General features: G+C 35.7%; 434 protein-coding genes, 5 tRNA genes, 1 other RNA gene, 3 pseudogenes, 2 riboswitches and 2 other annotated features (1 of these 447 only partly in view). Of the genes and pseudogenes, 83 read left to right on the top strand and 360 right to left on the bottom strand.

The features are described 5' to 3' along the window. The 9 genes from N0K80_RS02210 to pyrE all read left to right on the top strand — a co-directional run. Positions 1-596, top strand: the 3' portion of a protein-coding gene (locus N0K80_RS02210; RefSeq protein WP_269023640.1) for an RluA family pseudouridine synthase. Its footprint begins 307 nt before the window's first position; only the last 596 of its 903 coding nucleotides appear in the window; its start codon lies off the left edge, out of view; its stop codon occupies positions 594-596. 154 nt (positions 597-750) lie between these two features. Next, positions 751-1,296 carry a bifunctional pyr operon transcriptional regulator/uracil phosphoribosyltransferase PyrR gene (gene pyrR, locus N0K80_RS02205; protein WP_057973520.1) on the top strand — a complete coding sequence of 182 codons (546 nt, stop codon included), beginning with the start codon at positions 751-753 and terminating at the stop codon, positions 1,294-1,296. Between the two features lie 132 nt (positions 1,297-1,428). After that, entirely contained in the window at positions 1,429-2,703 is a 1,275-nt protein-coding gene (locus tag N0K80_RS02200; protein ID WP_269023639.1) for a solute carrier family 23 protein, read from the top strand. A gap of 14 nt (positions 2,704-2,717) precedes the next feature. Continuing rightward, on the top strand, positions 2,718-3,662 hold the full coding sequence (locus N0K80_RS02195; protein WP_269023638.1) for an aspartate carbamoyltransferase catalytic subunit: 945 nt from the start codon (positions 2,718-2,720) through the stop codon (positions 3,660-3,662). Between the two features lie 3 nt (positions 3,663-3,665). Continuing rightward, positions 3,666-4,955 (top strand): dihydroorotase, encoded by a 1,290-nt coding sequence (locus N0K80_RS02190; protein ID WP_269023637.1) that lies wholly within the window; start codon positions 3,666-3,668, stop codon positions 4,953-4,955. 5 nt (positions 4,956-4,960) lie between these two features. Continuing rightward, a complete protein-coding gene (locus tag N0K80_RS02185) occupies positions 4,961-6,037 on the top strand; it encodes a carbamoyl phosphate synthase small subunit (protein ID WP_269023636.1) in 1,077 nt (358 codons plus the stop codon). A gap of 2 nt (positions 6,038-6,039) precedes the next feature. Then, positions 6,040-9,225, top strand: coding sequence for a carbamoyl-phosphate synthase large subunit (carB, locus tag N0K80_RS02180; protein WP_269023635.1), 3,186 nt, complete (start codon positions 6,040-6,042; stop codon positions 9,223-9,225). Positions 9,226-9,243: 18 nt separating this feature from the next. Beyond that, positions 9,244-9,954 (top strand): orotidine-5'-phosphate decarboxylase, encoded by a 711-nt coding sequence (gene pyrF / locus N0K80_RS02175; protein ID WP_269023634.1) that lies wholly within the window; start codon positions 9,244-9,246, stop codon positions 9,952-9,954. Next, on the top strand, positions 9,955-10,581 hold the full coding sequence (gene pyrE / locus N0K80_RS02170) for an orotate phosphoribosyltransferase (RefSeq protein ID WP_269023633.1): 627 nt from the start codon (positions 9,955-9,957) through the stop codon (positions 10,579-10,581). Positions 10,582-10,624: 43 nt separating this feature from the next. Here pyrE and N0K80_RS02165 read toward each other — a convergent pair whose 3' ends face one another. Continuing rightward, the gene (locus tag N0K80_RS02165; RefSeq protein ID WP_269023632.1) at positions 10,625-12,328 is read right to left on the bottom strand and encodes an NFACT RNA binding domain-containing protein; all 1,704 of its coding nucleotides are present in this window, start codon (positions 12,326-12,328) and stop codon (positions 10,625-10,627) included. A gap of 155 nt (positions 12,329-12,483) precedes the next feature. Here N0K80_RS02165 and N0K80_RS02160 point away from each other — a divergent pair, with 155 nt between their 5' ends. From N0K80_RS02160 to xerS, 3 genes are all read left to right on the top strand, one after another. Further along, the gene (locus N0K80_RS02160; RefSeq protein WP_146342083.1) at positions 12,484-12,903 is read left to right on the top strand and encodes a MarR family winged helix-turn-helix transcriptional regulator; all 420 of its coding nucleotides are present in this window, start codon (positions 12,484-12,486) and stop codon (positions 12,901-12,903) included. A gap of 27 nt (positions 12,904-12,930) precedes the next feature. Further along, positions 12,931-13,797: a DegV family protein gene (locus N0K80_RS02155; protein WP_269023631.1), complete on the top strand. Its 867-nt coding sequence runs from the start codon at positions 12,931-12,933 to the stop codon at positions 13,795-13,797. A gap of 729 nt (positions 13,798-14,526) precedes the next feature. Continuing rightward, the gene (gene xerS, locus N0K80_RS02150) at positions 14,527-15,597 is read left to right on the top strand and encodes a tyrosine recombinase XerS (protein WP_269023630.1); all 1,071 of its coding nucleotides are present in this window, start codon (positions 14,527-14,529) and stop codon (positions 15,595-15,597) included. A gap of 42 nt (positions 15,598-15,639) precedes the next feature. Here the strand turns inward: xerS and N0K80_RS02145 are convergent, their stop codons facing one another. The 5 genes from N0K80_RS02145 to parE form a co-directional block, all read right to left on the bottom strand. Next, on the bottom strand, positions 15,640-16,299 hold the full coding sequence (locus N0K80_RS02145; RefSeq protein ID WP_146342086.1) for an HD domain-containing protein: 660 nt from the start codon (positions 16,297-16,299) through the stop codon (positions 15,640-15,642). Positions 16,300-16,359: 60 nt separating this feature from the next. Beyond that, positions 16,360-17,289: a manganese-dependent inorganic pyrophosphatase gene (locus N0K80_RS02140; RefSeq protein WP_146342087.1), complete on the bottom strand. Its 930-nt coding sequence runs from the start codon at positions 17,287-17,289 to the stop codon at positions 16,360-16,362. Beyond that, positions 17,282-18,262, bottom strand: coding sequence for a LysR family transcriptional regulator (locus N0K80_RS02135; protein WP_057973534.1), 981 nt, complete (start codon positions 18,260-18,262; stop codon positions 17,282-17,284). Before N0K80_RS02135 ends, N0K80_RS02140 begins: the two co-directional genes overlap by 8 nt. 107 nt (positions 18,263-18,369) lie before the next feature. After that, positions 18,370-20,754 carry a DNA topoisomerase IV subunit A gene (gene parC, locus N0K80_RS02130; RefSeq protein WP_407932678.1) on the bottom strand — a complete coding sequence of 795 codons (2,385 nt, stop codon included), beginning with the start codon at positions 20,752-20,754 and terminating at the stop codon, positions 18,370-18,372. A 71-nt stretch (positions 20,755-20,825) separates the two neighbouring features. Continuing rightward, complete coding sequence (gene parE / locus N0K80_RS02125; protein ID WP_146302521.1) at positions 20,826-22,847, bottom strand: DNA topoisomerase IV subunit B; 2,022 nt, start codon at positions 22,845-22,847, stop codon at positions 20,826-20,828. Between the two features lie 178 nt (positions 22,848-23,025). On the opposite strand from parE, the gene plsY reads away from it, so the two are divergent. Then, positions 23,026-23,649: a glycerol-3-phosphate 1-O-acyltransferase PlsY gene (plsY, locus tag N0K80_RS02120; protein WP_269023628.1), complete on the top strand. Its 624-nt coding sequence runs from the start codon at positions 23,026-23,028 to the stop codon at positions 23,647-23,649. A 23-nt stretch (positions 23,650-23,672) separates the two neighbouring features. Here the strand turns inward: plsY and N0K80_RS02115 are convergent, their stop codons facing one another. From N0K80_RS02115 to N0K80_RS02055, 13 genes are all read right to left on the bottom strand, one after another. After that, positions 23,673-24,554, bottom strand: a complete 882-nt coding sequence (locus tag N0K80_RS02115; RefSeq protein ID WP_269023627.1) for an aldose 1-epimerase family protein — start codon at positions 24,552-24,554, stop codon at positions 23,673-23,675. Positions 24,555-24,569: 15 nt separating this feature from the next. Beyond that, a complete protein-coding gene (gene hslU, locus N0K80_RS02110) occupies positions 24,570-25,979 on the bottom strand; it encodes an ATP-dependent protease ATPase subunit HslU (RefSeq protein ID WP_269023626.1) in 1,410 nt (469 codons plus the stop codon). A 15-nt stretch (positions 25,980-25,994) separates the two neighbouring features. After that, the gene (gene hslV, locus N0K80_RS02105; RefSeq protein ID WP_057973539.1) at positions 25,995-26,540 is read right to left on the bottom strand and encodes an HslVU peptidase proteolytic subunit; all 546 of its coding nucleotides are present in this window, start codon (positions 26,538-26,540) and stop codon (positions 25,995-25,997) included. A 116-nt stretch (positions 26,541-26,656) separates the two neighbouring features. Next, positions 26,657-27,964 carry an FADH(2)-oxidizing methylenetetrahydrofolate--tRNA-(uracil(54)-C(5))-methyltransferase TrmFO gene (gene trmFO, locus N0K80_RS02100; protein ID WP_057973540.1) on the bottom strand — a complete coding sequence of 436 codons (1,308 nt, stop codon included), beginning with the start codon at positions 27,962-27,964 and terminating at the stop codon, positions 26,657-26,659. 21 nt (positions 27,965-27,985) lie between these two features. Beyond that, positions 27,986-30,082: a type I DNA topoisomerase gene (gene topA / locus N0K80_RS02095; protein ID WP_269023625.1), complete on the bottom strand. Its 2,097-nt coding sequence runs from the start codon at positions 30,080-30,082 to the stop codon at positions 27,986-27,988. Positions 30,083-30,178: 96 nt separating this feature from the next. Continuing rightward, positions 30,179-31,048, bottom strand: coding sequence for a DNA-processing protein DprA (dprA, locus tag N0K80_RS02090; protein ID WP_269023624.1), 870 nt, complete (start codon positions 31,046-31,048; stop codon positions 30,179-30,181). A gap of 46 nt (positions 31,049-31,094) precedes the next feature. Further along, the gene (locus tag N0K80_RS02085) at positions 31,095-31,862 is read right to left on the bottom strand and encodes a ribonuclease HII (protein WP_269023623.1); all 768 of its coding nucleotides are present in this window, start codon (positions 31,860-31,862) and stop codon (positions 31,095-31,097) included. Positions 31,863-31,864: 2 nt separating this feature from the next. Beyond that, on the bottom strand, positions 31,865-32,713 hold the full coding sequence (gene ylqF, locus N0K80_RS02080) for a ribosome biogenesis GTPase YlqF (RefSeq protein ID WP_269023622.1): 849 nt from the start codon (positions 32,711-32,713) through the stop codon (positions 31,865-31,867). A 142-nt stretch (positions 32,714-32,855) separates the two neighbouring features. Beyond that, positions 32,856-34,304, bottom strand: a complete 1,449-nt coding sequence (locus N0K80_RS02075; protein WP_269023621.1) for a S41 family peptidase — start codon at positions 34,302-34,304, stop codon at positions 32,856-32,858. A gap of 15 nt (positions 34,305-34,319) precedes the next feature. Continuing rightward, positions 34,320-34,541, bottom strand: a complete 222-nt coding sequence (locus N0K80_RS02070) for a YozE family protein (RefSeq protein ID WP_269023620.1) — start codon at positions 34,539-34,541, stop codon at positions 34,320-34,322. Positions 34,542-34,556: 15 nt separating this feature from the next. Beyond that, positions 34,557-35,183: a YpmS family protein gene (locus N0K80_RS02065; RefSeq protein WP_269023619.1), complete on the bottom strand. Its 627-nt coding sequence runs from the start codon at positions 35,181-35,183 to the stop codon at positions 34,557-34,559. A gap of 11 nt (positions 35,184-35,194) precedes the next feature. Beyond that, a complete protein-coding gene (locus tag N0K80_RS02060) occupies positions 35,195-36,094 on the bottom strand; it encodes an SGNH/GDSL hydrolase family protein (protein ID WP_269026180.1) in 900 nt (299 codons plus the stop codon). Positions 36,095-36,174: 80 nt separating this feature from the next. Beyond that, positions 36,175-37,023 (bottom strand): DegV family protein, encoded by an 849-nt coding sequence (locus N0K80_RS02055; RefSeq protein ID WP_057973549.1) that lies wholly within the window; start codon positions 37,021-37,023, stop codon positions 36,175-36,177. A 139-nt stretch (positions 37,024-37,162) separates the two neighbouring features. Here N0K80_RS02055 and trhA point away from each other — a divergent pair, with 139 nt between their 5' ends. Next, a complete protein-coding gene (gene trhA, locus N0K80_RS02050) occupies positions 37,163-37,804 on the top strand; it encodes a PAQR family membrane homeostasis protein TrhA (protein WP_269023617.1) in 642 nt (213 codons plus the stop codon). A 49-nt stretch (positions 37,805-37,853) separates the two neighbouring features. Here trhA and N0K80_RS02045 read toward each other — a convergent pair whose 3' ends face one another. The 5 genes from N0K80_RS02045 to dapB all read right to left on the bottom strand — a co-directional run bounded on the left by N0K80_RS02045 (position 37,854) and on the right by dapB (position 43,278). Next, positions 37,854-38,342: a dihydrofolate reductase gene (locus N0K80_RS02045; protein WP_057973551.1), complete on the bottom strand. Its 489-nt coding sequence runs from the start codon at positions 38,340-38,342 to the stop codon at positions 37,854-37,856. 20 nt (positions 38,343-38,362) lie between these two features. Then, positions 38,363-39,334, bottom strand: a complete 972-nt coding sequence (locus N0K80_RS02040; RefSeq protein ID WP_269023616.1) for a thymidylate synthase — start codon at positions 39,332-39,334, stop codon at positions 38,363-38,365. Further along, positions 39,318-41,213: an ABC-F family ATP-binding cassette domain-containing protein gene (locus N0K80_RS02035; protein WP_269023615.1), complete on the bottom strand. Its 1,896-nt coding sequence runs from the start codon at positions 41,211-41,213 to the stop codon at positions 39,318-39,320. Before N0K80_RS02035 ends, N0K80_RS02040 begins: the two co-directional genes overlap by 17 nt. A 68-nt stretch (positions 41,214-41,281) precedes the next feature. Further along, a complete protein-coding gene (locus N0K80_RS02030; RefSeq protein ID WP_269023614.1) occupies positions 41,282-42,496 on the bottom strand; it encodes a CCA tRNA nucleotidyltransferase in 1,215 nt (404 codons plus the stop codon). Continuing rightward, positions 42,493-43,278: a 4-hydroxy-tetrahydrodipicolinate reductase gene (gene dapB / locus N0K80_RS02025; RefSeq protein ID WP_269023613.1), complete on the bottom strand. Its 786-nt coding sequence runs from the start codon at positions 43,276-43,278 to the stop codon at positions 42,493-42,495. Before dapB ends, N0K80_RS02030 begins: the two co-directional genes overlap by 4 nt. A gap of 134 nt (positions 43,279-43,412) precedes the next feature. Here dapB and N0K80_RS02020 point away from each other — a divergent pair, with 134 nt between their 5' ends. Then, positions 43,413-44,303 (top strand): YitT family protein, encoded by an 891-nt coding sequence (locus N0K80_RS02020; protein ID WP_407932677.1) that lies wholly within the window; start codon positions 43,413-43,415, stop codon positions 44,301-44,303. A gap of 93 nt (positions 44,304-44,396) precedes the next feature. Continuing rightward, positions 44,397-45,227 carry a site-specific integrase gene (locus N0K80_RS02015; protein ID WP_269023612.1) on the top strand — a complete coding sequence of 277 codons (831 nt, stop codon included), beginning with the start codon at positions 44,397-44,399 and terminating at the stop codon, positions 45,225-45,227. A gap of 14 nt (positions 45,228-45,241) precedes the next feature. Here the strand turns inward: N0K80_RS02015 and N0K80_RS02010 are convergent, their stop codons facing one another. From N0K80_RS02010 to dnaE, 19 genes and pseudogenes are all read right to left on the bottom strand, one after another. Beyond that, entirely contained in the window at positions 45,242-45,715 is a 474-nt protein-coding gene (locus N0K80_RS02010; protein WP_269023611.1) for a GNAT family N-acetyltransferase, read from the bottom strand. Positions 45,716-45,819: 104 nt separating this feature from the next. Continuing rightward, the gene (locus N0K80_RS02005) at positions 45,820-47,079 is read right to left on the bottom strand and encodes a tetratricopeptide repeat protein (RefSeq protein WP_269023610.1); all 1,260 of its coding nucleotides are present in this window, start codon (positions 47,077-47,079) and stop codon (positions 45,820-45,822) included. A gap of 159 nt (positions 47,080-47,238) precedes the next feature. Next, complete coding sequence (locus tag N0K80_RS02000) at positions 47,239-47,514, bottom strand: HU family DNA-binding protein (RefSeq protein ID WP_057973560.1); 276 nt, start codon at positions 47,512-47,514, stop codon at positions 47,239-47,241. A 198-nt stretch (positions 47,515-47,712) separates the two neighbouring features. After that, entirely contained in the window at positions 47,713-49,023 is a 1,311-nt protein-coding gene (gene der / locus N0K80_RS01995; RefSeq protein WP_057973561.1) for a ribosome biogenesis GTPase Der, read from the bottom strand. An 86-nt stretch (positions 49,024-49,109) separates the two neighbouring features. Continuing rightward, complete coding sequence (gene rpsA / locus N0K80_RS01990) at positions 49,110-50,354, bottom strand: 30S ribosomal protein S1 (RefSeq protein WP_057973562.1); 1,245 nt, start codon at positions 50,352-50,354, stop codon at positions 49,110-49,112. A gap of 98 nt (positions 50,355-50,452) precedes the next feature. Beyond that, positions 50,453-51,118: a (d)CMP kinase gene (gene cmk / locus N0K80_RS01985; RefSeq protein WP_269023609.1), complete on the bottom strand. Its 666-nt coding sequence runs from the start codon at positions 51,116-51,118 to the stop codon at positions 50,453-50,455. A 52-nt stretch (positions 51,119-51,170) separates the two neighbouring features. Next, positions 51,171-51,782, bottom strand: a complete 612-nt coding sequence (locus N0K80_RS01980) for a LysM peptidoglycan-binding domain-containing protein (protein WP_146342111.1) — start codon at positions 51,780-51,782, stop codon at positions 51,171-51,173. 59 nt (positions 51,783-51,841) lie between these two features. After that, positions 51,842-53,293, bottom strand: a complete 1,452-nt coding sequence (locus N0K80_RS01975; RefSeq protein ID WP_269023608.1) for a RecQ family ATP-dependent DNA helicase — start codon at positions 53,291-53,293, stop codon at positions 51,842-51,844. After that, positions 53,290-54,315 (bottom strand): helix-turn-helix domain-containing protein, encoded by a 1,026-nt coding sequence (locus N0K80_RS01970; RefSeq protein ID WP_269023607.1) that lies wholly within the window; start codon positions 54,313-54,315, stop codon positions 53,290-53,292. The genes N0K80_RS01975 and N0K80_RS01970 overlap by 4 nt, the downstream gene beginning before the upstream one ends. Positions 54,316-54,376: 61 nt before the next feature. Continuing rightward, positions 54,377-54,967, bottom strand: a complete 591-nt coding sequence (locus tag N0K80_RS01965; RefSeq protein ID WP_269023606.1) for an ECF transporter S component — start codon at positions 54,965-54,967, stop codon at positions 54,377-54,379. A gap of 118 nt (positions 54,968-55,085) precedes the next feature. Further along, positions 55,086-55,210: riboswitch (FMN riboswitch) on the bottom strand. Positions 55,211-55,261: 51 nt separating this feature from the next. Next, a complete protein-coding gene (locus tag N0K80_RS01960; RefSeq protein WP_112249917.1) occupies positions 55,262-55,993 on the bottom strand; it encodes a pseudouridine synthase in 732 nt (243 codons plus the stop codon). A gap of 1 nt (position 55,994) precedes the next feature. After that, positions 55,995-56,582, bottom strand: a complete 588-nt coding sequence (gene scpB / locus N0K80_RS01955; protein WP_269023731.1) for an SMC-Scp complex subunit ScpB — start codon at positions 56,580-56,582, stop codon at positions 55,995-55,997. Between the two features lie 16 nt (positions 56,583-56,598). Then, complete coding sequence (locus N0K80_RS01950) at positions 56,599-57,351, bottom strand: segregation and condensation protein A (RefSeq protein WP_269023605.1); 753 nt, start codon at positions 57,349-57,351, stop codon at positions 56,599-56,601. Further along, positions 57,335-57,703: an N-acetyltransferase gene (locus N0K80_RS01945; RefSeq protein ID WP_269023604.1), complete on the bottom strand. Its 369-nt coding sequence runs from the start codon at positions 57,701-57,703 to the stop codon at positions 57,335-57,337. The genes N0K80_RS01950 and N0K80_RS01945 overlap by 17 nt, the downstream gene beginning before the upstream one ends. 98 nt (positions 57,704-57,801) lie before the next feature. Next, a complete protein-coding gene (locus tag N0K80_RS01940) occupies positions 57,802-58,263 on the bottom strand; it encodes a Fur family transcriptional regulator (RefSeq protein ID WP_181647343.1) in 462 nt (153 codons plus the stop codon). Positions 58,264-58,273: 10 nt separating this feature from the next. Continuing rightward, positions 58,274-59,191: a CvfB family protein gene (locus N0K80_RS01935; RefSeq protein ID WP_269023603.1), complete on the bottom strand. Its 918-nt coding sequence runs from the start codon at positions 59,189-59,191 to the stop codon at positions 58,274-58,276. 253 nt (positions 59,192-59,444) lie between these two features. Further along, positions 59,445-60,863: pseudogene (pyk, locus tag N0K80_RS01930) on the bottom strand (pyruvate kinase); the annotation flags it as partial. Positions 60,864-60,917: 54 nt separating this feature from the next. Further along, positions 60,918-61,886, bottom strand: a complete 969-nt coding sequence (gene pfkA / locus N0K80_RS01925; protein WP_057973574.1) for a 6-phosphofructokinase — start codon at positions 61,884-61,886, stop codon at positions 60,918-60,920. 111 nt (positions 61,887-61,997) lie between these two features. Further along, the gene (dnaE, locus tag N0K80_RS01920) at positions 61,998-65,318 is read right to left on the bottom strand and encodes a DNA polymerase III subunit alpha (protein WP_269023602.1); all 3,321 of its coding nucleotides are present in this window, start codon (positions 65,316-65,318) and stop codon (positions 61,998-62,000) included. A gap of 133 nt (positions 65,319-65,451) precedes the next feature. Here dnaE and N0K80_RS01915 point away from each other — a divergent pair, with 133 nt between their 5' ends. Then, positions 65,452-65,640, top strand: coding sequence for a YjzD family protein (locus tag N0K80_RS01915; RefSeq protein ID WP_057973576.1), 189 nt, complete (start codon positions 65,452-65,454; stop codon positions 65,638-65,640). A gap of 48 nt (positions 65,641-65,688) precedes the next feature. On the opposite strand, the gene pepT is transcribed toward N0K80_RS01915, so the two are convergent. The 20 genes from pepT to hisS all read right to left on the bottom strand — a co-directional run bounded on the left by pepT (position 65,689) and on the right by hisS (position 86,468). Continuing rightward, on the bottom strand, positions 65,689-66,939 hold the full coding sequence (gene pepT / locus N0K80_RS01910) for a peptidase T (protein ID WP_269023601.1): 1,251 nt from the start codon (positions 66,937-66,939) through the stop codon (positions 65,689-65,691). Between the two features lie 58 nt (positions 66,940-66,997). Further along, positions 66,998-67,795 (bottom strand): Nif3-like dinuclear metal center hexameric protein, encoded by a 798-nt coding sequence (locus N0K80_RS01905; protein ID WP_269023600.1) that lies wholly within the window; start codon positions 67,793-67,795, stop codon positions 66,998-67,000. Beyond that, positions 67,792-68,487 carry a tRNA (adenine(22)-N(1))-methyltransferase gene (locus tag N0K80_RS01900; RefSeq protein WP_269023730.1) on the bottom strand — a complete coding sequence of 232 codons (696 nt, stop codon included), beginning with the start codon at positions 68,485-68,487 and terminating at the stop codon, positions 67,792-67,794. Before N0K80_RS01900 ends, N0K80_RS01905 begins: the two co-directional genes overlap by 4 nt. 97 nt (positions 68,488-68,584) lie before the next feature. After that, a complete protein-coding gene (rpoD, locus tag N0K80_RS01895; protein ID WP_057973580.1) occupies positions 68,585-69,724 on the bottom strand; it encodes an RNA polymerase sigma factor RpoD in 1,140 nt (379 codons plus the stop codon). Positions 69,725-69,738: 14 nt separating this feature from the next. Then, the gene (gene dnaG, locus N0K80_RS01890; RefSeq protein WP_269023599.1) at positions 69,739-71,598 is read right to left on the bottom strand and encodes a DNA primase; all 1,860 of its coding nucleotides are present in this window, start codon (positions 71,596-71,598) and stop codon (positions 69,739-69,741) included. 186 nt (positions 71,599-71,784) lie between these two features. Then, positions 71,785-73,860 (bottom strand): glycine--tRNA ligase subunit beta, encoded by a 2,076-nt coding sequence (glyS, locus tag N0K80_RS01885; protein ID WP_269023598.1) that lies wholly within the window; start codon positions 73,858-73,860, stop codon positions 71,785-71,787. Between the two features lies 1 nt (position 73,861). After that, positions 73,862-74,779 (bottom strand): glycine--tRNA ligase subunit alpha, encoded by a 918-nt coding sequence (gene glyQ / locus N0K80_RS01880; RefSeq protein ID WP_057973583.1) that lies wholly within the window; start codon positions 74,777-74,779, stop codon positions 73,862-73,864. Positions 74,780-75,046: 267 nt separating this feature from the next. Continuing rightward, on the bottom strand, positions 75,047-75,829 hold the full coding sequence (gene recO, locus N0K80_RS01875) for a DNA repair protein RecO (RefSeq protein ID WP_146342128.1): 783 nt from the start codon (positions 75,827-75,829) through the stop codon (positions 75,047-75,049). Between the two features lie 72 nt (positions 75,830-75,901). Beyond that, a complete protein-coding gene (era, locus tag N0K80_RS01870; protein WP_146342129.1) occupies positions 75,902-76,807 on the bottom strand; it encodes a GTPase Era in 906 nt (301 codons plus the stop codon). A 42-nt stretch (positions 76,808-76,849) separates the two neighbouring features. Beyond that, positions 76,850-77,254, bottom strand: a complete 405-nt coding sequence (locus tag N0K80_RS01865) for a diacylglycerol kinase family protein (RefSeq protein WP_146342130.1) — start codon at positions 77,252-77,254, stop codon at positions 76,850-76,852. Further along, positions 77,232-77,717 carry an rRNA maturation RNase YbeY gene (gene ybeY / locus N0K80_RS01860; protein WP_269023597.1) on the bottom strand — a complete coding sequence of 162 codons (486 nt, stop codon included), beginning with the start codon at positions 77,715-77,717 and terminating at the stop codon, positions 77,232-77,234. Before ybeY ends, N0K80_RS01865 begins: the two co-directional genes overlap by 23 nt. A gap of 162 nt (positions 77,718-77,879) precedes the next feature. Next, a complete protein-coding gene (locus N0K80_RS01855; protein ID WP_057973587.1) occupies positions 77,880-78,323 on the bottom strand; it encodes a GatB/YqeY domain-containing protein in 444 nt (147 codons plus the stop codon). 18 nt (positions 78,324-78,341) lie between these two features. Beyond that, positions 78,342-78,530, bottom strand: a complete 189-nt coding sequence (rpsU, locus tag N0K80_RS01850; protein ID WP_057973588.1) for a 30S ribosomal protein S21 — start codon at positions 78,528-78,530, stop codon at positions 78,342-78,344. Between the two features lie 175 nt (positions 78,531-78,705). Further along, the gene (locus tag N0K80_RS01845) at positions 78,706-79,596 is read right to left on the bottom strand and encodes a deoxyribonuclease IV (protein ID WP_269023596.1); all 891 of its coding nucleotides are present in this window, start codon (positions 79,594-79,596) and stop codon (positions 78,706-78,708) included. Positions 79,597-79,706: 110 nt separating this feature from the next. Further along, on the bottom strand, positions 79,707-80,516 hold the full coding sequence (locus N0K80_RS01840) for an ABC transporter permease (protein ID WP_146342134.1): 810 nt from the start codon (positions 80,514-80,516) through the stop codon (positions 79,707-79,709). Between the two features lie 18 nt (positions 80,517-80,534). Continuing rightward, positions 80,535-81,614 carry a CDP-glycerol glycerophosphotransferase family protein gene (locus tag N0K80_RS01835; protein ID WP_269023595.1) on the bottom strand — a complete coding sequence of 360 codons (1,080 nt, stop codon included), beginning with the start codon at positions 81,612-81,614 and terminating at the stop codon, positions 80,535-80,537. A 116-nt stretch (positions 81,615-81,730) separates the two neighbouring features. Continuing rightward, positions 81,731-82,606 (bottom strand): YitT family protein, encoded by an 876-nt coding sequence (locus N0K80_RS01830; RefSeq protein WP_057973592.1) that lies wholly within the window; start codon positions 82,604-82,606, stop codon positions 81,731-81,733. Positions 82,607-82,757: 151 nt separating this feature from the next. Further along, on the bottom strand, positions 82,758-83,279 hold the full coding sequence (gene msrA / locus N0K80_RS01825) for a peptide-methionine (S)-S-oxide reductase MsrA (RefSeq protein ID WP_269023594.1): 522 nt from the start codon (positions 83,277-83,279) through the stop codon (positions 82,758-82,760). A 109-nt stretch (positions 83,280-83,388) separates the two neighbouring features. After that, positions 83,389-85,158 carry an aspartate--tRNA ligase gene (gene aspS / locus N0K80_RS01820; protein ID WP_269023593.1) on the bottom strand — a complete coding sequence of 590 codons (1,770 nt, stop codon included), beginning with the start codon at positions 85,156-85,158 and terminating at the stop codon, positions 83,389-83,391. After that, positions 85,155-86,468: a histidine--tRNA ligase gene (gene hisS, locus N0K80_RS01815; RefSeq protein ID WP_146342138.1), complete on the bottom strand. Its 1,314-nt coding sequence runs from the start codon at positions 86,466-86,468 to the stop codon at positions 85,155-85,157. Before hisS ends, aspS begins: the two co-directional genes overlap by 4 nt. A gap of 58 nt (positions 86,469-86,526) precedes the next feature. Further along, positions 86,527-86,714 (bottom strand) — a binding site (T-box leader). A gap of 250 nt (positions 86,715-86,964) precedes the next feature. Between hisS and N0K80_RS01810 the strand changes: the two genes are divergently transcribed. Then, positions 86,965-87,723 (top strand): N-acetylmuramoyl-L-alanine amidase, encoded by a 759-nt coding sequence (locus N0K80_RS01810; protein WP_269026178.1) that lies wholly within the window; start codon positions 86,965-86,967, stop codon positions 87,721-87,723. Between the two features lie 24 nt (positions 87,724-87,747). Here N0K80_RS01810 and N0K80_RS01805 read toward each other — a convergent pair whose 3' ends face one another. The 7 genes from N0K80_RS01805 to N0K80_RS01775 form a co-directional block, all read right to left on the bottom strand. Further along, entirely contained in the window at positions 87,748-88,371 is a 624-nt protein-coding gene (locus N0K80_RS01805; RefSeq protein ID WP_269023591.1) for an HAD-IA family hydrolase, read from the bottom strand. Positions 88,372-88,443: 72 nt separating this feature from the next. After that, positions 88,444-88,890: a D-aminoacyl-tRNA deacylase gene (gene dtd / locus N0K80_RS01800; protein WP_269023590.1), complete on the bottom strand. Its 447-nt coding sequence runs from the start codon at positions 88,888-88,890 to the stop codon at positions 88,444-88,446. 23 nt (positions 88,891-88,913) lie between these two features. Next, on the bottom strand, positions 88,914-91,142 hold the full coding sequence (locus tag N0K80_RS01795; RefSeq protein WP_057973599.1) for a RelA/SpoT family protein: 2,229 nt from the start codon (positions 91,140-91,142) through the stop codon (positions 88,914-88,916). A 75-nt stretch (positions 91,143-91,217) separates the two neighbouring features. Continuing rightward, a complete protein-coding gene (locus N0K80_RS01790; RefSeq protein WP_146342142.1) occupies positions 91,218-91,541 on the bottom strand; it encodes a hypothetical protein in 324 nt (107 codons plus the stop codon). Between the two features lie 35 nt (positions 91,542-91,576). Next, complete coding sequence (locus tag N0K80_RS01785; protein WP_269023589.1) at positions 91,577-92,305, bottom strand: 16S rRNA (uracil(1498)-N(3))-methyltransferase; 729 nt, start codon at positions 92,303-92,305, stop codon at positions 91,577-91,579. Between the two features lie 9 nt (positions 92,306-92,314). Then, entirely contained in the window at positions 92,315-93,262 is a 948-nt protein-coding gene (gene prmA / locus N0K80_RS01780) for a 50S ribosomal protein L11 methyltransferase (protein WP_269023588.1), read from the bottom strand. A 12-nt stretch (positions 93,263-93,274) separates the two neighbouring features. After that, positions 93,275-93,763 carry a DUF3013 family protein gene (locus tag N0K80_RS01775; RefSeq protein ID WP_269023587.1) on the bottom strand — a complete coding sequence of 163 codons (489 nt, stop codon included), beginning with the start codon at positions 93,761-93,763 and terminating at the stop codon, positions 93,275-93,277. Positions 93,764-93,932: 169 nt separating this feature from the next. Between N0K80_RS01775 and N0K80_RS01770 the strand changes: the two genes are divergently transcribed. From N0K80_RS01770 to N0K80_RS01750, 5 genes are all read left to right on the top strand, one after another. Beyond that, entirely contained in the window at positions 93,933-94,892 is a 960-nt protein-coding gene (locus N0K80_RS01770; RefSeq protein WP_269023586.1) for a nucleoside hydrolase, read from the top strand. 18 nt (positions 94,893-94,910) lie between these two features. Beyond that, entirely contained in the window at positions 94,911-95,270 is a 360-nt protein-coding gene (locus N0K80_RS01765) for a hypothetical protein (protein WP_269023585.1), read from the top strand. A 108-nt stretch (positions 95,271-95,378) separates the two neighbouring features. Next, the gene (gene gntK / locus N0K80_RS01760) at positions 95,379-96,920 is read left to right on the top strand and encodes a gluconokinase (protein WP_112249960.1); all 1,542 of its coding nucleotides are present in this window, start codon (positions 95,379-95,381) and stop codon (positions 96,918-96,920) included. Positions 96,921-96,941: 21 nt separating this feature from the next. Continuing rightward, positions 96,942-98,294, top strand: coding sequence for a gluconate:H+ symporter (locus N0K80_RS01755; protein WP_146342149.1), 1,353 nt, complete (start codon positions 96,942-96,944; stop codon positions 98,292-98,294). Between the two features lie 113 nt (positions 98,295-98,407). Further along, entirely contained in the window at positions 98,408-100,390 is a 1,983-nt protein-coding gene (locus tag N0K80_RS01750; RefSeq protein WP_269023584.1) for a cation:proton antiporter, read from the top strand. A gap of 45 nt (positions 100,391-100,435) precedes the next feature. On the opposite strand, the gene N0K80_RS01745 is transcribed toward N0K80_RS01750, so the two are convergent. From N0K80_RS01745 to N0K80_RS01610, 28 genes are all read right to left on the bottom strand, one after another. Further along, entirely contained in the window at positions 100,436-100,957 is a 522-nt protein-coding gene (locus N0K80_RS01745; protein ID WP_269023583.1) for a DNA-3-methyladenine glycosylase I, read from the bottom strand. A 97-nt stretch (positions 100,958-101,054) separates the two neighbouring features. Further along, positions 101,055-101,546, bottom strand: a complete 492-nt coding sequence (locus N0K80_RS01740) for a GNAT family N-acetyltransferase (RefSeq protein ID WP_269023582.1) — start codon at positions 101,544-101,546, stop codon at positions 101,055-101,057. A gap of 109 nt (positions 101,547-101,655) precedes the next feature. Then, positions 101,656-103,497, bottom strand: coding sequence for a translation elongation factor 4 (gene lepA, locus N0K80_RS01735; protein WP_146342152.1), 1,842 nt, complete (start codon positions 103,495-103,497; stop codon positions 101,656-101,658). A gap of 129 nt (positions 103,498-103,626) precedes the next feature. Then, complete coding sequence (dnaJ, locus tag N0K80_RS01730; protein WP_057973611.1) at positions 103,627-104,763, bottom strand: molecular chaperone DnaJ; 1,137 nt, start codon at positions 104,761-104,763, stop codon at positions 103,627-103,629. 125 nt (positions 104,764-104,888) lie between these two features. Next, positions 104,889-106,724 (bottom strand): molecular chaperone DnaK, encoded by a 1,836-nt coding sequence (dnaK, locus tag N0K80_RS01725; protein ID WP_112249964.1) that lies wholly within the window; start codon positions 106,722-106,724, stop codon positions 104,889-104,891. Between the two features lie 25 nt (positions 106,725-106,749). Beyond that, on the bottom strand, positions 106,750-107,346 hold the full coding sequence (gene grpE / locus N0K80_RS01720) for a nucleotide exchange factor GrpE (protein ID WP_269023581.1): 597 nt from the start codon (positions 107,344-107,346) through the stop codon (positions 106,750-106,752). A gap of 17 nt (positions 107,347-107,363) precedes the next feature. Beyond that, positions 107,364-108,407, bottom strand: coding sequence for a heat-inducible transcriptional repressor HrcA (gene hrcA, locus N0K80_RS01715; protein ID WP_057973614.1), 1,044 nt, complete (start codon positions 108,405-108,407; stop codon positions 107,364-107,366). 162 nt (positions 108,408-108,569) lie between these two features. After that, positions 108,570-109,505, bottom strand: a complete 936-nt coding sequence (gene ribF, locus N0K80_RS01710) for a riboflavin biosynthesis protein RibF (RefSeq protein ID WP_269023580.1) — start codon at positions 109,503-109,505, stop codon at positions 108,570-108,572. 16 nt (positions 109,506-109,521) lie between these two features. Continuing rightward, positions 109,522-110,427: a tRNA pseudouridine(55) synthase TruB gene (gene truB / locus N0K80_RS01705; RefSeq protein WP_269023579.1), complete on the bottom strand. Its 906-nt coding sequence runs from the start codon at positions 110,425-110,427 to the stop codon at positions 109,522-109,524. Between the two features lie 135 nt (positions 110,428-110,562). Continuing rightward, complete coding sequence (rbfA, locus tag N0K80_RS01700) at positions 110,563-110,916, bottom strand: 30S ribosome-binding factor RbfA (protein ID WP_057973617.1); 354 nt, start codon at positions 110,914-110,916, stop codon at positions 110,563-110,565. Between the two features lie 28 nt (positions 110,917-110,944). Next, a complete protein-coding gene (gene infB / locus N0K80_RS01695) occupies positions 110,945-113,263 on the bottom strand; it encodes a translation initiation factor IF-2 (protein WP_269023578.1) in 2,319 nt (772 codons plus the stop codon). A 15-nt stretch (positions 113,264-113,278) separates the two neighbouring features. Continuing rightward, positions 113,279-113,584, bottom strand: coding sequence for a L7Ae/L30e/S12e/Gadd45 family ribosomal protein (locus N0K80_RS01690; RefSeq protein ID WP_057973619.1), 306 nt, complete (start codon positions 113,582-113,584; stop codon positions 113,279-113,281). Further along, positions 113,574-113,873, bottom strand: coding sequence for an RNase P modulator RnpM (gene rnpM / locus N0K80_RS01685; RefSeq protein WP_057973620.1), 300 nt, complete (start codon positions 113,871-113,873; stop codon positions 113,574-113,576). Before rnpM ends, N0K80_RS01690 begins: the two co-directional genes overlap by 11 nt. A 43-nt stretch (positions 113,874-113,916) precedes the next feature. Next, on the bottom strand, positions 113,917-114,993 hold the full coding sequence (nusA, locus tag N0K80_RS01680; RefSeq protein WP_269023577.1) for a transcription termination factor NusA: 1,077 nt from the start codon (positions 114,991-114,993) through the stop codon (positions 113,917-113,919). Between the two features lie 28 nt (positions 114,994-115,021). After that, entirely contained in the window at positions 115,022-115,495 is a 474-nt protein-coding gene (gene rimP / locus N0K80_RS01675; RefSeq protein WP_146302491.1) for a ribosome maturation factor RimP, read from the bottom strand. 139 nt (positions 115,496-115,634) lie between these two features. After that, positions 115,635-119,978 (bottom strand): PolC-type DNA polymerase III, encoded by a 4,344-nt coding sequence (locus N0K80_RS01670; protein WP_269023576.1) that lies wholly within the window; start codon positions 119,976-119,978, stop codon positions 115,635-115,637. A 72-nt stretch (positions 119,979-120,050) separates the two neighbouring features. Continuing rightward, on the bottom strand, positions 120,051-121,766 hold the full coding sequence (locus tag N0K80_RS01665; RefSeq protein WP_269023575.1) for a proline--tRNA ligase: 1,716 nt from the start codon (positions 121,764-121,766) through the stop codon (positions 120,051-120,053). A 23-nt stretch (positions 121,767-121,789) separates the two neighbouring features. After that, positions 121,790-123,061 carry an RIP metalloprotease RseP gene (gene rseP / locus N0K80_RS01660; protein ID WP_269023574.1) on the bottom strand — a complete coding sequence of 424 codons (1,272 nt, stop codon included), beginning with the start codon at positions 123,059-123,061 and terminating at the stop codon, positions 121,790-121,792. A gap of 24 nt (positions 123,062-123,085) precedes the next feature. After that, a complete protein-coding gene (locus N0K80_RS01655; protein ID WP_269023573.1) occupies positions 123,086-123,880 on the bottom strand; it encodes a phosphatidate cytidylyltransferase in 795 nt (264 codons plus the stop codon). A 10-nt stretch (positions 123,881-123,890) separates the two neighbouring features. Beyond that, a complete protein-coding gene (locus tag N0K80_RS01650) occupies positions 123,891-124,658 on the bottom strand; it encodes an isoprenyl transferase (protein WP_269023572.1) in 768 nt (255 codons plus the stop codon). Between the two features lie 86 nt (positions 124,659-124,744). After that, the gene (gene frr, locus N0K80_RS01645) at positions 124,745-125,308 is read right to left on the bottom strand and encodes a ribosome recycling factor (protein WP_146342163.1); all 564 of its coding nucleotides are present in this window, start codon (positions 125,306-125,308) and stop codon (positions 124,745-124,747) included. Next, entirely contained in the window at positions 125,309-126,031 is a 723-nt protein-coding gene (gene pyrH, locus N0K80_RS01640) for a UMP kinase (RefSeq protein WP_057973629.1), read from the bottom strand. A gap of 133 nt (positions 126,032-126,164) precedes the next feature. Continuing rightward, complete coding sequence (gene tsf / locus N0K80_RS01635) at positions 126,165-127,040, bottom strand: translation elongation factor Ts (protein ID WP_057973630.1); 876 nt, start codon at positions 127,038-127,040, stop codon at positions 126,165-126,167. Between the two features lie 108 nt (positions 127,041-127,148). Then, the gene (gene rpsB, locus N0K80_RS01630) at positions 127,149-127,940 is read right to left on the bottom strand and encodes a 30S ribosomal protein S2 (RefSeq protein ID WP_057973631.1); all 792 of its coding nucleotides are present in this window, start codon (positions 127,938-127,940) and stop codon (positions 127,149-127,151) included. A 163-nt stretch (positions 127,941-128,103) separates the two neighbouring features. Next, positions 128,104-129,093 carry a D-2-hydroxyacid dehydrogenase gene (locus N0K80_RS01625; protein ID WP_269023571.1) on the bottom strand — a complete coding sequence of 330 codons (990 nt, stop codon included), beginning with the start codon at positions 129,091-129,093 and terminating at the stop codon, positions 128,104-128,106. A gap of 31 nt (positions 129,094-129,124) precedes the next feature. Further along, positions 129,125-130,117 (bottom strand): D-2-hydroxyacid dehydrogenase, encoded by a 993-nt coding sequence (locus tag N0K80_RS01620; RefSeq protein ID WP_269023570.1) that lies wholly within the window; start codon positions 130,115-130,117, stop codon positions 129,125-129,127. 31 nt (positions 130,118-130,148) lie between these two features. Then, positions 130,149-130,424: a GIY-YIG nuclease family protein gene (locus N0K80_RS01615; RefSeq protein WP_269007767.1), complete on the bottom strand. Its 276-nt coding sequence runs from the start codon at positions 130,422-130,424 to the stop codon at positions 130,149-130,151. Further along, the gene (locus N0K80_RS01610; protein ID WP_269023569.1) at positions 130,414-131,160 is read right to left on the bottom strand and encodes a tRNA1(Val) (adenine(37)-N6)-methyltransferase; all 747 of its coding nucleotides are present in this window, start codon (positions 131,158-131,160) and stop codon (positions 130,414-130,416) included. Before N0K80_RS01610 ends, N0K80_RS01615 begins: the two co-directional genes overlap by 11 nt. A gap of 104 nt (positions 131,161-131,264) precedes the next feature. Between N0K80_RS01610 and N0K80_RS01605 the strand changes: the two genes are divergently transcribed. After that, positions 131,265-131,888: a lysophospholipid acyltransferase family protein gene (locus N0K80_RS01605; protein WP_269023568.1), complete on the top strand. Its 624-nt coding sequence runs from the start codon at positions 131,265-131,267 to the stop codon at positions 131,886-131,888. Positions 131,889-131,929: 41 nt separating this feature from the next. Here the strand turns inward: N0K80_RS01605 and N0K80_RS01600 are convergent, their stop codons facing one another. The 4 genes from N0K80_RS01600 to N0K80_RS01585 all read right to left on the bottom strand — a co-directional run bounded on the left by N0K80_RS01600 (position 131,930) and on the right by N0K80_RS01585 (position 136,113). After that, the gene (locus N0K80_RS01600; RefSeq protein WP_269023567.1) at positions 131,930-133,717 is read right to left on the bottom strand and encodes an ABC transporter ATP-binding protein; all 1,788 of its coding nucleotides are present in this window, start codon (positions 133,715-133,717) and stop codon (positions 131,930-131,932) included. Then, the gene (locus tag N0K80_RS01595) at positions 133,714-135,468 is read right to left on the bottom strand and encodes an ABC transporter ATP-binding protein (RefSeq protein WP_269023566.1); all 1,755 of its coding nucleotides are present in this window, start codon (positions 135,466-135,468) and stop codon (positions 133,714-133,716) included. The genes N0K80_RS01600 and N0K80_RS01595 overlap by 4 nt, the downstream gene beginning before the upstream one ends. Positions 135,469-135,538: 70 nt before the next feature. Continuing rightward, positions 135,539-135,775 carry a YneF family protein gene (locus N0K80_RS01590; RefSeq protein WP_112249992.1) on the bottom strand — a complete coding sequence of 79 codons (237 nt, stop codon included), beginning with the start codon at positions 135,773-135,775 and terminating at the stop codon, positions 135,539-135,541. Positions 135,776-135,870: 95 nt separating this feature from the next. Continuing rightward, entirely contained in the window at positions 135,871-136,113 is a 243-nt protein-coding gene (locus N0K80_RS01585; RefSeq protein ID WP_146342171.1) for a DUF896 domain-containing protein, read from the bottom strand. 147 nt (positions 136,114-136,260) lie between these two features. Here N0K80_RS01585 and lexA point away from each other — a divergent pair, with 147 nt between their 5' ends. Further along, positions 136,261-136,881 carry a transcriptional repressor LexA gene (gene lexA / locus N0K80_RS01580; protein WP_146342172.1) on the top strand — a complete coding sequence of 207 codons (621 nt, stop codon included), beginning with the start codon at positions 136,261-136,263 and terminating at the stop codon, positions 136,879-136,881. Between the two features lie 45 nt (positions 136,882-136,926). On the opposite strand, the gene N0K80_RS01575 is transcribed toward lexA, so the two are convergent. Next, positions 136,927-138,078, bottom strand: a complete 1,152-nt coding sequence (locus N0K80_RS01575; RefSeq protein WP_269023565.1) for a hydroxymethylglutaryl-CoA synthase — start codon at positions 138,076-138,078, stop codon at positions 136,927-136,929. Positions 138,079-138,426: 348 nt separating this feature from the next. Here N0K80_RS01575 and N0K80_RS01570 point away from each other — a divergent pair, with 348 nt between their 5' ends. The 6 genes from N0K80_RS01570 to N0K80_RS01545 all read left to right on the top strand — a co-directional run bounded on the left by N0K80_RS01570 (position 138,427) and on the right by N0K80_RS01545 (position 143,178). Next, complete coding sequence (locus N0K80_RS01570; protein WP_269023564.1) at positions 138,427-138,795, top strand: transporter; 369 nt, start codon at positions 138,427-138,429, stop codon at positions 138,793-138,795. Positions 138,796-138,919: 124 nt separating this feature from the next. Then, positions 138,920-139,273: a ribonuclease G gene (locus tag N0K80_RS01565; protein WP_269023729.1), complete on the top strand. Its 354-nt coding sequence runs from the start codon at positions 138,920-138,922 to the stop codon at positions 139,271-139,273. 789 nt (positions 139,274-140,062) lie between these two features. Next, entirely contained in the window at positions 140,063-140,470 is a 408-nt protein-coding gene (locus N0K80_RS01560) for an ImmA/IrrE family metallo-endopeptidase (RefSeq protein ID WP_269023563.1), read from the top strand. Between the two features lie 17 nt (positions 140,471-140,487). After that, positions 140,488-141,513: a hypothetical protein gene (locus tag N0K80_RS01555; protein ID WP_269023562.1), complete on the top strand. Its 1,026-nt coding sequence runs from the start codon at positions 140,488-140,490 to the stop codon at positions 141,511-141,513. Between the two features lie 26 nt (positions 141,514-141,539). After that, positions 141,540-141,896: a hypothetical protein gene (locus tag N0K80_RS01550; protein ID WP_269023561.1), complete on the top strand. Its 357-nt coding sequence runs from the start codon at positions 141,540-141,542 to the stop codon at positions 141,894-141,896. 121 nt (positions 141,897-142,017) lie between these two features. Further along, positions 142,018-143,178 (top strand): site-specific integrase, encoded by a 1,161-nt coding sequence (locus N0K80_RS01545; RefSeq protein WP_269023560.1) that lies wholly within the window; start codon positions 142,018-142,020, stop codon positions 143,176-143,178. 147 nt (positions 143,179-143,325) lie between these two features. Here the strand turns inward: N0K80_RS01545 and N0K80_RS01540 are convergent. From N0K80_RS01540 to N0K80_RS01500, 9 genes are all read right to left on the bottom strand, one after another. Next, positions 143,326-143,412, bottom strand: a tRNA-Ser gene (locus N0K80_RS01540). A 51-nt stretch (positions 143,413-143,463) separates the two neighbouring features. Next, positions 143,464-144,327, bottom strand: a complete 864-nt coding sequence (locus N0K80_RS01535; RefSeq protein WP_146342184.1) for a hypothetical protein — start codon at positions 144,325-144,327, stop codon at positions 143,464-143,466. 118 nt (positions 144,328-144,445) lie between these two features. Continuing rightward, the gene (locus tag N0K80_RS01530; protein ID WP_146342185.1) at positions 144,446-144,964 is read right to left on the bottom strand and encodes an adenine phosphoribosyltransferase; all 519 of its coding nucleotides are present in this window, start codon (positions 144,962-144,964) and stop codon (positions 144,446-144,448) included. A gap of 15 nt (positions 144,965-144,979) precedes the next feature. Then, a complete protein-coding gene (gene recJ / locus N0K80_RS01525; RefSeq protein WP_269023559.1) occupies positions 144,980-147,310 on the bottom strand; it encodes a single-stranded-DNA-specific exonuclease RecJ in 2,331 nt (776 codons plus the stop codon). Positions 147,311-147,324: 14 nt separating this feature from the next. Next, positions 147,325-147,693 carry a LapA family protein gene (locus N0K80_RS01520; RefSeq protein WP_269007751.1) on the bottom strand — a complete coding sequence of 123 codons (369 nt, stop codon included), beginning with the start codon at positions 147,691-147,693 and terminating at the stop codon, positions 147,325-147,327. A gap of 12 nt (positions 147,694-147,705) precedes the next feature. Further along, a complete protein-coding gene (locus tag N0K80_RS01515) occupies positions 147,706-148,515 on the bottom strand; it encodes an SDR family NAD(P)-dependent oxidoreductase (protein WP_269023728.1) in 810 nt (269 codons plus the stop codon). Beyond that, positions 148,511-149,458: a ribonuclease Z gene (gene rnz / locus N0K80_RS01510; RefSeq protein ID WP_057973932.1), complete on the bottom strand. Its 948-nt coding sequence runs from the start codon at positions 149,456-149,458 to the stop codon at positions 148,511-148,513. Before rnz ends, N0K80_RS01515 begins: the two co-directional genes overlap by 5 nt. A 19-nt stretch (positions 149,459-149,477) precedes the next feature. Beyond that, positions 149,478-150,764 (bottom strand): sensor histidine kinase, encoded by a 1,287-nt coding sequence (locus N0K80_RS01505; RefSeq protein ID WP_269023558.1) that lies wholly within the window; start codon positions 150,762-150,764, stop codon positions 149,478-149,480. Next, positions 150,754-151,431, bottom strand: coding sequence for a response regulator transcription factor (locus tag N0K80_RS01500; RefSeq protein ID WP_146342190.1), 678 nt, complete (start codon positions 151,429-151,431; stop codon positions 150,754-150,756). The genes N0K80_RS01505 and N0K80_RS01500 overlap by 11 nt, the downstream gene beginning before the upstream one ends. An 84-nt stretch (positions 151,432-151,515) precedes the next feature. Between N0K80_RS01500 and N0K80_RS01495 the strand changes: the two genes are divergently transcribed. After that, positions 151,516-151,794 carry a hypothetical protein gene (locus N0K80_RS01495; RefSeq protein WP_269026177.1) on the top strand — a complete coding sequence of 93 codons (279 nt, stop codon included), beginning with the start codon at positions 151,516-151,518 and terminating at the stop codon, positions 151,792-151,794. A 49-nt stretch (positions 151,795-151,843) separates the two neighbouring features. On the opposite strand, the gene N0K80_RS01490 is transcribed toward N0K80_RS01495, so the two are convergent. Next, on the bottom strand, positions 151,844-153,754 hold the full coding sequence (locus N0K80_RS01490; protein ID WP_269023556.1) for an acyltransferase family protein: 1,911 nt from the start codon (positions 153,752-153,754) through the stop codon (positions 151,844-151,846). Positions 153,755-153,831: 77 nt separating this feature from the next. Continuing rightward, the gene (gene obgE / locus N0K80_RS01485; RefSeq protein ID WP_146342193.1) at positions 153,832-155,148 is read right to left on the bottom strand and encodes a GTPase ObgE; all 1,317 of its coding nucleotides are present in this window, start codon (positions 155,146-155,148) and stop codon (positions 153,832-153,834) included. Between the two features lie 193 nt (positions 155,149-155,341). Between obgE and N0K80_RS01480 the strand changes: the two genes are divergently transcribed. Genes N0K80_RS01480 through N0K80_RS01470 form a run of 3 tightly spaced genes read left to right on the top strand, consistent with a single transcriptional unit; the run spans position 155,342 to position 158,957 of the window. Further along, on the top strand, positions 155,342-156,094 hold the full coding sequence (locus N0K80_RS01480) for a DeoR/GlpR family DNA-binding transcription regulator (RefSeq protein WP_269023555.1): 753 nt from the start codon (positions 155,342-155,344) through the stop codon (positions 156,092-156,094). Beyond that, positions 156,094-157,005 (top strand): 1-phosphofructokinase, encoded by a 912-nt coding sequence (gene pfkB, locus N0K80_RS01475; protein ID WP_269023554.1) that lies wholly within the window; start codon positions 156,094-156,096, stop codon positions 157,003-157,005. The genes N0K80_RS01480 and pfkB overlap by 1 nt, the downstream gene beginning before the upstream one ends. Positions 157,006-157,028: 23 nt before the next feature. Continuing rightward, positions 157,029-158,957, top strand: coding sequence for a PTS fructose transporter subunit IIABC (locus N0K80_RS01470; RefSeq protein ID WP_269023553.1), 1,929 nt, complete (start codon positions 157,029-157,031; stop codon positions 158,955-158,957). 108 nt (positions 158,958-159,065) lie between these two features. On the opposite strand, the gene uvrC is transcribed toward N0K80_RS01470, so the two are convergent. From uvrC to N0K80_RS01455, 3 genes are all read right to left on the bottom strand, one after another. Continuing rightward, on the bottom strand, positions 159,066-160,835 hold the full coding sequence (gene uvrC / locus N0K80_RS01465; RefSeq protein ID WP_057973923.1) for an excinuclease ABC subunit UvrC: 1,770 nt from the start codon (positions 160,833-160,835) through the stop codon (positions 159,066-159,068). Positions 160,836-160,947: 112 nt separating this feature from the next. Then, complete coding sequence (locus N0K80_RS01460) at positions 160,948-161,682, bottom strand: amino acid ABC transporter ATP-binding protein (RefSeq protein ID WP_269023552.1); 735 nt, start codon at positions 161,680-161,682, stop codon at positions 160,948-160,950. Beyond that, the gene (locus N0K80_RS01455; RefSeq protein ID WP_269023727.1) at positions 161,675-163,087 is read right to left on the bottom strand and encodes an ABC transporter substrate-binding protein/permease; all 1,413 of its coding nucleotides are present in this window, start codon (positions 163,085-163,087) and stop codon (positions 161,675-161,677) included. The genes N0K80_RS01460 and N0K80_RS01455 overlap by 8 nt, the downstream gene beginning before the upstream one ends. Before the next feature lie 249 nt (positions 163,088-163,336). Here N0K80_RS01455 and N0K80_RS01450 point away from each other — a divergent pair, with 249 nt between their 5' ends. Next, a complete protein-coding gene (locus tag N0K80_RS01450; protein WP_169787606.1) occupies positions 163,337-163,489 on the top strand; it encodes an SPJ_0845 family protein in 153 nt (50 codons plus the stop codon). 35 nt (positions 163,490-163,524) lie between these two features. On the opposite strand, the gene N0K80_RS01445 is transcribed toward N0K80_RS01450, so the two are convergent. From N0K80_RS01445 to rpsO, 12 genes are all read right to left on the bottom strand, one after another. Next, positions 163,525-163,818, bottom strand: a complete 294-nt coding sequence (locus N0K80_RS01445) for a nucleoside triphosphate pyrophosphohydrolase family protein (protein WP_057973921.1) — start codon at positions 163,816-163,818, stop codon at positions 163,525-163,527. Next, a complete protein-coding gene (gene yihA, locus N0K80_RS01440) occupies positions 163,808-164,413 on the bottom strand; it encodes a ribosome biogenesis GTP-binding protein YihA/YsxC (protein ID WP_057973920.1) in 606 nt (201 codons plus the stop codon). The genes N0K80_RS01445 and yihA overlap by 11 nt, the downstream gene beginning before the upstream one ends. A gap of 121 nt (positions 164,414-164,534) precedes the next feature. After that, the gene (locus N0K80_RS01435; protein WP_269026174.1) at positions 164,535-164,996 is read right to left on the bottom strand and encodes a hypothetical protein; all 462 of its coding nucleotides are present in this window, start codon (positions 164,994-164,996) and stop codon (positions 164,535-164,537) included. A gap of 22 nt (positions 164,997-165,018) precedes the next feature. Further along, positions 165,019-166,086, bottom strand: coding sequence for a DUF916 and DUF3324 domain-containing protein (locus tag N0K80_RS01430; protein WP_269023550.1), 1,068 nt, complete (start codon positions 166,084-166,086; stop codon positions 165,019-165,021). Positions 166,087-166,205: 119 nt separating this feature from the next. Next, positions 166,206-167,468: an ATP-dependent Clp protease ATP-binding subunit ClpX gene (gene clpX, locus N0K80_RS01425; protein ID WP_269023549.1), complete on the bottom strand. Its 1,263-nt coding sequence runs from the start codon at positions 167,466-167,468 to the stop codon at positions 166,206-166,208. 177 nt (positions 167,469-167,645) lie between these two features. Then, on the bottom strand, positions 167,646-168,944 hold the full coding sequence (gene tig / locus N0K80_RS01420; protein ID WP_269023548.1) for a trigger factor: 1,299 nt from the start codon (positions 168,942-168,944) through the stop codon (positions 167,646-167,648). Positions 168,945-169,095: 151 nt separating this feature from the next. Beyond that, complete coding sequence (gene tuf / locus N0K80_RS01415; RefSeq protein WP_057973915.1) at positions 169,096-170,283, bottom strand: elongation factor Tu; 1,188 nt, start codon at positions 170,281-170,283, stop codon at positions 169,096-169,098. 315 nt (positions 170,284-170,598) lie between these two features. Continuing rightward, positions 170,599-171,519, bottom strand: coding sequence for a hypothetical protein (locus N0K80_RS01410; RefSeq protein WP_269023547.1), 921 nt, complete (start codon positions 171,517-171,519; stop codon positions 170,599-170,601). A 59-nt stretch (positions 171,520-171,578) separates the two neighbouring features. Then, positions 171,579-173,306, bottom strand: a complete 1,728-nt coding sequence (locus N0K80_RS01405; RefSeq protein WP_057973913.1) for a ribonuclease J — start codon at positions 173,304-173,306, stop codon at positions 171,579-171,581. 20 nt (positions 173,307-173,326) lie between these two features. Continuing rightward, entirely contained in the window at positions 173,327-174,196 is an 870-nt protein-coding gene (gene dapA, locus N0K80_RS01400) for a 4-hydroxy-tetrahydrodipicolinate synthase (protein WP_269023546.1), read from the bottom strand. Between the two features lie 20 nt (positions 174,197-174,216). Beyond that, positions 174,217-175,266: an aspartate-semialdehyde dehydrogenase gene (locus N0K80_RS01395; protein ID WP_057973911.1), complete on the bottom strand. Its 1,050-nt coding sequence runs from the start codon at positions 175,264-175,266 to the stop codon at positions 174,217-174,219. A gap of 150 nt (positions 175,267-175,416) precedes the next feature. After that, positions 175,417-175,686, bottom strand: coding sequence for a 30S ribosomal protein S15 (rpsO, locus tag N0K80_RS01390; protein WP_057973910.1), 270 nt, complete (start codon positions 175,684-175,686; stop codon positions 175,417-175,419). Positions 175,687-175,967: 281 nt separating this feature from the next. Between rpsO and rpsT the strand changes: the two genes are divergently transcribed. Then, positions 175,968-176,222 (top strand): 30S ribosomal protein S20, encoded by a 255-nt coding sequence (gene rpsT / locus N0K80_RS01385; protein ID WP_057973909.1) that lies wholly within the window; start codon positions 175,968-175,970, stop codon positions 176,220-176,222. Positions 176,223-176,266: 44 nt separating this feature from the next. Here rpsT and holA read toward each other — a convergent pair whose 3' ends face one another. The 13 genes from holA to N0K80_RS01320 all read right to left on the bottom strand — a co-directional run bounded on the left by holA (position 176,267) and on the right by N0K80_RS01320 (position 187,957). Next, positions 176,267-177,241 carry a DNA polymerase III subunit delta gene (holA, locus tag N0K80_RS01380; protein WP_269026172.1) on the bottom strand — a complete coding sequence of 325 codons (975 nt, stop codon included), beginning with the start codon at positions 177,239-177,241 and terminating at the stop codon, positions 176,267-176,269. Between the two features lie 56 nt (positions 177,242-177,297). Then, the gene (locus N0K80_RS01375; RefSeq protein WP_269023544.1) at positions 177,298-179,505 is read right to left on the bottom strand and encodes a DNA internalization-related competence protein ComEC/Rec2; all 2,208 of its coding nucleotides are present in this window, start codon (positions 179,503-179,505) and stop codon (positions 177,298-177,300) included. Between the two features lie 62 nt (positions 179,506-179,567). Continuing rightward, the gene (locus N0K80_RS01370; protein WP_057973906.1) at positions 179,568-180,047 is read right to left on the bottom strand and encodes a ComE operon protein 2; all 480 of its coding nucleotides are present in this window, start codon (positions 180,045-180,047) and stop codon (positions 179,568-179,570) included. Between the two features lie 59 nt (positions 180,048-180,106). After that, positions 180,107-180,640, bottom strand: coding sequence for a helix-hairpin-helix domain-containing protein (locus N0K80_RS01365; protein ID WP_269023543.1), 534 nt, complete (start codon positions 180,638-180,640; stop codon positions 180,107-180,109). A gap of 199 nt (positions 180,641-180,839) precedes the next feature. Further along, a complete protein-coding gene (locus tag N0K80_RS01360; RefSeq protein ID WP_269023542.1) occupies positions 180,840-181,910 on the bottom strand; it encodes a SepM family pheromone-processing serine protease in 1,071 nt (356 codons plus the stop codon). Continuing rightward, complete coding sequence (gene coaD / locus N0K80_RS01355) at positions 181,900-182,382, bottom strand: pantetheine-phosphate adenylyltransferase (RefSeq protein WP_269023541.1); 483 nt, start codon at positions 182,380-182,382, stop codon at positions 181,900-181,902. The genes N0K80_RS01360 and coaD overlap by 11 nt, the downstream gene beginning before the upstream one ends. A 1-nt stretch (position 182,383) precedes the next feature. Further along, a complete protein-coding gene (gene rsmD / locus N0K80_RS01350) occupies positions 182,384-182,935 on the bottom strand; it encodes a 16S rRNA (guanine(966)-N(2))-methyltransferase RsmD (protein ID WP_269023540.1) in 552 nt (183 codons plus the stop codon). A 6-nt stretch (positions 182,936-182,941) separates the two neighbouring features. Next, positions 182,942-183,268, bottom strand: coding sequence for a YlbG family protein (locus tag N0K80_RS01345; RefSeq protein WP_146342211.1), 327 nt, complete (start codon positions 183,266-183,268; stop codon positions 182,942-182,944). Between the two features lie 31 nt (positions 183,269-183,299). Further along, positions 183,300-184,460, bottom strand: coding sequence for an FtsW/RodA/SpoVE family cell cycle protein (locus N0K80_RS01340; protein ID WP_269026170.1), 1,161 nt, complete (start codon positions 184,458-184,460; stop codon positions 183,300-183,302). 44 nt (positions 184,461-184,504) lie between these two features. After that, the gene (locus N0K80_RS01335) at positions 184,505-184,771 is read right to left on the bottom strand and encodes a DUF1507 family protein (RefSeq protein WP_057973899.1); all 267 of its coding nucleotides are present in this window, start codon (positions 184,769-184,771) and stop codon (positions 184,505-184,507) included. A 106-nt stretch (positions 184,772-184,877) separates the two neighbouring features. Then, a complete protein-coding gene (gene typA, locus N0K80_RS01330) occupies positions 184,878-186,725 on the bottom strand; it encodes a translational GTPase TypA (protein ID WP_057973898.1) in 1,848 nt (615 codons plus the stop codon). 165 nt (positions 186,726-186,890) lie between these two features. Next, entirely contained in the window at positions 186,891-187,664 is a 774-nt protein-coding gene (locus tag N0K80_RS01325) for an inositol monophosphatase family protein (RefSeq protein ID WP_146342212.1), read from the bottom strand. A gap of 14 nt (positions 187,665-187,678) precedes the next feature. Continuing rightward, positions 187,679-187,957 carry a UPF0223 family protein gene (locus N0K80_RS01320; RefSeq protein WP_057973896.1) on the bottom strand — a complete coding sequence of 93 codons (279 nt, stop codon included), beginning with the start codon at positions 187,955-187,957 and terminating at the stop codon, positions 187,679-187,681. 234 nt (positions 187,958-188,191) lie between these two features. On the opposite strand from N0K80_RS01320, the gene def reads away from it, so the two are divergent. Next, positions 188,192-188,740, top strand: a complete 549-nt coding sequence (gene def, locus N0K80_RS01315) for a peptide deformylase (RefSeq protein ID WP_057973949.1) — start codon at positions 188,192-188,194, stop codon at positions 188,738-188,740. A 76-nt stretch (positions 188,741-188,816) separates the two neighbouring features. Here def and N0K80_RS01310 read toward each other — a convergent pair whose 3' ends face one another. Beyond that, a complete protein-coding gene (locus N0K80_RS01310) occupies positions 188,817-189,278 on the bottom strand; it encodes a hypothetical protein (RefSeq protein ID WP_269023538.1) in 462 nt (153 codons plus the stop codon). A gap of 244 nt (positions 189,279-189,522) precedes the next feature. Here N0K80_RS01310 and N0K80_RS01305 point away from each other — a divergent pair, with 244 nt between their 5' ends. The 3 genes from N0K80_RS01305 (at position 189,523) to N0K80_RS01295 (ending at position 192,484) form a co-directional block, all read left to right on the top strand. Further along, positions 189,523-189,741 carry a DNA-directed RNA polymerase subunit epsilon gene (locus tag N0K80_RS01305; protein ID WP_112250083.1) on the top strand — a complete coding sequence of 73 codons (219 nt, stop codon included), beginning with the start codon at positions 189,523-189,525 and terminating at the stop codon, positions 189,739-189,741. Continuing rightward, on the top strand, positions 189,738-191,414 hold the full coding sequence (rnjA, locus tag N0K80_RS01300) for a ribonuclease J1 (protein ID WP_057973893.1): 1,677 nt from the start codon (positions 189,738-189,740) through the stop codon (positions 191,412-191,414). Before N0K80_RS01305 ends, rnjA begins: the two co-directional genes overlap by 4 nt. A 122-nt stretch (positions 191,415-191,536) precedes the next feature. Next, positions 191,537-192,484: a diacylglycerol/lipid kinase family protein gene (locus tag N0K80_RS01295; RefSeq protein ID WP_269023537.1), complete on the top strand. Its 948-nt coding sequence runs from the start codon at positions 191,537-191,539 to the stop codon at positions 192,482-192,484. A gap of 41 nt (positions 192,485-192,525) precedes the next feature. Here the strand turns inward: N0K80_RS01295 and recD2 are convergent, their stop codons facing one another. The 30 genes from recD2 to asnB form a co-directional block, all read right to left on the bottom strand. Then, positions 192,526-194,985: an SF1B family DNA helicase RecD2 gene (recD2, locus tag N0K80_RS01290; protein ID WP_269023536.1), complete on the bottom strand. Its 2,460-nt coding sequence runs from the start codon at positions 194,983-194,985 to the stop codon at positions 192,526-192,528. A gap of 15 nt (positions 194,986-195,000) precedes the next feature. Then, positions 195,001-195,663 (bottom strand): tetratricopeptide repeat protein, encoded by a 663-nt coding sequence (locus N0K80_RS01285; RefSeq protein ID WP_269023535.1) that lies wholly within the window; start codon positions 195,661-195,663, stop codon positions 195,001-195,003. A gap of 11 nt (positions 195,664-195,674) precedes the next feature. Beyond that, on the bottom strand, positions 195,675-196,331 hold the full coding sequence (locus tag N0K80_RS01280) for a histidine phosphatase family protein (RefSeq protein WP_269023534.1): 657 nt from the start codon (positions 196,329-196,331) through the stop codon (positions 195,675-195,677). Between the two features lie 110 nt (positions 196,332-196,441). Further along, positions 196,442-197,581, bottom strand: a complete 1,140-nt coding sequence (mnmA, locus tag N0K80_RS01275) for a tRNA 2-thiouridine(34) synthase MnmA (RefSeq protein WP_146342219.1) — start codon at positions 197,579-197,581, stop codon at positions 196,442-196,444. A 245-nt stretch (positions 197,582-197,826) separates the two neighbouring features. Beyond that, positions 197,827-198,168, bottom strand: a complete 342-nt coding sequence (locus N0K80_RS01270) for a DUF1831 domain-containing protein (protein WP_269023533.1) — start codon at positions 198,166-198,168, stop codon at positions 197,827-197,829. Positions 198,169-198,181: 13 nt separating this feature from the next. Beyond that, entirely contained in the window at positions 198,182-199,330 is a 1,149-nt protein-coding gene (locus N0K80_RS01265) for a cysteine desulfurase family protein (RefSeq protein WP_269023532.1), read from the bottom strand. 25 nt (positions 199,331-199,355) lie between these two features. Further along, positions 199,356-200,039, bottom strand: coding sequence for a 5'-methylthioadenosine/adenosylhomocysteine nucleosidase (locus tag N0K80_RS01260; protein WP_269023531.1), 684 nt, complete (start codon positions 200,037-200,039; stop codon positions 199,356-199,358). 28 nt (positions 200,040-200,067) lie between these two features. Beyond that, on the bottom strand, positions 200,068-200,325 hold the full coding sequence (locus tag N0K80_RS01255) for a twin transmembrane helix small protein (RefSeq protein ID WP_269023530.1): 258 nt from the start codon (positions 200,323-200,325) through the stop codon (positions 200,068-200,070). Beyond that, positions 200,318-200,878 carry an NUDIX domain-containing protein gene (locus tag N0K80_RS01250; RefSeq protein ID WP_269023529.1) on the bottom strand — a complete coding sequence of 187 codons (561 nt, stop codon included), beginning with the start codon at positions 200,876-200,878 and terminating at the stop codon, positions 200,318-200,320. Before N0K80_RS01250 ends, N0K80_RS01255 begins: the two co-directional genes overlap by 8 nt. A 26-nt stretch (positions 200,879-200,904) precedes the next feature. Beyond that, positions 200,905-201,828 (bottom strand): alpha/beta hydrolase, encoded by a 924-nt coding sequence (locus N0K80_RS01245; protein WP_269023528.1) that lies wholly within the window; start codon positions 201,826-201,828, stop codon positions 200,905-200,907. Between the two features lie 81 nt (positions 201,829-201,909). After that, positions 201,910-202,884 (bottom strand): diaminopimelate epimerase, encoded by a 975-nt coding sequence (gene dapF, locus N0K80_RS01240; protein ID WP_269023527.1) that lies wholly within the window; start codon positions 202,882-202,884, stop codon positions 201,910-201,912. A gap of 120 nt (positions 202,885-203,004) precedes the next feature. After that, a complete protein-coding gene (ileS, locus tag N0K80_RS01235) occupies positions 203,005-205,788 on the bottom strand; it encodes an isoleucine--tRNA ligase (RefSeq protein ID WP_269023526.1) in 2,784 nt (927 codons plus the stop codon). A 276-nt stretch (positions 205,789-206,064) separates the two neighbouring features. Then, the gene (locus N0K80_RS01230) at positions 206,065-206,766 is read right to left on the bottom strand and encodes a DivIVA domain-containing protein (protein WP_057973880.1); all 702 of its coding nucleotides are present in this window, start codon (positions 206,764-206,766) and stop codon (positions 206,065-206,067) included. Positions 206,767-206,785: 19 nt separating this feature from the next. Continuing rightward, entirely contained in the window at positions 206,786-207,568 is a 783-nt protein-coding gene (locus N0K80_RS01225; protein WP_269023525.1) for a YlmH family RNA-binding protein, read from the bottom strand. A 4-nt stretch (positions 207,569-207,572) separates the two neighbouring features. Further along, complete coding sequence (locus N0K80_RS01220; protein ID WP_269023524.1) at positions 207,573-207,866, bottom strand: YggT family protein; 294 nt, start codon at positions 207,864-207,866, stop codon at positions 207,573-207,575. 21 nt (positions 207,867-207,887) lie between these two features. Further along, the gene (locus tag N0K80_RS01215; protein ID WP_269007710.1) at positions 207,888-208,301 is read right to left on the bottom strand and encodes a cell division protein SepF; all 414 of its coding nucleotides are present in this window, start codon (positions 208,299-208,301) and stop codon (positions 207,888-207,890) included. 30 nt (positions 208,302-208,331) lie between these two features. Continuing rightward, the gene (gene ftsZ, locus N0K80_RS01210) at positions 208,332-209,564 is read right to left on the bottom strand and encodes a cell division protein FtsZ (RefSeq protein WP_269007709.1); all 1,233 of its coding nucleotides are present in this window, start codon (positions 209,562-209,564) and stop codon (positions 208,332-208,334) included. A gap of 17 nt (positions 209,565-209,581) precedes the next feature. Continuing rightward, complete coding sequence (gene ftsA / locus N0K80_RS01205; protein WP_269023523.1) at positions 209,582-210,898, bottom strand: cell division protein FtsA; 1,317 nt, start codon at positions 210,896-210,898, stop codon at positions 209,582-209,584. 120 nt (positions 210,899-211,018) lie between these two features. After that, complete coding sequence (locus N0K80_RS01200) at positions 211,019-211,867, bottom strand: cell division protein FtsQ/DivIB (protein WP_269023522.1); 849 nt, start codon at positions 211,865-211,867, stop codon at positions 211,019-211,021. Between the two features lie 19 nt (positions 211,868-211,886). Continuing rightward, positions 211,887-212,987, bottom strand: a complete 1,101-nt coding sequence (murG, locus tag N0K80_RS01195; protein WP_269023521.1) for an undecaprenyldiphospho-muramoylpentapeptide beta-N-acetylglucosaminyltransferase — start codon at positions 212,985-212,987, stop codon at positions 211,887-211,889. Between the two features lie 2 nt (positions 212,988-212,989). Next, the gene (murD, locus tag N0K80_RS01190; RefSeq protein ID WP_269023520.1) at positions 212,990-214,366 is read right to left on the bottom strand and encodes a UDP-N-acetylmuramoyl-L-alanine--D-glutamate ligase; all 1,377 of its coding nucleotides are present in this window, start codon (positions 214,364-214,366) and stop codon (positions 212,990-212,992) included. A 17-nt stretch (positions 214,367-214,383) separates the two neighbouring features. After that, positions 214,384-215,349: a phospho-N-acetylmuramoyl-pentapeptide-transferase gene (mraY, locus tag N0K80_RS01185; RefSeq protein ID WP_269023519.1), complete on the bottom strand. Its 966-nt coding sequence runs from the start codon at positions 215,347-215,349 to the stop codon at positions 214,384-214,386. A 21-nt stretch (positions 215,350-215,370) separates the two neighbouring features. Beyond that, the gene (locus N0K80_RS01180; RefSeq protein ID WP_269023518.1) at positions 215,371-216,843 is read right to left on the bottom strand and encodes a UDP-N-acetylmuramoyl-L-alanyl-D-glutamate--2,6-diaminopimelate ligase; all 1,473 of its coding nucleotides are present in this window, start codon (positions 216,841-216,843) and stop codon (positions 215,371-215,373) included. Between the two features lie 17 nt (positions 216,844-216,860). Then, entirely contained in the window at positions 216,861-219,026 is a 2,166-nt protein-coding gene (locus N0K80_RS01175) for a penicillin-binding transpeptidase domain-containing protein (protein WP_269023517.1), read from the bottom strand. After that, positions 219,023-219,403, bottom strand: a complete 381-nt coding sequence (gene ftsL, locus N0K80_RS01170; RefSeq protein WP_146342235.1) for a cell division protein FtsL — start codon at positions 219,401-219,403, stop codon at positions 219,023-219,025. The genes N0K80_RS01175 and ftsL overlap by 4 nt, the downstream gene beginning before the upstream one ends. Positions 219,404-219,430: 27 nt before the next feature. Next, positions 219,431-220,381 (bottom strand): 16S rRNA (cytosine(1402)-N(4))-methyltransferase RsmH, encoded by a 951-nt coding sequence (gene rsmH / locus N0K80_RS01165; protein ID WP_057973867.1) that lies wholly within the window; start codon positions 220,379-220,381, stop codon positions 219,431-219,433. 27 nt (positions 220,382-220,408) lie between these two features. Then, on the bottom strand, positions 220,409-220,840 hold the full coding sequence (mraZ, locus tag N0K80_RS01160) for a division/cell wall cluster transcriptional repressor MraZ (protein ID WP_269023516.1): 432 nt from the start codon (positions 220,838-220,840) through the stop codon (positions 220,409-220,411). Positions 220,841-221,014: 174 nt separating this feature from the next. Next, complete coding sequence (locus N0K80_RS01155; protein ID WP_269023515.1) at positions 221,015-221,380, bottom strand: DUF3397 family protein; 366 nt, start codon at positions 221,378-221,380, stop codon at positions 221,015-221,017. 12 nt (positions 221,381-221,392) lie between these two features. Further along, entirely contained in the window at positions 221,393-222,592 is a 1,200-nt protein-coding gene (dapG, locus tag N0K80_RS01150) for an aspartate kinase (RefSeq protein WP_269023514.1), read from the bottom strand. A gap of 22 nt (positions 222,593-222,614) precedes the next feature. Next, entirely contained in the window at positions 222,615-224,501 is a 1,887-nt protein-coding gene (gene asnB, locus N0K80_RS01145; protein ID WP_269007698.1) for an asparagine synthase (glutamine-hydrolyzing), read from the bottom strand. A gap of 199 nt (positions 224,502-224,700) precedes the next feature. Between asnB and N0K80_RS01140 the strand changes: the two genes are divergently transcribed. Together N0K80_RS01140 and N0K80_RS01135 are read left to right on the top strand one after the other, a co-directional pair. Then, positions 224,701-225,651 carry a magnesium transporter CorA family protein gene (locus N0K80_RS01140; RefSeq protein WP_146342241.1) on the top strand — a complete coding sequence of 317 codons (951 nt, stop codon included), beginning with the start codon at positions 224,701-224,703 and terminating at the stop codon, positions 225,649-225,651. Between the two features lie 63 nt (positions 225,652-225,714). Beyond that, a complete protein-coding gene (locus N0K80_RS01135) occupies positions 225,715-225,825 on the top strand; it encodes a DUF4044 domain-containing protein (protein ID WP_083478941.1) in 111 nt (36 codons plus the stop codon). A gap of 83 nt (positions 225,826-225,908) precedes the next feature. Here the strand turns inward: N0K80_RS01135 and thiT are convergent, their stop codons facing one another. The 17 genes from thiT to ezrA all read right to left on the bottom strand — a co-directional run bounded on the left by thiT (position 225,909) and on the right by ezrA (position 244,870). Continuing rightward, positions 225,909-226,463, bottom strand: coding sequence for an energy-coupled thiamine transporter ThiT (gene thiT, locus N0K80_RS01130; RefSeq protein WP_269023513.1), 555 nt, complete (start codon positions 226,461-226,463; stop codon positions 225,909-225,911). 46 nt (positions 226,464-226,509) lie between these two features. Continuing rightward, positions 226,510-226,610, bottom strand: a riboswitch (TPP riboswitch). A 53-nt stretch (positions 226,611-226,663) separates the two neighbouring features. Next, entirely contained in the window at positions 226,664-228,112 is a 1,449-nt protein-coding gene (gene cls, locus N0K80_RS01125; protein ID WP_269023512.1) for a cardiolipin synthase, read from the bottom strand. A gap of 15 nt (positions 228,113-228,127) precedes the next feature. Continuing rightward, positions 228,128-228,982, bottom strand: coding sequence for an amino acid ABC transporter substrate-binding protein (locus tag N0K80_RS01120; protein ID WP_269023511.1), 855 nt, complete (start codon positions 228,980-228,982; stop codon positions 228,128-228,130). A gap of 9 nt (positions 228,983-228,991) precedes the next feature. Then, positions 228,992-229,630 (bottom strand): amino acid ABC transporter ATP-binding protein, encoded by a 639-nt coding sequence (locus N0K80_RS01115; RefSeq protein ID WP_269023510.1) that lies wholly within the window; start codon positions 229,628-229,630, stop codon positions 228,992-228,994. Between the two features lie 11 nt (positions 229,631-229,641). After that, complete coding sequence (locus N0K80_RS01110) at positions 229,642-230,298, bottom strand: amino acid ABC transporter permease (RefSeq protein WP_269023509.1); 657 nt, start codon at positions 230,296-230,298, stop codon at positions 229,642-229,644. A 165-nt stretch (positions 230,299-230,463) separates the two neighbouring features. Beyond that, positions 230,464-230,700 (bottom strand) — a binding site (T-box leader). Positions 230,701-230,744: 44 nt separating this feature from the next. Beyond that, entirely contained in the window at positions 230,745-231,548 is an 804-nt protein-coding gene (gene minD / locus N0K80_RS01105; protein WP_057973856.1) for a septum site-determining protein MinD, read from the bottom strand. A 2-nt stretch (positions 231,549-231,550) separates the two neighbouring features. Continuing rightward, positions 231,551-232,222, bottom strand: coding sequence for a septum site-determining protein MinC (locus tag N0K80_RS01100; protein WP_269007691.1), 672 nt, complete (start codon positions 232,220-232,222; stop codon positions 231,551-231,553). Between the two features lie 19 nt (positions 232,223-232,241). Continuing rightward, positions 232,242-232,763 carry a rod shape-determining protein MreD gene (gene mreD, locus N0K80_RS01095; protein ID WP_269007690.1) on the bottom strand — a complete coding sequence of 174 codons (522 nt, stop codon included), beginning with the start codon at positions 232,761-232,763 and terminating at the stop codon, positions 232,242-232,244. A gap of 13 nt (positions 232,764-232,776) precedes the next feature. Beyond that, complete coding sequence (gene mreC, locus N0K80_RS01090; protein ID WP_269007689.1) at positions 232,777-233,628, bottom strand: rod shape-determining protein MreC; 852 nt, start codon at positions 233,626-233,628, stop codon at positions 232,777-232,779. A gap of 100 nt (positions 233,629-233,728) precedes the next feature. Continuing rightward, positions 233,729-234,733 (bottom strand): rod shape-determining protein, encoded by a 1,005-nt coding sequence (locus N0K80_RS01085; RefSeq protein WP_057973947.1) that lies wholly within the window; start codon positions 234,731-234,733, stop codon positions 233,729-233,731. A 208-nt stretch (positions 234,734-234,941) separates the two neighbouring features. Further along, on the bottom strand, positions 234,942-235,622 hold the full coding sequence (radC, locus tag N0K80_RS01080) for a RadC family protein (protein WP_269023508.1): 681 nt from the start codon (positions 235,620-235,622) through the stop codon (positions 234,942-234,944). Positions 235,623-235,674: 52 nt separating this feature from the next. Further along, positions 235,675-236,985: a bifunctional folylpolyglutamate synthase/dihydrofolate synthase gene (locus tag N0K80_RS01075; RefSeq protein WP_269023507.1), complete on the bottom strand. Its 1,311-nt coding sequence runs from the start codon at positions 236,983-236,985 to the stop codon at positions 235,675-235,677. Between the two features lie 73 nt (positions 236,986-237,058). Next, positions 237,059-239,704, bottom strand: coding sequence for a valine--tRNA ligase (locus N0K80_RS01070; protein WP_269023506.1), 2,646 nt, complete (start codon positions 239,702-239,704; stop codon positions 237,059-237,061). 308 nt (positions 239,705-240,012) lie between these two features. Beyond that, positions 240,013-240,501 carry a thiol peroxidase gene (locus N0K80_RS01065; protein ID WP_269023505.1) on the bottom strand — a complete coding sequence of 163 codons (489 nt, stop codon included), beginning with the start codon at positions 240,499-240,501 and terminating at the stop codon, positions 240,013-240,015. Between the two features lie 114 nt (positions 240,502-240,615). Continuing rightward, positions 240,616-241,833 carry a tRNA uracil 4-sulfurtransferase ThiI gene (gene thiI, locus N0K80_RS01060; RefSeq protein WP_146342252.1) on the bottom strand — a complete coding sequence of 406 codons (1,218 nt, stop codon included), beginning with the start codon at positions 241,831-241,833 and terminating at the stop codon, positions 240,616-240,618. Between the two features lie 15 nt (positions 241,834-241,848). Further along, positions 241,849-243,000, bottom strand: coding sequence for a cysteine desulfurase family protein (locus N0K80_RS01055; RefSeq protein WP_269023504.1), 1,152 nt, complete (start codon positions 242,998-243,000; stop codon positions 241,849-241,851). A gap of 148 nt (positions 243,001-243,148) precedes the next feature. Further along, positions 243,149-244,870, bottom strand: coding sequence for a septation ring formation regulator EzrA (ezrA, locus tag N0K80_RS01050; protein WP_269023503.1), 1,722 nt, complete (start codon positions 244,868-244,870; stop codon positions 243,149-243,151). A gap of 372 nt (positions 244,871-245,242) precedes the next feature. Here ezrA and rpsD point away from each other — a divergent pair, with 372 nt between their 5' ends. Next, entirely contained in the window at positions 245,243-245,851 is a 609-nt protein-coding gene (rpsD, locus tag N0K80_RS01045; RefSeq protein ID WP_112250151.1) for a 30S ribosomal protein S4, read from the top strand. 25 nt (positions 245,852-245,876) lie between these two features. Here the strand turns inward: rpsD and N0K80_RS01040 are convergent, their stop codons facing one another. Next, complete coding sequence (locus tag N0K80_RS01040) at positions 245,877-246,494, bottom strand: DUF1054 family protein (protein ID WP_269023502.1); 618 nt, start codon at positions 246,492-246,494, stop codon at positions 245,877-245,879. A 69-nt stretch (positions 246,495-246,563) separates the two neighbouring features. Between N0K80_RS01040 and N0K80_RS01035 the strand changes: the two genes are divergently transcribed. After that, complete coding sequence (locus tag N0K80_RS01035; RefSeq protein ID WP_112250155.1) at positions 246,564-247,010, top strand: YueI family protein; 447 nt, start codon at positions 246,564-246,566, stop codon at positions 247,008-247,010. A 33-nt stretch (positions 247,011-247,043) separates the two neighbouring features. Here N0K80_RS01035 and gshAB read toward each other — a convergent pair whose 3' ends face one another. Then, positions 247,044-249,320 carry a bifunctional glutamate--cysteine ligase GshA/glutathione synthetase GshB gene (gene gshAB / locus N0K80_RS01030; RefSeq protein ID WP_269023501.1) on the bottom strand — a complete coding sequence of 759 codons (2,277 nt, stop codon included), beginning with the start codon at positions 249,318-249,320 and terminating at the stop codon, positions 247,044-247,046. A gap of 142 nt (positions 249,321-249,462) precedes the next feature. Here gshAB and N0K80_RS01025 point away from each other — a divergent pair, with 142 nt between their 5' ends. From N0K80_RS01025 to N0K80_RS01005, 5 genes are all read left to right on the top strand, one after another. After that, positions 249,463-250,734, top strand: a complete 1,272-nt coding sequence (locus N0K80_RS01025; RefSeq protein WP_269023500.1) for a replication-associated recombination protein A — start codon at positions 249,463-249,465, stop codon at positions 250,732-250,734. Between the two features lie 326 nt (positions 250,735-251,060). Next, positions 251,061-251,345: a hypothetical protein gene (locus N0K80_RS01020; protein ID WP_269007679.1), complete on the top strand. Its 285-nt coding sequence runs from the start codon at positions 251,061-251,063 to the stop codon at positions 251,343-251,345. Positions 251,346-251,428: 83 nt separating this feature from the next. Continuing rightward, positions 251,429-251,902 (top strand): universal stress protein, encoded by a 474-nt coding sequence (locus N0K80_RS01015; protein WP_146342259.1) that lies wholly within the window; start codon positions 251,429-251,431, stop codon positions 251,900-251,902. Positions 251,903-252,245: 343 nt separating this feature from the next. Continuing rightward, complete coding sequence (locus N0K80_RS01010) at positions 252,246-252,569, top strand: DUF2089 family protein (protein ID WP_269026168.1); 324 nt, start codon at positions 252,246-252,248, stop codon at positions 252,567-252,569. After that, entirely contained in the window at positions 252,562-252,852 is a 291-nt protein-coding gene (locus N0K80_RS01005; RefSeq protein WP_269023499.1) for a hypothetical protein, read from the top strand. Before N0K80_RS01010 ends, N0K80_RS01005 begins: the two co-directional genes overlap by 8 nt. A 47-nt stretch (positions 252,853-252,899) precedes the next feature. On the opposite strand, the gene N0K80_RS01000 is transcribed toward N0K80_RS01005, so the two are convergent. From N0K80_RS01000 to N0K80_RS00980, 5 genes are all read right to left on the bottom strand, one after another. Next, positions 252,900-253,457: a DNA-3-methyladenine glycosylase I gene (locus N0K80_RS01000; protein ID WP_269023498.1), complete on the bottom strand. Its 558-nt coding sequence runs from the start codon at positions 253,455-253,457 to the stop codon at positions 252,900-252,902. Between the two features lie 67 nt (positions 253,458-253,524). Next, positions 253,525-254,634, bottom strand: a complete 1,110-nt coding sequence (locus tag N0K80_RS00995; RefSeq protein WP_181647360.1) for a D-alanine--D-alanine ligase family protein — start codon at positions 254,632-254,634, stop codon at positions 253,525-253,527. 102 nt (positions 254,635-254,736) lie between these two features. Next, positions 254,737-256,047 (bottom strand): NCS2 family permease, encoded by a 1,311-nt coding sequence (locus tag N0K80_RS00990; protein WP_112250163.1) that lies wholly within the window; start codon positions 256,045-256,047, stop codon positions 254,737-254,739. 136 nt (positions 256,048-256,183) lie between these two features. Then, positions 256,184-256,738, bottom strand: coding sequence for a 5-formyltetrahydrofolate cyclo-ligase (locus N0K80_RS00985; RefSeq protein WP_269023497.1), 555 nt, complete (start codon positions 256,736-256,738; stop codon positions 256,184-256,186). Positions 256,739-256,742: 4 nt separating this feature from the next. Beyond that, complete coding sequence (locus N0K80_RS00980; RefSeq protein ID WP_269023496.1) at positions 256,743-257,783, bottom strand: zinc-binding alcohol dehydrogenase family protein; 1,041 nt, start codon at positions 257,781-257,783, stop codon at positions 256,743-256,745. A 148-nt stretch (positions 257,784-257,931) separates the two neighbouring features. Here N0K80_RS00980 and N0K80_RS00975 point away from each other — a divergent pair, with 148 nt between their 5' ends. Next, entirely contained in the window at positions 257,932-258,648 is a 717-nt protein-coding gene (locus N0K80_RS00975; RefSeq protein ID WP_269023495.1) for a DUF975 family protein, read from the top strand. Between the two features lie 32 nt (positions 258,649-258,680). Here N0K80_RS00975 and N0K80_RS00970 read toward each other — a convergent pair whose 3' ends face one another. Further along, on the bottom strand, positions 258,681-259,322 hold the full coding sequence (locus tag N0K80_RS00970; protein ID WP_269023494.1) for a DNA alkylation repair protein: 642 nt from the start codon (positions 259,320-259,322) through the stop codon (positions 258,681-258,683). Between the two features lie 94 nt (positions 259,323-259,416). On the opposite strand from N0K80_RS00970, the gene N0K80_RS00965 reads away from it, so the two are divergent. Both N0K80_RS00965 and N0K80_RS00960 read left to right on the top strand, forming a co-directional pair. Next, on the top strand, positions 259,417-260,520 hold the full coding sequence (locus N0K80_RS00965) for a baeRF6 domain-containing protein (RefSeq protein WP_269023493.1): 1,104 nt from the start codon (positions 259,417-259,419) through the stop codon (positions 260,518-260,520). Between the two features lie 99 nt (positions 260,521-260,619). Continuing rightward, a complete protein-coding gene (locus tag N0K80_RS00960) occupies positions 260,620-261,090 on the top strand; it encodes a nucleoside 2-deoxyribosyltransferase (protein WP_269023492.1) in 471 nt (156 codons plus the stop codon). A 124-nt stretch (positions 261,091-261,214) separates the two neighbouring features. Here N0K80_RS00960 and N0K80_RS00955 read toward each other — a convergent pair whose 3' ends face one another. The 12 genes from N0K80_RS00955 to sufC form a co-directional block, all read right to left on the bottom strand. Continuing rightward, entirely contained in the window at positions 261,215-263,119 is a 1,905-nt protein-coding gene (locus N0K80_RS00955) for a M13 family metallopeptidase (protein WP_269023491.1), read from the bottom strand. Positions 263,120-263,205: 86 nt separating this feature from the next. Then, complete coding sequence (locus N0K80_RS00950; protein ID WP_269023726.1) at positions 263,206-263,961, bottom strand: ABC transporter permease; 756 nt, start codon at positions 263,959-263,961, stop codon at positions 263,206-263,208. Positions 263,962-264,095: 134 nt separating this feature from the next. Beyond that, positions 264,096-265,178 carry an Eco57I restriction-modification methylase domain-containing protein gene (locus N0K80_RS00945; RefSeq protein WP_269023490.1) on the bottom strand — a complete coding sequence of 361 codons (1,083 nt, stop codon included), beginning with the start codon at positions 265,176-265,178 and terminating at the stop codon, positions 264,096-264,098. Next, positions 265,168-268,431: a DEAD/DEAH box helicase gene (locus N0K80_RS00940; RefSeq protein WP_269023489.1), complete on the bottom strand. Its 3,264-nt coding sequence runs from the start codon at positions 268,429-268,431 to the stop codon at positions 265,168-265,170. Before N0K80_RS00940 ends, N0K80_RS00945 begins: the two co-directional genes overlap by 11 nt. A gap of 2 nt (positions 268,432-268,433) precedes the next feature. Continuing rightward, positions 268,434-269,327 carry a restriction endonuclease gene (locus tag N0K80_RS00935; RefSeq protein WP_269023488.1) on the bottom strand — a complete coding sequence of 298 codons (894 nt, stop codon included), beginning with the start codon at positions 269,325-269,327 and terminating at the stop codon, positions 268,434-268,436. A gap of 202 nt (positions 269,328-269,529) precedes the next feature. After that, complete coding sequence (locus N0K80_RS00930) at positions 269,530-271,782, bottom strand: AAA family ATPase (RefSeq protein WP_269023487.1); 2,253 nt, start codon at positions 271,780-271,782, stop codon at positions 269,530-269,532. Positions 271,783-271,862: 80 nt separating this feature from the next. After that, positions 271,863-273,764: a DUF4435 domain-containing protein gene (locus N0K80_RS00925; RefSeq protein ID WP_269023486.1), complete on the bottom strand. Its 1,902-nt coding sequence runs from the start codon at positions 273,762-273,764 to the stop codon at positions 271,863-271,865. A 21-nt stretch (positions 273,765-273,785) separates the two neighbouring features. Further along, positions 273,786-275,180 carry a Fe-S cluster assembly protein SufB gene (gene sufB, locus N0K80_RS00920; protein WP_269023485.1) on the bottom strand — a complete coding sequence of 465 codons (1,395 nt, stop codon included), beginning with the start codon at positions 275,178-275,180 and terminating at the stop codon, positions 273,786-273,788. 15 nt (positions 275,181-275,195) lie between these two features. Further along, a complete protein-coding gene (sufU, locus tag N0K80_RS00915) occupies positions 275,196-275,627 on the bottom strand; it encodes a Fe-S cluster assembly sulfur transfer protein SufU (RefSeq protein WP_269023484.1) in 432 nt (143 codons plus the stop codon). Continuing rightward, the gene (locus N0K80_RS00910) at positions 275,614-276,852 is read right to left on the bottom strand and encodes a cysteine desulfurase (protein ID WP_269023483.1); all 1,239 of its coding nucleotides are present in this window, start codon (positions 276,850-276,852) and stop codon (positions 275,614-275,616) included. Before N0K80_RS00910 ends, sufU begins: the two co-directional genes overlap by 14 nt. Further along, positions 276,821-278,113: a Fe-S cluster assembly protein SufD gene (sufD, locus tag N0K80_RS00905; RefSeq protein ID WP_269023482.1), complete on the bottom strand. Its 1,293-nt coding sequence runs from the start codon at positions 278,111-278,113 to the stop codon at positions 276,821-276,823. Before sufD ends, N0K80_RS00910 begins: the two co-directional genes overlap by 32 nt. Positions 278,114-278,126: 13 nt before the next feature. Next, the gene (gene sufC, locus N0K80_RS00900) at positions 278,127-278,909 is read right to left on the bottom strand and encodes a Fe-S cluster assembly ATPase SufC (RefSeq protein ID WP_146302387.1); all 783 of its coding nucleotides are present in this window, start codon (positions 278,907-278,909) and stop codon (positions 278,127-278,129) included. A 135-nt stretch (positions 278,910-279,044) separates the two neighbouring features. Here sufC and N0K80_RS00895 point away from each other — a divergent pair, with 135 nt between their 5' ends. Further along, positions 279,045-279,761, top strand: coding sequence for a gamma-glutamyl-gamma-aminobutyrate hydrolase family protein (locus N0K80_RS00895; RefSeq protein ID WP_269023481.1), 717 nt, complete (start codon positions 279,045-279,047; stop codon positions 279,759-279,761). Positions 279,762-279,805: 44 nt separating this feature from the next. Here N0K80_RS00895 and N0K80_RS00890 read toward each other — a convergent pair whose 3' ends face one another. From N0K80_RS00890 to N0K80_RS00775, 24 genes and pseudogenes are all read right to left on the bottom strand, one after another. Further along, positions 279,806-280,612: a MetQ/NlpA family ABC transporter substrate-binding protein gene (locus N0K80_RS00890; protein ID WP_404825126.1), complete on the bottom strand. Its 807-nt coding sequence runs from the start codon at positions 280,610-280,612 to the stop codon at positions 279,806-279,808. A gap of 19 nt (positions 280,613-280,631) precedes the next feature. Next, positions 280,632-281,336 (bottom strand): methionine ABC transporter permease, encoded by a 705-nt coding sequence (locus N0K80_RS00885; RefSeq protein WP_269023480.1) that lies wholly within the window; start codon positions 281,334-281,336, stop codon positions 280,632-280,634. Beyond that, positions 281,326-282,363: a methionine ABC transporter ATP-binding protein gene (locus N0K80_RS00880; protein WP_112250196.1), complete on the bottom strand. Its 1,038-nt coding sequence runs from the start codon at positions 282,361-282,363 to the stop codon at positions 281,326-281,328. The genes N0K80_RS00885 and N0K80_RS00880 overlap by 11 nt, the downstream gene beginning before the upstream one ends. 368 nt (positions 282,364-282,731) lie before the next feature. After that, complete coding sequence (locus tag N0K80_RS00875; RefSeq protein WP_269023479.1) at positions 282,732-283,091, bottom strand: arsenate reductase family protein; 360 nt, start codon at positions 283,089-283,091, stop codon at positions 282,732-282,734. A 63-nt stretch (positions 283,092-283,154) separates the two neighbouring features. Beyond that, on the bottom strand, positions 283,155-284,360 hold the full coding sequence (locus N0K80_RS00870) for an FtsW/RodA/SpoVE family cell cycle protein (RefSeq protein ID WP_269007642.1): 1,206 nt from the start codon (positions 284,358-284,360) through the stop codon (positions 283,155-283,157). Positions 284,361-284,431: 71 nt separating this feature from the next. After that, positions 284,432-284,653: a DUF2969 domain-containing protein gene (locus tag N0K80_RS00865; protein WP_269023478.1), complete on the bottom strand. Its 222-nt coding sequence runs from the start codon at positions 284,651-284,653 to the stop codon at positions 284,432-284,434. Continuing rightward, the gene (gene yidD / locus N0K80_RS00860; protein WP_057973811.1) at positions 284,646-284,906 is read right to left on the bottom strand and encodes a membrane protein insertion efficiency factor YidD; all 261 of its coding nucleotides are present in this window, start codon (positions 284,904-284,906) and stop codon (positions 284,646-284,648) included. The genes N0K80_RS00865 and yidD overlap by 8 nt, the downstream gene beginning before the upstream one ends. Positions 284,907-284,989: 83 nt before the next feature. Next, complete coding sequence (gene mreB, locus N0K80_RS00855) at positions 284,990-285,976, bottom strand: rod shape-determining protein (protein WP_057973810.1); 987 nt, start codon at positions 285,974-285,976, stop codon at positions 284,990-284,992. Between the two features lie 94 nt (positions 285,977-286,070). After that, positions 286,071-287,375 (bottom strand): UDP-N-acetylglucosamine 1-carboxyvinyltransferase, encoded by a 1,305-nt coding sequence (gene murA, locus N0K80_RS00850; protein ID WP_269023477.1) that lies wholly within the window; start codon positions 287,373-287,375, stop codon positions 286,071-286,073. A 16-nt stretch (positions 287,376-287,391) separates the two neighbouring features. After that, complete coding sequence (locus N0K80_RS00845) at positions 287,392-287,625, bottom strand: DUF1146 family protein (RefSeq protein WP_057973808.1); 234 nt, start codon at positions 287,623-287,625, stop codon at positions 287,392-287,394. 136 nt (positions 287,626-287,761) lie between these two features. Next, complete coding sequence (locus N0K80_RS00840) at positions 287,762-288,181, bottom strand: F0F1 ATP synthase subunit epsilon (protein ID WP_269023476.1); 420 nt, start codon at positions 288,179-288,181, stop codon at positions 287,762-287,764. Between the two features lie 13 nt (positions 288,182-288,194). Then, positions 288,195-289,595: a F0F1 ATP synthase subunit beta gene (gene atpD, locus N0K80_RS00835; RefSeq protein ID WP_057973806.1), complete on the bottom strand. Its 1,401-nt coding sequence runs from the start codon at positions 289,593-289,595 to the stop codon at positions 288,195-288,197. Positions 289,596-289,618: 23 nt separating this feature from the next. Further along, positions 289,619-290,566, bottom strand: a complete 948-nt coding sequence (locus tag N0K80_RS00830; protein ID WP_269023475.1) for a F0F1 ATP synthase subunit gamma — start codon at positions 290,564-290,566, stop codon at positions 289,619-289,621. Between the two features lie 31 nt (positions 290,567-290,597). Then, on the bottom strand, positions 290,598-292,115 hold the full coding sequence (atpA, locus tag N0K80_RS00825; RefSeq protein ID WP_269023474.1) for a F0F1 ATP synthase subunit alpha: 1,518 nt from the start codon (positions 292,113-292,115) through the stop codon (positions 290,598-290,600). A 28-nt stretch (positions 292,116-292,143) separates the two neighbouring features. Then, complete coding sequence (gene atpH / locus N0K80_RS00820) at positions 292,144-292,689, bottom strand: ATP synthase F1 subunit delta (protein ID WP_269023473.1); 546 nt, start codon at positions 292,687-292,689, stop codon at positions 292,144-292,146. A gap of 1 nt (position 292,690) precedes the next feature. Next, positions 292,691-293,200 (bottom strand): F0F1 ATP synthase subunit B, encoded by a 510-nt coding sequence (atpF, locus tag N0K80_RS00815; protein WP_146342289.1) that lies wholly within the window; start codon positions 293,198-293,200, stop codon positions 292,691-292,693. A gap of 71 nt (positions 293,201-293,271) precedes the next feature. After that, positions 293,272-293,484 carry a F0F1 ATP synthase subunit C gene (atpE, locus tag N0K80_RS00810; RefSeq protein ID WP_057973801.1) on the bottom strand — a complete coding sequence of 71 codons (213 nt, stop codon included), beginning with the start codon at positions 293,482-293,484 and terminating at the stop codon, positions 293,272-293,274. A 33-nt stretch (positions 293,485-293,517) separates the two neighbouring features. Next, positions 293,518-294,228: a F0F1 ATP synthase subunit A gene (gene atpB / locus N0K80_RS00805; RefSeq protein ID WP_057973800.1), complete on the bottom strand. Its 711-nt coding sequence runs from the start codon at positions 294,226-294,228 to the stop codon at positions 293,518-293,520. 217 nt (positions 294,229-294,445) lie between these two features. Continuing rightward, the gene (gene upp / locus N0K80_RS00800) at positions 294,446-295,075 is read right to left on the bottom strand and encodes a uracil phosphoribosyltransferase (RefSeq protein ID WP_057973799.1); all 630 of its coding nucleotides are present in this window, start codon (positions 295,073-295,075) and stop codon (positions 294,446-294,448) included. A gap of 64 nt (positions 295,076-295,139) precedes the next feature. Continuing rightward, entirely contained in the window at positions 295,140-296,402 is a 1,263-nt protein-coding gene (gene glyA / locus N0K80_RS00795) for a serine hydroxymethyltransferase (RefSeq protein WP_269023725.1), read from the bottom strand. Between the two features lie 33 nt (positions 296,403-296,435). Continuing rightward, positions 296,436-297,419: pseudogene (locus tag N0K80_RS00790) on the bottom strand (L-threonylcarbamoyladenylate synthase); the annotation flags it as partial. A 16-nt stretch (positions 297,420-297,435) separates the two neighbouring features. Further along, on the bottom strand, positions 297,436-298,281 hold the full coding sequence (gene prmC, locus N0K80_RS00785; protein ID WP_269023472.1) for a peptide chain release factor N(5)-glutamine methyltransferase: 846 nt from the start codon (positions 298,279-298,281) through the stop codon (positions 297,436-297,438). Beyond that, positions 298,274-299,359 (bottom strand): peptide chain release factor 1, encoded by a 1,086-nt coding sequence (prfA, locus tag N0K80_RS00780; protein WP_057973797.1) that lies wholly within the window; start codon positions 299,357-299,359, stop codon positions 298,274-298,276. Before prfA ends, prmC begins: the two co-directional genes overlap by 8 nt. A gap of 44 nt (positions 299,360-299,403) precedes the next feature. Continuing rightward, complete coding sequence (locus tag N0K80_RS00775) at positions 299,404-299,985, bottom strand: thymidine kinase (protein WP_057973796.1); 582 nt, start codon at positions 299,983-299,985, stop codon at positions 299,404-299,406. Positions 299,986-300,196: 211 nt separating this feature from the next. On the opposite strand from N0K80_RS00775, the gene N0K80_RS00770 reads away from it, so the two are divergent. Both N0K80_RS00770 and N0K80_RS00765 read left to right on the top strand, forming a co-directional pair. Beyond that, positions 300,197-301,543, top strand: coding sequence for a Mur ligase family protein (locus tag N0K80_RS00770; RefSeq protein WP_269023471.1), 1,347 nt, complete (start codon positions 300,197-300,199; stop codon positions 301,541-301,543). Positions 301,544-301,545: 2 nt separating this feature from the next. Then, positions 301,546-302,253: a type 1 glutamine amidotransferase gene (locus tag N0K80_RS00765; RefSeq protein ID WP_057973794.1), complete on the top strand. Its 708-nt coding sequence runs from the start codon at positions 301,546-301,548 to the stop codon at positions 302,251-302,253. A gap of 57 nt (positions 302,254-302,310) precedes the next feature. On the opposite strand, the gene manA is transcribed toward N0K80_RS00765, so the two are convergent. From manA to N0K80_RS00750, 3 genes are read right to left on the bottom strand one after another with little or no spacing between them, the layout of a single operon-like run. Beyond that, positions 302,311-303,276 (bottom strand): mannose-6-phosphate isomerase, class I, encoded by a 966-nt coding sequence (manA, locus tag N0K80_RS00760; protein ID WP_269007634.1) that lies wholly within the window; start codon positions 303,274-303,276, stop codon positions 302,311-302,313. A gap of 54 nt (positions 303,277-303,330) precedes the next feature. Then, positions 303,331-304,365, bottom strand: a complete 1,035-nt coding sequence (locus N0K80_RS00755; protein ID WP_269023470.1) for a serine hydrolase domain-containing protein — start codon at positions 304,363-304,365, stop codon at positions 303,331-303,333. 6 nt (positions 304,366-304,371) lie between these two features. Continuing rightward, positions 304,372-305,025, bottom strand: coding sequence for a histidine phosphatase family protein (locus N0K80_RS00750; protein ID WP_146302398.1), 654 nt, complete (start codon positions 305,023-305,025; stop codon positions 304,372-304,374). A gap of 204 nt (positions 305,026-305,229) precedes the next feature. Between N0K80_RS00750 and N0K80_RS00745 the strand changes: the two genes are divergently transcribed. Further along, positions 305,230-305,568 (top strand): hypothetical protein, encoded by a 339-nt coding sequence (locus N0K80_RS00745; RefSeq protein WP_146342296.1) that lies wholly within the window; start codon positions 305,230-305,232, stop codon positions 305,566-305,568. 74 nt (positions 305,569-305,642) lie between these two features. Here the strand turns inward: N0K80_RS00745 and N0K80_RS00740 are convergent. Then, positions 305,643-305,715 (bottom strand) — tRNA-Glu (locus N0K80_RS00740). A 466-nt stretch (positions 305,716-306,181) separates the two neighbouring features. On the opposite strand from N0K80_RS00740, the gene N0K80_RS00735 reads away from it, so the two are divergent. Then, positions 306,182-306,254 (top strand) — tRNA-Gln (locus N0K80_RS00735). 204 nt (positions 306,255-306,458) lie between these two features. Here N0K80_RS00735 and N0K80_RS00730 read toward each other — a convergent pair. Continuing rightward, a complete protein-coding gene (locus tag N0K80_RS00730; RefSeq protein ID WP_269023469.1) occupies positions 306,459-307,136 on the bottom strand; it encodes a hypothetical protein in 678 nt (225 codons plus the stop codon). A gap of 274 nt (positions 307,137-307,410) precedes the next feature. Here N0K80_RS00730 and N0K80_RS00725 point away from each other — a divergent pair, with 274 nt between their 5' ends. From N0K80_RS00725 to N0K80_RS00715, 3 genes are all read left to right on the top strand, one after another. Further along, a complete protein-coding gene (locus N0K80_RS00725) occupies positions 307,411-308,595 on the top strand; it encodes a multidrug effflux MFS transporter (protein WP_269023468.1) in 1,185 nt (394 codons plus the stop codon). 466 nt (positions 308,596-309,061) lie between these two features. Then, positions 309,062-309,346 (top strand): hypothetical protein, encoded by a 285-nt coding sequence (locus N0K80_RS00720; RefSeq protein WP_057973787.1) that lies wholly within the window; start codon positions 309,062-309,064, stop codon positions 309,344-309,346. A 159-nt stretch (positions 309,347-309,505) separates the two neighbouring features. Further along, positions 309,506-309,706 (top strand): cold-shock protein, encoded by a 201-nt coding sequence (locus N0K80_RS00715; RefSeq protein WP_057973786.1) that lies wholly within the window; start codon positions 309,506-309,508, stop codon positions 309,704-309,706. A 164-nt stretch (positions 309,707-309,870) separates the two neighbouring features. On the opposite strand, the gene N0K80_RS00710 is transcribed toward N0K80_RS00715, so the two are convergent. The 5 genes from N0K80_RS00710 to N0K80_RS00690 form a co-directional block, all read right to left on the bottom strand. After that, positions 309,871-311,217 carry a glucose-6-phosphate isomerase gene (locus N0K80_RS00710; protein WP_057973785.1) on the bottom strand — a complete coding sequence of 449 codons (1,347 nt, stop codon included), beginning with the start codon at positions 311,215-311,217 and terminating at the stop codon, positions 309,871-309,873. 98 nt (positions 311,218-311,315) lie between these two features. Next, positions 311,316-312,689: an APC family permease gene (locus N0K80_RS00705; protein WP_269023467.1), complete on the bottom strand. Its 1,374-nt coding sequence runs from the start codon at positions 312,687-312,689 to the stop codon at positions 311,316-311,318. A 24-nt stretch (positions 312,690-312,713) separates the two neighbouring features. Further along, positions 312,714-313,616 carry a GRP family sugar transporter gene (locus N0K80_RS00700; protein ID WP_057973783.1) on the bottom strand — a complete coding sequence of 301 codons (903 nt, stop codon included), beginning with the start codon at positions 313,614-313,616 and terminating at the stop codon, positions 312,714-312,716. A gap of 245 nt (positions 313,617-313,861) precedes the next feature. Continuing rightward, positions 313,862-315,034 (bottom strand): class I SAM-dependent rRNA methyltransferase, encoded by a 1,173-nt coding sequence (locus N0K80_RS00695; protein ID WP_112250240.1) that lies wholly within the window; start codon positions 315,032-315,034, stop codon positions 313,862-313,864. Beyond that, a complete protein-coding gene (locus N0K80_RS00690; protein WP_269023466.1) occupies positions 315,031-315,681 on the bottom strand; it encodes a VanZ family protein in 651 nt (216 codons plus the stop codon). The genes N0K80_RS00695 and N0K80_RS00690 overlap by 4 nt, the downstream gene beginning before the upstream one ends. A gap of 170 nt (positions 315,682-315,851) precedes the next feature. On the opposite strand from N0K80_RS00690, the gene N0K80_RS00685 reads away from it, so the two are divergent. From N0K80_RS00685 to N0K80_RS00675, 3 genes are all read left to right on the top strand, one after another. Next, positions 315,852-318,032: an LTA synthase family protein gene (locus N0K80_RS00685; RefSeq protein ID WP_284143988.1), complete on the top strand. Its 2,181-nt coding sequence runs from the start codon at positions 315,852-315,854 to the stop codon at positions 318,030-318,032. A gap of 232 nt (positions 318,033-318,264) precedes the next feature. Continuing rightward, positions 318,265-318,930: a hypothetical protein gene (locus N0K80_RS00680; RefSeq protein WP_269023465.1), complete on the top strand. Its 666-nt coding sequence runs from the start codon at positions 318,265-318,267 to the stop codon at positions 318,928-318,930. Beyond that, on the top strand, positions 318,911-319,468 hold the full coding sequence (locus N0K80_RS00675; RefSeq protein ID WP_269023464.1) for a P-loop NTPase family protein: 558 nt from the start codon (positions 318,911-318,913) through the stop codon (positions 319,466-319,468). Before N0K80_RS00680 ends, N0K80_RS00675 begins: the two co-directional genes overlap by 20 nt. 39 nt (positions 319,469-319,507) lie before the next feature. On the opposite strand, the gene dltD is transcribed toward N0K80_RS00675, so the two are convergent. The 11 genes from dltD to N0K80_RS00620 all read right to left on the bottom strand — a co-directional run bounded on the left by dltD (position 319,508) and on the right by N0K80_RS00620 (position 331,190). Then, positions 319,508-320,752 (bottom strand): D-alanyl-lipoteichoic acid biosynthesis protein DltD, encoded by a 1,245-nt coding sequence (dltD, locus tag N0K80_RS00670; RefSeq protein WP_269023463.1) that lies wholly within the window; start codon positions 320,750-320,752, stop codon positions 319,508-319,510. Next, entirely contained in the window at positions 320,753-320,989 is a 237-nt protein-coding gene (gene dltC, locus N0K80_RS00665) for a D-alanine--poly(phosphoribitol) ligase subunit DltC (protein WP_057973776.1), read from the bottom strand. Between the two features lie 34 nt (positions 320,990-321,023). Continuing rightward, complete coding sequence (dltB, locus tag N0K80_RS00660) at positions 321,024-322,220, bottom strand: D-alanyl-lipoteichoic acid biosynthesis protein DltB (protein WP_269007624.1); 1,197 nt, start codon at positions 322,218-322,220, stop codon at positions 321,024-321,026. Then, the gene (gene dltA / locus N0K80_RS00655; RefSeq protein ID WP_269023462.1) at positions 322,220-323,749 is read right to left on the bottom strand and encodes a D-alanine--poly(phosphoribitol) ligase subunit DltA; all 1,530 of its coding nucleotides are present in this window, start codon (positions 323,747-323,749) and stop codon (positions 322,220-322,222) included. The genes dltB and dltA overlap by 1 nt, the downstream gene beginning before the upstream one ends. 17 nt (positions 323,750-323,766) lie before the next feature. Next, on the bottom strand, positions 323,767-323,916 hold the full coding sequence (locus tag N0K80_RS00650; protein WP_083478933.1) for a teichoic acid D-Ala incorporation-associated protein DltX: 150 nt from the start codon (positions 323,914-323,916) through the stop codon (positions 323,767-323,769). A 248-nt stretch (positions 323,917-324,164) separates the two neighbouring features. Next, positions 324,165-325,625 (bottom strand): sensor histidine kinase, encoded by a 1,461-nt coding sequence (locus N0K80_RS00645; protein WP_269023461.1) that lies wholly within the window; start codon positions 325,623-325,625, stop codon positions 324,165-324,167. Next, the gene (locus tag N0K80_RS00640; protein ID WP_146342311.1) at positions 325,625-326,350 is read right to left on the bottom strand and encodes a response regulator transcription factor; all 726 of its coding nucleotides are present in this window, start codon (positions 326,348-326,350) and stop codon (positions 325,625-325,627) included. The genes N0K80_RS00645 and N0K80_RS00640 overlap by 1 nt, the downstream gene beginning before the upstream one ends. 95 nt (positions 326,351-326,445) lie before the next feature. Beyond that, a complete protein-coding gene (locus N0K80_RS00635) occupies positions 326,446-327,060 on the bottom strand; it encodes a CadD family cadmium resistance transporter (protein ID WP_269023460.1) in 615 nt (204 codons plus the stop codon). A gap of 52 nt (positions 327,061-327,112) precedes the next feature. Then, positions 327,113-328,501 (bottom strand): hypothetical protein, encoded by a 1,389-nt coding sequence (locus N0K80_RS00630; protein WP_269023459.1) that lies wholly within the window; start codon positions 328,499-328,501, stop codon positions 327,113-327,115. 2 nt (positions 328,502-328,503) lie between these two features. Beyond that, positions 328,504-330,750, bottom strand: coding sequence for a transglycosylase domain-containing protein (locus N0K80_RS00625; RefSeq protein ID WP_269023458.1), 2,247 nt, complete (start codon positions 330,748-330,750; stop codon positions 328,504-328,506). Positions 330,751-330,872: 122 nt separating this feature from the next. Further along, the gene (locus tag N0K80_RS00620) at positions 330,873-331,190 is read right to left on the bottom strand and encodes an ArsR/SmtB family transcription factor (RefSeq protein WP_407932676.1); all 318 of its coding nucleotides are present in this window, start codon (positions 331,188-331,190) and stop codon (positions 330,873-330,875) included. A 152-nt stretch (positions 331,191-331,342) separates the two neighbouring features. Between N0K80_RS00620 and N0K80_RS00615 the strand changes: the two genes are divergently transcribed. Together N0K80_RS00615 and N0K80_RS00610 are read left to right on the top strand one after the other, a co-directional pair. After that, positions 331,343-332,077, top strand: coding sequence for a peptidylprolyl isomerase (locus N0K80_RS00615; RefSeq protein WP_269023457.1), 735 nt, complete (start codon positions 331,343-331,345; stop codon positions 332,075-332,077). 75 nt (positions 332,078-332,152) lie between these two features. Beyond that, positions 332,153-332,479, top strand: coding sequence for a heavy metal-binding domain-containing protein (locus tag N0K80_RS00610; RefSeq protein ID WP_146342316.1), 327 nt, complete (start codon positions 332,153-332,155; stop codon positions 332,477-332,479). A 170-nt stretch (positions 332,480-332,649) separates the two neighbouring features. On the opposite strand, the gene ssrA is transcribed toward N0K80_RS00610, so the two are convergent. Next, positions 332,650-333,020: a transfer-messenger RNA gene (ssrA, locus tag N0K80_RS00605) on the bottom strand. A 124-nt stretch (positions 333,021-333,144) separates the two neighbouring features. On the opposite strand from ssrA, the gene N0K80_RS00600 reads away from it, so the two are divergent. Then, positions 333,145-333,774, top strand: a complete 630-nt coding sequence (locus tag N0K80_RS00600; RefSeq protein ID WP_269023456.1) for an NAD(P)-dependent oxidoreductase — start codon at positions 333,145-333,147, stop codon at positions 333,772-333,774. Between the two features lie 79 nt (positions 333,775-333,853). Here the strand turns inward: N0K80_RS00600 and N0K80_RS00595 are convergent, their stop codons facing one another. The 4 genes from N0K80_RS00595 to N0K80_RS00580 all read right to left on the bottom strand — a co-directional run bounded on the left by N0K80_RS00595 (position 333,854) and on the right by N0K80_RS00580 (position 337,381). Then, positions 333,854-334,660 (bottom strand): Cof-type HAD-IIB family hydrolase, encoded by an 807-nt coding sequence (locus N0K80_RS00595; RefSeq protein ID WP_269023455.1) that lies wholly within the window; start codon positions 334,658-334,660, stop codon positions 333,854-333,856. Between the two features lie 102 nt (positions 334,661-334,762). Beyond that, the gene (locus N0K80_RS00590; protein ID WP_269023454.1) at positions 334,763-335,569 is read right to left on the bottom strand and encodes a Cof-type HAD-IIB family hydrolase; all 807 of its coding nucleotides are present in this window, start codon (positions 335,567-335,569) and stop codon (positions 334,763-334,765) included. A gap of 33 nt (positions 335,570-335,602) precedes the next feature. After that, positions 335,603-335,875 (bottom strand): hypothetical protein, encoded by a 273-nt coding sequence (locus tag N0K80_RS00585; RefSeq protein ID WP_269023453.1) that lies wholly within the window; start codon positions 335,873-335,875, stop codon positions 335,603-335,605. A 123-nt stretch (positions 335,876-335,998) separates the two neighbouring features. Beyond that, positions 335,999-337,381, bottom strand: a complete 1,383-nt coding sequence (locus tag N0K80_RS00580; RefSeq protein ID WP_269023452.1) for a L,D-transpeptidase family protein — start codon at positions 337,379-337,381, stop codon at positions 335,999-336,001. Between the two features lie 440 nt (positions 337,382-337,821). Between N0K80_RS00580 and trpX the strand changes: the two genes are divergently transcribed. Genes trpX through N0K80_RS00565 form a run of 3 tightly spaced genes read left to right on the top strand, consistent with a single transcriptional unit; the run spans position 337,822 to position 340,477 of the window. Next, positions 337,822-338,820, top strand: a complete 999-nt coding sequence (gene trpX / locus N0K80_RS00575; protein ID WP_269023451.1) for a tryptophan ABC transporter substrate-binding protein — start codon at positions 337,822-337,824, stop codon at positions 338,818-338,820. Continuing rightward, positions 338,817-339,710, top strand: coding sequence for an ABC transporter permease (locus N0K80_RS00570; protein WP_269023450.1), 894 nt, complete (start codon positions 338,817-338,819; stop codon positions 339,708-339,710). The genes trpX and N0K80_RS00570 overlap by 4 nt, the downstream gene beginning before the upstream one ends. After that, positions 339,707-340,477: an ABC transporter ATP-binding protein gene (locus tag N0K80_RS00565; RefSeq protein WP_269023449.1), complete on the top strand. Its 771-nt coding sequence runs from the start codon at positions 339,707-339,709 to the stop codon at positions 340,475-340,477. Before N0K80_RS00570 ends, N0K80_RS00565 begins: the two co-directional genes overlap by 4 nt. Before the next feature lie 40 nt (positions 340,478-340,517). Here N0K80_RS00565 and N0K80_RS00560 read toward each other — a convergent pair whose 3' ends face one another. The 17 genes from N0K80_RS00560 to cdaA all read right to left on the bottom strand — a co-directional run bounded on the left by N0K80_RS00560 (position 340,518) and on the right by cdaA (position 356,669). Next, positions 340,518-341,684: an MDR family MFS transporter gene (locus N0K80_RS00560; RefSeq protein ID WP_146342325.1), complete on the bottom strand. Its 1,167-nt coding sequence runs from the start codon at positions 341,682-341,684 to the stop codon at positions 340,518-340,520. Between the two features lie 26 nt (positions 341,685-341,710). Beyond that, positions 341,711-342,985 (bottom strand): cation:dicarboxylate symporter family transporter, encoded by a 1,275-nt coding sequence (locus N0K80_RS00555; protein WP_269023448.1) that lies wholly within the window; start codon positions 342,983-342,985, stop codon positions 341,711-341,713. A 142-nt stretch (positions 342,986-343,127) separates the two neighbouring features. Next, positions 343,128-343,610, bottom strand: a complete 483-nt coding sequence (locus tag N0K80_RS00550) for a universal stress protein (RefSeq protein WP_146342327.1) — start codon at positions 343,608-343,610, stop codon at positions 343,128-343,130. Positions 343,611-343,649: 39 nt separating this feature from the next. Further along, positions 343,650-343,823 carry a hypothetical protein gene (locus tag N0K80_RS00545; protein WP_169787605.1) on the bottom strand — a complete coding sequence of 58 codons (174 nt, stop codon included), beginning with the start codon at positions 343,821-343,823 and terminating at the stop codon, positions 343,650-343,652. Between the two features lie 56 nt (positions 343,824-343,879). Next, a complete protein-coding gene (locus N0K80_RS00540; RefSeq protein WP_269023447.1) occupies positions 343,880-345,031 on the bottom strand; it encodes an aminotransferase class I/II-fold pyridoxal phosphate-dependent enzyme in 1,152 nt (383 codons plus the stop codon). An 89-nt stretch (positions 345,032-345,120) separates the two neighbouring features. Next, positions 345,121-346,800 (bottom strand): oleate hydratase, encoded by a 1,680-nt coding sequence (locus tag N0K80_RS00535; RefSeq protein WP_112250284.1) that lies wholly within the window; start codon positions 346,798-346,800, stop codon positions 345,121-345,123. Positions 346,801-346,804: 4 nt separating this feature from the next. Next, positions 346,805-347,149, bottom strand: a complete 345-nt coding sequence (locus tag N0K80_RS00530) for an ArsR/SmtB family transcription factor (RefSeq protein WP_057973751.1) — start codon at positions 347,147-347,149, stop codon at positions 346,805-346,807. Between the two features lie 185 nt (positions 347,150-347,334). Continuing rightward, positions 347,335-348,036, bottom strand: coding sequence for a ribonuclease H family protein (locus tag N0K80_RS00525; RefSeq protein WP_269023446.1), 702 nt, complete (start codon positions 348,034-348,036; stop codon positions 347,335-347,337). Positions 348,037-348,183: 147 nt separating this feature from the next. Next, a complete protein-coding gene (locus tag N0K80_RS00520) occupies positions 348,184-348,336 on the bottom strand; it encodes a hypothetical protein (protein ID WP_169787604.1) in 153 nt (50 codons plus the stop codon). 151 nt (positions 348,337-348,487) lie between these two features. Further along, positions 348,488-348,559: transfer RNA gene (locus N0K80_RS00515), tRNA-Asn, on the bottom strand. Positions 348,560-348,631: 72 nt separating this feature from the next. Further along, complete coding sequence (locus N0K80_RS00510) at positions 348,632-348,940, bottom strand: hypothetical protein (protein ID WP_269023445.1); 309 nt, start codon at positions 348,938-348,940, stop codon at positions 348,632-348,634. Positions 348,941-349,225: 285 nt separating this feature from the next. Next, the gene (locus N0K80_RS00505; protein WP_269007608.1) at positions 349,226-350,293 is read right to left on the bottom strand and encodes an ABC transporter ATP-binding protein; all 1,068 of its coding nucleotides are present in this window, start codon (positions 350,291-350,293) and stop codon (positions 349,226-349,228) included. 151 nt (positions 350,294-350,444) lie between these two features. After that, positions 350,445-351,155: a glucosamine-6-phosphate deaminase gene (locus N0K80_RS00500; RefSeq protein WP_269023444.1), complete on the bottom strand. Its 711-nt coding sequence runs from the start codon at positions 351,153-351,155 to the stop codon at positions 350,445-350,447. Positions 351,156-351,300: 145 nt separating this feature from the next. Then, positions 351,301-353,118 (bottom strand): glutamine--fructose-6-phosphate transaminase (isomerizing), encoded by a 1,818-nt coding sequence (glmS, locus tag N0K80_RS00495; protein WP_269023443.1) that lies wholly within the window; start codon positions 353,116-353,118, stop codon positions 351,301-351,303. A 210-nt stretch (positions 353,119-353,328) separates the two neighbouring features. Then, positions 353,329-354,684, bottom strand: a complete 1,356-nt coding sequence (gene glmM, locus N0K80_RS00490) for a phosphoglucosamine mutase (RefSeq protein WP_269023442.1) — start codon at positions 354,682-354,684, stop codon at positions 353,329-353,331. Positions 354,685-354,705: 21 nt separating this feature from the next. Beyond that, on the bottom strand, positions 354,706-355,833 hold the full coding sequence (locus N0K80_RS00485; RefSeq protein ID WP_269007604.1) for a CdaR family protein: 1,128 nt from the start codon (positions 355,831-355,833) through the stop codon (positions 354,706-354,708). Continuing rightward, the gene (cdaA, locus tag N0K80_RS00480; RefSeq protein WP_146342349.1) at positions 355,830-356,669 is read right to left on the bottom strand and encodes a diadenylate cyclase CdaA; all 840 of its coding nucleotides are present in this window, start codon (positions 356,667-356,669) and stop codon (positions 355,830-355,832) included. Before cdaA ends, N0K80_RS00485 begins: the two co-directional genes overlap by 4 nt. Before the next feature lie 157 nt (positions 356,670-356,826). Here cdaA and N0K80_RS00475 point away from each other — a divergent pair, with 157 nt between their 5' ends. Then, positions 356,827-357,483, top strand: a complete 657-nt coding sequence (locus tag N0K80_RS00475) for a DUF1361 domain-containing protein (RefSeq protein ID WP_269023441.1) — start codon at positions 356,827-356,829, stop codon at positions 357,481-357,483. Between the two features lie 36 nt (positions 357,484-357,519). Here the strand turns inward: N0K80_RS00475 and N0K80_RS00470 are convergent, their stop codons facing one another. Next, positions 357,520-359,628: a cation:proton antiporter gene (locus N0K80_RS00470; RefSeq protein WP_269007602.1), complete on the bottom strand. Its 2,109-nt coding sequence runs from the start codon at positions 359,626-359,628 to the stop codon at positions 357,520-357,522. Between the two features lie 18 nt (positions 359,629-359,646). Further along, positions 359,647-360,546: a UDP-N-acetylmuramate dehydrogenase gene (gene murB, locus N0K80_RS00465; protein WP_269023440.1), complete on the bottom strand. Its 900-nt coding sequence runs from the start codon at positions 360,544-360,546 to the stop codon at positions 359,647-359,649. 190 nt (positions 360,547-360,736) lie between these two features. On the opposite strand from murB, the gene N0K80_RS00460 reads away from it, so the two are divergent. Next, positions 360,737-361,270, top strand: coding sequence for a 3'-5' exonuclease (locus N0K80_RS00460; RefSeq protein ID WP_269023439.1), 534 nt, complete (start codon positions 360,737-360,739; stop codon positions 361,268-361,270). A 34-nt stretch (positions 361,271-361,304) separates the two neighbouring features. Next, positions 361,305-361,778: a glutathione peroxidase gene (locus N0K80_RS00455; protein WP_269023723.1), complete on the top strand. Its 474-nt coding sequence runs from the start codon at positions 361,305-361,307 to the stop codon at positions 361,776-361,778. A 32-nt stretch (positions 361,779-361,810) separates the two neighbouring features. Here N0K80_RS00455 and tsaE read toward each other — a convergent pair whose 3' ends face one another. Genes tsaE through N0K80_RS00440 form a run of 3 tightly spaced genes read right to left on the bottom strand, consistent with a single transcriptional unit; the run spans position 361,811 to position 363,982 of the window. After that, positions 361,811-362,278 carry a tRNA (adenosine(37)-N6)-threonylcarbamoyltransferase complex ATPase subunit type 1 TsaE gene (tsaE, locus tag N0K80_RS00450; protein WP_269023438.1) on the bottom strand — a complete coding sequence of 156 codons (468 nt, stop codon included), beginning with the start codon at positions 362,276-362,278 and terminating at the stop codon, positions 361,811-361,813. 16 nt (positions 362,279-362,294) lie between these two features. Then, positions 362,295-363,284: a phosphate acetyltransferase gene (pta, locus tag N0K80_RS00445; protein ID WP_269023437.1), complete on the bottom strand. Its 990-nt coding sequence runs from the start codon at positions 363,282-363,284 to the stop codon at positions 362,295-362,297. 17 nt (positions 363,285-363,301) lie between these two features. After that, on the bottom strand, positions 363,302-363,982 hold the full coding sequence (locus N0K80_RS00440) for a uracil-DNA glycosylase (protein WP_269023436.1): 681 nt from the start codon (positions 363,980-363,982) through the stop codon (positions 363,302-363,304). A gap of 126 nt (positions 363,983-364,108) precedes the next feature. On the opposite strand from N0K80_RS00440, the gene N0K80_RS00435 reads away from it, so the two are divergent. Continuing rightward, positions 364,109-364,975 carry a Cof-type HAD-IIB family hydrolase gene (locus N0K80_RS00435; RefSeq protein ID WP_146302428.1) on the top strand — a complete coding sequence of 289 codons (867 nt, stop codon included), beginning with the start codon at positions 364,109-364,111 and terminating at the stop codon, positions 364,973-364,975. 74 nt (positions 364,976-365,049) lie between these two features. Here the strand turns inward: N0K80_RS00435 and N0K80_RS00430 are convergent, their stop codons facing one another. From N0K80_RS00430 to N0K80_RS00415, 4 genes are all read right to left on the bottom strand, one after another. Continuing rightward, positions 365,050-365,919, bottom strand: coding sequence for an alpha/beta hydrolase (locus N0K80_RS00430; RefSeq protein ID WP_269007596.1), 870 nt, complete (start codon positions 365,917-365,919; stop codon positions 365,050-365,052). Beyond that, entirely contained in the window at positions 365,909-367,228 is a 1,320-nt protein-coding gene (locus N0K80_RS00425) for a PTS transporter subunit EIIC (protein WP_269023435.1), read from the bottom strand. Before N0K80_RS00425 ends, N0K80_RS00430 begins: the two co-directional genes overlap by 11 nt. Positions 367,229-367,351: 123 nt before the next feature. Then, positions 367,352-368,089, bottom strand: coding sequence for an amino acid ABC transporter ATP-binding protein (locus N0K80_RS00420; RefSeq protein ID WP_146302430.1), 738 nt, complete (start codon positions 368,087-368,089; stop codon positions 367,352-367,354). Beyond that, the gene (locus tag N0K80_RS00415) at positions 368,089-369,531 is read right to left on the bottom strand and encodes an amino acid ABC transporter substrate-binding protein/permease (RefSeq protein WP_407932673.1); all 1,443 of its coding nucleotides are present in this window, start codon (positions 369,529-369,531) and stop codon (positions 368,089-368,091) included. Before N0K80_RS00415 ends, N0K80_RS00420 begins: the two co-directional genes overlap by 1 nt. 130 nt (positions 369,532-369,661) lie before the next feature. Here N0K80_RS00415 and N0K80_RS00410 point away from each other — a divergent pair, with 130 nt between their 5' ends. Next, positions 369,662-370,225, top strand: coding sequence for a GNAT family N-acetyltransferase (locus N0K80_RS00410; RefSeq protein WP_146342565.1), 564 nt, complete (start codon positions 369,662-369,664; stop codon positions 370,223-370,225). A gap of 53 nt (positions 370,226-370,278) precedes the next feature. Here the strand turns inward: N0K80_RS00410 and N0K80_RS00405 are convergent, their stop codons facing one another. Then, positions 370,279-371,337 (bottom strand): 3D domain-containing protein, encoded by a 1,059-nt coding sequence (locus N0K80_RS00405; RefSeq protein ID WP_269023434.1) that lies wholly within the window; start codon positions 371,335-371,337, stop codon positions 370,279-370,281. A gap of 239 nt (positions 371,338-371,576) precedes the next feature. On the opposite strand from N0K80_RS00405, the gene N0K80_RS00400 reads away from it, so the two are divergent. Next, on the top strand, positions 371,577-373,208 hold the full coding sequence (locus N0K80_RS00400) for an ABC-F family ATP-binding cassette domain-containing protein (RefSeq protein WP_057973729.1): 1,632 nt from the start codon (positions 371,577-371,579) through the stop codon (positions 373,206-373,208). 60 nt (positions 373,209-373,268) lie between these two features. Here the strand turns inward: N0K80_RS00400 and smpB are convergent, their stop codons facing one another. From smpB to rpoN, 11 genes are all read right to left on the bottom strand, one after another. Next, positions 373,269-373,736 (bottom strand): SsrA-binding protein SmpB, encoded by a 468-nt coding sequence (gene smpB / locus N0K80_RS00395; RefSeq protein WP_057973728.1) that lies wholly within the window; start codon positions 373,734-373,736, stop codon positions 373,269-373,271. A gap of 18 nt (positions 373,737-373,754) precedes the next feature. Then, on the bottom strand, positions 373,755-376,109 hold the full coding sequence (gene rnr, locus N0K80_RS00390; protein ID WP_146342358.1) for a ribonuclease R: 2,355 nt from the start codon (positions 376,107-376,109) through the stop codon (positions 373,755-373,757). Positions 376,110-376,226: 117 nt separating this feature from the next. Further along, the gene (gene secG, locus N0K80_RS00385; RefSeq protein ID WP_112250333.1) at positions 376,227-376,466 is read right to left on the bottom strand and encodes a preprotein translocase subunit SecG; all 240 of its coding nucleotides are present in this window, start codon (positions 376,464-376,466) and stop codon (positions 376,227-376,229) included. Positions 376,467-376,553: 87 nt separating this feature from the next. Then, positions 376,554-378,101 carry a ClC family H(+)/Cl(-) exchange transporter gene (locus N0K80_RS00380; RefSeq protein ID WP_269023433.1) on the bottom strand — a complete coding sequence of 516 codons (1,548 nt, stop codon included), beginning with the start codon at positions 378,099-378,101 and terminating at the stop codon, positions 376,554-376,556. Between the two features lie 103 nt (positions 378,102-378,204). Then, positions 378,205-378,525: a bacteriocin immunity protein gene (locus tag N0K80_RS00375; RefSeq protein WP_269023432.1), complete on the bottom strand. Its 321-nt coding sequence runs from the start codon at positions 378,523-378,525 to the stop codon at positions 378,205-378,207. 157 nt (positions 378,526-378,682) lie between these two features. Continuing rightward, on the bottom strand, positions 378,683-380,011 hold the full coding sequence (gene eno, locus N0K80_RS00370) for a phosphopyruvate hydratase (RefSeq protein WP_057973724.1): 1,329 nt from the start codon (positions 380,009-380,011) through the stop codon (positions 378,683-378,685). 111 nt (positions 380,012-380,122) lie between these two features. After that, on the bottom strand, positions 380,123-380,878 hold the full coding sequence (gene tpiA / locus N0K80_RS00365; protein ID WP_057973723.1) for a triose-phosphate isomerase: 756 nt from the start codon (positions 380,876-380,878) through the stop codon (positions 380,123-380,125). Positions 380,879-380,932: 54 nt separating this feature from the next. Continuing rightward, the gene (locus N0K80_RS00360) at positions 380,933-382,123 is read right to left on the bottom strand and encodes a phosphoglycerate kinase (protein WP_112250339.1); all 1,191 of its coding nucleotides are present in this window, start codon (positions 382,121-382,123) and stop codon (positions 380,933-380,935) included. A gap of 104 nt (positions 382,124-382,227) precedes the next feature. Further along, the gene (gene gap / locus N0K80_RS00355) at positions 382,228-383,247 is read right to left on the bottom strand and encodes a type I glyceraldehyde-3-phosphate dehydrogenase (RefSeq protein ID WP_057973721.1); all 1,020 of its coding nucleotides are present in this window, start codon (positions 383,245-383,247) and stop codon (positions 382,228-382,230) included. 61 nt (positions 383,248-383,308) lie between these two features. Beyond that, positions 383,309-384,340 (bottom strand): sugar-binding transcriptional regulator, encoded by a 1,032-nt coding sequence (locus tag N0K80_RS00350; RefSeq protein WP_146342360.1) that lies wholly within the window; start codon positions 384,338-384,340, stop codon positions 383,309-383,311. Positions 384,341-384,569: 229 nt separating this feature from the next. Next, positions 384,570-385,907, bottom strand: coding sequence for an RNA polymerase factor sigma-54 (gene rpoN, locus N0K80_RS00345; protein ID WP_269023431.1), 1,338 nt, complete (start codon positions 385,905-385,907; stop codon positions 384,570-384,572). A gap of 68 nt (positions 385,908-385,975) precedes the next feature. Here rpoN and N0K80_RS00340 point away from each other — a divergent pair. Continuing rightward, positions 385,976-386,047, top strand: a tRNA-Arg gene (locus N0K80_RS00340). Between the two features lie 257 nt (positions 386,048-386,304). On the opposite strand, the gene N0K80_RS00335 is transcribed toward N0K80_RS00340, so the two are convergent. The 11 genes from N0K80_RS00335 to N0K80_RS00285 form a co-directional block, all read right to left on the bottom strand. Continuing rightward, complete coding sequence (locus tag N0K80_RS00335; RefSeq protein WP_269023430.1) at positions 386,305-386,628, bottom strand: LPXTG cell wall anchor domain-containing protein; 324 nt, start codon at positions 386,626-386,628, stop codon at positions 386,305-386,307. Positions 386,629-386,650: 22 nt separating this feature from the next. Then, positions 386,651-387,742 carry a DUF916 and DUF3324 domain-containing protein gene (locus tag N0K80_RS00330; RefSeq protein WP_269023429.1) on the bottom strand — a complete coding sequence of 364 codons (1,092 nt, stop codon included), beginning with the start codon at positions 387,740-387,742 and terminating at the stop codon, positions 386,651-386,653. A gap of 31 nt (positions 387,743-387,773) precedes the next feature. Next, positions 387,774-388,553: a WxL domain-containing protein gene (locus tag N0K80_RS00325; protein WP_269023428.1), complete on the bottom strand. Its 780-nt coding sequence runs from the start codon at positions 388,551-388,553 to the stop codon at positions 387,774-387,776. A gap of 26 nt (positions 388,554-388,579) precedes the next feature. Beyond that, positions 388,580-389,161 (bottom strand): WxL domain-containing protein, encoded by a 582-nt coding sequence (locus N0K80_RS00320; protein WP_269023427.1) that lies wholly within the window; start codon positions 389,159-389,161, stop codon positions 388,580-388,582. 42 nt (positions 389,162-389,203) lie between these two features. Further along, positions 389,204-389,959, bottom strand: a complete 756-nt coding sequence (locus N0K80_RS00315; RefSeq protein WP_269023426.1) for a WxL domain-containing protein — start codon at positions 389,957-389,959, stop codon at positions 389,204-389,206. Between the two features lie 58 nt (positions 389,960-390,017). Next, positions 390,018-390,752, bottom strand: a complete 735-nt coding sequence (locus tag N0K80_RS00310) for a WxL domain-containing protein (protein WP_269023425.1) — start codon at positions 390,750-390,752, stop codon at positions 390,018-390,020. Positions 390,753-390,799: 47 nt separating this feature from the next. Then, the gene (locus N0K80_RS00305; RefSeq protein WP_269023424.1) at positions 390,800-391,558 is read right to left on the bottom strand and encodes a WxL domain-containing protein; all 759 of its coding nucleotides are present in this window, start codon (positions 391,556-391,558) and stop codon (positions 390,800-390,802) included. A 26-nt stretch (positions 391,559-391,584) separates the two neighbouring features. Continuing rightward, positions 391,585-392,298: a WxL domain-containing protein gene (locus N0K80_RS00300; protein ID WP_269023423.1), complete on the bottom strand. Its 714-nt coding sequence runs from the start codon at positions 392,296-392,298 to the stop codon at positions 391,585-391,587. Positions 392,299-392,378: 80 nt separating this feature from the next. Further along, positions 392,379-392,642 carry a hypothetical protein gene (locus N0K80_RS00295; protein WP_269023422.1) on the bottom strand — a complete coding sequence of 88 codons (264 nt, stop codon included), beginning with the start codon at positions 392,640-392,642 and terminating at the stop codon, positions 392,379-392,381. A 1,324-nt stretch (positions 392,643-393,966) separates the two neighbouring features. Beyond that, entirely contained in the window at positions 393,967-396,591 is a 2,625-nt protein-coding gene (locus N0K80_RS00290; protein WP_269023421.1) for a hypothetical protein, read from the bottom strand. Positions 396,592-397,088: 497 nt separating this feature from the next. Next, positions 397,089-399,713, bottom strand: coding sequence for a hypothetical protein (locus N0K80_RS00285; protein ID WP_269023420.1), 2,625 nt, complete (start codon positions 399,711-399,713; stop codon positions 397,089-397,091). A 551-nt stretch (positions 399,714-400,264) separates the two neighbouring features. On the opposite strand from N0K80_RS00285, the gene clpP reads away from it, so the two are divergent. Beyond that, positions 400,265-400,858 carry an ATP-dependent Clp endopeptidase proteolytic subunit ClpP gene (gene clpP / locus N0K80_RS00280; protein WP_057973705.1) on the top strand — a complete coding sequence of 198 codons (594 nt, stop codon included), beginning with the start codon at positions 400,265-400,267 and terminating at the stop codon, positions 400,856-400,858. 124 nt (positions 400,859-400,982) lie between these two features. Then, the gene (locus N0K80_RS00275) at positions 400,983-401,501 is read left to right on the top strand and encodes a DsbA family protein (protein ID WP_269023419.1); all 519 of its coding nucleotides are present in this window, start codon (positions 400,983-400,985) and stop codon (positions 401,499-401,501) included. Positions 401,502-401,572: 71 nt separating this feature from the next. Here the strand turns inward: N0K80_RS00275 and N0K80_RS00270 are convergent, their stop codons facing one another. The 27 genes from N0K80_RS00270 to N0K80_RS00140 all read right to left on the bottom strand — a co-directional run bounded on the left by N0K80_RS00270 (position 401,573) and on the right by N0K80_RS00140 (position 429,293). Further along, the gene (locus N0K80_RS00270; protein ID WP_269023418.1) at positions 401,573-401,824 is read right to left on the bottom strand and encodes a kinase to dihydroxyacetone kinase; all 252 of its coding nucleotides are present in this window, start codon (positions 401,822-401,824) and stop codon (positions 401,573-401,575) included. A 26-nt stretch (positions 401,825-401,850) separates the two neighbouring features. Further along, a complete protein-coding gene (gene whiA / locus N0K80_RS00265; protein WP_057973703.1) occupies positions 401,851-402,789 on the bottom strand; it encodes a DNA-binding protein WhiA in 939 nt (312 codons plus the stop codon). Between the two features lie 20 nt (positions 402,790-402,809). Continuing rightward, entirely contained in the window at positions 402,810-403,829 is a 1,020-nt protein-coding gene (locus N0K80_RS00260; RefSeq protein ID WP_269023417.1) for a gluconeogenesis factor YvcK family protein, read from the bottom strand. Further along, positions 403,826-404,710: an RNase adapter RapZ gene (gene rapZ / locus N0K80_RS00255; protein ID WP_146342374.1), complete on the bottom strand. Its 885-nt coding sequence runs from the start codon at positions 404,708-404,710 to the stop codon at positions 403,826-403,828. Before rapZ ends, N0K80_RS00260 begins: the two co-directional genes overlap by 4 nt. 87 nt (positions 404,711-404,797) lie before the next feature. Further along, positions 404,798-405,679 carry an L-serine ammonia-lyase, iron-sulfur-dependent, subunit alpha gene (gene sdaAA, locus N0K80_RS00250; protein WP_269023415.1) on the bottom strand — a complete coding sequence of 294 codons (882 nt, stop codon included), beginning with the start codon at positions 405,677-405,679 and terminating at the stop codon, positions 404,798-404,800. An 11-nt stretch (positions 405,680-405,690) separates the two neighbouring features. Further along, positions 405,691-406,350 (bottom strand): serine dehydratase beta chain, encoded by a 660-nt coding sequence (locus N0K80_RS00245; protein WP_269023414.1) that lies wholly within the window; start codon positions 406,348-406,350, stop codon positions 405,691-405,693. A 101-nt stretch (positions 406,351-406,451) separates the two neighbouring features. Then, positions 406,452-409,307, bottom strand: a complete 2,856-nt coding sequence (uvrA, locus tag N0K80_RS00240) for an excinuclease ABC subunit UvrA (protein ID WP_269023413.1) — start codon at positions 409,305-409,307, stop codon at positions 406,452-406,454. A 15-nt stretch (positions 409,308-409,322) separates the two neighbouring features. Beyond that, positions 409,323-411,326: an excinuclease ABC subunit UvrB gene (gene uvrB, locus N0K80_RS00235; protein WP_057973697.1), complete on the bottom strand. Its 2,004-nt coding sequence runs from the start codon at positions 411,324-411,326 to the stop codon at positions 409,323-409,325. A 217-nt stretch (positions 411,327-411,543) separates the two neighbouring features. Continuing rightward, positions 411,544-412,176, bottom strand: coding sequence for a YfbR-like 5'-deoxynucleotidase (locus N0K80_RS00230; RefSeq protein WP_057973696.1), 633 nt, complete (start codon positions 412,174-412,176; stop codon positions 411,544-411,546). A 130-nt stretch (positions 412,177-412,306) separates the two neighbouring features. Then, entirely contained in the window at positions 412,307-414,034 is a 1,728-nt protein-coding gene (locus N0K80_RS00225) for a phospho-sugar mutase (RefSeq protein ID WP_269023412.1), read from the bottom strand. A 74-nt stretch (positions 414,035-414,108) separates the two neighbouring features. After that, positions 414,109-414,594 carry a MarR family winged helix-turn-helix transcriptional regulator gene (locus N0K80_RS00220; protein ID WP_269023411.1) on the bottom strand — a complete coding sequence of 162 codons (486 nt, stop codon included), beginning with the start codon at positions 414,592-414,594 and terminating at the stop codon, positions 414,109-414,111. Between the two features lie 11 nt (positions 414,595-414,605). Beyond that, positions 414,606-415,949 carry a DHA2 family efflux MFS transporter permease subunit gene (locus tag N0K80_RS00215; protein WP_269023410.1) on the bottom strand — a complete coding sequence of 448 codons (1,344 nt, stop codon included), beginning with the start codon at positions 415,947-415,949 and terminating at the stop codon, positions 414,606-414,608. A 132-nt stretch (positions 415,950-416,081) separates the two neighbouring features. After that, positions 416,082-417,020, bottom strand: a complete 939-nt coding sequence (gene trxB, locus N0K80_RS00210) for a thioredoxin-disulfide reductase (protein ID WP_057973693.1) — start codon at positions 417,018-417,020, stop codon at positions 416,082-416,084. A gap of 142 nt (positions 417,021-417,162) precedes the next feature. Next, positions 417,163-418,062 carry a UTP--glucose-1-phosphate uridylyltransferase GalU gene (gene galU, locus N0K80_RS00205; protein WP_269023409.1) on the bottom strand — a complete coding sequence of 300 codons (900 nt, stop codon included), beginning with the start codon at positions 418,060-418,062 and terminating at the stop codon, positions 417,163-417,165. Positions 418,063-418,076: 14 nt separating this feature from the next. Next, positions 418,077-419,096, bottom strand: a complete 1,020-nt coding sequence (locus tag N0K80_RS00200; protein ID WP_269007568.1) for an NAD(P)H-dependent glycerol-3-phosphate dehydrogenase — start codon at positions 419,094-419,096, stop codon at positions 418,077-418,079. Between the two features lie 72 nt (positions 419,097-419,168). Next, positions 419,169-419,990, bottom strand: a complete 822-nt coding sequence (gene lgt / locus N0K80_RS00195) for a prolipoprotein diacylglyceryl transferase (protein WP_269023408.1) — start codon at positions 419,988-419,990, stop codon at positions 419,169-419,171. Positions 419,991-420,008: 18 nt separating this feature from the next. Then, entirely contained in the window at positions 420,009-420,947 is a 939-nt protein-coding gene (gene hprK, locus N0K80_RS00190; protein ID WP_269007566.1) for an HPr(Ser) kinase/phosphatase, read from the bottom strand. Between the two features lie 11 nt (positions 420,948-420,958). Beyond that, positions 420,959-421,312, bottom strand: a complete 354-nt coding sequence (locus tag N0K80_RS00185; RefSeq protein ID WP_057973689.1) for a phage holin family protein — start codon at positions 421,310-421,312, stop codon at positions 420,959-420,961. A gap of 17 nt (positions 421,313-421,329) precedes the next feature. Beyond that, the gene (locus tag N0K80_RS00180; RefSeq protein WP_269023407.1) at positions 421,330-421,641 is read right to left on the bottom strand and encodes a PspC domain-containing protein; all 312 of its coding nucleotides are present in this window, start codon (positions 421,639-421,641) and stop codon (positions 421,330-421,332) included. Between the two features lie 154 nt (positions 421,642-421,795). After that, the gene (phoU, locus tag N0K80_RS00175) at positions 421,796-422,482 is read right to left on the bottom strand and encodes a phosphate signaling complex protein PhoU (RefSeq protein ID WP_057973687.1); all 687 of its coding nucleotides are present in this window, start codon (positions 422,480-422,482) and stop codon (positions 421,796-421,798) included. A 17-nt stretch (positions 422,483-422,499) separates the two neighbouring features. After that, entirely contained in the window at positions 422,500-423,255 is a 756-nt protein-coding gene (pstB, locus tag N0K80_RS00170) for a phosphate ABC transporter ATP-binding protein PstB (protein ID WP_146342383.1), read from the bottom strand. A 12-nt stretch (positions 423,256-423,267) separates the two neighbouring features. After that, a complete protein-coding gene (gene pstB, locus N0K80_RS00165) occupies positions 423,268-424,071 on the bottom strand; it encodes a phosphate ABC transporter ATP-binding protein PstB (protein ID WP_057973685.1) in 804 nt (267 codons plus the stop codon). A gap of 21 nt (positions 424,072-424,092) precedes the next feature. Next, the gene (pstA, locus tag N0K80_RS00160) at positions 424,093-424,980 is read right to left on the bottom strand and encodes a phosphate ABC transporter permease PstA (RefSeq protein ID WP_269023406.1); all 888 of its coding nucleotides are present in this window, start codon (positions 424,978-424,980) and stop codon (positions 424,093-424,095) included. After that, entirely contained in the window at positions 424,980-425,900 is a 921-nt protein-coding gene (gene pstC / locus N0K80_RS00155; RefSeq protein WP_146342385.1) for a phosphate ABC transporter permease subunit PstC, read from the bottom strand. The genes pstA and pstC overlap by 1 nt, the downstream gene beginning before the upstream one ends. 2 nt (positions 425,901-425,902) lie before the next feature. Further along, the gene (locus N0K80_RS00150) at positions 425,903-426,736 is read right to left on the bottom strand and encodes a phosphate ABC transporter substrate-binding protein PstS family protein (RefSeq protein WP_407932675.1); all 834 of its coding nucleotides are present in this window, start codon (positions 426,734-426,736) and stop codon (positions 425,903-425,905) included. Positions 426,737-426,920: 184 nt separating this feature from the next. Beyond that, on the bottom strand, positions 426,921-428,984 hold the full coding sequence (locus N0K80_RS00145) for an LTA synthase family protein (protein WP_269023405.1): 2,064 nt from the start codon (positions 428,982-428,984) through the stop codon (positions 426,921-426,923). A gap of 75 nt (positions 428,985-429,059) precedes the next feature. Beyond that, positions 429,060-429,293: a YkuJ family protein gene (locus N0K80_RS00140; protein ID WP_057973680.1), complete on the bottom strand. Its 234-nt coding sequence runs from the start codon at positions 429,291-429,293 to the stop codon at positions 429,060-429,062. Between the two features lie 135 nt (positions 429,294-429,428). On the opposite strand from N0K80_RS00140, the gene N0K80_RS00135 reads away from it, so the two are divergent. Continuing rightward, positions 429,429-430,604 carry a pyridoxal phosphate-dependent aminotransferase gene (locus tag N0K80_RS00135; protein WP_269023404.1) on the top strand — a complete coding sequence of 392 codons (1,176 nt, stop codon included), beginning with the start codon at positions 429,429-429,431 and terminating at the stop codon, positions 430,602-430,604. Between the two features lie 64 nt (positions 430,605-430,668). Here N0K80_RS00135 and N0K80_RS00130 read toward each other — a convergent pair whose 3' ends face one another. The 7 genes from N0K80_RS00130 to N0K80_RS00100 all read right to left on the bottom strand — a co-directional run bounded on the left by N0K80_RS00130 (position 430,669) and on the right by N0K80_RS00100 (position 436,796). After that, a complete protein-coding gene (locus N0K80_RS00130; protein ID WP_269023403.1) occupies positions 430,669-431,019 on the bottom strand; it encodes an MmcQ/YjbR family DNA-binding protein in 351 nt (116 codons plus the stop codon). Positions 431,020-431,041: 22 nt separating this feature from the next. Continuing rightward, positions 431,042-432,070, bottom strand: a complete 1,029-nt coding sequence (locus N0K80_RS00125; protein ID WP_269023402.1) for a lysylphosphatidylglycerol synthase transmembrane domain-containing protein — start codon at positions 432,068-432,070, stop codon at positions 431,042-431,044. A gap of 3 nt (positions 432,071-432,073) precedes the next feature. After that, complete coding sequence (locus N0K80_RS00120; protein WP_269023401.1) at positions 432,074-433,096, bottom strand: glycosyltransferase family 4 protein; 1,023 nt, start codon at positions 433,094-433,096, stop codon at positions 432,074-432,076. Positions 433,097-433,126: 30 nt separating this feature from the next. Further along, entirely contained in the window at positions 433,127-434,308 is a 1,182-nt protein-coding gene (locus tag N0K80_RS00115) for a glycosyltransferase family 4 protein (protein WP_269023400.1), read from the bottom strand. Between the two features lie 149 nt (positions 434,309-434,457). After that, complete coding sequence (ptsP, locus tag N0K80_RS00110; protein WP_146342391.1) at positions 434,458-436,179, bottom strand: phosphoenolpyruvate--protein phosphotransferase; 1,722 nt, start codon at positions 436,177-436,179, stop codon at positions 434,458-434,460. After that, on the bottom strand, positions 436,179-436,445 hold the full coding sequence (locus N0K80_RS00105) for a phosphocarrier protein HPr (protein WP_146342392.1): 267 nt from the start codon (positions 436,443-436,445) through the stop codon (positions 436,179-436,181). The genes ptsP and N0K80_RS00105 overlap by 1 nt, the downstream gene beginning before the upstream one ends. Positions 436,446-436,607: 162 nt before the next feature. Beyond that, positions 436,608-436,796, bottom strand: coding sequence for a hypothetical protein (locus tag N0K80_RS00100; protein WP_057973672.1), 189 nt, complete (start codon positions 436,794-436,796; stop codon positions 436,608-436,610). A 205-nt stretch (positions 436,797-437,001) separates the two neighbouring features. On the opposite strand from N0K80_RS00100, the gene N0K80_RS00095 reads away from it, so the two are divergent. Both N0K80_RS00095 and N0K80_RS00090 read left to right on the top strand, forming a co-directional pair. Continuing rightward, on the top strand, positions 437,002-439,227 hold the full coding sequence (locus tag N0K80_RS00095; RefSeq protein WP_269023399.1) for an ATP-dependent Clp protease ATP-binding subunit: 2,226 nt from the start codon (positions 437,002-437,004) through the stop codon (positions 439,225-439,227). Between the two features lie 148 nt (positions 439,228-439,375). Further along, positions 439,376-440,461, top strand: a complete 1,086-nt coding sequence (locus tag N0K80_RS00090) for a MucBP domain-containing protein (RefSeq protein WP_269023398.1) — start codon at positions 439,376-439,378, stop codon at positions 440,459-440,461. 46 nt (positions 440,462-440,507) lie between these two features. Here the strand turns inward: N0K80_RS00090 and N0K80_RS00085 are convergent, their stop codons facing one another. The 15 genes from N0K80_RS00085 to N0K80_RS00015 form a co-directional block, all read right to left on the bottom strand. Next, entirely contained in the window at positions 440,508-442,085 is a 1,578-nt protein-coding gene (locus N0K80_RS00085) for a peptide chain release factor 3 (RefSeq protein ID WP_057973668.1), read from the bottom strand. A gap of 122 nt (positions 442,086-442,207) precedes the next feature. Next, complete coding sequence (locus tag N0K80_RS00080; RefSeq protein ID WP_269023397.1) at positions 442,208-443,548, bottom strand: hemolysin family protein; 1,341 nt, start codon at positions 443,546-443,548, stop codon at positions 442,208-442,210. Between the two features lie 83 nt (positions 443,549-443,631). After that, on the bottom strand, positions 443,632-444,285 hold the full coding sequence (locus N0K80_RS00075; protein WP_269023396.1) for a LysM peptidoglycan-binding domain-containing protein: 654 nt from the start codon (positions 444,283-444,285) through the stop codon (positions 443,632-443,634). 24 nt (positions 444,286-444,309) lie between these two features. Further along, on the bottom strand, positions 444,310-445,764 hold the full coding sequence (locus N0K80_RS00070) for an ATP-binding cassette domain-containing protein (RefSeq protein ID WP_269023395.1): 1,455 nt from the start codon (positions 445,762-445,764) through the stop codon (positions 444,310-444,312). A gap of 166 nt (positions 445,765-445,930) precedes the next feature. After that, positions 445,931-447,157, bottom strand: a complete 1,227-nt coding sequence (locus tag N0K80_RS00065) for a CDP-glycerol glycerophosphotransferase family protein (RefSeq protein WP_269023394.1) — start codon at positions 447,155-447,157, stop codon at positions 445,931-445,933. 57 nt (positions 447,158-447,214) lie between these two features. Continuing rightward, on the bottom strand, positions 447,215-447,607 hold the full coding sequence (gene tagD, locus N0K80_RS00060; RefSeq protein ID WP_057973663.1) for a glycerol-3-phosphate cytidylyltransferase: 393 nt from the start codon (positions 447,605-447,607) through the stop codon (positions 447,215-447,217). A 65-nt stretch (positions 447,608-447,672) separates the two neighbouring features. Then, the gene (locus N0K80_RS00055; protein ID WP_146342400.1) at positions 447,673-448,785 is read right to left on the bottom strand and encodes an AI-2E family transporter; all 1,113 of its coding nucleotides are present in this window, start codon (positions 448,783-448,785) and stop codon (positions 447,673-447,675) included. 179 nt (positions 448,786-448,964) lie between these two features. Then, positions 448,965-452,399, bottom strand: a complete 3,435-nt coding sequence (locus N0K80_RS00050; RefSeq protein ID WP_269023393.1) for a CDP-glycerol glycerophosphotransferase family protein — start codon at positions 452,397-452,399, stop codon at positions 448,965-448,967. A 230-nt stretch (positions 452,400-452,629) separates the two neighbouring features. Next, positions 452,630-453,172, bottom strand: coding sequence for a 6-phospho-3-hexuloisomerase (gene hxlB, locus N0K80_RS00045; protein WP_269023392.1), 543 nt, complete (start codon positions 453,170-453,172; stop codon positions 452,630-452,632). Beyond that, entirely contained in the window at positions 453,169-453,795 is a 627-nt protein-coding gene (locus N0K80_RS00040) for an orotidine 5'-phosphate decarboxylase / HUMPS family protein (protein WP_269023391.1), read from the bottom strand. The genes hxlB and N0K80_RS00040 overlap by 4 nt, the downstream gene beginning before the upstream one ends. Next, the gene (locus N0K80_RS00035) at positions 453,795-454,754 is read right to left on the bottom strand and encodes a sugar kinase (RefSeq protein WP_269023389.1); all 960 of its coding nucleotides are present in this window, start codon (positions 454,752-454,754) and stop codon (positions 453,795-453,797) included. The genes N0K80_RS00040 and N0K80_RS00035 overlap by 1 nt, the downstream gene beginning before the upstream one ends. A gap of 31 nt (positions 454,755-454,785) precedes the next feature. Next, complete coding sequence (locus tag N0K80_RS00030) at positions 454,786-456,072, bottom strand: gluconate:proton symporter (RefSeq protein ID WP_146302465.1); 1,287 nt, start codon at positions 456,070-456,072, stop codon at positions 454,786-454,788. A gap of 3 nt (positions 456,073-456,075) precedes the next feature. Then, a complete protein-coding gene (locus N0K80_RS00025) occupies positions 456,076-456,822 on the bottom strand; it encodes a sugar phosphate isomerase/epimerase family protein (protein WP_269023388.1) in 747 nt (248 codons plus the stop codon). A gap of 18 nt (positions 456,823-456,840) precedes the next feature. After that, the gene (locus N0K80_RS00020; RefSeq protein ID WP_146342405.1) at positions 456,841-457,098 is read right to left on the bottom strand and encodes a hypothetical protein; all 258 of its coding nucleotides are present in this window, start codon (positions 457,096-457,098) and stop codon (positions 456,841-456,843) included. Positions 457,099-457,310: 212 nt separating this feature from the next. Beyond that, entirely contained in the window at positions 457,311-458,291 is a 981-nt protein-coding gene (locus tag N0K80_RS00015; protein ID WP_269026164.1) for a LacI family DNA-binding transcriptional regulator, read from the bottom strand. Positions 458,292-458,762: 471 nt separating this feature from the next. Between N0K80_RS00015 and N0K80_RS07965 the strand changes: the two are divergent. Next, positions 458,763-459,087, top strand: a pseudogene (locus N0K80_RS07965) (transposase); the annotation flags it as partial. Between the two features lie 181 nt (positions 459,088-459,268). On the opposite strand, the gene N0K80_RS00010 reads toward N0K80_RS07965, so the two are convergent. Next, on the bottom strand, positions 459,269-461,017 hold the full coding sequence (locus tag N0K80_RS00010; RefSeq protein WP_269023384.1) for an MFS transporter: 1,749 nt from the start codon (positions 461,015-461,017) through the stop codon (positions 459,269-459,271). A 175-nt stretch (positions 461,018-461,192) separates the two neighbouring features. Continuing rightward, the coding region (locus tag N0K80_RS00005; RefSeq protein ID WP_269023383.1) for a hypothetical protein at positions 461,193-461,373 on the bottom strand (181 nt) is incomplete at its 5' end.

The following is a 461,373-nucleotide window of genomic DNA, read 5'->3' as shown; positions in this document are numbered from 1 at the left end:
CAGATGGGACATTAGTAAATGCGTTATTATTCCACAGTCCATTATCAACAATTAATGGCGCATTCAGACCAGGAATTGTTCACCGAATCGATAAAGATACGTCCGGACTTTTAATGGTTGCTAAAAATGATAAGGCACATCAATCATTGGCTGCCCAATTAAAGGCAAAAACGAATGTCCGTGAATATATCGCATTAGTCCATCAGCCAATTAAAGAGGAGTCGGGTATTATTAAGGCACCACTTGGTCGCTCACCTAGAGATCGAATGAAGCAGGCCGTAGTCGAAGATGGTCGTCCAGCCGTTACGCATTTTAAGGTAGAGAAAAATTATGAAAATTACTCCCTTATTAAATGCCAATTAGAGACGGGACGTACACATCAGATTCGCGTTCACATGCAATACATTGGGCATCCAGTTGTTGGTGATCCATTATACGGACCGCGTAAAACGATAAAAGGACGTGGCCAATTTTTACATGCTGCTAAACTTGGCTTTAAACATCCCACAACTGGGGAAGAGCTTATTTTTGAAGTACCAATCCCACCTATTTTTAAAAGCACCCTAGATTATCTTGACAAAACAAATTCTATCTAGTAATATAAAAACCAATAAAGATCCTTTAAAATAGTCCCGTGAGACTAAAAGGTAACACACAAATAGATTTCTCTTTGTAGAAGTCTGCCTCTTAGTCTAAGTATTTTTAGATTGGGAGGCTTTTTTATTGGACAAAATGAGGAGGAAATGGTGAATGGCAAAAGAAGTAATAGATTCATTAGCAATGAAGCGTGCCTTAACACGAATGACATACGAAATTATTGAAAAGAATAAAGGAATCGATAATCTTGTATTAATTGGAATTAAGACAAGAGGAATCTATTTAGCAAAACGTATCGCAGATCGTTTAAAACAACTTGAAGGCGCGGACGTTTTAGTTGGATCGTTAGATATTGAACTTTACCGTGATGATCGTCATGACGCGAGTCTAGGTAATGAACCAACGATCAATACTAAAGGTAGCCAAATTGATTTCGATATTACTGGAAAGCAAGTTATTTTAATTGATGATGTGTTATTTACCGGTCGTACAATTAGAGCAGCTCTTGATGCGTTAATGGATCAGGGCCGCCCACAAACAATTAATTTGGCTGTCCTTGTTGATAGAGGTCACAGAGAATTACCCATAAGAGCAGATTTTGTTGGTAAAAATATTCCCACTTCACCAGATGAACAGATTTCAGTATCAGTAGAAGAAGTTGATGGCAAAGACTCAATTGAAATTGAAAGAATTAAATAATAAATCGTTAAATTGTTCCAGAGAGAGCAAACGATTTAGAAACGCGACATGGAATTAGTTTAAGTCGGGTTTCAACTTCGAAGGCATCTCTCTATAGAGGTGCTTTTTTTATACAGAAAGGAAATGATTAAAATGGCAGAAAAATTTAGAAATGAAGATGCAATACTTGATATTCATGATAAACCGTCGTTCGGACAATGGATGGGGCTATCAATTCAGCATTTATTTACAATGTTTGGTGCAACAGTTTTAGTACCAATCTTAGTTGGGCTAAACCCAAGTATTGCCCTATTTAGTTCAGGGGTCGGGACGTTAGTTTATATCGGAATCACTAATGGTAAAATACCGGCTTATCTTGGATCGAGTTTTGCTTTTATCGCCGTGATGCAAATGTTAATGAAAACGTCTGGATATCCGGCAGTTGCTCAAGGAACTATCTCAGCCGGACTCGTTTATCTGATTGTTTCAATTATCATTGGGAAAGTTGGATCGGGGTGGCTCGATCGAATTCTACCGGCGGTTGTTGTTGGTCCTGTTGTAATGGTCATCGGGTTGTCTATGGCGACAACAGCGGCAAGCAATGCAATGTTGAACTCTGGTACCTACGATATTAAATACGTCTGGGTCGCAATCTTTACTTTGGCAATTACAATTTTCTTCAACATGTATCTTAAAGGATTTATAAGTTTAATTCCTATCTTACTGGGAATCGTCTGCGGGTACATTATGGCAGTCTTATGCGGTATCGTTGATTTTTCTACGGTAGAGAAGGCAAACTGGTTTACATTACCTGCATTCAACGTAGCATTCATAAATTATCAACCTAAAATTTATTGGAGCGCAATTATTGGTATGGCGCCTATTGCATTTGTCACAATGACGGAACATATGGGTCATATCATGGTCTTAAATAAATTAACAAAGAGAAACTTCTTTAAAAATCCTGGATTAAACAGAACATTGTTAGGTGATGGTGTGTCATCAATTATCGCTGGATTCGTTGGGGGTCCACCAACAACATCATATGGTGAAAATATTGGTGTTTTAGCCATGACTAAAGTTCACAGTATCTGGGTGATTGGTGGTGCCGCATTCTTCGCAATTATCTTTAGTTTCGTTGGAAAAATAAGTGCACTGATTCAAAGTATTCCAGGGCCAGTTATTGGTGGAATTAGTTTCTTACTCTTCGGAGTCATTGCTTCAAGCGGTTTAAGAATCTTAATTGATAATCAAATTGATTATGAAAAAAAACGTAATTTAATGATTACTGCTAGCATTTTAGTATTAGGTATAGGTGGTATGTACTTAAAAGTTGGAGATTTACAGTTAACAAGTATCGCACTTGCAACAGTCGTTGGTATTGCATTAAATCTTATTTTACCTAAAGAAGCTAAAAGCGAAAAATAATAGGAGATGATATTTTGTTAAATAAAAAGACAAATTTAGTTCAGTTACAACATTTGGTATCAATTGAAGACTTATCTACGGAAGAAGTTGAGGCATTAATTGAAAGAGCCGAAAAATTTAAACAAAATCCGTCATTATTTAACTTAAAACATCCCATCTATACAACAAATTTATTTTTTGAAAATAGTACGAGAACACATAGCAGCTTTGAGGTTGCGGAACAACGAATGAAATTAAATATTGTCTCGTTTAATCCAAGTATTAGTGCAGTAAGTAAAGGCGAGACACTGTATGATACGGTTCTAACAATGGGTGCAATTGGCACACAAATTGCGGTCATTCGTCATCCTGAAAACGAATATTACCAACAATTAATTGGCGAGAACGATTTGGGTGTTGGTATTATCAATGGCGGAGATGGAAGTGGTCAACATCCGTCACAATGCCTGCTTGATATGATGACTATCAAAGAAGAATTTGGGACGTTCAAAGATCTAAAAGTCGCAATTGTGGGTGATCTCACTAATTCAAGAGTGGCGAAAAGTAACATGCAGTTATTGAAAAAATTAGGTGCATCATTATACTTCTCGGGTCCGAAGGAATGGTTTTCCGAAGAATTTGCTGAGTACGGTCAGTACTTAGAGATGGATGAATTAGTTGCCGAAGTAGATGTCATGATGATGTTGCGCGTTCAACATGAGCGCCACGCCGATGATAGTAAATTTTCAAAACAGAACTATCACGAAAAATTTGGATTAAGTATTGAACGTGGTAAGAAGTTAAAAGCAGGATCCATCATTATGCATCCTGGTCCGATTAATCGCGACGTTGAATTAGCAAGTGACTTAGTTGAATGTGAGCAATCACGATTTGTTAAACAAATGACGAATGGTGTTTTTGTTAGAATGGCTATTTTAGAAGCAGTTATTAACGGTCGTCATCTTATGGAGGCAGATTAATTTATGAAAAAATTAATTAAAAATGGCACACTTTTCTTAAATCACACTTTTACGCAACAGGATTTACTGATTGAAGATGACAAAATAAAAGCAATCGGGATAGATTTGGCAGACGAATTTTCGGATATTGATTTAATTATTGATGCAAAAGGATTAATTGTAACCCCCGGATTAGTTGATGTTCACGTTCATTATCGCGAACCAGGATTTGAATATAAGGAAACAATTAAAACGGGGAGTTTAGCCGCTGCGCATGGTGGTTTTACTACGGTAGGTGCAATGCCAAACCTAGATCCCGTTCCGGATACTGTTGCACATTTTGAAGAAATAAAAAGACGAAATAAAAAAGACGGTCAGGTTCATATTCAACAATACGCCGCAATTACTAAAGATAGAACGTCAGAGGAACTGGTTGATTTTGAAGGTTTAAAAAAGGCTGGTGCCTTTGCCTTCACGAATGATGGATCAGGGATTCAAACGGCGGGAACAATGTATCTCGCAATGAAGGAGGCAGCACGAGTTAAACTGCCGCTTGTCTCACACGTTGAAGATAATTCGTTATTATTTGGTGGGGTCATGAACGAGGGTGTACGGGCTAAAAATCTGGGACTACCTGGCATAATGGGTATCGTAGAATCGTCACAATTAGCACGTGACCTGATGCTTGCACAAAAAACAGGTGTACATTATCATATGTGTCACGTTTCCACGAAGGAAAGCGTTGAATTAATTCGAATAGCTAAGAGCCATGGGATAAATGTTACATGTGAAGTTTCACCGCATCACTTATTATTAACAGATTCGGATATTCATATGGATAATGGAAATTATAAAATGAACCCACCTTTAAGGACAGAAGATGATAGATTGGCCTTAATCGAAGGATTGTTGGATGGCACAATTGATATGATTGCGACGGATCACGCACCACACAGTGAAGAGGAAAAGCAAGGCAGTATGATTGACGCGGCTTTTGGCATTACAGGAAGCGAAACGGCATTTTCGTTGTTATATACAAAAATGGTTAAAACCGGCATTTTAACTTTAACGCAACTAATCATTTTAATGAGTGAAAATCCGTCGAAAACTTTCAACTTAGAAAGCGGTTTGCTAGAACCAGGAATGATGGCTGACATTTCACTTTTTGATATTAGTCATGAACAAACAATACGAGAATCAGACTACATATCTAAGGGTAAGAATACACCTTTCACTGGACAAAAAATATACGGTACAACAATTGTGACACTGGTTAGTGGTGAGATTAAATATGATAATCGAAAGGTTGAGTAAAAGTCATGAAGCGATTCTTAATTTTGGAAGACGGAAGTATCTTCAAGGGATTTAGTTTTGGTGCTGTAGCTTCTACCACTGGAGAAGTTGTTTTTACTACGGGAATGACAGGGTATCAAGAAGCAATTACGGATCAATCATTCAGCAATCAGATTATAACGTTTACCAACCCAATAATCGGTAATTATGGTATTAATATGGATGACTATGAGTCGATAGAACCTTCCTGTAAAGGTGTGATTGTTAACAATGTTGCCAGAGTCTCCAGTAACTGGCGTCAACAATTAACTTTAGATGAATTTTTAAAACAAAAGGATATTCCGGGTATATATGGAATTGATACACGGGAATTAACAAAGAAGTTACGAAGCGTTGGGACAATGAAGGGCAGTATTATTGATGCAGATGCCGACATAGAGCATGCATTTGATGCTATGAATGCGACCGTACTCAATCAAAATATTGTGCAACAGGTTTCAACGACGAGAGCATACCCTAATCCCGGAACAAAGTTAAACATTGTCCTGATTGATTTTGGCTTAAAACATAGTATTTTGCGAGAGTTATCAAAGCGAGATTGTAACGTAATTGTTCTGCCTTACAATGCAACTGCGAAGCAAATATCTGATTTACAGCCGGATGGCGTTTTATTATCAAATGGGCCGGGAGATCCCAAAAATTTACCAGAAGTAGTTGAAATGATAAAAGAGATTCAGACTAAGTTTCCAATCTTTGGTATTTGCCTGGGTCATCAACTCTTTGCGCTAGCAAACGGTGCAGATACATACAAAATGAAATTTGGTCATCGTGGATTTAATCACCCGGTTAGAGAAATTGCAACTGGACGAATCGATTTTACTTCACAAAATCATGGCTTTGCAGTTGACAGTGACTCTATTGATTCAGATAAGTTGCTGGTCACGCACCGTGAAATTAATGATGAAACTGTTGAAGGAATTAAACATAAAACTGATCCGGCATTTAGCGTCCAATTCCATCCGGATGCCGCACCTGGGCCCCATGATGCAGATTATTTATTTGATGAATTTATTGAACTAATAAACCGAGTTGGGAGAAAATAATTATGCCGAAGAGAAACGATATTCATAAAATAATGGTACTGGGATCTGGGCCAATTATTATAGGTCAAGCAGCAGAGTTTGATTATTCTGGTACTCAAGCGTGTTTGTCATTAAAAGAAGAAGGGTATGAAGTTGTTCTCGTAAACTCTAATCCGGCTACAATCATGACAGATAAAGAAGTTGCCGACGAGGTATATATTGAACCTTTAACGGTATCGTCTGTTTCGGGCATCCTACGTAAAGAATATCCAGATGCAATTCTACCAACATTGGGCGGACAAATCGGTCTAAATTTGGCAATGGAATTATCAAAATCGGGAATTCTAGATGAACTTAACATTGAATTGTTAGGGACAAAATTAAAATCGATTGATCAAGCTGAAGATCGCGAACAATTCAAACAATTAATGCAAGAATTAAATGAACCTATTCCAGACTCATTAACGGTCGAAACAGTAGAGCGCGCGATTGAATTTGCGGATATTGCAGGATATCCAGTTATTGTCCGACCCGCGTTTACAATGGGAGGTACTGGTGGTGGCTTATGTAAGACAGTTGATGAACTCAGAAAAACGGTCATCAACGGCTTAGAATTGTCTCCGACGACTCAATGCTTGATAGAAAAGAGTATTGCAGGATACAAGGAAATAGAATTTGAAGTCATGCGTGATCATGCGGATAATGCGATTGTCGTTTGTAGCATGGAGAATTTTGATCCAGTCGGTATTCATACCGGCGATTCAATTGTTTTTGCGCCAACGCAAACTTTATCTGACAGAGAGTATCAAATGTTACGCGATGTTTCATTAAAACTGATTAGAGCACTGAAAATTGAAGGTGGTTGTAATGTACAACTTGCGCTTGATCCCAACAGTTTTAAGTATAATATTATAGAAGTTAATCCACGCGTTAGCCGTTCATCGGCTTTGGCTTCAAAGGCAACAGGTTACCCAATCGCGAAGATTGCTGCCAAAATCGCCGTAGGATTGAACTTAGATGAAATTTTAAATCCAGTGACTAAAACAACCTTTGCGGAATTCGAACCAGCCTTAGATTATGTTGTTGCTAAAATTCCACGCTGGCCATTTGATAAATTTAACCACGCAAACCGTTCGCTTGGAACGCAAATGAAAGCCACCGGTGAGGTTATGGCAATTGGTCGTAATATGGAAGAAAGCATATTGAAAGCAATTCGTTCTTTAGAAATTGATGAAGATTATTTGCAATTGAGCGGTGCGGATAGTCAAACTGATTCTGAATTAGAAAACCAATTGGTTAATGCAACTGACCAAAGAATCTTCTATTTAGCAGAAGCAATCCGACGAGAATATACAATTGAAGAGATATCCGAGCTCACCAAAATTAATTTAGTATTTTTAGATAAATTAAAACATATTATCGAAATTGAGATGGCATTGAGTATAACAAATACGGATATAGATGTACTTACTGATGCAAAGATTCATGGATTTAGTGATAAGACAATTGCTAATATCTGGCAAACAACTGCTGATGCCGTTAGAGCGACTCGAAAAGAAAATAAGATTGTTCCGGTTTATAAAATGGTTGATACATGTGCCGCAGAATTTGAATCGTCAACACCTTATTTTTATAGCACATATGAACACGAAAATGAGAGTGTTAAGAGTCAGAAACAAGCAATTATGGTTATTGGATCTGGTCCCATTCGAATTGGTCAAGGCGTTGAGTTTGATTATGCAACGGTTCACTGTGTCAGAGCGATTCGAGACGCTGGGTACGAAGCAATTATTATGAATAGTAATCCGGAAACTGTTTCAACTGATTTTTCTATCGCGGACAAATTGTATTTTGAACCGTTAACGTTAGAAGATGTTTTAAATGTTATTGATGTTGATAGGCCTTTAGGCGTTATCGTTCAGTTTGGTGGGCAAACTGCAATTAATCTTGCCGAGGGTTTACAGCAACAAGGCGTTAAAATCTTGGGAACATCTGTTAAAAATTTGGACCGTGCCGAGGATAGAGAGTCATTTAATCAAGCAATTAAAAAACTGGGCTTAAAACAACCCGTTGGTATGACTGCAACGACTCAGGATGAAGTAATTAAACGAGCTACGGAAATTGGATACCCTGTGCTTGTTAGACCTAGTTATGTTTTAGGTGGGCGCGCAATGGAAATTATTCAGAATACCACAGAGCTTAAACATTATTTGCTTAATAATGTTAAGGTAGCTCCTCAGCATCCTATTTTAATTGATAGTTATCTAGAGGGTATTGAGTGTGAAGTTGATGCGATTTGTGATGGCACGTCGGTTCTAGTACCTGGAATCATGGAACATATTGAACATGCCGGAATTCATTCAGGCGATTCAATGGCAGTTTATCCGTCTCAACATTTATCAGATAAAATTAAGGCAGAAATCGTAACTGCAACTAAAAAAATTGCTCTTGAACTAAAATGCGTTGGATTAATGAATCTTCAGTTTATTGTCCATCAAGATGAATTATATATTTTAGAAGTTAATCCAAGGGCTAGTCGAACGGTCCCATTTTTAAGCAAAGTTACCGGAATTAAAATGACTCAAGTCGCAACCAAGATTATTTTAGGCCACGACTTGCAAGAACAGGGATACAAAGATGGTTTGTTTGAAGAACCCAATGTAATACATGTGAAGGCTCCCGTCTTCTCGTTCAGTAAATTGAACGACGTTGACCCATTTCTCGGACCAGAAATGAAATCAACTGGAGAAGTTATGGGAACAGATCATTCTTTCCCTAAGGCTCTTTATAAAGCATTTGTTGCAGCAAACGTTAATCTTGCAGGTAACGGGTCTATTCTATTAAATATAAATGATAAAAATAAAAACGAAGCATTACCACTTGTTAAACAATTTGTTTCTCTTGGTTATCAAATTGTAACGTCAGCCAAAATGACTCAATTTTTCATGGAAAACCAAGTTAAGACGGTCACCAGTACTAAATCGACAGCCGTTGATGGTCAATTAAACGATATCAGCGAGTTAATTCAATCTGGAACGGTTCAATTCGTTATCGATACGCTATCTGACGATCACGATAAAGACTCTTACGGATACCAAGTCCGAAAAATGGCAATCATGCAACACATTCCATTATTCACATCGCTGCAAACCGTTAGTACCGTAATCATGTCCTTAGAAAGTCAGGCATTTTCAGTATCCACGTTATAAAACATAAGGGGGAACAATATGATTAATCGACCTATTATTGCCTTAGATTTTCAAAACAAGCGTCAAACGACAAGTTTTTTACAATTATTTCCTCAAGATGAACAATTGTTTGTCAAAGTCGGAATGGAACTATTTTATAGTGAGGGAACCAACTTTGTCGAAGAACTGATTGATCAGGGACACGATATTTTTCTTGATTTAAAATGTCATGATATACCAAATACAGTTCGTCAGACAATGACAAGTTTAAGCCGTCTTGGAATTTCGTTGACGACTGTCCATGCGGCTGGTGGGGTTGAAATGATGAAATACGCATTGGATGGTATAAATAAAGGTAATCATTCGAAAAAAATACCACAAATTATTGCAATTACGCAATTAACATCAACTAGTCAAGAACAACTGGAAACAGAACAACTGGTTGAGCGTTCTTTGATAGAAAGTGTCGTTAATTACGCAAAACTAACTGAATTGGCCGGGCTATCCGGGGTTGTTTGTTCAGCTCAGGAGGCAAAAATTATTAAAGAAGCTACGTCAAAAGATTTTTTGGCAGTTACACCTGGTATTCGATTAGAGGGTCAGTCAGTGGGCGATCAAAAGAGAGTGATGACGCCAACTGCTGCAAAGAAAAATCAAAGTAGTGCCATTGTTGTTGGAAGGTCTATTACGCGGGCAGAAGATCCATTTTCCGCCTATCAGACAATTAAAAAAATGTGGGAGGACGCTTAGATGAATTTAGCAGAAACGATTGCCAGTGACTTATTAGAGATTGGTGCCGTAACGTTATCGCCAAATGAACCATTTACCTGGGCAAGCGGATTAAAGAGTCCCATTTATTGCGATAACCGATTAACAATTAGTTATCCGATTATCCGAACTAGAATTGCTAAAGGGATTGCCGATATTATCCGTGAGAAATATCCGGAGACAGAAGTAATTGCGGGGACTGCTACTGCGGGAATTCCGCATGCCGCGTGGATTGCCGATGAATTAAAATTGCCACTTATATATGTTAGAACAAAACCTAAAGATCATGGTACGGGGCAGCAGATTGAAGGGCGATTAATTAAAGATCAAAAAGTTGTACTGATTGATGACTTAATCTCAACTGGCGGGAGCGTTATACAGGCAGTTAAAGCGGCGAAAAATGAAGGCGCTGATGTCTTAGGCGTCGTTGGTATATTTAGTTATGAATTAGAATCGAGTACCACTAATTTTGCAGAAATTAATACAAAATTTAATACCTTAACGAATTATTCGACGCTTATTAAGGTTGCTAAAGAACAAGATAAAATTAACGCTACAGAAAAAACATTACTTGAAAAATGGCGTGTTAATCCAAATAATTGGCAATAACAAAAAAATTCGACTAAGAAATTACTCTTAATCGAATTTTTATTTATTTACGACGCATTGCCATAATTTTTTGTAAATCTGGTGTTATAAATGTCGAATTTTGCCCTTCGTAGACAACAAAACCCGGTTTTGAGCCATTTGGTTTTTTAATTCGTTTAACTTGAATATAGTCCACTGGTACAGATGCGGATTGACGATATTTTGAAAAATAAGCCGCTAGGTTAGCTGCTTCCGTAACCGTCTCATCGCTAGGGTCAGAGCTATGGATGATGACGTGAGATCCAGGTATATTTTTAGCATGTAGCCAAATATCTGATTTATTAGCGGTCTTCATCGTTAATTGATCATTTTGAAGGTTATTCTTACCAACGGAGATTAGCGTCCCATCGGTTGCATAATATTCATCTGGTTTGCTTAATTTAACCTTAATTGCTTTTTTATTTTTGTTTAATTTTTGTTCTTTTAACAATCCTTGTTGTTGTAATTCAATTCTAATATCTGGCAAGTCTTTTGGTTCTGCCAATTCGATTTCTGATTGAATTTCTTCAAGATAGTTAATTTCTTTTTGATTAAGCAAGAGTTGCTCATTAACAAAGATAACTGCATTTTTTTGTTTCTGATATTTTTTAAAATATTTTTGTGCATTTTTTGAAGGCGAAATTTGATTAGATAATGGAATTGTCATTTCTTTTTCATTATCATAGAAATTAGGTAATGAAATCTCCGTCATACCTTGTTTAACCAGGTGGAGGTAAGTTGTCAGTAACTCGCCCTGAACACGTAACAGGTCTGCAGTTTCAGTGTTTTTAAGTGTTTTTTCTAGTTTCTTTTGTTTGCCACGATTTTTCTTTAATTCGTTTTTAACGACACGAATTAAATGGCTACCCTGTTGCTGAACGCGATCTTTATTAGCTTTATCAAGATAATAAGTATCGAGCATTTCACTTAATGAATCAAATGATTGTCCAGTCGTTAATTCAACATTTGGAATTGCCGAAAAATCAAGTTTTTTACCAGATAAAATGGTAGGTACGGGCGTATCAAATTGTGTGAAGAATTTTTTCCAACTACTATCTAAATTTTTGGTGTCAGCATGCAACGCCGTTGCAAGATCTAAACTCGATTGTCCAGCTAGACCCTGGTAACGATTTTGAAGTTCTTTTGCTAACACGTCCTTGTTGGGAAATTCAGATAAAAGCGGTTTAAAAGTATCAGATGTATCCGTAAATGGATTTAACTTATCTTGAGCGGGCGGTTGACGATAAGTTGCACCTGGAATTAACATGCGATAGCGATTTTGATCTGAACTGATATGTTTAATCGTATCTAAAACCTTATCATTAGTTGGGTTAACAAGAAGACAATTACTGTATCGACCCATCATCTCTAAACTTAAAATTAATGGTTGTTCATCACCAAGCTCATTCCTAGTTAAAAATGAAAAATTAATGATACGATCATTATCAATTTGATCAATTGCAACTAATTGACCGCTCTCCAAATATTTACGGAGCATCATGGTAAAGTTAGTTGGTGTCTTAGGATTTGAATATGGTATATTCGTTATTTGCGCACGAGCATAACTTGAATGCGCCGATAATAGTAAGGGTTGATTCTTTCTATTAGCACGAATTGTAATAATAACCTCATTAGGGTAGGGTTGTGATATTTTTGAGACCCGACCACCGATTAGTTTCGTTCGTAGTTCACTAATCATTGCATGAGTAAAAACGCCATCAAATGACATTTGATCAACTCACTTTCTATAAAATATGTTTAATAACTATAAGTGTAACGTTTTGAACGTTAAATCGCAAAGAAACGTTATTAAATAGTTTTCTTGCCATAATTAGACCAAATATTGTATAATGCAAGGTATATCTAATTTAAGGGGTTAGCAAAATGAAAACAAGTCTTGAAAACTTACTATCAATCGACAGACAATATAAAATGATTCTACAACGATTAACTAAAAAAAATAATTTAACGATATCTGAATGGCAGTTATTAAAAAAGATTGCTGCTAAGTTTAATACACAAGAAAAGTTGTCTAAAGAGACGGATTTAGATATTTCGACGCTTAGTCGACAATTAAAACGTCTTGTTGAAAAAGATATGCTTGATAAACATAGTATTGGCGATGATAAACGACAGTTAATTTATACAATGACTGAAGTTGGCGTTGAATCTTCAAATGCGGTCGATTTGGGTTTTACTGAACTTGAATCAACTATATTTGAAAAATGGCCAGAAGATGAGCAAAACTTATTGCGAATGTTACTGAATCGTTTAGACAAGAGTCTAACGAGAACTGACGTTTAAACCGTTATAAAATGAGGTGTTTAATTAATGAAAATAGCAATTGTAACAGATAGTACATCGTACTTATCTAAAGAACAAATTGAAAAAAATAATATTACGATTACCCCTATTCCGGTAATTATTGATAACAAAATTTATAATGAGGGCGTTGATATTACCACGGAAGAATTTTATGAAAAATTAAAGACGTCAGACTCATTTCCGAGCACGTCACAGCCTTCCGTAGGGGAAATGATTAATTTATATGATAGATTAGGTAGCGAAGGATACGATGTTGTTCTTAGTATCCATTTAACAAATACTATTTCGGGATTTGTTGATAACTTAAAAAATATTGCACCAACAATTGAATCAACCCGTGTGATCCCGTATGATTCTGGGATTACGGTTATGTTAATGGGTTATTTAGCTTTAGAGGCTGCTAAAATGGCTAAAGAAGAGGCTGATATTGATGATATTATCAACCGCTTAGACGATTTAAAAACAACGTTGGGTGAATACTTCATTGTCGATGACTTACAAAACCTTGTACGTGGTGGTCGATTATCTAATGCTTCAGCATTTATCGGAAGTGTGCTTAAAATTAAACCAATTTTAACTTTTGACAGTGTTTCAAATAAAATTGTTGCATTTGAAAAAATTAGATCAACAAAAAAAGCGATTAAACGAGTTGAAGATTTATTTGAAGAACATCGATCATCAATTGATTATCCGTTACGCGGATTAATTATCCATGCAAACGACGAAGCTTCAGCATTAAAATGGCAGATTAAAATGAAGAAAAAATATCCTGATATGACATTTGATATTAGTTATTTTGGACCAGTTATTGGAACTCATTTAGGTGAAAAAGCATTAGCATTAGCTTGGATCAAAGATTTCGATCAAGCATAATAGTTGTCACAGTTAAAAACTGATATCCAGAAAATAGGATATCAGTTTTTATTTTTTTAAATATTGATAGATTAAATTATTTTTTAACGCGATATAACAAATTATATGATAAATAAAGATAGAAGCAAATACATAAGTACAAAATGAAAAAGCTGATAAATTAAGGGTTTATAAATCAATCACAATCAACTTTAGTTAAAACACACAATTTAATGAAAGTTGGATATCAACGTCCATATGACATTCATGTGTTTAAAGTTCACAATACTAATTTATTTCATTAGTTCTTTAAATTATATTCAACTCCAATTTATTTTCTAAGTCTCACTCTCAATAATAATAGTTAAAAAGTAAATCTAATATTATTTCAATGATAACTGTATTGATTTTATTTAGTCCAGTTAGTCGTTGATACAATTTAATAGACCGACAATTTGTGCTAATAACTGATTATGATCTGATTTCTGATTGTTAAACCTGTAATCATCGTGATTCTTAGTTTGTCAATTTATCCATACATATGGCTAATTGAAACACATAAATCGACGTTTTTCAGTTATCAAAATGTTTCAATAGATAATTGTTGCTCACGCATGTCTTGATTTAATGGATGCTGAGCTTAATAACATAGATATTAGATTTTTATTTATACTTTAACGAAAGTTGAAAACGAGTTCCCTTATATGTTATTCTCTAAACAGAAATTGATTTAATAAGTGAGGTGTCTTTTTGAGAAAAGAAAAGTATTTAGAATTAATCGAAAATGAATTACAGCAGCAACCCTGGTATGCGCAAGAATATTACCAATCTAAATCGACGATTCCCCTATCCAATGCAACTTTATACCAATATTTAACGGAATTTAGACGTTTTTTTGAATGGTTAATAGCCGAAGGAATCATTAATGAAACCTCAATTAAGACAATTGATATTGGTGTTTTAGAACACTTAAAAAAAGAAGATATGGAACTATATAAGTCTTCCCTACTCTCAAGAAGTAAATCTAATAATGCTAATAGTAATACTCAACTCTCGAGAAGTACCGTAAATAGGTCTCTAACAGCGATTTCTTCTCTTTTCAGGTATCTTTCCGAGGAAACAGAAAAAGAAGATGGGGAGCCCTATTTTTACCGTAATGTGATGAAGAAAATTACAGTGGTAAAAGATAATGAAACTTTCGCAACACGAGCAGCTAATATCAAGGATAAATTAATGTTAGGCACTGAAGATCGAGACTATATTAATTTCATTGATCAAAAATATGCTGATTTACTGAAACCTAAAGGTCTCTCCTTTTTTAAACGTGATAAGGATCGAGACATAGCAATTAATGCGTTAATGCTTGGCAGTGGGTTACGTGTCTCAGAAGTTGCTAACAGCGACCTACCCGATTTAAATTTAAAAACGAATAATATTACTGTTATTCGAAAAGGTGGTAAAAAGGATACCGTTCCGATTGCACCTTGGGTAATTCCGTATCTCGTTAAATATATTGAAGTCCGAACGATAAATTATAAAACGGACAAAACTGAAAAAGCATTATTTTGTTCTGCCTATCGCGGAAGTGGAAAAAGAATTGAGAGTGGTACTATTGAAAAGTTGGTTGCCAAATACTCGTCTGCATTTAAAGTTCGCGTAACGCCGCATAAATTACGACATACGCTTGCTTCTAAGTTATATCTGGAAACAAAAAACGAGCAACTTGTTGCGACACAATTGGGACAAAGTTCAACAAGTGCGACTGCACTGTATACGCATATGATTGATGAAGAGCAACGCAATGCCATTAATAAATTATAAATAAAAACGATTAACTCAACTATTTGAGTTAATCGTTTTTATTTACGCCTGTCCGTCCCACTCGGCTTTAAAATTCTCAAGGAAATCTAGCATAATACGATGTCTTTTCTTGGCTAATCTCTTTCCAGGAGCAGTTTTCATTGAGTCTGATAACGTGAGTAGTTTCTCATAAAAATGATTAATAACCGTTTGATTATCAACGTTCCGATATTCTTCAGGAGACATATTCGCTCTAGGTCCATGTTGTGGATCATAAATTTTACTTCCAACATGTCCGCCGTAGTAAAATGTTCTTGCAATTCCAATAGCACCAATTGCGTCTAATCTATCTGCATCTTGAACAATCTTTGCTTCTTGTGACAATGTGATTGATTCATTTGAAAGTTGTTTTTTAAATGAAATAGATTGAATAATAGTCAAGATATTACTAATTTGATCAGCAGTTAATTTAATCGATTCTAAAAAAGTAATTAGATTGTCGGTTTCTTCTTTAACATTTGTGATTACTTTGTCATCGATGACGTCATGCAGATAACCGCTTAGAACAATAACCAAATAATCAATATTATGGAGCTCTGACGCAATTGTTTTTGAATTTGCTACGACTCGTTCTATATGGGCAAAATCATGTCCAGAAGCGTCTGATGATAGCTTCTTTTGTGCGTACTTTTTAACTGCTTGAATTTGCTCTTCGGGATTCATGTTAAATTCTCCTTAAAATAAAAAAGCTTAGACTTGAGATCTAAACTTTCCAGATATTTATTATGCTTCAAACACTGTTTGTAGCTGTGGAACAACTTGTTTCTTTCTTGAAACAACGCCAGGTAATGACAATTTGTCGGCAACGAGTTTTTTATTGAAGGCTTTTTCAACCATTTCTTTTGGTTCGCCAACAACAAGTAATTCAGAATCGCTGTCTAGAATGTTTGTAACTAGTAATAAGAATAAGTCGTAGTTGTTCGTTTTACTATCAGCTTCAATTGCTGAAACCAATGCGGCTTCACGATTAAAGACTTCTTCTAAATCAACTGTATTTACTTGAGCAACTCGGACAGTTTTTCCAGCCATATCGAATGATTTGGCATCTCCGTTAATTAATTCTTCTTCAGTTTTACTTGATAAGTTAGTACCAGCTTTTAGCATATCCAAGCCGTATACGTTGTAATCAGTATTACTGATTTTAGAAAGTGCCTTTGTTGCTTCAACGTCAACTGGTGTAGTTGTAGGTGATTTGAATAATAATGTATCTGAAATAATAGCTGACATCATTAAACCAGCAATATTAGCAGGAATTTCAATTCCATTTTCATTAAACATCTTCCAAATAACCGTACTTGAGCAACCGACAGCTTCTGAACGGAAGTTAAGTGGCATATTAGTTGTAAAGTTAGCAATACGATGATGATCTACAACGTCTGTAACAACCAAATCAGCAATGTCAGAGACACTTTGTTGAAATTCATTATGGTCAACTAACATAACTGACTCTACTTCATTTTTAGCTGTTTCGATGATTCTTGGTTCTGGTTCGTTAAAATAATCTAAAACAAATTTTGTTTCTTCGCTTAATGAACCTAACGCAACGGCTTCAGTATCGAAACCTAATTTGTTTTGTAAGTATGAAAATGCTTTTGCAGCAACTACGGCATCTGTATCAGGACTTTGATGCCCAAAAACTAATTGTTTAGTCATTATTATTATCTCCTTGATTTTCATTAATTTCTTTAAGGCGTGTCATGTAATCTTTTTCATCTAAAAATTGGTCAAAAGCGTTTAAAAAATGTTCATTTCTAGGTATTTCATCTTTATCTTTTCTAAAGACAAAAGATAAATCGAATTTAATTTCTGGTTCAAAATGAGAAGTCCAAAGATCTTTCCCCTCAGGATGAGCAGCTAAAAATGAAGTTGGTAATGCCGTGTAAGCATGAGTTGCACGAGCAAATTTTAAAATTTGTGAAGGCGATGTAAAACGAGCGACACTTTTTGGTAAATTAACTAATTGACTTTGATAAATTGTCTTAATTGTTCTATCAAGATAGTAATCGCTTGGATAAGTCACCCAAACGTTATCAATTGTCTCTTGTAATTTAACCTTCTTTTTGGAAGCCAATTTTTCATTATGATGTAGAAATAATAAATCTTCAGTAAAAATTTTCTTGCTCTCATATGGCTTCCAATTTTTAATACTTTCGTCTGGAAGATACATGATTGCTAGATCGATTTTATTGTTCTCAAGTTCACTCCAAATTTCTTTGCGCGTTAATAAATGAAACGACACAATAATATCTGGATTATTCTTGTAATATTCAATTACAAAATCATCAAATACTTCATCTTCAATCGAAGCCAAAATACCAATAGTAATTTCCCCTTGTGTGGCACTGGTTGATTGTTGAATCTCATTGGTTGCTTTATTTAATGTTTCATAAATTTGATGTGTTGCATCTAACATGGTGTAACCCGCGTCTGATAGATGTAATTTTTTACCTACAGAATAAAATAATGGTGCGCCAACCGTTCTTTCTAATTTTTTAATTTGTTGTGTTAACGCTGGTTGTGTAATTCCTAATATTTGGGCCGCTTGCGTATAATTCATAATATCCGCAAGTTGCAAAAAATATGTTAACGTTTTTGATGAAAATATATTTTCTTGCTTTGTTTTCATATTATCCGTGTCCCCTCGAGTTCTAAATAATAGTAGCCATATTAATATAATAAGCGTAATAAAAAAAAAGAGCAAACTAATTTGCCTTTTTTTAAAGAATTTAATTATTATTTAATCTCACTCAACAAAATTGGCATACCCAATTGAGCCGTATCGATTATGAATGATCCATTCGAATATCTGTCTGACAATGGGTATGACATTGGTTCAACAATGAATTCATTACCACTTTCAGTAATAACACTTAAATTTACTTCTTTAGTAATTGGTCTAACGCCAATTACCTTGTGAGGCTCTTTCTTAAGCTCTCTAAGAATGAGAACACCACGTTTTGCCCGACTCGTCGAACTCACTTCTGAGACGGACATACGTTTAAATGAACCGCGTTGCGTTAATAGTCCAATCTGACTATTTTCGGATACTAAACAGGTTGAAGCAACAAAATCGTCTTGTTTCAGATTCATTGCAATCACACCGGCAGCTTTAGCACCAACAACAGGAACCTCTTCAAGCGGATATCTCAGACCATAACCATCGTGCGAAGCACTAAAGATGAATAATGAATTATCGTCTTCCTTGAGGTATGAAATCAGAATAACGTCATCATCAGCTGATTTTAATTTCATAAACTTACTTGCGTGACCTTTATATGTTCGGCCGGGTTGTAAATCTGAAACTGCAGTTTGTTTAATAAATCCGTTCTTTGTTGCAAAAATAAATTTACCAGGAGCATCAACCTTTTTGAAAGAAAATGCCTTAATTAGATATTCATCAGTATCTAATCCAATCGTTTGCGAGATATGTTCGCCAGTATCTTTCCACTTGGCTTCTGTAATTTCATGGATTGGTCGGTAAATCATATTACCTTTATTTGTAAACATAAATAAATGATCCAAAGTATTAACGGATTCATTGAATACAATACGATCTTCATCCTTTAAGCCGTTCTCATCTACGCCAGAAGCATTAAATGAACGTAATGAACTGCGTTTAAGGTAGCCATCATGACTGACCAGAACTTGAACGTCTTCAGGTGTAATTAAGACGGCAGTCTCAATCTTAATATCTTCAATATGTTCTTGTATCTCTGTCATACGCGGTGTGGCATATTCTTTTGATACTTGTTTTAATTCTTTTTTAACAACATCTGACAACATCTTAGGATCCGCTAATATTGCCTTATATCCAGTAATTTTTTCAGCAAGCTCCGCATTTTCTTTTTCAAGCGCAGTTACATCTGTATTAGATAAACGGTACAGTTGCAAGGATACAATGGCTTCAGCTTGTTTTTCCGTGAAGTCGAAAAGCTCCATTAAGCTTACTTTAGCGCTCTTCTTATCTTTACTTGCGCGAATTGCCTTAATAACTTGATCTAAGATAGAGAGAGCCTTAATTAAGCCTTCAACGATATGTTGACGAGACTCGGCCTTTTTTAAATCAAATTCAGTTCTTTTTTTGGTAACACTTAACTGATATTCCAAGTATGATGATAAAAATTTCTTCAAACCAACTAATTCAGGTCGTTGATTGTTGATTGCAACCATGTTGAAGTTATATGAAATTTGTAAATCAGTGTTTTTAAACAGATAGTTTAGAATACCTTGGGCGTTGACGTTACGTTTTAATTCAATGGCAATCTGTAATCCTTCACGATCACTTTCATCACGAACCTCGGCAATGCCATCCACTTTTTTAAGTAAGCGAATTTCGTCCATCTTTTTTACAAGTACAGCTTTATTCACTTCATATGGAATTTCAGAGATGATAATTTGCGTCTTTCCACCTTTTAACTCTTGAATCTCAGTCCTTGAACGAACAACGACCTTACCACGACCCGTTTTGTATGCGCTTTGAATACCAGAGAGTCCTTGTAAAATACCGCCAGTAGGAAAATCGGGTCCCTTAACGAATGACATTAATTTGTCCAACGTTGCGTTAGGATGTCCAATTAGGTAGACGACGGCATCCACAACTTCACTTAAGTTGTGAGGTGGAATTTCAGTTGCATATCCAGCTGAAATTCCGGTAGCGCCATTTACTAATAAGTTAGGAAATCTTGCCGGTAGAACTGTTGGTTCATATTCTGTATCATCAAAATTTAATACGAAATCAACGGTTTCTTTCTCAATATCACGTAGCATTTCAGTTGCAATTTTACTTGTACGGGCTTCCGTATAACGCATTGCGGCTGGAGAGTCACCATCCATTGACCCGTTGTTTCCGTGCATTTCAATAAGAGGTGTACGTAATTTCCAGTTTTGACTCATTCGAACCATGGCTTCGTATATTGAACTATCACCATGCGGATGAAAATTACCCATAACATTTCCGACTGATTTGGCTGATTTTCTAAAACCCTTATCGTAGGTATTACCGTCTTGGTTCATAGCATATAAAATACGACGTTGAACAGGTTTTAAGCCATCACGAATATCAGGTAGCGCACGTTCTTGAATAATGTATTTAGAATAACGACCAAAGCGTTCGCCCATAACATCTTCTAGAGTTAGTTCTTGAATTTTTGATGTGTCTTGTTCTATAGCCAAGTTGATATCCTCCTTCCTTAGTCAGTTGACGTTTGATCTTCAAATAATGTTAATTCAGGGTCATCATCGTTGGAGTCAGTAACTTGTTTACTTGCCACTTTGTCCAAGATACTACCATCTTCTTCGAGTGAAAATTGAACATTTTCTTCAATCCAATTTCGACGGGGTTCTACCTTATCGCCCATTAACGTTGTCACTCGTTTTTCTGCAAGTGCTGGATCATCGATTCGAATTCTAACTAAAGTTCTTGTCATTGGATCCATGGTTGTTTCCCACAATTGATCTGCATTCATTTCACCAAGACCTTTAAAACGTTGTAGATTATAACCACGTCCAATTTGTGCCGTAGCTTTATTAAGTTCTTCATCAGTCCAGGCGTAAATGCTTTCCATTTTTTTACCTGTTCCTTTTTGAATTTTATATAAAGGTGGTAAAGCGATATATATCTTACCAGCATCAATTAAAGGACGCATATATTTATAAAAGAACGTCAACAATAACGTTTGGATATGTGCACCATCGGTATCAGCATCGGTCATGATAATAATTTTATCGTAGTTACTGTCTTCAATTTTGAATTCAGCACCAACACCGGCACCAACCGTATAAATCATTGTATTTATTTCTTCATTTTTTAAAATATCTTGTAATTTTGCTTTTTCAGTATTCAAGACCTTACCACGTAATGGCAAAATAGCCTGAAATTTACGTTCTCGCCCTTGTTTAGCTGAACCACCGGCAGAATCACCTTCGACTAAGAACAATTCGTTTTTCTTAGCATTTTTTGATTGTGCGGGTGTTAATTTACCTGAAAGTAAGCGATCGTTCTTCTTTTTCTTTTTACCATTTCGTGAATCATCGCGAGCTTTACGGGCAGCTTCACGGGCTTCGCGAGCTTTAATTGATTTTCTAACAAGTTCTTGAGCGAACTCACCATTTTCCATCAAATAAAAGCCAAGTTTTTCGCTCAGAACACTATCAACGATAGACCTTGCTTCAGGTGTACCAAGTTTCCCCTTAGTTTGTCCCTCGAATTGGAGTAACTCTTCAGGTATTCGTACTGAAATGACGCCTGAAAGGCCCTCTCGAACATCACTACCTTCTAAATTACGATCCTTATCTTTTAAAAGACCTAATTTTCTGGCATATTCGTTAAAAGCTTTAGTCCAAGCAGATTTCATTCCAGCTTCGTGTGTACCACCATCTTTTGTTCGAACGTTGTTAACAAAGGACATTAGGTTCTCTGAATAACCGTCATTGTACTGGGCAGCAACTTCAACTTCAATTTTATCTTTAATTCCATCGAAGTACATCACTTCGCCAATCGTATCTTTATCCTCATTCAAATAGGCGACAAATTCTTTAATCCCATCTTCAAAATGATAGATATCTTGTTTATCTGTTCTTTCATCTGTTAGAACGATTTTAACGCCACGTAACAAAAAGGCAGATTCTTTTAGTCTTTCGGCTAAAATATCATATTTATAGATTGTCGTTGAAAAAATACTCTCATCTGGTTTAAAGGTAACCGTTGTTCCATTTGCCCGTTTGGTTGCGCCTAATTTTTTTAAAGTGCCAACTGGATGGCCACCATTTTCAAATTTTTCTTCATATCGAACGCCATCACGAACGGTATCAACCGTTAACGATGAAGACAACGCGTTAACAACGCTAGCGCCAACCCCATGAAGGCCACCCGATGTTTTGTAACCACCCTGGCCAAATTTCCCACCAGCATGTAAGACAGTAAAGATAACTTCGACAGTTGGGATTCCTGACGCATGCATACCGATTGGCATACCACGTCCGTAATCTACAACAGTGATACTGTTATCATTATGGATTGTGACATCTATTTGTGAACCATATCCTGACAAGGCTTCATCGACTGCATTATCAACAATTTCATAGACAAGGTGATGTAATCCTTTACTATCTGTTGACCCAATATACATACCAGGTCGTTTTCTAACCGCTTCTAGTCCTTCGAGAACTTGAATTGAATCATCATTATATTTGTTTTTATTTAGATTAGTCATTCAGTCAAACTCCCTTACTCCGTATTCCTACAGTAACGTTACTATAATAACCCATTCTTTTTTGAAATGTAAAGGGAAATCCGAATAGACGTTCTATTTTATAAAAAAATTGGTGTCTTCTAAAAAGAATGTTAAAATACTACTTATCGGATTATCGGTCGAGAGGAGTGCTTTATTTATGGGTACAATTTTATTAATGTTAACAATTGCTTATCTTTTAGGATCAATTCCATCTGGGGTTTGGATTGGAAAATATTTTTATCAAAAGGATATTAGAGAATTTGGTAGCGGAAACGTCGGAACAACTAATACTTATCGAGTTCTTGGACCAAAAGCAGGTACGATTGTTTTAGTGATGGATGTTTCAAAAGGGATTATTGCTGCAAGTCTTCCGTATATGTTTGGCGTTGCCGCAACTGTTAGTCCACTATTAATTGGTGTAGGGGCAGTTGCCGGTCATACATTTTCAATTTTCACAAAGTTTAAAGGCGGTAAGGCTGTCGCTACTGGCGCGGGAATCCTGTTGCCATATAGCCCACTATTCTTCGCAATCGCTTGTACAATCTTTATTTCGCTGATTCTTTTAACGAGTATGGTAAGTGTTGCAAGTGTACTTGGGTTTATCGGCATTACGATTACTGCACTTTTATTCCAAGATTGGCTATTAGCAACAATTGCTGGAATTCTGACTATATTTGTTATTTATAAACATAGAGGCAATATAAGTCGTATTTTTAGTGGTACTGAGAGCATGGTTCCCTTTGGACTCGGATTATATTTACGAAATAAAAAAAATCGATGACATTGTCATCGATTTTTTTTGCCTTAAAATACTGTAATATCATATGATCCTTCGAACGATTGATTTTCTTCTAACACATGAATATCACCCTTGTCGGATAATTTTCCAGTTGATTTAACGTTATCCGCTAGACCCCACCATGGTTCAATACAAACAAATGGTGAATTTTCGGGATATTTAGACCAGATACCAACGTAGTCAGCGTTATTTACTGTGACTGAAACACCATGATCATCTTCAGGTGTTGAGAGTAATACAGTCGTTTCTTCTTGATTTAATTCATAGATTAGAGCATCATTTTTGAACGTCTCACGAGATAGTTTAATCGGCTCATTAAACTTAACTACTTCGGCATTCTCTGCATCATTAAAAGGACCAACTAACGGAATTTGACGTCTTTCAACATTTGGTGCAACATCAATTTGATAATTTTCCAAATCTAAATACGCGTTTTTAAGTGGGACATTAAACGCTGGGTGTCCACCAATTGAAAATAATAAATCGTTTTCATCCGGATTATAGACATCATAGATAACTTTTATTTGATGGTTAGTCAAAATATAATGCAATCTTAATCTAAAATCAAACGGATATTTTGATTTTGTTTCTGGGGATGAACCTAGTTCTAGTACGGCTGATGTTTCGGTCTTAGAGATTACCGTAAAAAGCATATCACGGGCAAACCCATGTTGCCCCATTTTGTACGTTTGTTGATTATATTCGTACTCATCATTTTTTAATCGACCAACGACTGGAAATAGTACTGGTGCGTGTCTCCCCCAGTATTTTTTATCTGCTTGCCAGATGTATTCAATATCAGTGTCGACGCCTTTAATACTAACTAATTCGGCACCTTCTTCAGAAATTTTAACTGTGACAAAATCATTCTTCAATTCAACTGTCATTCTACTCACCCATTTCTATAAGATATAACGACTAAGATCTTTATCAGCGACAATGTTACCAATTTTATCGTCAACGTAGCTTTCAGTAATTGTGATATCGCCCATTTGCATGTCAGGACCTTCAAACAATAAATCTTCAAGTAATTTTTCTAAAATAGTATGCAGGCGTCGCGCGCCAATATTTTCGGTATCATGGTTGACGTTGTAAGCAATTTCAGATATTTTTTCAACCGCTTCAATTGTGAAGGTTACATTTATATTATCGGTGCCAATCAAAGCAATGTATTGTTTAATCAAGGCATTATGAGGCTCTGTCAAAATTTTAACAAAATCTGATTGACTCAAATCGTCCAACTCAACTCGAATTGGAAAACGACCCTGAAGTTCCGCAATTAAATCACTCGGTTTGCTTTCATGAAATGCACCTGATGCAATAAATAAAATATGATCCGTATTAATGGGGCCAAACTTAGTTGAGATTTGAGACCCCTCAACGATTGGCAGGATATCACGCTGAACACCTTCTCTTGAAACCTCACCACTATTTTTCTGAGATTTAGAGGTGATTTTGTCGATTTCATCAATAAAAATAATACCCGTGTTTTCGGCGCGTTCAATAGCTGCTTGATTTATATCTGCCGAGTTAACTAATTTTTTCGATTCTTCACGGATTAGAATCTTGCGAGCTTCCGCTACCGTTAATGTTCTTTCAATTTGACGATTTGGTGTTAAGGCACTTAAAGAATCACCTAAATCGATTCCCATTTGACCCATCATACCGTTCATTCCAGAAGGTTGTTTTGGTTCATCAATTTTGATTGTGACTTCATTGTTTTCTAATAACCCTCTAGTCAATTGTTCTGAAACAGATAATCGTTCATTTCTGATATCATCTGTTACTTCTTCTTCATCTTGTACGTCCAATCCTGCAGGCATCTGACCTTTTTGAATTTGGGACATCATTTGCATGAAGTTAACATTTTCAGCTTTTTTTTGTTTTTTAATTCCTGGTACCAATAATTTTACAAGACGCTTGTCAGCCATTCTTTCGGCTGCTCCTGATACACGACCATATTGAGCATCTTCTTCTAATTTAATTGAAACATCTACTAGATCACGAACCATTGATTCTACGTCTCGGCCGGCGTATCCAACTTCGGTGAATTTTGTTGCTTCAACCTTCACAAATGGGGCTTCAAGCATTGTTGCTAAACGACGCGCAATTTCAGTCTTACCAACACCAGTTGGCCCAATCATCATTAAATTTTTAGGGGTCACATCTTTTTGCATTGATTTAGAGAGCTGCATACGACGATATCTATTACGTAACGCAACAGCGATTGCTTTTTTTGCATCATTTTGACCTATAACATATTGATCTAATTCTGTTACAATTTGTTTTGGTGTTTTATCAATAACAGTCATAATTTTACCTACTTTCTATAATTCTTCAGAGATAACGTGATGATTTGTAAAAATGTCAATATCGCCAGCAATGTTGATTGATGCTTCAGCTATTTCTTTGGCAGACATGTCAGTTGTATGATGTTTAAGTGCTTTTGCAGCAGACAACGCAAAGTTACCACCGGAGCCAATTGCTAAAATATCATCATCGGGTTCGATAACTTCACCACTACCAGAAACTAACAACATCTCTTCACTGTTCATCACGATTAAAAGAGCTTCTAATTTCTGTAAAGCTTGTTCACTACGCCAATCTTGAGCCAATTCAACTGCGGCGCGCTGTAAATTGCCGCTAAATTCATTTAATTTTTTTTCGAAACGTTCTTCAAGGTTGAAAGCGTCAGCAACGCTACCAGCGAAACCAACAACCACTTGATCATTATAGATGCGGCGAACTTTTCTGGCGGTTCCCTTCATAATAACCTTTTCACCCATTGTTACCTGACCATCTCCGGCCATCGCACAATGTCCGTTATGCTTAACGGCACAAATTGTTGTTGCATGAAATGAAACTGCTGCCATAATAAATTCCTCCAATATTACTTATTTTATTGTATTAAAAAACTTCATTGAACGCTACTACTGTAGCACAACAATGAAGTATAACTCAATTATTTTAAAGGATATTTCATAAATATTTAAAGAGTTGGTTTAACAATTGCTAAATGGTCTAAAGCACGATTTGCAACCGCTTGATTCTTTTCTTTCTTATCTCTAATTTTTGTCCCTAATTTAGGTATAATGCCGAAGTTTGCGTTCATTGGTTGAAAATGTTTACCACTTGCATGTGTTATATAATGAGCCATAGAACCCATAACTGTTGTCTTAGGAAGAACAACAGGTTCTTCTCCTAAAACAATATGTGCAGCATTTATGCCCGCCAATAAGCCACTTGCGGCACTTTCAACATAACCTTCAACACCAGTCATTTGACCGGCAAAAAATAGATCATTTCGGAATTTAGATTGATAGGTTGGTTCTAAGGTGTCGGGCGAGCGCATAAATGTATTACGATGCATAACGCCATAACGAACAAATTCGACATTTTCTAAACCCGGAATTAAAGAGAAAACCTTTTTCTGTTCGCCCCATTTTAGATGCGTTTGGAAGCCAACAATATTATATAAATCACCAACAGCATTATCTTGACGTAATTGAACAACTGCGAAAGGTGTTTTACCAGTCTTAGGATCCTCTAATCCAACTGGTTTTAATGGACCGAATAACATCGTTTTAGCGCCTCTTCTAGCCATTTCTTCAATTGGCATACAGCCCTCAAAGAATTTTTCATCTTCAAAATCATGCATTTCCGCTGTTTCAGCTTCCACAAGGGCTTTATAGAATGTTATGAACTCTTCCTTAGTCATAGGACAGTTAAGATACGCAGCTTCGCCCTTATCATAGCGCGATTTTAAATATATTTTATCCATATTTAATGATGATTTTTCTAATATTGGTGCGGCCGCGTCATAAAAATATAGACCGTCACTACCATTTAATTTCTTGATGGACTCAGCTAAACCAGATGACGTTAATGGTCCAGTGGCCACAATTGTGGGACCATCTGGTAATTCTGTTAGCTCCTCATTAATAACGGTAACATTTTTATGATTCTTAACTAAATCCGTGATTTCGCCAGAAAACTTATCGCGATCAACGGCCAACGCACCACCTGCAGGGATAGAGTTATGGTCTGCCGATTTCATAATTACAGAATCTAACTGTCTCATTTCTTCCTTTAGAAGTCCAACTGCGTTTGTTATTTGATTGGCTCTCAAAGAATTGGTACAAACAAGTTCAGCGAAGTTCTCAGTATGATGAGCTGGTGTCATTTTAATGGGGCGCATCTCATATAAATTAACATGAACCCCTCGATTAGCAATTTGCCATGCAGCTTCACTACCTGCGAGCCCGGCTCCAATTACATTAACGCTCGTTTTTGTCATTACATAATCTCCCTGCTAGATTTATTTTTGAACGGCTTCTTCATAATCACAGTTACTACATTTAACTTGTTTGCCACCTTTTACTTTTTTCTCAACTAAGTAATGTTGACATTTAGGACATTCGCGCCCAATTGGTTTATCCCATGAGACAAACTCACAGTCTGGGTATCTTGAACAACCATAGAATAAGCGGTTACGCTTAGATTTACGTTCAATTACTTCACCTTGGTGACATAATGGACAGATAACGCCAATTTCTTTGACAATTGCCTTTGTATTGCGACAATCCGGAAAACGACTACATGCGAAAAACTTACCATAACGCCCCATTTTAACAACCATTGGTGATCCACAAATTTCGCAATCAAAGCCAGCTGGTTCATCTTTAATTTGAACCTTTTCGATTGTTTCTTGCGCATGTTCAACGTTTTTAGAAAATGGTTTATAGAAGTTATCAACGACTTGAACCCAATTTTCATCACCGACTTCGATATTATCGAGCCCTTTTTCTAACTCAGCGGTAAATTTAACATTCACAATATCACTGAAATAAGCTTCAATCATATCATCGACTATTTCACCCAATTCAGTCGGTTCAAAACGTTTAGCAACTAACTTAACGTAATAACGTCTCTGAATTGTATCTAACGTTGGCGCGTATGTTGAAGGACGACCAACACCATTTTCTTCAAGTGTCTTAATTAGATTAGCTTCAGTAAATCTAGCTGGCGGTTGTGTAAAATGTTGATTAGGCTGATTTTTAGCCAACTTAGCTTTATCGCCAACCTTTAAATCAGGTAATATATTATCTGATTTTTTGTTGTCTTCGTATATTTTTGTATAACCCGCGAATTTAGTTTTAGAACCGGAAGTATGGTAAATAACCCCATTTTGTTCAATAGATACAGACATGGTATCCATAACCGCAGGAGTCATCTGACTAGCGACGAATCGTGACCAAACTAATTTGTATAATTTCATTTGATCGTTACTTAGATAATCTTTCATCGAAGCAGGCGTTCGTAGTACAGATGAAGGTCTAATAGCCTCATGCGCATCTTGCGCACCTTCTTGTAATTTACCTTTACGAGGTTTGATTGCAGCATATTCTTCACCGTATTTTTCATGTAAAAATTGAGCTGTTTCATGCTTAGCCGTTGTAGATACACGAGTTGAATCCGTACGCATGTAGGTGATTAATCCTACCGTACCTTGTTTTCCAAGATGGATTCCTTCATATAATTGCTGCGCAACCATCATTGTTTTTCTAGTACGGAAATTTAATTTTCTATTGGCATCTTGTTGCATTGTACTAGTCGTAAATGGTAGTGCAGGGAATCGTTTACGTTCTTTTTTTGTAACGGCAGTAATATCAAAATTAGCTTTCGTATCAATTAGTGTCATTACTTTTTGAACGTCATCATTGTTCTTTAATGCTTTTTTCTTTCCATCAACACCATAGAAAGCAGCATCAAATTTTTCTTTACCTTTTTTAAATTCAGAATCAATGGTCCAATATTCTTCAGGTTCAAATGCCCGGATTTCTTTTTCTCTTTCAATAATTAAATTCAAAGCGATTGATTGAACACGTCCGGCACTTAATCCTTTTTTTATTTTGGCCCAAAGTAATGGACTAATTGAATATCCAACTAATCGATCAAGGATCCTACGTGCTTGTTGTGCATCCACTAGGTTCATATCAATTGATCTGGGATCAGTAAAAGCATTTTTAACAGCATCTTTAGTAATTTCATTAAAGACAACACGATTTTTTGCCGTGATATCTAAATCTAAGATATGAGATAAATGCCAGGCAATTGCCTCACCTTCACGATCAGGATCGGCTGCAAGATAAACATTTTTAGCCTTCTTGGCTTCTTTTTTTAAGCTTTTAATGACGTCGCCTTTTCCACGAATGGAAATGTAGTGCGGATCGTAGTTATTTTCGACATCTACGCCCATCTTACTTCGTGGTAAATCTCTAATATGTCCAAGACTGGCTACGACATGATAACCACTCCCAAGGTACTTTTCAATTGTTTTAGCCTTAGAAGGGGATTCAACAATAACTAGATTTTTCTTAGCTGGTGCTCTTTTTTTCTTCTTGGTTACTGGCATAATTGAACTCCTTCGTCGTATTTATATTGTATACAATAACATTTTTTAAAATCGTAAGTAATCTTAAAGCATGATAGAGAGACTTGTCAAGCGTAATCAGTTTTCATAGAACTCATCCAGTATTTGTTGACCATTAATAACTGGTGTGGCCCCTGCTACTATTAATTCGTTGCATCCTAGTGAAAGGGGGCTTGAGATAGAGCCTGGAACAGCCAATACTGTTCTATTTTCTTGCAATGCCAAATTGGCCGTTATTAAACTTCCACTATGGTGTTTAGCTTCAGTTACTAATAGACACTCACAAAGACCAGCAATGATTCGATTTCGTTCCGGGAAATGATTTCGGCGTGGTCCCGTATGAAGGCCATATTCGGAAATTAAAAGACCTTTTTGGGCAATCTCCATTTGTAAATTTTTGTTATTTTTTGGATAATAAATATCTAGTCCTGTACCAATAACAGCGATAGTGTCTGCCTGGTTAGCAATTGAAAACTGATGCGCTAATGTATCCACCCCGGCCGCAAGTCCGCTTACGATCACTTTATTATTTCGAACAACATCGGGTAGTAATAATCGAATTGCTTCTATTGAATAACCTGTCCTTTGTCGTGCACCAACGACTGCTAATGATTGCTGATTTAACAGTTTCAAATTGCCTCGCATAAACAGAACAATCGGTGGTCGATAACATTCTTTCAATAGAAATGGGTAATCTCTATCCATGATAGTTACCGCAACAGAATTCAATTTATTAGCGCTCACTTCATTTTGTAATGAGCTGCTATTAAACGATTTAATCAGTCTTGCCCTTTTTTCGCCATTAAGCTTTAAAATACTGATGATTAATGACAACGGTAACTCCTGGCAATCTGGATTTTGTTGAAGCCAGTCAAATATTTTATTTTCACCAATATACGTAATTTCTGAACATAATCTAAGTTTAATTAATACATCTCTTATTGTCATGATTTCTCCTTATTAGTTAATACTAATAAGGTACGTATTCAAATAATTATTTTTTTAACATTGATTTAATTGGTTCAAACGTTCGACGATGAATATCGGTAATCCCTAACTCATCGAGTCCTGCTAAATGATTTTTAGTGCCATAACCATCATTATGTGCAAAGTCATATCCTGGATAACGTTCATCATAAAATTTCATAATATGATCTCGATAAACCTTAGCAACGATACTTGCTGCTGCAATACTAGCACTCTTTGAATCACCCTTAATGAAACTTTCTTGTGGAATATCACTATCAATTGTCATTGCATCAATCAGCAATTGTTGTGGCTTTATATCCAATGAATTAACGGCTTCTAACATAGCAACTCGTGCAGCCTGGTAAATATTAATTTCATCAATTACTTGGCTGTCTATTACAGATACGCCAACAGAAATTGCTTGAGATAATATTTGACCGTACAAATTTTCTCGCTTAGCAGCAGATAGTTTTTTTGAATCATTCACATCAATTAAATTGAAATCGTGTGGCAATATAACTGCAGCACTAACTACCGGCCCGGCCAGTGGTCCTCTACCAACTTCATCAATTCCGGCAATATAAGGAATACCGTTCTGCCAAAGATTTCTTTCTATCGTCAATCTACGGTTAAAAGATTCTTGTTGTTCAAATAGTTTTGTTTGTTTCCTATGATACTGGGCTAAAAGCGCGATAGTCCCTTTACGAGGATCGTCAGCAATTTTTTGAATAAACTGCTTCGAAGGGTTATCAAGTAATTGTGTTTTTATTTGTGAGATAGTAAATTCCGGCACGCTTACTCGCCACCTAATTGTGGGATTTCTAAAGTGTATCTACCGAGTTTACTTTGTCTAATATCGAAGATAATTCGTTCACTTGCACGATCGTAATCTTCTTTAAAGCCCATTTTTTTCGTTAATTCTAATAATAAATCAACATTACTTAATTGCATTTGTTCATCAGTTAACTTGTATTTTTCTTGTAATGCTTTTGGATTTGTTTGTTTAAAATGTTCTAACCCATATAAGGCGATATCATCTTTCGCATACAAAGAATCCTTAATTGCACCCGTTAAAGCGAGACGCTTGCCAATTTCTTGATCCTCAAATTTTGGCCATAAAATACCTGGAGTATCTAAAAGGGACATTAATTTACCAGCCTTTAACCATTGTTGTGCTTTTGTTACGCCGGGTCTATTCCCAGTTATTGCTACATTTTTATTCACTAAATGATTTAATAATGTTGATTTACCGACGTTAGGAATTCCAATACACATTACTTTAACGCGTTGTTGAATAATTCCTTTACTCTCTCTTAATGCTAGTTTGTCTTTTAGAACAACATTAATTTTCTTCTCAATTGCGCTTAATTGTCCGTGCTGACTGTCTACAGCAACTGCAGGAATTCCTTTACTTTCGTAGTAGCGTAACCAGCGAGCCGTCACATTCGGATCCGCCATGTCTTTTTTTGTTAAAACCATAATATGTGGCTTAGTTTCAAGTAATTGTTCAAGTTGTGGATTTCTAGATGATTCAGGTAACCTTGCATCAACCAATTCAAGCACAATATCTACTAAATTTAACTTTTCTTTTACCAGTCTTAAAGCTTTCGCCATATGTCCTGGGAACCATTGAATAACTGTCATTTAAATTCTCCTTGTTAAGCCAAGAAAACTTTCGATTAACTTGCTTAATTCTTTATATTTAACACTCTTAATCAGAATACCTTAAATTCTGCACAAAAAGAAGAGAGTTCCGCCATTTAGTTTCACTCTCTTCATGCTTTTATTAATTTATGACTGCTTTAATTGCCGCATCGTAAGCGGGATCGTTCTTTGAAATCTTTTGTTGAACTAAAGATTCTAATTTTAAAGCAGTTTCTTTATTAACTTCACCGGACTGATCTAACTTGTTTGATTCTTGGAAAGATTTAACGGCGGTAACCGTTGATGTACCAAAGTATCCATTATTTTTATCTGTGTAGTATCCTAACGCTTGTAAATAGATTTGAATATTTTTAACTTGAGTTGAAACATCTTCTTTTTTATATGTCTTATCTGTGTCGATTAATGATGAATATGCATATGTGGGATAGTCCGCAGCGATGGTTGGTTTAATTCCTTTTCCGTGTATCCATGAACCATCAGGAGTTAACCACTTAGCAATTGTTACTTTTAGTTCAGTTTTGTCCGTAAAGTTATTAACGGTTTGAACAGTCCCTTTTCCATATGAGGTTGCACCAATTAATTTATCGTTTGCAGATTGATTGAGTGCAGCTGCCAAAATTTCAGAAGCACTTGCACTATCTTTATTAATGATAACAACTGTCTTTTCTGTCACTTTAAATCCAGAATCATATTCTTTACCGGCTTTATATATTTCAGGAGAGCCCGTTTTTGGTTGAACTTGCATAATTTTTTTGCCATCTTTTAAGAACATCGAACTAATAGCTAACGCTTGGTCCATCAGACCACCTGGATTATCACGAACATCAAGTACGAATGATGTTGCGCCTTCTTTTCTAAGTGACTTAACCGCTGATTTAACTTCATCAGATGTTTTTTCCGCAAAAGTACTAATTTGAATATAACCAATTTTCTTATTTTCTTTTGAAAGATTACTATAAACCGTTTTAACGGGAATATCATCTCGTTTGATTGAAACGTTAAATGTTGATGAGCCACGTTGAATAGTTAATTTAACGGTCGTTCCCTTTTTACCTCGAATTTTCGAAACAGCTTTTTCTAAACTTTCACCATAAACTGACTTACCATCTATTTTCTGAATAATATCGTCTGTTTTTAAACCGGCTTTTTTAGCCGGGGTACCCTTAATAGCTGAAACAATTTGAATATTCTTTTTATTAATCTTAACTTCGGCGCCTATTCCGACAAATTTACTAGAAATTGACGAATCTAAATTTGTCGCATCTGCCTTACCCAAATAGGCTGTAAATTTATCACCCGTTGCATCGACCATACCATTAATAGCACCATTGACCAGTTTCGTTTTACTTATGTCCTTGTAGTACGAGTTATTTAACGTTGTGTATACAGATTCAATCTTAGATAAATCTGCACTAGTTGCTTGTAATGAACCAACTGCGGTATTAATTTGTCTAATTGCAAAAAAATACATTGCGGCAGCTCCGATAATAAATGACAAACAGATTGAGCCTACCAACGTCCAGAAATGACGATCAAATTTAAATCGTTTTACGTCTTTTTCTTCTTTCACTGTTCAGAACCTCCACTAATTCATTTTATCTAAATATCGTGCCCAAGCATCATCAAAGATTGTCATTGAGGGTAAATAACCTGCATTTAATTCAAGATAATTAGATACGAAATCATAGTTATCCGACAACTTTGGAAAACTTTGATCGAAAAAAGCATTGTTTGCAAATTGGGCCACTTCATCCGTACTGTGATCATTTCGTTCGGTCATTAAAAATTGATAGAATGTTTGTCTCATAAACGTTTACCTCATTTAATTTAAAGGGATAGAAACATTGAATTTAAAAACATTTGTTTTTAAATCAATTTTCGTAGCGCTGGCTTGTATACCATTTTCAATATCTAACTTTTTTAAGTTAAGCACAATTGTCTGATTTTTACTATCAATTGTAATCCAACTTGGTAGATCATATGCTTTTTTTACATAATTCATGATGAATTTTTTGGGAACAGGTAGTGCACCCACAGCGACTGACTTCGCTTTTAGTACGATATCACCACTAGAAGTTACGATTGGGTCAGAATATAATGTGAATGAAACATCTTGACCCAGTACTTTTGTTGTACCCATTAGGATAGCAGACTTATCTACCAAAAATCGGTATTTGATTGACTGCCCTTTCTGGATTGATTTTAAATAATAATTGATTGTCCCGTTTAATTGATCTTTATTCATCTCAACGCTTAGATTTGTCCTCTTTGTTGACTTTGAATTGGTTTGAGTTATTAGTGCTTTTTGATCTTTAGATTGACTCATAGCACCAATTGACAGGTAAAGTGCCGTCCCAATCAATAAAGAAAGTAACACAATGAATGCGATTTTCCATGCGTTAATATTTTTTTTAGTTTTCAATTTAATCTGCTCTGATCTCTTAGCCATAAGTCTCCTTGTTATTTAAATAAATGATTTTCCTGCATTGATTTATAGAGTAATTCAGTCATTTTTTCGTAACCTTTATTATTCGGATGAAAATGATCGGTCACAGAAATGTAATCGTTCTTCTCGTCCTTTTCCTGTAGGACTTTTTCAAGGTTAAGTCCTGATAAACCAGACAAATCAGAACTATCAGAAGTTTTAGTTAAGGCACTTTTTTTACCATAATATTGGCCTTCAGAAAGCTGTTTTGCGACATCCACAAAGTAACTATTTTTATCATTTTTAATTACTTTCTTGGTTGTATTATTCCAAGATTGAACAATTGTCGTCATACTACCCATATTAGGGAAATAAACGTAAAAAGGATTATAAACGCTGATAGTGTATATAGGCGCATTTGAATTATATTTTCTAATTTCTTTAAACAATTCATCTAATTTTTTTAGATACGTCACTTTTTCAGCATCAATCGCTTTAGTTAACTTAGACTCGTCATTTGTTAGAATATTTTTTTGAATAACCTGTAGTAAATCGTTACCTCCAACCGTTAAGGTGATTACTGTCGCTTTTGATAGTGCTTTTTGTATTTTAGGTTGTTGTTTTAAACGATCATAAATTTGATCACTTCGATCTCCAGATAATCCAAAGTTAGAGGTCGTTGTTTTTATATTTTGATTATCATCAATTTTTTCACCTATTAATGGTACAAATCCGCCCTTATTGGTTGTATCACCCACACCTTCAGTTAAGGAATCACCAAGTGAAACTAATTTCATGGTTTGTTTTGTATGTGGCACTGTAATCACTCCTTTATTTGAAAAATGACCTGTTATGAACCACATACCACCGAATACAAGGCCACTTAATACGGTGATACTTAATATAGTAATAAGCAAACTTTTTAAAAATTTCAAAGAATCATTCCTTTTCTGGATTAAAAAAACTGGACAAAAACAGTTGTTTTTGGACCAGTTTAACTATCAATTTTTAGATTTTAAGCTTTTTCAGCATAGAACATAACTGCGAAAGCGCCTGGTCCACCATGGGTTGCAATAATAGGCGCTGTTTGTCGAACTAAAATATCAATTGTAGGAACTGCCGTTTGTAATAAGTCACGAACTTCAAGGGCTTTTTTTTCATTTCCCGCATGTGAAATACCAACCGATTTAACATTTGGCGTTGTTTTTAATTCTTCGACTAACTCTGAAACAAATTTATTCACCGTCTTCATGCCACGGCCTTTATTTTTAATTTTCAATTCGCCGTCAATCATTTCAAGAATAATTTTCATATTTAATACACTTGAAAGAACACCTGTTAATCTTGATATACGTCCACCCTTAACCATATTGTCTAAAGTCATGACAGCCATATATAATTTCGAATTTTCACGTATTTCGGCTATTTTTGTTATGATATCAGCCATAGATGAACCAGCGTTTGCTAGTTTAGCAGCAGCTAAAACTTGAAATGCCATACCCCTATCGGTAGACCGCGTATCAATAACCGTTACATCCGACTGACTCATTTGTGCGGCTTGTTCTGCAGTATGAACCGTGCCACTAATTTGATCAGTCATGTGAAGCGAAAGAATTTGACTACCATCTTCACCAATCTTATCAAACGTCTCTACAAAAGTCCCGATTGGAGGCTGACTCGTCTTAGGCAATGTTTTTGATGATTCCATTTTTGTTTCAAATTCATCATTCGTAATTGATTCACCCTCAACATAAATAGTGTCATCTATCATGACACTCAATGGGATAATATTAATATTGTTTTCTTTTATTTCGGCATCCGTTAGTCCAACAGATGAGTCCGTTATTATTTTAATGTTTGTCATGTTTCTTCATCCACACTTTCTTAACAAAAGTTTTTAATCATGGTACAATAATGACACTATAAACTTTTCCATTTATAATGTCTAGTATATCAGAGATACTGGCTTATTTCACATAGAAATTAATGACTGAGGTGTTTTTTTGAAACAAAATTATAGTAGAAGATATCTTATCTTGAATGAGGTATTAAATGCCATCACTCATGGTATTGGACTTGGCTTAAGTATAGCCGGATTAATTATCCTTTTAATTAAAGGTGCTCATAACGGTAGTGCATTAGAAATCACGTCATACGCGATATATGGCTCATCACTAGTGCTACTCTACCTAACATCTACATTATTCCACAGTTTGATTTTTACTCGAGCAAGAACTGTTTTTCAAATATTTGATCATAGCAGCATTTATATATTGATTGCGGGCACGTATACGCCCTACTGTCTACTCGCCGTTAAAGGTGCATTAGGATGGACGTTGTTTGGTATTATTTGGGCCATGACCATTCTGGGAATCATCTACAAATCAATTTGGTTAGGTCATTTTAAAGCCATTTCGACAATTATTTATTTAGTTATGGGATGGCTTTGTATAAGCGCAATGATTCCCCTTTACTCTAGCTTGGGAGCTACTGGATTTTGGTTACTTGTTTCAGGTGGGGTCGCATTTACGATTGGTGCGGGTATTTACAGCATAAACGGTATTAAATATTTACACGTCATTTGGCATTTATTCGTGATGCTGGGTACGGGGTTAATGTATTTTTCAATTTTATTGTACACTTAAGCACGTAAAAAATGAAGTCACCCTCGTTAATCTGAGGATGACTTCATTTTTATTTTCTATTATAAATTCTAAACTCATGTTGATATTTATTTTTCTCATCGGTTTGACCATCAATTTTTTCAACTAATTGCCAATCATCATAGTTTATGGGAACCATCGTCACGTCGCCATCAAAAATAGCGTGAATCTTCGTTTGATACAGGCGGTCGACATTTGAGTACATTTCTTCAAATAACGTTGCACCACCAATAACGAAGATATCATCGGAGAATGTTTCTAGTAAGGAATTTAACTCTGGTATTGAATGAACAATTTTTAAGTTGTCCGTTTCAACCAAATCCGATTTACTGGATACGACGACATTAACGCGATTAGGTAAAAGACCGGGAAAACTTTCAAACGTATTCCTGCCCATTACTACTACCTTATTAATTGTCATTTTTTTAAAAAATTTCATATCATTTGGTAAGTGCCATGGTAATTTACCTTTATACCCAATGTGTTGTTCATCATCTTCAGCCCAAATAAAATTAATCATCCTGATCTCCTTATCAACTTTTAAACCGCGACAGGTGCCTTAATTGGTGGTGCCGGATTATATCCCTCAATCTTTATATCAGACATATCATAATCAAAGATACTTTCCTTATCAGGGTTTAACCATAGTTTTGGCATTGGTTGAACTTCACGAGTGAGCTGTTCTTTCACTTGTTCAATGTGATTGCTGTAAATATGCGCGTCACCTAAGGTATGGATAAATTCGCCAACCTCAAGTCCAACTTCTTTGGCAATTAGATGCGTTAATAGGGCATAACTTGCAATATTAAATGGCACTCCCAGAAAAACATCGCCACTTCGTTGGTATAACTGACAGCTTAATTTACCGTCTGCCACGTAAAATTGAAATAAGGTATGACAAGGAGGCAATGCCACGTTTGGGACGTCTTCCGGGTTCCATGCTGATACAATCAACCTTCTAGAATCAGGCGTTTTTTTGATTGCTTCAATAACATCCGAAATTTGATCAATTGTGTCACCTTGTCTCGTTTTCCATTCGCGCCATTGGCTACCATAAACGTCCCCAAGCTCACCAAACTTTTTAGCAAATGCATCATCTTCAATAATTTTATCGCAAAAAAGCTTTTTCTGAACGTCATATTCTTTCTTAAATTCGGGATCAGAAAGAGCACGGCGACCAAAATCAGTCATATCTGGACCCAAGTAATCAATGCTCTCGATATAATTTTTAAAAGCCCATTCGTCCCAAATATGATTCTTATGCTTTAATAAATATTGAATATTGGTATCACCTTTTAAAAACCACAATAACTCACTTTTAATTAAACCAAATGGCACTTTTTTAGTTGTTAGTAATGGGAATCCTTGACTTAAATCAAATCTCATTTGGTAGCCAAAAAGACTTTTAGTCCCGGTTTGAGTGCGATCAGTTTTGTCGTTCCCATTTGCTAAAATATCACGTTCGAGTTGTAAATACGTTTCTTCCATGCGAAGATTACCCCTTTTCTGCATATTTTCCTAAGTAGTCCCAACGATTCATTTTTTCTTCAATTTCAACATCTAAATTATCGATTAAAACTTGTAATTCGCTTAGTGCAACAAAATCATTACCGCTTGTTTTTGCCATATCATTTTCGGCTTTTTCTTTAGTCGCTTCTAAGTCATCAATTAATTGTTCGATTGTTTCAAATTCTTTTTGTTCAGCATAAGTTAACTTTACTTTTGAATCGTCATCTGAAATAACGTCACTTTCAGATGACTTATTTTTGGTTGTAGCTATTGTATCATCTTCCATCGAATTATTAGCAAGATATGCTGTAAATAATCCCGTATATCGATTAATCTTTGCGTCACCTTCAAAAATAAGAAGTTGATCCGCAACTTTATCTAGGAAGTATCGGTCATGGGAAACAGTGATAACAGCCCCATTAAAGGATTCAAGGTAGTCTTCAAGTACCGTTAATGTTCCAATATCTAAATCATTAGTGGGCTCATCCAGCAATAGGACGTTAGGTTGTTGCATTAATAATTTCAGGAGATACAGTCTTCTTTTTTCTCCACCAGACAGTTGTCTAATTAACGTGCCATGCATGAATCTAGGGAAAAGAAATTGTTCTAAAAGTTGTGTTGTACTAATTCGTTCACCATGCTTATTTTCAACATTTTCACCAATTTCATTTAAATAACTAATCATTCTCTTATCTCCGGGAATAGGTTCGGTTTGTTGTTGGTAATAACCTAACTTAACTGTTTCACCCATCAACAATTCACCAGAATTAAGAGGCAACTTACCAGCTATTGCATTTAATAAACTTGATTTCCCGGCACCATTTTTACCAGTAATCCCAATTCGATCACTCGCTTGAATTAATTCACTGAAATGATCAATAATTTTATGATTCTCTAAAACAAGGCTAGCATCTTTTAATTCGATAACTTTTTTACCAAGTCGTTGTTGTCCTAGACCAATTGATACATCCTGATCAATTTGAAGTGAATTCATATTTTCCTTTAAATCATTAAAACGATTAATTCTAGCCTGCTGCTTTGTTGATCTGGCTTTTGCACCAGTTCGCATCCAAGCAAGTTCCTTTTTGTATAGCTGTTGTTCTTTATGTTCAGCGGTAACTTCTTGCGCTACTCTCTCCGCTTTTTGAGCCACAAAATCTTGATAGTTACCATCGTATGAGTATAATTTTCCGAATGATAACTCCAAAATTTGGTTAGCAATCTGATCTAAGAAGTAACGATCATGAGTAACCACAATTAGTGCGCCTTTATATGTTTTAAGGTAACTTTCTAACCATTCAATTGAGCTAAAATCTAAATGATTAGTTGGTTCATCTAAGATTAATAAGTCTGGGGCTTGAATCAATACTTGGGCTAACCCAACTCGTTTCTTCTGTCCACCAGATAAGGTTGCAACTTTTTGTGTTAAGTCAGTAATTTGCAGTTGAGTTAAAATTGTTTTAACGTCGTTATCGGCATTCCATGCATCTTCACGATTCATACGGTCTTCCGCATCTGAGTAACGCTGTTGTAATTTTTCGTCTTCAGGATGCTCACTATATGCCGTTAAAGCTGCTTCATAGTGACGAATAGTTTCAAAAACGGGTGAAGCACCCTCAAAAGCAGCTTCCATAATCGTCATTTCATCATTTAATTCAGGAATTTGCTTTAGATAACTCATACGATAATTATTTGGTTTGATTAAATCACCTGAATCAGCTGGATCAAGCTCAGTTAGTGCGTTCAATAATGTCGTCTTCCCTGAACCGTTAGTCCCAATTAAGCCAATTCTATCTTTTTCATTAACGATAAAATTTAAATCATCAAATAATGTTTTTTCACCATACGTTTTCTTTAAATGTTCAACTCTTAATGTTTGCATATAATCACTCTCTTATCTGATTTGATTCTCTTTTATTTCATAAGCTAAATTTGAATTAATCTTCTAAATTAATCTAACTCCGACGCTAATCGTTCAGCTAATTTTAATAATTGAGTCGATTCGTTTGGTATTTTTTCCATTAATACTTGATGTTCTAATGCTGCTAAAATACGGCCTAATTTTTCACCAGGTTGAATACCTACTTCTTTTATCAATTGTCCACCATTAACAAGCATTTCTTTTTTAGACTTAATTGGTAGTTGCTCATAGTCGCCTTCCAGGATTTCAATAGGTATATTACGGTTAAATATTGTTGCAATTTCGTTGGCAGTTAACAGTAACTCTAGACCTGTTTCATACATGAGTTCTCGGTCAATCGTTTTATCTAGAATACTATTTAGAGCCCTGATAACCGCTTGAACATTTGAAATTAGTTCATTTGAACTTTTCCAAGCAACTAAAAAATGACTAATATCGGATTCCGATACTTTTAATACATGAATGACTAGCGACCAAGCAGCAGCTTCCGACGAAAGTTTAATTGAATCTAAAGTTGCCATATCAGTTAGTTCGGACATATAATTATCAAATTCAGGACAGTATCTTGCTAAATCAGCCGTCATAAAATGTTGTAATCCCGTTTTAGGATTTTTTCCTAATAATAATTTTACAAATTCAATATGAATACGTTCAATCGCAATTTTCTTCAAAAGTGACGCATGTTTTTTTAACGCAATTGTTGTTTTTTCTTCAATTGAAAAATCTAATTGACTTGCAAATCTAATTGCCCTCATCATTCTTAAAGCATCTTCATTAAAACGCTCGTCTGCTTCCCCCACGGCCCTGATAATATGATTTTCTAAATCCTGTAATCCATCAAATAAATCAATAATTTGGCCTTCATGAGTCATTGCTAACGCATTTATGGTAAAATCACGGCGTTTTAAATCTTCTTCCAATGAACGGACGAATTCAACGTGATCCGGACGTCTAAAATCCTGATAGGTTGATTCTGTTCTAAATGTGGTGATTTCGTATCCTTCTCCATGATCTAAAACCATAACGGTACCATGCTGAATACCAGTATCTACGGTTTTATTGAATATTTCTTTAATCTCTTCTGGGTAAGCACTTGTTGCGATATCAACATCATGGATTGGTAAGCCAAGAATTGTATCTCGAACGCTTCCGCCAACAAAATAGGCTTCAAATCCAGCTTCTTCAATGGCTTTAATAACTGGTTCGGCTTTAAGAAATTCGTCTGCAAGGTTGGATACTATCATAATAGATTTTCCAATCCAACGAGTAATTCCTCACGTGTACCAATTTTTTCAACGGCAACGGCAACACCGGACATGAATGATATACGATCGAATGAATCCTGACGAATCGTTAATGCTTCACCATTTCCGCCAAATAAAACTTGCTCATGAGCAACGTAACCCGGTAGGCGAACACTATGAATCCTCATACCCTCGAATTCTGCGCCTCTTGCGCCCGGTAAAGTCTCTCTTTCATTTGGGTTACCTTGAACTTTAGGTTGACGAACTTTAGCAATTAACTTCGCAGTATTCAAAGCTGTACCACTAGGTGCATCTAATTTTTTATCATGATGCATTTCTATTATTTCAACGTCGGGTAAGTACTTAGCGGTTTGTTGCGCAAATTGCATTAATAAAACTGCTGAAATACCAAAGTTAGGTGCAATTAATCCGCCTAACTTTTCGAGTTTAGACAATTTTTTTAGCTCAGTTAAATTATCTTCCGTTAAACCCGTAGTACCAACAACTGGCGACATGTGTTTTGAGATAGCAAATTTCACATTTTCAAACACGGCACCAGGTATTGTAAAATCAATCCAAACATCGGCTTTTATATTTATTTTTTCTAATTCATTAAATACAGGTACATTCTCTGACTTATATTCAGCAATTTCATTTATATTTTTTTCCGTAGCAGATGTACTGTAGACACCAACTAATTCAAATAATGGATTTTCTAAGATCATATTTGTTGTGGTGGTCCCCATTCGTCCTTTGAATCCAGCAACTAAAACTTTAATCATAGTAATCCTCCTCATCTTTAATTAATACAATCTAGTTTAACAGATTTATACTAGATTTAAAATGCCAGTGAACAGACATTTCTCAATAATATGGTATGATATTTATAGTGAATTTATTTTAGGAGGTGGCTCTAATTTTAAAAAATGAACGAATTAAAATAATGGATTTAATCATGATTGCGCTTGGATGTTGTTTCTATGCATTCGGACTCGCAACTGTTAACATAACGAATCACCTGGCCGAAGGTGGTATTACTGGTATTACCTTAATCTTACGTTTCTGGTTTCATATCGATCCAGCCTACTCAACGCTTGCTATTAATGTCCCATTAATTCTTATTGGCTATCGATTTCTAGGCAAACGATCATTAATTTATACTATTTACGGAACATTAATGCTATCTTTATTCTTATGGATTTGGCAACGCGCACCAGTTCAAATTAATGTAAACAATGATTTATTTTTGGCAGGTATACTAGCAGGTGCTTTTGGTGGAATTGGTTCTGGATTAGTGTATCGTTTCGGTGGTACAACAGGAGGCACAGATGTGGTCGCTCGAATTTTAGAGAAAACCCGCGGTGTTCAAATGGGGAAAACAATTCTTGCCCTTGATGTTGCTGTCTTGGTGGTATCTCTAAGTTACCTTGATCTTAGACATATGATGTATACCCTACTGAGTTCATACGTTTTCTCAAGAATTGTTAACTTTACGCTTGAAGGTAGTTATTCTGGACTTAGTATATTAATTATTAGTGACAAGTACCAAATTATTACTAACGAGATTTGGAGTAAATTGGAACGCGGCGTCAGCTATATTAATGGTGAGGGGTCTTATTCTCATCAGGACAAGAAAATGATTTATGTTGTCATAAATCGTAATGAACTTCATCAATTAAAAGAAATTCTTAAAAATCAAGACCCTAACGCCTTTGTTTCAATTAGTAATGTAAATGAGGTCTTGGGTCAGGGATTTAGTTTTGACCGGCAACAAAAAAATAAGATAAGCCAGATTTTTAATCAGTAACAGGGTTGCGCACTGCGTTCTTTGCAGTGCGTATTCCTTTTAATCGTGTTATAGTTAAAGTAACTTATTATTTATTACTTAGGAGGTTTCAAAATGAGTTATCCTTACAAAGAAGCATTCAATTTATCTTTACTCACCCGTTCTCTATCGGAAGCAACTATTATAGAATATAATCATGATCTTAGCGACTTTTTTAATTTTCTACGCCACTTTAATGATGCTTACCTTGAAAATAGTAATGTTGAAACTATTCTAGAATCAGACGTCAGACAGTACCTATCAATGCTGCAGATTCAAAGAGAAGTTAAGAATTCAACGTATACAAAAGTTTTATCTCATTTAAACGGTTATTTTAAATACTTATTCATTCATCAAATAAATACACATATCCCAACTTTAATGTTGAAAGGCAAAAAAAATGTCCAAAGTTCTGTCCCGACTTTTGATTGGTTATTGAACTTTGACTCTTATCTTTTAAATTCAGAAATTAGTTATTACTCGAGACTCGTATTACTAATGACTCGTCACTTCTATAAAATTTCAGAAATTTTGCAACCTGGTTTTTACCGTACTTTCAAACTACTTTCTTTCTCAGAATCAGAACGCTTATTTTTAAATCAATTTGACGTGCATATTAAGACTCTGCAAGACTTGCAGCGGTCGGACGATTCCTTTTTAAAATTACGTCAAAATATTGATTCCCCATTACTATCTTTACCCGGTTTACATAAATTTTTAAAAAAAGATTTGCATTTTATTGCTTCTAACATCTCTCCAAGCTCTTTATATCAATCAGCTATATGCTTTTATATTCTCACACATGATATAACAACAGATTCTGAATTCATGAATGCTTTAAGACTTGATCCGAGTTCACTGTTATATTATCGCCATTTAATTATCGAGCAAAAACTAACCATTTAGATGCAAAAAAGGAGCTAGAAAATTTCTAGCTCCTTTTTGAAAACTAAGTTTTGTCCATTTTGTTCAATAAACTGATAACCATTTCTTTTTGCCACATTCATACTTTTTTGATTGTCCATATTTAAAATTATTTTTAATTCTCTAATTTTATAGTCTCTTGCTGATAACTTCTCAAGATTTTTCAGCGCCAAGGAAACGATCCCTTTCCCAACTGAATCCTTATCTAACCAATACCCTACCTCTGCGGTTCCCGATTTTATCTCGTGTAAATCAATCATACCAACAAAATTTTGATTAATTATTATGCCAAATGTAAGTTTAGTCGAATCTTTCAGAGAGCCCCGTAAAAAATTAGTCTCGTCTGCACTCGATTTCATTAGTCTAACCCAAGGAAGCCAACGTTTTAATTCAGAACGATTACGGTTAACTAAATTAAATATTTCATCGCTATCTTCTAATTTAGGCGTGACTATCTGAATCTTTACCATTTAATCCCCTCCTCTGAACACAACTATCCGTTAAAAGTAGTTTATCTCGCCTTAACTAGATAATCCAGAAAAACGTCCACACTATAGTAGTATGAACGTTTTTTCTAATCGTTTATATCGTTTTGAATATCAATAATTTCTTGATCATCGGGCACTAATGCTAGATAATGTTTAATTGCATCTTGTAATTCTTCTTGTCGACCATTTTCTCTAAAAACAAATATAACAGATCTTAGAAAATCACTTTGATTAGTAAAGTATGGGTACGCCTCCAAATAATTTTCTTCAGCTTTCTCATAATTTTCAAGTCTTTCATATGATATCGCTAGATTCCAGAATATTTGAGGATCTACATCACCATCGCTTTTTATGTCTTCTAACAATTTTACGTCTTCGTCATCGCGTTCTTGCTTAACTAACAAGTTACTCAATTGAAGTAATATACCCGTATTATCAGGATTTATGTCGATTGCCTTATTTAAATACTTCTCAGCTTGCTTCTCGTCGTCCAATTTTAATGCCACAATGGCTGCTTGTTCGTATAATGTATCATTTACCTCGTCAACGGACAAACCTTCTTGATAGACAAGTAAGGCATCATTCAATCTATTCTCATTTGACAATGCTTGACCAAGAATCGGATAAAGCGACGTGTAAGATGGATCTTCTTCTTTTAAATCATATAGAATATCAATCGCTTTTTGTTGATCGTTCAATTGTAAATATGTTAATCCCATTTGTAATTTGGTATCGGAATCCATATTTTCTAAATGTATTTGTTCCAAGTACGCCATTGCTTTTTCAAATTGTCCACTATTTGCATAACTGACACCAAGTCTTTGAACTAGGTTAACCTGAGAAAGTTCAGTTTGACCCGCCTTAATTAATTCAAGGTAAAAGCCAATTGCTTGACTAAATTGTTTAGTGTTGAAGTACAATTCACCTAAAGCAAATTGAATGACCTCTTCATCCGGAGCCAATCTAAATGCAGTCAATAGCTTATTTTCACTAACTTCAAACATGCCCTGCGTTTGATAAAGATCAGCTGCAACCATCAGCGATTGTAGATACGCATCCGAATCCTCATCAATTTCCGATAAATAATTAAGTGCCTCATCAGATTTACCCTCGCTGATCGCAATATCTGCCAAGAAAGTCCGTAATGTGTCTTCTTCCGGATATTTTTCAAGCAATCTTTCATAGGTACGTTTTGATTGTGCTAAAAAGCCCAAACTATATAATTCTTCCGCCAAACTAAATAACGTTGCATCGTTATCTTTTCTTAATGCCTTGGCAAACTCCTTCATCGCTTCGTCTATTTGACCTTCGTCCAAGTAATCTAACATAATTTCTGAATGTGTCATTAATTAACTTCCCTTCACTTCGTTATCGAATCAATACGAGTTAGTTTAATCTATCGTGCACACAATAGCCAGTAATTACTTGCATGACTATTGTCTATAAAATAAATTATAGAATGAAAAAGCTAGTACAAAATGAATTGTACTAGCTTTTTCTAAGTATTATTTAACTGAATCCTTTAAAGCTTTACCTGGTTTAAATGCAGGTACTTTACTTGCAGGGATTTGAATTTCTTCACCAGTTTGTGGGTTACGACCTTTACGAGCAGCGCGTTCGCGTACTTCAAAGTTACCGAAACCGATTAATTGAACTTTTTCACCTGTAGCTAATGTGTTTTGGATTGAACCAAATACAGCGTCAACTGCAACTGTAGCATCTTTTTTCGTCAAACCTGTTTCTTTTGCAACATTTTCGATTAATTGAGCTTTGTTTGCCATAATGTTTCACCTCCCCTAAAATGTGTCCAAATATCCAAGGATATCCAGCCATTATTATTAAAATAAATAATAATAACAGAACCAGAGATTACTCTACTAATTCTTTATTTAAGATACCACACAAAACGTATTACATCAAGGTATTTAACCCTTTTTGAAGAAAAAAAGATATAATGATAGCGTTTTATCTATCCTAATTTATTTTCTTCTTCTTTCAATAACATGAATTGGAGTTCCTTCAAAATCAAATGACGTTCTAATCTGATTTTCTAAGAATCGTTCATATGAAAAATGCATAAGATCTGTATCATTAACGAACACAACAAACGTAGGTGGTTGAATGGCTACCTGCGTTGAATAGTAGATTCTTAAACGTTTACCATTATCAGTTGGCGTTGGGTTATGCGCTACGGCATCCATAATAACATCATTTAATACTGATGACGTTATTCGACGACTGTGGTTCTCATTAACACGTTTGATTAATTCAGGTATCTTAGTCAAACGTTGTTGCGTAATTGCTGACACAAAGATAATAGGTGCATAACTTAGGTAAGCAAATTCTTGACGGATATTAGCTTCAAAGTCAGATAATGAATGATTATCTTTTTCAAGCGTATCCCATTTATTAACGACAATAATAATACCACGGCCTGCTTCATGAGCGTAACCAGCAACACGTTTATCTTGTTCGCGAATACCTTCCTCGGCGTTCAACACGACCAAAACGACGTCTGATCGATCAATAGCACGCATAGCACGTAAAACGGAATATTTTTCAGTATTTTCATAAACTTTTCCGCGTTTTCTAATACCGGCAGTATCGATCATTGAGAACATATCGCCTTCGTCTGTATCAAAAGCCGTATCAATCGCGTCTCGTGTTGTTCCTTCAATGGGTGAAACAATCACTCTATTTTCTCCCAAGATAGCATTTACTAATGAAGATTTACCAACATTAGGACGGCCAATTAAACTAAATTTAATTCGACTATCATCTTCGTCTGGAACATTTTCAGGAAATTTCTTTGTGATTTCATCCAATAAATCACCGACACCAAGCCCATGACTCCCAGAAACTGGGAATGGTTCGCCGAATCCTAATGAATAAAAATCGAAAATATCTTGTCGGGATTCTGGATTATCTACTTTATTAACGGCTAAAATGACGGGTTTATCCGAACGATATAAAATTTTAGCAACCTTTTCATCGGCATCCGTTACGCCTTCTTTAACACTCACAAGAAAAACAATAACATCAGCTTCATCAATCGCAATTTGTGCTTGTTCAGTAATTTGCGTTAAGAATGGTTCATCACCAATATCAATACCACCAGTATCAATTAGGCTAAATTTCTGTGCTAACCACTCGCTATGCGCATAAATACGATCTCGTGTAACACCCGGGGTATCTTCAACAATTGAAATTCGTTCCCCGGCTATTCTATTAAAAACTGTGGACTTCCCAACATTAGGACGACCAACAATTGCTACAACAGGATTTGCCATAGACAGTACCTCACTTTCTGAATATCTCTTATAATAATAAAAACGACTGAACTACAGTTCAGTCGTTACTTAAAATAATATTTTAATTATTTGTTAGTATCTGCATCTTCTAATGCTTTACCCAAAATATCTCCAAGTGTGAAGCCAGTACTTTCTTCTGGCATACCACTCATTGTTGATTTAGGTGCTTTAGCTTTTGGTGCAGCTTTTTTAACTGTTTTTTTCTTTTCAGGTTTTTCTTCTGTTGCTGGTTTTTCTTCAAGAGCTTTAATTGATAAAGCTAAACGATGTTCTGCTGGATGCACTTCAAGTACTTTAACTTGAACAGCTTGACCAGTTTTTAGAACTTCACCTGGCGTTGCAATATGTGTGTAAGAAATTTGTGAAATATGAACAAGTCCTTCAATTCCAGGCATAACTTCAACAAATGCACCAAATGTCGTTAAACGTTTAACAGTACCATCTAAAACATCATCTACATGAATGTCATTTTCAACATTATCCCATGGTTGAGGTAATGTTTGTTTGATTGACAATGAGATACGGTTTTTATCTAAATCAATTGCCAATACTTTAACTTTAACTTCTTCGCCAACAGATAAAACGTCTTCTGCTTTTGAAATACGGTTGTATGAAATTTCTGAAATATGAACAAGTCCATCGATACCACCAAGGTCAACGAATGCACCAAAGTTAGTTAAACGAGCCACTGTTCCTGTTACAACTTCACCAACAGTTAAAGTTTTAAGTGTTTCAGCTTTTTGAGCATCTCTTTGAGCTTTAACAATTGCTTTATGTGACAAGATTAATCTATTTTCAGTTGGGTCAATTTCAATAATCTTGAAATCTAATGTTTGGTGATTGTATTTTGATAAATCTTCAACAAAACGATCATCAATCATTGAAGCAGGTACGAACCCACGTACGCCAGCATCAGCAACCAATCCACCTTTAACAACTTGTGTGATTGTAGCTTCGATTGTAGCATCATCGTCAGCCAATTTTTGTAAGTCATTCCAAACTTCACGTTCAGCAATTCTTCTTTGTGATAGTAAGTAACTACCACCTTCTTTATCGCCACCGATACTTGAAATAACAACTAAATCCATAACGTCACCAATTTTGACAACGTCTTCTGTTTCTTCGCCAGCTTTAAGTGCTAGTTCTTTTGCTGGAACGACACCTTCAACTCCGGCGCCTTCAATACCAACAATGACTTGTTTAGCATCATCAATAGCTAAAACTTCACCTTTTATAACAGAACCAACCTTAACTTCACTCACACTATTTAGTGCTTCTAGTAAATCATTATTTTCTTCAATATTACTCATGGACAATGTCCTCCTTAGCGAATAAACTCTATTTATTATTTTAGCTGAAATGAAGAGTAATTACTAGTACTAATACTCATTTTTCATATTTTATTTTATTATTTGTTAATTATTTCCATAATTTTCTGTACAACACCTTCAATATTCATTGAAGTTGTATCTACAAGTATAGCATCTTTTGCCTGTACAAGTGGGGAAATTTCACGTGTAGAATCTTTTCTATCCCGTTCGGCAATTTCTAACTCTAAAATATCGAGCGCCGTATCAATACCTTTAATCTGATTTTCTTTAAAGCGACGAAGCGCCCGTTCCTTAACACTAGCAACTAAAAAAATCTTAATTTCGGCATTTGGTAACACCGTCGTGCCAATATCACGTCCATCCATAACAATTGAACCCGCGTCGGCAATTTCTTGTTGACGTTTTACTAATTCCTGACGGACGCCTCCTTGAGCGGCAACCGTTGAGACATTATTAGTTACTTCTGGTTGACGAATAGCTTGCGTGATATCTTGATCATTGATAAAAACTAATTGTTCTGGAACAGCTGGTTTAAATGAAATTGTCGTCTTTTTTAATAAGTTAACTAACTCATTATCATCATCTAACGAGATATTTTTTGCCATTGCTTCAAAAGTGATTGCCCGATACATTGCGCCTGTATCACAATAAACATAGTTTAATTTTTTTGCAACCAACTTGGCAACAGTACTCTTACCTGCCGATGCTGGCCCGTCTATTGCAATTTGGATATGTTCTTTCATCTGTTGATTCCTCCATAAAAATAGGATTGATTAGACATCAATCCCATATGTATTATTTAACTCTTATTTGTTGTCCTGCACTAATTGCCGAACTAGCAGTTAATCCCGGATTCAATTCCAAAAGTTGTTCTATACTCAAGCCGTTATTTACCGCAATACGATAAATGCCTTGTCCCGCTTCAACGGTTACACTCGAATTTGATGATGCACTAGACGCACTTTCAGAACTTGACGAAGCGCTAGATGCAGATTCAGAACTTACTTTTGATTTCGATTCTGATTCCGCCTTAGCCTTCGACTCTGAATCCGATTTAGCTTTAGCTTTCGATTCAGAATTTGCTTTTACTTTAGATTCTGATTCCGCTTTAACTTTTGATTCAGAACTTGCCGTATCATCCGTCTTAGCTACAGTCTTTTTACTTGAAGAGCTTTCGCTTGTTGCGACATCTTCTGGCTGATATACCTTGTTACTTTCAACAATATAAAAACCAATTGTTCCAACGATAATGGCTACAAAAACAACTAATAATCCCGTGGTCAACAATGAACTATTCTTACTCTTACGTCTGTTTGCTGATCGAGAATAATTCCCGTTGTCATCCCTATCATCTTCAAACGATTTTTCCCAAGGCTTTTTCTCTGAATTATCTTTTTTATCACTCAATTTTTTCAATCCTCCTAAAAACAATTACCATTATTTTACCATAACAATCCAAATTATTCTCAGGATTTTTGAAATAATTTTGTCATAATTGTTTCTGATTGCTGAATTAATCGTTTTTCATTGGTCACGTTTATTCTTTTTTTCAGTCCGATTACCTCAAGTATCTTTTCATTAAAAATAATTGAGCAACAGCTTTTATCATGTTGCACTGTTTTTGATTCACCGAAATGTCTTAAAATTTCTTGTTTTCGGCACTGATTGGAATCAATAAATGCCATCATATTTTGTAACCCAATCTCTTTTTCGATTTTTCTTTGTCTAAATAGCGCTTGCACCTGATCAACCGTGTCATGTTTCTCATAATAATAATCTAGTAGCTTACCTTTTTCTTCACCAAGTCCAACTAATTCTGCATGTTTTTTAAAATATAGCTTAATAAAATCAGCATCCGGAATCGTTAAATCAATTAATCCTCTCTGTAGGAACAAATCGTTTACTTGAGAGAATACTATCGCGATACTTTGTTGTCCATCCCGACCGGCTCGGCCAAATTCCTGCACATAACTTTCAAAATTAGCAGGCATATGGTAATGAATGACATACCGAATATCCTTTTTATTGATTCCCATGCCAAAAGCACTCGTTGCGCAGATAACATCGATTTGATTCATCATAAATTGTTGTTGAACTGTATATCTTGCCATATCTGTTAGATCAGCGTGATACGGTTCAGACTTCAGTTCTGTATGCTGATTTATTAACTCCGAGATTTCGTTGGCTTTTTTCTTACTCGAGAAATAAACAATCCCAACGCCATCCAACTTATTTAACAATCCTAATAATTGTTCATTTTTTTCAAATTCATCATTTACTTTTATCGTGCTCAAAAAAATATTTTCCCGATTAACTGATCTAATAATTTTATTAAAAAAACGATTTGGCATTTTTAATTGTGCGACAATATCATCTTGAATTCTTGGTGTGGCCGTCGCCGTTAAAGCCAAGATTAGTGGCTTACCAAGTTCAGTAATGACCTTATTTAAGTTTAAATAATCAGGTCTAAAATCTGGTCCCCAAGTTGAAATACAATGTGCCTCATCGACAACAAACAAGGATACGTTAATGCTTTTTAATGCATTGGTAACCTCAACCTGACTCAACATTTCGGGAGAGAGGTAGATAAATTTGTAAGTATTAATATTTTTTAATACATATTTTTTTTCAGAATAACTTAATAATGACGTTAGTCCAATCGCTACGCCATTTCCTCGAAAATTAAATTGGCTAACTTGATCTTGAATTAATGACAACAACGGTGAAACAATAATTGTTGTTCCATTCATAAGATAACCGGCCAATTGGTAACATAACGATTTTCCAGTTCCCGTAGGTAGTACCGAAAGTGTATCTTGGCCTGACAAAACGGTTTTAATCGTCTCTTCTTGCCCCGACATAAATGACTCAAATCCAAAATATTCTGACAGTTTTTCTTTTAAATTTATTGTAGTCATCCGTTTTTACTCCTATAAATTTGATACAGACGGTAATCAAAAAAATTAATTTCTGGTATTTTTTCTTGTATTTCCTGAAAAGAATATTGATCAATATTTCCGCCAATTATTTTCGTTAAAATACCAACTAATTCGCTAGTCAAAAATAGTTGGTAAGGAAATTCGTCATCAAACATTGCTAGTTCAAGTAGATGTTCATTTATTGTACTTTTCTTTAATTGCCTTTTTTTAGCAATATCGTCAACGGATAATCCTGAATTAATGTACTTCATGGTATCTTGCGCGCTCTCTGAAATAATTCCCTTATTTCGGATTAACTGAACTAATTCTTTAAACACACTTTGCTCTTGTTTTTCTATCCAACTTGCAAAATAATTCATCGTATCACGATACATTAGGTCGGTCTCTATTTCTGAAAGAGTTAACTCAATTGCTAATTGTTTATTTGTTAGTCCATTAAGTTGGTGTCCAATCAATTTATTCATAAAAATTAATTCTGCATTTGTATCCAGTTCTTTGATAAAGAGTTCTAATTCCGAATGGACGTGGTTTACTAGTTTCTCCTTACCATTATTGGAAAGCCATCTCTTAATATTAAATTTGGTTAACTCAGACGTCACTATAGGATAGTAATGTCGATTAGTAAAACTGAGCTCAGATATAACTTGGATAGCCAAAATAAGCGTCTCCGACCATTCGTTAAATCTGTATCGATTCATTAACTTGGGGTGTTTCACTTGATATAGGCTTTTTTTTAATTTCTTTTTTTGTTCGAGTCCTAAACTGGTTAACTTGATCCCTATATCATTCTCTTCAAGTAATTTATTTTTTTGTAGTTTAGTGATATTTTCTCGAAATAACGTATTTGAAAACTGAGGATCCATTCCAAAGTAATCCAGCAAATTATAACGCATACCCCAGTATATATTTGAAACTGTATTTCGTCCTATGATAATGCTATACACAACGTTAGGGCGACGAGGATTCTCTTGAAACATTTGCAAAATGTAATCTTCAATCATAAATTATCATCCTTTTAAAACAAAATAGGGAAGAATCCTTTAAGAATTCTCCCCTATTATACTATATTTTTTTATACTTTTTATTATTCAGTTGAACCCAACTATACATTCTACGGTACAAGATACTAAATACACCAACAACTAAAACGCCTTTTATAATATTAAAAGGAATGACGCCAATTACAACATACTTCGATACTGACATACCTATATCCATACCGATTACATTTAAGTACACCGGCAAGATGACAAAATAATTTGCAATAGATAACAGCACAGTCAACACTAGCGTACTTGTTAAAATGGCCAATATACTCTTCCAAATCGTGGGTTTAATACCACTACCACCTTTAAGAATAAAATAAGCTGGAAATGAAACCGCCATTGATGCTAAAAAATTAGTTCCAACACCTATCAAACTGGCGATATCCGTCCCGGTTGAGACGAGATACAATAAAGATCGAACTATAGCTACCATTACGCCACCCAATGGGCCCAAAATGAAAAACCCAATTAAAATAGGTAAATCACTAAAATCTATTTTTAGATACGGGATTAGTGGTATCACCGGGAAAGATAAAAACATTAATACGTACGAGATAGCGGCTAAAAATGCCGTAATCACAACTCTGAAAATTGGTGAACGATTCATACTAGAAAACCTCCTGGAAGGCCATCTTCAATGAAGAACCCTTTAAATAAATAAAAAAAGAACGCCGTTAATCAACGAAGATTAACAGAGTTCATTTGAAATTACTTACTCAAATAAGCCCTATCTTCTTTATCCAGACTTTAACTGTCGATACTGGAATTTCACCAGTCCAGCCACATATGTAATGCGGGTCGCGGACTATAACCGCCGGTCGGGAATTACACCCTGCCCCTGAAGACGAACCAAATATTTTATTACGTTATAGAATATAACATATGATAAAAAGAGTTACAATTATTTACGCTCGGCGATGCTCTTCAATGCATGAACCTCTTCTTCAGAAAGTTCACGATATTGACTTGACGTTAACCCGTATAAATCCAAGAACCCATAAGTTTCACGTTTTAATTTTTCGACTGGATGACCAATTTCGGCCATCATGTTCTTAACCTGATGATTTCGGCCTTCATGAATCGTCAATGAGACAATCGCTTTTTGCTTATTTTTATCCGCTGAAATAATTTTAGAATGAGCAGGTGCCGTTTTCTTACCGTCGATAACAATTCCTTGACGTAAAGCTTTTAGGTCATCGTTAGATGGAATTCCATTTACTTTTGCAACATAAGTCTTATCAATTTTATATTTTGGATGAGTCATTTTGTTGGCTAATTCACCATCATTTGTCATCAATAGTAGTCCCGATGTATCATAATCCAATCGACCTACTGGATAGATTCTTTCCCTTACACCAGGAAAGTAATCCGTTACAACTTTACGATCTTTATTATCCTTAACGGATGAGATAACGCCTCTTGGTTTGTAGAATAAATAATAGACTAATGGTTCCTCATTTAAGCGAATGCCATCAACTTCAATTTTATCCTCACTTGTCACTTTAATACCTAGCTCATTTGCTACCTTGCCATTTACCTTAACATGGCCTTCTGAAATCATTTTCTCAGATTGTCTTCGAGAGGCAACTCCCGCTTGCGCCATAACTTTTTGTAATCTTTCTGCTTCTGCCATATTATTCCTCATCTTCTTGTAATTTTTCATTAAAGTTAGTTAAAAAAAGCTGTCCAGGATCCAAATTAAATTCCTGACTTTCGTCAATTACTGGAAGTTCTTTAAGCCCATTTAGTCCAAAGTAATTCAAAAATTGGATTGTCGTTTTATATATAATTGGTCTTCCCGGAGCATCAAGACGTCCGTTTTCATCAACCAGATTCAACGCAATTAATTTTTGTAACGACCCTGAACTTTGAACACCCCTAATTGTATCAATTTCAAGCCGCGTTGTGGGTTGCTTATAAGCAATAATTGCCAATGTTTCTAACGCCGCCGCAGACAGTTTTTTTGAATTAGGGTTTTCAAAATAATTTTTAATTAAACTAGCTAATTCTTTTTTTGTTACCAATTGCCAGAAATCGTCATACTGGATTAGCTGTAAACTAGAGTCTGAATCATTTACATACTTAGTAGCTAATTTATTAAGTTGTTCCTTAACCGCTGATTTCATTAACCCAGTTAGTCTGGATAATTCCGATAGAGATATGCCCTGATCCCCACTCACAAATAGAAGTCCTTCAATATTTGCTAAATGACTCACTCCCATACCTCCCAACATCACCTTATGCTTCTATTTTTACGATCTGAATCGTTTCATAACTATTAGTCTGCTTCAATTTGATTTGCTTCATTTTTGACAGCTCCAATATTGCCAAAAAAGTAATCACAATTTCGCTAACTACCATCGGCTGCTCAAAAAGATCATCGAAAGTTAACCTTCCATTCGAACTTTCTAAAATTTGTTCAATTTCTATTATTTTATCAGCAAGCGAAAAAGGTTGCATATTAATTTTCTTTTGAACAGGTTGTCGGTCAACTTGCCTTAGCAAGACCCTCTTAAAAGCGTTCTGAAGAACGTCAAGACTCAGTCCGGGAATAACAAGTGGCTGTTCGTCAACGACTTCTTTAGGTGTACGACTTTGTTCCTTAGAAAAATAATCCGAACGGTTACTCGCCATTGCTCCTAACTTATTAGACGCGTTTTTAAAATTTTGATATTCAATTAATTGCTCAACTAAATCAGTCCTTGGATCAATTTCGTCCTCCGCAACCTCGTAATCAATCACGGGTAGAAGCATTCTACTCTTAATTTCCATTAAAGTTGACGCCATTACTAAATACTGACCAATTGTATCTAAAGGCATTTGGTCAGTTCTATTAATAATTGACAGGTATTGATTAGTTATTGACGAAATCTGAATATCATAAATATCCATTTCGGCATCCTTGATTAAGTGCAACAGTAAATCAAGTGGGCCTTCAAATGATGCCAATTTTAACGTCACATGGTTAATTGATTCACCCTTTTGACTCATTTTTTTGCATTTCCCATTTTTCAATTAATTTTGTTGTATCAATCGTTCCCATAATTTTTCTATCGGGGTACAACGCCAAGACCGCGTCTAAAATTAAAAAACTAACCTTCTTATGTCTTTCATCCGGACTCAATGAGATTGCTCGAACTACTAAAATATTCCGATCATCTTCTATACCAACTACACCAGTAAAGTCACCATCTTCATTTTTCCAAAGATACAAATCTCGGTTATCTATATCTAGGTAACCCTTAATTGCTGAATTAATTCTGGTAACATCTTTCAGGTCAGGTATGAATGATAATAGGCCCATCGCAATCTTCTCATAATCGTTCTTATACTTAATAAGCATTATTGATCTCCTTTATGCATGACATCTTCACGAAATACTTTATCATACGAAACATTTCTAAACAAATAAATTAAACGTTACATGAATCGCAACGCCTCTTATTCTTTTGATTTCCTTTGACAATTCATGCATACTCCGTGAAAAGTAAGTCTATGATCTGTTACTAAGAAATGAAATTGTTGAGAGACTAGTCTCTCAACGTCTTCTAACAAATCTTCATGAATCTCTTCAATTGAACCACACTGAGTACATAAAAGATGGTGATGAAAATGCTGTTTATCATTTATGGTTAAATCATATCTAGCCATGCCATCCTCAAAAACTATCTTATCAATGATGTTTAACTCAACCAGTACATCTAATGTTCTATACACTGTTGCTAACCCTATCTCAGATGATTCTTTTTTCACAAGGGCAAAAATTTCTTCCGGGCTTAAATGTTCATTAACGCGTTTGTAAATAACGGCTATAATAGCTTGACGTTGAGGCGTCAATTTAAAGTTAGACTGGTGAATTTTATTTTCAATGAAGTTTATTTGTTGTACTTTATCCACCAGAATCCCCCACTATCTATTGATTTTCTATATCGTCAATTGATTCATCCGCATTGTTTTCAAGTTCCTCGGGCATTTTTATTAAAATAAGTTTGCCGTCTTCTTGTTTAACATAACGTCCTTTTAATAAATGACCAACTGCTCTTTTAAATTGTCCCTTGCTAATTCCAAAATATTCTTTAATATCTTCTGGATCACTTTTATCAGTGAATGGTAAACTTTGATCGTCATTATGCGTCAACGCTGCAACTAACATAGCCGCATCATCGCCAATTGCTTCATAGGCGCGTGGTTTAATCGACAAGTTAATTGTGCCATCCGTTCTAATTCCAATCACACGACCTTCTAAGACTTGTCCTAGTCGGGGTTCGTTAAATCGTTCTGAAGGATGAATGAAACCTAAGTAATCATCATCCGTAATGACAAACGTACCAATCATTTTCAAACGAATAACCGTAAATTTCATATTCTTATTTTTTAAAGAATCATCAGGTTTTTTAGCAATCTCGCGGAACATTTCTTCATCCGCAACATCACCCCAAATACGATCTTTAGCATCTATTTTAAGACCGACCATTAATCGATCACCGGCTTTTGGCCAAAGTGATTTCATTTCTGGTAAGTCATCTAGCGAAACTGCCACATCTTTATCTGGCAAGCCGATATCAACAAAGACACCTAAATCTCTCCTAACCTTAACCACATTTCCAAAAGCGTATTGATCTATACCTGCTCTAGGGATAGTTGTTGAAAGACTTAAGTCGTGGTCCTCATTTTCATAAACAAAGCCTTTAACCATTGAACCATTTGTCAATTGACCATTTGTATCATCTTTTAGCAAATGCATTGTTGTGCCATCTTTTTGTACTAAAAACTCTGTGTCGTTCTCATCGGTTACCATTGCGGTAACAATTTGTCCCATAATTGAACTCATTTATTTCTCCATTTCAAAAAATCTTATTTATTTTATGCCAATTTATTTATATTCATAAAATCATTATATGACTTCATTTTACCTGATATTAGGCTTAATAGCCAATTGAATAAAAATATTGAGTAATAAAAAAAGCGGCTAGACTTATGAAGTCTAACCACTTTTTCAGTGTGAAATTGATACAAGATTCGGTTTATCATGGCAACTAATGTCACCGAAAAACTCAAAAACTTGAATCTTAATACAATTAATCTACTAATTGAACTTTCAAACTGTTTGTTGTACCTTTTTCACCGACTGGAAGACCAGCAGTAATTAAGATAAGGTCGCCTTTTTTAGCAAAACCTAATTCTTTAGCTTTTTCAGTTGCTAAGCTAAACAATGCATCTGTTGATGCTGGTTTTTCAGCGATGATTGGGTGAACACCCCAGTTAACTGATAAACCATGACGAGTTTGTTCGTCAAAAGTAATTGCTAAGATATCTGAATCAGGACGGTATTTAGAAATCATACGTGCAGTTTGACCTGATTTTGTAGCAGCGATGATTGTTTTGATACCTAAGCTATCAGCTGTTTCAGCAACTGCACGGCCGATAGTTTCTGTAACATCACTCTTATCGAATTCATTTAAAACATATGAACCATGAGCGCGTAAAGCATTTTCAGCTTTTTCATCAATACGAGCCATTGTTGCAACTGATTCTACAGGGTAGTCACCATTAGCACTTTCACCTGAAAGCATTGTTGCATCTGTTCCATCAAATACGGCGTTAGCAACATCAGAAGCTTCAGCACGTGTAGGACGTGGGTTTTCTTGCATTGAATCAAGCATTTGAGTAGCAGTAATAACTGGTTTACCCAAAGCATTACATTTTTTGATTAAGTCTTTTTGAACTAAAGGTACATTTTCAGCAGGAATTTCAACACCCATATCACCACGGGCAATCATTAATCCTTCAGAAACTTCCATGATAGCATCAATGTTATCAATACCTTCTTGTGATTCAATTTTAGGGAAGATTTGAACATGTTCCATCCCTTTTTCTTCAAGTAAAGCACGGATATCTAAAACATCAGCTGGTTTACGTACAAAACTAGCAGCAATGAAATCAATATTTTGATCTAAACCAAAACGGATATCATCTGAATCTTTTTCAGTAATACCAGGTAAGTTAATTGATACACCAGGAGCGTTAACACCTTTACGTGAACCTAAACGACCAGCATTCATAACAGTTGTTACTAATTCTTTAGCAGCTGTATCGATTTCGTCAATTCTCATATCGATAAGACCATCATCAAATAATACGTGGCCTCCAACATGAACATCTTCGATTAAACCTGGGTAAGTAACAGCAATCTTTTCATGTGTTCCTTCAAGAGTGTCATCCATTGAAATACGAACGATATCGTTAATTTCAAAGTTGATTTTACCTTCTTTTTGAACAGTAGTACGGATTTCTGCACCTTTAGTATCAAGCATGATACCAACCATTTTACCAGTAATTTTTTCTGCTTCATGAACTAAAGTCATACGACCTAAATGTTCTTCATGGTCACCATGAGAAAAGTTGAAACGGAAAACATTAGCACCGGCTTCGATTAATTTAACAATTGTATCAAGATCTGAACTGGCTGGACCAAGTGTACTTACGATTTTAGTTTTTTTCATTATATTATGATCTCCTCTTAGTTTACTTATTATTTATAAATAACGATATTATAATTATCTAGGTGTTGATAGTCGTGCGTTTAAGTCTAAAAGACTTAAATCAGTATGATGTTTATGTTCTTCAAGCGTTGCAACAATATCCTCAGCAACTAATTCGTTGTTTTGAATACCGATGGCTAATCCGCCCTTACCTTCCATGAGAAGTTGAACAGCATAATCACCAAAGCGACTTGCTAAGACACGATCTTTGGCAGTTGGTACACCACCACGTTGTGTATGACCCAAGATAGTCACACGTGTTTCAAAATTACCGTATGTGTCCAATTCAGCAGCAAAATCGCTAGCACCCATAACACCTTCGGCTAATACGATAATTCCTGAATCCTTGCCATGTTCACGGTTATTGTTGAGTTTATCCGCAATTTCTTGCATGTTATACCCCTTTTCAGGAATAACAATAATATCAGCGCCACCGGCGATACCAGACCACAAAGCGATATCTCCAGCGTTTCTACCCATAACTTCAACGATAAATGTACGTTGATGTGAACGAGCAGTGTCGCGAATACGATCAATTGCATCAAGAGCTGTATTAACAGCTGTATCAAATCCAACTGTAAAATCTGTATCAGGAATATCATTATCGATTGTTCCTGGAATACCAACAGCATTAAATCCACGTTTTGTGAGTGCAAGAGCACCATGATATGAACCATCCCCACCGATAACAACTAAAGCATCAATACCGAACTTCTTAAGTTGTTCGATACCCTTTAATTGTCCTTCAGCAGTTGCAAATTCAGGATAACGAGCTGAGTACAACATTGTTCCACCACGTTGAATAACATCATCAACGTCAGCATATTCAATTTTATGAATATCCCCGGCAACTAAGCCTGCAAAACCATAGTTAATACCATATGCTTCTAATCCTTCACCAATTACACGACGTGCAACAGCACGAACTGAAGCGTTCATACCTGGCGCATCTCCACCACTTGTTAAAATACCAATGCGTTTCATTTCTTCACCTCAATAAGTAATTTAAGTACATATTTCACTCACTATGTTAACACTTTTCAGAAAAGTTGTCTTGTTAAATGTGAAAATATTTTCAGTATTTTCATGAACTGATTATTTAATGACGACATTTTCAGAACCTAACGTTTTTGTAAGCGCTGTATGCGTTTCTTCATCATCCCTCAACCAATAAGTTCTATCCAAACTGATTTTTCGATTGTCTTTTTCGTAGTATAAAATGACGGGTGTCTGGCCTAATCGTTTTTTCATTATTTGCATTAATTCTTCTACTTTTTCATTAGTTGATTCTTTAGAAATTTTTAGAAACCATTTTTTTTGTGTCAATTTAGCAAAATAATCATCCGCTAAATCAATGCTTTTTACAATAATTTGTAAGCCTCTGTTTGTCTCGACATCCCCTGATACGACGACAACTTTATTTTTTTCAAGTAGTGATTCTTTCTGTCGAAATAAATCAGGAAATATTGTTAAATCTATTTCACTTGTTTCATCTGAGCCATTCAAAAAGGCCATTTGCTGACCCTTTTTTGTACGAATAACTTTAATCTTAGTCAGGTTCACTAAAATCGTAACACGCGTTTTTTCATTTATCTCTGAAATCTTTTGTATCTTAGTTTGACTTAGTTGCTTACGGTATTTTTCGATTGGATGCCCAGATAAATATGCTCCCAGATACTGGGATTCTTTTTCTAAACGAAACATCAATGGAAAATTCGATTGTCTCGCTATTTTAGGTGTTAATAGTTCAAATAAATTAGTATTATTTCCACTTAAATCAATACTACTAATCAATTCTGGCAAAGCACCAACCAGCTCTGCACGATTGTAGTCAAATTGGTCAAAGCAACCAGCGTAAATGAGCGCCGCAATATTTTCTTCGTTCAAGTATCGCTTATCTATTCGGTGTAAAAAAGCTTGAAAATCTGTAAAAAGCGCTTCTTGCCGTAGATTAACAATGTGCTCTATAAAATCTTTTCTAAGTCCTTTTATGCTACCTAATCCGAACCGGACAATATTGTTTTGCAAACTAAAACCGGCCTCACTGAGATTAATATCAGGTAATTTAATAGTTACCTGATATTGCTTAGCTTCAACAAGATATTCTTTTATTTTTTGCGGATTATTACCCACGGAATTCAGAATTGCTTCAAAAAATGCCGCCGGATAATTAGCTTTGATGTAGGCTAGTTGAAATGCAATTTTACTATAAGCAACTGCATGTGATCGATTAAATCCGTAGTTAGCAAACCGCTCAATATATTGATATACGACTTCAGCAACGGCCTCTTGTATACCATTTGTATGTGCGCCTTGAACAAACTGGGTACGCATTTCATCGATTGTTTTCTTTTTCTTCTTACTCATCGCACGACGTAGTAAATCGGCTTCTCCCAGTGTAAAATTACCCATTTTTGATGCAACCTGCATGACTTGTTCCTGATAAACTAAAACGCCATAGGTCGGTTCAAGAATTTGCTTCAAACTATCATCTGGAAATGTTATTTGTTCAAGTCCATGTTTACGCGCAATAAATGTATCAATATTCTCCATTGGACCCGGACGATATAATGCATTCACGGCAGCAACATCTTCGAAAGACGTCGGTTGTAACTTTTTCAAAACGTTCTTTATGCCACTTGATTCAAATTGAAAAACACCCGAAGTATCGCCCATTCTAAAAAGAGCTAGCGTTTTTTCGTCTTCCAGATTAATGAGCGCAGGATCAAAGTCAGCCTGATAATTTTTCTTAACTTGCTTAACGGCTTGATCTAAAATGTTCAAATTACGTAGTCCTAAGATATCAATTTTTAACAACCCAACATTTTCAACCAAGTCTTTAGAGTATTGCGTTAATAAAATATCGTCACTCCCATTTTGTAGGGGTGCAACTTCTCGTAAATCAATTTGACTGAGTACAACCCCAGCCGCATGAGTTGAATAATGTCTAGGTATTCCTTCGATGTGCTGAGCAATTGTAAAAATACCTTTATTTTTTGTACTATCATTGACTAGATTACGTAATTTTTGAGATTGTGCTAACGCATCCGACAATGTTATTTTTAAGACATTTGGTATCGCATCACTCCAGCTTTTCATTTCAAATGGTGATATACCAAAAACACGGCCAACATCCCTTAAAGCCTGTTTAGCTGCCATCGTTCCAAACGTAATAATTTGAGCCATATGGTAATGACCATATTTGTGATGCAAATATTCAAGAATCATTCCCCGTTTGTCATCAGGTATATCCAGATCAACATCTGGCATTTGCACTCGTTTTGAATTTAAAAAACGTTCAAATAACAAGTCGTATTGGATTGGGTCAACATCTGTAATTGTTAAAGCATAAGCAGTGAGAGCACCAGCAGATGACCCTCGTCCAGGACCAGTAATAATTTGCTGTGAATGTGCATAGTTCATGATATCCCAAACAATTAAAAAATAGTCTTCGAATCCCATCTCTTGAATAACGCTTAGTTCAAGAGCTAATCTTTGTTTATATTCATCGGGAACCCCATTCGGAAATCGTGCGTTTAAGCCCGAATTACTAAGTTTTTTTAAATAGCTATGAGCCGTCTCATTGTCTGGCAAAGGATATTCTGGTAGTTTGGGTTGTGAAAATGTCAACTTTAGAGATGTCGCATCCGCCACGTTTTGCGTTTCCTGAACGGCTTCTACCATGGATATTGCCTGATAACTATCCATTATCTCATTTGGATTTATTAGCGAGTATGCCCCTTGTACCTGTTCACCCAGTTGATCAGCCGGAATCGTTTCCCCGTTGCTAATTGCCTTTAATACGTCAACATCGGCTTGGTTTTCGGGATTGAGGTAACTAACTTCATCTAAGGCTATCACTCGCATATCGTAGCTATCGGCCAGAGCCTTAATTGATTGTGCGGTGATTGTATCCATTCGATGTGATAATCCAATTCGGACATTTTTTGAACCCATTAAGCTTTGATATTTAGCTAATAAGTCTTTCACATCAGAAATTTGACTTTGTTCAATTAAATAACTAAATTCGCTTTTTTCGTTAGGCGACAAAATAAATAATCCATCTAAATAATCAGCAAGATGATCAAAATTTAAATTCCCTTCACTTAGGGTCATTTTTAACGTTGATAATCGCATTAAATTCTGATATCCTTGCTCATTTTTAGCAATAAAAGTCAGTTCGTACTCCCGATTCGTTTCAATTAAACCAGCAATATCTAATGTCAGTCCGATAATTGGTTTAATTCCAACTTTCTGACAGGCATTATAAAAATCAATTGCACCATACAATACATTGTTATCCGTTAGAGCAATTGTTTCATAGCCTCGTTCTTGTGCTTTTTGAACTAAATCATTAATTTTAGTGGTACTTTGTAATAAGCTAAATGAACTTTTAACTTTTAACGGCACAAACATGATGACCCTCCTTTTTACGTATCTATTACTGCTATTATACAAAACTTTCTAACAATACCCAACAGACACTAAAAAGCTTTTGCAAAAATAAATATTTGTGTTAAAATTACTTTTGAATGTGAGGTGCTGTTCTATGATGAAACAATTAACAATTCTCTTTTGGGGCTTCATTTTTGGTGAAGTAATTGGCTATATCGTAAGCTCACTAACTGGTACGCTCTTTGCCCCAGTTTTACAAATCGGTATTATCTTCGCAGTTGCCGGCTCAATTGTCGTGAACTGTCTCTACGCCATAATCAAAGATCCTAAATCTGATAAATAAAAAAAGATAAACTAATTAGTTTATCTTTTTTTATTTATCTTAAAATGGCTATTTTGTTTCTTCAGATACTAATTTTACAATTTCCAATACAACATCTGTTGCCTTTTCCATCGTTTCTACTGAGACAAACTCAAATCGTGCGTGCATATTTTCTGCTCCAGCAAACAAGTTTGGTGTTGGTAATCCCATAAATGAAATTTTCGAACCGTCTGTTCCCCCACGTACCGGATAGATATCAGGTTTAATTAATAAGTTTTCCATGGCTTGTTTAGCAACATTCACAACGGTCATATCTTTTTCGATTACTTCGCGCATATTATAATACTGATCTGCCATATCAATCGTGACCCGATCTGTATCGAACTCGGCATTCATCTTATCAGCAACACCCATCATAAATTTCTTACGATCTTCAAATTTTTGATGGTCATGATCACGAATAATGTAAACCATTTTTGCTTCATCAACTGTGCCATCCACTGAAATCAAATGATAGAAACCTTCACGACCTTCAGTCTTTTCAGGAACCTCATCTTGTGGTAAAAGTGAGTCAAATTGACTTGCTAATTTATTTGCATTGATTAAAACACCTTTGGCAGTTGCGGGGTGAACTTCTTTACCTTGAATTGAAATAACCGCCTGCGCGGCATTAAATGTTTCGTATTCCAATTCACCTAATGGCCCACCATCTACTGTATAAGCAAGGTCGGCGCCAAAATCTTTAACATCAAATTTATCTGCTCCTACGCCAATTTCTTCATCAGGTCCGATTCCAACCTTAACATCTCCATGCTTAATTTCTGGATGCGCAACTAAGTAAGCTACGGCCGTGAAAATTTCAGCAACACCAGATTTATCATCCGATCCTAGTAAAGTTGACCCATCTGTTGTTATAAGCGTATTGCCTTTATAATTTTTTAAATTAGGAAATTCTTTAACGGTTAATTTAAATTTACCTTCATCATCAAGATTAATATCAGATTCACCATCATAATTTTCAACGAATTGAGGATTAACACCCTCTGCCGTAAAGGCTGCTGTATCCATATGCGAAATAAATCCAACCGCTTTTACTTTTACATCATTTTCTAAATTACTGGGCAACGTTGCTAAAACGTACCCACTTTTTTCAGAAATGCGTGCATCAGTTAATCCAATCTCTAAAAGTTCCTTCTTTAATTCTTTTGCAAATTCAACCTGAGTTTGCGTCGAAGGTGTCAATCCTGAATTTTCATCAGAGCGAGTTTCTGTTTTAACGTACTTAATAAAACGTGGAATTAATTCTTCATATTTTGTCATGATGGCATATCTCCTAATATTATTATTTAACAATTCTAATGATACTCTAATTTTTCAATTAAATAAACTGAAATGGATCTGTATTGATAGTTGATTCAATCGTTTCAATTTGCCAATCATTATCAATAGTCCATTCGTCAAATAATCGTTTCAGTTGAGGCTTACAAATACTTTCAATATGATGTCCAGGATCCACAGCAGACAGACCTTCAGCTAACATGTCGTGAGCTGTATGATAGTAAACATCCCCAGTCACATAGACATCTGCCTGATTTTTAATTGCCTCGGGATAAAATTTTCCACCATCACCACCCAAAATGGCAACTCGCTTAACTAATTGCGTTAAATCAGTTGAAATAACCCGTAGTCCACTGAGATTAAATTGTTGTTTACAGTACTCTGAAAACTCAGCAACGGTCATTTCATTCTTTAGATTCCCTACACGACCCATTCCATAATCCATACTCGTCGTGTGCACTAATGGTATTGTCTTTTGCAAGCCTAATTGATCTGCCAACCAATCATTCATCCCACCAACAACATTATCTAAATTAGTATGTGCGGCATAGACGGTAATATTATGACTCAATAAATCAGCGTACATTTTATTTTGCGGATTCGTCGTATCCAAGTTTTTAGCCGGTCTGAACATCAAAGGGTGATGCGCAAAAATAAAATCAATGTTATTATCAATTGCTTCTTGAACAACTTCTGGACGGACATCAAGTGTCGTCATGACCTTAGAGACTTTATTATTCATATTACCTAACTGGAGACCAACCGGATCACCCATTTCAGCCATATCTTTAGGCGCAAACAGTTCAAACCGTTGAATTAAGTCACTAATTCTTGTCATTTTAACATCTCCTCAATTTCTTTGATATCAATTTCTAGGACCTTTTTTTTATCAATCGGCACCTCATTAGCGGCCGCAAAATGTTTCAAAACTTCACGTTTTTTGGCCATTTGGCGTTGCCACTTAGCCCTAAATACCTCATTTTGTTCAACTCTTAGATTTGGTCCGTATTTTAAGTCCAACGAAGAGTATCCAACCTTATTACTAACCTTTTCAGCCACAATAATCTCATAGATGTGATGATCATCTTCAACAATATCCTCATCAATAATTTGATAAGAATGATTCATCAGCCATTCTCGGATCAATTCCTGACCCACGTTAGGTTGAATGATCAATCGACGAACACCTACCAACTTCTCTAAATCGGCATTAAAAATGTCTCTTATTAATGGGCCACCCATTCCTGCAATCGTAATCGTATCAATGTTATCGTCCGTTTTAATTGCCTTCAATCCATTAGCTAGCCGTGGCATAATCATATGATCTAACCGTTCTGTATTAATTTCTGTCACCGCATTTTCATACGGTCCCTTTGCTACCTCACCGGCAACCGCATATGAAATAATCTTGTTAATAGCTAAATAGGCTGGAAGATAAGCATGATCTGATCCAATATCAGCTAATCGTGCATCCTTTGGGACAAATTTCGCAACTTTTTTTAATCGATCTGATAAATGACGTGCATCCATGTATTTGTTCCTCTTCTTTCGCGTGTTATCTTCCTTCATTATAACTAAAAAAAAGCGATTATAAAACAGGTTTCGTTTTATAATCGCTTTTAAATTTTTATTCTAAGAAATCTTTTAATTGTTTTGAACGAGATGGATGACGTAATTTACGTAACGCCTTAGCTTCAATTTGACGAATACGTTCGCGCGTCACACCAAAGACTTTACCAACCTCTTCAAGCGTTCTTGTACGACCATCGTCAAGACCGAATCTTAGACGCAAGACATTTTCTTCACGATCAGTTAGGGTATCAAGAACATTTTCAAGTTGTTCCTTCAAGAGTTCATAAGCAGCATGATCAGCTGGACTTGTTGCATCTTGATCTTCAATAAAATCACCTAAGTGAGAATCATCTTCTTCACCAATTGGTGTCTCCAATGAAACAGGTTCTTGAGCAATTTTCAAAATTTCACGAACTTTTTCAGCTGGCATTGCTGGCATGTCCATTTCGGCACCAATCTCTTCAGGAATTGGTTCACGAACAAGTTCTTGTAATAATTGGCGTTGAATTCTGATTAATTTATTGATTGTTTCAACCATATGAACGGGAATTCTAATCGTACGAGCTTGATCAGCAATTGCTCGTGTAATTGCTTGTCTAATCCACCATGTTGCATACGTTGAAAACTTAAATCCTTTACGATAATCAAATTTTTCAACGGCTTTCATTAGGCCCATGTTACCTTCTTGAATTAAATCAAGGAACTGCATCCCACGACCTACATAACGTTTAGCAATCGATACAACCAAACGCAAGTTAGCTTCTGCCAATTTTTGTTTAGCTTCTTCGTCGCCTTCTTCAATTTTCAAAGCCAAAGCAACTTCTTCTTCGGCTTTTAAAAGATTAACACGACCAATTTCTTTCAAATACATTCTAACCGGATCATTAATTTTAATTCCGGTTGGTGCAGAAGTATCTTTTAAAGCTTTTTTTGTTACTTTTTCAGCAGCTTTTAAACTGTGTTCACTTGGGTTTCCCTCTTCGTCAACGACAGCAATACCAGAATCTTCAATTTTTTGAAGCAATTTATCCATACGATCAGCATCTAAATGAAAAGGCGTTGCTAATTCATTTGTTAAATCATCATACTTAATTTCTTTTTTAACTTTGTATTCTTTGATTAACTTCGTTTGTGCCTTTTTGAATCCTTTTTCATCAAATTCTGTTTCTTCGACTTTTTCTACTTTTTTTACCATTAATAATTCCTCCCTTAGATGGATGTTCGTGGTACTTGTTGTTTTTGATACAACGCTATTAACTTAAATGATAGTTCATTTGTTAGTTCCGTATTGCCTAAACGAGTTGCCTCCGCAAGATCAGAACGAACTTGATTAATTGACCGTTCAATTGGCGAATCATTCATGATAACTGATACGCAATCATTCAGTTCATCTTCCGATGAGTCATCCGAAACAGTCATTAGTTCAATCTGCATTACGAAACGTTTTAAAGCCTCCTTGGGTAAATAATCTAGGAAACTAGCAATTTCATATTGATCGTGCAGGTCCAGATAACCTTCAGCCAGCGTATATATCAACTGATAATTATCATGGACAAAACTGAAGTCATCGACTGCTCTGATTTTTAACCACGCTGTATGATCGTGCAATACACGATACAATAACAACCTTTCGGCCCTCTCAACGCGATCAATTTTCTCATCTCGCATGATTTCTTGATGTTGTTCAATTGGTGGCTCGTCTGTCCGAACTCTTACCGGATTAACCCTATGTTGCGGTTCTCTCGGTTGGTTAGCTACTAAATCTACTAGTTGTTGTCTTAAAATTGTTTTATCAATTTTAAATTCATCAGCCAATTGATTAACATAAATATCTTGTTCAAAGGGTGTTTTTATTGTAGCTAAAACTCGTAAGACTTGATCGATATAATCAATTTGCTCACTTTCATTTTTTAAATTTCGATCTCGTTTTAAAAAGTTCATTTTAAATGAGATCGTCGTTTCCCGAGCGGAGTGAGCCAACTCAAGAAACGCTTCTTTACCATTTTTTGTAACAAACTCATCAGGATCCATGCCATTAGGAATGACCAGCACGCCAACCTTCATTTTCGTTTGGTTTGTCAATAAATCTAAAGCACGATTAGTTGCATTTTGTCCAGGGTCATCCCCATCGTAACAAATATTTAACTGCGAAGTTGAACGTTCTAACAAATAAATTTGTTCATTTGTTAGACTGGTTCCCATCGATGCAACACCATTTTTAACGCCAGAACGATAAGCAGCTATAACATCCATGAATCCTTCGAACAAAATAACGTTACCCTCTGTTCGAATTTCTTTTTTTGCTAAATCGTAATTAAATAAAATATCACGTTTATTAAAAATGGGTGTTTCTGGACTATTTAAATATTTTGGTAGATCCTTATTTTTCTCGAGTAAACGACCTGAAAATGCAACAACCTGCCCGTTTTGATTTCTAATTGGAAACATTACCCGATTAATAAAACGTTCACGTAGGTTACCTGCTTGATTCTCAATGAATAAGCCAGACTGTCTTAATATCTGATAATCTAGCTTCTTTTCATTAAAGAAATCCTGCAATACTGATTTTTCAGGTGCAAACCCAATTTGGAAAGTTGTAATATCTTCATCAGTCATCCCTCGATTGTGCAGATAATCTAGGGCATTTTGTCCCATCTCTGTATTCATTAGGATATGCTGATACAACTTAGTAGCGTCATCGTGAAGTTGCTTTAATTGACGATTTTCAATTGATTCTTGGGTCTTAGCCAACTGGGATTGAGCATATTTACTGTCAATCTCTATACCCGCAAATTCTGCGACTTTATTCACAGACTCCGGAAAACTAAGTCCATCCAATTCAATTAAGAATTTAAAAACATTACCGCCTCGACCACAACTAAAACAATGGAAAATTTGTTTCTCTTCACTAACAGAAAATGAAGGTGTTTTTTCTTCGTGAAATGGACACAAACCCATAAAATTACTACCGGATTTTTTCAATCCAACGTATTGACTAATGACATCCGTAATATTCACACTTGTTCTTACATGTTCAATTACATTCTCTGGTATTCTCATTCTAGCCATTCACCTCCAAACCTAACGATACGAAGTTATACATCTTTTTGAGTACCCATAATAATAACATTGATTTGACATGAATACAATAATTAGCTCCAACTATTAGACACATTTGTCAAATATGCGCATTCAGATTCTACTACCAAACAAAAAGTAGAAAATCACCTTCTCAGATAATTTTCCACTCCTATATTATTTAATATTCAATTTCTCTAAATCGCCTAATTTAGAACTCATTTTGGCAATTAAACTTAATTGATTTAAACGATTCTGCTTAATTTTAGCATCCTCTACCATAACCATTGTCTGATCAAAGTAATTTTCAATTAATGGACGAATCTCACTCAATATATGATATAACTCTTCTGGCGTCAAATCAACGATTCGACGTTGAATTGTCTCAACTCGTTCAAACAATTCTTTTTCGGCAACGTTATCCAATAATGTTGCCTCCACTGATAAATCAGTTTCGTTATTTTTGTCAGCCAACTTTAAGACACGAGTAACGGCTTCAATTGTTTCTCTAAAATCCCTATCTTTCTTATGCGCTTCAAGCGTTACCGCTGCTTCCGCCATTGTTAACAAGTCTGCATCTGTACTGCCAATAACACTTTCAATGACATCATAACTTACCTTTTGATTTGAGAACCATTGTTTCATACGATCATTAATAAAGCTTAAAACTTCCAAATCATTCTCGCCTACAGACATCTTTGTAAATAATGCCGGGTGAAGTGTCGCTAATGCTTTAATATCGTTTAACACTTCAAGTGGTGAAAAACGCCATTGACGTGATTCAACAATTCTAACCACACCGAACGCTTGACGACGAAGTGCGTACGGATCATTTGATCCAGTTGGAATTAATCCTACTGAGAAGAAACTTGAAATGCTATCTAATTTATCAGCAATAGCAAGAACTGCACCAATTTTTGATTTAGGTAATTCACCGTCTGCACTAATAGGCATATAGTGTTCAGAAATAGCTTGCGCAACGGCTGGATCTTCACCCATCAATAAAGCATATTTTTCTCCCATTATTCCTTGGAGTTCTGAAAATTCACCAACCATTCCGGTTACTAAATCAAACTTATAAATTTCACTGGCTCTTTGTAAAAGTGCTAACTCACGGTCATTTAAGCCCTCACGTTTACCAATGATTTGAGCCATTAACTGGACACGTTCCATTTTTTCATATGTTGACCCAATTTTATCATGGAAGGTTACATTTTTTAATCGTTCAACGTAGCCATCAATGTTTTGCTTTTGATCTTCTTGATAGAAAAATGCGGCATCTTCTAAACGTGCCGTAAGCACTTTTTCATTTCCGGCCTCTACGTTAGCAATATTAGCTTCTGTACCATTACGAACTGAAACAAACATAGGTAAAATAGCGTCATTTTGGTCACGTACATAAAAGAATCTTTGATGATCCTTCATTGAAGTCATTAAGACAACATCGGGAATATCTAAATATTTTTCATCAAAATGGCCAGAAAATACAGTTGGATACTCAACTAAATTATTAACTTCTTCTAAAAGATCTTCATCAACAATAATATGCCAACTTTGATTATTTTCAAGGGCGTTAATCTGTGTTCTGATTGTTTCTTTACGTTTTTTTGAGTCAACTATGACATACTGCGTTGCTAATTTTTCAACATATTCGGTTGCCGTTTCAAGATCAATTGCTTTTCCTAAAAAACGATGTCCTTGCGTTTGACGGCCAGACTCAATATTTAGAATACTAAATGGAATTACCTCATTATCAAGTAACGCAACTAACCAACGAATTGGGCGAACATATTTAAAATCATAATTTGCCCAATGCATCATTGTGGGGAAAGTCATGGCTTCAATAACAGCTTTAATTTGAACCAAAATATCTTTGGCCGCTTTTCCAGCAATAAATTTATTAACATAAACGTACTCAACACCTTTTAATTCTTTAAAGGTGATTTCATCTGTTGTCACTCCTTGGCCCCGAACAAATCCTTTAGCAGCATTTGACCAGTTTCCCTCGTCATCTAATGCAATTTTTTTTGCAGGACCTTTAGCTTCTTCTTGAATATCCTCTTGTTTATCAGCCAAATCAGTCACTTCAACTGCAAGCCTTCTGGGCGTTGAGAAAGCTTTAACTTCCCCAAATGATAACCGTTGCTCCGTCAGAAAATCACTAACACGTTTAGCTAATTGACTTTGACTCGGCGTCACAACATGAGCGGGTATTTCTTCTAGCCCTATCTCTAATAAAAAGGAATGTGTCATCTTATTTGTCCTCCTTTAATAACTTTTCACGAAGTTTTTCATCTTTAAGTAAAGGGTAACCTAACTTTTTACGCTCTTGAACAAAAACTTTAGCAATTGATTTTGCCATATTTCTAATCCTTGCCAAGTAACCAGCACGTTCAGTCACTGAAACGGCACCACGAGCATCCAATAAATTGAACGTATGGCTACACTTCAACACATAATCATATGCGGGATGTACTAACCCATTAACAATTTGTTTCTTAGCTTCAGTTTCATAAACATCAAATAAATTAAATAACATTTCTTGATTACTTTCTTCAAATGAGTATTTAGAATTTTCGTATTCAGGTTCTTTGAAAATATCACCATACATAACACCATCAGCCCATTCAAGATCGTAAACACTCTCAACATCTTGTATATATGAAGAGAGACGTTCTAAACCGTAAGTAACTTCACTAGTAACCGGATGGACTTCCAACCCACCAACCTGTTGGAAGTAAGTAAACTGAGTAACTTCCATTCCATCAAGCCAAACTTCCCAACCAACACCGGCACAACCCATTGACGGATTTTCCCAATTATCTTCAACAAATCGGATATCATGTTCAGCAGGATCGATACCTAATGCGCGTAAACTATCCAAATACAAATCTTGAATGTTTGCGGGAGATGGTTTCATAACCACTTGGAATTGGTGATGTTGATAAAGACGGTTAGGATTTTCACCATAACGACCATCTGCAGGACGTCTCGAAGGTTCCACATAAGCAGCATTCCATGGTTCGGGTCCAATTGCCCGTAAGAACGTGTAGGGACTCATTGTTCCGGCCCCTTTTTCTGTATCGTATGCTTCCATCAGCATACAGCCCTGATCAGCCCAAAACTTTTGTAATGTCATGATAATATCTTGAACAGCTAACTTTTTTGACATGATAGTCCTCCTTATTTTTAAGCACAAAAAAACCTATGCAGTCTTGTAGACCACATAGGGACGATTTTAATATCGCGGTTCCACCCTACTTCCGGTTAATTAACCGGCAGCTTCATTAACAAAGGACTCCGAAAACGCCAATAAAAATAATTAATTACTTAGCTCGCACTATTCTAAGTTCGCTTCAATAATTATGTTTACCTTTTTTCATCATAATCCTGCTATTTATTTCTTTATAATCATAGTTTAGAAACAGTTATTTGTCAATTATATTTCGGGGTTTTTCTTTAATGACACTGGCCACGAACTCATTCCATCAATAAATTTTTTACTTTTTAAATTTAGACCAACACTATTATCATAAATAACATCAATAATCTGACGTAATTCTTTTTTAGTACGTTCTGCCACTTTAATAGAATTCAATTTATCAAGATTCACCACGGAAAACTGTCTTAAATAAAAAATTGCTTTTTGAGTGGCATGAAGTCGATTATTATCAAGATACCAATGTTTGGAGCAAAGTAATCCCCCATATGCTTCAGAATAATCAAATTCTCCTTGGGTCTCTCCGCCAACGGCACACCCCTGTAATTGGGGTTGCACACCAAAGACTGACAATAGCTGAATTTCAATAATATTGGTAATAATTTCTGCATCAAATTCTTCGTCAATTAATCGGATGGCCGTTGCCACTTTTTGATACCAAACCGGAATAGGTTCGTTATCTTTAAATGCAGCATCAATCAAACTAAAAATATAAGTCGTATACGCGTTACTAACGATATCTTGTGAAATCATTTTTAGTTGTTCAAACTCCTTAGCGGCATTAATGAATGATAGTCCGTTATCGTTCAGGTTGCCACTATAGGTACCAATTGTAAAAGGTAGTAATGCAGAAGATAATTTAAAACCACGTTTTCGTGCACCTTTAATAAAAAACATTTTTTTACCATAGCGATTCGTTAAAAATTTAACCAATAAATCGCGTTCTTTATATTCTTTGCGATAAAGTAAAATCCCTTCAAACTCTTCATTATTTTGAATGATGCTGCACCTCCTTATCTATATAAATAAAAATCGGAACAAAAATTATCTTTGTTCCGATCATTTATTTATTTTTTAATAATCATCTTCACGGTAACCAAATGCTTTTAAATCAGTTTGTTTATCACGCCAATTTTTTTGAACTTTAACCCAAAGTTCTAAGTAAACGCGATCTCCCATCATTGTTTCAATATCTTTTCTAGCCTTCACACCGATATCTTTTAACATCTTACCGCCTTTACCAATGATAATTCCTTTTTGAGTTGGGCGTTCAACGATAATTGTTGCAGAAATATGCAATTTTTCTTCGTCTTCCTTTTTGATATCCTCGACTAAAACCGCAACTGAATGAGGAACTTCTTCGCGTGTTAACTGTAAAACTTTTTCACGAATTAATTCGCCCATAACAAATCGTTCCGGATGATCTGTAATTTGATCTTCAGGGTAGAATTGTGGTCCTTCAGGTAATTCACCAACCAATGAATCTACAAGTTCGTCAACATTATTTCCTTTAAGCGCAGAAATTGGAAAGACTTCTTTATAATCTAAAGATTCGCGGTATGATTCCACAATAGCCAATATCTCATCAGGATGGATTTGGTCTATTTTATTGATAACTAAGTAAATTGGTTTCTTAGTATCTTTTAAACGATCAATAATAAAGTTATCTCCAGGTCCTCGTTTCTCCATGGCGTTGACCATGAATAAAATAGCATCCACTTCTCCAAGCGTTGAAAGCGCAGATTTAACCATGAAATCGCCTAAACGACTCTTAGGCTTATGGACACCGGGCGTGTCAATAAAGACAATTTGTGCATCATCAGTCGTATAAATACCTTGAATTTTATTTCTAGTAGTCTGTGCTTTATCACTCATAATAGCAATTTTTTGGCCCATAACATTATTTAAAAATGTTGATTTACCAACATTAGGACGTCCTAAAATAGCCACAAATCCTGAATGAAATTTTTTATTTTGCATTAATTAATTCTCCTCTTATTGTGTATCTTCTGTTTCAATTGATTACTCAAAAAGTAACTCTAACAATTGTGGAATAAAAATTAAACATCCCACAATCATGGCGAAAAGCGCTGATAATAAAACGGCCGCGGCAGACATATCTTTAACCTTTTTCGCAATCTCATTGTATTTATTACCGGTCGTTAAATCCACTAGGTTTTCAATAACCGTGTTCCAAACCTCATTGATAATAACCATACTAATACTTAAAGCGAGCCATAACCATTCCGTTTCAGAAATTTGAAAGATAGCCGCGCAAATGGATACAAATACCATCATTGCCACATGTTTTTTCATATTTCTTTCTTCTTTAAAAACCGTAACAAGTCCATCCAGTGAATGACCTAATGACGATAAAAATGTTCGATTTTTTTTAATTTGGCGCTTATCGTTTAAGGCCATAAGCATCAAGTATCTCAGTTTGTAAGCCAAACATTTCTTTTTCATCTTCAGGTTCCATATGATCATAACCGTTTAGATGTAAAAAGCCATGTACAGTTAAAAAACCAAGTTCCCGTTCGTAAGAATGACCATAATCAATTGCTTGTTCAACAACTTTTTCCGTTGAAATCATGATATCCCCAATATTTTTAGCAATTTCTGGCATTTCCATATCCTCATCGGTAGGGAAAATGATTGGCATATCGTCACCGTCCTCTTCAATTGCAAAACTGATAACATCTGTTGGTCGATCAACATTACGATATTCCCGATTAATTTTATGAATTTCTTCGTTATTCATTAAAGTCACTGACATTTCTGTATCATCTGGTAACTCAATTTTTTTACCCGCGAAATCAAGAATTTCTTTAATTAATTTAATATTTTTTTCTGGTTCTGCTTCAGTATGGTCAAAAATTTCTAAATCCATAATAGCCCTCTTTAAATTCGTTTTATATGTCCTAAAGTTACTTAACTCAAATAATAGCATATTTCTGAGACTAACTAAAGTCAATTAGGCGTTTCTTTATCCCTTTTGTTTAATTAACAAAAAAAGGAATCACAATTCAATTTGAATTGTGATTCCTTTTTGCTAATTTAATAATGATTTAACTGTCTCACTAATAACCTTACCATCAGCTCGTCCCTTAAGTTTAGGAATAACCGCACCCATGACTTTTCCAAAATCTGCTTTTGAAGTTGCCCCAACTTGTGAAATAACTTCTTTCACAATATCAGTAACTTCTTCGGCCGATAATTGTTCAGGTAAATAATTTTCGACAATTTTAATTTCCATATCAAGACTTTCTAGAAGATCGTCTCGACCAGCACTTTTGAATTCTGCATAAGATTCTTTACGTTGTTTTAACTCGCGAGCCAATAAAACAGTTTCATCATCAGTTGATAATTCATGACCTGCCTTAATTTCTTCGTTCGTAACAGCTGCTTTAAGCATTCTTACGGTACTTAAAGTTTGTTTGTCTTTTGCTTTCATCGCTTGTTTTAAATCGTTATTAAGTGTTTCTAATAGACTCAACGTTGATTCCTCCCTAGACTAGAAGCGTTTCTTAGTTGTTTTACGCTTTCTTGCTGCTTCGGATTTCTTCTTACGTTTCACACTTGGCTTTTCATAGAATTCGCGTTTACGGTATTCTTGTAATGTACCTGTTTTAGAAACGGAACGTTTAAAGCGACGAAGAGCATCATCGAGAGATTCGTTTTTACGTACGACTGTCTTTGACATAGATATCCCTCCCTCCGAGCTTGAATGTAACCGTCTTTTTATGCATTAAGTTGCATCGTCAAACTGTCCTTGTTCATTATAACCAAAGTCTCAATCGACGTCAATAAATCTTTTATAAAATATTTAAGATAACCTCATAATTCACGTTTTGTCTTCTTTTTTGATATTTATTTAATTAATTCATACCAAGTTCAGCTAATAAATTAGGGTTAAATACGTTCTCTTTAAACATTGTTATTTCCTTTTTATATGGTGATTGTTGCGTTTTTTTGTCTAAACCTACGTAAGGTGTTTCTAATATTTTAGGAACGGTGGCAAATCTTTCATCATGCACGATGGTATTCAATGCCTCAAATCCAATTTCACCGAAACCGATATTAGCGTGCCGATCCTTATGACTACCCTGAATATTTTTTGAATCATTAATATGAAAAACTTTTAATCGATCAATTCCGATAACATCATCAAAATGTTTAATAACGGATTCAAAATCGGTTTTAATATCATAGCCCGCATCGCTCGTATGACAAGTATCAAAAGTAACGGATAATTTATCATTTAACTTCACGCCATTAATCATTTGTGCAATTTCTTCAAATGATCTCCCGACTTCAGTCCCTTTACCCGCCATCGTTTCAATGGCAATTTGAATCGTTTGGTCGGGCGTCAACACTTCGTTTAATCCCTCAATAATATGATTAATTGCGGCATCTGCACCTGCACCAACATGTGCCCCTGGATGAAGTGTCATCTGAGTAGCCCCTAATGCTTCGGCACGATCTATTTCGGCTTTCAAAAAATCGATTGCAAAAGAAAAATTTTCTGGCTTAACAGTATTACCTAAATTAATTATATATGGTGCGTGGACCACGATATCACTTAATCCGTGTTCTGCCATAAATGCCTGTCCCTTTGGAATGTTCATCTCAGAAACATCTTTACGTCTTGTATTTTGAGGAGCCCCTGTATAGATCATAAACGTACTGGCGCCGTTACTTGCAGCTTCTTCAGCAGAGCCAAGTAGCATTTCTTTCCCCTTCATACCAACATGCGATCCTATCAACATGATTCATTACCCCTTTTCCGTTTTTTAAATTATTAATATTATACCATTTATTATAAAAAAAGATTTAGAAAACCCGTTTTACGGCAAGTTTTCTAAATCTTTTTTACTCATTAAATTAAATCAACGAAATGAGCTCTAAATTTATAATGTAGATGTGATCCTACCAAGAGGAACATCAATGTAATTGACCAAAACAACAACAGTTGAGTTGGATGGTCAAAGAACCAACCTTCACTCAAAAAGCTCTCTCTAAATCCTGCAACTAAATAGTTAAACGGATTTATTTGTAAAATCCTTACAAAAACTTTTGGAAAACTACCAGAGTTCAAATTGAATAAAATTCCAGACATATAGAATAATACTCTCATAATTGATTGAAGCGCAATATAGTAATCACGAGCCAAAATTGAAATTGTCGAATTAAAAATACCGAAAGCGAATAAAAATACAATCATACAAAAGAAGTAATAAATATACTGCAACCAATATATTGTTGGTGTCACACCGGACAATAACAAAACGATAATACTAAAACCAAACATGACCCAGTATGCAGTCATCTGGCTAATCATTCGGATAGTCGGTAAAACACTAACCGGAAACTTCATTTTAGCAACCAATCCAACCTTCTCATAAACACTACGAGACATGCCAAGTACGCTTGCATTTATGAATAGCCATGGTGCTATTCCGACCATCATCCAGGCAAAGTAATTAACACCATCGATTTGTTGACCTGCATGCAGTGCTACTCCGAAAACAAGATAGTAAATCCCGATTTGAATCATTGGGTTCAAGAACTCCCAAGCAATTCCTAGATAATGGCTCTGGTAAGTTGCTCTATCTTCATATTTTGAAACTCGAAATATGATTGGTAAATTTTCAAATTGCTCTCTTATAATTGAAATAACTTTTTTCAATACGTTGACGCTCCTTATTTACTTAAAATAATAATCTAGAACACGCTTCGTTGCGTATCCATCATTAGCTGTATTCCATAATAAATTAAATGTGTCTAATTGTCTATCACTATTTTGAACTTTTTGATAGGCATTAACCAGTTCGTTCATAGTTTGCACAATTGGTCCTGGTGCCCACTCATGAAAGTCAGATTGAATACCAATACTATCTTTATAGGATTGATAATCGAAACAATAAAATAATATTTGTTCCGCGTTGGGCAGCAGACTAAAATCAAAAATAACAGACGAGTAATCAGTGATCAAGCAATTCGTAATAGTCAATAATTCACCGGTAGAGTAATCATCTATCCAAACGATATCTTTGGACAAAATTGATTTTAGTTCAATTTCCTTATCCCGCAAATGTGGATGTAATTTAATAATTAACTTTGTTTCATCATCTAAAAGTTTTTGAATACCAGAAAAATCCCCGGGTATTTCTAATGTGACATCCCCGCTTATATTTTCCCGATACGTAGGTGCATACAAGATGATTTTTTTATTCTTTAAATCGGGATGACTGGCAAAAATACTGTTTTTCATTTTATTTTGCCAGTCACTATTTTGAAATTTATCTGAGGCAGGGTAGCCGATTTCTAAAATCTTATCAGTAGTGACATGATAACTTTTTTCAAAGACAGTACCCATTTTAGTTGACCCCACAATAAAATTATCAAACTGATCATAAACTGTTTGAAATCTTTTTTTATCTGAAGTCGATCGACTATTAGTTTTAGGTTCATCCCAACCAAATGATTTAATCGCCCCATTTGCATGCCACAATTGAACTATTCTTGTCGATTTTTTTGTATGCATGGTTGCTAAGAAAGCAAAATAATTATCAACAAAAAGTAAGCTGCTTTTAGAAATTAAAGGAATTAGCATCAACACAAAAGAGATGTTTTCAACAAACATTTTTATTTCGATACCTGACTTTTGAATTTCTATGGCTTCTAATTCCATCGAAGGACGATAAAAAACAATTAAGTGTTGCTTACGCGCTAAACATCTTTCATTTAACCGTTGAATAAAATCAATGTTACCTCCAAAACTCATTAAATAAGAAACGTTATCACTCTTTTTAGAGAAGCTTATGAACGACATTATTTTGATAAGAAATAAGTAGAGATTTTTTTTAATTTGCATAACTCAATAATCCTTTAATTTATAATTTATAATGCCTGCTCATAAAAACGTCCCCAAATTTGGACGTTTTCTGAGATACTAACGAATGCGACTGGATCTGACTCTTCCATTGCATCATGCAATTCGTTTTGCTCATATCTTGATATTACAGTAATTAAAAGTGTTTTATCATCGTGATGATATGCCCCTTCAACGTCGTTCACGATTGTGATACCACGGCGCATATGATTTTGAATCGAATCAATAACACTTTTTGGACGGCTCGTTACAATCATAACTTGCATTTTTTGTTGTCTCGTATAAACCATATCCATAACTCTAGCATTTACGAATAATCCTAGTGCAGAATAAAAGGCATATGGCCATCCATAAATAAAACCGGCAGCCAAAACAATGAAGGCATTGAAAATAATATTAATCGTTCCAATGCTTTTACCCGTTTTCTTTTTAATCGTTAACCCAATGATATCTAATCCACCAGTTGAAATACCATTTCTAAGTGCTAAACCCGTTCCAAACCCATTAACTGCTCCCCCAAAAATTGCACAAATAATAGGATCAGTTGTCAAGGTTACTGGTGTAATTGCTTTAATCATGATACTTGAGAAAACAACTGCTAAGAAAGTAAAAACAGTAAAACGATGACCAATTTTATTCCAAGCTAAAACAAACATTGGCGTATTTAACAGAAATAATAATAGGGCTGTCGATATTTGAAAAGGCGCATACCGACTAAGTAAAGTTGATACCAATTGTGCTAGTCCGGTAATACCAGATGCATATATTTTACCCGGCGTCCAAAAAAAGTTCATCGCAACGGAAACTAGTATCGCATAAATAAATGCCGTTGAAGCTTTGGCCGCATATGAATGCTTTTTAAAAATTTGTTGCAGATCGTCCATGATCAAAAAACCTCACATTTCATTTTGACAATTTATGAATATTATACCATTCATTGCATTTGTATGCCGTTAGACATTAATTTATCAATTAAAACTTAATATATACAAAAAAACTCTCCGAAATTACCATTCGAAAAGTTTCTTTTTTACGCTATTCAGATTTCCACACAGATTCTTTAAATTGTTGACGCCCACCATTTTCTTCTATGGCAAATCGTCTTGGGTTCTTTTTATAAAATTCCTGATGATAGTCTTCCGCCGCATAAAACGGACTAGCATCTTCAATACTTGTCACAATTGGTTCTTTAAAACGATGACTATCAATTAATGCTTGTTTTGATACTTCCGCAACTTTCCTTTGATCATCACTCAAAGTATAAATCACCGGTCGGTAAGATTCACCCCTGTCTTGAAACTGTCCCATTGCATCAGTTGGATCAGTCTGACGCCAATAAATATCTACCAACTGAGAATAATTAATTTGATTAGGGTCAAACGTAATCTCTACGGCTTCTGTGTGTCCTGTCGTTTCAGAAACGACATCTTCGTAGGTCGGATTTTTTGTATGTCCACCAGTATATCCAGACACAACGTTTAAAATTCCAGGTTGTTCTTCGAATGGTTCCACCATGCACCAGAAACAGCCACCAGAAAATATTGCTTTTTCACTCATAGTTATCGTCTCCTTTTTTATTGTGCTAAGCATAGCTTAACCCACCAAAAATTGATATTTTTTTGCTTAAAAAAAAGACTAATGAACTTAATCATTAGTCTTTGCATTCTTATTTCATATCTTGTTCATTAATTTTTAACGATAATTCATCCAATTGTTTAGTTGCAACTGAACTAGGCGCATTGGTTAATGGTTCTGATGCTTTTGAGTTTTTAGGGAATGCAATAACTTCACGAATGTTATCCTTTTTAGCCAACAACATTGCAAATCTATCTAACCCAATAGCTAAACCACCATGAGGTGGGAATCCGTAATCAAGTGCATCTAAGAAAAATCCAAATTGTTCTTCTGCACTTTCTTTAGTAAATCCTAATGCTTTAAACATTTTTTCTTGAATATCGCGTTTATGAATACGGATCGAGCCGCCACCCAATTCATAACCATTTAAAATGATATCATAACTTTGCGCATGTGCTTCATGCGGATTTTCATCAAGCAAATGAACATCTTCTTCATTTGGCATGGTGAACGGATGATGTGCGGTAATGAACTTATCGAAGTCTTCACTGTATTCAAATAATGGCCAATCAACAACCCAAAGAAATGCAAATCGACTTTCATCAATCATATCCATTTCTTTAGCAATATCGTTACGTAAGTAGCCTAATGAGGCACGGACGACGCTGGCCTTATCAGCAACAAATAAAATTAAATCGCCAACATTTGCGCCAGCTGCTTCTTTAATCACATCAACGTGATCATTCAAGAATTTAGCAATTGGACCGCTGAAACCTTCCTCAGTCACTTTGACCCAAGCTAATCCTTTAGCGCCAAACCGTTCAATATAAGCTGTCTTAGCATCAATTGCTTTACGTGAATACTTATCGGCACCACCAGGAATGGCAATTGCATTAACAAGTCCGCCATTTTCCAACGTATTAGTAAATACTTTGAAATCAATATCCTTAACTGCTTCCGCCATATCTTTTAATTCCATGTCAAATCTGATATCTGGTTTTTCAGAACCATATCTTGCCATTGATTCATTCCATGTCATACGTTGTAAAGGTAATTCAAGATCAATATCCAAGGTATCTTTCATGACACGTTTTAATAAACCTTCAGTTAAATCTTGAATTTCTTCAGCAGACATAAATGAAGTCTCTAAATCTATTTGAGTAAATTCTGGTTGACGATCACCACGCAAATCTTCATCCCTAAAACAACGAGCAATTTGATAGTAACGATCAAAACCGGCATTCATTAACAATTGTTTGAACAATTGAGGTGATTGTGGTAACGCATAGAAGTGACCAGGATAAACACGTGAAGGTACTAAATAATCACGTGCCCCTTCAGGCGTTGATTTAGTTAGGTATGGTGTTTCGATATCAACAAACTTTTGATCATCCAAATAGCTATGAACTGATTGTGTAATGCGGCTACGAATCATCAATGATTTTTGCATCTCAGGACGACGTAAATCTAAATAACGATATTTTAATCGCGTATCATCTGCAACGTTAATATCATCTTGTATTTCAAATGGTGGTGTTTTAGCCTTGTTTAAAATAATTGTATTATGAACTTCAACTTCAACTTTACCCGTTTTCATTCTTGGGTTAATTGCTTTAGCATCACGTGCAGTAACTTGCCCTTCGATTTCAATGACAAATTCGTTACGTAATTCTTCAGCAACTTTCAAAGCCCCGGAATCAAATTCTTGGCTAAATACTAATTGGACGATACCTTCACGATCACGTAGGTCAATAAAAATTAAATTTCCTAAATCACGTCGTTTTTGAACCCATCCTTTTAAGGTCACCGTTTGACCAATAAAAGTTTCATCAACTAAACCACTATATGTTGTTCTTTTCATTCTCCATCAGCCTCTACTTCCAATTTTAATGCGTTTTGATATACTTTTGAAAAATCTGTATAAACATCGCTTAATTTCACTGTAACTTCTTGACTTGTTTTCATATTTTTAAAGTTTAAAGTTTGCGTTTCTAATTCACTCTCGCCCAATGTCATTACAAAATGAGCGTTCATACGGTTAGCCGATTTAAATTGACCTTTGGGCTTACGATTCAAGTAATCCCTCTCAACTGAAAATCCAGCTTTACGCATTGACTGTACAAGTTTTAATGATTCAATATTTGTTTCTTCACCAATACCCACAACATAAACGTCTAAGTCTTGTTCAACGGGCAATTTAGCATCTTCAGCTTCAAGCACTAGTAATAATCTCTCAATACCCAAGCCAAACCCAATCCCAGGTGTTTCGGGTCCGCCCAATTGTTCGACAAGCCCGTTGTAACGTCCACCGGCGCAGATAGTCGTAAATTTACCACCAAATGCTTTCGAGTCAGACATTATTTCAAAAATAGTATGGTTATAATAATCAAGTCCACGAACCATTGTTGAATCAACTTCATACGAGATTTCCAATGCATCAAGCAACTCTTTGACTTGATCAAAATGTTTTTGAGAATCCTCGCTCAGATAATCAAGAATTGATGGTGCATTTTTTACGATTTCTTGATCGCCTTTATCTTTGCTATCTAATACACGTAACGGATTTTTTTCCAAACGTGCCTTAGAATCATCGCTTAATTGGTCCTTAAAAGGTCTTAAATAGTCAACTAGCGCATCGCGATAGTTATCGCGACTATTGTTATCACCCAAAGTATTAATCGCCAATTTTAGATTAGTCAATCCAAATTTTGATAAGAAATCAATTGCCATCGCCATGACTTCAACATCAAGGGTTGGGTTATCAACACCAAATGCTTCGACACCAATTTGATGGAATTGACGTAATCGTCCAGATTGAGGTCTTTCATATCGGAACATTGGTCCAATATAATACGTTTTAAATGGCTTTTGAATTTCTGGTCCATAAAGTTTATTTTCAACATATGCCCTGACAACTCCGGCTGTTCCTTCCGGACGCAACGTTATATGACGATCACCTTTGTCTTTAAAATCGTACATTTCCTTCGTTACAATATCCGAAGTATCCCCCGAAGTTCTTGAGAAAACCTCAAAATGTTCAAAAAGTGGCGTTCTAATTTCCTCGTACTGATAACTAGAAAATATTTTTCTTGCCGTTTCTTCAACATATTGCCATTTTTTTGAATCAGTTGGAATAATATCAGCAGTGCCTTTTGGACGTTGAAATTTCATTATAAATCCTCCTGTTTTGGGGCATCATATAGACAAAAAAGCACCCTCATCTAAATACGACAAGGGTGCTTTTGCACGGTACCACCTTAATTTTTACTAATAGCTTAACGCAACTTAAACGACATGTGGTTTAAACACACGCACCTCAAAAGTGTCTTTCAGTTTATCAAAATGGTGAATATTTCAGCAAATTATTCACTCTCTGTTCATTTTATTAAACTTAATTTCTTTTTTCATCGGTTTTAATATTTTATTACCTTTAAATTTACCCGAATACGCCCTTAAAGTCAAGTGTGGCTTAACTTTCAATATTACTCAAAATTGATTCTTACTATTAGTCAAATTTTTGGTATAATACAACTTAGATTCAATTTCTTATAGTTAAAGGAGCACGTCAATGGCAACAGGGAGAAAACAAGGCAGCAACATAAACTGGCCGAGAGTCATTTTATTGATTATCATCTTTTTCACCTTGTGCCTAGGTGTAGCGAAAACGATGAGTTACTTAGGGGAAACTGTTGTTGAATCAGACAATATCAACGTACGTACGGGACCTAGCACGTCATTTAAAGTAACCAATACTTTAAAAAAAGGAGAACGCATCTCCATTATTCGAGAAAAAAATAATTGGTCATATGTTTTACTTCCTGATGACAAAAAAGGCTGGGTTGCAAATTGGCTTCTTGCTAAAAAAAATGCCACAGTCACAAAACTGTCTGAGGCAACAATTGTTTTAGATCCCGGACACGGTGGTAATGATTCAGGAGCCCTCTCAATTAAAAAGAAACAAGAAAAAATTTATACACTTCAAATGGCAATAAGAGTAGCTAATCTCCTCAAAGCACGTGGTGCTAACGTTCTTTTAACGCGAGACTCCGATTCGTATGTTGGTTTAACACCACGCGCAAAACTTGCTGAATCGAATAATGCAGACGCATTTATTAGTTTTCATTTTGATTCATCACCTAATGACAATGAAGCAACAGGATTAACCAGTTACTATTATAAGAAATCGACAGATTTAGCGCTCGCTTCAGCATTAAACGTTGAACTGAACAATACCGGTCTCAATAATCGTGGAACCGAATTTGGAGATTTCCTCGTTTTGAGAGAAAATACGCAACCATCGGTTTTACTAGAACTTGGCTACATTAATACTAAATATGACTTCAAGTTAATTCAAAATGATAATTTCCAAGAAAAAACGGCTGAATCAATTGTTAAGGGCTTAGATAACTATTTCAAAAATAAATAAGACGATGACATTTTAGTCATCGTCTTATTTTTCGATTAAATCGATTAATTTCAAAACACGTTTTTCTGGAACTTCAACAGTTGTAATCATTTGGTCAAAATCAAACAGATAGCCTTTCATTCCCGCATTGTGTCCTGCCGCAATGTCTAGCTCACGATCACCTATCATTGCGGCCGTTTGTAAATCAACCCCATTTTTTTCTACAAGATAATTAAGCGACGCTGGATTTGGTTTTCTTGGGAATTTTTGATTCGAAGTTACAAAATCTGAAAATAAATTTAAGACATGATTTTCTTTCATCATGTTAATCGCGCTTTGATCTCTATGTGTTAATAGGAAGTTATGTCCGCCGTTGTTAGTTACCCATTCGCAAACTTCCTCGGCACCCGGAAATAATTTTACATTAACCTGTTCTTTTATCTCTAAGTTAGTATAATTTTCTTTTAATTTATCTACATTTAAACTTGGGTTCATATTAGAATATAGTTGAATTGCCTGTCTAACAGATTTTTCTCGCATAATCTGATAAATATCCTCACCGGCAACACTAATATTTTGTAATTGAAGCGCTTTTTGAAATGCGTTAACCATCCCTGGGTAAGTATCAAAAAGCGTCCCATCAAAATCCCAAAAATAATTATTTACCATTATTCTGACCTCTTCCTACTATAATAATAAACCTTAAAAAGGCGTACTAGAGACCTAACTCTAATACACCTTTTATTTTTGTTCAGAATCAAAAATGATTGTTACAGGACCATCATTTAAAAGCTCAACCGCCATATCTGCTCCAAATTGTCCAGTTTTTACAACGGATACAACATTAGCTAACTTTTGATTGAATTCCTCATAATGTTTTTCAGCTAATTCAGGATCTTCTGCCAGCGAAAAACCAGGTCTATTTCCTTTTTTTGTTGATGCATACAACGTAAATTGCGAAATGGACAGAATCTCTCCCGCAATTTCTTGAATACTTAAATTCATTTTACCGTCGTTATCTTCAAATAATCGAGAGTTTGAAATTTTTTTAACCATATAATCTATTTCGTTAGATGTATCGCCGGATTTAAACCCCACTAATAACAGATAACCCGCATTAACACGATTAAATACTTGACCATCTATTGTGACGTTAGCATGTTTCACGCGCTGAACAACAACTTTCATTTTTAAACCCTCCATTAAAAAAATTAATGAATCTTTCTTTTGACTGCGTACACGTCTTCAACACTCTTTAGTGTCTCCATCGTTCTTTCTAATTGAATGATATCTTTCACACCGACTGAAACATCCATTGTTGCAATTTTGTTATTGTCAACGCGACCATTTACTGAGCTTAATTGCTTAGTTGTATTATTCAATGATTGTAAAATATCATTTAAAAGTCCTGAACGATTGTAGCCTTGAATTTCTAAATCAGATTGATAGTTAGCCTTATTATCTGTAACTTTTTCCCATTTCACACTAATAATCCGTTCACCAGATTCTTCAGCTTTAATCACATTGGGACATTCAACGCGATGAATTGAAACACCACGTCCTTTAGTAATGTACCCAATAATATTGTCTCCCGGAATTGGATTACAACAATGGCTGAGTCGAACAAGTAAATTGTCAACGCCATCGATTACAATGCCACCATCATGGCTACTCTTACGATTCTTATCAGGTGTTTCAGCTTTTTTAAGTGGTTTATGATCTTCCAAAATCGCTTTTTGTTCATTTACTTGTCGGACTTCTTCCTCTTTAGAACGAATGTCTTCAGTTAGCGTATTAGCTGTCCCCAACGTTGCAATTTCACCAAAACCAATTGCAGCATACAAATCATCTGCTTCTGCTAATTGTTTCTTATCTAAAAGTCGTTTCATATTTTCTTTAGTGATAACTTCTTTTGGATCAAAACCTAAATCAATAAGTTGAATGGTTAGTAACTCCTCACCCTTTGTGATGTTAGCAACACGGTCTTGTAATTTAAAGAAACGCTTAATTTTATTACGCGCTTTATTTGTGTGTACCAAGTTTACCCAATCACGACTAGGCCCCATTGAACTCTTACTCGTTAGAATATCAACAATGTCACCATTCTTGACTTGGTAATCTAATGGGACAATCTTACCATTTACTTTTGCCCCTGTCGTATGGTGTCCGATTTCAGTATGAATACTGTAAGCCATATCAAGCGGTCCTGCACCTTTAGGTAGTTCAAAAACATCACCTTTTGGCGTGAAAACATAGACCCGATCGCCGAAGATATCGCCTTTAACACTTTCCATAAAATCAGAAGCGTCATCGGTTTCATCTTGCAATTCAATAATTTCTTTAAACCAGTTTAATTTTGTTCCAGCATCATCTTGTTGAACTTTTTCTTTTACGCCTTCTTTATAGGCCCAATGTGCAGCGACTCCAAATTCAGCAATTTCATGCATCTCTTTAGTTCTGATCTGAACTTCAAAAGGACGACCTTCCGGACCAACAACCGTCGTATGAAGTGACTGATACAAGTTAGCCTTGGGTATTGCAATATAATCTTTAAATCGCCCAGGCATTGGTTTCCATCTTGAATGAATGGCCCCAAGTACTGCATAACAATCTTTAATTGATCCAACAATCACCCTGACCGCTAAAAGATCATAAATTTGAGAAAATTGTTTATGTTGATCTTTCATTTTTTTATAAACGGAATATAAATGTTTGGGACGGCCATAAATTTCACTCGAAACTTTCAAATCACTAATGGATATCTTAATTTCCTCAATCGCACCGGAAATATATTCTTCACGTTCCTCACGTTTTGAATTCATCAAATGGACAATTCGATAATACTGTTGTGGATTTAAATAACGCAGCGAACTATCTTCTAGCTCCCATTTAATCGTGCTGATACCCAAACGATCTGCCAAAGGTGCATAAATCTCTAATGTTTCATTCGCAATTCGACGTTGTTTATCCGGACGTAAATGTTTCAACGTTCGCATATTATGCAATCGATCCGCCAATTTAACAATAATTACTCGTAAATCTTTAGACATGGCTAAAAGTAACTTACGATGATTTTCAGCCAACTGTTCTTGGTGGGATTTATATTGAATCTGCCCAAGTTTAGTAACACCATCAACGATTACTTCTACGTCTTTTCCAAAAAGTTCACCTAAATCACCTAAAGTAACCTGTGTGTCTTCAACAACATCGTGTAAAAATCCGGCACTAACTGTTTCAGGGTCCATTTTTAATTCAGCTAGGATACCAGCAACTTGTATCGGATGCATAATATAGGGTTCACCCGACTTGCGATATTGGTCTTTATGAACATACGTAGCAAAATCACACGCTTTTTGTACAAACTTAACGTGTTCTTCATTCATGTAGCTTTCAACGATTTCCAAGACGTCTCTAGCGCTCCACATTTCTTCTTTTGTCATATCTAAACACCTCTTTTTATATAAAATAAAAGTACGCGATGACATAATCCAGTCGGCGTACTTACGTATTCATAATTAATTTTTTGAAATTCCCCATGTTAATAACGACAAGCAGAGATAAATGAGTGCAAAAAGAATCATGACACTTTGAAACAAGTGAAATAAGACGCCAATTGCAAAAATTATCGGGAAGAAAAAAACAAAAATTAAGCTGTGATTACTTTTACCTACAACGACACCAACAGCAATGGCATAAATCACATTTACTACAAATAACGAAACACCAATCTTCACAACGTCATTTGCATTGGCCAAGGTTAACAACATTGGTAAAACAACCCCAACGGCAACACCTACTGCCAAATACCATGCAGAAGTTATATTTAATACTTTTTTCAAAAATTTTTCCTCATTTCATTTTCTCATGCTTCATTTTAACTTAATTCACTAAAAAATGAAAGACTCGCCAATAGGTATAATGGAGCTGTTTCCGCACGTAATATTCTAGGCCCCAGACCAACTTTTTTATAACCAGCTGAAGATAATTTATTAATTTCAGCTTCGGAAATACCACCCTCTGAACCAAACACTGCAATCAAATTTTGATTAGGCTTAATTAAATCAAATGATTTTTTTAATTGACTAACCTCACCTTGCTTAGCTGATTCTTCGTAGGCAACAATCTGAATATCATAAGATTGTTGAAATAATTCATCAATCTTATTAACATAGGCAATTGTTGGAATTACAGTTCGATGCGATTGCTCTGCTGCGCCCTGAGCAATTTTTTGTAGCCGTTCAATTTTCTTAGCTTGTTTTTTCTGATCCCATTTAGCGATAGAAAAATCACTATTAAAAAAGATAAATCTGCTAGCACCCATCTCAGTCCCTTTTTGTACAATCCAATCAGCTTTGTCTTTTTTCGAAAGGGCTGACGCAATTGTAACTGCAATTGGTAATTCAACTTGCGATTCTACTGTGATTTGATACTCAAAATTAACGAAATCATCGGTAATTTGTGTCGCTCTTGCGACGACAACTTCCTCTGACTGCTTCACTAATTCAACCTTATCGCCAACCGATAAACGCATAACCTTAGTGGCATGATGGAAATCTTCATCCGTCAAAACCAACTCATTAGATTTCAAAAAATATCTTTGCATCCTTAGTCCCTAACCTTCCGAGTCCATTTTAACTGCAATGATTGAAAACCAATCACCCATATTTAATATTTGCTGTATTTCAAACCCACCATTTATCAGTGATGATTTAATTAAATTAACCTTATCCGCAATGATACCAGAAGTTACGAAATAACCCCCAGAATTTAAACTATTTTTAGCTTGTGGAATTAGAGGTACAATAATTTCAGACAAGATATTAGCAACAATTAAATCAACTTGTTTCTCGATACCGTTCAGCAAGTCATTTGCCGCAACATGAACTTCACTCGCAACTGGATTTAAGTTAAAATTTAACACTGCGGCTTCAACTGCAATATCATCTAAATCATAAGCATCAATCTGGCTAACGCCTAAATGTTTGGCGGCAATACTTAGAACTCCTGAGCCAGTTCCAACATCTATCATCGTTTCACCACCACGAATGACTTGTTCTAATGCAACTAAGGCTAATCGAGTTGTTGGATGTGTCCCCGTTCCGAACGCCTTTCCTGGATCTAACTGAATCACTTTTTCGTCCAACTGGCTGGGTTCGTATTTCTCCCAACTTGGTACAATGGTTAAGAAACGGGTCACTCTAACGGGGTGATAGTATTGTTGCCATTCTAATCCCCATCCCTGATCATCAACTTCAGTCGATTCAATTAATCCCTGTCCTATATTAAGACCAAAATCTACCAACTGATTAACCTTACTTTGGATAACGGGTAATATTTCGGGAATAAATACTATTTCCGGAAAGAATGCAGATACTTTAGCACCTTCAACTTGATGTTCAACTAATCCAAAATCGTACCCAGATAAATTATCTTGCATCAATTTTTCAAAGTCTTTTGAGTCATCAATTTGAACGCCCTCGGCACCACTTTCAATTAAAATATTTGAAACGGCTTCAACAGCTTCACTACTAGTTAAGACACTTAATTCGGTCCACTTCAAATTGACATCCTCCTAAAATTTTGGGTATACCAAACGCATACTTTTTTGTGTACTTTGTGCTTTTTGAATTTTTTCAAAGTCGCTAGCTGACCAACCTAATTCAAAAAATTCAGCGTCGTCATCGTTTAAGAAATCTAGTAAATCACTTTGACCGTTATCTAACACAACTTGTAAATAGTTAATAAATGCGGCACCTTCTGAGTGTTTCCATCCTGCTTTACCATCAAATGGTAACGTAACTAAATAATCTTTTTCAACTTCTTTTGGATCAAAACGTTCTACGTCATATAATAATATCGCATCCCCAAATGATATGATGGGTAACTCAGAGTTAACGCCCTCAATATCTAAGATTGCTTGTTGTGATTTATTTTCCGCATAAAATGTTAAATCTACGGTAAAAGTATGATCTTTTTTTTGCCAATCCAACTCGATATCGCCATCAAAATCTATTTTTGGCAATTCATTCTTTAAGTAATCTAATAATGTTTCTTGTGCCATGCCGTCACCTCATATTTAACTATATTTTAAATACACTAACTATTGTTTAGCTCTCAATTGTTATTATAAAGCATTGTTGCCATTCGTGCATTAAATATAGGGGGAAACGATAACAATTTATCGTTTTTTTTGGTAAACTGAAGTTATAAAATATTGAGGAGGTTTTATTATGGGAAGAAAAAAAATGATTTTAGATTTAGATACTGGAATTGACGACGCGATGGCAATTGCTTATGCACTTGCTAGTGAGGAAATTGATTTAATTGGTATCGTTGGATCTTATGGTAACTTACAAATGTCAGATGGCGTTCAAAATAGTTTAGACTTACTTACACTACTTGGTCAGCCCAATATTCCAGTCTATCTTGGCGAAGAACATTCGTTAACAACGCACTCTTTTGATACTTTGAAAATTAGCCAAGAAATTCATGGTATGAATGGTATAGGCGATATCACTATTCCAAAATCTGACCAATCACCTCATTCAGGGTCCGGTATTGATTTTATAATTGACTCCGCAAAAAAATTTCAGTCAGATTTAATTGTCGTCCCAACCGGACCATTAACAAACTTAGCATTAGCAATTAAACAAGCACCTGAAATTGAAACGTTAATTGGTAAAGTCGTTTTAATGGGAGGTGCTCTAACAATCCCCGGAAATGTCAGTCCCGTAGCTGAAGCAAATATTAATCAAGATCCTGAAGCTGCTAATGAAGTTTTTCAAAGCAAGCTAACAATTACAATGGTTGGTCTAGATGTGACACTTAAGACACTTTTAACAAAAAAGGAAACACAAGAATGGCGACAACTCAACAGTACTTCAAGTCGTGCCTTTGCTGATATCGTAGATTTTTATATTGAAGCTTATGCAAGTTTGAAAACTAATTTGGATGGTTGTGCCCTTCATGACCCACTTGCCGTCGCAGTTGCAATAGATCCCTCTCTGGTCACAACGTTACCAATTAATATGAAAGTTGACACAAAGTCGCCTTTCAGTGGTCGAACAATTGGTGATGAACGACGTTTGAATTCAAATGAAGCCACAACAGAAGTAGCTATAGCTGTTGAAACAGAACGTTTCTTATCCGTATTTATGACAAGATTATCAACTTTGTTTTCAAAAAATTAAATTTAATGAGGTTCATTTATGCAATATCTAGGTCCAGCAATTATTTTGGTTTGGTTTACCATGACAACCATGATTTATATATCTGCAAAAACAAAACGTCGCAAATTTTCATATAAGTCTTTATTTTTTGGCTCATTAGCCTGGGAGAAAAATAGTCGTAATTGGCTTTTAATACTAGGTTTGTTCCTACTTGTTAGTTTGAACCCAATTACGGACACATTCATTTTTCTAATATCACTTGGTTGTTACATCATTATTCTCGCGGGCTCTAATTTATTATTGCATCGTGGTAATCATCATCAACATATGCTAGCGCTCTTTTTTTCAGTCTTTTTAATTGGCTTAGCTATTTATCCGCTCCTATCAAATTTCAGGTAGAGGTTAATTAGTTGCTTTATAATTCTCTAAAGAAGATAATGTAAGCGTTAACCAACTTATTATCGAAAACATCGTCCACAATACTATTTACTTAAGGAGATTTCTACTATGCCATACATGATTGGTGTCGATATCGGAACAACCAGCACGAAAGCAGTTTTATATGATCTTAAAGGTAGCGTAATTGAATACGCAAACATCGGTTACCCACTTTATCAAGAAGAAGATGGAATGGCTGAGCAAGATCCTGAAGAAATTTACGCTGCCGTAACTGAGGCAATTACTCAGGTTAATAAAAAGGCAAATCTAAGTTCCACTGATTTAAAAGGTGTCGCATTTTCCGCCGCGATGCATAGCTTAATATTACTCGATAAAAATCACAAACCACTTACGCGATCAATCACTTGGGCTGACAATAGAGCCAGCAAATGGAGTGACGATTTAAATGAGTCAGGTATTGGTCATGAAATTTATCTCAAAACCGGAACACCTATCCATCCAATGTCGCCATTGTCGAAATTAATTTGGTTAAAAAACGAAAAACCAGATTTATTTGGTCAAGCAGCCTACTTCGTTGGTATTAAAGATTATATTTTATATCAATTATTTGATCGACTTGTTATTGATCATTCACTAGCATCGGCAACAGGTTTGTTTAATATCTTTAATTTAGATTGGGATGAACAAGCACTATCAGTAGCCGGAGTTACGCCTGAGAAGTTACCAGAATTAGTCGAGACAACTTACCAATTAACAGGACTCGATAAAGAATTTTCTAAAAAAACGGGTATTAGTCGTAAAGTACCATTTATTATTGGCGCAAGTGATGGGGTCCTTTCAAACCTTGGTGTCGACGCTATTGATCCAGGCGTTGCAGCCGTTACAATTGGCACAAGTGGTGCAGTCAGAATGGTTATTGATCACCCCGTTACAGATCCTAAAGGACGTTTATTCTGTTACGCGCTCGCAAAAGATAAATGGGTTATTGGCGGGCCGGTTAATAATGGAGGGATCGTCTTCCGTTGGTTGAGAGATGAGATATTTACGCCCGAAAAAATTACCGCTGAACAAATGCAGATTGATCCATACGAAATCATTACTCAGATTGCCGAAAAAGTCCCTGCTGGATCCGATGGACTACTCTTCCATCCTTATCTTGGTGGCGAACGTGCACCTCTTTGGGATGCAAATGCCAGAGGTTCATTTTTCGGATTAACACGACAACATACACGTGCGCATATGGCGCGTGCCGTCCTAGAAGGAATTGTCTTTAATTTGGATATGGTCATGTTGGCATTAACCGAAGTTTCTGGAAGTCCTACTAGAATTCAAGCAACAGGGGGATTCGCTCAGTCTTCATTATGGCGTCAACTATTGGCTGATATTTTTGAGCAAGAAGTTACAATTCCCGAAAGCTTTGAAAGTTCTTGTCTTGGTGCGGCCGTTTTAGGTATGGAAAGTTTGCACTTAATTGCTGATTTATCTGCCGTTGAAAATATGATTGGTTCAACGCATGTTCATCAACCACAAAAAGAAAATTTTGAAGTCTATCGTGAATTGTTACCTATATTTGTTCGTTTAAGTCGATCATTGAGTTCTGAATATAAAAACATTTCTGATTTCCAACGTAAACATTATCATCAAATCTAGTACCACTGGGGGAAAGCTATTATGCCACTTTTAATCGTTTTTATTGGAATCTTATTTTTACTTTTATTAATTATTAAGTTTAAGCTAAATACATTTGTTTCATTAATTATTACGTCATTTGCTGTTGCCATAGGCTTGGGGATGCCATTAGATAAAATTACAACCTCAATTGAAAATGGGATTGGTAGTCAATTGGGCCATCTATCATTAGTTTTCGGATTTGGTGCCATGCTTGGTAAATTAGTAGCGGATTCGGGTGGCGCTTACCGAATTGCGACTACCTTAATTAATCGTTTCGGTCGAAAATGGATTCAATTGGCTGTTGTATTAGCATCATTTATTATTGGTATCGCCTTATTCTTCGAGGTGGGTATTGTTTTATTAATTCCAATTATTTTTGCAATCGCAACAGAATTGGGTATTTCAATCTTATACCTTGGGATTCCCATGGCAGCTGCACTTTCTGTTACCCATGGATTCTTGCCTCCTCATCCAGCGCCAACGGCAATTGCATCAGCTCTAAATGCTAATGTAGGGATGGTTCTCATTTATGGCTTAATATTAGCCATTCCTGTGACTTTAATTGCGGGACCGCTCTTTGCAGTCGTTGCCCAAAAATATATTCCTTCAGCATTTAAGCAAAAAGGGAATTTAAGTGCACTAGGAACACAAAAGGAATTCAAGCTTGAAGATACACCTAGTTTTGGAATGAGTACGTTAACATCATTATTCCCTGTTATCATTATGGCCATTTCAACGATCTACGATATGGTTGTTAATAAAGGAATTCAGCCGAAAAATCCAAACTCAGTAGATTCATTCTTTATGTTTATCGGTGCTCCTGGCGTGGCTATGCTTCTCTCGCTATTGTTTGCTATTTATTCAATGGGATTTGCACGCAAAATACCCGTTAAAGATATTATGTCATCTCTTGAAGTAGCTGTTAAACAAATTGCAATGTTACTATTAATTATTGGTGGTGGTGGCGCATTTAAACAAGTACTTGTCGACGGTGGCGTTGCAGATGTTATCTCAAAAATGTTTGAGTCATCTTCATTATCACCACTTTTCTTAGGCTGGTTGATTGCTGCACTACTGAGAGTTTCTCTTGGCTCTGCGACAGTTGCTGCATTGACTGCAGCTGGTCTTGTTAGTGGATTAATGGCAGGTACAGGTGTTGATCCAGCATTAATGGTAATTGCAATTGGTTCTGGTAGTTTAATTGCCTCACACGTTAATGATGCAGGTTTCTGGATGATTAAAGAATACTTTGATTTATCTGTTAAAGAAACACTCGCAACATGGACGGTTCTGGAAACAGTCGTTTCCGTCTCTGGACTTGGTGGCGTTATGATTATTAATTTGTTCGTATAATAAATGAAAGGACTAAGTTATTTCAGATAACTTAGTCCTTTTTATATGTCGTTAAATTCCGACATGTGTTAATATAGAGTCCATTCTAAAAGAAGTTTTCGGAGGATTTAATTATGAGTTCCTTATCCATTATTTTATTACTACTTGGTGGCGTAGTTATCGCAAATGTATTTGCCATTAAATTTCCTAGAATTCCACAAGCCTTTTATCAAATCGGCATTGGTTTAGGTCTATCACTATTACCACTTTTTCAACATTTCGAACTAAAACCAGAATTATTTTTTATGATGATCGTTGCACCCATTATTTTTAATGAAGCACAAAATACATCTAGGCGTGCATTGGCTAAAAACATTTTAGCCACACTTTCACTGGCCATTGTACTAGTTGGACTAACCATTGTTGTCACGGGTTTTCTAGCTCACACCTTCTTGCCAGAACTTTCTCTTGCTCTAGCATTTGCGTTAGCCGCAATTGTTACACCCACGGATACGGTTGCCGTTTCTTCAGTGACTAAAAATTTACCGATCCCTGAATCAATGATGAATATATTGGAAAATGAATCGTTATTCAATGATGCATCCGGTATCGTTGGCCTTAATTTAGCCCTAACGGCTTTTGCCTCCGGTACGTTTTCTGTAAATGAAGGTCTGAACGCTTTTAACGCATCATTTTTCGGTGGTCTATTAATTGGTGGCTTTCTTGGCCTCATATTCGTTAGAATACGATTGACGTTGTTAAGTTGGAATATTGAAGACACTGCCGTTATGATTCCCATCGAAATCATAACGCCTTTTCTCATTTATTTTATCTCTGAAGAATTTGGTTTTTCAGGTATTTTAGCTGTCGTTGCCGCAGGATTAATACATGGCGTTCAAAAAGACCGTTTAAGATTATCTTCAACTAAGCTACAGTTTGTATCAAGTAGTCTCTGGAAAGTACTGACAGATGCCTTAAACGGCTTTGTCTTTGTTGTTTTAGGGTTAACATTACCAACGGTCACGTTAGATTTATTCAAAGGTTCAGGGTTCAATTCATTAATTTTATTCGCCATTAGTTTAGGTATTTACGCTGTTATGACATTAATGCGCTTCTTATGGGCTCGTTTCGTATTAAATATGTCATCAATAAAAGATAATTTAACATTCGCCTTGAGTGGTATTCATGGAACAATTACATTATCAATGGCCTACTCATTGCCATTAATAACAATTTCAGGTGCACCATTTCCGATGAGAAACGAAATTATTTTTATGGCCGCACTCGTTATTTTGATTAGTATGATTGTTCCAACGCTTTTGTTACCACGTCTGATCCCTAAAAAGAATGAACTTGCTATTCCAGAAAATACGAGTCGTGTTCGTTCACAAATGGTTATTTATACGGTTGAACAGCTTAATATGACGACAGTTCCTAGCCCAGAACGTCAAATAGTCATTGAAACATTATACAACCAACAGAATTTTTTAAAACGACCCAAAAAGAATGATTTTTATGAACTATTGGAAAAAACACAAGAAATTGAAGAAAATATTTTACGCGAACTACTATCGAGTGGTCAGGTTTCAGAAAAAATGGTAACGTGGTACGAGAAATTTTTAGTGACTACCTATCAATCAACACGTGGATTTTCATTAAAAAATTTGCTCATGCATTTAAAATTTTATTTACTACGCTTATTTAAAAAACTCGCTATCAAAAAAGGAAAGAAAGCTTTATCTCAAGTTACAGGAGATCAGAAATCTGCCTTTAAAAAATATTACAGTAGCACTAAAGACGAATTTATTTTAATGGAAGAATCTGGCTACCAGGCCGCAATCAACTACTTAACATCCATTACAACTGTTGAAAATTCTATGACTGTCACCATGGTCAGACAATTTTTATCAGTCCGTCATAGACGGTCATTTTCAAATGAAACTGAACTTATTTCACAAAATAATATCTTTATAAGTGCCTTCCAGCTAGAATACAATTTTGTTCAACTTCAATTAGAACAAAACTTAATCTCACGAGAAACGGCAAACTCACTTCGAGAACAAATTTCATACGACGAGATGGTTTATATGCAAAATACGGACTCATTCTCATCATAAACAAAAATGGTAACTAGATTATATTTTAATCTAGTTACCATTTTTTCATTCATTTAATACATTGTCCTGAACCATTCCGCCAGCTTTCATAAACATATACATAACAATCGGTCCAACATATGTGAAGCCATGTTTCTTCATGTCCACTGCAACCGCTTTTGATAATTCACTACTTGTCGGTACTTCATCACGTTCAGTATATTCATTTATTAAGGGTTTATCATCAACAAATTTCCATAAATAATTTGAAAAACTACCATATTCTTTTTGAATGGCTAAAACTGCTTGAGCATCATTAATCGTTGCGTTAATTTTCCGTTCATTCTTAATCATGTCACTATCTTTCAACATAACTTCTATTTCGTCAGGTAATATCGCGGCCACTCGTTCTACGTTGTAATCATAAAAATATTTTGCAAAAACGTCTCGTTTTCCGGCAATCATCTTCCAATTCAAACCTACTTGAAAAATACCAATCGTCAATAATTGAAATAGCTTGGAATCCTCATACGTCGGTTTCCCCCATTGTTCATGGTACCAAGTCCAACTTTTATCTGTTTCCATCATAGTCACTCCCCTTTAATGACTTTAGTGTACAAAAAAAAGAGGAATACAACAAGCAAGTTGTACTCATCCTGGTATTTTAAGTATTATTCTTCAATAACTAAATAACCTTAACCATGTTAAACCACTCTGCTCCGCCATGCTCAGATAACGCCATTCCTTCATTTTTATAGCCATGTCTTTCATAGAATTCAATAAGTTCGCGTAAACACGTCAGAGTAACCGCTTGTCGCTTATTAGATAACGCATTTTCTTCCATAGCTTTAAGTAGCTGACCCGATATTCCCTGATGCTGATACTTTGCAGAAACAGCTAAACTTAAAATACTCTGGAATCCTCCGTTCGCAGGGTTTACGGTCGTTTTTATAAATAAATCATCTGTTAAATATCGTTGATTAACGACTGGCCCATTAATAAAACCTATGACCTTATTATCATCGTTGCGAGCAACAAAAAATGTATCCGTAATATGTTCGATTCTTTCGGCAATTGCTTCTTTCGTTGCCGCCTGTTCTGGAACAAATCCAGCTTCTTCAATTTTGAATATATCTAATAAGTCATCCGGGTTTACATTGGTTATTTTAATAGTCAACTTAAAAAATCCTCCAGTATATTTATTCATTGAAATACAAAAAGACTGAATTGAGGTGAACCCACAATAAAAACCAGTCTTTTATATACTAATATTTAATTTAAAAAATCTATTTTTTCTTAGTTTCTTCCTCTTCGTCAATCTTCAAGACAGCCATAAACGCTTCTTGAGGAATTTCAACGTTACCAACTTGCTTCATTCGTTTTTTACCAGCTTTTTGTTTTTCTAACAGTTTCATGCGACGCGTACGATCCCCACCATAAAGCTTAGCCGTAACATCTTTACGGTAAGCTTTAATATTGGTTCTCGCAATAATTTTTTGCCCGGCCGCAGCTTGGACTGGAATTTCAAACATTTGACGGGGAATTAATGTCCGTAGTTTGTTGACAATTCCTTTACCACGTTCAAACGAGAAATCTCGATGGACGATAAAGCTCAAAGCATCAACTGCTTCACCATTTAATAGGATATCAACCTTAATTAAATCACTTGGACGATAACCTTCTTCTTCGTAGTCAAGAGAAGCATATCCACGCGTATTTGATTTTAACTTATCGAAGAAATCAAAAATAATTTCCGATAAAGGCATATGATAAATAATATTGACGCGGAATTCGTCCAAATAGTCCATGGTATCAAAAACGCCACGTTTTTTCTGGCAAAGTTCCATAACCGCACCAACATATTCGTTAGGTACCATAATACTTGCCTTCACGTATGGCTCGTTAATCTGTTTAATTGATGATGGTTCTGGCATTTCAGAAGGATTAGAAACAATTAATTTCTCACCATCGGTTAAATCAACATGATAAATAACGGATGGTGCCGTCGTTATCAAATCTAGCCCAGATTCACGTTCTAAGCGTTCTTGAACAACATCCATGTGCAATAACCCTAAGAACCCACAACGGAACCCAAATCCTAAGGCTTGAGACGTTTCTGGCTCAAATTGTAGTGCAGCATCATTCAGCTGTAATCTTTCAAGTGCTTCACGTAATTCATTATATTTTGAATTATCAACGGGATAGAGTCCACAATAAACCATCGGATTAATTGCGCGATAACCGTCTAACGGTTCAGTAGCAGGATTATCTGCTGATGTTACTGTATCACCAACTCGCGTATCACGAATATCTTTAATCGCCGCTGTAATATAACCAACGTCGCCAGCCATTAAGAATTCACGGTCAACGGCCTTAGGTGACATAACACCAACTTCTGTGACTTCGTATTTTTTCTTACTATTCATTAATTCAATCGTATCACCAGGTTTTACGACACCATCAACTACTCGGATACTTAAAACAACACCACGATAGCTATCATAAATTGAATCAAAAATTAATGCCTTGAGCGGTTTCTTTAAATCACCACTTGGCGCAGGAATTTTTGTAACAATTTGTTCAAGCATTTCTTCAATACCAATTCCATTTTTTGCACTCGCTAAAACGGCATCAGAAGCATCTAATCCAATAACATCTTCAATTTCTTTTTTCACCATTTCAATATTAGCAGATGGTAAATCAATTTTATTAATGACTGGTAAGATTTCAAGATCGTCATCGATTGCTAAATAAACGTTTGCAAGTGTTTGTGCCTCAACCCCCTGAGCGGCATCAACAACAAGCACGGCACCCTCACAAGCAGCCAAGCTTCTTGAAACCTCATAGGTAAAATCAACGTGTCCTGGCGTATCAATTAAATGGAAGATATATGTTTCACCATCTTTAGCAAGATAATGTAACTCAACCGCATTTAATTTTATTGTAATACCACGTTCTCGTTCAAGATCCATTGAATCCAATAATTGATTCTTCATCTCACGTTTCGTAACTGTATCAGTCATCTCAAGGATACGATCCGCAAGCGTTGATTTTCCGTGATCAATATGTGCCACAATCGAAAAATTACGAATATGTTTTTGTCTGTCTTGCATTTCTTCAAAATCCATTAATTGCGTCCTACTTTCTTGTCTCTATCTTTTTCAATTATAACAATCAACACAGGTAAACACAATTACAGTTCTTGTGCAAAAAAAGATAGGATCATCTCATCAAGACGATCCTATCTTCCAATTTACTTATTTTTTACCCTTAAATTGATCTTTTAACTTATCAAACAAGTTACCTTCACCAACAACATTCTTGCCGCTGGCCGTAGCAAACTCTTTTAAGGCTTCTTTTTGTTCTTTTTTCAAATTACGAGGCGTTTCAATATTGACCGTCACTTGTTGGTCACCATTACCTTTACCATGTAATTTAGGTGCACCCTTATCACGTAATCTAAATGTTGTTCCCGTCTGAGTTCCAGCTGGAATTTTCATTTTAACATCACCGTGTACCGTTTCAACCGTCACTTCGTCACCCAAAGCGGCTTGAACGAAACTTATTGGGACATCAATATAAATCTCAGATCCTTCGCGATCAAAGGTTCCACTAGCTTGGACTCTAAAGATAATGTACAAGTCTCCATAAGGTCCGCTATTCTCGCCCGCTTCACCTTGTCCTTGTAGACGCATTTGTTGACCATCTTCAACGCCGGCAGGAACGGTTACTTTAACTTCATGTCTTTCGTCAGTATGACCTGAACCATGACAAGTTTCACATTTTTCTTCAATTTCTTTACCTGAACCATGACAAACGTCACATTCTTGTTCAGTCATCATATTGCCAAGTGGTGTCCGACGTTCAACTTGAATTGTACCTCGGCCGCCACACTTGCGACATGTAATTGGAGATGTTCCAGGTTTTGCACCAGAACCGCCACAAGTGGCACAAAGACTTTTACGATTGTATTTGATTGTTGATTCCTTACCAAAAACACCTTCATTAAATGTTAATGTCATCTCGTATTGTAAGTCACGTCCTGCACGCGGAGCAGTTGGATCTTGAGTAGCACCGCCACCGAAAAATGAACTGAAAATATCTTCAAATCCACCGCCGCCAAATCCACCTTGTTGGCCTTGACCACCAAAACCTCGGTAGCCACCACCTTGTGATCCAGCCGAACCATATTGGTCATATTCAGCTTTCTTTTGAGGATCTCCAACAGTTTCATAAGCTTCAGTAATTTCTTTGAATTTATCTTCTGCACCAGCATCTTTATTAATATCTGGATGATATTGTTTAGATAACTTACGGTACGCTTTTTTTATTTCTTCAGGTGATGATTCCTTAGTCACACCAAGTACATCATATGGATCTCTGTTCTCTGCCATTCCGTACCTCCGAATAACCTTTTTGGTTTTTATTGCTCTAAATAGGATAACATGCCTAACATGAAATAAAAAGTCAAAGTCCCAAAGGCCTTTGACTTTCCATCATGCTTAGAATTTAGTAAAAATTACTTCTTGTCTTCAGGTTTAACTTCTTCGAAGTCACCATCGACTGTTTCATCCTTAGGGTCTTTAGCTGCGCCTTCGGCACCAGCTTCACCTTGAGCATCTTGTGCTTGTTGATATAATTTAACAGTTAAGTCTTGAACAATTTTATTCAATTCGTCTTTCTTAACTTTCATATCTTCAACGTTGTTATCTTCTTGAGCTTTCTTCAAAGCATCACGAGCGTCTTCTGCAGATTTAATTTCTTCTTCAGTTACTTTACCTTTTAATTCTTCTAAAGTTTTATCGACTGAGAATAATAATTGGTCAACTTCATTTTTCAAGTCAACTTCTTCTTTACGTGCTTTATCAGCTTCTTCATTTTCTTTAGCTTCATTAACCATGCGTTCGATTTCGTCTTCTGCAAGACCACCTGAACTCTTGATTGTAATTTTTTGTTCTTTGTTTGTGCCTAAATCTTTAGCAGAAACATTAACAATCCCATTTTTATCAATATCAAATTTAACTTCGATTTGAGGGATGCCACGAGGTGCAGCAGGAATATCATTTAATTGGAAGCGACCCAATGTTTTGTTATCTGTAGCCATTGGACGTTCACCTTGTAAGACATGGATATCAACGGCTGGTTGGTTATCTGCAGCTGTTGAGAATGTTTGTGACTTACTTGTTGGAATTGTTGTGTTACGGTCAATTAACTTAGTAAAGACACTACCCATTGTTTCAATACCCAATGAAAGTGGTGTTACATCAAGTAAAACGACATCCTTAACATCCCCAGTAATCACACCACCTTGAATTGCGGCACCAAGTGCAACAGCTTCATCAGGGTTAACTGATTGGTTAGGTTTGTGATCTGTTTCCTTTTCAACTAATGCTTGAACTGCTGGAATACGTGTTGATCCACCAACCAAGATAACTTGATCAATATCAGCATTTGTTAAACCGGCATCCTTCAAAGCATTTTGAACTGGAATACGTGTACGTTCAACTAATTCTTGTGTTAAGTTATCGAATTGTGCACGTGATAATGTTGCTTCTAAATGTAAAGGTCCAGCAGCACCGGCTGTGATAAATGGTAAGCTAATTTGTGCACTAGTAACACCAGAAACATCTTTTTTAGCCTTTTCAGCAGCATCTTTAAGACGTTGCATTGCCATTTTATCTTTTGATAAATCAATACCATTTTCTTTTTTGAAAGTATCAACTAACCAGTCCATGATTTTTTGATCAAAATCATCGCCACCAAGTTTAGTATCACCATTTGTTGATAACACTTCAAAGACACCATCGCCTAATTCAAGGATAGAAACATCAAATGTACCACCACCTAAATCAAAAACAAGGATTTTTTCATCTTTTTCAGTATTTTCAAGACCGTATGCCAAAGCTGCTGCAGTTGGTTCGTTAACGATACGTTCAACTTCTAAACCAGCAATTTTACCGGCATCTTTTGTAGCTTGACGTTGTGAATCATTGAAGTATGCAGGAACCGTAATAACAGCTTGTGTTACTGATTCGCCTAAGTATGCTTCAGAATATTCTTTAATGTATTGTAAAATCATTGCTGAAACTTCTTGTGGTGTATATGATTTACCTTGAATATCAACTTTATAGCCTTCTTCACCCATGTGACGTTTAATTGATGCCACAGTATCTGGATTTGTGATTGCTTGACGTTTAGCCACTTCACCGACTTGTGTTTCGCCATCTTTAAATGAAACAACTGATGGTGTTGTACGGTTTCCTTCTGGATTTGTAATAATTTTTGCTTCTTTACCTTCTAAAACAGCAACAGCTGAGTTAGTTGTTCCTAAATCAATTCCTATAATCTTTGCCATAATTTATCTACCTCTTCTTATATTATTATTGAGCGACAACGACCATTGCTGGACGTAACACTCTATCTTTTAATTTGTATCCTTTTTGAAGGACTTGAACAATTGTATCTGCCTTCTGATCATCAGAAGCGGGAACAGTTTGAACCGCTTGATGAATAGTTGGATCGAACATAACGCCATCTGTTGCAATTTCAATCACGTCATTATTAGTTAACGCTTTTTGTGCATCTTTGTAAACTAATTCGATACCTTTTTTTAGTTGTTCGCCATTTTCAGTATCAACTTCAATTGACAATGCTCTTTCTAAATTATCAATAACAGGTAAAACGTCTTTAGCTAATGACTGTCCACTATACTTCAAGAGTTGTTCTTGTTCTTTCTTAAAGCGAGTATTCATATTTGCCATCTCGGCTTCTGCCCGTAAATATTTATCTTCCATTGCATCTAGATTGACTTGTAATTCAGCCAACTTATCTGTGTCAGAAGGTTTTTTACTAAATTTTTCTTTTACTTTATCAGTAACAGAACTTTTTTTCTCATTTTGATCAGTTGTTTCATTAGCTTGATGTTGCTCTTGTGCAACATCTTCCTCAACTAAATCTTCTTTGGCATCTTTAACCACACACAACACCCCTTTTCTTATTTATCAAATTGTTGATAATAATCTAATAATTTTTTTGCAAGCTCATCACTGAATGCATCGAGTAAACCAATCATCTTTGAATATGGCATATTTGTTGGACCCAATAACGCAATAACACCCTGACCATGGTCGCTAACATCATAACTAGCTGATATTAGACTATAGTTATCAAGCAATTGATTCGTTAATTCCTCACCAATCTTAATTTGAATGGGTTTACCTTGAATGCCAATCAAATCGCCAATATTCTTATTATTCGATGTATCTACTAAATCGTACAGTGATTTTAGTTCATCCACGTTACTGTCAGTTGCAAAATCTAAAATATTTGATTTACCACCAACAAATACCTGTTCACGTGCTGCCTGCTTTAAAATGTTGCCAAAAACATCTAGAATGCCATCCGGCCTACGCATATAATCAACCAACATAACCGGAATACTTGTCCTTAGCTTCATAGAAATTTCGGCTAATGATAACCCAATTAATTGATCGTTCAACAACCTCGTTACAGCTTCCAAATCTGAACCATTAATTGATTTAGGAATACTAAACGTTTGATTTTCAACAACGCCACTACTCATAACAAGAATAGCCATAATCCGGTGATTTCCTAGTGGAACTAATCGGAATCCTTCGAGTCGACTCTCCGTTGTTTCAGGTCGTAATGAAATTGCCGTATAATTCGTCAAATCTGAAAGAATCTTAGTTGATTCCGCAAATATTTCATCAATCTTTTGAAAATGAACGCCAAGAGAATTCTGAATATTCACCAGTTCTGCCGCCGGAACAACTCCGGGTTGAACAATATGGTCTACGTAATAACGATATCCTAAAAACGAAGGGATGCGTCCTGAAGAAGAATGCGTTTTTTTAATTAACCCTTTATTCTCCAAGGCGACCATTTCGTTTCTTATCGTTGCCGAACTAACATGCATTGGCAAAAAATCGACGACCGATTTAGAACCAACCGGCTGTCCAACTTCCGTATAAACTCTGACAATTGCTTCTAACACTAACATTTGTCTTTCCGTTAGCATGATCAATCACCTCTTTTTAGCACTTAGCACAATAGAGTGCTAAGACAACTATTAATATACTAAATGTTTAGATTGTTGTCAAGGAATGCACTCGTTTTTTTAAAGAAAATGACTGACTAAATATCTCTATTTAGTCAGTCATTTATGATTTATTTAGATTAATTAATTAAAATAAGCATTTGTCATTTTTTTATCTTGATTTAACTGTGAGATTAATCCATCAATCCCATCAAATTTAATTTCACTTCTCAAATATGACAGCCATTCGACCGTTACCTGTTGACCATAGATCATTTCATTAAAATCAAACAAATTAATTTCAACGGTTAATTCACGATCTTGCCCAAATGTGACATTATATCCGATAGATGCCATTCCACGATACCAGACACCAGATACCTGGACCCTTGTCACATAGATTCCAGGTCCCGGAATTCGAATATGCTCGTTAAACTCTAGATTCAACGTCGGAAACCCAAGTTCTCTACCCCTAGCTTCGCCATGAACAACCTCACCAATCGTTTGATACTCATACCCTAACAATCTGTTCACGTCGTTTATCTGCCCTTTGTCGATAGCAGCCCTAATTCTAGTTGAACTTATCTTTTGATCTTCAGATATCAATTCAGGTACAGTTACAACTTCAAATTGTTGATGAGCGTACTTGGACAATGTGTCCATATTAGCAATATCTTTTTTACCATAAGTATAATCAAACCCAGCAACAACAACTTGTGCATGCAGCTCAATCATATACTTGGTAACAAAATCCTGTGGTGTTAAACTTGCCAAATCATTGTTTAACGTTAGGATATAAAAAATATCAACACCTAGTCCCTCCATTAATGAAATTTTCTTTTCCATGGAGGTTAAGTATTTAATACTTCGTTCAGGTTTCTTTTGAAATTGAACCGAAGGATGCTTATCAAACGTCATCACCGCAAGTTTAATCTTCTTTTCGTTGGCTTTTTGTTTAGCCTTTAGTATTACTTTTTGATGTCCTAAATGAACGCCATCAAAAAATCCCATAGCTAGCGAGATTGCCTCGTCATCAATTTTTTTAGGATCGTATGGCTCAGTTAAATAAATAACTTTCATATCACAATAACTTCCTTTACCCTAAATCAAACATTGTTTCAGATTGATAACGGTCTTTTTCACTGTTCAATCTATACAAACATCTAATTTTATTTTCATAAACTAATGCAACTATCGGTTCGTCATTAAAAGAATCAACAGCCAAGAAACCACCATTTTTAACAATCGCCCATTGTTCATCAGTTAATTCATACTTTTTAAATGACGTTAATGCGGCGTCAATTGGATATAATAATGATTCCAATGTTCCATTAGCCTTGGCTTCATTAAGTTGATCAAGCGTGAAAGCTTTATCAATTCTAAAACCGCCGCTTTCCAATCTGGTCAAGTCCGACATAACGGCAGGCACACCCAATTTTTTTCCAAGATCAACAGCCAACGTTCTGACATAAGTCCCTTTACCACAGGCAACTTCAAAATAAATTTTTTGTCTTTTATTTTCGGCGTCATATTCTGCGGGCTTTGTTTGAATAAACGAAGTCACAGTAATTTCTCGTTCTGGTCGTTCAACCGTCTCACCTTTACGTGCATAATCGTACAACCGACGTCCATTAACTTTAACGGCAGAAAACATTGGCGGTATTTGAATCATTGTTCCCGTCATTTGTTTCATAACAGCATCAATTTCATCCGCTTCAAATGGTTTCAAAATATCTTTTTCTTCAATTGTCTCACCATCTAAATCTTCAGTTTCAGTAGAGAATCCAAGCGTAATCTCACCCTTGTACACTTTACCAGAATTCATTAAATAGTTTACGGTCTTCGTTGCTTTACCAATACAAATTGGTAAAACACCATCAACGTTTGGATCTAAAGTACCAGAGTGGCCAACCTTTTTGGTTTGAAAAATACCACGACATTTAAAAACACAATCGTGACTAGTCATACCACGTTCTTTGAATAGTGGAATAATTCCGTCCATCTTCTTACCTCCGTTATTATACTTTTAATAGTATAGCATAATCATCAAACTGAAGGATATCGTTTGTACCTTAGTATAAAAATTTAAAATAAAAAGTCTTAAAACACTATTAAATAATGTTTTAAGACTTTTAAATTAATATTCAGAATCTATTTTTTTAAGCAGTTGATCAATTTTGTCGCCATATTGAACTGACTCATCTCTCACAAAAGCTAATTCTGGTGTTTTATAAATCGAGAGTCTTGATCCAAGTTCACCACGAATTAATCCAGAAGCTTTTTCTAAACCACGTTGTGTTTTTTGTGCATCTGATGCCATATTTGACAAAATACTGTAGTAAATTGTCGCCTGTTGCAAGTCACCAGTCACATTTACACCCGTAATTGTAACACCTTCAACGCGAGGATCTCTCACGCGTTTTAAAAGAATGTCATTAACTTCTTTTTGGATTTCTTGTGATAAACGACCCACACGATAATGTTGTGTCATTGTATATCCTCCTAATAGTTGTTATGAATTATTTAACTGGAACTTCTTCCATAACGTAGGCTTCAATTTGGTCGCCTTCTCTAATGTCATTGTATTTTTCAATCATGACACCACATTCGAAACCTTGTTTAACAATCTTAACGTCATCTTTAAAGCGTTTCAAACTTGCTAATTTACCTTCGTAAATCACAATTCCGTCACGGATTAAACGAACGCCACTATCTCTTTCGATGTAACCTTCAGTGACATAAGCACCACCGATTGTTCCAACTTTTGTAACTTTATATGTTTCGCGAATTTCAACTTGACCCGTAATTTTTTCTTCATAAACGGGTTCAAGCATCCCTTTCATGGCAGTTTCAATTTCTTCAATCGCGTTATAAATAACACGATGTAAGCGAATATCCACTTCATCAGATTGTGCTTGAAGTTTAGCTTGAGGTGTTGGACGCACATTGAAACCAATGATAATAGCGTTACTTGCTTCCGCTAAGGTAACATCACTTTCAGTGATTGCACCAGCAGCTTGATGGATAATGTTAACACGAACGCCTTCAACATCAATCTTCTTCAAACTACCTGCAAGAGCTTCAACTGATCCCTGTACATCGGCTTTAATAATAACAGCAACTTCTTTTAATTCGCCTTCTTTAAGAGAATCAAACAAGTTATCAAGCGTTACGTGAGTCACGTTTCCACGTTCCTTTGTTAAGGCACGTTTAGCACGTTCTTCACCAGCCGCACGAGCCGTTTTTTCGTCATCGAAGACAACGAAACGATCACCGGCACCTGGAACATCGTTCAACCCAGTAATTTCAACTGGCGTTGCAGGTTTAGCCTTATTGACTTGACGACCTTTATCATTTGTCATAGTACGGACACGTCCGAAACTATTCCCAACAACAATTGGATCCCCAACTTTTAAAGTTCCTTGTTGAACAAGTAATGAAGCAACCGTTCCACGGCCTTTATCAAGACGTGCTTCAATAACTGAACCGATACCTTTTTGTTTTGGATTTGCTTTTAATTCAAGAACTTCAGCTTCAAGTAAAATCATTTCTAATAACTCATCAAGGTTGTCACCAGTCTTCGCTGAAATTTCAACGAAAATTGTGTCGCCACCCCAACTTTCAGGAATTAATTCATATTCAGCTAATTGTTCTGTAACATGGGCAGGATTTGCACCAGGTTTATCAATCTTATTAACCGCAACAATAATTGGAACATTTGCAGCTTTTGAATGATTAATTGCTTCGATTGTTTGAGGCATAACCCCATCATCAGCAGCAACAACTAATACTGTAATATCAGTAATATCTGCACCACGGGCACGCATATTTGTAAATGCAGCATGTCCAGGTGTATCCAAGAAAGTAATCGTTTTGTTATCATGTTTTACTTGGTAAGCACCAATATGTTGCGTAATACCGCCGGCTTCACCGTCAGTAACATGAGTATGGCGTAATTTATCAAGTAAGGTTGTCTTACCGTGATCGACATGTCCCATGATTGTAACAACTGGTGGTCTTGAAACAAGATTATCTTCATTTTTAACTTCAGCATCAAACAACTTGTCAATATCGGCAACATCAACATCAATTTTAGCTTCTGATTTGATTCCATATTCAGATGCTAAGATTTCAATTGTATCCGTATCAAGTGTTTGATTTTGGTTAACCATTACGCCCAGCATAAATAATTTTTTGATGATTTCTGCTGGTTCGCGATGAATCTTTTTAGCAATTTCTGCAACGTTTGTTGCTTCATTGTAAAATAAGATTTCTGGTAATGGTTTATCTTTTCTAGGTGATACTGGTGGTTTTGGCGTCGTTGAGCGACGGTTTTTCTTATTTCTGTTACGTTTGTTATAAGGATTATTCCCATAACGGTTATTGTTATTAAATCTCGAACGTCCTTGCTGATTAGCGTTACCGTTATTAGCAGTTCTAGCACTTGATTGCGTACTATTTTGAGGACGACTTGCAGGTTTGTCACTTGTTGCTTTAGTTGTTGCACTCGCCGTAGTAGTAGCTGGTTTAGCTGCTGCCGGATTTGATTTTTGAGCGGCAGGTTTACTGCTCGTTGTTTTTGAAACAGGTTGTGCCGGTTTCTTAGCAGCTGGTTTATTCGTTGCAGCTTTGGGTGCAACCTTTGCAGCGGGTTTCTTTACGGCTGCAGGTTTAGCAGTCCCTTTTTTAAAGTTATCGCGGATTTGACGTTCTTCATTGTCACCAATAGTTGACATATGATTTTTAACATCAAATCCTTTTGTTGTTGCAAAATCGATAACATCTTTAGTATTCAAATCTAGCTCTTTAGCTAATTCATAAATTCTTTTTTTTCCCATATTTGCATGCTCCTTCTATATATCCATTAAGTCACACATCCTTCTGCTAAAACCCTTATCGGTAATAGCATAAACCGTGCGCTGTTGTCCAACGGCTTCGCTTAAAATGGCTTTTGAAAAGCCAACATATAATTTCACATTATAACTGTTACACTTATCTGTTACTTTTTTTAAAGTCGCTTGTCCACAATCTTCAGAGAGAATAACCAATTTCGCTTTATTCTTTCTGACAGCATTTAACACTAATCCTTCGCCAGTCACTAACATTCCTGCGCGTCTGGTCAAACCTAGCATTTGTAAGAATTTTTGACTATTTTCCATCTTTAAACAATTCTCGTCTAGCTACCTGATGATCAACGTATTCGACAAGTTCTTCATAAAATGAATCGTCAATTTTGATACCAAACGCTTTATTAAACGTTCTTTCTTTTTGTGCCTTCTTAGCCACGTCTACATCAAGAAAAATATAAGCGCCACGGCCTGGCTTTTTACCAGTTGGATCCAAAGATACTTCATTTTCTTTATTTTTCACAACACGAACAAGCTCTTTTTTGGGTTTCATTTCACCCGTAACGATATCTTTCCGCATTGGAATTTTACGATTAATCATTTTAATTTGCCTCCAAATCAATTACCGATCAATTTTGGTCGGCTTATTCGTTTGTTTCAGAAACTGATTTTTCTTTACTACTATTAACCATATCAGATTCAGATTTAATATCAATTTTAAATGTTGTTAATTTTGCAGCTAATCGTGCATTTTGACCTTTTTTACCAATTGCCAATGATAATTGATGATCTGGTACCACAACCGTGCATGCATGATCGTTTTCTGGATTGAAAATGACATCAACGACTTCTGCGGGGTTCAATGCGTTCGCAATGTATTTTGCGGGATCTTCATTCCATTCCACAATATCCATGTTTTCGCCTTTTAATTCGTTAACAATTGTTTGGACACGTTGACCCTTAGGACCAACACAAGTACCAACAGCGTCAATATCTGGGTTGTTTGAACGAACAGCAACCTTAGCACGATCACCAGCTTCACGTGCAATTGAAACAATTTCAACTGTTCCATCATAAATTTCAGGAACTTCTTGTTCAAATAATCGTTTTAATAAATCAGGATGTGAGCGGCTAACAAAAACTTGAGGTCCCTTAGCAGCATTTTCAACTTTTGTAATATAAACTTTTATACGATCATGCGGATTAAAGCTTTCGCCAGGGATTTGGTCGATCTTAGCTAATACAGCTTCGACCTTACCTAGATTCACATAAATATAGCGATTATCATGGCGTTCTACCTCGCCACTAACAATTTCATTTTCGTATTGAATATATTGGTCGTAAACAATACTACGTTCCGCTTCACGTACACGTTGCATAATAACCTGTTTAGCCGTTTGTGCGGCAATTCGACCGAAATCTTTAGGCGTTACTTCAAAGCGGATTGAATCTCCAACTTCATAGGCTTTATTGATTTCTAAAGCATCCGTCAAACTAACTTCAAGACGTGAATCAAAAACTTCTTCAACAACTTCTTTAACGGCATAAACTGAAATATTGCCTTTTTTTGAATCAAATTCGACTTCAACATTTTGTGCTTGATTATAATGACGTTTGTATGCTGAAACAAGTGCTGCCTCAATAGCGTCAATAATTACTTCTTTTTTGATACCCTTTTCTTCTTCTAGCACTGTTAGTGCGCTTAATAATTCTTTACTCATCTTTAGTTTACTCCTTTATAAAAAATGTTTAAAATTTAATAGCTAGACGTGCTTTAGCTATCTTTTGACGAGGAATAACAATTGTTCGCTTACGCGTTTTATCCATGTAATCGATTGTTAATTCATCTGCCGTTAAATTAGTCAATGTCCCTTGAAAAATCTTGGCATTATTCATTGGCTCATATAACGATACATTAACATATTGATTTACAGCTCTTTCAAAATCTTTTTCTTTTTTCAAAGGTCTTTCAGCACCAGGTGATGAAACCTCTAAAAAGTATGCTTGTGGGATTGGATCAGGATTAATCTCATCTAATTTTTCGCTTAAAACATCGCTGACAGCGACACATTCTTCAATTTTAATGCCTTCAGGCTTATCAATGTAAACTCTTAAAAACCAACTTGGGCCTTCTTTAACGAATTCAATGTCAACCAATTCAATATTTTGTTCATCGACGATTGGTTGAACTAGCTCTGTGACAGTCTCTATAACAGTACTCACACGGTACCCTCCTTACATTTTTCCAATAAAAAGAGTGAGCATCGCTGCTCACTCAAACAAGATATCAAAATACTTTCTTTAATATAGCATAATTTTCTGAAAACATCAACAAACTGCCTGGTTATCACTTTTTCAATTTTCAGAAAAACGCTTCATCAAAAATTGATAATTGATTTTCATCAGGCAATGCCTTTAAAACATTATTTTCAGTCATATACTCAATTAAAGACTTAGAAACCTTACCACGCTTAGCTAAATCTTCTTTAGATAAAAATGGACGCTCTTCACGAGCAGCAATAATTTGTTTAGCAACGTTATTACCAAGGCCCGGTACGGCTCTAAATGGTGCAATTAATTTATTACCATCGATTAACCAGTTCGAATCATCTGATTTATCTAAGTCAATCATCCCAAATTCAAATCCACGTTCAAGCATTTCATTACCCAATTCGAGGACGGTCAACAAGTTTTTTTCTTTTGTTGATGCATCCATCCCTTTATCAGTAATTTCTTTCATGGATTTTTTCACAGCTTCTTTGCCATGCGACATGGCAACCAAGTCAAAATCATCTGCCCTAACACTAAAGTAAGCACAATAATATAACATTGGAAAATAAACTTTATAATAAGCAATCCGTAATGCCATCAAAATATAAGCTGCCGCATGTGCTTTTGGAAACATGTATTTAATTTTTAAACAGGCACCAATGTACCAGTTAGGGATTTTAGCTTCTTTCATCTCAGCCTGATAATCGTCAGAAATACCCTTGCCTTTTCGAACCCCTTCCATGATATTGAACGCACTACCGGCTTCCATGCCCATGTGAATAAGGCCCATCATGATATCATCACGACAACCAATAACTTCTGACATCGTAATTGTTCCATCTGATATCAACTCTTCGGCATTACCTAACCAAACATCCGTTCCATGTGATAGACCAGATATTTTCAATAACTCAGCAAAGGTTTTTGGTTTCGTTTCTTCAAGCATTCCACGTACAAATCGCGTTCCAAATTCTGGAATACCTAATGTTCCCGTTTTAGAGAATATCTCGTCACTAGTTACCCCAAGTACTTCAGGCCCTTGGAATATCTGCATAACACCTTTATCGTCGGTAGGAATCGTTTTAGGGTCTACCCCCGATAAATCTTGCAGCATTCTAATCATGGTTGGATCATCATGACCAAGAATATCTAATTTCAAGATATTATCATGAATCGAATGAAAATCAAAATGAGTTGTTTTCCATTCCGAAGTTGCATCATCCGCCGGGTATTGAATGGGTGAAAAATCATAGACATCCATATAGTTCGGTACAACTAAAATACCACCAGGATGTTGACCGGTCGTCCGTTTAACGCCGGTTGATCCCTTAGCTAGCCGATCTATTTCTGCATTTCTAAATGTGGCCCCAGTATCACGTTCATACCCTTTGACATACCCGTAAGCTGTCTTATCAGCAACAGTTCCAATTGTCCCAGCTCGGAAAACGTAATCCTCGCCAAACAGTACTTTTGTATAATTATGCGCAATAGCTTGATAATCACCCGAGAAATTTAAATCAATATCGGGAACTTTATCTCCATAAAATCCAAGGAAAGTTTCAAACGGAATATCATGCCCATCTTTATCCAAAGGCGTGTCACACTTAGGACAATTTTGATCCGGTAAATCAAACCCAGATCCGAATTCACCTTTTTCATAAAAGTGTGAATATTTACATTTAGGACAGCGGTAATGCGGAGGTAATGGATTTATTTCAGTTATCCCCGTCATTGTTGCGACAAAACTTGATCCAACTGACCCACGAGAGCCCACCAAATAACCATCTTTATTGGATTTATGAACTAATTTTTGTGAAATTAGATAAATAACTGAAAATTCGTTATCGATGATACTGGTTAATTCCTTATCAATTCGTTTAACAACTGTTTCAGGCAGTTCTTCACCATAAAGTTCATGGGCACGATTGTAAGTTAGTTGTTTGATTTCTTCTTCAGAACCGTCAATCTTTGGTGCATATAATCGATCTTTTACTGGTGAAATATCATCGTCAATCAAATCAGCGATTAAATTTGTATTAGTAACCACAATTTCTTTTGCAACGTCCGCGCCCAAGAAGTTAAGTCCTTCTAACATTTCGCCCGTTGTTCTAAAATGTGCATCAGGTAGAATAGAACGGTTTAACGGATTGGCACCACCCATTGAATTAACAAGAATTTTACGATAAATGCTATCTTCAGGATTAAGATAATGAACATCTCCTGTTGCAACAACAGGTTTATCCATTTCATGTCCCAAATCAACAATATTTTGTAAAATTTCTTCCAGATTCTGATTGTCTTTGATGAGCTCTTGATGTATCAATGGTTCATATAAAGGTTTAGGCTGAATCTCTAAATAATCGTAAAATTTTGCCTTCTCTTTAGCTTCTTCCATCCCTTTTTGCATCATTGCCGTGAATACTTCACCAGAATCACAAGCAGATCCGACAATAATCCCCTCACGATATTTATTCAACTCGCTTCGAGGAATACGTGGCATTCGATAAAAATAATCAATCATAGAGGTTGAAACCAATTTAAACATATTTTTGAGACCTTCTTGAGTCGTTGCAAGTAGCGTAACGTGAAAAGGTCGTGCTTGTTTATAAGCATCGTGCTCACCCATATGGTCATTCAATTGAATATGTGATTTGATATCAAATCGTTCTCTGGCATCTTTGAGGAATAGATGACACAAAAGACCAGTTGTCTCAGCATCATATATGGCCCGATGATGATGTTCCAAATTAACATTGAATTTTTTAGCAAGTGTGTTCAATCTAAATCCTTTAAGTTCAGGATGTAAAAATCTTGCTAACGTTAACGTATCGATAATAGGGTTTTGCATTGGTTCCATACCATGGCGCTCGTAACCAGTATTCATAAAGCCAATATCAAAACTTGCATTATGAGCAACTAAAATGCTATCTTCTGAAAATTCTCTAAATAGTTTAAAAACTTCCTCTTCAGACTTAGATCCATGAACCATCTCATCCGTAATTGACGTTAAGTTAGTCGTGGTTTCCGATAAATGATGACCTGGATCAATAAATTCATCAAATTCTTCAATCACGTTGCCTTTACTCATCTTAACTGCGGCTAATTCGATAACTTTATCAAATCGCGCAGATAAACCAGTTGTTTCCGTATCAAAGGTTACATATGTTGCCTCTTCTAAATTGATGTCTTTATCATTAAATGCGATAGGAATTCCATCATCAACGACATTCGCCTCAACACCATATAAAATTTTAACATTATTTTTCTTTCCTGCCGCATGTGCCTCGGGGAATCCTTGTAATCCAGAATGATCCGTGATTGCAATGGCTTTTTGTCCCCATTTACTGGCCTGTTTAACATAGTCCGTAATTGAATTTGTCGCATCCATTTGACTCATGTTTGAATGTAAATGTAATTCAACGCGACGTTCATCATCCGGTGCAGTTTCTTGACGACTTTGATGGTCAACTTGGTTAATATCGTAGGCGTTCACAACTAAATCCCGCATAAAGTTATCTTCTTGAACTGCTCCTCGAACTCTGACCCATTCTTTTTCTTGAATAGCCGCGAACATTGCTTCATCTTGTTCATCACGAGAGAACTTTTTAACAGTCATAGACGAGCTATAATCTGTCATTTTGATAATCATTAGTTGCCGTTCAGATTTAAGCGTTCGAATTTCTTTAGAGAAAATGTACCCTTCAATAATCACTGAACGCTCTTCCTCAACAATTTCAACCATGCGCTTCGCGGGTTCTTTTGTGCTGATCTTTTTACCCATTTGAACTGGTCCATTAATAGTTGTTTGAGAATCAACTTTCTTCTTTTCGTTTTGTTTTTGAATTGTTTCAGTTGCTTTCTGCATCATAATGACATCTTGTGCTTCTTTACGTTGTTTAATCTCTTCTATTTTTTCTTGGGATTTTGATTCATCCAATAACGTATTAATGCTCATCTGTGGAAATCCAATCATTTGATAAGCCGATTCAATTGGTCCTAACGCTTGACTAGTTAAGAACGTTTTAACAATCTCATTCTCTGCCATTAGCATGACGCGATTATCATCGAGATAAGGCACATTGCCTTGAAAAAGTTCTTGAACCAAAGAAGAATTAGCATCACTATTTTGAACGGCCCATGCCCAATAATCGCCAAGAAGCTGGTTTGTCACTTGAGGCCGGTCAACTTTTACGGTTACTTTTGTTTTTGCAATATCTTTAAAAGTAACCGCAATTTTATTTACCAAATCGTTAAATAATGAGAACGGTAATATATCGGACGTCATCAATTGAAATTCCCACTGCTTTGATTTCTCATGAACGGTTACCGTTGCAATTTCAATTGAACTGAGGATTTCATCATCATATTGGTTAGTCGTTTTAAAATTAATTTGTTCTAACAACTTATTAAATAGTTCTTTATTATTAAGCGCCAAATTATTTGCTCCTTTTCTAAAAATGAAAAAGAGACTGAGTCAAAATTATATTTTGAACTCAATCCTCTTCAACTAGTTTTGATTTTCTTCTTTAAGCAAAATTGAAATAGAACTTTCTAACTCGTCTTTTGTTACTTCAATGGTTTCACCATTTCGACGTAATTTAACTTCAACAATACCATCAGCTGCTTTTTTACCAACGGTAATTCGAACAGGTAAACCGATTAAATCTGAATCGGCAAACTTCACGCCTGCACGTTCTTTACGATCATCAAGTAAGACCTTGTATCCATTTTCAGTCATTTTTTTATCAATCTCATTGGCTAAAGCCATCTGTTCGTCATTTTTAGCATTAATTGGAATGACGTGCACATCGTATGGCGCGATGCTTCTAGGCCATACTAATCCATTTTCATCAGCTTGTTGCTCAGCGATAGCCGCAAGTAATCGACTCACACCAATTCCATAACAACCTAAAATAACTGGTTTTTCACGACCATTGTCATCTAAAATATTTGCGCCAAGTGATTCCGAATAGCGCGTGCCAATTTTGAAGATATGACCAATTTCAATTCCCTTTGTGAATTTCAATTCGCCTTCTCCTTCAGGAGAAACTTCACCTTCCTGGGCCAAGCGCAAATCTGTAAATTCATCTACACGATAGTCGCGTTCAATATTTGCATTCAAAAAATGGAATCCAGTTAAGTTAGCGCCAACTGCGACGTTAACCATACCTTTAATACCTTCATCAGCAATAATTTTAACATCTTCTGAAACGCCAACAGGGCCAAGTGACCCGAATTCAGCACCTAATACTTCTGCAACATCCGAATCAGTTGCCATTCGTAAAAAATTAGCATTCAAGGCATTTTTTAATTTAATTTCATTTAAAATATCATTTCCACGCATTAAAACCATGACTGGTTTTTCATCTGCGATAAATAATAACGATTTCATTAAATTATCAGTTGCCGTTTCAATAAATGACGCTAATTCATCAATGGTTTTAACATTTGGTGTTTCTATTTTTTCAATATCTTTAATTGCTTCATGCGTATTCTTGTACGTTTTTAAGCTTTTTGCCATTTCCAAGTTAGCGGCATAATCACTTTTATCGGAATAAACAATTGTATCTTCACCAATATCTGAAATTGCCATAAATTCTTTTGAATCATTACCACCCATTGCACCGGCATCCCCGATAATACCTCTAAAATCAAGACCACAACGTTCAAAAATATTTTGATAAGCTCGATTCATTTTTTGGTATGTGTCATTCAAACTTTCTTCATCCGCATGGAATGAATAGCCGTCTTTCATTAAAAATTCACGACCTCTTAAAATACCGAATCGTGGTCTATTTTCATCACGATATTTTTGTTGAATCTGGAACATTGTAAGTGGTAATTTTTTATATGATTTAATCTCATCGCGAACTAAAGAAGTAAATGTTTCTTCATGCGTTGGTCCCAGAATAAAGTTTCTCTCATGACGATCATTTAATTTAAATAAAGTATCACCATAAGTTTCATAACGACCCGTTTTTTTCCATAATTCAGCTGGAATGATAGCTGGTACAAGCATCTCTACTGCCCCAATGGCTTCCATTTCTTCACGGATTATAGCTTCAATTTTTCTGATAACTGAAAAAGCTAGTGGCAAGTAACTGTACATTCCGGCAGACACTTGTCGGATATAGCCGGCCCGTAACATCATTTGATGACTAATAACCTCGGCATCACTTGGAACTTCCTTCATTGTTGGTATTAATAGTTGCGATTGTTTCATACTGTTTTATTCTCCTTTTTCTTTTAAAAGAAATAACGTTGAATATCGTTCCACGTTACTAGTATCATTAAAATCATTAAAAATGCGAACCCAATTAACGTGATCATACCTTCTTTTTCAGGCGAAATAGGTTTACCACGGATACCTTCAATAATATTTAAGACTAACTTACCACCATCCAACGCGGGAATTGGTAATAAATTCACAATTCCTAAGTTAATTGACAGGAACGCAAGCAATGAAATAACACTCGTTAATCCATAACTTGCCGCATTTGATGTTACAGCATAAATGGCAACTGGTCCACCAAAATCATTCAGGCTTACGCCCTTCGTAAACATGCCTATCAATACAGCGATAATACTTGAAACAACAGCCCACGATTGTGTAAACCCATAAGTAATTTTATTAACAAATGAGCGATTCAACTTAACCGTAATACCAATTTTACCAGTCTTAGTCGAATCATTCTTACTGGCTTCAGGCGTAATCATGATTTTTTGAGTTTTGTCATTTCTGACAACCTCTAAAGCTATTTTCTTATTCGGTTGTGCACTGATTGCCGTAGTTAATTCTGTCCAATTTGTCGTTTTCTTACCAGCGACCGACACAATTTTATCATCAGGTTTTAAGCCCGCTTTTTGCGCAACAGAGTTTTCTTGAACTGTTCCAATTTGGTTTAAGTTGGTTGCAACGCCACCTTGCATGAATGCTAATAGGATAAAGGCAACAATAGCCAATAAGAAATTATTCATTGGACCGGCAAAATTGGTTAAGATTCGATTCCAAAGTGTGGCAGACTGAAATTGAACATCTTCAGGAGCAATCTGAATCTCCGTTCCATCTTTTTCTATAATCAATGCATCATGATCAACATCGTATTTTTTTATTTCATCTTCATTACCATTTTCATACCCCGAAATCCAGAGATCTTTTTGTAAATCGCTATCTAGATACTCAATTGGGATACCATTGTATAATGTTGTTTTTTTACTTGTGTTAATTTTTATAACCTTATTATGCTCATCCAGTATCAAACTCATTGGCATACCGGGTTTTAAATCTTCATCTTCATCATCGGCAATACCTGCCATTCGAACATAACCGCCAAGAGGTAAAATTCTTAACGTATAAGTCGTGCTACCTCGATGAAATGAAAGTAGTTTTGGTCCCATACCAATCGAAAATTCACGAACTAAAATTCCAGCACGTTTTGCAAAATAGTAATGACCAAATTCATGAATCACAACCAAAATTCCAAAAACGATAATAAATGTGATAATCGTTTTAATCATGTGAATCCTCCCCCTTTTAATTTGTTACATTAAACCAAATAAGTGCATAATTGGCCAAACAAAAATTAAACTATCAAATCTGTCTAAAATACCACCATGACCAGGTAAAATACGGCCAGAGTCTTTAACACCATAAAAACGTTTGAATGCAGATTCAACTAAATCTCCACATTGACCAAACACCGAAAGAATCAATGTGATTAAGATCATAACTGGAAATGAATGATTCTGTGGGAAGAAGTAGACAAAAATACTTCCTAACAACGTTGCCATTAGTGTTCCGCCAATTGATCCTTCCCATGTCTTATTTGGACTAATATGCGGTGCTAATTTATGTTTACCAAACTTGCGACCAAATGAGTAGGCACCCGTATCCGTTGTCCAAATGACAATTAAAATGTATGCCAATGTCATTAACCCGTCAAAGTTATCGCCTCTGGCCGCAATGAAATAATGAAATCCCATTCCGACATATAGTGAACTTAAAACAAATACGCCTGCATCATCAAATGAAAAACGGTTCTTTGATGTAACCATGTACATTAATAACAGTGCAGCAAGAAAGTAGAATACATTTACGGATGAAATATTACCCGGTAAAAATGCAAACCACTTATTTGGTGCAATAACGGTTAGCGTCATCAAGAGCCCTAATGTCGCCTCAGGTGAGATTAATAATTTTTTCTTCATTACAAAGACTTCTGAAATACCAATACATCCTAAGATTAAGGCAAAAATTTGTAAAGGTAATCCACCAATAATAACTAATGGTATAAAAACACAGAGTGCCACGATTGCTGTAATTACGCGCTGTCTCATAAAAATTCTCCTATTCTTTTATGCCACCGAAGCGACGATCTCTTTTTTGATAATTAAATATTGCGTCTTTCAATGCATCTTCAGAAAAGTCAGGCCAGAGTGTGTCGGTGAAGACTAACTCGCTATAAGCTATTTGCCACAACAAGAAATTAGAAATTCTTTCTTCACCACTGGTTCTGATTAATAACTCTGGATCATTATAGGGCGCTAAATTAGCAGTCATTAAATACTGATCAATTGTTTTATCAGTAATATCAGCTACATCTATTTTTCCTTTGGTTGCATCGGCCGCTATCTCTTGCATTGCCGTTACAATTTCTGCTCGTCCACCATAGTTTAAGGCGAAATTAAGAATCATTCCCGTATTGTTTTTAGTATCTTCAATTGCCTTACGAACGGCAATTTTCGTTTCATTGGGTAATTGGTCAATATATCCCATAACATTAACTTTGACATTTTTTTCAATTAATTCGGGTACAAATTTATCAAAGAAAGTTCCGGGTAAGCTCATTAAATAGTTAACTTCCGTTTCGGGTCGTTTCCAATTTTCAGTGGAAAAAGCATAAAGCGTTAATACTTTAATGCCCAAATCGTTTGCAGCCATTGTAACAGTTTTTACGGTATCCATACCCGTTTTATGTCCAGCAATTCTGGGTAGGTGCCGTTTTTTTGCCCAACGTCCGTTACCATCCATTATAATGGCAACATGATTAGGCATTTTGTCTGGATCTAATTGAATCTCTTCACTCGTTTTATTTTTCTTCAAATTAAAAACCATATTGTACCTCCAAGAATAGTTACATGTTCTATTGTAGCAAAAAAACAGGCACAAAACGATGCCTGTCTTAAAATAAAGCTATTTATTTAAACTGCTAAGATTTCTTTTTCTTTATCTGCTTGGATGCCATCAACATTTTTAATTGAGGCGTTTGTAACATCTTGCGCTTGTTTTTCTAAATCGCGCAAATCGTCTTCAGTTAAATCTCCGTTTTTTTCAGACTTCTTCAAGGCGTCAACAGAGTCACGTCTAATATTGCGAATAACAACCTTAGCATTTTCTGCTTCAGCCTTAACGTCTTTAGCTAATTCTTTACGGCGTTCTTCCGTTAATTGAGGAATAACCAATCGAATAGCTGAACCATCGTTTGAAGGACTAATTCCTAAATCAGCAACTAATAAACCATGCTCAATATCTTTTAATGCACTTTTATCAAATGGTGTAATCAAAAGCACACGAGCTTCTGGTACTGATATTTGTGCAACTTGGTTAAGTGGCGTTGGCGCACCATAATAATCGACTGTTACGTTATTTAAAAGACTTGCATTTGCACGTCCAGCACGGATATTACCAAGATTTTTTTGAAGTGAAACTTCTGCTTTTGCCATTTTGTCTTGAGCATCAACTAGAATAGGTTCTGTAATTTTCATTTATTTTCCCCTGACGGTTGTCCCGATAGCTTCACCGAGAACTACTTTTTTTATGTTTCCTGGTTCATTTAAATTAAATACAACTAATGGAATATCGTTATCCATTGATAATGTACTTGCTGTTGTATCCATAACTTGTAAGTTTTTATTAATAATATCTAAATGTGTTAACTCTTCAAATTTAGTTGCAGAATCATCTTTTTGAGGATCAGCTGAGTAGACACCATCAACACCATTTTTTGCCATTAAAATAACATCCGCATTAATTTCTGCGGCTCTTAATGCAGAAGTCGTGTCCGTTGAAAAGTATGGTGATCCCGTACCAGCAGCAAAGATAACAACGCGACCTTTTTCAAGATGACGAACGGCTTTGCGTCGGATATATGGTTCAGCAATTTGGCGCATTTCAATGGCAGTTTGAACTCGCGTTGGTACGCCTACTGACTCAAGGTTATCCTGTAACGCTAATGCATTCATAACTGTTCCCAACATGCCTATGTAATCCGCTTGGGCACGTTCCATTCCCATTGCAGCTCCGGCTTCACCGCGCCACATATTACCGCCACCAACAACAATGGCAACTTCAACGCCCATCTCTTGAATTTCTTTTAATTCTTCAGCAACTTTTCGAATTACAGGTGGATTAATCCCAAATCCTTGTTCTCCGGCCAATGCTTCGCCACTTAACTTCAACATAACGCGTCGATACTTAACGTCTGACATTCACTGTTCCTCCTACGATCTATTTACAACCATTTTACCATATCTTAAACGCAATTAATAATTCAATTTATCTCAAAATTGATTTATAAAAAAAGTCTGTGCAATTAAGCACAAACTTTTAGTAATGAAAGAATTATTTAATTTGGCCCATAACTTCGTCAACGAAGTTATTTTCTTTCTTTTCAAGACCTTCTCCAACTTCATAACGGACGAATAATTTAACTTTTCCGCCTTTTGAAGCAACATATTTAGCAACTGTCATATCAGGATCTTTAACAAAATCTTGATCATCAAGACTGATATCAGCTAAGTATTTGTTTAAACGGCCTTCAACCATTTTTTCGATGATATTGGCTGGTTTACCTTCATTAGCAGCCTCTTTAGAAAGAACTTCTTTTTCATGTGCTAATTCTTCAGCAGGTACTTGTTCGCGAGACACATACTTAGGATTGATTGCTGCAACGTGCATAGCAACATCCTTAGCAGTTGCTTCGTCAGCATCTGTAACGACAACAAGTGTTGAGATTGAACCACCCATATGTGAGTATGAACCAAAACTTTCGTTGTCAGTTTTTTCAACTAATTCAAAACGACGTAATGAAATTTTTTCACCAATAACTTGTGTTGCTTCGATTAAATCATCATTGATTGTTCCACGGTCTGTTTTAATTGTAAGTGCTTCTGCAACATCTTTAGGATGTGCTTCTGCAATTTTAGTTGCAATTAATTTAACAAGTGTTTTAAATTGTTCGTTTTGAGCAACGAAGTCAGTTTCTGCATTAACTTCAACGATAGCCGCGAAGTTACCAGAAAATTGAACATCAGATAAACCTTCAGCTGCAACACGATCACTCTTTTTAGCAGCTTTAGCCATCCCTTTTTCACGAAGGAAATCGATTGCTTTTTGCATGTCACCGTCAACTTCAACGAGTGCTTTTTTTGCGTCCATCATACCAACACCAGTTGTATCACGTAATTCTTTAACTTGAGAAGCAGAAATATTTGCCATTTGTATGGCCTCCTTATTTAAATAATCATTTTATTTAATATTTAAAAAAACTGCCTCAAAAGAAAGGGCCATTACAGTACCTAATTTTGAGACAGCCTAATTTATTTACTATTCAGCATCTTTTTTATTGTTTCCGCCTTCAACAGCTTCAACAATATCTTCGATTGAATCTACTTTTTCGTCAGCTTTTTTGAAAGAAGCTTCGTTCACTTCTTCTTTACCTTGATTAGTTTCAATAATAGCATCAGCCATTTTTGCAGTAATCAAACGTACGGCACGAATTGCGTCATCATTTGAAGGGATTTTAACATCGATTTCATCTGGATCACTATTTGTATCAACCATAGCGATGATAGGAATATTCAATTTTTGAGCTTCCTTAACAGCGATACGTTCTTTACGAGGATCAACAATGAATAATACATCAGGGATACGAGGCATATCTTCAATACCACCCAAGAATTTTTCAAGACGATCTCTACGTTTGATTAATAAAGAAACTTCTTTTTTAGGAAGAACATCAAATGTACCATCTTCGGACATTTTTTTGATTTCCTTAAGACGTTTGATACGTTTTTGGATTGTGTTCCAGTTAGTTAAAGTTCCACCTAACCAACGATGGTTAACAAAGTATTGACCAGCACGTGTTGCTTCTTCTTCAATAGCATCTTGTGCTTGTTTCTTTGTACCAACGAAAAGGACAACACCATCATCTTCAGCAGCTTTTTTCATTGATGCATAAGCAGCATCAACTAATTTAACTGTTTTTTGTAAATCAATGATATAAATACCATTTCTTTCAGTAAAGATGTATGGTTTCATCTTTGGATTCCAGCGACGTGTTTGATGTCCAAAATGAACACCGGCTTCGAGCAATTGTTTCATACTAATAACAGCCATGATGTAGTGCCTCCGAGTAAAAGTTTTATTTTCCTCCCAAGTGTTCAACTGCGCTGAGACTCTCCCGAGCACCCTCAGTCACATCCCACGAGGTGTGAATTGATGTTTAACATCGCCTTTAAGTATACAAAACCTGAAATCAGAACGCAAGTCCTAATTTTAATTACTTGACTTCTGTCTCTACGGCTCCAGTTGTTAAAAATTGCTGTGCACTGTTAAAGGCAATTTCGACCATGTTTTTAACTGCCGTTTCGGTATAAAATGCGATATGTGGTGTTAATATAACATTTGTCATACCTAATAGTTCGTTAAACAATGGATCCTCAATATCCACATGACTTAAATCATGATTAAATATTGGATTTTCGAATTCGTAAGTATCTAAAGCAGCCCCACCGACTTGTCCCGATTTTAATGCGTCAATTAGGTCTTCTGTATTAATTAATGTCCCTCTAGCTGTGTTTACAATCAGAACATTTTGTTTCATTTTTGCAAATGTATCGCGATTAAGCATATGTTCATTTTCTTTTGTAGCAGGCGCATGAAGCGTAATAACATCTGCTTGTTCAAATAAATCATCCAATGAGTCAGCATAGAGACCTGCTTCTTTCAATTCGGGTTTTGGATGTAGGTCATATGCAATTACTTTCGCACCAAACCCCTTATAAATATCCATTGCAACACGGCCAATACGGCCTGTTCCAATGACACCAACCGTTAGGCTTCTTAATTCTCTTGAGATGTTAGGCGCCCAACGATAGTCGTTAGCTTTGAGCTTTAAATTAAATTCAGGCGTTTTTCTTAAAAGTTGCATTAATTGTGTGACAGAAAACTCAGCAATTGCGTTAGGCGAGTAAGCCGGAACATTTGTTACCATAATATTATGTTTTTTAGCAGCGACTAAGTCAATATTATCGACACCTACATTTCGAACAGAGAGAACTTTAATACTCATTTTTTGCATTTCAGAAAATAATGCATCATCGTAAGGAATCGTTTGTAAAGCAATAATACCGTCAAACCCTTTTGCTTGGTTGATAGTATCAGTAGTTAATAAGTCTCCAGTAATTTCGACATCAATCTGATTAGCCTGTGCCCATTCTTCGGCAAATCCAACTTCATCTTTTCTCATACCAAATGCAATTAATTTCATAATCCGTTTCCTCCATCTTCAAAGAACAATTTTATTTAAATTTGACTTCTTTATCGGAATGTCCTGTTTCAATTAAATCTTTACTTGCGTTCAACGCATCTATCACCATATTTCTTACCGCTGGTTCCGTGTAAAAAGCAGTATGGGGCGTTATCAAAACGTTCTCACGTTGTAATAAATTTTTAAAAGTCCCATTCACTTGTGATTCCGTTAATTTTCCATTAAAGTAATCTGTTTCATTTTCAAGCGTATCTAAAGCGGCTCCCGCAACTTTACCTGAATCTAATGCTCTGATTAGCGCATCAGTATCAATCAATGTTCCCCTAGCCATATTTAAGATATGCACACCATCTTGCATATTGTTAAACGCTTCATCGTCTAATAAATGATAATTATCTTCAGTTGCTGGACTATGAATAGTGATAACCGTTGATTTCGCATATAACTCTTCAAGGGTATCAACGTAAATACCTTCTTCTTTTAAAGTAGGATTTTGGTAAATATCATATCCAATTATTTTTGCGCCAAATGCTTTAAAAATTTTTATTGCAGTTTGCCCGATTCTTCCTGTACCAATCACACCAATTGTTTGTGTGCGAATTTCTTTCGAAATATCAGGTTCCCAGGTAAAATCATTATTTTCCATCTTGCGATTAAATTGTGGTGTTTTCCTGAAAAGTTCCAATAATTTAGCTATAGAAAGTTCTGCAACAGCACTTGGAGAGTAAGATGGAACGTTCGTCACAATCAACCCATATTGATTGACCGCATCCCCATCAACATTATCAACTCCGGTATTTCTGATTGATAGGTATTTAATATGCAAATCACGAATTTTTTTAATTAATTCCGGCGTGTAATCTTTTTGCTGATAGGCAACAATTGCATCATGGTTAGCTGCAAGTTGAACGGTTTTTTCATCTAACAAATCTGGTACAGTTTCTATTTTAATTTGATTATCATTTTCCCATTCCTTAACATAAGGTAATTCATCTTCTCGAATTCCGTAAGCAATAATTTTCATGATGTTAACGACCTCTCGATTTTTTAATTTTTTAGATTTCAACTGAATGTGCCCTTAAATAAGTAATTTTTTTACTTCTTGGTTGATGTTTAAAGGCATATTCTTTTTTTAATGCTTCAGATTTCGTATCAAAAGATTCTTGATAAATCATTTCTAATGGCCGTCTACTTGGCAGCCTTGTATATTTTGCACCCTTACCCGCATTATGCGTTTCAAGTCTTTTTTTAGGATCTGTAGTAAATCCTCCATATAGTGTATTGTCGGCACATAGCAAAACATAAAAATAATATTTTTTATCAGTTTCCATAAACAATCTCATGGACGCTTTGCGTATATTCATCATTAGCACCGTAAACAACGATCGGTGGCATAATTCTGATACCCGCTGCGTTACCATCTTTAATCGCTTCAATTAAAACCATATTTGCTTCTTTTCCCTCTTTTGGATAAACAAATTGAATTTTTTTAGGCGCTAGTCGATGGTTAACCATTTTACTTAATATTTCAGGCAATCTGTCAGGTCGATGAACAAAAAAAGTTTTACCTTTCATCTTTAACAAACCACTCGTAATTTCCAAAATGTCATCTAAATCAGTCGTGATTTCATGTCTTGCAATTGCTAAATATGGATTGGGATTTCTCGAAGAATCCGGTGTATTAGGAAAGTAAGGCGGATTACAAAGTACTGTATCAATTGAATCCTTTTCAAGATAATCGAACGTCTTTATTAAATCTAACTGTTTAACTTCTATCTGCTGCCCTAAGCGGTTTAATTCGATACTTCGTTCAGCCATATCAGCCAACCGTTCTTGTAATTCAATCTGATAGATATGACCCTTTGTCTTTTGGCTGACAAACATCCCCACTGCACCGTTGCCTGCGCATAGGTCAACAATTTTAGTTGAGTCTTTTCTTGAAACCTCTGCAAAATGAGCTAATAGAACAGCATCTAACGAGAAAGAAAAAACGTCTGAACTTTGGATAATTTGAATCTGATTTGAATATAATTGATCAATTCGTTCGTTTTCATTGAGTAAGACCACTTAATCGTCACCCACCTTCTATATATTTAACTTAAACTTGCAACTTTTAATTCAATTAGTCATACTTACCATACAGAGTTTAAAAATGAAGGGATTGTAGCCACATGTTTTATTCATTCGCGCGAGGCATTGTCAGAATTATTATATTCTTAATCAACGGAAACGCCCACTACATTAATAAAGAAAAATTACCTGAAGGATCTTATATTTTAGTAGGTCCGCATCGAACTTGGTTTGACCCTATTTATTTTGCCCTGGCAGGTAGCCCGAAAAAATTTTCATTTATGGCTAAAAAGGAGCTCTTTGTAAATCCAATTTTACGCTATATCTTAATCCATGCCAATGCTTTTCCTGTTGATCGTGAAAATCCTGGCCCATCAACAATCAAAACACCAGTTAAATTTTTAAAAAAAGGTGATTTATCTTTAATTATGTTTCCATCCGGTACGCGTCACTCAGAAGAGTTAAAAGGCGGTTCCCTTTTAATTGCTCGAATGGCACAGGTTCCTTTAGTTCCGGCAGTATATCAAGGGCCATTAACATTTAAACAACTTTTCAGTAGAAAAAGAATAACCGTATCATTTGGCGATCCAATCTACCTTGACAGAAAAACAAAGTTAACCGACGAAGTTCAAGCACAAATGGACACCAAGTTAACCGACGCTTTTAAACAATTAGATATGGACATAAATCCAGATTTTAAATATGTTGATCCTCATAAAAAATAACGCTTGAAAATCTAAACGATTTTCAAGCGTTATTTTTTTATTTAATCATCTGAAATATTTTGTAGATGATACATATCAAAATATTTACCTTCTAATTTTAGTAATTCTTCATGCGTTCCACGTTCGACAATTTTACCTTTATCTAAAACCAATATTTGATTAGCATCAACGATAGTTGACAACCTGTGTGCGATAACAAGCGTCGTTCTATTTTGTCTCATTTGCTTCAATCCATCCTGGATAAGTTGTTCCGTTTCAGTATCAATATTAGCCGTAGCTTCGTCTAATATTAAAATTTTGGGATTAGTTACGATTGTTCTAGCAAATGAAATTAATTGTTTCTCACCTGAAGAATACGTGGCCCCCCGCTCAACAACTTTCGTTTGGTATCTCTTCGGGAGTTTCTCAATAAACTGGTCTGCATGAACAAATTTAGCAGCCTCTTCAATCTGCCCATCAGTTACATTTTGATTGAGCATTCTAATATTAGATGCGACGGTCCCATAGAATAAGAAAGAATCCTGCAATACTAACCCCATTTTTTTACGTAACTCTTCGGATGAATATTTTTTGATATCTAAATCATCAATCAATATTTGTCCCTCTTGAAAATCATAAAATCGCATTAATACATTAATAGTTGAACTCTTCCCGCTACCCGTGTGACCAACAAAAGCTAGCGTTTCACCAGGCCGCACCACGAAAGATATATTTTTTAAAACGGCGTTTTCATTATCATACGAAAATGTAACATTCTTAAATTCGATTTTACCGTTAACAATAGTAGCTCCTTTGTCAGGAGTTTGCTGTGGTTCAAGCGTTTGATCATCAAGAACACCAATAATACGGCTACCTGCAACAATACCATCTTGGAATGTCGTTAAGTAATCCATTAAATTAGTCATTGGATTAAAAAAATTCTGCAAATAAGTTAAAAAAGCATAGACCATCCCGGCTTCGACAAAATGATCTAAGCTGTTAACACCGAATAATCCAAGCGTGATAACCACTGCCAACGCATAAAAGAGGCTGATAATTGGTGAGAGTAACAATGAATTAGTTTTAATCATTTCAAATCTTTTTCTCAAATAAAGCTCATTTGTATCTTCGAATTCGCCCTCAATTCGTTCTTCCTGACGGAACTGCTGAATAACATTAATCCCAACAATAGATTCATTCAATTTTGTATTCAACCGACTCAAGTACTCTCTCATTTGTCGATACACCCTTGAACTGAATCGCTGATAATACCATGTTGTTATCATTAGAATTGGCACAAATATCAACGTTATTAACGCTATTTGTGGTTTGGCCATGTACATTGCCACAAACGCCGAGACAAGGGAAAAAATTCCAATAATTAATGTCATAAATAACGTCCAGAAGTCAGCCAACGTCATCGTATCATTGGTAACTCTAGAAACGACTGCTCCAGCAGGTGTTTGATCAAAATATCGCATCCCCAATGTATGAATTTTTTTAAAAAGAACAATACGAATTTTTTCTAATGTTTTTTCTGCACCCATTGAATACAAATACATCTGGATAAATTGTGTAATTGCTTTTAAAATGACACCGATAAAGTACAGGCCCGCAAATAAGAACATAACGTTTAGTGGTGTCGATTTAGACTGAAGATAATGATCCATATAATATTGTAAAAGTAATGGTAAAAGGATATTAATCCCACTTAAAAGTGCCGCGAACAAAATTGCGATTAAAAAGTCCGCCTTAAAGTCTTTTGTATAAGGCAACAATCTTTTTATAACAGCCCTTTGTTCCTTCCCACTCATTTCTTTTTGCCAACTAGATTTAGATTTTTCACTCATTGCGATCCACCTCCATCTATCTTATTTTCAAGCTGTTGTTTAGTCGTCATTTGATAATACCAACCTTCTAATGCCATTAAAGTTTCATGTTGTCCCCGTTCAACTATCATGCCTTCGTCAATTACAATAATTTCATCAGCATCCATCACGCTACTCATACGACTTGCAGAGATAATTGTTGTTTTGTTTTGACGTTTTTCTTTCAGTCTGCTTAAAATAATTGATTCCGTTCTAGCATCAACCGCAGATAACGCATCATCTAAAATTAATAATTCTGGATTGATCACTAAGGCACGAGCAATCGCTAATCGTTGTTTTTGTCCACCAGATAGTGAGATTCCTTGCTCTCCAACTTCCGTCTCGTACTGCTGTGGCAAATCCATAATATCAGTATCCAAATCAGCATCAAATGCGGCTATTTCAACATCTTCTTTTGTTAAATCCATGTTGGCAAACCGTATATTATCAAATATAGTCGTTGAAAATAAAAAACTCTCCTGAGGTACGTAACCTATTGATTTAAGATATGCGTCTAAAGCATACTTTTTTATATCTGAATTATTAACTGAGATGGTGCCATTGTAGACATCGAATTCACGAAGGATCAATTTCATAATTGTCGATTTACCAGCACCCGTTTTACCAACTATTCCTAGCGTTTGTCCAGAACCAATCTGAAATTTAACATCCCGCAAACTCACACGATCATCATCCGGATAGTTAAAATGACGTATGTCAAAATCAAAAGGTCCTGTTGGCGATTTAGCCAATCCTTGTTTAGTATCAATAATCCCACTAGTCTGATTAAGTAATATTTGTACGCGATCGTAACTCGCGTTTCCGCGTTCAATTACGTTAAATAATCGACCAATTGCGAACATCGGCCAGACAAGTAATGCAATGTAACTAATAAATGAAATCAGTTGTCCAATCGAAATTACATCATTGGTCACATAATACCCACCAAGAATAATTGTAAAAACATATGATAATCCAATAATTAAACTAGTTATTGGATCAAATAATGCGTCTAAAAAATTAACTCTTCTATTAATTTTGATTGTCTCTTGAACTTTTTCTTCAAAATCATTAATATCTTCCTGTTCTTGTCCAAGCGTTTTAATTACTTTAATGCCACTAACACTTTCTTGTGTCTTATTATTCAACGTTGAAAATGCGGCCTGCGAGGTGGCAAACGCGGTGTGTATTTTAGTTCCCAAAAATCTAGCCATAACCGCTAATAAAGGCAACGGTATTATGGCTAAAATAGTTAACCGCCAATCAATTAAAACAACCATTGCAATGATTGTCGTTCCACCCGTTATAATTGAATCGGCAAAAGTCAAGATACCGGCGCCGGCAACCTGTTGAATAGCCGTTAAATCATTGGTAGCATGAGCCATCAGGTCACCCGTCCTATTTTGTTGAAAAAAAGACTGATCCATTTGCATAAAATGTTTAAATAATCTGGTACGTAATATTTTTTCAAGTCGAGCTGCACTCCCCCAAATATTAGTTCGCCAAATATACCGGAAGAGGTATTGTCCTACTGCAACGAAAATAAGAATTCCAACCCAAATAGCTAATTTACGCACTGTTAGTTCATTTCTACTCATGCTATCAACAATGTTTCCAATAATCTTTGGTGGTACAATTTGAAAAATTGCCACTAGAATCAAGAAAAATACGCCAATACCATACGATTTCTTTTCTTGTTTAAAGAACCATCCTAGTTTTCTAAATATATTCATTTCGAATCCCCCCTTTTTGTGAAAAAAAAACAAGCAAAGAAAACCCTTGCCTGTTTATAAAATATTAAAATTATTTTTTTTGTGAGCTGTTTTTTGCTTGCGCATTCATTGATGACATCATTTGATGTAATTTCTTTTCAGAAGGTTTTTGGCCCATTTGGACCATCATCATTCTTAACATATCTTCATTGATTGGTGGGTTCTTTTGTAAATACGTTTCCATATATTTACGAGCACCGAAAAATCCTCCGACAAGTCCAACTGCTAACGCAATAACGGCGATTAATATCGTCATTCCCATTGACATAATTCAAGACCCCTTTCCATACACTTCAATCATTAATTCTACACAATTATCACATAAAAGAAAAGGTAAATATGCGTAAAGCGCTAACTATTTTCTTAGTCGTCTCGTAAGCCTTTATCACGTTGAACTTTTTTAACTTTATCGGGTGTAACTTCCTTACCCGTTTTATCATATACTTGCATCATTTCAACACGGCTTCTGAAACTTTCCCTAAATAAAGCAAGATAAGTTTCACGAAGTTCTTTTCTCTCAGCTTCTTCGGCTTTTGTTAAGCCTTCATCCGTTTTACTTTTTGCGGCTAATTCATTAATTCTTGGTGCTAAATCTTCTGGGATCATCAGCTATCACTCCTTAAAATTTTATTAATAATCATAACTGATAATATCATAAAAAACAATCATTTAAATCAACCGAACGTTTGTTTGCAAGAACTGGCCTCATATGCTACTATTAAAGTAATAAATAAGGATGATGAGGTGTACGAAATGACAAAAGCATCTGACAGCAAACAACTTGCGGTCTTGCGCTTTATTCATGAACGAGTAGATACAAAGGGCTACCCGCCAACGGTTAGAGAGATTGGCGAAGCCGTTTCTTTATCTTCAACTTCTACAGTTCATGGACACATTGCTCGACTTGAAAAAAAAGGATTATTAACTAAAGACCCAACAAAGCCTAGAGCAATTGAGCTTACACCGCTTGGTTTAGACGCCATTGGTATTAATAGTCACGAGAATTTAATTCCAATGGTAGGGACAGTTACAGCTGGTGTTCCCATCTTGGCAGTCGAACAGGTAACGGATTACTTCCCGTTGCCACCAGATTTCAACTCTTCGGACGATTTGTTCATGCTAACCATTCGCGGAGAGAGTATGATTAACGTTGGTATTTTAAATGAAGACCAAGTCATCGTCAGAAAACAATCAAACGCCGAGAATGGTGAAATCGTTATTGCAATGAATGAATTCGACGAGGCAACGTGTAAAAGATTTTTTAAAGAAGAAAATCACTTCCGTCTCCAGCCAGAGAATGATTCAATGGCACCAATCATTTTAGATCAGGTTTCTATCCTGGGTAAAGTTATTGGTCTCTATCGTCATTTTTAATTAAAAAGCCGTCAAAATTAGTTAAACTAATTTTGACGGCTTTTTCTATTGAATAAGATATTGTCTTTGCATATTTTTACTACCAGTCAAAACAAATTTGGAGTGATCATTTTTATAATCAAGCTCTATATCCGCTCCATCGTTTTTTAATTGACTTCGATATATTTCTTCGTATTCCCCAACAGATACTTGAACTCGTGATTCTAAATTTATTTGTGGCAACCTGTCTTCAAATTCAGATGCTAGCTTGCCAGAAAAAAATTCACCAACAGCTCCCGATCCGTAACTGTATAAACCAACTCTATCACCAATTTCTAAATCTTTACTGTGTTCAAGTAAGGAAATAAAGCTCAAATACAACGATCCAGTATATAAGTTTCCTACTTGATTATTGTATCTTTTTGCCGCTTCAAATTCGCGTGTTAATTCTACTTTTTCATCTTCATTAGCTTCTAATAGTACCTCTTTCAATCCCTTGGTACCCAATTTTGTATATGGCAAATGAAACAACATCGCTTTAAAGTCAGATAATGTTAATTTTGTCTTATCCTTGTACTCAGTCCACGTTTTATTAAAAAAATCTAAGTAGACATTTTGTGATGTTTTGCCATCTACAAGTGCCTCGTTATGGTTCAAAGGACGCCAAAAATCCATTGTATCTTCTGTTATAAATCCACTCTCTTCATCTAGCTCTAAAATACCCGGATTTTTTGTAATCAGCATCGCAACGGCACCGCCACCCTGTGTAGGCTCACCCGAAGTATGCAGGCCGTATCTGGCAATATCCGCCCCAATAACTAGCACTTGACTGACCGGGTTAAGGGCAACATGTCCTTTTGCCAATTGAATTGCAGCGGTTGCACCATAACAAGCCTGTTTAACTTCAATTGCTCTTACATGACTTAATCCAAGTAACCCAGAAATATATGCTCCGGCTGACTTCGAATTATCTATTCCAGATTCTGTTGCAAAAATGACAAAATCAATTTTATCCCTGTTTTCATCATCTATCAATGAGTCTGCTGCATTTGCACCCAACGTTACAACGTCTTGCGTTGCTGGAATTACAGCCATTTTTGATTGGCCAATACCAATCAAATACTTATTAGGATCTACATCTCTAGCTTGAGCCAGTTCTACCATATCAACATACTGATTCGATGTAAAAAAGTTAATTCGATCAATTCCAATTTTCATTACTTAACCAACTTCCGTTTATTATCTTGCCATTATTGTACAAGATGTCCCATTTGATGGCAAGATTTGCCATCGCATCATTAGAAAAAAATAAAATTCTACCTCCCCTCTGTATAAAAATTATATTCCTTTTTTAATGACTGAATTGCCGCCCAGCCTATTCCTATCAACTACAAAAAAATTATTGTGTTTGATAAGTACTTTTTCTATAAAAAATTAGAAGGAATATGTATAATGAAGAAACACTCAGCGATTAATGAATCGCTGCTAGATAATTTATTTTTAAATTAAATAAACTCACGTGTAATAAACTGATTCACGCTAAAAGCTGATTGGGGGAAATGTTTTATGAAGTTAAAAATTAATACTGTAGCAGGTATATTAGATATTATAAATGTCTTGTTAGTAGCTGGCTCTTGGATTATCGTTCTTATTGGTGCCATAAGCGAATCTACCGTTAAGTCAAACGGTACTATTACTGGTAGCGCGTCCGGTGGTGTTTCTGTTTTCTTTTACATCATGTTAGGTCTTGGCCTCATTCTTCACATCATCGGCCTTATTCAATCAAAAAAAGCCGATATTTCTATTACTGGTCACGTTCTTGGAATTATTGGTTCTGCTCTATTCCTTGTATCTATGATTTTTGCACTTCCAACATTTATTTTATTAATTATTGCAGCAGTTTTCACACTTAAACAAGCTCCCGCCAAGAAATAATATTTTTTAACGAGCGTTCAGCAACGTTTTTAGTAGGTGCAACTCCTGCTGTTCGCTTTTATAGTTTAATAACGTGCAATGAACTGATTCACGCTAAAAGCTGATTGAAAGGGTCTTAATTATGATGGAAGAAAATGGTAATGTTGTCCCACAGGAAGTTAAAGGCTGGAACTGGGGTGCATTTATGTACAACTGGATTTGGGGAATTGCTAATAAAACGTACCTTCCTTTACTAGTTCTCATCCCAATTTTCAATATCGTTTGGATTTTTATTATCGGTTTTAAAGGTAATGAATGGGCTTGGCAAAAAGGTGACTACAAAGACGTCGAGACATTCAAAGCTGTTCAAAAAACATGGAACGTTGCTGGAATCATTACTTTTATTCTTAGCATTGCTGGTATTCTTTTATATTTCTTTTTTATTGCTGCTATTATTGCCGGATTAGCTAACTCGTCATATTCATCTTATTCTTATTAAAACTGATCGAGTTACCTATTTAGATATTGGTCAATTTGACGATAAGTTTAAGGCTCGGTTATCTTATTTTGTGTACTATTTATATAAATATAACATTAGATATAGGACTAAAATGATTCTAAAAGTCATCACACACGGAACCAATACTTCGTGTGTGATGACTTTTTTTATTTGATTATTTTATATCGACGCATAAATAATTAATTTTATTTTCAAATCTCGTAAAAAGTATTTAAGTAATGCATCCCAATCCCTAAGCTACTGGCATAGCTCACTAATTTTCCGTATTTTTATACACCTTTATGTGCTAAAATTGAAAGGCGTTATCCCATATTTTAATAATTTTTAATTATGTTTCGGGTATCTTAGTAATTGAATTCCATGCGGATATTGAGATTAACGGTATAAACTTATTGCGTTTCAAATCCAAACGGCTATCAAAGGACAGAGAATCAATGTTTGAACATTACAATCACCTGCTCAAGGAAATAACATAAAGCAAAATCATACCTAAGAACAGTTGATTTTAAACTAAGTAAAGACACCGACGTCAACGGTACCAAGTATATCAACGCTGTCTTGTAAATGATTTATTATCTAAATTTTTACTTTACCCTCAGATCATTTTCCCATATGGGTCCATCTATATAGAAATTGATTCTAACAATCGTATGAATACTACACGTAAATGGTATTTTTTATTGTTCAGTTTTACATAATATAAACTTTGGAGGAACAAGTTTTGGACTTTATCGAATTCCTTAAAAATAAAAACGGGAGAGATAATGGATGAGTATGTATTTAGAAATTAAAGACAACCTCCTTTCTATCGCTGCGAAGAATAATATCACAGTAATTGAAAACGAGATGTTAACGGCTGATAACCCTGATATAGCTGTTATTAACAACAGGGGTATTCTAATGAATGTGAATGCATCGACAGATGTTTCCTACTTATATAGAATGGCTCACGAATTAAGTCATATTCTATATGGCGATTCAGACTCACAAACTGCGTACCAGTTTAGTCCCTATAGTAGAAAGAAAGAAGAAATAAATGCGCACAGAAACGCAATAAAACTTCTCATGAGTATTCAAATGCCTACTAACCCAAATACGTTCATGGAATATTACAATGTCCCTGAATGGCTATTGTATGATGTGGCACGAGAATTTAATGATCAGTTAGAAGATTAAAACTTTGGAGGAACAAAATGAAAAAATTTATAAGACTACTGGGGGTCTTGGGGGTAGCCACCTTGTTGCTATCCGCCTGTAAAAATCAGAAAGATGCTACGCCGAAAGAATCTAAATCTGATTCTGAAAGGATGTATAAGGTGAAGATTACCAAAATTTCACCACAAAACGATGGGGATTGGCTTGCTCATGGTACAACGAAAGCACCTAATGGAACTATTATAGCAGCAGTATTACCAAATAAATTCATTAATAATGCATATACTAATGATTCATTTAAAATGGAGGAAGGTACCTACGTATCAACCGTTGACAACAATCAATTTACATTACGCTTATCTCCTCGTAGTATAGACTCTCGCGATGTATATACTACTAAAATGTCCTTATCTTTCTATATTTTTGGTATATCTAATCAAAAAAAATTATCTATTGAAAATCCCAAAGACACGATCATATCTAAAACAATAAAAAAACAAGTTGAACGAACAGTTGATCTTACTAAATTCAATTATACTGAAATTCAAATAAAAAAATTTACTGATGATGGTAAAGAAGCAGATGAAATGGCTTCTTCTGACTTAGCAGAATCAAAAAAAGATTCTCTGGCTTCCGAATCATCAGAAAAAGCTGAATCTAAAAAGGAAGAAGCTAAAGCTGCTAGCGAATCAATTAAAAAAGCCCATTCTAGTGCTTCAAATACTGTTTATGGCCAATTTAAAGATGACGGATTTGATGAACGATCAGCTGGATATCATGTACAAACAGTCAGCGGTTTAAAAATTGGTTATAGCGTTGGCGAAGACAACAGTGTAAAAGTTGTTAAAATAGATTCTCGAGAATTACCATATTCTTTATCTCTAGATGAAGAGGCAATTAACGAACAAATAACAGACTATACGGCACCAGATGCGAAGTTAAAGCAAACTATTTCAAACAAGGAATTTATTTACCATTCTGACAAGTTGAATAAAAACTATAAAATTAGATATCAATTAAATACTGATGGCGAATTAACTATGGTGTTTATTAATCAAAATTAAATAAAAAATAGGAAAGGAGTTATGAAGTGACTGATACATATTCAGAACAAAGTGATTATGACGGATTCTCAAAAATTGGAAAGTCTCACTTCGATAATGGTGAAACAAACATACAATGTCCCTTCTGCAAAGGTCATCTTGAAGGAGAAAGATTCTGCAAGAGTTGCGGCAGAAAAATATTTTATAATGGCGAACCGGAATTTGAATCATTATTTTTACCAAGTGTTAAAAAATTCTATGTAGAAAACAGTTCATTTACAAAAGTGGGAAATTCTCTCAGTAAAACTGGAGATTCACTATCTAGTGCCGGTAGCGCTATAACAGGATGTGGTTGTTTAATAATTGGAATTATCATTTTGTTTTTCTTATTAGCAATAATTTAAACACAAAAAAAGAGCCATCCCCTACTCGTCGAAAAGTCAGGATGACTCTTAACAAAAAAATCGTCTATATACATAGGCTTATTTTCTTTACCTATTTTATCCGAAAATGGAGGTTTTCGCAATGGCAGAAATTTATAAACGAAGTGGTAAATGGGCATATCGGGTCAATTATCGAGATAATGATGGAAATCGAAAATCTGCAAGTGGTTCTGGATTTGAACTTAAAAGAGCTGCTGAATTGGCTGCCTCAGAAGTTGAACGCAAAAAGAATCGTGGCGCTGACCTTCTTGATGAATCTATCTCATTAATTGACTATTACAGACAATGGATTGAACTATATAAATCTGGTCGACACGCCAATGTAACAGAATCACGTTACCGGACCATAGATAAAGTGATCGTTAAATATTTTAATAACACCAAGTTAAAAGATATTCGTAAAAGTGATTATCAAGCATTTATTAATGAATACGCTCTTGGTGATCATGATAAAAAAACTGGTATCCGCAAAGAGCGTTCTAAAGATACCGTCGGTAAAACCAATAGCTATATAAGAGCTGCTGTTCAATCGGCAATTGACGACCAGATAATCTATGCCAACTTTACTAATAACGTCATTATCAGTGGTAAAAATCCCAAGTCCAGCAATCTAAAGTTTCTTGAATTATCCGACTTAATTAAATTAAAAAAAGCGACTCAAAGTAGTGCCTCATTTACTTCTGTTTCAAAATACATCATTTTAACCGGTATTTTAACGGGCGCACGTTTCTCTGAAATATTAGCTTTAACCTGGGACGATATTGATTTCGAAAAAAATACCATTAATATTAATAAATCTTGGGATTACATGTATACCCATAATTTTAAACCAACTAAAACAGAATCTTCCATTAGACTGATTGATATTAATCAAGAGCTTTCTGATGCCCTTATTAATTTAAAACAACAGCAAAGTGAGTATCAATTAAAAACGGGTTGGCGTAATGTTAAAAACTTAATCTTTATTAATAATCGTCGTGAAGTCCCTTCTTCGTCTGCAGTTAATAAAATGCTCAGCAACCTAGAAAAAGAATTAGCTATATCATCACCCATTACTTTTCACGGTCTTCGCCACACTCATGCTTCTTATCTCATTTCAGAGAATGTAGATATTTTTTACATTTCAAAAAGACTTGGCCATAAAAATGTTTTAGTGACTCAACGTGTCTATGCCCATTTACTAAACTCGATGGAACAACAAGAGGCAGATAAAACATTAAAGGCATTATCAAAGCTTGTGTGATTATGTGTGACTTTTGTGTGTCACGTTTATATTTTCTTAGATGTTCTAATAAAGCACATAAAACAAAAAGTCTTACTTAAACGCTGATTTAGCAGCGTTTAAGTAAGACTTTTTAATTTTTAAAAATGTTCTAAAATACGTTCAAAAAGGAGAGTACAGGATTTGAACCTGCGCGCGCCATTACAGCGTTCGCCGGATTTCGAGTCCGGTGCATTACCACTCTGCCAACTCTCCAAAATAACTTTATTTAGTATATCAACTTTTTACTATAATTGCAAAATTCATTTAGTTATTATCAATACTAATTAAATTAGCAAGGAATATCCACGTGTAACTCGCACCAAATAACAAGCTTAGCAGATGGATATACAAAATTATTGTTGGATACGATTGTACGTTTTGAATTGAATTAATCGGATCACCGAAAAAATCGCTCAATCCATAATATGAAATAGCAACCAGATGATCAACAACATGTGTACTTGGTAGTTTTGAAACAAATTCAGTAACCTTTACTTCACCGCCTAAGACCCCTATCAGTGAAGTTCCCACGAGTAACCCTTCATAAAAAATATTTAGTGCAAACTCAGCAATAACTTGTATGGTATGTGCAAAATTATTTTTAACAATATATGAAAGTAATTTCAATAAATAAAATGAGCTAAACGTAATAATAATAATACCCAGTATAAACGCAGAGATAACAGTCCCCTCTGACAACGGTGTAATTAAATTCATGTAATTAATTAAATAAAAAATAAAAGTTGTAATAAGTAATAACAAATAAGATTCAATCTGCCAAATTTTTGTTTGTTTAGGAAATAATTTTAAATATGAAAAAAAGCTATAACAGAATAGTAACGATGCAATGGTAAATGTCATGAGTCTCAAAATTAATAAAGACGGCCATAACATTAAACCTAAAATCGTGCACATCAAGAAACTTAACGCATAGAAATATGATTTTTGTTCTTTTTCTTGAATGACCAAAAAGGTTAAAAAAGGATGCTGAAATCTATTTTGAAATGGAATTTTTGCGGTGGTAAATACATATTTTAAAAAATTAATTAGCCCTATATCCCAAATAGTCAAGCCAATCATAGCTGACCAGATAATTAAAACAATTAAATAAAATGTTTGCGCGATCATTTAAATACCCCTTACGTATAAATATATGATTTAAATTTTATACGTCTGTTGCCTAAATTACAAGAGAATACATAAAAAGAGCGCTCCATATTGAAACGCTCTTTTTAAAATCATTAATTTAATAGTTCATTAAACTAAAAATATCATAATCTTCTATTTTATTACGGCCCTTTAAATCATCAAGTTCAATAAAGAAAGCAGTTCCTACGACGATACCGCCTAATTTTTCAACTAATTCAATTGTTGCCGCAATTGTACCACCAGTTGCCAGAAGGTCATCTGTAACTAAAACCCTTTGACCCGGTTTTACAGCGTCTTTATGCATGTATAGTGCAGATTCACCATACTCCAATGCATACTTAGCCTCAACAGTCTCGCGAGGCAATTTACCTTTTTTTCTGGCTGGTGCAAAGCCAACCCCTAAATCATAGGCAACGGGACATCCAACAATGAATCCTCGCGCTTCTGGTCCGACAATCATTTCAACATCTTTACTTTTAGCATACTCAACAATTTTGTTTGTTGCTTCACGATAAGCAGCACCATCGGCCATCAAGGGCGAAATGTCTCTAAAAACAACTCCTTTTTCCGGATAATCAGGAATTGCTGCGATATACTTTGTTAAATCTAATACCATTTAATAAACGCTCCTTTAATCTTCTATATTCATTTGACTAAGTATCCACTTTTTCATGTCATTTTCTTTTGAGTAAATTAACTTCTCTTCAGCCAACATTCGGTTATTTCTTAACCCGTAAGCAGCAGTTTCCTCAATACTCGTTTTATTTGAAACTTTTTGGCCCGTCATTAATCCATCTTTTATTTTAACAAACTCCATCTCTAAAAACACCTTAATCATGAATATTAATAAATTTTTCTTTATCTTTAAAAAGTCGGATAATACATTTAATTGATTATTAATATCAACATCTTTATGACTCACCACAAATTTGTATAGATTGGCATATTGTTCTCTTGTTGGCATACCGTCCAAATAAGCACTATCAGATTTAAAAAATACAGCAATTACTTTATCAATGTCAGTTATGCGTAATATCGTGGATAGTTGATCTAAAGAACTTGGACAATCCACAAGCACAATCGTTTTTTGTTTATCAAAATCGATCACACTCTTAATTTCATCAGCTAGTTTAAAAATCTTTTTACTTGATGCGAATCGTTCCAGTTGTTCATAATGCTTTCGATTCCAAAATATATACAGGCCTTCACTTCGAAATAAATCATCGGTTACATGATCCGTCCGTGCATCGATAATTGTAGTACCTTCAGATTTAATATCCTGAATCATCAATTGTAGGCTTGTTTTATTCATCCAAACGTTCTTTTCAACCTCACCAATTATTTTAATTTTGTTTGAGGCATTTTGTAAATCTTCTACATATTTCCCGTTTGAAAATGAGATTCCACTAATTCTCTCTCTTTCACCAATAAGTTCAAATTTTAAATGATTTCCAGTTTTACCTATTGCCTTAACATTTTGCATCACTTTATAATCTAGTTCAAAAACAGGCTTTTCATTGCCCGTACCAAATGGTTTTAATTTTTCAATATCTTTATAAAAATCTAACGTTAGTTGGTCGACGTTTAAAACGCTCGTAATTACTTTATCTGACTTATTGTCTAACTGAAGATCCTGCTTGTTTGCTTCATTTTCTAATGCAGTACCAAGCTGATCTAAGTTTTCAGTTGGAAGCGTCAACCCAACAGCCATATGATGCCCACCAAAATGCGACGTTATTTCTTTATGTTTATTGATTGCGTTATACAAATGGAAATCTGAAACACTTCGTCCCGAACCTTTAGCTTGTCCTTTTTTTGTATCTAGGTTTAAAACAATCGTTGGTTTACCGGTTACTTCAACAATCCGACTAGCAACAATACCCAAAACACCTTCATGCCAATTTTCTCCAGAAAGTACTAACGTCTTTTTACGTTTGTTACTTTCTGATTCAGCTTGATTCAAAGCTAATTCTGAAATATCTGATACTATTTTTTGTCGACGAACGTTTTCAGATTGAACGAAATCTGCTAATTCCTGCGCACGTTCATCATCCAAACTGGTCAATAGTTCAACCCCAAGATTTGCATCTCCCAATCTGCCAACCGCATTTAACCTTGGTGCAATACCAAATCCGATATCTTTTTCATCGACCGATTCCTGACTCAACCCGGCAACTTCCATTAATGAAATTAATCCAGGCCTCAACGTCTGTTGTAAAACCTTCAAACCAAAACTTGCAAGTGCCCGATTCTCATCCGTTAGAGAAACTAGATCTGCTATTGTTCCGATTGCTACTAAGTCCAGCAACTCCTCGGATAATTCCCCTGTGAGTGCACTGGCAACCTTAAAAGCCACTCCAGCACCTGATAAATCTCCAAATGGATAGTTACCTCCAGGATAACGTGGGTGGATAATCGCATAAGCATTGGGTAAAACTTCCGGTAACTCATGATGATCAGTTACGACAACATCCACGCCTTGAGACTGAGCAAACTCAATTGCTTCGTTGCCTGATACACCATTATCAACTGTGACAATCAGATTAGTCCCATTATCAATTAATTTTTGGTATGCCGCAATATTCGGTCCATATCCGTCAATAAAACGGTTAGGTATATAAGTTTCCACATCGGCACCCATATCGCTAAGTACCTCAAACATAATTGAAGTACTTGTGAGCCCGTCGGCGTCATAATCACCGTAGATAGTAATTTTTTGATTTTCTACAATTGCTAGTTGAATACGCTCAATACCTCTGCTCATGTCATTCATAAGCATTGGGTCATGTATATTCTCTGCACCCGCATTTAAAAAGTCAGTAATTGCTTTTTGAGACGTAAAACCGCGACTCCACAATAATGCAATCAATGAACGATCCAACTGAATGTTCTCGAACACCTCACTTGGGATTGTCTCGTCACCTAGATCTAATAATTTCCAATTATATTTTGCTTCAATCATTTTAACCCTCGACTTTATTTGTGATTCTTATTTTCTGCATTCAATGTTTTAATCTCATTTTGCAACAACTGAACTTCTTTTCTATGATTAGATTTCATCTTTTCCGTTTTGTCAGCCAATGTTTTATCAAAATTCTTGTTCCACTCAGCTACCTGCTGGTTTAAATCAGTGTTATCTTTCTTTAATTTCAATGTTGCGCTCGTTGTTAAAAGACCTATCAATAATGCTCCTGCAAAAATCGAAAGCAGTAAAATAAGAATCATTGGCATTCTAATCTGGGTGAACCAAAAGTTAATTGAAACTTCTTTCACGTTTAAAACTGAAAAAATTGCAATTATGATAACAATAAATAATGCAATAATCGTACGCCATTGTTTCTTCATAACTCCACCTCATTATTTTTTATTAAATATGGTTCCCGCCAACAAATCGCCCATTCTTGGGAATATTGTATATCCCAAATTAGCCATTTCCATGTAATATGGTAAATTAATTTCGCGTTTATTTGTACTAATATTTTTTACAACAATTTGGGCAACATGACTGGGGTTCAATAACATAGATCCAATATTTTTTAAATATTCACCCTTTTTATCAGCAATTTTAAAGAAATTGGTATCAATCGGACCCGGGTTAACGGTCATCACCTTAATACCCAGAGGTTTTAATTCTAATCTTAAGGCATTAGAGTACCCGAGAACGCCAAATTTCGTTGCAGAATAAATTGCCGACTTAGGCGTTGCGATTTTACCGGCAACAGAGGCAATGTTGACAATCACCCCGCATTTTCTGTTAGCCATATTTATGGCCACATTTTGTGTCATATATATTAATCCTAATAAATTTACTCTGATCATTTTCTCAGCAATATTCATATCAAAAGTTAATGCATTTTCCATTAATCCAAATCCGGCATTATTAATAAGGACATCGATTGAACCAATAGAAGATTCAATGGTTTCAACCATCTGTTCAATTTGAATTGGATCAGACACATCACATTCCATTGCATAAGCTAACCGACCGGATAAACGTTGGCACGTTTCTTTAACTTCTAATAATTTATCCATTTGTCGGGCACAAACAACAACTATTGCACCTTTTCTAGCAACTTCATATGCCATTTCTTTACCTAGTCCACTTGAGCCACCGCTAATTAAAACGATTCTATTTCGCAAGTCTTTCAATTCTTTATATTGACTAATCATTGACTTCTTCCTTTTGTGAAAACGGTACATTGATCACATCAAAATCTCTGACGACCGTTGTATTTTTAAAAACGTTCCTTGCTTCGTTTTGCAAATTAATTGCCATTTTGCCAACATATCTCGCTGATATATGCGTTAATAATAGCATTTTGACGTTTGATTTTTTAGCAATTTCGGCTGCCTGTGCGCTGGTTGTATGATAATAATTTCTGGCCATTCTTGATTCAGATTTTTCAAATGTACTTTCATGAACTAGCACATCCGCATTTTCCGCTAAAGTATAACTATTTTTCGTTTTTCTTGTATCACCCAATATGGTGACAATACGACCTTTTTTAGTTTTACCCAAAAAATCATTTCCATCTAATTTTGTACCATCTTCTAATTGGACTGTCTTACCTGACTTTAATTCTCCGTAGATTGGACCCGACGGAACATTTAATTCTTTAAGCTTATCTATCTGCAATTCGCCCGCGTAATCATGTTCAATAATTCGATAACCAACGCTTAAAATTCGATGATCTAAATAATCAAAATATACTTTAAATGTACTATCCTCAAAGATTAATCCCGGTTTATCAAGTTCCACAAATTTAATTGTATACGACAATTTCGTTTCAGATACTTGTAAACTTGTCTTAACGAAATTTTTGATTCCCTTTGGTCCAAAAATTGTTAATGGCCCATTACCACCCTGAAAAGACCGACTACTCAAAAGACCGGGTAATCCAAAAATATGATCACCGTGTAAATGAGTAATAAATATTTTTTCGATTTTTCGAGGTTTTATTGTTGTTTGTAGTATTTGATGTTGCGTTGCTTCTCCAGCATCAAACAACCATACGCTATTTCGTTCATCAAGTAGCTTTAACGCGATACTAGTGACATTTCTATTCTTTGCAGGTGCACCTGCGCCCGTTCCTAAAAACTCTAATTCCATATCGTTGACCTATCCTTAATTATTCATTTAATTTCACTGGTAGTACAACTTCAAAAATAACACCTTTTGGCATTTTATTTCTAACTTCTATCTTACCTTTATGTTCGTCAACAATCCATTTGGCAATTGATAATCCTAACCCGTTACCACCCGTTTTTCGATTTCGAGATTTTTCTTCTCTATAAAAACGTTGGAAAATTATCTTTTTGTGCGCATCACTAATATTTTCGCCGTCATTAATCACCTGAATAACCAGTTGTTTAGTTGTCTCTACTACGATAAATGATATTTCATTTCCCGCAACTGTGTACTTTAATGCATTATCAAGCAATATCACAATTAATTGATGAATCCTGTCCTCGTCTATATGAATATATTTACTTGAAACGCTGATTTGAAAACTAAACTGTTTATCCTGGCTCAGTGCAATATCAGCATATGGTTTAACTATATCCTCAAAGTAAGTCTTAGCGGGAACACGCTTGAAGTGAAACACGCTGGTATGTGAATCTGAATTAGCCAATAACAATAAATCTTTCGTTAAGTTATTTAAACGTCGAATTTCACTTAATGAAGTTGCAATTGATTCACTTTCATCAATAATTTTAGCATCCGGTTTTGTTAACAAATATTCTAGTTTGTTTTGCACGATTGTTAAAGGTGTTCTCAATTCATGTGCCGCGTTGTCAACAAATTCTCTTTGCTTATTCCACGCATTTATTGTTGGTTTGATACTGATTGACGATAAAATAAAACTTAGCGCAATTGATAACATACCAAAAATAAGCAAGGAAACTAGTAAAATATTTCTAAAACTAGTTAACGAATTTTGATTAATTTCAATATTTTCAATAATTTGAATATACTGTGCTTTATGCCATTTTGATACGGCTGAATCCGGAACCCTCATCAAGTAAGATCTAAACGTGGGACCATTTTTTTGTTTGATTGTTTTAAATTTATTTAAATCAGATTTTACAAATGGTATTTTGCTAAATACCGGGTATCTCGTCCCCATTGCGCTTTTATTCGTTATTTTTCCGTCTTCTGACCATAATATTTGATAAACTTTAAAATCAGGCGCTTGTTTCAATAATGGGCTATCATCAAAATTAGAAATAACGTCATACTTAGAATATTTTATTCTTTTAATTTGTTTCTTCATTGATGTATCGACGTTGACAGTTAACGCATCATTAAATGACTGATAAACGATTGATCCAAGCGTAACAAAAATGATACTAAAGCTAAAAAGGTATACAAGAAATAATTTTATTCGTGTATTCCTACTTGCTTTATTTTTCATCAGGTTCAACCAAATAACCAACATTTCGAATTGTTCGAATCATTTTTTCATACCCAATTGTTTTTAATTTTTTTCTTATATTACTCATATATACCTCTACAACTGTAATACTTGTGTCAGATGTAAATCCCCAAACACGATCAAATATTTGTTCTTTCGTTAAGATAGTATTCTTATTTTCCAACAAATACGTCAAAAACTCATATTCTTTTCCCGGTAAATTTATTGACTGATCACCAGAAATAATTGTTCTATTATCTGATAAAATCATGTCCTTATACTTCAACTCGCTATCCATCTCAAATTTCATCGTTCGTTTTAGTAACGCTTTTATTCGCATCTGTAGCTCATTTAAATTAAACGGTTTAGCTAAATAGTCATCCGCACCTAAATTAAAGCCATCAATTTTATCATGTACACTATCCTTTGCGGATAAAATTAATACCGCAGTATCGATTTTGTATTCTCTAATTTTTTTTAACACGTCAAATCCTGAAATTTTTGGAAGCATTAAATCTAAGATAATAATATCGTAAATATTTTGTGACGCTTTAAATAGACCTTCCTCACCATCAAAGGCTTGTTCTAACGTCATAATTTTGGTTGTTGCTTCAACAATATTAGCGGAGATAATTGTATCATCTTCAATAATTAATCCTCTTGGCATTTTGTTCTCAATCCTTTCTTTTGCATTCAATAAAATGCATAATAACTATATAAACTCATTAAAGGTTGGTTAAAGAATATGCGAATGATTGATTTAGAGTTAGCGACTGGCGATTTAAATAAAAACTTAAAATTATATTACACTACTAATAGTATATTTTACCCTATTTCAAAGGTAATTAGTATATCAGACTATTTTATTTTACAAGTGGACCCTACTAAAAATGCACTATCTCTTAGCGATTTACTCCAGATATCGAGTTCAGAAAATCGTCAAAAAAATCTCTTTATTAAAACGATTGATGGAGAAAAACATTTAATTTTAGGATATAGAATTGATCAAAATAAACTGATCCTAGCGTAGAAGTAAAATACCGTTAAACCAATATAGATGGTTTAACGGTATTTTACTTCTACATATTTTTAATTAATTCTCGTGCTATATACGTTGCATAGTACTTTGAACCATCTGGATCAGGATGAACATTATCATCATAGAACCAATCCGTATTATTTTTACTGTATGAGTGCCAATCAATTATATGAAGATTTGGATATTTTTTCTTTTGCGATTCTAACATACTGTTAACAGGGCCTTCCCAACGTCTTGTTGGGACGTGCACATTAATCCAGTAAACTTGTCTCTTAGACCCAATCGCATCCATAACCTCATCAAATTGATCGGTTGTAAATGGACTATTAGTTCCCAAACCAACAAGCACGTTATCCTGTAGTTTACCTTGGGCATCAAGCGCCTTAATATCATCGGCAGCATTATACACCTGACGTCCAACCTTGGCGTCCACATACATATGAGGTAAGGCATCTTGTAACAAGTCTGCCCCGTCCGCTAAGACGGAATCTCCAATTGCTGTTGCGTACACATTTGACGCTTTTTGAACTTCAGCCTTTGTCAATGACGTTGGGCTTTGTTTTTCGGCAGGTGCCTTGGACTCCTTCTTAGCACTTGATGTCTTTTTACTTGAATCCGTTTTTTTAGACTCGGAAGAACTTGTCTTTTTCAGGGCAGTTGCATTTTTCTTTTCAGCTATCTTTGCGTTCTTACTAATATTAGCTTGTAAGTCATTTGAACCGGTAGCAGTAGCCTGAGGAACGACAACCATTCCAAACGCAGCAACCCCGATAACTAATAACCCCATAATAACAGTAATCTTTTGACGGCTATTTTTCGTACCGCCAATAAAGGCTGATTTAATAGCTTTAAAGGTTTGTTTATAGTCAAATCGTTGTAAAGGTCTTTCCAAGAAACGATACGATAAATCACTTACTATTAAAATCATAGCAATTTCAATTAATGCGTTTCTCCACGGATGAGATCCAATACTTTGAATTTTTGATTCATAGAAGACCATTATTGGAAATTGATACAAATAAATACCGTAACTTCTCTTACCAATCCAAGTAAAAAGCGGATTAGTCATCAGTTTATTCATATCAGCTCCAGGATGGGCAACAGTTGCAACAAAAATCATCACTAAAACTGAAAAGAAAAACATCCCACCGCGATAAACGAGTGAACTTTGATCAGACATAGTAAAGAACACTAGAATTATTGCTAGAAGCGAGGAGACTCCCAACGCATCTAATACAATTCGACCTTTATTTGATATTTCTTTTTTCAAAGCACTACTTGGCCAAATAAATGAAAGCGCCGAACCAAGTAGAATTGAAAACATTCTTGTATCCGTACCATAGTAGACACGACTTGGATCTGAACCCGTTTTATATAAAAACGCCATAAGTAACGCAGAGATGAACGCCAGTATAAAAATAAGATTAAAAATACGCTGTTTTTGTTTTAGAAAAACAACAAGTAACGCCACAATAATTGGCCAGAAAAGGTAATACTGACCTTCAATTGAGAGTGACCAAAGATGTGTAAAAGGAGACGGAGTTCCAAAATGATCAAAATACGATTCTTTGTGAAGGACCTGAAACCAATTGTAAACATATAATAAATTTGAGGCAAATATCTCTTTAATATTTGTTAACAAATCTCTTTGAAAAAGCGTTATGTAGGCAATAGTTGTAACCAACATTGCCAATAACGCCGGATAGAGTCGTCGAACCCGTCGTACATAAAATCCTAGAATGTCAATTTTATTATTTTGTTGCCACTCTTGATTAAGCAAATCAGTAATTAAGTAACCAGATACTACGAAAAATATTGGAACACCTAAGTAACCACCTTGTAAACTTGATGGCACAAGATGATAAAGGATAACCCCAATAACAGCCAATGTCCTTACGCCATCAAAACCAGTAATGTATCTGGCATTTTTTAATCGTTTCTTCTTTTCCATCCTGTTCCGTTCTCCTCTTACCTTAATCTACTGGTAAATATTTTATCAATTATTTAAATATATACATTAACCTAAAATTATTCAACAAATTCGAATGAGAATTTATCAATTCTCACGATATCCCCACTTTTAGCACCACGTTCACGTAAGGCATCGTCGACCCCCATACCTCGAAGTTGACGTGCAAAGCGCATCAAACTTTCTTCTCGGTCCATATTTGTCATTTGATACAAACGTTCTAATTTTTCTCCAGAAAGTACCCAAGTCAAATCTTCATCTCTATTAATAACAAAATCAGGTGCAGATTTTTCTTGTTCTTTTTCAAAGTCATAGATTTTTTGTTGTGCTTCTTGTTCCTTCATATTTAATGTTGGGAACATTGGTGTTTCTTCTAATAGATCACCAGCAACATTCATTAATGTTTGAAGTCCTTCACGCGTTATAGAAGATGTTGAAAAGACGCGTGGCGTTTCTTCGACAGTTGAATCTTCAGCCAGTTGTTTTTTAAACGCTTCTAGTTGTTCGGCAGCCCCAGGCATATCCATCTTACTTGCAACAATTAGTTGAGGACGTTCAAGTAGTTCAGGATCGTAATTTTCTAATTCTTTATTAATTTTAAGATAGTCATCAAATGGATCGCGCCCTTCTTCAGGGTTCATGTCAACCAAGTGAAGAATAACACGAGTTCGTTCAATATGACGTAGGAATTGAATTCCCAACCCAACGCCAACCGAAGCTCCCTCAATCAAACCGGGTAAATCAGCAATAACAAAATCACGATTATTATCTAAACGAACCATCCCTAGATTAGGTGATAGCGTCGTAAAGTGATAGTCCGCAATTTTTGGTTTTGCACTTGTCACAACTGAAAGAAGCGTTGACTTACCAACAGACGGGAATCCGACTAACCCAACATCAGCCAATACTTTTAATTCTAACTGAATTTTACGTTCAACTCCCGGTTCACCATTTTCAGAAATTTCTGGTGCCGGATTCTTTGGACTGGCAAATCTAATATTACCACGACCACCACGACCACCCTTAGCAACTACAGCATAATCGCCTTTATGCACAAGATCGGCAATAACTGCTCCGGTTTCGGCATCTTTAATTGTTGTTCCCTCTGGCACTTGAACTCTTTTATCAGGTGCACCATGTCCATGCATCCCTTTAATCATTCCTTTTTCACCAGATTCAGCTCTAAAATGTTTACTGTATCTGAAATCCATTAAAGTTCTTAATCCTTCATCCACTTCAAATACGATGCTACCACCACGGCCACCATCGCCACCGGCTGGTCCACCCATTGGTACATATTTTTCTCGACGAAATGCAACCATTCCGTCGCCACCTTTACCTGCTTTTACTTCAATTGTAACTTGATCTATAAACATAGAATCACCTTTTCTTTCCGTTAACTACTAACTTACTATTTTAAAGAAGATAACGTCATTTGTCCATGTATTTACTTAACTCTTTTCAAAATTCAAGCCAATTTCTCATTCTAAATTTTTTTAATCCTTTTTGACCGATTTTGATTGCTTTTGAATGTTTTTGGTGTTATTTTATTTATAAGGGGTTGAGAAAGTGCTTACAATTGAAAGATATAAATTTATAAAATCTGAAATCGACAAATACGGTTACGTTAAAGTACAAGATATCTGTCATGAATTAAACATATCAGAATCAACGGTCAGACGTGATCTACAGCAACTAGAAGCTGATGGTGAGTTACTTAGAGTTCATGGTGGCGCGCAAAGTATTCAACTATTAAAAGTTGAAGAAAATTTAGAAGAAAAATCGTCTCTCAATATGTTAAATAAAACGGCTGTTGCAAAAATAGCTTCAGAACTTATTCAACCAGATAACGTTATTTTTCTTGATGCTGGTAGCACGACATTTGCAATGATCCCATATCTAAAGACAGTCAAAAATCTAACTGTAGTTACGAACGGTGTCAATCATGCGCTTTCATTAGCAGAACATAACATCAAGACAATCGTCATTGGCGGTCAAGTAAAGGCAAATACAAAAGCCATCGTTGGTGCCGAAAGTATTAAAACTATCAATAATCTTCAATTTGATCTGGTATTCCTTGGCATGAATTCAATTAATCTCGATTTTGGGTATAGTACACCCGACCCTGAAGAAGCCGCCATTAAACTGGCCGCAATCAATCAGAGCAAACAGACTTACGTCTTAGCTGATCAATCGAAATTCAATCAAGTTTCATTTGTAAAAGTTGCCGATCTTAATCGTGCAACGATCATTACCGATAAATTAGCAACAGACGATCTTAAGAATTATAAAACAAAGACAAAAATTCAGGAGGTTCAATAATGATCTACACAGTTACAATCAACCCTTCCATTGATTACATCGTCCAGTTAAATAAATTAACACTTGGAGAAGTTAACCGAATGGATTATGATACAAAATTGCCGGGTGGCAAAGGCATTAATGTATCACGAATTTTAAATGAATTAAACCAACCCAATAAGGCACTCGGTTTTATTGGCGGATTTACAGGAGAATTTATTGATTCAGCATTAAAAGCTAATCATATTGATACACAGTTTACCCAGATAAAAGCCGATTCTAGAATTAACATTAAACTTAAATCTGAACAGGAAACTGAAATAAATGGTCAAGGTCCTCAAATTTCAAGTGATGAACTTGAACAATTCAACAATCAGTTTAATTTATTAACTTCAGCCGATACAGTTATTTTAGCCGGTAGTTTAGTGCCAAGTTTATCGCAAGACTTTTATTACAAATTAATTAAAGTCATTCGCTCTAAAGGTGCGCAATTTGTTATCGATACGACCGGTGAGGCATTACTAAAAACAATCGGTGAAAAACCACTTGTTGTTAAGCCAAATCATCATGAACTGGCTGAATTATTTGATGTAACGCTGGATAGCATCAGCGACATTGTCAAATATGGGCAAAAATTATTGGCCTTGGGTGCACAACACGTCCTAATCTCAATGGCTGGTAACGGTGGCTTATTAATTACAAAAGATGCCGTATACCAAAGCAATGCGCCAAAAGGTACCGTTATTAATTCTGTCGGTGCCGGTGATTCAATGATTGCCGGATTTACGGGTACATTTGCAAATACAGGTGACCCAGTTGAAAGTTTCAAATACGGTCTCGCTTGCGGATCAGCAACTGCCTTTTCCGAAGATCTCGCGACTATTGAAAAAATTAATGAAATTTTACCGCAAATTAAAATAAAAAAAATCTAATTATAAAAAAGGAGTTTTACATTATGGATTTAAATGAATTATTACTTAAAGATGTCATGATTATGGATCTTCAAGCAACAACCAAAGCTGAAGCTATTGATGAGATGGTTCACAAGTACTTTGAAGCCGGTGTAATCGACGATGAAGATCTTTACAAGCAAGATATTTTAAAACGTGAAGCGCAATCAACAACTGGTATCGGCGAAGGTATCGCCATGCCACATGCTAAAAATAAAGCTGTTAAACGTGCGACCGTTTTATTCGCTAAAAGCAAAACGGGCCTTGATTACGACTCGCTTGACGGTCAACCTACGTTCTTATTCTTTATGATTGCTGCTCCTGAAGGCGCAAATGACGCTCACTTACAGGCTTTGGCTGCCTTATCTAGTTTATTAATAAACCCCGACTTAGTTGCCAAGCTAAAAACGGTTACTACTCCAGATGACGTACAATCTGCATTTACAGCAGCTGAAAATGAAAAAGAAGCTAAAGAAGTCGCTTCAAGGCTTGCCGCTAAAAATAACGATGCAAAACCATCAGGTAACCCCTATATTGTTGCCGTAACTGCCTGCCCCACTGGTATCGCACATACCTATATGGCTGAAGCTGCTCTTATCAAGCAAGCTGAAGAAATGGGCGTAGACATCAAAGTTGAAACAAATGGTTCAGAAGGTATTAAGCATCGTTTAACTGATGAAGAAATCCAACGTGCATCTGGCGTTATCGTTGCCGCTGATAAAAAAGTTGCTATGGATCGTTTTAATGGTAAACCTTTAATTAACCGTCCCGTAACTGACGGTATTAAAAAACCTGAAGAATTAATTAACAGCGCGGTAAGCGGAAAAGCACCCATTTATCACGCTAAAGGAACAGATACTGCCGAAACTGATGGAGAAACATCTGGTAGCGTTTGGAATGAAATTTACAAAAACTTAATGAACGGTGTCTCACATATGTTGCCATTCGTTGTTGGTGGCGGTATCCTAATGGCCCTTTCATTCATTGTTGAACAATATGTTCCTGGTGGTTCACAATCACAAACTTTTATCTTCTTAAATGGAATTGGTAACTATGCTTTTGCATTCTTGGTACCTATCCTAGCCGGATTTATTGCTATGAGTATTGGTGATCGTCCTGCCCTCATGCCCGGTATTGTTGGTGGGTATATGGCTAACTTTGCAGCTGCCAATGTTATCAAAACGGAATCTGTTTCTGGATTCCTAGGTGGTTTAGCCGCCGGATTCATTGCTGGTTACGTTATTGTTGGTCTTAAAAAACTCTTTAAGAACTTACCTAAATCATTAGATGGCATGAAACCAATTTTAATTTACCCTATTTTATCGTTACTAATTGTTGGCGCAATTATGTTCTTCATGGTTAATCCCGTTTTTGCACAAATTAATCATGTCTTATCTGATTTCTTAACACATATGGGAACAGCTAATGCAGTATTAATTGGTACTATTCTTGCCGCAATGATGGCCATTGATATGGGTGGTCCATTTAACAAGGCTGCTTATACCTTCTCAATTGGTGTCTTCACTTCTACTGGCGATGGTAAAATGATGGCTGCCGTTATGGTCGGTGGTATGATTCCACCTCTTGCCATCGCTATCGCTTCTACATTCTGGAAAAACAAATTTTCTGAAGATGAGAGAAAAGCTGGATTATCTAACTATATTCTGGGTATTTCATTTATCACCGAAGGTGCAATTCCTTACGCAGCAGCAGATCCATTACACGTTATTACGTCAAGTGTCATTGGTGCCGCAATTGGTGGTGGATTAAGTCAGTTCTGGAATGTCTCTGTTCCTGCTCCTCACGGTGGCCTTTGGGTCATTGCACTTGCAACTAACAAAACATTCTACTTATTATCTGTTTTAATTGGTGCCGCAGTCGCTGGTATTATTTTAGGGATTTGGCGTCCAGTTGCAAAAGAAAATAAAAAATAATAGTTTACTTTTAAGAATCATTGGGATTACTCCTGATGGTTCTTTTTTGTGTAAATAAAAGACCTAATACTTATCAAAGAGTCTGATAAATATTAGGTCCCGTTAACTTTATAGCGATAATTTGATTGTTTGCGCAACCGTTTTAGAAATGCCTAGTCCCTGCAATTCTTCCATAGAGGCTTCCTTAATATGTTTCATAGAACCAAATTCTTTCAAAAGTTTGGTTTTAGTCTTAGGCCCGACTCCTTGAATCGAATCTAGTCGAGAACTCAACGAGTGCTTCGAATGAACTTGACGATGGAAAGTAATTGCGAATCGATGGACTTCATCTTGAATTCGCTGCAAAAGGTAAAACCCTTCACTTTTTGGATCTAGTGATAGTCTTTGATCTGTATCACCAAACATTAAATCAGACGTTTTATGTTGATCATTTTTAACCATTCCCGCCACTGGAATCATTAAATTTAATTCGTTTACTAAAATATCTTTTGCGGCTTCAATTTGAATTTCAGCACCATCCATCAAAATCAAATCCGGCATGGGCTTTCCCTCTTTCAAAAGACGCGTGTAACGTCGCCGAATAACTTCGCGCGTACTTGCTGCTTCATCCGCATGATCAACCGTATTAAGCTTATATTTACGATACTCGCTCTTTTCAGGCTTACCATCAATGAAGCTAACCATTGCCGAGACTAAATCAGCCCCTTGTATATGAGAATGATCAAAGGATTCAATTCGATGACCTTCCGGAATACCCATGGCATCCGTAATCTCTTTCATGGCACCAACCGTTTTACGTCCATCTAATTCCAAAAGTCTGAATTTTTCTTCAAGTACCAATCGTGCATTCTTTTTAGCTAACTTTAAGAGTTCACTCTTTTGTCCACGTTGTGGTGTTCGAATTGGAACCTGTAAAATATCAGATAAGACATCAGTGTCAATTCCCGCCGGAACCAATATTTCTTTTGGTAACACATTATTTTTTCGATTATAAAACTGAAGAATAAATGTTGCCATCTCTTCTTCTGGCGTTGTCACAATTGGGAAGAGTCTTTTTTCCCGTTTCATTAATCTAGCTTGTCTGATAAAGAACACCTGAATTGATAACCACCCTTTATCTAAATAAAAATTAAATAAATCTCGCGGCGTATTATCATTCGAAATAATTTTTTGTTTTTCAACTGTCACTTCGATGAAATGAATTTGATCACGTAATTCCGCAGCTCGTTCAAACGATAAATCGTCCGCCGCATGAACCATTTCTTTTTTTAATCTTTGCTTGGCAACTGTTACATTCCCATTCAAGAACGATTTAATTTTTTTTATTTGAGCCTCATATTTTTCATGCGGTACTTCTTTAAAACAAGGACCTAGACATTGACCCATATGGTAATACAAACAAGGACGCTTCTGGAACCCATTACATCTGCGCAAAGGATAAACCTTTTGTAAAAACTGTAGCGTTTCTTGAGCCGCATAGACATTCGGATAAGGTCCAAAATAAAATCCACCATCCTTATTAACTTGACTAACAATTTGCATCATCGGATCTTTTTCGTTAGTAATTTTAATATAAGGATAGCCCGTACCCTTTTTCAATTTTATATTGTAATAAGGTTGATGTTTCTGAATCAAGGTAATTTCTAACAAAAATGCTTCTTTATCCGTCGACGTAATAATCGTTTCAAAATCAACAATTTGAGAAACTAATTTTGCTGTTTTTCCTTCATGGGCACTCTTAAAATAAGAGCGTACACGATTCTTTAAGTTTTTTGCTTTTCCAACATAGATAATCTGACTATTTAAATTTTTCATGATATAACATCCGGGTAAGGCCGGTAACAATGCTAATTTATTTTCAATATGCTCTGAAGCCAATCAACACACCTTCTTTACGTTAATAGATAATACTTGAATTATACCCCGAACAGTTGTTTGAATAAAGAAAATAGATTCCAAGTAAACTAAACGTCTACTTGGAATCTATTTTTTATAATATTTTCGATAAAAAATCTTGCGCACGTTCAGATGTTGGATGATCAAAAACATCTTCTGGACGCCCTTTTTCTTGAATATACCCTTGATCCATAAACCAAATTTGATCGGCTACTTCTCTAGCGAAGCCCATTTCATGTGTGACAACAACCATTGTCATCCCATCACTTGCTAAAGTCTTCATGACTTTTAAGACTTCTCCAACCATTTCCGGGTCCAATGCGGATGTTGGTTCGTCAAATAGTAAAACCTCTGGATCCATTGCTAATGCCCTAGCAATAGCAACCCGTTGTTTCTGACCACCCGATAAACTCTCCGGATATTGAAATGCTTTATCAGCCAATCCAACTTTTTCTAATAGATTAGATGCGATTTTATCCGCCTCTGCGTCTGACATATTTTTAACTTTTATTGGGGCCAATTTTATATTCTCAATCACATTCATATTTGGGAATAAGTTAAATCCTTGAAAAACCATACCCATTTTTTCTCTCAATTGATTTAAATCTTTTTCATTCAAACTTGTTAAATCTTTACCTTCAAAAAGTACATTTCCAGATGTTGGCACTTCAAGTAGATTTAAACAACGTAGAAAGGTACTTTTCCCAGATCCAGACGGACCAATAACACATATAACCTGTCCTTTATCAACGGACTCAGAAATATCTTTTAAGACTTCGTTCTTTCCAAAAACCTTCATTAATTTATTAACTTCTATAATTTTAGACATGCTTCATCTTCCCCTCGAAGTAATTTAACAATTTAGATAAGCTAAACGTTAGAACAAAATAGAGTACCATTGCAACAAAGATAGGTGCAATTCCCTTATAAGTTGCCGACTGAACCATCTTCATTTGGTAGATTAAATCCGTAACCCCAATAATTGAAACAATTGAACTTTCTTTAATTAATGTGATAAATTCATTCCCCAATGCTGGCCAAATATTTTTAAGCGCCTGCGGAATAATAACCGATTTGTAGGTCTCCTTTTGCGAAAGCCCCAGACTTCTTGCGGCTTCCATTTGTCCATCATCAATTGAGCCAATTCCTGAACGAATCACTTCCGCGATATATGCACCGGAATTAAGTGATACTGCAATTATCCCCGCGAGTAGTGCTGGAACGTTCACAATCATTCCAATACCAAAGTACACGAACATTACTTGAATCATTAACGGCGTACCACGAACAAATTCAATATATGAAACGGCAATCACCTTGATAATTTTATTTTTTCCTAAACGCATAAGTGCAAGTAACGTTCCCAGTATTACACCAACAACAACTGAAATTGCCGTAATAAGTAATGTATACCCAATTCCTTTTGCAAAATATTTCCAATAATGAATCATTGTGTTATCAGCTGTATTTTTAGTTAAATAATTACTTGCTTCAGGTAAATACGTTTTATTAATTAAATCTTTATCTTTAATTTCTTTAATTGATTTATTTGCGGCCGCCACAAGCGCGTCTGATTTTTTTGCAAATCCAGCAGCTGCGCCTCTTGCGTCGGCTGCAGAAACGAATCCCGGATTAACGACTGCTAGTGAACTATCATTTTGCGCATATGCTTTTGCCGTTGGCTCTTCCATTGCGACCCCTGCTACTTTGCCACTTTTAAGTGCCAATATTAAATCTGTAACTTTAGCTAATCCTTTAATATCTACATTATTAATTTGTTCCTTACTCATTGAATACTGAAGTGAGCCAGTTTGTGCTCCAACCGACAGTCCCGAAAAGTCATTCAATTTTTTATATTTATCTTTGTCCGCTTTATTAACCAACATCATTTGTTTACCGTTATAATAAACATCTGAAAAATCGATACTCTTCTTTCGATCATCTGATGGATTCATACCAGAAATCACCATATCAATTTTATGAGTTTCAAGACCCACAAGTAATGAATCAAAATCCATCTTTTTAATGACTAATTTAACGCCAATATCTTTAGCTATTTTTCTCGCTATTGAAATATCAAACCCAACAATTTTGTCATTACCGTTAACCGTTGTCTGAAATTCGTATGGCGGGTAATCAGGACTTGTTCCAAGTACTAATGTCCCTTTATCTTTAACGTCTTTTAATGAATTGTCTGATGCAGCATTTACATGACCAACGTTAATTAGCAACATTAATAACGCGATTAATATGCCTGTGACCCATTTCTTATTTATTTGCACAATTTTACTCCCCTTTTTTAACTCTCTTATTAGTGAATAAATTGATTATAGACTTTAAAGATTTTTTATGCAATTAAATACATTAAAAAGTTCTTTTTATACATTTTTATATTAATAAAAACGCTTTTTATGCATCATTCAATTATCTTGTATTCATTTTACGAAACTGTTATTCTATATTTACATAAGGAGGCTACATTTATGAGCTTAAAAATCCAACGCCAAGATAATTTAGAGAGTTTATTCGACAAATTTGCCATTGATCCCAAAAATCCTGCCAAGGTTGAACTTAAACCTTCAGAAACAGAAAAAAAACCTGACTCTGATACAAAAGAATCAAAACTAAAAAAATAAAGAAAACCGATAAGCTTAATGCTCATCGGTTTTCTTTATTTTTTGAATCCGTCAGGATATCGTTTATTTAATTTTAAAATGTTATCTTTTGCGACATCATCAAATTCAATATCCGCCCATTCGGCAATTTGAGATAAGTACCAAAGTACATCGCCCATTTCTTTGGTTAATTTTGTTTTGTCTAACTCTCTGCCTTTAAAAGTATAGTCCTTAATTAGATCGACCAATTGTCCACCCTCGGCTGCAACACCTAGAGCACAATTAGTTAGAACCTGTTCAGTCCCGTATAAGGTACGATTTGCGGCTTCTTGATATTCATTAAATTCCATTTTTTTCTCCTAATCCCGCATGTTTTTCAATCCATTGCCAGATTTCTTCTTTTCCGGACTTATCTTGTGCCGAGAATAATACAAAATCATCCTCAGGAGTCAGAGACAATGAACGGCGGATAATACTCTCATGCTGGTTCCATTTACCACGAGAAATTTTATCACTTTTCGTCGCAACAACCAATACAGGAATATCATAATAATGAAGAAAATCGACCATTTGAACATCTAGTTTAGTCGGTTCATGGCGAGCGTCAACTAACGAAATAACGCCTCTCAACGTTGTTCGTTCGGCCAGGTACGTTTCAATCATTTGTCCCCACTTCGCGCGTTCCGTTTTTGATACTTTTGCGTACCCATATCCTGGGACATCTACAAAAAATAGTTCTTGTTCCACGTTATAAAAGTTTAATGTTTGCGTTTTTCCGGGTTGACTAGAAGTTCTCGCATAACTTTTACGATTAATTAACGTATTTATTAATGATGATTTACCAACATTTGAACGACCCGATAATGCAATCTCAGGAATACCATCCGTTGGATACTGTGCTGGTGCAACGGCACTCATAACTAACTCAACATTATGAACATCCATATTAAACACCTTCCTTTCAATACTCAAACCATTTTACCATATAAAAATGCGTTCATGTAACTTAATCTAAATCAAAAAAACATTACAACATCAAGTAAGTTACCAAGATGTTGTAATGTTTTTATTTTACTGCAGCCATTTGAATAATCCAGACCATTTGTATTTCAGAACGTGCTACCACCCGCGTTGTCAAAATTTGAAATAAAGTGTGGGGCCAATAAAATAAATATTCACCACTGCTATCTTTCGCATTAGTCAATAGATTAATTGAATCTCCAGAAATCAGATTACCATCGGTCTCCGGAATATTATTTAATCCAGCTTCCAACTCTGGTCGTACCACGTTAACCCGAACAATTCCATTTGATCTATATTTTAATCTGCCTCTTAACTGCCACGATGGCGTTAATCCATCAGTCGCAACAATTTGCAAATACGGTGATTTCACGTTATCGCCATCAGTGTAATCTTGATATCCTGATCCATCTTTTTTTACATGCGAGTTAACTGTATCGGGTATTGTTTCATACCCATACAAAATATCTGCAGACACGCTCTTGGTCGCCGCAAATATGCTAAACAAAACAAATAAAAATATTAAGTGCTTACTTATCAGCTTTTTTCTTATCAACATATCTCTTAATAAGGAAAAAGATTAGTACGAATAAGATTGCAAGACCAAGACCCAATGCAACATACCATAACGGATTCATTGGTTTTTTAGGATCGGCGATAGCCTCTTTATTATATTTGCTAGCATCGTCATTTGTAATTGTAAAGTTTTTATTGAAATTCCAAGTATTTTTACCACTTGTTGCCACAGCTTTTAACGTATAGTCACCAGATTCTAATTGTCCCTTATCATAGAGCATTGGGAACTTAAAGTTTGAATTAGGTGCCATTGACAAATTCTTTAACGTTGTTTTCTGTAAAACATCAGATGAGCCTTTTTTTGTGATTTCAGATTTAATCGTTAATTTAGGAATAATCACGGCTGTATCATTTTGGAACACGGGGAATACCCCTTTACGATAGTTTCGCATACCGGCCTTAACCGATAAAAGATTCATATTTGGTTCAACAGTTTTCTTTTCTAAAATCTTAATCCCAATCGCATATGAGTATGCATTTGAAATCGAAATTCCTTTTTTATTACTTGATGCTTTAGCTGAATCGTCAACCTTTTCAAAGTACCAACTACCTAATAAAACACCATCAAAACTATCTTTTGGCATGGTAATTGTGGCCTTAACAATTTTACTTCCTTTAGCAGGAACTGTTACCACACTTCCCGAATCCATCTTAGTTAGTGATGCTAAAGGATATTTCATTGATTTATCAATATCCTTTTTTTCTAATTTTTTGGTGTATTCAAGTTGACCATTGTCATTAGTTGAAGCCGTGTAAACAGCATTTCTAATTTTTAATGCCTTATCTGAAGAGTTAAAAATTTTAACAGAAATTGTTTCTTCCGCCTTAGCGTCTAACTGCATATCAAAATACGATTGTTTTAAACTTTCTTTAACTTGTTTATCAGATTGAATACTTTGTACGCTGTAACCAATATTATTTGCGGGAGCTGCAGCTTCAACTGACTTATTAAATAAGCCAATTCCACCCAATAATGCCCCAGAAAATCCAAATAAAAGCGCTTTTTTTAATGTTTTATTCATGACGTCCACCCTTTATTATTTATTAAAATTATTAACCTTAAATTCATTATACTACATTTAGATTAAGAGCCATTATCTTTTTTTTAGCGTATACTCACTATTTTTGAAAGTTAATAACATTAAGATGCTGCTTTTGTGTTACCTTTTCTTATTACAGGACCTTCAGTTTGGTCTACCGTTGCCTTAGTAATAATCACGCGTTCAATATCTTCTTGACTTGGAATATCAAACATCACATCCCGCATTGTTTCTTCAATAATTGAGCGTAATCCACGCGCCCCAGTATCACGTTTAATGGCGAGTTCTGCAACCCTTGATAATGCTTCAGGCTCAAACTCAAGCGTAACGCCATCTAATTCAACGAGTTTAGTATATTGTTTAACCAATGCATTCTTAGGTTCTGTCAGAATTCTAACCAAATCAGCTTCTTTTAATTCTTCTAAAGCAGTCATAATTGGTAAACGACCAACAAATTCAGGAATTAAACCAAATTTCAATAAATCTTCCGGAATAATTTGTTGCATGACACTATTTTCTTCATCAATTGTTTCGGTACCTGAATCAGCTCCAAAACCGATTGTTTTATCGCCCAAACGATTTTTTACCATCGTTTCAATTCCAGCAAATGCGCCACCAACAATAAATAAAATATTTTTTGTATCAATTTGAATTAATTCTTGTTGTGGGTGTTTACGACCGCCTTGAGGCGGAACACTGGCAACTGTACCTTCAAGAATTTTCAAAAGAGCTTGTTGGACGCCCTCTCCAGAAACATCACGCGTAATTGACACATTTTCACTTTTCTTTGCAATTTTGTCAATTTCGTCTATATAAATGATACCTTTTTCAGCTTTTGCAACATCATAGTCAGCACTCTGTAATAACTTTAAAAGAATGTTTTCAACATCTTCTCCAACATATCCAGCCTCTGTCAATGTAGTTGCATCTGCAATAGCGAATGGCACATTTAAAATCTTAGCCAAACTTTGTGCTAAATACGTCTTACCAGACCCAGTAGGACCAACTAAACAGATATTACTTTTTTGTAATTCAGTTTCATCGTTATCGTCCGCTTCAACTTCTAGCATATGGTTAACGCGTTTGTAATGGTTGTACACGGCAACAGACAACGTTTTTTTAGATTGATCTTGTCCAATTACATAATTATTAAGTTTATTCATAATTGCCTGTGGTTTCAACACAAGTAAAGGTTCAGAAGACATTTGTTCTCTGAATTCCTCATCGATGATTTCTTTACATAAATCAACACATTCATTACAAATATATACGCCAGGACCAGCTACAATTTTCATTACTTGATCTTGTGATTTACCGCAAAAAGAACAGTTCACGGGTCCACCTTCTTCAGTATTTTCAAACATTCTCTCACCTCATATTTTCTCTTATAGTCTTTTACTTCACGTATATACATTCTATCAAATTTACCGCTATTTCGCTAACATTTGAATTTAAAACTGCTTAACAAAAAAGACTGAAGCGAAAAAATCGCCCCAATCTCATTCGTTTAAATCAACTAATCAAAATTCTGAATTAGCAGATTATTTTTTCATTTTAGCTTCTTCAACTGCTGAGTCGGCTAATTCGTCAACAACTTTTTTGATAGCAATATCATGCTTAACCATATCGTCTGAAAGAGCAGAACGAACTGCATCTTCTTCCATACCATATTGTTCTGCTAAGTTTGAAATTTCAGATGAAACTTCTTCTTCTGAAGGTTCAATCTTTTCAGCAGCAACGATAGCTTCTAACACAAGGTTTGTTTTAACGCGACGTTCTGCGCCTTCTTCAAACTGTTTGTGTAAGTCATCTTCACTTGTACCTGTCAATTGGAAGTACATCTTAGTATCAATTCCTTGTTGTTGCATGTTTGCAAGGTATTGATCCATTTGACGATGAACGTCTTCTTCAATCATTGAGTTAGGTATTTCATCAACTTTAGCATTATCAACTGCTAATTCGATTGCTGCATCTTGAATAGCTTCCTTAGCTGTTGCATCTTTTGTTTCTTTAATTTGATCTTTTGTTTTTGCTTGTAATTCTTCAAGAGTGTTAACTTCTTCATCAACATCTTTAGCAAATTCATCATCCATTTCTGGAAGTTCTTTACCCTTAACTTCATGAACTTTAACAGCAAATATAGCTTCTTTACCACGTAAGTCTTCTGCTTGGTAATCTTCGGGGAATGTAACTGTTACGTCCACATCTTCGCCCGCTTTATGTCCAACTAATTGATCTTCGAATCCAGGAATAAATGAATTTGAACCTAATTCAAGAGTATAGTTTTCTGATTTACCACCATCAAATGCAACACCATCAACTTTACCTTCAAAATCAATAATCACGGTATCGCCAGAAACAGCTGCTTCGTCTTCCTTAAGCACAAGTTCAGCTTGTTGTTGACGTTTTGCTTCTAAGTTATCTTCAACATCTTTTTTCGTTACTCGACGTGATTGTTTAGGAACAGTTAGGCCTTTGTAATCTCCTAGCTCAACTTCTGGTTGAAGTGTAACTTTAGCTTTAAGTACCCATGTAGAATCTTTTTCTAAACTGTCAATGTTAATATCAGGTTGATCAACTGGTGATACTTTAACTTCTTCAAGTGCCTTTTCATATGCTTCTGGCAATAAGATGTTTAAAGCATCTTCATACAATGATTCTTCACCGTACATTCTGTTAAATACTTGACGTGAAACTTTTCCTTTACGGAATCCAGGAACAGTTAAATCTTTCTTAACTTTTAAGAAAGCTTTTTCTAATCCTTCTTTAATTTTATCAGTTTCAATTTCGAATGTAATTTCTCCATTGTTTTTACCTTGTTTTTCAAATTTTGCTGACATTGTTTTCCCTCCGATAGAACAAAAATTTTATATTCGTACTCTTTATATACTTGTCTATTTTACCGTATCATTGCTAGATTGTAAATGATTATAAAAAAAAATTCGGAAAGCAAAAGCTTTCCGAATTTCTTATTTTTAATTTAATTAAAAATTAATCGTCAATTTCTGAAACAACTCCGGCACCAACAGTACGGCCACCTTCACGAACAGTAAATTTAAGACCTTTTTCAATAGCAACTGGGGCGATTAATGAAACTGTAAATGTAACGTTATCACCAGGCATAACCATTTCTACGCCTTCTGGCAATTCAATAACACCAGTAACATCAGTTGTATGGAAGAAGAATTGAGGACGGTAGTTTGAGAAGAATGGAGTATGACGTCCACCTTCTTCCTTAGAAAGGATATAAACTTCGCCTTTGAATAATTTGTGAGTCTTGATTGAACCAGGTTGGGCAAGAACTTGTCCACGTTCGATTTGTTCGCGATCGATACCACGGAGTAAAGCACCAACGTTATCGCCGGCTTCACCTTCGTCAAGTGTCTTACGGAACATTTCGATACCTGTAACTGTTGTTTTAAGGACATCTTCATGTAAACCAACAATTTCAATATCGTCTCCGACTTTAACTGTACCACGGTCAATACGACCTGAAGCAACAGTACCACGACCAGTAATTGTAAATACATCTTCAACTGGCATCAAGAATGGTTGGTCTGTAGGACGAACTGGTGTTGGGATGTATGAATCAACAGTATCCATTAACAATTCAACTTGTTTTACAGCTTCTGGATCGCCTTCAAGGGCTTTAAGAGCTGAACCACGGATAACAGGAATATCATCGCCTGGGAAATCGTATTCGCTTAATAATTCACGAACTTCCATTTCTACAAGGTCTAATAATTCTTCATCATCAACCAAATCAGTTTTGTTCAAGAACACGATAAGGTAATCAACACCAACTTGGCGAGCAAGTAAGATATGTTCACGTGTTTGAGGCATAGGGCCATCAGTTGCGGCTACAACTAAGATAGCACCATCCATTTGTGCAGCACCAGTGATCATGTTTTTAACGTAATCAGCATGTCCTGGAGCATCGATATGTGCGTAATGACGTGCAGCTGTTTCGTATTCAACATGGGCAGTATTGATAGTAATACCACGTTCACGTTCTTCAGGTGCAGCATCGATTGAAGCGAAATCTGCTGCTTCACCGAAACCTTTGTCTGATAATACTTTACTGATTGCAGCTGTTAAAGTTGTCTTTCCGTGATCGACATGTCCGATAGTACCAATATTAACATGGGGTTTTGTTCGTTCGTAATGTTCTTTTGCCATGAATAAGAGCCTCCTAATGTTTTTGTAAGAATAAAACAGTTTTAGAAAATCTAACCCTGATGATTCTTTGTTTTTATTATACTACTTCCCCATTAAATAACAAAATACATTATCATTTAAATAAAGAAGAATCCTTAAAATATTATATAGACTGTTTAGAGTTTTGTAAATACCTATTTAAAGAATACTGAAACTTTTTATCTCGTCTTAAAATAACCTGGTTAAATCTACACTCATACAACTAAATCTAAGTGAAATTTTGGATTCCTTGTTAGAATATCATAGATTGTTAAAAACGGCTAGCCCTACCTATTTTTAATTCATTATTTCGGTCAATTCTCTAGAAATTAATTGATCTAACGAAATCATATCTTTTAAATTTTCAGTAGTCTTAAAGGTAGATTCAATTCCTAATTCACTCTTAACCAGCTCAATCCACTCTTCCTCAACACCCAAAAACAGCCCTGCAAAGGGATAAATCATCCCCAATTTTAAATTTAACATGTGATTTAAGGATTTATTTAATTGCACATCAACGGTTCCATCATCATTTTTAGTTAATTGATTGATTTTTCGAACCACTGGCTCGTTTTCATTCGCAACTAAATTTTTCATGTTTATTTTTTTGCGCGTATCATTAATCCATAAATAATCCAATATATCAATATTATTAGGAATGCTCTGAACTTCTTGTAACAAACTTGATTTAATGATTGGATGCACATCTTTATCAATAAATATAATTTGGCACGCCTCAATAAATTCTTTTTTTGGCAAGATTAACCCGGTCTGAACCATTTGTTGCTGTCCGAAGAAATCCATTGAGCCTAAATGCGAAAATTGTCGTTCATTTTGTCTTAACTGCTTACCCGCATTTTCGCGGTATTCACTTTCTGCATTCTCAACTATCGGCGTCGCAAAAGGTTGTTGTTTAACCAATTTCCAGGCTTGAATAAATTTATTGTTTTTCAACAAAATATTTATATATATTGCGAATTGATCACCACGTTTTAAGTACTCACCATAAAATTCATCAGCAATAGCTAATGCCTCATCAAATTGCTCATCTAAAACCAATGCGTTAACTAATAATTTATTTGTTTTAAAGCTTCGATGCCCAACATAGTTCTTTGTAAAAAGCTGAGTTGCTAATTGATAATTTTTTTCAATTATGGCTTTTTTTGCTAATTGATAATTTTGTTTTTCTTGGTCGGGAAACGGAATAATATCTGGCATAATGTCCTCTATTTATTATTTATAAAAAAAAGATAACAGCATTGTGTTATCTTTTTTGTTTATTTTTCATTGCTTTTTACATCGGCCGGTTTAACTTCTTTCGGTTTAGATGGTTTTCTATGGTATTGATTAATTTCCATTATGACAGGCAAAATAACTGGACGTCGTTTTGTTTGTTCATATAAGAAATGACTCATTTTTTCACGAACATCCTGTTTTAGATGTCCCCAATCAAATTCTTTATTGTTTAAATTATCTTGTACTGTTTCTGAAACGATTTCTGCACTTTTTTCAATCAAATCAAGACTCGTTTTTGTATAAACAAACCCTCTTGACGTAATTTTAGGCTTATTAATAATTTTCTTCTTTTTGCGATCAATGGTAACAACCGCAATAAAAATGCCATCTTCAGAAAGAATTTTACGATCTCTTAATACAATATTACCAATATCACCGACACCGATACCATCAATCATTGTGTTACCAGCTTCAACTTGCGAGCCTAAATTCATTTTACCTTCTGAGTAACTTAAAACGTCACCTTTACCAGTAATGAAGATATGATCATATGGCATCCCTAAAGTATGGGCCAAATCAGCATGCGCCGCGAGTAAACGATACTCACCCTGAATGGGTACCAGATATTTAGGTTTCATTAAATTAATCATTAATTGTAAGTCATTTTGTCCAGCATGACCTGACGAATTTAGTTCGTCAGAAATGGCTTTCACATCAGCTCCCGCACGATAAATAAGATCCCTTGTTTTTGCAACATTAGTTTCCATAGCCTTTGATGTCGTCGTTGTGATAAAGACGAGATCTCCTTCATGAATATTAATAGATTCATGTTGATTTAAAGCCATTCTTTGTAATGATTTTAAGGGTTCACCCATCTTACCAGTTTCCAAGATTATTAATTGATCATCATCATATTTACTAATATCACTCATTGGAACAATCAATTTCTCATCAGGAAGAATGATTTTATTCAAATCCATAGCCGTTTTAACGATTTTCTCAACATCATGGCCAGTTAATATCACTTTACGATGACTTTCATTAGCGGCATTTAAAATTTGTTGTACTCGGAGTATATTTGATGCCACGCAGGCAACAATAATGCGTCCTTTTTGATATTCAAAAGTTTCATTAATATATTCATCTATTGCACTTTCATTAACCGTTGGAAAAGGATTTTCGGCGTTAGCTGAATCACTCAATAATGCCAAAACGCCATTTTTACCAATTTCAGCTAATCTTCCAAAGTCTGTTTGATAAGCCGGTGCCGCAGCTTGATCAAATTTAAAATCACCTGTGTACACAATTTGACCTTCATCAGTACCTAGAACAATTCCCAATGATTCTGGGATTGAATGGGTTGTTTTAAAGAATGAAATTGTCGTTTTTCCAAAATCAATTTCAGTCTGATCATTAACAACATGAAAATCATTAAATTTACTTGCTTTAGGATCATCCGCAATATTAATTTTTGCTAACGCGATAGTCAATTCTGACCCAAAAACAGGCACGTCAAACTCGCTCACAAAGTATGCTAATGCACCAATTGCATCTGCATGTCCATGAGTTAAGAAAACACCAACTATTCGGTCTTTATTTTCTCTCAAGTAGCTGAAGTCAGGAATGACAATATCAATTCCTAACAACCCATTTTCTGGATACATTAATCCAGAATCAAAAATAAATAAATCTTCGTCCACTTCAACAACGTACATATTTTTACCATTCTCTCGAACGCCACCAAGTGGAATTATTTTAACCTTGCTCATTACTTCACCTCTTACATATTTTATATTTTTAATGTTTCTATTAGTTGCTTCGTTTCATCTTTATTCAAAGATTGGATTGGTAATCGACAGTCACCCACATGGATACCTCGATAATTTAAAGCAGCTTTAGCCGGACCCGGAGAAGGTAAAGCAAAAAGTGCAACCATTTTTGGTGTCAACTCTCTTTGAATATCTCCTGCAAGTTTAATATTTCCTTCGTTCAAAGCCTGATACATTTTTGTCATTTCATTACCAAAAATATGACTTGCAACCGAAATAACACCATTAGCACCGAGTACTTTTGCGGTTAAGCTATCAGTATCTTCACCCGTATATACGAAGAAATCATCAGGTGTTTGTTCAATAATAATACTTAAGTTCTCGCTACCTGTGCAATCCTTGATACCGACAATGCGCTCGTTGGCTGACAGTTTAACAATTGTCTCAACAGACATGGTAACACCTGTACGCCCAGGAATATTATAAATAAAGATGGGTAATTCTGTTGCACTAGCAATTGTTTCAAAATGCGCAATCATACCCTTTTGATTAGGCTTATTATAATATGGCACAACAACTAATGCCGCATCCACACCCGGAATATTCGCGACTTCATTCGTGAATTGGATTGTTTCCATTGTGTTATTTGAACCTGTTCCCGCCATAATAGGTACCCTGCCGTTCACAAGACTTACAGTTTCTTTAATTAAACTTATTTTTTCTTCTTCACTCAGTGTTGGAGATTCGCCAGTTGTTCCATTGACTAAAATACCTTTTGAACCCGTCAAAATTAAGTGTTCAATTAACTTTTTTAATCGATCATTATCGACTTGATTCTGATCATTAAATGGCGTTACCATTGCTGTCATAATATCTACGTTTTTAAACATTTAATTTACTCCTTTCATTTTTATTTTGGGACTCTTAGTAGGTCTAATTCATGTAATTTTTCAGCAATTTGAACCGAATTCCAAGCGGCACCTTTTAATAAATTGTCTGAGACAACCCATAATTGAAATGCGTTATTTTGCTCTAAATCAGCTCTAACGCGACCGACGAACGTATCCTTTTTACCCGTAGCATTAATTGCTTGTGGGTAAATCTGGTGTTCTGGATCATCTTGTAGAACAACACCAGGAGCATCTGAAAGAATATTTTGAATCTTTTTAACAGAAGCGTCATGACTCTCAATTTCAAACCATACGGATTCTGAATGGCTAACGACTACCGGTACGCGCACACAAGTTGCGGTTACCTGAATATCTTGATCAGACATTATTTTTTTAGTTTCATGAATCATTTTCCATTCTTCGTGTGTATAGCCCGTATCTTCAAAAACATCAATTTGAGGTAGCGGATTAAAAGCAATAGGATAATGCTTTTTATCGCCTGAAGCGGGTAAAATGCCTGCTTGCATCTCTTCACCGTCAAGATAAGCTTGAGTTTCATCTTTTAATTCTTGAATAGCTAAGTTTCCGGCACCACTAACGGCTTGCATTGTCGTAACGACTACTTTTTTCAATCCATAATTTTTTCGAATTGGTTCCAAAGCCACAACCATCTGAATGGTTGAACAATTAGGATTAGCAATTAAGCCCTTATGTTCATAAAGTGCCTGCTCGTTAACCTCTGGAACAACTAATGGAACATCTGGATCCATTCTAAACGCGCTGGTGTTATCCACCACAACCGCGCCCCGTTTAATTGCTTCAGGTGCGAATTTTTTTGATACACCGCCACCGGCAGAAAATAAAGCCAAATCAACATTCTCAAAAGAATCAGGCGTTGTTTCTTCTACAGTAACATCCTGACCCTTAAATTTTAAAACTTGTCCCGCAGAACGTTTAGATGCCAAATATTTAATACTGTCAATAGGTAGACTCGTTTCTTCAAGCATTTGAATCATTCTTGTTCCAACGGCGCCTGTAGCGCCGACCACTGCAACTCTATATCCGTCCATTGAAAAAAACCTTCTTTTTCTTTATTTGAATCTCAATTATACCATAAAATTTATGAACGTTTTGCATTTAGCTCACTTATTACATCGAGTCATTCTAATTTTTCTAAATAAAAAAAGCAAAACTCCTATATAAGAGTTTTGCTTTTAGTTTTAACGACGAAGACCTAAGCGTTGGATCAATTCACGGTAACGTTGAATATCTTTGTTACGTAAATATGCTAAAAGGTTACGACGATGTCCGATTTTCTTCATCAAACCACGTTGTGAAGCGAAATCTTTTTTATGAACGCCAATATGTGCATTCAATTCGACGATATCTGCAGTAAGTACAGCGATTTGTACTTCAGCAGAACCTGTATCGCCTTCTTGACGAGCATAGTCCTTCATAATTTCTGTTTTCTTTTCGTTTGTAATTGCCATTAGTGTTTCCCACCTTTCTGAATCTAAATGCCTAAAACCGAGTAAGTCGTCGGTGAGACGTCAACAAACTAAGTTAAAGGTTCTTTGGAACAAATCTAACTTTACTAAAATTCGGAACATTTTGCAAGTTTTTTATAACTTACAGAATCGATCAATTACTATCAAGTAAAAATCCTTTACAAGTTTTCGTTGCATTAACTAAATTGGTTAGGTATAATAATGGTTGTTGAAATATTTGTTGAGAACCAATAAGGTGATCATGATAAGTGGAGGTGACTTAAATGCCAATTATTCAATCTGCAATTAAACGTGTAAAAACGAATGAAAAAGCAAACGTTAGAAATGCTGCTCAATTAAGCACAATGCGTACTGCTGTAAAGAAATTTGAACAAGCTAAGACTGCCGGCGCCGATAACGTAGATGCTTTATACAAAGCTGCTATTACTGCAATCGACAAAGCACATTCTAAAGGTTTGATCAAAGAAAACAAAGCTGCTCGTGATAAGTCTCGTATGGCTGCTCGTTACGCTAAATAAGTTTTCAAAAACACCCAGTAGATAATAATCTACTGGGTGTTTTTTTATACATTTACTTGATTAATTTTAAGCATAAATAAAGAAAAAAGCCCTTCTTGGTCTTGTTGCGTTGTTTTCATTGTTTTTTCCAAATCAATTAGCGCTAGATATATTTTCCGTAAATCATGTCGATTAAATTTTTTTACTTTCTGAAGTGCCAGTTTAATTCGATAAGGGTGTACTTTTAAAACGCTTGCCAAATCACCTTGTGAATAACCTTTATCTTGTAAAATCTTCACCTGAAGTAATAATCTGAATTGTCCAAGTAGTATCGCATTGATTTTAATAGGCTCTTCATTTTGTAAAATTAAATCATGATATAAAGTTACTGACTTTTCAATATTATTTGAAATGACAACGTCCACTAAATCAAATATATTTTGTTCTAAGGTCTTAGAAATTAAATTTTCAACCGATGAAAGTGTAATACGATGTGTCTCAAAATTATATAAAAATAGCTTTGGTAACTCATTCATAATGATTGATAATTCCGAATTTGTTCTTTCTAAAAATAAATCTAATGCATTTTTATCAATCTCAAAAGATTTATTTTCCATCTCCTGGGCAATAAATTGCCGTGTATCACGTTCGTTTAATGGTTGATTATCAATAATCAGACTCGATTTTTTTAGTTGTTTACTAACTTTTTTTCGGCCGTCCAATTCTTTATATGGTGCAAATATAACCATGATACTAGTTGGCTCAGGATGCGCCAGGTAATTTAAAAAACCTTCAATATCATGTTCTATTTTTCTTTTTTTAGTATCAGATGTAAGGAAATAAGGATTCTGAATAAAAACAAGTCTTTTATCACCAAAAAAAGGAACGGACATTGCGTCATCTAACGCTTTAGCCAGTGGGACCTCTTCCATATCATATTTTCCAAGGTTCATCGTTCTCTCCTCTTCTGGTATTAAGTTAGTGAACGCCTTCTTCACGTCCTCCATTAAATATGTTTCGTTACCTAATACAAGATTCACCGGCTGCACATTTTCAAGGGATAAGGATTTAATTATTGATTGTGAGTTCATATCTATCAGCTCTTTTCATTGTTAAAAACTTCAATCTTTTCTTTGTTATTCTGAAACTTCCTAATACTTATCATACCATGCTCTGCCGTGCTTACAAAAGGCACCCGATATTTTTTTAAAGTCTCAAGTGTCTCTTGATGGGGATGACCATACCTGTTGTTCTTTCCAGCAGAAATAATCGCCAACTTTGGTTTCAACTGTTCAACAAATAAAGGATTAGTCGCCGTCTTACTTCCATGATGTCCCGTTTTCAAGATAGAAACTTGTAAGTCGGGATATTTTTGAATCACTTTTTTCTCACCTGCTTGATCCAAATCTCCAGTAATTAAGTACTTAAATCCCCCAATTTTACCAAACAAAACCAATGAATCTTCATTTTTACCGGCACCAGCAACAAACGGATGTAATACGGTTAACCCGGAATCTAGTTTTTCACCAGCATCTGTTATTGGTATCAGTTTTTTTGGTGCGTGAGTAGATTTAATTTTTTTAACAAATTGCGGTAATTGCTCCATCCCCAGTGGAACAACTACCTTATCAACAGAAATCTTTTTTAAAATTGATGGAAAATTACCTATGTGATCGGCATCTTGATGTGTTAAATATAGATAATCCAAATGACTAATTCCCTGACTTAATAAATAATTAGCAATGATTTTTTCGCCAGAAGTCTGATATTCTTTTCGCGTTCGCCAATCATCCATTTTAAAATGAACTTTACCCCCGGTATCTATTAACGTTATTTTTTGATTAAACGGTTCCCTTATTAAGGTTGAATCTCCCTGCCCAATATCAAAGAAAACAACTTCTTGTCGCATTGGAAAATGTATCCACAAAAATAGACCCATATATAACATAAAAAGAACAACCCATCTTTTAATACTTGCCTGACGAAGGTAACAAGCAAGGGAGCATATTAGTAAGCAAACGCATGCAATTAAGCTTGGTTTCCCAAAAGTTATGTTCAAAGGTAAATTGGCCAATTTCTCACAGAGATTAATAAATAAATTTAGTAAATTATTTATTAATTCAGTTATATTCTGAAAATGATGACCTATTATCCCGCCACAAATCACAATCGGTAAAATTAAAAACTCAAAGACCGGAATTATAAATATGCTGAGCACAATTGATAATACATTCCACTGATACACGTTAAATAAAACAAACGGTAGACTAAACAAATTCAGCCATACGCCCGATTCAAAATTACCTTTGTTCTCCATAAAAATTAACAGTAAAGACATCAAGTAACTAAGTTGTCCCCCAAAGGTTAATAGTAGCTGAGGTTCAATCAGTAGACCTATTAATAAGGCGAGGCACCAGATAATAATTCCTTGAACGGGCTTACTCATTAATTCACAGATGATTTGAACCATACACATAAAAATTGCGCGTCGTAAGCTACTTGATTCTCCTGCAATGACTAAATAACACGGTAGTAATAAAAGAACTAATTTATTCATCGTCTCTCTTGGGATAAACAACCAATTTCCTAGTGTCCCTATCAGCATCACAAAATAATACACGTGTAACCCCGATAAACAGAAAAGATGAATTAATCCTAACTGTCTAACTGAATCCAAATCTTGATTAAAATCTTGCGTTTTATCACCAATTATTAAGGCGTTTAAAAATTTATCTAGCGGGCTTGATAACGAGCTAAAATAACTTTTTAAGTGTGCACGTATTTCATGTAACTGGTTCAGGACAGTTTCAATCGAAAATGTTCCATGATTACTTAGTTTACCGTTAACTTTTACAACGGTTAACCCATTATAAATAGATTTAGTACGCATGAAACTTTGATAATTAAACTCGTTCTCATTTGTTGGCGGTTTTATCATTTGTATTTTAACGTCGGCGTTAATTATTTGTGTTTGTTGGTTACGTTTAATTCGATTAAGTTCGGCCTGAGTTTTACAATTATAAAACCCTCGAATCTTCTGTGAATCAGAAACGATTTGACCTTCAAAACTAACTAAATCTCCATTTGTCGAGTAATCATCAGGATAAATTTTTATTGCAACGCCATGCATTTCTTTTTCAATCGGTATTTGTTTCTGGTTTTCTTGTGTGTTCCCATAAAAATAAATCCCAAAACCAATCATACAAGCGCAACAAATATAAATAGTAAGTGCACGTTTCAATGTGATGATTCGGATAAAAATAATAACAATAAGAATAATCCAAATTAGATTAAAAGTAACCATCCACACGCTCACTAGTCCCACAAGTATCGTTACAAAAAATAGATCAACTGCTTCAATTGACTTTATTCGGAAAAGATTTTATTCAGAACGATTTCTTCAATATAATTTTTATCAACCTTAACTTGTTCAAAACTAACATGATTTCTTTCCAGTAAAGAAATAGCGTAATCATCGTTGTGATAATTACGTAAATAATGAATCTTTTTAACACCCGACTGGAGAAGCATCTTCGTGCATTGTAAACAAGGAAAATCTGTAACATAAATTTCTGAATTATCAGTTACTGATCCAAACTTCGCACATTGTAAAACAGCGTTCATTTCTGCATGGATTGTTCGAACGCAGTGACCGTCAACAAGATAACATCCCTCATCTATGCAGTGCACATCGCCTGAAACGGCTCCATTATACCCGCCTGCAATAATGCGTTTATCTCTAACGAGTATCGCACCAACAGATAATCGTTCACAGGTGCTTCTTAGTGATAATAACGCTGCTTGCGTCATGAAATATTGGTCCCAAGGAATTCTGTTATCAGCCATTTATGCATTTCCTTCTTTCATTTTTTTATAGTATATCAAAAATAAGTTAGTAAAAGAAGTTAGACAGATAATGAGTCCTTTAGACTTTCAAATGTCTTGTCTCCTATACCGCCAACTTCTTTTATTTCATCTGTAGTTTTAAATGATTGATGTTCTTCTCTATATTGTAAGATTTGTTCTGCTTTTTTAGGCCCAATTCCCGTCAATTCTTGCAGTTGCTCTTTTGTTGCGGTATTTAGATTGACCGTTTGTCCGCCATTCGATTTTTCATTACCATTTGAGGTAGACTCTGCGTTTACTCCAGAAGAACTTTGCCCGGCATTCATTACTGCTGGACTTGATTTTATTTCTCCTTTTGCTGGTACATAAATAATCATCTCATCCGTAACCTTTTGAGCTAAATTAATCTGTTTTTGGTCCGCACTGGACAGAAATCCACTTGCTAAATCAATTGCTTGACTAATCCTCATTCCAACTCTCATTGTATAAATACCCGGACTCTTTACATTTCCTTTAATATCAACAACAATTTTTGCGCCATCTGAAGACCCCTCATGATTACTGCTTCTTTTTTCTGAACTAGATGATGTCACACTAGAGATAGCAGATACCGTTAACTCATTTTTTGTACCATTTTCATGTAGCGTAAAAAGTAAAAAGATTGTGCCTATAATTGCGGCAATAACGCAACCTATGACTACTCGCTGATGTTCAGTTCAAAACTCTTTAATTCGATCCATTTTATTCACCTCCCGTTCACTATTAAATACGCAAAAAAACAGTTCTCACTTATTAATGAGAACTGTTTTTTACATTTTCTAAATAGTTTAGTGCATCGCTAAATTTTTTTACAGGAATAACTTTCATGTTAGATCCAATTTGTTCAGCCGTTTTTTTCGCTAATTGGTAATTATTTAACGCATTAAGGTCACTTTTTAACTCGGCACTTGAAAGTTCATTATTAGGCGCAAAAAATATTGAGACATTTTCTTTATCCGCCGCAACAATTTTCTTATCTATCCCACCAATGTCTCCTACTTCACCGTTAGAAGACATCGTTCCAGTCCCAGCAATTTTTTGTCCATGTCTAATATTAACATCCATCAGTTGGGCATAAATTTGTAAAGTAAACATTAATCCGCCTGATGGACCACCCAACGATGCAACGTTAGCCTTAACCGGTATTTCCGTTTCAACATCAGTTTTATTGATTAGAGTTATTCCTAACCCCGATTTTTTAGTCTTATCTAAAGGTATCAGTTTTCCTGTAACCATTTTTGAAATACCTTTACGTTTAAACTCAACCCATACCTTTTGACCATTTTTTTGAGAACTAACATACGATATAAACCCTTTTTCACTGGCAAATTTTTTATTATCAATGCTAGTTATCACATCACCCGACTTAAGAACATGGTCAAAATTAGATTTTTCCAAAACGGACATGACATAAACGCCTTGAAACTCTAAGGACACTTTTTTATGAGCTGCCTTAAAAGCCACAAATTTAGCTTGATTGATTGAATCAGTCATATAATATCTTTGTAAAACATCATACTCTTGATTTGAACTACCACCTGTTACTTCGTTCTCGTTCAGAATTTCATCGTATTTACCAAATAGTTTACTGTACAACAGCGTTAGTGGACTAGCCTTCTGGACATAAACTGTTGTCAGCAAGAAATCACCATTTTTGTTATCTTTTTTATGATTTACAACTAAATGGTCACCAACAGATTCTGCGGTCCCGGGTGATTCAATGTAATAAGGCAAGGGCAATAACATGACAAATGTCAACACACATACGCCAAAAGCCACGAGAATCGAACGTTTATAACGAATCCAAAATAAATTATTTTTCATAACGCTTTTCAAGCATAGCTTGTTTTACATGAAGTGGCACCATATTTGATATATCACCATCAAATTTAAAAATTTCTTTCATTAAACTGGATGAAACATGAGCGAACTTTGGATTTGCCAACATTAAGATTGTTTCAACCGTGCTATCGAGCTCCTTGTTCATTAATGCAATATCTTTTTCGTATTCAAAATCTGCATTATTTCTTACGCTACGGATAATTATTTTAGAATCTAATTTATGCATTAAATTAATTGTTAAATCTGATTCAACGGCAACCACCTCTACATTTGGTAATTTAAAAATAGCTTCACCAATTAAATCAACTTTTTCATTTGCCGTAAACATTGCTTTCTTGCTAGTATTTGTCATAACCGCGACAACAACTTTATCAAAAACTTGACTTGAACGAACAATAATATCTAAATGTCCATTTGTTAATGGATCAAAACTTCCCGGAAAAACTGCATTCATTTTAGTTCTCCTTTTGGTAGATTGTAACCTGAGTGATACCATAATTTTGTCTTCTAAACAAACTAAATCCAGGAATATCATCAGGTAGTTTAGCGTGTTGATCTGTTTCACAAATAATTAATGCCTGACTATTCAAAAGCGCACTACTATCAAGTTTCTGAATAGTATCAATTATTTCTTGCGTTTTATAAGGCGGATCTAAAAAAACTAAATCAAACGATTCTTGTCCTTTTAAGAGTCCAATAGCCTTATCAGCGTCCTGTTTATAAACCGTGAATTTATCTATTTCTTTCGTAATGGCAATGTTATCGTTGATTGTTTTAATTGCTTGATATTGCCTGTCAATAAGAGTTGCGTGTCCTATTCCTCGGGACACGGCCTCAATACTGAGTCCGCCACTACCTGCAAACAGGTCTAAAGATTTACCCCCATCAAAATAGGGCCCAATAATATTAAACATTGATTCTTTAACCTTATCCGTTGTTGGCCTTGTTGCCATACCAGGAACTGCTTTTAACTTTCTGCCGCCGTATTCGCCTGAAATTATTCTCATAATTTTTTACTCACTTTTATTTTTAAATTTTTCTTGATCTTCATCTGTTAGCTTAAACGCTTTTTCTCCCATACGAGATCCAAAATCCATATCGATGTCCGGACGATGGGAAACTTCTGTCTTCTTAACAAATTTCAAATTCTGAATTTTTTTTACCGTTTCAGGTAGGTCTTCTTGATTCATATAAATGACAACATATTTCATTTTTTTCGAAATGTACTGAATAATTCCAAAGCGTTTCAATTGCTTAATTTGTTTCATATGATATAAAAAAACAATAACGCCTTGCCTTTTCTGCATCACTAATTTAGTTTCATTTTCTTCATCAAGCATCTAGTTATGACCTCCTTTTATTTACTATTTACTATTTACTATTTACTAAATCTTTTTTTCTCAAAGCCGATATGCTTAAAACTAATCCCACACAAAAACTTAAGATAAGCATACTTGACCCACCATAGCTAAGGAATGGGAATGTTACACCCGTGATAGGTAAAATCCCTGAAATACCACCAACGTTAAAAACAGTTTGTACTGTCATAAACGTTGCAATACCATAACAACAAAGAGTATGGAACGTTTCTTTACTTTTAGATCCGATAAAAACGATTCGTCCAATCATGCCAAAAATCAAGATTAAAATGAACAAGACCATCAAAAGTCCTAGTTCCTCTCCCGTAATTGCTAAGATAAAATCAGTGTATGGTTCGGGTAAATAACCACGTTTTTGGATACTATTCCCTAAACCAGCTCCAAAAATACCACCATTACTTAACGCATAATACGAATTAACCAGTTGTTGTCCACTTGACTGTTGATATTTAAATGGATCACTAAATCCAACAAATCGTCCTGCCATGTATGCCAATGGACCTCCGGAATCAGGGGAAACAGATTTTAACTTTGACAAAAGTAACATCAATCCGCCCATTCCTCCGACTGAAATTAAAGTGGTTATTCCGATAGAATACCCGCTGGCTAAAATAATAATTAAGACGGCACTCGCATTAATAATAAATCCACCAACATCCGGTTCAATCAAAATTAAAAATAAGGGTAAGGCTACCGCAACTGCATAAATAAATCGACGCTTATACCTGCTATCGTAACTCAACTCTTTATTTTCACGAAATGCTACTTGCTGTGCCATAAACAAAACCAAAAAAATCTTACTAATTTCCGCGGGTTGTACATTAAAAATACCAAGGTTTATCCATCCTGCGGCGCCATTAACCGTTTTTCCACTCGCTACTACGTAGACAAGCGACAAGATTGACACCGCACCAAACGTAACTATAAATTTGGAACTTTTAAAAAAATTAACTTTAATGGCGTATATGAAAAAGACAACCATTAGACCCAGAATTGCAAAAAGTAATTGTTTTTTTAGGTATGTTGTTGGATCACCACCTGCCATTTGAACCTTATAGGAACTGGCGGAATATACCATCACTACCCCAATCCCAGATAAGATAAGGTATGGGATGAAGATATAGTAATCGAGATACTGTAATTTTTGAGTCATTCTTTTTAATATTTGCATTTTTAATCCAACTTATTTCTTGATTTTTAAAATTCAGCGTGAAAATGACCATTAAGGTCTGACTCGAGATCTTCAATTAACTTCTTGCCAGCCTTCTCCTCAATGAGTGCACATCTCACCACAAAGTTTACTTCACGAGAAAAACCGAACAACTGAGTATCAACGACTTCTTCAAACGCAGGACAACTTAACAAACACAATGTGTCTCGTTGCTTATTGACAAGGTTTTTTATTTTAACCGCATCTTCTTTTAGAATCGCCATTGCATCTTCTTTAGAAATGTTGTTTATCATCGATTTTCTCCTCCCGTGACTTCTAACAGTATACCATATATTACTATTTATCATGAACAAAAAAAGGAGTTAAAAATGAACTTAATCATTTTTAACTCCTCTTAAATTAACCTTTTTTAGAATCTGTTTTACGTTGTTTTTGAGCTTTTTCACGCATATTTGTATCTAAGATACGTTTACGTAAACGTAAGTTATTTGGTGTGATTTCCAATAATTCATCAGTATTCAAGAATTCTAATGATTCTTCAAGTGTAAGAATTGTTGGTTTTTTAATTGAGGCAGTTTGATCTTTATTAGAAGAACGAACATTACTCATTGCTTTACCTTTAGTAATATTTACAGAAATATCACGTTCACGGCTACTTTGACCGACAACCATTCCTTCATAAATATCAGTAGTTGGTGTTACATAAATCGTACCACGTTCTTCGATACTCATGATTGAATATGTTGTTGCACTTCCAGAATTAATAGAAACTAATGCGCCATTACGACGACCAGGTTCCCAATTACGGATGACAGGTTTGTATTCAGAGAATGTATGATTTAAGATACCATATCCACGAGTCATTGAAAGGAATTGTGAATCATATCCAATTAAACCACGTGTAGGAGCTGAGAAAGTTAAACGAGTTTGACCGTTGTTACCAGTCTCCATGTTAATCATTTCACCCTTACGTTGTGCCATTGTATCAATAACACCACCAGAATATTCATCAGGTGTATCAATTTGGACACTTTCAAATGGTTCTTGCATTTTACCGTCAAGTTCACGATAAATAACTTCTGGACGTGAAACTTGAATTTCATAATCTTCACGACGTAAAGTTTCGATTAAGATTGATAAATGTAATTCCCCACGACCTGAAACAACCCAAGCATCAGGAGAGTCAGTATCTTCAATTTTTAATGAAACATCAGTATGCAATTGTAATTTAAGACGATCTTCCATCTTACGTGCAGTAATATTTTTACCATCTTGTCCGACAAATGGTGAATCATTCGTTCTGAATGTCATTTGAAGTGTAGGTGGATCAATACGCATCAATGGTAAGGCTTCTTGATGATCAACTGGTGTTACAGTTTCCCCAACGAAGATGTCATCCATCCCTGAAACGGCAATTAAATCACCAGCTTTAGCTTCTTCAATTTCAACACGGTCTAAACCGAAGAAACCGAAAAGTTTTGAGACACGGAAATTTTGAACTGAACCATCAAGTTTAATAACAGAAACTTGATCACCAACAGCAATTTTTCCACGGAATACACGGCCAATACCAACACGACCAACATATTCATTATAATCCAACATTGAAACTTGGAATTGTAATGGTTCGTCACTGTTATCAATTGGTGCAGGAATCGTATTGATAATTGTTTCAAAAACGTCGTCCATAGAATGTTTTTGTGTTTCAATATCTGGATCCATGCTTGATGTACCGTTATATGCACTAGCATAGATAACAGGGAAATCAAGTTGAGCTTCATCAGCACCTAATTCGATAAACAAATCAAGTACTTCATCAACAACTTCTTGTGGACGAGCGCCCATACGGTCAATTTTGTTGATAACAACAATAGGTACTAATTGTTGTTCTAAAGCTTTTTTCAAAACAAAACGTGTTTGTGGCATTGTTCCTTCAAAAGCATCAACAACAAGTAAAACACCATCAACCATTTTCATGATACGTTCTACTTCACCACCGAAATCGGCATGTCCAGGTGTATCTAAAATGTTAATTTGTTTGTCGCCAACTCTAACAGCAGTATTTTTTGATAAAATTGTAATACCACGTTCTTTTTCAATATCATTGGTATCCATAGCACGATCGCTAATTTCTGAATGGCCGTCCAATGTATCAGATTGTTTTAATAATTCATTAACTAATGTCGTCTTACCATGATCGACATGGGCGATAATCGCGATGTTGCGAATGTCATCTCTTGTTTTCAAGTTTGTTCTTCCTTTCGTTGGATCCCTAATATTTTTACGAATAATAACTACAGTTCACTATTATAGCAGACAATTAACACACTTACTAAAAGTTTTCATACTTTTTCATAAATAAATCGCATAAAAAAACTGCGACTTGTTAGTCACAGCCACAACGCGATTCTACTAAAAACTATTGAGTAGTTTTAAAATGTCCTCTTGTGCGTTTTCCGTTGCTATTAATACATTTGCTGATTGTAACATATCAAGCTCTGACCCGTCAATTGTTTTAACGGTGATACCAAGAGCTTCCGCCAAAATTTTACCAGCAGCAAAATCCCAAGGCTTTAAGTGCGAAATATACCCAATCTCTTGTCCTCGAAGTATATGTATAAACTCAATTCCAGCGCTACCATAAACTCTAGCACCAGAACTATGCTTAACAATTGTCTGAAGGTGATTGTAGTCCATCATTAACATAGGTGAACTGCAGCCCAAAAGCCCATCCTTTAATGATGTATTTTCAGGTTTTTCAAGTTTATTTTCATTAGCAAAAACGCCATTATCTGGGCCACCAGAGTATAAAACATCGTTCATAACATCCATAATAAACCCTAATTTTCCAATTCCATTTTCATAAATACCAATCATAATCGCAAAATGATCTTTCTGCTTAACAAAATTCATTGTGCCATCGATGGGATCAACAATCCAAACAGTTCCATCCAAATTAGCAATGTCATCTCCAAAGCCTTCTTCACCAAGGATTTTTGCATTTGGATCAAACTCGCGAATCTTATTAACTAAAAATTTTTCAGTTTGTTTGTCCATATTAGTTACAAGATCAACTCGGCTACTTTTTGTCTCTACAGATAATGGGTTACCAAATGCGTGTATGATATTTTCACGCGCTTCTTTTAACCAACCTTTAACTTGGTGATTAACTTCATCAATATTCAAACCGTCTACCTCCCCTATTGGTTTATTTTTATGGTATCTCTCGTATTTTCGCGTGCAAATTTAATTGTCCGATAAATACTAAATCCTGATTCATCTTCGTAAGCCCTACCGATTTGTTTTTCTTCCATTTTAGAAGGAACAATTTTTTTGAACTCACGATAATTATATAGTAACTCTTCACGATCAATGCCAGTAGAATTTGCCAACTCTATCGATTTGTAAAATTCACTAACAGAAATAATTTCGTCGGTTGTCCAGTGTGATTCCAACGGGTAATTAATTTTATTATTCATAAATACTTAAACTCCTTTTTAATTTACTTAGGTTACTTCTAATGTACCTTAAATTTAAATGTAGTTAACCTAAGATTTTAAGATTCATATTTTCTTCATTTTACAACATTCTTTAAAAAACTAAAAGAAGTGAAACATATCTCTAATTTCCAAATGCACCACGGACATCATTATTTTATGCTACAATGTACGGTAGAATATTAATTTGGAGGTAGCATTTTGATTAAAATTACAATGAAAAACATCATTCGTGAAGGCAATCCAATTTTACGAGCCCGATCAAGCGAGATGACTTTCCCGCTTTCAAATGACGATAAACAACTAGCGCACGATTTAATGGAATTTTTAGAAAATAGCCAAGATGAAGAAATAGCTGAAAAATATCATTTACGTGCTGGAGTAGGTTTGGCTGCACCACAACTAGCCATTTCAAAACGAATGACTGCTGTACTAATTCCTGGACCAGAAGGTGAAGAACCCTCACTTAAACAGGTGTTAATCAACCCAACTATTTTAAGTCAATCAGTTCAAGTCGCTGCCCTATCAGAAGGTGAAGGTTGCCTATCAGTGGACAGAGATGTGCCTGGATATGTTCCGCGAGCTGATCGTATTACACTGCGTTACTTCGACATTGAGGGCGTTCAACATAAGATTCGCTTGAAGAATTACGAAGCAATCGTGGTTCAACACGAAATCGATCATTTAAATGGTATCTTATTCTTTGACCATATTAATAACGATAAACCTTTTGCGATTCCAAACGATGCAATTATGCTTGAATAATTAGTTAAAAAGTTTCATCAATGATTTAATTATTGATGAAACTTTTTTATTTGCATTTTAGTATCGCTATTATCAACTAGACTTTTTTTAAATCTTTAGTGTACATAACGGTCTCATCATTAACTAAATAGGCAACGTCTAAATGTAAAAGGCCGTCCAGATACCACAAATCTGTGATTTCAAACGCTGACACAGCCCCAACGTCCTTTTTAATGAGATCCATCATCTCAAATTCTTCAAACGAATCTGAGAATTTTCCCCTTATTTTTTCGATATTTTCTTTTGAAGGATTTGTCATTTTGAATTGATATTCAAATACCATGACCTTTTTACCCCAAATCTTTGAAACAATCTCCGTCACTTTTAAAATATGAGATTCAATTCCATACTTATTACTATGAAGATGATCTAAAGCAAATTTAACTGCAGAATCAGTGATACGTCTGCTTTCAATTTTAAAAACGGCAATTTTTCGGTTCCTTTTTAATCGACCATAATTCAAAATAATGATAATAATTAGAACTATTATCATTGTCATTACAACTATCGTCCACATCATGAAACACGCCCTTTCCTATGCCAAGATTCCACATAATTATAACATGTTTTATCTATTTTATCGCTTATGGGCCCATTCAACCCGTGCTATTCTATACTTAAATAATAATATATGATAAAATATAAATTATATGTTGTGCAAACAACCCCCAGTTCGGTTTCTAATTTCCATTTCCGAGTCATTTAATCAAATGATATCAATTTAATTTAAAGGAGTTTTACAAATGATTTTTAAAGTATATTACCAAGAAACACAGGATAGAAATCCACAAAGAGAAGAAACAAAGTCGCTTTTCCTCGAAGCAGGTTCTGAAATTGAAGCTCAAAGCATTGTTGGTCAACAAACCACTCACAATATTGAATTCATTGAAACATTATCAGAAAAAGCTTTAGCATACGAAAAAGAAAACCCGGCTTTCGAAATAACGGAGTTTTCTGAATGAAAAAGATAAATGTTAAAAATAATGAGACTGGTGTTTTTGCAGTCGGCGGGTTAGGTGAAATTGGTAAGAATATGTACGGTATTCAATTCCAAGATGAAATCATCATCGTCGATGCAGGAATTAAGTTTCCAGAGGATGAGTTATTAGGAATCGACTATGTTATTCCTGATTTTCAGTATCTGGTTGCTAACCAGCAGAAAATTAAAGCATTGGTTATCACCCATGGTCATGAAGATCATATTGGTGGTATCCCCTACTTACTAAAACAAATTAATGTTCCAATTTACGCTGGGCCCCTGGCTTCAGCTTTAATCAAGGGAAAATTAGAAGAACACGGGTTACTTGCCACAACAGAAATGCACGAAATTGAAGAAGACACAATTCTTAAATTTAGAAAAACAAGCGTCTCTTTCTTCCGAACAACTCATTCAATTCCAGATACTTTAGGTGTCGCAATCAAAACACCTTCTGGTAATATTGTAGTCACTGGGGACTACAAATTTGATCTGACACCTGTTACTAATCAGCCACCTAATTTACAAAGAATGGCTCAACTGGGTGCAGATGGTGTGCTCTGTTTACTATCAGATAGTACAAATGCTGAGATTCCTAATTTCACAAAATCAGAAAGATTTGTTGGTAAATCAATTCGACGAATTTTTGAAAAAGGTGAAGGTCGTATTATATTCGCTACCTTTGCTTCGAATATTTCTCGAGTACAACAAGCTGCAGAAGCTGCTGTTGCCAAAGGTCGTAAAATTGCGGTCTTTGGTCGTAGTATGGAAGCTGCAATTGTAAATGGTCGTGAATTAGGCTACTTAAACATTCCGGATGACGCTTTAATTGACGCACGTGATATCAATTCGTTACCCGCTAACGAGATCCTAATTTTATGTACTGGATCACAGGGAGAACCAATGGCTGCGCTTAGCCGTATTGCTAATGGAACTCACCGTCAGGTATCTATTCAACCTGGTGATACCGTTGTATTCTCAAGTTCACCAATTCCTGGTAACACAATCAGTGTTAACCATGTAATCAATGAACTTTCAGAAGCCGGTGCAACAGTTGTTCATGGTAAAGTTAATAATATCCATACTTCTGGTCATGGTGGTCAGGAAGAACAAAAATTAATGCTTAGTTTGATGAAGCCTAAGTATTTCGTTCCCGTCCATGGTGAATACAGAATGCTTAAAATTCATACCGGACTAGCTGAACAAATTGGTGTTCCAAAAGAAAATAGCTTTATCATGGAAAATGGTGACGTTCTAGCATTAACGAGTGATTCTGCCAGAATCGCTGGCCACTTTGAAGCCGATGATATCTACGTAGATGGATCGGGTATTGGTGACATCGGTAGTGCGGTCTTAAACGATCGACAAGTTCTTTCTGAAGAAGGACTCGTTGTCGTTGTCGCAACTATTGATATGAAGAAACATGAAATTCAAGCGGGTCCAGATTTACTATCACGTGGTTTCGTCTACATGCGTGAGTCAGGTGAATTAATTAACCAAGGACGCCGTCGTTTGTTCCGTGTTATGAGTCGTTTACTAAAAAATGATAAAATTACAGAAGCCATGATTAATGATGCTATTGTTGATGACTTACAGAAGTTTTTATATGAACAAACTGAACGTAAACCAATGATTTTACCAATGTTAGTTATCGTTTAACATAAAAACAAGCCAAAATTCGATTCAGAATTTTGGCTTGTTTTTATGTGTTTAAAATTTATCTTTAAATCTAACTTAATTTTAGTTATAATTATTTAGTGTTAATTTAAGGAGGGAAGCTCATGGATCACTATTATATCGTTGTCAACGAATCAGCTGGCAGCGGACATGCTAAACAAATCTGGCAATCTATAAAAAAATCATTAATCACAAAAGAAGTTCACTTCGATGCACATTTAACAAAATATATGGGTCACGCTTCCCTCTTAACAGAAAATTATGCCAGACATTTCCAACCTTCCAAAACTGCTGATAACCAAATTATTTTAGTTATTGGCGGCGATGGTACTTTAAATGAATGTATTAATGGTATTAAAAATGCCGGTAAATTCGATATTCCCGTTGCCTATATCCCCGCAGGATCTGGAAACGATTTTGCCAGAGGTGCCGGTATACCTAAGGAACCACTTGTAGCACTTGAACAAATATTAAATACAACTTCACCTAAATTATTAAACTTAGGTGTTATGCAGGAACTTTCACGAAATGAAAAAAAATATTTTATTAATAATGTGGGCGTTGGGTTTGATGCACAAATCGTTAGTATCGCCAATCAATCTCGTTCAAAAAAACTATTGAATAAACTTCATTTGGGTTCACTCACCTACTTGAGTGCACTACTTGGTACCCTATCAAAACAAGCTGCATTTCCCGTAACTGTTCAGGTAAACGGACAACGTGAATTTTATCAAGATGCATTTCTACTGACAACATCGAATCATCCCTACTTTGGTGGTGGCGTTCCTATTCTACCAATGGCGGACCCAGCCAAAAATAACTTAGATTTAATTATTATTGAAAAATCTAATATCTTAAAACTACTTTATTTAGCCATTTTAATATTATCCGGTAAGCATATTACACAAAAAGGTGTCCATCATTTTACATCGAATAAGATTAAATTGTCTGTTGACTCATTAGAATATGGACAAATGGATGGCGAAGATTTAGGTACGCGTTTCTTTGAAATTGAATATTCCGTATTATCATACCCATTTTGGCTAAATTAAAAAACTAATTAACTCATTAAACAGAGTTAATTAGTTTTTTTCTATGGCTGAATATTTGCCATTCCAATCATTGGGTCAATCGTTCCGTTGGCAATCATGTCATTCGTTAAAATAAATTGTTCAATGGGACTATGATCTAACTGAATTTCTTTTTTTAATTCTTTTGTTGTTTGACCACTACCACTTGAATCATTTATTTTTTTGATATCACCGTCAAAGATCTGCTCTATTCTCAATAACAACGTTGTTTTTCGATTCGCTGATTCATTCTCAACACACTCTTCAAACGACTTCTCTTCTCCAAGCAAAATTAACAATTGGCTAGCACGTGTGATTGCCGTATACAGTAAGTTACGTTTAAGCATACGCTTATATTGCGAGACCATTGGTAAAATTACCATTTTAAACTCGCTACCCTGAGACTTATGAATTGACGTACAATATGCTAACGTAATTTTTTGCCATTCATTTCGCCTATAAGTCACCTCTGTTTGGTCAAATGCAATAATAATTTCATCAACTTTATCTTCACTATCCTTGGCAACCGTAATACCAACAATCTTCCCAATATCCCCATTAAAAACATTATTTTCAGGACTATTAACAAGATGTAATACTTTATCGCCAATTCTAAATTTCTGGTCTCTGAAAAGGACTTCTTTTTGGCGACTATTCTCAAGAGGGTTCATAATTTCTTGTAGCATCTCGTTTAATCGGTTAATTCCTGCCGCACCACGGTACATTGGCGCCAAAACCTGAATATCACTAGACGTAAATCCTTTTGTCTTAGCACGTTCGACGACCTGTTTAATAATTGATTCAACTTGGTATTCACGACTTGCAAAAAAAGAACGATCCTTTTGATTTTTCGTGAAATCGGCCGGTAGTTCCCCATTTTTAATTGAATGAGCAAGTGAGATTATTGATGACCCATCTCCCTGTCGGTAAATATCTGTTAACTCTTTTCGTTCAAGATAGTCACTCTTTAATAAATCATAAAATGTTTGTCCAGGACCAACGGATGGTAATTGATCTTTATCACCAACCAAAATAACTTTCATATCAGTTGGTATTGCATTCATCAGTGTGTTTAATAAATAGGTATCAACCATCGACATTTCATCGATAATTAATAATCCACCTTCTAAATCTTTGGTTTCAACTTCATTATTTGATTCTCTTCCAGTCAATCCCAGTAATCTATGGATCGTGCTAGCGGGTAATCCGGTCGTTTCGGTCATTCTTTTTGCAGCTCGACCAGTAGGCGCGGCTAGAAGAATCGGAAATGTTTGGCCCTCTCCATAGCTGCTAACATCAAGAGAGAAATCATTTAATTCCGCGAATAACTCCACAATGCCATTAATAACAGTTGTCTTACCAGTTCCCGGACCACCGGTTAATAAAAACACCTGTGAGTTCATTGCTTCTTTAATAGCATCTATTTGCGATTCGCCATAGTTCATATCTAGTTTCTTTTCTATTTTACGAATTGCTTTATTAAGATCTTTATCTGATGAACCCTTTTTTTCTTGATTTGACGAAAGGAGTCTTTTTAAATGTTCAGCGATTTGATATTCTGCGTGATACAGATTTTTCAAATAAATACGTTGTTCATCACCAACAATTAATCCTGACTTGGCCAAATTGACTAGTTCTTTCGAAATCGCTTCAGGATTAATTCGAACCCGCCGGCTCCCTTCCAATAATTGTAAAGAAGCCGTTAACAAGGGCTCTGCAGTCGCATAAGTATCTCCATCTTGTTGACATAAATCATTAATACTTTGTAAAATACCAGCCTGAATTCGACCCGATGAATCGGCCGCAAATCCCAACTCTTCTGCAATTTGATCAGCCTTTTTAAATCCAATATTTTCAATATCATTGACTAGCTGATATGGATTTTCCTGGATGATCTCAAGTGTTTTTTCTTTATAGGTTTGGTAAATAGTTGCCGCAAGTTGGCTACCAAATCCAAATCCGTTTAATCCAATAATAATTTGTTCCATTCCGTTATTTACACGTACAGTCTCTAATACCGTTATTTTTTGCTTATTCGATAACTCTAAAGAATCCAGTACGGTGTCATCCGCTAATATCTTATCAATTGTTTTAGTTCCAAGTTTATCAACGATTGACTCTGCCGTTTTTTTTCCGATACCTTTGAATTCGGCACCCGACAGGTAAGTGATGAGACCCATCTTTGAAGTAGGCGTTTCATTTTGGTAATTACTGGCTTGAAATTGTTTACCATACTTAGGATGTTCAACCTGTTGTCCATAAAAACGATAAGTTGATTCTTCCTTAATATCGGCAAAATTTCCGGTAACGACAACTTCGTCCTCAGGCCATTCTAAGTTACTCTCAACACTATGAATTAAAATTACCTTATAAAAACTATCTTGGCTTTGAAAAAAAATAGTTGCAACTTTTCCAACTAAATAAGCTTGAGTTTCATTACTTTGAGAACCATCATCAAATAAACTTACCTTCTGAGCAACCATTATGCCACATCCTTTCTAGCGGTCATCACGGGATTTTATAAATGCCTCTATCTCACTTAATCGCTTTTTTTGTGCATCAAAGTATTTTTGATTTGCTGACCTAGACCGCGTGAAATACGTATCAAATTCAAGTCCTAAAACCATATTTACCAAGCCACGCTGAAAATTCGCTTTTGCATGATTCTGATCACTCTCAAGTACTAAATCATAATACTGCGCAGCATTTTCAAATTGTCCCAATGCTAAAAAAATGTCTCCAATTAATTCATTAGTATCGATATTTTTAGAATTTATTTCTTGCGCTGTAATTGCAAATGCCAGCGCCTGTTGGTATGATTCTTGCGCCATATACGACTGTGCCAACATCAAAAATGCATTTTCTTTCATTTCTGGATCGGTCACCTTTTGGAATGCTTGAATTGCTTCAACATATAATTCTGCCTCATAAAATACATTACCCAGTCCATAGACTAATAAGTCCGCTTTTATATTTTTTTCGTCGAAATGTGAAATTGCCTTTTTAAAAAGTTCTTCTGCATGAACGTAATCTTTTACTTTGGTTAAATAACTCCCAAGTTGGTAATAGACATCTTGGTTGTCAGGATGTTGTTCAACTTTTTCGACTAACCCATGAATGATTTTACTTGATTCTGCTTCCTGCTCTGCTCTTTTATTCACTTTATTACTCCTTAAACGACATCGCTTTCATCCCGTACCCTATTTAAATAGTCGGTATCATTCCATTTAATTAAATTAAAATCAGTTCCATTTTTTGTTTCTAAAATAGTTGTACTCGTGTTTGATAGTCCGCCTTGTTTACGAAGATCCTTCAGTGGTACACCTAATAAATTTTGAATTAAAGCGCCTAGTGCTGCACCGTGACTGACAACAATAATATTTGCATCCGATTTATTTTGTGCCACAATTCGTTTAATGGCTGGGACCATACGTTTTAATAATTCTTGAAATGTCTCACCATTAATTTTACGAGGTTCATATTTATCTGGATGATTACGGAATGCATCAAGTTCATCAGGGAACTCAATTGCCACATCGGTAAATTTCATCCCTTCCATTTTTCCTAAATGAAATTCTTCTAAATTTTTATCTAAAATAACATTTAATTTTTGATTAAGTCCCTCGCTAATTAAATCCGCGGTGTCTCTTGCGCGTTTAATTGGGCTTGAATAAATGGTATCAAACTTTTTTTCCTTCAGAGAGCTGATAAGTTGTTGAATCTCTGTGTAACTTTGTTTAAGCAAAGGGGAATCCCCATTAGCACCTTGATATCGGCCTTCAAGATTCCATTCTGTTTTACCATGTCGAATAAAATATATATTAGTCATCTGTCAGTAGGACCCTCCATTTTTTTATCTCTATTATATTATGCCACAAAAATAAAAAGGCACAAACAAAACATTTGTTTTGTTTGTGCCTTACATATCATAAATTCAATTTAAACGTATTGTAACTGTTTTGAACCCTTATCTAGGCTTTTAAATGCAGCGTCAATGATACCGCTACCCAAACATTCTGTACCATCATAAAAAACAACGGCTTGTCCCGGTGTAATCGCACGCACCGGTGCATCGAATGTTACTGTGGCCTCTGTATGATCATCATTTAAATGAACCGTCACACCAACATCAGTTTGACGATATCTAAACTTAGCAGTGATATGGAAATCATTACCAAATCGATCAATGGGCGCAATAAAGCTTAGCTCTGATGCTTCAAGATAGTCTGCATAAAGTAGGTCGTTGTGGTAACCCTGTCCGACAATCAACGTGTTTGTTGACAGATCCTTACCAACAACAAACCAAGGATCATTGCCTTCACCTGTACCACCAATACCTAAACCTTTACGTTGACCAATTGTGTAGTTCATAAGGCCATAATGCTCGCCCATCTTCACACCATCAACGGTCATCATATTACCCGTCTGTGCTGGTAAGTACTCACCAAGGAATTTAGTAAAGTTACGTTCACCAATGAAACAAATACCCGTTGAATCTTTCTTCTTTGCAGTTGAAAGACCAGCTTCTTCAGCAATTCTTCTAACTTCTGGTTTTTCAATATTTCCAATTGGAAACATTACTTTTTGAATTTGCTCTTGTGATAACTGGCTTAAGAAATAAGTTTGGTCCTTGTTGCTATCATCCCCACGTAACATATGCATAATACCGTCGGCATCTTGTTCAACTTGTGCATAATGTCCCATGGCAATGTAATCAGCGTCAAGTTCCATTGCGTAGTCAAAAAACGCTTTGAACTTAATTTCTTTGTTACACATTACATCAGGGTTTGGCGTTCTACCCTTCTTATATTCGTCCAAGAAATACGTGAACACACGGTCCCAATATTCCTTTTCAAAATTAACGGAATAATAAGGAATTCCAATTTTGTTTGCTACTTTAGCAACATCTTTGTAATCTTCCGTTGCCGTACAAACACCCATTTCGTCCGTATCGTCCCAGTTTTTCATGAAGACACCAACAACATCATATCCTTGTTGCTTCAATAAATAAGCAACAACTGATGAATCGACACCTCCACTCATTCCAACAACAACACGAGTTTTACTATTATCTGGCATACTATCACCATCATTTCAATTAGATTCTGAAAAAATCTACGATTTGAAGGTCGCACTATTTCAGTAAATACTATTATACCAATAATACGAACTTATACAAGCCTAGTGTGTCATAAATAGTTGTAATCCTGGCTAAATTAAAATTTTGATTAAATAAAAAAGTACCCCATTAATATTCTTAATGAGAATACTTTAAATTATTTGTACAATTTTACCATGCATCATGATAATTCAGATTTTTGGAATTATATTTTCTTCAAGACATCTCTGTCGACTAATTGCCCAATAACATAATCAAATTGTTCAGTTTCGGCTTTTTTATTCTCATCTTTAAAAATATTAACTGCCTTAAGTCCATTTGCAGTCGTTGTTGACATTTTAAACCCACTCAACGCTTTATCAACAACAATTTTAACTTTAATACCTTGATTAAAAGGTGAATTAGGATCTAACGATCTCTCTAACTGAAAATTACCCGCTTTAGTTTCCGCAAAACCTAAATCTCTTAGCGTATATTTTTTTACATCAGCACTTAATTCATAAGTCACTGTATCTCCCAAAAGCTGAATACTTTTTTCAAATGCCATAATTAACTACCTCCTATTTTTTTAATCGTCCAACAATTCGAACTAATTGCGTAACAAAAACAGCAATCTCTTCATCCGTATTGTCCTTACCGAAACTTAATCGAATAGATTCAGTCACTCGAGGGCTATTCTCACCATACATGGCAATCAGAACATGTGAAGGTTCCAAGTTGCCGGCAGTACATGCTGAACCACCAGAAACGGCAATACCGGCTAAATCTAAACGCGTTTGTAGAACTTCCGTCTGTACTCCCTTAATCCAAATGTTAAACACGTGTTGCAAATTATCATCTGAAAGTGTTCCGTTAATTTCAAAATCAATCTTATTCTCTTCTAATCCCGCAATAACTTGTTGTTTAAATCCCCGATATTTTAATTGACGTGCTTTCTTTTCGTCATCCGAGACTAAAGAAACGGCCTTCGCAAACCCTGCAATTGCTGGTACATTCTCTGTTCCCGCACGCCTTTTATCTTCCTGCTCTCCGCCTTTAATAAATGGTGGAGAAAAAATGGTGTCGCGCTTATATAAAAAGCCTAGAAACTTAGGTCCATTCAATTTATGGGCTGAAGTTGATAACATATCAATATGGTCTGCGTTAACATCAATATCCAATAAACCATATGCTTGAACGGCATCCGTATGAAACCAAGCTTGATGATCTTTCAAGATATCACCAATTTCATGGATAGGCATATGACTTCCTGTTTCGTTATTACCCATCATAATAGATACTAAAATCGTATCATCCCTCAGTGCATTTTTAAAATCTGTTGTATTTATGACACCATCTTCATTAACTGGCAAATAAGTGACTTCAAATCCAATTGATTCCAAATACTTCATTGATTTTAAAATTGCTTGATGCTCAACCGCAGAAGTAATTAAATGCTTACCCAGCGACTTTCTTTGAATTGCTGTCTGCATGATGGCCATATTATCACTTTCTGTACCACCACTTGTAAAAATAATTTCTGACTCCTTGGCATGAATGCTATCGGCAATAACTTTTCGGCTATCATCAAGTACCATACGTGCTGAGCGTCCAAATTGATGAGTACTAGAAGCATTTCCAAAAGTAGTCTGCATGGCATTGGTCATGACTTCAATGACTTCTTTTGCCATTGGGGTTGTTGCCGCATTATCTAAATATATTCCTGACATAAAATTTTCTAGTCTCCTTTAAACTTTATTTTAGTAACGAAAGAATCATTTTTGCCGATTTTTGACCAGCTTCAATAATAAACTCATCAAACGTTTGACCAGCTTCTTCGTCCCCTACATCTGACATGGCTCTAACAATTGTAAAAGGAACGCCAAATTGATATGCGGCCTGACCAACTGCTGCACTTTCCATTTCACTACAAAGAGCTGTTGGAAAATGATTAAGAATTGCATCTGTTTGTTCTTGACTCGCAATAAATTGGTCTCCGGTAACAATAAGTCCCGGTTTTATATTTAAGTTATTTTCTTGAGCTGCTTTTGTAATTGCAGCATTTAAATCGATATCTGCCGAATATTTCGCCGGTTGCTGTGGTAATTGGCCAATTTCGTAGCCAAATGCTGTTGCATCGACATCATGATAGGCAACCTCTGTAGCCAAAACAACATCACCGATTTTAAGTCCTTGCCCAATACCGCCGGCAGATCCGGAATTAATAACAGCTGTTACGCCAAATTCTGCAATCAGAAGTGCCGTTGTCATCCCGGCCTGAACTTTACCGATACCAGATCTTACGAGAACAACCTTATGTTTATTAATTTGACCAGTATAGAATGAAATACCACCAATTTCTTTATCAGTTCTCTCTTCTAAATGACTTCTAAGCGAAATTATTTCTTCTTCCATCGCGCACAAAATACCGTAAATCATAGTCGTGACCTCCACTTTATATTAATAATTAGGGTAATAAGAATAATACTAAAAAAACAATTATGATTGCGACAATCAAAAAACCAATTGTCCAATTTAAAAATCGATTTAATTTATTTTTTTTACCCGTTTTCTCTGGTTCATCCGTGAGAGAACTTCTGGTAGGATGCTCCTCCAGATATTCTTTTTCTACTCGTCGACGCTCTTCTTGACGCAATTCAGGATTATTCTCTAGTTCTTGTAATCTCTGATACTCACTTCTTGATAGTTTTGTTTCATCATCCATGTAATTCACCTTTTAATCGTAGAATTTCCCAATAAGCGACCGCTAAAATAGTTTTAACGTCTGTAATCTCGCCTGATTTAATCTTATCCTGAACCTCATCAAACGTCAATTCCATCAAATTTAAAAATTCATCAGCATCTTGAGGTAATTCAGTCTCGACACTTACCAACCCGGTTGCATGATACAGAGTTAGATATTCATCAGCAAAACCAACCGCAGAATGAAACCCATAAATTTTCGTTATTTTTTTTGCTGTATATCGCGTTTCTTCATTAAGTTCGCGTATTGCGGTTTCCATTAAATCGTGGTCTTCGCTGTCAATTTTACCAGCCGGAATTTCTAAAGAAGTTTTTCTGATTGGCGCACGCCACTGGTTAACTAAAACAATCTTATCTTCATCCGTCACCGCAAATATCCCGACAGCACCGTGATGATGAACAATTTCTCTAGTCGATTGTTCACCATTAGGCAACTCAACAGTCTCCTTTGCAACTTCTATAACATGACCTTTAAAAAATATTTCTTCAGATAAAACCTTTTCTTCCAAATTCATTTAATCAACCCCATCATTTTACTTTTTTAATTAAAATATTGTTCCAAGAAATGAGTTACTTTTTTAGTATAACCCGCCTTATCTTTAGTAAAGGAGTTTCCGTGCTCTGCACCCGACACGATAAAAATATCTTTAGGGCCTTTTGTTGCGGCATAATTTTTATAAATCATTTCAGTCGGAACAAACTTATCGGCGCCACCATGAATAAACAAAACAGGTAATTTATTCTTACTCAACTGTTTAATTGAACTCGCTTCATAAAATGAATAACCCGCCTTAACCTTAGATATCACGCTGGCAACCGGTATAAATGGGATTTTAGGTAACTTATACATTTGTTTCAACTGATAAGTTAACTCATCAGCCACGCTGGTATACCCGCAATCCTCAATAATTGCTTTAACTTGTACGGGTAATCGTTTTTCACCGCTTAACATCATAACCGTAGCGCCGCCCATGCTGATCCCAAATAATGTGATTTTTGAATCTGTCCCTTGATAATCTATGACCTTGTTAAGCCATTTTAAATTATCATTTCTCTCCAACCATCCGTATCCGATGTACTTTCCTTGGCTTTGCCCATGTGCTCTAGCGTCCGGGGCAATAACGTTATACCCCTGATCATGATAAAAATGAATAAATCGAACCATCGACTCTTTCTTACCCATAAACCCATGGGCAACAAATATCGTTTTATTAGTCTTTTTATCTGCCGGCACATAGATTGCTTTAAGTTTTAAGTTATCATCAGACGTAATTTCCCAGTTCAATTTTTTAATCTGATTTAACCATTTATTTTCTCTTTTTAATTCGACACTCGCCGGTTCAGATTTAATGAATCCTTTATTCGTCGGTGTTTCCGCATATTTAAATAAATAATAGCTAATTCCAAAAATAATAAGCCCAATTATGACAAAAAATATACAAATTCCAATAATCCATTTTTTCATTTATTTCCTCAGGTGTTTCCTTTCATTTTAAATTAAAAAAAGGATAAAAGACAGTCATTTATGTCTTTTACCCTAATTAAATTACCTGATACTTGAGATAAACTCTAAATAATTTTCTTGTTCATTTGTTGGGACCCACTTTGCATGAGAGTAATCACCATTCATAGCATCAGCTAAGTCAACTGTTACATTGGCAACATTAGTCGCATTACCGATTAATGACATCCAATATTCGCCATTATCATTTTGATGTACTACCGTTTTAACCATCCCACCAGGATTTCTAACATTAATCTCAGTTTCAAAAGGTACCTGTTTATCACTTAACATCACAAACATTAAACTTGATGCAGACATTGCTGTCCCACAAGCGTTGGTAAATCCAACACCACGTTCATACGTTCTGACAAAAATCGAATGACCGTCTAATTTTTCAACAAAACTAACGTTAACTCCGTCGGGGAAGTATGGATTCTCACCGTTTAAATATGTTGCAATTTTTTCAAGCTCTGGCCCCTCCAACGTCTCATGATCAACAAAAGCTATTAAATGAGGGTTAGGAACCGAAACTGCTGAAAATTTTAACGTTTTTGAAAATTCAGGAACATAATCATCAACCAGAGTTTCTCGGTCTAGAAACATCGGTAACGTCTCTGACATAAAACTAACAGGCGAAATTTCAACATTATATGCAGCGACGTTCGATTTAAGATCTGGCGCTTTTTCAACCTTCAAATCAGCATGCATTGTTTCAACTTTAAATGTCGTTTGTCCATATTCTTTTTCTAAATAACGTCCAACTGTTCTTAAGCCATTTCCGCACATACTGGCTTCCGTACCATCAGCATTAATAACTCTCATCTGGCCCAAAACACCACTATGTTCGGAATGATCAACAACCAAAATACCATCTGATCCACCGTGTAAACCAGTGATACGGTTACACATTTTAATTGCCAACTCTTTTAATTGTTTATCGGACAACGCGACTTCTAATTTTGTCTGATCCAAAAGAAAGAAATCATTTTCTGATCCATGCACCTTAATTAATTGCACATTAAACACCCGCTTCCACTGTAATTGTATAACCCACATACTACCTCATAATCTGAGTTTTGTAATCATTTTGGCTCAAAAAAAGGAATAACATAATGTTACTCCTTTTCAGAAATCTAATTAATTTTCGAATCCTTCTGTAACTGCTTTAGGGTAGTTACGTTCAACAATTGTTGCGCAACGATGACAAAGAGTTGGTAATTCAGGATTTTCACCCACATCTGTCTTAATCATTCGACATCTTTGACAAACTTCACCACTGGCAACTTCAACCTTAACGGCTAAATCATCAAATTTAGTTGCATCTTCAGGTGCGTTTTCAACTGATAAAATTTCTAAATCAGAAACAATTAGTTGTTGACGTACATCCGTGTTAAGCGCATCTAATAAAGCCTCGTCAGAATCATTCACATATAAACTAACTTTTGCTTCAAATGACTTTCCAATTAATTTTGCATCGCGGGCATCTTCTAACGCCTTTAACACGTGTGAACGCATTTTCATAAATGCTTGCCAATTTTCGACAATTTTAATTTCACCATCAAAATGAGCAACTTCTGGCATTTCACTTAATTGGATATATTCTTCTGGTTCTTTTAAATAGTCCCAGACCTCTTCAGTTGTATGTGGCAAGATAGGTGTTAATAACTTAGCCATTGTTGTCACAATCTGATAGAGAACTGTTTGCATTGAACGTCTCTCAAAACTATCTTCAGCTTCAATGTAGACGATATCTTTTGCAATATCTAAGTAGAATGCAGACAAATCATTTGAAATGAACGTAATCACTTTCTTGTAAATTGCTAAGAAATCATATTCAGCATAGTTATCTAATACTTCTTTTGAAAAGGCATTTAATTTAATTAACATATATTTATCTGCAGATGCCAAATCGTCAAATGCAACAGCATTTTTACTTGGTTCAAAATCAGTTGTATTAGCCAAAATAAATTTAAATGTATTTCTAATTTTACGATATGTTTCTGAAACTTGTTTTAAGATGTCCATTGAAACAGCAACATCAGATGAAGTATCCGCCGAAGCAGTCCATAATCGAACGATCTCAGCACCTGATTGTTTAATAACCTTACTTGGTAAAATAATGTTACCAAGTGATTTACTCATCTTATGACCTTTATCATCTAGAACAAATCCTTGTGACATCAATTGTTTGTATGGTGCAATACCATTAGTCGCAACGGACGTAATAATACTTGAGTTAAACCAGCCTCGATATTGATCTGAACCTTCCATGTAAAGATCCGCGGGATAGGTTAAATTATCACGTTTACCTAGTACACCTCTGTGAGAAGAACCAGAATCAAACCAAACATCCATAATATCTTCTTCTTTTGTGAAGCCACCGTTAGGACTGTGTTCACTCATGAAACCTTCAGGAAGTAACGCTTTAGCATCATGTTTAAACCAGATGTTTGAACCATGTTCTTCAAATAATTGCGCAACATGTTCAATTGTTTCTGGTGTAATAATTGGTGTGCCATCTTCTGCATAGAAAATTGGTAATGGAACACCCCATGCGCGTTGACGTGAAATTACCCAATCACCACGATCTTTAATCATGTTGTAAAGGCGGACTTTACCCCATTCGTTTTTAAAATCAACTTTATCAATTTCTTTTAAAATATCATCACGAAACATCTCTACTGATGCAAACCACTGTGCTGTTGCACGGAATACAACTGGTTTCTTTGTACGCCAATCATGTGGATAACTATGCGTAAAGAATGATAACTTAAGTAAATGACCATTTTCTTTCAATTGATCAGTTACAAGTGGGTTTGCTTTATCATAAAAGATACCTTCAAAACCAGGAGCATCTTCATTCATGATACCTTTTTCATCTAATACAGAAACGACAGGCAATTTATATTTTTGTCCTGCAATAAAATCATCTTCACCATGTCCTGGAGCCGTATGAACAAGTCCCGTACCAGAATCTAAAGTAACATGGTATCCAAGGATAACTAATGATGTACGATCATATAACGGATGTTGTACCGTCATATATTCCATATCACGACCAGAAAACTCTTTTTGCACTTCAACATTTTCCCAATCAAATTCTTCTTTTAATACGCTTAAACGTTCTTCTGCGACTACATACTTTGTGCCATCGGCATCAATTTGGATGTACTTGTAATCAGGATGCACTGCTACACCATAATTAGCAGGAATCGTCCATGGCGTCGTTGTCCAGATAATCATTTTTGTATCTGTGTCTAAGATGTCTTTCCCATCAACAACATCAAATGTGATATACATTGAAGGTGATTTAATATCTTGATATTCGATTTCTGCTTCGGCTAATGCTGATTCAGATGATGGTGACCAGTAAATTGGTTTTTTACCTTTATAGATGTACCCTTTTTCAGCCATTTCACCAAACATTCTAACTTCTTCAGCCTCAAATTCAGGTTGTAGTGTCATGTATGGGTTGTCCCATTCAGCTGCGACCCCTAAACGTTTAAAATCTTCACGTTGTAGGTTAACTTGTTCCAAAGCATACTTTTCACAAAGTTCACGGAAAGCGGCTTTTGACATTTTTTTGCGATCAACGCCCTGTTTAACTAATTGTTGTTCAATTGGTAGACCATGCGTATCCCAGCCTGGTACGTAAGGGGCTCTGAATCCCATCATCGATTTTGAACGGACAATGATATCTTTTGTAATTTTATTTAAGGCATGACCCATATGGATATTACCATTAGCATATGGAGGTCCATCATGCAAAATAAAACTTGGTTTGTTTTCATTCAATTTTTGTCTTAATTCATAAACGTTATCCTGATTCCATCCATCTTGGCGTTCGGCTTCCTTAACGGGTAAATTACCACGCATTGGAAATTCTGTTTTACCTAAGTTTAAGGTTTCTTTCATTTTCATAATATAAACTCCTTTTAAAAGTTATTTTATCTTATTATACACAAAAAGACTCCGTTACAAGGGACGAAGTCTTCGCGTTACCACCCAAATTTAGACAGATATTAGTCTTTTATCTATCACTCAATCATCATGGTAACGGAGATGATTCCGATTAAACTTACTCAATAGTTCAGTTTAATTAACTCATTGAGAGGATAAATTACATAACAGTGATTATCGATTTCCCACTATCATCGATTCGCTAAAAATATATTATGTAATTGTTGTTCTCAATCTTTATTTATTATCTGGAAAAATAACCATTGTATCTTGATCGTTTTGTTCAGAAACTTCATTTGAATCTGATTCAGCAATAATTTCAGTAACAACGATACCGTCATCATTATTATTAACTGCTTCCTTCATCTCTTTAGCTTCACGTTTTTCCTTGTCTTCTTCACGTTTTAAAACGTCTTGAATTTCAGAATATGTGCTTGTTTCACCTTGTTTTAAAATTTCATCCCAATCAGAACTTTTAACAACTTCTAATTGCGATTCCATCATAACTTTAAGACGTTGACGGAAGATACGTGCTTGTTTCTTCAAGTCATCAGTTTCGACAGCTAACTTTTTAGCTTTTTCTGATGCCATATCAATAATATGTTTAGCCTTTTCGTTGGCTTCATCAATAATATCATGACCTTGTTTTTGTGATTCCTTATTAATAATTTCAGATTCACGTTTAGCATTAACTTTAACACGATCAGCAGCTTCTTGGGCTACAATGATTGATTGGTTTAACGAATCTTTTAAATCGTTAAAGTATTCCAATTTTTCATTACTCGTCTTAACTTCATCAGTTAAGTTTTCATTCTCTTTTAAAGTTAATTCGTAATCTTTAATAATTTTATCAAGAAAATCATTAACTTGATCTTGGTCATAACCTCTCAATTTTACGTTAAATTCTTTATTATGAATATCCAATGGACTTAAAGTCATTTTGCACGTCCTTCAAAATTTATTTTTTTAAAACAGACAACTCTAATTTATATTTATCTTTTCTTGTCATACCTGCCACTAAATCTAATTTAATTCGGCCAAAGCCTCGAATAGAAAGCACGTCGAACTCTGCCAACTCGTAATCAGGTTTACTAATTACTTGCCAATTTAAACTAACTTTTTCAGAATTAACTAGATTTTTAGCATTTTGACGAGACATATTATATACGGCCGAAATAACTGAATCAATTCGTAATGAAGCAACTAACTCAGATTGGGACTGCCATTCATCCGTTACAGAAACTATCTGAGAAAAAGAAACTTCTTCAAGAGAAACCTTGATTTTACCAATACGATCGATTTGATTAATTAAGTAATCAGCCATCTTTTTTTCAACAACAACTTGCCATTGCTGACCATCCGTTACAATATCTCCTAGAACTTCTCTATCTAATCCTGCGTTAGCTAGCGTTCCTAAAATTTGTCCATGTTTTAACGTGGCAAATTTAACGGGGTATTTAATTTCAATTAGCTGTAAATCGAAATCACTATCTTGAACATCGAAGTAAGCCGGATAAAAAAGTAATCTTCTCCGTTCAGCATCTTTTGTACCACCAAATAATTTCATGCTGATTTCATCACTTTGACCCAACAGGTAAGTTGCAATATGCGCTTCCCTAGGATTCAAAAAATGAGTTAAAACGGCTCTGTATTCTGACTTAGCTTGCTCAATATAATCTGATAGCGTATCAATAATTTCTTTTTCATCAGGTCTGAAATGTTGATATATTGCATCATTCATATTATTATCCTCCAATAGAGAGACGAATTAAGGTCGTTAAAATACCCATAACTCCATTTTGAATGAAACTTAACGCAATTATTGCAACAATTAGTGAAAAACTAATGCCTCCAATTGCCGGAATAAAACGATCAAAAAATGCAAGATATGGCTGACAAATCCTACTTAAAAAATGACCGACCGGTGTATTATACGCTCCCGGGAACCATGACATTAATACGTAAATGATGATTGCCAGCTCATAAGCATCAAAAGCCCAGCCAACAACTCTGGCTAGTAATTGAATAAATTCAATCATGTGTACACCTCGATTTTTCTGTTATTCGAATTTTTCAAAAATATTATCCGCCATATTACCTTCAACTGTAAATGAATTTGGTGTACATAGGAAAATATTATCTCCAATTCTTTGAATGGTTCCATTAATAGCAAAGACCGTTCCTGACAAAAAATCAACGATTCTTTTAGATTGAACTTCATCCATCTTTTGAAAATTCACGACAATCGCCTGATTTTGTAGCAGATGCGTCGCAATATCTTTAACGTCAGAATAAATTCTAGGTTCGAATAAATTAATTTTTTGTGGCTGACTATACTTTCCGTTAATTGAAACAACTTTATTACTTTGATTCAACGATGCAGTCTGCATAGACCCTTCGGCTTGATAGCCATCATTTTCAAAATCGTCATCCTCGGCTAAGCCAAAAAAACGACCAATTTTTTCAAAAGCCATAATAGTGATCTCCCCACTGATTCAGTTTAGTTAATCTTTACGTCTTCTTCTAAAGAATGGTGGTGTGCTCAATCCATCATCGTTATTTGTTGATTCTTCATCTTTATTAACATCATTTTTAAATACGTCAAAACTTGGTTTTTCCACATTATCAAATTCCGTTGATTTTTTTTCTTCAGGCTGATTTGTTGGGTGCATAATATCCCAATCGTCAAAACGATCTTCTTGTTTTTCAGTTGGTGTTGCCTTAGGTGCTTCGGTTCTTGGTAATGTTCTTGTACGAGCCGTTGCCTTTTTTTCTTCTTTAACATCGTCAATACCAGTTGCAATAACAGTTACGACAATTTCATCGCCTAAATCTTCATTAATTGACGTCCCAAAGATAATGTTAATTTCATCTGATGCAGCTTGTGAAATGATTTCAGAAGCTTCTTGCGCTTCAAAAAGACTCATATCAGCGCCACCAGTAATGTTTAACAGAACTTGTTTTGCACCGTCAATTGAAACTTCTAGTAATGGTGAAGAAATAGCTTTCTTCGTTGCTTCAGCAGTTCTATTTTCGCCGGTAGCTGAACCAATACCCATCAAGGCAGTACCTTGATCAGCCATCACTGTTTTAACATCAGCAAAATCTAAGTTAATTAAACCAGGTGATGTAATTAATTCAGAAATACCTTGAACACCTTGACGTAAAACATTATCCGTTTCTTGGAATGCTTCAAGCATTGGTGTCTTCTTATCAATAATTTCAAGTAAACGGTTATTAGCAATAACGACTAATGTATCGACTTGATCTCTAAGATTAGCAATTCCTTCAGCAGCAAAACGACTACGTTTTGGTCCTTCAAAGGTAAATGGACGAGTTACAATCCCGACTGTTAAGATACCTTGATCTTTAGCTATCTTAGCGACAACAGGAGCAGCACCGGTACCAGTACCGCCACCCATTCCTGCGGTAACAAAAATCATATCTGCGCCATCAATAGCTTCAATAATTGCTTCTTCGCTTTCTTGTGCAGCTTTACTCCCAATATCTGGCGTTGCGCCAGCGCCTAAACCACGAGTTAACTTAGGCCCTAATTGAATTTTAATTTCTGCTTTTGAGCTTTCTAGTGCTTGAACATCAGTGTTCAATGCAATAAATTCAACACCTGAAACGTTTTCGTCAATCATACGATTGACAGCATTACCACCAGCGCCACCGACACCAATTACTTTAATTACTGCGCCTTTATCTTCACTTGAGTCCAAAGAAAATTCCATTACTTACTTCCTCCTGTTTAGTCGAAAAATTCATTAAAAAAGTTTTTTACTGATTTTAATGGATCTTTAGATGTTTTTGGTTTTTTGGCTTTTTTAGCCTGACTTTTTACAGCCTGCTTCTTAGGTTTATCGTTATCCATTTCAACAACACTATAACTTAATTGATCACTATCAAGTCCCATTGCACTTTTTACTAGTAATGTGACTTCATCTTGTCTCACTGCATAATTAATTAATCCTAAAGCTTGGGCAAAAGATGGATAACGTAATCCCATTTGATCGGGAACATAGGTTTTAACTTGAACTTGTAAAATTTCAGATGCAAGTTCTGCAATACCTGGTAACGCAGCAAGTCCCCCGGTTAGAATAACACCACCCGGTAAGTCTAGTGCTTTTGTAGCATCCAATGCATTTTTAATCTTATCCAAAATTTGAGAAATTCTTGCTTCAATAATCTCAGATAAGTATTTTTCAGAAATATTAAGTGGCTCACTTTGCCCAACAACGTCAACAGGGAAAATATCATCCTCTGAAGCTAAGTCGGAATTCGCAAACCCGTAATTACGTTTTAATTTTTCGGCATTTTCAACAGATGTATTAAGAACCACAGAAATATCTTTAGTGACAAAATCGCCACCTTCTTGGTCCACATATGTAAATTTCAATTTATGATCATGTATTACAGAAGCGGTTGTTTGTCCACCTCCAAGATCAATAAGTACAGTTCCAAAATCTCTTTCACCATCAGACATTGCAACCGACGCAAGTGCCAATGGGTTAACAATGGTTTCTCTGATAGTTAGCCCGGCATTTTCAACACATTTTTTTAAATTATGAATGATTGTTTTAGGTCCCGTATAAACTGAACCATGCATTTCTAAACGTACACCAATCATACCTCTTGGATCTTTAATACCATCAAATCCGTCGACAACGAATTCATCAGCAATAATATCTATAATATCTCGTTCTGGTGGTAAGTTTTGCACTAACGCTGCACTCGCAACGTTCACAACATCTTCATTTGTAATTTCTTTTGATTCATCCGAAACAGCAATCATGCCGTTACAAGGGATAATCTGTAATAAATTAGCTGGAATACCCACGTGCACTTCATTTATTTGAATGTTTGCTTTTTCTTCAGCTTGTTTAATTGCCTTTTGCACTGAAACAACTGCTTTATCAATATCAACTACAATTCCTCTGTTTAAGCCCACTGAACGTTCATTACCAATACCAATAACGTTCAATTGGCCATTAACGTATTCAGAAACGATAACTTTAATTGACGTCGTTCCAATATCCAACCCAACATATATACCTGCATTACCCATCTGAAAAAGAACCTCCTTACAGCATGCTTTTAATATTATTTTTTATAAGATATAATACACACATTTTACCACAGTGAGACCCCATTTAGAAAGGATATCCCATAGCGTATATCAATTTCGTTAACTTTTCTTATTATATGGATAAGAATATGCGCCTACCTCTAAATCAACGACACCTTTTTCTTTCATTTTTGATGAAATACTTGGGTAAAAAGCCATTTTATCCGCAAAATTATCAATATTCGCAATGACTTTATTTCTATCATTCATATAAATATAAATTCTCTGATTATTTACCTTTGAAGGTTGGTAATCAATTTCCGAGATACCATTTCTGATTTTTAATGGAATTTTTCTATATTGTGTAACCATGCTCTGCAATATAGCAGGTTTATCAAATTTTGAATAAGTCGGATAATTACCAACTGGTTGTTTAAACGTACTTGCTCCAATCGCACCATTCAAGAATAATTGATAATATTCCTTATTTTTATAAACATATCCAGCAAGATCATATTCAACAATAGATAATTTAACGTCGTTCCATTTATCGTGACTAATTGTTAAAGACTTCACTTGAGGCAGTTCTTTTTTTATCTCACGTAAAGTTGCTTTTTTGTTGAAAAGTGCACGCGATAAAGGGTCATTGGTATGTAAGTTACTTGCATTTTCTACTTGTTGTTTTGATACCGTCTTTTCACCCGAAACGCTGATAGTTTGAACTTTACTCAATGGTGAGACAAAATATAACGCAACCAGCCCAATCACCAAGAATGATCCAACAATAATGGCCAATTTTTGTCGAAGAACATGGTGTTGATACTTCTTTAATTTTGGTAATCGATCGCTAATCATTTTAGGATTTCCAAAAAAATCGAATCGTTTACTTTTCTTTTCTTTTTTACCTTGCAAGGCCTCCCAAGGTGTCAATTCAGTTTTTTTTCTTTTAAAGAACTTATTTTTTGACATCTTATTTGGCCTCCTTAGCTTATTTTCTTTTTTTAATTAAATCTTCCATAACGACAATTAATCTATCAGCAGCATCGGGTACACCCATCTTGCGTGAATTCCCTGCCATCTGCTTTCTAACGCCATCGTTAAGCATTAATTCATCAACAACTTCAACCAGTTTTTCACCAGTTAATTCGTCCTCGGTAATCAATTTTGCCGCATTATTATTCACTAAGCTCATTGCATTTTTCGTTTGATGATTATTTGTAACGTAAGGACTAGGTACTAAAATAGAAGGTAATCCAAGCGCAGTAATTTCTGCAATACTTGTCGCACCAGCACGACCCAGAATAACAGAAATATTACTTAATAAATTGGGCATATTGTTCAGATATGGTTTCACAATAATATTTTTATTTAATTGAACACCATTTAGATTATCCATAATCTTATCGTAATGAACATTACCTGTAACAAATAATATTTGATATGGTTTTTTATTCAATTCTGGAATTGCGGTAACCATTGCCTGATTAATTTTTTCGGCACCCCTTGAACCACCAAAAACGAGCATTGTTGGAATATCATCTGACAAATCATATTCCGATAATGCGTCTATTTTTGTTTCGTTTACGACTTGTTGTGCCCGCGGGTTCCCCGTAAAAACAACCTTTTTCTTTGGAAATTGATCTGCAACGGATTCGAATGATATCGCCACTTTATCAACAAAATGACTCAAAAATTTATTTGTAATACCCGCAACGCTATTTTGTTCATGAACAATTGTCGGTATGTGTAACCGTGCAGCGGCGTATACGACTGCACCAGACACATATCCCCCGGTCCCAATAACAATATCCGGTTTAAACGCTTTAATCATTTTTTTAGCATCTTTAACGCTTTTTAAAAATAATTGAATTGTTTTAACATTTTCCATCGATAACGATCGTTTAAATCCCTGAATTTTAATTGTTTTAAACGGAATGTGATTATCAGGTACGATACGACTTTCAAGTCCCTTTTCAGTTCCAACGTATAAAAATTCCGTTGTTGGGTCTTTTATTTTTAATGCTTCAATAAGGGCTAGGGCGGGATAAATATGCCCACCAGTCCCACCACCAGAAACGATAATTTTCATATTTAGTTATCCTCTACTTGCATTAGTTTTTCCACTGCGTCAATATATTGATCTCCACGGACTTCAAATGAAGGGTACTGATCCCAGCTAGCCGCCGCCGGAGACAATAATATAATATCGTTATCCGTGCTTAACTTATAAGCTTCCGGAACCGCATCAACAACATCTTTAACTCGCTTAATTTCTGTAATCCCCGCCGCTTCTCCGGCATCTCTCATTAAATCAGCCGTTTCTCCAAAAACAATCATTGCCTTTACATGTTGTTTAAGTACAGGCACTAATTTTTCAAATGTAAACCCGCGATCTAATCCGCCCGCCAATAAAATAATTGGCTGTGAAAAGCCTTTAACAGCCATCTCAGTTGCTTCAATATTAGTTGCTTTTGAATCATTATAGAATTTACGATGATGCCATGTACTAACGAATTGTGTACGATGTCGTACTCCAGTAAACGTCGTTAGTACCTCTTTAATAGCCGAGTTTTTTACACCTTTAATTTTAACAACCACAATAGCAGCAAGTATATTCTCAATATTATGTTCACCAGGAATATTAACGTCATCCGTCTTCATTATGACTTCATCTTGATAATAAATATTACCATCTTTGACGTAAGCACCTGTTTGTATTTTAGCTAATCTAGAAAAAGGAACCACCTTTGCATGACTAGTTTTGGCTAACTCACGAAGCTCCTCTAAATCCCAATTGACGACAAAAAAATCATTTGAATCCTGGTTTTCTGTTATCCGCATTTTTGCTTTTACATAGTTTTCTCGTGTTTGATGATAATCCGTATGCGCTTCATAAATATTAGTAATTACGGCAATTTCGGGTTTTAACTTATCAATACCACACAATTGAAAACTTGATAATTCGGTTACAATGACATCATTTGAGGTCGCTTTTTTAGCAACGGCAACAGATGAAACACCAATATTACCAGCCACAAATGCTTGGCCCTGCTTTCTTTCTTGATTTAGCATCAATGAAATTAAAGTAGTCGTCGTTGTTTTACCGTTAGTTCCTGTAACACCAATCATTGGTGCCTCAGATATTTCATAAGCTAATTCTGGTTCTGTGATAATTGGTAGGCCTTTTTCCATTGCCTTTGCGATAATTGGATTCGTATATGGAATTCCGGGATTTTTTACGATTAATTCAAAACCTTCATCTAGTAAAGAGAGTGGATGTCCGCCCGTAATCACTTGAATACCTTCGTCCAACAGTTCTTTGGCGTCTGGATTATCTTCAATTTTTTTTCGGTCATTTACCGTTACAGATGCGCCTAACTCTTTTAAAAGTTTAGCCGCGTTCATACCACTCTTCGCTAACCCAACTACTAGAACCTTTTTATTTTGATAATTCGTAATATTCTTCATTCCACTAAGATCTCCCTTTATAAAATAACTAACAATGTCAATATTGCAGAAATTAAGCCAATTGTCCAAAAGACAATGTCAATTTTCCATTCATTCCAACCGCTCATTTCGAAATGGTGATGAATTGGGCTCATTTTAAAGATACGTTTACCCGTCAATTTAAACGAAGCAACTTGCAAAATAACACTTGCCGTTTCACAAACAAATATAATACCAATAAAAATAAGTGATAACTCTTGGTGTAATAAAATTGAAACGGTTGCTAACGCACCGCCCAATGCTAGAGAACCCATATCCCCCATAAAAACTTTAGCGGGTTTATGATTAAACCAGATAAACGCGATAAGAGCACCAATGACTGATAAACAGAAAATAAGTACATCGTCTTGGTGTTGTACGTGTGCAACGACAGCATATGCGCCAAAAGCAATAATAGCTTGTCCAGAAACTAAACCGTCAATTCCATCGGTTAAATTAACTGCGTTAGAGAACCCAACGAGCCAAATAATAATAAAGACCGCATAAAGGATACCTATTGAGACCTCACCGAACCCTAAAATATTAATTGAAAGTGGTAATTGTTCATACATGTAGACTCCGGTAAGGATTAATCCCCCTACTATCTGTCCTAACAATTTTTGCCAAGCCTTCAAGCCTTCATTTTGTCGTTTAAATAATTTGATACTATCATCCCAAAAACCTAGTACAGCATATAGGAACAGGATAAAAATCAGTATCAACATTGCTGGCGTCATAGTTTTCGCCCAGATTGACGTCCAAATTGCCGTGATAATAATTGCAATGTTAAAGACAAATCCGCCCATCGTTGGTGTGCCTGATTTTTTTTCATGCCATTTTGGTCCTTCTTCTCTGATCATTTGACCTTGTTTTCGCATTCTAAAATAACCAATAAATAGTGGCATAAACATAAATGTCAGTGCAAATCCGCTCACCAACGGTATAATCATTTCCGGCTTAGTCATTGTCTTATCCTCGCTTAATTCTTATTTTTTATTTAACGCTACTGTTGCTTCTTCTACATCATCAAAATGAACTTTCTCTCGACCAAGGATTTGATAATCTTCGTGCCCTTTACCTGCAATTAAAACAATGTCACCAGGTTGTGCCTTACTGATTGTTTCAGCAATCGCATCATGTCGATCCATTATAACGGTAGCTCTGTTCTCCGGAATACCAGTTAACATATCTGCCATAATTTGATTAGGGGCTTCGGTTCTTGGATTATCCATCGTAAATACTGGATAATCACTATAATCTGCAGCTATTTTAGCCATTTTTGGTCGTTTACTTTTATCACGATCTCCGCCACAACCCACAATACAATAAACTTTCTTCTGAGCAAAGTCTTGAATCGTTTCTAGAACGTTAAGTAGTCCATCTGGCGTATGTGCATAGTCAACAATGACGCTGACGCCAGTCTTAGAAGGAACCAATTGGAAGCGCCCTTTAACTCCAGTCACTTTTTCAAGTGATTTTATTATCTGCGTTTCATCTAGTCCAGCAGCATATGCGGCACTAAATGCTGCCAACATATTGTATACATTAAATAAGCCAATGAGTTGCATCGTAATATGCGTTGTTTTACCAAAAATAATTAAATCAAATTCAGTTCCATGACTTTTTATTTCAATATTTTTAGCTTGAATCATAGCGTCATCATTTTCGATGCCATATGATAATACTTGAGCAGAAGTAAACTGTGTAAACGTTCTGGCAACGGGGTCATCAAAATTCAAGACGGCTACCTTTGCGTCACCAGACTCAGTGTAATGATTACCAAGCTGCGCAAATAACATACTTTTTGCATGCGCATAGTTATCCATCGTTTTATGGAAATCTAAATGATCTTGCGTTAAATTCGTGAAAACTGCAATATCAAAGTCAATTCCCCAAACACGCCCTAAAACCAATGCGTGTGAAGAAACTTCCATTGCAACGGTGTCGACTTTTTCTTGTTTCATTTGTGCTAAAGTCCGTTGCAACGTAATAACGTCAGGCGTTGTGTTATTTGAAGGATAAACCGTATCATTTATTTTTCGATACATGGTCCCAATTAAACCCGTTTTTTGATTTAAATCACGATAAATTTGCTCAATTAAATGTGTCACCGTTGTTTTACCATTAGTTCCTGTAACACCAATCATTCGCATTTTTTGACTGGGAACGCCATAGAATACATCGGCAAGAATTGCCATCGCACGATTAGTATCCTGCACATATACGACAGGAACTGATACGGAGATTGGTTTGCGGGCTATAATAATTTTTGCCCCTTTTTCAACCGCTTGATTAACAAAATCGTGGCCGTCCACTGTATAACCCTCAACAGCAACAAATATACTATTTTCAACAACTTCCCTTGTATCTTGCGTCAGTAATTTAATATCTAATTCTGAATCAATTGCCATAGATACTTTTTTAAATTTTAAACTTTGAATTAATTTGTTTGCTCTCATAGTCTACATTCACCTTTTTATTTTAACGTTAATTTAACTGTTGTTGATTTCTTTACAACCGTATTTGCTTTAATACTCTGCTCTGAAACGTAGCCACTACCCGTCGTTGTTATATTTAATTTCATTATTTCGGCGGCATTAACGGCATCACTCTTCGACCATCCCGTTAAATCAGGCATCACGATTTCGCCATTAGTTACTAAAAGGACTTTACGACCAGACAATACGGTAGCTCCTGCTGCCGGGTACTGATTTGCTATAGTTCTACCATTTCCAATAACCGCGACATCTAAGTTTTGCTCGTTCAATGTTGATTTAGCTGAAGAAGTCTTGCTACCTTTAACATCTGCGACCATTACATTCGTTTTAGATGATGAAAGGGCCGTTGAGCTATCTTCTTCTAAGGTTCTCTTCATCAATGGATTAAAGACTTGCGCTAGAATCTCGTTTCCAGTTGTACCTTGCATATTTTGTGGTTGTTTCATTGTGACATAAATTACATATTTAGGATCCTTCGCAGGTGCCATTCCAACAACTGAAAAGACATAGTTCGCATCCCCTGTCAGATAACCTGTTCCGTCTGAATTAGCAATCTGCGCTGTCCCTGTTTTGGCAGCTATTTTATAGCCATCAATTTTAAACGCATTCCCAGTTCCATAATCTTTATAAATAACATCCTGCATCATACTAAGGACTTCTTGAGAAGTCGATTTTTTAATGACTTGTCCCATGCTCGTCGTTTTTGCCTGGTAGGTCGTCTTACCCGTATTAGGATCTACAATCTTATCAACAAGCGTTGGTTTTATCATTTTACCATTGTTAGCAAACGCCGTAAAACCTTGCATCATTTGCATAGTTGTCACATTAATTCCTTGTCCAAAGGCAGTATCGGCCTGTTCAATTGGGTATTGGAATTCAATACTTCCATTTGCCTCATTAGCCAAACCTAAATCTGTACTTTTAAGGAATCCAAATTTTTTAATATACTCAAGCCATGCGTTAGGTCCCATTATTTGTTCTAACTTAGCCATACCAACGTTACTTGAACGGGCGAAACCTTCACGATAAGTGATTAACCCCCAACCAGAAGTATTCCAATCGGGTACCATTTTAGTTCCCACTTTTAAAACCCCTGATTTATATGTTGCATTTTCGTTGTACGCACCATTTTCAATGGCAGCGGCCATCGTAAAGACCTTCATAGTTGATCCGGGTTCATAACTATCTTCAATTAAGGTATTACGCCACATTTTAGAAATACCACTTTTAGTATCCGCATTAAATGTCGGGCGTTGACTACCCGCTAAAATTTTCCCATTTTTTGCATTCATAACGACAACATTCATAGATTTTGGATTATATTTTTTTTGAACTTGTGTCAAAGTAGTTTCAAGATACGTTTGTAATTTTGTATCAATTGTTGTGTAAATATTACTACCATTTTCTACTTTTTTCGTTTTTGTTTTTGAGTTAGGTAATTGATACCCATAACTATCCTTTTGAACCTCTTTTAATCCATCTGTCCCACTCAATTGTTTGTTAAATGCTAATTCAAGACCCATTACACCTGATAATTTTGAGTCTCCCGTTTTTTCCGTCGTTTTTGTCACGCCAATTAAATGGGATGCAAAAACACCATTTGGATACAATCTTGCCTGCGTCTTTGTGAAATAAATACCACTTAATCCTGCAGAATTAATTTTATTTTTAGTTTCTAATGACAAGTTCTTTCCAGAGTTTCCAAACTCAACCTGGAAAGTGCCTTTTTTTGCATTTAAAGTATCGTAAACTTTGTTTTCCTTCATGCCAATTGCGTCACCAATAACTTTAGCCGCTTTACGTTTATCCGTTACATACAATGCTTTATGGTTCGCACCGACATATGTTTTTGATAATACAGCGTACACCGAATAGTTTGTTGTATCTTCTGCGATTGGTTGATTTGAGTCGTCATATATCGTCCCTCGACTCGCCTTATCAATACGGCTATTCTCGTACAGCGACTGTGTTTGACTACTCAAATTAACATCTGAGACTTTCCCACCTATGACAATATAAGAAAAACGAATGATAAACATTAAAAGAATCGCGAAAACGGTCAGGATTAGTAGCACACCAAACCTTTGCCTATTTCTACGTTTCTTTTTCATGTCATTTATCATTCGTTGCTTTTGATTATTCATTTCGTTACATTCCTTATTCTACTCTCACTTAAATCGAGACCATTCTTTTTTGCGATACCATTCAATCGATCATTACTTGCAAGTTCGTTAACTTCTTGCGTTAAATCAGAACTTTTAGTTTGAATAGCCGTTATTTCACTGTTGATGTTTTGTAGAAACTGGCTGCTATTAGATAATTCAACCTGTGATGAAACTAACATAATCATCAACACCAAAGAAATGGCACCAATAAAACAAAAGAATGATTTTTCCATATTAGAAAATGCAACTCGTTGTGCGTCAGATTGTGTTTTATGTACAGTTTGTTGTCTTGGATTCCCTTTGTATTCTCTTGTTGGTACTGCTGGCATTTGTCTTGCTGTGCTATTTTGTGCCATAGTATGTAACCCCTTTATTATTGTTCATTATTTTTTCAATCGTTTTATAATTCTTAATTTTGCTGAATGCGCACGTCTATTATTCTCCAATTCTTGCTCTGACGGCAAAATTGGCTTCTTATTGACTAGTGCATAATTCGGTTGGATATCATCTGGAATAACCGGTAACCCCGGTGGCAATTCTGGAAGACTCGTTCGTTCTTTAAACATTGTTTTAACTAATCTATCTTCCAACGACTGGAATGTAATTACGCTAACTTGTCCCGTAACATCAATTAACTCAATCGCTTGTTCTAATGAATCTTCCAAAACACCTAATTCATCGTTAACCGCAATCCGAATTGCTTGAAATACTTTCTTTGCGGGATGCCCACCTGTACGCCGTGCACGTGCTGGGATACCCATTTTAATGAGTTCAACTAATTGACTAGTCGTCACAATCTCTTCTGTTTCTCTAGCATTTTCAATCTGACGGGCAATAGATTTTGCAAATTTTTCTTCACCATATCTGAAAAATATTCTAATTAATTCTTGATATGTCCATTGATTCACAATTTCTTTAGCCGTTAATTCTGCACTTAAATCCATTCGCATATCTAAAGGTGCATCATGTTGATAACTGAATCCTCGTTCTGCAACGTCAAATTGTGGGGATGATACCCCTAAATCATAAAGTACGCCATCTACTGTTGTTACGCCTAGTTCCAGTAGGGCAACTTTTAAATCTTTAAAGTTACGTTTAATAAATGTGACTTGTCCATTTTCTATGTATTCTTTTAAATGTTCTTCATTATACGTAATCGCGGTTTGATCTTGATCAAAGGCATATAAATGCCCTTCCGCACTTAATTGAGACAGGATTAAGGCACTATGGCCGCCACCACCCAAGGTACAGTCAACATATACGCCATCGGGTTTAATTGCTAACCCATCCACTGCCTCATTTAATAATACCGTTTCATGTTCAAATGTTGTCATGGTTTTGTCCCCCTTTATACGTTTTATTTAAAATCCAAAATCAACCATATTTTCTGCAATTTCGTCAAAATTCTCTGATGCACTTTCTGAAAAACTATTCCAGCGATCTTCACTCCAAACCTCGAAACGATTCGAAACGCCAACTAGAACACACTTTTTCTCTAAGTCAGCATGTTGTCTTAAAGGAGCCGGAATATTAATGCGCCCTTGTTTATCAAATTCGCACTCTGTAGCCGCCGAATATAGGAACCTGACAAAAGCACGAGAATCTTTTTTTGTTAATGGAAGCGTTTTTAAATTATCTTCTAGGAGCGCCCACTCTGTTTGCGTGTATCCGAATAAACATCCATCCATACCACGGGTGATAACAAATTTATCGCCCAATTCTTCACGGAACTTAGCCGGAATAATTAATCTACCCTTGGTATCCAAAGTATGTTTAAATTCACCCATAAACATTAGTGTACGCCCCCCTTTCGTAGTAACTATTTAAATTTTACCACAACGCCCCACATTCCACCACTCAATTTCACAATCTTATCTTTTTATATCGTTAAATACAAAAAGATCACTTAACCCTTTCAGGTCAAGTGATCTTTGCATAAGTAATTACTTAAATATAGAAGCATTTAATTAAAATAATAACAAAATTAAAATAATTAGATACCAAATAATCATGTAAATATCAGTTATTTTCCAAATTGTCTTGAAAAACTTTGCGTAAATTAATTCGCCATCTCGATAAGCGTACATAAGCGCACTGGCAATTCCAATTAAGCACCACGCCAATATTAAAAATGGCGCAATAGTTAATCCAAAACCATGCAACGATAAAATATGCGTCAACAAGAGTAGTAATGGTGGTAAAAAATCAACAACTTGTAGCCACTTTGGCCAATATTTACGAAAAATTCGCTTTAATAACGTTAAAATTAAAACAAATCCAACTACCAAAATAATTGACCCAACCCAAGTTCCAAAAAATGTAAAGAGTTTCATAAACTACTCCCTTTAGATATTGTTTAAAAAGACCTCATGCAGTGCATTAACGGCGGTTTTTAAATCATCTTGCTGAACTAAAATCCAAATTGTTGTATAACTATCGGTCGTTTGGAGGATATTAATATCATTTTCAGCCAATGCCGTCACGATTTTTGATGTTACGCCTGGTGTACCTGTCATACCTGCACCTACAATTGAAACTTTAGCACAATTTGCAAGAATTGAGACATCAATTTTTGCCTCCAATAAGAGTCGTTTTGCCTTATCCACGTCATCACTGAGTAAATTAAAAATAACTTTACCGGGTGATATGTTAATAAAATCAACACTCAAATGATTATCCGCCATCAAATTAAAAACATCCTTGGCCGTATGATTATTCGTTTTAATTGTAAATTGAGTAAGACCCGTCACATGTGCGATACCAGTTACGCTACGATAATGTTTCACACCTAAATTACGATCCGTTACAAGTGTCCCCATCTCTTCAGGCCCCTGCCAAGTTGACCGAATTCGAACGGGTACATGTGCTTGTTGTGCAATTTCTACGGCACGCGGATGGATAACTTTAGCACCCTCATGAGCCATATTTGCAACTTCTTCATAGCTAACTGTCTCGAGAAATTTGGCTTTTGTTACTAATCTCGGATCAGCAGTCATCATTCCCGAAACATCAGTAAAAATATCAACACGTTCAGCATCCAGTGCCGCGCCAAGTAATGCCGCAGTTGTATCGCTCCCACCACGTCCAATAGTCGTCGTTTGGCCTTGGCTCGTTGCGCCTTGAAAACCCGTTACCACTAAAACGTCGGCTGTACTGAATGCTTCATAAATTAAGTCGGTATTAATATTAACGACTTTAGCATTTTGAAATTCATCATTCGTTTCAACACCGGCATCTTGACCAGTTAGAGCGGCAGCTTTAATTCCTTCTTTGTTTAATAATTCAGAAAAAACTGCGGCAGAAATAGTTTCGCCAACTGAAACAATCATATCCAACTCTCTATTCGAAAGTAATGACTGTTCCCCATCGACAAGTCCTAATAATGAATCAGTTGCATAAGGAGCTCCTTGTCGACCAATCGCAGATACAACGACAACAACCTGATACCCCTTATCAACTGAGTACTTTACATGTTTCAAGGCTGCTCGTCTTGACTCATCGTCTTGAACCGAGGTGCCACCAAATTTCTGGACCATAATTGTCATTATTTTGAACTCCCACTATTTATTATTTCGCTCTTGCTGTCACTGTCTCACTATCTACTAGCATGTCACTTTCAACATAAATGCGATGCCATACCATAAATGTAAGAACCGTCCATATTTTTCTAGAGTTATCACGAATACCATCACGATGTTCATCTAATAAATCTAAGAAATATTGCTTGTTAAAGAATTCTTCAGTTTGAGAATCATTAATGATTTGTTTAGCCCAATCATACATTTCATCTTTCAACCAGAAACGAATTGGCACAGGAAAACCTAATTTTTTACGATTTAAAACATGATCAGGAACAATACCTTCAGCAGCTTTACGTAAGATATATTTGGTTGTGCCATGCGCAATTCTTAGATCTGCAGGTACTTCAGAAGCAACCGCAAAAACTTCTTTATCCAAGAATGGCGTTCTTAATTCAATACTATGTGCCATTGTTGTTCGATCGGCATTATGCAATAAATCACCATTTAGCCATGTATGCATATCAATAAACTGCATTTGATCAATTTTGTTGTAATCTTTTGATGCATCATAATATTGACCCGTAATACTTTGGAATGGGTGTTCTTTATTATAATCTTTAAAGAACGCTTGCTTCTCTTTTTCATTAAAGATAAAGGCATTACCAACATAGCGGTCTTCCATTGGTGTTGTTCCTCTAAGAAGGAAACTTTGACCACGCATACCTTTTGGCATCATCTGGGCAATCTTGTTTAATGCGCCATTAATGGGTTTCGTGTATTTGAATCCTTTTAATGATTCGGGTTCATGGTAAATTGTATACCCACCAAATAATTCATCAGCGCCTTCTCCTGTCAAAGCAACTTTAACTCGTGTTCTAGCTTCTTTGGCAAGGAAATATTGAGGCACAGCAGCCGGATCAGCCAAGGGATCATCCATGTTCCAGATGAAATGTGGAAATGCCTTCATAAACGCTTCAGCCGTAATAACGGAACTAAAGTTAGCAACATTCAGTTTCTCTGCAGTTTCTTGAGCGACATCTAGCTCGCTGTAACCTTCACGTTCAAATCCAACCGAAATTGTTTCCAATTTTGGATTTAATTCTCTGGCAATGGCCACAATAATAGATGAATCAATCCCACCTGACAAGAACGAACCCACGGGAACGTCAGCACGCATATGTTTTTCAACAGAGTCAATTAAGACATCCTTAATGCGTTTAATGTACGTTTCTTCAGGACGAACCACTGGATGAAATTCAGCAGAAAAATACTGCGTAATAACAGGTTCTTCACCCATTTTTTTAGTTAAATAATGTCCAGGTTGTAACATATTAATTTCTTTAGTCAGCGTCTCTGGTTCCGGCACAAATTGGAATGTCATATAATCTTGAAGCGCATCTTTATCAAACGTTTTATTCTTCAAAACTTTATAGATTGCCTTACTTTCAGACCCATAATAGAATTGATCATCAGCCGTAGCATAATAGAATGGTTTAATTCCAAACTGATCACGTGCAGCAAAAAGCGTCTTTTCTTGTGTATCCCAAATAACAAACCCGAACATACCTCGGAATTGTTTAACCGCTTCTGCGCCATATTTAGCATACATACCAAGAATTACTTCTGAATCAGAATCTGTTTTAAATTCGTAACCATCAGCAATTAACGATTCACGTAATTCGATGTAATTATAAATTTCACCATTAAACGTTAACCAATACCGTTCATTTTCATATGAAAGAGGTTGGTGCCCACCTTCTAAATCAATTATACTTAATCTTCTAAAACCCATTGTGATATCATCATCATTAAAATAACCTGAATCATCAGGTCCACGATGAACGAGCATCTTCGTCATATTATGAACAATTTTATCGTAATCATTGTCTGTATTTTTTTGTCTGTTACTCAATACGCCTGCAAATCCACACATAATTTTCATCCCTCATTTCCATAAAATCAATGTCTTATATTATAGATGTTTCTACAATAAATTTCAATTTTGCTTACAGTTATGTTTATCATTATAGCGTATTTGAACTAATCTTAACAACTAGATGTCTGAATTAACGAAAGCTTAAAAAATTTGGTATACTGGGTATCATGATATACGAATAAAGGAGTTTTAAAATTTGATAGAATATTACGCGTCAACTGAATCCGGAAAAATTGAAAAAATAACTGAATATGGTGATTTATGTTGGATTAATGTCACAGGGCCCTCCGCAGATGAAGTCGATGAACTTGTCGCTAAATATGCCATCCCTAGGGATTACATAACTGCCGTACTGGATGATCAAGAAAACTCAAGAACTGAAGGTTTGTCTCAAAATACTGTCCCTGATTTAGTCTTAATGCAATATCCCCATCGAATTAGGAACTCATTGGGTTACCTTGAATACCAAACTTTCCCCTTTTCAATCATTTTAGCAGGAGATGCGATTATTACTGTGTCAAATAGTACTCCTGACTTTATCAATGAATTTATCTCAGACAGCCCAGTTCATAAAATTAAAACAACTACACCCGATCAATTTACATTAAAATTACTTTGGTATTTATCACAAAATTTTGTATTTGCACTAAATACAATCATTCAAGAAACTGAAAATTTAGAAAAATCTCTTGCTAAGGCGACCAAAAATGAGCAGTACTACCAAATGATGTCCATGCAAAAAAGTCTGGTCTATTTTGATGCCGCACTGAAGAAAAATAATCCAGTTCTACAATCCATGGCTGATTCCAATGAACATTTTAAGCAAAAAAAGATTGATGACTTATTGACGGATGTATTAATTGAAAATCAACAAGCAGAGACCATGACAATGATTCAAACTAAAATTTTAGATAATTATGGAGAGATGGTTTCATCGGTCATCTCAAATAATCTAAATATTATTATGAAAGTTTTAACATCCATGACTATTATTTTAACCATTCCAACTATTATTGGTGGAATGTATGGTATGAACGTTCCACTTCCCGGAGTAAATATGCCCTTTTCATTCTGGTGGCTACAATTGTTAACCTTAATTATCTGTTTATTAACTGCCTATTATTTAAAGAAAAATGACTACTTTTAAGTTGACATATCGTTATTAAAAAAGTTATAGTTACACTATTAGATTTGAGAGGTTGGATAAAATATGAAAAAACAGAAATCTACATTCCAAAAGATTACAATGGTTGTTGTATGGTTAATGATTCTCGTAACAATCGGTGGCGTTGTTTTAACCGCAGTTATGTCAATCGCTTAATTTAAAGAGTCATATCCCGACTGGGTGTGGCTCTTTTTTTATACAAAAAAACGGCTAGAATCAGCCGTCTTAATTTATATATTTTATTCAGCAAGAAAAATTCCTGAATTTTTTTTAAGCATAATAGTAAGAATTAATGTAGCAATAATCATATTGATAAGCATGCTACCACCATTAATGACAGCGGAGTAAACGACCGGTGAAAGTCCCCACTGAACATACTTCGACCAAAATATGATACCAGCCATGAAATGAGCAAGATATTTCAAGAAGACGGCCAGTAGAATTGCCAATGTCAATGATTGGATAGCACCATGCGTATTTTTAGAACGTAACTGATTCAAAAAGTGCCCAGAGAACAGGCCAGAAAAGCCCAATACAACATTGGCAACGGGATATTCTAGAATAGCTTGAACCGGCGTTAAAACATAAGCCGTTCCAATTAGTATCGGCAAGATACCATAAAGCAATCCAATAATTAACCCCATTTTCAACCCACGTCTTAAGCTATACACGACAATGGGCAAAATACCCAATGCAATATCCACGTTCGGTGGGTTAGGTACAAATGATAGCGCCATTGCTAAAGCGGCCATAACGACCCCTTCTAACAAAATTAATAATTTTTTTCTTTCCAACAAAAAAACCTCCTTTGACTTAGTAAACCAAGCACAAAGAAGGTGTTAAGCTTCTACACACAATTCCTACGTTTGCATTAACAAACAGGTTCCAAGGGTCTGAATTTCTTCACTCTCAGCCAGATATCGGCTCCCCTTTGTGTTGGTCTCCACCGACTAATATCGCATATAACCAAAGAAACGTCAAGCGTTTTCAATTGCTATAGTATAGGTGAAAGAAGTCTTGAAAATTGTTGTTTAAACTTTAACCAATGAGATTGATCGTGAAAATACTTTTTCGTTAATAAATCACTTTGTTTCATGTCAGCTTCAAAGATATTTTTGAGCGAAACCGCAACTGCCGTGTCATAGATAAATGCATTCGCTTCAAAGTTTAACTTAAAGCTTCTAAAATCAAAATTAGCAGACCCAACAGATGCAACCATATCATCTATCACAACCGTTTTAGCGTGTAAGAACCCATCATTATATTGGTAAAGTTCTGCTCCAATATTAGTTAAGTCTTTCGCATAATATTGCGTGGCGCGATAAACAAAAGCATGATCTGGCATTGACGGAATCATAATTCTTACTTGCACACCTGATGATACGGCGATGTCTAAGGCTTCCATCACGGAATCATCGGGAATAAGATATGGCGTTTGTATATAAATATATTTTTTTGCGGAGTTAATTAATTTGATATAGCCCTTTTTTATTTGTTCAATTTCCGAATCAGGACCACTCGATACAATTTGCATATTGACGTTACCCTTAGATTCTGTCTGAGGGAAATAATCTGACTGATAGTTAATCTGGTTATTTCCTGCAGTTGCATTCCAATCCATAATAAATCGACTTTGTAATGAACCAACTGAGTTTCCAAAGATACGAATATGTGTATCTCGCCAGTGACCAAATTTTTCACTCTCGCCTAAGTATTGATCCCCTACGTTAAATCCACCAATGTACCCAATTTCGCCATCAATAACGACAATTTTCCTATGATCTCTAAAGTTTAATCGGAGATCTGAAAATGAAAAATGTGATCCAAAGAACGCTTCCGCCTTACCACCTAATTGTTCGAATCGTTTAAAAAATTTTCTGGTTGTTCCTTTTGATCCCAAGGCATCATAAATAATTCTAACTTCAAGTCCCTCGCTAACTTTAGTTTCGAGCAATGTCAGCAATTCGTTACCTATACGTCCGTCCTCAAACGTATAATATTCAACGTGAACATGATGCTTAGCTTTTCGAATATCGTCAAATAAAGAGTTAAATTTATCATGTCCATCAGTGAATATTTGCACGTCGTTCTTTTTTGTCAAGATCGATTTTTCTATTTCTAGAAACATGTGCATGATTTCATTTACATCATCGGTAAACTCACCACTTGTTGTTAACTCGCCTCTGGCCCATTCTTTTTTTTGTTGGCTAACTAATTGATCGACGCCCATACGATCTTGCGTTTTAATATCAAAAATCTTTTCCCTAGAAATCTTCTTACCAAAAAAAAGATAAATTAAAAATCCAAATATGGGTACACCAATTAAAACGAGAAGCCATGCCCATGTCGCAGCAATATCCCGTCTTTCTCTAAATACAGTCATAATTGCCGCTAGCAAGTTTAATACAAAAATAAGTAGCACACCAATGTTTACGTATGTCATTTGGTTCCTCCGGGTTTAATTATTCCGAACAGTTGTATCCTCACCGAACCATTTATGATTCAGCTTTTTAAGATAACCTTCGTTTTGTAATTCAGTTATTGCTTTATTAATCTTCAACTTCATTGTAACATCAGATTTTCTTAAACCCACAGCGAAATCTTCAGTCTTAAACTTACCATCAATTACACGATATGAATTTGAGTTTGTCTGATGTTCAATGAAATAATTTGCATAAACATCATCAATTAACAAACCTTGAATTCGATCAGCATTTAAATCGATGAACGCGTTATCGAATGAATCATATTGTATCGGTTCTTCATCTTGAATCTTATTTTTTAAAATATTAGGATACAAATTCAAACTATCAAATCCGGCAGATCCGCTCTGAACACCTAAGATTTTATTTTTCATTTCAGAAAATGAATTGATTTCACTTGATTTCTTTGTAACAACTACTTGTTTATTTGTTAAATACGTCCGACTAAATGCAACAGTTTTAGCACGTGCAGTCGTTTTTGTATAACCATTCCAAATTAAATCAATCGTCCCATTCTTCAATTCAGTTTCTTTCATGGACCAGTCAATTGTTTGAAAATCAACCTTAATACCATATTTTTCAAAAACTTTCTTTGCTAAATCGACATCATACCCGACCAATTTACCATCTTTTTGTCTAAACGTCATTGGGACAAAACTATCATCAATTCCAATAACGACCGTGCCTTTTTGTTGAATCGCCTTCCAATCATCCGTTAAATTCATTGATTGATTTGCATCTTTCATTTTATCATTGCTGCATCCAGTCAATCCAGTAAAAAATACTAATAATAGCATTGAGAGTACAATCTTTTTTATTAATTGAGTCATTTTTATCCTCTAATCTTCAAGCGGTTTAACTTTCAACATCTTATCCGCAATATTCTCAGCAAATGGAACATCATGCGTCACAACTATTTGTGTCATACCATCCCTCTTCAGCGATAATATTAAATCTTCTACTTCTTGACGTAGAGCTGGGTCAAGCGCTGAAGTTGGTTCATCGTAACATAATATTTTGGGATTCATTGCCAGTGCACGTGCGATAGCAACCCGTTGTTTTTGACCACCGGATAATTGATAAGGGTAAAGATGCCCCTTGCTTCCTAAAGATAACCGATCCAACAATTTTTGCGCATCTTCATCTGCTTTAACCTTATTATGCTTCAAGACCATTTTTGGGGCTAATGTTATATTGTCTAATACTGATAGATGTGGAAATAATTGAAACTCTTGAAAGACAACACCTATAACACTCTCGTTAGTTGTATTCCGATAAGGATCAAATGGCGAAGCGTCAATTAAAATTTCACCAGAACTAATTGATTCTAATCCGCTAATACAACGTAATAACGTCGTTTTTCCACCACCTGATGGACCAACGATACTCACAATTTCCCCGTCATTAACTGTTAAATTAATATTATCCAAAATTAATCGTTTACCATAGTACTTTGTCAGATTTTTTAACTCTAGCATAGAATCACCCCTTATTTGTAGTAACTGTAGTGTTTTTCAATTTTCTTTAAAATAAGTGTAAATATCGCGGTCAATAGCAGATAAATTGCGCCAACCATCAGAAGTGGCACCAGCGTCACGTCTCGACTCGTTGCAACATTTCCGGCGCGTAATAAATCACCCAAACCAATAACGTAGACCAAACTTGAGTCCTTAACTAAATTAATAATTTCGTTTCCAATTGATGGCAATACAATTTTAAACACTTGTGGAATAACAATTGTTCGAATTGTTTGCCAATATGACAGACGTAGTACTTTTGCACTCTCGTATTGGCCCTTAGGGATAGATTGCAACCCACCTCTGAATATTTCAGCAAAATAAGCACCGTAATTTAAAATAAAGGCAAAAAGTGCAGCATCATAACGACCAAATACGATATGAATATGGAATTGTTGTAATGTAGGAAGTCCATAGAATACAAAAATTAATTGTAGTAGTAACGGTGTACCCCGCATTAACCAAACATAAAAATTCAAAAAATATTTAATTGGTTTTATTTTTGAATTTAATCCTAGGCCAACTAATAATCCGAGTGGAATTGAACCAATAATCGTCCAAAAAAATATTTCTAATGTTAACTTAGCACCATCTAGTAACGATGGCAAAATTTCTAATATGTAAGTCATTAAATGATCTCCTTTTAAATTAAATAAAAAAATCCCCTCAAGCCAAATTGACTCAAGAGGACGATAACCGCGGTTCCACCTCAAATTTATATTTTTCTCACGAAAAATATCTTATGCAGATAAATAAAAATGGGTATAAAAAAACTCTATAGTCAAAAATTGACTATAGAGGGCAACAAAAAGTCGCGGTTCCACCTCAAGCTTCATTAAATTCTCACGAATTTAATCTCAACGAGTTTATTAAACTGCAGCTATAACGGGCTTATCCCGGGATTCCCTAGTAAACTAGTTGAGGAACCCAACTCGCAGATGTGTTTCAGACTTGGAGACTGTATCTTTGCAGCAACCGATACTCTCTTTAAAAGTTTATCCAAGACTTAATCTTCTGTTCAACGTTTTTCTTAATTGATAACAATTTAGCACATAGGTCTTAACAATGTCAAGGCTTAGTCCTTTTTAAACCATGATCCTACTTTTTTCCAGAACCCTTTTTGTGGTTGTTTAATTGTCATAAGTGGTACTGTTTCACCAAGCAATCGACGTGCTATATTGCGGTAACCCAAACCTGCCGGATTTTTTGAATCCAAAACGATAGGTTCCCCATGATTAGATGTACTAATTACGGCATCATCATCAACAATAATACCTAATAAATCAATTGATAAATGACGTGTGATTTCGTCAACGTCCATTGATTGGCCATCTTCCATCATTTGACGGCGAATACGGTTGATGATTAATTTAGGTTGTTGAAGTAGTGGATTTTGTTCTAACAAACCAACTACACGATCTGCATCACGTACTGCCGAAATTTCAGGTGTTGTTACAATAATTGCCATATCTGCTCCTGCAATAGCATTCATAAATCCTTGTTCAATACCAGCAGGACAATCAATAATTACATAATCAAATTCTTCTTTTAACTCATCAACGATGGCCTTAACTTGTTCAGGAACCAATGCAGATTTATCCGTATTCTGTGCGGCTGGTAACAAGTACAAGTATTCATTAAATCGTTTATCTTTAATTAAGGCTTGGTGCAAACGAGCACGGCCTTCTGCCACATCCACGATATCAAATAAAATACGATTATCAAGACCTAAAACAACGTCCAAATTTCGTAATCCAATATCTAAATCCATTAATACAACTTTTTTCTCAAGAAGTGCCAATGCAGTTCCAATATTTGCAGATGAAGTTGTTTTACCAACCCCACCCTTACCAGATGTTACAACAATTGCTTTTCCCATCTCTAATATCCTCCTGCTTGATTAAATAATTTTGGTCGAAGTGATTTCAATTCATCTCGGTTACCATAATCAATGATATGTAAATCATTAACATAAATAACTGTGTCTTGACTATTTGTGACCTTCTCGTCATCAATAATATCGACTAGTTCGCCAATTCGAACTTGTGAGGCCGCTGATACATCACCCACAATGATACTGTCCGTATCATTTTCAAATCCTGCATGGATGACACCTTGAACCTCACCCATAACAAAAATATTGCCGGTGGCCCGTAATTGTCCACCTTGGTGTAGTTTACCTAAAAATAAAACGTCACCTTTTAAATCAACTATTTGTCCGCTTCTAATTGTTCGATAGGAAAGATGCACATTGTCATTTTCTTTTAAAATATTAGCGTCTTCTATGGTCATTACTTCCGATTCAATTTTATGTACTTTAAAATTATGGTACTCAGAAATAATTTTCTCAATTTTTTGCTTTTCTTCCGCTGTAAATAATCGATTCTCTGTCTTAATATCAAACGAAATTACTGTATCGTCGGCATTTTTCTTTTCAGCACTCAAATTATCAAATAATTCTCTAAGCTCAACTAAAATCTTATCGAGACCAAAATCCTGCTTAAGGATAATTTCGTAACCATCCTTATATCCTTTTAAAATAACACTCTGCATTTACGTTCACCCCTAAGTCTTAATTATATCGATTCACTGATTCCATTAATTTTGATATTGGATAGTACAAAATCACAAATAATACTAAATTAAATGCTAACGTTGGTCCAAATGACGTACTAATAAACGTTGTTACAGATTCATTAGCAAATCCTATCATCTCATTAATCGCATAGTATGAGACCTCTAAAACCGTTAAATCAATAAAATAAATAAGTAATAAAACGAAAAATGATGGTTCAAAATATTGATAGGCAATTTTAGTTAGATAAACAATTAGCGGCAATAAGATCATGTAGATGCCCAAAATACCAGTGTAGTAACTATCAAAGGCCAATCCGATCCCAAATGCCCATAGTTCAAGGTGTTTATTATCCGAGTAAAAGATACCCATTATTAACCATAGCAATAACAGATGGCTAACCATAATGGTTGTTTGCGATTGCAATTGTGGCGTAAAAATAAATTGTATTGTACCATCCAAAAAGAAGGAAATAATCATTCCTGCCGGAAAAAGGTACCGCTTATTTTTATTTTTCATTTATTTTCACCTTCTAATTTAGAGTCTGAGCAATTGTGACCACTGTCAAATCACTCAGATCTGCTGCAGGTTTAATATATATTTTAGATGCAAGGCCATAATCACCTTTTTCAATCTTAGCTACATCCCCAATATTTAAACCTTTTGGTGTTGTACCTCCAAGACCAGAAGTCACAACTGCATCACCCTTTTTCAAAGGTTTTTTAGAAGTAATTTGACCCATAATTAATAAATTATCCGTCTTGTCATAACCGGTAATTAATCCGTTAACAATATCACCATCAGAATTAGTTACCTGTACGGCAAATCGATTAGCAGAATCATTTGTAGTTGATATTAATTCAACCTTACTATTGGTTTTATTAACCTCAATCACTCGACCGATTAATCCAGAGCCAGCCATTACTGGCGCATTCTTTTTAACACCTGATGCACTACCCTTGCTAATAACAAGTTGGTTTAACCAACCTGAAGGTAGTCGTGTTAAAACTGAAGCATTTATTGAGGTATAGTCAGTCAACGTACTGTTTAACTTTAATTCTTTTTTCAATTGTTTGTTTTCATTTTTGACAGTATCTGATTCAACTTGAACCTGTGCTAATTTATCAACTTGTTTTTTTAATTTCTGATTTTCTTGGTATGTATTTAAAAGATCAGATATGCCAACAACTGAACTTTTTAAGCCATTTGCAGGATAACTAACTGCTCTATCAAATAGACCAACAACATCATTGCCAAATTCTTGAATTAGCGGCGGTGTTGATTTTTTATTTCTAACGGAAACTGAAAATGAAATTAAACTAAAGCTCACAATAATGGCAATTAAAATGATTATTAGTCTTCTATTTGAAAAAAATTTTTGCATGTTCGCTATCCTCCACTTACCTTATGATTAACTAAAAAATTAAGAGGTTGGATGAATAACCTCCAACCTCTTTATTTTCTAGCTTATGTGATTTTTAAAACTATCTTTTCTTCATTACGTCAATACTCTTCAATGATTCACCTGTACCAATTGCAACACAGTCAAGCGGATCATTTGCGATAAAGACTGGAACTTTTGTTACTTCTGAAATAACTTCTGATAAATTCTTCAACAATGCACCACCGCCGGTTAAGACGATACCATGATCAATTACATCAGCAGCAATTTCTGGAGAAGTTTCTTCCAAAGTTTCCTTGATAGCCGTAATAATTTCAGTGATAGATTCTTGAATGGCAACTGCGATATCAGTTGCTTTAATTGTAACCGTCTTAGGAAGACCCGTGATTAAATCACGCCCTCTAACAGTTGCATCTGCAATTGAAGCAGCTTCCTCAACTGAGGCAGATGCAATATCCATTTTTAATTGTTCGGCAGTTCTTTCACCAATCAATAAGTTAAAGTTTTGACGAATATATGACACAATCGAATCGTCTAATTTGTCGCCGGCCATCCTAATAGAACGACTTGAAACAATACCGCCTAAAGAAATAGTAGCAACATCAGTTGTACCACCACCGATGTCAACAACCATGCTACCTGTTGGATCCATAACTGGTAATCCAGCACCAACTGCTGCAGCAAAAGGTTCTTCGATAACGTAAGCGTCACGCGCACCAGCAACACGAGTTGCATCGATAACGGCACGTTTTTCAACTTCTGTAACACCACTTGGTACACAAACCATCACGTAAGGTTTACCCGCAGATTTACCTAAAGCTTTTTGAATGTAATATTTCATCATAGCAACTGTTGTGTCATAATCAGCAATTACCCCATCTTTCATTGGGCGAATAGCCACAATGCTACTTGGTGTACGGCCGATCATTGCACGAGCATCTTCTCCAACAGAAACAATTTCATCCGTTTTAACATTTTTAGCGACGACTGAAGGTTCACGTAAAACGATACCTTTTCCTTCAACATACACGATTGTATTAGCTGTTCCTAAATCAATTCCAATATTCTTTGTTCCAAATCCAAACACAGTCTTTCTTCCCTTCATCGTCAGCCTTCTAGGCGCTTTTATTCGTAGTCTTCATATTATATCATAATCAAAAGTGAGATTTCATTCAATATTTGCTAAATTTTATTAAGATTATCTTAAATTAGTTATAAGCGATTTAAACCTGAACCCATAACCTTATTAAGTCTATCATATCTATTTTCATAGAACAAGAGAGCGCCCTTGATATTCAAAGGACGCCCTCTTCTTTCATACTAAGATAGTTGGTATTACCCGAAATGATATGATCCAATAATTCGATTCCCATGAGAATCCCACACTTTTCAACTCGTTTAGAAAATATAATATCATTTTTGGAAGGTGTAACGTCTCCACTCGGATGATTATGGACTAATATTATCTTAGCCGCACCATACTTCAATGCAACCGCAAAAACATCCCTTGGATGAACTGTCGCAGAGTTTAAGGTGCCAATAAATAGCGTTTCTTGCTTCACGATTTGATTCTTTGTATCCAAAAATAACCCGATTAAATATTCCTGATTCAAACCACTCAGCTCCGCGACCATTCTTTCCCCGGCATCATGGCTTGAGCAAATCTGGCCACAAATAAAATGCGGTTCGCTGTTAACTCGCGCACCAAACGCAATAATAGCTTGTAATTGTAACGCCGACGCTTCATTTTTCTCACCTAATAATAGGTGATAGTCGGTTAAACATGCTTTTTTTAGTTGTCCGAGTGATTGGTAACGTGATGAAAAATAAGCAATTGCTTGTTCAATATCGGTAGACTTCGTTAATAACAGACTAAATATAACTGTTAGCAATTCTTTGTCTGTCAAATTATCACATTGATATTTTTTAATTTGGGTTAATAAATACGCATTTGGGCAGTTAGAAATAAGTGACATCTCAATTCCTCCTATTTCTAACTAAATACGATAAATTTACGCGATAAAATTATTATTCGACAAAATAATGACGAACTTCTGAAATAAAATATAGTGAACCTGTCACAAGCAATAAATCGTCAGTCGACATTGAATGAACACTTTGGACTAATGCCGTTTTCCAATCGTCCTGAAATGATACATTTTTAAATTGCGTGATGTCAAAATCATTTAATTGACTTACTTTTCTTGGACCTGCAAATTGTGTCAAAATAATATGCACATGAGGTACCGTTACTAATTTTTTAAGCATCTGCTCACCTTGTTTATCAGCCAATACCGAAAAGATAATCGTTATCTCTTTATCTTGAAAACGCGTCCGTAATAACTGAACGATCCTATCTATTGCCGCAACATTATGTGCGCCATCCAAAACAACTAGTGGTTCATCATTCACTTTTTCAAAACGTCCCGGCCACGTTGTTACATTAATCCCTTGTCTAATTAGTTTCATATTAGGTGCCCAACCTTGAATACTGGCGACTTGCTCAAATGCAGCAATTGCCGTTGCTGCATTCTCATCTTGAAACATTCCCAATAAAGGAACTGTAAGTTGCTTAATTGTCAGTTCTTTTGACTGATATGTTAGAACTTCTGCCCAAGATGATTTAACGCCAGAAGATTTCACTTTAAAATCAAAGCCTAACCGAGCTATATGGCTATTTTTCTTTTCAGCTTCTTCGGTAATAACCCGAAAGACGGCATCAGTGACATTACCAACAACAAGTGGACGATTATGTTTAATAATCCCCGCCTTCTGTTGGGCAATTTTTTCAATCGTATCACCCAAAATCTTCATGTGATCTAATCCAATCGTTGTTATAACTGAAAGAATGGGGTCAATAATATTAGTTGAATCGTATTTTCCACCCAACCCGGTCTCAACAACTACAATGTCTACTGGATGGCTCACACCAAAGTAGACAAACATCATTGCCGTGATAATCTCAAATTCAGTTGGACCACCTTCTAAATCAGCTAATTCGACATCCATTTGGTCAATAGTTGGCTTTACAGTATTAACTAAATTCAATAAGGTGTCATCATCAATCATCCGTCCATTTAACGAAATACGTTCATTAAATTTCACAATAAAAGGTGATGTGTACGTCCCTACACTTAGTCCCTGCGCAATGAATAATTCACGCAAGAAGGCGACCGTTGATCCCTTTCCGTTTGTTCCCGCGACATGAATCATTGTGATATTATCTTGCGGATTATCCAATCGTTGCATCAACGATTTCATTCTCCCCAAAGATGGGCTTTTTTTAAATTGTGTCCTGCCATGAATAAATGCAATTGCTTCTTCATAATTTGTGATCAATTTCCAATCCCACTTTCTAAAAAAATAGAAGTATCTCAGGTTATTGTACCCGAAATACCTCTATATTGTTAGGTTAAGCTTCTGCTTTTAAATCAGAAATCCTGTCCCTAGTTGCAGCTAATTTAATTTGGTAATCAGCTAATTTTTCTTTTTCTTTTGTCACAACTGCTTCTGGAGCACTAGCAACAAATTTTTCATTGCCAAGCTTCTTAGTTCCACGCATTACTTCGCCATCAAGTTTTTTAACTTCTTTTTCAAGGCGAGCAATTTCGTCGTTCAAATCAATTAATTCCGCAAGTGGCATATAAATCTCTGCCCCTGTTATCACAGACGTCATTGCAAGTTTAGGCGCAATAACATCTGGGCTGATTTGAAGCTCTTTAGGATGACAGAATCGTTGGATAAATTCTTGATTATTCTCGAAAATAACCTTTGTTTTATCATCCGTTGTTTTAATCAATAAATCAACCGCACTAGACATAGGTGCATTAACTTCCGCACGATTATTTCTAACGGCACGAATTAATTCAATTAAATTATTCATGTCAGTAACTGATTGTTCATCTTCAAACTCTGAGTGGACAACAGGATAATCAGCTACAACAATTGATTCTCCATCGTGAGGCATTGTTAGCCATAACTCTTCAGTAACAAATGGCATGATTGGGTGAAGTAGTTTTAACGTTTGATCTAAGACGTAAGCTAAAATTTGTTGCGTATTTTGCTTAATAGCTTGGTTATCACCGTTAAGATTTTCTTTACTCATTTCAATATACCAATCACAGAAATCATTCCAGATGAAATTATATAGCGCACGACCGGCTTCACCAAATTCAAAAGTATCAAATAATCGTGTAACTTCAGAAACAGTCGTATTTAGACGACTAAGTATCCACTTATCAACAAGTTGCCATTCTGACTTAGCTGGCAATTCAATCTTATCAACACCATCTAAGTTCATAATTACGAAACGACTAGCGTTCCAAATCTTATTGATGAAGTTCCATGAAGCATCCATTTTAGTGTAACTAAAACGGACATCTTGTCCCGGTGCGGAACCATTTGATAAGAACCAACGAAGTGCATCAGCGCCATATTTTTCAATAACGTCCATTGGGTCAATTCCGTTCCCAAGTGATTTACTCATTTTACGACCACTTTCATCACGAATTAATCCGTGAATTAAAACATGTTCAAATGGACGTTCATCGGTAAATTCTAAACTTTGGAAAATCATACGTGATACCCAGAAGAAGATAATATCATATCCCGTAACAAGTGTATTCGTTGGGAAATAACGTTTATAATCAGGGGCATCCGTATTTGGCCAGCCCATTGTTGAGAAAGGCCATAGAGCACTTGAGAACCAAGTATCTAAGACATCATTATCTTGTTCCCAGTTTTCAATATCCGTTGGTGCAACCTCCCCAACGTACATTTCACCAGTTTCTTTATGGTACCAAGCTGGAATTTGATGACCCCACCACAATTGACGTGAAATAACCCAATCATGAACATTTTCCATCCATTGCGTAAAGGTATTTTCAAAGCGTTCTGGTACGAATCCAACCTTATCTTCACCTTGTTGGAATTTTAAAGCTTCTTCAGCAAGTGGCTTCATCTTAACAAACCACTGCGTTGACAGACGCGCTTCAACTTGAACACCGGTTCTTTCAGAATGACCAACGCTATGCGTAATTGGATCAATCTTAATCATTAAATCTTCTGCTTCAAGATCTTTAACAATTGCTTTACGCGCTTCAAAACGATCCATTCCAACATATTTGCCAGCATTTTCGTTCATCGTTGCGTCTTCGTTCATTGTATTAATACGAGGTAAATCATGACGGTTACCAACTTCAAAATCGTTAGGGTCATGCGCTGGTGTTATTTTAACCATCCCCGTACCAAATCCCATATCAACATAATGATCCGTGATAATTGGAATTTCCTTGTTAACGAGTGGTAGAATAACTTTTTTACCAACGATGTCTTTGTAACGATCATCATCAGGATGAACGGCTACCGCAACATCCCCCATCATTGTTTCAGGACGAGTTGTCGCAATTTCAATAAATCCTGAGCCATCGGCAAATGGGTATTTAACATGATAAAATGCGCCTTCGTCATCTTGATGGATAACTTCAATATCTGATAAAGCAGTTCTTGCCTTAGGATCCCAATTAATAATGTACTCACCACGATAAATTAAGCCTTTATTATATAAATTAACAAATACTTTCTTTACGGCGTCAGATAAACCATCGTCTAAAGTGAATCGTTCACGACTGTAATCTAAAGATAGACCCATTTTTGCCCATTGTTTATGGATGACATCAGCATATTCGTCTTTCCAATCCCAAACTTGTTCCACAAATTTTTCGCGGCCTAAATCGTAACGTGTCACGCCTTGCTCAGCTAATTTAGCTTCAACTTTAGCTTGTGTCGCAATTCCCGCATGATCCATCCCTGGTAACCAAAGCGTATCAAAGCCTTGCATTCTTTTTTGTCTGATTAAGATATCTTGTAACGTCGTATCCCAAGCATGTCCTAAATGTAGTTTACCCGTTACATTTGGTGGTGGAATAACAATCGAGTACGGTTTTGCTTCCGGATTAGCATTTGGTTTAAATAAATCTTTTTTCAACCATTCTTCATAACGACCAGGTTCAACCTGACTTGGATCATATTTTGTTGATAGTTCAACTTCTTTTGTCATGAATTCTCCTTTTCGTTCATTAATTTTATTTTAGGCATAAAAAAACACCGTCATCAAAAAACATTTCTGTTTTAGGACGACAGTGCCGTGGTACCACCTAAATTGGGTTTTAACCCCTCTTAATTACTTTTTTAACGAACCATAATGTCCGGTTACTCCTACTTAATTTCAGAATAACAACTCCCGAGCTACCACCATAGTGTCTGATTAAAATGTTTCAGCCTAGCATTTTATCTCTGAAATGACTGGTGTTCTCGTTCTTCGTCTGTAGTCATATTTTAGCGTTTATTCTAAAAATCGTCAATATCTTATTTTTTTAGTTCGTTAATAAGTTTGGCGTAATCGGGTTCACTCGAAATTTCCGTAACTAATTCCTCGTATATAACACGTCCAGTTTCATCTAAAATAAAAACCATTCTTGCCATATGACCGAATTCTGGGACATCTAACCCAGTAATTTCAGCAAAATCACCCTTATCTGCATGAAGTAATTGTAAATTAGTTACGCCCTCAGCAGCACACCAATTCTTTTGATCTTCTTTTGAATCATCTGAGACCGTAATAAATTCAACCTCTTTAAAATTGTCAGCTTCCATATTAAACCGTTTTGTTTCTATACTACAAACGCGCGTATTAATACTTGGGACAACACTTAGTAAAAGTTTTTTCCCGGTATTCTTTGGTAACGTTACTGCTTGATCATTTTCATCGTAAGCAATAACTGTTGGGAAAATAGCTCCTACTTTTGGTGCTTCACCTACTGTATCCATTTCATTACCATGACGAGTTACTTTCATAATTGACCACCCTTTCTTCTATAACTCCTATTCTACGCAATTTCGAGTCACGAAGCGACTTATTTGATTGCACAAAAAAAGATTAGAAACTAGTTTCTAATCTTAAAGTGACCTTTAGAGTAATTCTGCAAACAGACTACTATTTTCATTTAAGTACTCTTCACCAATATGAATTTTTGTCACTTTAACACCCGCTAAAGCACGTTCTATCAAACCATCAATATCTAAACGAGCTTCAAATTCTCTCGAACGGTCTAAACGAGGTTTAGTTTTAGGTGCTGGTGGTGCAAAAATAGTACAACAATCTTCAAAAGGTTTAATTGAAAGGTTGAATGTGTCAATCTTCTTGGCAACATCAATGATTTCATTTTTATCCATTGAAACAACTGGACGAATAATAGGCATCGTTGTAACATCATTAATTGCAACCATGCTTTCAAGTGTTTGAGAAGCCACTTGTCCTAATGACTCACCATTAAAAATGGCTAATCCGCCACGTAATTCAGCGATTTTCTCAGTTAAACGTAACATAAAACGACGCGTAATGGTCATCAAGTATGGTTCCGGAACATCATGTTTAATTTGTTCTTGAATTTCGGTAAATGGTACCTCAATAAATTGAATCGTACCAACATAAGGTGTCAGTTTAACTGTTAACTCTTTTGCCTTAGCTAGAGCTTGTTCACTCGTATAAGGTGGGCTAAAGAAATGAACCATTTCCATTGAAACACCACGCTTCATACCAAGGTAACCTGCGACTGGCGAATCAATACCGCCTGATAACATAAGCATCCCTTTACCAGCAGTCCCAACAGGTAATCCACCGGCACCTTGACGCGTTTCAGATGATAAGAAAATACCATTAGCACGGACTTCAACACGCAAAATAATATCTGGTTGTTTCATTTTAACGGTAATACCAGGGACATGATCTAAAATCCAGCCACCCAATTCATCATTCATTTCATTTGTATCTAATTCAAAATCATGATCTGAACGGCGTGTATTAACTTTAAAAGTTGTTCCTTCAACAAACTGTTCGCTAACCATTGCAACAGCTGTTTCTTTTACTGCATCCAAATCTTGTTCAACACGAATTGCGGGTGAAAAGTTTTGAATACCGAAAACCTGTGATAAACGTTGCATGACTAGTTCGCTATCATCACCATTTAAATTAATGTGCATACGATCACGGTTAGCTTTGACGACTAAGTCATCAAAACCACGTAAACTATTACGCACATTAGTTCCTAAACGATCAATAAAGTTCCTCTTATTTTTTCCTTTTGTTGATAATTCGCCGTAACGAACCATTATTTCTGTGTATTGCATGTCGACATCCTTTCGTTATTTAGAATTAATTTTTTCAAATTTATGATACAAAATATCAAAAACGCGATTAAATTCTTTTGCTTCTTCCAATGTATTATTTTCATCAAAACTAATTCGAACAGCAGATTTTGCAAGTGCCTCTGGGACATTCATTGCCAGTAAAGTACCAGACGCCTGGTTTTTCTTCGATGAACAAGCACTCGTCGTTGAAATGTAAATCCCTTCACTCTCGAATGCGTGAACGATCGATTCACCACGGACGCCTTCGATGGCAAAACATAGAATATGCGGTGCAAAATTTGACTGCATTTTTGAAAAAGTAGTTATCTTGCCAAACTCGCTAATATGATTAAAGACGACTTCTTTAACAGCTTTTTGTTTTGTAACCATTTCCGTTTCGTTCTCTAATAGTAAACGTAATGCTTTGGACATACCTGCGATTGCGGGCACATTTTCAGTCCCACTACGTAAGTTGTGCTCTTGTCCACCACCCGTAAGAAGTGGCTCAATATGGCGACCTCGCTTGCTGTAAATAAACCCAACGCCACGTGGCGCGTGAAATTTATGACCAGAAAAAGTTACAAAGTCAACTCGATCACTCATAAAAGCTTCTTGCACGCCTTTACCAATAGCTTGAACAGCGTCAACGTGAAAATGAACGGTCGGATAGTCTTTTAGAACATTGCCTATCTCAACTAAAGGTTGAACCGTTCCAATTTCATTATTAACTGCCATAACGGAAACCAGAATCGTATCAGATCTTAAAGCAGCCTTTAAATCTTCAACATTAATTCTGCCCTCATCATCAACGGGTAGATAGGTCACTTCAAATCCAAGCTGCTCGAGTTGAGCCATCGTATTCATGACGGCGGGATGTTCAACTGTTGTCGTAATTAAATGCTTACCATGACTCATCTTTGCCATAGCCGTTCCTTTAATTACCCAGTTATCTCCCTCAGTACCACTTCCGGTAAATAGAATTTCATCCTCAAACACATTTAACAAACTTGCAATTTGTTGTCGAGATTGTTCCAATAAATTATGAGCCACTTCGCCCAAATTGTTCAGGCTAGATGGGTTACCCCAAACCTGTTCGCTAACTTTATTGTAAGTATCTAAAACTTCGGGCGCAATTTTTGTTGTTGCGCTATTATCAAAATAAATCATTAGCTACCTTCTTTTCTGAAAAATACTTTTCTCATTATAATATACTTCGTATCAGATTGACACTTTTAATTCATCCCTGGTGTTTCTTTATTAAATATAAAAGTGGCGACTGAACAATTTTTTGTTCCAGCCCCCACTTTAATGATTACTATTCAATTTCAAAGTCGTCATCTATATTATCATAGTATTGTTTTTCAATCTTCTTATATGACCCAGGTTCAACTTTATCTAAAGCCGTCGCAATTGTTTCTAAACTAGCCGCATAATTAAAATCGTTATTAAACAATTGTTGCGCCTTACCAAATGCGATTGCAATCTCTTCATTCGAATTTCTAAATCTATTCGCATATTGTAATAAGCTCTCTGACAATGATGCACTATCAATCAAATCATGTGTTTTGTCTTGTAATTTTTCAAGATCTGCTTCAATATCAATAATTTGTTTAGTAATTTTTTCAATGTTAATTTTTAACTTTCCAATGGCAACTTCAACTGCTTCAATTTCATCGCTAACGACATAGAAAAAGTCCAAGTAATCATTTGGCAATCCAGGAAGATTAACTTGCTCAACTTGACGCTTGATTTGATGTAATTCAATATCAAATCTTTGTATTGTTGCGCTAGCTTTTTTCTCATCACTTCGTAAATCCTGAATACTATGATTAATTTTTTGTTGTTCCAGTTCAATATTTTCTAATGACTTAGAATTTTGTTCAACGCGATCAGCTACTTCACTATAGATTGCTTCACCCGATTCAACGGCGGCCTTATCAACATCATATTGCGAATTGATGGTTGCAATCTCTCGCCCTAACTTTTGCGCATCTTCTAATTCGTTATGGTCTAATTCATAATTTTGACCTAGTCTGTCTAATTCTACCAAAAGCATCTGACTTTGCTTTTCAGCGTGGTCGATAAATTTACGGTAACTAGTCTCTTGTTTCTCCAACCGATCTTTTGCAGTCAATTCTTTTTCCATGACATCATATAAATAGTCAATTTGGTTAGCAATATCATTGACCTCAACGGTAGTTGTAGCAACTTCGAGCGTTTCCAATTCGGCTAATGCTTTATCGACACCCGTCTGTAATTCGTCAATTTGTTTAGGAATCTCATCAGCAATTGGAAAATTATAATTTTCATCAATTAATTTCATGTAACCTGATTGTAATTCTGCAAGTTGATCAGGAAATTCATTTTTTAAACTTTTATATAGTGGTGGGATTTCTTCAAGAATTTTTTCAAGCGACGCCGTATCTTCTCTCAAGCTACCCAAAACTTTTTCCGCCGTATCGTGATCACCAGCGGAAGTCAACGTTGAAAAACGATCAAAATCGTCTTCAAGACCCGTTAATTTATCCTCTAACTTATCGATGCTAGGTCCATAAGAAAAGTTTTTTGATAATAACGTTTTACGTAAATCTTGATATTTTTTTTCAAGCGAGTCAACTGCCTGATGATTACTCTCATCACTTTTCTTCAAAGACACCAAAGCCTTTTTAATACCTTCAAGCGTCTTATTAATTGAAATTAATTTAACTTCAATTTCTGCCGTTAATTGGCGATTAGAAAGAAATTGGTATTTTGCATTTGCTTCATAAGCTTCGTCGATTTGTATTGTAATTTTAGGTAGTTTTGCATTTTTTACTTCTTTAAAATCTGATTCTAACGCTGAGAAAGTTTTTAGACTCTCTCCCGTCAGTCCCAAATCTTTCGTTAATCGAAGTTGTTCTTCAACTTCAGAATTAAAAATAACCTCTACTTGGTTACGAAATGTTTCGAATTTTTTTTCATTACGCTTCTGAAGAAAAAACGCCGTTGCATAGATAATAATGGCTACTACTATTATTCCAACAAAAATCTGTGTCATATCCTAATCCCGCCTTTAGCTTACTAAAATTTATATCCAATTATTCACATTCAAATTTTATGCTTCTAATCATTATATCATAGACCTTTAAAGCGTTCACTAGCTTTCTATAATATTATGGAAAGAAAATTGATTTGGCATGTAAACAAACATGAAAACAGATTGACATTAGTCTCCAAAGACAGTATGATGAACCTTGTGTAAAATAATGCAGCGGTGAGCGGTAAGCTCGTCAACAGTTTGTTGCCCAATTTTTTTGGTTCAATTAGTACCCTTTCAGCTGCAAAGGTGAACATTGCAAAACAAACTGCACGAATACTAAGCTCACAAAGGATTATTTTACTCCAAAACAAATATTGGAGGAATTTATATATGTCACGTTATACTGGCCCAAGTTGGAAAGTTTCACGTCGATTAGGTCTTTCTTTAACAGGTACTGGTAAAGAATTAGCTCGTCGTCCTTATGCACCCGGTGATCATGGTCAAAACAATCGCCGTAAATTATCAGAATATGGTTTACAATTACGAGAAAAACAAAAACTTCGTATGATGTACGGTTTATCAGAACGTCAATTTGCTAACTTATTTATTAAAGCTGGTACAATTCGCGAAGGTAAGCATGGTGTTAACTTCATGCTCTTACTTGAAGGTCGTTTAGACAACGTTGTTTATCGTTTAGGTTTGGCTTCTACTCGTCGCCAAGCTCGTCAATTGGTAAACCATGGTCATATTACTGTTGATGGCAACCGTGTTGATATCCCTTCATACGCTGTTGAAATTGGTCAAGTAATCTCATTACGTGAAAAATCAAAAACTTTACAAATTGTTAAAGACTCAATGGAAGCATTAGTTGGTCGTCCACAATTCGTACAATTTGATGCTGATAAATTAGAGGGTTCATTAACTCGTTTACCAGAACGTGAAGAACTTGAAGCAGATATTGACGAATCACTTATCGTTGAATACTACAACAAATTATAATTTCAAAATAAAAAACATCTCATTTTTAATGAGATGTTTTTTTTGTCCAAATTTTATAAATATCAATTAATGGTATCAGCGTTTGCTTTAAATAATTAAGTTGCTCGTCTTTATCCAACTCAAAAAACTTATCCATTACGTCTAAGTTTCGACCTATCAATAATTCCCTGGTCTGTACCTGACTCCACTTTTGACCATCAGCTTGCGTAATCATATTGGCTGCAACTGTCGCTTCTTTGTTTGTATGATCCACTGAGCAAACAAATGAACTATCTAATTCTTGAATCATTTTAACTGATTCAATGACGTTATCTCCATACACACTTTTATCTTTAATATCCGCTAGTGCTGATAACCAGATGAATAACCGATCATCCCAGTAACCAATTTCGAAATGAGGCATCATTTTATAACCACGCTTGTTCTCGCTAAAAGCCATCCAAGTATCAGGTGGCGGATTTTTCGATCTTCGTGCGTGTTTTGCAATATGCAAATACATTTCACTATCTAACTGTTTGCTTAAAAACGGTATTAGCTCAGTACCCATCGTTTCAAATTTTGGATCAATAATTGTTTTAATCTTTTCCAATCGGCCATCTAAGGTCTGATCTTTAAAAATCAAGAAATCGTCTTTAATAAACATTTCATTCTCTCCTTTTGTACCAAACATGGTATGCTAAAAACATAACTTATATAGAAGGTGGTAACAACAATGACTGATAATAATATAGACCCGCATCTTCAATCTGGATTGTACGGGGTCCCACAGCTTCATCCAGACGAACAAAGAAAATACTTAGGTACATTCAGAGAACGGGTCAGTTTAGCAATGACAATTAACGAGGTGACGGCCGCCGATAATATGACCGGATTCGAAAAAGAATTAGTAGCTCATCCGGACTACCGCGTCTTACTAAACGGTATGATTGATCAAGATTCACTTGCACCTTATATCACCCTAGCTCATCAACACAATGTTAATTTTACATTAACATCAAATAGTGAAGATCCAGCAGGTGCTGAGATTATGGGCTTGGTTGTTGCAACTGAAAAAACGGCAATAAATGAACCTGTTATTGCAATCAATGAGAAGTACCCAATCGTTAAAAGTGAACCACAACAAAGTAAAAAATCGTTTTTTGAAAATCTATTTGACTAAGCCAGTAAGAACTAAACTTAACGCCATTATCTATTAAGCGTTAGGTTTAGTTCTTATTTTTTGTAGAAGTTCTATAATTCTATCGGCGATAACTTGTTTATCTCCAAAATTTGGAAATGAATTAATCGCTAAATCTGGACTTGTTTCAACCGAAAGAACGATCAACGAATCCGCATGTTTCGCATCATATGGTATATACAAATTGGTTATTACCACATCAAATGCTCCAATCATTATTTTTAATCGTTTGGCATAATCCCCTATTAATGAAACGTAGGAATCGTCCATTTGCCCACTAACTTCGTTCTGGCTAGCCCCGGCATTAAAATTATTATCGTATCGAATAATGGCTTCAGATCCTCTTGGAATAATAGTCGTTTCATTTATGCCCTGTGTTTCCAACGTTTGCCTTTCAACTTCTAGCAAATTAAGTTGGTGCCAAGGGCCCCGACTAGATCGACCTATTTTCGCATTTTTTTGCGCAATTAATTCTGCTAACGTTTGTCGACCATCACCAACTACACTGACGGGCAACCTTTCAACAACTCCTTGCACACGCCCATCAACCATCATAAACCGATAAACTGAACCAACAACAATTTGCTCAATTAAAACTTGAGTGTCTACCAGTAAATTTCGTTTAATAGCTTCTCTGTATTCATTTAGCGTTGGTGCCACTCGGAAGATGTGCGTCATTTGGCTGCTTTTAACGAACCTAGGCTTAACAACTAACGCCTTACCGACGATATCAGGATAATAAGCCATTGCCTCATCTAGACTACGTACGCTAATCCCACTGGGAACCTTGATATCAATCTGTCCCAGTACTTTTTTCAGTGTTTGTTTGTCATGTACAATTTGATTTAATATACTTGAGTCTAAATCTGAAATTGTCCCATGTTGCAACAAATGTCCGTTAATTCTGATAACATCACCGTCATCATCAACGAGGTCAAAGCGTAATCCTTTTTTTAATAATCCAGCCAAAATAAGCTGCGTATTACTTGAGTAATTATTGAATCCAGTTAGCGAATTTAATTGTGATTGATAGAATCGTCTATTTAAATTTGCTCGGTTCATTGCAAAATTAACCAGCGATTGATTAATCACTTGATCATTGATTCTTGCACTTAAACTTAATTCAGGTTGTTCAAACTGCTCTTTATAACTGACCAACTCGTCTTTTAATTCATCATCCAAATAGAAATTATTATTAAATAGAATTAATTCATTTAATAACTTTATACCGGCATTTTTAGTAACTGAATTAGTTCTAGGATCCTCCATCGCAACCTCGTCATTAAGCTGTTTTGCTTTAAGTAAGGTCAGGTCAACTTCGTCTTCTGCCAAATCAGGCGTCATTAGAAAATAAGCTGAAAGTAATTGGATAAATTTAATCGTCTCACTCTTGATACCTACGCGTGAAAATGGATCAATATCTAATCCACTCAATTCAAAATAATTGATACCACTTGAAATCAAAGAATCCTCATTTTTATCAATTGACTTAAATTGAACGTCCCCGTAAAATTCAGAAAACGATAACAGTTTTCCCTCTTGAACCATTTTTTTCAATGACGTAACGTAGGCCTCGATAGATTGATATGATGCCTGAATAGAATCGTCTATATTGGTATAGCCAAGTTCACTATTTCTAACACTTCTAACGGAATCACGAGTGTTATTATCGTCTCCATTATAAATCGGCGTTGCCCCAAACAAGTAAGTTAACAGCCACCTATTTTGAACGAATTTACGACCAATTTTCACATAGATAAAATTATGAAATTCTACATAAGAGTCGAAATAGTTATGAAACTCAGATGTGAATAACGTCTGAATTAACTTTTCTGAAAGACTAAAATTAAGATGCACAGATGTGAAAAGCTGTCTTTTTTTACCATATTTCTTTATTAATTTATTTCTATATAGAAAGCCTTTTTCGTCTGGGTGAGCGACCCTAATTTTAGACTCATCATCTGGTAATTCGGGAAGCGAACTTAATGTCCAAAATTGTTCATTATCCGGCAAATTCTGGGTCGCAACTTGTTGAATAGCGTCTAGATAGTTCACAACGTTATCAGCGCCTTCAATTGGTGGCGTAATAAATTCCATTTGCGCTTCACCAAAATCCGTTTTTATATAATTATGTTTCAGTCTGTCACCTAATGATTGTGGATGGTCGCTTGAACTCAAAACACCCGTATTCATGACCCTCTGTGTTTCTCTCTCCAAACCAATTAGCGACCGTCTAAGCAATGGTCCCAATTCTTCTTCTTGAATTTCCAATCCGATTGCGTCTAGTTCCATATCGTCATCCCTTTCAGTTTTCTTCTACAGTATACCAAATATTGGCATTTAACCCTCCTATTTACGATACCTTTGGGCAATTAAACTCATGCTACTATGCTATACTATTCCTTAGTAATTAACGCGAAAGGAGCTATCATTCATGTTACAACCACTTGCATTTAGAATGCGACCAACAAAAATTGAAGAAGTTGTCGGTCAACAGCATCTTGTTGGACCCGGTAAAATCATTAAACGTATGGTCGACGCCAAACTTCTTTCTTCCATGATCCTGTATGGACCCCCTGGTACTGGTAAAACGAGTATTGCCAGTGCTATTGCGGGATCAACCCAATATGCATTTCGTAAATTAAATGCGGCGACTGATTCAAAAAAAGATCTTGAAGTCGTGGCAGAAGAAGCCAAAATGAGCGGTACCGTTATTTTACTTTTAGATGAAATTCATCGACTAACAAAACCAAAACAAGATTTCTTGTTACCACACTTAGAAAGTGGTCGAATTATTTTAATTGGTGCTACGACCGAGAATCCTTACATTACAATTAATCCGGCTATCAGAAGTCGAACTCAAATTTTTGAAGTAAAACCTTTGGACGAACAAGATATTGAAATTGCAATTGACCGTGCATTGACTGATAAAAAAGTTGGTCTCGGTGAGCTTAATATTAATTTAGAGCCCAACGCCCGATTACATTTAGCTCGAGCAACTAATGGTGATTTACGTAGTTCATTAAACGCTCTTGAGTTGGCTGCTAAATCTACACCTGCTGATGATTCTGGAGTCATCGTTTTAACGTTAACAATCATTGAGGAATGTTTACAGAAAAAAGCACTCACGCATGATAAAGATGGTGATGCTCATTATGATGTTATTTCAGCTTTTCAAAAATCAGTACGGGGTTCGGATGTTAACGCCGCTCTTCACTACTTAGGACGTTTAATTCTGGCTGGTGACCTACCTACAATCGCAAGACGCTTAATTACAATGGCCTATGAAGATATTGGCTTAAGTAGTCCTGCAGCATGTGCTAGAACTGTAACGGCTGTTCAAGCAGCAGAAAAAATTGGGTTCCCAGAAGCAAAAATCCCATTATCAAATGCAGTAATCGATCTTTGTCTATCACCTAAATCCAATTCAGCTAATGTCGCTATCAACAATGCAATTGCTGATATTGAAAAAGGCGGATTTGGTGAGATTCCTGCTTATTTAAAAGACTCCCACTACAAAGGCGCAGAGGATTTAGGTCGCGGTATCGGATACAAATTCCCTCACGACTACCCAAATGACTGGGTTAGTCAACAATATCTACCAGATAAACTAAAAAATGCAGACTACTATGAACCAAAAAGCAATGGGCGGTACGAACAGGCGCTTAAAGAACAATATGGTAAATTACATCCATCAAAAAAATGACCTGTTCACGCTTACATCATAATTGTTGCACGTTTAAGATGTCTGTGCTATATTAAGGATGAAGTTCTGAAGTGTACGCGTTATCTTATTAGAATGTTGACCGAACAAATAATTATATCTAGGCGTTGACTTAATAGGCTAATTAATTTCAAGCCATTTCACTTGGTAGTTAGAGGTTAGTACAGTCGATGCCACCTGCTTTATTGCGGGCTCAACTCACGAAGATGATTAACGGCACTACGCGGATTTTCCAAAGCTTTTGCTTTGATGGCCTGGACAAACTTTGTTTGTTCAGGCTTTTTTATGTTAATAATAAAGGAGATTTTATGCTTATAATCCGAATACTGTTGGCCGTTCTTGCATTGTTACTTTTGACGATCGGTTACTATCTGTTCTCTCACCGTGGTAAAAATTTTATGATTTTTAGACCTGAAACAAACCACGTGTTGAGTACGACGTTACTTATTTTTGGGGTAATTATCGGCGTTGAAGGTCTAATTGGATTAATTTCAATTATTGTCTTCATCCCCATATTTTACGGCATTTTCGTTGCCCTATCTTGTCTCACAGTGGGTGCTTTAACCATTGTCTTATCGTTTTTTATGCATTAAACTAACTTTGTAACCGTTTTTACTTCTATTTTCATTAAATTTGTCGTAAAATGAAGATATACAAAAGAAAGAGGTGGATGACCATGTTACAACAATACAAAAATATTTTAGTTCCTGTAGATGGTTCGGATGAAGCAAAATTAGCATTTGAAAAAGCTGTACAAGTAGCTTTAAGAAATGGCGAGGATTCTACACTTCATCTTTTACACGTTATTGATACTCGAGCATTCCAAAATATCTCAAGTTTTGATACGTCAATGGTTGAACAAGTTAGTGATACGGCAAAAGAAACATTAAATAAATATATTGAACAAGCAAAATCAGCTGGTCTTAAAAATGTCGATTTTTCAATTGAGTATGGCTCTCCTAAAGTTGTGATTGCCAAAAACGTTCCAATCAATTTAGATATTGATTTGATTGTGATTGGTGCTACTGGTTTAAATACGGTTGAGCGTTTATTAATTGGATCGGTTACAGAGTACGTAACTCGAGTGGCAACTTCAGATGTTTTAGTTGTTAGAACCGATTTAAGCAATGCACCCGCTCTTAAAAAATAATAACGATTAATAACTAACATAATTAAACGAACTCAACAATAAAATAGTTAGATTTAATGATAAAAAACTACACCCAAACCGGGTGTAGTTTTTTTGTTTACTCCGCAGCTTAGATACATGGATTATTGCCACCCGATTACTAATCATTTTAACTATTTAACAAATAACCAAGTGTTAAAATTACCTCCAATGTAATAACAGGTGCAATAAGTGAAAAATAACAATTAAATACATCATGGATATAATACTAGATTAGAAATAACCTAGAACTATGCGTAAAATATTAACATAATTTAACATTACATTGACAAAACATTTAATATTATTGATATATTATTAAATTATGTTAACATTATATCTAAACAATAAAAAGGTGGGAATTATTATTAATACATGGTACGAGAATATGACGGATGAAGATATGAATTTTATTAAGCGTTTTACGCTATCGTCCGGATCATTGAAGCAAGTAGCAAAAGAATATTCAGTCTCCTACCCCACAGTACGGAATAGACTCAATGAAGTTATAACTAAAATTGGAATAATTGATGAGAAAGATAGTGAACCATTCATAGTGAATCTTATGCGTCTTGTAACGGATGACCAAATTAGTTATAGCGCTGCAAAAAAAATTATAGAATTCCATGAAGGAGAAAAAAATGACTGAGTTAACATTTTTTGCAATAATAATACTTTTAATTCTGATTGAGACATACGGTTTGGCAAATACAAAATATTTTTGGCTTGGTGGGATAATACCATTGTTAGGTACAATTAGTATCGTTTTGATAATGGTTAATAGTGAACACATAATCTTTAGAGATTATATAATGGCAGCTGTTGGAATTCTTGTTTTGTTAGTCTTTTGGGGTCAAGGTCATGACCGATATACTAAAAGAACTTTAAAAGAAAAAAATAAAATGTTGAGTAATGATTTGAGTCAAAAATAGGCAAAATAAAAAAAGAAATTAACCATTTAAATGGTTAATTTCTTTTTTTATTTTGTCTTAAATGCGCATGACGCTAGATGATCATCTACCATCCCCATACTCTGCATCAGCGAATAACAAATTTTCGGCCCAACAAACTTAAAGCCTAACTTTTTTAATTCTTTAGATAATTGTTTTGAAATATCAGTCTCTGTTGGAACTTCTTCCGCGTGATTCCAAAGATTATTAAGTGGTTTATTATTTACAAACTGCCATAAAAACATATCAAATGATTGTCCACTTTGATTCATCTTAACGATGGCCTGTGCATTTGTAATAATTGCTGAAATTTTACGTTGATTACGAATAATTTTTGAATTTTCCATTAGCTCAGAAATTTTTCTTTCATCAAATTGACTGACCTTTTGAATAGAAAAATTTTCAAAAGCAAGATTAAAATCAGTTCGTTTATTTAGAACAGTTTGCCAGCTCAAACCCGCCTGCATTAGTTCTAAACTTAATAACCCAAATAACTGTTGATCACCGAAAAGTGGTTTTCCCCACTCTTCATCATGATAATCTTGCATTAACTGATTACCGGACTGTGCCCATGGACATCTCTCCATATTATTCTCCCCCTTTCAAATAAAAAAGATTACCAGTACTGTCTCCAGACTAGTAATCTTTTCAGTTTTAGATTTCAGGTAGTTCAGTGAAATCGTAATGTAATTCTTTAACAGCGGCATGTTCGTCGAATGCTAATTGAATTAATTTATCAATTAGTTCTGAGTAACCAATTCCCGAAACTTCCCACAATTGTGGATAAAGTGAGATATTAGTAAATCCTGGTAACGTGTTCAATTCACCAAGATATGGAATACCATCTTTAACTAAGAAATCAATTCGTGCCAAACCACGACAACCTAATGCTTCAAAGGCACGTAATGACATATCTTGAATTTCCTTTGTTAATTCATCAGGTAATTCAACTGGCATTTCAAACTCAACTCCTGAAGCATCAACGAATTTATTGTTGTAATCGTAAAACACATCCGATTTTGGTACAATAACTGCGCCTAATTTTGAAGCTTTTAAATCAGTATTTCCAAGAATTGAGCATTCAATTTCATCAGGATTTTCGATTGATTCTTCAACCAAAATCTTTGTGTCATATAAAAATGCGTCTTCAATACCTTCGAGGAATTCTTTTTCATTATGTGCTTTATGGATACCAACTGATGAACCTTGGTTAGCTGGTTTGATAAAAACAACATCCCCAAGTTCTTTGCTGATATGTGCATAAGACATTTCAACACGGTTATTAGCCTTAACGACCAAGTATTTAGTATTTCTGATATTATTTAACGTCAACATTTTTTTCGTTAAATCTTTATCAAACGAGATTGCAGATGAACGAACATCACTACCAATGTAAGGCTTGTCTAAAAGTTTAAACAGACCTTGGATAGTACCATCTTCACCCATATTACCATGAATTACTGGGTAGAAAAGATCGATATCCTTAACTTCAGTTAAACTCATAATGTTTGCTAGTGGATTTGTAAAGTCGATTGTTGGTAAGACATCAGCAACAACTTTTGCTTCTGGTTCGCCATCAAAAATACGACGTGAAGCAGCATCGCCAAGTAATACCCCTTCTTTTGTAAACATGAATAAGCTAACTTCATATTTATTTTTATCCATTGCATCATAAATATTATGTGCTGAACGTTTTGAAACATCATGTTCTGATGAGTTACCACCAAAAAGTAATCCGATGTGTATCTTTTCACTTGTCATCATATTATCCATTCCTATTCGTATTATATTTTTTATTCGTTTAAACCCTTAGTCTAAATAATACCATGTTTAGACCGGTTCTGTCATTTAGGTTTGCGATTTTATTTAAACATTTAAGATCCACATGAAAAGTAGGAATATGAAAAATAATCCATACATGATGGGATGAATATCTTTACGACGACCAGCTGCAATCATTGTAATGGGATAAAGAATGAACCCTAAAGCTATTCCGTCAGAAATACTGTACGTTAGGGGCATCCCTATAACAATTAAGAATGACGGTATGGCAATTTCCATTTTTGACCATTCAATTTTTGTTAATGATTGTGCCATTAATACGCCAACAATAATTAATGCTGGTGCAGTAACTTGTGTTGTCACAACCGATAATAATGGTGAGAAAAACATACCGGCAACGAATAATAGTCCCGTTGTAACGGCCGTTAATCCTGAACGTCCACCAACAGCAATACCTGCTGAAGACTCAACAAAGGCACCAACTGGTGATGTCCCTAAAACAGATCCTGCGAGCATCGCTGTTGAATCAGCAGCGAGCGCTTTACCCACACGTGGCATTTTATTATCTTTCATGAATCCCGCTTGTTGTGCTAATCCAACTAGAGTTCCTGCCGTATCGAAAAACGTCACTAACAAGAAAGTAAGTACAACGACCCATAGTTGAACCGTGTTAATATCTCCGATATGTTTAACACCCTGCATAAAGGTAGGTGCTAGACTTGGCGCAGCAGAGACAATACCTGTTGGTGCCTTAATTAATCCCGTAATGAACCCAAGGATAACTGTTGCAAACATCCCTATGAATATCCCACCAGGAACACGTCTAACCATTAAAATTGCAGTAATAACTAACCCAAATATCGTTAACCAAGTTGTCCCAACGCTCAATGAACCTAATCCAACGACTGTTGATTTATTAGAAACAATTAGTCCTCCACCTTGTAATCCAATAAAAGCAATGAATAACCCAATCCCACTTGAAATCGCATATTTTAAATTGCTGGGAATCGCATTAATAATTAATTCTCGTAATTTAAAGATAGTGATTAAAATAAAGATTAATGAGGCAACAAAGACGCCTGCCAAAGCCGTTTGCCATGGAATACCCATCCCGATAACAACCGAGTAAGAGAAGAAGGCATTAATACCTAGTGCTGGTGCAGTCGCAATTGGGTATTTAGCTAGAACACCCATTAAAATACAACCCAAGGCACTTGATAATGCGGTTGCCGTAAAGACGGCCCCCTTATCCATTCCTGAAGCGCTTAAAACCGTAGGGTTAACGAATAATATATAAGACATTGAAATGAAAGTCGTAAATCCAGCCAAAATCTCACGTTTTACCGTCGTTTGTAACTGATCAATTTCAAAATATGATTTAATGCGGTTAATCATTGTATATCTCCTTTTTAATAAATGCTTTTGTTCGTGTTTATCCCATTAACGAGCAATTACAATTTTACTATATTCGGATATTAATGTAAATCATATTATTAAATCATATTTTGTTAAGAATTCATTCAAATAAGTCTTATACCGTTAGAATTTTGTTAATTTTAATATCAAATTGGTTATCAAGCCATTGTTCAGAAGTTACGTTTTGGACATCAAGACAAAGTGAAACAGTCGTAGGCTGATGTTTGGCAATAAATCGGTCATAGTAACCTCCACCAAATCCAATTCTTTGATTATTATTTAAATTAAACCCAACCCCTGGCACAATAACTAAATCTAACTCATTATTTTCTAATGCCATATCATAACTGGGTTCTAAAAGGCCATAGCTACTTTTTATTAATTCTTGCTCGGCAGATAGATATGGCAAAAATGCCAACTGCTTTTCGGGCATCGTCTTTGGTACGTATACCCTTTTTTTCTGTTCCAAAGCTGTCAGAAGTAACTCATTTGTTGAAAATTCAATTGATTGACTAATCGTCAACCCGACAGAACTGGCCATTTTCCATTCCTCTGAACGCAGTAACTTATCAATAATTACTAATTCTTGTCGTTTTTTTTCAAGCGACTTATTTTTAGCTAAGTCTGCCATTTTAAGAATCGTTTTTTCTCTGATTTCTTGTTTGCTCACTGATTTAAACCTCCGCGTCGAATTCACCGGTAATGACAAGTTTACCGATCATTGCACCACCTTCAACAGTTTTAGTAGCTGCTCGCAAATTATCAGCATTAATTCCTTCAACTGATTTAGTCATCGTTGATTTTATGCTACCTTCATCTAATAATTTAGCCAATTGATTTAAGGTAGCCCCTTGCGAAGCCATGTCTGCGGTATGGTAAATGCCTTTTGTAAATATTGTTAACCATTTGAAATCGTTACTTTTATTTTTTAAAATACTCAATGGTAACTCCGCAGTTGTTGCCACAATAGACATGACAATTCCCCGTGGTTTAATCAGCTCTGACGCCACATTAAAATATAGTTCAGTTGAATGTAACATTAAAATACCATCAACTTCATGAATTCCTAATTCATCTAATTGTTTTTTCAAATCTTTTCGATGATTAATCACAATATCAGCGCCCATTTTTTTAACCCAATCAATTGTCTCTGGCCGTGAGGCAGTTGTGATTACCTTAATTCCTGCCCACTTCGCGAGTTGGATGGCAATAGACCCAACACCGCCGGCGCCATTAATAATCAGAATTGATTGGCCCTGATTGGCATCTTTTTTTGGTACAAAAGCTAATTTTTCAAACAATGATTCCCATGCTGTTACGCCAGTTAACGGGATGGCAACCGCTTCGGCAGTCATTATCTTCTTAGGGGCATGACCAACTAACCGTTCATCCACTAATTGATATTCTTCGTTACTTCCGGATCGGTTGTTTACACCCAAATAAAAAACTTTATCCCCAACAACAAAATTAGTCACATCTGCACCAATCTCTGACACGGTTCCAATGGCATCGAATCCTAAGATACGCGATTGGTCCTCTGATTCGATTAACATTCTCGTTTTAAAATCAATAGGATTCACCGAAATCCCCGCTATTTTCACAAGAATATCATGATCTTGAGGCACAGGTTTATCAATTTCAACATCTTTTAGCACCCTTACATCTTCTATTGGATATTTACCAAACGCTGCAATAGCTTTCATTTTATTTATCATTAGTTAATCCTTCTTTCGTTTAATATGAATTATGCTATTCATCTTACTACAGTTAATAAAAAAATGATTGTATTCAGATTTAATTGACTTTAACGGCTAATTTTTGTACGATTTGGGTGTACAAAATCTAAAAATATTGGAGATTACCATGATGGATAAGCAATTAAAAACTAGAAAACAGCTAAAATCTGAAACAAAGACACTCTTTAAGGGAAATTGGAAATCGGCAATCTTAATTAGTCTCATAGGTGTCCTTGCCTATATCGTTTATTTACGCTTATATGCCTATGAATATTCAAGATTATTTAATTCTGAGTCAGGCTCTTATGTTTCGCCGTTAAATCTTAATCCAACAGTTTCAGCACTAATGATTTTTCTTGTTCTCATTTTTGAAATTTTACTTATGGGTGCTTCATATGCCTTTTTAACTTGGGTGAGTTCTAAAAAAACACCAGATCGCGCATTCACGCAAAGTTTCCAAGTTTTCTCAAACGAATTATTTTTTTCAACTATTGCGTTAGCAATTCTTAAAACTATTTACACTATTTTTTGGTATCTTTTACTCTTCTTTCCCGCAATCATTAAACACTATTCGTACTCGCAAGCATTTATGATTAATAAGGACTTGCAAGATAACCCTAACCACCCTGATATCAAGACTAACAAAAAAATTACATTAAGCCGTCAATTAATGAACGGTCATAAATTCGACTTATTTGTACTTGATCTTAGTTTACTAGGTTGGTACTTATTATCACTTATTACACTTGGCATTGGGTTCATCTGGTTCTTACCCTACCAAAAAGCGGTAAAAGCTAATTTTTATAGAGACCTTGCCGGTGATCAATTTTTAACCTTAAAATAATAGAAAAGGACTGAAAGAAATTTCAGCCCTTTTTATTTTATCGCTAAATGTTTAAGACCTTCCCGAACGGCCAATTTTGATAAATCATGTCTTTTAATGAATGTTTTAACCCACTCCATGTCAGTTTTCGCATATTCACGCAGCGACCACCCGATTGCCTTTTGAATAAAAAATTCATCCGTTGTTTGATCGTTCATGATCATTTTTGTTAAATACGCTAAATTAGTCGCTTCTCGATATCCTAACTGAAGATTTATACCCACACGGCGCATCCAAAAATCTTCATGCCCTTCAAATTGCTGACTTATACGACTAAAATATTCCGGATGTAATTTAACGAAGTCACTGATAACTTTACGTAAACTGTCTACCGAGTCCCACCATGCTTTAACGGGAATTAAATCAATAAGAACTTGAGCTTCGTTCACGGTTAATCGCTTAACATTTTTTTGAGCTAAATCAATTGCAACATACTGGTATTCTCTTTCATTACGATCGTAGTAAGCTAAAATCTGTGAGGTAAGTTCTTCCAGCGACCAGGTTTTTGATTCCTTCATTAAACCTTGAATTAATTTTCGTCTGTCAGGCGCTCGGATTCCTAAGAAAACAAACCTATTTTTCATATATGCTTTCATCTTCTCGACATTTTTATTATCCGCTTCGAAATCAATCATTTTAGTTCTCCTTTGTTGAAACCGCAACCATATCAGTTGGATAACGAATTTTATGATGTTATACTGTGGTTAATCATATAAAGGGGGAATCATTATGTCAATGCACAACAATTTAAAAGAATTACTTACAATTAAAGAAGGACCTGTCGTATCAATTTTTATTAAGACATACCCAGGGATTAATTTTGCAGCGAAGAACCAATTAAAACTGAAAACTAGTTTAAAAACTGCAAAAGAAGAACATGCAGATATTGATAAAAAAGCTTGGGGTGCAATTGAAGGTCAACTTACTAATTTCATGAACGATATCGCTGATCGAATTGGTCAATTCCCTAGCATCGCGCTTTACTTAACACCAAATAATTACTTTAAATTTAATTTGAACCATGCCATTGAATTGGATCAGGTGATTGTTGGACCTGAAGCTTACACATTACCTTTACTCGCTCAACAAGCAACAAAATTATCTGGCACGATTTTGAGTTTAAATCGTGATTCATTCGAATTACACCAATTTAAAGAAGGTATCTTGCTGAAACAAGAATTACCAAAAGATGCACCTATCGATATGGTATCAGCCCTTGGACCTGAAAGAACAGATACAACAACAACTCATGGCCCTACTGGTGCTCTTCATGGCTTAAACACTAAAGATGAAGAAAAGGCAATTGATAATAAAAATTACTACTTAGCAATTGAGCAATTCTTAATGGCTCATACTGATTTAATTTACAAACGTCTTTTCATTATCGGGTTACCTAAAAACCAAAGTTTATTCCGTGATTTAACAAAATTAAAAACAGTTAATTCAGAAATTACAATTAAAAAATCTCCTAGCGCATTAACAACTGCTGAAATCGAAAAAGAATTATTGGATCAAAACCAAGTTTTAATTGATCAAACGGTTGAAAAATTATTGGATCGTGCGCGTTCGCTTGATGAAGTTAATCCAAGCGAAACGAACCCAGCAGACTTATTTGCCCTTTTAACACAACATCGTGTTAAAACTTTATTAATTAATGAGGAATCAACGTTCCCTGGTTTAATTGTCGATGGTCAAATTGTTGATACTGAACCCGGAAAAACTACGAATAACTTATTAAATGATCTAGCCAACTTCACATTGCGTAATGGCGGTGACGTTTACGTTATCTCGGCTACCCACTTTAATTCTGGCCAGTTCGTTTACGGCGTTTAACAAAAAAAGGAAGGCATACGTCTTCCCTTTTTTTGTGCCCAATTGGTCATGTGATGTTATACTTAAAAGACAAATACGTATTCAGGGAGACGACATTTAATGAATAAAGTTTATTTAGCAGGTCCGTTTTTTGATGACAAACAACGTGATCGTGTTTCACAAGTTGTGTCCGCATTAAAAAAAAACAAAACAATTGATGGTGACAATATTTATTTACCACAAGATAATCAAAGTGAACAGTATGAGCAATTCAGTAAGCCTTGGCAACGTGCCGTTTATCTTGCAGATACTCGCCAAGTGCATCGTGCTGACGTTGTCGTCGCTATCCTAGATTATAAGGATGATGAAGGCAATGAACCTGACTCTGGTACTATGTTTGAGGTTGGCATGGCCGTTGAAGCACGTATCCCGGTTATCTTGGTCCAATTCGAAGCTGGACGTGTGATTAACTTAATGTTATCTGAAAGTCTAACAGCCTTCTTTGATGTTAATAAGAACGGTTTAAAAAATCTTTCTGAATACAATTTTGATGTTTTAGAAGAAAAATTAACCGAAAATAAAATTTTATAGAAAAAAGATACGAAGAAATAACTATCTTCGTATCTTTTAATTTAATTATATTTCTAGACAATCGGAAAAAATCCGATTGTCTTTTTTTATTTTCAAAAGTTAATAACCAATTAGTCGTACTCTCCTACCAGATATTAACTCTTTCATCGGGATTTTTGTACATCTTATCGCCTGGATTAATACCAAAAGTAGCATAAAAATCAGCTAAATTTTGAACCTGGATATTGGCGCGTAATTTAGCAGGTGCATGTACATCAATTGATAGCAACAACTGCATATATTGTGTTGAAGCCTTCATACGCCAAACTTGAGCCCAGTTAATGAAGAAAGCGGAAATATCAGCATTTGGCTCTGCCTTCGCGGCTTCTAACGCGCAACTCAATCCACCGGCATCCGCAATATTTTCGGATACTGTTAAAGTCCCATTAACTTTTTGACCAGCATACTCAGTTCCATCAAATTCGGCAACCATTTGCTGAGATAATTCTTTAAAATGAGCCAAGTCAGCTTCACTCCACCAATTATTTAGGTTACCATATTCATCAAATAATGCGCCATTATTATCAAACGCATGCGAAATTTCATGGGCAATTACGGCACCAATTCCGCCATAATTAGCACTGCTACTTTGTTCTAAACTATAAAATGGTGCTTGAAGAATAGCTGCCGGGAAGACAATTATATTCTTAAATGGATGGTAATATGCGTTAACAGTTGCAGCACTCATCTCCCAGAGATCACGATCAACCGGTTGATTCCATTTACTAAACATATCTTCCGTTGCTAATTGATCAAAACCCATCGCGTTTTCTAATAACGGTTTTTTCGTATCAACATGCATTTTTTGATAAAGTGGATTAATTTTGTCCGGATAGCCGACTTGAATACCTAATTTATTTAATTTCAAGATGGCTTTGTCGCGTGTAGCGCTAGTTAACCATTTATTATTGGCCAATCTATTTTGATATACACCAATCATTTTTTCAACCATTCGTTGAACATCTGTTTTGGCATCTTCACCAAAATATTTATGCCCATAATATTCACCAACAATACCGCTATAAGCGCCCATGGCTAAATAATAAGCAAATTTTTGTTGTTTCTTCGGCCCCTTACTTCCGGATAACGCACGTCCATATTCACCAGAAATAACGCGTATATCATCTGATAAAAATGAGCTAAGGCTGACAACTGTTTTAACAATTAGCCAACTTTTAAATTCATTAAAATGGGCTTCATTCAATATATCGTCGATTGCAGCCAAGTACTTAGGTTCAGTCACAATTATTTTTTCTGGCTCTTGACCATTTAATAACTGCTTAACAACCACTTGTAGATTTACATTTTTACTTTGTAATCCAAATTCAGTAAACGTTTGTGGATTGTACGCTTTACTATAATCAGCAGATTCTTCAGCACTTTTAACATGTGGCACTAAATCGCGATCAAAAATTAATGCCTCTGAAATAACTTTTTTCACATCTTCTTCACCGTAATCTAGAGCGCCCAATAATTTTGTCATCATTTTACGGAATACGTCGAGTAATTGTTCGGCTTGTTGATTATCTGCCTCATAATAAGTTTTATCCGGCAAAATAAGTTTTGGAGCCGCCGCAAAGAAAGCATTAATCTTAGCATTCTTCATGTCAGCGTCAACGTCAAAATTAAGTGGTGAAGGATATCCAGCAAGTACAAAATTAGCCCATTTAGCATTAAAGTCAGCTAAACCTGTTAAATTTTCTAACGGCTCTAAAACGCTCTTCAACGGAGTTGTTCCTTCTAATTCACGGCGATCAAAATCAGCCGCTAGCGCATAGTAGTTTAAAAATTCTTGCATTAATGCCGATTGCGTACTTGAATCAGATGTCATTTTTTCAAAATCACTCATTAATGTTTTATCAATCTCATCAGCTAAATCATTAAAGCCACCCGTTGCAGGCTTATCATCAGGAATTTTGGCAGTTTTTAACCACTCACCGTTCACGGCTTCATATAAATCATCTTTAATTAGTTGTTCATTTACAGTCATTATTTTTATCCCCTTTTACATTAATATGTATTTAAGTATAAACGTTGTACTGGAAATTTAATAATTATTCACTCAGAAATAACGCTTTAACTTCTTAAACCTCGACCCTTATCAATAAGATTCCAACAAATTACGTAAAGTACTGCAATAAATGCAACAAGAATCCCCATAGATAAGAAAATGGGCACATCCATTGATCCTAAAAATCCATAACGAAACCCTGAGATCATATATACAATCGGGTTCACTTTTGAAATAGCCTGCCAAATTGGTGGCAACATTGATATTGAATAAAATACGCCTCCAAGATAGGTTAATGGCTGTAATACAAATGTTGGCACAATAGATACATCATCAAAGGACTGCGCAAAAATACCGTTAATCAGGCCTGCTAATGAAAATAAGATGGCCATCATCAAAAGGGTCACAACTACAATTGTCCATGAATAAACATGCAACGGAACAAAAAATAAGGAAATCAGGGTTACAAGTGACCCCACAAGAACACTTCTCCCAACCCCGCCAATTACAAATCCCCAAATAATAACATGCGTTGGTACCGGCGCAATTAATAATTCTTCGATATTTTTTTGAAATTTCTGGGAGAAAAAGGATGATGACACGTTCGCATATGAACTAGTAATTGCCGACATCATGATGAGCCCTGGCACAATAAACTCCATATATGAATATCCACCCATTTGACCAATTCGTCCACCAATCATTTTCCCAAAAATCACAAAATACAAAGATGTTGTAATTACGGGAGGCACCAATGTCTGTACCCAAATACGCAGATAACGGTTCGTTTCTTTTACATCATGAAAAAGCCCATTAAAAATAGACTGACACCTGTGAAACGTTAGCTCACAGGTGTCAGTCTATTTTTAATTATAATATATCATGTATTAAAGCAAAACTGAATTATAAAAACCTGGTACAATACCGCATTTATATTACAAAAAACTTTCTTTACCTAATTCATTTCTTTAACTTTACCTTCAATGAAGTTAATCTCATTTTGACCTAAACCATATTTTAGATACAGATAATGATCAATCTCTGGAATAGTCTTTGACCAGTCAATATCAGAATTTAAAGTGAAATCTTGTAATGGAATATATGCCCACTTAAGCGGCGGGTTATGCTGAGTAACTTTTAATATACCAAGTAAAGTTCTAACAAATTTTGTTTTTACATATTTTAATAAATTTTGCGCCTCCACTTCGTTATTAAAAGAACCTATTGAAATAAATGTTGGTGTATTTGATGTACTTGGAGTACCAATCAACGGAGTACTAAGAACTTCACCCATTAAACCACTACCATTAGATTCAGGAACAAAAACTTTATAATTCTCTAAATTGTTATTTTCTGGGTACCTAGCAGTCATAAACTCTTTCTCTATCCACCGATAGCTACGTTCATTATTGTATATGCCTAAAATTTTCCAATAATTTTCTGAATTACCTGGCTCCCCTTTAAAAAAGGCATAATCTAAAGAATCAAAAGTTGAAGACTTTAGTTCATATTCCTCATTTGAACCCAATTTCAGTACTTCGGGGTGTTTTCTTTGTATTTGCTCGAGACGTTTTTTAAGAGAATCTGGATATCTTTTTAAAAATTTATCATTAAATTTTAAATCCGAACGACCTCCAAACATTATTGTTGTTAAATTGTTCTCTGCTTTTGAATCGAACTTACTAGCAATCTTTCTTAAAGTTTCATCAGGAATAAAATTATTAATTGCTCCAAATTTTTTCTTAGAATCTCTGTATAAAACAACAATACCTCCTTTTATATCGGTATTTTGAAAAACATCCCTAGAATTTTGAACATAATATTCAACATTCAAATATTCATCATTCAGCATTTTATGATTCCAAGGTTTTGGCGTAAGTCCTCCATTAAACAAAAATCTTGCTGGTGATATCAAACAATATTTTGAAGCTACACGCTCTGATAAATCATAAAAGTAATGATAGATAGCTTCTCCTTTATTATTATTTGATTGACTCTCTTGATATGGTGGATTTCCCACCACTACGTCAAATTTCATTATTTCTACCTCCAAATAATTCATCACACTTCTCTTCAAAATTTCCTTCACCACGAGCAAATGGCGTTGTATCTAAATATACAATATGTGAACTATCAATATTATGTCCTTTTTCATCAAATCCAAAAATAAAATTTAGTGCAATATTAAAGATGATTTCACTCGGTGCAAAACCGTACACTTGATGTTCAAGTATATGTTTCAATCGTTCATCATCATTCGGAATAATGTTTTCTAATCCTACATATAGCCTTTTTACAATTTCAGTGATGTAAAGACCTGATTTCATATATAAGTCAGCAAATGTTTTTTTCGGATCCGTAAAATCTTCAGGGCTCTCCGCTTGTAATTTATCAATCATCATTATAACAACTTTTTTTGGTGTGAAAATTTGGTTAGTTTGTTGTGGTGGAATGTAATCAAAAATATCTTCATCATGTGTCTCATCAAAATAATTAGAAAGTTCAATACGTTTTCTTAAAAATTCTTGTACTGACTCGTCAAATACAATTTTATCAAAGAAATGATAAGTATCACGTAAAGTTCTAAATTGGTCCAAAGTAATTCCGGTTACTTCTTTAAATACGTGATCATTAATTGTTGTATCAAATGATGATAAAGTAGTGTCCATTTCTCCATATGCCATTAAAAATGATGGAATTGTTCTAGCAAATCCCCGTAACCGTGCACGTACATCATCTTCAACAGTATTTTTTTTCTTATCTTCAGACTTCTTTAAAATTGTTTCAGTAGACTCATGAACCAATTCTTGAGTCTTTGTTTCAACTGTCTCAATTACTTCTTTATTAAACTCATTATTGATTTGTTGTTTTTTCGTCTCATAGTTAACCTGGGCCTCAGCAATCACTTCTTCATTATTACGAGACTCTTCAACTATACGCTTATATTCAACTTTTGCTTCAGAATGTTTAATTTCTGCTTGTTTTTGTACTATTTCTACTTCATGAGCCATTGCATTTGCGCTATTCTGTGAAATTTTTTCAGCGGCTTTTGTCGTTAGACCATTTTCTTTTGCCAAATTTCTTACAGCATCTTGAGTCTTTTGTTTGAATGTATTAGATATTGTATTTGCAATATTCTTTATATCAGCACTATTAACTATCTCTTCAATCGATGAATTAATATCTGCGTAAACCTTTTCACCAAAGTGAGCATCTGTTTGACTATTCACAACATTTTGTTCAACAACCACTTGACTATCATTATTAATTTTAACGTCTCTCGTATCAATTCTATCATCTGTCTTACGAGGTACTGCCTTACCTTGATCAACCGGATTTAATTGCTCAAGAATTTCACGAGCACCTGCTGACGCAAAAATTCCAGAAACATTTTGAAACAATAGATTAGACATAAATCCACGACGAACTACTTCTTGAGCTTTAATTGCCTTAGGCATAGTCAACACCTGATTAACATCAAGTTCAACCATCTTTCCTTCATTATCTTCAGCAATAACTGAAAAGAAGTTTAATAATATTCTAATGTTATCTTTACGATTTTCTGGTGTTCCACCACCATTGGTTGTCTTACTTGATAAATTATTAGCAAAATCGTCATAAATCGTAAGCGTACGTTCTGGTGCAAAATCAAAAACATATGCATTTTCTTTTTGATGTACTTGTCCATCTGTCTTAAAATCAAATGGATTCTGAGCTCGAAATGCTGCTTGCATATACAGACTTGGAGACTTCATATTAGATAACATAAGTACCGCTGTCCATTCTGGAACAGTTACACCTGTAGTTAATTGTCCTACCGATAAGGTGATTGTTTTATCATTATTTTTAATTGCTTCTTTTACACGATCAAAAGATTTTTGGTTAATAATTTGTTCATCTGATGTTTTACCATCCCCTGCCGCAAGAACAATTTTATAATTTTCAAATACAGGATGATTTTCCAATAATTTTTTCAATGCTTTAGCACTAGCTACTCGATTTAAAATCCAAAAAGTATGATTTAATTCATTTCTTAATTTTTTAGTTGAAAAAGGATATTTTTCATTTTGAGACAAAGTATTTAACCATTTATTTATATCTAACTCATGAATAAATTTACCTGTTTCATTAGTTTCAAAAAATTCATTTAAATCAAAGGTATAATCAATATTTTTACCATTAATTTCAGCACCTTTGTTAACTTCATCAGTAACCATTTGACTCATTTGATAAGAAAATAAGTTTAATCGTGGTAACTTTTCATATGGATTATTTTTCTCAATGTCCACTGGCCAATTAACTTTAGCTTCTTGTTCATCTGCATACGACCAGTTAAAAATTTGGTCATCTGAAAATTCTCCTGAAGCAACTGCTTTAAAGGGTGTTCCCGATAGATATAAAGTGAAATTACGTTTAATATTCTGAAAAGCTATATCTGTTTTAAATGTATCTATTCCCTCATGACTTTCGTCAATAACAAGAAGATCCCATTCAAGTGATTTTACCCATTTTAATTTGTCATAACTACCACCAAAAGAAATAGCTCCTTTTAAATCTTGTAACGAAATAAAAGAAATCATTCTATCTTTACCACTCTTAAGCGATTGATCATTAAATTCATCACGTGTCATCACTGGTCTATCTTTAAGTGAATCGTTTGTAGATACAAAAGAAAAGTCAGTTTGCCAAGCAATATATTTTTCGAAATCATCAAACCAAGAATTCGCAATTGTAGGGCGATTAGTTACAATTAATACCTTACTTGCATCTAATTTACGAGCGAGATCATAAGTAGTTAGCGTCTTGCCAAATCGTGGCTTTGCATTCCATAAAAATTTACCTTCTTGATGATTCTTGGCATATTGCAAAGTCATGTCAACGGCAGACTTTTGCTCATCACGAAGTTCGTACTGTAACTCTTCTTTAACTTGACTACGTTCATTATTACGGAAATCATTAAAATCAGTGTGTGCAACTTCAGGATTTTTATCGTAATAAAACCATTCTGTACCTTGTCGTTGTTCTCTTTTTTTGTATTTACGTAAATAACTATGAAGTGGTTTATCCGTGAACCAATCGTCTATTTTACTAAACTTAGCAGGCTCTGACCACAATGTTTTTGTTACAATCCCCGCAGTATGTGTCTGCTGTTTAATACGATCATCAACATTACGTTTTTCAGTATATCCGATTTTTATCCAGCCATCATTTTCACTCGCAGTAGGCGTAACATATGCATAAACCTGTGGATAGATAGTCTTAGTCGTTTTAATAAATGTCTTATCCCTCATACCTAATTAACTCCTTTATCAAAAAATTCCATTTTGTTAGTTTCCCAGTTCATTACTTTTACACGTTTTCCAGGCTTAATTTCCCATTTTTCTTCAGGTTCCTCAGTATCAAAAAGTGATATTTGAGTCTCAACTATTCTTTCTCGTTTTTCCGTGAACGGAATAATATATTTTAACCCATCCATTTGAAAAATATTATAACTAATTATTTTAGCAATATCTTCAAACAAACCATATAGAGGCTCCTCAAGCCACTTATCATAATAATAGTCTCGGTAAGTGTACAGTAAGTTTTCTCTTGCAAGTAGTAACGAGTCCCCACTCCACTCAAATCCGTAACTTGCTTTATACGCTTCAACAACTAATCGTTGCCACTCAGCCTTATCATCAACCTCACGATTAATTCGTTTTATCTTTCTATCAACAAATCCAACCCTATCATTTAACTGTATACTTTCCCCAGTCTCCATATCATACCTACTTGCCATATAAGGTGCTTCACCACAAGTTATTTCCAGCCACACGCGTTTAACATAAGTCTCTAAATCATCATTTAGAAAATCTTTGTCAACTGTATCATTTTGCTTCTTTATAATCCAAGTTGGCGTAAATACTTCAGCTTTTGACTTAGTTCGCTCTTTTTGTGTCTCTTTAGACTTCAAAGCGCGAGGTTTAATAATAATGCCCATCTCACCTGTCACCAGTTCTGGTTGTATTTGAGCCATTTCAGAATAAAACTTACTACCATATTTAATATAATTATTATTTGCCCAAATAATATTTTTCTTATGCTTTTGTGTCGATCTAGTACGATCCAATAAAAGAATATCTAATATTATTGGCATTTTTTCTCGAATATTAGTTTCAAGAATATCCGTTGAGTTTATTATATTCATCGTTTTTATTCCTTTCTCAGTGGAATTTTATCGGATTCCATGTCTCAACTAACTTCTTGTCTTGTACTTCCACCATTTATTTTAATTCTATATAACTAAATTGGCCTTAAAAAGCCCAACTTCATAATTTTTATTAAAAATACTTTATTTACATCATTAATATACCAGTTAAAAATTTAATGTTTATTCATTATCTAACATATCACTTTTTCCAGTGAAAATTAAAATGTCTTTCCGCAGCATCACCATTATCTTTAAAAATTTTTTCAAATAACTCTTTCATTTCTTCAGTCGTTTCAGTAAATGATTCCGATGAATAATCATCAGTAGCAAAATGCGAATTTACATTAAATAGTTTTAAATATTGCTCATTTTCTTTATAAAATTCTTGTTGTGGTGTTTTTGTAAATTCTATATAAGTATCTATAATTCTGCGCATTGTATTGAGCATTGTATTACGTAAATTTAATCGCACCAATTCGTGAAGCTCAATCCAAAGAGCATCGTAGCTTGTTTTAAAATCTTCTGATTCACTGTTTATTTTAATAAACTTCCCATGTTGAAGATGATAAAAATTACTCTTATCGTATTTTTTGTATTCCCTTATATAGTTTTGACCACTTTCATTTATTTCAATTTTAGTGCCAATTACATAGTTTGCTTGTGGTTGTACATTTAAATAAAAATGAATATTATGAGTCAATACAACTAAATAATCTTTTTCATAATTATACTTCAATCCTGCTTTTCCTTGATACAATTTTTGTAACTCCGTAATAATTAAATATTGCATTCTATCATCATTGGAGTTCATAGGATCATCAAAAATAATAATTTTAGATGCTTTTTTATCCTCGTTTACTTCTTCTAATTTCTCTATAAAATATAAAAAAGCAATAATATTTTTTTCACCTGTTGATAAATCTTTTATATCACGACTTCTCTGGTTTCCGTCATAATTCTGAATAATTTTATAATAACCTGAACTTTCTTCTTCGTAATAATCTAATTTCCATGAAACAGATAATTCTAATTTCCGATTTATATGTTCAACGGCTTGTTTTTCCGATACAGGTTTAAGTACTTCAATTTTTTTATTTAAAATATTAATATTTTTTTCAATTTCAAGCTTTTTATTTTTTTCATTATTGAAAAGTTTATTATAATACTCATTATTCTTCTCCAAAGTATCCAACTCTATTTTTTTCTCATAATATTTATATTCATTTAAAAATAGTTTAATATAATGACTTCTAAGTTTTTTCTTGGATTCTTCTTTTTCATCATCAAAATTTTTCCCAAAATTGTTATTTTCCTCGACAATTTGATTAAAAGCACTAACATCTATCATCTGAGGTAGTTTTAAATTTACTTTATCAGAAACCGAAAATAAATTTTTTTCTTTTTCTGACAAAAGATCCTTAATAGCCTCTAAAAATTTTATGCTTGAATCTAATTGTTCCTTAACTTCGGCACCTTTATTCTTAGCATCTTCAATAAAGTTAGGATAAAATTTATCGATACCCATATTTAATGTTTTACAAGAATTTAATTGTGTTTCTATTAATTGGTTTTCTTCAGAAATTTTTTCTTTATATCGACTAACTTCATCTGCAGAAAAATAATCTTTTAATTCTTTAAATGTAGATTCATGAATAATATTTCCACAAAAAATGCACGTATTTTCTTCCGTAAGTTCATGTAGATGTAGAGCTTCCTCAGCAAAATTAATTTTTCGATCCGTATCTAACCTTGTAATAATTCTTGTTTGTGGAACTTTACTAGTTAAAATAGTATTTACCCTATCGACCATCTTTTTTAAATCAAATTTATCAATATTTAAAATACTAGCAATTTTTTCTTCCGACTTTAAAATTCGCTTTAATTTATCAACGTCCACCTCTTGTAATATCTGAGCGCTATTTAATTCTTTTACTAAATCATTTTTTTTATATGTCGTTTTAGAAATTTGAGGATCAGACATGTTTTTTATCTTCGCAGCAGAAGCAGTATAGAACTCACTTATTTCACTCTGCTTATCACTTAAATTTTTATTAGAATCAGACAATTTTCTAAATAAATTTATATCATCAGTATTCGACAATTCGGTTAAATTATGATTCATTTCATTCAATTCATTTTGTTTAGTAATCTTTTTATTCTCTATTTCCTCAATCTTTTTTTCATTTTCACCCGCATTAACCGCTAATGAAAATGCTCCTAATTTTTCATTTTCTCCTAAAATTTTATCAAATCCCTGAAATATTCTAACATCATAACTATCAGAAAATTGCTGTTTTAAAATATCTACAAATGTTGATTTACCCGAACCATTTTTTGCAAAAATATAATTTTTATTTTTTAAATAAACGGATTCGTCTTTAAAAATTTTAATTTCATCTTTAAAACAATGTTGTCCCAATTCAATTTTCAATTCCTCAATACCATTTCTCATAAAATTCTCCCTCGATTAGCTTACACGCTTATTAATTGCTACTCTCTTTTTATAAATTTTATATTCTTTTCTGATATATATTACTTAAACGTAATATATTGAAAATATTTATTCTTAATGTTTTCCAATAACACGTTATTAGTGCTCATTTGAAATTTTGCCTTCTTCATATACTCGCTATCTAATGCTTTGTTAGCAAGTCCCATGGATATAGCTCTTTTTTGTGAAGATAATTTCAAAAGATCTTCATATCTTCTTTCTGCAATTACTGTATCTAAATCATCTATATTGTCTTCTTCCATTTTGTTTATATTTAATTTTTCTAACCAAGTTTTAATCTCATCTAACATTACGTCACTAGTTTCCAAACTATTGATCCTATAATTTGAAAGTTCATTATCTAAATATTTTTTTATGGATTGTCTAACTATTATTTTTCTTTCTTCATTTACTTTATCAAAAAATTTTTCAGTAAAATCCTTTATTCTAAAATTTATATCTTCTTCTGAAAAACTATTCTTTAAAACGCCTGTCATTACGTCCTTAGTAAAAAATATCATTTCTATTTCATTAAAGGGTAACGTATATATGTTATTTTTTTTATAATTTAAAATTTGCTTTGCGCTCATCAAATCAGAATCTACGATTCCGTATGCACAATTATTATCTAAAACTGGTGAATTATTATAGGCCTTTGTGTATTGAATAACCTGAGTATGTCCTCCAACTGGAACTACCACTACTTTATCTCTAAATAAATTACTGTAAACGAAATAATCGTCTGAATCTTTTCTGCCTTCACAAAAAAGAATGGGTATTCTAGCGCCAAGTATTTCTGAAAGTAATTCTTTTGGAAATTCACTAGTTAAGTTACCGTCATCTATTCTCTCGATACTCCAATTATCCGGATATGAAAATTTTTTACACCATAACATGTCTGTATTAGAACGGCTCGCTATAAAATCAATCGTATGAGAAATGTAAATAAATTTACAATCGTGTCTGTATTTCTCTAGACTATCCCATAATCTACTAAAATTAGAAACATTTAAAAACGTCTCAGGTTCGTCAACTATGATGAAACTATTGGGCTCTGCTAAAAAAACTTGACAAATGTAATACAACATTGCTTTTTCACCATCGCTCATAGAATTTATTGAATAGCTACGTCCTTTTTTCTTTGGTTCCAATGTCCGATTCATTGTATCAAGTTCCAAATTAATATCGGGAATAAGCGCTCTCCACAATTTGTTTACTTTACATAAAGTAGTCTCTTCTCGCTTTACTTTACTCATACCATCTGTTTTGAATGCTTGATTTTGTTCCTCAACTTGTTCATTCGCTATAACTGTTATTAATTTAGAAAATAATTCAGATAATTCATTCATATATTCGCTAACAACGTAATTCCGTTCGTCACCGGTAAATTTTCCTTTTCCAATAAAATTAGTATTTTGAATATTCCTCATTGTACTTTTATCAGTAAGATACAAAGCCTGTATATCTTTTTTATAAAATAAAAATTTCTGAGCGGGTATTACAACAATATTTTGTGACATTGATTCCTTCAAGTAACTAGCAAAACTAGATTTTCCGGCTCCGTTACCACCAACTAATACGGCATTTTTTTCACGAATCATTAAGAGATAATTAATTCTTTTAAATTCTATCAGTAAATTGGTAGCGGTATCTTGAATATTCATATATTTTTGTAAACCGTCAGAATAATATTCATTTTGTATACTCAAAAATTGGGTATTGTATCTATCAGTAATTTCATTAATTAAAGTATTTAATTGTTTTGTATTGTTTTCATCAACAATTTTATCTTCACTAATTACTTTAATTGTTCTTTCCATAAGAGCCGGTAGTTCTTGAATAACTTCATTTTCTTTAATCTTTTCATCATTTATTTCAACAATTTCGGTACTAAAACTATTTAAATTTGTTATTATTTCACTGATTTTACTTTTAATTTCCATGCTTTCCCCCAATAACCATTTTTACCCAACTGATCCTTCCATCTGATACTCAATCAAACGGTTCAACTCAACAGCGTATTCCATTGGTAATTCCTTCGTAAAAGGTTCAACAAACCCCATCACGATCATCTCCGTTGCCTTGGCTTCAGAAATACCGCGACTCATCAAATAATACAATTGCTCTTCAGAAATTTTAGAAACTTTCGCTTCATGTTCCATTGACACATTTCCATTCAAAATTTCGTTAAACGGTATTGTATCACTCGCAGATTGATCATCCATGATAATCGTGTCACATTCAACATGCGCAAATGAGCCATCACTATGTCGGCCAAATTTTAAGTACCCACGATAATCGACCCGACCGCCATCTTTACATAATGACTTAGACACAATCGAAGAAGTTGTCTTTTTCGCATTATGAATCATTTTTGCACCAGTATCCTGGATGATATTACCACCCGCAAATGCAATTGATAGCATTGTGCCATGCGCACCTTGTCCGTCTAAATAAATACTTGGATATTTCATCGTGACTTTTGATCCAAGGTTCCCGTCAACCCACTCCATAGTCGCATTTTCTAGAGCTCTCGCACGTTTAGTCTCTAAACTATATACGTTATCCGACCAATTTTGAATCGTCGTGTAACGGCAGTAAGCATCCTTCATGACATTTACTTCTACGACAGCAGCATGTAAACTATCTGCGGAATAATTAGGTGCCGTGCATCCCTCAACGTAGTTCACACTTGCGCCTTCATCAACAATAATCAACGTCCGTTCAAATTGTCCCGTGTTCTCAGCGTTAATCCTAAAATAACTTTGTATGGGAACTTCTGTCTTCACACCTTTAGGCACATAAATAAAAGTGCCACCGGACCAAACGGCTGAGTTTAACGCAGAAAATTTATTATTTGAAGCAGGCACTAATTTGCCAAAATACTGTTTGACTAGTTCAGGATATTCTTGAAGGGCAGAATCAGTATCCATAAAAATAATTCCCAATTTTTCGAAATCTTCCCGCATATGATGGTAAACGACTTCTGACTCATATTGCGCTGAAGAACCGGCTAAATATTTACGTTCAGCTTCTGGCACACCCAGTCGATCGAAGGTCTCTTTAATTTTATCTGGTACGTCATCCCAATCTCTGGCAATAGTATCACTCGCTCTTTGAAAATAACGCATGTTCGCTAAATCTAATTGCGATAAATCAGGTCCAAAACTTGGCATGGGCATTTTTTCATACAAAGAAAATGCACGAAGTCGGTAGTCTAACATCCATTCTGGCTCATTCTTAGCTGCGGATATTTCTCGAACGGTTGCCTCGGTTAACCCACGGCCTGTTGAATAAATCGGTTCAAAATTATCTTTAAACCCATATGCGTATTCGCCACCAACATCTAATTCTTTCACACCGAACCCTCCTCTCTAATTTTCTAAGTTAATCGCTTGATACGCTGCTTTCCAAGCTAACGTTGCACATTTAATCCGTGCGGGAAATTGTGCGACGCCTTCTAAAATAGCCGCTTCACCTAAAAGGTCATCATCAATTTCTTGACCCATAACCATTTTTGAAAATGTCGTGACCATTTCTTCTATTTCTTCTTTTGATTTACCAATTATTTCATCCGTCATCATACTTGCGGATGCCTGACTAATTGTGCATCCCGTCCCAGAAAAAGCCACTTTTTGAACTTTATCATTTGCCATAACAAGTTCAACTTTTAAGACATCTCCACAAGTTGGATTTCTAAGCTCGATGGTTTTTTCACTATCGTCCAATGATCCAAGGTGATGTGGGTGGGTTGCATGTTCCAAAATAACTTGGCGATATAAATTATCTAATTTAGATAGTCCCATTTTTAAAGAACTCCTTTGTGGCGATTAACGCTTCAATAAATTTTTGATTTTCTTCTAACGTATTATATAGATATAAACTAATTCGAACGGTTGATGAAACGCCCATCCGTTTCATCAGTGGTTGCGCACAATGATGGCCTGCGCGAACAGCAATTCCTTGCATATCCAGAGCCGTTGCGACATCATGTGGATGTAAATCTTCCAAATTAAATGAAATGACGCCTGAACGTTGCTCAATATCAGTCGGACCGTAAACAACTACACCCGGGATTGCCTTTAACTTAGGTATTAAATCAGCAACTAAAACTTGCTCATGGTCATGAATATTAACCATCCCAGCTTCTTTTAAATAATTAATTGTCGCACCCAAAGAAATAACACCCTCAATGTTCGGTGTTCCGGCTTCAAATTTCCAAGGAACTTCTTTAAAAGTTGATCGTTGTTCCTCAACGAAATCAATCATTTCGCCACCAAATTCAAGTGGCTGCATATCATTTAAATACGTACTTTTCCCATACAAAACACCGATACCGGTTGCAGCACCCATTTTATGGCCTGAAAAAGCAAAAAAATCAACATCTAAATTCTGTACGTCAATTGGCATGTTGGGCACTGATTGTGCTCCATCACAGATAACGATGGCTCCAATATGATGCGCTATGCGTGTTAATTCCTTAATCGGTGTAATGCTACCTAAAACATTTGAGATCTGAGTTAATGACACAATTTTTGTTTTGCCTGTCATTTTTTGTCTTGCATCATTAATGTCTAAACGCCCATCGTCCGTTAATCCAATGTAAACTAGCTTCGCGCCAGTCTTTTGTGCGACTTGTTGCCAAGGAACAAGATTACTGTGATGCTCCATAATTGAAATTAAAATTTCATCCCCAGGTTTCAGCCGATTCTGTGCAAATCCTTGTGCCACTAAGTTCAGGCTTTCAGTTGTTCCTTTCGTAAACAAGATCTCATTGGCACTTTTTGAGTGAATAAAATCCGCTACCAATTGGCGTGTTGCTTCAAATTGTTCAGTCGCACGTTCAGCTAAGGTATGCACACCTCGGTGAACGTTCGCGTTATCATGTTCATAGTAATGCGAAATGGTATCAATAACAACTTGCGGTTTCTGAACAGTTGCGGCATTATCGAAATAAATAAGTGGTTCATCATTCACAAGTTGATCTAAAATAGGAAAATCAGCGCGATACTTTTTCAAATTTTTGGCCATTAATGAGTTTCCCTTCTATCGTTTCAATGAGTCGTTCACGTACATCAGCTGCCGGAATGGCTGTTAAGACCGGTCCTAAAAATCCACGAATAACTAATCGTTCTGCTTCTTCTTTCTGTAAGCCGCGGCTCATCAAGTAATATAATTGTTCCTGATTAACGCGTCCAACACTCGCTGCATGTCCAGCTTGTACATCATTTTCATCAATTAATAGAATCGGATTAGCATCTCCACGTGCTTTTGTGGATAACATTAATACGCGACTTTCTTGCTGCGCATTTGCGCCCTTTGCGCCTTTAATAATATGTCCAATTCCATTAAAGGTTAAGGTCGATCGTGATAAAATTACTCCGTGCTGAAGAATTTGACCAATTGAATGTTTGCCATAATTAGTCACTCGCGTATCGATTCCTTGAATCTGGTTCCCCGTTGAGATTGCAACAACCTTAACATCTGCATGGGCACCAGCACCAATTAAATCAGAATCAAAATCGCCAATGATATTTCCATTATTGAGCAGCCCGATTGACCAATCTATTTTGGCATTATCAAGTAAATAACCCCGTCGATTAATATATGCGGTCGTATTTTCTCCCAGTTGATCCACACCAGCAAATTTTACGTGACTATTTGGTTCAGCAATCACTTCAACAATGATATTTGCGGTTGTTGCCTCGTTACCTAACGTATCTCGATTTTCCAAATATGAAAAACGGCTATTCTCTGCCGCAACGATTAAGACGTGGTGCACATAGTCTTGTCCATCACGCGCATCTTGCGTTAAGTAACTCGTAATGGGTTCATCCAGTTCAACATTTCTAGGAACATAAATGAACAAGCCACCCGTTAATTGTGCTAAGTGAACTGACGTCAACCGATCCGCGTCCCATTTAACCGCCTTCGTCATAAAATACTTTTGAACTAAATCTGGATGTTCTATCAACGCAGTTTCCCAGTCACAAATAATAATATTTTTTTGTTTCAATTCATCAGATAATTTTAAACTAAGCGTTCGCGATCCAACCTGCACAACTGTATTTCCAACCGCTCTTTTTTGATCTAATTCAACTTTTATAGATTCCAAAAGCATTCGTTTAGGCATAATCGGCCATCTTTGATATCTGATTTTCTCAAATGATGGGAGCTCCAATATAGTCATTTTAGTAAAGGCAGCTTTTCTTAATTTTTGAAACCACTCAGGTTCTTTTTTTAAGTTAGAGAAATCAACCATACTTTGTTCTAAGACCTTTAAGTCACTCATTTTATGGCCCCCACTAAACATTCTCGTCAGTCAATACAACGTCCAAGCCTAATTCATCACGTAATCCCGCATAGCCTTCTGCTTCCAATTTTTCTGCGAGCTCGGCACCACCTGTTTTAACTACACGTCCATCCATCATAACGTGCACAACGTCTGGCACGATATAATTCAATAATCGTTGATAATGTGTAATCATCAAAGTCCCAAACTCAGCATTTTTTAACATTTCATTAACGCCTCTAGAAACAACTTTTAGTGCATCGATATCTAACCCTGAGTCAATCTCATCCAATATCGCAAATTTTGGTTCAATCATCATTAATTGTAATATTTCATTTCTTTTCTTTTCGCCACCCGAAAAACCTTCATTTAAGTAACGATCAGCCATTTCTTCAGTCATGTCTAAGGTTGTCATCATTTTATCCAACTTTTTTAAAAATTCTCTAATTGGAATTTGGTTATCTTCCGGGCGCCGGGCATTAATTGCTGCACGCAAAAATTCAGCATTTGTGACCCCAGGAATTTCCGAAGGGTATTGCATGGCTAAGAATAGTCCTGCTCGAGCCCGTTCATCAACTGGTAATTCTAAAATATTAACACCGTTCAACAAGACTTCACCCTCGGTTACTTTGTACGCTGGATTTCCCATAATGGCTTCAGATAAAGTTGATTTACCCGTACCGTTCGGACCCATAATCGCATGAACTTCGCCAGTCGCCATCTTTAGGTTAACACCTTTTAGAATTTCTTTATCTTCAATCTCTACATGCAAATTTTTAACTTCAAGTGTCGACATTTTAGCATTCCTCCGATTTATTAATATATTCCATTCTATCTCAATAAATTGCCTATTTCAATGAAGCGTCAATCCTAGCAATCTTTATTTAATTAAGTTAAACTTAGAAAAAGTAAATTTTGAGGAGGATTATTTATGAAACCTATTATTGGTATTGTTGGGAATCCTAACCGGAACCCAATTGAAGGCCTGCACATGGACGAAATAACTTATACGCCCCAAGGTTATATTGATGCTATCTTCAAAGTTGGTGGCTTACCATTAATTATTCCAACAAATTTGGATGACGTATCGAAATATCTTGATTTGGTGGACGGTTTATTGTTAACAGGCGGCCAAGATATCTCGCCTGAATTATATGGACAAGAACCTCATCCAAAACTACAAGAACTGAACCCACCTCGTGATGAAATGGAAATGGCTTTAATTAAAGACGCTAACTCTCGTAACATGCCCATACTTGGTATTTGCCGAGGACTTCAGATACTGAATGTTGCTTTTGGTGGCACATTATACCAAGATTTATCTGAATATCCAGATTGGAAAGTAAGACATTTACAAGATCCAACTTTACCGGAATATGCCACTCATTCCATTTCAATTGAACCAAACAGTTACCTTTCAGAAGTTTATGGTCAAAATTATCGCGTTAATACCTACCATCATCAAGCAATTAATCAATTAGGCGAGTCCTTGGTCGCTATTGCGGAGAGCCCGGATGGTCTAGTTGAAGGATTAGTCAGCGATGACAATCGAATTCTTGCCGTTCAATGGCACCCCGAAATGTCATTTACAAGAAATCAATCAGATTTAGCTATTTTTAAATGGTTAATCAATAAAATTGAAAAATAAAAAGAATTGAAACTAGTGACTAATTAGCTAGTTTCAATTCTTTTTTATTTGGCCGGAATCACCGCACCTTTATATTTAGTTAAAATCCATTTCTGGGTATCTTTTGATTGTAATGCTTCAACCAATTTCTTAATTGCCGGGTTATTTTTATTTTTTGGTGTAACGGCCACTAAGTTTGCATAAGACGATGTATTACTTTCCAACGAGATGGCTTGTTTCATCGGATTCAATCCCGCCTCGACGGCGTAATTTGCATTGATCACAACCGCCGCGCCTTCATCATTTGCGTATAAATCAGACATTAATTTAGGTTCATAAGTATGCTTAAAGTTTAACTGTAACTTATTCGTTTGAATATCGTTAAAGTTTGCCGTCGCAACATCTGTTCCTTTTTTCAAAGTAATCAGTCCGGCATCTTTAAAAATAGTTAGTACGCGCCCATAATCTGAAATACTGTTGGATACAAGAACGGTGCTCCCCTTCTTTAAGTCGGTCAATCGTTTAACTCGTTTAGAGTAAACGCCAATTGGCTCTAAATGAACGTTTCCGACACTAATAAGGTCACCATTATTCTGTTTATCCCAATTATCTAAAAATGGTTTATGTTGAAAATAGTTAGCGTCCAAATCTTCAGATTCTGTCGCCTTATTAGGCATTACGTAATCCTGAAAGACCTTTACCTTTAAGTCGATACCTTCTTTTGCCAACATCGGCTTTACATGAGCCAATATCTCGGCATGTGGAATATTACTAGCACCCACAACCAGCGTATTTTTATCATCCGCTCGTTTTCCACACCCAGTTAACAGAATTATCACAAAGAGAAGTGAAAAAAATAGTTTCTTATTTATTTTCATCATATATCCCTCCCTAGTTATTCCGTTTATCAATTAGTTTAGCCGATTGATCTCCAATAAGTTGGAAAATGGCCACAATAATAATAATCGTTACCGTTGCAACTAACGTGACTGTATTATTATTAGCTCCGTAACCCTCAATAAAGGCCCAATTTCCTAATCCACCGGCTCCAATTGTTCCAGCCATCGCAGTATACCCAATAATGGTTATTCCCGTAACCGTAACACCAGAAATCAGTGCTGGTAAACTTTCTCGCAACAATACTTTGCAAATGATTTGTATCTTGTTAGCGCCCATTGCTTCAGCAGCTTCAATTACACCATAATCAATTTCGCGAAAGGCTAACTCGACCATTCGCGCATAAAATGGTGCCGCGGAAATAATCAAAGCCGGTAAAGCAGCAACTGGACCAATAATTGAACCAACTAAAGCTTTCGTGAATGGTAATAATAGCACAATTAAAATAATAAATGGAATTGAACGAAAAATATTAACCAAAGCTGAGACAATCCAATTAATGACCTTAGCCCAGATCGTTATCTTACCCGTCGTTTTCTGCTTTGTTTCAAACAGGATCAGACCCAGGAGAATACCTAAAATGGCAACTGCAATGGTAGAAATCAATGTCATGCTGATTGTTTCCCAAGTATTCGCCCAAAAATCAGCCCAATTAACGGCATTAAAGTTAAAATATGATGCCCACGTATTAGTCCCCATAATGAAGCACCTCCGTTTCTACTTTCATTTTTTGTAAGAATGGAATGGCTTGATCCAAACTTTCTTTTGGTCCAGTTAATTGAATATATAATGTTCCAATCGGACCACCTTGTGTTTGATGAATTGATCCTTCAACGATATTAAAATCAATTTCTGGAATTTGTCTTAACATTTCAGAGATAATTGGCATTTGCGTTTGAGTACTATGGAACGTTAACTGAACAATTAAGCCTTGTGGATAAGCTTCAATTAATTCATGGACGGCAATTTCAGTATCGTGCATTGCTGGTGTTACCTCTTGATTAACAAATCGTTTTGTGACGTCTTGTTGTGGCCGTTTAAAAACGTCTAGGACTAAGCCATCTTCAACTAATTTACCATTTTCCATGACCGCAACATGATCACATATTTTACGGACAACGTGCATTTCATGTGTAATTAAAACAATCGTCAAATTTAATTTATGATTAATTTGGAGTAATAAATCTAATATTTCATCAGTTGTTTGTGGATCCAAAGCGCTTGTCGCCTCGTCACAGATTAAGATTTCAGGGTCATTGGCCAATGCCCTAGCGATACCAACACGTTGTTTTTGACCGCCAGATAACTCTGAGGGATAAGCATTTTCTTTCCCTTTTAATCCGACTAACGTTGTTAATTCCTCAGCCTTGGCCAGACGTTCAGCTTTACCTAAACCAGCAATTTCAAGTGGAAACATAATATTTTCCACAACTGTTCGGGACCAAAGTAAATTAAAATGTTGAAAAATCATTCCAATTTTTTGACGTTGCTTTCTTAATGCCTTCCCTGTTAATGAAGCAATTTTAGCCCCGTTCACATCAACTTCTCCTGAAGTCGGCGTCTCCAAACCGTTCAGCATTCTAATTAGCGTACTTTTTCCAGCCCCAGAATAACCGACGATTCCTAAAATATTACCGTCTTCAACCGAGAGGTTCAAATCAGAAACCGCACTTACTTTACCATTATTCGTGACAAACTCTTTAGATACATGTTTAAATTCAATCATATTCATTCCTCCTTTTTTTCAAAAAAAATAGCCTCTCATCCCCCGTTTAATAAACGGAAGGACGAGAAGCTATAAACTTCACGTGTTACCACCTTGTTTTATTGTTACCTCACGATAACAATCTCATCAGGTACGGGCTAATCACTTAGCCGATACCCTTTCGCTGTATTGGGCGTACCCAAGGTAGATTTACATTGCTCATCCACCAAACGTTCCAAGACCATCTTCAATTCCGTAATTTCGATCCTTTTTCAGCTACCAGGACTCTCTTCTCTAATTACTAAAACCTACTCATCTTTTCAAAACGTCTCATCTGTATTTCTTATTGTAGTTGATTATAGCCAGATTAAAATTTAATGTCAATACTTTTATTTATTTAACCAATTTTTTTCGAATACATCTTCCTTAAATCCAGTTGTCATTTTGTCGCCCTCAATTAATACGGGGCGCTTAATTAACATTCCATCTGACGCTAGTACCTGACTTGCTTGAATATTTGACATTGTTGGTAATTCGTCTTTTAATTTTAATTCACGATACTTTTCACCATGCGTATTAAAAAAATAAGTCATGGGCTGTTCGGATTCATTCAACCACTTCTCAATTAAAGCCGCTTTCGGTGTATCTTGAATAAGGTCTATCGTACGATAGTCAACACCATTTTCATCTAACCATTGTTTCGCTTTTCTACAAGTTGAACATTTAGGATACCAATAAAAATCAAGCATTATCGTAAACCTCCCAGTTTTAAAAAAACGACGACTCACAAAATAGAATCGTCGCGCCAGTATTTAATCAAAATCTTCATCATCGTTACTAAACATATAGCTCTTATGATGGAATCGCATTGACATGATCAACCCAATCCCAATCATATTACCTACCAGGGCTGACCCTCCCTGACTGACAAATGGCAATGGAATACCTGTCAATGGTAACAATCCGATGCTCATCCCAATATTTTCAAAAACATGGAATAAAATCATCATAATAACACCTGTTGATAAGTAAGCATAAAATTCATTTTTCGTATCAAACGTTGCACGAACCATTCGATAAATTAACAAGAAATAAATGAAAATCAAGATACAGCCACCAATGAATCCAAAATTCTCACCAATAACGGAAAAAATCATATCAGATTCACGAACGGGTACATAGACATTTGAGACGTTAAATCCTTTTCCGGTCATTTGTCCAGACCCGATAGCCTTCATACTCTGCCATAATTGATATCCCGTTCCAGATGTATCTTTTGAAGGATCCAACCAGTTATCCACACGATCAAATTGATACGCGGCGAAGCCAATTTTCTCTAAAATTGCTCGACCAGTCGTTGAAATAACCATGTACAACGTTGTTCCACCCACAACTGCAACAATCCCAAATGCTGGTCCAATAATTTTCCAGGTGATTCCAGAAACTAAAATGACGCCACCTAAAATAGCAAAGAAAACCAACATCGTTCCAAAATCATTTTGTAATTTTAACAAAATAACGACTGGAAGCGTCCAACCAATCATCTTAGCTAGCAAGATAAAATCTGTACTAAGCTTATGTGTTGGATAATCATTATTATGCACTGTAACGACACGGGCTAACATCAAAATAAATGCCGGCTTCATCACTTCTGATGGTTGGAACGTTAATGAACCAACAAGTGGTATCCAACTTTTAGCACCTGTACTTGCATATAAACTCCGACTATAAACAACCAAAACAATCGCCAACAAGAACAGGCCAACACCGTAGACAATCGGTGCAATCCGCCACAGTTGTTCTGAATCGAATTGCATTATAACCACAATTGCAACGACCCCAATGGCATACCACATCAACTGTGAAACCATTTGGCTAACAATTGAAGTAGCACTCGTATCATGGGAAGCCGATACATAAATCGAAGCAAGTCCAATGATTGCTAAGACTAAAACGGCAAAAATAATACCATAATCAATCCTTGCCTCACTATCGATCTCATCTTTTCTACTACTCATAGAATATCCTCCACGCTATGTTGCTTATTTCATTAAATTTATGACTAGACCAATAGTTAACTTATAATTAATTAGCCTCGGTGTAAATGGAAATCACGTAATAAAGTATCGATTCCTTCATCGCGAGTTTTAGCTTTAAACGTTTCTCCGTTGCTCAATATGGCAACAAATTTTGCATCTTGTTGCATCACCGTTCCAATTTCAATACCACCGACCGTTAACGAAACAGCTTCTTCACCGTTAATTTTAATATCATTTTCTGCAACTTCAATTTCTTTTTCTTTCTTAGACATGTTTATTTTCTCCCTCTGGGTTCTTATTTCTGCGTACGGTAAAGTAATCAGGCACTGGATCAAATCCGCCCCTGACAAAAGGATGGCATCTTAAAATCCTACCGATACCCATAATAATGCCTTTTGCGCCATGTTTTTGAATGGCTTTAATCATATAATTTGAACATGTTGGATAATAACGACAGCTAGGTGGGAACATTGGTGAAATAAATTTCTGATAAAACTTGATTGGTGCTAGCATTAAGTTTTGCATAAATCAATGACCCCCTATATTAAAAGGTCCATCAACAGATTGCCCCGTTAATAGACCTCCCCTAATAACCTATATAAAAGTTCTTATCTACCTTGTTTTTCTATATGATCAAGTAGGTATCCAGTCCCTTTTGCAACATCATCCAATGGTGTTTCAGATACCATTACCGGAATATCTAAATTCTCTGACATCAAAAGGTCAACACCATCTAGCAATGCACCACCACCAGTTAAAATTACACCGGTATCGATAATATCTGATGCCAATTCTGGTGGTGTTTGTTCAAGAACTTCTTTTGTTGCTGATACAATTGCTTGCATCGTTTCGTGAGTTGCTTCTTCAACTTCAGCAGAAGTAAGTGTGATTGTTTTTGGTAATCCCGTCACAACATCTCGTCCACGAATTTCCATCTCTAATGAACGGTTACCTGGGTAAACCGTACCAATTTCAATTTTAGCTTTTTCGGCTGTACGTTCACCAATTTGAAGATTATGTTTTTGTTTAACAAAATTAATAACATCACTATTTAGTTGGTCACCCGCAACACGTAATGAACGGCTTGCCACAATATCGCCTAACGAAATAACAGCAACATCACTGGTACCACCACCAATATCGATAACTAAACTACCACGAGGTTGATAAATATCTAAACCAGCACCGATCGCAGCAACTTTAGGTTCTTCGGCAAGATAAACCTTGCCACCACCAGCTTTTTCAGCAGCTTGAATAATTGCTTTTTGTTCAATTGATGTAATGTTTGTTGGACAACAGATCAAAATACTTGGTTTTGACAAGAAGCCACTCACATTTAATTTTTTAATAAAGTAAGTTAACATTTGTTCCGTAATATCAAAATCAGCGATGACACCATTTTTCATGGGTCTGATTGCTCTGATACTACCGGGTGTTCTCCCGACCATTTTGTATGCTTCTGACCCAACTGCTAGAACGCGTCCTGACTTTGTGTCAATTGCGACAACAGAAGGTTCATTTAAAACAATACCTTTATTTTGAACGTTAATTAATACGTTTGCGGTTCCTAAATCAATACCAATATCTTTAGCCATTGTGTTTCTCCTCTCGGCACTTAAAACTTATACTAATGTCAGTATTATACCATATATATACACAATAAAAAAATGTCCAAAATGGACATTTTTCTTATTTCACTTCATTTGATGTCTTAATGATGATATCTTGTGTATCATCATCAATTCGTTTAATTTCAGCGCCTAGTGCCCTTAATTTTTGATGGAAGTGATAGTAACCACGGTCAAGATACTCAAGATGCGTTACCTGCGTATAACCACGAGCAACTAAACCGGCAAGTACAAGTGCTGCTGCTGCTCTTAAATCAGTAGCGGCAACTTCTGCTCCATTGAAATCAGTTGGGCCATACATGACAACTGAATTACCTTCAACCTTAAAGTTAGCATTCATACGACGTAATTCTTCTAAATGCATAAACCGATTTTCAAATACAGTCTCAGTTAACGTGCTTGTACCAGATGCCATTAATTGAAGCACTGTCATTTGTGGTTGCATATCTGTTGGATAACCCGGATGAGGCAATGTTTTAACCGTAATCGGTTTAATTTCATCTGTACCAATTACTCGAATACCATTTTCTTCTTGAATTACTTCAATACCCATCTCTTCTAACTTAGAGATTAATGGTTTATTGTGTTCTGCAATAGCTTCTTCAATTAAAACGTTACCTTGAGTTACTGCTGCCGCAACCATAAAAGTTCCTGCTTCAATACGATCTTGAACAACTGCATGATCTGCACCATGAAGTTCTTTCACGCCATGAATACGGATTGTTTCAGTTCCAGCACCTTGAACCTTAGCACCCATCTTATTCAAAATGTTGGCCAAGTCAACAATTTCTGGTTCTCTCGCAACATTTTCTATTACGGTTGTTCCCGTAGCCAATGTTGCAGCCATCATAATATTCTGAGTTGCACCTACACTTGGAAAATCAAGGTAAATATTTGCGCCTTTTAATTCATCGACGGTTGCTTCTATGTAACCATCATATTGTTCAATATGAGCACCCATGGCTTCAAAACCTTTTAAATGTAAATCAATTGGTCTAGAACCGATTGCACAACCACCAGGCATTGCAATTTTAGCATGCTTGAGTCGCGCCAAAAGTGGACCCATCACAACAATTGATGCACGCATTTTTGAGACATATTCAAAAGGTGCTTCTGGTGATAATTCTTTAGCAGCACTCATTTTAACTTCGTTTGTTTCCTCGTTAAAATCAACATCTAAATTTAAAAAACGTAATACATTATTCATAGTGAAAACATCAGATAAAACAGGTACATTTGATAACGTGTTTTCGCCCGTACCTGCTAAAATACCAGCTGCTAAAATAGGTAATACAGCATTTTTTGCGCCTTCTATATGAACCGTTCCATTGAGTGGGTTACCACCCTTAACAATAATTTTTTCCACAATTATTCCCCCGTTATTATTTAACTAAAAAAACTAAATTACGTATATTATCCATAAAATTTAAGAAGAACGCGCTACTTGTATAACCTAATAAGATAGCCAACATCACAATTAATGCCTTGATTCTTTGCTGATTGCTTTGCGGGAAAAATCTGTCTATTCGTAAACCTTGAATGGCCCAAAAGGCGATCCCAATAAACATCAAATGACTCATCAAAGTAACCAGCGATTGTATTCCTACGGTATTCATAAAAACACTCCTAAAATTTATTCGTTATAAGCATAGCATATTTTGTATCACTTGTCGCTAATATTTGTAACAAAAATGAAATATTTAATATATGTATAAAAAAAAGAACGCTGAATTTTTTCAGCGTTCTTTTTTGTTAATGTTTTGAAATTTTGATTCGGTTAACCGCACGTCTAAGCGCAATTTCCGATCTTTTAAGTTCATTTGTATTATGCGTTTCTTTTGCTTTAGAAATCATTTCTTCGGCACGGGCTTTAGCCGCTTCTGCTCGATTTTCATCGATATCCGCTTGGCACTCTGCCGCATTTGCAACAATTGTTGCAACATTTTTTGAAAATTCGACAAATCCACCACTTACGGCAATTTCATCTTCTTTGTCATCACTAACCTTAACTCTGACAGCGTCAATATCAAGAGAAGCAATAACTGGAATATGGTTGGGTAAAATACCCATTTCTCCACTGGGCGTTTTGACAATAAGCATTCTAGCCTCATTTTCATAAACACTACCATCGGGAGTGACGATACTAACGGTCAAAACTGAATCTTCAGCCATCTGTTATTACCCCCTATTTTGCCATTTTGTTTGCTGCTTCAATAACATCTTCGATTGGGCCGACACCATTGAAAGCATCTTCAGGGAGTGCATCATATTTACCATCAAGAATATCCTTGAAACCTTGAACAGTTTCGGCGATTGGTACATATGATCCAGGTTTCCCTGTAAATTGTTCAGCAACGTTAAAGTTTTGTGAAAGGAAGAATTGAATACGACGCGCACGTGCTACAATCACTTTTTCTTCATCAGATAATTCATCCATACCTAAAATAGAAATAATATCTTGTAATTCACGATAACGTTGTAACATATGTTGAACTTCCGTAGCAACACGATAATGTTCTTCTCCAACAATTTCAGGCGTTAATGCGCTTGAAGTTGAAGCCAAAGGATCAACAGCTGGGTAAATACCTTGTTGCGTTAAACTACGTTCCAAGTTAGTTGTTGCATCCAAATGGGCGAACGTTGTAGCAGGAGCAGGATCAGTATAATCATCGGCAGGAACATAAACTGCTTGGATTGATGTAACTGAACCTTTTTTAGTTGACGTAATACGTTCTTGCAATTGACCCATTTCAGTAGCTAATGTTGGTTGGTAACCTACGGCTGAAGGAATACGACCTAATAAGGCTGAAACTTCAGATCCGGCTTGTGTAAAGCGGAAGATATTATCAATAAACAATAGCACATCTTGTCCTTTTTCATCACGGAAGTATTCCGCAATTGTAAGACCAGTCAATGCAACACGCATACGGGCACCAGGCGGCTCGTTCATTTGACCAAACACCATGGCCGTCTTCTCTAACACGCCGGATTCTTTCATTTCGAAGTAAAGGTCATTACCTTCACGAGTTCGTTCACCAACACCGGTAAACACTGAAATACCATTATGTTCTTGAGCAATATTATGAATCAATTCTTGAATTAAAACGGTCTTACCAACACCGGCACCACCGAATAATCCAATTTTACCACCTTTAATATAAGGGGCTAACAAGTCAATAACTTTAATTCCTGTTTCAAGAACTTCAGTACTTGCACTTAATTGATCATACGTAGGGGCATCTTTATGGATGCTACTACGTTCTGCATCTTTACTAAATTCAGGACCACCATCAATGGTATCTCCTAAAACGTTAAACACTCGACCAAGAGTATCTTCACCAACGGGGACAGAAATTGAAGCACCTGTGTCTTCAACAACTGTTCCGCGTTGCAAGCCATCCGTAGAATCCATGGCGATTGTTCTCATAACTCCGTCACCTAATTCAAGCGTAACTTCAATAATTAGAGCAGTCCCATCTTCACGCGTAACTTTCAACGCATTATTGATATCTGGTAAGGTTTCGTTTAAAGAGAATTGTACATCGACGACGGGCCCGATAACTTGAACAACTTTACCGAGACTCATCTTCTGTATTTCCTCCTGTCATTTTACTCTAAAGCAGCTGTTGCACCAGTAATTTCAGTAATTTCTGTTGTAATAGCACTTTGACGTGCACGATTATACGTCAATTCTAATGATGAAATAATATCTTTGGCATTATCTGTCGCAGATTTCATCGCTGTAGAACTTGAAGCATGTTCAGCTGTTTTAGCATCTAAAATCGCACCATATACTAGGCTTTCAGCAAACTGAGGTAGCACAACTTCAAGAATTGCATCTCCTGAAGGTTCCATGTCATAATCTTCGTTACCCATTGCATTAGGCATTTCAACGCCTTCTGAATCGGTATCCAAATTCACTTCTGAAATTGGTAACATCTGTTCAGAATGGAAATCTGATTGTAAACTGTTAACGAAGTGATTATAACAAACGAATAGTTCATCATAAACTTCACTATTATACATCGTCACCATTGATCTAACGATTTCACGAACTTCAATAAATGTTGGAATATCGCTTACACCACGATGTTCATAAGCAACATCGTATCCTCTATTTTTGAAGAAGTCTGCGCCAGTACCACCAACAGCGATGATAACAGTGTTATCTACAGTACAGCCATTTTGTTTCATTAAATCTAATGATTGTTTAATCACGTTACTATTGTAACTACCAACTAAACCACGATCAGACGTAATGATTAAATAACCACTTTTTTTAACAGGTCTTTTCTGTAACATATCAAAACCTGAAAATTTTGAACTACCGTCCTCAGATGATTGTTTTGCATTTCCGGCCTTAGCATCTAAAAGGTGAGATTGGGCAAGATGGGTAATGACACTTCTAATTTTAGAAGCATATATCTGATAACTTTGAGTATGACGTTGAATTTGACTTAGCTTAGCAGTTGAAACAACTTGCATTGCACCAGTTATTTGCCCCGTTTTCTTAGTCGAAACAATTCGACGTTTTACTTCCATTAATGAAGCACCCATTAATTCTCACCATCTTTCATTTACTTTTAGTTTACGCTTTTTCAGGAGTTACTTGGAATCCTTCTGAAAAATCTTTGATTGCAGCATCAAATTTATCTTCATCAGGTAAATTACCCGTTTCTTTAATGTGATTTAAGAGATCACTATGATTGTTATCAAAGAAATCAAAAATTTCACCTTCAAAGCGAAGAATATCATCAACGGGAACTACATCTAAGAAGCCATGTGTTAAAGCATATAAAATTAAAACTTGTTTTTCAACAACTAATGGTTTGTGTAATGGCTGTTTAAGAACTTCAACCGTACGATGACCACGATTTAATTTAGCTTGCGTTGCAGCATCTAAATCAGATCCGAATTGAGAAAATGATTCTAATTCACGGAATGATGCAAGAGCCAAACGAAGGCTACCAGCAACTTTCTTCATAGCTTTAATTTGAGCTGAACCACCAACACGAGAAACTGACGTCCCAGCATCAATAGCTGGACGAGTCCCTGAATAGAATAAATCACTATCCAAGAAGATTTGACCATCGGTAATCGAAATAACGTTGGTTGGAATGTATGCAGAAACATCACCAGCTTGAGTTTCAATAAATGGAAGAGCGGTCATTGAACCACCACCCAATTCATCACTTAACTTAGCTGCACGTTCAAGTAAACGTGAATGCAAGTAGAAAACATCACCAGGATAAGCTTCACGACCCGGCGGACGTCTCAAAATTAATGACAGTTCACGGTAAGCCGTTGCTTGTTTTGATAAATCATCAAAGACAATCAAAACATGTTTACCGTTATACATGAATTCTTCACCCATTGCTGAACCAGTATATGGAGCTAACCATAATAATGGTGCGGGAGAAGCAGGACCAGCACTAACGACAATTGTATAATCCATTGCGCCTAAACGACGTAATGTTTCCACTTGCGCGCTAACAGTTGATTCTTTTTGTCCAATAGCAACATAGATACAGATCATGTCTTGATCTTTTTGGTTTAAGATTGTATCAATCGCAACTGATGTCTTACCAGTTTTACGATCACCAATGATCAATTCACGTTGTCCACGGCCAATTGGTACTAAAGCATCAATAGCCTTAAGTCCAGTTTGTAAAGGTTGGTCAACAGATTTACGATCCATAACTCCTGGAGCCTTTTTTTCGACTGGACGAGTTTTGGTTGTCTTAAGTTCACCTTTACCATCGATGGGTTGACCTAAAGGATTAACAACACGTCCAATAAGTTCTTCACCAACGGGAACTTCCATGATTCTACCCGTACGTTTAACAACATCGCCTTCGCGGATACTTTCATAGCCACCTAAAATAACGATACCTACATCGTTTGTTTCTAGATTTTGAGCCATACCATAAGTACCGTCAGAAAATTCCAACAGTTCCCCTGATAAAGCATTATCCAAACCGTGTGCACGAGCAATACCATCACCAACATAAGTAACGGTACCTACTTCATCAACGATAAGTTCGTCTTTATATTGTTCTAATTGTTCTTTAATTAAAGCACTGATTTCTTCAGCTTTAATGCTCATACAAGGTTCACCTCTTAACTACTTTAATTTATTGATTTGCTAACAATCGTTTTACTTTATTGATTTTTGATGAAATTGAGCCATCAAAAATCTGATTATTCGCTTCAATAACAACGCCACCAATAATCTTTTCATCGATAATATTGTTAAATACTATCTTGTTTGCACCGATTCGTTCCGCAAACTTGGCTGATAATTTTTCTAATTGATCATCATCAAGTTTAATTGCAGTTGTCACGGTTGCATGTACAACTTTTTCTTTAACATCACATAACCGTTCGAATTCTTCGATTATTCCGACCATGTCACCCATCCGACCATAATCAAAGACCATCTGGATAACATTCGCAATAATTGGAGAAGCGTCTTTGAGTAAGACCTTAATTAAACCCTGCTTCTCTATCAAATTAAGTTGGGCACCAACAAGTACGTCACTTAATTGTGGATTTGCAAGAAATACTTGTCTAAGTTCTTCTAATTCTTCGGAAAAGGCAACAATGTTACCTCGCTCTTCAGCAATTTCAAAGATGGCTTCTCCATAACGATTAGCAACAGTTGCTTTATCTAGTTTCATTTTACTTTACCAGCCCTTCAATATAAGAGTTGATTAAGTCTTTTTGATCATTTTCATTTAATTCTTTTTGAATAATCTTAGAAGCAATTTCAATAGATAATTCAGCGACATCACTCTGAACGCCACTCAATGCTTCTTGACGTTCTTGCTCAATATCTTTAATTGCATTTTGTTTTAACGTCGTTGCTTCATCTTGTGCTCCGGTAACAATATCATCATGTTGCTTTTTACCGTTATCTTTTGCACGACTAACAATTTCAGATGCTTCTTGACGTGAATTATCTAATTGGTTTTGTCGCTCTGTTGCTAAAACGTTGGCTTTCTTTCTTGAATCTTCAGCAGAATCTAAATCGTTTGCAATTTTTTCTGCACGATCACTCATCATTTTTGTGACGGGGCCCCATGCATAATGTTTAATGATCAACATCAAAATAACGAATGAAACGATATAAAAAAGAAAATCACCAGTCTGAAAATTACCAACAGCACCGAAAACTAAATCTGAAAACATCTATTGACACCTCCTTTTAAAATTAATATATTTCGTCATAATTAACGAAGAATAAAGCTTAATTTCAAAAATTATTTAGCCATCAATAAGAACGAAATAACGATAGCGATGATAGGCACGGCTTCAATCAAACCGACACCAATAAACATTGTTGAACGTAATTGACCTGATAATTCAGGTTGGCGAGCCATACCTTCAAGTGTTTTAGAAATAACTAAACTGTTACCAATACCTGTTGCAAGAGCGGCTAAACCGGCTGCAATACCTGCTGCTAATAATCCCATAATATGTGTTTCCTCCTTATATATATCTTGTTTTTATTCTTTTTGTACTTTTCCACCAATATAAACCATTGACAATGTTACGAATACGTAAGCTTGGATACTTCCGATAAACAGAGAGAACCCTTGCCAGATCATTTCAACTGGTAATGCGACAACTGTCATTACTGGTCCCATAGAAACGGCACCACCAATTAACGTTAACAACACTTCACCAGCGTAAATGTTTCCGTACAAACGAAGAGCCAACGTCAACAAATTAGTAAATTCTTCAATCAAATTAATTGGTATAAACATGGCAACGGGGCTCAAATAAGAGTTCTTGAGATACCCTTTAAAGCCTAACTGTATAACACCCATAAAATGCGATAGTAAAATAACTAAAAATGCAAACGTTAGAGTCGTTAGCGGACTTGACGTTGGACTTTTGATCAACGTCTTGTCGCCAAAACCGATTTGGAGAAATAAACCCAATTGGTTAGATACGAAGATAAATAAAAATAGCGTAAATGCTAATAAATTAAACTTTTTACCTTCTTCTCCTGGCATTGCACTTTTAACAATACCGTTAGTGAAATCAATGAGCCATTCCAAAACGTTTTGTTTTCCGGTTGGCTTCATAGATAATTGTCTAGATAGCGCAATCACGACTATTGCGACAATTATAAATGCGACCAAACCCGAAGCAATATTCGTAATATTGAAAGGCAGTCCATAAAGCTTTACAACGAAAGCTTCTCCATCCACAGAATTTCACCTCTTTCCAAACTTTGATTTGACCGTTTAAAACGGCATAAATTAAAGAGAACAACTTTATAAATATTCTCCAATTACAAAAGAAATCATACCACCAATTGAAATAAAACACAAAAGAATTTCAAACTTATTTTTTGTTTTTTTTCTTGTTAAAAAAGATGACACCTAGATAGCTTATACATAAGCATTCTAAGAGTCATCCATTTAATTATTTCGTACCGAATAATCGATCGCCAGCATCGCCCAAACCTGGGACAATATAGCCATCTTCATTTAATCGGTCATCAAGTGCTGCTGTATAAATATCAATGTCAGGATGCTTTTCACGTAAAGCTTCCACACCTTCTGGAGCCGCAACAAGACAAACAAACTTAATTGTTTTTGCGCCACGCTTCTTCAATGCGTCAACGGCCATAATGGCAGAACCACCAGTAGCAAGCATTGGGTCAACAACCAGAAGGTCACGACTAGCAATATCTTCTGGCATTTTTACAAAGTATTCCGTTGGTTGGAATGTCGTTTCATCACGATACATACCAATGTGACCAACTTTAGCTGCTGGTAATAATTCTAAAATACCATCAACCATTCCTAAACCAGCTCTTAGAATAGGAATAATCGCAATTTTTTTACCAGCCAATGTTTTTTGCGTTGTTTTGCCCATAGGCGTTTCAACGACAACATCTTCTAAAGCAAAATCGCGAGAAACATCGTATACCATCAACTCGGCAATTTCATTAACAACTTCTCTAAATTCTTTTGTTCCACAGTTCTTATCACGTATAATCGTTAATTTATGTTGAATCAACGGATGGTCCATTACTTGAAATTTGCCCATTACGAAACACTCCCTTAAATTTAGTCTATTCTATTTTAGCGAACTATCACTTAAAATACTAGTCTTAAACGTATTTAATTTGTGAAATTGGATGATTATTAGATAATGCTAAAACTTGTGACCCAATTTCAGCTAATTTATCATCATCATCATGGAATTGAATTGCGTACAGAACTAAGATTGCGATTACCTTAACGTCCTCACTATCGAAACCACGCGTCGTAATAGCTGGTGTGCCAATTCGGATACCAGATGTTTTAAATGGACTTAATGGTTCATTTGGAATTGTGTTCTTATTTACTGTGATATGAACACGATCTAGTAAATTTTGAACTTCTTTCCCATTCAATCCAGATGGCGATACATCCAAGTTCATCAAATGATTATCTGTTCCACCGGAAATAACTCTAACTAAATCTGACTGTGCGAAAACGCCAGCCATAGCTTGCGCATTTTGAACAACTTGATACATGTATGATGTGAATGCTGGTTGCGCCGCTTCAAAAAATGATGCCGCTTTTCCAGCAATAACATGTTCTAGTGGCCCACCCTGTGTTCCAGGGAAAACAGCAGAATTTAATTTCTTAGCATATTTTTCCTTGGCAAGAATCATTCCACCACGAGGACCGCGTAACGTTTTATGCGTCGTTGTTGTCACAACGTCTGCAACATCGACAGGATTAGGATGTAATCCTGTCGCTACAAGCCCTGCAATATGAGCCATATCGACCATTAGATAAGCGCCAACTTCATCAGCAATTGCTCTGAATTTAGTAAAATCAATCATTCGACTGTAAGCTGAGGCACCGGCAATGATCATTCTGGGTTTTTCTCTGAGCGCAATTTCGCGAATCATATCGTAATTTAATCGTTCCGTTTCAGGGTCAACACCATAACTAACAAAATCGTATAGTTCACCCGAGAAGTTTACGGGTGAACCATGTGTTAAATGACCACCGTCATTTAACTTCATCCCTAATATCTTATCTTCCGGTTCTAAAAATGCCTGGTAAACAGCCATATTTGCCTGTGATCCAGAATGTGGTTGTACGTTAGCATACTCAGCATGGAATAATGTCTTAGCACGATCAATGGCCAATTGTTCAACCACATCAATATACTCGCAGCCACCGTAGTAACGTTTCCCAGGATAACCTTCTGCATATTTATTGGTTAGAACACTACCCTGAGCAGCTCTCACAGCATCGGAAACAATATTTTCAGATGCAATTAATTCAATATTATCTTCTTGGCGTTTTTCTTCGTGCGCGATTGCTTCCCACAATGCTTTATCTTGTTGTTTATATTTTACTTTTTCAGCTTCCATAAGGTCGGTTATATTTTGCTTGCTTGCCGCTTTCTCAAGTCGGTTCATATAAGCGACGCCAAGTCCGGTTTTATCGAATCCTTCGACTAAAATCATTTGCACATTAGGGTTATCATCAAAATAACGTAGTCCATCAAAAAGGGCTTGGCTTGCTGACTCCACGGTCTTTCCTAAAGAAGAGTACCCACTATTTTTTGGCAATTGATCAGTATCGATTTGGCCTTCCTTAGCCATTAGCCCAATTGCGATATCTTGTTTAGCAACCCAATCCAAAATATCTGACCATTTTTGTTCTGGATTCACAATCACGACTTGTGCCCTTGGTGCATAATGTCTGTATTTCATGCCAGGTGCTTTGGGCGTCTCGCCCTCGGCAATCTCGTGTGTCTCATCACTAACTGGTCCGATTACCGCCTCAATCTGCGATAATGTTACAGCGCCAGGTCTCAAAATTGTTGGTACTTCCGTGCTCATATCCAAAACAGTTGATTCTACGCCAATTTTTGTCTGCCCATCATCAATGACGGCAGCAATTTTTCCGGTCAAATCATGCATGACATGTTCTGCCATGGTTGGGCTTGGTTTCCCAGAAGTATTTGCTGAAGGACCAACGATTGGGACACCTGCCTTAGCAATAAGTTCTAGCGTCACCTTGTTATCTGGCATTCTAAATGCGGCAGTTTCTAATCCACCTGTGACTGTTTTCGAAAGAACCCCTGGCTGTAACTTTAAAATAAGTGTCAACGAGCCTGGCCAAAATGCCGTGATTAATTTTATTACGTTGGCAGAAAGTGGTTGTGCATACTTTCTAACGGTATCAAGGTTGGCAACATGCACAATTAACGGATTATCACTTGGTCGACCTTTTGCAGCATATACCCGTTTAACCGCCTCTTCATTGGTTGCGTCAGCACCTAATCCATAAACAGTTTCAGTGGGAAATGCCACTAATTGTCCTTGTTTCAGTAAGTCTGCAGCCTTTTCTGTTTCATTAGGTTGATAAATAATTGTTTCCATGATGTCAACACTCCTTTTATAATTTTGCTTGGATCATCCGCTGATTACCAAAACTATCTTTTTTTCCTTCTATTAAGTAAGTACTTTTAAATGTATCCATTAACATTTCCATTACAGCTATTTCTTGCTGGTACCCTATCTCAAAAAAAATAGCTTGTGGTAGTTGTTTAAATTGAGCCATTTCTTGAATCATTCTTCGATATAGACTCAAGCCATTTTCAGTAGCAAACAACGCTTGATGGGGTTCGTACTCAATAACGCTTTTATCCATCACATCTTGCTCATTCTCAGCAATATAGGGTGGATTCGATACGATGACATCCATCTCCATCTTTTTAATTGGTTCCGTTAAGTCACCAACTAAAAAGGTTATATCCGCCTGTTGTTTTACAGCATTCTCTTTTGCGACACTAAGAGCGTCTTCTGAAATATCACTTGCGAATACTTGCCAATTAGGTCGTTCTTGCTTTAAAGCTAACGCGATAGCTCCCGTTCCGGTACCAATATCAGCGATTCGTAAATTTTCATTTTGTGGTAATGATTCCAACATCCATTCTACCAATTCTTCCGTCTCAGGTCTCGGGATAAGCGTTGCGTTTGTCACTTTTAATTGCATACCAAAAAAATAAGCATGTCCAATGATGTACTGTGCGGGCATTCCATCACAAAACGACTTAATATCAATCTGGAATTGCTGCCACTCAGCTTCAGGCATTTTAGTTTGATAATGCATTAATAAATCAGTCGTTGACCAGTTCAGCCGTTCCAACAAGAGCCATTGAGCACTTTCAGTTTCCAGCTTATGTTCCTCTATACACAAAGAAGCCCATTTCAAGGCTTCATAGTAGGTTGGATTAGTCATTTTCTTGCAACTTTTCCATTTTTTGTGTTTGATCATATAAAATCAATGAATCAATAACTTCTTCAAGTTCACCATTCATAACACGATCTAATTTGTTCAATGATAAACCAATTCGATGATCCGTGACGCGGTTTTGAGGGAAGTTATACGTTCTAATTCGTTCAGAACGGTCCCCTGAACCAACGGCAGATTTTCTATTTTCGTTGTACGCACTTTGTTCTTGTTGTGAATAAAAATCGTAAACACGTGCCTTCAAAATTTTCATTGCTTTTTCACGATTTTGTTGTTGTGAACGTTCATCTTGCATTGCTACAACAATATTAGTTGGTAAATGAGTCATTCGAACAGCTGAAGATGTCTTATTAACATGTTGTCCACCAGCACCTGATGAACGGTAAACATCGGTTCTAATATCTTTTGCATCAATTTCGATTTCTACATCTTCAGCTTCTGGCATCACACCAACCGTTGCAGTTGATGTATGTACACGCCCAGCTGATTCCGTTGAAGGAATTCGTTGAACACGATGCGCGCCACTTTCATATTTTAATTTAGAGAAGACACTATCACCGTTAATTAGCAATACGATTTCTTTAAATCCACCTACTTCGGTTACATTCTTATCCACAATTTCAACAGTCCAGCCTTGTTTTTCGGCATATTTTGAATACATTGTGAATAAATCAGCAGCGAATAAACTCGCTTCATCCCCACCAGCGGCACCATGAATTTCCATGATAATATTCTTATCATCATTAGGATCCTTAGGAATTAAGAGCACTTTAATTTCATCTTCCAACGCCGTTTTTGACTTCTTAGCATCAGATAACTCTTCCTTTGCCATTTCAGCCATCTCTGGATCAAGGTTCTCCCCTAGCATTTCTTCGGCATCCGCAAGTTCTTGAACAACAATCTTATATTGACGATATTTTTCAACAGTTTCTCGGATACTTGCCATTTCTTTTGATAGTTCCATAAACCGATTATTATTTGAAATAATTTCTGGATCAGAGAGTAATTCGCCTAGTTCTTCATAGCGATCATCAACTGATTGTAATTGGTCATACATTTCATCCATTTATATTGTCTCCCTTTAATTCCTTATCGTATAGTCTATCTGAATTATTCTAACTGTCCCATTAACGGATTATTGTAGTGTTTACGACATACCGGATAATAAGCTTCATTACCACCTATTTGAATTTGTTCACCATTGTAAACCGGTTGTCCATCATGAATCCGTAAGTTCATAATCGCTTTTTTGAGGCAGAACCAACAAATTGTTTTCATTTCTTCAATTTTATCAGCATATAATAATAAATATTTTGATCCTTCAAACAATTCATTTCTAAAATCATTTTTCAAACCAAAAGCCATTACTGGAATATTCAGTTCATCCACAATTTTAGCTAATTGAATAATATGATCTTGTTTTAAAAATTGTGATTCATCAATCAGGACACAAGCGGCTTTTGAATTTGTCTGTTGCACCAATTCAAAAACATTTGTTTCATCAAAAATGGGCGTCGCTTCACGTTTTAGTCCAATACGACTCGACACGAATCCGACGCCATCTCGATCGTCTATTCCACTTGTTAAAATAATGACTGATTTATTTTGTTCCTCATAATTATGCGCAACTTTTAAGATTTCAATTGTCTTACCACTATTCATTGCACCGTATTTAAAAAATAATTGCGCCATAATAATCCTCTTTTATCTTTCAGATTTCCGTCTTTAAGTATATCCGATTTACGCATAGATTTCATTAAATAAAAATTTTTTCTTAATATTAAGCATTTTATATGTAGAATTTTGTAATTATGCTATTATAGACATTATATAAATTCAGTAATTAGACCGTGTTATGCTCTTAGCATATCCAGTTAATTTTTCTAAAAACGGAGGATATTCAATGACGATAAAAAGTGCTATGGCAACTGCTGCCGGAAAATCATCGTACTGGTTTTTACATACCTTCTTAAAAGGTGGTAGCTCATTACCCGGCAAAATAACTGCCGCATTAGATCCAGATATTTTGAAAACATTGGGTGCAAATTATGATGTCATCGTCATTACCGGAACTAACGGTAAAACATTAACGACGGCCTTAACGGTTAAAGTTTTAGGCGCCAAATATGATCATATTTTAACTAATTCAGCCGGATCGAATATGGAACAAGGTATTATTACCGCGTTTTTAACGGATAAACGTAAGAAAAATGAACGTCCGCTTGCTATCCTTGAAGTTGACGAAGCCAATGTCATTAAAGTGACACAGTATATTACGCCAAAAGCATTTGTTCTAACGAATATTTTCCGTGATCAAATGGATCGTTATGGCGAAATCTATACAACTTATAAAAAAATTATTGATGGTATTAAATTAGCCCCTGAGGCGACAATCATTGCTAACGGCGATGCGCCTATTTTCCATTCGATTGACTTACCAAATCCTTTTGTTTTTTATGGTTTTAATCATGAAGAAGAATCAGAGAGCCTGGCACCAACAAATACAGATGGTGTTTTATGCCCCGTCTGTCAGCATATTTTACATTATAAAATTCGTACGTATGCTAATCTTGGTAAATATTATTGTCCAAATTGTCATTTTAGTCGTCCCGAATTAGACTATCAACTAACGTCTCTTTTGGAACAAACACCAACATCGTCTCGCTTTATCATTGACGGACAACCTATGGAAATTCATGTTGGCGGCTTGTATAACATCTACAATGCGCTTGCTGCTTATGCAGTTGGTCGCTTTTTAGATGTTGGACCCGCAGCAATCAGTAATACCTTAAGCAAAGATGATGAACAAGTCTTTGGCCGACAAGAACTTATACAAGTTGATGATAAAGAGATTACGTTAATTTTAGTTAAAAATCCAGTTGGACTTGATCAAGTATTGGACATGATTGCAACGGACACAGAACCGTTCTCCCTGGCCTTTTTACTGAATGCTAATTATGCAGATGGTATTGATACGAGTTGGATTTGGGATGGTAATTTTGAACAATTAACACAAATGAACATCCCCCAATTTATGACTGGTGGCGAACGTTACAAAGATGTTTCGTTCCGTTTTAAAGTTGCCGGTGTTACTGATGACCAATTAATTAAAGAACCGGACGTTTCTAAAGTTGTTGACCAACTTAAATCTTTCCCAACAAAACATATTTACGTTTTAGCCACTTACACGGCTGTTTTACAATTACGTAAATCATTGGCAAGTGACGGTTATATTAAGGAAGGGATGTAAACATGGCAAAATATCATTTAAACGTCGCCCATCTGTATGGTGACTTATTGAATACTTACGGCGATGTCGGCAATCTACTAGCCTTAGAATATTACGCCAAACAAATGGATGTTGAACTAAAAACTGAAGTTATTAGTTTAGATCAACCTTTTGAAAAGAATCACTTTGATTTAACATTCTTTGGTGGCGGTCAAGATTTCGAACAAAAAATTGTTTCAAAAGATATTCAAAAAAAGAAAAACGATTTAACCGATTATATTGAAAATGATGGTCCACTACTCGCGATTTGTGGCGGTTACCAATTGCTTGGACAATATTATGTCGGTGCTGATGGTGAAAAAATTCCTGGTATTGGCGCAATGAGTCACTACACGGAAACTCAAGATAACAATCGTTTTATCGGGGACATTACTATTCAAAACGAAGAAACCGGCGAAACATATCATGGTTTTGAAAATCATAATGGGATGACTTTCCTTGGTGAAGACGAACGTCCACTTGGCAAGGTCTTAAAAGGTAAAGGTAATAATGGTGGGGATGCATCAGAAGGTGTTGTTTACAAAAACGTCTTCGGTTCATACTTCCATGGACCTATTTTAACTAGAAATGGCGAACTTGCTAAACGCTTGTTATTAATTGCCTTACATCGTAAATATCCAGATGTTGATTTCAGTCAACAAGAAGCACTCGTTATTGAACCAACCTTTTAAATAAAAAAATAAAGTTTCGAATGACAACTATGTATTGTCGTTCGAAACTTTATTTTTTTAAGCTTTTTCTCCAGGTTCTGATGCAATAATCTGCATGTTGCCTGTAATCGTCCATTTCTTAACTTCATTAGGTAAAATAAAATGCATGCCCATTGTTAATTCAAATGCCTTACCATCAACTTCGATTTGGCCTTCTCCTTTTAGAACAGAGACAAGCGTATATGGTGCAATTGTTCGCTCAAATGTTGCAGAACCATTCATAATTAACCATTCATAAACACTGAAAAATGGTGTTTTAACAAAGCTCGTCACTTTTGCGTCACCAATCATTTGCGTTTTAATATCTAACTTTGGCACAACATTAGGAACATTCGTAACATCAATTGACTGTTGAATATGCAAATCACGTTTTTTACCAGTAGTTGCGTCAACACGATCAAAATCGTAAACGCGATAAGTTGTATCACTACTTTGTTGTGTTTCAAGGACCATTACACCTGAACCAATAGCATGAATTGTGCCACTTGGTACGTAGAAGAAATCTCCAGCTTTAACAGGTACATGGGTAAATAGTGCATCCCATTTTTCATCATGAATCATTTCTGCCAATTCTTCACGCGTTTTAGCATGATGACCATAAATGAGTTCTGCTCCTGGTTCAGCAGATATCACATACCAACACTCCGTTTTACCAAGTTCATGCTCATGTTCCATCGCATAAGCATCATCAGGATGAACTTGAACCGACAAATCTTGATTGGCATCCAAAATTTTCGTTAAGAGCGGGAAAACATCCCCCTTAACGTTTCCAAAGACTTCGCGATTTGAATCCCATACTTCATTTAATGTTTTACCAGCATATGGACCATTTAAAATGGTACTTGGTCCATGTGAATGAGCCGAAATTGCCCAAAGTTCACCGGTGTGGTCGCTCGGAATATCATAACCAAATACTGTTTTAAGATGGTTACCACCCCAGATTTTTTCTTGCAGTACGGGTTTTAAAAATAGAGGTTCTGTCATTAGTTATGTTCTCCTTCATCTTAAGTTATTATCTTTTTATTTTATCACAAGCGGTTACATTTTAGAATGTGAATCGGTTACAATCTCATTGTGTTCCGTTAAAAAGCTGGTTACAATCTCATCACGTTTTTCGAGGTAGAGCGTATTATCGCTCGTTGGATATACCCTATTGGTCAGAACAACTAATCCATCTTTTGTAGTCTGGTTCATTAGCATGAACGTCCCCGTAAAACCAGTATGGTAGACATATAAGTTCTCGCTACTTCCACGAAGGTCCCAGCCAAGCGACCGACCTAGGCGTCTAGTTGGCGTTTGATCGCTAAATAACATTTGGGTCGTTCTTGGTTTTAAAACGGGCCGTGTAGGGTCGTCACTCATAAACCACCTCATAAATTTAAGTAAATCAGATACGGTTGAAAAAAGTCCGGCAGATCCACAATTCTCTTTTAAAATGCGCGCCTTAGGATCGTGGACAATTCCTCTCAAAAGACCCAATTCAGGAATGATCTCTGTTGGGACACTTCTATCAACATCAGGATTAAACGTGCTATCAGCTAAGCCAAGAGACACTAGAATTTCTTGTTTCAGCGCCTTTTGGACCGGCATATCTAAAATTTCTTCAATAATAAATCCTAAAAAAATGAGTCCAATATCACTATAAACAACCGTCTTACCAAGACTATTACCATTAGTTAATCCAAATAACGCTTGCTTTAAAGCGGGCGCAGATAACTGATTTCGGTCCTTTATATACCCTTGAAAATCGGCCGTGTGCGTCAATAAATGTCGCAAAGTCACCCGTTCATCTTGATAATTAGTTAGATATTTTTTTACGGAATCATCAATATTCAATTTTCCTTCTTCTTGTAACTTCAAGATAAGCGTGGTTGTTCCAACAACCTTTGTCAAAGAGGCCACATCATAGAGCGCATCATCAGCTAATATTTCAGATTCGGGAACTAATTGTGAATAACCAAGAAAATTTTGCACTATTATTTTATTATGATGCACAATTCCAAATGAAGCTCCTGGAACGATTCCTTCATGGACTAACTGTTGAATTTTATTTGTCGTTTCAGAATATAACAACGACAATCACCCCTTTTGGTTAATCTTAACAACTTTAAACTTTCCTTTTTCAAAATCAACGTTACTAACACTGGCATTTTTTAAGAGCATTATCGGTAATTGATTTTTTTCTAAACTATCAATAAAACTTGATAAAACAAGTCCGTGTGACACAATTAAAATATTTCCACCGCGCGTTTGGTACTGACTACCAATATCAGTCAGCGTCTCAATAATTCGACTAGTCATGCTGTCATATGTTTCAGCTTGACTTGTCCCCTCAAGTTCCGCAAACATATCGACTAGATCCTTAAATCGATTATGTCCTAGTACGGCTTTAATCACCTTAAAAAATCCAAACTTTTTCACAAGTAACGGAATTAATTTTTTATTTTTCATTTCTTCTAACCGACCAAAATCAACTTCCCTAAGGCCTTTTAACGGTTGTATATCAAACGCATATCTATTCTTCTCAAGAATAAAGTTCGCGGTATCCTGTGTTCGTTTTAAATCACTAGTATAAACTGCTTCAAAGTCCATATCTTTTAATTGCGTGCCTAGGTTTCTAGCCGCTTCTCGTCCTTTATGTGTCAGACGAGAATTAGTCACTCCTTGTAACCTCTTTAATCTATTTAAACGTGTTTGACCATGCCTTACTAAATAAAAATGAACCGTCTTCATCGCCGGCACCCCCAATAAAATAATTTAATGTTTGTATTATTAAGTATACGCTACCATAAAGATTTTACCTAAAGAAAAACCCATAAATTGAAACAACTTTTAATCCGTAAATGCCCATTTAATTTATGATTATGCTAGAATAAAACTAAACAATTTCATTTAGCCTTATATAATAAAGTAAATCATTCTAGGAGGCACACACTTATGGCTAGTAATTCAGATTCCATATTCTTCGTCTTATCTTTTATTAGACGACATCCCGACCAAGTTTTCTTTTCTCGGTTAACTTATACAAATTCACTTACAATCGTTTTACCCGGTAGTACTAGAGTTGCCGATGCTGATATTTATTTTCTGCCAGATCAGCTAACTGTTAATCGTCTTGCCGATGAATTCGTCGCAAAACATGGTGATCTACTGGATTATTTTAATAATAAATTAGAAAATTCAGTTCCCGACTATATGGATGTTTGGGTAACGACCACCTACTTAACGCATCACGATAAATATTTAATTGAACTGTCATTTGAACAGGATATTTAAACAGAAAAAGAGTTAACACGACGATGTGTTAACTCTTTTTCTGATAATTAAAATTTTATCTGTAAGCACTCTGATCGCCCAAACGGGGCTCGAACCCGTAATTCCGCCTTGAGAGGGCGACGTCTTAACCAATTTGACCATTGGGCAAAAATACTCTTTTAAGTATAACCCATACAGAATTGATGTCAATGCTTTTTCTGCCAAATTAAAAATTGAATAAAACAGCAATACACATACAGACCTAGACAATATATCGCAGCACCCCACATAACAAATGATAACCACTCGTATTGTAAGATAACCTTCGTCGTCCCTATCAGTAATGTTGTAACACTCGCAATCAATAATCTAGTGTATAATTTTTTTAATTCACGTCTTAATTTTATTTCCAATATGTTCGCCTCAGTTCATCTCTTAGAATGAAAACTGCTATAATAGGCTAATAATTTTAACCTTATACGTTATTTATTATAGCTTCTTATTCTAATTATCAAAGTTAAATTTACTTTTCTTTAACAATAATTAATTAACTTTACTAGTTATTATTCACACATCCAATATTTTATTTGACAAAAAGTTGTTATATCGCTAAAATTAGGAAGTTAATTATTCTTGGGTAATAGCCAAACTGGTAAGGCGCCGGACTCTGAATCCGCAATCTGTAGGTTCGATCCCTACTTACCCAATTAAGTATTTTACAATGCTGCATCTAAGTTCGGCAAAATAGACCATTCGAAAATATAACGTACTAATGCACTTGCTCAAATGAGCAGGTGCATTTTTTTATAATTAAGGCGCCCATGTCATATCACGAAATACAAAAAAAGCATCCGCTATTGCGAATGCTCTAAGCTATATTTATTCCATTTTAGTAGACTCGACGGTCACGATTAATTTTGTGTCATTACTGAATCCACTATACTTTTAGCACCAGATTCTGTTCTTAAATTCATAGTAATTACATCTTTACCATGAGGTTCCGTCCATGACCCGAAAGTAACTCCCGTACCTTGTGTTGTATATGGAATAGTACTTCCATCAATTACTACATACGTTTTTGTTATCGTATATTTAACGTCAAATGCACTCCTCATTTGTTCCATACGTATCGTTGAATCGTTTTTAACGTATCCTACCTTAGTATAGTCACTAACAATATTCTGTGGTGCACCTGATTTTTCCATTGCTTTATCAACATCCATGCCGTTAAATAGTTTAGGCGATAAGACAAATCCCTTAGCTAGTTCGTTCCTTATGGCTGTCATTGCGTTAGCCGCTTTGTCCGAGCTTTCCGCCGCAATACTAGACGCTTTAGCGGCCGATATCGATTCAGCCTTACTTTCAGAAATAGCTGTGGCCTTTTCCCCTGACTCTTTCTTCATTGACTCTTTTTTACTTGACTCTCTCTTCATTGATTCTTTTTTACTTGAATTTTCTTTTTCCTTTAACATGCTAGACGACTTTGCCTCAGAAGACGATGAATCCTTAGATGTACTCTCACTCTTCCCACATGCGGCTAATGATAACAAAACAACCGTTGTTCCCAAAACTGTCAATACCTTTTTCATTCTTAATCTCCCCCTAAATTTTTTATCAGTCTCTATTAAACAACAAAAAACAAAGTTGTACAACATAATAGTATGGACATAATATTATTATATTTTTTAACTTGTACAGTATTTCTAACAGACTATCTTTTTTTGACAAATTTAGAATACACATGTTAAAGTACAATACACAGAAATGAGGTGACAACCCATGGAATATGAAAATATAATGGTTTGCGTCGCCGTAGATGGACGAGGACGTTTTTTCGCAAATTAAATTTTAGGAGAAATTGTGATGAAAAACGTCCGAAAAAAAGTCCCATCCCTAGCATTAATTATAACTTTAGTGGGTTTCCCACAAATTAGTGAATCAATCTTTACCCCAATTTTACCGGCCTTAAGTCAGGCTTTAAATGTTAGCGCCAACCAAATTCAATTAACAATGAGCATCTACTTTATCGCATTTGCCATTGGCGTTTTATTTTGGGGACAACTGGCTGACTATTGCGGTCGCCGACCATCGATGTTGGGCGGTATTATCATTTATTTAATCGGAAATATTGGTCTTTACTGGAGTCCTTCTTTCAAATGGCTACTGTTCTTCCGATTAGTTCAAGCTTTTGGCGCCAGTGCGGGTTCTGTTGTCACGCAAACGATTATGCGTGAAAGCTTTTCGGGTATTACAGGAACAAAAGTATTTGCTAAAACCGGTGCCGCCATGGCTTTATCTCCTGCGTTAGGACCCTTAATTGGCGGTTTAGTCCAAACAACGTTAGGCTATCGAAATGTCTTTACAACGCTAATTAGCCTCGCTGTAATCATTTTACTGTACAGTGGAATTCGATTACCTGAAACACGGCAAAAACAGCCATCTACATTAATAAAGGTTTCCCAGTGGCTTGTTTTAAAACAATTATTGTCTAATCCTGTAGTCTGGTGTTATGGCCTAGTTATTGGTGGCATAAATGGTATTTTATTTAGTTACTACGCGGAAGCACCTTTTATTTTCGAGGGACATTTTAACTTTTCTGCCTTTCAATATGGCCTGTTAGGTCTCATTATTGCCAGTGCTAGTCTCTTAGGAGCACTTATCGTTAACCACTTAGTTAATCGGTATCGTCCTGAAATTATTGCCTTTAGCGGACTTATTTTAAGTACTATCTCAGCCGTGGGACTTTTAGTTGCTGCAACTGTTGATCAACCTGTATGGATGTTAGCTGGTATTTTCTTTGTATTCCTGGGTTTAAATATTACGTTACCTAATGCTTTAAATCGTGCGTTAATTGGATATGAGCAGATTATGGGAAGCGCCAGCGGCTGGTTCAGTCTGGGCTATTATTTAGTTGTCAGTGGTTTAACTTACTTAATGAGCCTTATGCACAATGGTTCCATTACAAGTTTACCGTTATATATTTTAGGATTATGCTTAATGATGTTAATCAGTTATGCCCCATTGATTAAATTAAAAGAAATCAAATAAAAAAAGAGACTTTCTGAAAAATAATTTATCTCAATAATTGACGAAGGCTACCAACAAAATTGCTGGTAGCCTTCTCACTGAATATTTATATTTAATTTATCTAATTAATTTTAAAATAAGTTACTAATTCTACTTCTAAACGATGTAACCCTACCTACTTTACATCCTTGCAACTCCTTGGTTGCGCCAGCATGAATAAATGAATAGAAATCATCAAACTGAATAATTTATGCTAAGAATATTAATATTGAGCTGTCATAACTTTAACACACTTTCATGTATTGTCAAATATATATTTATTAATTAGCGTTATTTTCTCATTTTTCGTTTAATTTATGATATAATAAATGGGATATTTTAATGATGGTACTTAAATTAATAAAGTGACAGCAACTTAAATCCCCAATTCAATTCTGTCTCCTTCATTTTGAATACACTATAATAATAGTTTGGAGGTTTATACACTATGTTAAGTAGAACAAAAAAATTTTTAAGAGCAAATAATATTTTTTATGATAAAGAGCACGTTAACCCGCTCATGGTCCCAGATCGCATTTACGTCCTTAATTTTGGTCTAGAAGAAGATGCTCTCAATAATAGATTTATTGTTGAGTACGCATACACTTGGACTGGTCGAATTAAGATTAATAAGATTACAATTCGACTTCACAACCACGTTGGTCCACACGAATTTCGTAATGAGTCTGAGTTACTCCACTATCTAAAAAAACACACAAAACCAAACAAATAAGTTTGCATTAATCGTCATTAGGTGTTATATTAAACTTATGTATTTATGGTTCGGTTATTTAAAGGTGATTTGTTTCATTTATGAACACACTTCTTTTTAATAGTTCAATCAACAAATGCAAAATATATTAGTGCTTACAGCACATGGAGGTTTCATATTATGGAACAAGGTACAGTAAAATGGTTTAACGCAGATAAAGGTTTTGGTTTTATTACTCGCGAATCTGGCGATGACGTTTTCGTTCATTTCTCAGCTATCCAAGGTGACGGTTTTAAATCACTTGACGAAGGCCAAGCAGTTACTTTCGATGTTGAAGATTCTGATCGTGGACCACAAGCAACTAACGTTGTTAAAGCTTAATTATAAGCCTTTGAAACTTACCTTCGGGTAAGTTTTTTTTTACATAAAAATACAGATATTAATATTTTTTTATCGTACACTTTTCAACTAATCATCTCCAAAAATAAATGTAATCAAAAAACGCCTGAACTTTTAAAAGTTCAGGCGTTTTTTGATTACTAATCTTAAAGACGTGCGTTTAATTCTTTTGAAAGATCTTCGAAGCCAGGTTTGCCAAGTAATGCAAACATGTTCTTCTTGTATGCTTCAACACCTGGTTGGTTAAATGGGTTAATTCCATTCAAGTAACCAGAAACAGCTACAGCTGCTTCAAAGAAGTAGATTGTATAGCCTAATGTGTAAGCATCTTGTGTAGGAATGTTTAAGATCATGTTAGGTACATTACCATCAGTATGAGCCATAACAACACCTTGGAATGCCTTTGTATTAACAAAGTCCATTGTCTTGCCTTCAAGGTAACCTAAACCATCAAGATCGCCTTCTTCTTCAGGAATAGCAGTATCATTAACGGGTGTACCCACATTGATAACTGTTTCCATCAAATTACGACGGCCTTCTTGAATATATTGACCTAATGAATGTAAATCAGTTGAGAAGTTAGCTGAAGATGGGTAAATACCCTTTTGATCCTTACCTTCAGATTCGCCCATCAATTGTTTCCACCATTCTGAGAAATATTGTAAGCTTGGTTCGTAGTTTTCTAAAATTTCAGTTGTATAACCTTTACGGTATAAGATATTACGTAATGCTGCATATTGGTATGCTTCATTTTTTGTTAAGTCAGCATCTGAATATTCAACACGCGCATCTTCAGCACCTTGCATTAAAGCATCAATATCAGCACCTGAAGCAGCGATTGGTAATAAACCAACAGCAGTAAGAACTGAGAAACGGCCACCAACATCATCAGGAATAACGAATGCTTCGTAACCTTCAGCATCAGCTTCAACTTTTAAAGCGCCCACTTTACGATCAGTTGTTGCATAGATACGTGAGTTAGCTTCTTCTTTACCATATTTTGCGATTAATTTTTCTTTGAAAACACGGAAAGCAATTGAAGGTTCTGTTGTTGTACCAGATTTAGAAATGATATTAACAGAGAAATCACGATCACCAATCAAATCAACTAAATCATGCACATAAGAAGGACTGATTGAGTTTCCAGCAAACAAGATTTGAGGTGCATTTCTTTTTTCAGCTGGTAATAAGTTATAGAAAGTATGGTTTAAAAATTCAATAGCTGCGCGAGCACCTAAATATGAACCACCAATACCAATTACAACTAAAACTTCTGAATTAGATTGAATTTTTTTAGCTGCTGTTTTAATACGAGCGAATTCTTCTTTATCATAGTCTTTAGGTAAATCTAAAAAACCACGGAAATCACTACCCGCACCCGTACCGTTGCGTAATTCACTATCTGCTGCGGTAACAAGAGCTTGCATTTCGCCAAGTTCATTGTCTTGAACGAATTTTGATAAGTTAGAACTATCGAATGAAATATGTGCCATTTTAATTATCTCCCTCATATTCTTTATTTAACAATCTATATTATACAATACTTAATAGAAAATATAACAGTGAAACGGAACTTTAATTACATATTTTGCTATTTTTTTTGCTTACTATGCGAATATCCATAACCATAGTAGGCAATCACGCCTAAAATAGTCCAAATCAGAAAAGCAATCCAAATATTTATGGGTAATTTAATCATCAGATAACCCGAAATAACAATAGACAGAATTGGTAATAAGGGAACGAACGGCACTCTAAATTGACCTTTTTTAGGTTCCCCAAATTGTTTTCTTAAGCTAATGAGAGCCAACGCCAAACTAACAAGTACGGCTAGCGTTACAATATTAGTTAATTTTGCTAAACTTTCAATTGAAATTAAACCACTCGCAATTGAGATTAAAATACCAACCGTCCATGATGCCGCCTTAGGCGCATTAGTTTCCTTACTGATTTTGGTTAGGTATTTAGGTAATAACCCGTCCCTAGCCTCCGAATAGATCATTCTCGATAAACCATATGCCAATGCGATTAAAACGCTTAAAAGCGTCATTATTGCACCAACTGAGATAATATTACCGATAATGCTTTGATTTATAAATCGCATCGCAAATGCAACAGGATCGCTCACATTTAACTGCGTGTAAGGTACGATACCCGTTAATACAAGTGTCACGATTATATAAAAAATTGCCGAAATACTAATTGCCCCAATAATTCCTTTTGGAATTGTTTTTTGTGGATCAATAACTTCATCCGAAGCCATAGCAATTGATTCAAATCCTAGAAAAGCAAAAAATACTAATGCTGCACCGCTCATAACACCACTTGTACCAAATGGCATGAATGGCTGCCAATTACCGGGTTTGATGTAAAAAACGCCGACAACCACGAACAAAATGATAATAGCAAATTTAACGAAAACCATTATTTTACTTAACCGTAACGCCTTTTTCGCTTCAAATGTTGTCAACCAAGTCACAAAAAGTGTAACAACAGCAGCTATAATATCAACATATGAGCCTTTTGAGGCATTATACGAAGCACTTAAGGCAGTTGGCATATGAATATTTAAACCCGTTAAAAACCCTTGCATATACGCCGACCAGCCTGCAGCGACGGATGCCCCTGCCAAGACATATTCACAAATGGTGAACCAACTAACAAACCAAGCAATGAATTCACCAAAAATAACATATACGTAATTATACGAACCACCCGAAACCGGTATTCTCGATGAAAATTCTGCATAAGAAAAGCCGTTCATTATTACCGCGATCGCAGCAATAATAAACGACAAAATAAGAGCAGGGCCGGCTTCTTCGCTGGCGGCGGTTCCCGTAACGACGAAAATCCCCGTACCAACGATTGCGCTTAAGCCTAACAGAATAAGATCACTGGTTTTAAGAGTTCTTTTCAATTTGCTGACGCCATGAGTTGTCGCAAACTTCTTTTTTCTTAAATCCATTAGTTAGCTCCCTTTTTACTATTTTTATAAAGTTTTCATAATCCCTAACATGATAACACCAAGGATAACGAAGATGGAACCTAATGTAACATAAACCATTTCGCGGTTTGTTTTCTTCTCGCCTAATAAGTAGATACTACCGAAAGTTGAGATAACGATTCCCATTTGAGAAAATGAGAAACTAACTGCTTGACCTAATTTAGGAATTGATAAGAACATGAAGATATTACCAGTACCCCAGATAAGTCCCGTTAAGATATTTTTAAATGTTGATGAATTCATAATAACTTCATGTGCTATGAGTGCGAAGAATCCAGCACCAATTACCATACCAACTGCTTGAGGTAAAATTGTTGCTGTTGTGAATGCTCTTGATTCTTCAGTTGTCATTCCAACGGTTGCGTAATGGACAACAATTGTATATCCTACGTAACCAATTGTTGACAAAATAATAGCACGTACGCCAGCGGCAGTATTTTCATCTTTATCTGAATCGGATAACGCTGAATTCTTTTTGTCTTTTAATGATGTTAGGGCAGCTCCTGCAATAATAACGATCATTGCAATTGTCCCAATAACAACCATTCTTGTTGTTTTCCATTCACCGAATAAAATAACACCTGCTAAAGCGTTACCGGCTAACTGTAAGCCAGTTGAAACAGGGACTGTTTTTGAAATACCGATTGCTTTCATTGCGTGAAATTGTTGGTTTTGTCCTAAACTCCAGAATAAACCTGAAATAATTCCAATAATCCAGGCCTTACCACTCATTTCTGGTTGATAAATACCGTAAACGGCAATTCCAAAGATTAAGGCACCCCAGGTCATCCCAACTGTTTGTTGGTTAGCGGTCCCACCAAGTTTTCCACTTATAAGTCCAATACTACCCCATGCGATTGCGGGGATTACTGCCATCAAGATAATCATATTTAATTAAATCCTCTATTCTCTCTCTTTATTCTTTTTTCGCGATTTAACTATTTTAGCAGTAAAGTAACCGCATTTACAACCCCTAAATTAAAATTTTAATGATTGATATAACAACATTTGAAACGGGTTACATTAAAATACCAGCAAAATCGTTCAAAAACGTTTAAATACCAGCATTTTACGTTCAACTATTTTTTTCCATAAAAAAACAATCTTATTTTATAAATAAGATTGTTTTTAATTTAATCCACTTTTATAACTAATGTTTTTAAATAATTACCTTGTCGATATTCCTTATTCGTAACAAAATCACTTGATAATCTGAATGTTTCAAGTAACGTAAATGAACGGTTCTTATTTGCAAATGCTTCCGTAATTTGTTCTTTTAATTTTTTAAGCGTTAAGCCCGCCGCATTTGTTGAGAACATGATAATACCCTCTTTTTGCGTAATATCAATGGCATCCTCGGCAAGTTTAGCGTAATCCTTTTGAACTGAGAATGTTCTTTTTTTCGAACGAACAAAACTTGGTGGATCTAAAACAACTAAATCGTAGATGATATGGTGTTTTTTAGCATAATCTAAGTACCCGAAGACATCCATACCACGAATTTCTTGTTTTTCAGGATCAATATTATTAAGCGCAAATTGTTCTTTCATCCGATCAATATTTTTATTCATAACGTCGACACTTGTCGTTTTAAGTGCGCCACCAACTGATGCAGCCACCGACGTAGCCCCCGTATTACTAAATCCGTTAAAAACCAGTTTACCTTCAGCATATTTATTCATGATTGCTTTACGCATTTCACGTTGTTCTAAGAAAAGACCCGTTGTTGCTTCATTAAGGTATGCTGCAAATTGAAGGCCATTTTCTTTAACAATAAGTGGTGTTGGTGCATCTTTTCCACGAACTTTGAATGTTGATGGTTCACCTTTCGTATCATAACGAAGGTTCGCGTAGATTCCTTTGTAACTTGTTACCGCATCAGAAAAAGCGTTATAAATCATATCTTTATGTTGGTAGAGACCTAAGTTATACCACGTGAATACATAATAATCATCGTAATAATCAATCGTTAAGCCACCGATACCTTCACCTTCACCATTAAAGAATCGGAAAGCATTTGTATCTTTATTCGTAAATAATGATTTACGGTTCATTCTGGCATTGTTAAACAATTTTGAGAAAAAATCTTCATCGATTCGTGCTTCTTCATTACGTGAAAAAATCCAACCGTCTCCACGATTTTGTTCTGCAAAATAACCATAGGCTACGAATTGATTATGAAGCGTTAAAGCAACCCATTCTCCCTCTTTGAAATCACGAGTTGTTTGCAAATCCTCTTTATCAATTAATGGATATCCATTTTTAAACTTTTTTGCTGCATGTGAAATAATTTCTACTTTTCTCAATGATTAGTACTCCTTCTGTTTTTTAAATGTTTTTTCTTTGTTAATAGTCGATTTAAAATAAAATATAACCCACAGCCGATTAATGTTCCTAATGAATTAAAAATAACGTCATCAATGTCACTAATTCCAGATCCTAGTATAAATTGTCCACATTCAATAGCGATTGATAAACTGATACCAACCAACATTGATTTAACTAAGGTGTACTTTTTAAACTGCTTTAAACTGGGTAAAATAATTCCTAACGGAACAAACCAAAGAATGTTACCATATAGATTATACACGAAATCGAACGAAGATTGTCCATTTGTCAGTTTAATTGTTTCAATTAATGGTTCTAAATTAATAGAGTGAAAATTATAATCGGAACTAACTCGGATATCCCAAGGAAAATAAACGTGTCTCAAGACCGTTAATTCAATTAATAAAATGAGATAGGTCGCTAAAATTAATTTTATGCCTTCCATTTTAAAATTAATTTTTTTCTTTTTAAAAAATAAAATACTTATTCTAATCGCAAGGTACACGATTAAGTAAAAGATGGTTTTATCAACACTTACAAAAATAAGTCGAACTAATGGAAAGTGATTAATTCCTTGTGAGTAATGTTGTGATACAAAGTCATATAATTTTGATAAAAATAACATTACGCTACCTCACTCCCCATCTGCTTCTCTATGTTAACAAATAATGATGCTATTTTTTTAATAGACGTCTTTATTTCACTTAATTTTAATAAGTTAAAAATGCATTAATAAAGCGTACCATAGATTGACACAAATTTAATAGAAACTGTAAACTACAATTACGACTTTAGATGATTACACTCGAAAGGACGGCTCAAACCGTGCAAACACTTAAACGCTTAAGACTATTTCTCAATACAAGACTTGGATTTTTCACCTTACTCCTATTCTCCTTCTGGTTAAAGACAATTACTGCCTACCTAGTTGATTTTAATTTAGGCGTTACAGGTATTTATCAGTACTTCGTTCTCCTGCTCAATCCCATTGGGACGACCATGTTATTGCTAGGACTTGCATTGTATATCAAGAAACCAATTATTTCATATTTAACAATGTTTCTAATCTACATCGCAAATTCAGCATTATTATTTTTTAATGTTATTTATTATCGTGAGTTCACCGATTTTATGACCATAAATACGATGTTGGGCTATTCCAAGGTTTCCGAAGGGATTAGTGGGAGCTCTTTTGCTCTAATGAAGCCTCACGATATTTTTTATGTTATCGATTTGGCTTTGATCATCTTATTATTTATAACACGTTACTTAAAATTTAACGCTAACCCATTTAAAAAAATAAACGCTTTTGCAATCATGTCATTCTCAATAATGTTAACGTTAGCAACTCTAACATTAGGCGAAATTGATCGACCACAATTAATTACGAGAACCTTTGATCGTAATTATATCGTTAAATATTTAGGGATTGATTCTTATACCGTTTACGATAGTTTCAAGACGGTTAAAAATAATCGTGTCCGTGATACTGCCGAAAGTTACGATTTAAATAAAGTACTAGATTTTACAAAATCGCATTACGCGGCACCAGATCCAAATATGTATGGCGTTGCAAAAGGTAAGAATGTGATCGTTATTCATTTAGAAAGTTTCCAACAATTTTTAATCAATTTTAAAGTAAATGGTAAAGAAGTAACACCTTTTTTAAACTCACTTTACAATGGTAAACAAACTTACAGTTTCCCTAATTTCTTTAATCAAGTTGGGCAAGGAAAAACATCTGATGCTGAGAATCTATTAGAGACAAGTATCTATGGTTTAGCCCAGGGATCAGTGTTCACGTCTCTTGGGTCAGAGAATACCTTTGAAGCCGCCCCAGCTATCTTAAATCAAACCTCAGGCTACTCTAGTGCCGTATTCCATGGTAACACAGGTTCCTTTTGGAACAGAGACACAGTTTACAAGAGTATGGGCTATCAATATTTCTTCGATTCAAGTTATTATGATAACTCCGCAAAAAATACGCTTGAGTATGGTTTAAAAGATAAACTGCTATTTAATGATTCAGTTAAGTACTTAGAAAGATTACAACAACCTTTTTACGCAAAATTTATTACGGTGTCAAATCATTTCCCATTTGATATTGATTCCCAAAATAAAGATTTTGAAGTTCCAAATACCGGTGATTCATCTGTTAATAATTATTTCCAAACGGCCCATTATTTGGATGAATCCGTTAAAGAATTTTTTGCTTACTTACAGAAATCTGGTTTGTATAATAATTCAATGGTTGTTTTATATGGTGATCATTATGGTATTTCCAATTCTAGGAACGTAAAGTTGGCTAAGTTACTCGGTAAGTCATCTGAGACGTGGAGTTCATTTGATAATACCCAAATGCAACGTGTCCCCTTCATGGTTCACATTCCTGGAATAAATAACGGTGGTGTTCAACCCGAATATGGTGGTGAAGTTGACGTTCTTCCAACTTTACTTCACTTGTTAGGTCAGGATTCATCATCATACGTTCAATTTGGAACAGATTTATTCTCCAAAACGCATGATCAAACTGTCGCGTTCAGAAATGAAAACTTCATTACACCTGACTATACTGTGTTAGATTCAACCATTTATGATAATACAACGGGTAAAGAGGTGACGCACCCTTCTAAGTCCGTTCAAGAAACCATTAATAAGGAACAAAAAAAGGTCAGTACCGAGTTAAATCTATCGGATACTGTTAATAATCAAAATTTATTACGTTACTATACACCCAATAATTTTAAACCCGTACAACCGGCTGAGTACAATTATAAGAACCAATATAATAAATTATTGAAACTACAACAGGAACTCAAAAATAACTCGACGAGTCTTTATTCAGAAAAAGGTAACAAGTCCACTACTAATCTATACAAAACGGATGCACCTGAATTAAAACCAGCATCTGAAAGTTCTTCTTCGGACTCAAAAACAAGTTCTGCTACACATGAATCAAATTCTTCCTCAAATTAAAAATAAACGTTACTGAAAGTTATATTTTCAGTAACGTTTATTTTTTTATTCTAACCAATTTCATAAAATATTCATACTTCTTAACTAAAATTATCAACATAAGCTTACGTAAAGAGGTGAAATCATGTCTTTAATTTTACAATCCCTATCCAGTCTTTTATATCATGTGAAACAATCTTTAGGTTTATTTGTATTTTTCTTTTTCACCCTATTCATTAGTATCTCGGCTCTTTTGTTTAATCAAATTTCGTTTGATTCATTCAAGAATTTTAAAAAAATGTTAGAGCATGTTAATATCGACACTAAATCAAGTTCAAATTTGGTTAAGATACTAACTGATATCCACGAAAAGCAAATTAACTTAATTTCCCCCATTATTACCGGATTATCGCTGATTTCACTTCTGATTGTTTTATTTATTTATTTAAAAATCATTAAAAATCGTAAGGAAGAGCACGCCAGTTTGCATCATATTGGTGAAAGTGATTCAAAGATTGCTCTTTCATTTGCGCTTGAAATCTTTCTCATTTTCATTATGGCATTGATTTCGGTAGTCGTTTTAATTTTCCTTTTTAAAAGTAGCTATGCTTCATTACTTAAAACAATTAATAGTTATTGGCTTGAGCATTCATTATCCATGCAGCTTTCATCATCCGAAATATCGACTGAACTCTTAAAATTAATGTCCCATAAATTAACAAATTTTAATGGGAATTTTTTAATATCTTCCACAGGCATGTCACTCGGTCCCCTGATATCGAAGGAACTATTTATCAATGCTGCATACTTACTCATTAGTGGTATTGTAGCCAGTCTACTCTCATTCTTAACCGCATTACTTTCAAATCATAACTTATCCAATAACAGGAGGTTCATCCATGCAGGTAAAAAAGCGTAACGAAATGAGTGGCATCGTAGAAAAGATATTTCCTACCAATTCAGTTTCAATCGTTTTAGATCAGTCATCCGAGTTCACCAATCAACTCTTGGATCAAAATCTTCTTCACTCAAAACTAATTGAATTAATCACGGTAGATAATCTTAAACTCTTGGTACCTTATTTAAGTGTCACTCAAAATATGAGTTTAACGCAAAAAAATTACAAAAAAGAGGAAAAGAGTATTATTTCTAAATTGATTTATGGACATCATTTTAACCGTCACTCACCAAATTTTATGGATAAGAAAATTACATCCTTAAATCAGATGGATAGAGCGATTATTCTGTTATTCAGAGCGGTTTTAAATAATAATTCTATAATTATTTTAACAAATTTAATAGACACTTTTTCAATAACGGAAACAAGATTTTTCATTGATTTCGTCACCGAATTAACCTTTCAACTGAATCTTCGTATTATTATTACCACAAATCAGCCAGAATTACTTACTCAACCTCAGGTTACGCCCTTCAATAAATCTCCTCTAATAAAATAGACTTACATTGCGATAACTCGCAATGTAAGTCTATTTTCGTTATTCTTGTTGCCAATCTTTTGAGTAATAATAGTCGTCCATGTGATAATCAGGTTTAGCCTGTTTTTGCGTTAAGAATGGGTTCACGTATCGATCAACGGCTACCCAGCCCTTCCAGCCTAAATGAATCGTATCAGCCATGAAATATTTTTCATTACCACGTTTGCTAAAATCTGCAACATGATCAAACCCTTGAGATTTTAATTGTTCCGTAATTTTAGTGGCATTATTTTTCAACATCTCTGCTGATAATCCCGTATATTCTGACCAACGTTTATTAACAGGTGGGATAATAAATAAAACATTGGTATGTTCTTTTGAAAATTGATTTAAAACCAATTGAAAATCTGAGAATTCAACAGAACGGTCGTAATTTAATTTAGCCTGCTTACCTGCAAATTTTCCTGTCCCATCTAAATGTCTACCCGTCCAATAACTATTTTGAATTCCAAAATTATTATTAGTCGTTCCTTTAGCCCCAAATCGACCTGCTAGAACATCCAATGTTGCTAAATCATACTTAGCAGGTAGGTTTCTAGTTTGTCTGTCAATAAGTTGCATCCTATTGGGTACAGAGAATCCTGAAAATAACTCATCTTCATGCTGTAAAATTGTTAACTTCATGCGGAATATATTAATATCAGTTCCAGATAAAGATTTTCCATCGGCAATTTTTTGCATTGCCTTCAATATAGACTCATTGCCTCCATCAGACATCAAAGCGATGAATCTTTTGGCCGCGTATTGGTCTGCCTCAGTTTTAGCATTCGCGGATAATAACCACTCCGTCGTCTGCAATGGTGAGTAAAACATATTGAAAGCTTGTTTGCTAACACCACCTGGAACAAACCATTGAGGTGATACAATAAATACGGCTTTTTTATTCTTAATTTGATCTTTTATACCTTGTAAATCAAAGTAATGGGTAAGAGACTGTGTACCACCCGTTCCCATTAAGAATGGTCGATACGAACGATTATATTTTTTTGCTAAAACCGAGGGATGCATCGAATCCATTCGTGAATATTCAGACGAACCAATAAATGGAACGTAACCGTCCTCCAACGCTTGTTGTCGAATGACGGATCCACCTAAAATGTTTTTAGATTGAGATACTGCAGCTTTTTCTTCAGTTTTTGCGGAACTGAAATTATATTTGACTGGTGCGAGTAAAATGACAACTATTAAAATAATCGCCAAAATAACAGGCCCAATAATCATGAATAACTTCTTTTTCAATCCCATTTAGATCATGCTTTCTACTTTTGCAATAATTAGATTTGGTGTTGCCCATTCAGAACGTTCAAACTCTGAGATTGGAATATCGATGCCCAATTCATTTTGCAATTCTAGAATTAATTGAATTGACCCCATTGAATCTAATAGACCTTCATCAAAGATGTTTATATCCAAATTATTTCTAACCTCAGCGCTATCTGTTGTGTTTTCTAAAATTTCTAAAACTTTATCTTTTGTATTCATCTTAATTCTCCTTTAAGTTAGTTAATTATTTATTTTATGAAAAAAACAGTTTATCTAAAAATCCTGAAAAAATTAAGAAACTAAGACAAACCACGTTAAATGTAATGAAGATTGCAAAAATTTCAGTTAATTTATTACTTGGAATACTACCTTTGTGTTTCTTTTTAAATCTGAGCCAAGTATCATTAATCACAATGGCAATTGCATGAAATAACCCGTATGCGATGTAGTACCAGGTTACCCCATGCCAGAATCCCATCAGTAAAAATAAAGCAAAATAACCAACAATGGCTGTCGTTATTCGACTCTTAATTAATTTATGTTTCATCATGAAAAAGACCAGTCTCATGTAAACATAATCACGGAACCAAAATGAGAGCGTCATATGCCAACGATTCCAAAAATCCTTAATATTATGCGAGATAAAAGGTTTATTGAAGTTCATTGGTGTTTCAATTCCCATAAAGTAACTAATACCGACCGCGAATAAGCTATAACCAGCAAAATCAAAAAATAGATCCATGCTGTATGTGTACATATAGCCAACTAACGCCCATGACATGCCGCCATGTTGCAATGCAGCATGAGCAATTGGTGGTAATAACACCGTACCAAAGAGATATGCTAATAAGAACTTATATAAAAATCCTTGAAAAATATAGAAAATTCCTTTTTGTAGCATCTCCAAGTATTTTTCTTGGCTTGGTACGCTCTGATAATCTTTGACAAATCTTCTGTAACGGTCAATCGGTCCTGAAGAAATTGTTGGGAAAAACAATAAAAATTGTAGTGTGAGCATTAAATCAAATTTTTTAATACTACCATCCCGTGATTCCATAATCATTTGAACAGCTTTAAATGTTAGGTAACTAATTCCTAAGAAACCAATAATTGATGGTATCCCGTTATTAATTGCCGGCGTAATTTTCACAATTGAAAGTGGTGAAATTGCTAAAAGAACCGCCACAACAAAAACCCATGTTTGATTATGTTTACTACGATATCGCATATACAACCCAATCATCAAGACTTCAAAAATGATATATAAGATTAAATTAAATCCTTCGTGAAGTTTAGGTCCACCAAATATCAGACAGATAAATAACAATGAGATGATTGTTTCATATACTCTAAATCGTTTGCCATTTAGGATTCCAATAATAATCGGGATTAAAAACGCAATAAGATATAAAAAATAAATTGGATTAACATAAGGTTGGAACGATACCATTAGGCATTCACCTCATTAATTAATTTTTTCCGATCGATTTTTCCATTTTGCGTTAATGGTAAAGAATCCACGTATACAAATCTTTGTGGAATCATATATGACATTGTCGTTTCAGCCATATCTTTTTTTATTGCGGCCGTCAACTCAATATCACGGTCAAATGGGTGCTCTTTTTGTACAACATACGCAATCAATTGAGAAACTTTATGGTCCTTATCGTATTTCGGAATAGTAATTGCTTGTTTTACGTATGGAGCCGATGATACATGATGATCAACTTCTTCTAGTTCGATTCGATATCCATGCAGTTTAACTTGGAAATCAATTCGACCTCGATACAAAAGCATCCCATCAGAACTTATGGTAGCCGCATCTCCTGTTCGATATGCATTCCCACCATCCATTTTGAAAAAGGCACTAGCCGTTTTATCAGGATTATTAATATATCCTTTTGAGACGCTAGGTCCAATAATGATTAACTCTCCTTCTTCTCCATTTGGAACTACTTCGTTTTTCGAATTAACCACAACCATTTTTGTATCAGCTTTTGAATAACCAATTGGTAATCGTGGGTATGCTTCTAAAATATCATTCGTAATCTCGACACTTGAAACTGCAACTGTTGCTTCAGTTGGTCCGTATGTGTTAAATATTTTGGCCATTGGGAATCTTTTCTTCAATGCTGAAGCAGTTTTATGCGTTAGTTCCTCGCCACAAAATAAAAAGCGGCTAAGATCAGGTAAATGATCCGCATCAAACGTTGGTTCCAATAAACAAATATCCATGAATGATGGTGTAGAAACCCAAACTTGGAGGTCTAAAGTAGGTAACGTTTGAAAAAGAACTTTAAAGTTATCCGTAACTTCTTGCGGTAAAACAGATAATTGACCACCCATAGTTAATGCTGGGTACACATCCATGACAGATAAATCAAATGAATATGGCGCCTGCGATAAGATATTAGGACGCTCTGGCAAAGAAAAGTCTTCTATCATCCAGTTTACGTAACTGATTAAATTATCATGACTAATCTGAACTCCCTTGGGTTGCCCAGTCGTACCCGACGTGAAGATAATGTAAAAATTGTCATTACCCTTAACTTGGAGACTAGGATCAGGGACTACAGTTCCTTGTCCATTTTCAATGATTTCTACTAATTCAGTATGTGAAATCACGGGAACATTAAGTTCAATTTCAGGTAATTCCGCAACAGCTATACAAGCAGCCGGTTTTGCAATATTTTGAATTTCTTCCAAACGTTCAGCTGGTGAATGTGAATCGATTGGAATATATGCGTGTCCAGCTTTAACACTACCCATAAAGGCAACTAACATCTCGAACTTCTGATTACCATACACCATAATTGGTGATTTTTTATCTAAGTCTAATTCAATAATATGCGACGCTAGCGCGTCAGATTTTTCTTTTAGTTGTTGATAAGTGTTTGTCTCACCCAAATTGTTATAAACAATGCGAGTTGGATCAGACGTTGCGACCATATCAATTTGTTTAATTACATTTTTTATCAATTTTCTTCGCTTCCCCTCTAAAATTCATTATAGATAAATGTACCGTTACTTATACCCCTAAATGAATACAGATAGACTAACATCGCCAATACGATAAAATAAAAGGTCGTTCGAACAATAAACATAAAAATTTCATTTTCTTTTAAATCATGCCATTTTTGACTCATAGTTATCACTCCCTTATTAAATTAATACAGTATACACTTAATTTTTTTGGTCCAACATACAACTTCGTTATGTTAACCTAACAGTTTTGTAACATCAAGATAAACGCCGTTAAATTGGCATTATTCGCACTCAAAACGCGCTATTGATTCTCATTGGTTATATAATAATTGACCGTTTTTTAGTATAACAGAATTTAATCGATATCACAAAAAGAACAATCTCTTTTTAAGGTAAAAGAAATTGTTTCTTAATTATTTATTAATAATGATTCATCCTGATCTGGAAACGTCAACATGAATGTCGTTCCTTTCCCCTCAGAGCTTGTCACTTCAACTTTTCCATTGTGCAACTGCATTAATTGATGAACAATCGATAAACCTAATCCAGATTCACCATACTTGGTATTTTTCCGAGATGGGTCCGCCTTGTAATAACGTTCCCAAATATTTTTCAACTGATCTTCTGTCATACCAATACCCGAATCAGTAATCCTAAAAATACTTTCGTGATAGCCACGTTCAGCAGAAATATGAATCGTACCAGATTCAGTGAACTGAATTGCATTTTGAGTAATATTGAATATGACCTGAACGAATCGATCGTAATCAGCGAAGACCATTAAACTTTTAGGAACGCTCAATTCAATTTGATCATTAGCCTCTACTGATTTTTTAGTTAGTTGCTCAACGATATTGTTAATCACAACAACTGAATCAAATGTACTTGGCGTAAGCGTAATTTGATTTGTTCGAATTTTTTCATAATCTAAATTTTCGTTAACTAAACGAATTAAGCGTTTAGTTTCGCTACGCATTAATTCAATACTTTTACCCTTACTTTCTTCAGGAATTGCATCATAAGCCAATCCTTCAAGCAACCCATTAATCGTTGTAAGTGGTGTCCGCATTTCATGCGCGGCATCGGCCATAAATTGTCTGCGACGATCTTCCTGACGCTTTATTTCTTTTTCGGATTCTTTAAGCGAGGAAACCATGCCATCAAAATCTTGCGCCAAATCATCTATCTCATCTCGATGTCTACTTTCAATATGAACATCAAAATTACCATCAGCAACCATTCGTGTTGCCCTCCTAAGTCGATTAATTCTAGAAACAGAATATCGTGCTAGAAGATAACTCAAAATAATTCCGGCAATCACGGACACAATAAACGCAATAACTAAATTTCGGGTCATTTGATTCATATTAGCTTGAATGTTAGACACACTTGCTCCGACCGATATAACAGCATACAATTTTCCATTATAAAAGTAAGGCTTTAAAATATCCGTCATACTGATTGCTTTCATATCAGTTTTTAATTGCCTATTTGCGTGGGGAGTACGATGGACAACCTCGCCTTTTTCTAACTGAGCCCACTGTTCTTTAGTTATATTATCTTGAACCGCATTGTAAGGATAGATAATTTTGGATTTCTTCGTATAAATTGTAAATCGAACATTTTGTGTTTTTAAAATTGATTCAGCATTTCTTAAATTGTTTAAATTCAAGTTAAATTCTGTTTTCGAATCAGCAGTCTTTAAAACCATTGATTCCGACATCAAACTATCTGAATAGCCCTCTAACTGCGTCCATGTATTTTTATACACCATGTCGCTCGTAAAGTTTAGGAATAAAGCACCAAATACTAATACCAATGTAATAATAACCGCGAAAAATGCTAACATTTGTTGGTAAAGTAACTTCATTAGTGACCAGCTCCTGAATCATCAAATTTGTAGCCGACGCCCCAAACTGTTTGAATGACTTGAGGGCCAACTTTTTCAATTTTTTGACGTAATTTTTTTATGTGTGCATCAACCGTTCGTTCATCACCAAAAAATTCATAATTCCAAACTAATTCCAATAATTTTTCTCGAGAAAAAACTTGCTTTGGCTTATTCGCTAATGTTTTCAACAAATCAAATTCTTTTGGTGTTAATTCATCAATTAACACGTCTTTCAGGTAAGCCTCTCGGCGGGCCGTACTTAATTTGAAGTGTGCCGTTTCAATATCAAAATAGCTACTTTCATCTTCATGATCATCGTCAGTCCCAACACTCGGTTTTTCTGCACGACGATGAAGTGCCTTAATTCTAGCAATTAGCGTGATAGGACTAAATGGCTTCGTGACGTAATCATCCGCACCCATTTCCAGACCAAGTACTTGATCGCTTTCCGTATCGCGAGCCGTTAGTATAATAATTGGCACGTTAGCTGAAACCTTGCGAATCGTTGAACTGACTTGCATCCCGTCCATTCCCGGCAAATTCAAATCAAGCGTCACGATATCCCAGCCATTTGGATCCTCATTGAACATGGCAACTGCATCATTACCATCGTAAGCGTATTTAACGTCCCAATTTTCTTTTTGGAAAAACATTGACATCATTTCGGAAACTGCTTTATTGTCCTCTACCATTAATAATTTCATATTATTCTCCATTTTTCACTTTAAAATACTCGTATCTGATCTCTAACAATCATTATAATCAAATAATGTGTTTTTTTTTAGTCTTTTCTTTGAGTTTATATAAATGATAATAATTTCTCGAAGGTACCATTCTCGTAAACAATATATAATCCTAAGATAATATACACCGCAGCCGTAATCCATCGACCATATTTATCAAAGGCCTTCGCAATTAATGGTATCTTACCAAAGAAATAACCCATAATACAAAATAAAGTCATCATAAAGAAAAAAGTAATTAAAACAATAATTAATTGACTCATTGTTAACGTTACAAAGAATGGTACATAAATACCAATATTATCTGCTCCGCATGTGATAATTGTTATTAACGCCACATCAATAATAATTCTAGCTTTGCCACTTGCGTGCAGCTGTTTATCAACCGATTCTTCGCCATCATCTTCGTCATTAATGATAACCATAATTCCCATAACAATCGGAATAAATCCCAGCAATCCTAAAATCCAGGGATCTGGTATTAACCCAAGAATAAAACTAATAAATAATGCGGCGGAAACCAAAACAGTTGTACCCAAGATATCTCCTAAGTACACGTATGTAAATGCCTTTGACTTTTTTATTCGGCCAAAAATAATCATTAAGATAACTAAATAATCAATACTTGTGGAAATATAAGCTGTAACTCCAGAAAGAATGGTTGTTGTCATTATTTACCCCTATTATTTTGATAATTACTTAATATATACACTATCAAATTCCTTATTTTTTTGTTGTACTAGTGAGCGATGAACTACTTTCATTCCCCGTACTGCTTGATAAATTAGATTCTGCTTTCGACGAAGATTCAACTGGTGTACTGCTTGATTCTTTAATTGAACCAGAATCCGTTTTTTTCTCAGACGTACTTGAAGAATTTGCACTTGAACTTGTCTTAACGGAGTCAGCAGATGTTCCTCCCGAGCCTCCCTGTTGAACGATAACTCTCAGTTTATCTGTCCTTTTCAATAGTTTACCTCCGCTCGGATCCGACACTATATCACTTTTCCTAGCCCATTTACGTGTGAATACGACTTTTATATCGTTTTTATCGGCCCAGCTTTGTACCTCAGATTGAGAGGTAAATTTAGGTATTTTTATATAATCATTAGCTTGCTTTTCATCAAATTTTTGTTTTATCAATGCGTCAGACAAAGTTTTCTTAAGCACGTCTAAATCCTTATTCGCCTTTTTTTCATCTAAAAGGTCTTTTTTATAATCATTAAATACTTGATACTGTTCCGTTTGTTTCGCTAAATCCTTTGCAATTACTTTTTCAATTTCATTTAAAAAAGCTAAATTTTTCCACGAATAATTCAAACGTCCCACTGCGGCGGTATACTCATTGATTTGCTGATTAGTACTGTCTTTTAAAATGACCACATCACCTGAAGTAGGTTCATAAGTGACTGTCTTCTTTGCAATATCAATCACACCGTTTATTGCCGTTGCATCTTTTGCCAACTTCAATTGTCGCTTATAAATACGTTGCGCAAACTCATCTTTATTCGAAGAATCAATCAATAATTGATTAATATATCCGAATTGCGCATTATTCAATTTTTGAATTGTTTCAGGCGTTACACTAGTTTTAATTGCTTGATTGTCACCCTTCATAAACAGATCTTGATATAACGAGTTCACTTTAACTTTTTTTGCTATATCATCGTATTTCGTCTGGTAATCGGCCCGTGAGTTAGCTGAAATATGGGCTAACGTCTGGCGTAATTTCTTCATTTCGGTTGTCGTTGCCGTGGTTGTTAAATCTTCCGTTTTAACATTATAGCTCCTCGCATAAATTTCATTAAAGTCTTGTTTTGCCGCTTTAGATTCAGCGTTAGAATCGTAGAGTGAATCTGGCGTTTGTTTGGCCATCGTTAACTCTGAATTATCGTTTTTGGACCAATCAAGACTGATTCTGTAACGATTAACAACCGTATAAATGCTCCAAATACTCAATCCAATAGTCACGAATAATAAAAGACGATATACTTGTTTCCAAAAATTTCTTGGCTCTTTTTTTAGAGCTTGTCCTTTTTTTAAATTAGTTTTGTCTTCTCGCATAACCGGTTTTTCATTTTTTTGTTTCTTACCCCTTAACCTTGGCTCCATTTTCACTCACCCTCTATCATCTCTTTGGCTGATTTGATTCCGTCATTGGCCTTATCTAGCTTTTTCTGAGTTAAATCTAGTTTATCATTTATATCTTTCTTCCATGACCCAATTTTGTATGAATCAGGTTTTTTTTGATAAGCAGCATCTTCTAATTTAACTTTTAAAATATCTTTATCTATTGTTTTTGATAAATATGTTTTGTATTCTTTAGCTTTTTTTAAGTCAATTGATTCTGGTTCCTTAACGCCTAATACGACCACTTTATCATTGGGTTCATATTGGGCTGAAAGACCAATTCCTGATAATTGGTTAACAGTCGATGGCTTTCCCCACTCACTATTATCCGCATTATTTTCTTTTGAAAAATGTTCCATCAAATCACGATATAAATTGACGTTTGTCATCGCAGAAGCGGCATCCGTGATATAATGTCCCTTTTTCATTGGTTCATCGTAACCCAGCCACATAGAAATAGATGTAGACTTGGTGAATCCGTTCATCCAGACATCCATATTCGCGGTTTCAGGGAATTTAGCTGCTGCTGAGTACCCGACAGTTCCGGTCTTCATTGCCTGATGAACACCACTTATTTTAGCATTTGGTGCTGTCCCACCAGCATTAGGGACACCTTCCATCATCGAAGTCAATATAAAAGCGGTTGAAGCTTTCATTGCACGCTTACCAACGACATCATATTTTTTAACACTGTTATCTGAAAATTTTAAACTAGTAACATAACGGGCAGCATGGTAAGTACCACCATTTGAAACGGCTCCATATGCTGTAGCCATTTGTTCAGTAGAAACATCAAGTCCGATAGCCTGCGATCCCGCCGGAGCGTTGCCCTGAGGCATACCAATCTGCGTTAAGAATTGGGCAGCCTTTGCACTACCAACAGTATCTAATGTCCTAATTGCCGGTGTATTTGCCGAAACCCGTAGCGCATTTTGCATTGTTATTGACTGATAACTAACATCATCAAAGTTTTGAGCCAGTAAATTAGTTCCACGATAAGCGTAAGCAGTTCCATCTAGAGCATGCGTTGTTGCCCACCCAAAATACTCAATTGCAGGACCGTAATCTAATAGTGGTTTAATTCCCGATCCTGACGAACGTTGAGTAGATATTGCCCGGTTATAACTAAAAGCTGTTTTTTGATGGCGCCCCCCATATTGGGCCACAACATTTCCCGTTTTAGGGTCGGTTATGGTAATAGCCGATTGTTCAGTTGAATCCTGATAATATTTTTCATTATCAGCTTGTTTTTTTACATAAGCATTTTGGCTCGAATCAAGTGCCGTATTGATTTGTAATGGCGTCTTCGTTAAATCATAGCCTTTATCATTCACCTGTTCTAATGCCGAAGTAATATATGCATTATTTTCAAGAATTTTTTTTGTGACAGAATTCTCCATCCAGTGACGTTTTTTTAAATCTTTAGTCACCGACTCCGCTACTGCCATTTTGTATTGAGATTTTGTAATAACCTTATTTTCTAAACCGGTCTTTAAAACGATATCTCGTCGTGCTCGAACTGCTTTGGGATTTGAATATAAATTATAGGTAGATGGCGCCTGACCCAATCCCGCAATAATTGCCTGCTGACTAACACTTAATTGTTTTAACGTTTTACCAAAATAAGTTTCTGAAATAGTTTGAGCCCCATAAGAACCTTCGCCTAAACTCATTTTATTTATATAAAATTCTAAAATTTGGTCCTTACTATAGTTGTGATACAACTGTTGTGCCAGGAAAAATTCTTTTATTTTCCGGTCCACGGTTCGGTCTTTATTGCTTGTTGAAAAAACAGTTAATTTAATTAATTGTTGTTCAATGCTTGATCCACCACGAGCTTCCCCCTTACCAACGGCTGATTTAACAGTTGAAAAAGCGGCATTAGCTAGACCGGATGGTGAAAATCCAGCATCTTTATAGAAGGTTTGATCCTCGGTCGATAATAAAAGGTCACTGTAGATTTTAGGAATATCCTTTGACTTCACATATACTCGTTTATTTAAAGCGGAAGACCAAATTAATTGACCGTCCTTGTCGTACATATTTGAGCTGGCATCTGAAATTAGTTCTTGGCTAGTAACCGTTGGAACTGACTTAATAACCGTGGCAACGTACAAACTAATCGTAGCTACTCCCAATAAAAGTAAAACACTACATATCGCGATACATCTAAAAATACGTGGGTGCTTGTATCGCCATTTTGTTTTCTTAACTTTTTCTTGTTTTCCCATTATGCCATCCCCACTTTTGTGGCGTGAGTCATTTGTTCTATGTATAAATTTAATTTTTCCCATTTGGATTCATTTTTAATAAACATGATATACCCCCAATAATCTAATCACTTACTATAATTTTAACGATGTAAAACATGATTTGCATGTTTCAACGTTTGCGTCAGTATGCTAATAACGTGTTGATCCTCAAGCCTGTAATAACTTGATTTTCCCACCTTGCGTACAGTAACCAACTGGTGTTGTTTAAACAGCTGTAATTGGTGTGAAACAATTGACTGTTCAATCCCTAACCTATCCTTGATTTGAGAAACTGTTAACTCTTTTTGCTCAAGTAGATACATAATCTGCATTCTAGTTGGGTTACTTAACAATTTAAATATTTTTTGAGCTTCGACCGCATCTTCTTTTGAAATAAGTATTAAGTCATCATTCAACAGCAAGTTCCCCCTTTTAAACGTATGTTAAATATAACATTCATATTCTCGGCATTCAAGCGCTATCATTATGTTTCAATTTAAAACTTGTGTAACCATTATCGTCTACGTTAAACTAGGGTAAGCAAATAATAGAAAGAAAGTTTGAGGTCACTATGAAAAATAAAAAAATAATCAGTTTAATCGCGATAATCGTCATCATTATTCTTGGAGGAATCGGTTTTTTCTTCTATCATCAAAGCGCAAAAACAACGAATGTTTCAGAAAGTGATTCATCTTCGAGCGTGGCATCAAATGTTGCGTTACCGCAACTCAGTTCGACAGTATCAAAAAAAGAAGCTGTTGTTGAGCTTCAAACGACAAAGGGTAATATTAAAATTAAATTATTCCCCGAATATGCACCGAGAGCCGTTAAAAATTTCTTGACTCACAGCCAAAAAGGATATTACAACAATACCCTCTTCCATCGTGTTATTAATGAATTCATGATTCAAGGCGGAGATCCTAAGGGAGATGGTACTGGTGGTGAAAGTATTTATGGTAAACCTTTCGGCACCGAAATTTCGAAAAGTCTCTACCATATTCGCGGTGCCTTAGCGATGGCCCAAACGTCTGAACCTAATTCAATTGGTAGTCAATTCTACATCGTTCAAAATAATGAAGACGTAAGTACAAGTGCTGATATTAAAGATGGAACGCCTTCAAAAATTTTAGATGCATATAAAAAAGGTGGAACACCTTCTCTAGATGGTACTTACACTGTCTTCGGTCAAGTTATCGAAGGAATGGACGTTGTTGATAAAATTGCCGCCGTTGAGGTCAACTCAGGCGATAAACCCACGACAGATGTTAAAGTTAAAACAATTAAGATCATTCAAGAAGCACGATAATCAATTCAAATTCTTAGCGTATTTCAAATTGACTATGGTATTATAAACGTAATTAAATTCAGGGAGGTTTTATAGATGTCAGATAAAGTATTAGTAGTTACAACAGAAAGTATCCCGGGTAAAGAATATGAAGTTATTGGTGAAGTTTTTGGTCTTACAACGCAATCTAAAAATGTGATTAAAAATATCGGTGCCAGCCTTAAAAACATTGTTGGTGGCGAAATTAAAGCGTACACGGAAATGATGGCAGAATCACGCGATACAGCTATTGACCGTCTACGAGAAAACGCGGCAAGTATGGGAGCAGATGCAGTCGTTATGATGCGTTTTGATTCCGGTTCTATTGGCCAAGATATGCAATCAGTTGCCGCATATGGTACCGCAGTTCGTTATATTAAATAAAAAAATTTAATCAAATAATATGAAGTAACCCTCAGAATTGGCGTAAATCCAATTCTGAGGGTTTTTATTATGGCTTCTAATGGTCTTTTAATGCCTCGTCTATTCATTTAATTTTTTAAAATGAAAAAAGACAACCCATTTTAAGAGTTGTCTTTTTTGTCTGTCATGTTGGATGGAGATGGCGGGAGTCGAACCCGCGTCCAAGCATATTGCCACTCAAACATCTACGTTCATAGTTATACTATTTGAATTTCACCAGCCGTAGCGCCGTATAACAGGGCTAACACGTCTGACTAACCTGATTAGTCTCTTTTAACTTCTCCAGGTGGAAGAAGTCAACGTAAGTCCACTTAATTTAGGACCCAGATCTAGCACATGGACGATACTAGGAGGATCTACGTTAAAGCGCTATTAAGCAGCTAAAGCGTAAGTATTACTATTATTTTTTGCAGTTATAATTTAACTGAGCGTTTTAACGAAGACGCAAACTTCGAAACGCAATCCAAGCTCAACCTATACCTGTCGAATCCTGAACATCCCCATAACAACTATAAAGATACCATATTTATCCAATAAAATAAAGACGAAAGCCGCTGACGTATTCTTTGACAATAAAATAACATTGCCCTATCGTAAGGTTAGTTATCAAAAAAGGAGTTTTAAAAATGAAAATTGGTATTATTGGAGCAACTGGGAAGCAAGGTCACACGACATTAAAAGAAGTATTATCTCGCGGACTAGACGTAACCGCCATTATTAGAAATAAGCATAAATTAACAGAAGAGGTCCCCTATATAGAAAAGGATCTTTTTGATCTCACCACTACCGATTTGGCGCCCTTCGATGTCGTTGTGGATGCTTTCAACGCACCTCTTGGCCAAGAAATCTTACATCAAACGTCTTTAGATCACTTAATCACTATTTTAGCTAACACGAAAAGTAAACTAATTGTTGTCGGTGGTGCCAGTAGCTTATTTATTGATTCCAAGAAAACAATGGTATTAGGAGATACACCAGGATTTCCTGAACCCGCCAAACCAACGGCTAAAAGTATGCGAAACGCCTTAACCGATCTTCGAAAAGTTACGAATTTTGATTGGGCTTACCTTTCGCCCGCCGCATTTTTCAACCCTAATGGTCATAAAACTGGCCATTATCAAATCGCCGGAGATATATTAACTAAAAATGAAAAAGGTGAAAGTGAAATAAGTTATACGGACTATGCCATCGCTTTAGTAGATGAAATTGAGTCAAACTCACATCATCAAGAACGTTTCAGTGTCGTTTCTAAATAAATTCAATTATCAGCTACTTTTAAGAAAAAGTGGCTTTTTTTGCGCAGAAAAATAAACGGCGACTGCCGCTTATCTTTACTTAATATTTACCCGCCAAAACATCATCAATTAAATCTAAAACACTATCATCTTGATTTGAACCAATTCGATGATCCGCCATTTTGGCTGCAGTCTCGGAAGCTTTAGCCATTGCGAAACTAAGCGGCGTGTATTCCAACATCTCTGCATCATTATCGTTATCTCCAACAGTTAGTACTTCGTCATCTTGTATATGCCAAAGTTCTTGCAAGGCATTCAATCCATTTCTTTTAGTGGCTTCTTTAACATTAATATCAATAAATCCAAAACCTGAAACTTTAGCAACCAAAGAATCATCAACATTTTCTTTCAACTCAACTGCAAATTTTTTATATTCGTCAAGTGGACCGTTAATTGTGACTTTAGAAATAATTTTATCAACCTTACTCAAATTTGGCACTTTAACAATATTTGGATAGTATAAATTAGCCATCTCAACAAATTTATCGGACTCACGTGCATCGATGTAGCCGCTCTGATCCGTCGACGCTAAAATACCATAACTAGGTGAGATTTTTTGGATATATGAAATTGTTTCTTCATACACGATTGGATCAATATTAAATGATCTAATATGCTCTTCCCCGTCGTAAATGACTGCGCCATTATCTGAAACATACCCAATATCACCAGAAATACGCTTAAAAATATCTTTAATTTTCATGACTTGGTTACCACTTGCAACTACAAAATGGATGCCCTTATTTTTCATTGCAACCATTTGACGATTAAATCTAACTTCATCAAACGTTTTGTCATCCCTCAAAAAAGTACCATCTAAATCAACTGCGATTATTTTAACTGTCAAAATATATTCCTCCACTTATGCTTTAATATATCTAGTATACCGCATCGGTAAGCGGATACAAAGAACTAAAAAAGTAGCACTTTTTCTCAAAGAGCGCTACTTTTAAAATTTGTGATTCAAAATATCATCAATGGTATCCAAAACGCTATCGTCTTGGTTCAACCCAATTATATGATTAGCCGATTGTCTCGCGAGTCGTGACCCAGTTGCCATCGAAAAACTGTTTGGCGTAAAGGCCAACATGTCTTGATCATTATCATTATCTCCAAACGTTGCGACCTCTTCGTCCAAAATATGCCAACGATTTTGAAGTAAATTAAGCCCATTTTTCTTTGTCGCATCTACAGAATTAATATCAATATAACCAAATCCGGATGCCTTTGCTTGTAGCTTGTGACTCATTTCGGCATTTAATTGCGCCGATATTTTTTCATAGATTGCTACTGGAAAATGGCCCGTTAACATTGAAATATCATGAGTAAGCACCTCTAGGCTCTCGACCCCAGTTACCCTTGGATAGTAGTCGGTTAAATCCTGAATGAATTCAGCCGGTTCACTTTTTTCATAAAATCCACCTTGGTTATTAACCGCTAATAAACCGGTCTCGGCAAATGTTTCTTTTAAATAGTTAACTGTTTCTCGATAAAGCTTATTATCAAATAGATATTCTTTCAACAATTCTTTCGCGTCTTGAATCACTGCCCCATTTTCAGCAACATAGCCTATCTTATCTTTAAATTCTTTAAAATACTCGGCGATTGCCAAAGTCGGATTGCCGCTTGCAACTACAAAATGAATATCTTGTTCTTGCATTCGTTCAAACTGACGTGTAAACCTTTCTTTGTCATACGATTTATCATCCCTTAAAAAGGTTCCGTCTAAATCTACCGCAATTAATTTAATCGTCATCTCTGCCACCTCTGACGTTATTATACATGATTTCTAAACATAACTATATTTTTCAAATGGTGTATCAAACCAATCATAGCGCATAATGATTCGCATCACGCGATTGACCGGAATCCATAATCCTGATCGAACGATGTCTTTCATTGTTTCCAAAAATAGGCTATCCCCCTGTGTGCTCACGGGTTGTTTAATTTTTATAATTTCTGAGTCTTCAGTTTTTACGGTAATGACATTGTCGTTTAACGCAATGACTTGTGCTGAAACGATATTATCACTTGTTGATACGTTATCTGGTGTATTTTTCATATTGTTAAACTTCCTTTCTGATATAAAGTTATCCTACCTCGTTTTTATGACTTATCTATGAAGATATTAGTAATAAACCATTAAAAAAAGCTTAACCAGTTCGATAACTGGCCAAGCTTTTTATTAATAAACGATAACAGGTTCATTTTGTGAGACATTTTCAAACAAGGTTACCATTGCTTCAGGTTTTGTATTCACACAACCACCAGATCCATCTTTAAGGTATGCAGATTTACTCCAGTTTGTTCTCCAACCAGCATCATGGAATCCAATCCCACTGTTTGTGAACTGAGCCCAATAATCAACTTTTACGGAATAATTTGCTTTCCCAACTTCACTACCTTTAAGTATTGATGGTGTCTGTTTATACATGATATACCAAACACCTTTAGTCGTGTCTTCACCGGTACTTTGTTTACCCGTAACAACATCTGTCGTCAAGACCACTTTACCATCTTTATGAATCCAAGCTTTTTGTTGTGCAATTGAAACTTCAGCATACGTATCGCCAATACCCTGATTTGTAGTTGTTGTATAACCAGTTCCATAAGTATTATAGCCAACACCATATTTATCATTTGTTGCATCAATTGTTGCAGTTCCATTTTTCAGTGCTGCTAAAATATGTGTCACTGAATCATTGGTTCCAAGTGCCCAACCGTATGATTGCCCACTAACTGAGACAGTTTCGCCAGTTGCAGTTTTAAAATCATATTTTTTATTTAAAGTCGCTTGCTTCTTATTAATCTCGTCGACTTTCTCAGAAATACCACTTGTATCAATGACATATTCTCCATCTTTAACAGTTGCCTTTTTTAGAATTTCTGACCCTTTTAACGTATAGTCTGTTGACTGAACTTTGTAGACAGTTTGACTAGCTGCAAGCGTATCTAATTTTTTAGTATCCGCCTTTATCACATCACTATCAGCTGATAAAGGTTGAAGCTCAGTTTCTTTTAATGTCGTAACACTGCTATAACTAGCCTTATCATAGGCGGCTAAAATTGCTTTAACATCATACTGATTCCCCTTCTTAGCAGGAATAACAGAGACCTTACCATCTTGCAAGACAGAGCTCGCATCAACAGCAACTGTTCTTGTTTTATTTAACTCAGTCAGTTTCGTTTTTAATTGTTCTTTCAGCTGCTTTCTAATCGTTGTATCCAATTCTTGTGGCACAATTGCATAGTTTTTCTTAACGTCTGAAGGAAGAATCGTACGTTGCTTCTTCATTAACGCCTTAATTGCTTCTGTATCTTTATCGGTAAAACCGGTAGTCGTATCTTTTGCGTCAACTATCTTCGCGCTACCAACATAAATTACATTTTTTGATGTTTCATTTTTTAATTTACTGATAACTTTATCGACGCTTAATCCACTCACATCCGTATTATTAATTTTAATTCCCTTATTAAAATGCGTGCTTTGATTGTAACTTGCGCCGCCAAGAATTCCCAAAACTAAAATACTACCAATACTAATACCAATTTTTAGTGACTTTTTCATGGTCTTTCACCTCATATATAAATTCATAAGTATCTTCCCAACAAAAATATCATACCGCACTCTGAATGTTGAATCAATTCTGTTGTCTTTTAGATTATACTCCTTATAACTTTTAAAATCCGTTAAATAATATTTGACAATAATCTGAGATTTATCTATACTACATTTATCAACTAACTCAGAAGGGAAATCAAAGCCTATGACTCATTTACAAGTAAAACTTAATAATCGTTGGCAAAGCCGGTTATTCAGATTGTAGTCTGTTCTTACAGATGCAGTCTGTCTATTCAGATTGTATCTGTATACCGGTTTGATTTCTATTAATCAAAACCCTCTGTATGGATATCAGTACATTCATACGGGGGATTTTGTCTTTTTAAGACGGTCCTCGAATCTGAGGACTGTCTTTTTTTACCAAAAAATAGAGGAGTACATTTAAAATGAAACGATTAATTGGAACTATTATTGCGCTATTTCTATTCTTAATGATTGCCTTTTTTTCAGCACTTCAACCAGTATCGTCAACTTCAAAAATGGTCCCTACTGTAGGGATTCTTCAACTAACCACTCATCCCGCGCTAGATGCAATCCATAAGGGCATTATTGCCGGATTAAAAACAGGTGGCTATACGCCCGGCAAAACAGTTCACATTGATTTTCAAAATGCCGAAGCCGACCAAAGCAATTTAAAATCTATGAGTGATAAATTCAACAACGAAAATGTTAATCTCATGATTGGTATCGCAACACCTTCTGCACAGTCTTTGGCAAATGTTACGAAAAAAACACCTATTATTTTGGGTGCAGTGACTGATCCTAAAGGCGCCGGTTTGGTCAGCAATAATCAAAAGCCCGGTAATAACATCACCGGCGTTTCTGATCAAGCACCAATCGATGCTCAACTGGCATTAATGAAACAATTAATGCCCGACATGAAAACGGTCGGTATTCTTTACACGTCGAGTGATGATTCGGCAACAAAACAGTATCAGCAATTCAAGACTGCAGCTCTTAATTCAGGTTTAAAAGTGAAATCTGCAACCGTCACGTCTACAAACGACGTTGATCAAGTGTCACAAACACTTGTATCGTCAGTTGATGCAGTCTACGTTCCGACGGATAATACTGTTGCATCAAGTATGCAAACACTCGTTAAGAACGCAACACAAGCTAAAATCCCTGTTTTTCCTGCCGTGGATACAATGGTTAAAAATGGTGGGCTCGCTACAATTAGTATTAACCAATACGACCTGGGCGTCGCCACAGGGAAAATGGCAGCAGATGTTCTTTCGGGTAAAAGTACCCCCGCAACGACGCCAATTAATTTTGTAAAAAAAGGTGATCTGGTTATTAATTTGAAAACAGCAAAAGCACTGAATATTACAATCCCACAAAAATTAATTGATCAAGCCAAAAGTAAAGGAGAATTAATCAAATGACAATTATTGTATCTGCTATCGGACAGGGTCTCCTCTGGGGTGTTTTAGGACTTGGCCTTTTCCTTTCATTTAGAATTTTAGATTTTCCTGATATGACTGTAGAAGGAACATTCCCAATGGGCGCTAGCGTCACAGTTATTTGTTTGGTTCATGGTATCAACCCTCTTTTAGCAACACTATTTGCATTTTTAGCAGGCACGCTTGCTGGACTCGCAACTGGTTTACTCTATACAAAAGGTAAAATACCTATTTTGTTAGCCGGAATTCTTGTTATGACAAGTTTATATTCCATTAACTTAAGAATATTAACAAAAGCAAATGTTAGTTTAATTGGTAAAGACACCATTTTTTCATCCCACTTTTTGGCCAGCTTACCTGCATCATTTGATTCCGTTGTACTAGGTATCATCCTAGTTGTTGTTAGTATTTGCCTGTTAGCTTTCTTTTTAAACACTGAATTGGGTCAAGCATTCATCGCAACAGGTGATAACGAAAAAATGGCTCGTTCGCTCGGTATTCAAACTGATCGTATGAAAATACTAGGCCTAATGGTTTCAAATGGTTTTATTGGCCTTGCCGGTGGTTTAATTGCCCAAAATAATGGGTATGCGGATATTAGTATGGGAATTGGGACCATTGTTATTGGCCTTGCCGCAATTATCATCGGTGAAGTTGTTTTCGGAAACCTATCGTTAACGGCTCGTTTGATTGCCGTCGTCATTGGCAGTATCTTCTACCGATTTGTCATCTTGATTGTCTTATCGTTAGGCTTTAACGCCAACGACTTAAAATTAATTTCTGCAATTATCTTAGCATTCTGCTTAATGTTGCCCACACTCAGAAAATCGCTACGACTTAATACATTATTTGAAGGAGGACGTACAAAATGACAGAACCCGTTTTTACACTTTCAGATATTGTCACAACAGTTAACACTGGTACTTCTGAAGAACAACAAATTCTGAAAAATTTAAATCTTACAATTAATAAAGGCGACTTTATTACTGTTATCGGTACAAACGGTGCCGGTAAATCAACTCTTTTCAATACTATTGCTGGTAATATTAAACCCGCAAGTGGCCAGATTCTGTTAGGAACTAAAAATATTACATCTGAAAACGATATTAAACGCACAAATTATATTAGCCGCGTTTTTCAAGATCCTAAAATGGGAACAGCACCTAGAATGACAGTTGCTGAAAATCTCTTATTAGCTTTAAATAGAGGTCGTCGCCGTAAATTCAAACCCCGTCATTTAAAACAACAAATGGCAAAATTTCAAAAATTAACTAAACAAATACCGAATGGGTTGTCAGAACATTTGAACACACCTGCCGGTAATTTATCAGGTGGACAACGCCAAACATTAAGTTTCTTAATGGCTACCTTAGTCCAACCTGACCTACTCTTATTAGATGAACATACGGCAGCCCTTGACCCTAAAACCAGTCAAGAGTTATTAAAACTAACTGCTAAAATTGTTGAACAAGAACAATTATCGTGCCTCATGATTACACATCATTTAGAAGATGCACTATCATATGGCAATCGAACTATCGTTTTAAACGATGGTCAAATTCAATCAGACTTATCAGGTGAGGCACGCGCTAACCTATCTACGACTGATTTACTAACATATTTTAATGATTTAGAATAGAAAAAAGTGTCACAACTAAATTTAGTTGTGACACTTTTTTCTATGATTGTATTTTCGCTTTCTTCGTCGCTAGTACAACAACTGCCAAAGCAAGTAAAATTAATAATGTCGAACCGATAAATAAACCATTGTATGATAAACGTTCAATTACGATACCACCCACTAATGGTCCTAAAGCTTTACCAATAGATGCGGCAATATTGATTGTTCCTTGTGCTTTACCTTCTTGACCTGGCTCAGCTAGCTCATTGATCCAAGCCGGGATAGCTGGAAAGGCAACCATCTCGCCTAATGTTAACAAGACCATTGAGAAGACAAAATGAGAAAAATCTTTCGCAAAAATAAGCGTTGTGAATGATAATGCGAATAATCCAATACCCATAATAATTTGTCTAAATAATGACTTCGCAATTGTCCGCGTTACAAGTGATACTAATGGTTGACCAAAAACAATCAGCCCCGCATTAATTGTCCATAATAAACTATATTGACTCAACGGAATATCTAACTTATCCATATAAATTGATAAGTTACTTTGCCATTGTTCATAACTTAACCAGATAACAAGGAATGTTATCCACATGGCACCAATAATCCAAACTTTCGGATTAACACCATTTGCTTTCTCTGATTTAGTTGGTTTAACCTTTTTACGTTTAGGATCAACTCGGTAAGCTAAAATAGCAATAATTAAAAATATTGAGTATAAAATTAAGGCCGAAACAAAGACCATTGTAATACTAACTTCTATTATGTAGCCAACTAGTAGTGTTCCAATAACAATCCCTAAATTCAATGCTAAGTAAAATAGATTAAAAACATATCGACTATCTTTTCTTCTAATAGTTGCCGCAAACGAATTTAAAACAGTTGCTACGACACCATTCCCTAATCCTAAGATAACTAGTAAAATGGGATATGCTGGCCATCCATGCATAAAGACTAACCCTAAAATGGATAACCAAGCGATAACAATTCCCACTAAAGTGGCATAGTAAGGTCGCCATTTATCAAACAAGTACCCGCCAGCATAGTTTCCAATAATTGTCGCAACTGAGTTGATTAATAATACGATTCCAGAAAATGTTAAACTTTTACCCAAGTAATTATGCATGTAAATTGTCGTTAACGGCCAAACGAAACTTGAGCCCGCACTACTGATTACTGAACCGATTAATAACCATGTTAATTTAATTTCTTTTGTCATTTTGTCCGAAAGCCCCCTTTTTAAGGTTACTTAATGTTTAATTCTTTTAAATACCTTTTATTTTTGTCACGATCAAATTCGTTTTCGGATTGTGCGATAATAACTGCTGCCAATGAGTTACCAACAACATTAACGGTTGTACGGCCCATATCTATGATTCTATCAACTCCGGCGATAAAAGCCAACCCCGAAGCTGGAACGCCAATAGTCGCAATCGTAGCCAGTAAGACGACGAATGACGCACCAGGTACACCGGCCATCCCTTTTGATGTAATCATTAGGACAACTAATAATGTAATTTGTTGACCAATTGAGAGATGAATATGGTAAGCCTGTGCTAAAAATAATGCCGCAATTGATTGATAAATTGCCGATCCATCAAGGTTGAATGTATATCCCGTTGGAATTACAAAGGACACAATACCCTTTTTAACACCAAAGTTTTCCATTTTTTCCATAATTTTAGGTAAGGCTGCCTCGGAACTTGCCGTTGAAAAAGCCAGTACCATTTCATCTTTAATTACTTTTAGTAATACAATTAAATTGATTTTAAATAATTTAGCAACAAGCCCCATTACTACAATAACAAAAAAGATCATTGTTAGATAGGTCACTATGATAAAAAATCCTAATGGTTTCAACGCTGAGACACCCAACTGAGCTATTGTAACACCGATTAAGGCAAAAACGCCAATTGGTGCTAACTTCATTACCCAATTTGTTACTTTAAACATAACTTCAGATACCGCGGTAAAGAAGTCAATAATCGGCTTGCCCTTTTCACCCAGCGTAGCCGTTCCAAGTCCAAATAAAACTGAGAAGAAAATGATTGGTAACATATCCCCTTCAACAAGTGACTTAAAAATATTGGTTGGGACAATATTCATTAAAATAGTGCTTAATCCAGTAGAAGTTGATTTTTCGGTTGTCACATATTGGCTAATATCTACTTTACTCAAAGCCGTAATATCGATAAATTGACCTGGTTTGGTTAAGTTACCCACAACTAGTCCTAATGCAATTGCAATCGTGGTCATAATTTCAAAGTAAATTAATGTTTTTCCACCGATTCTGCCTAGCTTGTGGATATCTCCCATATTGGCGATTCCAACAACTAAACACGACACGACAATCGGTAATACAATCATTTTAATCATATTAATAAAGATGGTCCCAAGCGGTTGAAGCGAATTAATAATGAGCTTATTCTGGTAGCCAAGAGCCCCAATAATAACACCTAAAATTAATCCAATTAATATTTGCCAACCAAGACTAACTCGGTATGCTTTGTAATATTTCAATTTAACCATCCTCACTATATTTTAATTTACTAATCATAATCTTATCACAAATACGAACTTTTTTGTCGTTTTTATAAAAAAAAAGAGCAAAAAACTAAATTATTAGTTTCTCCCCCTTTTATTATTCTGTTTTTAAAGATATTTATCTAATCACACTAACAGAACATTGTGCATTTTGCGCCATATAACTTGCTTGTGATCCAATGAACAACTTTTTAGATCCACTTGGTTTATTCGTTTTTGACCCACAAATTAAGATATCTGGTTTAAATTCTGGAATAATATGTTCTACAATTTCAGAACCAGGTCTACCAGCAGAAACAATTGCTTCAACATGTTCAACCCCAAAATCACGTGCTTTATCTACGTAACGTTCAATACTTTCTTCAAGTGAATGTCTTTTTTTCTTAATAACGTCCGGCGTCATGGAATCAAAAATATTCATATCGCTAGTCTCCAAAATAGAAACAATTCCTAATGGAATTTGTTGTAGTTTGGCCAAAGCTACCGCATAATTAAAAGCTAAGATTGATGATGCAGAATCGTCCTCATCTATGGCAACTAAAACACGTTTGAATGTCACAGGTGTTATCTCAAAATCCAATTTTTCTAATCTATTATTCATATCGTCACTCCTCACTTGTTATCTTGTCAATCCCATGAGTTACTTACGCCAATTACTAGGGCTCCAAAGTTGTCCCTCCATTGAACCATGCAAACTTTCAATCTCAACTGCTTGATCTTTTAACAGTGTAATCGTTGCCTCAATTAGTAATTTATTTTCTTTTGTTTCAATTTTTTTCAATTCGGTAATTGTCCATTCAACATTTCCATCCATTTTAATCACTCCTTTAGCTACCACAAACGTACCATAAATAGGTTAATAATTTGACTTTAATGCTCAATATTCTTTAATGCAATAACAACCTTTTCTAATTGTTCATCGCTCGCAGCGAAGCTTATTCTAAAGTACCCTTCCCCGAATTCAGTAAACGCACTACCTGGAATAACGGCCACTTTTTCTTGTATCGCAAGTTCCCGACAAAATTCTATGGACGTTAGCTTTAACTTCTCAGGTACTTGGACGAATAGGTAAAATGTTCCGTCAGGGTTAACTAAATTATAACCTATTTTTTTTAACAATGTAACCAGTCTGTCACGTCTTGTCTGATAAATATCTCTCATTGAAACACTATCCTGCTTACCATTTGTGACTGCTTCAAGCGCAGCTACCTGAGATAATGTCACCGCAGTTGTCACATGGTATTGATGAACTTTTTTCATGGCGGTAATTAATCGTTCTTCTGCCAATACAAACCCAATTCGCCAACCAGTCATAGCGTGTGATTTAGACAATCCCATTATTAAAATAGTCCCTTCAGGATATAAGCTAGCCATTGAAATATGAGGTTGATCATAGGTTAATTCACAATAGATTTCATCACTCATTACCCAGATACCGCTCATTTTCAGAATATCTTTAATGGCAGATAACTCTGCACGGTCGTACGAAACCCCAGTGGGATTGGTTGGATAATTAAAAATAAAACCTACGATCGATTTATCCTTATTTTGACCTAACGTTTCTTCAATGAGCGCTGCCGTGACTCTGAAATTTGTCGCACAAGTGTCCATAAATATGGGCTTAACGCCTTGCAATGCCATTAGTGGTAGATATGCCGGATAACACGGAACAGGTATCAGAACGTAATCTCCGGGTGCCGTTACCGTTTTAAGCGCCGTTGCAATTGCTTCGGTTGCGCCTACGGTTACCAAAACATTGGATGCCCCATAATTTAGTTCAAACTTTTCGTTATAGTACTCAGCGGTAGCTCGTCTTAATTCTGGATTACCCGCAGAGGCCTCATAGTGCGTTTGACCCTGGTCAAGCGCTTTTTTGGTCGCGTCCATAATATGCTGTGGTGTGACAAAATTAGGCTCTCCTAAGGTTAGCTTGCTAACACCATCTATTTTTGAAACCCATTCATCAAATTGACGAATGCCTGATAATTCTATCTGATCAACTGCCGAATTAATTTTGATCATTAAGACACCTTCTCCGAGTTAGAATAAGCCTTAATTATACACCAAAAAAATAACGATTTATAAAATTGATTATAAATCGCTATTTTAGTCTATCTAAACATTGTTTTTGTTGCTTTAGCTAGTACTTTCGGCATTTTTTCATAATGATGCATTGGCGTTAATTGTGTATCTGAAATTCCTAAGAACTTATACACAGCAACTTGTGCACAACGGAATGAATATTGTTCCGTAAAGACCATATCAAATGGCATTTCCGCAAATTGACTGATGAATGCTAAGTTTTTTGAATGTTCAGGTACAACATCTGGACGGTCGCCAATTGCACGACGATTAAATAATGAACTTGCGTAAGGCATGTAGACAGGGATAACATTAACCACACTATCCATAATCTCATCAGTATGGCGACTAATATTATCCGTTGCGGTATCCGTCTGAGCAAGATGTCCTAATAATTCTTCGAGCATTTCGCGACCTGTCATTTCAATAAATGGTTTCTGAACGAAATCACCTTTACGACGTGGGTACAAGCAGTAGCCCCAGAAAACAGTTTCATTTTCTTTTTGTGCGTGGAAATGAGGTTGATGATGAACAACAATTGACAACAAGTTATTACTATCAACCCAAGTATTTAATGCATTACCTGGTTCTTGTTGTGTAATTCGTGCGATTTCATTAACTGCAAAATGGTTATCAGTCGTAACCGTGAAACTCATCCATTCACTTTGTTGACGATCGTTAAAGAATTTATCCGGTTTACCTAAGCTGTAGAAATGTTCGGTTGCTTGTTTCCAAAGTTTAGCACTAGGTGCATATTCCATATTTTCAACAATTGGTGTATCAATATCACCCATTGAAGAGCTATCTGTAATTGATCCATTTGTATCGAAGACTAAATCACCATCATTAATAACAATCTCACCAATTTGGTTATCATTGTCGACTTCTTCATATTCAAGACCAGTAACGACAATATCGTCACGTAAGGCCGTATCTTTAAATTTAAATTCAGTTATCTTGCGGTTATCCACAAATGTTACGCCACGATCTGAAAGATATTTACGCATTGGTAAAATAATACTTTCATATTGGTTATATGGTGTTCTCGTAACGCCTTCCAACGTATTAATTCGGCTAAATTCTAGAATCATTCGATTCATGTATCGACGTAATTCCATTGCTGAACTTTCTTTTTTGAAGGCGAAAGTTGTTTGCCACATGTACCAGAAGTTCGTCGTAAACATATGTGGGCTATTTTCAAACCATTTTTCAATACTAATATCATTAATTTCTGATTCCTTTGATTCTGGCATCATCATTAATTTTGTTAATAACATACGATCACGCGTGTTAAATTGCATATGACGGTAATCATTCTTACCACCTTTATTTCGAATACCATCCATTTTATCAATCAAACGTGCAATATCGTGTGTTGGATGTGCATGGTCAAAATCTAATATTTCCTCTGTTACTGTTTTATCGGGATGATCCAGTGATGGTACTTCTCGAAGAACATCCCAGAGGTTTTCATAAGTTTCCTCATTCAGCATACGGCCGCCTTTTGCTAAGAAACCTTTTTGGTTACTTAAACTTTGATTACCATATTCAGAAATATAATCTTCAACTGCGGCACCATCATTGGCACCGTGCTTTTCTAGTCCAAACATCGTAATTTGGTCACCATGCCAACCGCCATCACGAATTAAATAAATACCTGCTGCTAAATTACCAACACCGGTTCCAATCATATATGCTTTTTGAGCCATAACTTTAGTCCTCCTTTAATTTTTCACCCTCGCGGATCATTTTAATGAGGTGTTCTAATCGATTTAACGTCTTATCAGGTGTTAAAAAATAAAATCGTTTTAATCCGGTTTGTTTAAAATCAATTAACCCGACGTCTTTTAATACTTTTAAATGGTGCGAGACTGCTGGTTGCGACAAAGACATACGATCTACTAGTTCAGACACGGTTAATTCTCGTTGATATCTTGATCCTAGTAAAATGATTAATCGCTGCCTTTTTTCATCAGCCAAGGCATTTAAAATATCCAAATTTGAAATAAATTCCTGTAATGCTTCAGATTGCCTTGGTTCTAGCTCTTCAGCTTCCATTCCCAACCATCTCCTTATATCTATCTTCATGGATATAATAACACCATATCAAAAATATAGCAACCGCTTTCAGTAAACGCTTTAAATAATTACTTTACCGTTACCGGTAATCTTGTTTTTAATTATCCCTACAAAAAAAGGCTTTCTACGTTAATAGAAAACCTGCTTACTTTACTCAATGCTGCTTACATCTGATCCATTGTTTCATTTAATAATTCGTCAACTTTATTATTACCTTCGTTATCCGCATGCCCCTTCGTCCATTCAAAATCAACATGTGTCAGAGCCGGTAGTAATTCGGCTACTTGTTGCCAAAGTTCAACGTTAAGCACGGTTTGACCATCCGCCTTTTTCCAACCTCGACGTTGCCATCCGGCCAACCATTTTTTTTCAATGGCATTCAAAACATATTTAGAATCTAAAATAAACACAATATGTTCTTCTCGCAATCCTAAATCAATTAATTTTTTTATAGCCTGTAAAAATGCCGTGATTTCCATATAATTATTTGTTTTACCTTTTTCACCATCCGTACCGGAAAATGTCTCACCTGGCGTCTTAATGTAAAAAGCCCAGGCAGCCGTGTCTTCATTTAAGACATGTCCACCTTTTACGTTACCATGATTTCTTGATCCGCCATCCGTCCAGACTTGAATTGAATCAGGTGTTAAAACGACCGGATTACGCGTGGTTTTAACACTTTTTTTACCACTAACGGACGTTGGCTTTGGTGCACCATCATCCATCCAATTTTGCGCCTCATCCCTAGTTTCAAATCCCTTATAGCGCGCACCGTCAAATCCGTTAACTAATTTAGCCACACCAGGCCATTTTGTGAAGATACCTGTCTTACGTCCCTTATATACCGCGTAGAAATTTTTTGCCATCTTAATCACTCCATTAGTCAGTTTTATTGATTCCTTTATTGTATTCTAAAACCCCACATAAATATATTTAAATAAAAGATTCTTTTAACAAAATACGCAAAAAAACCACCGTTACGATCAACGGTGGCCATCATTTATTTAACTAAATTATGCTTTTTTTGCTGCAGCTGCTGCGTCGTTAGCTTTGCTTTCTTTTAAGAAAGTAGCAAGTTCTTGTTGTTTACGACGACGGTTCTTTTTGTTTGGAGTGTTAACTGGACGACGATCGTTACCGACACCTGTATGGTTGTTTGATGACATTTCGCAATCCCCCTTTCTGACAATCTCTTAATTTTAAACTGTATTCAGAAATAATTCAAGTTAATCATTAATTTCTTACAATGGACTCAAAAAGTTAAGTTCATAAATAAAAAAAGATAATCGGCAGTAAGTCGATCATCCTCTATGAATACTGCTCAGGTAGGGATCGAACCTACGACATCTTGATTAACAGTCAAGCGTTCTACCGCTGAACTACTGAGCAATCATTTCATTTCTGTCTATACTATTTTATACCATAGATTAACCCATTTTGTAAAGAGATTTTTGGCATTCCTTACTCAATATGATTGTCCATCAATATGGCATCCAAGTCGCTCTGCGCTTCTTCAGTTCTGTACCACTCTTGATATTCCGTAAATGCTTCAATTGGCATTTCAAAATTTTCATTAATATACTTTTCATAATTGATAACGTGTGATGATCTAGGAATATTTAATTGTAAAATACGAACTTCCTTCAGAAAACCTCTTTGAACGGCAAGTTCAGCCCGACCATTTTGAACCATATTTGATAATTCAAAATATTTAGAGTCATCATTTCTGGTAATTTCTTCAATTAATGATAAAACTTCATGACTTTTCATATTAACTCCAACTTTCTACATTTATTCGCTTAACTTAAGTATAAACACATTCGTTCATAAGTACAATAAGCACAAAAAAAGCCACTACATCGCAATAGTGGCCAGCATAAGAGAGAAAGAGAATTGATAAAGGTAATTCATATACCTTACAAGATTAAGATAACATCAAATGTAAGCGTTGTCAATATATTTCTGAATTCATTTGCCTATTAAGTAAACTGATTTACGAATAAGCAAATTTCAACACAAAAAAACGTTAACGCATTTTCAGCGTTAACGTTCCACTTATTTATTTGTTTTAGATGGATGAATAAGGCTCGTTGGGTGTTCAATAATATGACTAATTGAGTGCCCTGATACATTGGCTAAACTAAAGAAGACAACTGCCAATAAAACAGCTACCGTTAACACTTTACTTGGTTTAGACATTTTTTCATTTAAAACGGAACCATAGAAATCCTTTTTTACTCTGTCAGTGATAACTTGCTTTGAAACGTCAGAATTTGCTTCTTCAGCACTTTGTTTATCAACTTGACTGACAAGATAGTCATCAATACTAAAGGCTTTTTGTGCCTCTTTTTGTTCTGACTGATAAGCCGTTTTTTCTTTCTTCGATAAACCTTTAAACCAATCGATATACTCTTTATATTTAGCCACAACGTCTTTAGTTTGGCCGACTTGTTTTAAATCGCCATATTGAATCCATGCAACACGGTCACATAGCATTTCAATCTGTTTTAAAGAATGACTAACAAAAATAATGGTTTTACCTTGATCTTTAAATTCATTAATTTTGTCGACACATTTTTGATAGAAAGTATCATCACCGACTGATAAAGCTTCATCAATAATTAAGATATCAGGATCAATATGCACGGCAATAGCAAAACCTAAACGAGATTTCATCCCACTCGAATAACTTTTAACGGGTTGGTAAACAAAATCACCAAGATCAGCAAAATTAATGATATCTTCTAAAATATCATCAATTTGTTTATTCGTTAAGCCTTGCATTAAGCCTTTTAAACGAATATTTTCTAATCCCGTTAACTGTCCTCTTAATCCGGCACCAATCGCAATAATTGACGTTTCACCACGGACATCCACGATACCTGTCGTTTGTGGGATAATGCCTGAAATAATATTTGACAATGTTGATTTACCAGAACCATTAACACCAATCAAACCGAGCGTTTCGCCGCTCATTACATCCATTGAAATTCCTTTTAATGACCAAAAATGAGGTACAGTCGTATTTTTAAAAGAAAAGAATGATTTAATATGTTCAGACTTTGTTTTAAATAAGTCATATTCTTTTGTGACATTTTTTACTCTAATTTTATAATCGACCATTTTTTTCAACTTCCTAAAAACGTATTTTCTTACAATTGTCATTATGTTACTAGACTTACTATCAACCGTCAAGCAAGCACAAAACACAAATAGAACCAATTCATTTATTTTAACGCTTTAAATGAATTAGTTCTACATATTAAATGTAACTTTATTTATTTTTTAATAAACTTGCTGCTGCTTCATCAACAATGACTGTAACATCATCATGATTTTGTAAGAAACTTGCAGGAACATCTTCTGTAACGGGACCTTCGATCATGCCTTTAATTGCTTCTGCTTTGCTTTCACCAAAGGCTTCGAGCAAAATTTTCTTTGATTTCATGATTGAACCAATACCCATTGAGTAAGCATAGTTAGGAACATCTGCTTCATTTTCAAAGAAACGTGCATTTGATTTAATTGTTGATTCTGTTAAATGAACTTTATGTGTCAAACTATCTCCGGCTGTTCCGGGTTCATTAAAACCGATGTGACCATTTTTACCAATACCCAAGATTTGTAAATCAATTGGGTTTTCTTCGATAATTTTGTCATAACGTTTTGTTTCTTTTTCTGCGTCTTCTTCAAGACCATTAGGTAAGTAAGATGTTTTAAATGGTTTTTTGCTGAAAAGATTCTCGTTCATAAAATAACGGTAACTTTGTGAATCCTTTTCGCCTAAACCTACGTATTCATCCAAGTTAACCGATGTTGCGTCAGTAAAATCTAAGTCGCTAGCTGTAATTGCGGCATAAGTTGTAAGTGGTGTACTCCCCGTAGCAAGTCCGAAAACTTTAGCATTTGCGTCTTTAGCAGCTTTAAAAACTTCGTAGCCTTTTTGGCCGCCTTCGTTTTGATCTTTAACAATAATTAATTTCATTTCATTGTCCTCTTTTCAATTGTTTATCGTCCTAATTGGTATAGTCCAATAATACAATGTTTATTTAAAAAAAGCAATAGGTCTATACCAAATAAACAAAAAATAATGCTCCCTCAATGAGGCAGCATTATTTCGTTCAGTTATGTTATTCAACAGTCACACTTTTTGCTAAATTACGAGGTTTATCAACATCGTATCCACGATTTAAACTTGTGTAGTAAGCCAATAATTGTGCGGGTACAATACTAACTAGCGGCGTTAATAAATCAGAAACGTCTGGTAAGACGATTTGATCACCCTCATTTGCCAATGATTCCGTTGAAATGGTAATTGTATTTGCACCACGAGCTAAAACTTCTTGAACATTACCTCGTGTGTGGCTTGCAGTTGGCGCATCCGTAATGATTGCAACAACAGGTGTTCCTTCCTCAATTAAAGCAATCGTTCCATGCTTCAATTCACCGGACGCAAAACCTTCAGTTTGAACATATGAAACTTCTTTTAATTTTAACGCAGCTTCAATTGAAACATCATAATCAATCCCACGTCCAATGTAAAATGCATTACGCGTTTCACTTAAAAACTCTTTAGCCAAATCATTAATGGATTCTTTTTCATCAACCATAGCTTGCATAGCATTCGCAACTGCCGTTAGTTCATGATAGACATCATAGTCAATTGCTTTTGCTTGTCCCGTTACAGTTCCTAATGCTTTTGCTAAAAGTGCTTCGACGGCAATTTGTGCCGTGTAAGCTTTCGTTGAAGCAACCGCAATTTCTGGTCCTGCATGCAACAATAAAGTATATGTCGCTTCACGAGAAAGCGTTGAATTAGCTGAATTTGTAATGGTCAAACTTGGGTACATCATTTCGTTAACCTTGACAAGAACTTGACGACTATCAGCCGTTTCACCACTTTGTGACAAGAAAATAAAGAAAGGTTTTTCTGAAAGCAATGGCATATGATACCCAAATTCTGAGGCAACATGTACTTCTGTTGGCACGTTAGCCAAACTTTCGAACAACTCTTTTCCAACTAATCCTGCATGGTAACTCGTTCCTGCGGCAACAATATAAAGGCGGTCAGCGGCTTTCATTGCGTTTAGAATATGATCGTCAATCTTAACCGTTTCTTCGTTCTCAACGTACTCACTCAGCAAACGACGCATAACAGCTGGTTGTTCATCAATTTCTTTTAACATATAAAATGGATAAGCACCTTTTTCTGAGTCGCTATCATCCATTTCAACATGGTATGAATCGCGTGAAACTGCCTCACCATTTTTATTTTCAATTTCGATGGATCCTGGTTTAACAACAACCATCTCGCCATCCATTAATTCAATAAAATCATGAGTTTCTTTTAACATTGCCATAGCATCGCTACAAACAACATTGAATCCATCGCCCACACCGATTAATAAAGGACTTTTATTTTTAGCCACAAACAATGTTTCTGGTTCTTCACGATCCATCATCAAGAAAGCATATGAAGAACCCTCAAGTAATGATAAAACTTTTTTGAAGGCTTGTTTAGCCGTCAAATTTTCTTCATCCGCGAAATAACCAATTAGTTGAACGACAACTTCTGTATCTGTTTCACTCACAAAGTTAACATCTTTTAAATATTGCGCTTTTAGTTCAGAAAAATTAGTAATCACACCGTTATGCACAAGATAGAAACGACCATCTTCAGAAACGTGAGGATGAGCGTTAAACTTACTTGGCACACCATGAGTTGCCCAACGTGTATGTCCAATTCCGGCAGTTCCATGAATGTTATCATCAATGGCTGATTTTAAGTTTGAGATTCGACCCGCTTCCTTCACGAGATAATCCTCACCCGTTTGGTTATCCACAAAAATACCTGCTGAATCATAACCTCGGTATTCCAATTTCTCTAATCCATTAATTAAAATCTCAACAGTATTTTTCTTTCCTGTTACGCCAACAATTCCACACATAGTTTATATCATCCTTTTTAATTGTATTTTAAGTTATTTTTAAAATTGGTATAGATGTCTAATAAATAAGTAACCCCTATCAATATCTATTAATATACCTTTCTGTAATTATATTGTCAACAATTATTATATTGGTCTACATAAAATATATGTAAATGTACAAAAAAAGAGTTATTTGAATTTTCATTCAAATAACTCTTTAATAACGTTTTAAACACCCATTTCAGTCTGAACAGTTTGCACAATGCGATCCACATAGGCTTTAACTTCCGTCTCTGTTGGGGCCTCAGCCATAACACGTAATAAGTTTTCAGTTCCACTAGGTCTAACAAGAACACGACCGTCACCGGCTATTTCTGCTTCAACTTCTGTGATACTATCTTTAATTTTTTGATTATTCAATGCGGCTTGCTTATCCGTTACTTTTACATTCACAAGTTCTTGTGGATAAGTTTGCACTGCCGCAGCCAATTCAGACAATTTCTTACCCGTTTTCTTCATAACGTTTAGTAATTGAATAGCGGTTAACATGCCGTCACCAGTTGTATTGTAATCTAAGAAAACAATATGTCCAGATTGTTCGCCACCAACGTTGTACCCGTCGGCACGCATTTTCTCAACGACATAACGATCACCAACTTGCGTCTTAACTGATGTTAAGTTTGCGGCTTCAAGCGCTTTGTACAAGCCAATGTTACTCATAACCGTAGTTACAACCGTTTCTTTTTTCAAACGACCGCGTTCATTCATGTATAAACCACAAATATACATGATTTTATCGCCATCAATAATATTACCTAATTCATCAACAGCAATACATCTATCGCCATCACCATCAAAAGCAATTCCAGCTTGGAGTTTCTTTTCGACGACTAACTCAGCCAAGCCTTCTGGATGCGTTGACCCAACGCCTGCATTAATATTTAATCCATCGGGCGATGTTGCCATTGTTTCAAAATCTGCGTTTAAATCTGCAAATAAACGTGAAACAAGACCACTTGTTGCACCGTTAGCAGAATCAATACCAACGTGTAAGCCTTCTAAATCATCAGGAATTGTTTGTTCGAGGAATTGTGTATATTTTAAAACGCCTTCCGGGTAATCTGTCAACGTACCGAGGCCCTCACTATCAGGTCTTGGTAGATCATCAGAATCTTTTTCTAAAAGAACTTCAATTTCTTCTTCTTGTTCATCTGATAATTTATATCCATCCCCACCGAAAAATTTAATTCCGTTATCTTGAACGGGGTTATGTGATGCTGAAATCATAATACCAGCAACGGCATTTTGTGCACGTACAAGGTAAGCCACACCAGGTGTTGAAATAACGCCCAATGAGAGTACTTCAATCCCGACAGATAATAATCCCGAAATTAAAGCTTGTTCTAACATTTGACCAGAAATACGTGTATCGCGGGCTACAAGTACCCGAGGTCTATCGTTATTTTCAAGTTGTGCATGTTCTGAGAGAACATAACCACCTAGACGGCCCAATTTAAATGCCAATTCAGGGCTTAATTCTTTGTTTGCAATACCTCTAACACCATCTGTACCAAAATATTTCATTAGTTTCTCCTCATTGATTACTTAGTTTAATGTATTCGTTGATTCACTCGTACTGTCAGAACTTGTCGCCGCTGATGAAGCAGAACTTTCACTACTCTCTGAACTCGAATCAGAGCTCGACGATGCCTGTTCAGATGTTGATTCACTATTCGTCGTCTCCGACGTTGCTGCCGTCCCACTAGAAACGTCAATCTTCACTTTAACAGATTTTGGTGATGCCGAGATTAAATTGTTCTTATCCAGATCAATATCAAGCGTTTTCGTAACGGAATCTTTAATATTGTTTATTGGCACGACAACATCAATTTTGCTCAGGCTGTCCAACGTTGCTTTTGTGCCCGTAACAGTCACTTGCTTTGTATCACTAGAAAATTTATATGTTTTCCCAGATACACCTGATCCACTCGAAACAAAATTCAACGATAATTTTTTGGTTGTCTTAGTACTCTCAACCGGTATTGTGACACCAACCGTTTGTGGTGTTACAACAACATTTAGCGTTTTCCCATCCGCATCCAAGGCCTCAAGCAATACTTCTTGTGAAATTGTAGATTTTATTTGATTACTCTTCATATTAACTTGTGCAACAACTTCTGAAATAGCGTTCACATCATCTGATGCTCCTGATACGGAAACCGTATTGTTATCTAGTACCGGCGTTCCACTCTTATACCCTTGGGCTAAGCGACGTTCATTGAACTTAACCTGAATAGGGAAGGTAGCCGTCTTACGCTTTTGTATCGTAACATCAATTGTAGCAGGATTAATTTTATAACTAATCTCTTTGTTTAATCCCTCCGCCTGCAATTTAACCGTGTGTTTACCAGGCTTTAATCCCTTTAAATCAGCATAAACGCTAAAGTTTTGTGTATTCACAGTAGTTGTAACCAAAGCACTTGGTCCATCCAGCGTTAGCTTTACATTTTTAGGGTATCCGGTAATGAAATATTTATCATTATCTGCTGAAATTTGCAGACCAGTATTAATTGTTTTTGATGTATTCGCAACTAAACTCGTTTTCTTTTCATCAGAAAGATTATTCGTATTTGATAATTGATCATAGTTCACATAGACAAATAATAGAATTGCTAAAATTAAAGACGTTCCAATATAAAACGAACGACTATTAAAAAACTTATTTAGATTCATTTTTTATTCCCCCTGTGTCCGAAATTTTCAAAAAATTCCCAGAAAGGATTGTTCTTTTTATCATCATCTTTGATTAATTCAGTATTCAATAATTTAAGATAATCTTCTTGTGACAGATCACGAATCAGTTGATTGTTACGTGTAATTGTAACAGCGCCCGTTTCTTCTGACACAACGATTGTAATCGCATCTGTGACTTCACTTATTCCGACCGCGGCACGATGCCGAGTTCCCAATTCTTTCGGAATTAAGTTACTTTCAGATAGCGGTAAATATGCCGCCGCAACGGCAATTTTATTGTCCTTAATGATCACAGCACCATCATGTAAAGGTGTATTAGGAATAAAAATGTTGATTAATAATTCCCCAGTAATTTCAGCGTTCAATGCAATACCAGTTTCGATATAATCTTCCAACCCGGTATTCATCTGAATCGTAATTAATGCGCCAATTCGACGTTTCGACATATACTGAATGGCAGAATCTAACCCGGCAATCATATGTTTCTCATCTTTATTTTTTTGTTTCCCTCTCGCAAAAAAAGACCCTCGACCAAGGTGTTCCAAACCACGCCTTATTTCCGGTTGGAAAATAACGACCATGGCAATGACACCCCAATTGATAACTTGATCCATAATCCAAGATACCGTTTGTAACCCAACAACTACACTAATTAGCTTAATCACAACAATAATAATGATTCCTCTAAAAAGTTGAACTGCTTTGGTTCCTCTTAAAAGTACCATGAGTTCATAAACAACAAACCAGACAACAATAATATCCAGTATGTTAACCATGTGTCCCCATGTTACAAGACCACCCCAGTTAATGGACATCACTCGGCCTCCTCTATTTTATTAACCGTTTTATTATACCACGTTGTCGAATCCGTTTCCTTACCCCCATTAATTTTTCTATAATTTGTCAGATAATAATTTTATTTCAACGTATTTTTTGCTACACTTAGAACATTATAGAAAAGGAAGCCCATTTATGACAAATACGAACGTGAAAAACGGTATCAGATTATTCTTTTTAGCTTACTTAATTATGATTTATTTATTTATTTCGAGCCAGGAAATACAGTTTAGTTTTCTATTACTTAATACCTTTCTGGGCTATCTACCAATCGAGATAGCCTTTCATCTCAAAAAAAATCAGTCCAGTGGTTGGTTTTGGGTACTAACACTTATCTGGTTGTTCTTTTACCCAAATGCGCCATACTTACTAACTGATCTTTTTCATTTAACGATGTTGCGACCATACGATATCACAACTGGCTTAATTAAGTTGGATATTCATATGTGGTTGAATTACACCTATCTAATGGTTAGTACAATGTCATGTACGCTACTTGCACTCGTTGGTCTTTCTCAAATTGCTGACCAGATCAAAGACAGATTACATTTTACGGCAGTTTATTCTCGTTACGCCATTATTTTTGTTCTCACGATTCTAGCATCTATCGGCGTCTATGTCGGTCGCTTTTTGAGATTACATACCGTCTACCTACTCACATCGCCCAAATGGGCATTAAAAATGATAGGCGATATGTGGAATATTAAAATGCTCGCATTTGTCGTCTTATTAACCATTGTCCAATTAATCATTATTATTAGTTTGGAAATATATCGTAAAACAATAAAATAGGAGCGTTTCGCATACAAAATGCGAGACGCTCCTATTTTAGTCTTCTTCGGAAAGCATAATAACATTTTCAGAGTAATTAATATATTCGCGTAATCTTGATGCTAATGACCACGTAATATAACCCTGTTCCATCAATTCCTGCATTGCCGTACGCTCTGCCGCAATGGCCTTTAATCTTAACTGATAACTTTGCTCCTCAGACTCAGAGCGATCAAATTCTTTAGTTAATTTTAAAGTTTCAATACGGTTACGATAATACACAATCAAATGATATATAGCCTGTTGATTAAATTGCTGATTAACATCATCAGATTTTTTTACGTAAGTTGATAGTGCCTTAATTGCTGCCTTAGCCAAAGCTTTTTCAATATTTCGTCGTTCATAAACTTTCTTCAATTCGGTTTCGGAGAAAAATGCCCGCCTAGCCATCTTACCTATCTGTCTAGACGCATATTTAATATTTCTAACCGTAACAAACGATATTTTTCGATTGTTTATTTGACTTAATTTTGCTTTTTGCTTCATAATTTTTTTATTAATAATTGCATAGTTTTGATCACTAATTGCATTTTTTAATTTCATCTTATCCAATGCTTCCAGTTCACCATCTAAAGCTATCCGTCTGATATTTGCCTCTTCTTCAACAATTTGACGCAATCGTTCATCATCCTGATCAGAAAATTCAAGTCGTCGAATCATAAATTGATATTCCAAAATTAATTCATAAGCCACTTTTTGATTACTTTCCCGTCGTTCAGACTCCAACCGACTAATTGCAACGCGCATAATATAAATACGCGCTTGTTTTTCATTAAATTGCGTGTTTCCATCCTCAGAAATAATTATTTCATCATCAACCAATCCATCTGATGATTCATTATTAGTTTTCATTATGTCTTTTTCTTTGGTAAGAATAGGTAATATTAATATTGCGGCCAACAAGCTTAAAACAATAATGCCACCAGCAATAAATAACATTAACGACCGTTCCGGAAAAGCATCGCCAGATTTTATTATCATCGGTACCGTTAGAACACCGGCCATCGTAATTGCGCCACGAACGCCTGAAAATCCTGATATCAATGAAATACGCCAACTTGGTGTCTCTGTATTTTTCGATTTACCTTTCTTCGAAATAAATAACATATTGACGTAGGTCCAAATAACACGGATTAAGACTAAGAATAGCCAAACGACGACGACATCGACAATGGCCGAAAAAGTATTACTATTATTATCCTCTATCGTATTCGACATTGCGATTGGCAATTCAATCCCTAAGATAATAAATACAAATCCATTCAGTAGATAAACAACAATCTCCCACGTTTTTTCGGTAACTAATTTAATTTCAGGTAAATAAGTTGCAAAACTATTTTTACGCGTACTTGAGATAACACCCGCAACGACTACTGAAATAACACCAGAAGCATGCAGAAATTCTTCCGTAAACATAAAAATGATAAACGGCGTCAAAATTTGTAGTATCGTGTTAAACACAACATCATTAATTCCTTGTCTCATCAAAAAATCGCGAATAGTTGAAATCAATAACATCAAGACCGCTCCAGAAATAAATCCGACAATCGCAATGTAAGTAAAATCACCGAACGCTTCGCTAAAAGAAAAATATCCCGTTACGGCAGCGGCAATTGCATATTTAAAGGCAATCAGTCCACTCGCATCATTGATTAAACTTTCACCGCTGACTAGATTTAGTATATTTCTTGGTAATTTAGCTTTCTCTGCAATTGATTGAACTGCGACCGGATCCGTTGGTGATAAAATAGCGGCCAACGCGAATCCCACGGCTAAAGGCATCTTTGGAATTAAAAAATGAATAAAAAATCCGCCGGCAACCGTGGTCAAAAAGACCAGTAAAATGGCATTCGCAAAAATGGCGCCTCTTAATTTCCAAAGCTCTCGTTTTGGAAATTTCCGACCATCATTGAATAATAATGGTGCAATAAAGAGTAATAAGAACCAATCAGTTTCCAATTCAATTGAGATTTTAAAAATTAAAGCAACAATAAATCCCAATGTAATCTGAATTAAACCAACCGGTATCGAAACCAGATAGTGACTGATCACGTTTGATAATAATACAAGCGCAGCTAAGACAATAACTGATTCAAGTAGTGGCATTAACCATCTTCCTCTCTTTTAGTCTTCTCCGATAATCCTAACTTCTGTCTCTAATTTAACATTAAATTTTTCCCAAACGGTATCTTGCACGTGTTTAATAACGTTCATGTAATCCGTTGCTGTTGCACCGTCCACGTTAACAATAAACCCGGCATGCTTTGTTGAAACCCGAGCGCCACCGACTTGGTAGCCTTGCAATCCAGCGTCATGTATTAGTTTACCAGCAAAGTACCCTTCTGGTCGCTTAAAGACACTTCCGCATGATGGATATTCCAAAGGTTGTTTCGAGGCACGTAAAAAATTAAAATTATCCATAGTTTCACGAATTTCATGCTTATTACCTTCTTTTAAGATAAAAGTTGCTTCTAAAATAATGTCATGGTCATCTTGAATCTGGCTATGTCGGTAACCAAAGTTCATTTCTTCGTTAACCATAGTTTTCACATAGCCTGCACGCGTGATAACACTCACTTCAGTTAAAACTTGGCAAATTTCACCACCGTAGGCACCGGCATTCATAAATACCGCACCACCAACGCTCCCAGGAATTCCGGCAGCAAATTCAAAATGAGTTAACCCAGCTTGGTATGCTCGTTCGGTCGTTTCAATTAGAGATGCACCCGCTTGAGCCATAATTTTTGTACCAGATACGGTAATCTGATCCATATCCGTTAAAATAATGACAAGTCCACGAATCCCACCATCTTTTACAACAAGGTTACTTGAGTTACCTAAAACAGTTAACGGAATACCATTTTCGTTGGCCATATTAACAAGAAGTTTAACTTCCGCAACCGTATTGGGAAAAGCTAAGACATCTGCCATACCACCTGTTTCGGTATTGGTATATTTAGCAAGCGGTTCTTTTTTTAAAATTCTCATAGTTGGAAAAAGTTCTACAAATGTATCATATTTCATTATTTATTCGATTCCTTTCAACATTTAGCGATTCCTTTTATTTTAACACGTTCATCGTTTATTTTTCTAATTTATCACATAAACAGCTGACTTTTAATTTTATTATCTAACTGGTATACTTTGTTAACATTATCGGACCGGGCGTATCTTTGTATCCCGGCTATTATCCCAGATTAAAAAGGAGTCGCCTATGAATTTTGTCACAATGGATTTTGAAACTGCTAATAATCAACGTCACAGTGCCTGTTCAATTGCCCTAACAGTCGTTCGAAACAATCAAATCGTCGATGAATTCTACTCGCTTATCAAACCTGAAACATCTTTTAATTGGCGAAACGTTCAAATTCATGGCATTCATGAAGAAGATGTTGCCTTCGCACCTAAATTTCCGGAATTATGGTCACATATTTCGCCACTCTTTCAAAATAACAGCTTAATCGTGGCACATAATGCGCCATTTGATAATAGCATTTTGCATAATACTTTAGATTATTACGGCTTGGAAACACCTAAATTTTTGCTACTCGATACAGTTAAAACAAGTCGTAAACTATTTCCAGATTTTCCAAACCATAAATTAAACGCCGTCTGTGATGAATTAGATATTAAATTAACGAATCACCATAACGCATTAGATGATTCAGTTGCCTGTGCTAATATTTTACTGTATCAAGAAAATAATTTTGGTCAAGACAGCTTAAAACCATTCGTTAAACCAGCTTAATAACTGTCATCAAACTATGTCAGGGGGAATTATGATGTCAATTTATGATTATCAAGTCACACTAGAAAATGGTGACGTTTACTCACTTGAAAAGTACACGGGACATCCACTCTTAATTGTTAATACAGCGACAAAATGTGGTTTTGCACCACAATTTAAACAGTTGGAACAATTATATGAAGATTATCAGGATCAGGGTTTAGTCGTTCTTGGTTTTCCTTCTAATCAATTCCATCAAGAACTCGACGATGATGCACAGGCCGCCGCGGTTTGTCGGACGACATATGGCGTTACGTTTCCGATGCACACAATTCAAAATGTTAATGGTAAAGATGCGTTACCGTTATTTACGTATTTAACCGAAGAAACAAAAGGTACTTTTGGTCGCTCAATCAAATGGAATTTCACTAAATTTTTGATCAATCCTGACGGAAAAGTTGTTAAGCGATTTGCGCCTAAGACTGATCCATTAAAAATGATCCCTGAAATTGAAAAATTAGTTCGATAACATAAAAATGGTTGATAACCCTAACTGGGTTATCAACCATTTTTTTTAGTTAACTGTTCAAGCATCTGCGTATATTGTGATCCGTAACTATCAAGTTTAATGACACGACGATTGTCGTCATCTTCATCTTTCAATAAAGTAATTCTTAACGAGTCATCTGGTAATTCATCTTGAATAAATTCGGACCACTCAACAACACTGACGCCATCAGAGTTAAAGTATTCATCTAACCCTAAATCTGCACCGCCCATTCCTTCAAGACGATAAACATCCATATGGAATAGTGGCAGACGGCCTTCACGATATTCTCTGACAATTGGAAATGTCGGACTTTTAACATTTCGCGTAATCCCTAACCCAACGGCTAGGCCCTTCGCGAAAGTTGTCTTTCCCGCACCTAAATCGCCATCTAACAGTAAAATCATGTTAGGTTCAACGAGTTGTCCTAATTTTTCCGCAATTTTTTGCGTTTCTTCAACAGAATTCACTTCAATATTCATTAATTATTTCACCCTATTACTCTAAGCTTTGTGCTGCAGTAATAATACCAACCTTGTAAATTTCTTCAACGTTAGCGCCACGAGACAAATCAGAAACTGGTTGGTTCAATCCCTGTAGAATTGGACCAATCGCTTCGAACCCACCCAAACGCTGTGCAATCTTATAACCAATATTTCCCGATTGTAATTCTGGGAAGATAAAGACGTTCGCATGTCCGGCAACCTTTGAATCGGGTGCTTTTTGTTCACCAACACTAGGCACAAAAGCCGCATCAAATTGCAGTTCACCATCAATTGCTTCGTCTGGTGCTAATTTTTGAGCAATCGCAGTGGCTTCAGCAACTTTTGAAACTTCTGGAGATTTCGCTGAACCCTTTGTTGAAAAACTTAACATGGCAACTTTTGGATCAATATCAAAAATACGCGCAGTTTTGATACTTGCAATTGCCATCTCTGCTAACTCTTGAGCAGTTGGGTTAATACTGATTGCTGCATCAGAAAATAGATATTTTTCTGTATCATTATTTCTAGTCATAATAAAGGCACCACTTGTACGGCTAACGCCCGGTTTTGTTTTAATAATTTGTAATGCAGGGCGTACGGTATCACCAGTTGCGTGAACGGCTCCAGAAACCATACCTTCAGCAAGTCCCATGTAAACAAGCATCGTACCAAAATAATTAACATCACGTAACATTTCATCGGCTTGTTCTAGTGTGTTTTTACCATTACGGCGAGCCACAAAAGCTTCTTTCATTTCGTCAAAATCTGTTGTCGAATATGCCTTGGGATCAAGTAATTGTATGCCAATTCCTTCAATGGTTAAATTAAGTTGTGCTGCCAATGATTGGATTTTTTTTACATCCCCCAATAAAATAGGCTCTGCCAAGTTATCTTCCGCCAATTTAACGGCAGCTTTTAAAATACGTTCTTCTTCCCCTTCAGGAAAAACCAATTTAATTTTTTTACTTTCAATTTTGCTTTTTAAACTTTCAAATAATGACATTTTATTTCCTCCTATAATTAAACATTTATGGGTAATTGCCAATCAATTGGTTGCAATCCCCGACTCGTTAAATTCTGATTTATTTTTGAAAATGGTTTTGATCCAAAAAATCCGCGATAAGCAGCTAAAGGACTTGGATGAGGTGATGTTATCACAAAATTATGACCCGTATCAATTAATTTCACCTTATCTTGCGCTGACTTTCCCCATAAAACAAAAATAACTGGCTGATTTGATTCTGATAAGTGCTGAATAACAGCATCTGTTAACATTTCCCACCCTTGATTCCGATGAGAATTAGCGGCACCCTCTTGAACGGTTAAAACTGTATTCAGCATTAAAACACCCTGTTTCGCCCAATCTTTCAAATAGCCATGATTAACCGGTTGAATACCTAAATCCGACTCTAATTCTTTGTACATATTGCGCAAAGATGGTGGAATCTTTTCTCCTGGTAATACTGAAAAACTCAAGCCATGCGCTTGATGCTCTTCATGGTATGGATCCTGTCCAAGTAAACAGACCTTAACCTCAGCAAACGGTGTTAATTTAAAACTTTCAAAAATCCGATTTTGTTCCGGATAAATCGTCTTACTCTGATATTCATGATCAATAAAAATTTTTAAAGCGGTATATTTTGACTTTGCAAGCTCATTCGTTAAAAATGGTTGCCAGTCATTATCGACATTAATATTCATTACGCAGCACCTCATAAATCAAGTTTACCATATTACCGGACACAAAAATAAACGATTTGATTAAAATATTGAGCGGTTTCATGTTAAAATAAAACAAGTAAATATGATTAGAGGAGTGTTGAATTTATGATAAAAATTATTGCATCAGATATGGATGGTACATTACTGAATGATCAAATGGTGATTTCTGAAAAAAATGCCGATGCGATCAAACAGGCGCAAGCTTTAGGGGTCCATTTTATCGTTTCTACGGGTCGTGGCTATACTGAGGTTAAACCCTTAATTACGGCGGCTGGATTCAATAGTCCAATGATTACGTTTAACGGTGCAGAGGTTTTAAACGAAGATGGCGAAACACTTAACACCACACCCATCTCAGATGAAGTTGCTCAAACATTGGTTCAGTTATTTAAAAAAGAAGGTTTCTACTTTGAAATGACAACTTCAAATGGTGTTTATTCTGATAACCGTGCGAGCCGCATTCAAAACGTGGCACGCTTAATTTCAGATACAAACCCAGACACACCTTTTAAAATGGCTGTCTCACTGGCCGCTGCCAGACTTGAATTAATGAATATTAATTACGTTGATGATTATCAGACAGTAATCGATGACCCAAAAATTGATATCTTTAAGTTAATTGTTTTCAGTATGGATGGCCAAGAAAAATTAACACCTTTGAAAACAAAAATTGAAGCAGAAGACTCACTCGTTGTAACATCTTCTGCACCAACTAATCTTGAAATTAATAACATAAATGCACAAAAAGGGATTGCCCTTCAAGCGTTCGCTAAAGGATTAAACATCCCTATGTCAGACGTAATGGCTATCGGAGATAACTTAAATGATGTTTCAATGCTAAAAGTTGCAGGGGTTAGTTACGCCATGGAAAATGGCCATGATGAAGTTAAACGTATTGCCAACCATTCAGCAAAAACTAATTCTGAAGATGGCGTTGGTTTAGCAATTCTTGAACAATTAGCTGAAAAATAACCACCAAACTATAAAAACGACTAATCAGTTAGATTTTCTAATTGATTAGTCGTTTTTTATTTATTAAATACTAATTATTGTTTTTTATCATCTGGTCCATTTTTCTTTGAATCATTAGAATCCATTACGTACTGTTTAATTAACGCCACAATTTGTTTGTTTTGTGGTAAATCAGAATGTTCTGATTCATTTCCCGTAACCGTTATTTCGGTGTACGATTTCGCTTGATTTTGATAAATATATTTTCCGGCATTAACACTTTGATAAGGGACAATCCCATCATTCGTGTAGTTCTCTGTCCCAGCAATGGAGTACAGCACTAAGTCTGTTGGAATTTTCTTTCGATCCGCCACAAAATCTGCTAACATCTGTGTTCGTGTACTTTGATTTGTTTCCTCACCATTATATGGCGAACCAATCGTCATCAAGGTATTAATCGACGCAGCCTTATTATCAAAATATTTCTCTAAAAATGTCGTATAAATTAGGCCACCATTTGAATGTCCAATACCGCTGAATTGGTTAAACTTATACTTATCAGAAAGGTAATTAAATGCCGTGTTAAACCACTTGGCTTGTTTTTTTATGCTGCTATACCCATTTGAATTATCTTCAAAACCAACAACAATGAACGGTTGCATGTCACGCTTAGCTATCTTACCAGTGATTTTGAGCTCACCCGTTTTTTTCACCGTAATTTTCAATAAACTATGTGCACGATTCGTTGAAGTATTTAAAACGTCAATTAATTCATCAAAACGATTTTGAGTTGCGCTGCTTCCCGGGATTAAAATGACGGGATTCAACTTAGAATTATGGATAATCCGACTATTTTTAACTTTCTGACTATTCCACGTATTTGCCGGGATAATTATGGCTAAAAGACAGGTTAAAATGAGTATTCCCCAAAATAGATAACGACCCATTTTTCGTTTATTTTTCATTTAGGTCACCCCCATCGATAAGTGCTGCCTGATTATTCAATTTAACGAATGGAATATAAATTAAAACGGTAACGACTAGAACGATGCCTGAAACAAACAATGCACTCCAATGACCATTAGTTCCCAGAAATGCCATTAACGGTGCTGGTGTTGTTCTAGGTAAATTATAAACGGCTGGTGGCATCCACTTAAAATAAATAAAGAAGTAACCAATTATCATTGAAACAAGTGGCGATATTATAAATGGAATCATCAATATTGGATTTAAAATAATCGGCAAGCCGAACATTAATGGAAAGTTAATATTAACCAAACTCGGAATAATTGAAAATTTAGCTATCTTACGACTATTTTTATTTTTAGAAGCAACTAGAATTGCTATGATTAAAGACATTGTCATGCCCGTTCCACCAAAACTTCCAAAACTGTCATAAATAGTGTGAATTGAAATAGGAAAAGGAACACCGAATGATGTACCATGCTTTAAGGCATAACTTAAGTTACTGACAATTGAGGTATCATCCAAGCCCCCCTGCATAATACCCAAAGGTCCCGAAATACCGACACCAGATAAAATACTATTAAAAAAAGCTAAAAATAAAATAGTTATAATCAAATGCTTCGATTTCATTTCCGTTAGCCTAAACAAAGAATAAAATAACCCATTCACACCCATTTGATTAATCATTGAAGCTAGTAGCGTTAACCCAATCAAAATACCTAATACAATGGCTAGTGGAAGTAGTCCTCCCACGCCACGAGAAATGAACGTATATTGATCTACTTTTTCCTGCTTATTTCTAGGTGAGAACCATTTAAATATATAACCGACAAAAACGCCCAAAATTAAAGAAATAAAAATCCCTCTAATTCCTAGGTCTTGCATCAAAAACGTTTCCTGATTGCTATCAGAAGTGAAACTCGCTAAATTATAGTTTAAAACAAGCATCCCGATAGCTCCTGTAAAACCTGCTATTTGTTCATCTTTTTTAAACGATCTTGTCATGTACTTTGCACTTAGAAAGGCTGTCATGATTGCAATAAAATTCATCGTTACTGTATTAATAATTTCTAATACCTTTTTTATAACTTCTTCGTAAGGTAACCATGATGAAATATCGTATATTTGATTAAAGAATCCTTGCTTTGAAAAAACGCTAGAACTGAGAGCCATGCTAAGACTTCCGATAATAATAAATGGTAAAATAATTGCGAACGTTTTTTCAATTGCCTGGTAAGTAAAAGATTTTTTTATATATCGATCAACCTTTAATAATTTTTGTGAAAATCCTAACCATATCGTATTCATCAAATTCCCCCTCCAGTTGTATTTATTATAAACTATTAAAACACTAACGACCTCAATGTTCCCTTATTTCAAAAAAAGAAACCTGTTATGAACTAACCGGTTTCACTTCAATTCGTTAATTATCTACGCATTTAAGACTTTATTTAAGAAATCTTTTGTTCGGTCATTTTTAGGATGACTGAAAATTTCATCTGGTGTACTACTTTCTAAAATATAACCGTCAGCCATAAAGACAACACGATCAGCAACTTCTTTAGCAAACCCCATTTCATGCGTCACAACTACCATGGTCATACCATCTTTAGCAAGTTGTTTCATAACGTCTAAAACGTCTCCGACCATTTCTGGATCAAGCGCAGACGTTGGTTCGTCGAACAACATAATATCCGGTTTCATTGCCAATGCACGCGCAATTGCGACACGTTGCTTTTGTCCACCAGATAAAGAATTAGGCGCGGCATCAGCTTTATCACTTAATCCGACTTGGGCAAGTAATCGTTTTGCTTCTTCAACTGCTTCTTCTCTTGTTTCTTTCTTCAACTCAACAGGAGCTAAAATAATATTTTCAAGAACCGTTAAATGTGGAAATAAATTGAAATGCTGGAATACCATGCCAATATTTTGACGAATAACATTTAAATCCGTTTTTGCGTCACTAATATCATGGCCATCCACCACAATTGAACCAGAAGTTAAATCCTCCAGTTTATTCAAACAACGTAAGAATGTGCTCTTACCTGATCCAGAAGGTCCAATCATACAAACGACTTCTTTTTCCGCCACTGAAAGATCTAATCCCTTTAAAACTTCATTTGAACCATAGTTTTTCTTTAAATTTGTTACTTGAATTTTAGCTGCCATTATTTAATCTTCCTTTCGACTAAATTAGATAACCACGTTAATAGCGTAATAATTACGAGATAAATAACCGCAATAATTAGCCACATTTTGAACCCTTCAAGATTCCTTGCGATAATAATTTTACCGGTTTGTGTTAATTCTAAAATACCAATAACGGATAGAATTGAGGTATCTTTTAAGGTAATAATAAATTGATTAATAAATGACGGAATCATGATTTTAATTCCTTGTGGCATAATAACTTTCATCATTGCTTTACCATAGGGTAACCCCAAACTACGGGCCGCTTCCATTTGGCCATTATCAACGGCTTTTATACCACCCTTAACAAATGCGGCCGTATAGGCTCCCTCGTTTAACGTTAACGTGATAATTCCGGCAACGAATGCTGGAATCTTAGTCCCCGTTAAATTAGGGATACCGATGTAGATGAAGAATGCTAAGACAATCAATGGGAGTCCGCGGAAAATGTAAATTAACGTACTTGAAAGGCCATTAAGCCATTTATTCGGTGCAACACCCATCATTCCTAGAATAATTCCTAATACCGTCGCAAAAACAATTGCAACAATAGTGAGCAGCATCGTTTGTTTAAAGCCATCAAACAAGGTGCCACTATTTGTTTTCAATAAGCCTAAAATTGTTCGAGAGCTTTTTGAGTTCGAGTTAGCACTCTTGGCATTTGTACCCGTATACTTATCAACAATTTTTTTGTACTCGCCATTAGCCTTAAGTTTCTTTAAACCCGAGTTAAATTTTGTAAGTAATTCTTTGTTTGTACCCTTTTTAACGGCGAATCCATATTCACCTTTTTCATATGTTTCACCAACAATTTTCATTTTGATACCATTTTTAATTCCGTAAGCCAAAACGGGCTTATCATCAAAAGCAGCAACCGAATTACCTGTCATGACGTCATCATACATATTACTTGAATCATCAAATGTTGTCGTCGTAATGTTGTATTGCTTTTTAATTGAGTTAACAAATTCTGCAGAGGATGTTCCCACCTTGATGGCAACTTTTTTTCCTTTTAAATCATTTAATGATTTAATTGTGCTGTTGGTCCCAACTGCCATTGCTACACCAGAATCATAGTAACTCTCTGAGAAATCAAATTTCACTTGGCGTTCAGGAGAAACAGTCATCCCTGCCATTACACCGTCAATTTGGTTGGCTTCTAACGCCTGAACTGCTGCATTAAATCCCAAAGCCTTGATATCAACTTTGAATCCTTCTTCTTTAGCGATGGCCCGCATAATGTCCATATCAATACCAACGTACGACTTTCCGTCTTCTGCCTGGTATTCGAATGGTGCATAGGTCACGTCTGTTCCTATCGTATATGTTTTTTCTGCTGCGCTTACTTGACTACTATGTAAAAATAATCCAACCCCACATGCGAACATGAATGTTATGATCATTGACTGCCATTTTTTCATAATATCCTCCTCAAATTGACTTCATGTTACATAATATAACATATCCATTCTCAGCGCGCAATTGGGTTGTTTTGACAATTATTTCTATACCCTATACACTAGACTTATTCAGGAAAGGATGGTTTTTATGATTATTAGAAGAGCAACAAAAGAAGATGCACATGAGGTCGTTCCTTTAGTGAACATTATCTTAGAAGATATGGAAATCCCTATTCTTAAAGAGATTCCATTGCCTGACCTCTTCAAGGTATTGGAACTTGCATTCGAAACAGAAGATTACCGTTATAGTTATGGTCGCGTTCAAATTGCGGACATCGACGGTAAGGTTGCCGGAGTCGCCTTCGGTTACCCCGATGAAGATGAAGGCCATATTGATCACGCAATGAGTCAATTTTTCCCACAAATTGGTTTGCCTGAATCAACTGAGTTTTTCCCAGAATCAGAAGTTTTACCAGGCGAATGGTATCTCGATACACTTGCTGTTTCACCTGACTTCCAAGGCCAAGGAATTGGGACAACTCTTTTAGAGTCGTTACCAGAAGTTGCCCGTGCCGCTGGAAAGAACAAAATTGGTTTAAACGTCGATGTGGGAAACCCCAAAGCTGAAAAATTATATACTAAAATGGGCTTCAAAACGGTTGGCAACATGGTCATTAGTGGTCATGACTACCACCATATGCAAAAAGATATCTAATTAAAAAGTGGCTACCCAAAATTTGAATTTTAGGTAGCCACTTTTGTTATATTTTAATCTAAAACCTTAACAGTTACTGTTTTCCTACCCCATGCAAAACATCTCTCATTCGATAAGAAATGAACATCAATTCGATTTCCTTTAATGGCAGTTCCGGTATCACCGGCAACTGCCACACCGTAACCAGACACCCATACAACAGTCCCTAATGGAATAACTGTTGGATCCACAGCAATTTGTTGCGGATTACTTAATAAGCTCAAACCATATGAACCATGAGTTCCCATACCTGGTGCATTGGTTGAATAAGCCGTTGCTTCCATTTGTAAGATTTTCTTAGTTGTTTTACCAGAAGTATCATTACTTGCCTTTTGATCAGTTGACTCTATATTTTTTGTTGCCTTAGCATCAGCTTTCTTTTCTTCGGCTGCTGTTTTAGCATCTTCCTTCGCCTTTTTCTCTCTTGCTTCTTTTGATAATTCTTCATCTTTTGCTTTTTTTACTTTATCTAGCTCGCTTTTTGCATCACCTAAAGTGCCTTTTAAATCAGCCAATTGCTTATTCATTTTTTCTGTTTCTTGTTTAGCTTCAGATTGCTTAGACTTCAATGCTTTTTGTTCAACTTCTAACTTAGCCTTAGCTTCTTGCATGTCTTTAATATTAGCCGTGACATCTTGCATTGTTTTATTGTCAGCAGATTGTAAAACTGAAACCGCATAAACACGGTTAATAAAATCACCCGCATTTTTTGCTTCAAGAACGGCTGTTACCATTTTACTACTTGAATCATTAACCTGTAGACTTCTTAATCTATCTTTGGCATTTTCAATTCGAGTATCCAATTGCGCTTGTTCATCCTCAATTGATTTATCTTGTGAACCAATCTTATTTTCCTTATCAGAAACTTCTTGATTTAATTTATCAACTTTTGCGTACTCATCATTAATACTCGTTAATGATTTTGCAATATCTGTGTTTGCAGTTGTCACTTTTTCTTGCGCAGCAGATTCCTGCTTCTTCAAGTCGCTGATAGATGTTGCGCTAACAGAAACTGAGTTACCTAGTAGTCCAATCGCAATTACTCCGAGTCCAATAATATTTCTAATTTTCAAAATAATGCTCCTTTTTTATAAATACCTTAGCTATCTTATCCACAAAGTATAACGAACTGACAAGTCAGTCATGTGTCAATGGTATTACAAAACATCACTCATGTTACAACTCTGTGACTAATCCGCTATCATTTTCAGAAATAAACGCTTTATTAGCACGCATTTTCAAAACCGTTTCATTTTAGACTCAAAATATGCTATGATATGTAGATTATACAAACGAATAGTGAGGGTATTAAATGATAACTGTAAGTAATGTAAGTTTAAGTTTTTCAGACCGTAAATTATACGATGACGTCAATTTAAAATTCACGCCTGGTAATTGTTACGGACTAATCGGTGCTAATGGCGCTGGTAAATCAACATTTTTAAAGATTTTATCTGGTGAAATCACACCAAGTACGGGTAATATTTCATTGGATCCCAATGAACGTATGACAATGCTTCAACAAAATCATTATGGTTTTGAAGAATATACTGTTCTTGAAACTGTCATCATGGGTTATAAAGAACTTTATGCCATTATGAAAGCAAAAGACGCTATCTATGCAAAAGCTGATTTTTCTGACGAAGATGGTATCAAAGTTGCCGAATTAGAATCTGACTTTGCTGAAATGAATGGTTGGGAAGCTGAATCAGAAGCTTCAATGCTGTTACAAGGCTTAGGCTTTGGCGAAGATATGCAAGATAAAAAGATGAGCGAATTAACAGAAAGTCAAAAAGTTAAAATCTTGCTTGCGCAAGCACTTTTTGGTAATCCTGATGTTCTGCTACTCGATGAACCTACTAATGGGTTAGATATCAAATCAATTAACTGGTTAGAAGATTTCTTAATTAACTTCTCAAATACCGTTATTGTGGTTTCTCATGATAGACATTTCTTAAATAATGTCTGCACACATATGTGTGATGTTGATTTTGGTAAAATCAAATTATTCGTTGGTAATTATGACTTCTGGATGGAATCAAGTGCATTGGCTTCAAAACTTGCAAATGATTCTAACGAAAAGAAAGAAGCTAAAATCAAAGAATTGCAAGAATTCGTTGCACGATTTAGTGCCAATGCTTCTAAATCTAAACAAGCAACATCACGTAAGAAGATGCTTGAAAAAATTACGCTTGATGATATTCAACCTTCATCACGTCGCTACCCATTCATCAACTTTGAAATCGATCGCGAAATTGGTAATGATTTATTATCAGTTAGTGGTATTTCAAAAACAATTGATGGCGTAAAAGTTCTTGATAATATCTCATTTAGCTTGGGTAAGGACGACAAAACGGCCTTTACAAGTGAAACAGATATTGCTGTTACAACATTAATCAGAATTCTTTCTGGTGAATTAGAACCCGATACAGGTACTGTTCAATGGGGGGTAACAACCTCTCAAGCTTACCTTGCCAAAGATAATAATGATCAATTCGCCGATGAACATTTAACAATCATCGATTGGTTGCGTCAATTTGCTTCTAAAGCAGAAAGCGACAATACTTTCTTACGAGGATTCTTAGGTCGTATGTTATTCTCTGGCGAAGAAGTCGACAAAGAAGTTGGCGTCTTATCCGGTGGTGAAAAAGTTCGTTGTATGTTATCAAAAATGATGTTAACAAGAAATAACGTTCTTTTACTTGATGATCCTACTAACCATTTAGATTTGGAATCAATCACTTCATTGAATGAAGGTCTTTCAAATTATAAGAGTGCTTTATTATTCGGTTCTCATGATCGTGAATTTATTCAAACGATTGCTAACCGTATCATCGAAGTAACACCAAACGGTCTTGTTGATCGCGCGGACACAACTTATGATGAATTCTTGGAAAATAAAGATGTTCAAGATCAAATTGCTGGTCTTTACAAACAAGCTTAAATTAAAGTTAAACCAAAAAGGAAGTACCCAATGTTGAAATTGGGTACTTCCTTTTTTTGCTTAGTAATTTTTAAGAACGCGTTGAATTTGACGTTCTTGATCACGACGTTTAATTGTTTCGCGTTTATCATAATCGTTCTTACCTTTTGCAACACCTATTAACACCTTAGCAAACCCATTTTTAATGTAGACCTTCAAAGGGACAATTGTGACACCCTTATTCTTAGTTGCTTCATCAAATTGAGCAATTTGCTTCTTATGCAATAGCAGCTTACGATTTCGAAGTGGATCGTGATTGAACTGATTACCTTGATCATATGTTGAAATATGAACATTCATCAACCAAGCTTCGCCATTTCTAATTTGCGCAAATCCATCTTTTAAATTAATACGGCTATCTCTAACAGATTTAATTTCGGTTCCCGTTAAAACGACACCGGCCTCAACCGTATTATCGATGTTATAACTATGTCTGGCTTTTTTATTTTGAGCTAAGGGTTTATCAAAAGATGACTTTTCTTTTCGCAATCTTAATCCCCCCTGATATTATTTTTGGCGTGTATTATTTTTTCTTGGTGCGTTATTTTTGTTAGCGGATTTGTAGAATGGTTTCTTGCCATTACTACTACTTCCAGTAGCTGGTTTACCATTGCGGTTATACGGTTTCTTATCTCCTGGACGACCATTACTTGGGCGTTTGAAGTTACCACCCTTACCTCTTAAATCAGAAGTAGGTGTATTTTGTGGATTAACGATTTCAAAATCAATCGCACTTTGTTCAATATCAACTTTAGCGACTTTTACTTCGATTGGTTGACCAATTCTGAAAGTTCTCTTCGTTCGCTTACCTACTAATGCCATATGCATATCTAAATATTCATAGTAATCATCTTTCATATTACTAATATGCACAAGGCCTTCAACAGTATTTGGTAATGAAACGAAGACACCAAATTTCATTACTGAACTGACAACACCTTCAAAGGTTTCACCAACATGATCAGCCATATATTCAGCTTTTTTCATTGCATCAGTGTCACGTTCAGCGTCGATTGCACGGCGTTCCATTTGTGAAGCATGCGTTGTAATTTCAGGTAATTGTTCAGCATATTTCTCTTTTTGAGTATCCCCAACACCATTTTCTTCATAGAAACGAATTAAACGGTGAACCATCAAATCAGGGTAACGTCTAATTGGTGATGTGAAATGCGTGTAATCAGTAGCAGCCAAACCGAAATGACCCAATGATTCATCTGTATATTTAGCTTGTTGCATGCTTCTCAACAACATAACAGAAACCATTGATTCTTCAGGTTTACCAGCAACTTCCTTCAAAACGCCTTGTAACATTTTAGGTGTAACATTCTTGCTATCACCCTTAACCACGATACCAAAACTTGTCAATGTTTCAAAGAAACGCATTACTTTTTCATTTTTAGGTGTTTCATGGATACGGTAAACAAAAGGTACTTTTAATTTATCGTAATGTGCTGCAACTGTCTCGTTAGCAGCCAACATGAATGACTCAACCATACGTTCACTCGTACCACGTGTTCTAATTTGGATATCAATTGGATGTCCAGATTCGTCAACAATGATTTTAGATTCATTATCATCAAAACTAATAGCACCACGTTTTTTACGCATTTTTTCAAGAATTTTGTGTAACTCGCCCATTGTTTCAAACATGGGAACTAATTCTTCATATTTAGCTTTTGTTTTTTCATCATTTGATTCAAGAATCTTGTTAATTGCTTTATACGTCATACGTTCTGTTGTTTTAATCACACTTTGGAAAATCTTGTGGCTAACCACATAACCTTCTGGCGTAATTTCCATTTCACAACTCATAGCAAGACGTTCAACTTTTGGATTCAGTGAACAAATACCATTTGATAATTTATGTGGCAACATTGGAATCACGCGGTCAGTTAAATAAACACTCGTACCACGTTCATAAGCTTCACGATCAAGTGGTGTACCTGGTTGAACATAATGTGAAACATCGGCAATATGAACACCTAAATGGTAGTTTCCATTGTCTAATTTCCAAGCTGTAACAGCATCATCTAAATCTTTAGAATCAATACTATCAATTGTAACCAGTTTTTGATCAGTTAAATCAACACGACCAATTTTTTCTTCTGGTAAAACAACTTCTGGTGTTGCTTCAGCTTGTGCCATAACATCTTCAGGAAATTCACTAGGAATATCATGTTGATAGACCACTTGTAAAATATCCATACCTGGATCGTCTTTATTACCCACAACTTCTTTAACCAATGTTTCGATAACTAATGGTTTTTCACTCGTTGGGTAGGCCGTAATATCCGCTGTAACAACTTCACCGGCAACTGGGTGTAATCCAACTCCTGTAACTAATAAGTTGTAACGTTGGAGTTTTTTGTTTTTAACCACTAAATGACCGATTGCGCCTTGGTTTTCAAGGTCAGATGGTTCAACTTCGAATTCACCAACAATTGAAGTCACATTATGTTCAACAATTTTGTTAACTTTACCTTCTGGTCCACGTTCATCCCCAGGTTTAGCTGGACTTGTAATTTCAATTTCAACGCTATCACCATTCAAAGCTGACATTGTTTGCGTTGGGTTAACGAAAACGTCAGGTTGTTCGGGATCAATTGTCACGAAACCAAAACCACGATCATTGGCATGGAAAACCCCAACTAATTGTGGTGTTTGAAGCGCAATTTGAAATTTACCTTCCGAGGTAATTTTCACTTCGCGTTTACGTTCCATTTCAGCAAGTGTTTTAACGAGTTCCTTGAATGAGTCTTGTCCCTCTAATTTAAGGGCAGTCGTCAATTCTTCAACACTAAATGATTCATTTTCTTTAATTTTTAATTCTTTTAATATAAGTTCTTGCATCTTTTTATCCATGTATACCTCATTTTCATTTCCTTATTGGAATTACTATCATTTTATGATTAACTTGTTTTTGAATTTAAAGAAAAGCCTCCTGCTGCAACAACTATTTGCACAAGAGGCTTTGGTTAATTATTTTGAGGCTAAATATACAAGACCTAATGCTAGACCGAAAAATAAAATGCCTAAAACAAAGGTTACTTTTTGCATAAATGCTTCGAATCCACGCGGTTTTTGTTTACTAAATAAATCGTCAGCACCACCACCAGATAAGGCACCTGATGCGTTATTTGTTTTTGCAGGTTGCATCATAACAGCGATAATCATTAAAACTGAAACGATGACAATTGAAATTGTTAGTATGTTAGTCAAATCATTTACCTCCTTACCCCAATTGGATAATCTATATCTATACTAATTTAGCACAGATTGCATTAATTTTCCACCGTTATTATTTTATTAAAGCGATTCAAATCCGGATAAAGCGTCCATTTCCGTCCGAAGATTTGCTCTATTTTGATGTTCAGTTAGAAGAACTAGTGTGTCCCCTGCTTTCAAAATAGTTTCACCATGCGGAATTAATTGTTTCTCACCACGTCTCACCGTGATTAATAAGCTATTTTCGGGCCAATCTAATTCTAAAACTTTTTTATTTTCCAATTTTGATCCAGCGAAAATGGGCGTTTCAAGGCGGTCTTTTTTACCACCCAAATCGATCTCATTTTGCCCAATTAATTTCTTAAGTAATGAATCGTAAATTGGCGCGCCACCTAAAACATCCACGACCACAAAGGAAACTAACGAAATAATTGCTAGTGGCATTAAATGGTGTAAACTTCCTACCATTTCCGTGATTAATAAGATTGCCGTAAAAGGTGCCTTACCAATTCCCGCAAAATAACCAGCCATCCCAAATATAATAAAATCGGTTAAGTATTTAGCTGGTAAGATTCCCAATACCGTCATGCTTGTCGCATAAGTAGCACCAATAATCGCACCCAAAGTTAGAATAGGCAGAAAAATACCACCTGGTAACCCTGACCCATAGGATATCATTGAAAAGATAAATCTTAAAAGAAAGAGTCCTAATAAGACTGTTAAGGCCTTACTGTCAACCAAACTTAAAATTATTGTATTACCGCCACCCAAGGTTTGAGGTAAATAAAGTCCGATTGGAATCACCAAGATAAAAGGCACGATTGAACGATAAAAAACAGGAATTTTATGTAATATATTATATAAATCGGTCGCACGCAGTAACACGACCTGGTATAGGTAGCCTAGAAGTCCCAAAACAAGGCCGAGAACAATCAAATGGCCATATTGTGGTAAGGCTAAGGTTTGAATATTAATCATTTGTAACGCGGGTTTTAGACCGAAGAAATGTAACGAAATATAATTGGCTGAAATTGAGCTTGCCAAAGCCGTCGTCCAAATTAAAGGAGAAAAATTATGGTAGACTTCCTCCAAAATAAATAAGGTGCTCGCGATTGGCGCATTAAAAGCCGCAGATAACCCAGCAGCGCCACCACCAGCAATTAAGATTCGACGTTCTGATTCCGTATGTTTGGTCATCTCAGCGAACCCTTGACCAACGGCTGCACCTAACTGAATAGATGGGCCTTCTCGACCAAGGAACAAACCGGAACCAATCCCTAGCGCACCACCAATGAACTTGCGCCATAGAACAGACCACCAGTGCATTTCAAGATTTCCCGCAAGTTGGCCCTCTACTTGTGGAATGCCGGATCCCATAATATTCGGTTCCTGTTTCATCAATGTTCCAATCCCTAGTGCCATGAGAAAACTCAGAAAAACCATCGGTATCAAAAGCCACATATTTTGATTAATCAGATGATAAAAATAAATAAATAATTTAAAAATATAAATAATTGCTAGTCGAAACAAACTGACAACGACTCCTGTAATTAACCCAATCGCCAATCCTCTTAAAATAAAAATAAGATTAGTCAGATTTAAACGTTCCCTAATACCCGATTTAACCATGAATTCACAATACCTCTTCTTTATGTTTCTCGTATTTTATACAATCCCATTAGCCACAAAAGGAACTATCCTACTCAGATAGTTCCTTTAAAATGCGATACTTTTAGCCATGATACATGAAACTCATTGCGATTAATCCCCAACCCAAGTTCTTTTTAAACATCCCGGTTGTCGATATTTCCATATAGAGTTTACCAACACCGCTACTTAATTTTTCTTTATGCTTCAAACGAACCATCGCAAGTCGCCGCAACTGAGTAGCTAAATCAATCTCAGCCCTTTCGAAGTCCCCATTTTTTGCAACTTTATTTTTAAATTCAATTAATAATGCGCGTTCATCATTCGCCGTTTCTTCATTTAAAATTAAATCGTACACTCGTGAAGTTAATGCTTCTTCTGCTTTGATACGGTCTGCCTTTTTCATCCGCCGACACATCCTTAATCATAGTTTAGATGCCTGATATCTAATTCATAAATTATACATCTATAAATATTTACATACAACGTCCCCAAACAAAAAAGGGTTCACCTAATCAAATTAGGTGAACCCTTTAAATCATTAACGCTTAATTCATAAAGAATTATTTGTTGATGATTGTGTCGCGAGCATCTGAACTCAAGTTGTAGAATGAGTGGATACCTTTGTATTCAGCTGTTTCTTCTAAGTTATCTTCAATTCTCATTAATTGGTTGTACTTAGCGATACGATCAACACGGCTCAATGAACCAGTCTTGATTTGGCCAGCATTAGTTGCAACAACTAAGTCAGCGATAGTTGTATCTTCAGTTTCACCTGAACGATGAGAAACGATAGCTGTGTAACCAGCTTCTTTAGCCATTTCGATAGCTTCCATTGTTTCTGTAAGCGTACCAATTTGGTTAACTTTGATAAGGATTGAGTTTGAAACGCCCATTTCGATACCTTTTTTAAGGTAGTCAGTGTTTGTAACAAATAAATCATCCCCAACTAATTGAACTTTAGCGCCCAATTTAGCTGTCATCATCTTCCAGCCTTCCCAATCGTTTTCATCCAAGCCATCTTCAATTGAGATAACTGGGTATTTGTCAACGATTGCTTCAAGGAATGCTACCATTTCTTCTGAAGTGTAATCTTTACCATTTTCGCCTTCATATTGTAATCTATATTTGCCAGTTTCAGCATTGTAGAATTCTGATGAAGCAGCATCAAATGCGATAGCAATATCTTTACCAGGTTTGTAACCGGCACGTTCGATTGCTTCGATTAAGATTTCAAATGGTTCTTCGTTGTTTTTAAGATCAGGAGCGAAACCACCCTCATCACCAACAGCAGTAGAGTAGCCTTTTTCAGCTAAAATCTTTTGTAAGTTATGGAATGTTTCTGAACCCATACGTACAGCTTCTTTGATAGAAGGTGCGCCAACAGGCATGATCATGAATTCTTGGAAATCAACACTGTTGTTAGCATGTGATCCACCATTGATAACGTTCATCATAGGAGTTGGAAGGACATGTGCGTTAAATCCGCCTAAGTAACTGTATAAAGGAACTTCTAATTCATCAGCAGCAGCACGAGCAGCAGCAATTGAAACACCTAAAATAGCGTTAGCGCCCAATTTGCCTTTGTTTGGTGTACCATCTAATGCGATCATAGCTTTATCAATACCAACTTGATCAGTAACATCGAATCCAACAATTTCTTTAACGATAATGTTGTTTACGTTGTCAACAGCTTTAGTAACACCTAAGCCCATGTAACGAGATTTGTCGCCATCACGTAATTCAACAGCTTCATGTTCACCTGTTGAAGCACCTGAAGGAACAATTCCGCGGCCCATTGCGCCGTCTTCTGTGTAAACTTCAACTTCAACAGTTGGGTTACCGCGTGAATCTAGAACTTCGCGTGCATAAATATCTGTAATCATTGACATAAATTTGTACTCTCCTTTAAAAACGTTTTTTGGCTTGGGATTTAACACCCTTACCTTCATTTTAATAGTTTACTCGTTCATTTTCAATCTTTTTAACAGTTTAAAAGCGAATTATGCTTTGAAGTTTACAAGGTCTAAGTATGAAGCAGGTTCCATACTTGCGCCACCAACTAAACCACCATCAATATCGTCTTTACCCATTAATTCTACGACGTTACCAGGTTTAACTGAACCACCGTATTGGATACGAACTTTATCAGCAACTGTTTGGTCATACAATTTAGCAACTGTTCTACGAACAACAGCACAGATTTCTTGTGCTTGGTCAGAAGTAGCTGTTTCACCAGTACCGATAGCCCAGATTGGTTCGTATGCGATAACAGCAAGACTAACTTGTTCAACAGATAAGCCTCTTAATGCAGCAGAAACTTGTCCTTCAACCCATGATTCTGCTTCGCCAGCTTGACGTTGTTCTAACGTTTCGCCACAGCAGATAATAGGAACCATGCCATTGTTGAAAACAGCATGCGCTTTTTTGTTGATATCATCATCAGTTTCGCCGAAGTATTCGCGACGTTCTGAATGACCAATAACAACGTAATCAACACCCATTTCAGAAAGAACTTTTGGTGAAGTTTCGCCAGTAAATGCGCCTTCGTTTTCGAAGTATGCATTTTCAGCAGCAACTTTTAAGTCAGTTCCTTTAGCAGCGTCAAGTAATGCTTGTAAATCAACTGCAGGAGCAGCAATAACAGATTCAACATCCTTGAAACTTGGTAATTTACCTTTAAGACCTGCTACAAATTCAACAGTTTCTTTAGGGTTTTTGTTCATTTTCCAGTTACCAGCAATAATTGGTTTACGCAAAATAATAACTTCCTTTCGTTAATAGACAGTTTCCTACAATAATTTAATTAAAAATTATTTTGTTGTGATAGCAGCGATACCTGGTAAAGTTTTACCTTCAAGGTATTCAAGTGAAGCGCCACCACCAGTAGAAATATGAGTTAATTGATCAGCAACACCTAATTGTTGAACAGCAGCAGTAGAATCACCACCACCAACAATTGTTGTAGCGTCTGATAAAGTACCCAAGAATTTACCGATTTCAAGTGTTCCGTTAGCATAGTTGCTCATTTCGAAAACACCCATTGGTCCGTTCCATACAACTGTTTTAGCATCTTTTAAAACATCTTTAAATTCTGCAACAGATTTAGGTCCGATATCTAAAGCCATGTAACCGTCAGGAATGTCACCATCAACAGTTTTATGTTCAACATCGTTATCAAATTTTTCAGCAATGATTGAGTCAACTGGTAAAACTAATTTGTCGCCAGCTTCTTCAATGATTTGTTTAGCTAAATCAATTTTGTCAGTTTCAACTAATGATGAACCAATCTTCATACCTTTAGCAGCGTAGAAAGTATAAGTCATACCACCACCAACGATAACTTTGTCAGCTTTTTTAAGTAAATGAGAAATAACACCAATCTTATCTGAAACTTTTGCGCCACCTAAGATAGCAACAAATGGACGTTTAGGTTCGTCAACAGCTTCGCCTAAGAATTTGATTTCTTTTTCCATTAAGAATCCAGCAGCAGCTTGTTCCATGTTGCTTGAGATTCCTACGTTAGAAGCATGTGCACGATGAGCTGTACCGAAAGCATCATTGACGAATAAATCGCCAAGTGAAGCCCAGTATTTACCTAATTCAGGATCGTTCTTGCTTTCTTTTTTACCATCTAAATCTTCAAAACGTGTGTTTTCCATTACTAAAACATCGCCGTCTTTCATTGCTGCAATTGCGTCTTCTAATTGAGGACCACGTGTAGCAGGAACAAAAGTAACGGGTTTGTTTAATAAGTTAGATAAACGTTCTGCGATTGGACGTAATGATAAATCTTTTTTGTCATCTTCAGTTTTGATACGGCCAAGATGAGAAAGAAGAATAGCTTTTCCGCCATTTTCAGTTACGTATTTGATTGTTGGTAATGCAGCAACGATACGGTTATCGTTACCAATCACACCATTTTTGATAGGAACATTAAAATCAACACGAATTAAAACTTTTTTGTCAGTTACATCTAAATCTGAAACGATTAATTTAGCCATTGAAATAGCCTCCTGTGTAATTTTGATTAAATAAAAAGGCAGAGGGAGTATTGCCTCCCTCCGCCTAAGCATAGTTACTATGCGGTTAAAAAAGTTTAACTAGATTATGCTTCTAAGCTAGCAAATTTTTCTAATGTACGAATCATTTGTGCTGTAAAGCCAGATTCGTTATCGTACCAAGCAACAGTTTTAACCAATTGGTTAGAACCAGTACCAGTTACTTCTGTTTGTGTAGGATCAAAGATTGAACCGTAAGTTGAACCAATGATATCTGAAGAAACGATTTCATCAGCATTGTAACCGAATGATTCGTTGTTTTCAGTTCTTGCTTTGATAGCAGCATTTACTTGGTCTACAGTAAGATCGTTAGTATCTAAAACTGTAACCAATTCTGTTAATGAACCAGTAATAACTGGAACACGTTGTGCATGGCCATTCAATTTACCAACAAGATCAGGGATTACCATACCGATAGCTTTAGCAGCACCAGTAGAATGAGGAATTGTGTTACCAGCAGCAGCACGTGCAGCACGAACATTTCCACCACGATCAGGACCATCTTGTAATTTTTGTGTAGCTGTGTATGCATGAACTGTTGTCATTGTACCAACTTGGATACCAAAGGCATCGTTTACAGCGCCAGCAAGTGGTGCTAAACAGTTAGTAGTACATGAACCAGCAGAAGCAATCTTAGTATCTGAAGTTAAAACGTCTTCGTTTACACCGTAAACGATAGTAGGCATTTTACCAGCAGGAGCTGAGATTAATACACGTTTTGCGCCAGCTTTAATATGAGCTGAAGCTTTTTCTTCTGATGCGTAAAAACCAGTTGATTCTAATACGATATCAACATTATCGTTTTTAACCCAAGGAATATTTGATGCATCTGCTTCTGCATATACAGGAATTTCCTTACCGTTAACAACAATACCATTGTCTGTTGCGCTAACTTCTGCGTCGAAGTTACCATGGGCTGTATCATATTTTAATAAATGAGCCAACATTGATGGAGAAGTTAAATCGTTGATTGCTACAACTTCAATACTATCTGAAACTTCAGCAATACGACGGAAAGCTAAACGACCAATACGACCAAAACCGTTAATACCAACTTTTACTGACATACTTAAATTTCCTCCTTTAGGAAAATGAAGATTTATTTATTTTAAAAAGCGTGTTTACACACTACTTTTTTAAAATCGAGTTTGCAGCACCCTCATCCGTGATTAACCACGTCTGTTTAGGTGCAAGTTGTTTCATGTATGCCACAATTGCTTCGGCTTTTGAATGACCACCGGCAACTGCCACGATACATTTTATATGCGTGAGATCCTCTATTTGTAAACCGATACGAGGAATCTTATAAACGACCTTGCCTTGAGCATCAAAGAAATATCCGAATGCCTCACCTACGGCTTTGTCATCTTTCAACATGTTTATTATACCACTAGACATGTCTCGACGCTTAGCCATATGCATTGCTTCTCCAATACTGTGAATAACAGCATTGCTTTCCTTGATTAAGCTCAAAACTTCTTGAATACTCGGCTCTTCAAGAAGAGGTTCGTACGTTCTCTCACTTAATTGTTCGGGTACATACAGGGCTCTGTGATTCCCTCCTGTTTGTAATGCCATTTTACCACTAATTGAGTTGGCTTGTATATCAACTGACTCGCCGACACCACCTCTGGCTGGTAGAAAAGTTAAATCGCGTTTGATGGACAGGCGTGTTGTTAATTGATCTGCCACTTGGGCCATCGTTGTCCCACCCATTACCGCAATTAAATTCTTACCTTCAGGCAATAAGAGCGCTAACTTTGCAGCTACACTCTTACCCATTGCGTCTAAGACTTTAGGCTGTTCATCAGAATCCCCTGATACAATCAAACAATTCTCAATACCTAAAATCCGACTAAGTTCTTGTTCATCTTGTCGAACACCAACCAAATTATCCACTACTTTTTCAAGGCCGTGTAGAACTGATATGCCTTGGTCCGTTAACATCATTCCTGATGTACCGACGACAATAAGTTCCTGCTTTCGCAAAAAATCCGTCTCGGTTCTCATAACGCGTTCGCTAAGATTTAAGGTTGTTGCCAACGTTCTTCGACCAACGGGCATCATCCACTCTACCTGTCTTAAAACAAAATATCGCTGTTTTAAAACTTTGATCATGTCTGGTGCAATCGCGTCGATCCATTCTAATTCTTGATGCATCTTGCACCTGCTCTCTTGTGGGGCATAAAATGTCCCGCAGTGTCGCATTATGACCCATCAATCTCAAAAAAACAAAGCACGATAACATTCTGCGTTAATCAAAGTGTCTTCATACCTTTATTACAAGACAAATTATAGCAGTTTATTTTATGCTTTGCAAGCACTTCAACCGACTATCTGCTTTGTTAGCAATTGCCGTTTGATATGCCAGATAAGGGTCATAATGTTCCTAATCCTTGTAGCGTTTTCTCGCCGATGACGATGGAACGTTCAGGTTTTCACGATATTTTGCAACTGTTCGTCTCGAAATATCGATGTTTTGTTTCATTAATTGTAAAACTATTTTTTGATCCGATAAAGGTTTCATCTTATCTTCAGCATCAATCAATTCTTGCATCGTTAACATAATCGCTTTTGATGATAATGCCTCAGCGTTTTTCTTGTTTTTATTTGCAACTTGTCCAAAGAATGATTTTAATTCATAAACACCAAACTCAGTCTCAATGTATTTATCATTAACCGTTCGGCTTATGGTTGATTCATGAACGTCCAAGGCAGCTGCGACTTCTCTTAAAAGTAGCGGTTTAATTGGTTTTGTATTATCAGCAAAGAAAGCAGCCTGATATTTCAGAATATATTGACCAACTTTTAAAATTGTATCCCCACGTTGTCTTAATCCATTAATTAACCATTCGTATTCGCGCTTTTTATCAGCCAAATACTTAGTTACCTCAGGATCGTTGCCTTTTGACATATCATCAAAATATTTTTGTTGGAATACAATTTCAGGCTGTGCCCCGCGAACCTTAAATAAGGTTAGTTCGTCATTAATATTTTTTAAAACAAGATCCGGATATATTTTACCAATTCTAGGTGTTCCAAAGCCAGCACCCGGATTAGGTGATAATGTTCTAACAAAATCAGATATTTCTTGGATATCAGAAATGTTAACGCCATATTCACGTGCGATATGCTGCCACTTACGATCAACAAAGTCATTAAAGTTATCCTTAATAACAACGTAGGCCAACTCAGGCGCTGAACTGTCCAAATCAATCTGCAACATAATATTTTCTTGTAAGTTTCGAGCACCAACACCAGGCGGATCAAGACGCTGAATCAAGGTTAACGCATCCAATAACATAATTGGTGGAATTCCTGATTCTTCTGCCAAATCTTCCAAGTTAGCACTAAAATAACCCGTTTGTTCAACATAGTCAACAAGATAGAGAACAACTTTTCTCAGCGGCGTTTGACGCATCGTTAAGTAGATTTGATCTAACAGGTAATCTAACAATGATTGTGCTTCATCAGAGCTAACTGAGTTCATGTAATCATTGTCACCATCTGTCGTTAAAGAGACTTTATATTGAGACTCCCCAGCTTGAATGATTTGGTTATCGTCAACCGTTTCAATTAAAGGGTTTTCCATGACTTTATCGTTAATGAATTGTTGTAAATCTTCTATATTATATTGCAACATTTTAATTGACTGTTGTAATTCTGGCGTCATTGCCAATTTCTGGATTTGTGATTGTTGCTGTTTAAACTTCTGTTCAAATGCCATTTTATTCTCAACCTCCACTTTCGCTGCTTGTTTTTCTCGCCTAATTCAGATAAACTATTAGATGTACTGCGCCGTTGGTGTAATGGATAGCACGTAAGATTCCGGTTCTTGAGCTGAGGGTTCGACTCCCTCATGGCGCATCATAATTGACATTAATCAATTCACGTCCATCGTGAGTTGATTTTTTATTTAAAGTAAGCCATCGCGATGATATGTAGTTCATCCTCTATTCCTTATTATATAGTAATTGCATGCGTTTACACAACAAATTGAATACGAAAGAGTTATTTATATATCACAGCCTACTAAAATAACCTATTGTATGATTTTTAAAATAAAAAAATGGCCTTCTTCGTATTTCTACGAAGAAGGCCATTTTAATTTAACCAGAACTCACTTATTTTGACCATTTGCGTTTGAACCACATACCTGATCCCATGACCGCTAAAATAATTAAGCCTATCACTGATAAACCTGATTCTTTTACGTCATTGGTCTGAGGTAATCGAGATTGTGATGTTACGTTATTATTCGAAACAGGCGTTTTACCGTCTGGCGGTGTTGTTGGGTTGGTTGTTCCCGGACCTGGCATGCTGCCAACAAACTCAATTCCAACTTCACTCGTGTAACTAGCCGCTTTTACGGGTTGACCGAATGTACTAAAACCGACAGATAACCCTAAAAGACTAACTATTAGAGCACTCATTAGTTTTTTTCTCATATCAATACCTCGTCTGTTTTGACTACTTATCTTCTTTGTCATCTGTTTGCATTTCTGCCATAATCTGACGTTTTGCTTCTTCGATGGCATCTTCTTTATCTTTTTTGTTGCGACGACGTGCTAGGAACCAAATGATGAATAACACTAGGAGGATCAATAAGACCCCTGCCAAGATATACCACATCGTGTAATCATGTTCCAAGTTAACCGCTTTTTTGTTTAATTTATCTGCCGCTGCACCATCAATTGTGAAGTTTTCGTTCCATTTCCACTTATTCGCACCGGAAGTTGCCGTCATTTCTAAACGGTATTTACCGGGGGCAAAGGGTTGGTTATTCCAAAAAATGCCATAATTGAAGTTCGTATTAGGTGCCAGTGTCATGTTTGAAGTGGTTGAGGCAAAGAGCACTTTGCTACCATTTCTCGAATAAACTTTACCATCAACTTTCAAGTTACGGATTGGTGTCGTTGTTGGGTTTTGTAAGTTTACTTTTAACGTATTACGAAAGTTAACTGATCCAGGTTCAATGCCTAGCAGCTTCATATCGGGTTTAACAACACTTTCTGTTTCAGTTAAGGTCGTCCCGATGACAAAGGCGTAACGGTTTTTAATCTGAACGTTACTTTTCGATTTTGATTCACTATCTTTATCAATTTTTTCGTAAAAGTACAACCCACCATCAATTTCACCATCATATTGCTTGGCTGGCATCGTGATATGGAAAGTATGAACGACACTCTTCTTTGCGGGTACCGTCACTTCCGTATCCGATTTAACAATCGAAGAAAGCGGATTGGTCATTGTCTTATCCAGCTTAGGTTTCACCTGACTATATTCAACTACCCCGTTATCGTTAGTCATCGCCGAATTCGCTTCAGCCATAACAACAACGTCCTTGCTAGTTGCATTTTTTAACGTGACAGTTATATCTTGTTTTTGATTAGGCTTCATCTTCAAATTGAAAAATGTTTGACGTTTATCAATTTGATTTTTCGGAATATTCGCGGTTACCGCAAAGTTCATTTCAGCAGCTTGTGCTCGTTGAACGTGCCCTCCACCAAATAAGACCAACCCTGTCACAAATGCCATAATGATACCAACTGTTTTTTTCAATGTAAAAATCCTCTTTCCTCTCAATTTGCCTCTATGGGGCAGCAATCAATGTCCATGTTAATGTTGATGTATATGTCTCGCCTACTACTTTCTCAGAATAACCAGGCACAGTTAGTTTTACAGATTGGTTACCTTTAGAATCCGGACTAAGAGGCGACATGTTACCCATCGCTAACGTCCATGTTCCCGCAGGTTTATCCGAAACCCCATCGGTGACGACAACTGAAAAATCACGATTATTACCCAATAGCTTTGTCCTATTAGGAGAAATGGTTGACCCCACAATTGTATTATGACCTTCTATATTATCCAATAATAATGAGGCACCTTTAAGTACGCCACCGTTCGCACCGGTAAATGGAGTATTACGAACGTTTAATTGCCAGTTACCAGTTGTATTATTGGTTATCTGGGCGTAATTGGGCACATCACGGTAGCTTCCTAGACCAGTCGTTACCCAGCCACCCGTAACTGGGTCTCGGTGCCCAGACAAATCGGCCACCTTATCAAAAGCAGCAAAATAAGTCTCGGAGGTTCCTGAAATCTCGTGTGAACCAAAATGTAAGTCAGATATATAATCCATTCTGAGATCACCAGTGGTTGGCGTACCTGGGTTTAGAGGTTGTACCGGTTTTGATGGATCTAATGGATCAACTGGACCAGACTTTTCAAGCAGCGTTAGGTTAGCCGCCGTTGTTGCCGACTTCCCATCTGGCGCAACGGCCGCATTAGCTACTGAATTTCCCATTATTGAAACCGCAAAAAGGGGGACAATGGCTAATGCTAGTCGAATATTCTTATTTAAGCGCATTGTGTTCACCTGTCCCTTTCTGTGTTTTATAGTGGTGTGTCCGACAACGTCCATGTAATTACAGATGTATATTTTTCTTTCAATTTGGCTGTTGCACCAGGTACTTCTAATGTTGCCTTAGTAACAGGTAGCGTATTAACTCCCATACCAGTACCATCAATTGCGTTCATCACTTTGACGACTTGTCCTGATCCATCTAAAGCCACTTCAGCCTCTGGTACAGCCGCATATTTAGGATCATTACCATTAGTAGCTTTATCGTTTGTAAAAGTTAGTTTCGCGCCATCTAAAGCCTTCGTACCTGTAAATTGAGTATTAGAAGCTTGTAACTTCCAACCCACATTCGATCCACGGTTATCATCAACTTGAATACTATCAACTGTAGTTAAATCGTATTTTTCCGTTGAACCGCTAATCATATGATCTCCAAAATCAACGCTTGGTGCTTTAACTAAATCAAGGGCTCCACCAGGATTAGTCGTGTTTTCTATAAAGCTAACGTCGCCCTTTGTTTCCTTTGTAATATCGGCAGCATGAACTGCTGGTGCGACTGTTGAGAATAATGTTACGGCTAAAAGCGCCGTTGTTGCGATTACTGTTTTTTTCATTGTAATTTCCCCTTTTCTTTTAAACCTAAAATAAAATCTCGATTACATACCTGCGTCTGTTAATGTCCATGTCAAGTCAGTTTTGTAAGTGGTATTAGCCGTTTTGGCCGTTTTACCAGGGACCTCTAACGAAACTGCTTTCATTGAGGTGTCTGTTGCTGATCCATCTGTATATTTACCAAATGAATCAGTCCAAGTTCCCATACCCTGACCTTTTCCAGCTTTTACAACGTCAACGTCGCTACCAACAGTGGCCGTAACCACGCCATTATTTAAAGCTGTTGGTGTTGTCGTGCCATCCATATTAGTAGAATTAAAAATTTGCCCCGACATTTTTAATACTGCACCATCTAAATCAGCCTTTCCATTGTTAAACTGGCTATTTTGGGTAACTGAAAGTTTCCAACCAATATTTGTTCCACGATTATCAGTTATCTGAAGGTAGTTAGCACGTTCGCTTACTTTACCAGTGCTGTCTTTTACCTTAATTGGTTGAGCGTAGTACGTTTCCGTATTACCAGAAACCTTATTATCCAGCTTAAAATCAAGGTTAGAAATGTAGTCAATTGATAAAGGACCAGCTGTACCCGGGTCAACCGGATCAACCGGATCAACTGGATCAACTGGATTTGTTGGGTCAACTGGATCCGTTGGATCTGTTGGGTCAACACTATCCACGAAACCTACTTGACCTTTCTCAGTATAATTCTGTGTATTATCCGCACTTACAGTTGGTGCTGCTACTAAACCTAATGTTGTTAAAACAATTGCACTTGTTACAATTTTAGTCGTTTTCATTTTAATTTCCCCTTTTGGTTATCCCCGAGTTATGTTCCAATTAAAAGTTGATTTAATTTTATAAACCAACGTCAGATAATGTCCATGTTAAATCTGTCGTGTATGAACCAACATTTTTTGCTGAGTTACCGGGCACTTCTAATGAAACTGATTTTGAAGCCGTGTCTTTAGTACCAAACGAATCAGTCCAAGTTCCCATTCCTTGGTCTTTAACAGCCGTTAATACTTTAACAGCTGATCCCGGTGTCATGGTCATAGTTGCATTATCGATAGCTGGAATGTTTGAAGGATTATTTAAGTCCATATTTTTAGAATTTAACGTTTGATTCGTCATTTGTAACTTAGCACCGTCTAAATCAGCCTTACCATCATTAAATTGTGCACCCTGTGTGACTGTAAGATACCAACCAATATTTGAACCACGTTTATCTGTAACTTGTAAATAGTTAGCACGTTGTACCTTATTACCGCCATTGTCAGTTGCTTCAATTGGATTAGCGTAGTAAGTTTTATCGTCACCAGATATTTTATTATCTGATTTAAAATCAAAGTTAGAAACATAATCAATTGATAAAGGTCCAGCTGTACCAGGAGCACCTGGATCCGTTGGATCAATTGGATTCGTTGGGTCTGTTGGATCAATTGGTTTTGTTGGGTCTTTATCCTCAATAAATCCAATTTTACCCGTTGATGTAGTTTTCTCTGTATTGTCTGCCGCATGTACAGCCGGCGCTACAGCTAAACCTAATGTTGATAAAACAATTGCGCTTGTTAGAATTTTAGTTGTTTTCATTTTAATTTCCCCTTTTTAGTTAATAACCGTCTTTTATTGTTTAAATCTTATAGTCCAGAATCTGTTAATGTCCATGTAATATCTGATACATATTTTTCTGCTACTTTTTTGCTATCCCCAGGGACAGCTAATTGAACAGATTTTTTAGCTTTTTCAGCGTCTTTAGTTGCATTACCAAAGGCTTCAGCCCAAGTACCAGAACCTTCCCCATCTTTAGCTTGCATAACTAATTTATCACCTGAGTTAGCAGAAATATCAACACTACTTGTTACGGTTGATGGTGCTGGTTTCGCTGCATTGTTATCACCATTACGTGTTTCAGGATTTGATAATGTGATAACCGTTCCATCTAACGTTTTGTTTGTTACCTCGCTTGTGAAAGCTTTTGATTGTTGAACCGAAAGTTTCCAACCTGAGACACTCCCACGGTTATCTGAAACTTGTAGGTAGTTAGCAACATCTTTTTTAGTTCCGGCAACGGGATCAATCGTCGTCACTTTAACTAGTTCAGAATCGTAAACTGCATTATTACCAGTTACTTTTTGTTTACCAAAGTTAAAGTTAGAGACGTAATCAATTGATAATGGACCTTTTGTTCCGGGATTTACTGGATCTGTTGGATCAACCGTTCCAGGATCTGTTGGATCAACTGTTCCTGGGCCCGTTGAACCGTCATTTTTTATCATTTCAATTTTACCGTGTGACGTATAAGCCTGTGTTTCTGCTGCATGTGCAGTTGTTACGACGGCCCCTGCCATCCCTGCTCCAAGTAATGCACCTAATAATAATTTGTTAGTGTTTTTCATTATATATACCCCCGTATATGTTTTATTTATAAATTAGTATCCGTCAAAGTCCAAGTTAATTCAGACTTATAAGAACCTGCTACTTTTTTTGATTCAGCCGGAACAAATAATGAAATGCTTTTTTTAGCTGATGCATTATCTTTACCAAAACGCTCCGACCAGGTTCCAACACCACTATCAGCCTTAGCCGTCATAACTGAAACGGCTTGTCCATCAGGTTTAATTTCCGCCTGATTAGCTGGTGTTGGTTGATGAGCGTTAGTGCCACTCATCGTTCCATTCATTAATGCAATAACAGTGCCATCCAATTGGTTCTTACCATTCATAAATGGTTTAGCCTGCGCAACCGTCATTTTCCAACCGGCATTAGATCCCCGGTTATCTGTGACCTGAACGAAATTCGGATAGTCACCTACCTTACCGTTCTTATCAACTAACTGGTCGAGTTGTGCGTAGTAAACACTATCTTTACCCGAAATTTGTTGCTGACTAAATTGTATATTTGACACATAATCAATTGATAATGGTCCCTGTGTCCCCGGGTTAACGGGTCTAACTGGTTTTAACGGATCCGTTGGGTCTGTTGGATTAACTGGTGGTGTAACGACAGTGCTTCCTACAAACTCAACAGTTGCTTGCGATTGATAACCTACCGTATTAGCCGAAACCTGTAGTGCAGTGAACCCGATGGGCGCCACACTACCTAAAAGAATCCCCATAATTATATTTCTTTTTAACATTCTATCCCCTCCCCTCATGAGATTTTGATGTTTTTATAATATTAGCAAAATGCTAACGATTAACGTTTGTTAAACAAGGTTTATGGCGCATCGGTCAGCGTCCATGTTATTTCCCCTGTGTATTTCCCTGCTTTAAGCGAAGTGTTGTTACCATTAAGGTTCGCAATAATCCCCTGTTTAGCATCCCAAGTAACATCTTGAGTTGCTGCCGTCTTACCCGATCCGACAATAACACTGACTTTAGATTCAGCACCAGTCGCAACCATCCATCCTTTAGCTTTACTGGTTTTCAAAATCCAATCATTTAACTTTGTACCACCCGCTAATATTGGAAAATCCGCCACTTTCGCGGAAAAACTCTTTGCATAAACCGCAGAGGTTGTATCAATGACTGTGTCATCATCTTTTACGTTGACAGAATACTAGGAACGTTCACAACTTCTTTAGGCGAATTCGTTACATCCGTTAGCGTCATATCTTGAATATAAAAACCAGGAATCTTATTATCAAGCGGTTTACTAGATGGATGTATTATATTATTAGTTTAATTCATTAAACATTGCTGAAAATAAGGTTACACGTTATTCAACCCCATCGTCCCCTTCAACAATTTAATCATTATCTTTGAATCTGTTTTCGTCTGACTAATTTTAACAAGTCACAGTATACACAAAAATTGAATTAATGCGACACCTATTTTTTTGTTCTTTTCAATATTATTGATAATATCACAGTAATCGTTTTCATTTTCCATAATATTAATCTTTTAATTTATTTAAAATCCAGCTATATCATCGCTTATACCGCGTTAATCATTTCTGTGCCATCCGCGTCGGTAATATATCTTAAATATATTTTAAAAACTTTTTATCATAAAATTCTCATATTGTTAACGGGATTGACCAACAGATCAGAAAAACATCATTCTTATATTACTATTCTTTATTTGTTTGACCTACTTATCATCATTCTAGCCATACTCGAGAGATAAATAAACTCTTTTGAGCTAACCCATCGCTTCTCAATACCTCACTTATACGATCAGATTTTAACGTTAAATCTACTGGTAAATAAAGATTTCGCAAATTTTCTGAAGTTTCATTGGCTCTTATGTTTATTTTCCTCATCTCCCCTATATAGTTTTTTTAAACTTTGGTAATAAGTCATTCACAGCAAAAGAAACCAATAACAAACTTATTCGTCTTTTTTTACTTATTTTTTGTCATGAAATCTGCAAACAAATAATATCACGACCCTATTTTCTTTTCAAATAAGGCGCTCATAATGCGTCCCGTCGGGTATTTTTATGCATTTACGTGACCCATATACACTTTTTTTGCATACTTTAATCATTTCTACATCACATCCTATTCGGATTCTTTCATTTTGCCTTTTCTAACCGATAAGATGAACTAAAATAATGATAATCCATTAATCGGGACACATTTGACAATATTCCTTCCAAACTGTGCGAGAAAAACCAAACATCTTTAACTTAATCAGAATACTTTCTGTATTAAACAAAAAATCTGTTGTCGGTAATATATTTCCCTATCATCAAAACAACAGATTCTATTAGTCACTTAAATAATAAGTTTGCGAAATTTTTCTTCAAACAAGTGATTTAGTTATTCCTACGGTGGCGTATTATCATTGGCTAACCAAAATTTATGGTGCACTTGTCAGTGTCCAAGTGATTTCCCCCGCATACGTTCCTGCTTTAAGTGAGGTATTGGAACCATCAAGGTTAGCGATAATCCCCCGTTCGGCATCCCAAGCGACATCTTGGGTTTCTTCTGTTTTACCTGATCCGACAATGGTACTACCACTATCTAGATCCATGATTGCATTGTCAGTATCAACGTATTTCAGAACGCCCTTCAAGGTGTCAGTCCCATTCGTTAATGGTTTAGAAACCGAGGCTGATAAATTCCAACCTTGTTTACCGGTATTAGAAATTGACACTTTAACCACATTATTATCTTGACGCTGCAACTTAAAGTTTTCCGAGCTATATGGTAACATAACTCCCGTTTGTGCCCCATAGCTCATATTTTTAGGCGCTGAGACAATCTTTAAGTCATTACCTGCAACGGTGATTGTTATTGTAATTTCTTTACCAGCTGCATTCGTAATGGTTGCTTTGTACGTACCGCTGCCGGACGCTGGCTTTAATTCTGTTGATTTAACGCTAACCGCAGAATCAGCACCAGTTGTGACCATCCAACCTTTGGCTCCACTATCCTTCAATATTTTTGCCTTCAATTCATCATCAGTTAATCCTGCAATATCCGTAGTCTTTACATCAAAATTATGCGCGTAAACTGCGGAAGTATCGTCAATAACCGTATCGTTATCTGTAACATTAACTGGTATCGCAATCTTAGCAACTTTGTTAGGACTAACAACTGTATCCGTTAAAAGCATGTCTTGAGTGTAGTGTCCCGCTTTCGAAGGATCAACATTTGACTTGTCAACTTTTAACGTATGTCCGGTCATATTAAGAATTTGGATATCTTTAATTAAATCATTTTCGACCGTCGAAACAGTCCCACCAACTTTAATATTTTGTGTGATTGGCGTTGCTCCCAATTTGATCACATTAAGCGTTAATTTCACGGGAGGGTCTTGCTCATGCTTCTTGTCATCAACAGCCGCAACTTTAAATTCATTTACGCCTGCATCCTTTTTTAGTTTGCTAGGATCAATTAGTACATCATTGTATTTAACGGATGTATTAACTCTCATCGTATTATACGTATTATCCGTTTCTGACGAAGTTGATTTATCTGGATACGTAATTTTAATATGACCTTTGGCACTGTCCTCATCTTTAACCGTACCGGTAATTTTAAGTCCAGTAGTCTGATCATCATAAACATTTGTTGCCAAAAGTGCCGCTGTCGCAACGGGCGCCACCCCAGGTTGAACTACGCCGTAAGTTAAATAAGCACCATTGGTAAGCGTCTCCCCGGGAGCTAACATTTTAGGATTAGCTTTAATTATAAATCCACTATTCGTGTCATTTACAGTTCCTGAAAGTTTCACCGCGGGGTTATGAATATCATAGATTCCAATATTACCTGCATCACCTTTGGGGTCCGACGCAGGATTAGCAGGAGTTGCTTCCATTCCGGTTCCAAGTGCCCCATTCAAGAAATAACCACCAATATCGCTCAGGTTATAAATCTGATTTGTTGTTACGCCACTCTTAGCATTAATATTCCCACCGGTATAATTCGTCCAACCACCCATGCGGTTACCATCAGGATCATCCAACTTAAATTTTAGAGTGTGATTTGAACCGACCAACTTAAATCCGGCATTGGCACCAAGGCTCATTATCGGAACCGTATCAGCGTCAACAAAAGTATCAACAGCCTCTACAGCACCAATTTCTCGACTAGTTGTAGCATTATTAGTGATACTAAAATAACTATAAAGGCCACCATCCGTATCATAAATTTCCATAAACGTATAACTTAATTTATATTTTGTATCATACATGGTTGCTTTAAATCCCGTTTTTTCTACGTTTTTATAAAGCTTATAATCAGTAACCTGTCCATTTTTTACTGCACTCTCAATCGTGGCAACATCAGTTCCCGCTTGAGGAACTAATCCATATCCACGATCTGCCGGAATTGCGCCATCTATTATAATACCGTATGATTTTTTTGGATTGAGATTAGTCCCATTGGTTGTTCCCGTATACGCCCAGTTAGTTGTTCTCGCACCAGTGTTATTCGTCATTGAATTAGGTTGGAACGGTTGTCTATTATTACCGCTACTATTCCCAAAATATAAAACAGGATCATTAGCCATACCTGTTTTTCCTGATGCTGAAACATATTCTGTGGTTGATTGAGCCGCATAATCTTTACTTTCGTCCCAATTCGCGCCAGAAGGATCCGTTGCAGGTCCAACATAAATGTCGGTAGGAACCGCTGTTTCCTTTTTACTAGTTGGCGCTTTTTTATTTTTAGTGGTTGTCTCTTTTTTTACTTCATATGTACCTTCGTTTTTCACATCAGAGACAGTTTTATCTTCCTTTTTAGCCGTTTCTTTATCGTTTACTGTGTAAGACGCCTCTTTTTCTTTTTGAACGCCGGCATCCGTTGTTATTTTTTCAAATCCTGTTTTTGGATCATTTGCCGTTTGCGATGAAACTGTTGAATCTTCACGTTCTACCGCGTTGACCACAGTTCCAGCGGGCACCATCCCCGCTAGAATAATTCCCGTCATTAATACCGTCGAAGCCCATCTTTTTTTACTACTATTATACTTTTTCATTATTTTCCCCCCAGAAATTGTTCCCTTACATGCTTAGATTCATTAGTTACATACCTCGAGCGTCACTCTAAGTGTAAAATAGCAATGTTTTAATCATTAACATTATACACAAAATTCATTTTTATGCGACATCTATTTTTTTTAATCCTTAATTTTTTTTGATAACCACCTCGTTTTCGGGTTTACATTATCTAAGATATATATCTTTAATTCTATCAATCCCTTTATTATCAAAGCTTTATATCAACAAATAATTGTCATACCATTTATTAAAATTATTAATTTTTTTAATAATATCAGTTAATGGGGTTGACTATTTATTCACAAATGGTCGATTTTTATACTTATTACGTAAATTTAATTTCAAATTAAGCAAAAAAATCTGTTATCAACGATAGATTTCTCTATCATCAACAACAGATTTTATGGACCAATCAACTAACAAACTTACAAAATTTTTTACACTATTTTAGTATTAATAAATCATTAACCAGATTTTACGGTGCATCGGTCAATGTCCATTCGATTTCTCCTACATATTTTCCTGCTTTAAGTGAGGCATTGCTACCATTAAGGTTAACAATTATTCCCTGTTTAGCATCCCAAGTCACATCTTGAGCCGTTTCTGTCTTACCCGATCCAACAATGACACCACCGCTATCTAAATCCGTGACAACATTATTTTTATCAATATATTCCAAAACACCAGTTAACGTGTTAGAACCCGACGTTAGATCTTTTGAAACCTTTGCGGATAAATTCCAACCTTGTTTACCCATGTTAGATATCGATACTTTGGCCGTACTATTATCCTGACGTTGCAGGTTAAAGTTTTCTGAACTGTAGGGTAACATCACTCCGTCTGTTGCCCCATAATTCATCGCGTCAGGTGCCGCAGCAATTTTTAAGCCACCTGCGATGGTAATCGTAATTGTAATTTTTTTACCATTCGCATTTGTAATCGTCGCTGTCTGATCACCACCCGAAGTTGTCGTTAATGTTGTTGACTCAACGCTAACTTTAGATTCATTTCCGGTTGCAATCATCCAACCTTTAGCTTCACTATTCTTTAAAATAAACGCATCTAGTGCGGCCTTGTTCGTTAACCCTGAGATAGCATCACTCGTCGTGCTAAAACTATGTGCGTAAACCGCGGAGTCTTTATCAACGACTGTATTATCATCCGTGACGTTCACAGGTACGGGAATGTTAACAACTTCTTTAGGCGAAGTTGTTATATCCGTCAATGTCATATCCTGGATATAGAAGCCGGGAACTTTATTATTAAGTGGTTTACCCGACGGATTTTTACTATCAACTGTTAGCGTATGACGGTTTGAGTTCATAATCGTTATATTTGTTACTAACTTAGATTCATCCGTTGAAACCGTCTCACCCGTTTTAATTGTTTGCATAATAGGTGTTGCACCTAATTTAAATAGGTTAACGGTAACTGTTACAGGCGTATCCTGTTCAAAATCATTTTCATCAACAGCCGCAACAATGATTTTATTTGAGCCAACTTTTAACTTAGACACATCAATTGCCGCAGAATAATCGATAGACTTACCAACCGTAGTCGTATCATACTTATTATCCGACATTGAAGACATTGAACCATCTTCATACGTCAATTTAATACGACCTTTAGTACTATCTACATCAGAAACCTTGCCTTTAATTGTTAGCGCATCTTTTTGATCTGCATAGGCATTAATAGTTGGCGATGTTACCGTCGCAACAGGCGGAACGCTCGGAGTTACCTCTTTATAGCTTAAGTAAGATCCATTAGTAAGCGTTTCTCCTGGTGCCAACATTTTAGAATTAGTCTTAATGACGAACCCACTATCTCTGTCACTATTATTAATTCCCGTAAGTGTTTTAGTAGGATCTTTAATATCGTAAATACCGATATTAGTTCCAGCCGCATAATTCTCCATCCCCGTCCCAGATACCCCACCGTTGAAATATTGGCCCACATTCGCCACATTCAAAAGTTTCTTTGGATAACTTCTTGTACTGTTGATGTTTCCAGCCGTATAATTTGTCCATCCACCCAATTTAGCATTGGTATTTGGGTCTCTCAGACTAAAGTTCAATGTATGCGCAGTCCCCACCATTTTGAATCCATTACCGGGTCCCAGACTGTTAACAGGAACCGCGTCATTATCAACGTAGGTATCAACACCTTCTACCGCTCCGATAGATTGACTACTTGTGTCACTATTAGTAATACTGAAATAACTGTATAAACCACCATTTGCATCGTACATTTCTTCAAATGTATAACTCAACTTATATACCGTATCGTACATTATTGCTTTAAAGCCGGTACCGGCTTTATTTTTATATAAATGATACCCATTAATTTTATTACTTGCCGATGGTCTTCTACCCACAGCGGACTCAATCGTACTAATTGTGGGAGAAGATAGCCCCACCGCATACCCACGATCAGCTGGTATTGCATTGTTGATTATGATGCCATAATATTTTTTGGGGTCAGGATTTTTAGTAGTATCAGTTGTATAAACCCAACTAGACGCGTTCGTCGTTCTGTCATATGCTTTATTATTTGTTAATGAGCTGGGCTGAAACGCAAACGCAGAGTTTCCAAAATATAAAACAGGTTCATCGTCTCTACCTTGTACTCCTGACGGAGAAACGTACGCAGACGCTGATGAATTAGCGTAATCTGTACTAGTATCCCAATCCGTATTAATTACTCGAGTTGTTGGTCCCGTGTACCCGGTGACAGATACTGCTGCCTTAGCTTTGACCGCAGTTGCCTTGTTCACTTTAGCAATTGAAGAATCTTCTTTTGTCTTAGTCGTATCATCTTTTACAACGGGAACATTTTTATCTTCCGTTACAGTTGTTTCTTTGTTCGTTACAATAGAAGAATCTTCCTTTGCTTTTTGAGCATCAACATCTTCCGTAATTTTTTCAAATCCACTTTTTGTGTCGTTAGTTAATTGACTTGGTTCTTGCGTTGAAATTACTGAATCATCACGACTTACGGCTTTCACGATAGATCCAGCTGGCATCATCCCTGTCAAAATAATCCCCGTCATCAATATGGTTGTTGCCCATCTTTTTTTACTACTGTTATTCCCTTTCATCGTTTAGCCCCCCTAAACTGTCACTTCTCATTCTAAGACTGATCGTCTTAATTCAACTCTTTCAATATCATCAAAATACGGTTTAATTACTCTCCACCGCATCTTCCCCTAATATTTCAATCGTTAATCTTCATTTAAGCTAATTTCTACAACATTTATCTTAATCACGTAGGTTTTATATCTATCGTCAATCCCATTAACAATACGTATGAAAAATGCTTACATTATTATGTTAATTCCTGTTACATATCCATTCTGTTTCACAGAATTACATCGTGTAATCTACAACCGAATAGTAACACTACACTTTTTCTTTTTCAAATAAGACGGCCTCAACAAGCATACCTTATCTTTTTTATACATTTTAATGGAATATACGCATAAATTAATGTATATTAAGCTATATTTTCCTGCACCTAATTGATTTATTTTACCTTTTCAACGGCTAAAATAAAACTTTATCATTTAGGTTCTTTCATTTGACCTTTTTTGACCAAGAAGGTAAAATTACTTTATGTTAGATTAAACAACAAATTTGGAGGTTTTTAATTATGAATGTAGTTCCTACAGTTATTGAACAATCTGCTGGTGGCGAACGCGCCTATGACATTTATTCTCGTCTATTAAAAGACAGAATTATTATGCTTTCTGGTGAAGTTAATGACGATATGGCAAATGCGATTATCGCTCAATTACTTTTCTTAGATGCTCAAGACTCAGAAAAAGATATTTCAATTTACATTAACTCACCCGGTGGTTCCGTTTCTGCCGGTTTAGCAATCTACGATACGATGAACTTCATTAATGCTGATGTTCAAACAATCGTTATGGGTATGGCCGCTTCAATGGCTAGTGTCTTAGCTACTGCTGGTACAAAGGGCAAACGTTTTGCCTTACCTAACTCAGAAATTATGATTCATCAACCACTTGGTGGCGCTCAAGGTCAAGCAACAGAAATTGAAATTGCTGCTGCACACATCTTAAAGACAAGAACATTAATCAACAAGATTTTGGCTGATGCAACTGGTCAAGATATTGAAATTCTTAACAAAGATACAGATCGTGATAACTACATGACTGCTGAACAAGCAAAAGAATATGGTTTGATTGATGAAATTATGACTAACAAAAAGGGTCTTAAATAATTTTTGCCGCTTCAAAGGCACTGACAAGTTGATTGTCGGTGCCTTTTTTTTGAGCGAAAAATTACTCGTATTGTCCTATCTTATGCTATACTGACGCTATAAAACGAAGGTAGGAATGATAAAAATGGATATTTCAATTATTGATGCATCAAAAGTAAAACGTGATCTTGGTCTCGTGATTGGTGATCCGAATGCGCCAAAAACGGTTGTGGAATTTATTAATGTCCGTTGCCCTTACTCTAAGGAATGGTTTGAAAAATCTAAAGAAACTTTAGATGGGTATATTGCGGATGGTAAAGTTAAACGTGTTATCAAACTCTTTGATAAAGAAAAAGAATCTTTACAACGAGGCAATATTGCACATCATTACCTACCACTAAATGATTCACAAAAATCATATGATTTAATTACCGAGTTATTCAAAACGCAAGAAACTTGGAAAGACCTCACGCTTGAAGAAGTAGCTACTTATATGGAAGAAACGTTTAATTTAACTGATGTCTCAGACAAGGTAGCTATTGACGCTATTATTAATGAAGCGAATGCTGCACATATCCAATTCGTTCCAACCGTAATTGTTGATGATCATATCTTTGATGAATCAATTGATTTATCAACATTAAAGTCATATTTAGATAACTAAGTCACAAAAAAATCAGATAATCGTAACAACTGAAATCTCAGTTATTATGATTATCTGATTTTTATCGTTCATTAACCTTTTAATCCCTTAGCTTGTCTGACCATGTCTTCAACAACAATATCAAAGATATCCCCAAGACTGGCACAATATTCTAGTATTTTCCATGGATAATTTGTATGGAAGTGTAACTTCATTAGGTCTGTGTCACCGGCAATCATCAGACTATCACCCTCAAATTGACGGACAATCTCATCATACAAACGATCCTCATCTAGCGTACTACCCTCAAGCAATAATTGTACATCATATTTAAATTCAATCATGAAACCCACCCTTTCAAGACATCAATTTATTTTTCACCAATTCGAACTTTTTCAGCAAACTCATTAATTTTTCGTAATCGATGATTAATCCCCGACTTTGAAATTGGACCCCCTGGCACCAAGTCACCCAGCTCTTTCAAGCTAACTTCTTGGTGTACCAATCGGGTTTCAGCAACTTCTTTTAATTTAGAGGGCAGCTGACCTAACCCAACAGAATGCGCGATAAATTCGATATTCGCAATTTGTTTATTTGCGGCATCAGCAACCTTATTCATGTTTGCCGTTTCACAGTTAACCATGCGATTCACCGAGTTACGCATATCACGGACAATTCTGATATCTTCAAACTTCAACATAGCCGTCGTTGCACCAATCAAGGATAAGAAATCGGCAATTTTTTCTGCTTCTTTCAAATAAACGATGTAGCCACTCCGGCGTTCAGTCATTCGCGCATTGAAACCGAATTTATTGATCATCTCGCAAATAGTTTGGTTATGTTCTTCATAAACAGAATAAATTTCTAAATGATAACGGCTGGTTTCAGGATTATTAACTGAGCCACCTGCCAAGAATGCGCCCCGTAAATATGAACGCATCATCATATCATCATGTGACAGTAAATCAGTTGGTACACCCATCTTAAGTTGCATATCTTCAATGATATCCAAATCTTTTAAGACGAAGTCACTCCCTGTTTTCAATCGCACGATATAAATATTATTCTTTTTTAATTTCATTTTACGGCGTACTAGCAATTCACTCGTAATATCATAAAATTCATTCAAAAGTTCATAGATTCGTCGCGCAATTGCGGGATTTTCAGTCTGAACATTTAAAACAAATTGATGATTAATAATACTCAAAGAGCCGTTCATTCGAATCAACGCCATCAATTCTGCTTTGGCATTGTTTCTCCGGACTTTGAGAGTTGTTAATTCTTTTTTTACTTCACTTGCATATGACATTTATTCACCTTATCTTCGTGCTAACTATGCTCTCTGTGTCTTAATTCATGATTTGGTCGACCAACTAAGCCCATTAATTCCTCAACAACCTTGTTGCCATCATGGAAGACACCTTGATTTTTTAATTTCAGGAAATTCGATGAAATAACACGGCAGTGTTGTTCCCTTAATCCGTTAAAATCGTGTTCAACTTGAACCAAGTTCTCATCATATTTTTCTTTGTCCATGTAACCTTCCGGTACTTGTGCCGTATTTACAAGGACTGTATTTACGAAACATTGACCAAGATGCGCATTCAAAATTCGAACGTGATCCGCATCCGTAAAGTGTTCTGTTTCGCCTTTTTGTGTCATAATATTACAAATATAAACAACTTCAGCCTTCGTTTCAGCTAGGGCTTTACCCACATTACCAATAACTAAGTTCGGTAAAATACTTGTGAATAAACTACCAGGTCCAAGTACAATCTGGTCTGCACCCAAAATTGCCTCAACTACTTCTGGTACGGCAGCTGGCATTTCAGCTTCATTTTTTTCATTTGACGTAACCCAAACACGTTTAATTGATTTTCTGGCAGCCGTGATTTCGGCTTCACCGGCTAAAAAAGTGCCATCAGAAAATTCCGCATTTAAAACTAATGGTTCATCGGCAACTGGAAAGACGTGTCCATCCACTCGCATCATTTCTGATAATTCTTGCACAGAGGCGAAAACCCCTTTTTTCATTTCGGCCAATGCGGCAATAATTAAATTACCAATTGCGTGACCGGCAAAGAATCTATCCGATGTATCAAATCGATATTGGAAAATGTCCAAATAAATTTCTGGCAATTCAGACAGGGCCGCAAGAACGTTACGAATATCACCAGGCGGCACAACATTCACGTAATCTCTGATAATGCCGGACGAACCGCCATCATCAGCTACCGTTACAACAGCCGTAATATCAGCATTTTTTTCTCTTAAACTTTTTAAAATGACTGGTAGTCCAGTTCCGCCACCAATCACAACAATTTTGGGCCTATGTCCATTTTTTGTCATGACCTATTCACCGATTCCTTACTTTTATTAATATCTCGATGGGTAACATTCACTGGGTACGTGACCTTTAGCTCTTCACTCAAGCGTTTCGCTAGAGCAACTGAACGATGTTGTCCACCTGTACAACCAATTGCTATTGTTAAATTTGTTTTACCCTCGGCTTCGTAACCGGGTAAAATTGATTCAAGCAATGATTCAAACTTTGTATAAAAACCTTCTGTTGCAGGTTGTTCCATCACATAATCATAAACAGCTTTATCCAAACCAGTCTGTGGTTTTAACTCTGGAATGTAATGTGGATTAGGTAAGAAGCGGACGTCCATTACGATATCTGCATCAATAGGTAATCCATATTTAAACCCAAACGATAAAATCTCAACGTGAAAACTTGCCGTCTCTCTTGTTTCAAAGTTATGGAAAATTTCTTCGCGTAATTGACGTGGTGATAAATCAGTCGTATTAATCACTAATTGCGCTTGTGTCTTAATATCATTTAATAATTCGCGTTCTTTTTCGATACCATCCATCAGACGGCCTTCCATTGCCAACGGATGCGCACGTCTCGTTTCTTTGTATCGTGAAACTAGTTCTGCATCTGATGCATCAAGGAATAAAATCTTAGTCGTCATGAATTCAGTATTATCAAAGCCTGATAACATTTCAATAATTTCATCATAAAAAGCTCGTGATCTTAAATCCATAACCAATGCAATTTTTGAAATCTTACCTGATTCTTTTACTAATTCCCAGAACTTAGGTAATAAAGTTGGTGGTAAATTATCAATACAAAAATAACCAAGATCTTCAAAACTTTGCATTGCGACCGTCTTACCGGCCCCACTCATCCCTGTAATTACAACTAACTCTAACGTATCTGCCATTTTAATTCCTCCAAATCTACTTTTATTAGTATAACATACCTGGTGTTTCTTTTGTATCCGTGTACAAAAAAAGAGTTGTTTCCAACCCTAAATTGTTTCACCAAAGATTTTCATTTTAATTGCTTGTCCTGTTGGTGTACTTGCTAAGCCACCAACACCTGTTTCCCTAAGCGCACTCGGCATCCGTTCACCAATATCTTTCATCGCCATAATCACTTCATCGGCAGGAACCTTATTAGATAACCCCGCCAATGCCATATCAGCAGCCGTTAGTGCATTAACCGCACCAATTGCATTACGCTTAATACACGGAATCTCTACCAAGCCAGCAACTGGATCACAAACTAGGCCCAATAAGTTACTTAATCCCATTGCGAAGGCTTCCGCGCATTGTTCCGGTGTACCACCGGTAATTTCAACCGCAGCTGCAGCCGCCATGGCTGATGCACTCCCAACTTCTGCCTGGCAACCACCCGTTGCACCGGCAATCATCGCGTTATTTGCGACAATCATTCCGAATGCACTAGACGTGAATAAAGCTTGTACCATTTTTTCATGTGATAAGTTCAAGCGTTTTTGAATCATAAAAATAACCCCCGGCAAAGTACCAGATGAACCGGCAGTAGGTGTTGCACAAATAAGTCCCATCGAAGCATTGACTTCATTAGTTGCAATTGCATATTGCATGGCTTCTAAATTAGCATCCCCCGATAACGACTGTCCTTTTTCACGATACTTCCGTAATAAAACGGCATCACCACCTGTTAATCCAGTGGAAGAAGTCACGCCCTCACCGTTAGATCCTCGTTCAATTGCTTGTTTCATAACTTCTAGATTAGTCGACATTTTTTCAATGATAACGGCTCTAGTTTCACCGGATTGTGCCATTTCTTGGTCAATCATCAATTCTGAAATTAATTTATTTTCTTTATTTGCGGTTGAAACTAGTTCAGCAATACTCTTATACAAGATGGAACCTCCTATTTTAAATAGATGAGATTATGGGTCAGTAGCCGAAGTTGTTTAAGTTCAGTTTCAGCAAGATTTTTTGTTAAATCATATTCATATATATACTCGTTTGGTGTTAATTCAGATTCATTTTGGCTAATAATACCTGTTGTCTTTTTAATTTGATTTTGAATTTTATCCTGATTAATTGGATTAGCCTCTAACACTAATATCGGTAAGCCACCCTTTGGGAAAAATTGTTGATTTTTAATCGTGAATGCTCTAATTTCAATCGTCCCACCACCGATTGAACAGCCCATTAATGAGATTTTTTTAGTTTCATTTTCAAGCGTTAGTTCAGCACTATTAGGATGATTAATAGGACTTGGATGGGAATCTTCAATAAATTGAATTTCTATCCCCATTTTTTCAGCAATTTGAATTGCTTGCGGACAGCGAACGTCATCAGGTTCAAAGCCTAGGACACCGGCAACCGTCGCAAAATCTGTTCCATGCCCGCGATGTGTTTTAGCAAATGATTCAAAGTACCGTACTTTTAATTTAGTTATCTGCCCGTTAAACAGTTGGAACCCGACTTTACCAATTCTGGCAGCGCCGGCCGTGTGGGAACTAGATGGTCCTATCATAACTGGTCCAATAATGTCAAAAACGCTCTTATACTTATTGCCCATGGCCAACCGGTCCTCCAATTTATTTCGTTCTTCTTTAAAGTTACCACTTTTTGGATAAAAAGATAATAAAAAAAGACAGATTCTCATCTGTCTTCTCACAATTACTTATTCATTCGTGCACGATCACGTTCTAAAATTGGTTTTAAGTAGTGTCCTGTATAACTTTCAGACACTTCAGCAATTTCTTCCGGTGTTCCAGTGGCGATAATCGTTCCACCACCGTCTCCACCTTCTGGGCCTAAATCAATTAAATGATCAGATGTTTTAATCACATCCAAGTTGTGTTCTATTACTAGTACAGTATTACCTGCATCCACTAGGCGATTCAACACACCAAGTAATCGTTTAATATCATCTGTGTGTAACCCAGTCGTTGGTTCATCCAGAATGTAGAAGCTCTTACCATTTGACTGACGGTGTAATTCAGAAGCCAACTTCATTCGTTGCGCTTCACCACCAGACAAGGTTGTTGCTGATTGGCCTAACGAAACATAACCTAACCCAACATCAACAATTGTTTGTAATTTACGTCTAATCTTAGGAATTGGTTCGAAGAATTTCAAGGCTTCGCCAACTGTTAAATCTAAGATATCCGCAATTGTCTTATTTTTATAAGTCACTTCAAGTGTTTCAGAGTTGTAACGTGCGCCATGACAGATCTCACAAGGAACATAAACATCTGGTAAGAAGTTCATTTCAATTTTAATAATGCCGTCACCTTTACAGGCTTCACAACGGCCACCCTTAACATTAAAACTGAAACGGCCTTTTTTATAACCACGTAATTTAGCTTCATTAGTTTCAGCAAATAAATCACGGATATTATCAAAAACACCCGTATAAGTTGCGGGATTACTTCTTGGTGTTCGGCCAATTGGACTTTGGTCAATATTAATGACACTCTCAACATTTTGAACACCCGAAACTGATTTATATTTACCCGGTTTTTCAGAATTACGGTTTAACTTTTGCGATAAGACTTTCTTCAAAATTCCATTGACTAAAGTTGATTTGCCTGAACCTGAAACCCCTGTTACTGAGATGAATTCACCCAATGGGAAATCAACCGTCACATTCTTCAAGTTATTTTCTTTAGCGCCAGTAATTCGAATCTTCTTACCGTTACCGTCACGTCTTGTTTCAGGTAACGAGATGAATTTTTTACCAGATAAATACTGACCCGTTAAAGATTTACGACTCTTCTTAACTTGGGTTGGCGTTCCGGCAGCAATAATTTCGCCACCTAATTCACCAGCACCAGGGCCCACATCAATTAAGTAATCGGCGGCCATCATAGTATCCTCATCGTGTTCAACCACAATTAACGTATTGCCTAAATCACGCATTTTCTTAAGCGATTCGATCAAGCGATCATTATCTCGTTGATGTAACCCGATTGAAGGTTCATCTAAAATATATAAAACACCTGATAAATTCGAGCCAATTTGTGTGGCTAATCGAATTCGTTGTGCTTCACCACCCGAAAGAGTTCCCGCAGAACGTGACAAAGTTAAATAATTTAACCCAACATTTTCCAAGAAAGTTAAGCGATCACGAATTTCTTTCAAAATAGGTGCCGCAATAACAGTTTCTTTTTCCGATAATTCTACATTTTCAAAGAATGGTAAGCCATCGCCAATTGAAAGTGCAGAAATCTTACCAATATGTTGTCCGTTAACTTGTACGGCTAGCGCTTTACGGTTCAAGCGGTAGCCATGACACGTTTGACAAGTTAAACTTGTCATGTATTTACGCATCTGATCACGTGTAAAATCGCTATTCGTTTCTGTATGGCGACGGCTAATATTTGTAATAACCCCTTCAAATAGCGCATCAACATCACGAATACCACCAAAATCATTGGCATAATGAAAATGGAATTGACGTGTCCCTGAACCATTTAAAACAATATCACGTTGTTCATCCGTTAAGTCTTCAAATGGAACATCCATTGGAATCCCAAAAGCTTCCGCCGCTTGTGCCAACATTGATGGATAATATTGTGAACTAATTGGGTTCCAAGGTTCAATTGCCCCATCAGCTAACGTTTTAGTTGGGTCTGGAACAATTAAATCTTCATCAACCTCTAGCTTCATCCCTAGTCCGTCGCAGGTCTCACAAGCGCCAAATGGTGCATTAAATGAGAACAAGCGTGGTTCTAATTCACCTACCGTGAATCCGCAAATTGGACAGGCATAATGTTCAGAAAATTGAAGTGTCTCACCATCTGTTTCACCGTCAAGAATATCTGCAGTTGCATATCCTGAAGATAATCGTAATGCAGCTTCAAATGAATCAAATAAACGTGATCGAATTCCCTCTTTAACAACAATTCGATCAATCACAATATCGATTGAATGTTTCACGTTCTTTTCTAGTTCAAATGTTTCGTCAATATCGTGTAGTTCACCGTCAACGCGCACACGGACAAACCCTTCACGTTTGATTGTTTCAAAAACCTTTTTGTGTTGCCCTTTTTTATTACGAATAATCGGTGATAAAATTTGTAATTTTGTCCGATCCTCTAATTCTAGAACGCGATCAACCATTTGTTCAACAGATTGACTTGTAATTTCATGACCATCATTTGGACAGATTGGATGTCCTACGCGAGCCCAAAGTAATCTCAAATAATCATTAATTTCAGTGACCGTTCCAACAGTTGATCGTGGATTTTTTGAAGTTGTTTTTTGATCGATCGAAATAGCAGGTGATAACCCATCAATTGAGTCAACATCTGGTTTATCCATCTGACCTAAAAATTGTCGTGCGTATGCTGACAAACTCTCAACATAACGTCGTTGGCCTTCAGCGTATAGCGTATCAAAAGCCAATGAACTTTTTCCTGACCCCGAGAGCCCGGTAATAACAACTAATTTATCTCTTGGGATAGTGACATCCACATTTTTTAAGTTATGCGCACGCGCACCATGAATCACAATTTTATCGTTTTTCAAGAAAAAACCCCCTGTTTATAGCATTTGTGTTTTCAATTCCAATACCGTATCCCGCAATGATGCAGCCGTTTCGAAATCTAGTTTCTTAGCAGCTTCCTTCATTTGTCCTTCTAAACGGTCAACCATATCTTGTTGTTCTTTTTTATCCATATCCAAAAATTCTGTTTCGGTAAATGTTTTAACCGTTCCTGAATTATCTTCAATTTTTGTTGGCGTAATTAATTCGCGAATTGCTTTTTTGATTGTCGTTGGCGTAATACCGTGTTCTTTATTGTATGCCATTTGGATATCACGGCGACGCTGTGTTTCTTCAATCGCGCCTTTCATTGAATCCGTCTCTTTATCAGCGTACATAATAACGCGTCCATTTTCGTTTCGGGCTGCTCGTCCAATTGTTTGAACTAATGAGCGTTCACTACGCAAGAAGCCTTCTTTATCGGCATCCAGGATAGTCACCAACGAAACTTCAGGCACGTCAATACCTTCACGCAACAAGTTAATCCCGATTAAAACGTCGAATGTTCCCAGACGTAAATCGCGAATAATTTTTGTTCGTTCCATTGTTTTAATATCACTATGCAAGTACGCCACTTTCATCCCTAACTCTTTCAAATAATCAGTTAAATCTTCCGACATTTTCTTAGTTAAAGTTGTGACAAAGACCCGTTCATTTCGTTCTATCCTCAAATTAATTTCACCAACTAAATCATCAATTTGACCCATAATTGGTCGAATCTCAATAATCGGATCAAGTAATCCGGTTGGTCGAATAATTTGTTGAACCACATCAGTTGTTCGTTCACTCTCATAAGGACCCGGCGTTGCAGACATATAAATTACTTGATTTACATGACCTTCAAACTCAGCTAACGTTAATGGTCGGTTATCTAAGGCACTAGGTAAGCGGAATCCGTAGTCTACTAACATTTGTTTACGCGCACGATCACCATTGTACATCCCACGGATTTGTGGCATAGTCACATGCGATTCATCAACAACAATTAAGAAATCTTTTGGAAAAAAATCAATTAAAGTATAAGGTGGTTCACCCGGTTTTCGACCATCCATATGACGCGAATAATTTTCGATTCCTGAGGTGTAACCCATTTCACGCAACATTTCTAAATCGTAAGTTGTTCGTTGTTCAATACGTTGCGCTTCTAATAACTTGTCTTCACCTTTTAATTCTTTTAATCGATCAGCAAGTTCTTCTTCAATTCCTTCAATGGCATGGTCCATAACGTCATCATTAGTCATAAAATGCGTTGCGGGGAAAATGGCCATATGTTCAAGTTCACCCATAACTTCACCCGTTAATGAGTCAACTTCACGAATACGATCAATTTCGTCGCCAAAGAACTCTACCCGAACCGCTTTTTGGTCACGAGATGCTGGGAAAATTTCCACGATGTCACCATGTACTCTAAAACGACCACGTTGGAAATCAATATCATTTCGTTCGAATTGAATATCGACTAACTTTCTAAGTAAATCATCACGTTCCATCGTCATTCCCGTTCGTAATGAAATCACGTGATCCCGATATTCCGTTGGATCACCCAATCCAAAGATACTTGAAACGGATGCAACAACAATTACATCGTTACGTTCTAACAATGAACTTGTTGCTGAATGTCGTAATTTATCAATCTCATCATTAATACTTGAATCTTTTTCAATATACGTATCACTTGAAGGTACGTACGCTTCCGGCTGGTAATAATCATAGTAACTCACAAAATATTCAACCGCATTGTTAGGGAAGAATTCTTTTAATTCGCCGTATAATTGCCCAGCTAATGTTTTATTATGTGCCAAGACTAACGTGGGACGATTAACTTCTTTAATCACATTTGAAATTGTAAACGTCTTACCTGTTCCTGTTGCACCTAATAATATTTGTTCTTTTTTACCGTCATTCAACCCATCAACTAACGTTTCAATTGCTTTCGGTTGATCACCAGTTGGTTCGTACTTTGAAACTAAATCAAAAACACCATCATCATGTCTATCAATCAAGTTAATCCCTCCAATACAATCATTTCTAGAAATAAAAAAAGCCCGGAATAACCCACCAGGCTCATTTAACAATGATTATTCTCTATCAATTATATTAGCATACCGAACATACTTTCGCACGTTATCTCGCTTATTTTACTGACTTTTTTAATTAATGAGCTAGAAAAAGGAAGTCCCGCACGCCTACTTCTTGGCATACGTAACTTCCTTCTTTTATTTATTTTTTAATGATATCTAATGTTATTTTTTTAATCTTATCTTTATCTGTAAAATCTTCAGTTAATAACTCTGGTAAGATTTCTTGTAAAATATATTGCACGCTCGCTAAATCTGAGAATTCAAGAATTGTTTTCAAACTTTCTTGGTAAATTTCAGTATAAACCGCTTCAGGATTCCCCTTTTGAATTTCACCGAATGATTCATACAATAAGTCCAATTTATCCGCTACGGACAAAATTTTACCTTCTAAAGTATCATCTTTACCTTCTGATAACCGACGACGATAAGCGTCTTGAAATTCTTCTGGAATTTCATTCACGATAAAGTTCTCCGATAAGGATTCTTCAACATTTGCCAACATCTCTCTCAATGTTGGTGTGGCGTATTTAACTGGTGTTTTAATATCACCAATAAACCGTTCAGTATAATCGTGATTTAACGCTTTTTCGTACAACATTCGCCAGTCGATCTTATTTCCAGCGTTCTCTTCAACGTCGCCTAAAAATTGAGCAGCTTCTGTTACTTTAAATGAATGCTCCGCCACTGAATGTTCTTCATACTTAAAATAGCCTGGTGCCCGTCTCAATGTTTCTAAATTACTTAAACTCTGTAAGTATTGATGCATTCCCATAATTAACAGCTCCCTCGCATTTTTTATCTAAATTTTTACAATCTTACCACAGATGGAAATGATAATTCAAGCGTTACCATTTATTCCCTAAAAAAATAGCACTAAATTTACATTTAGCACTACTTTCCAATTAGGCGTTAACAATTGCCATAATTGCTTCTTCAAATGCGAGGCATTTAGCTTGCGCCTTTTCATTTGTTTCAGCTTGTGTTCCCACATAAAATTTAATTTTTGGTTCAGTTCCTGAAGGACGAATTGCAATCCAAGAACCATCTTCTAAAATATATTTCAAAGCATTTGCCGTTGGTAAACCAATTTCTTCTGATGTGCCATCAGCTAATTGTGCCATACCAGTTGTAAAGTCTTCTAGCTTGGTAACTTTATAACCAGCAAAGTCTTTAGGCGCATCTTCACGGAAAATAGTCATCAAGTCTTTAATTTTTTGAACGCCTTCAATACCTTCAAATGTTAGTGCTTTTGTGTTTTCAGCGTAATAGCCATATTCTTTAAACAAATCATCTAATCCATCAGATAACGTTTTATCAGATTGTTTATAGTATGCCGCAACTTCAGACAACATTACTAATGCTTGAATAGCATCTTTATCGCGAACAAATGGACGAATTAAGTAACCATAACTTTCTTCAAAACCAAACATGAAAGTATGTTCATTTGTTTCTTCATAACTTTGAATTTGTTCCGCAATAAATTTGAATCCAGTTAACACATTAATCATTTTTGCATGATGTGCTTCGGCAATTTTAGTTGCCAATTCAGTTGAGACAATTGATTTAACCCCAACAGCGTTGGCAGGTAATGTACCTGCATCTTCGCTGGCCGTCAAAATATAATTAAACATTAAAACAGCGATTTGGTTACCCGTTAATAATTTGTATTCACCATCAGCTTGGCGTACGGCAACACCCATACGATCAGCATCCGGATCAACAGCAATCAATAAATCAGCATGTTCACGACGACCCCATTTGATAGCTAAATCAAATGCTGGTGCATCTTCTGGATTAGGTAATTTAACCGTTGGAAATTCAGGATCACCTTCAGCTTGTTCAGGCACAATCTTGAATTGTTCAAAGCCAGCTTGTTTCAAAGCGCGTTCGCCCAACATTTTACCTGTTCCATGAAGTGGCGTGAAAACAAGTTTCATTGAAGCGCCAACTTCATCAACTAATTTTTGATTAATCGTTACTTTTTTAACTTCAGCAAGGTAAGCAGCATCAACTTCTTCACCAATAATTTGAATTGTTTTATCAGCTTTTAATGCTCTTTCATCGCCTACTTTGATAGCAAATAAATCATCAGCTTCACGAACAAAACCAGTAATCATATCTGATTCTTCAGGTGGCATTTGACCGCCATCTTCACCATAAATCTTGTAACCATTGTACTGTTTAGGATTATGGCTAGCCGTAATCATGATTCCGGCATAAGTAGCTAAATGACGAACCGCGAATGATAATTCTGGCGTAGGACGTAAACTTTCAAAGACAAAACTTGGAATACCATGAACGCCTAAAACGCGAGCTGATTCCATAGCGAAGTCCTGTGATTGGTATCGTGAATCGTAACTAATTGCGACACCGCGCATTTTAGTTGCATCATCTAAGGTGTCCATAAAACGAGCTAATCCTTCAGTTGCTTGACGAATTGTGTAAATGTTCATCCGGTTAATTCCGGGTCCCATCAAACCACGCATCCCAGCAGTACCGAATTCCATTGGTTGGTAAAAAGCTTCTTTTAAATCTTCTTGGTTATTTTTAAGCGAAACAATTTGATTTTTGAGTGTTGCATCTAACGTTTCTTCATTTAACCATGTTGAATAACTGTCTTCCCAAGTCAAAATATCACTCCCATTCATATAATATTTCTATTATACAATAAATGCGCTTACTATTCAGGATAATAAAAAAGATATCAGAATAATTCTGATATCTTTTTCCCAGAAAGGCGTTCCCGCTCAATTCCTGCTTGAATTACTTTCTCTAAAAGAACCTTAAATTGCTCGGTCTCTCCCTCGCTGAGGACTGCTACGCTCTCATCGTTAACCGCAGTTACCTTATCGAAAATAACTTGATAGTTATTAATCGCTTTAGCTGTCGGGTAGAGTTCTGTCTGCCGTTTATCAACGTCAGACATTTTCTTTTCGATCCAACCATTTTTAATTAATTTTGAGATGGCACGCGTCACGACACTGTGATCCCGGTAAATATTTTGGATTAGTTTATCCTGACTAATTCCGGGCGATTCACAAACTAATAACACATAAAAGAAATTACTTTCAGAAAGTTTAAATTCTTTTAAAGTGTCATTTATTCTCAAACGAATCATTCTATTGTAAATTGTTGTCAATTTTTCAACTTCATGCGTATCGTAAAAAGAACGTCCATTCATATTTTGCATCTCAAAACCCCTTAATTTTTTCTTTCTTTTCTAAAGTAAACTAATCCGATTAATCCGATTAGCATTGAGATTACCATAATAAAGATCATTGAAAAACGGTAGCCAATGACAAATGATGCTGGAATACTAGCAATAACAATAATAATTGTATTAAATAATGACCCACTAATTTGTCTTAATGTATTTGTTAACGTGGTTGCGTGATTAATCTCTACTGGACTTAAATCCTTCAACGCTTCAGTTGTGGCTGGCGCCATAATTGCACCAACCCCCGCCAAACGAATGGCGTAAGTTACGACTGAGAGCCAAATAGGAAATTCGGCTGTTAATAATAACATCGGTAAGACCGAAATCATTAACATTAAAAAGCCAAATACGAATATTTTTTTATACCCATATTGGTCATAGAGATTACCAACAATAGGAGAAATGATAGCATTAATTGCGGCTCCCGGCAACATAATTAAACCGGCAGTCATACCTGATAGATGTTGATTATTTTCTAGAAACATTGGCATGACTAGCTCAGTTCCTAATAGGATACCAAACACAAGCATAATCAATGAAATCATTGTTGAAAATGATCGTACTTTAAAAATACGAATATTTAAAAAGGGTTCTTCAAGTGTCAATTGACGTCGACCAAAGTAAATCATAATTAAACTTCCAATAATAATCAGTCCAAGGGCAATTAATAATTGTTCTCTAATAATTGAAATACCAATTAAGATGGCCGTTAAGGCAATTGATGATGAGAAAAATGATTTGAAATCAATTTTAACCGCTTGTTTTTCTGAGTAGTTAGGTAAAATGAACAATCCAATAATCAAGATAGTAAGCATGATTGGAATAATAAAAATAAATAATGCTCTCCATGGTAAAAAGGTAATCATGACCCCTGATAATGTTGGCCCAATTGCCGGAGCGGCTGAGATGACCAACATTGAAAGACCCATTACAGTTCCACGACGTTCAATCGGATTGATTGTAATCATGCTAATCATCGTAAAAGTCGTTAACACCCCTCCGGCAGCAGCTTGGATCAATCGACCTAATAAGATTGCCCAAAAATTAGCACCACTTGATGCAACCAGGCTACCAATAAGGAAAACGACCATAATTCCGATGAAAATCTGTCTTGTTGAATATTTTTCATACAGGGTTGCAGATAATGGCGTCGAAATGCCAACCATTAAAATATATCCCGTTGTTAACCATTGAGCCGTTGCAAAATTAACATTTAATACCGAAATTAATTTTGGTAAGGCAGTAATCATCAGTGTTTGATTTAATAATGCGGCAAAAGTCGCAAGTAATAAAATCGCACCAATTGTGTTTCTTTTTTTGTTTGTCATTCTAATTCTCTTCTCGCTTAGATTTACGTTTATACACTATTTTATGCATAAGTAGTTTAAATAAGTATAATGTGCATTTGCACATAAAGTCAAGCAAAAAAAATAGGCCCATAAAAAGGCCCATTCAATCTTTTAGTTTAATTCAGCATCTTTTAATGATTCAAGATAACCGAACGCTTGTTGTCCAGCAATCCCACCATCACCAACGGCAGTCGTAATCTGACGCAATTCTTTCTTACGAACATCACCAATCGCAAAAATACCGGGTACATTAGTACGCATATTTTCGTCAGTTGGAATCCAACCGTAATCATCAGTAATACCAAGTTTTGTGAACGCCGTTGTCATTGGTTTAACACCAACATAGATAAAGACACCACTAGCAGGTACTTCTGACGTTTCACCAGTTTGGTTATTCGTTACTTTAACACCAGTCACCTTACGATCATCACCAACAATATCTGTGACGTTACTATCCCAAACAAAATCCATTTTATCGTTTGCAAATGCACGATCTTGCAAGATTTTTTGAGCGCGTAACTTATCACGACGATGAATAACAGTCACCTTAGATGCTAATTGTGTTAAATAAGAACCTTCTTCAATCGCTGAGTCTCCGCCACCAATAACGACAACTTCACGATTTTTAAAGAATGCCCCATCACACACCGCACAGTATGACACGCCTCGTCCACCAAAGGTTTCTTCGCCTTCAGCACCTAATTTTTTATACTCTGAACCAGTTGCAATAATTAAGGCTTTTGTTTCAAAAACATCGCTATCCGTTGTAATGAATTTCGTGTCACCTTCGGTTGTAATATCACTCACGCTTCCATAAGCATATTCCGCCCCAAACTGTGTCGAACTTTCGTACATTTCTTTTGCCAAATCGGGTCCTAAGATTGATTTGAAACCGGGATAATTTTCAACTTCAGCCGTATTATTCATTTGACCGCCATAAATACCACGATCAATCATTAAAACCGATAGATTTGCACGTGATGCGTAGAGCGCAGCAGTCATTCCACCGGGTCCAGCACCAATCACAACTACATCATATTTTTTCGTCATTAGCCTAACCTTCTTCCTTTTAGTAAGTAATATAACAATACGCCATGCATCTTTTTTTGTCCATCTAATTGCTTACCCTTCAAATAAAAAATAGGTCTCAAGTTTAACTAACTTGTGACCCATTTAACTTTAAAGAATGATCTTATTTATTTTTAGCCGTATCTTCTGCAATTAATTTTGCACCTAAAGTTTTCAAGTATTCTTTTAATTCATCTTTAACTTCTTTATGTTTCAAGCCATACTCAATACTTGTCTTGAGGTAACCAAACTTATAACCAACGTCATATCTCGTACCCTTAAATTCATGGGCAAAAACACGTTGCACTTTATTCAATGCATCAATGGCATCAGTCAACTGAACTTCGTTACCAGCACCCGGTTTCTGATGTTCAAGAATACCAAAAATTTCGGGTGTTAATAAGTAACGACCGATGATAGCCAAATCGCTTGGTGCCTCTTCGGGCGTAGGTTTTTCAACAAAGTTTTTAACATTAAATAAGCCAGGTTTAACTTCAACTTCTGGATTGATCACACCATACTTCGACACTTCTTCATGTGGGACATTCATTACAGCCAAAGTTGATGCATGCGTTTCATCAAAGCGATTCATTAATTGACGCGTTAACGGCACTTTATCTTCCATTAAATCGTCGCCTAACATAACAACGAACGGTTCATCGCCAACAAAGTCTTTAGCCATTAAAACAGCATCGCCAAGACCTCTTGGATGTGATTGGCGAATGAAATACAAGTTAATATCTGTTGTTTCTTCAACTAACTTAAGTAATTCATCTTTATGCTTTGCAGCTAAATTAGCTTCAAGTTCTGGCACTGAATCAAAATGATCCTCAATTGGTCGTTTACCTTTACCCGTAACAATCAAGATATCTTCGATACCTGATTGACGTGCCTCTTCAACGATAAATTGAATCGTTGGTTTATCAACAATTGGGAGCATCTCTTTTGCCATTGCTTTAGTTGCTGGTAAGAATCGCGTTCCTAATCCGGCAGCTGGAATAATGGCTTTCTTAACTTTTTGCATTATTTAATCCCCTTTTATTCTGCTAATTCAGATTTACCATCACGGTTAAGTAAAGATTCGATTACCAAGTTAATTTCTTTATTGTTATATAAGACGTCATAGATAGCATTTGTAATTGGCATATCAATCCCTTGTTGTTGCGCTAATTCATACGCTGCTTTAGCTGTACCAACACCTTCAATAACCATGCCCATATCGGCAACAACGTCATCTAATGATTTACCTTTACCTAATTGGTCACCAGCACGCCAGTTACGTGAATGGACACTCGTGGCTGTAACAATTAAATCACCTACACCAGAAAGACCCATAAAAGTTAATTGGTTAGCGCCGAATGACGTTCCTAAACGTGCAATTTCTGCTAATCCACGTGTTATTAAAGCGGCTTTAGCATTATCGCCATAACCCATACCATGTAACATACCAGCACCAACGGCAATAATATTTTTCATAGCTGCGCCAATTTCTACACCAATAACATCATTGTTTGTATAGATTCTCAAGAAGTTATTCATAAAGAGATCTTGAACAAAACTTGCGGCAGCAGGGTCAGCACTTGCTGATACGATTGTTGTTAAATCACGATTAGCAACTTCTTCAGCATGACTTGGACCAGAAAAGACAACGACACTACCACGAATATCAGCAGAAATTTCTTCTTCAATTACTTCTGAAATACGTTTATGTGTTACTTGTTCTAATCCTTTACTTGCATGAATAACAATTGGTTTGTTGCCTGTTTCTTTTAAGATTGCTGCTACTTGTTTAGCAACAATACGGCTTGCTTTTGTTGGAACAACAAATAAAATAGCATCAACCTGATCCAAAGCTTCTTTTAAATCGTCATACGCATGTAGATCTTTAGAATAAGTATAATCATCCAAGTAATGTGTATTCGTATGGAACTCATTCATCTCTGCTACTTGTGCTGGAACGTTTGACCAAAGTCTGATGTCATGACCATTTTCAGTTAAAATGTCGGCCAAAATACTACCCCAAGAACCGGCACCTAATACTGCTACTTTTTTTGTCATTATATAATCTCCTTCAAAATTTATTCCTTCTAAGCATACCAAATTTTGCATCTAATAGCATTAAATTTATTTCTATTGTCCGTCCAAATACCATTGATTCTGTGGTTCCCAATATCTTCTTAATAATAACCAACTAATTGAGCCAACAAAAATCACTAATGAAAGTAATTGAGAAACACGAATTGTTGAGAATAACATGAGACTATCCGTTCTCATCCCTTCAATAAAGAACCGACCAAATGAATACCAGATAAGGTACGTAAACAGGATTTCACCGCGTTTAAAAAGGTGTAGTCGATGTCGTAAGCTGATTAAGATGAAGAAACCAATCAGACTCCACAATGATTCATATAAGAACGTTGGTTGATAATATGTACCGTCAATATTCATTTGGTTAATAATAAATTCTGGTAGATGTAAATTTTGTAACGCCTCTAACGTTGTTTTTCCACCATGAGCCTCTTGATTAACAAAATTACCCCATCGGCCAATTGACTGTGCGAGTAAGACAACTGGTGCCGCTAAATCAAACAACAACCATGCTGATAAATGACGACGCTGACAGAACACAATTACTGTTATCATTGCGCCAATTAGTCCACCGTAGATGGCAATACCACCGTCCCAGATACGATAAACTTCACTTAGATGTTGCGAGTAATAAGACCACTCAAAAACAACATAGTAAAGGCGTGCAGAAACAATCGAGATTGGTAATGCCCATAAAACCATGTCATAAATAGTATCTTCATCGATACCTATCTTTTTACCTTCAAATATTGCCAAGACAATTGCGAGAATCACGGCACTGGCAATGATGACACCATACCAACGAACCTCGCTAGGGCCTAACTTAAAGGCTATGGGATTCAATGTGGCTAATAAAAAATTCAATTCACTCTCATCCAATCTCTAATCTTTTTTTGAATTTGTTTGGATTAATCCATTTAAATTATCTTCAAATACTTTTGTTGCGTCATAACCCATTGTTTTCGCACGGAAATTCATCGCAGCGACTTCAATAATGATGGCCAAGTTACGTCCAGTTTTAACTGGTACCGAAATTTTAGGTAAATTCACATCGAAAATCTTAACAAACTCTTCACCGTTACCCAATCGATCAAATTGTTTATCCGGTGACCAATTCTCTAAATGAATAATAAGTGAGATATCCGTGTCATCACGGACTGCACCTGCTCCAAATAAATTCATGATATCAATAATACCAATGCCACGAATTTCAAGTAAATGTTTCAGAATTGCAGGTGCTTCACCAACAAGTGTCTCTTCATCTTTTTGGAAAACATCTACACGATCATCAGCAATTAATCGATGCCCACGTCTAATTAATTCAAGCGCAGTTTCTGATTTACCTACACCTGAATCGCCGGTAATCATCACGCCAAGACCATAAATATCAACTAAGACACCATGAATTGATTGACGTTCAGAAAGTCTAGCTTCCAGATAGTTAACCATATTAGAAGATAGGCGAGAAGTTGTTAACTTGGAAATTAAAATTGGAATATGTCGCTCTTTAACGATTTCCAATAACTCAAGTGGTACATCTAAATCATTTGAAACGACAAAACACGGCGTTTGGTCTGTCGCCAGTTGATTCATCACAACTAGACGATTCTCATGCGTTAATCCATTTGCATAAGCATGCTCTGTCATTCCAAATAACTGAATACGTTCTTTAGGGTAAAAATTAAAATACCCCGTCAATTCAAGACCTGGACGTGAGATGTCGCTTGTTGTTATTTTTTTATCATCCAGGTATTCTTTTCCAATTAAAACGGTTAATCCCATTGCATCTACTAAATTTCTAACTGAGACTTCATTGGCCATATTAGTGCCCCCTATTGTCTATTTTGAATAAAGTAATTTGTTACAATCGTGTTGGAAATACTCATCACAATTGAAATCACAAATGCCGCCCAAAAACTCGAGAATTTAAATTCGTTACCCACGAAAAAGGACGTCATTTGTAGCATGAACGCATTAATGATTAAGTAGAAAAAGCCTAAACTAAATATTGTCACCGGTAGTGATAGTATCACCAAGAATGGTTTAACTAACATATTTAAAACAGCTAATACAAAACTAGCAATTAGCGCTACCCAGATACTTTTTACGAATAGTGTATCCGGAAAAAAGCCGGATATTGCCAAGAATAACACGGCATTAATTAAAACACGTTGCCAAAATCCCATTATGAATCACCTCATTATTATTTTTTATCTGTTACTTCAACATCTTTTATAATTTTACGGTCACTTTTATTTTTGGTTGTTGATCCAGTTCGTTGACCAGCACTAGATGTAAACTGTTCAAAAGAACTAGTAAATGCACGTTTCTTTCCTGGGATGCTAATTGCCAACAAGATATAGACAAGGATAAATGCGCCTTTTGTCGCAAAAATTAACATTAAGAATAGAAATCTAACAAGGGTTGGATTCCAATTCAAGTATTCGGCAAGTCCAGCTGCAACGCCGGATATAATTCTATTGTTTGATTTTGTAAATTTTTTATTTGTTTTCATTTTATAGTTCCTCCATTCAGAATAATCTACCACTATTGTACTTCTTATCATACTTATTTGACAATTCTAAAGCGCGTTCTTTACTTAAATTTTAACGTTTATCTAAAAAAATAGCTAACAATTGTTAAATTGTCAGCTATTGAATCATCGCTACTTATTCGTTTTCTTTTTCTAACTCAGATTTACCGGGATTTAATTCAGTAATCCGACCGTTTTTCAAGTACACAATCCATTCACAGACGTTAGTCACATAATCACCGATACGTTCAAGGTATGTGGCAACCATCAAATAGTCAGCACTTCCTACAACCGTTTCCGGATTAGTTTTCATTTCGTGGATACATTGATCATAAATAGTTGTGAAATACTGATCGATTTCAAGATCTGATTTAGCCACTTTACGTGCTTTTTCAGCATCTTTTTTAATATAGGCAGTTAGAACTTCTTCAACCATTTTACGTGCATGATCACCCATAATACCAATCTCATCTTCAATCTCTCGTACTCTTGGATTACCCTTAACTCGGATTGTTGATCTTGCAATACTTACCGCATGATCGCCCATTCGTTCTAAGTCTGAGATAGCCTTCAAAACAGTGACGATATCTCGTAAATCACTTGTCACCGGTTGGTACAACGCAATCATTTCAAGCGTTTGCTTTTCCAACTTCATCTCACGTTCGTTAATTTTGTAATCCCCGACAATGACTTCATGAGCCAATTCTTTGTCGTGATTAATGAAGGCACTGACAGATTTATGAATTGCTTCACTAACCATCATGCCCATTTCACTAAATCTAATGTGTAGCTTTTCTTGTTCTTCATCAAAAAGTAATCGCATGATTTTGTCTTCCTCCCTTAACCGAATCGACCACTAATGTAGTCATCCGTTTCTTGGTGCTTAGGTTGTGTAAATAGTTCTCTAGTTGGTGCAACTTCAATTAAATGGCCTTCCAAAAAGAAAGCCGTTCGATCTGAAATTCGAGAAGCTTGCTGTAAATTATGAGTCACTATTATAATAGTATATTTTTCGCGCAATTCTAGCAACATATTTTCAATTTTACTACTTGAACCTGGATCCAAAGCACTAGTGGGTTCATCTAATAAAATAACTTCAGGTTCAACTGCTAATACGCGTGCGATGCAGACACGTTGTTGTTGACCACCTGATAGAGCAAGCGCATTTTTCCCTAAATCGTCTTTGACGTCATCCCAAACGGCCGCTTGTTTTAAACTTTTTTCAACGGCTTCATCCAAGGTTGCTTTATCTTTAACACCAGCCAAACGTAAGCCATAAACAACGTTTTCATAAATTGAGAATGGAAATGGATTTGGTTGTTGGAATACCATGCCCACATTTTTACGTAAACTTACCGTATCCATCTTAGGACCATAGATATCTTCACCTTTTAATTTTACGGCACCAGTAATTGTGACGCCTGGGATCAAATCATTCATCCGATTTAACGTTCTTAAATATGTTGATTTACCACAACCAGAAGGTCCAATTAACGCAGTAATCCCCTTTTCATTAAAGTCGAGATCAATGCCTTTGAGCGCTTCTTTTTTACCATAATACAAATGAACATCATTCGTTTCAATTATCTTACTCATTTGCGCTCCCCCTTAACCGAAGTTTCCTGAAACATAGTCATCCGTTAATTTAATTGTAGGTCGTGTGAAAATAGTTGTCGTTTTATCAAATTCAACCGCGTTTCCTGAATGGAAAAATGCCGTGTAATCCGAAATACGTGATGCCTGTTGCATATTATGGGTCACAATAATAATTGTATATTTTTCTTTTAATTCTAAAAGTGATTCTTCAACAATTCGACTTGAAATCGGATCTAAGGCACTTGCTGGTTCATCTAACAATAAAATATCAGGTTCCATGGCGATTGCTCTAGCAATACACAAACGTTGTTGTTGTCCACCAGATAATGATAAAGCACTGACATTCAAATCATCCTTAACTTGATCCCAAAGTGCAGCTTGTTTTAATGATTTTTCAACACGTTCCTCGAGTAATTGTTTATCTTTCATACCATGACGTTTTAACGCAAACGTAATATTTTCATAGATTGATTTTGAAAATGGGTTAGGTCGTTGAAAAACCATCCCAATATGTTTTCTCATTTCATAAATATCAACATCATCTTTATTAATATCTAAGTCACGATAAATAATTTTGCCTGTAACATCAGCAATCCCATCATTCATTCGGTTCAATGATCTCAGGTAAGTTGATTTGCCAGAACCAGACGCACCAATTAATGCCGTGATTTTAAACCGTTCAAATTGTAAGCTAACATCCCTAATTGCTTCATTAGACCCATAATGAACATGTAAATCTTTTGTTTCTAAAGCAATTTCATGTTTATCCTCATTGAAGGTCATAATTCTAGATTTTTCAATATTATTTTCTGCCATGTTCTTGACCCCCTGAATGATTTATTTACTTGATGTAATTTTACGATAAAGTGCCTTACCACCAAAACGTGCCAAGAAGTTAAATAATAAAACGGCGATGATTAAGACGGCTGATGCACCAGCTGAAACAGCAGATGCATCCGGCATAATACCTTCTGAGTTAATCTTCCAAATATGAACGGCTAATGTTTCAGCTGGACGCATTGGATTTAATGGACTTGCAATATCTGCTGGATTCCAGTTTGTGAAATCTAAAGCGGGTGCACTTTGTCCGGCTGTGTAAATTAGAGCAGCAGCTTCACCAAAGATTCGGCCAGCACTTAAAATAACTCCTGTTAAAATACCGGGTACTGCATCCGGAACGACCACTCTGGTCACAGTTTCCCAACGTGACAAACCTAATGAAAACCCAGCTTCACGTTGAGAGTACGGAATTGCACGTAACGACTCTTCAATCGATCTTGTTAATAAAGGTAAATTAAAGAATGTTAACGCTAATGCACCCGATAGAATTGAAAATCCAAAGTTAAATTGAACAACGAAAATTAAGAAACCGAAAAGGCCAACGACAACTGAAGGTAATGAACTTAAAATTTCAACTGATGTTCTGATAACGGTTGTTACCCAATTATTCTTTGCATATTCTGATAGCCAAATACCTGCTCCCAATGAGATGGGGAATGAAATCAGTAACGTTAATAACAAGAGATAGAATGAGTTAAACAACTGAATACCAACACCACCACCGCTTGAAAATGATTTTGCTGGAGTTGTTAAGAACTGCCAGCTAATATGTGGTAATCCCCGAACTAATATATAACCAAGTAAAGCAGCCAGAACTAGAACAACAAATCCTGCGATACCGTATAAAATACTTGTAGCAATTTTATCTGCTTTTTTAGGATTCATTACTTAAGCGCCCCTCTCTTACCAATAACTCTTACAACCATATTAAAGAATAATGACATTAATAATAGAATTAAGGCAAGTGACCAAAGTGCATTATTTTCTAATGAACCCATGACCGTATTCCCAATTCCCATTGTCAAAATACTTGTTAATGTTGATGATGGTGTAATTAAACTTGATGGCATTAATGACGCGTTACCAATAACCATTTGAACAGCTAAAGCTTCACCAAAAGCACGTGCCATCCCGAAGACAACAGCAGTCATAATGCCCGGTGTTGCTGCCCTTAAAATAACTTTATAAATTGTTTGCCAGCGGGTTGCTCCTAAAGCTAATGAAGCTTCACGGTAGTAGCGAGGGACTGATTTCAAGGTATCAACAGTCATTGACGTTACCGTTGGCAAGATCATCACAAATAAAACGAACGTTCCTGATAAAATACCGAACCCCGTCCCACCAAAAATACTTCGGACAAAAGGTACAACTACTGAAAGACCAATAAATCCATACACTACTGAAGGAATACCGACTAATAATTCAGTAACCGGTTGTAAAATACGACTACCTTTATTAGGCGATATTTCAACCATAAAAATGGCCGTTCCAATCGCAAATGGTGTCGCAATTAATGCTGATAAGAATGTCACAAAGAATGATCCAGCAATCATTGGTAAAGCACCAACTTCTGGTTTACCTGTCTTATCTAGCGTTCCAGGATTCCAACTTTTACCCAATAAAAAATCTTTAATTGACACTTTATCAGTAAAGAATGTTGCCAATCCCTTTGAAGCCACAAAATAAAAGATAGCAAGAACAATGGCAACAATTAACCCAATACAGAAATAAGTAATTATTTTACCGCGCATCTCAAGTTTAGATGCTTTAGACTTTTTTAATAAACTTTCGCGAATCGGATCCATACTTACATCCCCTTCTTAATTGCTGTAATTTTCCCATCAACAGAACGTTTAACTTCCATCTGTGTGGTTGGAATATAACCTAATTTACTAACAACCTGTTTTTGAATTTTATCTGACGTCATATAATCTAAGAATTGTTTAGTTAAGCCAGTGGGTGCGCCATTCGTATACATATGTTCATATGACCAAATTTTCCATTTGTTTGAGGCTACATTACTTTCAGTCGGTTTCACATTATCAACGGAAAGCGAATCAACCGTTTTATCTACGTACGAGAACGCCATATAACTAATTGCGCCAGGCGTTGATCCGACAATCTGACGAACCATCCCCGTTGAATCTTGTTCCTGCGCATCCTTACTTTGTTGGCCGTCTAAGCCCCATTTCTCAAATGTTAATCGTGTTCCAGAACCAGTTGCGCGATTCAATAGAACGATTGGTAAGTCTTTACCACCTAATTGTTTCCAATTCGTTAGTTTACCGGTGAAAATTGCAATAAGTTGTTTCTTAGAGACATTTTTAACGCCAACGTCTTTGTTCACAACTGGGGTAATCCCCACAACACCGACTTGATGATCAACCAATTTGCTGGCATCGATACCTTTTTTCTCTTCGGCAAATACATCTGAGTTACCAATACTTACGGCCTTTTCCTGAACTTGACTTAACCCTGTTCCGGAACCACCACCCTGAACGTTAACAAAGACGCCAACATTTTCAGTACCGTATTGTTCACCAGCTGCTTCTACCAATGGCTGTAAAGCAGTCGATCCAACGATTGTAATTGATTTACCCGAACTCGATTGCGTTTCACATCCTGATAAAACTAATAACATAGCCGTTAAAATACCACCAAACAATAATAAAGGTCCTTTTCTCATCATAACTTCCTCCGCAAATTCTCGACATTTAACTCATACGTCCAGTTTATATTTTCAATGTAAAGGTCATGTGGTTGAATTGTAAAGATTGTGTAAAGGTTACAAAAAAAGCCATAACATATTGTTATGGCTTTAATCGTTATTTCAATTCTGGTGCGTCCGTTTTGAATAAATCTTCAGTAGATACGCCACCATGTTGTTCAATTAAACTTGTTTTTTCTTTTTCTTGTGCATTTTTCAGTGTTTCTAACGCTTTACTTTTTTTGTAATTATAATCGGATTTATTTACCTTAGTAAAATTACTTGGCGTGTAGAATCTTAATAAATCACCTGTGATAACACTATCAGATAATGATAATGACGTTGTCACGTGTTTCAATTCTTGATCGTAAGTTTTTTGTTGTTCCGCTGTTAAGGTCTTAATTTCTTTACCAGTCTTCGTATCGTATGTCGTATTCCCAACTTTAGTAAAGTTTGGCGAAACAAAATCACCATTTCTAAAGGCCACAGTTTGATTACGATTTTTCGACAATAAATCATTACCAAATTGAACTGTATCCGTATTTTTAACCCCTAATAGATCAAGCAAGGTTGGTAAAACATCAATTTCACCACCATAAGTATGATTAATGCCACCCTTAAGGCCATCCATGTGAATCATGAATGGAACCTTCTGGAACATTGTTAAATCATAACTCGTAACTTCTTTTTTACCTAAAAGTTGTGCAATTGCCTTTTTATGGTTATTAGAGATTCCGTAATGATCACCATACATAACAATCATACTATCCTTGTATAGCCCAGATTTCTTCAAATAACTAATAAATTCTTCAAACGATTGATCCAAATACTTAGATGTTTGTACGTATCCATCAACCGTACTATCATCTGTAGTCGTCTTTTTAATCGAGACATTCGCACTATCCAAATCATATGGATAATGGTTAGTCAACGTAATCAATTTCGCATAGAATGGTTGTGGTAACTGTTCAATATACTTAACTGATTGTTTCAAGAAAATCTTATCTTTCATCCCATAACCAACTTTGTAGTTAGTTTTGACGTCATAATATGGTTCGCTGAAGAAGTATTGGTACCCAAATGATTTATACGTATTATTACGATTCCAGAAACTACCCACGTCACCATGGAAAGCCGCCGTCGAATAACCTTTTTGATCAAGAATAGCCGGCGCTGATTGGAATGTATTTTGTGTCCCATAAGTTGTCATTGCTGACCCAGATGGTAATCCATAAAGTGATGATTCCAACATCATTTCGGCATCAGATGTTTTCCCCTGTCCTACTTGATGGAAGAAATTATCAAATGATAACGTATTTTGATCATGATAATATTTATTAATGGTAGGCGTCACTTCTTGCCCATCCCATTTATAATCAATCATGAACTGTTGGAAACTTTCTAAATGAAGGACAAAGACGTTTTTACCCTTTGCTTTTCCATAGTATTGAATATTTGAACCCGCACGATTCTTATTCAAGTAACTCAGGACTTCATCCATATCTTTTGATGTTGCATTTTTACGTGTCGCACTTTCTTTTTGTGTTTGATAAACATTATATCCGGCATAGAAATTTAATCCCAAATATTTAACTATATAGTTATTATCAAAAGTTCTCGTTAACAATTGAGGACGATCTTTACCGGCTAGACCTAAGTTGCCGGCAGTTAAAAGAATAGACGCAATTGTCACAATAAAAGCGTAACGTTTCTTGATCGGATTATAATCAATTTTGACTAGCTTAAATATCAGCAACAAAATTAGAAGAATAACATCAAGATAAACGAAAAAATCAGTTGGACGTAAAATACCAGCAATTCCTTTATCTAAGTTATTTGCAACTGAACCTGAATTTTTAATGATTCCTAGTGATAGAAAATCTGAAAATTCACGATAATAGACCATATTTGCAAAAAGCCATGTTGTTTGAATAAAATCAACAATCAGCAAAATCCAATATGATTTTTTACCTCTAAAGTAAATTGCAATTCCGAATAGCAATAAAGCTGTTGGGATTGGGTTTAAATAAAGTAAAAATTGTTGCATGCTCCCCGTCGAACCAAGCGTAAATTTTGTTTCGTACGCAACGACAGTTTTAATCCAAAATAAAACGAGCGTCAAGAGGAAGAAACCCCATCTTGAGCTCAATTTATCCTGAACATATTTTAAAGTTGACCGCATCTTAGTGCCTCCATTTTTTTAAGATCGATTTTCGAGAACACGAAAATGTCTTTAAATCTATGTTTCAGTTAATGATTAACCAAACAATAAATCGTAAACTTCCATTGCAATTAAATCAATATCATCAAATGGAAATCTAGTATGGTTACCTAAATCTTCTAACGTGTATGCCTTCATAGCTGGATCATATTCAACGATTCCTTTTTCAACGCCTTCACGTTCGAAGTGTCTTGTTTGGATTTCGCCATTTTCTTCTTTTTGCATAGCCTCTAAGCGGCTAATGATTGCGACTAACTGAGAATTTTTCATAGTTGTTCCCCTTTCAATATCATAGTTAATAATACCAAAGTTTCTCCGTATTTACACCTGATTATACAGATTATAATCGTTTCTTAACATGTTTTTATGCTAAACTATTAGTTATTAGACTTGGAGGCCGATAAAATGGGGTTATTTAGAAAAGATTTGAACAATCAAGTATTCAAAATAGAAGTTTCAGATATTCGTCAATTTGATGATGAAGTGAGCCAAATTCCCGGTATGATTAAGTTAACTATGGGCGAACCAGATTTCAATACGCCGGATCATATTAAAAAAGCTGCCATTGAAGCCATTAATGAAAATTACTCCCATTATATGGGGATGGCTGGTGACATCGAGTTACGTACAGCTGCCAGTGAATTTTTCAACGAAAAATATGGTGTCAGTTATGATGCTCAATCTGAGATATTAGTCACAGTTGGCGCTACCGAAGCCATTGCAACCGCCTTACAAACCATTTTTAATCCGGGGGATGCGGTTCTTGTTCCTACTCCGCTTTATCCTGGTTACATGCCATTAATTACCTTAAACCGAATTAAACCTATCTATATTGATACACGCGATAATAACTTTAGATTAACACCTGACATGATTAAACAAGCCATTGCTGATAATCCCGATGAAACCATAAAAGGAATTATCTTGATCAATCCAAGTAATCCAACTGGTATTTCTTGGACTGAAGATGAAATCATTGCGATAACTGATGAAATCCGAACACAAAAGCTCTGGGCTATCAGTGATGAAATTTATAGTGAATTAACTTATGGTCATGACCATATATCAATCGCAAAATACATTCGTGACCAAACGGTCTTAATTAACGGCCTATCTAAGTCACATGCGATGACGGGTTGGCGGATTGGGTTTTTACTCGCACCCAAATCCATGACAGACGAATTAAAGAAGGTCCACCAATATCTAGTTACATCTGCAACCAGTGTTTCACAACGTGCTGGTATCGCCGCTTTACGCGATGGCAAGGATGACGGTCGTATTATGAACGTTGAATACAAAAAACGTCGTGATTTTGTAATGACAGAAATGAAAAAAATGCACTTTGAAATGGCCGAACCCAGTGGTGCCTTTTATATCTTTGCCAAAATACCTGAGGGCTATAATCAGGATGCAATGGCATTTTGTAAAGACCTTGCATTCAATCACAAACTGGCTTTAATTCCAGGTACTGCCTTTGGCGAATCTGGTAAAGGTTATATCCGTCTAAGTTATGCCGCAAGTATGGAAAACTTAGTTACCGGTATGGAACGTTTAAATGACTATATGACAGAAAACAAGTAAACATAAGACCATAAAAATAAAGCACTAAACCATTCAGATTCTAAATGGTTTAGTGCTTTATTTTTTAACGTTTCGTTAATGAATCACTCTCAATAATCATATTTTCTAATTCAATTTGAGTAACATCCGTATTCTGAATATCAACTGTTACCCAATATTTTTTATTCATATGAAATCCAGATGTAACACCGCCCACATGTTTCATTTGATCAACATGTTCTGGTTTTAATTTTAAGTTTAACAACAACTTGTCATCTCTTTCAAAAATCATTGCCATCATCTTGCCACTGCCAACTTGTTTCATAATCGTCCACAAGATGGTTTGTTTTCGGCTCGGGTTATTGAATGGATAAGATTCAGTTGTGTTCGTTCGATCTAAAATGAATTGAATTAATTCTTGACGTTTCAAATCCATAACGACCCCACCTCTTATCTATTTAATCATCTAATCCTATTTCTTCTACTTTATCCGGCTTCATCACTAATGCGAACATTCCAGCAAACAGACCAAGATAGTAAGTTAAAACGCGCCACAGCAGCATGGCTAAAATTAATTTACTATGACTCGTCATGAAGCTAGAAAAAACAATTGCGAAGCTGTATTCCGCTCCACCGGTCCCACCAGGAATTGGGAAGAGTGAAATAACCATCACAATCAGCACATGAAGCGCCGTAATCATAACGATATCCACTGACGTGTAACCGAGTGACAACATGATGAAGTATGGTACTAGATAGTAAAAGGCTAACTGGAAAAATGTGAGTACGAAAACATCAAATAATATTTTCTTTTCGTTTTTCATACGTAAACTTTCTTTATGAAAGTTCTCTATTTTTGAATAGATACTCGTATTTAAACGTTCAAATTTATCACCTTTAACAAATAACTTAACGACTAACATACAAGCGGCCACTAATTTCTTAGTAAAGGCGTACCAGTACATGATCATTAACAAGCCAATGATTACGGCTAAATGGATCACAAATCCAAAAATCACAAAAACCATCAGGTAGTTCACTTTATCTTGTATGTATTGAAATCCAATCAATAAACAAACAATAAAATTGATCACAATCATTGCCTGATATACAACGAATTTCATTAATAAAATTGAACTAGCACGTCCTGCATCAATACCTGATTGGGCCATTGCAAATAACTGTGCGGGCTGACCACCTGTTGAAAAGGGTGTAATTCCATTAAATAATTGTTCAATTAACGGGATACGGATAGCATTCTTGAATGTGAACTTTTTATGTTGTCCCCTAAGAAATCGTTTGACGATAAACGCTTCAAATACAAAGTACATACAAACGCAAAATACCGCAACGAGTAGCCACCAAACATTTATGTTAACTAAATCCTTAATGAGTGACTCTAGCGACACATTTCTTAATGAATACGCAAATATACCCATCCCAATTATGACCATCAATATCAATAGTCCTACATTTTTTCGAGTCATTTTTTAATCCTCTTTGCTCTGGTCCAAATAAAATTGATGCCAAATCTCTGCCAGCCTGTCCTCAGAATAATAAGCCGACGCCTGATCCGCTTTATCGTGTAATACCGTTAAAGCGTTAGGATCTTCTTTTAATTTTCTCAATTTAATTTGCATGTCATCAACATCTGTTGCGGCATCATAATAACCATCAATAACCGCTTTATAGAGATCCAGGTCACGCAATAATACCGGCGTACCACAACTAAATGCCTCTAACACTGACATTGGAAATAGTTCGTTAAAGGATGGTAATAAGAAAAGATTCGCAATATTGTAGTAATTAACTAAAGCTTCGCGATCAATAATCCCAGTAAAAATTAAATTACTTGGTGGATTATCGACCACTTTTTTTAGTTCCGCGTAACCATCAGTTAGCTTCCCAAATGAGAAGCCGCCTGCCCAGATAAACTGCATATCAGGATTCTGTTTAGCCAACGTAATAAAGTCGGGCACACCTTTTCTTTCTTGAACTTGTCCATCACCAAAGACAATGAACTTATCAGCTGGAATATTTAATTCATCCCTGAAAGCTTGCTTCTCTTCCGCCGTTTTTTCATAAAAAACTTTTTTTGACACAAAATTAGGAATATACGTCACATGTTCTTTAGAAATCTTAGCTGCTTCGAGTTTTGGTATAAAACTTGGATTAACAACAACGATATGATCCATTCGCTTATAAAAAGCAATCACATACCAGTAAAAAATGGCTTTAAAAGGTTGCGGAATTTTAACACTGCCTTCTAGCGTTTCCGGTAAAAAATGGACGTAACCAATTTTTTTACCGCGACCAGGCATGAAAGTTGAAAGATAATACGGAAAATTAATCGTATGGTAGTGACTAATATCGGAACGACTGTATTTGTTCACACTGATTTTAAATTCAGTCGGAAAACGTTCTTTGAGTAACCTCATCATTTCGGTATAGGCACTACCGACCCCTTGTCCCTTAACCGAGTCGGCTGCAGAAAACATGTTAATTAATAGCATGGCTGAAACTCCTTTAAAAAATAGGTACGTTTATAAATGACTAATTTCGTCATCTTCCTCTTCTAATTCTACATATTGAATTTGAGCATCTTGATAGAATGCGGCAACTTTAGAGCCAAATGTTGCTGCCGAAATCTCTTTTAATTTATTTAAACGTGGTTCAGGATCAATTTCTGCATCACGTTTATTGAGATAATCAATAATATCTGTAACCATCTCGTCTTCAGAAGCAAATGTCTTCCCGATTTCTGGTTGGTCCATTAACTCATCAGTATAATCACCTGTCTTAGCAAGTACTGGTGTGCCAGCTGCCAGGGCTTCAATAAACGTTAATCCTTGTGATTCTGTAACCGAAGCTGAGATAAATAAGTCGGCCAATTGATAGTAATGGAAGACTTCGTCATTATCGACTTCTCCTGTAAAACGCACATTAGATTCTAAATTCATGCTAACGACCTGTTCTTCAAGCGTCTCACGAGCTGGGCCGTCCCCAACAATTAAAAATAAAATATCTGGCGTTTTTTCAACAATTGCAGGCATAACATCAATTATTTCTTTTGTATTCTTCTCAAAAGCTAATCGACTCAAAGCAAGCATAACTGGTCGATCTTCAGCAATACCTAACTTAACACGATAATCCTCAGTTTCTAATTGCTCAAATTGAGAGATATCTACACCGGTTGGGATAATACGCATTTCTGATTTCACACCATATTTTTGTAGTAGATTTTGAACACGATCACTTGGTGCCACAATTCCACTCATGTGATAAGCAAATGTTTTTGTCATTTGTTTAACATGATAAGGTTTTAACAGTTTACCATTAGCAATATAATGCAAATAATCCTCGTACATCGTGTGATACGTGTGTAAACAAGGCACTTTTAAATTTCTCGCAACAAATTTACCAATCCAGCCCATAGAAAATTCGGTTTGCGTATGAATAACATCTAGGTTTAATTCCTTAGCCACTTGATATGCTTGAAATAAGCCTCTAACAGCGATTCGTCGATCCGTAAAGGAAACGAATGGGATGCTAGAAAACCTAAAGATATTACGTTCATAAACCGTCTTATCAACATGTGGATCCGTTGTTGTAAAGATATAAACTGTATGGCCCTCTTTTTCGAGCTCGTTTCTTAGTGTCTTTATTGAAGTCGCCACACCGCTCACTTGTGGAAAATATGTATCTGTAAAAATCCCAATATTCACGATAAGGTCCCCTTGTCTGTCCTAGTATAATATCCTTAATTATATTGGTTTCTGGCTCGTTATGCAATAAAAGTACATTATTCTCATTCATTCCCAATTAAACACAAAAAAACTGATAATCGAAATTATCAGTTTTTTTAATATTTGAATTACTTCATGTAAGATTCAACTAATGCGATAACTTCTTCATTAGTTTCACAATCAGTGACAGCCTTATCAGCTAATTCTTTCATTTTTGTTGTATCTAATTTTTTCATTAAACTACGTGTTTTAAGAATTGATGAAGCGCTCATTGAGAATTCATCAAGTCCCATGCCGGCTAGGATTGGCACGGCAATTTGATCTCCGGCCATTTCACCACACATACCTGCCCACTTACCTTCTTTATGAGCCGTATCAATTACCATTTTGATCAAACGTAAAATTGATGGGTTATAAGGTTGGTAAAGGTATGAAACTTGTTCGTTACCTCGATCAGCAGCCATTGAGTACTGGATTAAATCATTTGTGCCAATACTGAAGAAATCAGCATATTTAGCTAAATGATCACCATTCATAACAGCAGCAGGAATTTCCATCATCATACCAACTTCAAGTTTCTCTGCAACTGGTACACCAGCATCAATTAATTTAGTACGTTCTTCAACGTAGATAGCTTTAGCTGCCTTAAACTCATTAACAGTTGCAATCATAGGGAACATGATTGCTAATTGTCCATAATGAGAAGCTCTAAGCAATGCGCGAAGTTGTGTTCTGAAGATATCTTGACGATCCAAACTAATTCGGATTGCACGATAACCTAAGAAAGGATTCATTTCTTCTGGTAATGGTAGATAAGGTAATTCTTTATCGCCACCAATATCCATTGTTCTTACGACAACTTGTTTGCCGTTCATACCTTCAACTGCAGCTTTGTAAGCTTCAAATTGATCATCTTCTGAAGGTAATTCACTAGCATCCATGTATAAGAATTCTGAACGGAATAAACCAACTGCCTCAGCACCATTATCTAATGCGCCGGCAACATCTTTAGGCGTACCAATATTAGCAGCTAAATCAAAATGCACACCATCAGCCGTAACTGTTTTAGCGTCTTTTAATTCTTCCCATTCAGCTTTTTGATCAGAAAAAGCTTTTGCTTTTGCTTCATAAGTTGAAATTTCTTCAGCAGTAGGATTGATAATTCCGTCACCGTTGATACCATCAACAATAACCATATCACCTTCTGTAATTGCAGTCGTTGGATCTCCAGCGCCTACAACAGCGGGAATTTCAAGTGTACGAGACATAATAGCAGAATGAGAAGTACGTCCACCAACATCAGTAATAAACCCTTTAACAAATTTACGATTTAATTGAGCCGTATCCGATGGTGTCAAATCATGCGCAACGACCACAACTTCTTGGTCAATAAGTGCAGGATTTGGAATTGAAACGCCTAACAAATGACTCATTACACGTTTTGTAACATCACGGATATCGCCTGCACGTTCTTGCATATAAGCATTATCAGTCATGCCTTCGAACATTGAGATGAACATATCTGTAACATCTTTCAATGCAGCTTCAGCGTTAACTTTATCATTTTTGATTTTATCGCCAATGTTACCCATAAGTTCAGGATCTGAAAGAATTGTCAAATGAGCTTCAAAAACCTCGGCTTCTTCAGCACCGAGGTTTTCTGCAGCTTTTTGTTTGATTAACTTCAAATCTTCGCTTGCCGCTGCAACAGCAGTATCAAGACGTTTGATTTCTGACTCTGGGTCTTCAATGCTTACTTGCGAGAATGATAAATCGGGTTGAACTAACATATATGCTTTAGCAATGGCAATACCATCACTAGCAGCAATCCCTTTTAACATTTTCGACATTATTCAGCAAGTCCTTCTTTCGTCATTGTTTCTGTAATAGCTGCGATTGCGTCTGCTTCGTCAGCACCATCAGCAGTGATCGTTACGTCAGCATTTTGGCCAACACCTAATGACATAACGCCCATGATTGATTTTAAGTTTACTGATTTTTCTCCATAAACTAAAGTAACGTCAGCAGCGAATTTGCTTGCTGCTTGTACCAATAATGTAGCTGGACGTGCGTGGATACCTGTTTCTGCGATTACGTGAAAGTCTTTCTTTTCCATAATTAATTATCTCCTTGGTGTTCTATATTTTTTATTTTAGAAAAATGCATAACCCACTTACAAAAGCAAAGAACGCGTTTTCATTAGTAAGTTTAACGCATTAATCTCTAGAGATAAATAGTACCATTATTTAAAAAATGATACAAGTCTTTAGTCATTTTTTTAGTTTTTTAAACTGACATACTTATAAATAATTTGACCTTCTCTTTGCGCATTTCCAACAATTGCTTTACGTAACTTCTCTTTTTGCCAAACAAGTTGAAAAGCCATAAATTCATCTGGGTTAATCGTGATTGTCTCTATCTCTCCAGCAATTAACGCATCAATCTTTGCTTTGTAATCCTCGCTCATTTTAAGACCCCTTTTCGCTAAAATCTTCTATCTTTATTTCATTATAGATTAGCCACTATAAAATGTAAAAAAGTGAATGCAAATTACTTGCAGAAGTTTTTGACATTTTGTATACTAATCATCGAAGGTCAAAGAAGGTCAACTTACTTTGATCTTAAATATATTATGAAATAATAACGAATTAAATATGAAAGGTTGTGCACATATGATCTGTCAAAATTGTCGAATCAATCAAGCAACGATCCACTTATCAACTAACTTAAATGGCCAACATCAAGAATACGATTTATGCCAAAATTGTTACCAATTACTTAAAGATGAACAAGAACGTTTAAGTAATGGTCAAATTCGCAATAATCAACAAGATCCATTTAGCTTTGGAAACCTTGATGAATTATTTAATGCCATCGCGCCAAATAGTCAAAATAATAACTCACAAAGAAAAGATCAAACGCCCCCTACTCAAGCTGGTAGAAACGGTGGCGGTAATAAGAATAATGGCAAGGATACTATCCTTGGCCAATTTGGTCTAAATCTGACCGATGAAGCACGGGCAGGAAATATTGACCCAGTCGTCGGCCGTGACCAAGAAATTGATCAAATCATTGAAATTTTGAATCGTCGTACGAAAAACAATCCCGTTTTAATCGGAGAAGCCGGTGTCGGTAAAACGGCTGTGGTTGAAGGTTTGGCTCAAAAAATTGTCGATTCAGCTGTTCCACAAAAATTATTGAACAAGCAAGTCGTTCGTTTAGACGTCGTTTCATTAGTTCAAGGAACCGGAATTCGCGGTCAATTCGAAGAACGTATGCAACAATTAATGAAAGAATTAAAAGCAGATAAAAATATTATTCTTTTCATCGATGAAATTCACGAAATTGTTGGTGCCGGAAATGCCGAAGGCGGTATGGATGCAGGTAATGTCTTAAAACCTGCTCTTGCTCGAGGCGAATTACAATTAGTTGGCGCAACAACACTAAATGAATATCGCCAAATTGAAAAAGATGCCGCCCTTGCACGTCGTTTACAACCCATTCAGGTTGATGAACCTAGTGTTGAAGAATCAATTGTGATTTTAAAGGGTATCCAAAAGAAATATGAAGCTTACCATCACGTTCGTTACAGCGATGAAGCAATTGAAGCGGCTGCATCCCTATCTGACCGCTACATTCAAGACCGTTTCTTACCAGACAAGGCAATCGATTTGCTTGATGAATCGGGTTCAAAAATGAACTTAACCATCAAAGCAATTGATCCTAAGTTGGTTGAAGAAAAAATCAAGAATGCTGAAACGCAAAAGCAGACTGCATTGAGTGATGAAGATTACGAAAAAGCAGCTTACTACCGTGATCAAGTTGCAAAATTCAAAGAATTACAAGACAGTAATACTGATTCTGATGAATTACCAATTGTGACTGAAAAAGAAATGGAACAAATCGTCGAAGATAAAACGGGTATTCCAGTAGGCGAATTGAAGGAAAAAGAACAACAACAATTGAAGAATTTAGCTGTCTCTTTACAAGCCAATGTGATTGGACAAGATGCGGCGATTGATAAAGTTGCTCGTGCCATTCGTCGTAACCGTATCGGATTCAATAAATCTGGACGTCCAATTGGCTCATTCCTATTCGTGGGTCCAACTGGTATTGGTAAGACTGAACTTGCCAAGCAATTGTCAAAAGAATTATTTGGCACGAAGGATTCAATGATTCGCTTCGATATGAGTGAATATATGGAGAAACATTCCGTTTCTAAATTAATTGGCTCGCCTCCAGGTTACGTTGGTTATGAAGAAGCCGGACAATTAACTGAACAAGTTCGTCGTAATCCATACAGCCTAATCTTGTTGGATGAAGTTGAAAAGGCGCATCCTGATGTGATGCATATGTTCTTACAAATTCTTGAAGATGGTCGTTTAACGGATTCTCAAGGTCGCACGGTTAGTTTTAAAGATACGATTATCATTATGACATCGAACGCCGGAAGTGCTGATGCTGAAGCCAATGTTGGTTTTGGTGCAACATCAACGGGAGCAACACATGCCATCATTGATAAGCTATCAAATTACTTCCGTCCTGAATTTTTGAACCGTTTTGACGATATCGTTGAATTTAACCCATTAAGTAAAGAAAACTTAGTATCAATCGTAAGTTTGATGCTTAATGATGTCAACGACGTGCTTAAAAACCAAAACTTAGAACTTCGCGTGACAAGTCCCGTTGAAGAGAAATTGGTTGATTTAGGTTACAATCCTGCTATGGGTGCCCGTCCGCTCAGACGTGTTATTCAAGAACAGATTGAAGACCAAATCGCTGACTTCTATCTTGATAATCCTGATGTAACAAAATTAGCTGCAAAAATTGAAAAAGACGAAATTAAAATTTCAGCGGATACTACTGCTGAAGTTAAAGATTCAACTAGCGCTGAATAAAGACCAAATCAAAGCCATAACCTCCAGAAAATCAATTCTGGTAATTATGGCTTTTTTTTTTAATTCGTTTACACAAATAAACGATCATTTAGATACTTTTTTCCAATAATCACGTTTTTTAGGTTATAATTATGGTATTAGATAACGAATGGAGCTGTTTAAAATCGCCTTAAGAGATTTCTTCCGGAATGTGTTGTCAGTTTTCACAAAAACTGAACAACCCGATTCCACTACCGATATCCAATTCACATTTAATCCTAAAATGACTCATAAACAGGAAACTATTAAGCCAAAAAGGCACGAAGTTGTTGAAGAGCAGACTTTTTTACCAGCGTCTGTTTCAGATGCGACAATGATTATTTATTATAAGAACCAAAATAATGATGATTTATTACGCCCCCAAATAATCAGTGGGACAAAAGGTAGTGACTTAAGAATTCAATTTGAACCAATTAATGATTATAATTTAGTTGGCATCTCGGGTTTTACCAGTACCTTTGTTGAAAGTTATGGCGCCATTATTTTAAGTTACGAAAAGAAACATGGTGCTGCCGTTTGGATTTATAATCAAGATATCGACGGTGGTTATCTCATTGGTTCGCCAACTTTATTACGAGGCCATTTACATGAACCATTTACATATGATCCAATAAACATTCCCGGGTTCAACTTATTACGCGCCTCAAAAACAAGTTACGGCACATTTACGGAAGAGCAACAAACTATCTACTACTATTACCGTAATCTCAATTGGCGAACGGTCGATAAAATTGATGCCTTTATTCAAATTACGGAACGCACCCGTTGTTACGACTTACCTGACGGTAACTTCTATTCTGCTTTTCTACCCGCAGGCGGTATTTTACAAGTATTCGAGAAAATTGAAACTAACTCCGGCACCATTTGGTACGGCATGGGTGGTAATCAATGGTTGGAAAATACATCGAATGTACATCTCGTTGATCAGCCAGAATATGCTCTACTACCTGAAAAAGAAAGTGATAACTTTACAAAAAAGAAGATTAACCGCCCTGCCCTAATTGATTACATTCCCGGTAAATCTGTTACTATCTTTGCCGAACCAAATGGCAAAAAATTACGTCGCTTGATGGATAATACACAGGTTATCCTCATCAACGAATTAGAATCACCAACTAGTACCGTTTGGTTTGAATTAAAAGATGGCGGTTTTATTAATGAAGTTTATATTAAAATTCCTTATTCATTGAACTAATAAATGACAAAAGAGGTATACCAAATTACTGGTATACCTCTTTATTTTATAATTTTGAAGTTAATTTAACATCTGGATATTTATCAGCGAACCATCGTTCTGCGAATGCATTTTCGAATAAGAATAATGGTAAGTCTTGTCGATCTTTAACAAGTAAGTTACGAGAACTCGACATTTTTTCGTCTAATTGCTCAGGATCAATCCAACGGGCAGTTTTAGATCCCATTGGTGTCATGATAACTTCTGAGTTATATTCGTTTAACATTCGGAATTGGAATACTTCAAATTGAAGTTGACCAACGGCACCAAGAATATAATCACCAGTATTATAACTTCTGTACAACTGCACGGCACCTTCTTGAACCAATTGTTGAATGCCTTTATGGAACGATTTTTGTTTCATCACATTCTTAGCATTGACACTCATAAACAATTCAGGCGTAAATTGAGGTAATTTTTCAAACGTAATTGGCTTTTTCAAGTTACTAATCGTATCGCCAATTTGAAAATTGCCCGTATCATATAACCCAATAATATCACCTGCCACAGCTGATTCTAAAACCTCACGTGAATCAGCCATAAATTGAGTTGAATTTGATAAGCGCATTTTCTTTTCAGTTCGTGCTAACTTAACATCCATTCCACGTTCAAATTCACCTGAACAAATCCGAATAAATGCGATTCGATCACGATGATTAGGATTCATATTAGCTTGGATTTTGAAAACGAATCCGGAAAAATGCTCATTAGTAGGTTCAATCAATGTTTCTTCTATTGTTTTATGTTCTTGTGGTGCTGGCGCATAGTTTAGGTAAATATCTAAGAAAGTTTTAACCCCAAAGTTAGTTAAAGCTGAACCAAAGAAGACGGGTGTTAAGTCCCCTGTTGCAATTTTAGCTTCATCAAAGGTATTACCAGCATCGCCTAATAATTCCACTTCATCTAACACTTCTTGATAGATACTATCTTCTTTTAAAGGATGATCGCCTTCAATTTCGCCGGCATCATTTAAATCGACATAATTAATGCCTTTATCTTCTTTTTGGTAAAGTTCAATTCGGTGATTATAAATATCATATAATCCTTTTAATCCTTTACCCATTCCAATTGGCCAGTTCATTGGGTAAGATTCTACACCCAAGACTTCTTCTAATTCGGCCATCAAATCAAGTGGTTCGCGGCCATCACGATCCATTTTATTAATAAACGTAAAAATAGGAATACCACGCATTTTACAGATTTGGAATAATTTCTTTGTTTGGGGTTCAATCCCTTTAGCAGAATCAATTACCATGACTGCTGAATCGACGGCCATCAATGTTCGGTACGTATCTTCTGAGAAATCTTCATGTCCGGGTGTATCCAAAATATTAACGCGTTTATCGTCGTAATCAAATTGCATCACTGAACTCGTAACAGAGATTCCACGTTTCTTTTCAATTTCCATCCAATCGGATTTTGCGAAAGTACCTGATTTTTTACCTTTAACGGTTCCGGCAGAACGAACTACCCCACCAAATAAAAGTAATTGTTCAGTAATCGTTGTTTTACCGGCATCGGGATGAGAAATAATCGCGAATGTTCGGCGTTTTTTTACTTGAGTTTCTAATTCTTCTGTATTCATTTTTTGTCCTCTCTAAAACATATTACTTATAGTTTATCATAAATGATAATGAACTTCGACGAAAAATAAATAAGGTCAACAGAGCCTTCGGAGTTCTGCCAACCTTATTATCTGACTGTTTATTATTTATCTTTTGGTTCATCCGTTGAAACGGCCGTTGGAATAATTACTTTAAGTTCCACTAATCGGGAACCATCCATCTTTTCCGTTTCAAGAATTAACCCATTATCAAGAGTAACTTGCAGCTGTTCATTGTCATCCGGAATTCGACCTAACTCGGTTAGAACAAATCCAGCGATTGTATCTGCATCTTTCATATGAATATCGCAATTGAATTCATCATTAAAATCATCAAGCGTCATACGTCCTTGTACAATGTACTCGTGGGCATTGATTTTTCTCAATGTATTATCGGGACTATCAGATTCATCATCGATATCGCCAACAATCTCTTCAATTAAATCTTCAATTGTTACTAATCCAACAACTCCACCATATTCATCCAGTAAAACAGCCAATTGCGTGTGTGTCTTCTTCATTTCAAATAATAAATCATCGACAGCCATTGTTTCTGGAATAAACATTGGTTCCTGCATAATTTGACGTAATGTAATCCGCTCAAATCCATGCTCTCTAGCCGATTTGAGTAGGTTTTTAATATGAACGACTCCGACGACATTATCTTTGTCATCACTATAAACAGGAACACGGGAAAATGGTTGATTTAAAATAGCATCGATATTTCGATCGTTATCATTTTGTAAATCGATCATAAATGCATCCGTTCTAGCAACCATGACTTCCCTGGCCAACTTCGTATGTAACGAAATTACCCCTTCCATCATCTCATATTCATCTGAATCAATGGCACCGCGTTCTTCACCTGTTTGAATCATATGCACTATTTCTTGTCGGCTAATAACTTCGGTATCATTTTTATTAAACTTAATCGGTGTTATTTTTTCTAAGGTAAGGAGTGAGATTGACAATAACCAGTTAAATGGTTTGAATACAACCGCAATCACTTGAATAGGTCCGGTCGTTGCTCTAGCAATTTTGTCCGGCATTTGTAATGCCAATTGTTTAGGATATAACTCGCCTAAAACAAGTGAAAAATAAGACAAAATTAATGTCACAACCACCACGGCAACATCATGTGCCCAAACTGCATTTCCAAACAACGGTTCAACATATTTTGCCAAAGCCGTTGCGGCAAAAGCTGAAGACAAGAAACCAGCAAAAGTAATGCTGATTTGAATAGTTGATAAAAATGACGTTGAATTATTCAAGATACCGAGAATTCTTATTGCACCTTTATCTCCGGCCTTTGCTTCTGCTTCAATTTTATTACGATTTACTGAAACTACTGCTAACTCTGCAGCTGAAAAATAGGCATTAATTAACGTTAATATGACTAATAATAACAGCTGCAGCAGCAATTCGTGACCAGGATCTGAACTCATTTACTCATCCGCTCCAATTCATTTACATTTATTTTTAAGTTACCGAATAGTATACACTAATTAATAACTAACACCCGAAATACTTATTGATTATCAGTTGTCGTGTCGCTACTTGAACTTGATGTATCTGACGTTGAGTTCGAATCTGAACTCGTTGTTGTGTTATCAGATCTTGTATTAGAATATGTTTCTGTTTCCGTGTTTGTATCTGAACTTGTCGTATTATCTGAACTCGTTGTGTCAGAACTTGAGCTCGACGCGTACGCACGGCCACTTCCAGCAACAACTTTAAGTACTTGACCGGGTCTTAATGTCGTATTTTCCATATCATTCAATGATACCAACGACTTCACCGACATACCATGATTAGCCGCAATAGATGACAATGAATCACCATAAACGACTGTTATTGTATCCGTATCAATATCAGAACTAGATGATGACGAAGACGTTTTTGTTGATGATTTTTTACTTTCTTTTGATTCGGCTTTTTTCTTTTTGGGTTTTTCTTTTTTAGATTCTGAACTAGAGCTTTTCTTATCTTCTCCGTATTTTGCCTCGGCTAATTTTTGTTGTTCGGCGTATTCCTTTTTTTGTTGAGATTCCGACCCAACCTGACCGCGACTAGCTACCCATTCGACCATATCTCGACCAGATTTTGTACTGGCTAAGATTGTCCCACCACCAACACACACAACTACAACAATACTAACAATTACTTTAGTTCTTAATTTCATAACTTCCTCCGAGTTAACTCATATTTATTTAGGCACTTTTATTTTTTGACCTATGTGTAAAAGATTTGACGACAAGCTATTAATATCCATTAATTTATCACTAGTTGTATCATTATCAGTTGCAATACTTGATAAGCTATCGCCATCGCCAATTTCAACCGTTTTTGTATCAATTTTACTGATACTTTCTTTCTTCTCAGAGCTTTCCTTTTTTGCAGACTCAGAACTAGCTGCCTCTTCTGATGACACCTTAGCCGCTTCAGACACCCTTGCTGCCTCGGCCCGAGCAATAGACTCGTTCTTTTGTTTCACCGAAGAACTACTGGCCGCTTTACTTGAGGCATTTTTTTTAGAAGAATCCGCCCCTTTTTTTGATACATCGGACGCACTAATTGACTTGGCAATGGCTAATTCTTTTACCTTACTAGAGGATCTTTGCCGACTATCAACCGATATGGCCTCTTGTTTAGCATTATTCGTTTGGATATATTTTGCGGAAACTGTCCCCGCAACAGCCAAAATTAGGATACCGATCAATACTAAAGCCAATTTACTATGGCTTTTCTTCTTTTTCTTTTTTGATTCATATTTTGCATTATCAAACGCTTGTCCATTATAAAATGCTTCTCGACGCCGCAATTCAACCGAACGGGGCATATCAGGATCAAAGTGAGTTTCTTTATACTGTGTATACAACGCTTCTACATTAAACGATTTACGTTCAGCATCACGTTCTTTATCATATTTAGTTCGTTTTTCGTCAGTTAATCCGTCATACCAGGCAACGAAATCCAAATAACTCATAACAACATTTTCTGATTCGCCAATATCCATTAGTTGACCATTCTGGATCCATGCAATTCTATTCGTTAAAAATTCCATTTGTTGTAAATCTTGGCTGGCAAGGACAAACGTCTTACCTTCAGTTTGTAAACTTTTAATTTTATCAACAGTTTTCTGATAAAAAATATCATCAAGTGCTGATAAAACGCCATCCAAAATAATAATGTCGGGTTCAATAAAAAAGGCCATCGCCAATTCAACTCGCGCACGCATATCAGGTGAATAGTCTTCAATCTTGCTTTCTTTTAAGACACCCAAATCAGCAAATTTCAAAACGTTACTTAGTGTTTGATCACTATTTTTATAATCAATACTTGAGTCTGTAATTGCATCTTGAATATTCTGAACAGCCGTCTTATCCCGTCTCAGTTGGGTTTCATACGATACAATTGTCGTATGTCCGGCCATTGTTAGAAATCCTGTCGTTTGTTTTGCTTTTCCGGCAAGAATTTCAGATAAGGTAGATTTCCCCGAACCACCCATTCCAATAATACCAAAAAATTCGCCACGATAAATATCGAAAGAGATTCCCCTTAAAGCCCAATAAACGTCTTTCGAATCTTTATCTACTTTTCGATTTTTCTTACTTTTAATACCTTTTGTAACGTACTCTAATCGAATTTTATAGTCTTCCATTTTACCACCATTAAGTCACTCAATTATTTTGTTTCACAACAACCTGTATACAATTATGCTTATATAATTTTACCATTAATCACCAAAAATTAACATCTTATCCGGTCTATTGGTCATTATATTTTAAAAAAATAAAAAGCATGTTCTCCATTTTGGATGAACATACTTACTTTCCTAAAATAATATCAGAAACTTTTTGTGAAGCCTGACCATCATCCCACTCAATAAACTTATCTTGAAATGCTTTAAATCGTTTTTCGTAACCAGGATATTGGTTATTTTCGGTATAGACATCTAATTGTTTGTAGAAATTATCCTCTGTCTGAATGACTGGTCCTGGCGCCTCCGATTCAAAATCAAGATAGAATCCTCGAAGTTCGTCACGATAATGATCCAAATCATAACAATAAAACAACATCGGACGATTTAAATTAGCAAAATCAAACATAACTGAAGAATAATCAGTTATCAACATATCACTCATTAGGTACAACTCGGTAATGTTTTCATCCGCCATAATCTTGACACGGTCTTCAAACCCACTGATATCAATACTATTCTTGACCAAATAATGTGGGCGCATAATTAAAATCGTATCATCAGACACATGTTTAAAGAATTCTTCAAACGAAAAAGCTAATTTAAATTTATAGACACCTTCACGGTAGAAACTATCGTCACGCCATGTAGGCGCATAAAGTATCACTTTCGCGTTTTCATTTCCTAAATAATTTTTTTTCAGAGCTTTAATCTCTTTTTCGTTATTGTGAGTGTACAAGATATCGTTCCTCGGATAGCCAATGTCCAATGATTTATTTTTAAATGCAAATGCACGTTCAAAAATTATTTTTGAATATTGATTAGGCGCAATTAAATAATCCCAACGGGCCGTTTCAATTTTAAAATTATCATGGTACTTTTTGGTCGTTGTCCCTGGCATCGTCACATTATCCATATCAAGAGCCAGATGTTTTAACGGCGTACCATGCCACGTTTGAATATACGTCGTTTTTTTATTCTTTAACCACCAGATTGGTAATCTCGAATTAATGACCCAAAAATCTGCTCTCGCCATTTTAACGGTCCACTTAACACCAAATCGTTTCAGCAACTTAATATCTGGATATTGTTCTTTCAAAGTTTGATAGACACCAGGTTTAACACTAAAATAAAGACCATCTATTTCCTTACCTAAGTCATCTTTAACCTGTTTATAAATAGCCATTGGATTATCATTAATATCTCGTCCGTTAAAACTTTCAAATATAATTTGATTTTTTTTAATAGGAAATTTAATCATAATATCATTCAACATTATTAAAACTTGACGACCGATTCGCTTAATAATATTTTTATTGACGACTTTCTTAAAAATTACCTTTATTTTATGCATTTTTTTAATTCCTTTCGCTAAAAAGACGCAAAATATTTTCATATTTTACGTCTTTTTTTATAGATTCATGCCCAGATCTTTCTTGATTTTAGTCGTTGAGATACCATCTGTTCTTGGTAAATAAACAACTTCACAATAATCACTTAAAAAGTCAAATTTACCTTTCCAATCGTCACCCATGACGAATGTATCAATATGATTATCAACGACATCACCAATTTTTTGATCCCATTCAGTTTCTGGAATCACTTCATCTACGTACTTGATTGCTTCTAAAATAAATTTACGATCTTCATATGACGTGTAAGCTTTTTTGCCTTTAATTGCGTTAAACTCATCCGTTGAGATACATACTGTTAAATGATCACCCATTGCTTTAGCACGTTGTAAAATTCGCACATGTCCCTTGTGTAACAAATCAAAGGTTCCGTAAGTAATTACTTTTTTCATATTGTTCTCCCTCGTCGGTATTAATAATAATTCATTTTAGCATACAATCGTAACCGGTGTCTGTCTTATTTTTCTTGTAATCGTCTAATTTCAAAAAAGTATTGAACAACTACTTTTATAACCGCATATAATGGAATACCTAATATCATGCCCGGCAATCCGGCTATATTGCCCGCAACTAACAATAACACAATAATTGTCAAAGGGTGAATATTTAAGGACTTCCCAATAACGTTAGGGTATACAAAGTTGCCATCAATTTGTTGCACGATTAGTACAACAATAATAACAAAGACAATCATTTGAGTTGACTGTGTCACCGCAATAATCAATGCGGGGAAAATCCCAATATAAGGTCCGATATACGGAATGACGTTAGCAAGCCCCGCCATAACGCCCAATAATAAAATATATGGCATCCCAATAATTGAATATCCAATCGCGGTAAATACGCCGACAAAAAGACACTCAATTGCTTGACCACCAATATATGCAGATATCGTATCACCCATCCGTCCTAATAGTTCAACAAGTTCATCACCATGTTTTTCTGGAACAAGTTTTTTAAGAGTTGGTACTAATTTCTGACCGTCCTTCAACATGTAGAACAACATAACAGGTACCGTAAGTGCAACAATCGTTACAGTAGTTGCAACGCCAATCATTGACCCAATAGAGTTTGTTAAGTTTGTAGCAATTGATTGGAAATAAGTACCCATAGAATTCTCAAATTGTTTCAGGTAACTATTAAAATCAATTTCTTTGAACCAAGCATAATTGTTCAAGTGATTAAAAGTATCCGTTGACGAATCAGTAACTGCCTTCGCATAACCTGGTATATTCGTCACTAACTGACCCAACTGAGTCATTAATCTAGGAATCAGATAACCAACTAGTGCAACCAGAACGATAGCTAAAAATAGAAAAAGAATCGCTACCGCCCCAGTCCTAGAGATACTAAATTTTTTAATTTTAACTTTCATTAAAAACTTAATAACTGGATTAAATAAGTAAAATAAAAATCCGGATATGATAATTGGCACAAAAAGTGTCGAAATAAATATTCCTATAGGACTGAATAAAAAACTAATTTTAGTACAGGTCCACACCAAGGCAGCAAGAATTAATAACTCGAGCGACCAAAACATTAATCTTGAATTTTTTAACCGATTTAACATATAAATTCCCCTTTAGTCGTATCTAACTATCTCATAATAATATCACTGTTTAGCAGTAAATTAAGGGCCCCATACAAAAAGAGAACCCCACTTTCCCGTCGCCAACTGACAGCCTAAAGAAAGGAGTTCCCTCATGTCTAAAAATACTTAATTTTTCTTTAGAAGTAGCTACTAAACACCTATTTTATAATTCTCTTAACAACCTGTTCAGACGCCGTTCCTTTATCATATTGAATGAACTTTTCGTCAAAGGTTTCAATTTTATTCTTATATTTATCAAAATAACGATCAATATCGTTAATTTCCCCAATAAGGGCGTCGGTATTCCTAATGAATGCACCAGGAGCCTCTTCCTCGAAATCAAAGTATAGTTCTCTTAGATTATCTTTGTAATTATCGTAATCATATGCGTAGAAAAGCATAGGCTTTCTTAAAAGCGCATAATCAAACATTACAGATGAATAATCCGTAATCATCATATCAGAAACTTTATATAAGTCTCTAATATCACTATTATTTGATAAATCGATTGCAAAATCCTCAAGACCTTCTAACGAGTAACTAGGGATTGAAAAATGATGCAACTTAATGACAAAAACATACTCATCTGAAAATTGTTCTTTTAGCTCGTTTAAGTCTATAGGCATTGCATATTTACCTTTAGAACGCCAAGTAGGCGCATAAAAAATAATCTTTTTATCTAACGGTAACCCATATTTTTTTAAAATATCATTCTTTTCGTTCTGGGTTATCGGTATAAATAAACTATCATTTCTTGGGTAACCTACATCTAAAAATGTTTTATCAAATAAGTAGGCAGATTTAGCAATATCAGCTACATAATCACTTGGAACTGTTAAATAATCCCATCGAGAATTACGTTCAATAAAACCTTCTCTTGCAGAATCTTTAATTTCCCCAGGATTATCAAAGCCAAGTTTTTTAAGCGGTGTCCCATGCATTGTTTGGACTTCTACTGCATTTTTACGTTTGTCATAATGGTTGGGGAAATTAACATTGTTAAAGAAATATTTTCCACGCGCTAATGTATAAAAGTACATAAACGAATTTTTACGATAAACTTTTGCGTTAATATCGCTGAAGTCCTTCAACACATTCTTTACAAAAACAACATTTTTTATGTCCGGACGATTAGCTTGAACGTACTCTAAAATTGCTTTAGGATTATCGCTGAATTCTCTACCCCAGAAAGATTCATATACGGCCGTTTTTTTCTGGATGGGTAATAATCTCATCAATGGATAAATAACTTTAGCGATTAGCAGTTGTTTTCTTGGACTATTATCTAACTTGCCCCATGACTGTTTAATTTTAATGTAGATTGTCGAGTTGTTAAAGCTATATTTAATGATATATTGTCTTTTACTGTCTTTAATTCGTAATTCATCTAGCGTTTTTCTAAATACATAGAGTTCTTCCTCATTATCATTCACATTAATTGTAATTGCGAAATAATTATCAAAGGTTTTAAACATAGTGTCAGGATCTATTGTAAACGCTAATTTCTTTGACGTCCCATCAATTTTTAAATCATTTGCTTTAACGCTAAAATGATCATTTTTTCCTGCAAATAACAGTTCCACTGAGTCTTTCGATTTTATAACATCCATGGCATCCATGTACAGAACGTTGATTGAAAAACTTTTTTTAATTACTTCAACTTTTTCAACAATAAATTGTGGCTGATCAATGGACAATACTAATCCACCTTCCAAAGTATTGTAGATGGATAATTGTTTGCCTGAAATATCATAAACCTGATTAATTAACCTTGAATCAAGCGAAACTAAATCACCCGTGCCTGAATAGACATATAATTTAGTAGAATCTAATTCATGAATTTGTTCTTTCATGAAGATTGCTTTAAATTCACCATTAGTATTGGGTTCAACATCCATTTCAAATACACTATTTTTCGAACTATCCTCGGCAATTAACTTACTTTCAGATGATAAACACTTACCGGATAATTCAACGCCGTCACTTATTTCTTTTACTTTATTAATAACAATGGAAGCCGCTCTTTTTCTAAACTCAAGTTCCCATCTTATATTATAACTTGGCGTGAGAACATAATTATCTATCAATTGATAATGGGGTTTTGTTGATAAACCTTTCTTAGGTGAATTCAAAATGGCTGTTTTCATAACACCATTAATATTATATTTAACAGATACATAATACGATTCATCGGATTGCATTTGAGGCATTAGTTCCCTAATTGGTAATACTACCTCAAACTTAGAGTAATTATAATTATCTTTTAAATAAGGTATTTTATACTTCTTACCAAGGCTACCTTTTCGTAATGTCATCATCGGATTAAACTTTATATTAACAGGGTTCAAAATTTCGATTTCCTGTGTTGCATCATGATTCACTAATGAAACTGAAACTGAAATATCTTTCTTATGTTTCTCTGAGATTCCCCATAGGAATGTCGTCCAGCTAAGCTTAAACATACCGTTATCCCAATAAGCTTCCTCGATGTCCATGTTAACCCGAAATTCTTCCTTCGATACATAGCGGTCATCGGTCGCTAAAACGTCTCTATACGGATAATCATAGCTGTATCCTTGATTAGTTTTAATTGGTTTATATTTACTTGATTTAAGTGTTCGAACAGAATCTTTAAATTCTTCTATTTTATTTTCAACAATTAATTGGTACTGAATCCTATTTTTTAAAGCAATTTTTAAAAAGACTTCTTTCGAAATTTTAGGAAAGTACTCTTGAATGGTACTAAAAAAGATTGCTTGGTAGTCCTCATCAACATCGTTCATGAGGTACATATAAAGTGGAAAATCGAATTGAAAATTTTTATAATCAAAAATATCATTTAAAGATTGTGAAATATTTTGTTTAGCAAAAAATTGGCGAACACTATTAATTGCTTTCATACGATCTCTAAAGTTATCAACAGAACTTCTTTGTTGCGTGATTGAACTATCACCAGCATCGCGAGCACGCCACTTATAAGTAATATCCGTTAAGATATCCACTTTTTTGGCCATCGCGTGCGCAGGAATGGAGACTGGAATATCTTCATATAACATCCCCTCAGGAAATTTAAAATCATTCTCCCGCCAAAAGTTGATATTAAAGACTTTATTCCATGCAGTCGTATCATTAATTAATTCAGGGGTATCATGAATGTTAGTTCCTACCATGTCTTCCCTAAAAATACGTTTATGTAAGACAGATCCGTAACTTTTTCTAGAATTAAATCGAACAACATTTCCAATAATGAAATCAGAATGTGACTTTTCAATAATATTTAACATTTTTTCGTAAGAATTATCCGGGATAATATCATCCGAGTCGACAAACGTTAAGTAATCTCCAGTTGCAGCTGCGGCTCCAGAGTTTCTTGCATAGCCTAATCCACCATTCTTTTGATCCAATAATTTGTAATTTTCGTATTTGTCCTCATAGCGCTTGGCAATTTCTCCGGAGTTATCCGTTGAACCATCATTCACCATGATAACCTCAAAATTATCAATTCCTTGAACCAAAAAGGATTCTAAACAATCTTCAAGATAATTACTAATATTATAAATTGGGACAACAATTGAAAGCTTTTTTTCATTCATACTTTGGATTCTCCTAAATCGTATTCTAGTTTACACATGTGTGTATTATATCATACTTTACTTTCCAATAAATTCAGTTTATGAGCCTTTAAACCACTCGCACAACGCTCTCAATAAATGGTCAATGCACTTTTTCATCTGAACTTTTTTAAAATAAAAGAGTAATACAGACTATAAATGACCATAGTCTGCATTACTCTTTTATCGCTTAATTGTAAGACGTTTTTATTTTATTCCATATTACTATGTGTCGCCTTCGCCTGATCGTTAGATACGTTATCTCTACGGCTAACCTTTAACACTAGGGCATCCATCGTAATATGCACACTTTGATCGAATAATGTACTCAATAATTGAATCGATTTTACACTATCATCAGCTTTCGTTGCGCCTGGAACAACAATCACCGCATCTGAAACTTGAGCTAGTGGAGACGTTCCATTACTTGTAAGTCCAATCACCTTAACACCAATTTTTCTGGCACTTTCTGTTGGTTCAAGAACACTCTTAGTTGTTCCAGATCCGGAAACGGACACTAGTACATCCCCTTTTGCGATTGATGGTGTGATAGTTTCACCAATTACAAAAACAGTATAGCCAATATGCATTAAGCGCATTGCAAAGCCTTTTGCCATGAGACCAGAACGACCGGCACCTAAAATGAAAATTCTTTTATCTTTTGTAATCAACTTTTCGGCATCATTTAATTGGTTATCACTAACCTGCCCAACAACCGTATTTATTTCATCCATTATTTCATTAAGTAAACTCATTTAATAACCTCCATAAATTTTTCCGCCATTTCCACTGGTGTCTCATTATTCATTATTTTACCACCAACAATAATTCTTTCAACAATTCCTTGCTTCGCCAACCTACTTGCCTGTTCAATATCAATACCACCGGCAACCGCAATATTTTTAATATTTGGAAAGTTGTTATGAAATTGTTCAACAGCTTTAACCGCGTCAAAATCTTGATTCTTATTATCATGTGAATAATGTAAGCCAAAAATTGCTTTATCAAATTGTCGTAATTCTTCAATTTTTTCATCGTTAACTGCCAATAAATCTATTAGCATCTTTTTCTCTTGGTTAACCGTTAATGCATAAACTTGTTCAATTGTATCTATTGATGAACTTGCCATAACGGTTAACGTATCAGCACCCGCAGCAAAGCCTTTTTCAAATTCATAAGTACCTTCATCAATCGTTTTTAAATCAAATAAAACTTCCGATTGTTTGATGCGTGAAACAATTGATTTTAATGCATCCATGCCATAGTCCTTAATTAGAGAAGTTCCAACCTCAACTACATCAACAATACCGTCCAATTTAATAACACTTTTCTGAAACTCTTCTAGCGTAACGCGATCAATTGCAACTTGTAGCTTCATTATTCTTGTACCCCTTCTTTTTTATAAAATTCTTGTAACTCTTCGGGCGTTGGGTAACCATCATTATCTCCCGGCGTCTGAACTTGAAGCGCACCAACCGCATTTCCTCGTAAAACAGCTGATTCCATTGATTTATTTTCTAATAGTGCTGTAATAACACCTAGTGCAAACCCATCCCCTGCACCTACGGTATCTACAACTTTATCAACCTTGAACCCTTTAATTGTTTTTGTGATTCCATCTTTATTTTTGATAAAAGCACCGCTTGCTCCTATTTTAACAATGACTGTCTTTGTTCGTTCCCCTTTTAAATAAAAGTCGGCAATCGCTTCTGGATCATTGCTGCCCATCAGAATTTTACCTTCTTCGACTCCCGGTAAAACAACATCCGCATAACTTGCCAGTTCGTTAACTGTTGAAACCATATAATCCTTACTTTTCCACAATGTTGGTCGTAGATTAGGATCAAACGTAATAAATTTTTTGTTATCCACAAGCCTTGTTAACAAAGTTCTAAATGTTTTTTCGGCGATATCTGAAATAGCGGGGAAAATACCAGACATATGCGCAATCTTTACGTCATCCAAATTAATTGCATCGATTCGGTCACTTGTTAAATGTGCAGCAGCTGATCCTTTACGATAATTAAACGTCTCAGGATCTCCAGTAGACACGAGTTGTTTCAGTTGATGACCAGTCCAATGATTTTCACTTTCACTGATATAGTCAATGCCGACACCATGTCCAGAAATGACGCTCTTTGCGTATTGTCCAAAAGGCTCCGTTCCAACCCGGGATACATACTCAACATCATGCCCCAACCGTTTAACACCAATCGCAACATTTAGTTCAGCACCACCTAATATTTTTAAATAATTAACTGATTCCGACAAACTTTGATCCATATCTTTTGATGCAAACGTAATAATTGGTTCTCCAATTGTTATAACTTCACTCATTATGTTTTCTTCCCTTCACGTCTTTTTTATTTTAACCGAAAAAGTAATAAACTAAAACTTCATTAATAATAGAAACAAACCACATAATTGGGACGCCTCGTTTTAATAAATCTTTTGATTGGACTTTCATATAATCAAGTCCCCAAACATTCCACGATTGTGTAATTCCCGTTGAAACTGCAAGAAGTGCTGGTACATAAAGTAAAGGTAATAAAAATGCATCATTGAACAATCCAGTTCCCGAAAGAACTGCAGCGGTCGCAGCACCAGCGCCCCATACATGTAAGGGGCCTCTAAATAAAGCAAGTGGCGCTAATATGCCAAAGACAATAGCTAAAATCAAATGATTGTGGGGTAGTATCATGCTAAACATCGACTGAAATCTAACGGCATTCAATTGGGCGGCACCGGCAAACATAACTAATGCCATTAAAAACATAATTAGACCTGCGATATCACCAATTGCTTTTTGAATGGTACTATTCAAGAATTGAACGAAACTTTTGTACCCTTTCATATTTCCGGTCACAAGAATAGCAAACAACGTTGCTAATGTCAGTCCAGGGATGGCATCCCAACCAAACACCATGTTCATCACAACAGGAATAATTGGTGCTATGAAGGCTATTTTAGGAATATGACGACTTTCATCATCTTGTTGCGTTTCACCAATTATTTTAAGATTGGCATCAACATTTTCCTGGGTAAACTTCTTACGATGTAGCACTAGGAAAATAACAACGGCAATCAATTGAACTGCCATTGCGGTCCATCCAAATATTAGATATTGACCGCCGTAAATGGCATTCGGAAAAAATGCTTTAATTTGATTGAATAAAACAACATTAATATACATGGGTGCGCCAATTGACATTACGAAGGCAGTCAAGGCGATATCCCTTGGAATACCAAGAGATAGCATAATTGGGAGTAGAATAACCCCAATAGCAATGACAGAACCAACTCCGTATGCGCTTACAAATATAAACGCTGTAACGAAAACAATCAGAATTGCGGCTATCAAGGGACGTTTCTTTCCCACTTTTTTTGTTGCTTCTGAAATTGCGGGTGCGATCCCACTATCGACTAGAACCCTACCAAACCATGACCCAAATGCGATATAGATAATAGTTGGTCCATAGTTCAGAGCAGGCTCGGCAAAAACTTTTTGAACAGCTTTATCAAATGGAATTTGGCCAATAACAGACCATAGAATAGCCATTACGAAAAAGCCAATCATAATATTTCCACCCTTTAAAATATAAACGATGAAGCCAACGAAAGTAACTAGTAACAGAATCGGTATTAGCGTTTCCATAATTTACTCCTCGATTTCTTTTTTTAGTAGTGTGATTTGAGACTGAATAAGGTCTTTATTATCCATTGGGAATTCCAGCGCAAAAGCCACATTTTTTGGTAAATGTTTCAAAATAACACGCCAATTAAACATTCCTTCATCTAAGTTTGCAGATGTTACTAAATTACCATCATTATTTATGACATTTTTTAAATGAACATAATCCGTATACTGTGATAACGATTCTGCACTTTTAAGTGCATCTTGCTTCGTAAATGCCCAGTTACCAAGGTCATAAACATAACCAACTGGTATATCATGTTGTTTAGCACTCTCTAAAAATGTTACCAACGCTTTAACACGTCCGCTCAATTCAGTTTGATCATTTTCAACATTCATCGTAATCTTATCTAATGGAAGTGCGCTGAAAGCCTGCTTTAAATCTCCCGTAAATGCCGCAAAATTTCCAATATTGAATTTAATTTTTTTAATGCCCATAATTAATCCTTCTTCAAAATACATAGCTAGTTTAGGATTTAACACACCATCGTCTAAAAAAACTTGATCTGGAACACTATAATTGATTAATAACTTATATTGCATCGCTTTTTTCGCAATAATTGGTAACTCTACAGCCAAATCTTTAAAATACTCACGTCTAACTTCAATACCATCAACGTCCAATTTTGAAACGCGATCAATTAGTTCGTCCTGTTTAACTCCATTTTTTACATCGTTTTCAAAGATCCACGTATTTAAGATAACTGTCATTATTTTTCTCCTCCACTATTAATATTTATTGAGTTTCTTTACCCGATTCATCAATGTTTCAAAATTCATATCTTCGAATTTTTCTTCATTTTTATTATCAAAATTCTCTCGTTCAATTTCGTTGAAATTTTCCGCTAAGTAATAGGCCGTTAAGTATGCAGCAAGAAAATTTTTTGCCGTTTTAACCATATTTTCGTCTTCAAACTTAGATTCTACAGTTGTTGAAGCAAACCCTAATGCAAATTTATCTACATCTAAAAAAGTTCTTTTATCCATTTTTAGCGCCTCCAATTAGTTTGTGTTTATATCTTTAAATAAATTAGGTAAACGTTTACATGACATAGTATATATACTTATTTAAAATAATGCAAGGGTTAAAATTATTTAATTATCGAATTTATGGGTAACCGTTTACACTTCAGCTTTTTCGATTTATATTTCTTTACAAAAATAGACTTACCATTAAAGGCAAGTCTATTTCCAATTATCTATTTAAATTCAGCAGGAATAATTATTTTTTTATTTTCGGTTATTATCTCGCCGTTTAATTCATTCAACAATAATTCTGCTGCGCTAGCACCCAATAAAAATGGGTTTTGATTAATTAATGACGTCCCCGGATTAATAGCTTTAATTACTTCAGTATCGGAAAATCCCGTCACCGCCACTTGTTGGTTAACCATAAATCCGTCAGCCATAATTTTGGGCAGAAGGTGTAATAACCAGCGCTCTTTCAATGCAAATATAACGGTTCTTTTATCATCGCGTATCAATGTATTCTTCAGCTTATCATAGGTATGACTTAATTTTGTATCTCCACTTGGTACCTCCATCAAAATGGCATCGGGACTAACCGATCTAATTCCGCTGTATCGTTCTTCCCGAGTCGAGACTCCAGATAACTCGCCAGTTATGACAATTACTCGCTCAAACCCTTGATTCATATAATATTTTGTTACCTGTTGGCTAATGTCAAAATTATTAGTGACAACGTTGGCTAGATTCGAATTAGATAACTCCCGATCAACAATAATTGTTGGTAGGTTTCTTTTGACTGCACCTCTTAAATCTGCTTCGGTTTTAAGCATCGGTTGCATAATTAAACCGTCAAATGATTTTTCACCAATAATTTTAAGTATCCCTTGCTCTCTATTCTTGTCAGTGTCGGAATCAAATAAAACGGCCGTATAACCTTGAGCATCTAGAATAGAGCTAATTCCCTTAAACATCTCAGTAGCAAAATAGTCGTCCACGTCTGCCACAATTGTGGCAATCATTCGACTTTTTTTCGTAATCATTTGTCGTGCGGCGTCATTAGGAACATAATTTAATTCCTTAATTGCGGCCTGAACTTTCAATGCGGTTTCTTTAGACATACGTTCTGTTTTCCCATTCAAAAACCGTGACACAGTTGCAATAGACACGGTCGCCTTGCTGGCAACATCTTTTATATTCGCTTTAGTATTCATTTTTCCATCCATTCATTTAGCTATTTTCATTCGCATACCTATTATTATTCCGTAATTAACGTACTTATATATTACCATATCTCCCAATCTGAGAAGATAAAAGTTAGTAGTTCACAAAAAGAAGAGGTGATTCCACAAGAAATATGGGTCTACAATATCTATTGTCGGTAAGAGATAATTAATTCTATACTAATGACAAAAAAGGCCCAAAAGATATAACACTTTTGGGTGGGTTCATCCAAATTCACTATTCATTCCACCCTCAAAAGAAAAATCAATAAAAAAGAAGGACTCTCCGCATGTCTAGTCATACTAAATTCTGACTTGAAATAGAAGACAACAATCTAACGATTATTGATTATTACACCTCAAACGATCACGTCGCCCGGTTTAACGGTGTTCTTGATCATCAACCAAAAACTTGTCCTAACTGCGAAATCAAGAACGAAGGTCAGATAATCAAATACGGCTGGCTTCAAACGTAACTTTAAAGAATATGTGGCGGAAAGATACAACGAGAGTTAGCGGCCGTAAGCCGCTGTGTTAACCCCAAAGGGAAACATTCGTAAAATTTTAGTTAATGAAGTCTGGGAATATTATAAAGCTAAAGAACGAAAGTTACTTTCAGAACTAAAAACGGGTCAAATTTACACGCAACGTAAATTTGATGTAGAACCCATTTTTGGAAAAATGAAGGCCTATTTGCATTTTAATCGGTTTTCGGTATGAGGACTTGAAAAAGTTACAAAGGAAGCTGGAATTGTAATTATGTTTTTAAACATCTTAAAATTTGTTGCGCTAAGGACAAATTTATCTAAAAAACCAAAAAGAAGGCTATCTGAAAAACCAAATATGATTTTCAGATAGCCTTCTTTTTCAGAGACCATTTATGTCACAGCCCCTTTATCAATTTACTTACCAACAACAGTTAACGAAGAACCTCTATTCTTACCGGTAAAACCATTTTTTATTACAACTTATTTTGATGGTCGATTCCTTAATTTAATTTTGATAGTTTTAAAATAAGTAATCAAAACGATCAATAAACTAACCATCCAAGCAAAAGCAACCACAATTAATCTTTTGTTTGTAACAATCTTAGAACGATAACTTAGACTCAGGGTGTTTTGACCCTTTTTTCTTGATATAACCGTTGGCGTCCCTATAGTTGATAGTTTTAAATCTTTTTTTGTAAGTTTTTTTCCATTCAATAAGACTTTTGAGTTTTTATAAACAACGACTGGCAACTCAACTGTCTCATTTTTTGATTTAGCAGTCCATTTAATTTTTAACGTGCCCTTATCAACGGATTTACTTATTTTTTCTTCATACTTATTAATTTTTTTATCATACGTCCCATAACTATCGTTTGTTCCACCATGATATTCAGGTAGATAATCGGGATTAGATTTCCTAACCATACTTATTCCTACCCCTAAATCTGAACTGGTAAAGCCACGAACAATCTGTTTATTACTATAATGTCCAGAATAAGTAAGTCCTGATTTTTTAACAATTGGTTGATTGCTATTCCAGTACTCATTAGTATGTTGTAATGAGTCATATGCTTGGTATAAAACAAACGTACATCCAACCATAAGACCAATTTCTAAGTTTTTTTTCATCGAAATAGTTGTTATACCGGAAAGCGTCACGCCCAAACCTGCCAGTAGCAAGACCATTGCAAACCCATTAAATCGATATGGAAATTGTAAAAATGTTTGTAATTGTGGAAAGTGTTCTGAAACCAATTTCCAAGGAAATACGTTTGAAGATAGTAATAAAAATCCTGCGCCAGTAAACGTCACTACTTTATTTGCTAATGACGCCTCTTTAATTCTGGAAAAGACAACTAGAATTTGGGCAATAAAAAGGATACTCATCACTATACCTAAATGTATGTAATCATAATTTCCAGTTGAAATATTCATTGTCCAGCCGGCCATATCTTCTTCGGCAAATGGTGAATATAAAGTATTAGATGTAAAAAGCTCTAACATTGATCCCCATAAATTAAAAGTAAGAAGTAACGCTAAAACACTAGCGAATATACATTTTAATAATAAATTTATTTTGTTATCATTTTTTATTATTGCAATTATAAAAAATATTCCCAAAACAACGACTGACATCGCCGCGCTCAACATATGAACTTGAATCATAAACGAAACAATTAATGCTAACGGAATCACCTTAAATTTTTCAGTATCGGCATCGATCATCCTGAGTCCCATGACAACAACTAGAGGCATTAGCATAATTCCCCATGTCATGAAATTTTGGTTAATTTCCCAACTTGTACCCCAGAAACTTCCCATAAAGAGAACGGCTGTCATTAATGCGATATTTCGTTTTACTTTCATTGTTCTAGATAAATAGTACATAGAATAACCACTAATAAAAAAGCCTAGAAATGAAGTAATTACCTGGAATTTAAACCAACTATGTACGGATAATAAAATAACTCCTAAAATATATGCAAAACCGGGCCCATAAACTGCATTAACCACTCGTCCACTCTGAATAAATCCATAATTCGTTTGAAAATAATTAAAATTTCCAGTTTTAAATTGCATATAAGTATCATAAATGCGGTTCATATGAAAGATAGAATCCGCACCTAATATTAAACTATGATTTAATATTTGTGGCGTTACTAATAATAAACTCACTAAAAATATAACGATAAATGATTTTTTTAATTCTTTTAACCTTGCTTTTATCATTCTAACTCCTTTTCTGTTACTCTAACAAAAAAAGATCAAAGTAGTTAACTTAACGTTATAACTTTAATCTTTTTAGTTGAATTATTAATAATGCGATCATTACTAAATATTCAATAACTCTTATTCAGTAGTGGTTTCATCAGTTGCCTTTTTTCACTAGACAACCTAATTATTCTTATTTTTCTGCCAGTTCTGAAGACGACTCTTTTGTTACACTTTGCGCAACACTTGAAGTACGATTATTAGTACTTTCTGCAACTTTAGCTACCTCTGATGAAGACTCTTTTGTTACATTTTCCGCAACTTTAGCCGTTTTCGGAGTTGATTCTTCTTTGATTGACTTTGGAGAATTATTA

It is taken from the genome of Dellaglioa carnosa (assembly GCF_026948345.1).
Taxonomy (GTDB): Bacteria; Bacillota; Bacilli; order Lactobacillales; family Lactobacillaceae; genus Dellaglioa; species Dellaglioa algida.
The sequence above is the reverse complement of the archived record's forward strand: the minus strand, read 5'-3'. Positions and strand labels throughout refer to the sequence as shown.

Excerpts from the sequence above, each read along its gene's own strand:
- N0K80_RS01370 (WP_057973906.1), bottom strand. The coding sequence starts at position 180,047 with ATGGCTGATAACAGAATTCCTTGGGACCAATATTTCATGACGCAAGCA.
- N0K80_RS00440 (WP_269023436.1), bottom strand. The coding sequence starts at position 363,982 with ATGAATATTAATGTCGATAATGACTGGCAACCATTTTTAACGAATGAG.
- N0K80_RS00200 (WP_269007568.1), bottom strand. The coding sequence starts at position 419,096 with ATGACAAAAAAAGTAGCAGTATTAGGTGCCGGTTCTTGGGGTAGTATT.
- N0K80_RS00685 (WP_284143988.1), top strand. The coding sequence starts at position 315,852 with ATGATTACACTCGAAAGGACGGCTCAAACCGTGCAAACACTTAAACGC.
- N0K80_RS01970 (WP_269023607.1), bottom strand. The coding sequence starts at position 54,315 with ATGATTGAAGATTACATTTTGCAAATGTTTCAAGAGAATCCTCGTCGC.
- N0K80_RS01770 (WP_269023586.1), top strand. The coding sequence starts at position 93,933 with ATGGGAAGAAAAAAAATGATTTTAGATTTAGATACTGGAATTGACGAC.
- N0K80_RS00610 (WP_146342316.1), top strand. The coding sequence starts at position 332,153 with ATGTCAGATAAAGTATTAGTAGTTACAACAGAAAGTATCCCGGGTAAA.
- ezrA (WP_269023503.1), bottom strand. The coding sequence starts at position 244,870 with ATGACACAGATTTTTGTTGGAATAATAGTAGTAGCCATTATTATCTAT.
- N0K80_RS02065 (WP_269023619.1), bottom strand. The coding sequence starts at position 35,183 with ATGGCTAAGAGATCAGAGCAGATTAAATTGAAAACTAAAAAAAATATT.
- N0K80_RS00525 (WP_269023446.1), bottom strand. The coding sequence starts at position 348,036 with ATGGCAAAAAATTTCTACGCGGTATATAAGGGACGTAAGACAGGTATC.
- N0K80_RS00565 (WP_269023449.1), top strand. The coding sequence starts at position 339,707 with ATGACAGAACCCGTTTTTACACTTTCAGATATTGTCACAACAGTTAAC.
- N0K80_RS01180 (WP_269023518.1), bottom strand. The coding sequence starts at position 216,843 with ATGAGAGCAAACAAATTAATTCAAAGTTTAAAATTTAAAAAAGTATCT.
- N0K80_RS01250 (WP_269023529.1), bottom strand. The coding sequence starts at position 200,878 with ATGAATTTGGAAGAAAAGGTTTTATCTGAAGAAATATTTTTTAAAGGT.
- N0K80_RS01305 (WP_112250083.1), top strand. The coding sequence starts at position 189,523 with ATGATTTTTAAAGTATATTACCAAGAAACACAGGATAGAAATCCACAA.
- N0K80_RS00630 (WP_269023459.1), bottom strand. The coding sequence starts at position 328,501 with ATGGAGCCAAGGTTAAGGGGTAAGAAACAAAAAAATGAAAAACCGGTT.
- N0K80_RS00475 (WP_269023441.1), top strand. The coding sequence starts at position 356,827 with ATGACAAATACGAACGTGAAAAACGGTATCAGATTATTCTTTTTAGCT.
- trxB (WP_057973693.1), bottom strand. The coding sequence starts at position 417,020 with ATGACGAAAAAATATGATGTAGTTGTGATTGGTGCTGGACCCGGTGGA.
- N0K80_RS00415 (WP_407932673.1), bottom strand. The coding sequence starts at position 369,531 with ATGAAAAAATGGCAGTCAATGATCATAACATTCATGTTCGCATGTGGG.
- der (WP_057973561.1), bottom strand. The coding sequence starts at position 49,023 with ATGGCAAATCCTGTTGTAGCAATTGTTGGTCGTCCTAATGTTGGGAAG.
- N0K80_RS02185 (WP_269023636.1), top strand. The coding sequence starts at position 4,961 with ATGAAGCGATTCTTAATTTTGGAAGACGGAAGTATCTTCAAGGGATTT.
- N0K80_RS02035 (WP_269023615.1), bottom strand. The coding sequence starts at position 41,213 with ATGCAAACATTAAGAGTTGAACATTTAAAGAAAACGTATGGTGAAAAA.
- parC (WP_407932678.1), bottom strand. The coding sequence starts at position 20,754 with ATGGGCGAACGCTTTGGTCGTTATTCTAAATACATTATTCAAGAACGT.
- rnpM (WP_057973620.1), bottom strand. The coding sequence starts at position 113,873 with ATGATTAATCGTAAAATTCCAATGCGGAAAGATATCGTTACGGGTGAA.
- nusA (WP_269023577.1), bottom strand. The coding sequence starts at position 114,993 with ATGAGTAAAGAATTATTAAGCGCACTAACAGTGCTAGAAGAAGAAAAG.
- rpsB (WP_057973631.1), bottom strand. The coding sequence starts at position 127,940 with ATGGCTGTTATTAGTATGAAACAATTGCTCGAAGCCGGTGTTCATTTT.
- N0K80_RS01505 (WP_269023558.1), bottom strand. The coding sequence starts at position 150,764 with ATGAAAAATAAAGCAAGTAGGAATACACGAATAAAATTATTTCTTGTA.
- hxlB (WP_269023392.1), bottom strand. The coding sequence starts at position 453,172 with ATGAGTTTACTTAATGAAATAATGGATGAAATAAATACGGTTGTTGGG.
- pstC (WP_146342385.1), bottom strand. The coding sequence starts at position 425,900 with ATGGATCCGATTCGCGAAAGTTTATTAAAAAAGTCTAAAGCATCTAAA.
- sufC (WP_146302387.1), bottom strand. The coding sequence starts at position 278,909 with ATGTCGACACTTGAAGTTAAAAATTTGCATGTAGAGATTGAAGATAAA.
- N0K80_RS02070 (WP_269023620.1), bottom strand. The coding sequence starts at position 34,541 with ATGAGACAAACATTCTATCAATTTTTAATGACCGAACGAAATGATCAC.
- rbfA (WP_057973617.1), bottom strand. The coding sequence starts at position 110,916 with ATGACACAACATTATCGTGTGGGTCGTTTATCACAAGAAATCCAAAAA.
- N0K80_RS02030 (WP_269023614.1), bottom strand. The coding sequence starts at position 42,496 with ATGATAGTATCCAACCTTGCAGACGAATTTCTTAAAGCCGAACCAGTT.
- N0K80_RS00935 (WP_269023488.1), bottom strand. The coding sequence starts at position 269,327 with ATGAATATAATAAACTCAACGGATATTCTTGAAACTAATATTCGAGAA.
- N0K80_RS00425 (WP_269023435.1), bottom strand. The coding sequence starts at position 367,228 with ATGAATACGATATGGTTAGGATTTTCACAAAAATTATTAAAGGTTGAT.
- N0K80_RS02015 (WP_269023612.1), top strand. The coding sequence starts at position 44,397 with ATGAGTTATCCTTACAAAGAAGCATTCAATTTATCTTTACTCACCCGT.
- N0K80_RS01225 (WP_269023525.1), bottom strand. The coding sequence starts at position 207,568 with ATGAATGATGCAATATATCAACATTTCAGACCTGATGAAAAAGAAATT.
- dapA (WP_269023546.1), bottom strand. The coding sequence starts at position 174,196 with ATGTTTAAAAACGTAGATATTATGACAGCAATGGTAACGCCATTTAAT.
- manA (WP_269007634.1), bottom strand. The coding sequence starts at position 303,276 with ATGACAGAACCTCTATTTTTAAAACCCGTACTGCAAGAAAAAATCTGG.
- murG (WP_269023521.1), bottom strand. The coding sequence starts at position 212,987 with ATGAAAATTATCGTTTCTGGTGGTGGGACTGGTGGGCATATTTATCCC.
- N0K80_RS00065 (WP_269023394.1), bottom strand. The coding sequence starts at position 447,157 with ATGCATAAAATAAAGGTAATTTTTAAGAAAGTCGTCAATAAAAATATT.
- atpD (WP_057973806.1), bottom strand. The coding sequence starts at position 289,595 with ATGAGTCTCGGTAAAGTTGTTCAAGTTATCGGGCCCGTCGTCGATGTA.
- N0K80_RS01115 (WP_269023510.1), bottom strand. The coding sequence starts at position 229,630 with ATGCTAGAGTTAAAAAATCTGACAAAGTACTATGGTAAACGATTAATT.
- N0K80_RS00230 (WP_057973696.1), bottom strand. The coding sequence starts at position 412,176 with ATGGGAATGCATCAATACTTACAGAGTTTAAGTAATTTAGAAACATTG.
- ftsL (WP_146342235.1), bottom strand. The coding sequence starts at position 219,403 with ATGGCACAAAATAGCACAGCAAGACAAATGCCAGCAGTACCAACAAGA.
- N0K80_RS00470 (WP_269007602.1), bottom strand. The coding sequence starts at position 359,628 with ATGCCACTACTTGAATCAGTTATTGTCTTAGCTGCGCTTGTATTATTA.
- N0K80_RS01155 (WP_269023515.1), bottom strand. The coding sequence starts at position 221,380 with ATGAAACTCTTTACATTTTTTGGAACTTGGGTTGGGTCAATTATTTTG.
- N0K80_RS00360 (WP_112250339.1), bottom strand. The coding sequence starts at position 382,123 with ATGGCTAAATTAATCGTTTCAGATTTAGATGTAACTGACAAAAAAGTT.
- N0K80_RS01100 (WP_269007691.1), bottom strand. The coding sequence starts at position 232,222 with ATGCAGAGTGTTATTTTAAAAGGATATAAGGATGGTTACGAAATTATC.
- N0K80_RS01335 (WP_057973899.1), bottom strand. The coding sequence starts at position 184,771 with ATGATAAACAACATTTCTAAAGAAGATGCAATGGCGATTCTAAAAGAA.
- N0K80_RS01520 (WP_269007751.1), bottom strand. The coding sequence starts at position 147,693 with ATGAAGAAACAATGGCGTACGATTATTGCATTATTTATTGTTATCATA.
- N0K80_RS01775 (WP_269023587.1), bottom strand. The coding sequence starts at position 93,763 with ATGGCACAAGAAACATTATTAGATTACTTAAAGAATGAATTGCCAAAA.
- aspS (WP_269023593.1), bottom strand. The coding sequence starts at position 85,158 with ATGAAAAGAACAACATATAGTGGTTTAGTTGATGAAACTTTTATTGGT.
- sufD (WP_269023482.1), bottom strand. The coding sequence starts at position 278,113 with ATGAGTGACTTAAAGGTCTTAGAACAAAGTATGGTTGATTTCTCTAAC.
- dnaK (WP_112249964.1), bottom strand. The coding sequence starts at position 106,724 with ATGGCAAAGATTATAGGAATTGATTTAGGAACAACTAACTCAGCTGTT.
- N0K80_RS01120 (WP_269023511.1), bottom strand. The coding sequence starts at position 228,982 with ATGACTCAATTAATAAAAAAGATTGTACTCTCAATGCTATTATTAGTA.
- N0K80_RS00870 (WP_269007642.1), bottom strand. The coding sequence starts at position 284,360 with ATGAGTAGTAGAAAAGATGAGATCGATAGTGAGGCAAGGATTGATTAT.
- N0K80_RS00635 (WP_269023460.1), bottom strand. The coding sequence starts at position 327,060 with ATGACAACAACCATTCTTTCTGGAGTTACAGCTTATATTTCCACAAGT.
- N0K80_RS00960 (WP_269023492.1), top strand. The coding sequence starts at position 260,620 with ATGAATAAAGTTTATTTAGCAGGTCCGTTTTTTGATGACAAACAACGT.
- sufU (WP_269023484.1), bottom strand. The coding sequence starts at position 275,627 with ATGGGACTATCTAAATTAGATAATTTATATCGCCAAGTTATTTTGGAA.
- N0K80_RS01280 (WP_269023534.1), bottom strand. The coding sequence starts at position 196,331 with ATGACTAATATATATTTTATTCGACATGGTAAAACAGAATGGAATCTT.
- N0K80_RS00435 (WP_146302428.1), top strand. The coding sequence starts at position 364,109 with ATGATAAAAATTATTGCATCAGATATGGATGGTACATTACTGAATGAT.
- N0K80_RS01655 (WP_269023573.1), bottom strand. The coding sequence starts at position 123,880 with ATGAGACAGCGCGTAATTACAGCAATCGTGGCACTCTGTGTTTTTATA.
- rsmH (WP_057973867.1), bottom strand. The coding sequence starts at position 220,381 with ATGACAACATTTGAACATGAAACGGTATTATTAAATGAGGCAGTGGAT.
- N0K80_RS00460 (WP_269023439.1), top strand. The coding sequence starts at position 360,737 with ATGAATTTTGTCACAATGGATTTTGAAACTGCTAATAATCAACGTCAC.
- dnaE (WP_269023602.1), bottom strand. The coding sequence starts at position 65,318 with ATGTTTGTGCCGTTAAAAGTTAAAAGTTCATTTAGCTTATTACAAAGT.
- cmk (WP_269023609.1), bottom strand. The coding sequence starts at position 51,118 with ATGAAAGAACATATCCAAATTGCAATAGACGGGCCAGCATCGGCAGGT.
- clpX (WP_269023549.1), bottom strand. The coding sequence starts at position 167,468 with ATGTTTGAAAATACTGAAGAAGGTGGACCCGTGAACTGTTCTTTTTGC.
- rpoD (WP_057973580.1), bottom strand. The coding sequence starts at position 69,724 with ATGGTAAAAAAAGTAGAAAAAGTCGAAGAAACAGAATTTGATGAAAAA.
- N0K80_RS01015 (WP_146342259.1), top strand. The coding sequence starts at position 251,429 with ATGTTACAACAATACAAAAATATTTTAGTTCCTGTAGATGGTTCGGAT.
- N0K80_RS00990 (WP_112250163.1), bottom strand. The coding sequence starts at position 256,047 with ATGATTAACCGCATTAAATCATATTTTGAAATTGATCAGTTACAAACG.
- N0K80_RS00750 (WP_146302398.1), bottom strand. The coding sequence starts at position 305,025 with ATGAAGACGGTTCATTTTTATTTAGTAAGGCATGGTCAAACACGTTTA.
- glmM (WP_269023442.1), bottom strand. The coding sequence starts at position 354,684 with ATGAAATATTTTGGTACAGATGGTGTTAGAGGTATTGCAAACAAAGAA.
- N0K80_RS00350 (WP_146342360.1), bottom strand. The coding sequence starts at position 384,340 with ATGCATCAAGAATTAGAATGGATCGACGCGATTGCACCAGACATGATC.
- N0K80_RS01765 (WP_269023585.1), top strand. The coding sequence starts at position 94,911 with ATGCAATATCTAGGTCCAGCAATTATTTTGGTTTGGTTTACCATGACA.
- phoU (WP_057973687.1), bottom strand. The coding sequence starts at position 422,482 with ATGCGATTACTTTTTGATGAAGAACAAGAAAAGCTACACATTAGATTT.
- dltD (WP_269023463.1), bottom strand. The coding sequence starts at position 320,752 with ATGGGATTGAAAAAGAAGTTATTCATGATTATTGGGCCTGTTATTTTG.
- N0K80_RS00150 (WP_407932675.1), bottom strand. The coding sequence starts at position 426,736 with ATGTTATTAGTTTTATCAGGATGTGAAACGCAATCGAGTTCGGGTAAA.
- N0K80_RS00865 (WP_269023478.1), bottom strand. The coding sequence starts at position 284,653 with ATGTCTAAGAAAGAAAAAGAAATTGAAGTTGCAGAAAATGATATTAAA.
- N0K80_RS00775 (WP_057973796.1), bottom strand. The coding sequence starts at position 299,985 with ATGGCGCAATTATTTTTTAAATACGGTGCAATGAATAGTGGTAAGACA.
- N0K80_RS01900 (WP_269023730.1), bottom strand. The coding sequence starts at position 68,487 with ATGGATGCACGTCATTTATCAGATCGATTAAAAAAAGTTGCGAAATTT.
- N0K80_RS00910 (WP_269023483.1), bottom strand. The coding sequence starts at position 276,852 with ATGGCCAAAAATTTGAAAAAGTATCGCGCTGATTTTCCTATTTTAGAT.
- asnB (WP_269007698.1), bottom strand. The coding sequence starts at position 224,501 with ATGTGTGGATTTGCAGGCGTATTGAGTAACAGACAAAAAAATACAGAC.
- ybeY (WP_269023597.1), bottom strand. The coding sequence starts at position 77,717 with ATGGATTTAGAAATTTTTGACCATACTGAAGCAGAACCAGAAAAAAAT.
- frr (WP_146342163.1), bottom strand. The coding sequence starts at position 125,308 with ATGAAAATTACAGAACCTATTCTAGTTGATGCTCAAGACAAAATGGCA.
- N0K80_RS00880 (WP_112250196.1), bottom strand. The coding sequence starts at position 282,363 with ATGATTGAATTTAAACATGTATCTAAAGAGTTTGTCACGAATAATGGT.
- glyQ (WP_057973583.1), bottom strand. The coding sequence starts at position 74,779 with ATGTCAAAAAAGTTAGCTGTTCAAGATATTATCATGACATTACAAAAG.
- N0K80_RS02155 (WP_269023631.1), top strand. The coding sequence starts at position 12,931 with ATGAAAATAGCAATTGTAACAGATAGTACATCGTACTTATCTAAAGAA.
- N0K80_RS01905 (WP_269023600.1), bottom strand. The coding sequence starts at position 67,795 with ATGACAAGAATTAGTGACTTAATTCAACGGTTTGAACTGTTTGCGCCT.
- yidD (WP_057973811.1), bottom strand. The coding sequence starts at position 284,906 with ATGCAAAACTTAATGCTAGCACCAATCAAGTTTTATCAGAAATTTATT.
- N0K80_RS00095 (WP_269023399.1), top strand. The coding sequence starts at position 437,002 with ATGATCTGTCAAAATTGTCGAATCAATCAAGCAACGATCCACTTATCA.
- N0K80_RS01070 (WP_269023506.1), bottom strand. The coding sequence starts at position 239,704 with ATGACAAAAGAAGTTGAACTATCAACAAAATATGATCCAAGTCAGGTT.
- upp (WP_057973799.1), bottom strand. The coding sequence starts at position 295,075 with ATGGGCAAATTTCAAGTAATGGACCATCCGTTGATTCAACATAAATTA.
- atpE (WP_057973801.1), bottom strand. The coding sequence starts at position 293,484 with ATGGGATTATTAGCAGCAGGTATTGCAGCCGGTTTAGCCGCTCTTGCA.
- N0K80_RS00520 (WP_169787604.1), bottom strand. The coding sequence starts at position 348,336 with ATGTCATCAAACAACCATACAGGTGTCGGTAACGATCGTCGTCCAGTT.
- minD (WP_057973856.1), bottom strand. The coding sequence starts at position 231,548 with ATGGGAAAAGCAATTGTTGTAACATCTGGTAAGGGTGGGGTTGGTAAA.
- N0K80_RS02165 (WP_269023632.1), bottom strand. The coding sequence starts at position 12,328 with ATGTCATTTGATGGCGTTTTTACTCATGCAATGATTAGTGAACTACGA.
- pstB (WP_057973685.1), bottom strand. The coding sequence starts at position 424,071 with ATGGCAGAAAATAATATTGAAAAATCTAGAATTATGACCTTCAATGAG.
- N0K80_RS00055 (WP_146342400.1), bottom strand. The coding sequence starts at position 448,785 with ATGTTAAATCGGTTAAAAAATTCAAGATTAATGTTTTGGTCGCTCGAG.
- N0K80_RS00690 (WP_269023466.1), bottom strand. The coding sequence starts at position 315,681 with ATGTTATTTTTATCAAAATTATATGACTTTGTATCACAACATTACTCA.
- N0K80_RS01230 (WP_057973880.1), bottom strand. The coding sequence starts at position 206,766 with ATGACTTTAAGTCCATTGGATATTCATAATAAAGAATTTAACGTAAAA.
- N0K80_RS00335 (WP_269023430.1), bottom strand. The coding sequence starts at position 386,628 with ATGAGAAAAAAACTAATGAGTGCTCTAATAGTTAGTCTTTTAGGGTTA.
- N0K80_RS00585 (WP_269023453.1), bottom strand. The coding sequence starts at position 335,875 with ATGAAAAATACACCAGATAACGTATCAACAAGTGATAATATCGTTTCA.
- dprA (WP_269023624.1), bottom strand. The coding sequence starts at position 31,048 with ATGACAATAAGAGATGTATTAATTAAACTTAGATTATGTTCAGAAATT.
- N0K80_RS00140 (WP_057973680.1), bottom strand. The coding sequence starts at position 429,293 with ATGAAAAATTCTCAGTTAGTCGCAATCATTAGCCGCTTAGAGGCTATG.
- hisS (WP_146342138.1), bottom strand. The coding sequence starts at position 86,468 with ATGAAATTTCAACGTCCAAAAGGCACTGCTGATATTATTCCAACTGAT.
- N0K80_RS01690 (WP_057973619.1), bottom strand. The coding sequence starts at position 113,584 with ATGGAAAATAGTCAAAAATTCTTACAAATGCTAGGTTTGACCAGACGC.
- pstA (WP_269023406.1), bottom strand. The coding sequence starts at position 424,980 with ATGAATCCTAAAAAAGCAGATAAAATTGCTACAAGTATTTTATACGGT.
- N0K80_RS01410 (WP_269023547.1), bottom strand. The coding sequence starts at position 171,519 with ATGCCAGATATTATTCCGTTTCCCGACCAAGAAAAACAAAATTATCAA.
- N0K80_RS01585 (WP_146342171.1), bottom strand. The coding sequence starts at position 136,113 with ATGATCCCAGAAGATTTAGCACCAAGAATTAATGAATTAGCCGCAAAA.
- radC (WP_269023508.1), bottom strand. The coding sequence starts at position 235,622 with ATGTCACTTATTTCTAACTGCCCAAATGCGTATTTATTAACCCAAATT.
- glyS (WP_269023598.1), bottom strand. The coding sequence starts at position 73,860 with ATGACACATTCCTTTTTATTAGAGATAGGGCTAGAAGAAATACCCGCT.
- N0K80_RS00875 (WP_269023479.1), bottom strand. The coding sequence starts at position 283,091 with ATGCTTGATTTTTATTGGTATCCTAAATGTTCAACTTGTAGAAAAGCG.
- N0K80_RS00400 (WP_057973729.1), top strand. The coding sequence starts at position 371,577 with ATGATAACTGTAAGTAATGTAAGTTTAAGTTTTTCAGACCGTAAATTA.
- N0K80_RS00085 (WP_057973668.1), bottom strand. The coding sequence starts at position 442,085 with ATGAATACAGAAGAATTAGAAACTCAAGTAAAAAAACGCCGAACATTC.
- murD (WP_269023520.1), bottom strand. The coding sequence starts at position 214,366 with ATGAAGAATATTACGAATTATCAAAATAAAAAGGTTCTAGTAGTTGGG.
- N0K80_RS00020 (WP_146342405.1), bottom strand. The coding sequence starts at position 457,098 with ATGGATAAAAGAACTTTTTTAGATGTAGATAAATTTGCATTAGGGTTT.
- N0K80_RS00260 (WP_269023417.1), bottom strand. The coding sequence starts at position 403,829 with ATGACAAAAAATGGACATAGGCCCAAAATTGTTGTGATTGGTGGCGGA.
- N0K80_RS00550 (WP_146342327.1), bottom strand. The coding sequence starts at position 343,610 with ATGAATAATAGATTAGAAAAATTGGATTTTGAGATAACACCTGTGACA.
- mreC (WP_269007689.1), bottom strand. The coding sequence starts at position 233,628 with ATGCAAAAATTTTTTTCAAATAGAAGACTAATAATCATTTTAATTGCC.
- N0K80_RS00215 (WP_269023410.1), bottom strand. The coding sequence starts at position 415,949 with ATGACAAACAAAAAAAGAAACACAATTGGTGCGATTTTATTACTTGCG.
- N0K80_RS01625 (WP_269023571.1), bottom strand. The coding sequence starts at position 129,093 with ATGAAATTAATTGCATTTGGTATGAGAAAAGATGAAGTTGGATTTGCC.
- N0K80_RS01430 (WP_269023550.1), bottom strand. The coding sequence starts at position 166,086 with ATGAATAAAACATTAAAAAAAGCGCTTTTATTTGGATTTTCTGGGGCA.
- pfkA (WP_057973574.1), bottom strand. The coding sequence starts at position 61,886 with ATGAAACGCATTGGTATTTTAACAAGTGGTGGAGATGCGCCAGGTATG.
- scpB (WP_269023731.1), bottom strand. The coding sequence starts at position 56,582 with ATGGGAGTGAGTCATTTAGCAAATATTGAAGGACTTCTATTTGTGAGT.
- N0K80_RS01600 (WP_269023567.1), bottom strand. The coding sequence starts at position 133,717 with ATGAGTGAAAAATCTAAATCTAGTTGGCAAAAAGAAATGAGTGGGAAG.
- rnjA (WP_057973893.1), top strand. The coding sequence starts at position 189,738 with ATGAAAAAGATAAATGTTAAAAATAATGAGACTGGTGTTTTTGCAGTC.
- N0K80_RS01785 (WP_269023589.1), bottom strand. The coding sequence starts at position 92,305 with ATGCAAAGATATTTTTTGAAATCTAATGAGTTGGTTTTGACGGATGAA.
- ftsA (WP_269023523.1), bottom strand. The coding sequence starts at position 210,898 with ATGGGTAATGCAGGTATATATGTTGGGTTGGATATTGGAACGACGTCA.
- N0K80_RS00765 (WP_057973794.1), top strand. The coding sequence starts at position 301,546 with ATGGCAAAATATCATTTAAACGTCGCCCATCTGTATGGTGACTTATTG.
- rapZ (WP_146342374.1), bottom strand. The coding sequence starts at position 404,710 with ATGGCAGATACGTTAGAGTTAGTTGTAATTACAGGGATGAGTGGGGCC.
- N0K80_RS02140 (WP_146342087.1), bottom strand. The coding sequence starts at position 17,289 with ATGACTAAACAATTAGTTTTTGGGCATCAAAGTCCTGATACAGATGCC.
- N0K80_RS00945 (WP_269023490.1), bottom strand. The coding sequence starts at position 265,178 with ATGAAATTTGACGTAGTGGTGGGAAATCCACCATATCAAGAGAGTCAA.
- N0K80_RS00040 (WP_269023391.1), bottom strand. The coding sequence starts at position 453,795 with ATGAAGCTACAAGTTGCAATTGATCGCGTTACGCTAGAAGAGTTTCAG.
- N0K80_RS01665 (WP_269023575.1), bottom strand. The coding sequence starts at position 121,766 with ATGAAACAATCGCAACTATTAATACCAACAATGAAGGAAGTTCCAAGT.
- N0K80_RS00220 (WP_269023411.1), bottom strand. The coding sequence starts at position 414,594 with ATGCAAAATATGAATGGACGTTCTTTTTACGATACGCATGAAGTTGAA.
- N0K80_RS01805 (WP_269023591.1), bottom strand. The coding sequence starts at position 88,371 with ATGGTAAATAATTATTTTTGGGATTTTGATGGGACGCTTTTTGATACT.
- N0K80_RS01460 (WP_269023552.1), bottom strand. The coding sequence starts at position 161,682 with ATGTCTAAAATTATAGAAGTTAATAAATTAATGAAGGTTTTTGGAAAG.
- N0K80_RS00745 (WP_146342296.1), top strand. The coding sequence starts at position 305,230 with ATGGCTAGTAATTCAGATTCCATATTCTTCGTCTTATCTTTTATTAGA.
- obgE (WP_146342193.1), bottom strand. The coding sequence starts at position 155,148 with ATGTTTATAGATCAAGTTACAATTGAAGTAAAAGCAGGTAAAGGTGGC.
- N0K80_RS01555 (WP_269023562.1), top strand. The coding sequence starts at position 140,488 with ATGAAAAAATTTATAAGACTACTGGGGGTCTTGGGGGTAGCCACCTTG.
- N0K80_RS00380 (WP_269023433.1), bottom strand. The coding sequence starts at position 378,101 with ATGGTTAAATCGGGTATTAGGGAACGTTTAAATCTGACTAATCTTATT.
- N0K80_RS01270 (WP_269023533.1), bottom strand. The coding sequence starts at position 198,168 with ATGGCATTTGAAAAAAGTATTCAGCTTTTGGGAGATACAGTGACTTAT.
- N0K80_RS01025 (WP_269023500.1), top strand. The coding sequence starts at position 249,463 with ATGTTACAACCACTTGCATTTAGAATGCGACCAACAAAAATTGAAGAA.
- N0K80_RS00145 (WP_269023405.1), bottom strand. The coding sequence starts at position 428,984 with ATGCGGTCAACTTTAAAATATGTTCAGGATAAATTGAGCTCAAGATGG.
- carB (WP_269023635.1), top strand. The coding sequence starts at position 6,040 with ATGCCGAAGAGAAACGATATTCATAAAATAATGGTACTGGGATCTGGG.
- truB (WP_269023579.1), bottom strand. The coding sequence starts at position 110,427 with ATGGACGGAATTATTCCACTATTCAAAGAACGTGGTATGACTAGTCAC.
- N0K80_RS01965 (WP_269023606.1), bottom strand. The coding sequence starts at position 54,967 with ATGAATCGTTCACCAATTTTCAGAGTTGTGATTACGGCATTTTTAGCC.
- era (WP_146342129.1), bottom strand. The coding sequence starts at position 76,807 with ATGCAAAATAAAAAATTTCATTCAGGATTTGTGGCTATTTTAGGACGT.
- N0K80_RS00970 (WP_269023494.1), bottom strand. The coding sequence starts at position 259,322 with ATGATTGATTTCGAAGCGGATAATAAAAATGTCGAGAAGATGAAAGCA.
- mraZ (WP_269023516.1), bottom strand. The coding sequence starts at position 220,840 with ATGTTTATGGGTGAATTTAAACATACTTTGGATACCAAGGGTAGATTA.
- pta (WP_269023437.1), bottom strand. The coding sequence starts at position 363,284 with ATGTCATTATTTGAAAGTTTAAAAAGCAAAATTGAAAGTAAAAAAATT.
- N0K80_RS00275 (WP_269023419.1), top strand. The coding sequence starts at position 400,983 with ATGGATATTTCAATTATTGATGCATCAAAAGTAAAACGTGATCTTGGT.
- rpsA (WP_057973562.1), bottom strand. The coding sequence starts at position 50,354 with ATGAGTAATATTGAAGAAAATAATGATTTACTAGAAGCACTAAATAGT.
- N0K80_RS00570 (WP_269023450.1), top strand. The coding sequence starts at position 338,817 with ATGACAATTATTGTATCTGCTATCGGACAGGGTCTCCTCTGGGGTGTT.
- N0K80_RS00030 (WP_146302465.1), bottom strand. The coding sequence starts at position 456,072 with ATGGAAACGCTAATACCGATTCTGTTACTAGTTACTTTCGTTGGCTTC.
- ileS (WP_269023526.1), bottom strand. The coding sequence starts at position 205,788 with ATGAAAATGAAAGAAACCTTAAACTTAGGTAAAACAGAATTTCCAATG.
- tig (WP_269023548.1), bottom strand. The coding sequence starts at position 168,944 with ATGTCAGCAAAATTTGAAAAACAAGGTAAAAACAATGGAGAAATTACA.
- N0K80_RS01040 (WP_269023502.1), bottom strand. The coding sequence starts at position 246,494 with ATGTTTATTAAAGACGATTTCTTGATTTTTAAAGATCAGACCTTAGAT.
- N0K80_RS02145 (WP_146342086.1), bottom strand. The coding sequence starts at position 16,299 with ATGAATCCCGAAGAGCAAATTCAAGCAGTTAAAAAGTACGCACAAAAG.
- N0K80_RS01340 (WP_269026170.1), bottom strand. The coding sequence starts at position 184,460 with ATGACTCAAAAATTACAGTATCTCGATTACTATATCTTCATCCCATAC.
- N0K80_RS00245 (WP_269023414.1), bottom strand. The coding sequence starts at position 406,350 with ATGGGCAATAAGTATAAGAGCGTTTTTGACATTATTGGACCAGTTATG.
- pfkB (WP_269023554.1), top strand. The coding sequence starts at position 156,094 with ATGATCTACACAGTTACAATCAACCCTTCCATTGATTACATCGTCCAG.
- N0K80_RS01020 (WP_269007679.1), top strand. The coding sequence starts at position 251,061 with ATGCTTATAATCCGAATACTGTTGGCCGTTCTTGCATTGTTACTTTTG.
- N0K80_RS00845 (WP_057973808.1), bottom strand. The coding sequence starts at position 287,625 with ATGAATACCGTAGGAATACAATCGCTGGTTACTTTGATGAGTCATTTG.
- N0K80_RS00965 (WP_269023493.1), top strand. The coding sequence starts at position 259,417 with ATGTCAATGCACAACAATTTAAAAGAATTACTTACAATTAAAGAAGGA.
- N0K80_RS00955 (WP_269023491.1), bottom strand. The coding sequence starts at position 263,119 with ATGACTGTAAATGAACAACTAATTAAAGATGATTTATATGAAGCCGTG.
- N0K80_RS01570 (WP_269023564.1), top strand. The coding sequence starts at position 138,427 with ATGAAGTTAAAAATTAATACTGTAGCAGGTATATTAGATATTATAAAT.
- rpsT (WP_057973909.1), top strand. The coding sequence starts at position 175,968 with ATGCCAATTATTCAATCTGCAATTAAACGTGTAAAAACGAATGAAAAA.
- N0K80_RS00315 (WP_269023426.1), bottom strand. The coding sequence starts at position 389,959 with ATGAAAACGACTAAAATTGTAACAAGTGCAATTGTTTTAACAACATTA.
- dltC (WP_057973776.1), bottom strand. The coding sequence starts at position 320,989 with ATGAATACAAAAGATAAAGTTTTAGAAATTTTAGAAAACACAACAGAT.
- pyrH (WP_057973629.1), bottom strand. The coding sequence starts at position 126,031 with ATGTCAGACGTTAAGTATCGACGCGTTATGTTGAAGTTAAGTGGCGAA.
- pyrF (WP_269023634.1), top strand. The coding sequence starts at position 9,244 with ATGATTAATCGACCTATTATTGCCTTAGATTTTCAAAACAAGCGTCAA.
- thiI (WP_146342252.1), bottom strand. The coding sequence starts at position 241,833 with ATGCAATACACAGAAATAATGGTTCGTTACGGCGAATTATCAACAAAA.
- N0K80_RS00125 (WP_269023402.1), bottom strand. The coding sequence starts at position 432,070 with ATGACTCGAAAAAATGTAGGACTATTGATATTGATGGTCATAATTGGG.
- N0K80_RS01405 (WP_057973913.1), bottom strand. The coding sequence starts at position 173,306 with ATGAGCAAGGTTAAAATAATTCCACTTGGTGGCGTTCGAGAGAATGGT.
- N0K80_RS01345 (WP_146342211.1), bottom strand. The coding sequence starts at position 183,268 with ATGCTTGATGAAGAAAATGAAACTAAATTAGTGATGCAGAAAAGGCAA.
- N0K80_RS01620 (WP_269023570.1), bottom strand. The coding sequence starts at position 130,117 with ATGAAAATTATTGCTTACGGAATTCGAGAAGATGAATTACCTTATGTT.
- whiA (WP_057973703.1), bottom strand. The coding sequence starts at position 402,789 with ATGTCATATGCAAGTGAAGTAAAAAAAGAATTAACAACTCTCAAAGTC.
- N0K80_RS01360 (WP_269023542.1), bottom strand. The coding sequence starts at position 181,910 with ATGAAAAATAATTTATTTTGGATTCGTTATAAACGTTCGATTCTCGTG.
- N0K80_RS00050 (WP_269023393.1), bottom strand. The coding sequence starts at position 452,399 with ATGAATGAAAAAAAGCTTTCAATTGTTGTCCCAATTTATAATATTAGT.
- rsmD (WP_269023540.1), bottom strand. The coding sequence starts at position 182,935 with ATGAGAATAATTTCAGGCGAATACGGCGGCAGAAAGTTAAAAGCAGTT.
- N0K80_RS02040 (WP_269023616.1), bottom strand. The coding sequence starts at position 39,334 with ATGCAGAAAAGGGGTAATCTTCGCATGGAAGAAACGTATTTACAACTC.
- N0K80_RS01200 (WP_269023522.1), bottom strand. The coding sequence starts at position 211,867 with ATGTCAAAAAATAAGTTCTTTAAAAGAAAAAAAACTGAATTGACACCT.
- atpA (WP_269023474.1), bottom strand. The coding sequence starts at position 292,115 with ATGAGCATTAAAGCTGAAGAAATCAGTGCTTTAATTAAAGAACAATTA.
- N0K80_RS00320 (WP_269023427.1), bottom strand. The coding sequence starts at position 389,161 with ATGAAAAAAACAGTAATCGCAACAACGGCGCTTTTAGCCGTAACATTA.
- N0K80_RS01395 (WP_057973911.1), bottom strand. The coding sequence starts at position 175,266 with ATGGACGGATATAGAGTTGCAGTGGTCGGCGCTACAGGCGCCGTTGGA.
- N0K80_RS00100 (WP_057973672.1), bottom strand. The coding sequence starts at position 436,796 with ATGAGCGAGGATTACAAAGCAAAGATTGATGCGTTAATTGCTGGAGAG.
- parE (WP_146302521.1), bottom strand. The coding sequence starts at position 22,847 with ATGACTAATCTAAATAAAAACAAATATAATGATGATTCAATTCAAGTT.
- N0K80_RS00925 (WP_269023486.1), bottom strand. The coding sequence starts at position 273,764 with ATGGAAATTAAAAGTAAAATCAGTGAAATAATAACAAATTTAAATAGT.
- rpsO (WP_057973910.1), bottom strand. The coding sequence starts at position 175,686 with ATGGCAATTACAAACGAAAAGAAAACAGAAATTATGAAGGACTATGCT.
- N0K80_RS01495 (WP_269026177.1), top strand. The coding sequence starts at position 151,516 with ATGATTGATTTAGAGTTAGCGACTGGCGATTTAAATAAAAACTTAAAA.
- dtd (WP_269023590.1), bottom strand. The coding sequence starts at position 88,890 with ATGAAAGTTGTTGTTCAGCGCGTGAAACATGCTAACGTCACAATAGAT.
- N0K80_RS01375 (WP_269023544.1), bottom strand. The coding sequence starts at position 179,505 with ATGGTTACTTTTAATCTAATTTGGATTATTCTTATTGTTATTATTTTT.
- eno (WP_057973724.1), bottom strand. The coding sequence starts at position 380,011 with ATGTCAATGATTACAGATATTTATGCACGCGAAGTTCTAGATTCACGC.
- N0K80_RS00035 (WP_269023389.1), bottom strand. The coding sequence starts at position 454,754 with ATGAGTGAAGTTATAACAATTGGAGAACCAATTATTACGTTTGCATCA.
- N0K80_RS00305 (WP_269023424.1), bottom strand. The coding sequence starts at position 391,558 with ATGAAAAACACTAACAAATTATTATTAGGTGCATTACTTGGAGCAGGG.
- tuf (WP_057973915.1), bottom strand. The coding sequence starts at position 170,283 with ATGGCAAAAGAACATTACGAACGAACAAAACCCCATGTTAATATTGGT.
- N0K80_RS01010 (WP_269026168.1), top strand. The coding sequence starts at position 252,246 with ATGTTAACATTATATCTAAACAATAAAAAGGTGGGAATTATTATTAAT.
- N0K80_RS01265 (WP_269023532.1), bottom strand. The coding sequence starts at position 199,330 with ATGTCAGGAATATATTTAGATAATGCGGCAACAACCCCAATGGCAAAA.
- N0K80_RS00710 (WP_057973785.1), bottom strand. The coding sequence starts at position 311,217 with ATGGCACATATTTCATTCGATAGTTCTAACTTATCAAAATTCGTTCAA.
- N0K80_RS00090 (WP_269023398.1), top strand. The coding sequence starts at position 439,376 with ATGGAGCTGTTTAAAATCGCCTTAAGAGATTTCTTCCGGAATGTGTTG.
- N0K80_RS00500 (WP_269023444.1), bottom strand. The coding sequence starts at position 351,155 with ATGAAATTAATTATTGTTAAAGATCAAAACGAAGGCGGCCAAAAAGGC.
- N0K80_RS00180 (WP_269023407.1), bottom strand. The coding sequence starts at position 421,641 with ATGAAAACAAATAAAAAATTTACAAAATCAAACAATAGAATTATATCC.
- N0K80_RS00720 (WP_057973787.1), top strand. The coding sequence starts at position 309,062 with ATGTTAAGTAGAACAAAAAAATTTTTAAGAGCAAATAATATTTTTTAT.
- N0K80_RS01650 (WP_269023572.1), bottom strand. The coding sequence starts at position 124,658 with ATGGTTTTTAATTTGAAGAAAAATAAAACGAGTGAAGAGATTCAATTA.
- N0K80_RS00010 (WP_269023384.1), bottom strand. The coding sequence starts at position 461,017 with ATGATAAAAGCAAGGTTAAAAGAATTAAAAAAATCATTTATCGTTATA.
- N0K80_RS01750 (WP_269023584.1), top strand. The coding sequence starts at position 98,408 with ATGAGTTCCTTATCCATTATTTTATTACTACTTGGTGGCGTAGTTATC.
- N0K80_RS00930 (WP_269023487.1), bottom strand. The coding sequence starts at position 271,782 with ATGAGAAATGGTATTGAGGAATTGAAAATTGAATTGGGACAACATTGT.
- N0K80_RS01950 (WP_269023605.1), bottom strand. The coding sequence starts at position 57,351 with ATGAGTCAAAAGGGTGAATCAATTAACCATGTGACGTTAAAATTGGCA.
- N0K80_RS01110 (WP_269023509.1), bottom strand. The coding sequence starts at position 230,298 with ATGACTTACATATTAGAAATTTTGCCATCGTTACTAGATGGTGCTAAG.
- pyrR (WP_057973520.1), top strand. The coding sequence starts at position 751 with ATGGCAAAAGAAGTAATAGATTCATTAGCAATGAAGCGTGCCTTAACA.
- N0K80_RS01260 (WP_269023531.1), bottom strand. The coding sequence starts at position 200,039 with ATGATTTACGGTATTTTGTGCGCGATGGAAGAAGAAATAATTTCGCTT.
- tsaE (WP_269023438.1), bottom strand. The coding sequence starts at position 362,278 with ATGAATATTGAAGTGAATTCTGTTGAAGAAACGCAAAAAATTGCGGAA.
- N0K80_RS02160 (WP_146342083.1), top strand. The coding sequence starts at position 12,484 with ATGAAAACAAGTCTTGAAAACTTACTATCAATCGACAGACAATATAAA.
- N0K80_RS01455 (WP_269023727.1), bottom strand. The coding sequence starts at position 163,087 with ATGTTGCTAATTAACGTTGGTCATGTAAATGCTGCATCAGACAATTCA.
- rpoN (WP_269023431.1), bottom strand. The coding sequence starts at position 385,907 with ATGGCATTTGAACAGAAGTTTAAACAGCAACAATCACAAATCCAGAAA.
- N0K80_RS01035 (WP_112250155.1), top strand. The coding sequence starts at position 246,564 with ATGACTGATAATAATATAGACCCGCATCTTCAATCTGGATTGTACGGG.
- mreD (WP_269007690.1), bottom strand. The coding sequence starts at position 232,763 with ATGAAAAATAAAAATAAGCGGTACCTTTTTCCGGCAGGAATGATTATT.
- N0K80_RS00615 (WP_269023457.1), top strand. The coding sequence starts at position 331,343 with ATGAAAAATAAAAAAATAATCAGTTTAATCGCGATAATCGTCATCATT.
- N0K80_RS00285 (WP_269023420.1), bottom strand. The coding sequence starts at position 399,713 with ATGAAAGGGAATAACAGTAGTAAAAAAAGATGGGCAACAACCATATTG.
- recJ (WP_269023559.1), bottom strand. The coding sequence starts at position 147,310 with ATGATTGAAGCAAAATATAATTGGAAATTATTAGATCTAGGTGACGAG.
- N0K80_RS00700 (WP_057973783.1), bottom strand. The coding sequence starts at position 313,616 with ATGATTATCTTGATGGCAGTAATCCCCGCAATCGCATGGGGTAGTATT.
- hslU (WP_269023626.1), bottom strand. The coding sequence starts at position 25,979 with ATGACTGTTATTGATAAAACACCAAAACAAATTGTAACAGAATTAGAT.
- pstB (WP_146342383.1), bottom strand. The coding sequence starts at position 423,255 with ATGAGTAAGATAATTGAAACGAATGATGTTCATTTGTATTATGGTAAA.
- N0K80_RS00510 (WP_269023445.1), bottom strand. The coding sequence starts at position 348,940 with ATGAAAAGTCATGAAGTTTTATCATTAATTGAAGAAATTACCAGAAAT.
- N0K80_RS00075 (WP_269023396.1), bottom strand. The coding sequence starts at position 444,285 with ATGAAATTAAGAACTAAAGTAATTGTTAGTATTGTTGTAGTTGTGTGT.
- N0K80_RS00715 (WP_057973786.1), top strand. The coding sequence starts at position 309,506 with ATGGAACAAGGTACAGTAAAATGGTTTAACGCAGATAAAGGTTTTGGT.
- dnaG (WP_269023599.1), bottom strand. The coding sequence starts at position 71,598 with ATGGCTAGAATGAGAATACCAGAGAATGTAATTGAACATGTAAGAACA.
- mnmA (WP_146342219.1), bottom strand. The coding sequence starts at position 197,581 with ATGCCAGATAATAGTAAAACTCGTGTTGTTGTTGGAATGAGTGGAGGT.
- N0K80_RS00080 (WP_269023397.1), bottom strand. The coding sequence starts at position 443,548 with ATGAGTTCAGATCCTGGTCACGAATTGCTGCTGCAGCTGTTATTATTA.
- N0K80_RS00105 (WP_146342392.1), bottom strand. The coding sequence starts at position 436,445 with ATGGAAAAGAAAGACTTTCACGTAATCGCAGAAACAGGTATCCACGCA.
- N0K80_RS01445 (WP_057973921.1), bottom strand. The coding sequence starts at position 163,818 with ATGGAATTTAATGAATATCAAGAAGCCGCAAATCGTACCTTATACGGG.
- N0K80_RS01565 (WP_269023729.1), top strand. The coding sequence starts at position 138,920 with ATGGAAGAAAATGGTAATGTTGTCCCACAGGAAGTTAAAGGCTGGAAC.
- N0K80_RS01450 (WP_169787606.1), top strand. The coding sequence starts at position 163,337 with ATGAGCTTAAAAATCCAACGCCAAGATAATTTAGAGAGTTTATTCGAC.
- N0K80_RS02200 (WP_269023639.1), top strand. The coding sequence starts at position 1,429 with ATGGCAGAAAAATTTAGAAATGAAGATGCAATACTTGATATTCATGAT.
- def (WP_057973949.1), top strand. The coding sequence starts at position 188,192 with ATGAAAAACATCATTCGTGAAGGCAATCCAATTTTACGAGCCCGATCA.
- cdaA (WP_146342349.1), bottom strand. The coding sequence starts at position 356,669 with ATGTCCATTAACTGGGGTGGTCTTGTAACATGGGGACACATGGTTAAC.
- N0K80_RS00830 (WP_269023475.1), bottom strand. The coding sequence starts at position 290,566 with ATGGGTGCTTCATTAATGGAAGTAAAACGTCGAATTGTTTCGACTAAG.
- N0K80_RS00485 (WP_269007604.1), bottom strand. The coding sequence starts at position 355,833 with ATGAATCTAAATAAGTTTTTTAATAGTCGTTCGTTTTATATTGGAACG.
- N0K80_RS01960 (WP_112249917.1), bottom strand. The coding sequence starts at position 55,993 with ATGGCAGAAGCAGAAAGATTACAAAAAGTTATGGCGCAAGCGGGAGTT.
- N0K80_RS00940 (WP_269023489.1), bottom strand. The coding sequence starts at position 268,431 with ATGAGGGATAAGACATTTATTAAAACGACTAAGACTATCTATCCACAG.
- N0K80_RS00300 (WP_269023423.1), bottom strand. The coding sequence starts at position 392,298 with ATGTTAAAAAGAAATATAATTATGGGGATTCTTTTAGGTAGTGTGGCG.
- N0K80_RS01215 (WP_269007710.1), bottom strand. The coding sequence starts at position 208,301 with ATGGCTTTTGAAAAAATTGGTCGTTTTTTTGGCTTAGCCGAGGATGAC.
- N0K80_RS01175 (WP_269023517.1), bottom strand. The coding sequence starts at position 219,026 with ATGAATAATCAAAAGCAACGAATGATAAATGACATGAAAAAGAAACGT.
- lepA (WP_146342152.1), bottom strand. The coding sequence starts at position 103,497 with ATGGATTTTGAAGAAATGCAAGACAGACAAAAACATATTCGTAATTTT.
- N0K80_RS00185 (WP_057973689.1), bottom strand. The coding sequence starts at position 421,312 with ATGGGATTTTGGCAACGTGTTTTAATTAATGCCGTGTTATTCTTGGCA.
- N0K80_RS00885 (WP_269023480.1), bottom strand. The coding sequence starts at position 281,336 with ATGGGGACTAATACGTGGGCATCATATTTTAACTTTAATGCCGTTAAT.
- N0K80_RS00270 (WP_269023418.1), bottom strand. The coding sequence starts at position 401,824 with ATGATTGAATTTAAATATGATGTACAATTATTGCTTGAGGGTAGTACG.
- N0K80_RS00120 (WP_269023401.1), bottom strand. The coding sequence starts at position 433,096 with ATGCTATTAATTAACATGTTTTCTGCAGCCGACTCGGTTAAGGGACAA.
- N0K80_RS00725 (WP_269023468.1), top strand. The coding sequence starts at position 307,411 with ATGAAAAACGTCCGAAAAAAAGTCCCATCCCTAGCATTAATTATAACT.
- N0K80_RS00015 (WP_269026164.1), bottom strand. The coding sequence starts at position 458,291 with ATGAATACTAAAGCGAATATAAAAGATGTTGCCAGCAAGGCGACCGTG.
- N0K80_RS00560 (WP_146342325.1), bottom strand. The coding sequence starts at position 341,684 with ATGACAAAAGAAATTAAATTAACATGGTTATTAATCGGTTCAGTAATC.
- rnz (WP_057973932.1), bottom strand. The coding sequence starts at position 149,458 with ATGGAATTAGAGTTTTTAGGAACGGGCGCAGGTGCACCTGCAAAGAAT.
- N0K80_RS01975 (WP_269023608.1), bottom strand. The coding sequence starts at position 53,293 with ATGACTACAATAAATTTAAAAGAAAAACTGTCAGAATATTTTGGATTT.
- mreB (WP_057973810.1), bottom strand. The coding sequence starts at position 285,976 with ATGGCTAAAGATATTGGTATTGATTTAGGAACCGCAAACGTATTAATT.
- tsf (WP_057973630.1), bottom strand. The coding sequence starts at position 127,040 with ATGGCAAATATTTCTGCTTCTCAAGTTAAAGAATTACGTGATACAACT.
- hslV (WP_057973539.1), bottom strand. The coding sequence starts at position 26,540 with ATGGCAGCAGTTTCATTTCATGCAACAACAATTTGTGCCGTTAAGCAT.
- tagD (WP_057973663.1), bottom strand. The coding sequence starts at position 447,607 with ATGAAAAAAGTAATTACTTACGGAACCTTTGATTTGTTACACAAGGGA.
- N0K80_RS00130 (WP_269023403.1), bottom strand. The coding sequence starts at position 431,019 with ATGGATTTGAAACGTCAAGAATTAATTCAATTCATTTTAGATCGAACG.
- dltB (WP_269007624.1), bottom strand. The coding sequence starts at position 322,220 with ATGGTATCGTTCCAACCTTATGTTAATCCAATTTATTTTTTATATCTT.
- N0K80_RS01000 (WP_269023498.1), bottom strand. The coding sequence starts at position 253,457 with ATGGAGAGATGTCCATGGGCACAGTCCGGTAATCAGTTAATGCAAGAT.
- N0K80_RS01500 (WP_146342190.1), bottom strand. The coding sequence starts at position 151,431 with ATGCCAAGAGGATTAATTATTGAAGATGATACAATTATCTCCGCTAAT.
- N0K80_RS01615 (WP_269007767.1), bottom strand. The coding sequence starts at position 130,424 with ATGGAAACTGATAAAAAATATTATTTTTATGTTTTGCTATGTGCCGAC.
- N0K80_RS00600 (WP_269023456.1), top strand. The coding sequence starts at position 333,145 with ATGAAAATTGGTATTATTGGAGCAACTGGGAAGCAAGGTCACACGACA.
- gap (WP_057973721.1), bottom strand. The coding sequence starts at position 383,247 with ATGTCAGTAAAAGTTGGTATTAACGGTTTTGGTCGTATTGGTCGTTTA.
- N0K80_RS01945 (WP_269023604.1), bottom strand. The coding sequence starts at position 57,703 with ATGCTTATTAAGTATAAGAACGATTATGAGAAGATTGCGATGGGCCTA.
- N0K80_RS01295 (WP_269023537.1), top strand. The coding sequence starts at position 191,537 with ATGGATCACTATTATATCGTTGTCAACGAATCAGCTGGCAGCGGACAT.
- N0K80_RS00290 (WP_269023421.1), bottom strand. The coding sequence starts at position 396,591 with ATGAAAAAGTATAATAGTAGTAAAAAAAGATGGGCTTCGACGGTATTA.
- ribF (WP_269023580.1), bottom strand. The coding sequence starts at position 109,505 with ATGAAAGTTATTTATTTAACTGAGCCATACGATCCTAAAAAAATTGAT.
- glyA (WP_269023725.1), bottom strand. The coding sequence starts at position 296,402 with ATGGAAGCTGAAAAAGTAAAATATAAACAACAAGATAAAGCATTGTGG.
- N0K80_RS00325 (WP_269023428.1), bottom strand. The coding sequence starts at position 388,553 with ATGCGCTTAAATAAGAATATTCGACTAGCATTAGCCATTGTCCCCCTT.
- N0K80_RS02005 (WP_269023610.1), bottom strand. The coding sequence starts at position 47,079 with ATGACACATTCAGAAATTATGTTAGATTACTTGGACGAAGGTCAAATA.
- N0K80_RS02190 (WP_269023637.1), top strand. The coding sequence starts at position 3,666 with ATGAAAAAATTAATTAAAAATGGCACACTTTTCTTAAATCACACTTTT.
- N0K80_RS00580 (WP_269023452.1), bottom strand. The coding sequence starts at position 337,381 with ATGAAAAAGTCACTAAAAATTGGTATTAGTATTGGTAGTATTTTAGTT.
- N0K80_RS01755 (WP_146342149.1), top strand. The coding sequence starts at position 96,942 with ATGCCACTTTTAATCGTTTTTATTGGAATCTTATTTTTACTTTTATTA.
- ftsZ (WP_269007709.1), bottom strand. The coding sequence starts at position 209,564 with ATGGAATTTTCTTTGGACTCAAGTGAAGATAAAGGCGCAGTAATTAAA.
- N0K80_RS01845 (WP_269023596.1), bottom strand. The coding sequence starts at position 79,596 with ATGTTGATAGGATCGCATGTTGGTATGAAGGGGAAAGAAATGCTACTT.
- N0K80_RS01255 (WP_269023530.1), bottom strand. The coding sequence starts at position 200,325 with ATGGATGATGAAACAAAACTATCAAGAAGTGAGTATCAGAGATTACAA.
- atpH (WP_269023473.1), bottom strand. The coding sequence starts at position 292,689 with ATGAAACTAGATAAAGCAACTGTTGCTAATCGTTATGGAGAAGCCATC.
- rpsD (WP_112250151.1), top strand. The coding sequence starts at position 245,243 with ATGTCACGTTATACTGGCCCAAGTTGGAAAGTTTCACGTCGATTAGGT.
- N0K80_RS01310 (WP_269023538.1), bottom strand. The coding sequence starts at position 189,278 with ATGACAATGATAATAGTTCTAATTATTATCATTATTTTGAATTATGGT.
- N0K80_RS00705 (WP_269023467.1), bottom strand. The coding sequence starts at position 312,689 with ATGGATTTAAGAAAAAAGAAGTTTGCGACAACTCATGGCGTCAGCAAA.
- rpsU (WP_057973588.1), bottom strand. The coding sequence starts at position 78,530 with ATGTCAAAGACAGTCGTACGTAAAAACGAATCTCTCGATGATGCTCTT.
- N0K80_RS01560 (WP_269023563.1), top strand. The coding sequence starts at position 140,063 with ATGAGTATGTATTTAGAAATTAAAGACAACCTCCTTTCTATCGCTGCG.
- N0K80_RS00840 (WP_269023476.1), bottom strand. The coding sequence starts at position 288,181 with ATGGCTGAAGATTCAGTTTTGACCGTTAGTATCGTCACTCCCGATGGT.
- msrA (WP_269023594.1), bottom strand. The coding sequence starts at position 83,279 with ATGAGTGAAAAAGCAATATTTTCTGGTGGCTGTTTCTGGTGCATGGTG.
- plsY (WP_269023628.1), top strand. The coding sequence starts at position 23,026 with ATGGGTACAATTTTATTAATGTTAACAATTGCTTATCTTTTAGGATCA.
- N0K80_RS01605 (WP_269023568.1), top strand. The coding sequence starts at position 131,265 with ATGTTTTATTCATTCGCGCGAGGCATTGTCAGAATTATTATATTCTTA.
- hrcA (WP_057973614.1), bottom strand. The coding sequence starts at position 108,407 with ATGCTAACGGAAAGACAAATGTTAGTGTTAGAAGCAATTGTCAGAGTT.
- N0K80_RS00590 (WP_269023454.1), bottom strand. The coding sequence starts at position 335,569 with ATGACGATTAAATTAATTGCGGTAGATTTAGACGGAACCTTTTTAAGG.
- rnr (WP_146342358.1), bottom strand. The coding sequence starts at position 376,109 with ATGGATAAAAAGATGCAAGAACTTATATTAAAAGAATTAAAAATTAAA.
- N0K80_RS00625 (WP_269023458.1), bottom strand. The coding sequence starts at position 330,750 with ATGGGAAAACAAGAAAAAGTTAAGAAAACAAAATGGCGATACAAGCAC.
- N0K80_RS00975 (WP_269023495.1), top strand. The coding sequence starts at position 257,932 with ATGATGGATAAGCAATTAAAAACTAGAAAACAGCTAAAATCTGAAACA.
- N0K80_RS01530 (WP_146342185.1), bottom strand. The coding sequence starts at position 144,964 with ATGGTATTAGATTTAACAAAGTATATCGCAGCAATTCCTGATTATCCG.
- dapG (WP_269023514.1), bottom strand. The coding sequence starts at position 222,592 with ATGACAATTATGGTCCAGAAATTTGGTGGCACCTCGGTTCAAGACGAT.
- N0K80_RS01590 (WP_112249992.1), bottom strand. The coding sequence starts at position 135,775 with ATGTCAATGGGAATGACGATATTAATCGCCGTTATTGCGTTAGCAGTT.
- cls (WP_269023512.1), bottom strand. The coding sequence starts at position 228,112 with ATGACATACGTAAACATTGGTGTGCTACTTATTTTTGTATTAAACTTG.
- mraY (WP_269023519.1), bottom strand. The coding sequence starts at position 215,349 with ATGACTAAGCCGGAAATGATTATACCGTTGGTGAGCGGATTTGCACTG.
- gntK (WP_112249960.1), top strand. The coding sequence starts at position 95,379 with ATGCCATACATGATTGGTGTCGATATCGGAACAACCAGCACGAAAGCA.
- N0K80_RS02115 (WP_269023627.1), bottom strand. The coding sequence starts at position 24,554 with ATGACAGTTGAATTGAAGAATGATTTTGTCACAGTTAAAATTTCTGAA.
- N0K80_RS01220 (WP_269023524.1), bottom strand. The coding sequence starts at position 207,866 with ATGATTGAATTTATTCAATTACTAGCCAGAGTTGTTGGCTGGGCTTTT.
- infB (WP_269023578.1), bottom strand. The coding sequence starts at position 113,263 with ATGGGAAAAAAAAGAATTTATGAATTAGCTAAAGAGCTAGATTTGAAT.
- N0K80_RS00375 (WP_269023432.1), bottom strand. The coding sequence starts at position 378,525 with ATGAAAAAGGCAGACCGTATCAAAGCAGAAGAAGCATTAACTTCACGA.
- N0K80_RS01865 (WP_146342130.1), bottom strand. The coding sequence starts at position 77,254 with ATGCTTATGGCCTTAAACGATAAGCGCCAAATTAAAAAAAATCGAACA.
- N0K80_RS00540 (WP_269023447.1), bottom strand. The coding sequence starts at position 345,031 with ATGATCAAAATTAATTCGGCAGTTGATCAGATAGAATTATCAGGCATT.
- murB (WP_269023440.1), bottom strand. The coding sequence starts at position 360,546 with ATGAAATATGATACATTTGTAGAACTTTTTCCAACTATGAGAATTTTA.
- N0K80_RS01810 (WP_269026178.1), top strand. The coding sequence starts at position 86,965 with ATGAGTTACTTAGGGGAAACTGTTGTTGAATCAGACAATATCAACGTA.
- N0K80_RS01490 (WP_269023556.1), bottom strand. The coding sequence starts at position 153,754 with ATGGAAAAGAAGAAACGATTAAAAAATGCCAGATACATTACTGGTTTT.
- N0K80_RS00645 (WP_269023461.1), bottom strand. The coding sequence starts at position 325,625 with ATGAAGTTACTTTACCAACAAATGTTAGCATTTTTCGCGGTTATTATT.
- recD2 (WP_269023536.1), bottom strand. The coding sequence starts at position 194,985 with ATGGTTGCTCAGAAGGTAAGTTTATTTGATGATGGTTCTCAAAGTAAT.
- yihA (WP_057973920.1), bottom strand. The coding sequence starts at position 164,413 with ATGGATGTTCATAATGTTGAGTTAGTTATGAGTGCCGTTGCACCAGCA.
- dnaJ (WP_057973611.1), bottom strand. The coding sequence starts at position 104,763 with ATGGCAGAGAACAGAGATCCATATGATGTACTTGGTGTGACTAAGGAA.
- N0K80_RS01835 (WP_269023595.1), bottom strand. The coding sequence starts at position 81,614 with ATGAGTTTTGGAGGTAACATTGATTTTATTCAACGGTTAAATGAAAGA.
- N0K80_RS00640 (WP_146342311.1), bottom strand. The coding sequence starts at position 326,350 with ATGAAATTATTAATGGTAGAGGACAATAAAGCAGTTTCCGAAATGATG.
- N0K80_RS00980 (WP_269023496.1), bottom strand. The coding sequence starts at position 257,783 with ATGATAAATAAAATGAAAGCTATTGCAGCGTTTGGTAAATATCCAATA.
- N0K80_RS01915 (WP_057973576.1), top strand. The coding sequence starts at position 65,452 with ATGATGAAACAATTAACAATTCTCTTTTGGGGCTTCATTTTTGGTGAA.
- N0K80_RS02045 (WP_057973551.1), bottom strand. The coding sequence starts at position 38,342 with ATGATTAATTTTATTTGGGCTGAAGATGATGAACAACACATTGGGTAT.
- N0K80_RS02055 (WP_057973549.1), bottom strand. The coding sequence starts at position 37,023 with ATGACAAACATTAAAATAATAACGGACTCATCTGTTGGACTAACGGAT.
- N0K80_RS02000 (WP_057973560.1), bottom strand. The coding sequence starts at position 47,514 with ATGGCAAACAAAGCTCAATTAATCGAAAATGTTGCAAAAGAAACAGGT.
- lexA (WP_146342172.1), top strand. The coding sequence starts at position 136,261 with ATGACAAAAGCATCTGACAGCAAACAACTTGCGGTCTTGCGCTTTATT.
- N0K80_RS00895 (WP_269023481.1), top strand. The coding sequence starts at position 279,045 with ATGAAACCTATTATTGGTATTGTTGGGAATCCTAACCGGAACCCAATT.
- ylqF (WP_269023622.1), bottom strand. The coding sequence starts at position 32,713 with ATGACAGTTATTCAATGGTTCCCAGGACATATGGCGAAAGCTTTAAGA.
- atpF (WP_146342289.1), bottom strand. The coding sequence starts at position 293,200 with ATGTTTTCAGATTTAGTTTTCGGTGCTGTTGGTAATTTTCAGACTGGT.
- N0K80_RS00455 (WP_269023723.1), top strand. The coding sequence starts at position 361,305 with ATGTCAATTTATGATTATCAAGTCACACTAGAAAATGGTGACGTTTAC.
- trmFO (WP_057973540.1), bottom strand. The coding sequence starts at position 27,964 with ATGACAAAAACGAGCGTTAATGTAATTGGAGCCGGGCTCGCAGGTAGT.
- N0K80_RS01320 (WP_057973896.1), bottom strand. The coding sequence starts at position 187,957 with ATGAATAATAAAATTAATTACCCGTTGGAATCACACTGGACAACCGAC.
- N0K80_RS01055 (WP_269023504.1), bottom strand. The coding sequence starts at position 243,000 with ATGATTTATTTTGATAATAGCGCAACAACAAAAATTGCGCCCGAAGTT.
- N0K80_RS00505 (WP_269007608.1), bottom strand. The coding sequence starts at position 350,293 with ATGGTCGATTATAAAATTAGAGTAAAAAATGTCACAAAAGAATATGAC.
- hprK (WP_269007566.1), bottom strand. The coding sequence starts at position 420,947 with ATGGCCAATGAAGTCTCAGTTAGAAATTTAGTAGATGCAATGGGATTA.
- N0K80_RS02135 (WP_057973534.1), bottom strand. The coding sequence starts at position 18,262 with ATGAAAACAAAGCAAGAAAATATATTTTCATCAAAAACGTTAACATAT.
- ptsP (WP_146342391.1), bottom strand. The coding sequence starts at position 436,179 with ATGTCGAAAATGTTAAAAGGGATTGCTGCTAGTGATGGTATTGCCATT.
- N0K80_RS01135 (WP_083478941.1), top strand. The coding sequence starts at position 225,715 with ATGAAAAAACAGAAATCTACATTCCAAAAGATTACAATGGTTGTTGTA.
- N0K80_RS01065 (WP_269023505.1), bottom strand. The coding sequence starts at position 240,501 with ATGAAAGTAACTCGTCATGGTAATGAAATGGATACAGTAGGTGAAGCA.
- topA (WP_269023625.1), bottom strand. The coding sequence starts at position 30,082 with ATGCCAGTAACCAAGAAGAAAAAAAGAGCACCAGCTAAGAAAAATCTA.
- N0K80_RS01575 (WP_269023565.1), bottom strand. The coding sequence starts at position 138,078 with ATGAAAATTGGAATTGATCGAATTAACTTTTTTACATCGAATCAGTAT.
- N0K80_RS01745 (WP_269023583.1), bottom strand. The coding sequence starts at position 100,957 with ATGATGGAAACAGATAAAAGTTGGACTTGGTACCATGAACAATGGGGG.
- prfA (WP_057973797.1), bottom strand. The coding sequence starts at position 299,359 with ATGGATGAAATGTATGACCAATTACAATCAGTTGATGATCGCTATGAA.
- clpP (WP_057973705.1), top strand. The coding sequence starts at position 400,265 with ATGAATGTAGTTCCTACAGTTATTGAACAATCTGCTGGTGGCGAACGC.
- N0K80_RS01535 (WP_146342184.1), bottom strand. The coding sequence starts at position 144,327 with ATGATCGCGCAAACATTTTATTTAATTGTTTTAATTATCTGGTCAGCT.
- N0K80_RS01935 (WP_269023603.1), bottom strand. The coding sequence starts at position 59,191 with ATGAGTTCAATTATGGGACAAATTGTTACCGCAATGGTAACCGATGAG.
- N0K80_RS00730 (WP_269023469.1), bottom strand. The coding sequence starts at position 307,136 with ATGAAAAAGGTATTGACAGTTTTGGGAACAACGGTTGTTTTGTTATCA.
- N0K80_RS01545 (WP_269023560.1), top strand. The coding sequence starts at position 142,018 with ATGGCAGAAATTTATAAACGAAGTGGTAAATGGGCATATCGGGTCAAT.
- N0K80_RS00675 (WP_269023464.1), top strand. The coding sequence starts at position 318,911 with ATGCAGGTAAAAAAGCGTAACGAAATGAGTGGCATCGTAGAAAAGATA.
- N0K80_RS01595 (WP_269023566.1), bottom strand. The coding sequence starts at position 135,468 with ATGAATATATTTAGAAAACTAGGATGGTTCTTTAAACAAGAAAAGAAA.
- gshAB (WP_269023501.1), bottom strand. The coding sequence starts at position 249,320 with ATGGAACTAGACGCAATCGGATTGGAAATTCAAGAAGAAGAATTGGGA.
- N0K80_RS01470 (WP_269023553.1), top strand. The coding sequence starts at position 157,029 with ATGGATTTAAATGAATTATTACTTAAAGATGTCATGATTATGGATCTT.
- prmC (WP_269023472.1), bottom strand. The coding sequence starts at position 298,281 with ATGACTAATCCAACCTACTATGAAGCCTTGAAATGGGCTTCTTTGTGT.
- N0K80_RS00995 (WP_181647360.1), bottom strand. The coding sequence starts at position 254,634 with ATGATGACAAGTGAAAAGATACACATCGGATTACTTTTTGGTGGTAAC.
- pepT (WP_269023601.1), bottom strand. The coding sequence starts at position 66,939 with ATGACAAAATATGAAGAATTAATTCCACGTTTTATTAAGTACGTTAAA.
- N0K80_RS00650 (WP_083478933.1), bottom strand. The coding sequence starts at position 323,916 with ATGAGTCAAAAATGGCATGATTTAAAAGAAAATGAAATTTTTATGTTT.
- N0K80_RS00535 (WP_112250284.1), bottom strand. The coding sequence starts at position 346,800 with ATGGCTCAAAAAGCATATATGATTGGAACCGGTGTTGGTAATTTAGCA.
- N0K80_RS00545 (WP_169787605.1), bottom strand. The coding sequence starts at position 343,823 with ATGGATGGAAATGTTGAATGGACAATTACCGAATTGAAAAAAATTGAA.
- N0K80_RS01830 (WP_057973592.1), bottom strand. The coding sequence starts at position 82,606 with ATGGACGATCTGCAACAAATTTTTAAAAAGCATTCATATGCGGCCAAA.
- dapB (WP_269023613.1), bottom strand. The coding sequence starts at position 43,278 with ATGATTAAAGTTTTAGTTGCTGGATTCAAAGGACGAATGGGGACCACC.
- coaD (WP_269023541.1), bottom strand. The coding sequence starts at position 182,382 with ATGAATGCAGTTTTTCCGGGAAGTTTTGATCCATTAACAAATGGACAT.
- N0K80_RS01005 (WP_269023499.1), top strand. The coding sequence starts at position 252,562 with ATGACTGAGTTAACATTTTTTGCAATAATAATACTTTTAATTCTGATT.
- glmS (WP_269023443.1), bottom strand. The coding sequence starts at position 353,118 with ATGTGTGGAATTGTTGGCGTAACAGGAAAGAAAAATACTGTTGAGATT.
- N0K80_RS00430 (WP_269007596.1), bottom strand. The coding sequence starts at position 365,919 with ATGAAAAATAAACGAAAAATGGGTCGTTATCTATTTTGGGGAATACTC.
- N0K80_RS00135 (WP_269023404.1), top strand. The coding sequence starts at position 429,429 with ATGGGGTTATTTAGAAAAGATTTGAACAATCAAGTATTCAAAATAGAA.
- N0K80_RS00530 (WP_057973751.1), bottom strand. The coding sequence starts at position 347,149 with ATGGAAGCTGAAGAGCTAGAACCAAGGCAATCTGAAGCATTACAGGAA.
- N0K80_RS00070 (WP_269023395.1), bottom strand. The coding sequence starts at position 445,764 with ATGGAAGACTATAAAATTCGATTAGAGTACGTTACAAAAGGTATTAAA.
- N0K80_RS01795 (WP_057973599.1), bottom strand. The coding sequence starts at position 91,142 with ATGACAAAAGAAGAAATGTGGAGCGCTAGAGACGTCTTGGAAATCGTT.
- N0K80_RS00025 (WP_269023388.1), bottom strand. The coding sequence starts at position 456,822 with ATGACAGTTATCTTAAATACGTGGATCTTTGAAAACGATGTAAAAAAT.
- N0K80_RS01245 (WP_269023528.1), bottom strand. The coding sequence starts at position 201,828 with ATGAAAAAATGGATTATTGGAATTTGTATATTTTTTGTCATAATTGGG.
- N0K80_RS02010 (WP_269023611.1), bottom strand. The coding sequence starts at position 45,715 with ATGGTAAAGATTCAGATAGTCACGCCTAAATTAGAAGATAGCGATGAA.
- N0K80_RS00310 (WP_269023425.1), bottom strand. The coding sequence starts at position 390,752 with ATGAAAACAACTAAAATTCTAACAAGCGCAATTGTTTTATCAACATTA.
- galU (WP_269023409.1), bottom strand. The coding sequence starts at position 418,062 with ATGCAAAAAGTTAAGAAAGCCATTATTCCAGCTGCCGGATTAGGAACG.
- N0K80_RS00770 (WP_269023471.1), top strand. The coding sequence starts at position 300,197 with ATGACGATAAAAAGTGCTATGGCAACTGCTGCCGGAAAATCATCGTAC.
- rseP (WP_269023574.1), bottom strand. The coding sequence starts at position 123,061 with ATGATTAAAACGATTATCACATTTATTATCGTTTTTGGAATTTTGGTT.
- pyrE (WP_269023633.1), top strand. The coding sequence starts at position 9,955 with ATGAATTTAGCAGAAACGATTGCCAGTGACTTATTAGAGATTGGTGCC.
- N0K80_RS00420 (WP_146302430.1), bottom strand. The coding sequence starts at position 368,089 with ATGGCAGCTAAAATTCAAGTAACAAATTTAAAGAAAAACTATGGTTCA.
- trpX (WP_269023451.1), top strand. The coding sequence starts at position 337,822 with ATGAAACGATTAATTGGAACTATTATTGCGCTATTTCTATTCTTAATG.